Annotated in this window: 395 protein-coding genes, 2 rRNA genes, 5 pseudogenes and 1 riboswitch (1 of these 403 only partly in view); of the genes and pseudogenes, 175 read left to right on the top strand and 227 right to left on the bottom strand. The window is 68.1% G+C overall.

From position 1 onward, the window contains the following. The 9 genes and pseudogenes from ACEOAB_RS02025 to phnD (ACEOAB_RS01985) all read right to left on the bottom strand — a co-directional run. Positions 1-558, bottom strand: the 5' portion of a protein-coding gene (locus ACEOAB_RS02025) for a hypothetical protein (protein ID WP_413751155.1). The gene continues 192 nt to the left of window position 1, outside the view; only the first 558 of its 750 coding nucleotides appear in the window; it begins with the start codon at positions 556-558; its stop codon lies beyond the left edge, outside the window. Positions 559-581: 23 nt separating this feature from the next. Continuing rightward, positions 582-2,183 carry a murein transglycosylase A gene (mltA, locus tag ACEOAB_RS02020; RefSeq protein WP_056594664.1) on the bottom strand — a complete coding sequence of 534 codons (1,602 nt, stop codon included), beginning with the start codon at positions 2,181-2,183 and terminating at the stop codon, positions 582-584. Positions 2,184-2,238: 55 nt separating this feature from the next. Beyond that, positions 2,239-4,140, bottom strand: a complete 1,902-nt coding sequence (locus ACEOAB_RS02015) for a protein kinase domain-containing protein (RefSeq protein WP_495653424.1) — start codon at positions 4,138-4,140, stop codon at positions 2,239-2,241. Positions 4,141-4,749: 609 nt separating this feature from the next. After that, positions 4,750-5,394, bottom strand: a complete 645-nt coding sequence (tagF, locus tag ACEOAB_RS02010) for a type VI secretion system-associated protein TagF (RefSeq protein ID WP_495653423.1) — start codon at positions 5,392-5,394, stop codon at positions 4,750-4,752. After that, a complete protein-coding gene (tssM, locus tag ACEOAB_RS02005) occupies positions 5,391-8,993 on the bottom strand; it encodes a type VI secretion system membrane subunit TssM (protein ID WP_413750197.1) in 3,603 nt (1,200 codons plus the stop codon). Before tssM (ACEOAB_RS02005) ends, tagF (ACEOAB_RS02010) begins: the two co-directional genes overlap by 4 nt. Then, positions 8,990-10,321, bottom strand: a pseudogene (locus ACEOAB_RS02000) (DotU family type VI secretion system protein). Before ACEOAB_RS02000 ends, tssM (ACEOAB_RS02005) begins: the two are co-directional and overlap by 4 nt. A 30-nt stretch (positions 10,322-10,351) precedes the next feature. Then, a complete protein-coding gene (tssK, locus tag ACEOAB_RS01995; RefSeq protein ID WP_413750199.1) occupies positions 10,352-11,683 on the bottom strand; it encodes a type VI secretion system baseplate subunit TssK in 1,332 nt (443 codons plus the stop codon). 143 nt (positions 11,684-11,826) lie between these two features. Then, positions 11,827-12,903 carry a phosphate/phosphite/phosphonate ABC transporter substrate-binding protein gene (gene phnD / locus ACEOAB_RS01990; protein ID WP_413750200.1) on the bottom strand — a complete coding sequence of 359 codons (1,077 nt, stop codon included), beginning with the start codon at positions 12,901-12,903 and terminating at the stop codon, positions 11,827-11,829. Further along, the gene (phnD, locus tag ACEOAB_RS01985) at positions 12,903-13,937 is read right to left on the bottom strand and encodes a phosphate/phosphite/phosphonate ABC transporter substrate-binding protein (RefSeq protein ID WP_056588794.1); all 1,035 of its coding nucleotides are present in this window, start codon (positions 13,935-13,937) and stop codon (positions 12,903-12,905) included. Before phnD (ACEOAB_RS01985) ends, phnD (ACEOAB_RS01990) begins: the two co-directional genes overlap by 1 nt. A 161-nt stretch (positions 13,938-14,098) precedes the next feature. On the opposite strand from phnD (ACEOAB_RS01985), the gene ACEOAB_RS01980 reads away from it, so the two are divergent. From ACEOAB_RS01980 to ACEOAB_RS01955, 6 genes are all read left to right on the top strand, one after another. Then, entirely contained in the window at positions 14,099-15,988 is a 1,890-nt protein-coding gene (locus tag ACEOAB_RS01980; protein ID WP_495653422.1) for an ATP-binding response regulator, read from the top strand. 167 nt (positions 15,989-16,155) lie between these two features. Continuing rightward, a complete protein-coding gene (locus ACEOAB_RS01975; protein ID WP_495653421.1) occupies positions 16,156-16,722 on the top strand; it encodes a hypothetical protein in 567 nt (188 codons plus the stop codon). A 9-nt stretch (positions 16,723-16,731) separates the two neighbouring features. Continuing rightward, complete coding sequence (locus ACEOAB_RS01970; RefSeq protein WP_495653420.1) at positions 16,732-17,199, top strand: hypothetical protein; 468 nt, start codon at positions 16,732-16,734, stop codon at positions 17,197-17,199. Next, positions 17,196-19,169, top strand: a complete 1,974-nt coding sequence (locus tag ACEOAB_RS01965; RefSeq protein ID WP_056588788.1) for a hybrid sensor histidine kinase/response regulator — start codon at positions 17,196-17,198, stop codon at positions 19,167-19,169. Before ACEOAB_RS01970 ends, ACEOAB_RS01965 begins: the two co-directional genes overlap by 4 nt. A 22-nt stretch (positions 19,170-19,191) precedes the next feature. Then, on the top strand, positions 19,192-19,989 hold the full coding sequence (locus ACEOAB_RS01960) for a hypothetical protein (RefSeq protein WP_495653419.1): 798 nt from the start codon (positions 19,192-19,194) through the stop codon (positions 19,987-19,989). Next, positions 19,986-20,855: an FkbM family methyltransferase gene (locus ACEOAB_RS01955; protein ID WP_495653418.1), complete on the top strand. Its 870-nt coding sequence runs from the start codon at positions 19,986-19,988 to the stop codon at positions 20,853-20,855. Before ACEOAB_RS01960 ends, ACEOAB_RS01955 begins: the two co-directional genes overlap by 4 nt. Positions 20,856-20,881: 26 nt before the next feature. Here the strand turns inward: ACEOAB_RS01955 and ACEOAB_RS01950 are convergent, their stop codons facing one another. Beyond that, entirely contained in the window at positions 20,882-21,859 is a 978-nt protein-coding gene (locus ACEOAB_RS01950) for a GlxA family transcriptional regulator (RefSeq protein WP_495653417.1), read from the bottom strand. Positions 21,860-21,959: 100 nt separating this feature from the next. On the opposite strand from ACEOAB_RS01950, the gene ACEOAB_RS01945 reads away from it, so the two are divergent. Beyond that, entirely contained in the window at positions 21,960-22,592 is a 633-nt protein-coding gene (locus tag ACEOAB_RS01945) for a cysteine hydrolase family protein (protein ID WP_413751406.1), read from the top strand. A gap of 10 nt (positions 22,593-22,602) precedes the next feature. On the opposite strand, the gene ACEOAB_RS01940 is transcribed toward ACEOAB_RS01945, so the two are convergent. From ACEOAB_RS01940 to ACEOAB_RS01920, 5 genes are all read right to left on the bottom strand, one after another. Then, entirely contained in the window at positions 22,603-28,050 is a 5,448-nt protein-coding gene (locus tag ACEOAB_RS01940; RefSeq protein ID WP_495653416.1) for a two-partner secretion domain-containing protein, read from the bottom strand. Further along, entirely contained in the window at positions 27,974-29,632 is a 1,659-nt protein-coding gene (locus ACEOAB_RS01935; RefSeq protein WP_495653415.1) for a ShlB/FhaC/HecB family hemolysin secretion/activation protein, read from the bottom strand. The genes ACEOAB_RS01940 and ACEOAB_RS01935 overlap by 77 nt, the downstream gene beginning before the upstream one ends. Before the next feature lie 382 nt (positions 29,633-30,014). Continuing rightward, positions 30,015-32,039, bottom strand: a complete 2,025-nt coding sequence (locus tag ACEOAB_RS01930; protein WP_413750789.1) for a CHAT domain-containing protein — start codon at positions 32,037-32,039, stop codon at positions 30,015-30,017. A 289-nt stretch (positions 32,040-32,328) separates the two neighbouring features. After that, positions 32,329-34,524, bottom strand: coding sequence for a catalase (locus ACEOAB_RS01925; RefSeq protein WP_056588762.1), 2,196 nt, complete (start codon positions 34,522-34,524; stop codon positions 32,329-32,331). A gap of 35 nt (positions 34,525-34,559) precedes the next feature. Further along, a complete protein-coding gene (locus ACEOAB_RS01920) occupies positions 34,560-34,706 on the bottom strand; it encodes a hypothetical protein (RefSeq protein WP_200955388.1) in 147 nt (48 codons plus the stop codon). A gap of 219 nt (positions 34,707-34,925) precedes the next feature. Here ACEOAB_RS01920 and ACEOAB_RS01915 point away from each other — a divergent pair, with 219 nt between their 5' ends. Continuing rightward, positions 34,926-35,744, top strand: a complete 819-nt coding sequence (locus tag ACEOAB_RS01915) for a transglutaminase-like domain-containing protein (protein WP_056588759.1) — start codon at positions 34,926-34,928, stop codon at positions 35,742-35,744. A gap of 110 nt (positions 35,745-35,854) precedes the next feature. Then, a complete protein-coding gene (locus tag ACEOAB_RS01910; RefSeq protein WP_495653414.1) occupies positions 35,855-36,853 on the top strand; it encodes an intradiol ring-cleavage dioxygenase in 999 nt (332 codons plus the stop codon). A 16-nt stretch (positions 36,854-36,869) separates the two neighbouring features. Here ACEOAB_RS01910 and ACEOAB_RS01905 read toward each other — a convergent pair whose 3' ends face one another. Further along, entirely contained in the window at positions 36,870-37,802 is a 933-nt protein-coding gene (locus tag ACEOAB_RS01905; RefSeq protein WP_056588757.1) for a LysR substrate-binding domain-containing protein, read from the bottom strand. Between the two features lie 134 nt (positions 37,803-37,936). Here ACEOAB_RS01905 and ACEOAB_RS01900 point away from each other — a divergent pair, with 134 nt between their 5' ends. The 4 genes and pseudogenes from ACEOAB_RS01900 to hpaI (ACEOAB_RS01885) all read left to right on the top strand — a co-directional run bounded on the left by ACEOAB_RS01900 (position 37,937) and on the right by hpaI (ACEOAB_RS01885) (position 42,847). Further along, positions 37,937-38,935 (top strand): tripartite tricarboxylate transporter substrate binding protein, encoded by a 999-nt coding sequence (locus tag ACEOAB_RS01900; RefSeq protein WP_056588754.1) that lies wholly within the window; start codon positions 37,937-37,939, stop codon positions 38,933-38,935. Between the two features lie 37 nt (positions 38,936-38,972). Further along, positions 38,973-40,496, top strand: coding sequence for a UxaA family hydrolase (locus ACEOAB_RS01895; protein ID WP_495653413.1), 1,524 nt, complete (start codon positions 38,973-38,975; stop codon positions 40,494-40,496). A 31-nt stretch (positions 40,497-40,527) separates the two neighbouring features. Then, a pseudogene (locus ACEOAB_RS01890) lies at positions 40,528-42,000 on the top strand (NAD-dependent succinate-semialdehyde dehydrogenase). A 37-nt stretch (positions 42,001-42,037) separates the two neighbouring features. Beyond that, entirely contained in the window at positions 42,038-42,847 is an 810-nt protein-coding gene (gene hpaI / locus ACEOAB_RS01885; RefSeq protein WP_413750315.1) for a 4-hydroxy-2-oxoheptanedioate aldolase, read from the top strand. A 9-nt stretch (positions 42,848-42,856) separates the two neighbouring features. On the opposite strand, the gene ligD is transcribed toward hpaI (ACEOAB_RS01885), so the two are convergent. From ligD to ACEOAB_RS01870, 3 genes are all read right to left on the bottom strand, one after another. After that, positions 42,857-45,409: a DNA ligase D gene (gene ligD, locus ACEOAB_RS01880; protein WP_413750314.1), complete on the bottom strand. Its 2,553-nt coding sequence runs from the start codon at positions 45,407-45,409 to the stop codon at positions 42,857-42,859. Positions 45,410-45,424: 15 nt separating this feature from the next. Continuing rightward, positions 45,425-46,387 (bottom strand): non-homologous end joining protein Ku, encoded by a 963-nt coding sequence (gene ku / locus ACEOAB_RS01875; RefSeq protein ID WP_413751425.1) that lies wholly within the window; start codon positions 46,385-46,387, stop codon positions 45,425-45,427. 73 nt (positions 46,388-46,460) lie between these two features. Further along, positions 46,461-47,462, bottom strand: coding sequence for a succinylglutamate desuccinylase/aspartoacylase family protein (locus ACEOAB_RS01870; RefSeq protein WP_495653412.1), 1,002 nt, complete (start codon positions 47,460-47,462; stop codon positions 46,461-46,463). A 159-nt stretch (positions 47,463-47,621) separates the two neighbouring features. Between ACEOAB_RS01870 and ACEOAB_RS01865 the strand changes: the two genes are divergently transcribed. After that, complete coding sequence (locus tag ACEOAB_RS01865) at positions 47,622-47,894, top strand: hypothetical protein (protein ID WP_413750962.1); 273 nt, start codon at positions 47,622-47,624, stop codon at positions 47,892-47,894. Here the strand turns inward: ACEOAB_RS01865 and rpe are convergent. Continuing rightward, entirely contained in the window at positions 47,884-48,579 is a 696-nt protein-coding gene (gene rpe, locus ACEOAB_RS01860) for a ribulose-phosphate 3-epimerase (RefSeq protein WP_495653411.1), read from the bottom strand. The two genes, ACEOAB_RS01865 and rpe, sit on opposite strands and share 11 nt — an antisense overlap. 59 nt (positions 48,580-48,638) lie before the next feature. On the opposite strand from rpe, the gene apaG reads away from it, so the two are divergent. The 3 genes from apaG to ACEOAB_RS01845 all read left to right on the top strand — a co-directional run bounded on the left by apaG (position 48,639) and on the right by ACEOAB_RS01845 (position 51,665). Beyond that, entirely contained in the window at positions 48,639-49,034 is a 396-nt protein-coding gene (gene apaG, locus ACEOAB_RS01855; RefSeq protein ID WP_056588726.1) for a Co2+/Mg2+ efflux facilitator ApaG/CorD, read from the top strand. A gap of 148 nt (positions 49,035-49,182) precedes the next feature. Then, positions 49,183-50,454, top strand: a complete 1,272-nt coding sequence (locus ACEOAB_RS01850) for a cation:proton antiporter (RefSeq protein WP_056588723.1) — start codon at positions 49,183-49,185, stop codon at positions 50,452-50,454. After that, positions 50,451-51,665, top strand: coding sequence for a YbdK family carboxylate-amine ligase (locus tag ACEOAB_RS01845; protein ID WP_495653410.1), 1,215 nt, complete (start codon positions 50,451-50,453; stop codon positions 51,663-51,665). The genes ACEOAB_RS01850 and ACEOAB_RS01845 overlap by 4 nt, the downstream gene beginning before the upstream one ends. Positions 51,666-51,683: 18 nt before the next feature. Here ACEOAB_RS01845 and ACEOAB_RS01840 read toward each other — a convergent pair whose 3' ends face one another. Next, positions 51,684-51,908 (bottom strand): hypothetical protein, encoded by a 225-nt coding sequence (locus tag ACEOAB_RS01840; protein WP_495653409.1) that lies wholly within the window; start codon positions 51,906-51,908, stop codon positions 51,684-51,686. After that, entirely contained in the window at positions 51,905-52,843 is a 939-nt protein-coding gene (locus ACEOAB_RS01835; RefSeq protein ID WP_495653408.1) for a hypothetical protein, read from the bottom strand. Before ACEOAB_RS01835 ends, ACEOAB_RS01840 begins: the two co-directional genes overlap by 4 nt. 122 nt (positions 52,844-52,965) lie before the next feature. On the opposite strand from ACEOAB_RS01835, the gene thiL reads away from it, so the two are divergent. Then, positions 52,966-53,922, top strand: coding sequence for a thiamine-phosphate kinase (gene thiL, locus ACEOAB_RS01830; RefSeq protein ID WP_495653407.1), 957 nt, complete (start codon positions 52,966-52,968; stop codon positions 53,920-53,922). A 22-nt stretch (positions 53,923-53,944) separates the two neighbouring features. Here the strand turns inward: thiL and ACEOAB_RS01825 are convergent, their stop codons facing one another. Together ACEOAB_RS01825 and ACEOAB_RS01820 are read right to left on the bottom strand one after the other, a co-directional pair. Beyond that, positions 53,945-54,655 carry a DUF3053 domain-containing protein gene (locus ACEOAB_RS01825; protein ID WP_056588710.1) on the bottom strand — a complete coding sequence of 237 codons (711 nt, stop codon included), beginning with the start codon at positions 54,653-54,655 and terminating at the stop codon, positions 53,945-53,947. A gap of 127 nt (positions 54,656-54,782) precedes the next feature. Then, positions 54,783-56,222: an MFS transporter gene (locus ACEOAB_RS01820; protein ID WP_495653406.1), complete on the bottom strand. Its 1,440-nt coding sequence runs from the start codon at positions 56,220-56,222 to the stop codon at positions 54,783-54,785. A 173-nt stretch (positions 56,223-56,395) separates the two neighbouring features. On the opposite strand from ACEOAB_RS01820, the gene ACEOAB_RS01815 reads away from it, so the two are divergent. From ACEOAB_RS01815 to ACEOAB_RS01800, 4 genes are read left to right on the top strand one after another with little or no spacing between them, the layout of a single operon-like run. Further along, positions 56,396-56,923 carry a phosphatidylglycerophosphatase A family protein gene (locus ACEOAB_RS01815; RefSeq protein ID WP_082571963.1) on the top strand — a complete coding sequence of 176 codons (528 nt, stop codon included), beginning with the start codon at positions 56,396-56,398 and terminating at the stop codon, positions 56,921-56,923. Between the two features lie 5 nt (positions 56,924-56,928). Continuing rightward, a complete protein-coding gene (locus ACEOAB_RS01810) occupies positions 56,929-57,456 on the top strand; it encodes a CinA family protein (protein ID WP_495653405.1) in 528 nt (175 codons plus the stop codon). A 29-nt stretch (positions 57,457-57,485) separates the two neighbouring features. Beyond that, the gene (locus ACEOAB_RS01805) at positions 57,486-57,980 is read left to right on the top strand and encodes a nuclear transport factor 2 family protein (RefSeq protein ID WP_056588697.1); all 495 of its coding nucleotides are present in this window, start codon (positions 57,486-57,488) and stop codon (positions 57,978-57,980) included. Beyond that, positions 57,977-58,294: a GNAT family N-acetyltransferase gene (locus ACEOAB_RS01800; protein ID WP_413751040.1), complete on the top strand. Its 318-nt coding sequence runs from the start codon at positions 57,977-57,979 to the stop codon at positions 58,292-58,294. Before ACEOAB_RS01805 ends, ACEOAB_RS01800 begins: the two co-directional genes overlap by 4 nt. A 305-nt stretch (positions 58,295-58,599) precedes the next feature. On the opposite strand, the gene ACEOAB_RS01795 is transcribed toward ACEOAB_RS01800, so the two are convergent. Next, on the bottom strand, positions 58,600-59,391 hold the full coding sequence (locus tag ACEOAB_RS01795; protein WP_056588690.1) for a UPF0149 family protein: 792 nt from the start codon (positions 59,389-59,391) through the stop codon (positions 58,600-58,602). A 55-nt stretch (positions 59,392-59,446) separates the two neighbouring features. Here ACEOAB_RS01795 and ACEOAB_RS01790 point away from each other — a divergent pair, with 55 nt between their 5' ends. Beyond that, positions 59,447-61,144, top strand: coding sequence for an FMN-binding glutamate synthase family protein (locus ACEOAB_RS01790; protein ID WP_413751041.1), 1,698 nt, complete (start codon positions 59,447-59,449; stop codon positions 61,142-61,144). Further along, a complete protein-coding gene (locus ACEOAB_RS01785) occupies positions 61,141-62,058 on the top strand; it encodes a BUD32 family EKC/KEOPS complex subunit (protein WP_495653404.1) in 918 nt (305 codons plus the stop codon). The genes ACEOAB_RS01790 and ACEOAB_RS01785 overlap by 4 nt, the downstream gene beginning before the upstream one ends. Here the strand turns inward: ACEOAB_RS01785 and ACEOAB_RS01780 are convergent. Next, a complete protein-coding gene (locus ACEOAB_RS01780) occupies positions 62,055-62,483 on the bottom strand; it encodes a PIN domain-containing protein (protein WP_056588686.1) in 429 nt (142 codons plus the stop codon). The genes ACEOAB_RS01785 and ACEOAB_RS01780 overlap by 4 nt on opposite strands. 113 nt (positions 62,484-62,596) lie before the next feature. On the opposite strand from ACEOAB_RS01780, the gene ACEOAB_RS01775 reads away from it, so the two are divergent. Then, positions 62,597-63,061, top strand: a complete 465-nt coding sequence (locus ACEOAB_RS01775) for a surface-adhesin E family protein (protein ID WP_495653403.1) — start codon at positions 62,597-62,599, stop codon at positions 63,059-63,061. Here ACEOAB_RS01775 and ACEOAB_RS01770 read toward each other — a convergent pair. Then, complete coding sequence (locus ACEOAB_RS01770) at positions 63,047-64,285, bottom strand: THUMP domain-containing class I SAM-dependent RNA methyltransferase (RefSeq protein WP_056588682.1); 1,239 nt, start codon at positions 64,283-64,285, stop codon at positions 63,047-63,049. The genes ACEOAB_RS01775 and ACEOAB_RS01770 overlap by 15 nt on opposite strands. A gap of 82 nt (positions 64,286-64,367) precedes the next feature. Here ACEOAB_RS01770 and ACEOAB_RS01765 point away from each other — a divergent pair, with 82 nt between their 5' ends. From ACEOAB_RS01765 to ACEOAB_RS01750, 4 genes are all read left to right on the top strand, one after another. Next, positions 64,368-66,158 (top strand): sensor histidine kinase, encoded by a 1,791-nt coding sequence (locus tag ACEOAB_RS01765; RefSeq protein WP_495653402.1) that lies wholly within the window; start codon positions 64,368-64,370, stop codon positions 66,156-66,158. Between the two features lie 93 nt (positions 66,159-66,251). Next, a complete protein-coding gene (locus ACEOAB_RS01760; RefSeq protein WP_413750664.1) occupies positions 66,252-66,836 on the top strand; it encodes a cytochrome b in 585 nt (194 codons plus the stop codon). Then, positions 66,833-67,426: a YceI family protein gene (locus ACEOAB_RS01755; RefSeq protein ID WP_413750665.1), complete on the top strand. Its 594-nt coding sequence runs from the start codon at positions 66,833-66,835 to the stop codon at positions 67,424-67,426. The genes ACEOAB_RS01760 and ACEOAB_RS01755 overlap by 4 nt, the downstream gene beginning before the upstream one ends. Before the next feature lie 56 nt (positions 67,427-67,482). Continuing rightward, entirely contained in the window at positions 67,483-68,127 is a 645-nt protein-coding gene (locus ACEOAB_RS01750) for a YceI family protein (RefSeq protein ID WP_056588676.1), read from the top strand. A gap of 37 nt (positions 68,128-68,164) precedes the next feature. On the opposite strand, the gene ACEOAB_RS01745 is transcribed toward ACEOAB_RS01750, so the two are convergent. The 7 genes from ACEOAB_RS01745 to argS all read right to left on the bottom strand — a co-directional run bounded on the left by ACEOAB_RS01745 (position 68,165) and on the right by argS (position 76,473). Next, positions 68,165-69,766, bottom strand: a complete 1,602-nt coding sequence (locus tag ACEOAB_RS01745) for a phospholipase D family protein (protein WP_413750666.1) — start codon at positions 69,764-69,766, stop codon at positions 68,165-68,167. A gap of 10 nt (positions 69,767-69,776) precedes the next feature. Then, a complete protein-coding gene (gene rpoN / locus ACEOAB_RS01740; RefSeq protein ID WP_413750667.1) occupies positions 69,777-71,354 on the bottom strand; it encodes an RNA polymerase factor sigma-54 in 1,578 nt (525 codons plus the stop codon). Between the two features lie 154 nt (positions 71,355-71,508). Beyond that, on the bottom strand, positions 71,509-72,303 hold the full coding sequence (lptB, locus tag ACEOAB_RS01735) for an LPS export ABC transporter ATP-binding protein (protein WP_007829871.1): 795 nt from the start codon (positions 72,301-72,303) through the stop codon (positions 71,509-71,511). Next, on the bottom strand, positions 72,300-73,016 hold the full coding sequence (lptA, locus tag ACEOAB_RS01730) for a lipopolysaccharide transport periplasmic protein LptA (RefSeq protein WP_495653401.1): 717 nt from the start codon (positions 73,014-73,016) through the stop codon (positions 72,300-72,302). Before lptA ends, lptB begins: the two co-directional genes overlap by 4 nt. Before the next feature lie 199 nt (positions 73,017-73,215). After that, positions 73,216-73,863, bottom strand: coding sequence for a thiol:disulfide interchange protein DsbA/DsbL (locus ACEOAB_RS01725; RefSeq protein WP_413751375.1), 648 nt, complete (start codon positions 73,861-73,863; stop codon positions 73,216-73,218). Between the two features lie 145 nt (positions 73,864-74,008). After that, on the bottom strand, positions 74,009-74,776 hold the full coding sequence (locus ACEOAB_RS01720; protein WP_007829865.1) for an SPOR domain-containing protein: 768 nt from the start codon (positions 74,774-74,776) through the stop codon (positions 74,009-74,011). 11 nt (positions 74,777-74,787) lie between these two features. After that, positions 74,788-76,473, bottom strand: coding sequence for an arginine--tRNA ligase (gene argS / locus ACEOAB_RS01715; RefSeq protein ID WP_056588667.1), 1,686 nt, complete (start codon positions 76,471-76,473; stop codon positions 74,788-74,790). Positions 76,474-76,604: 131 nt separating this feature from the next. Here argS and ACEOAB_RS01710 point away from each other — a divergent pair, with 131 nt between their 5' ends. Next, positions 76,605-76,934: a hypothetical protein gene (locus tag ACEOAB_RS01710; RefSeq protein ID WP_056588666.1), complete on the top strand. Its 330-nt coding sequence runs from the start codon at positions 76,605-76,607 to the stop codon at positions 76,932-76,934. 114 nt (positions 76,935-77,048) lie between these two features. On the opposite strand, the gene ACEOAB_RS01705 is transcribed toward ACEOAB_RS01710, so the two are convergent. The 5 genes from ACEOAB_RS01705 to ACEOAB_RS01685 all read right to left on the bottom strand — a co-directional run bounded on the left by ACEOAB_RS01705 (position 77,049) and on the right by ACEOAB_RS01685 (position 81,676). Next, entirely contained in the window at positions 77,049-77,501 is a 453-nt protein-coding gene (locus ACEOAB_RS01705; protein ID WP_413751109.1) for a DUF2214 family protein, read from the bottom strand. Positions 77,502-77,592: 91 nt separating this feature from the next. Next, a complete protein-coding gene (locus ACEOAB_RS01700; RefSeq protein ID WP_495653400.1) occupies positions 77,593-78,519 on the bottom strand; it encodes a LysR family transcriptional regulator in 927 nt (308 codons plus the stop codon). A gap of 41 nt (positions 78,520-78,560) precedes the next feature. Next, positions 78,561-79,541: a Bug family tripartite tricarboxylate transporter substrate binding protein gene (locus ACEOAB_RS01695; RefSeq protein WP_413750223.1), complete on the bottom strand. Its 981-nt coding sequence runs from the start codon at positions 79,539-79,541 to the stop codon at positions 78,561-78,563. Positions 79,542-79,545: 4 nt separating this feature from the next. Further along, positions 79,546-80,736: a CaiB/BaiF CoA transferase family protein gene (locus ACEOAB_RS01690; protein ID WP_413750224.1), complete on the bottom strand. Its 1,191-nt coding sequence runs from the start codon at positions 80,734-80,736 to the stop codon at positions 79,546-79,548. Continuing rightward, a complete protein-coding gene (locus tag ACEOAB_RS01685; protein ID WP_413750225.1) occupies positions 80,729-81,676 on the bottom strand; it encodes a hydroxymethylglutaryl-CoA lyase in 948 nt (315 codons plus the stop codon). The genes ACEOAB_RS01690 and ACEOAB_RS01685 overlap by 8 nt, the downstream gene beginning before the upstream one ends. 98 nt (positions 81,677-81,774) lie before the next feature. On the opposite strand from ACEOAB_RS01685, the gene ACEOAB_RS01680 reads away from it, so the two are divergent. The 3 genes from ACEOAB_RS01680 to ACEOAB_RS01670 all read left to right on the top strand — a co-directional run bounded on the left by ACEOAB_RS01680 (position 81,775) and on the right by ACEOAB_RS01670 (position 86,236). Continuing rightward, on the top strand, positions 81,775-82,515 hold the full coding sequence (locus ACEOAB_RS01680) for an IclR family transcriptional regulator (protein ID WP_495653399.1): 741 nt from the start codon (positions 81,775-81,777) through the stop codon (positions 82,513-82,515). 129 nt (positions 82,516-82,644) lie between these two features. Then, the gene (locus ACEOAB_RS01675; RefSeq protein ID WP_413750228.1) at positions 82,645-84,843 is read left to right on the top strand and encodes a malate synthase G; all 2,199 of its coding nucleotides are present in this window, start codon (positions 82,645-82,647) and stop codon (positions 84,841-84,843) included. A gap of 121 nt (positions 84,844-84,964) precedes the next feature. Further along, positions 84,965-86,236: an MFS transporter gene (locus ACEOAB_RS01670; RefSeq protein ID WP_413750229.1), complete on the top strand. Its 1,272-nt coding sequence runs from the start codon at positions 84,965-84,967 to the stop codon at positions 86,234-86,236. Here ACEOAB_RS01670 and ACEOAB_RS01665 read toward each other — a convergent pair. Genes ACEOAB_RS01665 through ACEOAB_RS01655 form a run of 3 tightly spaced genes read right to left on the bottom strand, consistent with a single transcriptional unit; the run spans position 86,226 to position 87,456 of the window. Beyond that, positions 86,226-86,396, bottom strand: coding sequence for an EamA family transporter (locus tag ACEOAB_RS01665; RefSeq protein WP_413750230.1), 171 nt, complete (start codon positions 86,394-86,396; stop codon positions 86,226-86,228). The two genes, ACEOAB_RS01670 and ACEOAB_RS01665, sit on opposite strands and share 11 nt — an antisense overlap. 60 nt (positions 86,397-86,456) lie before the next feature. Then, positions 86,457-87,236, bottom strand: a complete 780-nt coding sequence (locus ACEOAB_RS01660) for a hypothetical protein (RefSeq protein WP_413750231.1) — start codon at positions 87,234-87,236, stop codon at positions 86,457-86,459. Then, a complete protein-coding gene (locus ACEOAB_RS01655; protein ID WP_413750232.1) occupies positions 87,229-87,456 on the bottom strand; it encodes a hypothetical protein in 228 nt (75 codons plus the stop codon). Before ACEOAB_RS01655 ends, ACEOAB_RS01660 begins: the two co-directional genes overlap by 8 nt. 405 nt (positions 87,457-87,861) lie before the next feature. On the opposite strand from ACEOAB_RS01655, the gene ACEOAB_RS01650 reads away from it, so the two are divergent. Next, positions 87,862-88,437, top strand: a complete 576-nt coding sequence (locus tag ACEOAB_RS01650) for a fasciclin domain-containing protein (protein ID WP_495653398.1) — start codon at positions 87,862-87,864, stop codon at positions 88,435-88,437. 34 nt (positions 88,438-88,471) lie between these two features. On the opposite strand, the gene ACEOAB_RS01645 is transcribed toward ACEOAB_RS01650, so the two are convergent. Next, entirely contained in the window at positions 88,472-89,407 is a 936-nt protein-coding gene (locus ACEOAB_RS01645) for a LysR substrate-binding domain-containing protein (RefSeq protein ID WP_495653397.1), read from the bottom strand. Positions 89,408-89,489: 82 nt separating this feature from the next. On the opposite strand from ACEOAB_RS01645, the gene ACEOAB_RS01640 reads away from it, so the two are divergent. The 4 genes from ACEOAB_RS01640 (at position 89,490) to ACEOAB_RS01625 (ending at position 92,227) form a co-directional block, all read left to right on the top strand. Next, on the top strand, positions 89,490-89,813 hold the full coding sequence (locus ACEOAB_RS01640; protein WP_413750750.1) for a DUF2917 domain-containing protein: 324 nt from the start codon (positions 89,490-89,492) through the stop codon (positions 89,811-89,813). 65 nt (positions 89,814-89,878) lie between these two features. Beyond that, positions 89,879-90,682, top strand: a complete 804-nt coding sequence (locus ACEOAB_RS01635; RefSeq protein ID WP_413750751.1) for an enoyl-CoA hydratase-related protein — start codon at positions 89,879-89,881, stop codon at positions 90,680-90,682. Between the two features lie 55 nt (positions 90,683-90,737). Beyond that, complete coding sequence (locus ACEOAB_RS01630) at positions 90,738-91,994, top strand: 6-phosphofructokinase (RefSeq protein ID WP_413750752.1); 1,257 nt, start codon at positions 90,738-90,740, stop codon at positions 91,992-91,994. Further along, entirely contained in the window at positions 91,991-92,227 is a 237-nt protein-coding gene (locus ACEOAB_RS01625; protein WP_007837657.1) for a cysteine-rich CWC family protein, read from the top strand. Before ACEOAB_RS01630 ends, ACEOAB_RS01625 begins: the two co-directional genes overlap by 4 nt. Here ACEOAB_RS01625 and ACEOAB_RS01620 read toward each other — a convergent pair. After that, positions 92,218-93,540: a zinc-binding metallopeptidase family protein gene (locus ACEOAB_RS01620; protein ID WP_413750753.1), complete on the bottom strand. Its 1,323-nt coding sequence runs from the start codon at positions 93,538-93,540 to the stop codon at positions 92,218-92,220. The two genes, ACEOAB_RS01625 and ACEOAB_RS01620, sit on opposite strands and share 10 nt — an antisense overlap. 130 nt (positions 93,541-93,670) lie before the next feature. On the opposite strand from ACEOAB_RS01620, the pseudogene ACEOAB_RS01615 reads away from it, so the two are divergent. The 3 genes and pseudogenes from ACEOAB_RS01615 (at position 93,671) to ACEOAB_RS01605 (ending at position 97,192) form a co-directional block, all read left to right on the top strand. After that, positions 93,671-95,157 (top strand): annotated as a pseudogene (locus ACEOAB_RS01615) (DHA2 family efflux MFS transporter permease subunit). A gap of 77 nt (positions 95,158-95,234) precedes the next feature. Further along, positions 95,235-96,374, top strand: a complete 1,140-nt coding sequence (locus tag ACEOAB_RS01610) for an ABC transporter substrate-binding protein (RefSeq protein WP_056588639.1) — start codon at positions 95,235-95,237, stop codon at positions 96,372-96,374. 50 nt (positions 96,375-96,424) lie between these two features. Further along, a complete protein-coding gene (locus tag ACEOAB_RS01605; protein ID WP_413749652.1) occupies positions 96,425-97,192 on the top strand; it encodes a class II glutamine amidotransferase in 768 nt (255 codons plus the stop codon). Here ACEOAB_RS01605 and gshB read toward each other — a convergent pair. After that, the gene (gene gshB, locus ACEOAB_RS01600; protein WP_413749651.1) at positions 97,181-98,143 is read right to left on the bottom strand and encodes a glutathione synthase; all 963 of its coding nucleotides are present in this window, start codon (positions 98,141-98,143) and stop codon (positions 97,181-97,183) included. The two genes, ACEOAB_RS01605 and gshB, sit on opposite strands and share 12 nt — an antisense overlap. A 265-nt stretch (positions 98,144-98,408) precedes the next feature. On the opposite strand from gshB, the gene ACEOAB_RS01595 reads away from it, so the two are divergent. Next, a complete protein-coding gene (locus tag ACEOAB_RS01595; protein ID WP_413749650.1) occupies positions 98,409-98,837 on the top strand; it encodes a nuclear transport factor 2 family protein in 429 nt (142 codons plus the stop codon). Positions 98,838-98,847: 10 nt separating this feature from the next. After that, entirely contained in the window at positions 98,848-99,771 is a 924-nt protein-coding gene (locus tag ACEOAB_RS01590) for a polysaccharide deacetylase family protein (protein ID WP_413749649.1), read from the top strand. Between the two features lie 21 nt (positions 99,772-99,792). Here ACEOAB_RS01590 and ACEOAB_RS01585 read toward each other — a convergent pair whose 3' ends face one another. The 6 genes from ACEOAB_RS01585 to leuS form a co-directional block, all read right to left on the bottom strand. Then, positions 99,793-101,661 carry a potassium transporter Kup gene (locus ACEOAB_RS01585; RefSeq protein ID WP_007837644.1) on the bottom strand — a complete coding sequence of 623 codons (1,869 nt, stop codon included), beginning with the start codon at positions 101,659-101,661 and terminating at the stop codon, positions 99,793-99,795. Between the two features lie 180 nt (positions 101,662-101,841). After that, positions 101,842-103,161, bottom strand: coding sequence for a glutamate--cysteine ligase (gene gshA, locus ACEOAB_RS01580; protein WP_056588629.1), 1,320 nt, complete (start codon positions 103,159-103,161; stop codon positions 101,842-101,844). 96 nt (positions 103,162-103,257) lie between these two features. Continuing rightward, the gene (locus ACEOAB_RS01575; RefSeq protein WP_413749648.1) at positions 103,258-104,550 is read right to left on the bottom strand and encodes a glutamate-5-semialdehyde dehydrogenase; all 1,293 of its coding nucleotides are present in this window, start codon (positions 104,548-104,550) and stop codon (positions 103,258-103,260) included. 133 nt (positions 104,551-104,683) lie between these two features. Next, the gene (gene holA, locus ACEOAB_RS01570) at positions 104,684-105,769 is read right to left on the bottom strand and encodes a DNA polymerase III subunit delta (protein ID WP_413749647.1); all 1,086 of its coding nucleotides are present in this window, start codon (positions 105,767-105,769) and stop codon (positions 104,684-104,686) included. A gap of 31 nt (positions 105,770-105,800) precedes the next feature. Next, on the bottom strand, positions 105,801-106,322 hold the full coding sequence (locus tag ACEOAB_RS01565) for an LPS-assembly lipoprotein LptE (protein WP_056588625.1): 522 nt from the start codon (positions 106,320-106,322) through the stop codon (positions 105,801-105,803). Positions 106,323-106,337: 15 nt separating this feature from the next. Beyond that, positions 106,338-108,968, bottom strand: coding sequence for a leucine--tRNA ligase (gene leuS / locus ACEOAB_RS01560; protein WP_413749646.1), 2,631 nt, complete (start codon positions 108,966-108,968; stop codon positions 106,338-106,340). A gap of 105 nt (positions 108,969-109,073) precedes the next feature. Between leuS and ACEOAB_RS01555 the strand changes: the two genes are divergently transcribed. Together ACEOAB_RS01555 and ACEOAB_RS01550 are read left to right on the top strand one after the other, a co-directional pair. Beyond that, positions 109,074-110,048, top strand: a complete 975-nt coding sequence (locus ACEOAB_RS01555; protein WP_413749645.1) for a Bug family tripartite tricarboxylate transporter substrate binding protein — start codon at positions 109,074-109,076, stop codon at positions 110,046-110,048. A gap of 93 nt (positions 110,049-110,141) precedes the next feature. Continuing rightward, a complete protein-coding gene (locus tag ACEOAB_RS01550; RefSeq protein ID WP_495653396.1) occupies positions 110,142-111,242 on the top strand; it encodes an NAD/NADP octopine/nopaline dehydrogenase family protein in 1,101 nt (366 codons plus the stop codon). Here the strand turns inward: ACEOAB_RS01550 and ACEOAB_RS01545 are convergent. Genes ACEOAB_RS01545 through ACEOAB_RS01535 form a run of 3 tightly spaced genes read right to left on the bottom strand, consistent with a single transcriptional unit; the run spans position 111,237 to position 113,790 of the window. Continuing rightward, positions 111,237-111,833: a peroxidase-related enzyme gene (locus ACEOAB_RS01545; RefSeq protein ID WP_056588619.1), complete on the bottom strand. Its 597-nt coding sequence runs from the start codon at positions 111,831-111,833 to the stop codon at positions 111,237-111,239. The genes ACEOAB_RS01550 and ACEOAB_RS01545 overlap by 6 nt on opposite strands. Continuing rightward, entirely contained in the window at positions 111,830-112,336 is a 507-nt protein-coding gene (locus ACEOAB_RS01540) for a CMD domain-containing protein (protein WP_413751219.1), read from the bottom strand. The genes ACEOAB_RS01545 and ACEOAB_RS01540 overlap by 4 nt, the downstream gene beginning before the upstream one ends. Further along, the gene (locus tag ACEOAB_RS01535) at positions 112,333-113,790 is read right to left on the bottom strand and encodes an NAD(P)-binding domain-containing protein (protein WP_495653395.1); all 1,458 of its coding nucleotides are present in this window, start codon (positions 113,788-113,790) and stop codon (positions 112,333-112,335) included. Before ACEOAB_RS01535 ends, ACEOAB_RS01540 begins: the two co-directional genes overlap by 4 nt. 94 nt (positions 113,791-113,884) lie before the next feature. On the opposite strand from ACEOAB_RS01535, the gene ACEOAB_RS01530 reads away from it, so the two are divergent. From ACEOAB_RS01530 to ACEOAB_RS01505, 6 genes are all read left to right on the top strand, one after another. Next, positions 113,885-115,549, top strand: coding sequence for an alpha-amylase family glycosyl hydrolase (locus tag ACEOAB_RS01530; RefSeq protein WP_495653394.1), 1,665 nt, complete (start codon positions 113,885-113,887; stop codon positions 115,547-115,549). A 5-nt stretch (positions 115,550-115,554) separates the two neighbouring features. Then, complete coding sequence (gene glgB, locus ACEOAB_RS01525; RefSeq protein ID WP_413751007.1) at positions 115,555-117,732, top strand: 1,4-alpha-glucan branching protein GlgB; 2,178 nt, start codon at positions 115,555-115,557, stop codon at positions 117,730-117,732. Positions 117,733-118,357: 625 nt separating this feature from the next. Then, positions 118,358-120,439, top strand: coding sequence for a glycogen debranching protein GlgX (gene glgX / locus ACEOAB_RS01520; RefSeq protein ID WP_413750449.1), 2,082 nt, complete (start codon positions 118,358-118,360; stop codon positions 120,437-120,439). An 87-nt stretch (positions 120,440-120,526) separates the two neighbouring features. Beyond that, on the top strand, positions 120,527-121,834 hold the full coding sequence (gene glgC, locus ACEOAB_RS01515; RefSeq protein ID WP_056515097.1) for a glucose-1-phosphate adenylyltransferase: 1,308 nt from the start codon (positions 120,527-120,529) through the stop codon (positions 121,832-121,834). Positions 121,835-121,985: 151 nt separating this feature from the next. Further along, entirely contained in the window at positions 121,986-123,458 is a 1,473-nt protein-coding gene (gene glgA / locus ACEOAB_RS01510; protein ID WP_495653393.1) for a glycogen synthase GlgA, read from the top strand. A 334-nt stretch (positions 123,459-123,792) separates the two neighbouring features. Beyond that, on the top strand, positions 123,793-126,276 hold the full coding sequence (locus ACEOAB_RS01505) for a glycogen/starch/alpha-glucan phosphorylase (RefSeq protein ID WP_413750451.1): 2,484 nt from the start codon (positions 123,793-123,795) through the stop codon (positions 126,274-126,276). 140 nt (positions 126,277-126,416) lie between these two features. On the opposite strand, the gene ACEOAB_RS01500 is transcribed toward ACEOAB_RS01505, so the two are convergent. The 4 genes from ACEOAB_RS01500 to ACEOAB_RS01485 all read right to left on the bottom strand — a co-directional run bounded on the left by ACEOAB_RS01500 (position 126,417) and on the right by ACEOAB_RS01485 (position 129,133). Then, entirely contained in the window at positions 126,417-126,890 is a 474-nt protein-coding gene (locus tag ACEOAB_RS01500; protein ID WP_495653392.1) for an ExbD/TolR family protein, read from the bottom strand. Between the two features lie 14 nt (positions 126,891-126,904). Beyond that, positions 126,905-127,600 (bottom strand): MotA/TolQ/ExbB proton channel family protein, encoded by a 696-nt coding sequence (locus ACEOAB_RS01495; RefSeq protein ID WP_056588602.1) that lies wholly within the window; start codon positions 127,598-127,600, stop codon positions 126,905-126,907. A 15-nt stretch (positions 127,601-127,615) separates the two neighbouring features. Then, positions 127,616-128,458 (bottom strand): 4-hydroxy-tetrahydrodipicolinate reductase, encoded by an 843-nt coding sequence (gene dapB, locus ACEOAB_RS01490; RefSeq protein ID WP_082571961.1) that lies wholly within the window; start codon positions 128,456-128,458, stop codon positions 127,616-127,618. A 111-nt stretch (positions 128,459-128,569) separates the two neighbouring features. Further along, complete coding sequence (locus ACEOAB_RS01485) at positions 128,570-129,133, bottom strand: outer membrane protein assembly factor BamE (RefSeq protein WP_007832693.1); 564 nt, start codon at positions 129,131-129,133, stop codon at positions 128,570-128,572. A gap of 91 nt (positions 129,134-129,224) precedes the next feature. Between ACEOAB_RS01485 and fur the strand changes: the two genes are divergently transcribed. Further along, positions 129,225-129,644: a ferric iron uptake transcriptional regulator gene (fur, locus tag ACEOAB_RS01480; protein WP_007832691.1), complete on the top strand. Its 420-nt coding sequence runs from the start codon at positions 129,225-129,227 to the stop codon at positions 129,642-129,644. 67 nt (positions 129,645-129,711) lie between these two features. Here fur and hprK read toward each other — a convergent pair whose 3' ends face one another. The 4 genes from hprK to ACEOAB_RS01460 form a co-directional block, all read right to left on the bottom strand. Next, positions 129,712-130,671, bottom strand: coding sequence for an HPr(Ser) kinase/phosphatase (hprK, locus tag ACEOAB_RS01475; protein ID WP_007832689.1), 960 nt, complete (start codon positions 130,669-130,671; stop codon positions 129,712-129,714). A gap of 144 nt (positions 130,672-130,815) precedes the next feature. Continuing rightward, positions 130,816-131,283, bottom strand: coding sequence for a PTS sugar transporter subunit IIA (locus ACEOAB_RS01470; protein WP_093053983.1), 468 nt, complete (start codon positions 131,281-131,283; stop codon positions 130,816-130,818). Positions 131,284-131,472: 189 nt separating this feature from the next. Continuing rightward, entirely contained in the window at positions 131,473-131,802 is a 330-nt protein-coding gene (hpf, locus tag ACEOAB_RS01465) for a ribosome hibernation-promoting factor, HPF/YfiA family (RefSeq protein WP_007832687.1), read from the bottom strand. 331 nt (positions 131,803-132,133) lie between these two features. Then, positions 132,134-134,254, bottom strand: a complete 2,121-nt coding sequence (locus ACEOAB_RS01460; RefSeq protein WP_495653391.1) for an ATP-dependent helicase — start codon at positions 134,252-134,254, stop codon at positions 132,134-132,136. Positions 134,255-134,479: 225 nt separating this feature from the next. Between ACEOAB_RS01460 and corA the strand changes: the two genes are divergently transcribed. Both corA and ACEOAB_RS01450 read left to right on the top strand, forming a co-directional pair. Next, entirely contained in the window at positions 134,480-135,466 is a 987-nt protein-coding gene (corA, locus tag ACEOAB_RS01455; protein WP_413749282.1) for a magnesium/cobalt transporter CorA, read from the top strand. 57 nt (positions 135,467-135,523) lie between these two features. Then, positions 135,524-136,276 carry a YoaK family protein gene (locus ACEOAB_RS01450; protein WP_413749281.1) on the top strand — a complete coding sequence of 251 codons (753 nt, stop codon included), beginning with the start codon at positions 135,524-135,526 and terminating at the stop codon, positions 136,274-136,276. On the opposite strand, the gene ACEOAB_RS01445 is transcribed toward ACEOAB_RS01450, so the two are convergent. The 10 genes from ACEOAB_RS01445 to ACEOAB_RS01400 all read right to left on the bottom strand — a co-directional run bounded on the left by ACEOAB_RS01445 (position 136,269) and on the right by ACEOAB_RS01400 (position 147,418). Further along, positions 136,269-137,036 (bottom strand): 5'-methylthioadenosine/adenosylhomocysteine nucleosidase, encoded by a 768-nt coding sequence (locus ACEOAB_RS01445; RefSeq protein WP_413749280.1) that lies wholly within the window; start codon positions 137,034-137,036, stop codon positions 136,269-136,271. The genes ACEOAB_RS01450 and ACEOAB_RS01445 overlap by 8 nt on opposite strands. A 3-nt stretch (positions 137,037-137,039) precedes the next feature. Further along, complete coding sequence (locus ACEOAB_RS01440) at positions 137,040-138,671, bottom strand: ABC transporter substrate-binding protein (RefSeq protein WP_413749279.1); 1,632 nt, start codon at positions 138,669-138,671, stop codon at positions 137,040-137,042. A 37-nt stretch (positions 138,672-138,708) separates the two neighbouring features. Then, positions 138,709-139,740 (bottom strand): dipeptide ABC transporter ATP-binding protein, encoded by a 1,032-nt coding sequence (locus ACEOAB_RS01435; RefSeq protein WP_413749284.1) that lies wholly within the window; start codon positions 139,738-139,740, stop codon positions 138,709-138,711. Further along, positions 139,737-140,765 carry an ABC transporter ATP-binding protein gene (locus ACEOAB_RS01430; RefSeq protein ID WP_495653390.1) on the bottom strand — a complete coding sequence of 343 codons (1,029 nt, stop codon included), beginning with the start codon at positions 140,763-140,765 and terminating at the stop codon, positions 139,737-139,739. The genes ACEOAB_RS01435 and ACEOAB_RS01430 overlap by 4 nt, the downstream gene beginning before the upstream one ends. Beyond that, entirely contained in the window at positions 140,762-141,670 is a 909-nt protein-coding gene (locus ACEOAB_RS01425) for an ABC transporter permease subunit (protein WP_413749278.1), read from the bottom strand. The genes ACEOAB_RS01430 and ACEOAB_RS01425 overlap by 4 nt, the downstream gene beginning before the upstream one ends. A 4-nt stretch (positions 141,671-141,674) precedes the next feature. After that, on the bottom strand, positions 141,675-142,679 hold the full coding sequence (locus ACEOAB_RS01420) for an ABC transporter permease subunit (protein ID WP_056588582.1): 1,005 nt from the start codon (positions 142,677-142,679) through the stop codon (positions 141,675-141,677). 50 nt (positions 142,680-142,729) lie between these two features. Beyond that, positions 142,730-144,409 carry a long-chain-fatty-acid--CoA ligase gene (locus ACEOAB_RS01415; RefSeq protein ID WP_413749277.1) on the bottom strand — a complete coding sequence of 560 codons (1,680 nt, stop codon included), beginning with the start codon at positions 144,407-144,409 and terminating at the stop codon, positions 142,730-142,732. Positions 144,410-144,509: 100 nt separating this feature from the next. Continuing rightward, positions 144,510-145,937: an NAD(P)(+) transhydrogenase (Re/Si-specific) subunit beta gene (locus ACEOAB_RS01410; RefSeq protein ID WP_007828437.1), complete on the bottom strand. Its 1,428-nt coding sequence runs from the start codon at positions 145,935-145,937 to the stop codon at positions 144,510-144,512. Continuing rightward, positions 145,934-146,263: an NAD(P) transhydrogenase subunit alpha part 2 gene (locus ACEOAB_RS01405; RefSeq protein WP_413749276.1), complete on the bottom strand. Its 330-nt coding sequence runs from the start codon at positions 146,261-146,263 to the stop codon at positions 145,934-145,936. The genes ACEOAB_RS01410 and ACEOAB_RS01405 overlap by 4 nt, the downstream gene beginning before the upstream one ends. Positions 146,264-146,287: 24 nt before the next feature. Further along, a complete protein-coding gene (locus ACEOAB_RS01400) occupies positions 146,288-147,418 on the bottom strand; it encodes a Re/Si-specific NAD(P)(+) transhydrogenase subunit alpha (protein WP_413749275.1) in 1,131 nt (376 codons plus the stop codon). 439 nt (positions 147,419-147,857) lie between these two features. Here ACEOAB_RS01400 and ACEOAB_RS01395 point away from each other — a divergent pair, with 439 nt between their 5' ends. The 3 genes from ACEOAB_RS01395 to ACEOAB_RS01385 all read left to right on the top strand — a co-directional run bounded on the left by ACEOAB_RS01395 (position 147,858) and on the right by ACEOAB_RS01385 (position 149,613). Further along, positions 147,858-148,571, top strand: coding sequence for a response regulator transcription factor (locus ACEOAB_RS01395; RefSeq protein ID WP_413749274.1), 714 nt, complete (start codon positions 147,858-147,860; stop codon positions 148,569-148,571). A gap of 99 nt (positions 148,572-148,670) precedes the next feature. Continuing rightward, on the top strand, positions 148,671-149,105 hold the full coding sequence (locus tag ACEOAB_RS01390; protein WP_495653389.1) for a DUF4019 domain-containing protein: 435 nt from the start codon (positions 148,671-148,673) through the stop codon (positions 149,103-149,105). A 16-nt stretch (positions 149,106-149,121) separates the two neighbouring features. Further along, positions 149,122-149,613 carry an NUDIX hydrolase gene (locus ACEOAB_RS01385; protein WP_413749272.1) on the top strand — a complete coding sequence of 164 codons (492 nt, stop codon included), beginning with the start codon at positions 149,122-149,124 and terminating at the stop codon, positions 149,611-149,613. A gap of 1 nt (position 149,614) precedes the next feature. On the opposite strand, the gene mnmA is transcribed toward ACEOAB_RS01385, so the two are convergent. Continuing rightward, complete coding sequence (gene mnmA / locus ACEOAB_RS01380; protein WP_413749271.1) at positions 149,615-150,721, bottom strand: tRNA 2-thiouridine(34) synthase MnmA; 1,107 nt, start codon at positions 150,719-150,721, stop codon at positions 149,615-149,617. A gap of 186 nt (positions 150,722-150,907) precedes the next feature. Here mnmA and ACEOAB_RS01375 point away from each other — a divergent pair, with 186 nt between their 5' ends. Continuing rightward, positions 150,908-152,638, top strand: a complete 1,731-nt coding sequence (locus tag ACEOAB_RS01375; protein ID WP_413749270.1) for a long-chain-fatty-acid--CoA ligase — start codon at positions 150,908-150,910, stop codon at positions 152,636-152,638. Between the two features lie 13 nt (positions 152,639-152,651). Here the strand turns inward: ACEOAB_RS01375 and ACEOAB_RS01370 are convergent, their stop codons facing one another. Next, the gene (locus ACEOAB_RS01370; RefSeq protein WP_413749269.1) at positions 152,652-153,644 is read right to left on the bottom strand and encodes an LLM class flavin-dependent oxidoreductase; all 993 of its coding nucleotides are present in this window, start codon (positions 153,642-153,644) and stop codon (positions 152,652-152,654) included. A 72-nt stretch (positions 153,645-153,716) separates the two neighbouring features. Further along, positions 153,717-154,322 (bottom strand): DUF6891 domain-containing protein, encoded by a 606-nt coding sequence (locus tag ACEOAB_RS01365; protein WP_330910867.1) that lies wholly within the window; start codon positions 154,320-154,322, stop codon positions 153,717-153,719. Between the two features lie 218 nt (positions 154,323-154,540). Between ACEOAB_RS01365 and ACEOAB_RS01360 the strand changes: the two genes are divergently transcribed. After that, complete coding sequence (locus ACEOAB_RS01360; RefSeq protein ID WP_330910868.1) at positions 154,541-155,263, top strand: hypothetical protein; 723 nt, start codon at positions 154,541-154,543, stop codon at positions 155,261-155,263. An 80-nt stretch (positions 155,264-155,343) separates the two neighbouring features. On the opposite strand, the gene ACEOAB_RS01355 is transcribed toward ACEOAB_RS01360, so the two are convergent. Beyond that, on the bottom strand, positions 155,344-155,724 hold the full coding sequence (locus ACEOAB_RS01355; RefSeq protein ID WP_056588556.1) for a hypothetical protein: 381 nt from the start codon (positions 155,722-155,724) through the stop codon (positions 155,344-155,346). 260 nt (positions 155,725-155,984) lie between these two features. On the opposite strand from ACEOAB_RS01355, the gene ACEOAB_RS01350 reads away from it, so the two are divergent. Then, the gene (locus tag ACEOAB_RS01350; RefSeq protein WP_495653388.1) at positions 155,985-156,464 is read left to right on the top strand and encodes a DUF6314 family protein; all 480 of its coding nucleotides are present in this window, start codon (positions 155,985-155,987) and stop codon (positions 156,462-156,464) included. 10 nt (positions 156,465-156,474) lie between these two features. On the opposite strand, the gene ACEOAB_RS01345 is transcribed toward ACEOAB_RS01350, so the two are convergent. The 6 genes and pseudogenes from ACEOAB_RS01345 to ACEOAB_RS01320 all read right to left on the bottom strand — a co-directional run bounded on the left by ACEOAB_RS01345 (position 156,475) and on the right by ACEOAB_RS01320 (position 161,096). After that, positions 156,475-157,068: a biotin transporter BioY gene (locus tag ACEOAB_RS01345; RefSeq protein WP_413751365.1), complete on the bottom strand. Its 594-nt coding sequence runs from the start codon at positions 157,066-157,068 to the stop codon at positions 156,475-156,477. Between the two features lie 31 nt (positions 157,069-157,099). Beyond that, positions 157,100-157,693: an energy-coupling factor transporter transmembrane component T family protein gene (locus ACEOAB_RS01340; RefSeq protein WP_413751366.1), complete on the bottom strand. Its 594-nt coding sequence runs from the start codon at positions 157,691-157,693 to the stop codon at positions 157,100-157,102. Then, entirely contained in the window at positions 157,686-158,432 is a 747-nt protein-coding gene (locus tag ACEOAB_RS01335) for an energy-coupling factor ABC transporter ATP-binding protein (protein WP_495653387.1), read from the bottom strand. Before ACEOAB_RS01335 ends, ACEOAB_RS01340 begins: the two co-directional genes overlap by 8 nt. Positions 158,433-158,474: 42 nt before the next feature. Further along, positions 158,475-158,744 (bottom strand): hypothetical protein, encoded by a 270-nt coding sequence (locus tag ACEOAB_RS01330; RefSeq protein WP_495653386.1) that lies wholly within the window; start codon positions 158,742-158,744, stop codon positions 158,475-158,477. 130 nt (positions 158,745-158,874) lie between these two features. Beyond that, a pseudogene (locus tag ACEOAB_RS01325) lies at positions 158,875-159,291 on the bottom strand (isocitrate lyase/phosphoenolpyruvate mutase family protein); the annotation flags it as partial. A gap of 96 nt (positions 159,292-159,387) precedes the next feature. Further along, a pseudogene (locus ACEOAB_RS01320) lies at positions 159,388-161,096 on the bottom strand (M14 family zinc carboxypeptidase). A gap of 108 nt (positions 161,097-161,204) precedes the next feature. Here ACEOAB_RS01320 and ACEOAB_RS01315 point away from each other — a divergent pair. From ACEOAB_RS01315 to ACEOAB_RS01290, 6 genes are all read left to right on the top strand, one after another. Further along, positions 161,205-161,918 (top strand): YebC/PmpR family DNA-binding transcriptional regulator, encoded by a 714-nt coding sequence (locus ACEOAB_RS01315; protein WP_413750260.1) that lies wholly within the window; start codon positions 161,205-161,207, stop codon positions 161,916-161,918. Between the two features lie 14 nt (positions 161,919-161,932). Next, positions 161,933-162,331: a GFA family protein gene (locus ACEOAB_RS01310; protein WP_413750259.1), complete on the top strand. Its 399-nt coding sequence runs from the start codon at positions 161,933-161,935 to the stop codon at positions 162,329-162,331. Between the two features lie 136 nt (positions 162,332-162,467). Next, positions 162,468-163,166 carry an HAD-IA family hydrolase gene (locus ACEOAB_RS01305; protein WP_413750258.1) on the top strand — a complete coding sequence of 233 codons (699 nt, stop codon included), beginning with the start codon at positions 162,468-162,470 and terminating at the stop codon, positions 163,164-163,166. 2 nt (positions 163,167-163,168) lie between these two features. Further along, a complete protein-coding gene (locus ACEOAB_RS01300; RefSeq protein WP_413750257.1) occupies positions 163,169-164,917 on the top strand; it encodes a dihydroxy-acid dehydratase in 1,749 nt (582 codons plus the stop codon). A gap of 22 nt (positions 164,918-164,939) precedes the next feature. Then, on the top strand, positions 164,940-165,866 hold the full coding sequence (locus tag ACEOAB_RS01295; RefSeq protein ID WP_413750256.1) for a 2-hydroxyacid dehydrogenase: 927 nt from the start codon (positions 164,940-164,942) through the stop codon (positions 165,864-165,866). 165 nt (positions 165,867-166,031) lie between these two features. Beyond that, entirely contained in the window at positions 166,032-166,703 is a 672-nt protein-coding gene (locus tag ACEOAB_RS01290; protein ID WP_056588526.1) for a haloacid dehalogenase type II, read from the top strand. Positions 166,704-166,742: 39 nt separating this feature from the next. On the opposite strand, the gene ACEOAB_RS01285 is transcribed toward ACEOAB_RS01290, so the two are convergent. From ACEOAB_RS01285 to ACEOAB_RS01255, 7 genes are all read right to left on the bottom strand, one after another. Next, positions 166,743-167,897 carry an NAD(P)/FAD-dependent oxidoreductase gene (locus ACEOAB_RS01285; RefSeq protein ID WP_495653385.1) on the bottom strand — a complete coding sequence of 385 codons (1,155 nt, stop codon included), beginning with the start codon at positions 167,895-167,897 and terminating at the stop codon, positions 166,743-166,745. Then, positions 167,894-169,294: an FAD/NAD(P)-dependent oxidoreductase gene (locus tag ACEOAB_RS01280; RefSeq protein WP_495653384.1), complete on the bottom strand. Its 1,401-nt coding sequence runs from the start codon at positions 169,292-169,294 to the stop codon at positions 167,894-167,896. Before ACEOAB_RS01280 ends, ACEOAB_RS01285 begins: the two co-directional genes overlap by 4 nt. A gap of 5 nt (positions 169,295-169,299) precedes the next feature. Continuing rightward, positions 169,300-169,680, bottom strand: coding sequence for a (2Fe-2S)-binding protein (locus ACEOAB_RS01275; RefSeq protein ID WP_495653383.1), 381 nt, complete (start codon positions 169,678-169,680; stop codon positions 169,300-169,302). A gap of 19 nt (positions 169,681-169,699) precedes the next feature. After that, positions 169,700-170,194: an Lrp/AsnC family transcriptional regulator gene (locus ACEOAB_RS01270; RefSeq protein ID WP_007828485.1), complete on the bottom strand. Its 495-nt coding sequence runs from the start codon at positions 170,192-170,194 to the stop codon at positions 169,700-169,702. A 76-nt stretch (positions 170,195-170,270) separates the two neighbouring features. Further along, a complete protein-coding gene (locus ACEOAB_RS01265; RefSeq protein WP_413751152.1) occupies positions 170,271-171,674 on the bottom strand; it encodes an aspartate aminotransferase family protein in 1,404 nt (467 codons plus the stop codon). A gap of 176 nt (positions 171,675-171,850) precedes the next feature. Then, positions 171,851-172,783 (bottom strand): 2-hydroxyacid dehydrogenase, encoded by a 933-nt coding sequence (locus ACEOAB_RS01260; RefSeq protein ID WP_413751151.1) that lies wholly within the window; start codon positions 172,781-172,783, stop codon positions 171,851-171,853. A gap of 297 nt (positions 172,784-173,080) precedes the next feature. Further along, the gene (locus ACEOAB_RS01255; protein ID WP_413749506.1) at positions 173,081-173,956 is read right to left on the bottom strand and encodes a GNAT family N-acetyltransferase; all 876 of its coding nucleotides are present in this window, start codon (positions 173,954-173,956) and stop codon (positions 173,081-173,083) included. Between the two features lie 231 nt (positions 173,957-174,187). Here ACEOAB_RS01255 and ACEOAB_RS01250 point away from each other — a divergent pair, with 231 nt between their 5' ends. The 8 genes from ACEOAB_RS01250 (at position 174,188) to ACEOAB_RS01215 (ending at position 183,783) form a co-directional block, all read left to right on the top strand. Further along, positions 174,188-174,478 (top strand): hypothetical protein, encoded by a 291-nt coding sequence (locus ACEOAB_RS01250; protein WP_157609950.1) that lies wholly within the window; start codon positions 174,188-174,190, stop codon positions 174,476-174,478. Between the two features lie 78 nt (positions 174,479-174,556). Beyond that, positions 174,557-175,849 carry an NAD(P)/FAD-dependent oxidoreductase gene (locus ACEOAB_RS01245; RefSeq protein ID WP_413749505.1) on the top strand — a complete coding sequence of 431 codons (1,293 nt, stop codon included), beginning with the start codon at positions 174,557-174,559 and terminating at the stop codon, positions 175,847-175,849. A gap of 65 nt (positions 175,850-175,914) precedes the next feature. Further along, complete coding sequence (locus tag ACEOAB_RS01240) at positions 175,915-177,537, top strand: ABC transporter substrate-binding protein (protein ID WP_413749504.1); 1,623 nt, start codon at positions 175,915-175,917, stop codon at positions 177,535-177,537. A gap of 22 nt (positions 177,538-177,559) precedes the next feature. Next, on the top strand, positions 177,560-178,516 hold the full coding sequence (locus ACEOAB_RS01235) for an ABC transporter permease (protein WP_413749503.1): 957 nt from the start codon (positions 177,560-177,562) through the stop codon (positions 178,514-178,516). 10 nt (positions 178,517-178,526) lie between these two features. Then, positions 178,527-179,435: an ABC transporter permease gene (locus ACEOAB_RS01230; protein WP_413749502.1), complete on the top strand. Its 909-nt coding sequence runs from the start codon at positions 178,527-178,529 to the stop codon at positions 179,433-179,435. Between the two features lie 117 nt (positions 179,436-179,552). After that, positions 179,553-181,178 (top strand): ABC transporter ATP-binding protein, encoded by a 1,626-nt coding sequence (locus ACEOAB_RS01225; RefSeq protein WP_413749501.1) that lies wholly within the window; start codon positions 179,553-179,555, stop codon positions 181,176-181,178. 11 nt (positions 181,179-181,189) lie between these two features. Beyond that, positions 181,190-182,278 carry a tartrate dehydrogenase gene (locus ACEOAB_RS01220; RefSeq protein ID WP_495653822.1) on the top strand — a complete coding sequence of 363 codons (1,089 nt, stop codon included), beginning with the start codon at positions 181,190-181,192 and terminating at the stop codon, positions 182,276-182,278. Between the two features lie 23 nt (positions 182,279-182,301). Continuing rightward, positions 182,302-183,783 carry an NAD-dependent succinate-semialdehyde dehydrogenase gene (locus tag ACEOAB_RS01215; RefSeq protein WP_413749500.1) on the top strand — a complete coding sequence of 494 codons (1,482 nt, stop codon included), beginning with the start codon at positions 182,302-182,304 and terminating at the stop codon, positions 183,781-183,783. Between the two features lie 5 nt (positions 183,784-183,788). Here ACEOAB_RS01215 and ACEOAB_RS01210 read toward each other — a convergent pair whose 3' ends face one another. From ACEOAB_RS01210 to ssb, 5 genes are all read right to left on the bottom strand, one after another. Continuing rightward, on the bottom strand, positions 183,789-186,038 hold the full coding sequence (locus ACEOAB_RS01210) for a LamG-like jellyroll fold domain-containing protein (protein WP_413749499.1): 2,250 nt from the start codon (positions 186,036-186,038) through the stop codon (positions 183,789-183,791). Beyond that, positions 186,019-186,183 (bottom strand): hypothetical protein, encoded by a 165-nt coding sequence (locus ACEOAB_RS01205; protein ID WP_413749498.1) that lies wholly within the window; start codon positions 186,181-186,183, stop codon positions 186,019-186,021. The genes ACEOAB_RS01210 and ACEOAB_RS01205 overlap by 20 nt, the downstream gene beginning before the upstream one ends. Before the next feature lie 86 nt (positions 186,184-186,269). Beyond that, positions 186,270-187,151 (bottom strand): glycine-rich domain-containing protein, encoded by an 882-nt coding sequence (locus tag ACEOAB_RS01200; RefSeq protein WP_413749497.1) that lies wholly within the window; start codon positions 187,149-187,151, stop codon positions 186,270-186,272. Positions 187,152-187,220: 69 nt separating this feature from the next. Next, positions 187,221-190,685, bottom strand: a complete 3,465-nt coding sequence (locus tag ACEOAB_RS01195; protein ID WP_413749496.1) for a bifunctional diguanylate cyclase/phosphodiesterase — start codon at positions 190,683-190,685, stop codon at positions 187,221-187,223. Between the two features lie 90 nt (positions 190,686-190,775). Continuing rightward, a complete protein-coding gene (gene ssb / locus ACEOAB_RS01190) occupies positions 190,776-191,327 on the bottom strand; it encodes a single-stranded DNA-binding protein (protein WP_056515253.1) in 552 nt (183 codons plus the stop codon). Positions 191,328-191,435: 108 nt separating this feature from the next. On the opposite strand from ssb, the gene ACEOAB_RS01185 reads away from it, so the two are divergent. From ACEOAB_RS01185 to ACEOAB_RS01175, 3 genes are read left to right on the top strand one after another with little or no spacing between them, the layout of a single operon-like run. Continuing rightward, positions 191,436-192,794: a chloride channel protein gene (locus ACEOAB_RS01185; RefSeq protein ID WP_495653382.1), complete on the top strand. Its 1,359-nt coding sequence runs from the start codon at positions 191,436-191,438 to the stop codon at positions 192,792-192,794. Positions 192,795-192,843: 49 nt separating this feature from the next. After that, positions 192,844-195,930, top strand: a complete 3,087-nt coding sequence (gene uvrA / locus ACEOAB_RS01180) for an excinuclease ABC subunit UvrA (protein WP_413750874.1) — start codon at positions 192,844-192,846, stop codon at positions 195,928-195,930. 12 nt (positions 195,931-195,942) lie between these two features. Further along, positions 195,943-196,833 (top strand): DMT family transporter, encoded by an 891-nt coding sequence (locus ACEOAB_RS01175; protein ID WP_056588466.1) that lies wholly within the window; start codon positions 195,943-195,945, stop codon positions 196,831-196,833. A gap of 17 nt (positions 196,834-196,850) precedes the next feature. Here ACEOAB_RS01175 and ACEOAB_RS01170 read toward each other — a convergent pair whose 3' ends face one another. The 3 genes from ACEOAB_RS01170 to ACEOAB_RS01160 all read right to left on the bottom strand — a co-directional run bounded on the left by ACEOAB_RS01170 (position 196,851) and on the right by ACEOAB_RS01160 (position 201,211). After that, entirely contained in the window at positions 196,851-197,606 is a 756-nt protein-coding gene (locus ACEOAB_RS01170) for a GntR family transcriptional regulator (RefSeq protein WP_056588463.1), read from the bottom strand. A 372-nt stretch (positions 197,607-197,978) separates the two neighbouring features. Next, positions 197,979-199,727 (bottom strand): glycerol-3-phosphate dehydrogenase/oxidase, encoded by a 1,749-nt coding sequence (locus ACEOAB_RS01165; RefSeq protein ID WP_495653381.1) that lies wholly within the window; start codon positions 199,725-199,727, stop codon positions 197,979-197,981. Next, positions 199,724-201,211, bottom strand: coding sequence for an FGGY family carbohydrate kinase (locus ACEOAB_RS01160; RefSeq protein ID WP_413750825.1), 1,488 nt, complete (start codon positions 201,209-201,211; stop codon positions 199,724-199,726). Before ACEOAB_RS01160 ends, ACEOAB_RS01165 begins: the two co-directional genes overlap by 4 nt. A 166-nt stretch (positions 201,212-201,377) precedes the next feature. On the opposite strand from ACEOAB_RS01160, the gene ACEOAB_RS01155 reads away from it, so the two are divergent. From ACEOAB_RS01155 to atpE, 7 genes are all read left to right on the top strand, one after another. After that, positions 201,378-202,424 carry a substrate-binding domain-containing protein gene (locus tag ACEOAB_RS01155; protein ID WP_007836735.1) on the top strand — a complete coding sequence of 349 codons (1,047 nt, stop codon included), beginning with the start codon at positions 201,378-201,380 and terminating at the stop codon, positions 202,422-202,424. Further along, positions 202,421-203,932 carry a sugar ABC transporter ATP-binding protein gene (locus tag ACEOAB_RS01150; RefSeq protein WP_413750824.1) on the top strand — a complete coding sequence of 504 codons (1,512 nt, stop codon included), beginning with the start codon at positions 202,421-202,423 and terminating at the stop codon, positions 203,930-203,932. Before ACEOAB_RS01155 ends, ACEOAB_RS01150 begins: the two co-directional genes overlap by 4 nt. A 367-nt stretch (positions 203,933-204,299) precedes the next feature. Further along, complete coding sequence (locus ACEOAB_RS01145; RefSeq protein WP_056588451.1) at positions 204,300-205,316, top strand: ABC transporter permease; 1,017 nt, start codon at positions 204,300-204,302, stop codon at positions 205,314-205,316. Beyond that, positions 205,313-206,320: an aldo/keto reductase gene (locus tag ACEOAB_RS01140; RefSeq protein ID WP_495653380.1), complete on the top strand. Its 1,008-nt coding sequence runs from the start codon at positions 205,313-205,315 to the stop codon at positions 206,318-206,320. Before ACEOAB_RS01145 ends, ACEOAB_RS01140 begins: the two co-directional genes overlap by 4 nt. Before the next feature lie 34 nt (positions 206,321-206,354). Next, the gene (locus tag ACEOAB_RS01135; RefSeq protein WP_413750462.1) at positions 206,355-207,209 is read left to right on the top strand and encodes a class I fructose-bisphosphate aldolase; all 855 of its coding nucleotides are present in this window, start codon (positions 206,355-206,357) and stop codon (positions 207,207-207,209) included. Between the two features lie 120 nt (positions 207,210-207,329). Then, on the top strand, positions 207,330-212,039 hold the full coding sequence (locus ACEOAB_RS01130; protein ID WP_413750463.1) for an Ig-like domain-containing protein: 4,710 nt from the start codon (positions 207,330-207,332) through the stop codon (positions 212,037-212,039). A gap of 148 nt (positions 212,040-212,187) precedes the next feature. Next, the gene (gene atpE, locus ACEOAB_RS01125; RefSeq protein WP_007835387.1) at positions 212,188-212,427 is read left to right on the top strand and encodes a F0F1 ATP synthase subunit C; all 240 of its coding nucleotides are present in this window, start codon (positions 212,188-212,190) and stop codon (positions 212,425-212,427) included. Positions 212,428-212,487: 60 nt separating this feature from the next. Here the strand turns inward: atpE and ACEOAB_RS01120 are convergent, their stop codons facing one another. From ACEOAB_RS01120 to gtdA, 10 genes are all read right to left on the bottom strand, one after another. After that, the gene (locus tag ACEOAB_RS01120) at positions 212,488-213,201 is read right to left on the bottom strand and encodes an SDR family oxidoreductase (protein ID WP_056587843.1); all 714 of its coding nucleotides are present in this window, start codon (positions 213,199-213,201) and stop codon (positions 212,488-212,490) included. Positions 213,202-213,551: 350 nt separating this feature from the next. Beyond that, positions 213,552-214,160 carry a glutathione S-transferase gene (locus tag ACEOAB_RS01115; RefSeq protein ID WP_413749472.1) on the bottom strand — a complete coding sequence of 203 codons (609 nt, stop codon included), beginning with the start codon at positions 214,158-214,160 and terminating at the stop codon, positions 213,552-213,554. Between the two features lie 27 nt (positions 214,161-214,187). Beyond that, positions 214,188-215,075 carry an acyl-CoA thioesterase gene (locus ACEOAB_RS01110; RefSeq protein ID WP_413749473.1) on the bottom strand — a complete coding sequence of 296 codons (888 nt, stop codon included), beginning with the start codon at positions 215,073-215,075 and terminating at the stop codon, positions 214,188-214,190. 98 nt (positions 215,076-215,173) lie between these two features. Next, positions 215,174-215,863: a hypothetical protein gene (locus tag ACEOAB_RS01105; RefSeq protein WP_235507843.1), complete on the bottom strand. Its 690-nt coding sequence runs from the start codon at positions 215,861-215,863 to the stop codon at positions 215,174-215,176. Positions 215,864-215,886: 23 nt separating this feature from the next. Further along, entirely contained in the window at positions 215,887-217,257 is a 1,371-nt protein-coding gene (locus ACEOAB_RS01100) for an FAD-dependent oxidoreductase (RefSeq protein ID WP_495653379.1), read from the bottom strand. Next, the gene (locus ACEOAB_RS01095; RefSeq protein WP_413749475.1) at positions 217,257-218,234 is read right to left on the bottom strand and encodes a Bug family tripartite tricarboxylate transporter substrate binding protein; all 978 of its coding nucleotides are present in this window, start codon (positions 218,232-218,234) and stop codon (positions 217,257-217,259) included. The genes ACEOAB_RS01100 and ACEOAB_RS01095 overlap by 1 nt, the downstream gene beginning before the upstream one ends. Before the next feature lie 84 nt (positions 218,235-218,318). Next, complete coding sequence (locus ACEOAB_RS01090; protein ID WP_056587858.1) at positions 218,319-219,296, bottom strand: Bug family tripartite tricarboxylate transporter substrate binding protein; 978 nt, start codon at positions 219,294-219,296, stop codon at positions 218,319-218,321. Between the two features lie 59 nt (positions 219,297-219,355). After that, on the bottom strand, positions 219,356-220,603 hold the full coding sequence (locus tag ACEOAB_RS01085; protein ID WP_495653378.1) for a 3-hydroxybenzoate 6-monooxygenase: 1,248 nt from the start codon (positions 220,601-220,603) through the stop codon (positions 219,356-219,358). A 24-nt stretch (positions 220,604-220,627) separates the two neighbouring features. After that, the gene (locus ACEOAB_RS01080; protein ID WP_413749477.1) at positions 220,628-221,332 is read right to left on the bottom strand and encodes a fumarylacetoacetate hydrolase family protein; all 705 of its coding nucleotides are present in this window, start codon (positions 221,330-221,332) and stop codon (positions 220,628-220,630) included. A 66-nt stretch (positions 221,333-221,398) separates the two neighbouring features. Beyond that, positions 221,399-222,460 (bottom strand): gentisate 1,2-dioxygenase, encoded by a 1,062-nt coding sequence (gtdA, locus tag ACEOAB_RS01075; RefSeq protein ID WP_413749478.1) that lies wholly within the window; start codon positions 222,458-222,460, stop codon positions 221,399-221,401. A gap of 122 nt (positions 222,461-222,582) precedes the next feature. Between gtdA and ACEOAB_RS01070 the strand changes: the two genes are divergently transcribed. From ACEOAB_RS01070 to ACEOAB_RS01045, 6 genes are all read left to right on the top strand, one after another. Then, a complete protein-coding gene (locus ACEOAB_RS01070) occupies positions 222,583-223,479 on the top strand; it encodes a LysR family transcriptional regulator (RefSeq protein ID WP_413749479.1) in 897 nt (298 codons plus the stop codon). Positions 223,480-223,578: 99 nt separating this feature from the next. Beyond that, the gene (locus ACEOAB_RS01065; RefSeq protein ID WP_007835409.1) at positions 223,579-224,028 is read left to right on the top strand and encodes an acyl-CoA thioesterase; all 450 of its coding nucleotides are present in this window, start codon (positions 223,579-223,581) and stop codon (positions 224,026-224,028) included. 92 nt (positions 224,029-224,120) lie between these two features. Then, positions 224,121-224,597 carry a phasin family protein gene (locus ACEOAB_RS01060; RefSeq protein ID WP_413749480.1) on the top strand — a complete coding sequence of 159 codons (477 nt, stop codon included), beginning with the start codon at positions 224,121-224,123 and terminating at the stop codon, positions 224,595-224,597. Between the two features lie 142 nt (positions 224,598-224,739). Further along, entirely contained in the window at positions 224,740-225,459 is a 720-nt protein-coding gene (locus tag ACEOAB_RS01055) for a TetR/AcrR family transcriptional regulator (RefSeq protein WP_413312346.1), read from the top strand. 6 nt (positions 225,460-225,465) lie between these two features. Then, positions 225,466-226,305, top strand: coding sequence for a tetratricopeptide repeat protein (locus ACEOAB_RS01050; protein WP_413749481.1), 840 nt, complete (start codon positions 225,466-225,468; stop codon positions 226,303-226,305). 64 nt (positions 226,306-226,369) lie between these two features. Beyond that, on the top strand, positions 226,370-226,630 hold the full coding sequence (locus ACEOAB_RS01045; RefSeq protein WP_056587875.1) for an acyl-CoA-binding protein: 261 nt from the start codon (positions 226,370-226,372) through the stop codon (positions 226,628-226,630). 93 nt (positions 226,631-226,723) lie between these two features. Here ACEOAB_RS01045 and ACEOAB_RS01040 read toward each other — a convergent pair whose 3' ends face one another. The 4 genes from ACEOAB_RS01040 to ACEOAB_RS01025 are packed head-to-tail and all read right to left on the bottom strand — an operon-like array spanning position 226,724 to position 231,512. Then, positions 226,724-227,974 (bottom strand): CaiB/BaiF CoA transferase family protein, encoded by a 1,251-nt coding sequence (locus ACEOAB_RS01040; RefSeq protein ID WP_413749482.1) that lies wholly within the window; start codon positions 227,972-227,974, stop codon positions 226,724-226,726. 46 nt (positions 227,975-228,020) lie between these two features. Next, positions 228,021-228,335 carry a polyhydroxyalkanoic acid system family protein gene (locus tag ACEOAB_RS01035; protein WP_056587882.1) on the bottom strand — a complete coding sequence of 105 codons (315 nt, stop codon included), beginning with the start codon at positions 228,333-228,335 and terminating at the stop codon, positions 228,021-228,023. Then, the gene (locus ACEOAB_RS01030) at positions 228,328-229,452 is read right to left on the bottom strand and encodes an aminopeptidase (protein ID WP_056587885.1); all 1,125 of its coding nucleotides are present in this window, start codon (positions 229,450-229,452) and stop codon (positions 228,328-228,330) included. Before ACEOAB_RS01030 ends, ACEOAB_RS01035 begins: the two co-directional genes overlap by 8 nt. Then, the gene (locus ACEOAB_RS01025; RefSeq protein ID WP_495653377.1) at positions 229,449-231,512 is read right to left on the bottom strand and encodes a molybdopterin-containing oxidoreductase family protein; all 2,064 of its coding nucleotides are present in this window, start codon (positions 231,510-231,512) and stop codon (positions 229,449-229,451) included. The genes ACEOAB_RS01030 and ACEOAB_RS01025 overlap by 4 nt, the downstream gene beginning before the upstream one ends. A 51-nt stretch (positions 231,513-231,563) precedes the next feature. Between ACEOAB_RS01025 and ACEOAB_RS01020 the strand changes: the two genes are divergently transcribed. Further along, the gene (locus ACEOAB_RS01020; protein ID WP_495653376.1) at positions 231,564-232,691 is read left to right on the top strand and encodes an ABC transporter substrate-binding protein; all 1,128 of its coding nucleotides are present in this window, start codon (positions 231,564-231,566) and stop codon (positions 232,689-232,691) included. Positions 232,692-232,976: 285 nt separating this feature from the next. Here the strand turns inward: ACEOAB_RS01020 and ACEOAB_RS01015 are convergent, their stop codons facing one another. From ACEOAB_RS01015 to ACEOAB_RS01000, 4 genes are all read right to left on the bottom strand, one after another. Continuing rightward, the gene (locus tag ACEOAB_RS01015) at positions 232,977-234,071 is read right to left on the bottom strand and encodes a M14 family metallopeptidase (protein WP_413750870.1); all 1,095 of its coding nucleotides are present in this window, start codon (positions 234,069-234,071) and stop codon (positions 232,977-232,979) included. A 7-nt stretch (positions 234,072-234,078) separates the two neighbouring features. Continuing rightward, the gene (locus ACEOAB_RS01010) at positions 234,079-235,281 is read right to left on the bottom strand and encodes a M20 aminoacylase family protein (protein ID WP_413312335.1); all 1,203 of its coding nucleotides are present in this window, start codon (positions 235,279-235,281) and stop codon (positions 234,079-234,081) included. Positions 235,282-235,356: 75 nt separating this feature from the next. Then, positions 235,357-235,854 carry a deaminase gene (locus ACEOAB_RS01005; RefSeq protein ID WP_413750871.1) on the bottom strand — a complete coding sequence of 166 codons (498 nt, stop codon included), beginning with the start codon at positions 235,852-235,854 and terminating at the stop codon, positions 235,357-235,359. 20 nt (positions 235,855-235,874) lie between these two features. Further along, a complete protein-coding gene (locus ACEOAB_RS01000) occupies positions 235,875-237,065 on the bottom strand; it encodes a glycerophosphodiester phosphodiesterase (protein ID WP_413750872.1) in 1,191 nt (396 codons plus the stop codon). A gap of 105 nt (positions 237,066-237,170) precedes the next feature. Here ACEOAB_RS01000 and argE point away from each other — a divergent pair, with 105 nt between their 5' ends. The 10 genes from argE to ACEOAB_RS00950 all read left to right on the top strand — a co-directional run bounded on the left by argE (position 237,171) and on the right by ACEOAB_RS00950 (position 250,427). Continuing rightward, a complete protein-coding gene (gene argE / locus ACEOAB_RS00995; RefSeq protein ID WP_413750873.1) occupies positions 237,171-238,337 on the top strand; it encodes an acetylornithine deacetylase in 1,167 nt (388 codons plus the stop codon). A gap of 360 nt (positions 238,338-238,697) precedes the next feature. Next, positions 238,698-239,921: a DUF445 domain-containing protein gene (locus tag ACEOAB_RS00990; RefSeq protein ID WP_413749362.1), complete on the top strand. Its 1,224-nt coding sequence runs from the start codon at positions 238,698-238,700 to the stop codon at positions 239,919-239,921. Positions 239,922-240,039: 118 nt separating this feature from the next. Continuing rightward, positions 240,040-241,701, top strand: a complete 1,662-nt coding sequence (locus ACEOAB_RS00985; RefSeq protein WP_413749363.1) for a hypothetical protein — start codon at positions 240,040-240,042, stop codon at positions 241,699-241,701. Positions 241,702-241,836: 135 nt separating this feature from the next. After that, positions 241,837-242,610 (top strand): MHYT domain-containing protein, encoded by a 774-nt coding sequence (locus ACEOAB_RS00980; protein ID WP_056587915.1) that lies wholly within the window; start codon positions 241,837-241,839, stop codon positions 242,608-242,610. A gap of 93 nt (positions 242,611-242,703) precedes the next feature. Next, entirely contained in the window at positions 242,704-244,314 is a 1,611-nt protein-coding gene (locus ACEOAB_RS00975; RefSeq protein WP_413749364.1) for an acyl-CoA carboxylase subunit beta, read from the top strand. Continuing rightward, a complete protein-coding gene (locus ACEOAB_RS00970; RefSeq protein ID WP_413749365.1) occupies positions 244,311-246,260 on the top strand; it encodes an acetyl/propionyl/methylcrotonyl-CoA carboxylase subunit alpha in 1,950 nt (649 codons plus the stop codon). Before ACEOAB_RS00975 ends, ACEOAB_RS00970 begins: the two co-directional genes overlap by 4 nt. A gap of 31 nt (positions 246,261-246,291) precedes the next feature. Further along, the gene (locus ACEOAB_RS00965) at positions 246,292-247,206 is read left to right on the top strand and encodes an SDR family oxidoreductase (RefSeq protein ID WP_413749366.1); all 915 of its coding nucleotides are present in this window, start codon (positions 246,292-246,294) and stop codon (positions 247,204-247,206) included. 15 nt (positions 247,207-247,221) lie between these two features. Next, positions 247,222-248,382: an acyl-CoA dehydrogenase family protein gene (locus ACEOAB_RS00960; protein WP_413749367.1), complete on the top strand. Its 1,161-nt coding sequence runs from the start codon at positions 247,222-247,224 to the stop codon at positions 248,380-248,382. Between the two features lie 7 nt (positions 248,383-248,389). Further along, a complete protein-coding gene (locus ACEOAB_RS00955) occupies positions 248,390-249,553 on the top strand; it encodes an acyl-CoA dehydrogenase family protein (RefSeq protein ID WP_413749368.1) in 1,164 nt (387 codons plus the stop codon). Positions 249,554-249,719: 166 nt separating this feature from the next. Beyond that, entirely contained in the window at positions 249,720-250,427 is a 708-nt protein-coding gene (locus ACEOAB_RS00950; protein WP_413749373.1) for a slipin family protein, read from the top strand. 16 nt (positions 250,428-250,443) lie between these two features. Here ACEOAB_RS00950 and ACEOAB_RS00945 read toward each other — a convergent pair whose 3' ends face one another. Next, on the bottom strand, positions 250,444-251,721 hold the full coding sequence (locus ACEOAB_RS00945; protein WP_495653375.1) for a DEAD/DEAH box helicase: 1,278 nt from the start codon (positions 251,719-251,721) through the stop codon (positions 250,444-250,446). Between the two features lie 44 nt (positions 251,722-251,765). On the opposite strand from ACEOAB_RS00945, the gene ACEOAB_RS00940 reads away from it, so the two are divergent. The 5 genes from ACEOAB_RS00940 (at position 251,766) to ACEOAB_RS00920 (ending at position 255,179) form a co-directional block, all read left to right on the top strand. Further along, positions 251,766-252,140, top strand: coding sequence for a translation initiation factor Sui1 (locus ACEOAB_RS00940; RefSeq protein WP_007835451.1), 375 nt, complete (start codon positions 251,766-251,768; stop codon positions 252,138-252,140). A gap of 6 nt (positions 252,141-252,146) precedes the next feature. Further along, on the top strand, positions 252,147-252,383 hold the full coding sequence (locus tag ACEOAB_RS00935; RefSeq protein WP_007835452.1) for a DUF3820 family protein: 237 nt from the start codon (positions 252,147-252,149) through the stop codon (positions 252,381-252,383). A 181-nt stretch (positions 252,384-252,564) separates the two neighbouring features. Continuing rightward, complete coding sequence (gene rbp / locus ACEOAB_RS00930; RefSeq protein WP_495653374.1) at positions 252,565-252,969, top strand: RNA-binding regulator; 405 nt, start codon at positions 252,565-252,567, stop codon at positions 252,967-252,969. A gap of 196 nt (positions 252,970-253,165) precedes the next feature. Beyond that, entirely contained in the window at positions 253,166-253,654 is a 489-nt protein-coding gene (locus ACEOAB_RS00925; RefSeq protein WP_007835454.1) for a tripartite tricarboxylate transporter TctB family protein, read from the top strand. A 13-nt stretch (positions 253,655-253,667) separates the two neighbouring features. Next, positions 253,668-255,179: a tripartite tricarboxylate transporter permease gene (locus tag ACEOAB_RS00920; protein ID WP_056587933.1), complete on the top strand. Its 1,512-nt coding sequence runs from the start codon at positions 253,668-253,670 to the stop codon at positions 255,177-255,179. A gap of 106 nt (positions 255,180-255,285) precedes the next feature. On the opposite strand, the gene chrA is transcribed toward ACEOAB_RS00920, so the two are convergent. Both chrA and ACEOAB_RS00910 read right to left on the bottom strand, forming a co-directional pair. Then, positions 255,286-256,650: a chromate efflux transporter gene (gene chrA, locus ACEOAB_RS00915; RefSeq protein WP_413749371.1), complete on the bottom strand. Its 1,365-nt coding sequence runs from the start codon at positions 256,648-256,650 to the stop codon at positions 255,286-255,288. 20 nt (positions 256,651-256,670) lie between these two features. Continuing rightward, positions 256,671-257,429, bottom strand: coding sequence for a TSUP family transporter (locus ACEOAB_RS00910; RefSeq protein ID WP_056587939.1), 759 nt, complete (start codon positions 257,427-257,429; stop codon positions 256,671-256,673). Positions 257,430-257,876: 447 nt separating this feature from the next. On the opposite strand from ACEOAB_RS00910, the gene ACEOAB_RS00905 reads away from it, so the two are divergent. After that, the gene (locus tag ACEOAB_RS00905; protein ID WP_056587941.1) at positions 257,877-258,176 is read left to right on the top strand and encodes a hypothetical protein; all 300 of its coding nucleotides are present in this window, start codon (positions 257,877-257,879) and stop codon (positions 258,174-258,176) included. Between the two features lie 22 nt (positions 258,177-258,198). Here ACEOAB_RS00905 and ACEOAB_RS00900 read toward each other — a convergent pair whose 3' ends face one another. The 5 genes from ACEOAB_RS00900 to ACEOAB_RS00880 form a co-directional block, all read right to left on the bottom strand. Beyond that, positions 258,199-259,872: a thiamine pyrophosphate-binding protein gene (locus tag ACEOAB_RS00900; protein WP_413751381.1), complete on the bottom strand. Its 1,674-nt coding sequence runs from the start codon at positions 259,870-259,872 to the stop codon at positions 258,199-258,201. Between the two features lie 157 nt (positions 259,873-260,029). Beyond that, complete coding sequence (locus ACEOAB_RS00895) at positions 260,030-261,250, bottom strand: pyridoxal phosphate-dependent aminotransferase (protein ID WP_413751169.1); 1,221 nt, start codon at positions 261,248-261,250, stop codon at positions 260,030-260,032. Continuing rightward, complete coding sequence (locus ACEOAB_RS00890; protein ID WP_413751168.1) at positions 261,247-262,149, bottom strand: amino acid ABC transporter substrate-binding protein; 903 nt, start codon at positions 262,147-262,149, stop codon at positions 261,247-261,249. The genes ACEOAB_RS00895 and ACEOAB_RS00890 overlap by 4 nt, the downstream gene beginning before the upstream one ends. Positions 262,150-262,247: 98 nt before the next feature. Beyond that, the gene (gene amaB, locus ACEOAB_RS00885) at positions 262,248-263,786 is read right to left on the bottom strand and encodes an L-piperidine-6-carboxylate dehydrogenase (protein ID WP_495653373.1); all 1,539 of its coding nucleotides are present in this window, start codon (positions 263,784-263,786) and stop codon (positions 262,248-262,250) included. A gap of 161 nt (positions 263,787-263,947) precedes the next feature. Beyond that, entirely contained in the window at positions 263,948-264,805 is an 858-nt protein-coding gene (locus tag ACEOAB_RS00880; protein ID WP_413750995.1) for an IclR family transcriptional regulator, read from the bottom strand. Positions 264,806-265,012: 207 nt separating this feature from the next. On the opposite strand from ACEOAB_RS00880, the gene ACEOAB_RS00875 reads away from it, so the two are divergent. From ACEOAB_RS00875 to ACEOAB_RS00845, 7 genes are read left to right on the top strand one after another with little or no spacing between them, the layout of a single operon-like run. Beyond that, positions 265,013-266,101, top strand: a complete 1,089-nt coding sequence (locus ACEOAB_RS00875) for an ABC transporter ATP-binding protein (protein WP_413750996.1) — start codon at positions 265,013-265,015, stop codon at positions 266,099-266,101. Beyond that, positions 266,098-266,958: an ABC transporter permease gene (locus ACEOAB_RS00870; RefSeq protein WP_413750997.1), complete on the top strand. Its 861-nt coding sequence runs from the start codon at positions 266,098-266,100 to the stop codon at positions 266,956-266,958. The genes ACEOAB_RS00875 and ACEOAB_RS00870 overlap by 4 nt, the downstream gene beginning before the upstream one ends. Further along, entirely contained in the window at positions 266,955-267,749 is a 795-nt protein-coding gene (locus ACEOAB_RS00865) for an ABC transporter permease (RefSeq protein WP_413750998.1), read from the top strand. Before ACEOAB_RS00870 ends, ACEOAB_RS00865 begins: the two co-directional genes overlap by 4 nt. After that, positions 267,750-268,055 (top strand): (2Fe-2S)-binding protein, encoded by a 306-nt coding sequence (locus ACEOAB_RS00860; protein ID WP_495653372.1) that lies wholly within the window; start codon positions 267,750-267,752, stop codon positions 268,053-268,055. Beyond that, positions 268,052-269,455: an FAD/NAD(P)-dependent oxidoreductase gene (locus ACEOAB_RS00855; RefSeq protein ID WP_495653371.1), complete on the top strand. Its 1,404-nt coding sequence runs from the start codon at positions 268,052-268,054 to the stop codon at positions 269,453-269,455. The genes ACEOAB_RS00860 and ACEOAB_RS00855 overlap by 4 nt, the downstream gene beginning before the upstream one ends. After that, complete coding sequence (locus ACEOAB_RS00850) at positions 269,452-270,606, top strand: NAD(P)/FAD-dependent oxidoreductase (RefSeq protein ID WP_413750425.1); 1,155 nt, start codon at positions 269,452-269,454, stop codon at positions 270,604-270,606. Before ACEOAB_RS00855 ends, ACEOAB_RS00850 begins: the two co-directional genes overlap by 4 nt. 20 nt (positions 270,607-270,626) lie before the next feature. Then, complete coding sequence (locus ACEOAB_RS00845) at positions 270,627-271,670, top strand: ABC transporter substrate-binding protein (RefSeq protein ID WP_007833498.1); 1,044 nt, start codon at positions 270,627-270,629, stop codon at positions 271,668-271,670. Between the two features lie 42 nt (positions 271,671-271,712). On the opposite strand, the gene ACEOAB_RS00840 is transcribed toward ACEOAB_RS00845, so the two are convergent. The 3 genes from ACEOAB_RS00840 to ACEOAB_RS00830 all read right to left on the bottom strand — a co-directional run bounded on the left by ACEOAB_RS00840 (position 271,713) and on the right by ACEOAB_RS00830 (position 276,025). Next, positions 271,713-272,543: an alpha/beta fold hydrolase gene (locus ACEOAB_RS00840; protein ID WP_413750426.1), complete on the bottom strand. Its 831-nt coding sequence runs from the start codon at positions 272,541-272,543 to the stop codon at positions 271,713-271,715. A 281-nt stretch (positions 272,544-272,824) separates the two neighbouring features. Continuing rightward, positions 272,825-274,453 carry a GMC family oxidoreductase gene (locus ACEOAB_RS00835; RefSeq protein ID WP_413750427.1) on the bottom strand — a complete coding sequence of 543 codons (1,629 nt, stop codon included), beginning with the start codon at positions 274,451-274,453 and terminating at the stop codon, positions 272,825-272,827. 63 nt (positions 274,454-274,516) lie between these two features. Then, the gene (locus tag ACEOAB_RS00830; RefSeq protein ID WP_413750428.1) at positions 274,517-276,025 is read right to left on the bottom strand and encodes a CoA-acylating methylmalonate-semialdehyde dehydrogenase; all 1,509 of its coding nucleotides are present in this window, start codon (positions 276,023-276,025) and stop codon (positions 274,517-274,519) included. 119 nt (positions 276,026-276,144) lie between these two features. Here ACEOAB_RS00830 and ACEOAB_RS00825 point away from each other — a divergent pair, with 119 nt between their 5' ends. The 7 genes from ACEOAB_RS00825 to ACEOAB_RS00795 all read left to right on the top strand — a co-directional run bounded on the left by ACEOAB_RS00825 (position 276,145) and on the right by ACEOAB_RS00795 (position 281,198). Next, positions 276,145-277,092 (top strand): LysR family transcriptional regulator, encoded by a 948-nt coding sequence (locus ACEOAB_RS00825; RefSeq protein ID WP_495653370.1) that lies wholly within the window; start codon positions 276,145-276,147, stop codon positions 277,090-277,092. Between the two features lie 169 nt (positions 277,093-277,261). After that, complete coding sequence (locus ACEOAB_RS00820) at positions 277,262-278,428, top strand: MlaE family ABC transporter permease (protein ID WP_056587995.1); 1,167 nt, start codon at positions 277,262-277,264, stop codon at positions 278,426-278,428. Positions 278,429-278,432: 4 nt separating this feature from the next. Further along, positions 278,433-279,272 carry an ABC transporter ATP-binding protein gene (locus tag ACEOAB_RS00815; protein WP_413751139.1) on the top strand — a complete coding sequence of 280 codons (840 nt, stop codon included), beginning with the start codon at positions 278,433-278,435 and terminating at the stop codon, positions 279,270-279,272. Between the two features lie 14 nt (positions 279,273-279,286). Continuing rightward, positions 279,287-280,246: an MlaD family protein gene (locus tag ACEOAB_RS00810; RefSeq protein WP_056587997.1), complete on the top strand. Its 960-nt coding sequence runs from the start codon at positions 279,287-279,289 to the stop codon at positions 280,244-280,246. A gap of 20 nt (positions 280,247-280,266) precedes the next feature. Further along, the gene (locus ACEOAB_RS00805; RefSeq protein WP_495653369.1) at positions 280,267-280,590 is read left to right on the top strand and encodes a hypothetical protein; all 324 of its coding nucleotides are present in this window, start codon (positions 280,267-280,269) and stop codon (positions 280,588-280,590) included. Beyond that, a complete protein-coding gene (locus ACEOAB_RS00800; RefSeq protein ID WP_495653821.1) occupies positions 280,476-280,946 on the top strand; it encodes an ABC-type transport auxiliary lipoprotein family protein in 471 nt (156 codons plus the stop codon). Before ACEOAB_RS00805 ends, ACEOAB_RS00800 begins: the two co-directional genes overlap by 115 nt. Positions 280,947-280,976: 30 nt before the next feature. Next, complete coding sequence (locus ACEOAB_RS00795) at positions 280,977-281,198, top strand: hypothetical protein (protein ID WP_007833468.1); 222 nt, start codon at positions 280,977-280,979, stop codon at positions 281,196-281,198. A 4-nt stretch (positions 281,199-281,202) separates the two neighbouring features. Here ACEOAB_RS00795 and ACEOAB_RS00790 read toward each other — a convergent pair whose 3' ends face one another. After that, the gene (locus ACEOAB_RS00790; RefSeq protein WP_495653368.1) at positions 281,203-282,048 is read right to left on the bottom strand and encodes an IclR family transcriptional regulator; all 846 of its coding nucleotides are present in this window, start codon (positions 282,046-282,048) and stop codon (positions 281,203-281,205) included. 143 nt (positions 282,049-282,191) lie between these two features. Between ACEOAB_RS00790 and ACEOAB_RS00785 the strand changes: the two genes are divergently transcribed. From ACEOAB_RS00785 to fahA, 6 genes are all read left to right on the top strand, one after another. Then, positions 282,192-283,151: an MBL fold metallo-hydrolase gene (locus tag ACEOAB_RS00785; RefSeq protein ID WP_056588007.1), complete on the top strand. Its 960-nt coding sequence runs from the start codon at positions 282,192-282,194 to the stop codon at positions 283,149-283,151. A gap of 141 nt (positions 283,152-283,292) precedes the next feature. After that, positions 283,293-284,930, top strand: a complete 1,638-nt coding sequence (locus ACEOAB_RS00780) for an FAD-dependent oxidoreductase (RefSeq protein WP_495653367.1) — start codon at positions 283,293-283,295, stop codon at positions 284,928-284,930. Between the two features lie 8 nt (positions 284,931-284,938). Further along, a complete protein-coding gene (locus ACEOAB_RS00775; RefSeq protein ID WP_056588412.1) occupies positions 284,939-285,136 on the top strand; it encodes a DUF2783 domain-containing protein in 198 nt (65 codons plus the stop codon). Between the two features lie 47 nt (positions 285,137-285,183). Then, positions 285,184-286,494, top strand: a complete 1,311-nt coding sequence (gene hmgA / locus ACEOAB_RS00770; protein ID WP_413750572.1) for a homogentisate 1,2-dioxygenase — start codon at positions 285,184-285,186, stop codon at positions 286,492-286,494. Further along, entirely contained in the window at positions 286,491-287,465 is a 975-nt protein-coding gene (locus tag ACEOAB_RS00765) for a Bug family tripartite tricarboxylate transporter substrate binding protein (RefSeq protein ID WP_413750573.1), read from the top strand. Before hmgA ends, ACEOAB_RS00765 begins: the two co-directional genes overlap by 4 nt. A gap of 37 nt (positions 287,466-287,502) precedes the next feature. After that, positions 287,503-288,768 carry a fumarylacetoacetase gene (gene fahA, locus ACEOAB_RS00760; protein WP_413750574.1) on the top strand — a complete coding sequence of 422 codons (1,266 nt, stop codon included), beginning with the start codon at positions 287,503-287,505 and terminating at the stop codon, positions 288,766-288,768. A 132-nt stretch (positions 288,769-288,900) separates the two neighbouring features. Here fahA and mrdA read toward each other — a convergent pair whose 3' ends face one another. From mrdA to ACEOAB_RS00740, 4 genes are all read right to left on the bottom strand, one after another. Then, positions 288,901-290,871: a penicillin-binding protein 2 gene (mrdA, locus tag ACEOAB_RS00755; RefSeq protein ID WP_056588025.1), complete on the bottom strand. Its 1,971-nt coding sequence runs from the start codon at positions 290,869-290,871 to the stop codon at positions 288,901-288,903. 176 nt (positions 290,872-291,047) lie between these two features. Further along, complete coding sequence (mreD, locus tag ACEOAB_RS00750; RefSeq protein WP_056588027.1) at positions 291,048-291,569, bottom strand: rod shape-determining protein MreD; 522 nt, start codon at positions 291,567-291,569, stop codon at positions 291,048-291,050. After that, complete coding sequence (mreC, locus tag ACEOAB_RS00745; RefSeq protein WP_056588030.1) at positions 291,566-292,525, bottom strand: rod shape-determining protein MreC; 960 nt, start codon at positions 292,523-292,525, stop codon at positions 291,566-291,568. The genes mreD and mreC overlap by 4 nt, the downstream gene beginning before the upstream one ends. Before the next feature lie 86 nt (positions 292,526-292,611). After that, positions 292,612-293,655: a rod shape-determining protein gene (locus ACEOAB_RS00740; protein WP_007833435.1), complete on the bottom strand. Its 1,044-nt coding sequence runs from the start codon at positions 293,653-293,655 to the stop codon at positions 292,612-292,614. A 215-nt stretch (positions 293,656-293,870) separates the two neighbouring features. Here ACEOAB_RS00740 and gatC point away from each other — a divergent pair, with 215 nt between their 5' ends. Genes gatC through gatB form a run of 3 tightly spaced genes read left to right on the top strand, consistent with a single transcriptional unit; the run spans position 293,871 to position 297,173 of the window. Beyond that, positions 293,871-294,170 (top strand): Asp-tRNA(Asn)/Glu-tRNA(Gln) amidotransferase subunit GatC, encoded by a 300-nt coding sequence (gene gatC / locus ACEOAB_RS00735; RefSeq protein WP_413750868.1) that lies wholly within the window; start codon positions 293,871-293,873, stop codon positions 294,168-294,170. Next, complete coding sequence (gene gatA / locus ACEOAB_RS00730) at positions 294,170-295,681, top strand: Asp-tRNA(Asn)/Glu-tRNA(Gln) amidotransferase subunit GatA (RefSeq protein WP_495653366.1); 1,512 nt, start codon at positions 294,170-294,172, stop codon at positions 295,679-295,681. Before gatC ends, gatA begins: the two co-directional genes overlap by 1 nt. A 1-nt stretch (position 295,682) precedes the next feature. Continuing rightward, on the top strand, positions 295,683-297,173 hold the full coding sequence (gene gatB, locus ACEOAB_RS00725) for an Asp-tRNA(Asn)/Glu-tRNA(Gln) amidotransferase subunit GatB (protein ID WP_056588039.1): 1,491 nt from the start codon (positions 295,683-295,685) through the stop codon (positions 297,171-297,173). 40 nt (positions 297,174-297,213) lie between these two features. Here gatB and ACEOAB_RS00720 read toward each other — a convergent pair whose 3' ends face one another. Continuing rightward, a complete protein-coding gene (locus tag ACEOAB_RS00720) occupies positions 297,214-297,906 on the bottom strand; it encodes a DUF4124 domain-containing protein (RefSeq protein WP_413750192.1) in 693 nt (230 codons plus the stop codon). 14 nt (positions 297,907-297,920) lie between these two features. Then, positions 297,921-298,604, bottom strand: coding sequence for an orotate phosphoribosyltransferase (gene pyrE / locus ACEOAB_RS00715; protein WP_007838033.1), 684 nt, complete (start codon positions 298,602-298,604; stop codon positions 297,921-297,923). Positions 298,605-298,616: 12 nt separating this feature from the next. Between pyrE and ACEOAB_RS00710 the strand changes: the two genes are divergently transcribed. Then, positions 298,617-299,420: an exodeoxyribonuclease III gene (locus ACEOAB_RS00710; protein ID WP_056588046.1), complete on the top strand. Its 804-nt coding sequence runs from the start codon at positions 298,617-298,619 to the stop codon at positions 299,418-299,420. Here the strand turns inward: ACEOAB_RS00710 and ACEOAB_RS00705 are convergent, their stop codons facing one another. From ACEOAB_RS00705 to ACEOAB_RS00645, 13 genes are all read right to left on the bottom strand, one after another. Continuing rightward, positions 299,421-300,164: a GntR family transcriptional regulator gene (locus ACEOAB_RS00705; protein WP_200955383.1), complete on the bottom strand. Its 744-nt coding sequence runs from the start codon at positions 300,162-300,164 to the stop codon at positions 299,421-299,423. 29 nt (positions 300,165-300,193) lie between these two features. After that, positions 300,194-300,868 carry a cysteine hydrolase family protein gene (locus ACEOAB_RS00700; protein ID WP_056588049.1) on the bottom strand — a complete coding sequence of 225 codons (675 nt, stop codon included), beginning with the start codon at positions 300,866-300,868 and terminating at the stop codon, positions 300,194-300,196. Positions 300,869-300,888: 20 nt separating this feature from the next. Beyond that, the gene (locus tag ACEOAB_RS00695; protein ID WP_413750193.1) at positions 300,889-302,460 is read right to left on the bottom strand and encodes an ABC transporter ATP-binding protein; all 1,572 of its coding nucleotides are present in this window, start codon (positions 302,458-302,460) and stop codon (positions 300,889-300,891) included. A 100-nt stretch (positions 302,461-302,560) separates the two neighbouring features. After that, a complete protein-coding gene (gene biuH / locus ACEOAB_RS00690) occupies positions 302,561-303,247 on the bottom strand; it encodes a biuret amidohydrolase (protein WP_056588055.1) in 687 nt (228 codons plus the stop codon). Positions 303,248-303,252: 5 nt separating this feature from the next. Next, positions 303,253-304,176, bottom strand: a complete 924-nt coding sequence (locus tag ACEOAB_RS00685) for an ABC transporter permease (protein ID WP_413750194.1) — start codon at positions 304,174-304,176, stop codon at positions 303,253-303,255. Beyond that, positions 304,173-305,234 (bottom strand): ABC transporter permease, encoded by a 1,062-nt coding sequence (locus ACEOAB_RS00680; RefSeq protein WP_495653365.1) that lies wholly within the window; start codon positions 305,232-305,234, stop codon positions 304,173-304,175. The genes ACEOAB_RS00685 and ACEOAB_RS00680 overlap by 4 nt, the downstream gene beginning before the upstream one ends. Before the next feature lie 18 nt (positions 305,235-305,252). Next, complete coding sequence (locus ACEOAB_RS00675; RefSeq protein WP_413750947.1) at positions 305,253-306,377, bottom strand: BMP family ABC transporter substrate-binding protein; 1,125 nt, start codon at positions 306,375-306,377, stop codon at positions 305,253-305,255. Between the two features lie 53 nt (positions 306,378-306,430). Next, complete coding sequence (gene hpxZ, locus ACEOAB_RS00670) at positions 306,431-306,811, bottom strand: oxalurate catabolism protein HpxZ (protein ID WP_056588067.1); 381 nt, start codon at positions 306,809-306,811, stop codon at positions 306,431-306,433. Continuing rightward, positions 306,808-307,641 carry an ABC transporter ATP-binding protein gene (locus tag ACEOAB_RS00665; RefSeq protein WP_413750948.1) on the bottom strand — a complete coding sequence of 278 codons (834 nt, stop codon included), beginning with the start codon at positions 307,639-307,641 and terminating at the stop codon, positions 306,808-306,810. Before ACEOAB_RS00665 ends, hpxZ begins: the two co-directional genes overlap by 4 nt. Then, entirely contained in the window at positions 307,638-308,465 is an 828-nt protein-coding gene (locus ACEOAB_RS00660; RefSeq protein ID WP_413750949.1) for an ABC transporter permease, read from the bottom strand. The genes ACEOAB_RS00665 and ACEOAB_RS00660 overlap by 4 nt, the downstream gene beginning before the upstream one ends. A gap of 5 nt (positions 308,466-308,470) precedes the next feature. Continuing rightward, complete coding sequence (locus ACEOAB_RS00655) at positions 308,471-309,472, bottom strand: ABC transporter substrate-binding protein (protein ID WP_056588076.1); 1,002 nt, start codon at positions 309,470-309,472, stop codon at positions 308,471-308,473. A gap of 22 nt (positions 309,473-309,494) precedes the next feature. After that, positions 309,495-311,219 carry an allophanate hydrolase gene (gene atzF, locus ACEOAB_RS00650; protein ID WP_495653364.1) on the bottom strand — a complete coding sequence of 575 codons (1,725 nt, stop codon included), beginning with the start codon at positions 311,217-311,219 and terminating at the stop codon, positions 309,495-309,497. A gap of 209 nt (positions 311,220-311,428) precedes the next feature. Further along, positions 311,429-312,292, bottom strand: coding sequence for a M48 family metallopeptidase (locus ACEOAB_RS00645; protein ID WP_413750987.1), 864 nt, complete (start codon positions 312,290-312,292; stop codon positions 311,429-311,431). 59 nt (positions 312,293-312,351) lie between these two features. Between ACEOAB_RS00645 and ACEOAB_RS00640 the strand changes: the two genes are divergently transcribed. The 6 genes from ACEOAB_RS00640 to ACEOAB_RS00615 all read left to right on the top strand — a co-directional run bounded on the left by ACEOAB_RS00640 (position 312,352) and on the right by ACEOAB_RS00615 (position 319,415). Further along, positions 312,352-313,737, top strand: a complete 1,386-nt coding sequence (locus tag ACEOAB_RS00640; protein ID WP_413750988.1) for an AmpG family muropeptide MFS transporter — start codon at positions 312,352-312,354, stop codon at positions 313,735-313,737. 137 nt (positions 313,738-313,874) lie between these two features. Next, on the top strand, positions 313,875-315,083 hold the full coding sequence (locus ACEOAB_RS00635; protein ID WP_495653363.1) for a beta-ketoacyl-[acyl-carrier-protein] synthase family protein: 1,209 nt from the start codon (positions 313,875-313,877) through the stop codon (positions 315,081-315,083). Further along, positions 315,080-315,937 (top strand): beta-ketoacyl synthase chain length factor, encoded by an 858-nt coding sequence (locus tag ACEOAB_RS00630; protein ID WP_495653362.1) that lies wholly within the window; start codon positions 315,080-315,082, stop codon positions 315,935-315,937. Before ACEOAB_RS00635 ends, ACEOAB_RS00630 begins: the two co-directional genes overlap by 4 nt. 117 nt (positions 315,938-316,054) lie before the next feature. Beyond that, positions 316,055-316,777 (top strand): response regulator, encoded by a 723-nt coding sequence (locus ACEOAB_RS00625; RefSeq protein ID WP_007838761.1) that lies wholly within the window; start codon positions 316,055-316,057, stop codon positions 316,775-316,777. Positions 316,778-316,792: 15 nt separating this feature from the next. Further along, a complete protein-coding gene (locus ACEOAB_RS00620; protein ID WP_495653361.1) occupies positions 316,793-317,992 on the top strand; it encodes an ATP-binding protein in 1,200 nt (399 codons plus the stop codon). A 151-nt stretch (positions 317,993-318,143) separates the two neighbouring features. Then, on the top strand, positions 318,144-319,415 hold the full coding sequence (locus tag ACEOAB_RS00615) for an O-antigen ligase family protein (protein WP_413750956.1): 1,272 nt from the start codon (positions 318,144-318,146) through the stop codon (positions 319,413-319,415). A gap of 45 nt (positions 319,416-319,460) precedes the next feature. On the opposite strand, the gene ACEOAB_RS00610 is transcribed toward ACEOAB_RS00615, so the two are convergent. Together ACEOAB_RS00610 and ACEOAB_RS00605 are read right to left on the bottom strand one after the other, a co-directional pair. Continuing rightward, positions 319,461-319,670: a zinc-finger domain-containing protein gene (locus ACEOAB_RS00610; protein ID WP_007836801.1), complete on the bottom strand. Its 210-nt coding sequence runs from the start codon at positions 319,668-319,670 to the stop codon at positions 319,461-319,463. An 8-nt stretch (positions 319,671-319,678) separates the two neighbouring features. Further along, a complete protein-coding gene (locus tag ACEOAB_RS00605) occupies positions 319,679-320,629 on the bottom strand; it encodes a branched-chain amino acid transaminase (protein WP_007836800.1) in 951 nt (316 codons plus the stop codon). Between the two features lie 130 nt (positions 320,630-320,759). Here ACEOAB_RS00605 and ACEOAB_RS00600 point away from each other — a divergent pair, with 130 nt between their 5' ends. Next, on the top strand, positions 320,760-321,764 hold the full coding sequence (locus ACEOAB_RS00600; RefSeq protein WP_413750955.1) for a recombination-associated protein RdgC: 1,005 nt from the start codon (positions 320,760-320,762) through the stop codon (positions 321,762-321,764). A 22-nt stretch (positions 321,765-321,786) separates the two neighbouring features. Here the strand turns inward: ACEOAB_RS00600 and ACEOAB_RS00595 are convergent, their stop codons facing one another. Then, positions 321,787-322,215: a glycerate kinase gene (locus tag ACEOAB_RS00595; RefSeq protein WP_413750954.1), complete on the bottom strand. Its 429-nt coding sequence runs from the start codon at positions 322,213-322,215 to the stop codon at positions 321,787-321,789. A gap of 135 nt (positions 322,216-322,350) precedes the next feature. Here ACEOAB_RS00595 and ACEOAB_RS00590 point away from each other — a divergent pair, with 135 nt between their 5' ends. Continuing rightward, positions 322,351-322,806 carry a hypothetical protein gene (locus tag ACEOAB_RS00590; protein WP_413750953.1) on the top strand — a complete coding sequence of 152 codons (456 nt, stop codon included), beginning with the start codon at positions 322,351-322,353 and terminating at the stop codon, positions 322,804-322,806. 68 nt (positions 322,807-322,874) lie between these two features. Here the strand turns inward: ACEOAB_RS00590 and radA are convergent, their stop codons facing one another. Then, positions 322,875-324,266, bottom strand: coding sequence for a DNA repair protein RadA (radA, locus tag ACEOAB_RS00585; RefSeq protein ID WP_056588112.1), 1,392 nt, complete (start codon positions 324,264-324,266; stop codon positions 322,875-322,877). A gap of 100 nt (positions 324,267-324,366) precedes the next feature. Between radA and hpaR the strand changes: the two genes are divergently transcribed. The 17 genes from hpaR to ACEOAB_RS00500 all read left to right on the top strand — a co-directional run bounded on the left by hpaR (position 324,367) and on the right by ACEOAB_RS00500 (position 339,213). Next, positions 324,367-324,801 carry a homoprotocatechuate degradation operon regulator HpaR gene (gene hpaR, locus ACEOAB_RS00580; protein ID WP_007836792.1) on the top strand — a complete coding sequence of 145 codons (435 nt, stop codon included), beginning with the start codon at positions 324,367-324,369 and terminating at the stop codon, positions 324,799-324,801. After that, the gene (locus ACEOAB_RS00575; RefSeq protein ID WP_413749546.1) at positions 324,798-325,433 is read left to right on the top strand and encodes a fumarylacetoacetate hydrolase family protein; all 636 of its coding nucleotides are present in this window, start codon (positions 324,798-324,800) and stop codon (positions 325,431-325,433) included. The genes hpaR and ACEOAB_RS00575 overlap by 4 nt, the downstream gene beginning before the upstream one ends. After that, positions 325,430-326,200 (top strand): fumarylacetoacetate hydrolase family protein, encoded by a 771-nt coding sequence (locus tag ACEOAB_RS00570; RefSeq protein ID WP_413749547.1) that lies wholly within the window; start codon positions 325,430-325,432, stop codon positions 326,198-326,200. Before ACEOAB_RS00575 ends, ACEOAB_RS00570 begins: the two co-directional genes overlap by 4 nt. 47 nt (positions 326,201-326,247) lie before the next feature. Beyond that, the gene (locus ACEOAB_RS00565) at positions 326,248-327,240 is read left to right on the top strand and encodes a Bug family tripartite tricarboxylate transporter substrate binding protein (protein ID WP_056588121.1); all 993 of its coding nucleotides are present in this window, start codon (positions 326,248-326,250) and stop codon (positions 327,238-327,240) included. A gap of 20 nt (positions 327,241-327,260) precedes the next feature. Further along, positions 327,261-328,727, top strand: coding sequence for a 5-carboxymethyl-2-hydroxymuconate semialdehyde dehydrogenase (gene hpaE, locus ACEOAB_RS00560; RefSeq protein WP_413749548.1), 1,467 nt, complete (start codon positions 327,261-327,263; stop codon positions 328,725-328,727). Next, the gene (locus ACEOAB_RS00555) at positions 328,724-329,698 is read left to right on the top strand and encodes a tripartite tricarboxylate transporter substrate binding protein (protein ID WP_413749549.1); all 975 of its coding nucleotides are present in this window, start codon (positions 328,724-328,726) and stop codon (positions 329,696-329,698) included. The genes hpaE and ACEOAB_RS00555 overlap by 4 nt, the downstream gene beginning before the upstream one ends. A gap of 3 nt (positions 329,699-329,701) precedes the next feature. Then, positions 329,702-330,037 (top strand): aromatic ring-opening dioxygenase LigA, encoded by a 336-nt coding sequence (locus ACEOAB_RS00550; RefSeq protein WP_056588131.1) that lies wholly within the window; start codon positions 329,702-329,704, stop codon positions 330,035-330,037. Then, a complete protein-coding gene (locus tag ACEOAB_RS00545) occupies positions 330,034-330,861 on the top strand; it encodes a DODA-type extradiol aromatic ring-opening family dioxygenase (protein ID WP_056588134.1) in 828 nt (275 codons plus the stop codon). Before ACEOAB_RS00550 ends, ACEOAB_RS00545 begins: the two co-directional genes overlap by 4 nt. 13 nt (positions 330,862-330,874) lie before the next feature. Then, positions 330,875-331,282, top strand: a complete 408-nt coding sequence (locus ACEOAB_RS00540) for a 5-carboxymethyl-2-hydroxymuconate Delta-isomerase (protein WP_056588137.1) — start codon at positions 330,875-330,877, stop codon at positions 331,280-331,282. A gap of 10 nt (positions 331,283-331,292) precedes the next feature. Then, positions 331,293-332,096 carry a 2-oxo-hept-4-ene-1,7-dioate hydratase gene (gene hpaH, locus ACEOAB_RS00535; protein ID WP_413749550.1) on the top strand — a complete coding sequence of 268 codons (804 nt, stop codon included), beginning with the start codon at positions 331,293-331,295 and terminating at the stop codon, positions 332,094-332,096. A 12-nt stretch (positions 332,097-332,108) separates the two neighbouring features. Further along, positions 332,109-332,930, top strand: a complete 822-nt coding sequence (gene hpaI / locus ACEOAB_RS00530) for a 4-hydroxy-2-oxoheptanedioate aldolase (RefSeq protein ID WP_413749551.1) — start codon at positions 332,109-332,111, stop codon at positions 332,928-332,930. A gap of 25 nt (positions 332,931-332,955) precedes the next feature. After that, a complete protein-coding gene (locus ACEOAB_RS00525) occupies positions 332,956-333,426 on the top strand; it encodes a nuclear transport factor 2 family protein (protein WP_056588144.1) in 471 nt (156 codons plus the stop codon). Positions 333,427-333,430: 4 nt separating this feature from the next. After that, on the top strand, positions 333,431-335,164 hold the full coding sequence (gene ilvD / locus ACEOAB_RS00520; RefSeq protein ID WP_413749552.1) for a dihydroxy-acid dehydratase: 1,734 nt from the start codon (positions 333,431-333,433) through the stop codon (positions 335,162-335,164). A 34-nt stretch (positions 335,165-335,198) separates the two neighbouring features. After that, positions 335,199-336,191, top strand: a complete 993-nt coding sequence (locus tag ACEOAB_RS00515) for a Bug family tripartite tricarboxylate transporter substrate binding protein (RefSeq protein ID WP_056588150.1) — start codon at positions 335,199-335,201, stop codon at positions 336,189-336,191. A 142-nt stretch (positions 336,192-336,333) separates the two neighbouring features. Beyond that, positions 336,334-337,122: a class II aldolase/adducin family protein gene (locus ACEOAB_RS00510; protein WP_413749553.1), complete on the top strand. Its 789-nt coding sequence runs from the start codon at positions 336,334-336,336 to the stop codon at positions 337,120-337,122. Positions 337,123-337,135: 13 nt separating this feature from the next. Then, entirely contained in the window at positions 337,136-338,113 is a 978-nt protein-coding gene (locus ACEOAB_RS00505) for a 2-dehydropantoate 2-reductase (protein WP_413749554.1), read from the top strand. A 92-nt stretch (positions 338,114-338,205) separates the two neighbouring features. Next, on the top strand, positions 338,206-339,213 hold the full coding sequence (locus ACEOAB_RS00500) for a MerR family transcriptional regulator (RefSeq protein WP_413749555.1): 1,008 nt from the start codon (positions 338,206-338,208) through the stop codon (positions 339,211-339,213). A 34-nt stretch (positions 339,214-339,247) separates the two neighbouring features. On the opposite strand, the gene ACEOAB_RS00495 is transcribed toward ACEOAB_RS00500, so the two are convergent. Together ACEOAB_RS00495 and ACEOAB_RS00490 are read right to left on the bottom strand one after the other, a co-directional pair. Continuing rightward, positions 339,248-340,039: a hypothetical protein gene (locus ACEOAB_RS00495; RefSeq protein ID WP_495653360.1), complete on the bottom strand. Its 792-nt coding sequence runs from the start codon at positions 340,037-340,039 to the stop codon at positions 339,248-339,250. A 58-nt stretch (positions 340,040-340,097) separates the two neighbouring features. Next, positions 340,098-341,042 carry a DMT family transporter gene (locus tag ACEOAB_RS00490; RefSeq protein ID WP_056588167.1) on the bottom strand — a complete coding sequence of 315 codons (945 nt, stop codon included), beginning with the start codon at positions 341,040-341,042 and terminating at the stop codon, positions 340,098-340,100. 98 nt (positions 341,043-341,140) lie between these two features. Between ACEOAB_RS00490 and ACEOAB_RS00485 the strand changes: the two genes are divergently transcribed. Then, a complete protein-coding gene (locus tag ACEOAB_RS00485; RefSeq protein WP_413749963.1) occupies positions 341,141-342,097 on the top strand; it encodes a LysR family transcriptional regulator in 957 nt (318 codons plus the stop codon). On the opposite strand, the gene ACEOAB_RS00480 is transcribed toward ACEOAB_RS00485, so the two are convergent. Together ACEOAB_RS00480 and alr are read right to left on the bottom strand one after the other, a co-directional pair. Then, positions 342,048-342,785, bottom strand: coding sequence for a hypothetical protein (locus ACEOAB_RS00480; protein WP_413749962.1), 738 nt, complete (start codon positions 342,783-342,785; stop codon positions 342,048-342,050). The genes ACEOAB_RS00485 and ACEOAB_RS00480 overlap by 50 nt on opposite strands. Then, positions 342,782-343,891 (bottom strand): alanine racemase, encoded by a 1,110-nt coding sequence (gene alr, locus ACEOAB_RS00475; protein ID WP_413749961.1) that lies wholly within the window; start codon positions 343,889-343,891, stop codon positions 342,782-342,784. The genes ACEOAB_RS00480 and alr overlap by 4 nt, the downstream gene beginning before the upstream one ends. A 182-nt stretch (positions 343,892-344,073) precedes the next feature. Between alr and lplT the strand changes: the two genes are divergently transcribed. From lplT to ACEOAB_RS00460, 3 genes are all read left to right on the top strand, one after another. After that, the gene (gene lplT, locus ACEOAB_RS00470) at positions 344,074-345,378 is read left to right on the top strand and encodes a lysophospholipid transporter LplT (RefSeq protein ID WP_056588182.1); all 1,305 of its coding nucleotides are present in this window, start codon (positions 344,074-344,076) and stop codon (positions 345,376-345,378) included. 139 nt (positions 345,379-345,517) lie between these two features. Next, on the top strand, positions 345,518-346,411 hold the full coding sequence (locus ACEOAB_RS00465) for a DMT family transporter (protein ID WP_495653359.1): 894 nt from the start codon (positions 345,518-345,520) through the stop codon (positions 346,409-346,411). Positions 346,412-346,420: 9 nt separating this feature from the next. Further along, positions 346,421-346,912 carry a glutathione peroxidase gene (locus ACEOAB_RS00460; protein WP_056588188.1) on the top strand — a complete coding sequence of 164 codons (492 nt, stop codon included), beginning with the start codon at positions 346,421-346,423 and terminating at the stop codon, positions 346,910-346,912. An 18-nt stretch (positions 346,913-346,930) separates the two neighbouring features. Here ACEOAB_RS00460 and ACEOAB_RS00455 read toward each other — a convergent pair whose 3' ends face one another. The 9 genes from ACEOAB_RS00455 to ACEOAB_RS00415 all read right to left on the bottom strand — a co-directional run bounded on the left by ACEOAB_RS00455 (position 346,931) and on the right by ACEOAB_RS00415 (position 356,814). Continuing rightward, a complete protein-coding gene (locus ACEOAB_RS00455; RefSeq protein WP_495653358.1) occupies positions 346,931-347,368 on the bottom strand; it encodes a peptidase associated/transthyretin-like domain-containing protein in 438 nt (145 codons plus the stop codon). 93 nt (positions 347,369-347,461) lie between these two features. Then, positions 347,462-348,694, bottom strand: a complete 1,233-nt coding sequence (glcF, locus tag ACEOAB_RS00450) for a glycolate oxidase subunit GlcF (RefSeq protein ID WP_413749958.1) — start codon at positions 348,692-348,694, stop codon at positions 347,462-347,464. A gap of 23 nt (positions 348,695-348,717) precedes the next feature. After that, a complete protein-coding gene (gene glcE, locus ACEOAB_RS00445) occupies positions 348,718-349,827 on the bottom strand; it encodes a glycolate oxidase subunit GlcE (protein ID WP_495653357.1) in 1,110 nt (369 codons plus the stop codon). Positions 349,828-350,136: 309 nt separating this feature from the next. Next, a complete protein-coding gene (locus tag ACEOAB_RS00440) occupies positions 350,137-351,639 on the bottom strand; it encodes an FAD-linked oxidase C-terminal domain-containing protein (RefSeq protein ID WP_413749956.1) in 1,503 nt (500 codons plus the stop codon). 141 nt (positions 351,640-351,780) lie between these two features. Further along, on the bottom strand, positions 351,781-352,665 hold the full coding sequence (locus tag ACEOAB_RS00435; protein WP_413749955.1) for a LysR substrate-binding domain-containing protein: 885 nt from the start codon (positions 352,663-352,665) through the stop codon (positions 351,781-351,783). A 302-nt stretch (positions 352,666-352,967) separates the two neighbouring features. Beyond that, entirely contained in the window at positions 352,968-353,900 is a 933-nt protein-coding gene (locus ACEOAB_RS00430) for an SMP-30/gluconolactonase/LRE family protein (RefSeq protein WP_056588211.1), read from the bottom strand. A gap of 184 nt (positions 353,901-354,084) precedes the next feature. After that, positions 354,085-355,509 carry an ammonium transporter gene (locus tag ACEOAB_RS00425; protein ID WP_495653356.1) on the bottom strand — a complete coding sequence of 475 codons (1,425 nt, stop codon included), beginning with the start codon at positions 355,507-355,509 and terminating at the stop codon, positions 354,085-354,087. Between the two features lie 29 nt (positions 355,510-355,538). Further along, positions 355,539-355,877: a P-II family nitrogen regulator gene (gene glnK, locus ACEOAB_RS00420; RefSeq protein WP_007833403.1), complete on the bottom strand. Its 339-nt coding sequence runs from the start codon at positions 355,875-355,877 to the stop codon at positions 355,539-355,541. A gap of 64 nt (positions 355,878-355,941) precedes the next feature. Further along, on the bottom strand, positions 355,942-356,814 hold the full coding sequence (locus ACEOAB_RS00415) for a TorF family putative porin (protein WP_413751331.1): 873 nt from the start codon (positions 356,812-356,814) through the stop codon (positions 355,942-355,944). A 215-nt stretch (positions 356,815-357,029) separates the two neighbouring features. On the opposite strand from ACEOAB_RS00415, the gene ACEOAB_RS00410 reads away from it, so the two are divergent. Then, positions 357,030-358,574 (top strand): YifB family Mg chelatase-like AAA ATPase, encoded by a 1,545-nt coding sequence (locus ACEOAB_RS00410; protein WP_495653355.1) that lies wholly within the window; start codon positions 357,030-357,032, stop codon positions 358,572-358,574. A gap of 31 nt (positions 358,575-358,605) precedes the next feature. Here ACEOAB_RS00410 and ACEOAB_RS00405 read toward each other — a convergent pair whose 3' ends face one another. From ACEOAB_RS00405 to tssJ, 6 genes are all read right to left on the bottom strand, one after another. Beyond that, positions 358,606-360,594, bottom strand: coding sequence for a serine/threonine protein kinase (locus tag ACEOAB_RS00405; RefSeq protein ID WP_056588219.1), 1,989 nt, complete (start codon positions 360,592-360,594; stop codon positions 358,606-358,608). A gap of 46 nt (positions 360,595-360,640) precedes the next feature. Then, positions 360,641-361,354: a type VI secretion system-associated protein TagF gene (gene tagF, locus ACEOAB_RS00400; protein ID WP_056588423.1), complete on the bottom strand. Its 714-nt coding sequence runs from the start codon at positions 361,352-361,354 to the stop codon at positions 360,641-360,643. Between the two features lie 153 nt (positions 361,355-361,507). After that, entirely contained in the window at positions 361,508-365,173 is a 3,666-nt protein-coding gene (gene tssM / locus ACEOAB_RS00395; RefSeq protein WP_056588222.1) for a type VI secretion system membrane subunit TssM, read from the bottom strand. Further along, positions 365,173-366,591 carry a DotU family type VI secretion system protein gene (locus ACEOAB_RS00390; RefSeq protein ID WP_056588226.1) on the bottom strand — a complete coding sequence of 473 codons (1,419 nt, stop codon included), beginning with the start codon at positions 366,589-366,591 and terminating at the stop codon, positions 365,173-365,175. The genes tssM (ACEOAB_RS00395) and ACEOAB_RS00390 overlap by 1 nt, the downstream gene beginning before the upstream one ends. 8 nt (positions 366,592-366,599) lie before the next feature. After that, positions 366,600-367,895 carry a type VI secretion system baseplate subunit TssK gene (gene tssK / locus ACEOAB_RS00385; protein ID WP_495653820.1) on the bottom strand — a complete coding sequence of 432 codons (1,296 nt, stop codon included), beginning with the start codon at positions 367,893-367,895 and terminating at the stop codon, positions 366,600-366,602. 254 nt (positions 367,896-368,149) lie between these two features. Then, the gene (tssJ, locus tag ACEOAB_RS00380; RefSeq protein ID WP_056588232.1) at positions 368,150-368,668 is read right to left on the bottom strand and encodes a type VI secretion system lipoprotein TssJ; all 519 of its coding nucleotides are present in this window, start codon (positions 368,666-368,668) and stop codon (positions 368,150-368,152) included. Positions 368,669-368,797: 129 nt separating this feature from the next. On the opposite strand from tssJ, the gene ACEOAB_RS00375 reads away from it, so the two are divergent. From ACEOAB_RS00375 to ACEOAB_RS00365, 3 genes are all read left to right on the top strand, one after another. After that, entirely contained in the window at positions 368,798-369,205 is a 408-nt protein-coding gene (locus ACEOAB_RS00375) for a TssQ family T6SS-associated lipoprotein (protein WP_056588235.1), read from the top strand. Between the two features lie 70 nt (positions 369,206-369,275). After that, complete coding sequence (tagH, locus tag ACEOAB_RS00370) at positions 369,276-371,255, top strand: type VI secretion system-associated FHA domain protein TagH (RefSeq protein WP_495653354.1); 1,980 nt, start codon at positions 369,276-369,278, stop codon at positions 371,253-371,255. Continuing rightward, positions 371,248-372,051, top strand: coding sequence for a PP2C family protein-serine/threonine phosphatase (locus tag ACEOAB_RS00365; protein WP_056588241.1), 804 nt, complete (start codon positions 371,248-371,250; stop codon positions 372,049-372,051). The genes tagH and ACEOAB_RS00365 overlap by 8 nt, the downstream gene beginning before the upstream one ends. Before the next feature lie 25 nt (positions 372,052-372,076). Here ACEOAB_RS00365 and ACEOAB_RS00360 read toward each other — a convergent pair whose 3' ends face one another. The 29 genes from ACEOAB_RS00360 to ACEOAB_RS00220 all read right to left on the bottom strand — a co-directional run bounded on the left by ACEOAB_RS00360 (position 372,077) and on the right by ACEOAB_RS00220 (position 407,756). Then, entirely contained in the window at positions 372,077-372,457 is a 381-nt protein-coding gene (locus tag ACEOAB_RS00360) for a DUF4150 domain-containing protein (protein ID WP_056588243.1), read from the bottom strand. Between the two features lie 15 nt (positions 372,458-372,472). Continuing rightward, complete coding sequence (locus ACEOAB_RS00355) at positions 372,473-373,117, bottom strand: DUF3540 domain-containing protein (protein WP_413750272.1); 645 nt, start codon at positions 373,115-373,117, stop codon at positions 372,473-372,475. A 53-nt stretch (positions 373,118-373,170) separates the two neighbouring features. Beyond that, complete coding sequence (locus tag ACEOAB_RS00350; protein WP_082571949.1) at positions 373,171-374,220, bottom strand: pentapeptide repeat-containing protein; 1,050 nt, start codon at positions 374,218-374,220, stop codon at positions 373,171-373,173. After that, on the bottom strand, positions 374,217-375,458 hold the full coding sequence (locus tag ACEOAB_RS00345) for a pentapeptide repeat-containing protein (RefSeq protein WP_495653353.1): 1,242 nt from the start codon (positions 375,456-375,458) through the stop codon (positions 374,217-374,219). The genes ACEOAB_RS00350 and ACEOAB_RS00345 overlap by 4 nt, the downstream gene beginning before the upstream one ends. Beyond that, positions 375,397-376,926 (bottom strand): DUF2169 family type VI secretion system accessory protein, encoded by a 1,530-nt coding sequence (locus ACEOAB_RS00340; protein WP_495653352.1) that lies wholly within the window; start codon positions 376,924-376,926, stop codon positions 375,397-375,399. Before ACEOAB_RS00340 ends, ACEOAB_RS00345 begins: the two co-directional genes overlap by 62 nt. A 17-nt stretch (positions 376,927-376,943) precedes the next feature. Next, entirely contained in the window at positions 376,944-377,375 is a 432-nt protein-coding gene (locus ACEOAB_RS00335; protein WP_056588254.1) for a hypothetical protein, read from the bottom strand. A gap of 11 nt (positions 377,376-377,386) precedes the next feature. Further along, positions 377,387-379,756 (bottom strand): type VI secretion system Vgr family protein, encoded by a 2,370-nt coding sequence (locus ACEOAB_RS00330; protein WP_235507846.1) that lies wholly within the window; start codon positions 379,754-379,756, stop codon positions 377,387-377,389. Between the two features lie 20 nt (positions 379,757-379,776). Then, positions 379,777-382,497, bottom strand: a complete 2,721-nt coding sequence (gene tssH, locus ACEOAB_RS00325; RefSeq protein WP_495653351.1) for a type VI secretion system ATPase TssH — start codon at positions 382,495-382,497, stop codon at positions 379,777-379,779. Then, positions 382,494-383,666 carry a type VI secretion system baseplate subunit TssG gene (gene tssG, locus ACEOAB_RS00320; RefSeq protein ID WP_413750607.1) on the bottom strand — a complete coding sequence of 391 codons (1,173 nt, stop codon included), beginning with the start codon at positions 383,664-383,666 and terminating at the stop codon, positions 382,494-382,496. The genes tssH and tssG overlap by 4 nt, the downstream gene beginning before the upstream one ends. Then, positions 383,663-385,534: a type VI secretion system baseplate subunit TssF gene (tssF, locus tag ACEOAB_RS00315; RefSeq protein ID WP_056588261.1), complete on the bottom strand. Its 1,872-nt coding sequence runs from the start codon at positions 385,532-385,534 to the stop codon at positions 383,663-383,665. Before tssF ends, tssG begins: the two co-directional genes overlap by 4 nt. 156 nt (positions 385,535-385,690) lie before the next feature. Beyond that, positions 385,691-386,218 carry a type VI secretion system baseplate subunit TssE gene (gene tssE, locus ACEOAB_RS00310; RefSeq protein WP_056588433.1) on the bottom strand — a complete coding sequence of 176 codons (528 nt, stop codon included), beginning with the start codon at positions 386,216-386,218 and terminating at the stop codon, positions 385,691-385,693. A gap of 8 nt (positions 386,219-386,226) precedes the next feature. Next, a complete protein-coding gene (locus ACEOAB_RS00305; protein WP_056588265.1) occupies positions 386,227-387,090 on the bottom strand; it encodes a type VI secretion system accessory protein TagJ in 864 nt (287 codons plus the stop codon). Between the two features lie 126 nt (positions 387,091-387,216). Continuing rightward, positions 387,217-387,699, bottom strand: a complete 483-nt coding sequence (locus ACEOAB_RS00300; RefSeq protein ID WP_007831853.1) for an Hcp family type VI secretion system effector — start codon at positions 387,697-387,699, stop codon at positions 387,217-387,219. 47 nt (positions 387,700-387,746) lie between these two features. Then, entirely contained in the window at positions 387,747-389,255 is a 1,509-nt protein-coding gene (tssC, locus tag ACEOAB_RS00295; protein WP_007831855.1) for a type VI secretion system contractile sheath large subunit, read from the bottom strand. Positions 389,256-389,279: 24 nt separating this feature from the next. Then, entirely contained in the window at positions 389,280-389,849 is a 570-nt protein-coding gene (gene tssB, locus ACEOAB_RS00290) for a type VI secretion system contractile sheath small subunit (RefSeq protein WP_007831857.1), read from the bottom strand. A gap of 84 nt (positions 389,850-389,933) precedes the next feature. Continuing rightward, complete coding sequence (gene tssA / locus ACEOAB_RS00285; protein ID WP_495653350.1) at positions 389,934-391,031, bottom strand: type VI secretion system protein TssA; 1,098 nt, start codon at positions 391,029-391,031, stop codon at positions 389,934-389,936. A gap of 139 nt (positions 391,032-391,170) precedes the next feature. Then, entirely contained in the window at positions 391,171-392,364 is a 1,194-nt protein-coding gene (locus tag ACEOAB_RS00280) for a fumarylacetoacetate hydrolase family protein (protein WP_413751160.1), read from the bottom strand. Positions 392,365-392,450: 86 nt separating this feature from the next. Beyond that, positions 392,451-396,191, bottom strand: coding sequence for a molybdopterin cofactor-binding domain-containing protein (locus ACEOAB_RS00275; protein ID WP_495653349.1), 3,741 nt, complete (start codon positions 396,189-396,191; stop codon positions 392,451-392,453). A 136-nt stretch (positions 396,192-396,327) separates the two neighbouring features. Further along, positions 396,328-396,828: a (2Fe-2S)-binding protein gene (locus tag ACEOAB_RS00270; RefSeq protein ID WP_413750209.1), complete on the bottom strand. Its 501-nt coding sequence runs from the start codon at positions 396,826-396,828 to the stop codon at positions 396,328-396,330. Then, entirely contained in the window at positions 396,806-397,966 is a 1,161-nt protein-coding gene (locus ACEOAB_RS00265) for an ABC transporter substrate-binding protein (protein ID WP_413750210.1), read from the bottom strand. Before ACEOAB_RS00265 ends, ACEOAB_RS00270 begins: the two co-directional genes overlap by 23 nt. Positions 397,967-398,006: 40 nt before the next feature. Continuing rightward, on the bottom strand, positions 398,007-398,732 hold the full coding sequence (gene pncA / locus ACEOAB_RS00260; protein WP_413750211.1) for a bifunctional nicotinamidase/pyrazinamidase: 726 nt from the start codon (positions 398,730-398,732) through the stop codon (positions 398,007-398,009). A gap of 163 nt (positions 398,733-398,895) precedes the next feature. Next, positions 398,896-399,630: an ABC transporter ATP-binding protein gene (locus ACEOAB_RS00255; RefSeq protein WP_056588293.1), complete on the bottom strand. Its 735-nt coding sequence runs from the start codon at positions 399,628-399,630 to the stop codon at positions 398,896-398,898. Next, the gene (locus tag ACEOAB_RS00250; RefSeq protein ID WP_056588297.1) at positions 399,627-400,433 is read right to left on the bottom strand and encodes an ABC transporter ATP-binding protein; all 807 of its coding nucleotides are present in this window, start codon (positions 400,431-400,433) and stop codon (positions 399,627-399,629) included. The genes ACEOAB_RS00255 and ACEOAB_RS00250 overlap by 4 nt, the downstream gene beginning before the upstream one ends. Then, on the bottom strand, positions 400,430-402,361 hold the full coding sequence (locus ACEOAB_RS00245; protein ID WP_056588300.1) for an ABC transporter permease: 1,932 nt from the start codon (positions 402,359-402,361) through the stop codon (positions 400,430-400,432). The genes ACEOAB_RS00250 and ACEOAB_RS00245 overlap by 4 nt, the downstream gene beginning before the upstream one ends. Before the next feature lie 25 nt (positions 402,362-402,386). Beyond that, on the bottom strand, positions 402,387-403,592 hold the full coding sequence (locus ACEOAB_RS00240) for an ABC transporter substrate-binding protein (protein WP_056588303.1): 1,206 nt from the start codon (positions 403,590-403,592) through the stop codon (positions 402,387-402,389). A gap of 66 nt (positions 403,593-403,658) precedes the next feature. Then, a complete protein-coding gene (locus ACEOAB_RS00235) occupies positions 403,659-404,243 on the bottom strand; it encodes an amino acid synthesis family protein (protein WP_056588306.1) in 585 nt (194 codons plus the stop codon). A gap of 31 nt (positions 404,244-404,274) precedes the next feature. Further along, positions 404,275-404,916: an amino acid synthesis family protein gene (locus ACEOAB_RS00230; RefSeq protein WP_007831883.1), complete on the bottom strand. Its 642-nt coding sequence runs from the start codon at positions 404,914-404,916 to the stop codon at positions 404,275-404,277. A 21-nt stretch (positions 404,917-404,937) separates the two neighbouring features. Then, positions 404,938-405,843: a UPF0280 family protein gene (locus tag ACEOAB_RS00225; protein WP_413750212.1), complete on the bottom strand. Its 906-nt coding sequence runs from the start codon at positions 405,841-405,843 to the stop codon at positions 404,938-404,940. A gap of 296 nt (positions 405,844-406,139) precedes the next feature. After that, complete coding sequence (locus tag ACEOAB_RS00220) at positions 406,140-407,756, bottom strand: 6-hydroxynicotinate reductase (RefSeq protein ID WP_495653348.1); 1,617 nt, start codon at positions 407,754-407,756, stop codon at positions 406,140-406,142. A gap of 323 nt (positions 407,757-408,079) precedes the next feature. On the opposite strand from ACEOAB_RS00220, the gene ACEOAB_RS00215 reads away from it, so the two are divergent. From ACEOAB_RS00215 to ACEOAB_RS00205, 3 genes are read left to right on the top strand one after another with little or no spacing between them, the layout of a single operon-like run. Next, a complete protein-coding gene (locus ACEOAB_RS00215) occupies positions 408,080-408,853 on the top strand; it encodes a ferredoxin--NADP reductase (RefSeq protein ID WP_007831891.1) in 774 nt (257 codons plus the stop codon). 17 nt (positions 408,854-408,870) lie between these two features. Beyond that, positions 408,871-409,629 (top strand): TetR/AcrR family transcriptional regulator, encoded by a 759-nt coding sequence (locus ACEOAB_RS00210; RefSeq protein ID WP_413749990.1) that lies wholly within the window; start codon positions 408,871-408,873, stop codon positions 409,627-409,629. Continuing rightward, entirely contained in the window at positions 409,575-410,774 is a 1,200-nt protein-coding gene (locus ACEOAB_RS00205) for an amidohydrolase family protein (RefSeq protein ID WP_413749991.1), read from the top strand. The genes ACEOAB_RS00210 and ACEOAB_RS00205 overlap by 55 nt, the downstream gene beginning before the upstream one ends. 19 nt (positions 410,775-410,793) lie before the next feature. On the opposite strand, the gene ACEOAB_RS00200 is transcribed toward ACEOAB_RS00205, so the two are convergent. The 4 genes from ACEOAB_RS00200 to metH are packed head-to-tail and all read right to left on the bottom strand — an operon-like array spanning position 410,794 to position 416,753. Continuing rightward, positions 410,794-411,195, bottom strand: coding sequence for a GtrA family protein (locus ACEOAB_RS00200; protein WP_056515750.1), 402 nt, complete (start codon positions 411,193-411,195; stop codon positions 410,794-410,796). Next, entirely contained in the window at positions 411,192-412,187 is a 996-nt protein-coding gene (locus ACEOAB_RS00195) for a glycosyltransferase family 2 protein (protein ID WP_413749992.1), read from the bottom strand. Before ACEOAB_RS00195 ends, ACEOAB_RS00200 begins: the two co-directional genes overlap by 4 nt. Next, entirely contained in the window at positions 412,184-413,986 is a 1,803-nt protein-coding gene (locus tag ACEOAB_RS00190; RefSeq protein ID WP_495653347.1) for an ArnT family glycosyltransferase, read from the bottom strand. Before ACEOAB_RS00190 ends, ACEOAB_RS00195 begins: the two co-directional genes overlap by 4 nt. A 52-nt stretch (positions 413,987-414,038) precedes the next feature. After that, positions 414,039-416,753, bottom strand: coding sequence for a methionine synthase (gene metH, locus ACEOAB_RS00185; RefSeq protein ID WP_235507847.1), 2,715 nt, complete (start codon positions 416,751-416,753; stop codon positions 414,039-414,041). Positions 416,754-416,832: 79 nt separating this feature from the next. After that, a riboswitch (S-adenosyl-L-homocysteine riboswitch) is annotated at positions 416,833-416,908 on the bottom strand. Between the two features lie 142 nt (positions 416,909-417,050). Between metH and ACEOAB_RS00180 the strand changes: the two genes are divergently transcribed. Both ACEOAB_RS00180 and ACEOAB_RS00175 read left to right on the top strand, forming a co-directional pair. Then, complete coding sequence (locus ACEOAB_RS00180) at positions 417,051-418,064, top strand: esterase/lipase family protein (protein WP_413749994.1); 1,014 nt, start codon at positions 417,051-417,053, stop codon at positions 418,062-418,064. 11 nt (positions 418,065-418,075) lie between these two features. Further along, positions 418,076-418,993: a lipase secretion chaperone gene (locus ACEOAB_RS00175; protein ID WP_495653346.1), complete on the top strand. Its 918-nt coding sequence runs from the start codon at positions 418,076-418,078 to the stop codon at positions 418,991-418,993. An 8-nt stretch (positions 418,994-419,001) separates the two neighbouring features. On the opposite strand, the gene ACEOAB_RS00170 is transcribed toward ACEOAB_RS00175, so the two are convergent. Further along, on the bottom strand, positions 419,002-419,439 hold the full coding sequence (locus ACEOAB_RS00170; RefSeq protein WP_056588332.1) for a PACE efflux transporter: 438 nt from the start codon (positions 419,437-419,439) through the stop codon (positions 419,002-419,004). Positions 419,440-419,542: 103 nt separating this feature from the next. Between ACEOAB_RS00170 and ACEOAB_RS00165 the strand changes: the two genes are divergently transcribed. After that, the gene (locus ACEOAB_RS00165) at positions 419,543-420,469 is read left to right on the top strand and encodes a LysR family transcriptional regulator (protein WP_413751294.1); all 927 of its coding nucleotides are present in this window, start codon (positions 419,543-419,545) and stop codon (positions 420,467-420,469) included. A gap of 12 nt (positions 420,470-420,481) precedes the next feature. Here the strand turns inward: ACEOAB_RS00165 and ACEOAB_RS00160 are convergent, their stop codons facing one another. The 17 genes from ACEOAB_RS00160 to ACEOAB_RS00080 all read right to left on the bottom strand — a co-directional run bounded on the left by ACEOAB_RS00160 (position 420,482) and on the right by ACEOAB_RS00080 (position 437,996). After that, a complete protein-coding gene (locus ACEOAB_RS00160; protein WP_495653345.1) occupies positions 420,482-421,201 on the bottom strand; it encodes an SH3 domain-containing protein in 720 nt (239 codons plus the stop codon). A gap of 72 nt (positions 421,202-421,273) precedes the next feature. Then, on the bottom strand, positions 421,274-422,329 hold the full coding sequence (locus ACEOAB_RS00155) for a homocysteine S-methyltransferase family protein (RefSeq protein WP_413751384.1): 1,056 nt from the start codon (positions 422,327-422,329) through the stop codon (positions 421,274-421,276). Positions 422,330-422,392: 63 nt separating this feature from the next. Further along, positions 422,393-423,553: a histidinol-phosphate transaminase gene (locus tag ACEOAB_RS00150; RefSeq protein WP_495653344.1), complete on the bottom strand. Its 1,161-nt coding sequence runs from the start codon at positions 423,551-423,553 to the stop codon at positions 422,393-422,395. Continuing rightward, on the bottom strand, positions 423,550-424,371 hold the full coding sequence (hutG, locus tag ACEOAB_RS00145; RefSeq protein ID WP_056588346.1) for an N-formylglutamate deformylase: 822 nt from the start codon (positions 424,369-424,371) through the stop codon (positions 423,550-423,552). The genes ACEOAB_RS00150 and hutG overlap by 4 nt, the downstream gene beginning before the upstream one ends. A 6-nt stretch (positions 424,372-424,377) precedes the next feature. Further along, positions 424,378-425,760, bottom strand: a complete 1,383-nt coding sequence (locus ACEOAB_RS00140) for a formimidoylglutamate deiminase (protein WP_495653343.1) — start codon at positions 425,758-425,760, stop codon at positions 424,378-424,380. Continuing rightward, positions 425,757-427,007: an imidazolonepropionase gene (hutI, locus tag ACEOAB_RS00135; protein WP_495653342.1), complete on the bottom strand. Its 1,251-nt coding sequence runs from the start codon at positions 427,005-427,007 to the stop codon at positions 425,757-425,759. The genes ACEOAB_RS00140 and hutI overlap by 4 nt, the downstream gene beginning before the upstream one ends. Positions 427,008-427,031: 24 nt before the next feature. Beyond that, positions 427,032-427,604 (bottom strand): HutD/Ves family protein, encoded by a 573-nt coding sequence (locus ACEOAB_RS00130; protein ID WP_413751010.1) that lies wholly within the window; start codon positions 427,602-427,604, stop codon positions 427,032-427,034. 148 nt (positions 427,605-427,752) lie between these two features. Continuing rightward, a complete protein-coding gene (locus tag ACEOAB_RS00125; protein ID WP_413751011.1) occupies positions 427,753-428,421 on the bottom strand; it encodes an amino acid ABC transporter permease in 669 nt (222 codons plus the stop codon). 7 nt (positions 428,422-428,428) lie between these two features. Next, positions 428,429-429,175, bottom strand: a complete 747-nt coding sequence (locus ACEOAB_RS00120) for a transporter substrate-binding domain-containing protein (protein ID WP_056588358.1) — start codon at positions 429,173-429,175, stop codon at positions 428,429-428,431. 45 nt (positions 429,176-429,220) lie between these two features. Next, entirely contained in the window at positions 429,221-429,955 is a 735-nt protein-coding gene (locus tag ACEOAB_RS00115) for an IclR family transcriptional regulator (protein ID WP_056588361.1), read from the bottom strand. Between the two features lie 130 nt (positions 429,956-430,085). After that, positions 430,086-430,934: a phytanoyl-CoA dioxygenase family protein gene (locus ACEOAB_RS00110; RefSeq protein WP_495653341.1), complete on the bottom strand. Its 849-nt coding sequence runs from the start codon at positions 430,932-430,934 to the stop codon at positions 430,086-430,088. Then, positions 430,934-432,661, bottom strand: a complete 1,728-nt coding sequence (hutU, locus tag ACEOAB_RS00105) for a urocanate hydratase (protein ID WP_413750096.1) — start codon at positions 432,659-432,661, stop codon at positions 430,934-430,936. The genes ACEOAB_RS00110 and hutU overlap by 1 nt, the downstream gene beginning before the upstream one ends. Before the next feature lie 28 nt (positions 432,662-432,689). Further along, positions 432,690-434,249: a histidine ammonia-lyase gene (hutH, locus tag ACEOAB_RS00100; RefSeq protein WP_495653340.1), complete on the bottom strand. Its 1,560-nt coding sequence runs from the start codon at positions 434,247-434,249 to the stop codon at positions 432,690-432,692. Between the two features lie 59 nt (positions 434,250-434,308). Beyond that, positions 434,309-435,046: a histidine utilization transcriptional repressor HutC gene (hutC, locus tag ACEOAB_RS00095; protein ID WP_413336110.1), complete on the bottom strand. Its 738-nt coding sequence runs from the start codon at positions 435,044-435,046 to the stop codon at positions 434,309-434,311. A 334-nt stretch (positions 435,047-435,380) separates the two neighbouring features. Then, positions 435,381-436,181 carry an ABC transporter ATP-binding protein gene (locus ACEOAB_RS00090; protein ID WP_413750094.1) on the bottom strand — a complete coding sequence of 267 codons (801 nt, stop codon included), beginning with the start codon at positions 436,179-436,181 and terminating at the stop codon, positions 435,381-435,383. Next, positions 436,166-437,044: an ABC transporter permease gene (locus tag ACEOAB_RS00085; protein WP_413314868.1), complete on the bottom strand. Its 879-nt coding sequence runs from the start codon at positions 437,042-437,044 to the stop codon at positions 436,166-436,168. Before ACEOAB_RS00085 ends, ACEOAB_RS00090 begins: the two co-directional genes overlap by 16 nt. After that, entirely contained in the window at positions 437,025-437,996 is a 972-nt protein-coding gene (locus tag ACEOAB_RS00080) for an ABC transporter substrate-binding protein (RefSeq protein WP_056515793.1), read from the bottom strand. Before ACEOAB_RS00080 ends, ACEOAB_RS00085 begins: the two co-directional genes overlap by 20 nt. Before the next feature lie 288 nt (positions 437,997-438,284). Between ACEOAB_RS00080 and recQ the strand changes: the two genes are divergently transcribed. Together recQ and ACEOAB_RS00070 are read left to right on the top strand one after the other, a co-directional pair. Continuing rightward, a complete protein-coding gene (gene recQ / locus ACEOAB_RS00075; RefSeq protein ID WP_413750093.1) occupies positions 438,285-440,177 on the top strand; it encodes a DNA helicase RecQ in 1,893 nt (630 codons plus the stop codon). A gap of 22 nt (positions 440,178-440,199) precedes the next feature. Beyond that, positions 440,200-441,081: a LysR family transcriptional regulator gene (locus ACEOAB_RS00070; protein ID WP_495653339.1), complete on the top strand. Its 882-nt coding sequence runs from the start codon at positions 440,200-440,202 to the stop codon at positions 441,079-441,081. A 15-nt stretch (positions 441,082-441,096) separates the two neighbouring features. Here ACEOAB_RS00070 and ACEOAB_RS00065 read toward each other — a convergent pair whose 3' ends face one another. The 5 genes from ACEOAB_RS00065 to ACEOAB_RS00045 all read right to left on the bottom strand — a co-directional run bounded on the left by ACEOAB_RS00065 (position 441,097) and on the right by ACEOAB_RS00045 (position 448,429). Continuing rightward, positions 441,097-442,095: a tripartite tricarboxylate transporter substrate binding protein gene (locus ACEOAB_RS00065; protein WP_413751092.1), complete on the bottom strand. Its 999-nt coding sequence runs from the start codon at positions 442,093-442,095 to the stop codon at positions 441,097-441,099. After that, positions 442,085-442,942 (bottom strand): amidohydrolase family protein, encoded by an 858-nt coding sequence (locus ACEOAB_RS00060; RefSeq protein ID WP_495653338.1) that lies wholly within the window; start codon positions 442,940-442,942, stop codon positions 442,085-442,087. The genes ACEOAB_RS00065 and ACEOAB_RS00060 overlap by 11 nt, the downstream gene beginning before the upstream one ends. 123 nt (positions 442,943-443,065) lie before the next feature. Then, the gene (locus ACEOAB_RS00055; protein WP_495653819.1) at positions 443,066-444,265 is read right to left on the bottom strand and encodes a nucleoside hydrolase; all 1,200 of its coding nucleotides are present in this window, start codon (positions 444,263-444,265) and stop codon (positions 443,066-443,068) included. A 160-nt stretch (positions 444,266-444,425) separates the two neighbouring features. After that, positions 444,426-446,042 carry a S41 family peptidase gene (locus ACEOAB_RS00050; RefSeq protein WP_495653337.1) on the bottom strand — a complete coding sequence of 539 codons (1,617 nt, stop codon included), beginning with the start codon at positions 446,040-446,042 and terminating at the stop codon, positions 444,426-444,428. 62 nt (positions 446,043-446,104) lie between these two features. Then, on the bottom strand, positions 446,105-448,429 hold the full coding sequence (locus ACEOAB_RS00045; RefSeq protein WP_413750743.1) for an ATP-binding protein: 2,325 nt from the start codon (positions 448,427-448,429) through the stop codon (positions 446,105-446,107). Positions 448,430-448,545: 116 nt separating this feature from the next. Here ACEOAB_RS00045 and ACEOAB_RS00040 point away from each other — a divergent pair, with 116 nt between their 5' ends. The 3 genes from ACEOAB_RS00040 to ACEOAB_RS00030 all read left to right on the top strand — a co-directional run bounded on the left by ACEOAB_RS00040 (position 448,546) and on the right by ACEOAB_RS00030 (position 452,040). Beyond that, a complete protein-coding gene (locus ACEOAB_RS00040; RefSeq protein WP_413750742.1) occupies positions 448,546-449,745 on the top strand; it encodes a threonine ammonia-lyase in 1,200 nt (399 codons plus the stop codon). Between the two features lie 118 nt (positions 449,746-449,863). Then, positions 449,864-450,016, top strand: a complete 153-nt coding sequence (locus ACEOAB_RS00035) for a hypothetical protein (protein WP_007831971.1) — start codon at positions 449,864-449,866, stop codon at positions 450,014-450,016. A 152-nt stretch (positions 450,017-450,168) separates the two neighbouring features. Next, positions 450,169-452,040 (top strand): phosphoenolpyruvate carboxykinase (GTP), encoded by a 1,872-nt coding sequence (locus ACEOAB_RS00030; RefSeq protein ID WP_413750741.1) that lies wholly within the window; start codon positions 450,169-450,171, stop codon positions 452,038-452,040. Between the two features lie 173 nt (positions 452,041-452,213). Here the strand turns inward: ACEOAB_RS00030 and rrf are convergent. Beyond that, positions 452,214-452,326: ribosomal RNA gene (rrf, locus tag ACEOAB_RS00025) — 5S ribosomal RNA — on the bottom strand. 128 nt (positions 452,327-452,454) lie between these two features. Then, a 23S ribosomal RNA gene (locus ACEOAB_RS00020) occupies positions 452,455-455,330 on the bottom strand. Positions 455,331-455,494 lie beyond the last annotated feature (164 nt).

Genomic DNA, 455,494 nt, shown 5'->3' with positions numbered 1-455,494 from the left:
GGCGTGGCGCGAGGCGACGCCCGACAGCCCGCCCTCGGCCTCCTTGCCGAAGCCCTCGCACAGCAGCAGGCGCTCGGGCTCGGGCAGCCCGGCGATGAAGGCACGCGCGGCGAGCTGCACGGCCTGCGCGCTCAGGCCGTGTTCGGCCAGGCAGCCGTCGAGGTCTTCGCCGGCACCGATTTCGTCCTCGAGCTGCGCCTCGGTGATCTGGTCGCCGATGGACAACTTGCGGCGAAACGAGCTGGCGCGCGTGCAGTCGATGAGGTAGCGGCGGAAGTAGGCGCACAAGGCAAACGCCGTGGAAGGCGCGCTGTGGCCTGCGCGCTCGTCGGCCTCGTCGGGGTCGGCGTCGAGCCGCAGCACCTTCACGTAGATGAACTGTGCCACCAGCTCCTGCCGGCCCTCGCCCAGCACCTGCAGCTCGGGCGGATTGCAGGCCACCAGCGCCTCGCCGACGATGCGGTACATGGCGCCCATGTCGTTCGGAGACAGCGTCTGCCTGCGCCGCCAGAGGCGGACGAGTTCACTGCTTTCCGCGGACGAGAGGGTTTCCTGCATGAAAAATCAAGGCGCCCAATCGATCAGTCGTCGACGCAGCTGCCCTCCGATGGCACCAGGCACTGCGGCAGGTTCGCACCCACCGCCCCGCCGCGCGTGCGGATGGCCGACGAGGCCGCGGCCTGCGCCACCGCGAGGCCGCGCGGCAGAAGAATCCACAGCTGCCCGCGCTCCTTCATGCGGCGCGCGTTGGTCGCTGCCTGCTGGCCGTTGCCGAAGAAATAGTCGGCCCGCACCGCGCCGCGGATGGCGCCGCCGGTGTCCTGCGCGATGGTCAGGCGCTGCATCGGCGCGCCGCTGCCGGGCGTGCGGGTCGACACGAACACCGGATAGCCCAGCGGCGTGCTGCGCGGATCGACCGCAATCGAACGCCCCGCCGACAGCGGCACGCCGAAGGCGCCCACCGGCCCGCCCACCGGCGAGATCGATTCCTTGAAGAACACGTAGCTCGGGTCCTTGATGCCCGAGCCGCTCACCGCGCCAGCCGCGCGCCGCCCCGGCACGACGACCGGACCGCTGGCCACCGGCCGCACGAGCGTGAAGCCGCGCGTGCGGATGGTGCCGCTGTCGACGGCACCGGTGTCGTCCTCGTCGCCGTCGTCCAGCTGCAGTTCGATGGACGAGCCGCGCACCTTTACCGGGCTGCGCGGCTTGCCGTTGGAGGCCTGCGCCAGCGTCGGGCGGAAGGGCTGGCCGTTCTGTTCGGCGTAGGCGACGCGCACGATGTCGCCATTGGCCATCCTGATGCGGCCCGAGCCCTGGATCTGCATTTCGTACAGCGCGGTGGCGCTGCTCACGAAGGCCAACACCTTGGCGTTGGGCGCGCCCTTGGTCTCGATCTCTTCGCGCGTGTAGTACGGCAGCAGCTGCTTGCCCTCGACCCGCAGGCGCACCTTGCGGTCGAGCGTGTCGCGCGAAATGCCCGAGAGATCGAGCGCATAGAGGCCCGGTGCGCCCATGTCGCGCGTGCTGAGGCCGGTCTGCACCACCACGTTGCGCCCTTCCACGCGCGCCGCCACCGTGCCGTTGCCGGCGGGCAGCTTGCGCGCGTCGGCGAACAGCATGTCCTCGGGCTGGCCGTAGACGGGGTAGATGAAGGGTGCGCCGTACTGGCGGGCGCCCGCGATCTCGGGCTCGAAGTAACCGGTGACCACGCCGTCGGGCCTGCGGTCGTCGTCGCGGATCTGGTAGGCCGAGAACTCGCCCTCGAAGAAGCCGCGGATGGCGTTGTTGCTCTTGCCGTCGACCTTCAGCGCGCGGGCGCAAACCTCTTTCCACTCGGCGCCGCGCCCGGTCAGCACCTTGCAGCTGCCGAGGAAGGCAGGCCAACTCTCGGAGAAATCGTCGCGCGCCCAGCCCGGCACCGAGTCGAAGCCGACCGAGGTGTAGGTGGCGAGCTGCGTGGAGAAAGTGCGCGCCTGCCCGGCCACGCTGGTGCCGACAGGTGGCGGCGTGCGCGAGGCAGTCGTGCTGCCCGCGGTGTCCGTCGTGGCCGCGCCGGTACCCGTGGCGGCCGGCGGTGGTGCGGCGCAGCCCGCCAGCGAGGCGATGGCGGCGGCAACGGCCCATCGGAGCGCGCAGGCGAGGCGCTGTTCGGGCTGCTGTTGCGGTTGTGAAGCGGTCATGAAAGTCTCCTTGTCCAGCAAGTGGCGGCCCGAGGGGCCAACGCCCTACAGACGATTACTTCTCGACGATTTTGAAATTCGCGACGCCATAGACGTCGTTGCATGGGGTGTTGGGCGCGCACACGGGCTTGCCCAGCAGCGGCGACGGACCGGTGCCGCGCGTGGCTTCGAGCGCGGCCAGCACCGGCAGCGGGAACACGGGGAACACGCCGTCGTTCTGCACGCCGGCGGCGCTGAAATCGCGCTCGCGCTCGCTCACGAGCACCGCGAACTGGTCGGTGCCGGCCGGGCCGCCCGCGTCCATCGGCCACGAGGCGCGCGGCAGCGAGAGCGAGCCGCCGGCGGTGATCTTGTTGTACTTGTCGAGCAGGTTCGGGAACAGCAGGAACATCTCGCCACCGCTGGACAGCAGGAACACGTAGACGAAGCCCTCGCGCTTGCTGCGCACTTCGAAAGCGAGGCGGTCCTTGCCGATGGCGACCTCGGCCTTCTTCGGCGTGGCCGTCACGTCGAAGCCCGGGGCTGCACCGGCCGCGAGCGATTGCAGCGATTCGGCGGGCGTGCGCGGGGCCGGAGGCGGCGGTGGTGGCGCAGGCGCAGGAGGTGGTGCCTCTGCAACCTTGGTGTCGGTCGGCGGGGCCGGCGTGGCGGTGACGGTTTGCTTGCCGCCGCCGCTGTCCGCTTCACCGCCTGCGCGGCCCTGGAACCACCACCAGCCGCCACCGGCCGCGGCCGCGAGGACGGCGACCGATGCGAGTGCGGCGACAGTCTTGCTGCTGCCCTTTCCACCGCTGGCGGGAGTGGGTGCGGGTGCGGGCGGCTTGCCGCTGCCGGCCTTGCTGCCGCTGGCGATGACCGTCGCCGCATCGGCATTCGTGGTGGCCCGCGCGCCCGATGGCGGCTGCGTGCGCGGCGTCGGCGCGATGCTGTGCCCCACCTCGAGATCGAGCGCCGCGCGCAGCTCGGCCATCGACTGCGGCCGCTGCTCGGGCCGCACGCCCAGGCCCGCATCGATGGCTTCGAGCAGCCGCATGCTGTAGCGCTGGCGCAGGATCTCGTTGCCCGCGAGCGGCACGTAGCTGTCGGACAGCAGCCGCGCCACCGACGGCGGCGGCGCGCGGCCGCACACGGCGACGTGCATCACGGCCGCGAGTGCGTACACGTCGGTCCACGCGCCCTGCGACATGTCGGGCATCTCGGCGTACTGCTCGATGGGCGCATAGCCGGGCTTGAGGATGACGGTGATCGCCTGCGTCTTGTCGGTGATCACGCGGCGCGCGGCGCCGAAGTCGAGCACCACCGGGCGCCCGGAGCCTTCGAGCAGGATGATGTTGTCGGGGGCGATGTCGCGGTGGTAGCAGTTGGCGTTGTGCATCACCGCCAGCGCCTGCGTCACGCCGTCCATGATGCGGATCAGCCATGCCTCGTCGACACCGGCGGGGATGGCCACCAGGGCCTCCCTCAGCGTGTCGCCCCGGTAGAAGGGCATGACCATGTAGGTGGTGCCCTTTTCCTGCCAGAAGCGGTAGACCTTGAGCAGCGACGGATGGTCGAACTGGGCCAGCAGGCGGGCTTCGTTGATGAAGCTGCGCATGCCGAGGTCGAAGGTTTCGCGGTGTCGTTCCGACAGGGGGACCACTGTGCCGTCCTGCTGTCTTGTCGACAGCGACGTTGGCAGGTATTCCTTGATGGCCACGACGCGTTCGAGGGTGTGGTCCCAGGCCTCGTAGACTACGCCGAAGCCGCCCTGGCCTATGACTCTGGTGACTTCGAATTCTGCGAGGCGGCTGCCTACGGGGAGGAGGCCGGCTTCGGTGCTGCCCGTGGCGGGGCTGGTGACGGGAATGTTCGCGGCTGCACCGGCTGTGATGACGGTGGCTGATGTGTCGCCGGTTGTTGTCGGCTGCGCAGGCTTGTTGGGGACCACTCGGGTGCGGTCGTCGTTGGAGTCGGTCATTGACTGGCTCCTTGTTGGGGTGTGCTTTTGGTTTGCTTTCCGGGGCCGGGTCTCGCCCCGGCGGGCGACTCACTTTCTTTTGCTTCGCCAAAAGAAAGTAAGCAAAGAAAAGGCGACCCTACTGTCTGCGACCCTCCGCTTCGCTCCGGGCAACCTGCGGTGCTCGCGGTTCGCGGGGTCCCGCCCAAACTCGCTTCGCTCAGACAAGGGCGGGCCCTGATCCGCGAACCGCTGCGCTCCTCGGCGCAGCCAGAAGGGATTTGGGAACCGAACGCGCCATCGCTGCGCTCGGCGCGGGGCGGCTGCTGGCGCTGCGCGCCTGCAGCCACACGGGGGCCGAGCGAAGCGATGGCCCGGGAGGGTTCCCCTCCCCTCTGGCTGCGCCGAGGAGCGGAGCGTTTCGCGGATAAGGGCCGCAGCTGTTTGAGCGAAGCGAGTTCTGCGGACCCCGCGAAACGCGAGCACCGCAGGTTGCCCGCAGCGAAGCGAAGGGACGCAGACAGTGGGGTCGCCTTTCTTTGCTTACTTTCTTTGGCGAAGCAAAGAAAGTAAGTCGCCCGCCGGGGCGAGACCCGGCCTCGGGAAACAAGACGAAGAGAGGCGCTCATCTCACCCCTCCTCCGCAAAGCCGAGGAACAACGCCTCGAACTGCTCATCCCGAGGCAACCCGGTACTCAACATCCGAACCCCCTGCTCAGCAGCAGGATCCCCCAACCAAAGCGAGGCCCCAGCAACAGGCAACATCAACGACTCCACCGTGTTCTCGCGAACCGAGGCAGCAGCAGCAGCAGCAAACAACCTCTGCAGCACAGCATCGAACCGCAGTGCGTCCAGATCCCCATCCAGCCCCTCCAGCGCAGCCTGAGTCGCATGAGCCCACCACTGCAGCGCCGCAGCCAGCGCCGCCCCTTGAAGCTGTTCAGGCACCGCCTCATCAAGCTCCATCGCCAAAGCAAACGGAAAGTAGCGCCCCACCCCATCCACCGAAGGCATCAACACCCCGATCCACGCCCGCTCCCCCGCCACCTGCCGCCCCAGCGCAAAGCACCAGATAGGCGCCTCCAGATACCGCTCGGTCCAGTCCGCATGCCGATCCCGCAGCCGCGCCATGCCGCGCTGCAGCCACTGGTCCCACACGGCCCGGAACGGCTCCGGCAGCCGCCGGTGCGCGAAGTCGCCCATGCCCGGCAGCTTGCCGAACCACCCCGGCAACGCGGTCGATGCAAAGAGCGGCGATGAAGACTCAACGCTCACAACCCCTCCGGACAAGAAAACTCACGCAGCTCGCGCAGTCGGATCGGATGCTGCACGCTGTTCGTCGTCACTTCGAATCGCGTCTTGCGCGCGCCGATCTGGAAGGTGATGAAGAACTTCTCGGGTGCATCGCCGGCTTCGAGCTGCCCGTCGTCCAGCGCACGGAACAACGCCCACGGCCCGTCCACCGCCGCGCCCGAGCTGCCGGTGGTCGACGGCGGGCTCACCTGGATGCGCACCTGGTTGCTGCCCTTCGGTCCCGGCCACTGCACGGCCATGGGCACGACGGGACCATGCGCGTACTTCACGAGCTGGCCGTCAACGTCGAGGATGAACTGCGTGATGCCGGCGTCCATCTCCACGGGCTTGAAGTCCAGCCGCATCGACGGGCCCCGGCCGCCGCCGCGGAAGAAGATCTCCTTGATGCGCGCGGCGCGCTCGAACTGGGCGATCGCCTGGGTGGTGATGGCGCCGCGCTCGGCCACGGGCTTGTAGCGCCACGGGCGCGTGCTGGTGTCGACGATGGCGGCCAGGCGCTTCTGGAAGAAATCGTCCATCAACCCGCCGGGGCCGAACATCTGGCCGAAGTCCTCGGGCAGCACGTCGCGCTTGCTGCTCTGCACGAAGGGGTAGCGACCGGCGATGGCGCGCGCGCAGAACTCGGCCACCGGGCGCAGGTCCTGGCTCAGGTTGCCGCGCTCGGCCACCTGGGCCTGCGCGGCGCCGGCCTGGCTCAGGTTCTCGACCATCGAGCGTACCGGCTCGGGCAGCCGGCCCGCGTCGGACTTGAGCTTGCCGGCCACGTCGCCGGGCGGCGGCGAGGTGCGGCCCTTCACCGCCGTGTCGACCGCATTGAGGTACACGTACACCTCGTTGAAGAGCTTGAGCGCGTCGTCGATGGGCGCGGGCTGGTTGGGGCCGCCCGCGGTGACGAGCCGACGCAGCGACTCGAAGCGGTCGTCCACGATGCTCTCGATGCGCTTGCCCGGCGCCACCTGGCGGCCGGGGTCGCTGCCGAACAGGTCCTCCAGGCCCTTGCGGGTGTTGCGCACCGTCTCAGTGGCCTTGCTGACCACGTCCTTGTTGGCGTCGGCCGCGGGGATCAGCGTGGTCTGCTTGACCACCGCGCGCAGGAAGTTCGCGAGCGGCGAATCGACGCCCGAGAGGATGCGCGCGGTCTCGATGTTCTTCTCCAGGCCACTCACGCGGATCAGGCGCACGTCGGCGAGCAGCGCCTCCCACTGCTTGACGTATTCCTCCAGGTAGAGGCGGCGCACGCGGTCGGTCAGCGCGCCGAGCGCGGCCACGTCGCGCAGACGGTCGGCGGCGTTGCGGTCTTGCCCCAGCACCCACGGGTCTTCGTTGGCGAGCAGACCGGTGAGCACCGTCACCTCGTTCTGGAAGCGCTTGTGATAGCCGTCATACGTGAACATGCCCGGCACGCCATCGGACAGCGGCTTGCCGCTGATGCGCTCGAACACCAGCGGGCCCGAGGGGCCGGTGGCGTTGGCCACGCTGAAGGCCGGAATGTCCTTGCTGGCGCGCTGGCGCTTCAGGCGGCTGAACACGCGCTGCTCCAGCGGGTAGCTCGCGAGCACGGCGCGCACGCTGCGCACCAGGTTCTCGTCCATCTTGAGCGGCGAGCGCGGCGGGCCTTGCGCGATCAGCACGTCGAGCTGGTCTTCGAGCTGCTTGCGCTGGTCTTCGGGAATGCCGCGGTCGAGGTTGCGCGACCAGTCGAGCGTGATCCAGGCCTTGAGCGCCTCGGCGTCGAAGTGCTCGGGCTGGTAGAGCATCAGGTAGCTCTTGAGCGCTTCGTAGGTGAACTCGAGGTTGTCCTTCTGCGCGGTGCGCAGCTGGTCCTCGATGCGCTTGGCGATCTGCGGCAGGAAGGCGTCGTTGAGCGCGCGCTGGTGCGTGAGCATGGCGGCGGCGTCGAGCTTGTCGCCCTGGTAGAGGCCCAGCGTCATCGACAGCGGCTCGTCGCCCTGGCGGTTGTCGGGCGTCTTCCAGATGTCGCGCAGGCCCTGCAGCACGGGCGCGACCTCGACCAGGTTCTGCACGCGCGCGGGCAGCGCCGCGAGGTTCTGCCGGGCCGGCTCGACACGGGCCTCGACCGACTTCAGGTAGTTCATGTTCTGCAGCGTGCTGTAGCCCCAGGCGGCGAGCAGGCCGACGGTGACCAACGTCATGGCGGTCACGCCGATCACGCGCATGGTGTGGCGGCGGCGCTCCAGCTTCACGTCGGCGCCCGCGAGGCGCTGCTCGGGGAACACCACTTCGCGCAGCAGCGAGGTGAGGAAGTAGCTGCGACCGCTGGACTTCTGCGGCGCGAGCATCGCGCGCTCGATGCCGAAGCTGCGCGCCAGGCTGCCCATCACGCGGTCGATCGGGCTGCCCTCCTGCGTGCCGCTGGTGAAGTACACGCCGCGCACCCATGGCGGCTGCGCGAAGCGCGAGCCGGTGAACACCTGTTCGAGCAGGTCGGACAGCAGCGAGCCGATGGAGCCGAACTGCGCCGGAAAACCGAAGATCGCCGCGCGGCGCGTGCCGTCGGTCTCGCGCTGCATGCGCGCGATGAGCCCGTCGTTCACGCGGTTGTGCAGCAGCGCGAACTCGCGGTGAAAGGCCGTGGAAAGCCCCTTCTCCTCGACCTGCAGGTTCTCGTCGGCCGGCAGCGTGAAGCCGAAGACCTGCGCACGCTGCTCCTTGCCGAGATCGTCGAAGTAGTCGGTGAAGCCGTAGAGCAGGTCGCTCTTGGTGACGAGCACGTACACGGGCAGGCGCGTGGTGAGCTTCGAATCGAGTTCGAGCAGGCGCGCACGAATCGAGGCCGCGAGTTGCGTGCGCGCCTCCGGCCCCTGGCTCAGCAGGTCGGCCACGCTGACGGTAAGGAACACGCCATTGAGCGGGCGGCGCGGGCGCGCCTTCTTCAGCAGCCCCAGGAAGCCTTCCCACGCGCTCTTGTCTTCCGACTGGTGGCTGTCCTGCGTGGTGTAGCGCCCGGCCGTGTCGATGAGCACGGCTTCGTCGGTGAACCACCAGTCGCAGTTGCGCGTGCCGCCCACGCCGCGAATGGCGCCGGGGCCGAACTTCTCGGCCAGCGGAAAGCTCAGGCCCGAGTTCACCAGCGCGGTCGTCTTGCCCGCGCCGGGCGCGCCGATGAACACGTACCACGGCAGGTCGTACAGGTAGCTGCCGCCCGAGATCGACATCCAGTCACGCCAGCCCGGCTTCTTGCCGGCGGCGTGCAGGCGCATCTGCTTGAGCGTAGCGACGGCTTCGCTGAAGCGCGTGTCGAGGATCTTCTGTTCGCCGTTGACCGGCGCATCGGCCTTGGCGGCCGGGGCCTTCATGAGGCCGTCGGTCAGGTGCTGGCTCGCGCGGCGTGCGCGCCAGCGGCGGTACAGCGCGCGCAGCACCACGGCCAGCACGATCACGCCGATGACGATGGCGCGCACCATTTCGCTTTCGAGCGGCGCGAGCGAGCCGATCTTCACCAGCGGCCCGATCCACCAGATCAGCAGCGCGACGATGAGCAGCGCGAGCAGCGTCAGCAGCAGCGGGCTGAACAGGAAACCGAAGATTTTCTTGATCATTTCGCGGCTCCCGTATTCGCGGCGACGCGCTCGGGTTCCGTGAGCAGCACGATGTCGACGCGCCGGTTCTTCGCGCGGTTGGCCGGCGTGTCGTTGGCGGCCACGGGCTCGGCGTCGGCCTAGCCCTCGGAGCGCATGCGCGCCGGATCGACCAGCGTCGACAGCGCACCCTACACCGCATCGGCCCGCGCGGCCGAGAGGTGCCAGTTCGACGGATAGCGCAGCGAGCGGATCGGCTGGTTGTCGGAATGGCCGGTGATCAGCACCTCGCCCTTCACCTCGGCCAGCGCCTGCCCGATGCGGCGCAGCACCGGCAGCGACTGCGCCATCGGCTCGGCGCTGCCGGAGCCGAAGAAGGAGTCGCCGCGCAGCCGCACCACGCTGCGGTCGGCCTCGTCGGTCACCGTGACCAGGCCCTGCTTCACCTCGGGTTCGAGAAAGCGTGCGAGGCGCGGCGCCTTCGCCGGCAGGGCGGGCGGCGCGATCTGGATGTTGGGCGCGCGCAGGCTGGACACTGCGGCGTAGGTGGTGTCGGAGCGGTAGTTGAGCGTGAGCCGCAGGCCGAACCATGCGAGCGCGAGCAGCAGCGCGAAGCCCGCCGCGAACACCCACAGCGGCAGCGACTCGCGCAGCCGCACCGTGCCCGCGCCCTGCCCGCGCCAGTGCGGCGAGAGCTCAGGCTCGACCGCCGGGCGGTCTTTCGCGATCAGGTCCGCGAGGCGTTGGCGCACCGAGTCGAGCTGTGCACGGCCGTTGTCGACCACGCGGTAGCGGCCCTCGAAGCCGAGTGCGAGCACGCTGTAGATCAGCTCGAGCAGCTGGCGGTGCGTGGGCACGTCCTGAGCGAGTTTGGCCAGCAGCTGGAACACCTTCTCGCCGCCCCAGGTCTCGTTGTGGAACTGCACCAGCAGGCTCTGCTTGTTCCAGCCGGCCTGCACGCCCCAGGGCGTGTTGGCGACGGCTTCGTCGAGCGCGGTGCACAGCACGTAGCGCGCGGCGAGCACCGATTCGTTGCTCACCCCGGCGCGGCGGGCGCCGGCATCGAACTGGTTGACGGCATCGGCGGTGGAGGCGCGCAGCGCCGGCACGTTGGGCGGCTGCGCGAGGTTGCGCAGTTTGCCGATCAGCACCAGCAGCTTGCCGGCGGCCGACACCAGCGGGTTGAGCAGGCCGAGTTCGCCCACGTCGGCGACCGGCGTCGGGTCGGCACCGCCGAAGAAGGGCGCAGGCGATGCGGCCGGCGGCGTTCCTGCCGGCGTGCGCGGCTTCGGCTTGATGACCGTGCGCTCCGACTCGAAGGCGGCGAAGGGATCGGGAGGTGTGCTCATGATGGTGTTCCGTTTCCGTCGGCCGCTTGGCTAGGAACGTATCGCCCAGAACGCGAGGTCCAAGCCGGGGAAGTCGCCGGCGATGTGCATGGCGATGCCACCCGACTGCTCGAGCTGGCGCCACAGGTCGCTGTTGCGCGTCTCGAGCTCGAAGTAGTTCGCGCCCGTGTGAAAGGGAATCTGGCGCGGCGCCACCGGCATCGGCGTCAGCGTGACGCCCGGCAGCGCGAGGTTGACGAGATCGCGTATGCGCTCGACCGGGCCGATCTTGACCTGCGTCGGAAAGCGCGCGCGCAGCGCCTCGCTCGGCATGCTCGCGTTCACCGCGAGCACGAAGGTCGCCTTGCGCTGCAGTTCCACGTCCGTCACCATCGCCACGCGCACGCCGTGCTTGCGGTCGTGCAGGTCGATGCGGATGGCCGACTGCTCGAGGACCATCGAGAGGCTGCGCCGCAAGTCGTCCATGACCGGGCGGAAGCTCATCGCGAGGTCGTCGTGGACGTAGGGGCCGAAGTGGGCCACGCGGCGCGAGTCGCGAAAGCTCGCGAGGTCGCCGGCCAGCCCCAGCGCATGCTCGAAGAAATGCTGCGGGTGCAGCACCGCGCTCTTCGCCAGGTGCGCGAAGACGGCTTCGTTGCGGTTCACGGCCTGCAGCAGCATGAAGTCGGCGATCTCGGCCACGCCGCCGGTGCCGCCCTGGGTCATGCGGCCCGCCAGCGCCTCGCCGCGCTGGCGCAGCAGGCCCAGCAGCTCGTCGAGCCAGGCGCGGATGACGGCATGGCCGGCCACGTCGAGCAGCGGCGGCAGCATCGCGCGGTCGAGCTGCACCTGGTTGTCGGCACGGCGCTCGACCACGCGGGCGACGCCGATGGTGGTCCAGGCGTCGGTGGCTTCGCCGGCGCGCATCAGGCGCGCGTGGAGCCGGCCCAGCTGCAGCATGGCGGTGCGCTCGCCGGCGGTGTTGGAGTCGGGCACTTCGGACTCGAGCACGCGGTGGCGCACCAGCTCTTCATATTCCTCGGCGTCGGCCTCGCGCGCGCCGGCACGGCGCAGCGGCAGCGCGAGCACCACGGCCTCGTCGCGCATGGAAGAAGGAATGTCGATGGGCTCGGGCAGCGGATCGACTGCCGGCATGTCGAACACCGTGCCGTCGCCGAACACGCCGACCGCCCGCACCAGCGCCAGCTTGCCCAGCGTGAGCGCGGCGGAGTCGATCTCCAGCTCGGCAAAGCCCCAGGCGTAGGGGGTGGTCGAACGCAGCAGCACATGCCGCGCATGATCGGCATGACGCTCGCTTTGCTGCAGGTGCTGAGGCTGCAACAGCATCCCCTCGCTCCAGACCACTTTTGTTCGCCAACTCATCCGCACTCCGTCAACGGCAAGGGTGCCTGAAAGAAACACGAAGTTTCCGGCGCGGGGGGCGGCGGGCAAATCCGCCTAACGGCCTAGCTAATGGCCTAGGCGTGGGGATTTGGAGCTACGGCGAAGGGACTAGGGCCATCCGCTCAGCGGGCGGCCGCGCGCAAGGTCTCGACCTGCTCCGCGTAGGTCTTCTCGATGCGCTGCAGCCGCTGTTCGCGCGCCGCCTCGTTGACCCACGAGGCCGACATGGCGCGCTGCCGGCCCAGCTGGTATTCGAGCCGCGCCTGCGGCAGCAGCGCGCTGTCGTCGGCCGCGGCATAGCCGTAGGCCGCGCGCAGGGTCTTCAGCACTTCTCGCTCGGCGTCGCCGCGCGCGCCCTTGGCCTTGCCATAGCCGGTCAGGAAGTTCTGCAGCCGCGCCTGGAACTCCGGCGGGTAGTCGCGCCGCACCACCATCGGCGCGCCGGGCGGCTGCTCCGATTGCCAGACCACCTGCAGCCGCTCGGCCTCCACCGGGAACTGCTGGCGAAAGCGCTCGAAGTCGGTGGTGTTGTTGGTGGCCACGTCGGCATCGCCGTTCGCCACGGCCAGCGCGGTGGCCTGGTGGGTGCCGACGAACTCGCTGCGAAAGCGCGTCTCCATCTCGATGTTGTGCGGCAGGAAGAGCTGGCTCTGCGGCACGATGAAGCCGGTGACCGAACGGCTGTCGCCGCGCGCGAGCCGCCATTTCTCGGGCTGTGCGAGCACGCCTTCGAGCGTGTTGAGCGGTCCGTCCTTGCGCACCAGCAGTACGGCGCGGTGCTCGGGAACGCTGGGGTGCCGCGCGATCTGCGCCACCACCTTCATGCGCCGCTGCATCACGGCGTCGAGCGCCATCTTGGCCGAGAGGAAGGCCATGTCGATCTCGTCGCGGCCGATGGCGCGGTCCAGCTCCTCGTACGTCGGCACCGAATACGCGCTCACCGGAATGCCGAGGCTGCGGCTCATGTCGGCCATGAGCGGCGTCCACAGCGCGCGCGATTCGACGGCGCCGCCCAGCGGCAGCACGCCGAAGCGGATCATCCTGACGGCCGGCGGCACGGGGGCGGCCTTGTCGGTCTTCTCGGTCGATGCGGCGGCGCCCGTGCCCTGCGCCATGGCCGCCAAGGGTCCGGCAAGCAAGGCGGCCAGAAAAGCCAGCAGCCACCATGGCGGGGCAAAAAAAACGCGCAAGGGCTTCATCACGGTGTCGTGTCCCTGAGCACGGTGACCTGGTCCGCATAGCCGCTCTCGATGCGCTGCAGGCGGGCCTGACGCGCGGCGTCGTTCACCCATTGCGCGGTCATGGCGTTCTGCCTGGCGAGCTGGTAGGCCAGCTTGGCCGCGGGCTGCAGCGAGCTGTTGTCGGCGGCCACGAAGCCGGCCAGGTCGTGCAGCGACTTGAGCACCGCGCGCTCGGCGTCGCCGCGCGGCCCCTTGGCGCGGCCGTAGCCGACCAGGAAGGCCTGCACGCGCTTGCGCAGTTCGGGCGGGTATTCGCGGCGCACCACGATCTGCGCATGCGGAATCAGCTCCGACTCCCACAGCACCTGCAGGCGCTCCGTCTCGGCCGGAAAGCGCAGCCTGAAGCGCTCGAAGTCGGCCGAGTTGTTGGTGGCCACGTCGGCCTCGCTGTTGGCCACGGCCAGTGCATTGGTCTGGTGGGTGCCCACGGTCTCGCTGCGAAAGCGCGTCTCCATCGCGATGTGGTTCGGCAGGAAGAGCTGCAGCTGCGGCACGATGAAGCCCGACACCGACTGCTTCTCGCCACGCGCCAGCCGCCAGCGCTCCGGCTGCTCCAGCATGCTCTTCAGCGAATTGAAGGGCGGCGCCTTGCGCGCCAGCAGCAGCGCCCGGTAGCCGGGCAGGCCGTCGTGGCGCACCACCTGCGCCACCACTTTCATGCGGCGCTGGGTCACGGCGTCGAGCGCCATCTTTCCCGACAGGAAGGCCATGTCGACCTCGTCGCGCTGGATGGCCTGCTCCAGCGCCTCGTACGAATTGACCGACAGCACGCTCACCGGGCGGTCGATGGCGCGGCTCAGCTCGGCCAGCAGCGGGTCCCAGTCGTTGCGCGACTCGAAGGCGCCTCCGAGCGGCAGGATGCCGAAGCGAACCGGCCCGTCCAGCGCGCCGGCCTGGGCCGAGGCCCACAGCGGCAGCCCCACGAACAATGCCAGCGCCGCCGCACGGAGGGCGCCTGGAAAATCGGCAAATCGGCGCATGGAAGCCTGCATTTGTGGGCCTGGGACAGGGGGCCGTTGCGCATCGGCGGGTCTAACATGGGCAGCGCGGACGCCATTAAATATCAAATACACGCAAGTTTCGTGATGTTTTTCCTGCCTTCCCAGTTCCGGGTTGCCCCTCTAAGCTCGGCGCCCATGCTTGCGATGCCCTCATGAACTGGAACTTCCGCGTCCTGCGCGGCCTGGCCCGCCTGACCTTCGCCCAGCAGCTGATCCTGCTGGCGCTGGTGCCGGCAACGCTGGCCACGCTCGCGGCAATCACCGTGCTGACGCGGCAGCACCTGAGCAACCTCACCGAGCTGATGCGCGCCAATGCGCAGACGGTGGCCCTGCAGGTGGCCACGGTGGCGCAGGCGCCGCTGGCGCGCATGGACCGGCGCGCGCTGGCACGCACCGCCCAGTCGGGCACCTACCAGCCCAACGTGCAGCAGGTGCAGATCTGGACGGAAGACGGCGAGATCGTGGCCAATTCCGAAACCGTCGACCGCGTCCGCGGCGACGGCCTGCAGGTGGTGGTGCCCATCGTGGGCGACGATGGCCGCCACACCGGGCAGGTGATGGTCGAGATGAGCCTGGCCGCGGTGCAGAGCGCGCGGCGCTCGGTCTGGTTCAACGTGGGGCTGGTGCTGGCGATCAGCCTGGTCGGCGTGGCCTTGGCGGGCTGGTGGGCTGCGCGCCGCATCAGCGAGCCGATCCGCGCGCTCGGCGAGGCGGTCGACCGCCTCGGCGCGGGCGAGGACGCGAGCGTGGCCGTCGAGGGCACGTCCGAGGTGCGCCACCTGCAGCAGGGCTTCAACCAGGCCGCGCGCGCGCTCGCCGAAAGCCACCGGCTGCTGCAAAGCCGCATCAACGAAGCCACGGCCGAGCTGGCGCGCAAGAACCAGCAGCTCGAAGTGGCGAGCCAGGCCAAGACCCGCCTGCTGGCCGCCGCCAGCCACGACCTGCGCCAGCCGCTGCACGCGCTCACGCTGTTTTCCGACGGCCTGGCCAACGGCGAGACCGACCCGGTGAAGCTGCAGCGCATCGGCCACATCCGCGAGTGCGTCGATTCGCTGGACCGGCTGTTCTCCGAGCTGCTGAACCTGTCGCAGCTCGACGCCGGCGTGCTGCAGCCGCAGTGGATCGACTTCCCGCTCGACCGGCTGTTCGAGGAAATCAGCCGCAACTTCCGCCCGGTGGCCGAGCAGCAGGGGCTGCGCCTGGTGGTGCGCAAGACCGACCTGTGGGTGCGCTGCGACTACGTGATGCTCTCGCGCATCCTGAACAACCTGGTGTCGAACTCGCTGCGCCACACCATCGAGGGCGGCGTGCTGGTCGGCGCGCGGCGGCGCGGCCGGGGCGTGCGCATCGACGTGATCGACACCGGCGTGGGCATCGCCACGCATCACCAGGTCCGGGTGTTCGAGGAGTTCTATCAGGTGGAGCCCACCGGCCGGCAGGCGGCGCGCGGCGCGCGCGGAATGGGGCTGGGCCTGGCCACGGTGCAGCGGCTTGCCGAACTGCTCAACACCCGCGTCGAACTGAGCTCGAAGCTGCACAAGGGCACCTGCGTGCGGGTGATGGTGCGTTCGGCGCCGCCCGCGCTGCCGGCACCGGTGGTGCCGCCCGCCGTCGCTGCCATCGAGGAGGAAGAGAGCCTGGCCAACATGCGCATCCTCGTGATCGACGACGAGCGCACCATCCTCGAAGGCCTGACGGTGGTGCTCTCCAACTGGGGCGCCGAGGTGCTGCCCGCGCAGACCCGCGCCGAGGCGCTGGCACTCGCCGACACCTGGGCGCAGCCGCCCGACATGGTGATCAGCGACCTGCTGCTGCAGGGCGGCGACAACGGGCTCGACGTGATCGGCGCGCTGGAGCGCCATCCGCGCGGCATCGGTGCCGGCACCGCGCGCCTGCTCGTTACCGGCGAGACCAAGCCCGACCGGCTGCGCGAAGTGGCGAGTGCAGGCATCGCGGTGCTCTACAAGCCGGTGTCGCCGCGCGTGCTGCGCCAGGCCATCCAAGCGCAGCGCGCGGCCGCCGCGCAAATGGTAGGTGCATAGGTAGTCCGTCGGACATAGGCCGAGCGGCTGCAATGGTGTGAGTTTCGTCACACTGCCAAGCGCCTGCCAGCGCTGACATAAGCCCTCTGCCTTATCGCGCGAAGCAGGGGCCGTCCTTACATTGGACTATCGCTCCCTAGCTGCGAAAGCAGTCCATGTTTGTTGCCGTGAAATCCTTTTTCTCGCCCTTCTCCGGAAGGTTGCGCCGCGCGGCCGGTGCCGCGCTGGCCGCGGGCTTGGCCTGGGGCGCCACCAGCAGCGCCACGGCGGCGAGCCTCACGGTGCTGATGGGCGACGACGTCGCGGCGTCTTCCGAATTCGTGCAGCGGCTGCGCGCGGACCAAGAGCCGGGCGGCAGGTTCGAGCTGGTGCGCCTCGCGCCGGGCGGCGCCGATCCGCAAGCGTCGACGGAAGCCGCGGACGCCGAGCGCGCGGCGAACTCCGGCGTGCGCACGCGCAGCCTGCGCACCGCCTCCGATGCGCCGCTCACCATGGCTGTCGGCCCCGCCGCCGCGCGCGCCGCTGTCGAGCGGCCGGGCCACGAGCCGCTGGTGCTGGCGATGCTGAGCCGGCTCGAGTACGAAACCCTGAAGGCCGCCAGCCCCGCCCTGCGGCGCGGCGATCGGCGCGTGGGCGTGCTGCTGCGCGACCCGGCCATGGCCGACCAGCTCGCGCTGATCAACGCGGTGCTGCCGCAGAAGCACCGCGTGGGCGTGGTCGCCACGCCCGAATAGGAGCCGCTGGTGCGCGAGCTGCAGCGCGCGGCACAGGGCGCGAACCCGGCCTGGGAGCTGCGCGTGGAATACGCACCCGACGCCAGGTCGCTCGCCGCCGCATTGCGCCTCGTGGTGCCGCAGAGCGACGCACTGATGGTGCTGCCCGACCTGATCGGCGACAACCAGGCGGCCACGCTCTCGGTGCTACGCGCCGGTGCGGGCGCGGGCCTGCCGGTGTTCGGCGCCAGCGAAGGGCTGGTGCGCTCGGGTGGCCTGGCCGCGGCGGTCTCGACGCCGTCGCAGCTCGCGCAGCAGGCGCGGCTGCTCGGCCAGAAGGTGGCGAGTGCGAGCGTGGGCGGCAGCAACAGCAACGTGCCGCTGGTGGAAGCGGCAACGCCCGCCACCGTGCGCGTCAACGCCACCGTGGCGCGCGGACTCGGCCTGCGACTGCCGGAGGAACGGGAACTGGCCGATCGGCTCGCGCCCCCCCGATGAGCACTGCACCGCCTTCCCACGGTCCGGTGGCACCCGGGGGGACGCCGGTGTCGTCCCCAACACCGCCGCCGCTCCAGTCTCCCCATACGCTGACCGTGCGCGGCAACCTGCAGCACGACCTGTTCCGCCTGGGCGTGGTGCCGTGCGCGGCGGTGGCGCTGGCGCTCACCGGCTGGTTCACGCACAACCGGCTGCACACCCTCGAAGATGCTTTCGATGCCGAAGGCCAGGCCGTGGCGCGGCAGGTGGCGGCCATGTCCGACCTGAGCCTCTATGCCGGCGACCTGCCGGCGCTGCAGAACGTGGCCAATGCCGCGCTGCGCGGCGGCCAGGTGACGCGCGTGGAAATCAGCAACAGCGCGGGCGTCTACGTCACGGCCGGGCCCAAGACACCGCCGCTGGCGCAGCTGCGCATGTTCACCGCGCCGGTCACGCTGCGCGAAGCCTCGCGCGCCAGCGCCTTCGCGCCTGCCGGCTCCACCGCGGCGGGCGACACGCCCATCGGCCTGGTGCAGACCTTCCGCGACACCACCGCCTATACGCGCGAGCGCAGCCGCTCGCTGTTCGCGGGCATCGGCATCGCGCTCGTCGCGCTGGTGGCGGCGTGGGCCTCGGTGCGGCACATGGCGCGCACGGTGACGCGGCCGCTGCGGCGCGTGTCGCGCACGGTCGCCGCGCTGGAGTCGGGGCATTTCGAGGCGCGCTGCGACGTGGTCGAGGACAGCACGCGCGACACGCACGAGCTCGCGGTGCTCGCGCACGACATCGATCGCCTCGCCGAGCGCCTGCAGAGCAACCGCCAGCTCAGCGAAGAACGTGTGCGCGAGGCCACCGCCGTCGCGCTGCAGCGCATGGCCGAGGCCGAGCAGGCTGCCCTTTCTCGCGCGCGCTTCCTCGCGGCCGCGAGCCACGACCTGCGCCAACCGCTGCATGCCATGGGCCTGTTCATCGACGGCCTGCTGCCCGGCGCCTCGCCCGCGCAGCGCCCGGCCGTGCTGCGGCTGCAGGAGAGCACGGAGTTCATGGGCGTGCTGCTCGACGACCTGCTCGAAATCTCGCGGCTCGATGCGCAGGTGCTGACACCGGCGATCACCAATGTGGCGCTGTCCGCGCTGTTCGACCAGCTCGATGCGCAGCACGCCGCCATCGCCGCGGAGGCGCACGTACGTCTGCGCTGGAGCGGCCGCGGCCTGGCCGTGCGCACCGATGCGGCGATGCTGCAGCGCATCGTCGGCAACCTCGTGGCCAACGCGCTGCGCCATGCGCCCGAGGGCGGCACGGTGCTGGTGGCCGCGCGGCGCGGCACGGCCGGCGTGCGCATCGAGGTACGTGACAACGGCGTGGGCATTGCGCCGATCCACCAGGGCCGCATCTTCGAGGAGTTCTACCAGGTGGCCAACACCGAGCGCGACCGGCGCCGCGGCTTCGGGCTGGGGCTGGCCATCTGCGCGCGCATCGCCGCGCTGCTGGGCACGCGCATCACCGTGCGCTCCGCGCTGCAGGCGGGCAGCACCTTCGCCTTCACGCTGCCCGCGGCACGGCTGGCCGACGTGACGCCGCCCGACGCGCCACAGCAGGCCCCCGCGCCCCTGGCCGGCCTGCGCTGCCTGGTGGTGGACGACGACCCCGCCATCCTCGACGGCAGCCGCGCGCTGCTGGTGCAATGGGGCTGCGAGGTCGAATGCGTGAACACCGGCGCCGAGGCCATCGCGCGGCTGGGCACCGGCGACATCCGTTACGACGCCGTGCTGTGCGACCTGCAGTTGGCCGGCGATGGCGACGGCGTGGACGTGATCGACGCCGCCAAGCGCCTGCAGCCCGATGCGCTCGCGGTGCTGGTGTCGGGCGCCACCGGGCCCGATGTGCTGCAGCGGCTGCGCCAGGGCGGCGTGATGCTGCTGACCAAGCCGGTCGCGCCGGCCAAGCTGCGCGCGCTGCTGACCACGCGGCGGCACGTGCACGCGAACTGACCTCCTTCAAGGAAACCTGCCGATGCTCGAACTCGCCGCACTGAAAGACATCCGCCCCTTCGTCGCGACGCCCAGCCACGCGGGCACCATGAGCAGCAACTACGTGCGCAGCCTGCTCGGCCTGGTCAATCTGGCCTGGACGCACGGATTCGCGATGCAGACGCGCTTTCTCGACGGCGACAGCCTCATCACGCGCGCACGCAACCGGCTGGTGGCCGAGTTCATGGCCGATGCGCGCTGGACGCACCTGTTCTGGATCGACGCCGACATCGGCTTCGAGCCCGAGGCGGCCCTGCGGCTGCTGCTGGCGGACCGCGACGTGGTGGCCGGCATCTATCCGCACAAGACCGACGGCTGGCCGGAGGCCGGGCTCGACGCGCCGTTGCCGGCCGGCAGCACGCGGCAGGACTTCGAGGCGCGCCATGCCCGCTTCGCCGCGAATGCCGCGGGGCCCCGGCTGGCCATCGATGCGGACGGCTTCGCCGAGATGCTCGACGCGCCCACCGGCTTCATGCTGATCGCACGCGGCGTGTTCGAGCGCATGGCCACCGCCTTTCCCCAGCTGCGCTATGCGCCCGACCGCCACGCCGACCCGGCCGACCGCGCGCGCGCCGCGTTCCACTACCGCTTTTTCGACGTGCTCGCCGAGCCCGGCAACGGCGCCTACCTGGCCGAGGACTTCGCCTTCTGCCGCCGCTGGCAGTCGATCGGCGGCAAGGTCTGGATCGATGCGCGTTCGAACCTGTCGCACCAGGGCCTTCGCACCTACACGGGCCATTTCGGGCAGGCGCTGGCGGCGCGCGGCGGTCCCGCGGCATGAACGACGAAGCACTGGCCAGGCTGCTTGCGCTCGATCGCCCCACCGAGGTGGTCGACGTCGGCGCGAACCCGATCGATGGCGAACCGCCCTACCGTGCGATGCTGGCGGCCGGCCAGTGCCGCGTGACCGGCTTCGAGCCGCAGCCCGACGCGCTGCGCGCATTGCGGCAGCAGCGGGGCACGCTGGAGCGCTACTTCCCGTGGGCCGTGGGCGACGGCCGGACGCACACGCTCCACGTGTGCGCCGCCCCCGGCATGACCAGCCTGCTCGAACCCGACCCGGCCGCGCTCACTCTGTTCGACCTGCTGCGGCCGATGGCCCAGGTGGTGGCGCGCGTTGCGTTGCAGACGCGCCGGCTCGACGACATGGAAGAAGTCGAGCACCTCGACTTCCTGAAGATCGATGCGCAGGGTAGCGAGCTGGCGGTGCTGCGCGCGGGCACGGCCAGGCTGGCGCAGGCCGTCGCGGTGCAGACCGAGGTGTCGTTCGTGCCGCTCTACCAAGGGCAGGCATCGATCGGCGACATCGACCTCGAGCTGCGCCGCCAGGGCTTCCTGCCGCATTGCCTGGCCGAGCTCAAGCACTGGCCGATGGCGCCGTGCGTGGTCAACGGCGATCCGTGCCAGCCGCTGCGCCAGCTGCTCGAAGCCGACCTGGTCTACGTGCGCGACATTACCCGGCCCGACGCCATGAGCGACGCACAGCTCAAGCAGCTGGCCATGCTGGCGCACTGGTGCTTCCGCTCCTTCGATCTGGCGCTGCGCTGCGTGCTGCTGCTGGAGCAGCGCGGCGCGCTGGCCGAAGGCACGCAGGCGCGCTACCTGCGGCTGGCCGCGCGCGCGGCCCTGCCGCCGGCGGCGGCCTGAAGAGCCGGGCAGCAAGCAGTGAGGGCTCAGGCCGTTGTCTCGGCCCGCGAGAACTGCCGGCGATACGCCGTCGGCGACACCTTGAACGCGGCGGTGAAATGCTTGCGCAACGACACCGCCGAACCAAAGCCGGCGCCGGTCGCCACGCGCTCGACCGGATGGTTCGTGGTCTCCAGCAGCCGCTGCGCCAGCGCGAGGCGCTGGTTCTGCACCCACTGGCCCACGGTCGTGCCGGTGGATTCGCGAAAGCGCCGCGTGAAATTGCGTCGGCTCATGAGCGCGCGCCGCGCGAGGTCGTCCAGTTCATGCGATGTATCGAGGTGCTTGCCCAGCCACTCCAGCAGCGGCGCCAGGCGATCGCGCTCGGCCGTGGCGGGCACGGGCTGCTCGATGTACTGCGCCTGCCCGCCCTGCCGGTGCGGCGCGACCACCATGCGCCGCGCGGCGCGGTTGGCCGTCTCGGCGCCGTAGCGCACGCGCAGCAGGTGCAGGCAGCAGTCGATGCCCGCGGCCGTGCCGGCGGAGGTGAGCACGCTGCCGTCGTCCACGTACAGCACCTCGGGCTGCAGCCGCACCTGCGGGTACTGCTTCGCGAAGGCCGGAGCCAGCTTCCAGTGCGTGGTGGCGGGCCGGCCGTCGAGCAAGCCCGCCTCGGCCAGCACGAAGGCGCCCAGGCACAGGCCGACCACGGTGGCGCCGCGCCGGTGCGCGGCCTGCAGCGCGCGGATCAACGCGGGCGGCGCCGCGCTGCCGTCGTCGCGCCATGAAGGCACCACCACGATCTGCGCGCGGCGGATGGCCTCCAGCCCGTGCTGCACCACGAGCGTGAAGCCCGCATTGGTCTGCAGCGGGCCGGGCTCCGGCGCGCACACCCGCAGGCGGAAACGCGGCGCGCCGGCTTCCGTGCGGTCTTCGCCGAAGACCATGCACGGCACGGACAGGTGAAAGGGGCTGATGCCGTCGAAGGCGACGACAGCGATGGTTTCGGTGGCTGGCGCTGGCATGGCCCGATCTTATCGATGAATGGCTTTCGGGCCACTTTCTCGAGACAGCGCAACCGCGAAGAATCAGGCCATCCGAACCACACAAGAGAAGGAGCCTTTCATGAGCAGCAACACCGCCCCGCGCCGCGCCCTCGTCGTGATCGACGTGCAGAACGAATACTTCGAAGGCGGCGGCCTCCCGATCGAGTACCCGCCCATCGAAGACACGCTGCCGAACGTGACGAAGGCCATGGACGCCGCACGCGCCGCCGGCACACCCGTCGTCGTGGTGCGCCACCATGCACCCAAGGGCGCGCCGGTGTTCCAGGCCGACACCCACAACGGCCAGCTGCACCCCGAGATCGCGAAGCGGCCGCGCGACCACCTCGTGACCAAGAGCTTCCCGAGCGTGTTCACCGGCACCGACTTCGCCGACTGGCTCGCGCGCCACGAGATCGACACGCTGAGCGTGGCCGGCTACATGACGCAGAACTGCGACGCATCCACCGTGTACGAGGCCATGCACCGCGGCCTGAGCGTGGAATTCCTGTCCGACGCCAGCGGCGCGCTGCCGTACGAGAACGCCGCGGGCAAGGTCACGGCCGAGGAAATCCATCGCGTCTTCAGCGTGGTGTTCCACAGCAACTTCGCGGCCGTGACCACGACCGCGGCATGGATCGCCGCGATGCAGGAAGGCCAGGCGATCCCGAAGGACAACGTCGTGATGTCCAACCGCCGCGCACGCGGCGTCTGAGCGGCTTCGTTCAGAAGTCCGCGCAGCCGTTGCGCTTCTCGGTGTCCACGCAGTTCAGCAGGTTGGGCCGAGAGCGCACGCGCGACCATTCGCGCGCCAGCACATCCGCGCCCTGCTGCGCGCGGTCGCCGTCGAGCGGCCCGGTCGCCAGGCAGATCGGCGCCTGCCCGATGTTGCGGTCGTACAGCCAGGTGGTGGGCTGGTCGCGCACCACGTCCACGCTGGGCAGCGACACGAAGCCGCTGACCTGCAGCTGCCCAGGCACCACGCGCACCGCGTAGCCCTCGGCCGAGGTGAAGCTGCCGTCGATGGGATAGAAGCCCGGCGGGCTGGAGCGCGTGGCCGGCGAACCCGGCACGCCGAAGATGCCCGCGCCGGTGTCGCCCAGGATCAGCCCGGAGATGCTGTAGACGAACGGCGGGTTGGGCAGGCCGCCGGCGCGCTGCGCATTGCCGATGGTCACGGTGGCCAGCGGCTGCTGCGCGTAGATGAAGTGGTTGCCCGTGGCCGGCACGGTCACGGTGCACAGGCCCAGGTAGGCGCAGTGATAGAAGTTCGGCAGCGGTGCCGAGCCCGCCAGGCCGCCGCGGGTTTCGCCCACCCAGGTGTCGGCCCACACGCGCCAGCTGGCGCCGCCGATGCCGTTGCCGCCCGGGTTCTGGAAGCGCGCGGCCGCCACGAGGTCGGTGCCGCTGGCGCTGGTCACGGACGCGCCGAGCGTGAGGTCGCCCGCCAGCGTGCGCACGAACACGGTGTCGGCCGCCATCGAGGTCGCCGACAGTGTCTGCGGCAGGTTGCCCGCCGCATCGAAGCCGGTGACCGACACCGCGCCGAGCGTGAGCGCATCGGCATCGACGTAGGCGAAGCGCCCCGCCGCGCCGCCGCCGACCGTGCCCACGTGGTTGCCCGGGTCGTCGAGCACCACGCTGCCGCCGCTGGAACGCGCGAGCAGCGTGCCCGCGGTGATGGCCGCGCCCGCCGCCTGCCGGATGTCGCCCGCGCTCGCCAGGCCGAGCTGCGGCGTGCTCACCGCGCCATTGAGCTGGATGTTGCCGCCACCGCCGTTCTGCAGGGTCAGCGGGGCCGACACGGTCAGCGGCGCCACCACGGTGATGTCCGCCGCGTGCGCGTTGCTGCCCGCCACGATGGTGCCCGCGCTCAGGCGCGTGAACTCGTCGGCCGACACCGCGAAGCCGGTGGCCGCGGTGCCGCCCAGCGTGATCGGGTTGCCCGTGCGGTCGCTCGCGTTGCCCGCCGTGTCCACACCACCCGGGCGCAGGTTCAGCACGTTGGCCGCGCGCACCGTGCCGCCGATCACCAGCGCGTCGGTCGAGCCGTCGTTGGCGGCGCGCAGCACCACGTTGTTGTTGCCGTCGATGCGCCCTCCGGGCTGTGCGAAGGTGCTCAGCGGCGGTATGGGTGAAATGGTGACGCCGGCACCGTCGGCCTGCGATTCGCCCGTCACCGTAATGTTGCCGTTGCCCAGCGAGGTCACGAGGCTGCCGGCACCGATGCGCACGCCGCTGCCCAGCGCGGTGTTGCCGCCGGTGCGCACCAGCCCGTCGACCTGGATGTCGCCGTCCACGCTGCGCACCGTGGCTCCGTTGATGAGCACGCCGTAGCCCGCCAGCGGCGTGAAGCTGGAGAAGCCCGCGCTGCCCACGCCCACGATGCCGATGCGCCCGCCGGTGGTGAACACGCCATGGGTCGCCGTCGTCCCGCTGATCGCCACGCCGGTGTCGACCAGCCCGCGCCCCGCGATCGACACGTTGCCCGTGGCCGTATTGATGCTGGAATTGCTGATGCTCACCACCGGCCCGGAGAAGGAGGATCCGGTCGCGGTCGAGCGCCCGTCGATGGACACCGCGCCCCCGGTGCCCGCGTCGAGCAGCGCGGTGCGCGTGTCGATGGTCGCGTTGTTCAGCGAGATGACGGAGCCGCTGTTCAGGCCGTTGGCGGTCATCGAGACGTTGCCGCCGTTGGTGTTGATGGCGCCGGTGAAGAAGATGCTGCCGCCGTTGACGCCCAGCCCCGCGTTGAACTCCACGTCGAGCGCGCCCACGCCGGCCACCGAGCGGTCGGACCGGATCACCGTCGCCGCATCGAAGCTGTTGATGTTCGCGGCCGCGTCGAGCCGGAAGGTGACGGGCGTGGCGCCGGTGTTGCGGTCGATCAGCACGCCGGTGCCCAGCGTGATGGTGCCGGCGCCGGGCGGGCCGCCCGTGCCGGTGGTGATGATCACGCTGGTGTTGCCGTTCAGCACATTGTTGATATCGCCGTCCAGCACCACCGACGTGGCCAGCGGGTCGAAGGGGTTGGTGGGCAGCGTGCCCGCGGCCGCGCCGTGGTTGATGGTGACGTCGAACGGGTCGATCAGCCACGTGCCCGCCGCGCCGCCCGTCGTCGAGGCATCCACCTGCACACCCGACAGGTCGAAGTGCGGCGCGGAGGTTTCCACCTGGCCGCCGTTGCCCGTGCCCGCACCGCCGCGCGCCGACAGGCTGCCGTGCGCACGCAGCGTGTCGCCCGCCACCACCTTCACGCTGCCGCCGTTGCCCGATGCCGAGGTGCCGCTGGCGTCCAGGGCGGTGTTCGTGCCGAGCGCGACGACGTTGGTGGCCGCGATGTCGATGCTGCCGCCGCCCGTGGCGCCGCTGGCGTCCAGGCGCGCGACCAGCGGCGTGCCGTCGAAGTTCTGCGAGCCATCGACGAGCACGTTGCGCCCGCTGATCGAGATGCTGCCGCCCCGGCCGCTGCTGCTGGCCACGGACAGCAGCGCGCCCAGGGGCGCGCTCCGGCCCGAGCGTATGGTGTTCATGCGCAGGGCAACGTCGGTGCCCTGCCCGTCGATGGCGATGGTGCCGCCCGCCGTGCGCAGCGGGTTGGGTTGCGACGCGTCGGCGCTCACCGCCACACCGTAGATCGACTCGCCGGTGGGCGTGGTGACGATGCCGCCGCCGCCGTCCAGCGCGGCGGTGAAGCCCGCGCTGCCTGCCTTGCCCACCACGTCGATGCGGCGGCCGTCGCCCGCCGTCACGCCGCCCGACAGCGCCACGCCGTTGCCGCCGCCCGCCGTGCGGCCATTGGCCGCAAAGCCGAGGTACTTGGTCAGCGCCTCGAGGTTCGCGCCCGTGCCTTCGATGCGCACGTCGCCGCCGGCGTCGATGAACGAGCTGTCGATGCCGACGGCCGTGGTGGTGCCGATTGAGCCGGCCGGCAGCGTGTTGTCGGTCCAGGTCGCGCCGCGGCCCGTGACCGACACGTTGCCCGGTGTCTCCAGACTGGAACCATTGCCGATCCGCACGCCGCCGCCGCCCAGCGCGGCCAGTCCGTCGATGGTGACGCCGCCGCTGCCGGCCTGCACCGCGCTGCCCTGCAGCGCGACGCCGTCGGTGGCCCGGTAGACGAAGTCGGTGTCGCTGTCCTGCGTGTCGACCCGGGTACGGCCCTGGCCGCGCAGCGAAACCTGCCCGCTGCCGGCGGTGGTCAGCGTGCTGCCGTTCAGCGCGATGCCGTCGCGCCAGGTGTCCTCGCTGTTCGAAACCGAGCCGCCGATGGCGCGCCCGTTTACGGCATCGCCCTGGCCGAAGAAGCGGATGTTGCCGCCGTTGGCGTTGATGGTGGCGTCGGTCAGGCCGATCGAGGCGCCGTAGTCGACTTCGTAGCTCGGGCTGCCGCCGCCGGCGTTCACCTGCGTGGCGTTCTTGGCCACCACGCCGCTGGCGTCGGCGTTGAAGTCGACGTTGAGCGCGCCGATGCGCGCGTCGATGGCCGAGCCGCTGGCCATGGCGATACCGCCGCCCGAGTCGACCCGCAGCGTGGCGGTGCCGCCTTCGTTCTTCACGACCTGGGCGCCGTTGCCGAAGGTCACGCCCGCGTTGTCGCCGGTGTGTGTGCTGGCCAGCGTGACGTCGGTTCCCCGGCCCAGCGCGACGCCCACGGCGCCGGCGCTCACGCTGCTGGAAGACAGCTGCGGGTAGCCGCCGTCGTAGGCCGGCAGGGTCTGGTCCACGCCCAGGTCGGCGCTGGTCGACACCGTCCAGCGGCCGTTGGCACCGCCCTGTGCGCCGCCGCCGGCATCCACGCGCGCGGGGTCGATGCGCACGAAATCGCCCGAGGTCGCGATGTTGCCGCCCGCGCCGCTGCCGGCGCCGCGTGCCGTGAGTTCACCGAAGGCCTGCAGGTGCGATTCGCGCGACGGCAGGGCGTTTTCCGCATCGCCCGGAAAGGCCGTGCCGCTGGCCGTGCCCACGCTGACCGTGCCGCCCGCGCCCGCGCTCCTGGCATCGGCGCTCAGCACCGAGCCGGCCGACAGCGCCACGTCGTAGCCCTGCACCGTGACCGAGCCACCGCCGGCCTGGCCGCTGGCATCGGCCACCGTCTTGATGCCGTCACCCGTCCCTTGCAGGGTGACCTTTCCGGCGGTGATGCGGATGTCGCCACCGCGCTCGCCGGCCGCGGCGCCCGTGGCGTCGAGCGTGCCGCCGGTCACCTGGACCTCGTTGTCCTGGCCGCCGCCCAGGAAGATCTCGCCGTTGCGCGTGCCCACCGTGCGCGCACGCACCGTGCCGCGCTGGTTGACGACCAGTTCGCCCACGGTGGCCGACCGCCCCATGAGCGCCACGCGGCCGCCGTCGGCCTGCAGCGTGCCGGTGTTGCCGACGCTCGCATGGGTGGCCATGGTGTCCGTCGAAATGACGATGTTGGTCAGCCCATCGCCCGCGAGGTCGAGCGTGACCTTGCGGCCCGACGCCAGCGCAACGGTGCCGCCGTCGGCGGTGATGCGGCCGCTGTTGGCGTCGTCGCCCACGCGGGTGTTGGCCACCGTCGCGCCCATCAGCACCACGGGGCCGCCGCCGGTCGCGGTGATGCGCCCGGCATTGATCACCGTCGCGACGTTGTCGTCGGCGCGCTCGAACGTGAACCGCTTGGTGTTTTCGTTGAGGAAGTCGGCGTCGCTGGTCGTCATGGCCAGCGTGGAAGCGATGAGGCCGCCCACGTTCACCGTCGCACCCTGGCTGAACAGCACGCCGTTGGGGTTGACCAGCACGATGCGCCCGTTGGCGTTGAGCTGGCCCGCGATGGTGGAAAGCTCGTTGCCCGTCACGCGGTTGAGCAGCACGCTCGACGCACCCGGCTGGGTGATGTTCACCACGCCGCCCGCGCCGATGGAGAAGCCGGTCCAGTTGACGATGCCGCGCGCAAGGCCCTGGTTGATGGTCATCACGTTCGCAAGCTGCGACATCGTGACGTTGCCGGCAATGGGCTGGAAGCCGGTGGGCAGCGTCTGGGCAATGGCGGGGAGCGCGCCTGCGCAGATCAGCGAGAGCGCCAGCGGCCGCAGCGGCAGCCGGAACGAGGGGGTGTGCGGTGCGTCATGGTCAGAACGCCTTTTGAAGCTGGACGTACAGCCGCGGATTGCGCCCGCCGCCGTCGGTCTGCGCCGGTGCCGTGCCATCGCGCCAGGCCAGCGTCGCGTTGATCGAGAAGTTGCCGGGCCGCGACCAGCTCACGCCGACGCCGTAGCCGCGCAGGCTGCGGCCGTTGCTGCCGTCGAAGGGCGTGGGGCTGCGCGAGAGCTTGCCGTGCGCGGCGTCGTAGAACAGGAAGGGCGTGAGTTCTTCGTTGAAGGACCAGCGCCACTCCACAGTGCCGATCACGCCCTGGTCGACCAGCACCTCGCCCGACGGATAGGCCCGCACGGCGCGTGCGCCGCCGAGCGCGAGCTTCTCCGACGGATCGAGGTTCCTGCTGGCCCACTGGCCGCCGATGGACAGGTACAGCGAATGCCTGGGAACGATGGCCTGCAGGCGGGACAGCTGGAAGCTCAGCTTGGAGAAGCCGCCTTCGGTGTGCCGTCCACCCAGGGCCTGGTCGGCCTCCCGCGTCGCCGGGTCGTCGATGGACAGCCGGCCGTGGTACAGCGTGCCCGAGCTGGCCCAGTAGCCGCCGCCCAGCACCTCGTCGCGCCGCTCCCAGGTCCAGCCGAGGCCCAGGCCGCGCACGCGCTTCTTCACGCGCACGTCGGCCACGCCGATCTCGTCGGTCAGGTCCTTGATGTCGGCGCCCAGGCGCAGGAACAAGTTCTGCTGGCGCTGGCGGATGAGCGGGTAGCTGAGCGAAAGGTCGAACACGTCGGCACGGCCCTGCGCGCCGAGCTCGGAGAACTCGCCGCCCAGCTCGTAGTTGACGCGCGACAGCCCGACGCCCGCGCGCAGCCCGCTGGTGCCAATGGGCGCCTCGTAGGCGATACGGCCGAACTGCAGCGCGTTGCTGTCGGACACCATCAGGCGCATGTCGAGGTTGTCGCCGATGCCGAAGGGACTGAGCCAGCGCGCCGTGCCGCCGATGCGGTAGCGGCCCGACTCCTTCGTGCCGTGGTTGTCGGCTTCGGCCGAGAAGGCCCAGCGCGGCGCGGCCGCCACTTCGACCGAAAGATCGGTGGTGCCGGGCTGCGTGCCTTCCTGCAGGCCCGAGGACACCTTGACGCCGGGCTGGTCGGACAGCAGCAGCATGGCGCGCTCATAGGCCGGCGCGCTCACGGCCTCGCCGGGCTGCAGCGGCGCGAGGAAGCCGCGCACGCGCGATTCGGAAATCGGCGCATCGGGCGCGACCACCACGTCGACCTTGCCGAGGCGGCCTTCGATCACGCTGATCTCGACGATGCCGTCGCGCACGGTCTGCACGGGCACCACGGCCTGCGCGAGGAAGTAGCCGCGCTCCTTGTAGCGCGCGGTGATCGCCTTCGCGAGTTCTTCGAGATCGCCGAGCGTGACGTCGCGGCCGATGTAGGGGGCGGTGATGGATTGCAGTTCTTCGTTGCTCAGCGCTTTCACGCCGTTGAGCCGCAGGTCGTTGAGCCTGAACGTCGAGCCGGCGGGGCGCGGCGGCGCGGGCAGGCTCTGCGGCGCAACGGCACCGGTGGGGGCTTGCGCGAGCGGGCGGTCGCAGGTGCCGCAGGGGTCCTGGGTCGGCAGCAAAGTGTTGGTATCGGCCGCGTGCGTACGCTGGGCTGCGACCAGCAAGGTTGCACTGACCATGGCTGTGACTGCGAAGGCAATCGGGGTGGGGCGTCGACTGGCGCGCATATGTCAGTGCTCCGTTGCGCGTTGCGTTGCTGGCTGTTCTGGGTGCGCGCTTTCGGGGTGCGCGCACAGGCCACCGGGTACTCCCCTCCGCGAATGTCCCCCGCCTTCGGCTCCTCCTTTATTTCGCTGCGGGGAGCACCCGATGCCCTGTGCACGTGGGCACGCTGCTGGTGTCCCGCTGATCAACAAGTGCTCTGAACGATCACGCCGATGCGGGGGCCTTTTTCGCGAAATAAAGGAGGAGCCCGAAGGGCGGGGGACATTCGCGAAAAAGGTCACCGCGTCGGCGTGAGCGCGCCCCGAACAGCGCTCTCCAAAAACAAGGCAAGTCATCTCATCCCCCCACCGTAAGACGCCAGTTGCCGATCAGGTTGAACGGCGCCCAGAAGAAGGGATGGGACATCTTGGGGTCCTTCAATACGGCGAGTTGTCCGGCCTGCATGGCTCTCTGGATGTCGCGCCCCTTGGCCAGCTCGCCGTAGAGCGTGCTCATGAGCACCGCGGTTGCGTCGTCCGACACCGGCCACAGCGAGGCGATCAGGCTGGAGCTGCCGGCCGAGAGAAACGAGCGCGTGAAGCCCAGCACCTCGTCGCCCTGCGCGATGCGCCCGAGGCCCGACTCGCAGGCCGACAGCGTCACCAGCGCGGTGCCGTCCATCGGCAGCCCGAGGATCTCGTGCGCTTCCAGAAAATTCTGCTTGCCGCCTTCGTTGGCCAACAGGATGCGCGAGTACAGCGGATCGACCGCATCGGCCTCGGCATGCGCCGCCACATGCATCAGCGGCGAGCGCGCGGCCACGTCGCGGAACTGCGTCTTGGTGGCGGCCGCGCCCATGTACACGGTGTTGCGCGGGAACAGCTGTGCGAGCTGCTTCACCTCGGTCTCGGCGCCGGGCAGGTCGTACTTGTCCTCGATGCGTGGATTGCCGAAGGCGGTGAGCGACGCGTTCACGCGCGGCGTGCGCTGCGCGAGCTGCACCGCGATGCTGATCGACGGCGCCACGGCCACCGGATGCGTCTCGATGACGTAGCGGCCGTCGAGGCGCAGCGCCTGGAACGGCAGGTAGTGCAGCGGCCCGTGCGGCACGATGACGAGCCGCTGCCCCGGCGCGAGGCCGAGCGGCCCGAGCAGCGCGGCGCCCAGCTTGTCGGCGTTGGTGATGGCGGCGCGACGGCCGCGCACGATGGAATTGCGGAAGGTCTCGACCAGTTCGTTGAGGTCGTCGCGCTTCACGGCCACCGTCTTCTCGGTGATGTTGCCGGAACTCACGACCCACACCACGAGGCGGTCGGGCAGCGAGTGGAACTGCACCACGCGCTCGTCGGGTGCCAGCGTACGCTGCAGCGCGGCGAGATCGACGGTGTTGGCGGCCTGCTCGTTGATCTTGGCTCGGCCGCGCACCGCGTCGAGCAATGCGCGCGAGCGGCTGTGCTCGCTCACCTCGAAGGCCTGGCGTGCATCGCCCGCGTCGCTGTAGATGGCCACGCCGCGCTCGAACACCGTCTGCAGGTCCGAGAACAGGCCCATCTTGAATTCCTCGCTGCGGAATTTGGCGCGCACCTTGTCGACGTCGCCGAGCGCGCGGCCCACGGCTTCGGCCGCGGCCTGCTTCTGGCCCAGCGCGAGTTCGCTGCGCGCCACGCCATCCCAGGCCCAGAGGCGGTAGTACTCGGTGTCGGCGCCGACCTGCCGCGCGGTGAGCGCGCGGTACATGTCGCGCGCCTCGGCGGGCTTGTTCTCGGCCAGCAGCAGGCGCGCGCGGGTGCGGTCGAGCTGCGCGGTGAGCGGTGCGTCCTTCGGCGGCGCCATGGTGCCGAGCACTTCGCGTGCCCGCGCCGGATCGCCCGACTCGATCAGCGCATTGACCAGCGAGGCCTGCACCAGCGGCACATAGCGCGGCGAGCTGTTGGCCAATGCCTCGTCGTAGCTGAGCACCGCGCCGGAAAAATCGCCGCGGCGCGTGCGCACGTCGCCGATCACCTTCTGCACCGGGCCGACCACCAGCTTGGGGTCGCGCGCCGGGTGCTTGAGCGCTTCGCGTGCGAACTCCTCGGCCTTCTCGAGCTGGCCCGAGTAGCTGTAGACGATGGCCAGGTCGCGGTTGGCCATGGCCATCAGGTTCGGGTCGTTGGTGGCGTTGGCCAGGTGCAGCGCCTTGCTCGCGGCGCGCACGCTCTGGCGGAACTCGCCGGCCTCGGCCAGTGCGACGGCCTGGCTGCAGTATTGGTAACCCGAGAGCTTGACCGCGTCCTGCCCGTAGAGCACTGCGCCCTCGCTGGTCAATGCCAGCAAGGTGTCGGTGTCGTCCAGGCGGGCCTGCTCCATCTTGCTGGCTGCGGCTTCGGCATTCGACGACACCGCCGGTGGTGCTGGCCGTTGTTGCTGCTGTGCCGATGCCGAAGGGCCGAAGCCCAGGAAAAGAATGCCTGCAAGACCGAGAGCACTCGCGACAGCTGCACGACAACGTGCCGGGCGCTGCCATTCCCAACTCGAAAACCAAGCCATTGGACCCCCGTGCGCAGCCCTGTGAGCCCGCGGTCAGCGGACCATCGACGTCGCGAGAGTGCGCGCCGTTCAGGCCTCGGGGGGAAAGTCTAGGAGCGGCCTCCTGCCGCGCCTATTCGCAATACGGTCTAGCGCAAATGGACTACGCGGGCACCGCGTCGACGTTCGCACGGTCCCAGTGCCGGTGCTTGGCGATGGCCGCGATGAAATCGTTCGCCACCTGCATCGCCGCCGTCGTGTCGCCGAGGTTGGTGACCGGCGTGGCCGCCACCACCACGCCCGCCGGCACATCGGCCGGCGGTGTGTCCGCCGCGATACCGAGCGTAGACAGCAGCCGCACGCCCTCGCCCACCGTGCAGATCGCCTTGCAGTGCTTGTAGGCCTCGAGCACGAAGTGCACCGCATCGCCGATGCCCGACATCGCGGCGGCGCTTTCGCTGCCGGCCGGCACGAGCACGGCGTCGAACATCACCGAGGGCGTGTTGGCGAAGGTCATGTCGACGTCGATCTGGCGCTTCGATGCGCTGGCGACGGTGCCCAGCTTCGGGCCCACGGTCTTGCATTGCGCACCGGCCTGTTCGAGCGCATCGCGGATCGGCTTCAGCGAAGCCGAATCGACACCGTCGGCCACGAGGATCGCGACCTTGCGCGTGCGGATGGAGCCGTCGCCCGTGTCGACCATGCGCAGCGCCGGCGACTCGTCGATGGGCAGCGATATGCGGTGGTCGCGAAAACCCGCGCGGCCCGCCGCCGCCTTGGCATCGGGCTGGCCGATGCCCAGCGGCTCGGCCACGCGGCGCGCCAGCTTCTCGTCCACGTGCGCGAGGTTGTCGACCATGCGCTGGCGAATGGCCGGTACGTCGAGCTTCGACAGCTCGAAGCGGAAGGCCGCGATGATGTGCTCCTTCTCGGCCGCGCTCTGGCTGTTGAAGAACAGGCGCGCCTGCGTGAAGTGATCGTCGAACGACGGGCTGCGGCGGCGCACCTTGGGCGACTCGATCTCTTCCGGAAACGACTGAAAGCCGTGGCTGCCGCCGTCCACGCGGAACTCCGTGCCGCTGCCCAGCGTGTTGGGCTCGTAGGCCGCCTGGCCGCGCGCGATGGTCTGCCTGTGCATGCCGTCGCGCTGGAAGTTGTGGAACGGGCACACGCTCTTGTTGATCGGCAGTTCGTGGAAGTTGGCGCCGCCCAGGCGCGAGATCTGCGTGTCGGTGTACGAGAAGAGGCGGCCCTGCAGCAGCGGGTCGTTGCTGAAGTCGATGCCGGGCACCACGTGGCCCGGATGGAAAGCCACCTGCTCGGTCTCGGCGAAGAAGTTGTCGGGGTTGCGGTTGAGCACCAGCCGGCCGATCTTCTGCACCGGCACCATCTCTTCTGGAATCAGCTTGGTGGGGTCGAGCAGGTCGAAGCCGAGCGAGTGCTCCTTGTCCTGCGCGATCATCTGCACGCCGAGCTCCCACTCGGGGAAGTCGCCGTTCTCGATGGCTTCCCACAGGTCGCGCCGATGGAAGTCCGGGTCCTTGCCGGCGATCTTCTGCGCCTCGTCCCACGCGAGGCCGTGGATGCCGAGCTTGGGCTTCCAGTGGAACTTCACGAAGTGGCTCTCGCCGCGGCTGTTGACGAAGCGGAAGGTGTGCACGCCGAAGCCTTCCATCATGCGCAGGCTGCGCGGAATGGCGCGGTCGCTCATGGCCCACATCAGCATGTGGGTGCTCTCGGGCATCAGCGAGGCGAAGTCCCAGAAGGTGTCGTGCGCGCTCGCGGCCTGCGGCATCTCGTGGTGCGGCTCGGGCTTGACGGCGTGGATGAGGTCGGGGAACTTGATCGCGTCCTGGATGAAGAACACCGGGATGTTGTTGCCCACGAGGTCGTAGTTGCCCTCGCGCGTGTAGAACTTGACGGCGAAGCCGCGCACGTCGCGCACCGTGTCGGCCGAGCCGCGCGAGCCGGCCACGGTCGAGAAGCGCACGAAGACGGGCGTCTTCACGTCGGGGTCCTGCAGGAAGTCGGCGCAGGTGAACTGCGACATCGACTTGTAGACCTGGAAGTAGCCGTGCGCCGCCGAGCCGCGCGCGTGCACGGCGCGCTCCGGGATGCGCTCGTGGTCGAAGTGCGTGATCTTCTCGCGCAGGATGAAGTCTTCCAGCAGCGTCGGACCGCGCACGCCCGCTTTCAGCGAGTTGTGGTTGTCCGGTATCTGCAGGCCCTGGTTGGTGGTCAGCGTCGTCGGGTGCTCGACGGTGAAACCTTCGAGCTGCAGCTGCTTGGCGCTGCTGCCGTCGCCCGCCTTGGCGGCGCTGGCGCGGCGGCCTGCGACCGCCTTGTTCTGCGGCGTCATCGTGGATCTGCTGGAGTCTTTCATGGGGTGGGCGTTCAGCCCGTTTCGTTGTTGTCGAGGAACATGTCGAGCACGTTGACCAGGGCGATCAGGCAGATGCTGCCCGCCGCGGCGGCGACGGTCCACAACAGGATTTCAGCGCCCCAGGTGCCGATGAACGAGTCGAAAAGCGATGAGACCATGGATCACTCCGGGGCTGAAAGCGAGATGCAAGGTTATGTTTCGCGGCGCCCGGACCCCGTAGTGGCCGCCCTTCCACCGCTGTGGGAGAAGGCACGCGGACGAGGTAGGAGCGGGCCGACAGCACCTCCTGCCCGCCTACGAAGCTTCGCGCGCCCTGGCCGTGGGATCGGAGAGCGCCGTCGCATAGCATGGGTCCAACACAGGGAAAGAAAAGAACCATGCTGATCAGAATCGGTTTCGACATCGAACTCGGCGTCACCGCCCCGACGGCCGTGATCTACATGCTCCAGGTGCATCCCTCGCGCGCCCGGGACCTGCAAGGGGAGGAGAACATCACCCTCAGCCCGCCACTGGCCACCGACCACTACCTGGACGGATTCGGCAACCGCTGCGCGCGCGTGCACGTCCCCCCGGGAGTGAAGAGCGTGCGCCTGCGCAACCGCGCGGTGATCTACGACACCGGCTGGCCCGACCCGGTGGACTTCGGCGCCGTCGGGCACATGGCGGCCGACCTGCCGGTGGACACGCTGCCCTTCGTGCTGCCGAGCCGCTATTGCGAGGTCGACAGCGAACTGCTGGAGTTCGCCTGGGCCAACTTCTCGAACGTGGCGCCAGGCTGGCCGCGCGTGCAGGCGATCTGCGACTTCGTGCACCGGCACCTGCGCTTCGACTACGGGAAGGCGCGGGCCACGCGCACCGCCACGGAAGGCTTTCGCGAAGGCACGGGCGTGTGCCGCGACTTCGCGCACCTCGCGATCACCCTGTGCCGCTGCATGAACATTCCGGCGCGCTACGTGACGGGCTATCTCGGCGACATCGGCATTCCGCCGGTGCCCTCCCCGATGGACTTCAGCGCATGGTTCGAGGTGTACCTGGGCAACCGCTGGCACACCTTCGACGCGCGCCACAACACGCCGCGCATCGGCCGCGTGGTGATCGCGCGCGGACGCGACGCAGCGGACGTGCCGATCACGATGGTGTTCGGCGCGAACACGCTGGATCGCTTTGAAGTGACGACAGAGGAAGTGCTCACCTGACTCCCGGCCCCGGCGGCGGCGCTGCATCGCAACACGCCGCAACACGGTGAAATCTGCCGGCAACACCTCGCCCCGACGCTCGCGGCTCCATCCATGATCGAGGAGCAAAAGTGTCGATTTCCGACTTGGCGTCGAAGAACAACCATAAGTACACACCGGCCGAGCCACCGCACTGCCACCACCTGGCCGACGACCTTCCGCTGATGGCGGCGCAGCTCGGCCTGCAGCGGCGCAAGGCGCTGGCATGGCTGGGATCGGCGGCCGCGGCCGGCCCGGCGATGCTGCTGGCCGGCTGCGGCGGCGAGGGCGGTTCCGACAGCGGCAGCACCGCCAGCCTCGCGGGGCTGGTGGCCGCATCGGGCACGACTGCCACGACCACGTCGGGCACCACGACGAGCGGCAGCAGCACCAGCAGTTCCAGTTCGGGCAGCACGAGCACCACCACGAGCAGCAGCTGCACCGCCCTGCCCGGCGAGACCGCGGGGCCCTACCCCGCCGACGGCACCAACACGTCTTCGGGCTCGACCTCCGACATCCTCACCGCCAGCGGCATCGTGCGCAGCGACATCCGCAGTAGCTTCATCAGCACCACCACGCAAGCGGCCGGCGTGCAGATGACGCTAACGCTCACGCTGGCGAACACCTCCTCGAGCTGCGCGCCGCTGTCGGGCTACGCCATCTACCTGTGGCACTGCGACCGCGACGGCAACTACTCGCTGTACTCGGCGCCCGCCGAGAGTTACCTGCGCGGCGTGCAGGTGACCGACAGCAACGGCCAGGTGACCTTCACGACCATCTTCCCCGCCTGCTATTCGGGACGCTGGCCGCACATCCATTTCGAGGTGTTCCAGAGCCTGTCGACCGCCACCACAGGCAGGAACTCCGTCCTCACCTCGCAGCTCGCGATGCCGAGCGCGGTGTGCAGCGCGGTCTACCCCTACGCCACCGGCTATACCAACAGCGTGGCGAACTTCGCGGCCATCTCGCTCTCGACCGACAACGTGTTCGGCGACAACACGGCGGCGCAGATCGCGGCGATGACGCCTTCGATGAGCGGCAGCGTGAGCGTGGGCTACACCGCGGCGGCGACGATCGGCATCGCGCGCTGAACAAGACCAACGCCGGCTAGCGCGGCATGGCCACCTTGCGCAGGCAGCCCATGAGCAGTTCGCTCGCGGGCGTCTGCGCGCGGCCGCGCAGCGTGATGATGCCCACCGGCGGCAGCTCGATCGGCACCCTGATCTTCAGGATGCGCAGCTGCCCCTGCCGCTCGAAATGCCGGGCCACGCCGCGCGCCAGGAAGCCCACGGCCGGGCGCTCGTGCATGACCGAGAGCGTGACCAGGAAGGACGCGGTCTCGACGATGTCCGCCGGCGGCACGAGGCGATGTCGGTAGAACATCTGCGCGAGCTTGGAGCGCGACGAGGCCCAGGGCGGAGGCACCACCCAGGGCACCTCGGCCAGCATCGTCCAGTCGATCTTCGGCGCGGCCGCCAGCGGGTGGACGGGGCTCACCACGATGCACATCGGCTCGGGGTAGAGCGCCTCGGTCTCCAGGTCCGGCGAGGCATAGCCGGGTTCGAGGCGCCCGACGATCAGGTCGAGCTCGCCCACGCGCAGGCGCGGCAGCAGGCGCGTGAGGTCGCCCTCTTCCACCATCACGGTGGTGAGCGCCGATTGCTCCTTGAGCTTCTGGATGGCCTGCACCAGCAGGCTGGGCGTGGCCACCACCATCGCGCCCACGCTGGTGCGGCCGGCGCCGCCGCTGGCCACGGCGCTGAGCTCGTCGCGCGTGCGCTGGTAGTCGGCCAGCACCGAGCGCGCGAAGCGCACCACGGTGGCGCCGTAGGCCGTGGGCTCGGTGCCGCGCGTGGAGCGCACGAAGAGCTGCAGGTCGAACATGCGCTCTATCTCCGCCAGCATCTTCGACACCGCGGGCTGCGTGATCGAGAGGAATTCCGACACCCGCCCCAGGTGGCGGAACTCGTCGAGCGCCACCAGCAGTTGCAGGTGGCGCAGCTTGAGGTTGGAGCGAAGGGCGCGGTCGATCTGGCTCATGGCATCGTTGAGCGGCTGCCTGCCTCTTCATAACCTGAAGCTCATGAAGAGAGTCCGCTATTTCATTGGATGGCAATGATTGTCTCCGGAAGAATCCGCACTGCCGACCGAACAACAGATTCCCGGAGACAACGATGAAATCCCTTCCTTCCGAGGCACGGCGCCAGCTCGTGCTCGGCGGCCTTGGCGCCGCCGCCCTCGCGGCCGCACCCTCGCGCGTTCTCGCCGCCGCCAACTATCCCGAACGCCCCATCGCCTTCATCTGCCCCTGGCCCGCCGGCGGCACGGCCGACCGCTCGATGCGCACCATCTGCCAGATCGCATCGCGCGAGCTGGGCCAGCCGGTGGTGTTGGAGAACCGCGCGGGCGCCTCGGGAATGATCGGCACCAAGGCGCTGGCCTCGGCCCGGCCCGACGGCTACACCATCGGCCAGGTGCCGATCTCGGTGACGCGCTTCGCGCAGATCGGCACCGTGCAGCTCGACCCGCTGAAAGACCTGACGTATCTCGCGCGCACCTCGGGCCAGACCTTCGGCATCGCCGTGCCCGCGAGCTCGCCGTTCAGGACGCTGCAGGAAATGGTCGCGCAGGCCAAGGCGAAGCCCGGCGTGCTGACCTACGCGCATGCCGGCATCGGCGGTGCCACGCACGTGGGCATGGAGCAGTTCGCGCAGGCCGCGGGCGTGAAGTTCAACGCCATCGCCTACAAGGGCGGCTCGGCCGCGCTGCAGGACGTGCTGGGCGAGCAGGTCGACATGCTGGCCGACAGCAGCTCGTGGGCGCCGCATGTGGAAAGCGGCAAGCTGCGTCTGCTGGCCACCTGGGGCGAGACGCGCACGCCGCGCTTCAAGGACACGCCCACGCTCAAGGAGCTGGGCTACGACGTGGTGGTCGAGGCGCCGAACGGCATCGGCGCGCCCAAGGGCCTGCCGCCGGCCATCGAGAAGCGCCTGCGCGACGCCTTCCGCGTGGCCGTCAACAGCGATGACTTCCGCAAGGTGGCCGAGAGCATCGACGCGCCCGTCATGTACCAGGACGGACCCGACTATCAGAAGTACGTGCAGGCCGTGTACCGGCAGGAGACGGACCTGATCCGCAAGCTCAACCTCAAGGAGCTGATGGCCAAGGGCTGAAGCCCCTGACCTCTTCGCCTTTCTTCCGCGCCCTTCCATGAACGACAGCCCCCTTCTCCGCCTGCACCCGCACGACAACGTGCTGGTCGCCAGGACCGCCATCGCCCTCGGCGAGACCATTGCCGAGTTCGGCGTGCGCGCCAGGGCGCAGATTCCGGCGGGCCACAAGATCGCGTCGCGCGCCATCGCGGCCGGCGAGGAGGTGAAGAAATACGACACCGTGATCGGCGTGGCCTCGCGCGACATCCAGCCCGGCGACTACGTGCACAGCCACAACATCACGCTGGTGGACTCGTACCGCGACCCGGCCTTCTGCCAGGACGCTCGGCCAGTGGACTTCGTGCCCGTGGCCGAGCGCGCCACCTTCATGGGCTTCGTGCGCGAGGACGGCAGCGTGGGCACGCGCAACTTCATCGGCATCCTGTCGTCGGTGAACTGCTCGGCCACGGTCATCAAGCGCATCGCCGCGCACTTCACGCCCGAACGGCTGGCCGCCTTTCCGAACGTGGACGGCGTGGCCGCCTTCGCGCAGAGCAGCGGCTGCGGGATGTCGTCGCCCAGCGAGCACTTCGACCTGCTGCGCCGCACCCTCGCGGGCTATGCGCGCCACCCGAACCTGGCGGGCGTTCTGATCGTGGGCCTGGGCTGCGAGCGCAACCAGGTCGACGCGCTGGTCGATTCGCAGGGCCTGGAACGCGGCCGGCTGATGCGCACGATGGTGATGCAGGACGTTGGCGGCACGCGCGCCACCGTCGAGGCCGGCATTCGCGCGATCGAGGAGATGCTGCCCGAGGCCAATGCCGCGCGGCGCACGCCGGTGGGGGCCAACCACCTGAAGATCGGGCTGGAGTGCGGCGGCTCCGACGGCTTCTCGGCGATCAGCGCCAACCCCGCGCTGGGGGCGGCGATGGACATCCTGGTGCGCCACGGCGGCACGGCCATCCTGTCGGAAACGCCCGAGATCCACGGCGTGGAGTTCATGCTCACGCGCCGCGCCGCCACGCCCGAGGTCGGGCAGAAGCTGCTCGACCGGCTGGCCTGGTGGGAGCGCTACGCGGCGGGCCAGAACGCGCAGTTCAACGGCGTGGTCGGCCACGGCAACCAGGCCGGCGGGCTGGCCAACATCTTCGAGAAGTCGCTGGGCTCCGCGATGAAGGGCGGCACCACGCCGCTGCGCGCGGTGTACGAATATGCCGAGCCCATCGACGAGCCGGGCTTCGTCTTCATGGACTCGCCGGGCTACGACCCGGTGGCCGTCACCGGCCAGATCGCCAGCGGCGCGCAGCTCATCTGCTTCACCACCGGGCGCGGCTCGATGTTCGGCAGCAAGCCCGCGCCGACCATCAAGCTCGCGAGCAACACGCCGATGTTCCGCCGCCTCGAGGAGGACATGGACATCAACTGCGGCAGCGTGATCGACGGCGAGCTGACTGTTGCCGAGCTGGGCCAGCTGATCTTCGAGCAGATCCTGCGCCATGCCTCCGGCGAGGCGACCAAGAGCGAAGTGCTGGGGCTGGGCGACCACGAGTTCGTGCCCTGGCACCTGGGCATCGTGAGCTGACTTCCTTCCTCCTTCCTTCTCTCTCCAGTACATGCCTCTGACACTTTCGCGGCCCGAGCTGATGCGCTCGGCCAACTTCATCGCCGGAGAGTGGCTGCGCGCCGCGCCCGGCCGCACGCTGGACGTGACCGACCCGGCCACCGGCGCACTCGTTGCGCAAGTGCGTGATTCGATTGCGGCGGACGCGTGGTCGGCGGTCGATGCGGCTCATGCCGCGTTTCCTTCATGGCGCAAGGTTCCGGCGTAGCAGCGCGCGCAGATCCTCAAGCGCTGGAACGATTTCGTGCTCGCGCACCAGGAAGACCTGGGCCGGCTCATCTCGCGCGAGCAGGGCAAGCCGCTGGCCGAGGGCCGCGGCGAGGTCGCCTACGCGGCCAGCTACATCGAATGGTTCGCCGAAGAAGCGACGCGCGCCAATGGCGACATCATTCCGGCGCCGGTGACGGGCCGGCGCATGCTCGCGCTGAAGGAGCCCGTGGGCGTGGTCGCCGCGATCACGCCGTGGAACTTCCCGGCCGCGATGATCGCGCGCAAGATCGCTCCGGCACTTGCCGCAGGTTGCACCGTGGTGTGCAAGCCAGCGGAAGACACGCCGCTGACCTCGCTGGCGCTCGTGGCATTGGCAGCCGAAGCCGGCGTGCCGCCGGGCGTGCTCAACATCGTGACCGCCTCGCGCGAGCGCACGCCCGAGGTGGTCGATGCCTGGCTCGACGATGCGCGCGTTCGCAAGATCACCTTCACCGGCTCGACGCCCGTGGGCAAGCACCTCGCACGCCGCTCGGCCGATACGCTGAAGAAGCTGTCGCTGGAACTCGGCGGCAATGCGCCCTTCATCGTGTTCGACGACGCCGACCTCGACGCCGCAGTCGAAGGCCTGATGGCCGCCAAGTTCCGCAACGGCGGGCAGACCTGCGTGTGCCCGAACCGCGTGTTCGTGCACGAGTCGGTACACGATCGCTTTGCCGAACTGCTGGTGGCGCGCGTGGCGGCGCTGCGCGTCGGGCCGGCCAGCGACGAAGCCTCGCAGATCGGCCCGATGATCAATGCGCGCGCGGTGGACAAGATCGATCGCCATGTGCAGGACGCGGTCGCGCGCGGCGCGCGCATCCTCACCGGCGGCACGCGGCTGCCGGCACTGGGCGCCAACTACTTCGCGCCCACCGTGCTGGCCGATGCCGACTCGACCATGGCCTGTGCCTGCGAGGAAACCTTCGGCCCTGTCGCGCCGCTCACGCGCTTCACCAGCGAAGCCGAGGTCATTGCCCAGGCCAACGACACGCCCTTCGGCCTCGCGGCCTACTTCTATTCGACGGACGCGCGGCGCATCTGGCGCGTGGCCGACGCGCTGGAGAGCGGCATCGTCGGCATCAACGAAGGCGCGCTCGCAGCGGAGGCCGCGCCCTTCGGCGGCGTGAAGGACTCGGGCTACGGCCGCGAAGGCTCGGTGCACGGCCTGGACGACTACATGCACACCAAGTACGTGTGCCAGGGCCAGCTCGACTGAGTTCCCGGCATTCCCATTTCATCGACGGACAAGCCCCATGCCCGCAACAAACCCCTTCAAGTCCGCGCTCGCCGCGCGCCAGCCCCAGGTCGGCCTCTGGCTCTCGATGGCCGATCCGTACATGGCCGAGGTCAGCGCGACCGCCGGCTTCGACTGGCTGCTGATCGACGGCGAGCACGCGCCCAACGACCTGCGCTCCACGCTGGCCGCTCTGCAGGCGGTGGCGCCGCACCGTGCCCAGCCCGTGGTGCGCGCGGTGCAGGGCGATACCGCGCTCATCAAGCAGCTGCTGGACATCGGCGCGAAGAACCTGCTGGTGCCCATGGTCGACACCGCCGAGCAGGCGCGCGCGCTGGTGTCGGCCACGCGCTATCCGCCGCTGGGCATTCGCGGCGTGGGCAGCGCGGTCGGACGCGCGTCGCAGTGGAGCGCGCGCACCGACTATCTCGATGTGGCCGACGGCGAGGTCTGCCTGCTGGTGCAGGCCGAGACGGTGACGGCCCTGTCGAACCTCGAACAGATCTGCGCGGTAGACGGCGTGAACGGCGTCTTCATCGGTCCGGCCGATCTCGCGGCCTCGATGGGCCATCGTGGCAGGCCCGGCCATCCCGAGGTGCAGGCTGCCATCGAGGCCGCGATGCGGACCATCGTGGCTTCGGGCAAGGCGGCCGGCACGCTCACTTCCGATCCGAAACTGGCGCGGCGCTATCTGGAGCTGGGCTGTACCTTCGTGGCAGTGGGCGTGGACGTGCTGCTGTACGCGGGCGCGGCGCGCAAGCTGGCGGCCGAATTTCTCGGCGCGCCCTCGGCTGCCGCAGTGCCGCCCGAATCGCGCGGCGCCTACTGAGCGGCCGCCCTACTTCTGCTGTTGCTCGTAGCCGAGCAGCTTCATCGCGGCCGTCAGGCTCTTGCGGCTGCGCTCCATGGCGGCCCAGGGCTTGTTGCCGATTTCGAAGCGCTCGGCCGCATTGGCGACGGTCCATTGCGCGGCACTGGTCAAGGCCGGCAATTCGTCCCACGCGAGCGGCACCGACACGCCCAGCCCCGGGCGCGAACGCGCCGACCATGCACTGACGGTGGTTGCGCCGAAGCCGTTGCGCAGATAGTCCACGAACACCTTGCCCACGCGGTTGCGTGGGCCGCTCTTCGCCACGAAGCGCGACGGAATGGTCTCGGCCAGGTGCGCCACCACGGCCTGCGAAAAGCCCTTGACGGTGTCCCAGTCGTACTGCCGCCGCAGCGGCACCACCACGTGCAACCCCTTGCCGCCGCTGGTCTTGAGGAAGCACGGCAGGCCCAGTTCGTCGAGCAGCGTGCGCACCAGCGTCGCGGCCTCCTGGATCTGCGGCCATGCGACGCCCTCGCCGGGGTCGAGGTCGAAGGTCATGCGGTCGGGCTTGCCGATGGCACGCGAGGTGGCGTTCCAGGTGTGCAGCTCGATGACGTTCATCTGCGCGGCGCCGAGCAGGGCCTGCTTCGTGTCGATCTGCAGCAGCGGCTCGTGGCCCGGATCGAGCGCGGGATCGAGCAGGCGCACGCCGGGGATCTCGCTGTTCTGCAGGTGCTTCTGGAAGAACAGCTCGCCGCCCACGCCCTCGGGCGCGCGCACCAGCGACACCGGCCGCCCGCGCAGGTGCGGCAGCATGAGTTTCGCAACGCTGTCGTAATAGGCCGCGAGCGTGCCCTTGGTGATGCCGCTGTGCTTGTCGATCACGCGGTCGGCGTGGGTGATCTTCGGGATCATGGGTGTCTTTGCTTCCTGGTTCTTCGGCTTCGGTGCGGCCTCGATCTCCCTGATCCGCTGCGGCCGCTCGCGCCGGATGTCGCGCGCGGGCTTGTCGGCGCGCAGTCCCTGGAACACGGCCTGGCGCACGCGGTCTTCGCGCGTCCATTCGCCGAACGAGATTTCGGCCACGAGCGTGGGCTTGACCCATTGCGCCCTGACGCCGCGCGGCGCGGGCTCGAAGGGGCAGACGTCGGTGGCCAACTTGTCGAGGCGAGCCTTGACGTCGGCGAGGCGGCCCGCGTCGAAGCCGGTGCCCACGTTGCCGCAGTAGCGCAGCCGGCCGGTGGCCTCGTCGTGCACGCCCAGCAGCAAGGCGCCGAAGCCGGTGCGCGAGCCCTTCGGCGCGGTGAAGCCGCCGATCACGAATTCCTGCCGCTGCTGGTTCTTGAGCTTGATCCAGTCGGGCGAGCGGCGCGACACGTACGGCGATCCCTTGCGCTTGCCGACGATGCCCTCGAAGCCGATGTGCGCCGACGACGCGAGCAGGTCGCGCGGCGAAGCGTCGAAGGCCTCGCTCAGGCGCAGCGGCACGGGCGGCTTTCGGCCGAGCAGCTTCGCGAGCCGGGCACGGCGCTCCTCGACCGGCATGTCGCGCAGGTCTTCGCCATCGAGGAAGGGCGCGTCGAACAGCCAGTAGACGATGGACGAGGTCTTGCCGCGATCGAAGGCGTTCTGCAGCGCCTGGAAGTCGGGCGCACCGTTCTCGCCTTCGACGGTGATCTCGCCGTCGAGCCACGCGCTGGCCGTGGGCAGTTTCGCCAGCGCCTTCTCGAGCGCGGGCAGCTTCGCGGTCCAGTCGTGGCCGTTGCGGGTGAAGCAGCGGACCTTGCCCTTGTCGATGCGCGCCAGCAGGCGGTAGCCGTCGAACTTGAGCTCGTAGAGCCAGTCGCCGGGCGATGAAGGCGGCGAGGCCGCGAGCGTGGCGAGCTGGGGCTGGAAGGTGGCCGGCAGCGGGGCTTTCTTCGCGGTCTTTTTCTCGGCAATGCCTGCAAGCTTTTTTGCGGACGCCTTGCTGGCGACTTTCTTCGGCGGCTGGTCCACCTCGTCCACGCCGCGCCCGGTGATCACGCTCGCCGGCCGTTCTTCGACCACGTCGTACTCATCGATCGCCCGTGCCTCGCCGTCGCGTTCCTTGATGAGCAGCCAGGGCTCATGCTTGTCGTCGCCCTTGCCGTGCATGCGCACCAGCGTCCAGTGGCCGTGCAGCTTCTCGCCGCGCAGTTCGAACTTGAGCTTGCCGGCCGCGAGCGACTTGCGCGCGTCGCCTTCGGGCAGCCAGTCGCCGCGGTCCCAGACGATCACTGTGCCCGCACCGTACTGCTTCGGCGGAATGGTCCCCTCGAAATCCGCGTACGAGATCGGGTGGTCCTCGACGTGCACGGCCATGCGCTTCACGGACGGGTCGAGGCACGGCCCCTTCGGCACGGCCCAGCTCTTGAGCGTGCCGTCGAGTTCGAGCCGGAAGTCGTAGTGCAGGTGGCTCGCGTGGTGCTTCTGGATCACGAAGGACAGCACGCCCTTGCCCGGCCGGCCACCGGCCTTGGGCTCCGGCGTGCGCGAGAAGTCGCGCTTGCCGTGGTAGCGCGCCAGGGCCTTGCGCGCGGTCGATGCGGTGGCGCCCATCGCGGCCGGCCTCACTCAGGCGGCGCGGCGATGGCGGGCGGGGGCCTTGCGCGCGGCTTTCGCGGCGGGCTTGCGCTTCTTCGCGGCGGCCTTGGGCGGCGGTTCCGGTTCTGCGTCCTCCTCTTCGTCCTTGGCGGGCTTGCCGCCACCCTTGCGCAGGCTGCGCTGCAGCAGCTCGGTCAGGTCGAGGATCTTGGCGCCGCGGCCTTCGTCGGTGCGCTGCTCTTCCTCGGGCTCGGGCTGCGTGACGGTCTCGGTCTGGCCGGCCTTCACCTTCTTGTCCACCAGCCGCATGATCTCGTCCTTGAACTCGTCCTTGAATTCGCCGGGGTCCCAGTCGGCGCTCATGTCGTCGACCAGCTGCGTGGCCATCTTGATCTCACGCTCGCTCAGGCCGGCCTTCTTCGCGTCTTCCGAAGGCAGCGGCAGGTCGGTCCATGGCCGGATGTCCGCGCCCCAGCGCAGCAGGTTGAGCACGAGGCCGGGGCCCACGGGCACCAGCACCGCGAGGTGCTGCTTGGTCTGGATCACGACGCGCGCCACGCCCACGCGCCCGCTGCGCTGAAGGGTTTCGCGCAGCAGCGCGTACACCTTCGCGCCGCGGTTGATCGGCGCCACGTAGTAGGGCCGCTCCAGGTACACGAAGGGAATGCCGTTGGCCGGCACGAAGGTCTCGATCTCGATGGTCTGCGTGGTCTTGGGATAGGCGGCCGCGATCTCCTTGTCGCTGAGTACCACGTACTCGCCGTCCTCGTACTCGATGCCTTTCACGATCTGCTCGCGCGCGATCTCCTTGCCGGTCTTCTTGTTGATGCGCTTGTAGCCGACCGGGTCCATGGTGCGCTTGTCGAGCCAGTCGAAGTCGATGCCGTGGTCGGTGGTGGCCGAGTACAGCGCGACCGGGATGTGGACGAGGCCGAAGCTGATGGCGCCCTTCCACAGGACGCGCGGCGCGGGAGCTTTTTTCGAGATGGACATGGACGCACTCCTTCAGGCTGGGAATGTGCGCCGCCCCTGCCCGGGCGGTGTAGGAGCGCGGCCCCAGGCGCCGTCAGGCCGCGCCGGCCACGGGTCCGAGCTGGCGCTCGCTCGGGCGCGCGAAGTAGAACCACTCGGCGCCCGGCAGCGCCACAGCATTCGGAAACACGATGAAGCCGTCGTCGGGCGCGCTCACCAGCGTGCCGTCGTGGCGCATGCCGATGGGCTCGCCGCGCAGCACTTCGTCGAAGGTGGCCCAGTCGCGCACGAAGCTGTCTTCCTCGTGCAGGCGGTCGGTCACGCTGGCCAGGCGCAGCAGTTTCGGCGGCTGCGCGGGCCCGCCCGACAGCCCTTCGGGCAGCGCCGCCATGCCCAGCAGCGCGAGCGTGCGGCGGATGGCGCGCCATGCCACTTCGGGCGCCTGCGGGTCCAGGTGCTGGCCGCACTCGAGCGTGACGCCGTAGCCGCCGCGGCTGCGGATGTATTCGTTGGTGCCGCGGCCGAAGTCGAGCGCGGCCTCGTCGGCCGGCACGCCTCCTGCGCGCTGCGCGAGGCCGGCGGCGTAGATGTCGAGCCAGCCTTCCACCACGATGGGCGTGCCGATGTGCAGCGCGAGTTGGCCTTCTTCGTACGCGCGTGCAAAGGGCTCCAGCGCGCCGGTGTTGTCGCGCGGGCCGATCATCGCGAAGGCCTCGCCCTCGCTCTGGAAGGAATGCAGGTCGAGCAGCACCTCGTGGCGCGCGATCAGCGGGGCCAGCACGTTGGTGATGCGGGCTTCGTAGTCGGCCGGCGCCTCGGTGGGGCGGAACAGGCGGTTGAGGTTGCGCTCGCCCTCGCGCTGCATGCGGCGCCGGGCCAATGGATTGGCGACGGGCACCAGCGTCAGCTCGCCGCGCCGCAGCTGCAGCGTGCCGGCATCGAACTCGGCCAGGATGCGCTCGATGCCCAGGGTGCCGGAAATTTCGTCGCCGTGCACGCCACCCATCACGAGCAGCCGGGGACCGGGGTTCAGCGAGGCGAAGGCGTGGATGCGCAGGCCGTCGGTGGCCACGCCGGCAAAAGGATCGGAGGACATCGGGGGATTATTGCGGAGGCCCTTCCATGCGCGCAAAGGCGCTACCCATTTCATAGCGCCTCATAGCGCCGAGCGGACACCTACAGGGGCTGCCTCGTATTTCCTACCGGCCCGGCGGCGGCGGCGACGCAGGCTCGTTCCTCATCGTAGGAGCCACGCATGACCCCCAGCAAGAGCAGCAAGCGCAAAACCCCGCCGGCCGATCCCCTGAAGGACGCCGGCGGCGGCAAGACCAAGGTGGAGCAAGGCGGCGAATCGGCGCCGCGCCTGCCGCACGAGCGCGACCAGTCGTCCGACAGCCAGCAGACACAGGACGGCCAGCCCCCCAGGGTGGGCCGCCAGGCCCAGGAAGACGTCGAGCGCGGACTGGTCGACACCGACCGCGCGCTGGAGGCCGACAGCGTCGAAGGCGGAGGGAAGGTCAGGCGCTGACGACGCCGGCCAGCTGCCTGCGCATGTCGGCGATGACGGCGCCGTAGTCCTTGGCGTTGAAGATCGCGCTGCCGGCCACGAATGTGTCGGCGACAGCCGAGGCCACTCGCGCGATGTTGTCGGCCTTGATGCCGCCGTCCACCTCGAGGCGGATGTCGCGCCCGCTCTGCTCGATGCGCTTGCGCGCGAGTTCGATCTTGCGCAGGGCCGAGTCGATGAAGCTCTGGCCGCCGAAGCCGGGGTTCACGCTCATGATCAGGATCAGGTCGATGTCATCGATCGCCCAGTCCAGCGCCTCCAGGCCCAGGCCCGGGTTGAACACCAGCCCCGCCTTGCAGCCGGCCGCCTTGATGGCCTGGATGCTGCGGTGCGTGTGAGGCGAGGCGTCGGGGTGGAAGCTGATGTAGTCGGCGCCCGCTTGCGCGAAAGAGGCCGCCAGGGCATCGACCGGCTGGATCATCAGGTGCACGTCGATGGGCACCGGTGCGCCGGCAGCGGTCTTGGCGTAGGGCTTGAGCGCCTGGCAGATCATCGGGCCGAAGGTCAGGTTCGGCACGTAATGGTTGTCCATCACGTCGAAGTGGATCCAGTCGGCGCCGGCCGCGATCACGTCGGTCAGTTCTTTGCCGAGGTGCGCGAAATCGGCGGACAGGATGGAGGGCGCGATGCGGAACGGGGTGCTCATAACCCTTGATTCTCGCAGCCGCCGCAAGTCCGACCAAAGGCCTCCGTTACCATGCGCCCATGCCGCACAGCCCCTTCAGCGTACAGGTCGAACCGCGCTTCCTGGCCGACCAGTCGTCCGCCAAGGACAACATCTACACCTTTTCCTACACGGTCACCGTCACCAACACAGGCTCGGTGGCCGCTCAGCTGATCGCCCGCCACTGGCTCATCAACGATGCCTCTGGCCATTCGCAGGAGGTCAAGGGCCTCGGCGTGATCGGGCAGCAGCCGCTGCTTGCGCCCGGCGAATCCTTCCGCTACACGAGCGGCTGCCGCCTGCAGGCGCCCAGCGGCACGATGCACGGCAGCTACTTCGTGGTGACCGAGGAAGGCGAGCGTTTCGACGTGCCCATTCCGATGTTCGTGCTCGAAGCCGACATCGGCGGCGCCCCCGTCTCGCGCGTGCTGCACTAGGTAACCTCTTGCGCCGCGGCGTTCTCCGGCGATCAAATCGCCGGATGGACAGAAAACGCCTTTGTCCTGCACGCCATGGACTCGACCATGCGTTACAACCCCGCAGCGGCGCCTTCCTCGGCGCCGCAGAGCTTTTTCCTTCTTCTGGATGAATTTGACTAGCTTCCTCAACGATCTGCTGGGCTTCTGGTCCGAATGGGTGCGCCCCTCGGCGGGCCTGCCCACCGTGCTGTGGTCGCTGCTGCTGGCGGTGGCGGCGGCTTCCGGCCACCTTGTGCAACGCTACCTGGGGCTGCCCAAGGTGATCGGCTACTCGCTGGTCGGCGCAGTGGTGGGCTTCGCCGGCTTCGAAGGCGCGATCTGGCCCCTGCGCGGCATCAGCCTCTTCCTGCTCGAACTCGGCGTGGCCGTGGTGCTGTTCGAGGCCGGCGGTCGGCTGCCGCTGCGCTGGTTCCGCCACAACCCGATGGTGCTGGTGCAGAGCCTGCTCGAAGCCACGCTGACCTACTTCGGCGTGTACTGGGTGCTGACGCTGCTGGGCCTGCCCGAGCCGGTGGCCAACCCGATCGCGCTGATGGCCATCGTCGCCTCGCCCGCGGTGCTCAGCCGCGTGATCATCGACACCCGCGCCGCCGGCCCCGTGACCGAGCGCGCGATGACGCTGGCCACGCTCAACACCTTCTATGCGCTGGCGCTGGGCTATGCGCAGGCCGGGCTGATCGAGCGCGCGCCGCAGACGATGCTGCAGAAGCTCTATCCGGTGGCGGTGGTGCTGGGCCTCTCGTTCGTGGTCGGCGGGATCATGGCGCTGGCGCTGCGCTCGGCGCTGCGGGTGATGAGCCCGTCGAGCGAGAACACGTCGATCCTGCTGCTGGCGATCATCGCGGCGGGCGCCGCGCTCACCGCGCACATCGGCGGCTCGGCGCCGCTGGCGGCCCTGATCGGCGGCGTGCTGCTGAAGACGCTCAACCCCAAGCCGTGGGCTTGGCAGCGGCAACTGGGCACGGCCGCCTCGCTGCTCACCATGCTGATGTTCGTGCTGGTGTCGATCGTGGCGGCGCAGGCCGACTGGACGTTGCCGGTGGCCAGCGTGGTGGTGGCCGTGATCGGCGTGCGCCTGCTGGCCAAGATCTCGGGCGTGGCCATTGCCAACCCGGGCAGCGGCGCAAGCTGGAAGCAGGCCTTCTGGGTCGGCTGCGCGATGTCGCCGCTGTCGTCGATCGCACTGCTCATCGCCTCCAACTTCGCCACCGCCTCGCCCCTGCTGGGCACGATGATCACGCAGGTGGCCCTGCCCTCGATCCTGTTGATGGAGGTGGTGGGCGCGGTGCTCGCCACGGTGGCCATCCACGCGGTGGGCGAGAGTTCGGTGCCCTGGGCGCCCCAGGCCTTCAGCATCACGGAGGACACCCAGCGATGAGCGCCGCAGCCAACAACACCCCCGTCGACCCGGACAGCGACGACGTCCGCTCGGCGCCGCTGCCATCGGACCCCGAGAGCCGCGCGGTCAAGCTCGAACCCTTCAACAAGTCGGAGGCGCTGTCGCTCGGCGTGGAGCTGGAACTGCAGCTCGTGAACACGCACGACTACGACCTTGCCCCGTACGCCGAGGACATGCTGCGGCTGATGGCGCAGACCCCGCTGCCCGGCAGCGTGGTGCCCGAGATGACGTCGAGCATGATCGAGATCTCGACCGACATCTGCCACTCGGCGCAGGACGTGATCACGCAGCTGTCGCCGATTCGCGAGGCGCTCATCAAGAACGCCGACAAGCTCAACATCGCCGTGGTCGGCGGCGGCACGCACGCGTTCCAGCAATGGCACGAGCGGCGCATCTACGACAAGCCGCGCTTTCGCGAACTGTCGGAGCTGTACGGCTACCTGAGCAAGCAGTTCACCATCTTCGGCCAGCACGTGCACATCGGCTGCCCCGACGCCGACGCGGCGTTGTTGATGCTGCACCGCATGTCGCGCTACATCCCGCACTTCATCGCGCTGTCGGCGTCTTCGCCCTTCGTGCAGGGGCAGGACACGCAGTTCGACTCGGCGCGGCTGAACTCGGTGTTCGCGTTCCCGCTGTCGGGCCGCGCGCCTTTCACCACCAGCTGGAAGGAGTTCGAGGCCTACTTCGAGCGCATGACCCGCACCGGCGTCGTGCGCAGCATGAAGGACTTCTACTGGGACATCCGCCCCAAGCCCGAGTTCGGCACCATCGAGATCCGCGTGTTCGACACGCCGCTCACGGTGGAGCGCGCCGCAGCGCTCGCGGGCTACGTGCAGTCGCTGGCCGCATGGTTCCTGCAGGAGCAGCCCTTCGCGCCGACGGAGGACGACTACCTCGTCTACACCTACAACCGCTTCCAGGCCTGCCGCTTCGGCCTCGACGCGGTGTACGTCGACCCGGCCACCGGCCAGCACATGCCGCTGCGCGACCACATCCTGATGACGATGACGCAGCTCGAATGGCACAGCGAGGCGCTCAACGCCACGCAGGCGCTGGGCGAGCTGCGCACCAGCGTGGAGGCCAACCGCAACGATGCGCGGTGGCTGCGCGAGAAGCAGGGCAAGGAGCGGCTGCTGGCGGAGGTGGTTCGGCAGGCGGCGCTGCGGTTCAGGGGCGCGGCGGCCTGAGCGGCGGCCGCGCGGCCTTCAGCGCGGGATGTAGCCCTTGTCGAGGATGCGGCCGTCGACCGCGTCGATCACGAAGCGCGCACGCGCACCGAACGCCATCGCGTTGCTGTTGATCTCCCAACGCCCCGCGCCCTTGCCGAACCAGGGCTTGCGCAGCCGCGCCTGCACCGGCTCGACGAAGGCCCAGCCAGCCGCCGCGGCGGCGGCGCGCGCCACAGCGACGGCCTCTTTCTCGTCGATCATCGCGACCCCGGCGGCGGCAGCGCAGCGTTCGGCGGGATCGGCCCGTCGCTCACGCTGACCCAGAAGCTGGTGCCGCCCAGGATGATGGTGCCGATCGCCATGCCTTCGACCTGCATCTGCGAGACGGTCACATAGCCGAACTGGACCGGAAAGCGATAGGCCCCGAGCGCCTGCGCCAGCCCGTGCACGCGCAGCTGGCCGTAGCCCTCGGCCATCGCCTCTTCGAGGTAGCGCAGCAGCGCCGACTTGGAATAGGCATTCCATCGCAGCTGCGCGCGCAATTGCCGCAGCGGACCGGTGCGCGGCGCGAAGTAGCGGTGCACGAGTTCATGGAACAGCGTGATGCGCTGCTCTGTCAGGCTCTGGTTGCGCGCGACGGTGACGGCGCCGTACATGTCGGTGCCGCCGAGCGCGCCGCCAGCAATCGAGCGCGGGCGGCTCAGCTGCAGGCGGGGGCCGCCGGGCGGCGGCGGCAGGCCGACATCGGGCAGCGGCTCGATCCTGGGCATGCCGCGGGCCACCACCGGCTTGACCGCGCCGCGCAGCAGCAGGGCCTGGATCGTGGAGATGCCGAGCAGCATCACCGCCTTGGCGAAGTGCTTCGCGGCCTCGTCGAGATCGGCATCGGAGCTGGCGTTGACCGACTTCTGCGCGAAGTCGTAAAGCTCGCTGGCGCCCGAAAACACCGCCGTGCCGAGCGCGGCGAACCCCACCACGAGCAGGATCACGTCGACCACTTCGCCGACACCGAAGAAGTGCGAGCCGGCCCACACGACCAGCGTGGCGGCCACGATGGCCAGCGCGGCCGGCTCCAGCATGGCCTCGACGGTCTGGCGCGCCTCGCCGGGCAGCAGGGGCAGGGCCCTGCGCATCGCCTCGCCGACGCGCTCGGTCGTGGACATGGTGGCGGGTGACACGGAAACGGTTTCAGCCATGGTCGAGAACTTTCTATTTCAAGAAGATTTCGGCAGTGAAAGGCGGGCGCCACGGCGAATCTACTCGAACGCCGCCGCCGTGCCTGCAAGCCGGTGCCACGGCCACCGCTTATGCTCGCCGCATGGGTGAATTCGACCTGATCACACGCTACTTCAAGCGCCCCGCCGTGCGCTCCCCGCTCGGCGTGGGCGACGATTGCGCATTGCTCGCGCCGGCACCGGGCATGCAGCTCGCCGTGTCCTGCGACATGCTGGTCGAGGGCCGGCACTTTCTTTCGACCGTCGATCCGGTGCGGCTGGGCCACAAGGCACTGGCGGTGAACCTCAGCGACCTTGCGGCCTGCGGCGCGAAGCCGCTGGCCTTCACGCTCGCGCTGGCACTGCCGGGTGTCGACGAGCCCTGGCTCGAAGGCTTCTCGCGCGGCCTGTTCGCACTGGCCGACGCGCACGGCTGCGAGCTGGTGGGCGGCGACACCACGCGCGGGCCGCTCAACATCTGCATCACGGTGTTCGGGGAGGTGCCGGCCGGCGCGGCGCTGCTGCGTTCGGGCGCGCGTGCGAGCGACGACCTCTGGGTGAGCGGCACGCTGGGCGACGCGCGGCTGGCGCTCGAAGCCTTTCGCGGCACGGTCGCGCTGCCGGCCGAAGCCTTCGAGTCGGCCCGCGCGCGCATGGAGCAGCCCACGCCGCGCGTGGCGCTCGGGCTGGCGCTGCGCGGCATCGCCTCGTCGGCGGTGGACGTGAGCGACGGGTTGATCGGCGACCTGGGTCACATCCTCGCCTCGAGCGGTGTGGGTGCCACGCTCGATGCCGATGCGGCGACGGCCTTGATCGCTGTGGAGGCCCCCAGCCTGAGCACCGAGATCCTGCGCACCTGCGCGCTCTCGGGCGGCGACGACTACGAACTGGTTTTCACCGCTGCGCCGTCAGCGCGCGCCGCAGTCGAGCAAGCCGGAGAGGACAGCGCCACCTGCGTCACGCGCATCGGCCGCATCGAGGCCGATGCCGGCCTGCGCATCGTCGATGCAGCCGGCGCGCCGGTGTCACAGCGCTTCGGCTCCTTCGACCACTTCGTCTGAAGGCCTGAGCCGCGCGCGCGGCTCAGGAGCCTTGCACCATCGCCTGCATTTTTCGCTGTGCCGCGTTGATCGCAGCCGATTGCCCGTTCAGCTGCTGAAGCATCTTGTTGAGCTCGGCCTGCACGGCCGGGTCGGTCACGGTGACCGTGGTGCCCGAAACCTGGATCTTCGACTTGTTCTTTTCGAGGAAGTCGCCGATGGTCAGCGCGCTGTCGAACACCGTGTCGAGCGCGGGGAACACTTCCTTGAAGGTGCCGGCCGGCGCGGTCACGGTCTTGTCGAAGGCCTTGTCGTAGACCGGCTTCAGGTCGTCGGGCTGCTTGAGCTGCGCGTGCGCGGCATCGGCCTTGGCGGTCTGCTGGTCGAGCGCGGTGCGCAGGCCGTTGAGTCCGTCCTTCGCGGCCTTGAGGTCGTCGCGGCGCGAGGCCAGGTCGGCGATGGAACGTAGCGCGCCCTTGGCCATGATCTGCGTCATGGGCTGGCTCACCGACTTGTTCATGCCTTCGTTGAAATCCGTGATCACCGCGTAGTGCTTCGCATAGTCGCCGAAGGAGGCTTTCTCTTCCTCCGTGGGCACCGGCACGCGCAGGCCGGGCTTGTCGAGCACGCGGGTCTGCAGAAAGGCCGTGAAGGCCTTGCGCTGCTCGGCTTCCTTGTTGCCGCAGGCGACCAGTGCAAGGCTGAAGGCCATGAGGAGCGACAGGGCCCCGAGACGTTGAATGAAAGTTCTCATGGGCAGAGGCCCTCCCGTGTGTTGTGGTGGCAAAAATTATAGGGAGCGCCTCACGGCATCGATGAAGGCGCGCACCGGCGGGCGCCGACCTGGGAAGGCGTGGTCGCCTGACCCCTTTCCGGCCCGCTCACCAGCCGCGCCTCGCGACAGCGCGGTACGCGAGCCACACTGCGGCGGCCGGCGCAAGCGCGAAACCCGCGAACAGCCAGACGGCCGCCGATTGCGCGCCTTCGACACCGCCCGGCACGGTAAGCCCCGCCGCATTCGCCACCAGCCCGGCCACGGCCGCGCCCACGGCCATGCCGTAGAGCTGCACGGTGGTGATCGAAGCGGAGGCCAGGCCTTCATCGCCCTTGGGCGCCAGCGACATCACGCGCGTGATCAGGTGCGGCCAGCCGATGCCCACGCCGAGCCCCACGGCCGCCAGCGCGACGGCGATCAGCAGACCGGCACCGAAGAATTCCTGCGACGGCAGCAGCCACGCGAGTGCCAGCAGCCCCAGCGTGCAGATCACCGGGCCGGCGCGCAGCATGCGGTCGGCTCCCGCGCCACTGCGGCCCGAGGACAGCAGCGAACCCACGCTCCAGCCGCCCGCCATCGCGGCCGCGAGGTAACCCGCCATGAGCGGCGAATGGCCGTGCAGCAACTGCAGGAAGTACGGCACGAAGATCTCGGTTTCCGTGCCGATCAGCAGCAGCGCCACGCTCGCATAGATGGCGCCCAGCGGCGCGCTCATCGCATACGCGCCGCGCGGCAGCACGCGCACGGCGGCGCGGCTGTCGATGCGGGTGGCCGCGAAGCCGATGGCCAGGCCCAGTGCCAGGCCGGCGGCCTGCCAGAGCAGGTCGGCCCCCAAACCGCTGGCTGCGATCACCAGCACCGAAGCCGCGAGCAGGCCGATCTGCAGCGTCGGCACGCGCGGCGGCATGGCGGGCCGCGCGTACTTCACGCCCATCCCGGGCCGCAATTGCACGAGCACCAGCAATGCCTGCGCCGCCGCCACCGGCAGCAGGAACCAGAAGGCCCAGCGCCAATGCCCGGCCTGCGCGAACAGCCCGCCCACGGCCGGCCCGCACAGCGTGGCGACGCCCCACATGCCCGACACCAGCGCCACCGCGCGCGGCCACAGCCGCTGCTCGAACACCAGCTGGATCAGCCCGTAGCTCAGCGCCGCGAGCAACCCGCCGCCCAACCCCTGCACCGCGCGCCCCGCGAGCATCCACGGCATGGCCGGCGCGAGCGCGCAGCCTGCCGAACCGGCGGCGAACACCGCCAGCGCGGCCAGGCAGGCACCGCGCGGGCCCAGCACCGCGAGCAGCCGCACCGACAGCGTGGCGCCGAGGATCGAGCCGACCACGAAGAGCGTGGTGCTCCAGGCGTACCAGTCGAGTCCGCCGATCTCGCGCACCACCGACGGCAGCACGGTGGTCACGATGTGCACGTTGACGGCGTGCAGCGCGACGCCGCCGGTCAGCGCGAGCGCGCGCCAGCCGTTGCGGCCGCTGAACAGTTCGCTCCATGCGGCAGTGGGAGGTGGGGGGCGCAGCGTGGCGGAGGAGGAGGACATGGCAAGCAACGAAGTCGGAAAGAAGCCCGGATGCTAGGCGAGGTGCGCCAATTAAACAAGCTATTACTTTGATAAATAGAAACTGCGCCGAACCGGTGCCGGCCCGGATGCGCGACACTCCTGCCCCGATGCAAGCCGCTTCTTCTTCCTCCACGACCACCACCTCCGGCGCCATGCCCCAACCCTCGATGCGCCGCGCCACGCTGCGCTTTCTGCTCTCGCATCCCGCGCACTTCATCGCGCTGGGCTTCGGTTCGGGCCTGCCGCGCATCGCGCCGGGCACCGTGGGCACGCTGTGGGCCTGGGCGGCGTTCTCGGTGATGCAGCTGTGGTTCACGCCGGCCACCATCGGCTGGATCATCGCGGCCTCGCTGCCCATCGGCTGGTGGGCCTGCACCGTGACTGCGCGCGACATGAACGTGGCCGACCCCGGCGCCGTGGTGTGGGACGAGGTGATCGCCTTCTGGATCGTGCTCTGGCTGGTGACGCCGGCCGGCCTCCTCGCGCAGGCCATCGCCTTCGCGCTGTTCCGTTATTTCGATGCCGCCAAGCCCGGCCCGGTGGCCTGGGCCGATGCGCTGTTCAAGCAGCGCGACGCGGCGCAGGTGCGCTGGTGGCACGCGGGCTTCGGCATCATCCTCGACGACCTGGTGGCCGCGTTCTGCACGCTGCTGGTCATTGCACTCTGGCGCGCATGGTGAACCCGATGGATTCTTCCTTTTCTTCTTCGACGTTGCCGACGCTCGCGGACCACGACACGCCCGCGCTGGTCGTGGCGCTGGCCGGCCTGCTGCAGAAAAAAGGCTGGATGCTGGCCACCGCCGAAAGCTGCACGGGCGGGCTGATCGGCGCGGCCTGCACCGAGCTGGCCGGCTCGAGCGCGTGGTTCGAGCGCGGCTTCATCACCTATTCGAACGAGGCCAAGACCGAGCTGCTGGGCGTGGACCCGACGGTGATCGCGGCGCACGGCGCGGTCAGCGAGCCGGTGGCGCGCGCGATGGCCACGGGCGCGATCGCGCATTCGCCGCCGTCGCGCGTGGCGCTGGCCGTGACCGGCGTGGCGGGGCCGACGGGCGGCACGCCCGACAAGCCGGTGGGCACGGTGTGGTTCGGCTGGTCGGTCGATGGCGACGTGCGCACCGAGCGCCCCCGCTTAGACGGCGACCGCGCCACGGTGCGCGCGGCCACGGTGCGGTACGCACTGCAGACGCTGGTCGAATTGCTCGGCCGCTGACCCGATTTTTCACAAACCCGAGAGGACTCATGACAGCAGCCACCAATGCCCAGACCATCGAGCGCTTCTACAGCGCCTTCGCGAAGCTCGACGGCGCCGCCATGAAGGCCTGCTATGCCAGCGATGCGGTGTTCGACGACGAGGCCTTCTCGCTGCGCGGGCAGCGCGAGGTGGGCGGCATGTGGCGCATGCTGACCTCGGCCACGCATGCCAAGGGCGCCGACGTGTGGCGCCTGACCTGGCGCGACGTGAAGGCGGACGACACCAGCGGCAGCGCCCACTGGGATGCGCACTACCGCTTCAGTGCGACCGGCCGCCTCGTCGACAACAGCATCGACGCGCACTTCACCTTCACGCCCGAGGGGCTGATCGCGACGCACCGCGACAGCTTCCCGTTCTGGACCTGGTCGCGCCAGGCGCTCGGCACGCCGGGCCTGCTGCTGGGCTGGACGCCCATGCTGCGCAACAAGGTGCGCGCCACCGCCGCAGCCAACCTCGCCACTTTTCTTGCACGCCAGCCATGAGCAACAACACCGCCCTCGCCTTTTCCAACAACGAAGCGCAGCACCGCTACGAAGCCACGCTCGACGGCAAGCTCGCCGCCTATGCCGAATACAACCTGCTGACCGACGCGATCATGTTCACGCACACCGAGGTGCTGCCGGAGCACGAAGGCAAGGGCGTGGGCTCGGGCATCGCGAGGCACGTGCTCGACGAGGCGCGCGAGAAGGGGCTGCATGTGATCCCGGTGTGCCAGTTCATCGCGGGCTACATCCGCAAGCACCGCGAGTACGCTGACCTCGTGCGGCCGGATATTCAACGCGCCTTCAAGATCTGAACAGGGCTCGCCCTGAGGTTGCGTTGTTCGGGGTGCGTGCACAGGCCACCGGGTACTCCCCTCCGCGAATGTCCCCCGGCCTTCGGCCTCCTCCTTTATTTCGCTGCGGGGAGCACCCGGTGCCCTGCGCACGACGAGCGCGGCCGTTGTTCCGCTGATCAACCAGTGCTCTGAACGATCACGCCGATGCGGGGGCCTTTTCGCGAAATAAAGGAGGAGCCCGAAGGGCGGGGGACATTCGCGAAAAAGGTCACCGCGTCGGCGTGATCGCGCCCCGGAGAACACGCCCCGTCAAACGCCCCAGGTCATTCACCGTGGCATTTCTTGTACTTCTTGCCGCTGCCGCAAGGACACGGATCGTTGCGCCCGGGCGTGGCTTCCTTGCGGATGGTCTCGGCCTTCGGACCCAGGCTCTTCCAGAGCTGGCGCAGGTCGTACACGGCCCAGATGGCGGCGCCGAAATCGTCGAGCCGCTGCTGGCTCACGCTGGGCGGGGCGTCGTCGCTGTACATCGACAACGTGGGCTTCGCGGTGTCGTCCTCGGTCAGGGCGACGATGTTGTCGAGCGCGTCGTCGAGCATGCGCGCGGCGTCCTTGTCGCGCGGCGTGGCCCAGTCTTCGGGCCAGTTCTCGACCGCGTACATGAAGCCCAGCGCCCAGACCTGCGCGAAGGACGGAATGGCTTCGCCGGCGACTTCGGCGCGTTCTTCCTCGGGCAGCGAGGCAATGGCGCCGCGGGTGTCGAGCACCTCGGGCTGCCAGCTGCGTTCGTCGTCGAGGGTTTCGACCGGGGCGTCGAGGCCCTCCTCGATCTCGATCCAGCGGCGCTTCCAGTTCCAGACGAACTCCATGTGCTGCGCCGAGGAGAAGCTGTCGCCCAGCAGCACGGGCCAGTATTCGGAGGGCATGATGGGCCGGCGGGTGCAGATCAGCGCGGCCATGAAGCCTTCGCAGAACTCCCACTGGGGGATTTCCTCGTCGTGCTCGCGCATGGCGTCGAGCGCCTGGTCGAGAGCGTCGAAATCGTCGGGGCCGAGGGGTGTACGGGCTGCGGAGGGGGCTTCGGAAGGCGAAATGGGGTCGGGAATGGTCGTCATGGCAAGTTCGGGGCAGCCCTCTATGATGCAGCAGGCTCCGGTCGAGACTACTTCTATGCCCACGATTATTCCGTTTCCGGCGCGCTACAGCGCCTTCGCCCTGTGCGTGGCCGGTCTGGTGGCCTGCCTGGCGTTCGTGCTGGTGTCGCCGCACCTGTGGCTGGCCTGGACCGGCGTGGCCGTGTTCGCGGTGCTCACAGGTACCGGCGTGCACGACCTGCGGCAGGCGCGCCACGCGATCCTGCGCAACTACCCGGTCATCGGCCATCTGCGCTTTCTGCTCGAGTTCATCCGCCCCGAGATGCGGCAGTACTTCATCGAGAGCGACTCCGAAGCCGCGCCGTTCTCGCGCGCCCAGCGCTCGCTGGTGTATCAGCGCGCCAAGGGCGACCCGGACAACCGGCCCTTCGGCACCCAGCTGAACGTGACCATCGCGGGCTACGAGTGGATCAACCATTCGATGCAGCCCACGAAGCTCGCGAACCACGACTTCCGCATCGTGATCGGCGGCACGCCGCAGCCGGTCGGCGCCAATCCGGAGCAGCTCTGTACGCAGCCCTATAGCGCCAGTGTGTTCAACATCTCGGCCATGAGCTTCGGCGCGCTGTCGGCCAATGCGATCCTCGCGCTCAACAAGGGCGCGCAGATGGGCGGCTTTGCGCACGACACCGGCGAGGGCTCGATCTCGCAGCACCACCGCGTGCATGGCGGCGACCTGATCTGGGAAATCGGCTCGGGCTACTTCGGCTGCCGCAATGACGACGGCAGCTTCAACGAGGAACGCTTCACCGCCAACGCGCGCGACCCGCAGGTGAAGATGATCGAGATCAAGCTGAGCCAGGGCGCCAAGCCCGGGCACGGCGGCGTGCTGCCCGCCCCCAAGGTCACACCCGAGATTGCGGCGGCGCGGGGCGTGCCGGTGGGCGTGGATTGCATCTCGCCCTCGTCGCACAGCGCGTTCTCCACGCCGACCGAGATGATGCATTTCATCGCCCGGCTGCGCGAGCTGTCGGGCGGCAAGCCGACCGGCTTCAAGTTCTGCCTGGGCCACCCGTGGGAATGGTTCGGCATCGTCAAGGCGATGCAGGCCACCGGCATCACGCCCGATTTCATCGTGGTCGACGGCGCAGAGGGCGGCACCGGCGCGGCGCCGGTCGAGTTCAGCGACCACGTGGGCGCGCCGCTGCAGGAAGGCCTGCTGCTGGTGCACAACACGCTGATCGGCGTGAACCTGCGCCACCGCATCAAGATCGGCTGCGCCGCCAAGGTGATCACCGCCTTCGACGTGGCCCGCATGATGGCGCTGGGTGCCGACTGGTGCAACGCGGCGCGCGGCTTCATGATGGCGCTGGGCTGCATCCAGGCACAGAGCTGCCACACCGGCCATTGCCCCACGGGCGTGACCACGCAGGACCCGCTGCGCCAGCAGGCGCTGGTGGTGCCGACCAAGGCCGACCGGGTGCGCAACTTCCACCGCAGCACGCTGCATGCGCTGCAGGAGCTGGTGCAGGCCGCGGGCCTCGACCATCCGCAGCAGATCACCGCGCACCACATCGTGCGCCGCATCTCCGACACCGAGGTGCGCCTGTTGAGCAACCTGGTGATGCAGGTGCAGCCGGGCGCCCTGCTCGGCCCGCTCGACGAGCAGCACAATGTTTTCCGAACCTACTGGCCGCTGGCCAGCGCAGAGAGCTTCCAACCCGTGACGCAGGCCCCGCACGGGCTGGTGGCGGGCTTTGCATTGGCCGCATGAATCCTTTGAGACGAGGCGCCAACGGGCGCCTGCAATCGCGCAAGGGCGCAGCTTCGGCGCCCGCGCCCCTCGACGCGCTCCTGCCGAACCCGCCGGCACCCGGCGACTACGCGGAGTTCCTGCGCACCACCCTGCCGCGGCAGGAGAAGAACGTGGCGAGCCACCGCTTCGGCAGCGAGCGCGTGTGGCTCAAGAAGGCCGGGCCCCGGCACGGCAAATGGGGCTACCGCGTGATGGCGGCCGTGGCGCGCATGGCGGGGCTGGACATTATCAAGCCGGTGCCCAACCCGGGCGGCGAGGTGGCCATCGCGACCGAGGCTCGGCGGCTCAAGCAGCTCGCGGCCGCGGGCCTGCGCGTGCCGGTGGTGCTGGCGCAGCAGCCGGACGGCCTGCTGATCTCGGACCTGGGCGAAAGCGGCCGCGCAACGGTCGTGCTGCAGGAGCGGCTCGACCAGGCCGCCGCCGCTGGCCCCGCAGCGCTGCTGGCCGTGTGGCGCGAAGGCCTTGCCGCGATTGCCGCCGTGCACATGCGCGGCCAGCACCTGAGCCAGGCCTTCGACCGCAACCTCGTGCAGTGCCCCGACGGCGTGATCGGCTACATCGACTTCGAGGACGACCCGGCCGAGGTCATGACGCTGGCCGAATGCCAGGCGCGCGACTGGCTGAGCTACCTGCACTCCACGGCCATGATGCTCGAAGCCGCCGCGCCGCAGGCCGCGGGGCAGCACTGGCATGCGGCGCTGGCCGGCGTGAACGAAGAGGTGCGCGAGCGCATCGCGAATGCAGCCCGGCGCATGAAGTGGGCGCAGAAGCTGCCGGCGAGCCGGCGATGGGGACGGGATACGCAGCGGGTGCGGGCGGTGGCGCGGTTGCTGGGGCAGTGGCACCTGGCGCCGCTCGCGCTCCCGAACTAAGGTGCGAACGCCGCCTGCACCGCCACACCGCGCAGTGCCAGCCGCTTCTTCATCGACAGCACCGCCCGGTCCTTGCTCAGCAGCAGTGCGCCGTGCGCCACGGCCAGGTCGATGAACACCTGGTCGTCGGGGTCGCTGCACACACAGGGCGCGCGCGGCGGAGTGCCTTCCACCATCCGCACCCGCGCATCGAAATCGGACAGCACCGCCGGCACTTCCAGCCCGCGCTGCGCCATGCGCCGGGCGATCAGCGGGTAGCCCAGCACGCGTTCGAGTTCGGTGCGCATGGCTGCCGTGGCCAGCCAGCGCAGTTCGCCCGCGGCAAGCCGCGCGGTCAACGCTCCCCAGGCCGGATCTTCGAAGACCAGCAGGTCGAGCGCGATGTTGGTGTCGATGACGACGGGGCCGGATTCTGTCAGCGTCATGGAATGTGCAGGGGGAATATCGCCGATGTTGCACCATGCAGGGCCGGAGTCAGGCCCTTGTCGGCCCGCCCGACGAAAATAGGCCGTTGCCTGCCCACCCCCGCCCTTCCCTCATGAAACGTCTCCCGCTGCTCTGTCTCGTCGTGCTCGCGTCCGCGGGAGTGCGAGCCGAGTGGCTGACCCTGTCGGGCACGCCCGGCGATGCCGCCAGCAGCTACGTGCAGGTGGAGCCGACCAGCGTCGAGGTGGAAGGATCGAACCGGCTCGTGAGCCTGCGCATGAGCCTGCCGGAGGACCGCACGGAACGCGACGGCATCCGGTTCCGCTCTTTCCAGGCCCGTGCCAAGGTCGATTGCGAAACCCGCAGCGCGCGCTACGTGAGCGCCACCTACTTCGGCCATCCGGACTTCGTCGGCGAACCCGTCGCGGTGAGGCATTTCGAAGAGGACGACATCCATCCAATGACGCTGGCCGGGGCGCGCGATCTTGTCATGCGCACGGTCAACGCGGCCTGCGGCGTCCGGCCCAAGGAAGCCAGGGAACAGCCGCGGCCCGAAGGCACGCTACTTCCGCGCTGAGCCCGCGACCATGTCGAAGCGGAACAGCCGGCACTCGATCGGGCCGTTCCACATCGGCACGCGGCGCGACTCCTTCAGCCGCATCTGCCTGGGCAGCTTCAGGTCGGGCGTAAGCACCCAGGCGGTCCAGCCGGCGTAGTTCTTCTTCCAGTGGGTGGCGAGCTGCGGGAAGAACTCGCCGCCGTCACTCCCCTCGCCCTGCGCGGTCTGCGCCGATTCGCGCGCGCCGGAACGGCCCGTGCCGGCCACCCCGCCCACTTCGATGCGCTCGCCGTACGGCGGGTTGAGCACGATCACGCCGCCTTCGGCCGGGGGCATGCGCTGCAAGGCATCGCCGCCACGGAACTCGACCGCTTGCGCCACACCGGCGCGCTCGGCATTGCGTTCGGCAAAGTCGACCATGCGGTGCGACACGTCGGAGCCGAAGATCGCCACGCTGCCTTCGCGCACGGCGGTCTCGGCTTCCTGCCTGATCGCGTTCCAGACATGCGCCTGGAACGGCAGCAGTTTCTCGAACCCGAAGCGCCGCAGCGACCCGGCCGCGATGCCGCGCGCGATCTGCGCCGCCTCGATGGCGATGGTGCCGCTGCCGCAGCAGGGGTCGTACAGCGGCTGCGTGGACACTTCGCCGGTCTCGGGGTTCCACCAGCCGCTGGCGGCTAGCATGGCGGCGGCCAGGGTTTCCTTCAGCGGGGCGTCGCCCTTGTCCTGGCGCCAGCCGCGCTTGAACAGCGGCTCGCCCGAGGTGTCGATGTACAGCGTGCAGGTGTCGGTGGTCAGGTGCGCGAACACGCGGCAGTCGGGCCACTGGGTCTCGATGCTCGGGCGCACGCCGTTGGCCTTGGCGCGAAAGCGGTCGGCAATGGCGTCCTTGATGCGCAGGGTGGCGAAGTTCAGGCTCTGCAGCGGGCTGTGCTGGGCGGTGGTCTCGATCTTGAAGGTCTGCTTCGGCGTGAACCAGATCTCCCAGGCCACGCCGTTGGCGATGGCGTAGAGGTCGTTCTCGTTGCGGTAGGGCGCGTGGGCCAGCTCGACCAGCACGCGCTGCGCGAGCCGGCTGTGCAGGTTGAGCTTCAGGGCGTCGCGCCAGTCGGCACGCACGCGCACGCCGCCGCGCAGCGTGAGCAGGTCTTGCCCGGCGCGGCCGGTCAGGGCGTGCACCTCCTGGGCGAGGAATTCCTCGACGCCGGCGGCGCAAGGCAGGAAAAGAGAGAGATCGTTCACAAAAAATTGGCCATCGGGAAGCCCGACTAGGGGACTCCATTGTCGCCGCGTCACGCACCTTCTCTATATAGTCGATTTGCCGATGACTCCCACCCCCGCATCCCCGGCCGCCGCCGGCAGCAGCGACCGCTTCGCGATCCAGTGCGAGGTGCTGCGGCTGTCCATCCGGCCCATCGGCCCGGTGCTGCTGGTGCAATACCTGCTGAACTGCGGCGTGGCGGCGCTCTTCGCCTGGCAGTACTCGGTGCCGCGCGCACTGGTGTGGATCGCGCTGGTCACCGGGGTGACGGTGATGCGCGGCTTCTTCCCGCAGCGCCTGCCCGAGCCCTTCACGCCCACCAACCTGCGCGAGGCACAGCGCACGCACACGCTGCGCACGGCCATCTGGGAACTGGCGCACGGGCTGGCCGGCGTGCTGCTGTTCGACCCCGCGCGCGTCGACCTGCAGCTGCTGCTGGGCCTGATCCTGATGGGCATGACGCTGTCGTCGGCCTTCTCGGTGTCGTTCTATACGCCCGCCACGCAGTTGGCGATCACGCTGCTGCTGGCGCCGATCATCGTCACCGGCCTCTGGCTGGGCGCGCCGGTGATGATGGCCGTGGCGGTCATCGGCATCGGCCTGATCGCGATGATGTGGAAGCTGGTGGCCGAACGCTCGCGCCAGCTCGAAGAAAACATCGGCCTGCGGCTCAACGAACGCACGCTGCGCGAACAGGCGCTGGCCGGCCTGCGCGCTTCCGAGCAGGCGCAGGCCGAGCGGCTGCGTTTCTGCTCGGCCGCCAACCACGACCTGCGCCAGCCGGTGATGGCCATCGGCCTGCAGGCCGAAGTGCTGCGCCAGCAGCTGAGCAGTGGCGCGGACATGGAGGCGGTTCAGTACACCGTGGGCTCGCTGGCGCGCGCGCAGCAGGCGCTCGAAGGGCTGACCAACCAGCTGCTCGAAATCGGCCGCATCGAGGCCGCGGTCGATCCGCTGCGTCCGGTGGCAGTGGCTCTGGCGCCGCTGCTGCTGGAGCTGGCGCGGCAGGCAGGCGACGGCCGGGTGCTGGTGCGCTGCCCGCACGACGCCATCGCCTGGAGCGACACCGTGTCGCTGCGCCGCGTGCTCGCCAACCTGGTCGACAACGCGGTCAAGTTCACGCCGCGCGGGCGCGTGCTGCTGGCAGTGCGGGCGCGCCGGCGCGGCGCCGGCCGGGCCTGGCGCGTCGAGGTGCGCGACGGCGGCATCGGCATCGCGGCCGACGCGCAGCAGCGCGTGTTCAACGACTTCGAGCAGATCGGCAACGTCGAGCGCAACCTGCAGCGCGGCCACGGGCTGGGTCTGGCGATCGTGCGGCGGCTGGCGGCTCAGCTCGGCATTGCGGTGTCGCTTCGCTCGGCGCCGGGGCGGGGGTCGGTGTTCAGCTTCGAGCTGCCTGCCGCGCCGGAAGGCGCGATGGTGGCGGCGCGCCCCGCTTCCGTGCCGCAGGACGACGGCGCCGATGCGATGCACACGCTGCGCCCCGGGCTCGCGGTGCTGGTGGTGGAAGACAACACGGTGGTGGCCGACAGTCTCAGTGCCCTGCTGCGGCAATGGGACGTGGAGCCGCGCGTCTATGCCAGTGCCGCCGAGGCGCTGGCGCTGGCCGACCTGCGCGCGCTCGACGCGGCGCTGTGCGACATCCGCCTGCCGGGTGCGCTCGACGGCATCGCGCTGGCCGACAAGCTGCAGCGGCAGAAGCCGTCGCTTGCGATCGCGCTGATTTCGGCCGACATCAACGAAGCCACCCAGCGGCTCGCCGCCGAGCGTGGCTGGCATGCGCTGCGCAAGCCGGTGCAGCCGGACGAACTGCGCGGGGTGCTGCTGAGGGCGCAACAGCCGTCGCAGGGCTGAAGCCGGCAGGGCGACGGGCTGGCACGGGCCGTGCGGTGATGTCATCGCTTCCGATATATGCTCCGCGCACAGGCCGCCCCGCCCTGTCTCCCGATGTCCTCAGACGCATCCTCCTCACCCCTCGACGCCGACCCGCGCTACGACCCGCTCGCGATGGCGCTGCACTGGCTGCTTGCGGCCCTGATCGTGGGCTCGTTCGGCGTCGGGCTCTACATGACGGGGCTGCCGTTCTCGCCGCTGCGCCTGAAGATCTACAGCTGGCACAAGTGGGCGGGCGTCACGATCCTCGCGCTCTCGGCGCTGCGGCTGCTGTGGCGGCTCGGGCATCGTCCACCGGCGCTCCCGCCCGGCATGTCGGCGCTTCAGCTGGCGAGCTACCGCATCAGCCACACGCTGATGTACCTGCTGTTCTTCGCGGTGCCGCTGTCCGGCTGGGCCTACAGCTCGGCCATGGGCATGCCGGTGGCGTGGTTCGGCGTGCTGCCGCTGCCCGACTTCGTGCCGGTCGACCACGCCTTCGCCGAGGCGGTGCTGCAGCCGCTGCACCGCAACTGCGCCTTCGTGCTGGCGGGCGTCACGCTGCTGCACGTGGCGGCGGTGCTCAAGCACCATTGGATCGACCGCGACGGTCTTCTCAAACGCATGTGGCCCCGGCCACGCAAGGAACCTGCTCGATGATCAAGCGCCTGTTTTTCCGTCTCGCGCCGTCCCTCGCGGCGCTGGGTTTCGCCACCCTGGTGCTGCCGGCCGGCGCCGAGCCCGCAGCCGCAAAGCTCGTGGCCGACAAGAGCCAGATCGTGTTCGTCAGCAAGCAGATGGGCGTGCCCGTGGAAGGCACGTTCAAGAAGTTCGACGCGCAGGTGGCCTTCGACCCGAAGAAGCCCGAGGGCGGCACCGTCGCGCTGCAGATCGACACGGCCAGCGCCGGCTTCGGCGTCCCGATGAGCGATGCGGAGCTGCCCAAGCAGCCGTGGTTCGACGCCGCGCACTTCCCGCAGGCAAGCTTCCAGTCGAGCGCCATCAAGGCGCTGGGCGACGGCAAGTTCGAGATGGCGGGCAAGCTCACCATCAAGGGCATCGCCAAATACGTGACGGTGCCCGTCAGCATCGCCGCGGCCGGCGGCAAGGAGGCGGTGGCCACCGGAAGCTTCACGATCCAGCGGCTGGACTACAAGGTGGGCGACGGCGAATGGACCGACACCTCGATGGTCGGCAACGACGTGCAGGTGCGCTTCAGGTTCACGCTCACGGGCTTCGGGCCGCTGTGAAGCGCCAGGCTGTCCGCCCCTCATTCACTTTCCTCTTTCCTCCCGCATCCAACGCCATGAAAAAGCTCCTTCTCGCCGCAGCCCTGTCGGCCGCCGCATTCACCGGCAGCGCCACGGCGCAGCAACAGCAACTGCCAGCGGAATTCGCCCCGGCCGTGGCCGCCAAGCCCGCGGGTGGGCCGGCGAAGAACGCCAACTACGTGATCGACCCGACCCACACCTTCGTGATGTACGAGATGGGCCACTACGGCACCACCACCAACCGCGGGCGCTTCAGCACCAAGGACGGCTCCGTGCAGATCGACGGCACCGGCGCCAGCGGCAAGGTCGACATCACGATGGACATCAGCTCCATCAACACCGGCGTCGACCTGCTCAACCGCCACGTGCAGAGCAAGGACTTCTTCAACGTGGCCGAGTTTCCGACCGGCCGCTTCGTTGCCGACCGCATCGATTTCAGCGGCGGCAAGGTGGTCGACGTTCCCGGCACGCTCACGCTGATGGGCCAGACCAGGCCTGTGACGCTGAAGGCCGTGCGCTTCAACTGCTACCTGAGCCCGCTGATCAACCGCCAGGTGTGCGGCGGCGACTTCGAGACCACGGTGGAGCGCAGCGACTGGGGCATTACCTGGGGGCTGAACTTCGGCTTCGAGAACAAGGTGAAGCTGCTGGTGCAGGTCGAAGCAGTCAACGTGCAATGACACCGCTGCCCGGCATCGCCGGCGCCGCGAGCGCCAGCTAGAGCAGGCTCTCCGGCGTCAGCGGCGCCAGGATCTCGAGCATGACCCGGCCCCAGAAACTGGAGTCGGGCTCCTCGGTCAGCACGGTGAGCTTGCCGGCATCCTCGCTGACCCATTCGATGCGCGACTCGTTGCTGCCTTCGGCAAAGCGCAGCCGGTAGGCGCCCTGCTGCTTGAGCACGTCGATGAGTTTCAGCGCCTGCTGCGCCATCTCGGCGCTGTGGATGATCAGCCCGATCTCGGTGTTGGCGGACTCCGAGCGCGGGTCGAAATTCATCGACCCGACGAACAGCGTGCGCCGGTCGATCACGGCCGACTTGGCATGCAGCCGCCCGACCGAGGTGCCGAACAGGCCCAGCCGCACGCTGCGCCGGGTGCGCGTGGAGCTCAACTCGTAGAGGTCGGCGCCGAGCTTGAGCATGTCGGGCCGGTAGCGGCGGTAGGCGGTGTGCACCAGCGGCTCGTCGGTGGCGGCCAGCGAATTGGTGACGACGCTGATCTTCACGTTGCGGTTGCGGATCTCGCGCATCACCTCCAGCCCCGTGGCGCCCGGGATCAGGTAGGGCGAGACGATGGTCACCTCGGAGCGCGCGCGGCGCATCTGCTCGACCACGTTGTAGCGCACGCTGTCGACGTCGAGCAGCGGCACGCCGCCGTAGGAGGCGGTCTTGCCGATCACGCGCTCGGGCGAATCTGCATAGGCCTCGGCGGTGGTCCAGATCAGGCCGAGCTTGCCGGCGTTCAGGTCTTCCACCATCGGGCTGTAGCCGAGCAGGTCGTTGGGCGCGGGCTTCGGCGGCGGCGGTGTGGTTTCGGAGCCGGTGGCGGCGTCGAAGCGGCGCTGCAGCTCTTCGGCCGACAGCTCGCTGCGCACCACCGACTGGATCGGCCGCACGTAGATGCTGTTCCAGTACTGGTCGAACAGGCTGCCCAGCCGCGGGATCAGCGCGCCGGTGACGAAGGTGTCGAGGTCGAGAAAATTCTCGCCCGCGGTGCGCGTGAAGTACTGGTTGCCGATGTTGCGCCCGCCCGCCACCGCCATCGCGCCGTCGGCGATGAACAGCTTGTTGTGCATGCGCCGGTTGACGCGGCTGAAGTCGAACAGCGAGGCGGTGAAGCGCTTCAGGATGCTCGCGCGCCCGGCCGGGAACGGGTTGAACAGGCGCAGCTCGACGTTGGGCGTGGCGGCAAAGCCGAGCAGCAGTTCGTCCTCGCCCGAGGTGTAGAGATCGTCCATCAGCACCCGCACGCGCACGCCGCGCTGGGCGGCGTCGCGCAGGGTGCGCAGCAGGTAGCGGCCGGTCTCGTCGTTCTCGATCTGGTAGTACTGCACGTCGAGCGTGCGCTGGGCGCGGCGGGCCAGCTGGATGCGGGTGTCGAAGGCGAAGTCGCCACCGGGCATCAGGCGAAAGCCGCTCAGGTCGGGGTCGGGCTGCGAGGCCAGCGCGAGCTTGCCGAGGGCTGTGTCGGCCGACACCGCCATGGCCTTGGTGGGTGCGCGCGGGGCCTCGTCGGGCAGGGTGGCGCAGCCGGAAAACAGCAGCACCGCCGCCATGACGCAAACCCAATGCCCACAGCGAGACAGCAGGCGGCTCTTCATCGTCCGGCTTCTAGAGTGCCTTGCGCAGGTTGGCGGGCGCGATGCGAAGGGCTTCGCGGTACTTGGCCACGGTGCGCCGTGCACACTCGATACCCTGCTCTTTCAGCATCTCGGAGATCTGGCTGTCCGACAGCGGCTTCTTGATGCTCTCGGAACTCACGAACTGCTTGATGAGCGCGCGCACCGCGGTGCTCGACGCATTGCCGCCCGTCTCGGTGCCCAGCGCCGAGCCGAAGAAGTACTTGAGTTCGACGGTGCCGAAAGGCGTGGACATGTACTTCGCGGTGGTCACGCGCGAGATGGTCGACTCGTGCAGGCCCAGTTCGTCGGCGATCTCGCGCAGCACCAGCGGGCGCATCGCAAGTTCGCCATGCACGAAGTAGCTCTTCTGCCGCTCGACGATGGCATTGCTCACGCGCAGGATGGTGTCGAAACGCTGCTGGATATTCTTGATGAACCAGCGCGCCTCCTGCAGCCGCTGCGACAGCGCCTGGCTGCCCTCGCCCTTGTGCGACTTGAGCGCGCCGGCGTAGATGTCGTGCACGCGCAGGCGCGGCATCACCTCGGGGTTCAACATGACGCGGAACTTCACGTTGGTACCGCGGCCGGTCTTGGTGACGATCACGTCGGGAATGACGATGTTGCGCTCGACGTCGACGAAGCGCCGGCCCGGCTTAGGCTCCAGCCGCGCGATGATCTGCAGCGCAGAGCGCACCAGCTCCTCGCTGCTGCGGGTGAGCGTGGCCAGGCGCTTGAAATCGCGGCGCGCGAGCAGCTCCATCGGCTGCTTGCAGACGGTGATCGCGGTCTTGCGGACCAGCGCCTCTTCGTCGGTCTCGTCCTCGCTGGCCATGGCGCGCAGCTGGATGCACAGGCATTCGCCGAGGTCGCGCGCACCTACGCCCGCGGGCTCCAGGCTCTGCAGCAGTCCGAGCGCCACCTGGAAGTGGTGCACGAGGTCGTCGAACTGGTCGTTGTCGTCGCCGGCCAGGCCGGAGGCCAGCGCGGGCAGCGAGTCTTCGAGGTAGCCGTCGTCGTTGAGCGATTCGATGAGAAAGCGCAGCGCGGCGCTGTCGTTCTCGTTCAGGCGCAAGCTCAGCGCCTGGCGATGCAGGAACGACTGCAGCGATTCCTGGCTGCGCGCGAGTTCGGTGGCGTCGGCACGTTCGTCGTCGCCCAGGTTGTTCTGGCGCGCGGGCGCGTCGCTGCCCCACTCGCTGTCGTCGGGCGCCGCCATGTCGACGGTGCCGTCGCCTTCCCAGTCGGGCTCGCGCTCGGTGATCTCGGCAGCTGGCCCGTCGGTATCCGCCGTGGTGGTGCTGGTGGTCTCGGCGGGCGCGCTGGCGGCCGAAGGCGCGAAGTCGCTCTCGCCCTCATCGCGCGGAACCGGCGCATCGGCCGTGTCGAGCCCGAATTCCTCGCGCGCCGCTTCTTCCGCGGTGCGTTCGAGGAACGGGTTTTCGTCCAGCATCTGCTCCACTTCCTGGCTCAGTTCGAGCGTGGAAAGCTGCAACAGCCGAATGGACTGCTGCAGCTGTGGCGTCAGTGCCAGATGCTGCGAGACGCGAAGGGACAGCCCTTGCTTCATGAGGAAATGGCCCCCCCCCAGGCTGCGCGCTTCGCTTTACGCCAACCCCCTACCGGGGGCGGGCCGACCGCTTAGGGCGGCCGTGCGCGGCGCCCCCCGCGAGGAAGCTCCGCGCGGACGGTGGCCACGATGATCCTTGACCCTCGCCGCACGATCACATCCGGAAGTGTTCGCCCAGGTACACCCTGCGTACTTCGGCGTTGTCGACGATCTCCGAGGGTGTGCCTTGTGCCAGCACATGCCCGTCGCTGATGATGAACGCGTGATCGCAGATGCCCAGCGTTTCACGCACGTTGTGGTCGGTGATGAGCACGCCGATGCCGCGCTCCTTCAGGAAGCTGATGATCCGCTGGATTTCGATCACCGCGATCGGGTCGATGCCGGCGAAGGGCTCGTCCAGCAGGATGAAGCGCGGCTGGGTGGCCAGCGCGCGTGCGATCTCGACGCGGCGGCGCTCGCCGCCCGACAGCGCCAGCGCGGGCGAGTCGCGCAGGTGGTCCACCCGCAGGTCGGCCAGCAGCTCGGACAGGCGCTCTTCGATGTGCTGCTTCGACAGCGGTGCCATCTTGCCGTTGGCGTCGGGCTCGCTCTGGAGCTCGAGCACGGCGCGCACGTTTTCCTCGACCGTGAGCTTGCGGAAGATCGAGGCTTCCTGCGGCAGGTAGCTCAGACCCATGCGGGCGCGGCGGTGGATCGGCATGTGGGCGATGGGCTCGCCGTCGATGGTGATGTCGCCCGCATCGGCGCGCACCAGCCCCACGATCATGTAGAACGAGGTGGTCTTGCCTGCGCCGTTCGGCCCGAGCAGCCCGACGACTTCGCCCTTCTGCACGTCGAGCGAGACGTCCTTCACGACCGTGCGGCTGCCATAGCTCTTCTTCAGGCCGCGCGCGACCAGGCGGCTGCCCGGCGTGCTGTTGGCGTCCTGCGATACAACGGATTCGATCACTTGCGGGTTTCTCCCTCGTCACCGAGCGTGGTGCTCGGGCGCAGGCCCTTGCCGGGCGCCGGGGTGGGCGCTGGCGGCGGCGCCTTGGCGCCGGACGGGGCTCCCGCAGCGGGTGCACCCGGCGCGGTCGCGGCCTTGGGGGTCAGGATGGTCTTCACGCGGCCACCCCCGGTGGCCGCGTTGACGGCGGTGTTCGGCGGCACGGTGGAACCGTTGACCGTGTAGGTGTCGTTGCTCTGGTCGTAGACGATCAGCGCGCCCTGGCTTTCGTCGTTCGGCGTGGCGCCGATCAGGCGGCGCATCGTGGCGTTGCGGATGAACTTGACGTTGTCGGCGCGGCTGTCGTACTCGATGACGTCGGACTCGCCCTCGATCCACTCGTCGGGCGCATTGCGCTTCTGCTTGTAGTAGGCCCGCTTGCCGGGCGCGGCGGTCACCACGCCGTACTGGTAGCCCTCGGCGTCCTGGCGCACGTCCAGCCGCGCGCCGCGGATGATGATCGTGCCCTTTGTTACCAGAACGTTACCGGTGAACACACTGGTCTGCTTCAGATCGTCGTAGCGCATCGAGTCGGACTCGATGTTCATCGGCTTGGCGCGGTCGGCGGTCTCGGCCACGGCGCCCGAGGCAAGGCCGGCCAGCAACAGCGCGCCGGCGGCCAGGCGGCCGATGCGACGAAGGAAGGAAGTGGTGGGGTGAGAGTGCAATGTCATAGAGGCACGAAACTTGCTCGGCATTGTATGCGGCTGATTGCGTCAGCCCCGCTCGCACAGATGAAAAAGCCCGCCGAAGCGGGCTTGACTTTCCTTCCGGTTCTACCAGAAACACCGCGGAACCGGCTCCGCCGGGCCGCGGGTGTTGCCCCCTGCAAGGGGTAGGCAGAGCGACACGAAGTGCGCGCAGCCCTGGGGGTCAGCCCTTCTTTGCCTCGCCGACCAGATAGTTCACGACCTGAAGCACTTTGGTCATGTTGCCGGCGGTTTCCCCGTCCACATACCAGCGGCCGGCCACGGCCATCGCCGGCACGCCGGCGACCTTGTAGGCGTCGGTCATCTGCGAGGCGCGCTTGGCCTTGCTGGCCACGCCGAACGAGGTGAAGACTTCCTTGAACTTGGCGCCGTCCAGGCCATTGGCCGCGGCCCAGGCAATGATGTTGGCGTCGCCGTTCACATTCTGGCGCTGTGCGTGGATCGCGTTGAAGACCTTCGGCTGGAATTCGTCGACCTTGCCCATGGCCTCGAGCGCGTAGTACAGGCGCTGCTTGGCTTCGACGTCGTTGCCCACGAAGGGCACGGGAATGCGGCGGAACGCCACTTCCTTCGGCACGGTCTTGACCCAGGCTTCCAGCGCCGGCTCGAAGTCGTTGCAGTGCGGGCAGTTGTACGAGAAGAACTCGACCACTTCGATCTTGCCGGCGGGCGCGTCGACCGGCACGCGCTTGTCGAGCGCCAGGTACTCGGTGCCGGCCTTGGGCGCGCGCGCCTGGGCGTGGGCGGTGTTGCCAGCCAGCGAAAGCAGGCCCAGCGAAGTGGCGGCCAGCGAAAAGTCACGACGTTTCATTGAAAGGGTTCTCCAGTTGGTACGCAGACTGAGCCGGCGCGCGGCGGGGAGTTCCCCCAACTCACGGCGCGCCCAAGGCGATGACAGATGGTGGCGGCAAATGCCGCGGCGCGAAGCTTAGGGGCTATTCGTGGCGGCCGCCGGGTCAGCGCTGCACGCGAACCAGCGCCGAATCCATGCCGCCGCCGTCGAGCCGCTCCTTGAGGCGATCGGCGTCGTCCTTCTTGTTGAAGGGGCCGGCGCGCACGCGGTAGACGGTGCGGCCCGCCTGCTCGCGCTCGGTGACCTTGGCCTCGACGCCCATCAGCGACAGCTTGGCGCGCTGCGCCTCGGCGTCGTCGGTGGTGCGGAAGGCGCCGGCCTGCACGAAGTACATGAACGGATCGGCGCCTGAACTGCTGCTGGCGTTGCTGTTGTTGCTGCTGCTCGGCGCGGCCGAGGCAGTGGTCGTGCCGGAGCCCGAAACGTTGCCCGAACGCGCGCGGGCGAGGTCGCCCAGCGGATCGTTCGACGCCGGCAGGGAGTTGGCTTCGGCCGGCACCGGTGCCGGACGCGGCGGCTTGGGCGCCACCACCACGGGCACCGGAGGTGCTGTCGTGGGCGGGGCGGTGGCCGGGGCCACGGCGGTGGTTGCCGGCTCGCCGGTGACGGGATTGACCGGGGCGGCCGGTGCAGCCGGCGCGGGCTTGGCGGCCCCGGCCTTGCCGGCCAGCGGCGCGTTCGGGTCCCAGTCGCGGTTCTTGCGGGCTTCGGCCTCGTCCTGCTCGGCGCCGCCGCGCTGCGTCTTGGTCACGAACGGGATCGGCACCTTGGTCACGTAGACCGCGATGCCCAGCGCGACGCCCAGGCCGAGCACCAGCCCGATGATCAGGCCGATGACGATGTTGCCGCGTTGTCTGGTTGTCTTCTTCATGGTGAGGGAGTTCACATCTTGCTCGGCGCACTGACGCCGAGAATCGCGAGGCCATTGTGCAGCACCTGCGCGGTCGCGGCGACCAGCGCGAGGCGGGCCAGCTTGACCTTTTCGTCGTCGACCAGGATGCGCTCGGCGTCGTAGTAGCTGTGATAGCTGGCGGCCAGCTCGCGCAGATAGAAAGTAACGTCGTGCGGGGCGAAATCCTTGGCCGCTGCCGTGAGCATGGCCGGGTACTTGGCCAGCAGCAGCATCAGCGCCTGGGCCGCCGGGCTCTCCAGCGGCGACAGGTCGACGTCCTTGAGCGTGGCGGCGTCGCCGCCCCAGCCGGCCAGCACCGAGCAGATGCGCGCATGGGCGTACTGCACGTAATAAACCGGGTTGTCGTTGTTTTTCGTCACCGCGAGGTCGATGTCGAAGGTGTATTCCGTGTCGGGCTTGCGGCTCAGCAGGAAGAAGCGGATGGCGTCGGTGCTGGTCCACTCGATCAGGTCGCGCAGCGTGACGTAGCTGCCGGCGCGCTTGCTGATCTTGACCTCTTCCCCGCCCTTCATCACGCGCACCATGGTGTGCAGCACGTAGTCGGGGTAGCCCTCGGGAATGCCTTCGCCCGCCGCCTGCAGGCCGGCGCGCACGCGCGCGATGGTGCCGTGGTGGTCGGTGCCCTGGATGTTGACGACCTTGTGGAAGCCGCGCTCCCACTTGGCGATGTGGTACGCGACGTCGGGCACGAAATACGTGTATGTGCCGTCCTGCTTCTTCATCACGCGGTCCTTGTCGTCGCCGTAGTCGGTCGACTTCAGCCACAGCGCGCCGTCCTGCTCGTAGGTCTTGCCGGCGGCCACGAGCTTCTGCACCGCAGCCTCGACGCGGCCGCTGGTGTACAGGCTGGACTCCAGGTAGTACTGGTCGAAGCGCACGCGGAAGGCCTGCAGGTCCAGGTCCTGCTCGTGGCGCAGGTAGGCCACGGCGAACTCGCGGATCGCGTCGAGGTCCTCGATGTCGCCGCTGGCGGTGACTTCGCGGTCTTCCGACTTGACGGTTTTCTTCGCCTTGAAGTCTTCCGCGATGTCGGTGATGTAGTCGCCGTTGTAGGCCGGGGCCTTCTCGCCGCTGGGCCATTCGGCATCGCCAGGCTTGAAGCCGCGGGCGCGCAGCTGCGTGCTGTTGGCCAGCGTCTGGATCTGCACGCCAGCGTCGTTGTAGTAGTACTCGCGCCAGACGCTCTCGCCCTGCGAGGCGCGCAGGTTGCAGATGGCGTCGCCGAGCGCGGCCTGGCGGCCGTGGCCGACGTGCAGCGGGCCGGTCGGGTTGGCCGAGACGAATTCGACCAGCACCTTCTCGCCGGTGGCCGGCTGCTGCCCGAAAGCATTCGCAGCGGACAGCACCTCGCGCACGATCTGCTGCTTGGCCGCCGTCTTCAAGCGGATGTTGAGAAAGCCGGGGCCGGCAATCTCGATCGCCTCGACCCACTGGCCGAAAGCGGGGGTGGCGAGCAGCGCAGCGCTCAGTTGCTCGGCCAGTTCGCGAGGCTTGCGCCCCAGCGGTTTGGCGAGCTGCATCGCGGCCGTGCTGGCGAAATCGCCATGCGCGGCGACCTTGGGCGACTCGAACGCGGCTTTGGAGCCGGCGCCGGGCGAGAGGGATTCGAGCGTGTTCGCGAGCGCCGCGAGCAGCTCCTGTTTGACCAATAGCATCCGCGAATTTTACCGGGGGCAAACCCGGACCCAATTAACGATCGTCATCCGATTGTTGTCTTCGGCCGTTAGGAGGGCCGGCCCCAAGGCGGGGCTCCTGTCACAACTCAATCTTGCAAGGACATATCACCATGAAGAAGCTCCTTTCCCTGGTCGCACTCGGCGCTTGTCTTTCCTTCGGTGCCGCACAGGCGCAAGACAAGGCCGCCGCACCTGCGGCAGCCCCGGCCGCTGCGGCCGCACCCGCCGCCAGCTGCGAAGCCAAGGCGGTCGACAAGAACGGCAAGGCCCTGGCAGGCGCCGCCAAGAGCAGCTCCATCAAGAAGTGCGAAAAGGAAGCCAAGGCTGCAGCGACTCCCGCATGCGCAACCAAGGCTGTCGACAAGAACGGCAAGGCTCTGGCCGGCGCCGCCAAGAACAGCTTCATGAAGAAGTGCACGGCGGATGCAGCCAAGGCCTGAAACGGCACTGCACAGTCGCTCGTGAAACTAGGCCCGCCGCGTGCGGGCCTTTTTCATGGCCGGGTCAGTCCTGAAGCCCGGCGAGCCCGGTTCGACTTGTCCCGTCCGGGAGGGCTACTTGCCGAAGCCGCGCGCCAGGAACACCGCCACCAGCGGAATCAGCGCGATCAGGTGCGCCTGGATCATCACCAGCCGGCGCGTCTTCTTCACGTCGGCCTCGGCCGGCAGCTTGCCGGTGGCGCGCAGCGTCTTGCGCCAGCGGAAGTAGGTCAGCGTCGGGAAGATCGAGATCACGCCGACGATGATGAAGAGCCCCAGCTTCACATGCAGCAGCGGGTTGGTCCAGTACCAGGCCGTGCCCTTCATTCCCCACCACGTGCGTGCGATGCCGGTGGCGAGGACCGCGATGGCGGCGATGCCGTAGACCATGTCGACCTTGGCCAGCCGCTCCACCACGGCCGCGTTGAGCCACTGGATCCGGCACAGCGCCGCCTCACTGGAAATGAAAACGACCATCGTCAGGATGGCGAGCAAGTGCAGATAGGCGAGGATGGCTTCGAGCGTCATCGATGGCTTTCAAGGCTGTGACTCGCCCGCAGGCTTCGCGGAGCGTCAATGGAACGGGAATGTAACCAGATTGTGACGCGACGAAAGCGCTCTACGCCCTCCCGCCCCAGAATTCCGGTTTCCCGTACTGCTCCTTGAGGAAATCAAGCCACAGTCGCACCCGCAGCGGCAAGTGCTTGGCGCCCGCGAACACCGCGTAGATGCCGTTGGGCGGCGCGGCGAATTCGTCGAGCAGCGGCACCAGCAGGCCGGCGTCGATCTCGGCCTCGACCTCCCAGGTGCTGCGCCATGCAATGCCGTGGCCGGCCAGGCACCAGTCGTGCAGCACCTGGCCGTCGGAACAGTCGAGCGGGCCGCTCGGGCGCAGGTGGATCAGCTCCTGCGTGCCGCCCTCGGTCGTGATGCGAAAGGCCCAGCCGCGCGTCTGCGAGGCATCGCTGGACAGCGCGAGGCAGGCAAAGCGCGAGAGCTCGCCCGGGTGCTTCGGCTTGCCGTGGCGCCGCACGAACTCCGGCGTGGCGACGCAGCGGCGGCGATTGTCGGCGAGCCGCACGCTCACCAGCGACGAATCTGGCAGGTCGCCCACGCGCACGGCGCAGTCGAAGCTCTCGCCGGTGACGTCGACCACGCGGTCGCTGAGGTTCAGCGAGATCGTCACCTCGGGGTGCAGCGCATGAAAGCGCGGCACCAGCGGCGCGACGTGGCGGCGGCCGAAGCCCGCTGGCGCGGTCACGCGCAGGTGGCCGCTGGCCTTGACGCCGCCGGCGCTCACGCTGGCCTCGGCGTTGGCGAACTCGGTCAGCAGGCGCTGGCAGTCCTCGAGGAAGGCGCTGCCCTCGTGCGTGAGCGTGATGCGCCGCGTGGTGCGCACCAGCAGCTTGACGCCCAGCCGCTCCTCGAGCGCATCGAGCCGGCGGCCCATGATGGCCGGCGCCACGCCTTCGGCCTTGGCCGCGGCCGTGAGACCGCCGCGGGTTGCGACCGAGACGAAGGATTCGAGCTGCTTGAGGCGGTCCATGGGGCGGGAACTATATCGCCCGCCTTGTTCCGCCCTCTTCTTTATTCGGGCCGCACGCCCGCCTCGCGCACTGCGACACCCCAGCGCGCGTGCTCCGACTTGATGTATTGCGCCGCCTGCTCCGGCGTGCCGCCCACGGGCGTGCTGCCCTCGGCCAGCAGCTGCGAGATGGTCGCGGGCTTGGCCAGCGCCTTGTCGACGGCGGCGTTGAGCTTCTTCACGATATCGGCGCTCGTGCCGGCCGGCACCACGAGCGCCTTCCAGTCCACCGCCTCGAAGCCCTTGTAGCTCTCGGCCACGGTGGGCACGTCCGGCATCACCGGCAGGCGCTTGGCCGAGGTGACAGCCAGCGCGCGCAGCTTGCCGCCCTTCACCATCGCGAGCGCACCCTGGGGCGTGGCGAACATGCAGTCGGTCTGGCCGCCGAGCAGGTCGGTGATGGCGGGCGCGGCGCCCTTGTAGGGCACGTTGAGCACCTTGAAGCCCGCGCGCTTGGCCAGCACTTCGCCGGCCATGTGGCCCAGCGTGCCGGTGCCCGCGAGCGCCTGGCGGATCTCGCCCGGCTTGGCCTTGGCGGCGGCGACCAGATCGGCCAGCGACTTGAACGGCGCGTCGGCACGCACCACCAGCACCACCGGCTGCGAGGCCACCACCGACACAGGCATCAGGTCCTTCAATGCGTCGTAGGGCATCTTCGGAAAAAGCGTCGGGTTGATCGCGAGGTTGGCGGTCTGGCCCAGGCCGATGGTGTAGCCGTCGGGCTTGGCCTTGGCCACCACGTCCATGCCGATGTTGCCGTTGCCGCCCGCGCGGTTGTCGACGATGAAGGTCCATTTCGTGTCGTCGGCCAGCCTCTGCGCGACAAGCCGCGCCACGATGTCTGTGGCGCCGCCGGGCGTGTAGGGAACGATGAGCCGCACCGGCTTGTCGGGCCAGGCGGTGTCGGCGAGGGCGGGTGCGGCGTTCAGCCATGCGGCGGCCGCGGCGCACGCCAGAAAGGCGCGCCGTGCGTTGAAAAACATGAGGTCAGTCTCCGAGAGTGATGTGTTGTGTTTCGAGCGCGGCGATTTCCTCGTCGCTGTAGCCCACTTCTTTCAGCAGCTCGCGGCCGTGCTCGCCCACGCGCGGCGGCTGCAGACGGATGCCCGGGCGTTCGCCGGCCAGCGTGAACGGCATGAGCGGCACCTTCGCCATGCTGCCGTCATTCATGCGCACCGGCGCGAGGCCGCCGGTGGCGTTGAGGTGCGGATCGTCGAACAGCGCCTGCGGCTTCGTGATGGGCGCGAAGGGCAGCTCGTTCTTTTCGAACACCGCGGCGAGCTCGGCCGCGCTGTGGCTCGCGAGGTGCGAGCGAAGGATGGGCATCATCCATTCGCGCGCCAGCACGCGGTCGTTGTTGGTCTTCAGGCGCGGGTCGGCCAGCATCTCCTCGAGGCCGAAGGCCTTGCAGAAGATGGCCCACTGCTTGTCGCTCACGGCCGCCAGGAAGATCTGCTCGCCGTCCTTCACGGTGAACACGTCGTACACCGCCCAGGCCGAGATGCGGCTGGGCATCGGGTCGGCGGCCTTGCCGGTGGCGGCGAACTGCATCATGTGCTGCGCGACCAGGAACACGTTGTTCTCGAACAGCGCCGACTGCACCTCGCAGCCCTTGCCGGTGAGATCGCGCTGGCGCAGCGCGGCCATGGCGCCGATGGCGCCGAACATGCCGCCCATGATGTCGTTCACGCTGGTGCCGGCGCGCAGCGGGTCGCCCGAGCGGCCGGTCATGTAGGCCAGGCCGCCCATCATCTGCACCACCTCGTCGAGCGCGGTGCGGTGGTCGTAGGGGCCGGGCAGGAAGCCCTTGTGGCTCACGTAGATGAGGCGCGGGTTGAGCTTGGCGAGCGTGTCGTAGTCGAGCCCCAGCTTCTTCATGGTGCCGGGCTTGAAGTTCTCGCTCACGATGTCGGCCGTGGCGATCAGGCGCAGCGCGGCCTCCACGCCCTCGGGCTTCTTGAGGTCGAGCGCGATGCTCTTCTTGTTGCGGTTGAAGGTCGGGAAGAAGCCCGATCCCGAGCCGAGCAGGCGCCGCGTGCTGTCGCCCTCGATGGGCTCGACCTTGATGACCTCGGCACCGAGGTCGGCCAGCAGCAGGCCGCAGGTCGGGCCCATGACCATGTGGGTGAACTCGACGACGCGGACACCGGCGTAGGGAAGTGGGTTGGCTTCAGACATGTGTGCTGGTTTCCTGGACAAAGCCCTGAACAAAACCTTTGGGCAGGCCGGCCTCGGGCGTCATGCCATAGACCGGTTCGCCGGGCAGCCCGGCCATGAGCGGCGCGCGCGCCGCGATGAGTTTTTCCAGGTCGATGCCGGTGCGCACGCCCATGGCCTCGAACATGAAGACGAGGTCTTCAGTGACGGCATTGCCCGACGCACCCGGCGCATAAGGACAGCCGCCTAGCCCGCCGAGCGAGGCATCGAAGGTGCGCACGCCCTCGTCCCACGCGGCGAGGCAGTTCGCGATGCCGAGGCCGCGCGTGTTGTGCATGTGGGCCGCGCCGGCATGCTGGCCGAGTTCGGCGCGCAGCCGCTTGAACAGGCGGCGCACCTGTGCCGGGTTGGCATAGCCCACGGTGTCGGACAGGCCCGACTCGTCGGCACCGGCCTCGATGCACTGCGCGGCAAGGCGGATCACGTCGTCTTCCGGCACCAGCCCCTGCAGCGTGCAGCCGAAGGCGGTGGAGATGCCCGCTTCGAGCTTCACCTGCGGCGCGATGGCGTTGCGCAGCTCGGCGATGGCACGCACTTCTTCCACCATTTCCGTCGGCGTCTTGCGCACGTTGGCCAGCGAATGCGCCACGCTGGCCGACACCGGCATCGTGAGCTTGTGCACGCCCGCTTCGAGCGCGGCCTGCGCGCCCTTGCGGTTGGGCACCAGCGCCATCACCGTGAGGCCGGGCAGCGTGATGGCGTGGCGCACCACCTCGGCGGCGTCGGCCATCTGCGGCAGCAGCTTCGCGGGCACGAAGGAGGCGACCTCGATCTCGCGCACGCCGGCCGCATGAAGCGCGTCGATCCAGCGCAGCTTGTCGGCCGTCGGCATGGTGGCCTTGACCGACTGCAGGCCGTCGCGCGGACCGACCTCGCTGATGAGGACGTCGGGGGATGTCATCGGTTTCGTCTCCTTGAGGCTTGACTGTTCTATCTAATAGAACTATATTCCGTTAAACAGAATTAGACCGTCGATCCAATCGACTGTCAAGCCAAGCCATGCCCCGCAAAGCCCAGACCGAATCGGTGTCCGACCTCAATGCCGCCCCCGGCGGCGCCGCCGCGGTCGACCGCGCGCTGAGCCTGCTCTGCGCCTTCCAGCCGGGCGACGAGGCGCTGTCGCTCGCGCAGTTCGCCGAGCGCACGCAGCTCTACAAGAGCACCGTGCTGCGGCTGCTGGCCTCGCTCGAACATGCCCGGCTCATCCGCCGGCAGGACGACGGCCGCTACGCGCTGGGCATGGAGATCGCGCGGCTGCACGGGCTGTACGCGGCGTCGCTGTCGCTCGACCGCATCGTGCCGCCGGTGCTGCGCTCGCTCGCCGCAACAACGGGCGAAAGTGCCGCGTACCACGTGCGGCAGGACCAGGGCGACAGCTGGGTGCGGCTGTGCCAGTTCCGGGTCGACTCCTCGCATGTGGTGCGCGACCACGTGCGCGCTGGCGACCTGCTGCCCAACGATCGCGGCGCGGGGGCGCGCGTGCTGATCGCCTTCGGACCCGAGGCCGAGCGGCCGCGCGGCACCAAGGAACGCAAGCTGTACGACGCCATCCGCACGCAGGGTTACTGCGCGCTGGTGGGCGACCGCACGGCCGAACTGGCGGGGATCTCGGCGCCAGTGTTCCATGCCGATGGCAGCCTCGCTGCGGCCGTCACGCTGACGATGCCCACGCACCGCTACGACGAGCGCCATATCGAGCCGGTGCGCGCGGCTGCGCGCGAACTCACCGGGCAGGTTTGATTCCATCGCGGAAGAACCTCGATTACCTTTATTTTTGTCACAGATAAATCCCGCCCCTGGCTCTTACTCGCCAGCAAAGTATCGAATAAAGTTCGGTTCAGGATTGCATCTTTCTCAAGGAGAAACCCCATGACCACTCGCACCACCGCCCACGGACTTCAGGTCGCGACCGAGCTCCACCGCTTCATCGAAGACAAGGTCCTGCCCGCCAGCGGCGTGGCCAGCGACGTCTTCTGGAAGGGCTTCGACGCCATCGTCCACGACCTCGCACCGAAGAACATCGCGCTGCTCGCCGAGCGCGACCGCCTGCAGAGCGAGCTCGACGCGTGGCACAAGAAGAACCCCGGCCCGATCACCGCAGGTGATCCGTCGAATCCTTCCGACATGACCGCCTACCGCGCCTTCCTCGAGAAGATCGGCTACCTGCTGCCGCAGCCCAAGGGCGCGAAGGCCACGACCGCGAATGTCGACTCCGAACTCGCGCTGCAGGCCGGTCCTCAACTGGTGGTGCCGATCCTGAACGCACGCTATGCGCTCAACGCCGCCAACGCGCGCTGGGGCTCGCTGTACGACGCGCTCTACGGCACCGACGCGATTCCCGAAACCGGCGGTGCCGAGAAGGGCAAGGGCTACAACCCCGTGCGCGGCGCCAAGGTCATCGAGTTCGCGCGCAACGTGCTCGACCAGGCCGCATCGCTGGAAAACGGCTCGCACAAGAACGCCACCGGCTACAGCGTGAAGGACGGCAAGCTCGTCGTCGCGCTCCAAAGCAGCAGCACCGGCCTGGTCGATGCCTCGCAATTCATCGGCTACCAGGGCGATGCCGCTGCGCCGTCTTCCGTGCTGCTGAAGCACAACGGCATCCACCTCGACATCCGCATCGACCGCGGCACGCCCATCGGCAAGAGCGATGCGGCCGGCGTGAGCGACCTCGTGCTCGAAGCCGCGCTCTCGACCATCCTGGACCTCGAAGACTCGGTGGCCGTGGTCGACGCGGCCGACAAGGTGGTGGCGTACTCGAACTGGCTCGGCATCGTCGAAGGCACGCTCACCGAAGAAGTCGCCAAGGGCGGCAAGACCTTCACGCGCGGCCTGAACCCCGACCGCGAATACACCGGCGCCGACGGCCAACCCGTGAAGCTGCACGGCCGCTCGCTCATGTTCCTGCGCAACGTGGGCCACCTGATGACCAACCCGGCCGTGCTGTATGCCGGCGGCAAGGAAATCCCCGAGGGCATCCTCGACGCCGTGGTCACCACCACCATCGCCACCATCGACCTGAAGCGCAAGGGCAACTCGCGCACCGGCAGCATCTACATCGTCAAGCCGAAGATGCACGGCCCGGCCGAAGTGGCCTTCGCCAGCGAGCTGTTCGGCCGCGTCGAACAACTGCTCGGCCTGCCCGCCAACACGGTGAAGCTCGGCATCATGGACGAGGAGCGCCGCACCAGCGTGAACCTCAAGGCCTGCATCGCCGAAGCGGCCGCGCGCGTGGCCTTCATCAACACCGGCTTCCTCGACCGCACCGGCGACGAGATGCACACCGCCATGCAGGGCGGCCCGATGATCCGCAAGGGCGACATGAAGTCCAGCGCCTGGATCGGCGCTTATGAAAAGAACAACGTGCTGGTCGGCCTCTCGTGCGGCCTGCGCGGCAAGGCGCAGATCGGCAAGGGCATGTGGGCCATGCCCGACCTGATGGCCGCCATGCTCGAACAGAAGATCGGCCACCCCAAGGCCGGCGCCAACACCGCCTGGGTGCCCTCGCCCACCGCCGCCACGCTGCACGCGCTGCACTACCACCAGGTCAGCGTGACCGCGGTGCAGCAGGAGCTGGAGAAGATCGACGCCGACGCCGAGCGCGACAACATCCTCAACGCGCTGCTGCAGGTGCCGATCGCGCCCGAGGCCAAGTGGACGCCCGAAGAGCGCCAGCAGGAAATCGACAACAACGTGCAGGGCATTCTCGGCTACGTGGTGCGCTGGATCGACCAGGGCGTGGGCTGCTCCAAGGTGCCCGACATCCACAACGTCGGCCTGATGGAAGACCGCGCGACGCTGCGCATCTCGAGCCAGCACATCGCCAACTGGCTGCTGCACGGCGTGGTGACCAAGGCGCAGGTCGACGAGACCTTCCAGCGCATGGCCAAGGTGGTCGACGAGCAGAATGCGGGCGACCCGATGTACCAGCCGATGGCCGGCAACTTCGCGACCTCGGCGGCCTACAAGGCAGCGCAGGAACTGGTGTTCAAGGGCATCGAGCAGCCGAGCGGGTACACCGAGCCGTTGCTGCATGCTTGGCGGTTGAAGGTCAAGGGCGAGGCCTGATCTGCATCCCCGGCACCCTGCCGGGTTCAAGCGAACGAACGGCGCCCGAGGGCGCCGTTCTGCATGAGAAGCGGCGTGCCATTAGCATTCACGCCGCTCTCCTCTTTCGAATTTCCCCTCGATGAACACGAATGCGGCATTGCCGCCTCCGCCGCGCTGGTCAACCTCGGCCGCCGCGATGCTGGTCGCACTGGCCAGCGCCTTCGCCCTGAGCCAGGCCTTCCGCACCGTCGGCGCCATGATGGCAACGCCGCTCGCCGGGCACTTCGGCCTGACGCCACAACAGCTGGGCACGTGGGCCGGCACCTTCCACTTCATGTTCGGCATCATGCAGCTCGCGATGGGCGTGTCGATCGACATGTTCGGCGTGCGCCGCACGGTGCTGGTCGCCTTTCCGCTGGCCATCGCGGGCGCGGCGCTGTGCGCAATGGCGCCGAGCTTCGGCGCCCTGCTGCTGGGGCAGGCGCTGATCGGCGTCGGCTGCGCGCCGGCCTTCCTGGTGTGCACGGTGTTCATCGCACGGCACTTCGACGCCTCGCGCTTCACCGCGATGTCGGGACTGGTGATGAGCATGGCCGGGCTGGGCATCCTGTTCACCGGCACGCCGCTGGCCTTGCTGATCGAGGCCTCCTCGTGGCGCGCGGGCTACGCGGTGCTGGCTGGGTTCGCCGTGCTCTCGTGGAGCCTCATCTTCTGGCGCGTGCACGAGCCGGTGCGTGCGGTGGATCAGGCGAGCCCGCAGGCAGCGCCGGCCGAGCGCCAGTCGCTGCGCAAGGCGGTGCGCGAACTGCTGCCGCTGTTCGCGATGCCGCACACCCTGGGCCTGCTGTGCTTCGCCTGCGTGTCGTACGCGGCCTTCATCACGCTGCGCGGCCTGTGGCTCGGGCCGGTGTTGCACGACCGGCACGGCCTGTCGCTGGTGGCCAGCGGCAATGTCGCATTGGTCATGACGGTCGCCGGCATGCTCAGCCCGGCGCTGTTCGGCCGGATGGACCCGGGCGGCGCACGCCGCGCACACTGGATGATGGGATGCTCGTTCGCCGGCGCGCTGATGTTCGGCGCCATGGCGCTGACGCAATCGCGCGCGGTGGACATCGGCCTGCCGGTCTTCTACGGCCTGCTTTCGGGCTACAGCGTGCTGCAGTACGCCTACACCAGGAACGCCTACCCCGCTGCGATGACGGGACGCGCGATGGCGCTGCTCAACATGGCGATGTTCCTCGGCGTGTCGCTGATGCAGTGGACGACCGGCGTGGCCGCGTCGTGGGCCGTGGCGAATGGCGTCGAGCCGTTCCGCGCGGTGTTCCTCACGGTCGCGGCCATGCTGGCCGCGGGCACGCTCGCGTTCCTCGTGCTGCCGCGCGCGGCGGCGCCGGTGCGGCTCAGCGCTTGATCGCCAGCATCAGCACGCCGCCCGCGATCATTGCCACGCCCGCCCACTCGCGGCCGCTCGGCCGTTCGCCGAGGAACATCACTGCGAAGAGCACCACCAGCACCACGCTGAGCTTGTCCACCGGCGCGACCTGCGAGGCATTGGAGGCGGTGGTGCCCATGGTGCTTCTTTCATCGGTGGCGACGCGGCCGCCATCATGCGCGGTCGAACTCCCGCCGCGTCAGGCCTCTTCACCCAGGCGCGCCCGGATCTCCTTGCGGCCGAGTTGGCGCTTGGTCGCGGCATAGACATCGGATCGCCCGTACATACGCTGATTGCAGGAATCGCCGAAGGCCGGCCGGCCCCATGTGCTGATCGTCTTGACGAAGCAGCGTCGCAGAACGTCGAAGCGCTTGTCCCAGACGCCCGGCGCCTTCATCGGCGGCGTGGGTGCCAGCGTGATCTCGTACCAGTAACCGTCCACGCGGTGCCATTGCGTGAGTTCGTCGATCACGACGAACGACAGCTCCGGCTTCTTGCCGCGCTGCCCGTACCTCTCGTCCCGTTCGCGTTGCCGAGCCTGTGCGATGCGCCGGTTGGGCAGCAGGATGCCGGTGACAGGGTGCACGAAGAGCTCCACTCTCGAAGCCTCCTCCAGCGGCACGCGATCACCGCGTCCCCACCAGGCCGCACGCACCAGCACCTCCCCGTCGCGCATCACCGTATCGCGTTCCACGAAATCGTCGATGTGCTCGAAGATGTGCGCCTGCACGGTGCTGCGTCGATCGATGCCGCTGCATAGCTCCGAATACACCTTGTCCCACGGCCGGTGCACCTGCTTGTGCAGCCAGCGCTTGAGGGGCGCGAGGTTCTCGTTGAGCCCCTTGGGGTACTCATAGCCGTGCTTCATGCCCAGGCGCGAGCCGCGCTCCTTGCTGTTGCGCCACTTGCGCCCGTCGCCCTGTACGCCACCACCGCGACGCGGCCGCTCGACGATGACCTTGTCCATGTCGTCACGCATCGTCGCCCCTCCCCCTGAAGTCGCGCACGGCCTTCTGCAGCGCCACCTTCTGCGCGCGCCGTTCGGCGCGGTGCGTGCGCAGGTGGCGCCCTGCCTTCTGGTTCGATTCGCCGCGCGCCATCGCGGCCACTACAGGATTGCGAGGTGCCACGCCAGGCACCGAAAAGTAAAACCGGCCCAGACGCTTGTCGTCGTCGCGGGCCTTTCGTTGAGCACTCATGTGCACACACTCCGAAAAACAGAAAGGCCCCGGCGAATGGCTGCGCGGGGCCTTTGTCGATGGGCCTCGGCGGGTGCATGGATGCACGTCCGGCCGGGGCGGTCGGTGTGCGGATCAGGTGTTCAGGAAACGGTTCATTGAATTGGTTTGTCGCCCGGGAGGTTGGTCGTCGCCAGGCGCGGTGAAAAGAAACTGTCGCTGAAAAACGAAGGGCGGATTTTGGCGAGCCCGCATGCGACGCGCAAGCGCCGCATGGGCGGTTGTGGCGCAAAGCCGACGCGGTGCCGTCGCGTGAATCCAGTTGCGCGGCCGCGCCGTATCCGACTCAAGCGCATCGCGCCTCCGAGCTGCTGGCGGTTTCCACAGTCAACTTCCACCAAGAACCTTTTTTTCCAGGAGCCTTCAATGAAGAAACTCATGATTGCAGTCGGCGTTTCGATCCTGCTCGGCGCTTGCGCGGGCGGCACGGCCATGGGCGGCAGTGGCGGCGGCATGTCGTCGAACCCGATGGTCGGCGGTGCGGCGATGTACCCGACGAAGGACATCGTCGACAACGCCGTGAATTCGAAGGACCACACCACGCTGGTCGCGGCCCGGAAGGCCGCGGACCTCGTGGGCACGCTCAAGAGCCCCGGCCCGTTCACCGTGTTCGCACCGACCAACGCGGCCTTCGCCGCACTGCCGGCCGGCACGGTCGACACGCTGCTCAAGCCCGAGAACAAGCCCACGCTGACCAAGGTGCTGACCTACCACGTGGTGCCCGGCCGGATGGACGGCCCGGCGCTGATGAGCGCCATCAACGCAGGCGGTGGCAAGGCCACGCTGAAGACCGCGAGCGGCGGCACGCTGACCGCGACGATGAGCGGCAGCAACGTGATGGTGACCGACGCCAAGGGCGGCACGGCGATGGTGACGATCGCCAACGTCTACCAGTCGAACGGCGTGATCCACGTCGTGAACAAGGTGCTGCTGCCGGGTTGATCGCAACCCTCTTCAGCGCCGGCGCGACGGGCCTTCAGGTCCGCCGCGCCGCTTCCGCTTCGTCGCGCAGCCACTGCGCGAAATCCTGCGCGTCGCGGTTGCTCCCGGCGCGCTTCGACATCTCGACGAAGTAGCCGCGGCGCGACGCGGCGCCTTCGCCCAGCGGCGCGACCAGGCGGCCGTCCCTCACCAGGTCCTGCAGCAGCGGCAACCGGCCGATCACCACGCCCTGGCCCGCCACGGCCGCGGCCACCGCGTCGGCGTATTGCGTGAAGCGCAGCGTGCTCTTCATGCGCAGGTCGGCGAGCCCCATGACCTTGAGCCAGGGTTCCCAGTCGGTCGTTGGTGCTTCGCTGTGGTCCGGGTACTCGATCGTGAGCAGCGTGAGTCCCGAAAGATCCGAGGGCGCGTGCAAGGCCGCCGCGAGCTGCGGGGCACACAGCGGCACCACCGACTCCTCGAACAGCGCCGCGCCGACGCCGCGATCGATCGCCACGAAGCGCACCGCCAGGTCGATGCGGCTGCGCTCCAGGTCGAGCACGTCGAGCGTGGCCGACACGCGCACGTCGACCTGCGGATGACTGCCGGTGAAGCGCACGAGCCGCGGAATGAGCCACAGCGATGCGAAGCCCGGCGTGGTGGTGATCGCCACCTGACGCGGCGCGGCACTGGCGCGCACGCGCGCAGTGGCATCGCGCAGGCGCTCCAGGCTGTCGGTGACGGCGCGCTGCAGCACGCCGCCGGCCTCGGTGAGCGACAGCGCGCGGTGCCGGCGCTCGAACAGCAGCACGCCCAGGCTGGCTTCGAGCTGCTGGATCTGCCGGCTCACGGCCGACTGCGTCAGGTGCAGCTCGCCGGCCGCGAGCGTGAAGCTCAGCCGGCGCGCAGCCGCCTCGAAACTGCGCAGCAGTTCGAGCGGCGGCAGTTCGCCGTTCATGGCGCCAAGGGCTTTCGCATTCTCTAGATGCATGCAAAGAGTTCCGAATGACCGTGTGCAACGGAGGGATCGGCCCACTATATTCATTCGTATCACGAATGCAATGGAGCTTGCCATGAGCACCTCTTCCCCCGCTTCTTCCCGCTTCCACGTCAGCCTCCCGAAACGTTCCGTCTTCGCCGTACCCGATGGTGCGGGCGTGGGCATCGAATGCCGAAGCGGCTCGGTCTGGGTCACGCTCGACCGCGACCCGCGCGACATCGTGCTCGAGCCCGGCGAGCGCTTCGAAGGCACCGAGCACCGGCGCGTGCTGGTGTCGGCGCTGGAGGCGTCGTGCATCACGGTGTCGGATGCGCGGCCGGCCGCCATGCCTCTCTCGAAGGGCACGGGCACACGGTCGCCTTGGCGACTTCCGTCACACGGGTTGTCCCCGGCTTGACCCAGGCTCGTGTGCATCGAACCATCGATGCCCATGAGCCCCGACGCACCCACCTCCACCGCCCGATGAGCGACCAGCCCTACATCCTCCAGGAGCTGGCCGACGGCATCGCCACGCTCACGCTGAATCTTCCCGCCAAGCTCAACCCGATCGCGCGCGAGCTGCAGGTCGAACTGCGCGATGCGCTCGACCGCATCCGCGACGACCGCGCGGTGCGCGCAGTGATCCTCACCGGCGCCGGCAAGGCCTTCTGCGTGGGCGCCGACCTGAGCGCGATGGCGCCGGGCGACGAGGGCAAGTCCCTCGGCACGCAGACGGCCGAGTGGATGCAGCAGCTCAGCAATCCGCTGATCGAGGCGCTGCGCACGCTGCCTGTTCCCGTGGTCGCCGCCGTCAATGGCCCTGCGGCTGGCGCCGGCGTGGGCCTTGCGCTGGCAGCCGACGTGACCATTGCCGCGCGCAGCGCGTATTTCTATCTGCCCTTTCTGCCCAAGCTCGGCATCGTGCCGGACCTCGGCTGCACCTGGGCCATTCCGCGCCGCGCCGGCCGGGCGCGCGCCATGGGCATGGCGCTGCTCGACGAGCGCGTGGGCGCGGGCCGCGCCGTGCAATGGGGCCTGATCTGGGGTTGCGTGGACGACGAGCAGTTGATGGAGGAAGCCAAGGGCATCGCGCAGCGCCTCGCCCGCCTGCCGGCGCATGCAGTGCTCGAGGCGCGCGAGGCCTTCGAGGCCTCGGAGCGCCACACGCTGAAGGAGCAGTTGCACTACGAGAGCGAGCGCCAGCGCGAGCTGATCGACCGCCCGAGCTTCCGCGAAGGCGTGAGCGCCTTCCTGCAGAAGCGGCCGCCGGTCTTCGAAAGCCGCTGACATCCTGTCACCCTGACACTGGCGCCTGCCGGGGGGCTGCGGGAGAATGCCGCGCATGCCCATCCTCAACGCCTTCTACGCCCAGTCGGGCGGCGTCACCTCGGTCATCAACGCGTCGGCCTGCGGCGTGATCGAGACGGCGCGAAAACATCCCGACCGCATCGGCAAGCTCTATGCCGGGCGCAACGGCATCATCGGCGCGCTGACCGAGGAGCTGATCGACACCGGCGCCGAATCGGCCGAGGCGATCGCGGCGCTGCGCGGCACGCCCTCGGGCGCTTTCGGTTCGTGCCGCTACAAGCTCAAGTCGCTCGAGAAGAACCGGCGCGAATACGAGCGGCTGATCGAGGTATTCAAGGCGCATGGCATCGGCTACTTCTTCTACAACGGCGGCGGCGATTCGGCCGACACCTGCTTCAAGGTGAGCCAGCTGTCGCAATCGATGGGCTATGCGCTGCAGGCCATCCACGTGCCCAAGACCATCGACAACGACCTGCCGCTGACCGACTGCTGTCCGGGCTTCGGCTCGGTTGCGAAGTACGTGGCGGTGTCGACCATCGAGGCCTCGTTCGACGTGCGTTCGATGGCGGCAACATCGACCAAGGTGTTCGTGCTCGAAGTGATGGGGCGGCACGCGGGCTGGATCGCCGCGGCGGGCGGGCTGGCGGCGGACCAGGGCATTCCGGTGGTAGTGCTGTTCCCGGAGATCGAGTTCGACAAGCCGCGCTTCATCGCGCGCGTCGACGAACTGGTGAAGCAGCACGGGTATTGCTCGGTGGTGGTGTCCGAAGGCTGCCACCACCCTGATGGCACCTTCCTTGCCGAGCAGGGCACGCGCGACGCCTTCGGCCATGCGCAGCTCGGCGGCGCGGCGCCGGTGGTGGCGCAGATGATCAAGGAAGCGCTGGGCCACAAGTTCCACTGGGCGGTGGCCGACTACCTGCAGCGCGCGGCGCGCCACATCGCCTCGGCCACCGACGTGAAGCAGGCCTACGAGCTGGGACAGCGCGCGGTGGAGCTGGCACTCGAAGGCCGCAATGCCGTCATGCCCACCATCAAGCGCACATCCGATGTGCCTTATGCCTACCGCCTGGGCTGCGCACCGCTCGAATCGGTGGCCAACGTCGAGAAGCCGATGCCGCGCGATTTCATCTCGGACGATGGCTACGGCATCACCGAGCGGTGCCGGCGCTACCTGCTGCCGCTGATCGAGGGCGAGGACTATCCGGCCTACAGCGGCGGGTTGCCGGTCTACGTGACGCTGCAGAACGTGGCGGTGGCGAAGAAGCTGCCGGCTTTCGAGATCGCATGACAACTTCGGCGGCAGCCACCGGCCTGATCGACGCCACACGCTGTCCGCTGTGCGGCGAGGCGAACCGTTGCGCAATGGAAATCGAACGCGAGACGGGCCAGGCGCAGCCGCCCTGCTGGTGCATGCAGGCCGACTTCGGCAAGGCGCCGCTCACGAACCTGCCGGAAGACATGCGCGGGCTGGCGTGCATCTGCATGCGCTGCGCGACCGGCGCGCCGCCGGCTCAGGACTGAGCAGGGTTCTGTGATTGCCCCTGTGACTGCTCCCGCTCGTCGGGTGCGGGATCAGCGGCCACATCGCTGGCCACCACCATCGTCGGCGCACTGCCCGGGCGCTGCTGCGTGATCACGCGGTGGATGAACTGCAGCTTGCCCACCGCCGCGCGCGGCAGCACGAAAGGGTAGTAGTCGGGCTGCCCCATGCTGCGCGACAGCTCGTTGAGCACGTTGGTGAGCAGCACCCAGCCGTTGATGAAATCGAGGAACTTGCCGGCATCGGGATCGTCCGGCTGCCAGAGGTCAGCCGCAGTGAAGAGGTCGCTTGCCAGCTCGACGTTGGTTGCGTCGACACCGAAGCTCATCGCGGTGTCCGCCGTATCGGCCATGTGCAGGTAGTGGGCCCAGGTCTCGGCCCAGTCTTCCCAGGGATGCGTGCTCGCGTAGCTGCTCACGAAGCGGTCGGCCCAGTCGGGCGGCGGGCCCTGTTCGTAGTGGTGCTGCAGCGCGGCGGCGTAGTCGGCGCGTTCGTCGCCGAAGAGCGCGCGGAAGTCGTCGATCCACGGCGTGGGCAGCACCAGCAGGTCCCAGTAGTAGTGGCCGACCTCGTGGCGGAAGTGGCCCAGCAGCGTGCGGTAGGGCTCGCGCATCTCGGCGCGAATGCGCTCGCGCACGGCGTCCTCGGCCTCTTCGGCGTTGAGCGTGATCACGCCGTGCTGGTGGCCGGTCATCACGTGCGGGCCGCCCGGCATGTTGCTGAGGAAGTCGAAGGTCAGCCCGTGCACAGGATCGGCGTGGCGGCTCACCACCGGCAGGCCGAGCGCAAGCAGTTGCGAGATGAGCCGGCGCTTGGCGGTCTCGAGCTTGCCCCAGAGTTCTCCGTTGGCTTCCACCGAAAGATCGGGAATGGTGCGGGTGACGCTGCAGGCGAGGCAGTAGCCGGGCGCGAGGCCCTGGGTGTCGTCGGGCAGGGTCTCGCCTTCGCGTGCGGCAGGCACCATCCAGCTGCAGGCGGCCGGGGTCATGAGGTTCGCGCAGCGGCGGTAGGTCTTGCCATGCGGGTCGCCGAACACGGTGAAGGTGTCGGGCTGCGCGCCCTCGCCCGCCGCCGGCGCGAGGGGCATCACGCCGAGCCGGTCGATCACGTAGCCGAGCGGTGTGTGGCAGGCCAGGCATTTGCTGTTGCGCAGGAACACGGGGCGGCCGCACTGGCAGCGGTAGGCGCGGCTCACGGTCGGCGCGGCCAGCTCGGTCGCGAGCGTGGAAGTGCCTTCCGGCTCGGCGGGGGCCGGTTGGGCGTTGGCTTGTTGTTCGTCGGGCATGGTGTCCATGTGTTGTCTCGATCTTCTTCCTGACGCTGAGGGGACAGCCGACGCATTGTGCGGGCCACCCGTCGCGCCCTCGCCCGCGCAAAGACCGATATGCTTGTAGGACGACGGACCCGAGACATTCCGCCGCCCCATGACCTCCCCACAGACCTCCGAAGCCGCGACCACGCCGGCCCCGCCCTCCATCGGCACGCTGCGCGAGCGCTATGGCGAGCGCTACCGCTGGTATCTGCTGCTGTCGGTCATGGTGGGCACGATGGCGTCGATCATGTCCTCGACCATCGTCAACGTGGCGATTCCGGGCATGAGCCACCACTTCTCGCTCGGCCAGGAGCGCGCGCAGTGGGTGAGTTCGGGCTTCATGGTGGCAATGACGGTGTCGATGCTCACCACGCCCTGGCTGCTGTCGCGCTACGGCTACCGTCGCACCTACGCGGGCACGATGCTGTTGCTGCTGGTGGGCGGCATCGTGGGCGGCGTGGCCAACGACTTCTCGCTGGTGCTGCTCGCGCGCGTGGCCGAGGGGCTGGCGGCGGGCGTGGTGCAGCCCATTCCGGCCATCATCATCCTGCGCGCCTTCGAGCCCCACGAGCAGGGACGCGCGAGCGGCATCTTCGGCATGGGCGTGGTGCTGGCGCCGGCGGTGGGGCCGAGCATCGGCGGGGTGCTGGTCGACCTGTTCGGCTGGCGCTCGATCTTCTTCATGGTGGTGCCGTTCTGCCTGGCCTCGCTCTGGCTGGCCTACAAGTTCGTGCCGACCACGGCGCCGGGCGGCGTGGCCGCGGCGCGCGGCGGCGGGCTCGACGCGCGCGGGCTGGCGCTGGGCACGGTCGGCACGCTGTGCCTGCTGAACGGGCTGGTCGCGCTGCGCGGCGATTCGCCCCTGCAGGCCGGCCTGCTGCTGGCGGGCGCGCTGGTGTCGTTCGCCGCCTTCGTGTGGTGGCAGCGGCGGCTCGCGGCCTCGGGCGGCACGCCGCTGATGAACCTCGCGCTGTTCCAGTACCGGCAGTTCGCCATGGGCAGCGTGGTGGCCTTCATCTACGGCACGGCGCTGTTCGGCTCGACCTACCTGCTGCCGGTGTACATGCAGGTGGGGCTGCATCTGTCGGCCTCGCACGTGGGCACCATCCTGCTGCCGGCGGCATCGTGCTCGCGCTGACCATCGCCGGCGTCGGCCGGCTGGCCGACAAGCACCCGACCTGGGTGCTGGTGACGATCGGCCTCGCGCTGCTGGCGGCGTCGTTCGCGCTGATGATGGTGCTGCGGCTCGACAGCGCTCTGTGGCTGCTGGTGGCCTTCGCGATCATCGGGCGCATCGGGCTGGGCTTCATCCTGCCCTCGCTCAACCTGGGTTCGATGCGGCCGCTGGCCAAGCCGCTGATCCCGCAGGGCGCGAGCGCCATCAACTTCGTGCGCATGCTGGGCGGCGCGGCGGGCGTGAGCCTGTGCGCCATCGTTCTCGAATGGCGGCTGGCGGCGCATGGCGATTCGCTCGCCAACCCGATGAGCAGCCCGGCGCGGCTGGCCGCTTTCGATGAGGTGTTCGCAATGCTGGCAGGGCTTTGCGCGATTGCCATCTGCGCGGCCTGGCAGTTGCGCCGCCCGCCACAACAAGGGTAAGCACTCAGTACTACCTAAGACCCCATCGTTTCTAATTGTTAACAGTTGTTAAACACAGTTAGAGTGGGTCTTACATCATGCAACGCAGAAGTTTTATCGCCTCGACGGCGGTTCTCGCCGGCGGCCTCGCGCGGCTCTCGTCTGTGCAAGCCGCCGAGGCGGGGGTGAGCGACAGTGAAATCGTGCTCGGCAGTTCGGCCGTGCTGAGCGGTCCGCTCGGCTCGCAGATCAAGGTCGTGCACAACGGTGCCGCGCTGGCGTTCGATTCGGTCAACGAACAAGGCGGCGTGGGCGGGCGCAAGATCAAGATGGTGGCGCTGGACGACGAGCTGAAGGCCGACAAGGCGGTGGAGAACTACGGCAAGCTGCTGAACGACCACCGCGTGTTCGCCTTCTTCGGCTGCGTGGGCTCGGGCACGACGGCCGCGGCGGCCAAGCTGCTGCAGCAGAGCGGCGCGCCCAGTGTGGGCGGCTACGGGGTGGGCGACAGCGCGCGCGAACGCGTAGCGGGCTCGGCCTACTTCGTGCGCGCCAGCAACGCACGCGAAGCACAGGCCCTGGTCGAGCACCTGGCCACCATCGGCGTGAACAAGATCGCCATCGCCCACCTCGACAACCCCGGCGGCGCCGAGGCGGTCAAGCTGATCGAGGCGGCCATGGCCCCCCGCAAGCTCGCGCCGACGGCCACGGTCATGGTCAAGGGCGACGGCTCGAACGCCGCCGCCGCCGGCAAGGCGCTGGCCGACAGCCAGTCCCAGGCCATCCTGATGTATCTGGCCGGCACCGTGGCGGGCGAGGTGATCAAGGCCACCTACGACGCCGGCAGCAAGCCGATGTTCTATGGCATGTCGATCGTGCCGGGCGAGGTCACGGCCAAGGTGGTGCCCCTGCAGGCGGGCGGCCTGGCGATCTCGCAGGTCATGCCCTATCCCTGGGGCGAGGTGGAAACCGTGACGCGCGACTATCGCCGGCTGGCCGAGCGGGCGCAGGTGCCGGTGGGCTACGGCAGCTTCGAGGGCTACCTGAACGCACTGGTGATGATCGAGGCGCTCAAGCGCACCGGCCGCGACCTGACGCGCGCGCGCCTGCATGCGACGCTGCGCGCACTCAAGCTGCGCCTGGCCGGCATGGACATCGATTTCTCGACCGGCAGCACCACCGGCTCGCGCTTCATCGAGATGGTGCGCGTCACGCCCGAGGGCCGCTTCGTGCGCTGAAAGGGCGAGCGGATTCGCCAAGCGGCTGGCGCTCGCGCTTTAATGGCGCCATGTGCCAATTGCTTGGAATGAATTGCAACACGCCCACGGACGTGACCTTCAGCTTCACCGGCTTCGCGCAACGCGGCGGCCGCACCGACCATCACGCCGATGGCTGGGGCATCGCGTTCTTCGAGGACCGCGGGCTGCGCCACTTCGTCGATCACCAGCCGGCGTGCGAATCGCCGGTGGCGGAGCTGATCCGGCGCTACCCCATACAGAGCCGCAACGTCATCGCGCACATCCGCAAGGCGACGCAGGGGGAGGTCAACCTGCAGAACTGCCACCCGTTCGTGCGGGAGCTCTGGGGGCGCTATTGGGTGTTCGCCCACAACGGCGACCTGAAGAAATTCCGCCCGCGCCTGCACGGCAACTTCCATCCGGTGGGCAACACCGATAGCGAGCACGCCTTCTGCTGGATCATGCAGGAGCTGGCCAAGTCGCATGCGGGCGTGCCGAGCATCGAGGAGCTGACGCTCACTCTGCGCGAACTGGCACCGCAGCTCGCGGCGCACGGCACCTTCAACTTCATGCTGTCCAACGGGCAGGCGCTGTGGGCGCATGCCTCGACCAACCTCTGGTACGTGGAGCGCCGCCACCCCTTCGTGACGGCGCAGTTGTCGGACGAAGACCTGGAGATCGACTTCGCGCGGCACACCACGCCCAACGACCGCGTGGCCGTGGTCGTGACCGCGCCGCTGACCACCAACGAGACATGGACGCAGTTCACGCCGGGCGAACTGCATGTGTTCGTGGACGGGCAGCGCTCAGTGCGCTGAAGCCCGGGCCAGGTGCGCCTCGAGCGCATCGACGAACATCGCCGGCACGTCGAAGCCCGTCTGCTCGGTGATCTCCTGGAAGCAGGTCGGGCTGGTCACGTTGATCTCGGTGACCGAGTCGCCGATCACGTCGAGCCCGATCAGCAGCAGACCGCGCGGCGCGAGCGTCCGCCCCACGGTCTCGGCGATCTCGCGATTGCGCGCCGTGAGCGGCTGGGCCACGCCCTTGCCGCCGGCTGCCAGATTGCCACGGACCTCGGTGCCCTGCGGAATGCGCGCCAGCACGAAAGGCGCCGGCTCGCCCGCGATGATCAGGATGCGCTTGTCGCCCTGTACCACTTCCGGCACGAAGCGCTGCACCATGATCGTTTCGGCGCCGTCCTTGTTGAGCGTCTCGACGATGGAGCCCAGGTTCAGCGCATCCTGCTTCACGCGGAAGATGCCCATGCCGCCCATGCCGTCGAGCGGCTTCAGGATGATGTCGCCGTGCTCCGCGTGGAAGTCGCGCACGGCCTGGGCGCTGCGCGTGACCAGCGTGGGCGTGACGAACTGCGGAAACTCCATGATCGCGAGCTTCTCGGGGTGGTCGCGCAGCGCGCGCGGCGAGTTCACCACCTGCGCACCCTCGCGCTCGGCCTGCTCCAGCAGGTGCGTGGCGTAGATGTATTCGGCGTCGAAGGGCGGGTCCTTGCGCATCAGCACGGCGTCGAAATCCTTCAGCGCCTTGGCCTCGGTGATGTCGACGCGATACCAGCCCCGGGCGTCGCCGGTCAGCGTGATCTGCTGCACCGTGGCCGTGACCACGCCGCCCGACTTCCACTGGATGTCCTGCGGCAGGCAGGCGGCGATGCGATAACCGCGGCGCTGCGCCTCGCGCATCATCGAGAAGGTCGTGTCCTTGTAGATCTTGAAGTGATCGAGCGGATCGGCGACGAAGAGGATGTTTTTCATCAGGCGTTCTTTCTTGCGGTGCCGGGGCGCGGTGGCCAGTGGCATGAGGTATCGGGCGCGATGTTGCCGGAAGCGGCGATGTCCTTGCCGGCGGGGGCCTTTTCCCCTCTTGAACCCGCAGCAGCCGACCTGGCCGCGCAACGGCATCGGACGATTGTGCCGGGAGCCCGCAGTCGCAGGATTGTCAACAATCCCGACCTCGTAACGTCAACCATCCGGCACGGGAATTGCATGAATCCGGCTCCGACAACTACCGGAGAACCTCGTGGAGACATCCGTTTCGCAAGGCAGCCCCGCGCCCGATCCCGCCGCCGTGGTCGACGAATTCCTTCGCCTGGTGATGATCCCGGACCCGCAGTCGGCCTCCCGCTTCACCGCGCCCGACGTCCGCATCCGTTTCACCGGCAACCGCCCAATGAAGGCGCCCGGCGACACCTCGGCCTTCAACGCGAAGCGCTATGCATGGGTCAAGAAGAAGATCGAGCGCACCGAAACGGTGGCCGGCGGCACGCCCGAGGAAACGGTGGTCTACAGCCTGGGCACGCTCTACGGTGCATGGCCCGACGGCACGGCCTTCGAAGGCAATCGCTATGTCGACCGTTATGTGGTGCGCCACGGCCTGATCGTGCAGATGGACGTCTGGAACGACAGCGCCGAATGGCTGCTGGTGCGCGCCGGACTCGCCGTGCTGTGAGGCCGCCGGCATGACCACGCGCTGGCCCGACCGGCTCCCCACGCACGACCGCTTCGACTACCGGCCCATCACGCGGCGGCCCGACTATGTCTGGCCGAACGGCGCGCGGCTGGCGGTGTACATCGGCTTCAACGTCGAGCACTTCGCCTTCGGCGACGGGCTGGGTGCATGCATCGGCCCGGCCTCGCCACAGCCCGACGTGCTCAACCACGGCTGGCGCGAGTACGGCAACCGCGTCGGTGCGTGGCGCTGCCTCGAACTGTTCGACGCGCTCGCGCTGCCCACCGGCGCGCTGGTCAACACCGCGCTGTACGACCACTGCCCCGAGCTGATCCAGGCGCTGGTGGCGCGCGGCGACGAACTGATCGGCCACGGCCACAGCAATGCCGAGCGCCAGGGCGTGCTCGACGAAGAGCACGAGCGCGCACTGCTGCTGCGCTGCCGCGAACGCATGCTGCGCGAAAGCGGGCAGGCGCCCGCCGGCTGGCTCTCGCCGTGGATCTCGGAAAGCATCCTCACGCCCGACCTGCTGGCCGAGACCGGCTACGGCTACACCCTTAACTGGTGCCACGACGACCAGCCGCTGCGCATGCGCACGCGCGGTGGCGGTTCGCTGTGGTCGGTGCCGTACCCGCAGGAGCTCAACGACATCCCGATGATCGTCGGCCGCCTGATGGACGCGAAGGACTTCAGCGCCATGGTGGTCGACAACTTCGAGGAAATGCTCGACCAGTCGCGCGCGCAGCCGCTGGTGATGGGCCTGGCGCTGCATCCGTACATCGTCGGGCAGCCCTACCGGCTAAGGCACCTGCGCACCGCGCTCGCGCGCCTGGCGCAGGCGCGCGACCGGGGCGATGTCTGGTTCACCACGCCGGGCGCGATCGCCTCGCATGTGGCGAAGCTCGAGAGGGAGCGGCCGGGGGAATTCGGCTGAGGCGCACCGCGCCAGGCCTCCTCAGATCTCGATCTTCGACCCCAGCTCCACCACCGCGTTGTTCGGCAGCCCCAGGAACGCCGCCGCCCCGCTCGCGTTGTGGTGCATCTGCGCGAACAACTTCTCGCGCCACGGCGCCATGCCGCTGCCCAGCGTGGGGATGACAACGTCGCGCGACAGGAAGTAGCTGGTCGTCATCTGCTCCAGCTGGCAGCCGCGCATGCGCGCGTTTTCGAGCGCGCGCGGCAGGTCGATGTCGTTCTTGAAGCCGTAGTGCACCATGATCTGCCAGCAATGGTGGCCGAGGGCCTCGATCTCGATGCGCTTGTCCATCGGGATCCATGGCACCTCGTGGTTGCGCACGGTCACGAACATGTTCTGCTCGTGCAGCACCTTGTTGTGCTTCAGGTTGTGCAGCAGCGCATTGGGCACGGTGCCCGGCTCGGCCGTGAGGAACACCGCCGTGCCGTCCACGCGCGCCGGCGGGCTGACGAACACCGAGCCGAGAAAGGACTTCAGGTCGATCGCGTCGGCATGCTGCGCCTCGCCCATCAGGCGGCGGCCTTCCTTCCACGTGATCATCAGCGTGAAGACGAAGCCGCCGATCAGCAGCGGGAACCAGCCGCCTTCGAACAGCTTGAGCAGGTTCGACGCGAAGAACAGGAAGTCGACGACGAAGAAGACCGCGGTCGACGCGATGCACAGCGCCAGCGGCAGCTTCCACGCATAGCGGATCACGAAGAAGGTCAGCACCGTGGTGATCAGCATGTCGGTGGTCACGGCGATGCCGTAGGCCGCGGCCAGGCTGCTCGACGAACGGAACATGACCACCGCCAGCACGATGGCCACGAACAGGCCCCAGTTGACCAGCGGAATGTAGATCTGGCCCGCCGTGCGCACGCTGGTGTGCTCGATGTTCAGGCGCGGCAGGTAGCCCAGCTGGATGACCTGGCGCGTGACGCTGAAGGCGCCCGTGATGAGGGCCTGCGACGCGATCACCGTGGCCGCAGTGGCCAGCAGCACCAGCGGAATGAGCGCCCATTCGGGCGCCATCATGAAGAACGGGTTCTTCACCGCCTCGGGGTTCTCCAGCAGCAGCGCGCCCTGGCCGAAGTAGTTGAGCGTGAGCGCCGGCATCACCACCGAGAACCATGCGATGCGGATCGGGCTCTTGCCGAAGTGCCCCAGGTCGGCGTACAGCGCCTCGGCGCCGGTCACGCACAGCACGGTGGCACCCAGCAGGATGAAGCTGGTGCCGGGGTTGTCCCACATGAACTTCAGCGCGTAGAACGGATTCAGCGCCTTCAGGATCTCGGGGTGGTGCAGGATCTGGGACACGCCGAGCACGGCAATCGCCAGGAACCACACCAGCGTGATCGGCCCGAAGAACTTGCCGATGCCCGCCGTGCCGCGCTTCTGCACCACGAACAGGCAGAACAGCACGACCAGCGTGAGCGGAATGACGTAGTGCGTGAAGTGCGGCGACACCACCTCCAGGCCCTCGACCGCCGAGAGCACCGAGATGGCCGGGGTGATGACCCCGTCGCCATAGAAAAGCGAGGTGCCGAAGATGCCGACCACCAGCAGCACGTGGCGCAGCCTGGGCTTGTCGGCCACCGCGCGGGAGGCCAGCGCGAGCATGGCGACGAGGCCACCCTCGCCTTCGTTGTCGGCGCGCAGCACGAGCACGACGTACTTGATGGAGACGATGACGGTGAGCGTCCAGAAGAACATCGAGAGGATGCCGTAGACGTTTCCGACGGTGAACGGCACGTGGCCGTGGCCGAACACTTCCTTGACGGCATACAGCACGCTGGTGCCGATGTCGCCATAGACGACGCCGATGGCGCCGACGATCAGGCCGGCTGAGAGATTTTTGGGGGCTGACACGAGGTCGATGGGAAAAGGACAGGCTGCTGGAATCGACGCGTCAGACACGCCGGGGTGCGACACGGGGGAACTTTAGTTCACCATTGTCACCCCTCCCGCCCTTTTGTTTCCGTTGCTGTGGGGCCGCTATTTTGCCGCCGCTTGCGACCGGCGCAAGCCGCCGCCAGCCACCCCGGGAAATCATTCGTAGATTTCGGCGTCCGGATCGGTCGCTTCCATTTCGTAGCTGGCGGCCACCATGGCCAGCCGGCCGACCACGCCATACATGTAGAAGCGGTTCGGGGCGCTGGCGCCGGGCTTGGCGCCGGGCTGAGGCAAGTGCGCACTTTCAGAGAACGCCAGGGGCACGAAGCTCGCGCCCGGCAGCTTCAGGTTTTCGTCGGCGGCGCGCTCGGCATGCACGCGGTAGAAGCCGCCGACCACGTAGCGATCCATCATGTAGACCACCGGTTCGGCCACGCCGTTGTGCACGCGCTCGTTGGTCAGCACGCCTTCCTGCACGATCAGCTCGGTGGGGTCGCGTAGATCGCGGCTGGCGCCCGGCTTGGTGGCGGGAATGCCGGCCGCAGCGCGGGGCTTGCCGATCAGCGCCTCCACATCCTTGGCGTCGCGCACCGTCACCACGCCCGGACTGCCGCTGCCGCTGTGGCCGCCCTTGACGACCACGAACGGCTTCTCGTTGATGCCGTATTCCTTGTACTTGCGGCGCACCTTGGTCAGCACCGCGTCCACATGGCTGGTCAGCACGTCGATGCCGCGGCCCTCGGCCACGTCCACGCCTTCGGCTCGCGCATAGATCGGGTTGATGAGCCAGGGGTCGATGCCCAGCAGCTTGCCGAAGCGCTTGGACAGCTCCTCGTAGCTATGCAGGTGGTTGCTCTTGCGGCGCACCGACCAGCCTGCATGCAGCGGCGGCAGCAGATACTGCTCGTGCAAGTCCTCGAGGATGCCGGGTGTTCCTGCAGAAAGCTCGTTGTTGAGCAGAATTGTGCAGGGATCGAAGTTCTTCAGCCCCAGGCGACGCTTGCTGCGTACCACCGGTTCGAGCGTCACAGTGTCGCCGTTGGGCAGTTCGATCTTCTTGGAAGTCTTGATGGCGGGATCGATGGACCCGATGCGCACATTGAGCCCCGCCATATGGAAGATGCGCACCAGTTGCGCGACGTTGGCGAGATAAAAGGTGTTCTTGGAGTGATTTTCCGGAATGACGAGCAGGTTGCGCGCTTCCGGACAGATCTTCTCGATGGCCGCCTGCGCGGCCTGCACTGCCAGCGGCAGCATTTCCTTGGTGAGGTTGTTCCAGCCGCCCGGGAACAGGTTGGTGTCGACCGGGGCCAGCTTGAAGCCGGCGTTGCGGATGTCGACGGCGCTGTAGAACGGCGGCGTGTGCTCCATCCACTCGAGCCGGAACCAGCGCTCGATGGCAGGCATCGAGTCGAGCACCCGCTGCTCCAGTTCGTTGATCGGGCCGGTCAGGGCGGTGACGAGATGCGGAACCATGCGGGCGGCCTTGTTGGTTTTGTGCTTAAAGGTAGAGCGGAATTGTAGGAATTGGGGGTGCCCATCCCGAAGACAAGACCACGAGAGCGGCGCGCATCAGGTCCGCACTTCGCCCTGGCCCAGCACCACGTACTTGAGCGAGGTCAGCCCTTCGATCCCCACCGGTCCGCGCGCATGGAACTTGTCGGTGCTGATGCCGATTTCGGCGCCCAGCCCGAACTCGAAACCGTCCGCGAAGCGTGTGCTCGCATTGACCATCACGCTGGCCGAATCGACCTCGCGCAGGAAGCGCTGTGCATGCACATGGTCGCGCGTGACGATGGCGTCGGTGTGGTGGCTCGAATAGCGATTGATGTGCGCAATGGCCTCGTCCACACCTGCCACCACCTTGATGCTGATGACGGCGGCCAGGTATTCCTCGGACCAGTCGGATTCGACCGCATCGACCACTCTGGCTTTCGGATCGATCGCACCGTCGGCGCGCAGGATGGCGGCGGCGGCCGGGTCGCAGCGCATTTCCACGCCCTTGGCCGCGAAGATGGCGGCGATCTCGGGCAGGAAGTCGTCGGCCACAGAGGCCGACACCAACAGGCCTTCGGCGGCATTGCACGGGCTGTACTTCTGGGTCTTGGCGTTGTCGACGATGCGCAGCGCCATGTCGAACTCGGCCGTGTCGTCCACGTAGACGTGGCAGTTGCCGTCCAGGTGCTTGATGACCGGCACCTTGGCGTCGCGGCTGATGCGCTCGATCAGGCCCTTGCCGCCGCGCGGAATGATCACGTCGACGAACTCGGGCATGGCGATCAGCTGGCCCACGGCTTCGCGGTCGGTGGTCTGCACCAGCTGCACCGCGTCGACCGGCAGGCCGGCTTCGGCCAGCGCCTCGGACACCAGCAGCGCCAGCGCCTTGTTCGACTCGATGGCTTCCGAGCCGCCGCGCAGGATAGCGGCGTTGCCGCTCTTGATGGCCAGGCTCGCGGCCTCGATGGTCACGTTGGGGCGGCTCTCGTAGATCATGCCGAAGACGCCGATCGGCACGCGCATCTGGCCCACGCGGATGCCGCTGGGCTGCTGCTTCATGCCGATGATCTCGCCGATCACGTCGGCCATGCCGGCGAGCTGCTCGCAGCCGAGCGCCACGGTCTCGATGACCTTGGGCGTGAGCTTGAGGCGGTCCACCATCGGCGCCGAGAGGCCGGCGGCCGTGGCGCGCTCGAGGTCCTTCTGGTTGGCGGTGGCCAGCACCGGGCCGGCTTCGCGCAGGCGCCGGGCCAGCGCCTTCAGGGCCTTGTTTTTGGTGGCTGCATCCGCACGGGCCATGAGGAATGCGGCGGTTTTGGCTTGCAGGCCGAGGGTCTGCATGTGCTCGCTGACGTTGAACGCGTTCATGCGCTCATTTTCCAGTATTTGGATCAACCCCGGACTTCGAGAACTTCCGCGTTGTTCCCTCTCCCTCCGGGAGAGGGCCAGGGTGAGGGCGGCGGCACTCGGAAGCGTGCGATGTGATGAAGGCCGCCGGCCCTCACCCCAACCCTCTCCCGGAGGGAGAGGGAGCAAGAGCGCTGCTGCACGCGCGGCACAGCATCAGCGCCAGCCGCTGCAGGGCCTGCCAGCCGCTGGCGGGCCAGTCGGGCTGCTTCAGGCCCTTCACGATGCCGTCCACCACGTGCGCTGCGCGCAGCAGCCGGGCCAGCATGCGGTCGTCCAGGCGCGGCAGCACGCGCTCGAAGGCGCGCTCGCGCGGGCCCCAGATGCGGTTCTCGCGCAGCGCCATGGGCAGCGGGCGCCCCGAGGCCATGGCGTCCTTCACGCGCTTGAGCGCACGGATGTCTTCCGCGATCGTGTAGTGCACCAGCACCTCGGCCTCGCCCTCGGCCTGCAGGCCGTCGAGCATGCGCGCCACGCGCTGCGGGTTGCCGGCCAGCACGGCTTCGGACAGCTTGAACACGTCGTAGCGCGCCACGTTGTTGACCGCACCCTCGACCTGCTCCCAGCTCAGCTCGCCGGCCGGGTGCAGCAGCGCGAGCTTCTGGATTTCCTGGTGCGCGGCGAGCAGGTTGCCCTCCACGCGGTCAGCGAAGAACTGCAGCGTGCGCTGGCCTTCGTCGCCGGGCATCACGCGCTGGCCCTGCTGGCCCAGGCGCTGCGCGATCCATTGCGGCAGCGCGTTACGCTCGATCGGGTCGACCTGGATGCTCGCGCCGTTGTTCTCCAGCGCCGAGAACCAGGCGCCGGTGCGCGTGGCCTTGTCCAGCCGCGGCAGCATGACCAGCGTGAGCGTGCTGTCGTTGCCCGGCGCAGCCTCGGCCAGCTGCTGCAGCGCCGCGCTGCCGTCCTTGCCGGGCTTGCCCGAGGGAATGCGGATCTCGACGATCTGCTTGTCGGCGAACAGCGAGAGCGAGCCCCCGGCCGCAAGCACCGCGCTCCAGTCGAAGTGTGCGCCGGCCACGGTGTACGAGCTACGCTCGGTGTAGCCCTGCGCACGCGCGGCGGCGCGGATGGCGTCGGCCGCCTCCTGCGCGAGCAGCGGCTCGTCGCCGTGGATCGTGTAGAGCGGCTTCAGGCCCTTCTGCAGGTGGGCCCCGAGCTGGGCGCTGGCGAGTTGCATGGCAATCGAATGGAGGCCGGAACGCGCGGCCTCAGAGTTCCTTGACGGCGGCCAGGCGGCGCATCAGCTGCTGCGCGATGTCCGCCTGCATGTCGCGGAACAGCAGATCGGCCTCGCCTTCCTTGGCCAGCGCATTGGTTTCGTTGAAGCTCAGGTCGCGCGTCTGCGAAACCTCGGAGGCCGGCAGCAGATCCTTGCCGCCCGGCGTGCGCAGGCGGAAACGCACGCGCAGCTGCAGCTGCAACTCGCGCACGAGGCCAGCCGAATTGGTCGAGATCACGAAGCGGTTGCGGTCCTCGCCGAGGATCTCGAGCACCACGTCGGCGGTGGAGGACTGGTCGGCCGGCACCAATGTCACCGAGCCGGTGGCCCGCAGCTCGCGCCGGATCTGGTTGATCATGGCCGAGTTGCCCGACACCGACAGCGTCTTGAACGCAAAGACCGGCGCCTTGCGCAGCTCGAAGCCGCAGCCCGCCAGGCCGAGCGATGCGCCCGCCGCCGTCAGCCCGAGAAGAAAGCCGCGGCGCGGCAGCGAGACATTGCGAGTGTTCATGCTTGCTTGAGTCGTTCAGAGAACCACGTTGACCAGGCGGCCGGGAACCACGATCACGCGCTTGGGCGGCGCGCCTTCGGCGAAGTTGACGAAGTCGTCGCAGGCGAGTGCGAGCTTCTCGATCTCGTCCTTGGACGCACCGGCCGGCACGCTGAGCTTGCCGCGCAGCTTGCCGTTGACCTGCAGCATCAGTTCGATCTCGTCCTGCACCAGCGCGCCGACGTCGACCGTGGGCCAGGCCGCGTCGAGCAGGCCACCCAGGTCCTTGTCGTAGCCGAGCTCGTTCCAGAGCTGCTGGGCGATGTGCGGCGTGGCCGGGTAGAGGCAGCGCAGCAGGATGCCGAAGCCCTCGCGCAGCGCGGCCGCGTCACCGGTGCTGCCGTCGGGCTTGAAGCCTTCGAGCGCGTTGAGCAGCTTCATCGCGCCCGACACCACGGTGTTGTATTGCATGCGCTGGTAGTCGTAGTCGACCTGGCGCAGCACGGTGTGCACCTCGCGGCGCAGCGCCTGGGCGGACTTGCCGAAGCTCTGGCCCTCGATCGCGACCGGCGCCACGTCAGCTTGCGCCACGCCGAAGTTCCACACGCGGCGCAGGAAGCGGTAGCTGCCTTCGACGGCCGCGTCGTTCCACTCGAGCGTGGCCTCGGGCGGCGCGGTGAACATGGTGTACAGGCGCGCGGTGTCGGCGCCGTACTTCTCGATCAGGTCCTGCGGGTCGACGCCGTTGCGCTCGCTCTTGCCCATCTTGCCGACGCCGCCGTACTCGACCTTCGTGCCGTCGGCCAGCGTGCCGCCGGTGATGCGGCCCTGCGCGTCGAGCACCGCCGTGACTTCGAGGGGCGGGAAGTAGTCCTTGCCGCCCTTCTCGTTGCGCTTGTAGAAGATGTGGTTGAGCACCATGCCCTGCGTGAGCAGCTTGCTGAAGGGCTCGTCAGCCTTCACCAGGCCCAGGTCGCGCATCACCTTGGTCCAGAAGCGCGCGTACAGCAGGTGAAGAATCGCGTGCTCGATGCCGCCGATGTACTGGTCCATCGGCATCCAGTAGTCGGCGCCGCCGGCCACCATGGCGTCGTCGTTCTTCGGGTCGCAGTAGCGCATGAAGTACCACGAGCTGTCCACGAAGGTGTCCATCGTGTCGGTCTCGCGCCGCGCGGCCTTGCCGCACACGGGGCAGGTCACGCCGGCGTGGAAGCCCTCATGCTTGTTCAGCGGGTTGCCCGAGCCGTCGGGCACGCAGTCGGTCGGCAGCACCACGGGCAGGTCCTTCTCGGGGACCGGCACCGCGCCGTGCTCTTCGCAATGGATGATCGGGATCGGCGTGCCCCAGTAGCGCTGGCGGCTCACGCCCCAGTCGCGCAGGCGCCAGGTGGTCTGCAGCTCGCCCAGGTCCTTCTGGCCCAGCGCATGCGCCACGGCGGCCACGGCCTCCTTGTAGGTCATGCCGCTGAAGTTGTCGGAGTTGATGGTCACGCCGCGCTGCTTGTCGGCGTACCAGTCCTGCCACTTGTGATAGTCGAAGTGCGGCTCGTCGTCGACCAGCACGACCTGAATGATCTCGATGCCGTACTTGTTGGCGAAGGCGAAGTCGCGCTCGTCGTGCGCGGGCACGCCCATCACGGCGCCGTCGCCATAGCCCATGAGCACGTAGTTGCCGACCCACACCGGCACCTGCTCCTCGGTGATCGGATGCATCACCGTGAGGCCGGTGGGCACGCCCTTCTTCTCCTGCGTGGCGAGCTCGGCCTCGGTGGTGCCGCCGGCCTTGCACTCCTCGATGAAGGCCGCGACCTTCGGATCGAGCGTGGCGGCGTGTGCGGCCAGCGGATGCTCCGGCGCGACGGCGCAGAAGGTGACGCCCATGATGGTGTCGGCGCGCGTGGTGAACACGTACATGCGGCCGTCCTGGATGAGCTTACCGCTCGCGTCCTTGATGTCGTGCGTGAAGGCGAAGCGCAGGCCCTCGCTCTTGCCGATCCAGTTCTCCTGCATCAGCTTGACGCGCTCGGGCCAGCCCGGCAGCTTGTGCTGGGTGTGTTCGAGCAACTCTTCGGCGTAGTCGCTGATCTTCAGGTAGTAGCCCGGGATCTCGCGGCGCTCGACCGTGGCGCCGGTGCGCCAGCCCTTGCCGTCGATCACCTGCTCGTTGGCCAGCACGGTCTGGTCGACCGGGTCCCAGTTGACGACCTGGGTCTTGCGGTAGGCGATGCCCTTCTCGAGCATCTTCAGGAACAGCCACTGGTTCCACTTGTAGTAGCTCGGATCGCAGGTGGCGATCTCGCGGCTCCAGTCGATCGCCAGGCCCATGGCCTGGAGCTGGCCGCGCATGTAGTCGATGTTCTCGTAGGTCCACTTGGCCGGCGGCACCCCGTTCTTCAGCGCCGCGTTCTCGGCCGGCAGGCCGAAGGCGTCCCAGCCCATGGGCATCAGCACGTTGTAGCCACTCATGCGCAGGTAGCGCGTGAGCATGTCGTTGATCGTGTAGTTGCGCACGTGGCCCATGTGCAGCTTGCCGCTGGGGTACGGCAGCATCGAGCAGGCGTAGTACTTCTTGCGGCTCGCGTCCTCGGTGACGCGGTAGGCATCGGCGGCGCTCCATTGCGCCTGGGCAGCGGACTCGACGTCGCTGGGTTTGTAGCTGGGATTCATGACGGGTTCGGCAAGACCCGGCGCGGGGTGGCCGGGGAGGACGGATTATCGCGCCGGACTAGACTCGCTCCCCAGCCTGCCGCCTCACGCGGACGGAAAGACACAATGAAATTGCTCTGGAAACATCTCGCCCTGTCCTTCGCGGCCGCTGCCGGCCTCGCTGCCACGCCGCTGTGGGCCCAGCAGAACGACAAGCCCCTGCGCCTCGTCGTGCCCTTCGCCACCGGCGGCGCCCAGGACGTCATCGCCCGCTACCTGGGCGCCAAGCTCACCGACAGGCTTGGCCAGAGCGTCATCGTCGACAACAAGGCCGGCGCCGGCGGCATCGTGGCCGCCGACGCGGTGGCCAAGGCGACGGACGGGGCCACGGTGCTGCTGGCAACGGGCGGCGCCATCACCATCGCGCCCCACCTGCAGGCCAAGCTCCCGTACGACCCGGTGCACGAACTGGTGCCGGTGGCCCTGGTGGCGGACACGCCGATGACGCTGTCCGTGCGAACCGAAAGCCCCTACAAGACCGTGGCCGACGTGCTGCGCGACGCCAAGGCCAGGCCGGGCCAGGTTACCTACGCCTCGACCGGCAATGGCACCGTGTCACACCTGACCGGGGCGCTGCTGGCGCAGGCGAGCGGCGTGAACCTGCTGCACGTGCCCTACCGGGGCGCCGCGCCCGCCATGACGGACCTGCTGGGCGGACAGGTGGCGGCCATCGTGACCAGCGTGGCCTCGATCGAGCCGATGGTCGCCAGCGGCAAGGCGCGCGTGCTCGGCACCTTCTCCCACGCGGCGCTGCCCGGCATGGGCGCGGCCCCGACCATCGGCGAGGCCACCGGCCTGCCGGGCATGGAAGTGCCGGTCTGGGTCGGCGTGATGGCGCCGGCGCGCATGCCGGCGGCGAGCGTCGAGAAGCTGTCCGCGGCGCTGGTCGAGGTGTGCAACCTGCCGGAGACGAAGCAGCGTTTCGCCCAGTTGGGCGCGGTCAATACCTGTGGCGGCCCGGCCGCGCTGGGCAAGGTGGTGGCGGAAGACAGCCAGCGCTGGGCGAAAGTGATCAAGCAAGGCGGAATCAAGATTGACTAGCTTGGCTCTCCCCCAGGCTTCGCGCACTTCGTGTCGCTTCGCCAACCCCCTCGCCGGGGGCAACACCGGTGGCCCGGCAAAGCCGGTTCCACGGTGTTCACGAATGGGGATGCGCCTGTGACGGTCGCGGCGAAGCGGTATCACGTCGGCATCGCCGGCGCCGGCGCGATCGCGCTGGCCAGCGCGGCCTGGCTGCGACGGGCGGGCCATGGCGTCACGGTGTGGTCGCCGGGCGGCCGGGGCGCGGACGGGCTGCGCACTCAGCCGCTGGAAGCCGGCGGCGTCCAGTCGTTCTCGGTGAAGGTCGAGGTGGCCGACGACGCGGCCGGGCTCTGCGCCGCCTCCGACGTGCTGCTGCTCGCCCTCCCCGTCAACGGCCACAGGCGCGTGATGGACGCGCTGCTCCCCTTCCTGCGCGACGGCCAGACCGTGATCGTCAGCTCGATGGCCTCGCTGTCTTCGCTCTATCTGCACGAGGCAGCTGCGCGTGCAGGCCGCCAGATCACGGTCGCCAGCTTCGGCACGACCGTGCTGACCGCACGCCGCGAGTCCGGCACGCAGGTCAGGGTGATGACGCGGCGCAAGGCGGTCGGCGTCTCCGCCCTGCCCGGCTCGCGGGTGGAAGAGGTCGTCGCGCTGTGCACCGCCCTCTTCGGCGACGGCTTCTTCGCCGACGGCAGCGCCCTCGCGAGCGCCCTGGCCAACGTCAATCCGCAGTCCCACGGCCCGCTCGCGGTGTTCAACTGGACGCGCATCGAGCGCGCCGAGAACTGGCCGCAGTACCACTGCATGACGCCCGGCGTGTCGCGAGTGATCGAGGCGCTGGACCGGGAGCGGCGCGCCGTGGCCGCCGCGTTCGGCATCGAGCTCGGCCCCATCGAAGCGCATTTCGCGCGCTCCTTCGGCACCGCGTCGGAAAAGCTTGAGGACATCGCCGCCGAGCTGCACGCCAAGCGCGGCGGTCCGCCCGGCCCCACGCAGGTCGACACCCGTTACGTGACCGAGGACATGCCCTACGGCCTGGCGTTCGTCGAGGCGCTGGGCGCCATCGCCGGCGTGCCGACGCCCGCGACCCGCACCATCGTGGATGCGGCCTCGCTGGTCAACGGCATCGACTTCCGCCGCGAGAACGACCTGCTCGAACCGCTGGGCCTGGCGAACGAAACCGTCGCCGGGCTGCTCGAGCGGCTATGACGCGTCGGCTTCGGGGAAGATCGGCTCCCCGAGGTTGAGCATCAGCCGGTTGGCCCAGGCGAACAGGGCAACCGAATGGATCAGGTCGAGAATCTCCTGCTCCGTCAGCCCGGCTTCCTTCAACCCGCGCACGTCGTCGGCCGAGACCTTGTCCGGCTCGGCACCGAGACGGATCGAGAACGCGACGATGGCCTTCTCGCGCGCCGTGGTGCCGGCGCCTTCCGGCGCCTCGAACACCTGCGAGATCACGTCGTTGCGCTTGGCCAGCTGCTCGAAGCGCTGTGCATGCACCGAGGCGCAGTACACGCAGCCGTTGACGCGCGATTCCACCGTGGCGCCCAGCTCGCGCTCGGCGCGCGGCATGCCGCCCGGCGCGAACATGATCGCGTTGAAGGCGATGGAGCGCTGCAGCAGTATCTCGGGCTGATGCGCCAGCACCAGGAAGTACGGCGAAGTGCGCGCCTGCGGGCTCATCTCGTCGAGCGCGGCCAGCTGGGCCGGCGTGGCGGTGTCGACGTTCACCGTGTCGAGCCACGGCTTCCATTTGAGCACCTCGGTGGTGAAGCCCTTGATGCGGATCGGGGCCGTCATGCCGCAGCCTCCACGGCGACCAGCGCCTTCAGGCCCGCGGCAACGCGGATCTGGTACGAGAGGAATGCGATCAACTGGCTCATCGCCACGATGGCGGGCGTCGAGAGGCCGCTCGCGGCCAACGACTGCACGGCGGCCTTGTCGCCCTCGATGGGGCGTTCGATCAGCTTGCCGGTGAAGGCCAGCACGGCCCGCAGGCGCGCATCGGCCACGGGCTGCCCGGCATCCACGGCAGCGATCACATCGCCGTCCGCGCCTTCGGCCGCCAGCCTGTCGCGGTAGTGCGGGGCCAGGCTGTCCGCCTTCGACACGCGGCAGGCATGCAGCGCCACGAGCAACCGCTCGCTTACCGACAGGCCTTCGACGGCCGGCGAGAACATCGCGTCGTAGCTGCCCTGCGTGGCTGCAACGACCTTGTCGCGCTGGCGCCGCAGCGCCCAGAGGGGGTGGTCCGGCGCCAGCGGGATGGCGGCATCGATCACATCGTGGGGAGTGCTTGTCATGGTCGGTTTCTTTCTTGGGGCGGCAGTGCGGGCGTCCATTCGTCGCCGAACAGTTCCGGCTCGGCATAGGCCTCGAGATTGGCGTAGTGGTGGTCGAAGTCCTCGCGATAGAACAGGCTGGCGATGCCGCCCGCCAGCCGCCTGGCGCCGTCGCTGATGGCCGGGATGTCGCCCGACACCGTGCCGTGCGACAGCGCCGCCGGGTAGCAGAAGCAGTGGATGCGCCCGAGCCCCGCGCATTCGCCCGGCACGCGCTGCTGGAATTCGAAGGCGGGCCCGAGGTCGGGCGAGTCGGCCAGTTCCTGGTCTTCGTCGCCGGGCGCGGGCTCGAAGCGGTCTTTCCATGTCCGGATGTGGGCCGAGATGCCGGCGAACTCCGGGCGGTTCGGCCAGTCGACCTTGAAGCCGGTCGAGACGATCAGGAAGTCGAATTCGAAAACCCCCTTCGGCGTCGACACGCGCATGGCCTCGCCCCGCGGCTCGACGGCGAGGATCGGGCAACCGAAGTTGAAGAAGGCATTGGTGTGCCCCGACACCCGCAGCGTGCTGCCGTGCGGCGGCGGCACGTTCGCCACGTTGATGTAGTGGCGGATGCGCCACTTGAGCTCGTCGGGCAAATCGTAGTGCCCCTGCGTGAGCCCCGGCACACCCGCACCCTTGCCCTTGTTGACGCGCGGCAGGTCGCCGCGGCGGATCAGCAGCTCGACGCTGCGCGCGCCGGCCTCCAGCGCGGTGGCCGCACTGTCCATGGCTGAGGAGCCCGCGCCGACCACGCCCACGCGCAGGCCTTCGAGCCGGCCGTAGTCCATGTCGTCGGAGGAATGCGCCCACTTCGAGCGCGGCAGTGCGTCGACGAAAGCCGGAACGGCCGGCCCGCCGAGGCCGTCGCGCCCGGTCGCAAGGACGACGCGGCGCGCCAGCACGCTGCGGTCGCCCTGCGGCGTGCGCAGTGCCAGCCGCACGCCGGACGCATCGGGCAGCGGGTGGATGCCGGTCACCGCGGTGTCGTTGCGCACGTCCACGTCCATCACGCGGCGGTACCAGACCAGGTAGTCCATCCACTGCAGGCGCGGGATCTTGTCCATCGCCGTCCAGGCCTCCAGCCCGAATTGGGCCTCGAACCAGGCGCGGAAGGTGAGCGACGGCAGGCCGAGCGCGGGACCGGTGAGCTCCTTGGGCGAGCGCAGCGTCTCCATGCGCGCCGTCGTCGCCCAGGGGCCCTCCTTGCCCGCGGGCGAGCGGTCGAACACCACGGCGCGAATGCCCAGCTGTGCCAGCGCGACCGAGGCGGCCAGGCCGGCCTGGCCACCGCCGATGATGGCCACGTCGAGCATGGATTCATCGCCCACCTGTCGGGCGGGCATCCAGTTGCGGCCGGGCCAGCCGAGATATTCGAGGTCCTGGGCGAGCCGCGCTTCGAGCGCGGCGAGGGAGGAAGCGGAATCTGATGTCATCTTGAAGAGCGGGGAACGACGCCCAGTGTAGAAAGCTTCGCGGGGTGGCCCGGATTTCGCGTGCCACAATGATTTTCAGACCACAGGGGCCGGCATGGGCAGCAAGAGCGACAGCGAATGGTGGCGCGGCGCGGTGATCTATCAGATCTACCCGCGCAGCTTCATGGACAGCGATGGCGACGGCATCGGCGACCTGCCGGGCATCACGTCCCGGCTCGAGCACGTGGCCAGCCTCGGCGTCGATGCCGTCTGGGTTTCCCCCTTCTTCCGTTCGCCGATGAAGGACTTCGGCTACGACGTGGCCGACTACCGCGCGGTCGATCCGCTGTTCGGCACGCTGGCCGACTTCGACGCCATGCTGGCGCGCATGCACGCGCTGGGCCTGAAGCTCATCATCGACCAGGTGCTTTCGCACACCTCCGACCAGCACGCCTGGTTCGCCGAAAGTCGCAGCAGCCGCGACAACCCCAAGGCCGACTGGTACGTCTGGGCCGACCCCAAGGCCGACGGCACGCCGCCGACCAACTGGCTGTCGGTGTTCGGCGGCTCGGCCTGGCAGTGGGATTCGCGCCGGCGGCAGTACTACCTGCACAGCTTCCTGGCCGAGCAGCCCGACCTCAACTTCCATTGCGACGCCGTGCAGGAGGCCCTGCTGGGCGAGGTGCGCTTCTGGTGCGAGCGCGGCGTGGACGGCTTTCGCTTCGATGCCTGCAACCACCAGTTCCACGACGCGCTGCTGCGCGACAACCCGCCAGCCTCGCTGGCGTCGATCGACGAAGTCAGCACGGTGCGCGCCGACAACCCCTATGCGATGCAGCAGCACCTGTACGACAAGAGCCAGATGGAGAACCTGGCCTTCCTCGAAAGCCTGCGCCGGCTGCTCGACGATTACGGCGCGGTGGCGCTGGGCGAGGTCGGCGACGAGAACGCGCCGCCCGTCATGGCGCAGTACACCGAGCTCGGCAAGCGCCTGCACCTGGCCTACAGCTTCAGCCTGCTGACGGCGGACCACCGCCCCGCGCACCTGCGCCACCAGGTCGAGGCGCTCGACGACGCACTGGCGCCCACCGGCGGCTGGGGCTGCTGGGCGGTGTCGAACCACGATGTGCCGCGCGTCGCCACACGATGGAGCGACGGCGGCCCGGCCGACACCCGGCGCGACCGGCTCTGGCTGGCGCTTCTGCTCGCACTGCGCGGCAGCGCCAGCATCTACCAGGGCGAAGAGCTGGGCCTGCCCGAGGCCGAAGTGCCCTTCGAGCTGCTGCAGGACCCGTACGGCCGCGCGTTCTGGCCCGAGTTCAAGGGCCGCGACGGCTGCCGCACGCCGAAGCCGTGGACCGCTGAAGCGCCGAACGGCGGCTTCACCACCGGCGCGCCCTGGCTGCCGGTGTACGGTCCCCATCTGCCGCTGGCCGTCGAACGCCAGGCCGCGACCCCCGATTCGATGCTCGCCTTCAGCCGCACGCTGCTGCACTGGCGCCGTACGCAGCCCCTGCTGCGCACCGGCGGCATCCGCTTCATCGATGCGCCCGACCCGCTGCTGCATTTCGAGCGGCGCGACGGGCATTCGTCGCTGCAGGCGGTCTTCAACCTCGGGAGCGAACCGGTTTCGATGCCGCTGACCGAAGCCCTGATGCCTCTCGTCGGACATCCGCTCGCGCCGAGCGCCGTCATGCAGGCCGAAGGCGGAAGGCGCATGCTGGTGCTCGCGCCATATGGCGTCTTCTTCGGCACGCCCGCCGCCGAAGGACGAAGCTGAACACCATGCCTTCCTCCAAGCCGCTGCCCGAATCCGAAGTCCATGCGCTGATGCGCGCGGAGCATGGCGACCCGTTCGCCGTGCTGGGCCCCCACGAGACGCCCGAAGGCCTGGAAGTGCGCGCATTGCTGCCCGGCGCGCAGCGCGTGGCCGTGCTGCATTCGCGCACCGGCTGGCCGCTGGCCATCCTCGCGCGGCATCCGGAGTCGGATTTGTTCTGCGGGCTGGTCCCGGCGGCGGAGGCCCGCATGGGCTACTCGTTCCAGGTCGACTGGGAGGCGCACACCTCGCGGCTCGAAGACCCCTACCGCTTTCCGTTCGTGCTCGGCGAAACCGATGTGTGGCTGCTGGCCGAGGGCACGCACCTGCGCCCCTGGGAACGGCTGGGTGCGCACCTGCGCGAGATGGACGGCGTGAAGGGCGTGGCCTTTGCCGTCTGGGCGCCGAATGCGCGGCGCGTGTCGGTGGTGGGCAGCTTCAACAACTGGGACGGCCGGCGCCACATGATGCGGCTGCGCCGCGAGTGCGGCGTGTGGGAGATCTTCGCGCCGCATGTGTCCATCGGCGACAGCTACGAGTTCGAGATCCTGTCCGCGCAGGGCGAGGTGCTGCGCAAGGCCGATCCCTTCGCGTTCTCGTCGCAGCTGCGGCCCGACACCGCCTGCGTGGTGCAGCCCCTGCCCGCGCCGGTGAAGCTGCCCGAAGGCCGCGCCGCCGCGAACGGGCGCCACGCGCCGATCAGCATCTACGAAGTGCACCTGGGCTCGTGGCGCCGCAAGAACAACGGCCACGAATGGCTGGACTACCGCGAGCTGGCCGACACGCTGGTGCCCTACGCGCGCGACATGGGCTTCACGCACATCGAACTGCTGCCGATCAGCGAACACCCCTTCGACGGCTCATGGGGCTACCAGCCGATCGGGCTCTATGCGCCCACCTCGCGCTTCGGCACGCCGGGCGATTTCCGGCACTTCGTGGAGGCGGCGCATGCCGCAGGGCTGGGCGTGATCCTCGACTGGGTGCCCGCGCACTTCCCGACCGATTCGCACGGCCTCGGCCGCTTCGACGGCACCGCGCTCTACGAGTACGCCGACCCGCGCGAAGGCTTTCACAACGACTGGCAGACGCTGATCTTCAACTACGCGCGCACGGAGGTGCGCAACTACCTGGTCGGCAATGCGCTGTACTGGCTGGAGCGCTACGGCGTGGACGGCTTGCGCGTGGATGCGGTGGCTTCGATGCTGTATCGCGACTACAGCCGCAAGGCCGGCGAGTGGGTGCCGAACGTGCTCGGCGGGCGCGAGAACCTGGAGGCCATCGACTTCCTGCGGCGCATGAACCGCGTGGTGGGCATCGAGCGGCCCGGGGCCATGACGGTGGCCGAGGAATCGACGAGCTTCCCCGGCGTGACCCGGCCGCCGGAAGACGGCGGGTTGGGCTTTCACTACAAGTGGAACATGGGGTGGATGAACGACACGCTGGCGTATGCAGGCACCGATCCGGTCTACCGCAAGCATCACCACCAGCAGATCACCTTCGGGCTGATGTACGCGCACAGCGAGAACTTCGTGTTGCCGCTGTCGCACGACGAGGTGGTGCACGGCAAGGGCTCGATGATCGGTCGGATGCCCGGCGACGAGTGGCAGAAGTTCGCGGGCCTGCGCAATCTGTATGGCTACCTCTGGGCGTATCCGGGGAAGAAGCTGCTGTTCATGGGAGGCGAGTTCGCGCAGTACGCGGAGTGGAATGCCGACCGCAGCCTCGATTGGCATCTGCTGGAGCACGCGGCGCATCAAGGGGTGCGACGGCTGGTGCGCGACCTGAACAACGTGTATCGGCACTTTCCTGCGCTGCATGAGCTCGACCATGAGGGCGCGGGGTTCGAGTGGATCGTGCATGACGATGCGGACCAGTCGGTGTTTGCGTTTGTTCGCAAGGCGCGTGATGGGTCGTTTGTTGTGGCGGTCTGCAACTTCACGCCGGTGCCTCGGCATGGGTATCGGCTGGGGGTTCCTTGTGCTGGCTCCTATCGGGAGATCGTCAATACGGATGGCTCGATTTATGGGGGCAGTGGGGTCGGTAACGGCGTTGTGGAGAGTTCTCCTGTGCCCTGGCATGGGAAGGCGGACTCTGTTTCGATCAGCGTGCCGCCGCTGGCTGCTGTGATGTGGGTGTTGGCTTGACGTTCTTTGGACTGGTTTGTTTTCCGGGGCCGGGTCTCGCCCCGGCGGGCGACTCACTTTCTTTTGCTTCGCCAAAAGAAAGTAAGCAAAGAAAAGGCGACCCCACTGTCTGCGTCCCTTCGCTTCGCTACGGGCAACCTGCGGTGCTCGACTCCGGAGGGGGTCCGCAGAACTCGCTTCGCTCAAACAGCTGCGGCCCTGATCCCTCCTGCGTCTGCGCTCCTCGGCGCAGCCAGAAGGGATTTGGAACGCGCCGTCGCTGCGCTCGGCTCCGGAACAGCCAATACCAAAACCAAAAGCCAATACCAACCACCGCAGGCGCAAAGCGCCTGCGGTGGCTTGCTGGCCGAGCGAAGCAAAGGCCCGACCGGTCCCCAAGCCCCTCTGGCTGCGCCGAGGAGCGCAGCGTTTCGCGGATCAGGGCTCGCAGCTGTTTGAGCGAAGCGAGTTCTGCGAGACCCCGCGAAACGCGAGCACCGCAGGTTGCCCGTAGCGAAGCGGAGGGTCGCAGACAGTGGGGTCGCCTTTCTTTTGCCTACTTTTCTTTGGCGAAGCAAAGAAAAGTAGGTCGCCCGCCGGGGCGAGTCCCGGCCCCGGAAAGCAACCACCCGCCGGAGGCAGCAACATGCTGAACCCAGGCACCCCCTTCCCCTTGGGCGCAACACCGTCGCAACAGGGAGTCAACTTCGCAATAGCAGCGCCAACAGCAGAAGCAGTACAGCTCTGCATCTTCGACAGCACCGGCAAGAGCGAGCAGCAACGCCTCAACCTACCGGTATGCACAGACGGCATCTGGCACGGCCACCTGCCCAGCGGCAAGCCCGGCCTGATCTACGGCTACAGAGTCCATGGCCCCTGGAACCCGCACGGGGGCCAGCGCTTCAACCCCGCCAAGCTTCTGCTCGACCCCTACGCCCGCGAGATCGTCGGCAGCTACGACGGCAGCGACATCTTCCTGGGCCACGACCCCGCGAACCCGGACAAGAGGGACACCCGCGACAACGCAGCCGTCGCGCTCAAGGCCCGTGTCGCGCAATCCGCCGGTCCGGCAGCGGCATCCGGCCACGCCCGCATCCCCGCCGGCGAGCGCGTGCTCTGCGAGCTGCACGTCAAAGGCCAGACCAAGCTCCACCCCGCAGTCCCCGCGGCACTCCGGGGCACCTACGCCGGCCTCGCGGAGCCCGCCGTGCTCGACCACCTCCAGCGCCTGGGTGTCACCACCCTGAGCCTCATGCCCGTCCAGCACCGCGCCGACGAGCAACGCCTGCTGCGCATGGGCCTGAGCAACTACTGGGGCTACACCACCATCGGCTGGTTCGCTCCCGAGGCCCGCTACTGGAGCGGCCGCCCCGGCACCACGCCCGCCAGCGAGTTCCGCGCGATGGCCGACGCCATACACGCACGTGGCATGGAGCTGGTGATCGACGTGGTCTACAACCACAGCGCCGAGACCGACGAGCTCGGCCCGACGCTTTCGATGCGCGGCATCGACAACGCGCTGTACTACCACCTGCGCGCCGACGACCGCGCCCTCTACGAGAACTGGGCCGGCACGGGCAATTGCCTGAACCTCGGCGAGCCGCGCGTGCTGCAGCTGGTGATGGACAGCCTGCGTTTCTGGGCCTGCGAGATGGGTGTCGACGGCTTCCGCTTCGATCTCGCGCCCGTGCTCGGGCGCGCCGACGCGCAGCGCGGCTTCGACCCACGCGCGCCCTTCTTCGCCGCCATCGCGCAAGACCCGGTGCTCTCGCGCACCCTCCTCATCGCCGAACCCTGGGACATCGGCCCCGGCGGCTACCGCCTTGGCGAGTTCCCGTCGGGCTGGCTCGAATGGAACGACCGCTACCGCGACGCGCAGCGCGGCTTCTGGCTGCGGCAGGCGCACGACGACAGGGCCAGCCTCGGCGACTTCGCCCATCGCTTCACCGCTTCCAGCACGCAGTTCGCCCATCACGGCCGCGCGCCGACCGCGAGCGTCAACTTCGTCACCGCGCACGACGGCTTCACGCTGCGCGACCTCGTGAGCTACAACGAGCGTCACAACCTCGCCAACGGCGAGGACAACCGCGACGGCCACGGCCACAACATGAGCAACAACTGCGGCGTCGAGGGCCCGAGCGACGACCCTGCCGTGCTGGCCCTGCGCAGCCGCCTGCAGCGCGCGCTGCTCGCCACGCTGATGCTGTCACAGGGCACGCCCATGCTGCTGGCCGGCGACGAGCTGGGCCACAGCCAGCAGGGCAACAACAACGCCTACTGCCAGGACAACGAGACCACATGGCTCGCGTGGATCGGCGCCTCCGCCCCCAACAGCGACGCGGCCCGCACAAGCGCCTTCGTGGCGCGCCTGGCCGCCCTGCGCCGCGAAGCCCCGGCCCTGCGCAGCACCCGCTGGTGGCCGGCCGAGACGCTACAGGGCACGCCACTGGGCATCCACTGGCTGCGCCCCGACGGCGAACCGATGACGGCCGACGACTGGCGCACGGGCACGGCACTTGCAATCCTTTTCGGCGATGGCGCCGGAGACGGCGGCTCGTGGCTGGTGCTGGTGAACGCAGGCCCGCAGGCTGTGTCCTTCAGGCTGCCCGCGGGCGCGTGGCGCCTGCGCCTGTCCACCGATCCCGAGGACGATCCGGGTGAGATGGGCCGGCCGCTCGGCGGCACGGCGCAAGTGCCTTTTTCAAGCATCGGGATCGCAAGAACGTAGGAGCCAGGCGCACGGCACGGTGCTAGTCTCGATGCAGAGACCCTGACGGCGAATGAATTCCAACAAGCGAAAGAACGGAGACTCAGGATGGACAACCTCACACCGAAAGCGCAGCCCTCGCAGGAACTGCAGGCCCATCAACTGGTCCGCCGCACCATCGCCCTGGTGCTGGCCGGCGGACGCGGCTCCCGCCTCAAGCAGCTGACCGACCGGCGCGCCAAGCCGGCCGTGTACTTCGGCGGCAAATTCCGCATCATCGACTTCGCGCTGTCCAACTGCCTGAACTCCGGCATCCGGCGCATGGCAGTGGTCACGCAGTACAAGTCGCATTCGCTCATGCGCCACCTGCAGCGCGGCTGGAGCTTCCTGCGCGCCGAGCTCAACGAAATGGTCGACGTGCTGCCCGCGCAGCAGCGCGTGGGCGACGAGCACTGGTACCGCGGCACGGCCGACGCGGTGTTCCAGAACCTCGACATCATCCAGACCCGCTCCACCAAGCACGACTACGTGGTGGTGCTGGCCGGCGACCACATCTACAAGATGGATTACTCGATCATGGTCAAGGACCATGCCGAGCACGGCCTGGGCTGCACGGTCGGCTGCATCGAGGTGCCGCGCATGGAAGCCACGGCCTTCGGCGTGATGGCCATCGACGAGAGCCGCCGGATCACCGACTTCCTCGAAAAGCCCGCCGACCCGCCCGCCATGCCCGGCCACCCCGACGTGGCGCTGGCGAGCATGGGCATCTACGTGTTCGACTCCGAGTACCTTTACCAGCTGCTGGAAGAAGACAGCGTCAACCCCGATTCGAGCCACGATTTCGGCAAGGACATCATTCCCCGCGCCGTGGCCCAGGGCCGCGCGCTGGCCCATCCTTTTGGCCTGTCGTGCGTCACGCGGGCCTCGCGCGGGCCGGACGCCAAGGCTTATTGGCGCGACGTGGGCACGATTGATGCATTCTGGGCAGCCAACCTCGACCTGGCCTCCATCACCCCGGAGCTCGACATCTATGACACCGACTGGCCCATCTGGACCTACCAGCGGCAGTTGCCGCCGGCCAAGTTCGTGCTCGACCGCGAGGGCAAGCATGGCATGACGGTCAACACCATCGTGTCGGGCGGCTGCATCGTCTCGGGCTCCAAGGTCAGCAGCTCGGTGCTGTTCTCGGGCGTGCGCATCCACTCCTTCTGCGAGATCAACGAGGCGGTGCTGCTGCCCGACGTGGAAGTCGGGCGCGGTGCCCGGCTCAACCGCGTGGTGATCGACCGTGGCTGCGTGATCCCCGACGACATGGTGATCGGCGAGGACGCCGAAGTCGACGCCGCGCGCTTCGAGCGCACCGAGAACGGCGTGGTGCTGGTCACGCGCGAGATGCTCAAACGACTGGCTGCATGAGATTCGCCCCCAGTCTTCGCGCACTTCGTGTCGCTTCGCCAACCCCCTCGCCGGGGGCAATACCAGCGGCCCGGCAAAGCCGGTTCCGCGGTATTCCTGGAAGAAACCAGGTCTTTGTGCCATCCCATCTTGCATGGAGGCAGCACTGACGATGCGAATCCTCCAGGTCAGCGCCGAACTCTTCCCCCTCCTCAAGACCGGCGGCCTGGCGGACGTCGCCGGTGCCCTGCCCCTGGCGCTCATGGCCGAAGGACAGCACGCGCGCGTGCTGCTGCCGGGCTTTCCGGCCATCGTGGCGGGCGTGCGCGACCTGGCGCCCGTGGCCGGTTTCGACGCGCCCTGGGGCGAGCGCTTCGGGCTGCGCCTCGGGCATATCGACATCGACGGGGCGCCCGGCATCCCTGCCTACGTGATCGATGCGCCGGCGCTCTACGACCGGCCCGGCAATCCCTACGAGGACACCTCGCGCCAGCCCTACGGCGACAACCACCGCCGCTTCGCCCTGCTCGGCTGGGCCGCGGCGCAGCTGGCGCAAGGGCTCGATCCGCTGTGGCAGCCCGAGGTCGTGCATGCGCACGACTGGCACGCCGCGCTCGCGCCGGCCTACCTGCACTTCGCGCGACAACAGGCCGGCGGCCCGCGCGTGGGCAGTGTCTTCACGGTGCACAACCTCGCCTACCAGGGCCTCTTCGCGCCATGGAACTTCGCGGAACTCGGCCTGCCCGGCCCTGCGTTCCAGATGAACGGCCTCGAATACCACGGCCAGGTCTCGTTCATGAAGGGCGGCCTGTATTTCGCCGACCGGCTCACCACGGTCAGCCCGACCTATGCACTCGAGATCCAGACGCCCGAGCAGGGCTGCGGGCTCGACGGCCTGCTGCGGCTACGCAGCAGCGCGCTGACCGGCATCCTCAACGCGGTCGACGACCAGGTCTGGAACCCGGCGACCGACGCCGCGCTGGTGCAGGGCTATCACACGCCCGAAGGCCGCCACATGGCCGGCAAGGCGCGCTGCAAGTCGGTGCTGCAGCACCAGCTGGGGCTGGCCGATCGGCCGGATGCACCGCTCTTCGTCCTCGTGAGCCGGCTCACCGAGCAGAAGGGGCTGCATCTGGTGCTCGGCGGGCTCGATGCGCTGCTCGCCCAGGGCGGCCAGCTCGCATTGCTGGGCAGCGGCGAGGCCTGGCTCGCAGAGGCCTTTCGCCAGCGCGCGGCGGCCGCGCCGCAGTCGGTCAGCGCCACCATCGGCTACAACGAGACGCTGGCCCACCAGCTGTTCGGCGCGGGCGACGTGACGCTGGTGCCTTCGCTCTTCGAGCCCTGCGGCCTCACGCAGATGTACGGCCTGAAGTACGGCAGCCTGCCGCTGGTGCGCCGCGTCGGCGGGCTGGCCGACACGGTGGTCGACAGCTCGCTCGAAGACCTCGCCAGTGGGGGCGCCACCGGTTTCGTGTTCGACAGCTTCGATGTCCAGAGCTACGAACGCGCCGTGCGCCGCGCCTTTGCGCTGTACCAGCGTGCGCCCGACTGGCGGCGCGTGCGGGGCAACGCCATGCGCCGGCCCGCCGACTGGGCCACTGCGGCGGCGCAGTACATCGACGTTTATCGGCAGGCGCTGGGATGACGCGCCTCTTCTCGATTCGATGCGTTCGTGATTCGGGGTGCGCTCACGCCGACGGGGTACCTTGCTCCGCGAATGTCCTCCGGCCTTCGGCCTCCCCCTTTATTTCGCTGCGCAAGGCACCCCATCGGCGTGATCGATGGGCGCGGCGCTTGAACTGCGGGCACCACAGCCGCGTCCATGTGCGAATGGCGCCGGGTGCTCCCCGCAGCGAAATAAAGGAGGAGGCCGAAGGCCGGGGGACATTCGCGGAGGGGAGCACCCGGTGTCATTCGCACGCACCCAAGACAAACGTACAGCAGCAAAACACCATCACCCACCCCGAAGAGCGCCAATCATGACGATCAAAGACTTCGCCTACGACCACCCCGACCGCGACGTCGCGGCCTTCAAGCGCGCGGTGGCCAACAAGCTGATCTACGCGGTCGGCAAGGACCCGGTCGCCGCCAGCAAGGACGACTGGCTCAACGCCACCTCGCAGGCCGTGCGCGACCAACTGGTCGAGCGCTGGATGATGACCACTCGCGCCAACTACGCACAGGACCTGAAGCGCGTCTACTACCTGTCGATGGAGTTCCTGATCGGGCGCACCTTCACCAACGCGCTGCTGGCGGTCGACCTCTACGACACCGTGCGCGAGGCGCTGGCCGACTTCGGCGTCGACATGGACGCGCTGGCCGAACGCGAACCCGATGCGGCCCTGGGCAACGGCGGCCTCGGCCGGCTCGCGGCGTGCTTCCTCGATTCGATGGCCACGCTCGGCGTGCCGGGCATGGGCTACGGCATTCGCTACGAGTACGGCATGTTCCGCCAGCGCATCGTCGACGGCCAGCAGGTCGAGACGCCCGACTACTGGCTCACGCGCGGCAACCCCTGGGAGTTCCAGCGGCCCGAGGTGAACTACCGCGTGCGCTTCGGCGGCCATGTGCAGAAGCGGGAAGGCACCAACGCCCCTTACGGCGCGGCCGACTGGGTCGACACGCACGACGTGCTCGCCGTGGCCTACGACACCATCATCCCCGGCTACGGCACGCAGGCCACCAACACGCTGCGGCTGTGGTCGGCGCGCGCCACCGAGGAGATCGACCTCTCGGCCTTCAACCGCGGCAACTACATGCAGGCGGTGGAAAGCAAGAACCACTCGGAGAACGTCTCGCGCGTGCTCTACCCCGACGACTCCACGCCCTCGGGCCGCGAGCTGCGGCTGCACCAGGAGTATTTTTTCTGCAGCGCGAGCGTGCAGGACCTGCTGCGGCGCTACCTGCGCAACCACAAGACCTTCGACCAGCTCTCGGAGAAGGTCAGCATCCACCTGAACGACACGCACCCCGTGCTCGCCGTGCCGGAGCTGATGCGCCTGCTGCTCGACGAGTACGGCCTCACATGGGACGTGGCCTGGACGCACACGCAGAAGGTGTTCAGCTACACCAACCACACGCTGATGCACGAGGCGCTGGAGACCTGGCCGGTCGAGATGCTCGGGCGCATCCTGCCGCGGCACCTGCAGATCATCTACGACATCAACGCCAAGTTCCTGGCCGCCGTGACGCAGAAAGTCGGCAACGACGTGGAGCTGATGCGCCGGCTGTCGCTGGTCGACGAGGCCGGCGAGCGGCGCGTGCGAATGGCCTACGTCGCGGTGCTGGCCAGCCACTCGATCAACGGCGTGTCGGGGCTGCACTCGGAGCTGATGAAGCAGTCGATCTTCTCGGACTTCGCGAAGATCTTTCCCGAGCGCTTCAACAACAAGACAAACGGCGTCACGCCGCGCCGCTGGCTGGCGCAGGCCAACCCGCCGCTGGCGGCGCTGCTCGACCAGCGCATCGGCAAGGGCTGGCGGCGCGACCTGTCGCAGCTCGAGGCGCTCAGGCCCATGGCCGAGCAACCGGCCTTCGTGCGCGCCTTTCGCCATGCCAAGCGCGAGAACAAGCTGCGGCTGGCCAACTGGGTCGAGCAGCACCTGAAGATCGACATCGACACGGACGCGATGTTCGACGTGCAGGTCAAGCGCATCCACGAGTACAAGCGGCAGCTGCTCAACGTGCTGCACGTGGTGTCGCGCTATCACCGCATCCTCGACGCGCAGGCGGCCGGCACGCCGATGGACATCGTGCCGCGCGTGGTGGTGTTCGCGGGCAAGGCGGCCTCGGCCTACGCGATGGCCAAGCTCGTCATCCGGCTCATCAACGACGTCGCCAGCACCATCAACGCCGATGCGCGCGTGGGCAAGCTGCTGAAGGTGGTGTTCCTGCCGAACTACAGCGTGAGCCTGGCCGAAGTCATCATGCCGGCGGCCGACCTGTCGGAGCAGATCTCGACGGCCGGCACCGAGGCCTCGGGCACCGGCAACATGAAGTTCGCGCTCAACGGCGCGCTCACCATCGGCACGCTGGACGGCGCCAACGTGGAAATGCGCGAGAACGTGGGGCCGGAGAACATCTTCATCTTCGGCAACACGACGCCCGAAGTGGCCGACATCCGCGCACGGGGCTACCAGCCGCGCGAGATCTACGAAGGGAATACAGAACTCAAGCGCGTGCTCGACGCGATCCGCGACGGCGCGTTCTCACCCGGCGAACCCGCGCGCTACCAGGGCATCTACGACGCGCTGGTGAACTGGGGCGACCACTACCTGCTGTTGGCCGACTACGCGAGCTACGTGGCGAAGCAGGCAGAAGTCGATGCGCTGTACCGCGATTCGGATGCGTGGACGCGAATGGCGATCCTCAACGTGGCGGGGATGGGTGCGTTCTCGTCGGACCGCACGATTGCTCAGTACGCGCACGAGATCTGGCGCACCAAGCCTGTGGTGTTGAGCTGAGCATCCGGTATTTGCTCCCTCCCCCGCTGGGGGAGGGTTGGGGTGGGGGCTGACGGCCTCCACCACCGCGCAGCCTCCGATGCCGCCGTGCCCCCATCCCAGCCTTCCCCCGGAAGGGGAAGGAGCAAGACAAGGCAAAGTCAGCGCGGCTTCTTCTCGCCTGCCGGCTCTGCCTCGGTCACGAAGCCGATGCGGCTCAGCCCGGCCTTGTTCGCGATGCCCATCAGCGCCACCACCTTGCCATAGGGCACGGCCTGGTCGGCGCGCAGCTGCACCTCGGTGTCCTTGCTGTCGGCAGCGGCCTTTTCGAGTTGCTGCGCCAGTTCCTCGTCGGTCACGGCCTTGTCGTTGAAGAAGACCTTGCCCGAGGCGTCGACCGACAGGCTCACGAACTTGGGCGTGTCGTTGGGCTGCCCGGCGTCGGTCTGCGGCAGGTCGAGCTTGATCGAGCTGGCCATCAGCGGCGCGGTGATGATGAAGATCACGAGCAGCACCAGCATCACGTCGACCAGGGGCGTCACGTTGATGTCGGACAGCGGCCGCTGCGCACCGGCGCCCATGGCACGCCCGCCGCCTGCGGCGCTGCTGCCCAGTGAAGTGCGACCGTAGGCCATGGCGCGCGCGCTCCCTAGACCGGCATCGGCCGCGCCGGCGGCGGTGCGGCGGGTGCCGGCGCCTCGCCGAAGCTGCCCAGCAGGTCGTGCGCGAAGCCTTCGAGCTCGGCTTCGATGCGGCCGATGACGCGGCCGAAGACGTTGTAGGCCAGCACGGCCGGAATGGCCACGGCGAGGCCGAAGGCCGTCATGATGAGCGCCTCGCCGACGGGGCCCGCCACCTTGTCGATGGTGAAGCCGCCGGTCTGGCCGGCAATGCCCGACAGCGCGCCGTAGATGCCCCAGACCGTGCCCAGCAATCCGACGAAAGGCGCCGTGGCGCCCACCGTGGCGAGCAGGATCTGCCCCGCCTGCAGCCGGCGCAGCGCGCCGTGCAAGGCGTCGCGCAGCACGCGCGTGAGCCGCTGGTTGCGGTCGACCGAAGCACCCAGCGTGCCGGCCGGCGCACCGGCGGCGATGCTCTTGATGGCCGACACCGCGGGCGACACGAGCGTCGCGCGGTCGAAGGCCCGGAGCTTCAGCTCGGCATCGGCCAGCGTGGACGACTGCCAGAACGCCGCGATGCTGCGCAGCACGTCGCGCGTGCCGCCGCGCAGCAGCCACGCCTTCCAGAGAATGATGACCCAGCTCGCGACCGACATCGCCAGCAGCAGCGCCGCCACCGAACGGCTGACGCCGTCGCCATGGGTCAGCAGTTCGAGCACGCTCATCGATGGTCCCTTGAGTTAGCGCAGGCCCAGCACGTCGTACATGTCGAACAGGCCGGCGCGCTGCCCCTCCAGGAAGCGCACCGCACGCAGGCTGCCCTGCGCATAGGTGACGCGGCTCGACGACTTGTGGGTGATCTCGATGCGCTCGCCGGTGCCCGCGAACAGCACGGTGTGGTCGCCCACGATGTCGCCGCCGCGGATGGCCGAGAAGCCGATGGTGGAAGGATCGCGCTCGCCGGTGATGCCTTCGCGGGCGTACACGGCGCAGTCTTTGAGGTCGCGGCCCAGCGCATCGGCGATGACTTCGCCCATCTTGAGCGCGGTGCCCGAGGGCGCATCGACCTTGTGGCGGTGGTGCGCCTCGATGATCTCGATGTCATAGCCGGTCGACATGGCCTTGGCCGCCATTTCGAGCAGCTTGAAGGTGACGTTGACGCCCACGCTCATGTTGGGCGCCATCATGATCGCGATGTCTTTCGCGATCTCGGCGATCTCGGCCTTCTGCGCGTCGCTGAAGCCGGTGGTGCCGATGACCGCCTGCACGCCGAGCTCGCGGCATGCCGCGAGGTGCGCGAGCGTGCCTTCGGGGCGGGTGAAGTCGATGAGCACCTGCGCGTCCTTCAGGCCTGCGCGCAGGTCGGACACGATGGACACGCCGCTCTCGAAACCCAGGAAGGCGCCGGCATCGGTGCCGAGTGCCGGGCTGCCGGCGATGTCGAGCGCGCCGGCCAGGCGCAGATCGGGCGCATTGCGCACCGCCTCGATCAGCATGTGGCCCATGCGGCCGGATGCTCCCGCGACGGCGATGCGGCGTGGCGCAGGAGTGGAATTGGCAGGAGTGGAGGTGGATTCAGTCACGCGGATTCAGTCTTCGAGGATTTCGAAACGGCCAATGGCATGCATGCACACGGGACGGACGCCGCCTGGCTCGGCGGGCGCCGCCCGCTGCTGATGCTGCTCGAGCCGCGCTCAGCGCGCGGCTTCGAGCGGAGGATAGGCAGCCGGCAGCGGCGGCAGGGAGGCCGATGCGCCCGCGGCGGAATCGGTTTTTTTCTCGTCCTTGGAGGGTGCGAATTTCTTGAGCTCGTCTTCCGAGGCCTCGAGCGTGGGCACCTTGCCGGACTTCTTGCGGGTGTCGAGCGTGGCGACGAACTCTTCCTCGCTGGGCATCTCGTCGCCCTCGAAGCGGTCGAGCAGCTCGCCGTTGAAGAACACGGTCAGGTGGCGTTCCTGCGGGTCCACGCCCTGGCGACGAATGGTGAACACATAATCCCAGCGATTGGCGTGGAACACGTCGTTCAGCAGCGAGGTGCCGAGGATTTCGCGCACCTGCTGGCGCGACATGCCCGGCTTGAGCGCCGCGACTTGTTCCTTCGACACGAAATTACCCTGCACCACTTCGACTTTGTACGGAGTGACGGCGGCCAGCGCGCCACGCGTGCGATCGCTGAAACCGCTGCAGGCACCAAGGCAGAGCGTTGCGGCAACGGCAGCAACCAGCAGCCAGGGACGGCGTTGGAGAATGGCAGGCATGGGAGGAAAAAGGGGGTAGCGATATGATCGGCCATTGTAGCGGCTGGCCCTTTTCAGGGCCTTTGCCGCAGCCCAGGGGCGCAGGAATCACATGGCCAACATCGACGAACTCAAGAATACCGGCCTCAAGGCCACTTTGCCACGCCTGAAGATCCTCGAGATCTTCCAGACCGGCAGCCAACGGCACATGACGGCGGAAGACGTGTTCCGCGTGCTGCTCAACGAACACTCCGACATCGGCCTGGCCACCGTCTACCGCGTGCTCACGCAGTTCGAGCAGGCCGGCATCCTCGAGCGCAGCCATTTCGAAAGCGGCAAGGCGGTCTACGAACTGAACGAAGGCACGCACCACGACCACCTGATCTGCACCTCGTGCGGCAAGGTCGAGGAGTTCTACGACGCCGAGATCGAACGCCGCCAGCAGATGATCGCCAAGGACAAGGACTGGATCCTGCAGGACCATGCCATGTCGCTGTACGGCCTTTGCGGGGACTGCGCCAAGAAACGCTGACCCCCCGAAGGGGAGGCGCGGCCTGCCTTGGGGCGGCCCGGCGGCGGCCGCATACCCCCACAACCAGTCAGTCCCCTTCGCGGCCGTTTTCCATCGCCTTGTGGTGGCGCGCCACGAAGTCGGCGTACGTGTCGATGCCGCGCAGCTGCAGGATCGAGTTGCGCACCGCAGCCTCCACCAGCACAGCGATGTTGCGCCCCGCCACCACCTGGATGATGACCTTGCGCACCGGAATGCCCAGCACGTCCTGCGTGAGCGGCGCCGAGGGCATGCGCTCGTAGTCGCGCTCGAAGCTGTCGCGCCGCACGAGGTGCACGATGAGCTTGAGCCGCATCTTCCGGCGCACCGCCGTCTCGCCGAAGATCGCGCGGATGTCCAGCAGGCCGATGCCGCGCACTTCCAGCAGGTTCAGCAGCAGGTCGGGGCAGCGCCCTTCGATGGTGTTCTGGTTGATGCGGAAGAGGTCGACCGCGTCGTCGGCCACGAGGCCGTTGCCGCGCGAGATCAGCTCCAGCCCGAGCTCGCTCTTGCCCAGGCCCGATTCGCCCGTGATCATCACGCCCATGCCCAGGATGTCCATGAACACGCCGTGCATCGAGGTGCGCTCGGCAAAGTGCTTGGACAGGTACGCGCGCAGCAGGTCGATCACGAAGGCCGACGACTCGCGCGTGGCGAACAGCGGCAGCTGGGCGCGCTCGCAGATCGACAGCAGTTCGTCCGGCGCGGCCTGGCCGTCGGCCAGCACCAGCATCGGGGGCTCCAGCGTGACGATGCGGGCAATGCGCCGGGCGCAGTCTTCCTCGCTACCGCGCGTCAGGTAGGCCACCTCGCGGGCGCCGAGGATCTGCACGCGGTAGGGGTGGATGTAGTTGAGGTAGCCGACGAGGTCGGCCGCCGATTGGGCCCGGCTGATGACTTCGGAGTCGAACTGGCGTTCTGAAGCGCCGAGCCCTGCGAGCCATTCCCAGCGGAGCGACCCGCGGAACTCCTCGAACATGGCATCGGCACTGATGACGGTCGGCTTCATGCGTTCAGGAGACGGCGCTCACGCACCAGAGTTGGGGCAGGCCAGAATACCGCGGAACCGGCTTTGCCGGGCCGCTGGTATTGCCCCCGGTAGGGGGTTGGCGAAGCGACACGAAGTGCGCGAAGCCTGGGGGCGAGCCACAGGTCAGGCGACTTGCGTGGATTGCCAGCCGGCGATCAGGCCGTGGAGGGCGGACGCGTCGGTGCTGGACTTGATCTGTTCGCGCAGGCTGGCGTCGCTCAGCAGTTCGGCGATTTCAGAGAGGATTTCGAGGTGCTTCTGCGTGGCCGCTTCTGGCACCAGCAGGAAGATCAGCAGCGCGACGGGCTGCTCGTCGGGTGCGTCGAAGCCGATGGGGTTGGCCAGCTGGAACACGGCCGCCATCGGCGCCTTGAGGCCCTTGATGCGGCCATGCGGAATGGCGACACCGTGGCCCAGACCGGTGGAACCGAGGCGCTCGCGCGCAAACAGGCTGTCGGTAATCAGGGCGCGTCCCAGACCGTGAAGGCTTTCGAACAGCAAGCCGGCTTCTTCGAAAGCACGTTTCTTGCTGGTAGCGTCAACGCTCACAAGCACTTGAGCGGGCGGCAGGATGGACGCGAGGCGATTCATGGTGGGTGCAGGGCGGGGGCGATTATGCACCCGCTTGGTAAAAACCCCCAGTCCCCCTATTTACTTTCTGTCTACATGTTGCCCAGAGGCCTCGCGCCCCCTCTGGGAGCTTGCCAAAACCCCACCGCTGCAGTCGGAAAACAAAAAGCCGCCCGAAGGCGGCCTTGGATGCGAGCCCGAGGGCTCCTCTTACATCACGCGCTTGGGCGCGGCGTGATGGTGGTCCTGCAGGCGGTCCTTGTGGCGCACCACCTGGCGGTCGAGCTTGTCGACCAGTTCATCGACCGCGGCGTAGAGATCAGCGTGGCTCGATTCCGCGAACATGTCATTGCCCTTGACGTGGATGTTGCATTCCGCCCTTTGGCGGCGTTCCTTTTCCTTTTGCTTTTCCACCGTGAGGATCACCTTCACATCGACGAGCTGGTCGAAATGTCGGGTGATCCGGTCCAGCTTGCTCGTGACGTAGGTGCGCAAGGCAGGTGTGACGTCGAGGTGATGACCGCTGATCGTCAAATTCATGAATGACCTCCTGGAATTGACGGTTGGGGAAATGACCGCACTGCGGAATGCAGCTTGGCCGGCGAGAAACGGGAGTTGTGAGAAGGGGGGCGGGGGGAAGAAAAGAAGAAGAGGCAGAGGGCAAGTTCGATTCACTATGCCCAAGCTGTCACGGTATTGCAATACCTGAGTTGCCCGGGGTTTCTGCGCTTTGTGTGCGGCATTTCACACGCTAGCGAATCGATAGCATCTGCCGCGCGCAGGGCAGGCGATGCGGCGATTCATCCGGAACAAGTGTTTCATCTCCCGGCAGCGCGTGACCCTGCCGCTGGAAGGGCCAGCAGCTGCCCAGTCAGCGCCAGGCCGCGCGCATCCGGTTGCGCAGGTCGATCACCGCGCTCGGCGGCGGCACGGCCGGCGGCCGCTCCGGCGGAGGAGGCCAGGTCTGCTGCTCGAAGCCGGCCAGATCGGCTTCGGCAATGAAGCGCGTGCGGTTGGCATACAGGTGCCGGTCGCCGCGCGCCGCCTGCTGCGTGATGTAGAAGCGCTGCGGCACCAGCAGGTGCAGGTGGTCGCGCGCCCGGGTCATCGCCACGTAGAGCAGCCGGCGCTCTTCTTCCAGTTCGTGCGCGCTCTGCGCCACGTCGGCCGGCAGGCAGCCGTCGACCACGTTGAGCACGTGCACGGAGTTCCATTCCTGACCCTTGGCCGAGTGGATGGTCGAGAGAATCAGGTAGTCCTCGTCGAGCAGCGGCGGGCCCGGGCGATCGCTGGTGGCCTCGGGCGGGTCGAGCGTGAGTTCGGCAAGGAAGCGTTCGCGCGAGGCATACCCGGCGGCGAGGCGGGCCAGTTGCTCGACGTCGGCGCGCCGCACGCCGGAGGTGTCTTCGTACAGGCGCTCCAGGTGCGGCAGGTACCAGGCCATCGCCAGTTCGACATCGGCCGGCCACTTCAGCGCCGGCGCGCGCAAGGCGGCGTAGGCTGCGGCGAAGTCGGCCCACTGCGCGCGAGCAGCCGCCGGCGGCACGAAGTCGCGCACCGCCGCGGCCGGATCGGCCGCCTGGTCCATCGCGTCGAGCAGCCGCGTGCCTGTGACGGGGCCTATGCCCGGTATCAGCTGCGTCACGCGGAACCCCGCCATGCGCCCACGCGGGTTCTGCGCAAAACGCAGCACCGCGAGCAGGTCCTTCACATGCGAAGCCTCCAGAAACTTGAGCCCACCGAACTTCACGAAGGGGATGTTGCGCCGCGCCAGCTCGAGTTCGAGCGCCGCGCTGTGCGTCGAGGTGCGGAACAGCACCGCCTGCGACTTCAGCGCCAGCCCGCCTTCGCGGTGCGCCAGCACCTTGTCGGCCACCCAGCGTGCCTGCCCGGCCTCGTCGGGCACGAGCACCAGCAGCGGCTTGCCGGCCGAGGGCTTGTCGGTCCACAGCGTCTTGGCGTGCCGCTCGGCGGCCTGCGCGATCACGCGGTTCGAGACGTCGAGGATCGGCTGCGTCGAGCGGTAGTTGCGCTCCAGCGTGACGACGCGGGCCTGCTGCGTGAACTGCGACGGAAAGTCGAGGATGTTGCGCACCGTCGCGCCGCGAAACGAATAGATCGACTGCGCGTCGTCGCCCACCACCGTCACCCCGCGTCCATCGGGCTTGAGTGCCAGCAGGATCGAGGCCTGCAGCAGGTTCGTGTCCTGGTATTCGTCGATCAGCACATGGTCGAAGCGCGCGCCGATGTGCGCGGCCAGCGCGGGCTCGGCGGCCATCTCGGCCCAGTAGAGCAGCAGGTCGTCGTAGTCGAGCACGTTCTGCTGCTGCTTGGCTTCGACATACGCACCGAACAGCTTCTTGAGCTCGGCCTCCCATTCGCCGCACCAGGGAAAGGCTTCCTTCAGCACCTCGGCCAGCGGCGCGCGCGTGTTGACGCAGCGCGAGTAGATCGACAGGCAGGTACCCTTGCGCGGAAAACGGTTCACGGTGGAAGACAGGCCCTGCTCATGGCGCACCAGCCCCATCAGGTCTTCGGCATCGCCGCGGTCGTGGATCGTGAAGTTCTCGCCGAGCCCGATCTGCGGCGCGTACTCGCGCAACAGCCGCGCGCCGATGCCGTGGAAGGTGCCGGCCCACGGCAGCGCGGGCGGCGCCTCGGACTTCAGGCCGAGCACCCGCGCCAGCACCTGGCCGGCGCGGCGCTCCATCTCCTGCGCGGCGCGGCGCGAGAAGGTCAGCAGCAGCAGCCGCTGCGGATCGACACCGCCCGCAATGAGATGTGCGACGCGGTGCGCCAGCGTGCTGGTCTTACCCGAGCCGGCGCCGGCAATGACGAGCAGCGGCCGCTCGTCGCGTTCCGCAATGGCCGCACCCACGCCGTGCTCGACCGCAGCACGCTGCGCATCGTTGAGCGTCGCAAGCGCGGCGGCCAGGCGCTCGGCCTGGGTCTTCGGCGCGGCGGGAAAAACAGGAAGCGCAGCGGTCTGCATGGAGAGCGACTTTACTGTATGTACGTCCAGCCCAACCATGAGGCAGTCATGTGGCCGGTGACATAATCGCGCCTCGCTGCAACCGGAGATTCTTCCTATGGAAACCGCCCCGTCTCGGCAGCTTTCAACTCCCTTTCACTGACGCTTTTTTCGCGCGCGTCGGGCCCGGGAATTGAAAGCGCCCCTCCCTCGCCCAACGTTTCAGTCATACCCGGGAGTGAGCCCATGCTCAACATCTTTACGCTCGCCAACGGTCGCCTCGTCCAGGAAGAGATCGAGTCGCTCGAAGAGCTCTCCAAGTTCCAGCCGATCTGGGTCGACCTCGAGTCGCCCACGCTCGAAGAGAAGCGCTGGATCAAGCAGTACTACGGCCTCTCGATTCCCGAAGACGCGATGGACGAGGACATCGAGGAGTCGGCCCGCTTCTACGAGGAAGACAACGGCGAGCTGCACATCCGCTCCGACTTCCTGATCGACGACGACGAAGATCCGCGGTCGGTGCGCGTGGCATTCATCCTGAACCAGCACAACACCGAGCTTCGCAGCCGCGGCGTGCTGTTCTCGATCCATGACGAGGACGTGCCCGTGTTCCGGCTGCTGCGCATGCGCGCGCGCCGCGCCCCCGGGCTCATCGAGGACGCGAAGGAAGTGCTGCTCAAGCTGTTCGATGCCGATGCCGAGTACTCGGCCGACACGCTCGAGAACATCTACGACGAACTCGAGATCGCGGGCAAGAAAGTGCTCGAGGGCAATGTCAGCGACGAGTTGGCCGGCGAGGTGCTGGGCGCCATCGCGCGCCAGGAAGACTTGAACGGCCGCATCCGCCGCAACGTGATGGACACGCGCCGCGCGGTCAGCTTCATGATGCGCAGCCGCATGCTCAACGCCGAGCAGTTCGAGGAGGCCCGGCAGATCCTGCGCGACATCGAATCGCTCGACAACCACACGGCCTTCCTGTTCGACAAGATCAACTTCCTGATGGATGCGACCGTCGGTTTCATCAACATCAACCAGAACAAGACCATCAAGATCTTCTCGGTGGCCAGCGTCGCATTGCTGCCGCCCACGCTGATCGCGAGCATCTACGGCATGAACTTCAAGTTCATGCCCGAGCTCGACTGGTCGCTTGGCTATCCCTATGCCCTCGTGCTGATGGCGGCCAGCGCGCTGGTGCCGATGTGGTACTTCCGCCGGCGCGGCTGGCTCAAGTAGGCGCCGCGCGGCGGGTGCTAGAGTGGCTGGCAGCAAGCGCTGACCCGGAGAGCCACAGTGCGCAGAATCCGCTTCCTCACCAACCGCCACCGCGCGCCGTCGACCAACACCGCGCTGGGCCTGCTGCTGGCCTTCAATGCCGGGGCCGTCAACGCGGGCGGATTCCTCGTGCTCCACATGTACACCTCGCACATGACCGGCTTCGCCTCGCAGCTGGCGGACGGCATGGTGCTGGGCAACGTCACACTGCTGCTGAACGCGCTCGGCGCGATCCTGGCCTTCGTGAGCGGCGCCGCGGTCTGCGCCATGCTGGTGAACTGGGGCCGGCAGCACCGCATGCACGGCGTCTACGCCCTGCCGCTGATGCTCGAGGCGGCGCTGATGTTTCCGTTCGGGCTCATGGGCGCGATCACGCTGACCTGGCCCACGCCGTTCGCCGTGCCGCTCACGGTGCTGCTGCTGTCCTTCATCATGGGCCTGCAGAACGCGGTGGCGTCGAAGACCTCGGGCGGCAGCATCCGCACCACCCACATGACGGGCAACATCACCGACATGGGAATCGAGATCGGCAAGATGCTCTACTGGAACGGCCGCGCCAGGTCCGCCTCGATGGCGGTGCGCCACGACCGCCGCCGCATGCGCCGCGCGGGCGGGCTGGTCGGCATGTTCGTGCTCGGCGGGACGGTGGGCGCGCTCGGCTTCAAGTACGTGGGGTTCGTCTGCGTCGTGCCACTGGCCGCGCTGCTGCTCGCCCTGTCGATACCGCCGCTGCTGCGCGACATTCCGCGGCGCGGCGCCCCGCTCAGCTGACGGCCGGCAGCGTGGCGAGCCACGCGCCGACCAGCGCGAGGCTGTAGCGGCTCGCGACCAGCGAGACGAAGCGCGCGAAGTCGCCATGCGCTTCGTCGTCCGCCCGGTCGGAGATCGTGCGCATGGCCGCGAAGGGCACGCCGTAGTCGTGGCACACCTGCGCCACCGCCGCGCCTTCCATCTCGACCGCAAGCGCATCGGGCAGATCGCGCCGCAGCGCTTCACTCTCGGCGGTGGTCGACACGAAGCGGTCGCCGCTGGCCAGCAGGCCCCGGTGCACCTTCGGCGACTGCAGGCCGAACTCTTCGACGGCCGCCCGTCCCGTCAGTGCCACGGGATCGCGCAGCACGCCGGCGGCAACGCCCGACAGCGCATCGCCGATCGCGCGGTCCGCAACGAAACGCGACAGGCCCATCAACGGCACTTCGTACTTCGGGAAGATCGGCGATGCATCGAGATCGTGCTGCAGCAGTTCGGTCGCGACCACCACGTCCCCCACGCGCACGCCCGGCGCGAGCCCGCCCGCCACGCCCGTGAACACGACGGCCCGCACGCCGAAGCGTTCGAGCAGCACCGTGGCCGTGACCGCCGCCGCGACCTTGCCGATGCGCGACAGCACCGCGACCACGGGCTGGCCCTGCAGGTGGCCGACCCAGAAGTCCCGGCCTGCGACGCGCACGCGTTGCTCGTCGGGCATCTGCGCGAGCAGCGCACTCAGCTCCTCGTGCATCGCGGCGACAATGGCAACGGGCCCGTGCATCGGCTACTTGATGTCCACGCCGTAGAAGGTGTGGCGACCGAAGGGGCTCAGCTTGAAGTCGACGACCTCCTTGCGCACCGGCTTCAGCTGCACCGCATGCGCAATTGTGAACCACGGCGCCTGCTCCTTGAAGATGAGCTGCGCCTTCTTGTAGAGCGCATCGCGCTCGGCCTGCTTGGTCGTGCTCTTGGCCTTCACTACGAGGTCTTCGTACGGCTGGTAGCAGAACTTCGAGATGTTGCTGCCGCTGGCCGACTTGGCCGAGGCGCAGCCCAGCAGCGTGTAGAGGAAGTTGTCGGGGTCGCCGTTGTCGCCGGTCCAGCCCAGCATGCCCATCTGGTGCTCGCCGGCCTGCAGGCGCTTGCGGTACTCGCCCCACTCGAAGCTCTTGATCTCGGCCTTGACGTTGATCTTGGCCAGGTCGGCCTGCATCAACTCGGCAATGCGCTTGGCGTTCGGATTGTACGGGCGCTGCACCGGCATGGCCCACAGGTCGGTCGAGAAGCCGTCGGGGAAGCCGGCCTGCGCCAGCAGCTTCTTCGCAGCTTCGGGGTCGTACGGGTCGTCCTTCACCGCGTCGTTGTAGGACCACATGGTCGGCGGGATCGGGTTCTTCGCGGCCACGCCGGTCGACAGGTACACGCCGTCGATGATGGCCTTCTTGTTGATCGCCATGTTGATGGCCTTGCGCACGCGCACGTCGTCGAAGGGCTTCTTCGTGGTGTTGTACGAGAGGTAGCCGACGTTCAGGCCGGGCTGCTCGAGCAGCTGCACATTCGCGTCCTTGCGGATCGCGTCGAGGTCGGCGGGGTTGGGGTACGGCATGACGTGGCATTCGCCCTTCTGCAGCTTGGCCCAGCGCACCGACGCATCGGGCGTGATCGCGAACACGAGGTCGTCGATCTTGGCCTTGCCGCCCCAGTACTGCGGGAAGGCCTTGAAGCGGATGATCGCGTCCTTCTGGTACTGCACGAGGTAGAACGGCCCGGTGCCGATCGGGTCCTGGTCGACCTTCTCGGGCGTGCCGGCCTTCAGCATGGCGATGGCGTATTCCTTCGACTGGATGCCCGCGTACTGCATCGCCAGGTTGGCCAGGAACGGTGCCTCGGGCTGGTTGAGCACGATCTTCACGGTGTAGTCGTCGATGCGGTCCACCGTCTTCAGCAGCTTGGGCATGCCCATGTCGTTGAAATACGAGTGGTTCTGGCTCGTGACCTTGAAGAACGGATCGCTCTCCTTCCACTGGCGCTCGAGCATGAAGATGAAGTCGTCGGCGTTGAAGTCGCGCGTGGGCTTGAAGCTCTTGCTGGTGCTGTGCCACTTCACGCCCTTGCGCAGGTGGAAGGTGTACTGCGTGCCGTCGGCGGAGATGTCCCACTTCTCGGCCAGGCCCGGCACGACCTTGGTGCCGCCACGCTCGAATTCGACGATCGTGTTGTAGACCTGCGTGGTCACGTCGAACGAGGTGCCGGTGGTGTTCATCCCCGGATAGAAGTTTTCCGGGCTTCCTTCGGAGCAATACACCAGCGTCTTGGCAGACACCGCGCCGCAGGCCAGGGTAAGGGCTGCAAGCGCTGTCGGCGCCAGGAGCGCCAGGCTTCGTGAGCGGCGCGAAACGGTGGGCTGGGTCTTCATGGGGACTCCTCGAGACAGGGTTGAGAAAAGTCGCCGCCTACGGCGCGGCGAGCACGGGACCATCGGCGCGCACGGGGGCCGCGCCATCAAGAAACTGCTCGGCGTAGTGGCAGGCCACCAGTCGTTCGTCCAACGCGCGCAGCAGCGGCCGCTCCTCGCGGCAGCGCGGTTGCACGTGCGGGCAGCGCGTGCTGAACACGCAGCCCGGAGGCGGGCTCAGTGGCGATGGCAGTTCGCCCTTGAGCACGATGCGCTGGCTGCTGAGCCCCGGCGTGGACGCCAGCAGCGCCTGCGTGTACGGATGCAGCGGCCGCGCGAAGATGCGCGACTTGGGGCCCTGCTCCACCGCGTGGCCGAGGTACATCACGAGCACGTCGTGCGCGATGTGGCGCACCACGCCCAGGTCGTGCGAGATGAAGAGGTACGCCAGGCCCAGCTCGGCCTGCAGGTCGGCCAGCAAATTGAGCACCTGCGCCTGGATCGACACGTCGAGCGCCGACACCGGCTCGTCGGCCACCAGCAGGCGCGGGTTCAGCATCAGCGCGCGCGCGATGGCAATGCGCTGGCGCTGGCCGCCCGAGAACATGTGCGGATAGCGGTTGGCGTACTCGGGCCGCAAGCCCACGCGCGCGAGCATGTCGCCGGCCTTGGCGGCGCGCTCCGACTTGCCCATGGTGGTGTTGATGGCGAGCGGATCCTCGAGCACCGTCGAGATCTTCTTGCGCGGATTGAGCGAGCCGTAGGGGTTCTGGAACACCAGCTGCACGGCCTGGCGCAGCTCGCGCTTGCGTTCGGACGGCAGGTTCACCGCGTCGGCCCCCACCAGCGTGAGCTGCCCCGCGGTCGGCTTCTCGATCAGCGCGACCATGCGCGCCAGCGTCGACTTGCCGCAGCCCGACTCTCCGACCACCGCCAGCGTGCGCCCGCGCTCGATGCGAAAGGAAATGTCGCCCACGGCCCGCAGGTGCGCGGGCGCGCGGAACAGCCCGCGGCGGATGTCGTAGGTGCGCTGGAGGTTCGTTGCCTCGACCACCACCTCGGCCGATGCGTCGCTCGGTGCGTGGCTCATGGCAACACCTCCGCGGCCTGTTGCCGCGGCGGGTCTTGCGCGATGGCCGCCATGCGCCCCGGTTCGCCGAGCGGAAAGTGGCAGCGCACCTCGGCGCCCTGCGATTCGCGCAGCGCCGGGCGCACCTGGCAGGCCCGCTCGGTGACGTAGCCGCAGCGCGGCGCGAACAGGCAGCCCGCGGGCCTGTCATGCACGCCCGGCACCACGCCGCTGATGGTGGCGAGCCTGCCCTCGGGCGCGGCGCGCTCGGGCAGCGCCGCGAGCAGGGCCTCGGTGTACGGATGCTGCGGCGACGCGAAGAGCCGGTCGACGCGCTGGTGCTCCATCACCTGCCCCGCATACATCACGGCGATGCGCTGCGCCATCTCGCTCACCACGCCCATGTTGTGCGTGATGAGCACCAGCGCCATGCCGCGCTCCTTCTGCAGGTCGCGCAGCAGGTCGAGGATCTGCGCCTGGATGGTCACGTCGAGCGCGGTGGTCGGCTCGTCGGCGATCAGCAGGCGCGGGTTGCAGGCGATGGCCATGGCGATCATCACGCGCTGGTTCATGCCGCCCGAGAGCTGGTGCGGATAGCTGCCCAGGCGCGACGATGCGGCCGGAATTCCCACCTGCTCGAGCAGCTCGGTCGCGCGCTTCTTCGCCTCGCGCTTGTCGAGCTTCAGGTGCAGCCGCAGCGTTTCCATGAGCTGGAAGCCGATGGTGAAGCAGGGGTTGAGGCTGGTGGTCGGCTCCTGGAAGATCATCGCGACCTCCTTGCCGACCAGCGCGCGGCGCGCCTTGTCGGAGATGCCGAGCAACTCCTTGCCCGCGAAGCGCATATGTTCGGCGCGCACGCGGCCCGGAAAGCCGACGAGGCCCATCAGCGCCATCATCGTGACGCTCTTGCCCGAACCCGACTCGCCGACGATGCCGAGCACCTCGCCCTCTTCGAGCGTGAGGCTCACGCCATCGACCGCATGCAGCACGCCGCCCTGCGTGGGGAACTCGACGTGCAGGTCCTTGATATCCAGGAGCATGTTCATCTCTTGAGCTTCGGGTCGAGCGCATCGCGCAGGCCGTCGCCCAGCAGGTTGAAAGCCAGCACCGCCGCAAGGATCGCCAGGCCCGGGAAGGTCACGACCCACCAGGCGCGCAGCACGAACTCGCGCGCGTCGGCCAGCATGGTTCCCCATTCGGGCGACGGTGGCTGCGCACCCAGGCCGATGAAGCCGAGCGCGGCCGCGTCGAGGATGGCGGTCGAGATGCCGAGCGAGGCCTGCACGATCAGCGGTGCGGCGCAGTTGGGCAGCACCTCGCGGAACATCAGGCGCAGCGTGCCGGCACCGCTCACGCGCGCGGCGGTCACGTAGTCGCGCGAAATTTCGGCGATGACTGCCGCACGCGTGATGCGTACATAGTGCGGCAGCACGACGATGGCCACGGCGATCATCGCGTTGATCAGCCCCGGCCCCAGGATCGCGACGATCACGATCGCCATCAGCAGGCTCGGCATCGTGAGCACGATGTCCATCAACCGCATGATCGCGATCTCGAGCACGCCGCGGAAGAAGCCCGCGATCAGCCCGAGCACCACGCCCACGGCCACCGAAATGGCCACCACCGCGACGCCGATGGACAGCGACAGCCGTGCGCCGTGCATCAGGCGCGAGAGGATGTCGCGCCCGATCGCGTCGGTGCCGAGCAGGTAGCTCGCGGAACCGCCGTGCTGCCACGCTGGCGGCAGCAGGAAGACGGCGCTGTTGGTCTCGTTGGGCGCGTGCGGTGCGATCCACGGCGCGAACAGCGCGACCAGCAGCAGCACGACGATGGTGGCGAGCCCGATGACCGCGCCGCGGTTGGCAGAGAAGGCCGTCCAGAACTCGCGCCAGGGTCCTGGGGGCGCCGCGCTTCTTGTGCCGGCCGGGATTGCTTGTTGTGTCGTCGCCATGGCTTCAGTGCCTGATGCGCGGGTTGATGACGCCGTAGGCCACGTCGACCAGCAGGTTGACCAGCATCACGATTCCTCCGAGCAGCAGCATGCCGCCCTGCAGCACCGGATAGTCGCGCCGGCCGATGGCCTCGATGAGCCACTTGCCGACGCCGGGCCAGGAGAAGATGGTCTCGGTGAGGATGGCGCCCGTGAAGAGCACGCCCACCTGCAGCCCGATGACGGTCACGACCGGGATCAGCGCATTGCGCAGCGCATGCAGCCCCACCACGCGAAAGCGCGACAGCCCCTTGGCGCGCGCGGTGCGGATGTAGTCCTCGCCCAGCACTTCGAGCATGGCCGAGCGCGTCATGCGCGCGATGACCGCGAGCGGCACCGTGCCGAGCACGATGGCCGGCAGGATCAGGTGGTGCAATGCCGACCAGAAGGCACCGATGTCGCCGGCACGCAGGGAGTCGATCAGCAGGAAGCCAGTTTCGGGCTCGATGTAGTACTGCACCGCGATGCGCCCCGACACGGGCGTCCACCCGAGCTGCACCGAGAAGAACAGGATCAGCAGCAGCCCCCACCAGAAGATCGGCATCGAGTAGCCGGTGAGCGAGGTGGCCATCACGCCGTGGTCGAAGATGGAATTGCGCCGCACCGCCGCGAGGATGCCGGCCGGCAGCCCGAGCAGCAGCGCGAAAAGAATGGCGCAGGCCGCGAGCTCGACGGTGGCCGGGAAGAGCGCGAGGAACTCGCTCATCACCGTGTCCTGCGTGATCAGCGACTTGCCGAGGTCGCCGTGCAGCACGCGCCCGATGTAGATGCCGTACTGCACGATCACCGGCTTGTCGAAGCCGTAGGCTGTGCGCAGCTGGGCGTGGCGCGCGGGGTCGATCCCGCGCTCGCCGGCCATCGTCTCGATGGGGTCGCCCGGCACCAGCCGGATGAGGAAGAAGGCGAGCAGCGTCATGCCGATGAAGGTCGGCACCAGCAGGCTCACGCGGGTCAGGAGGAATCGAAACATCGACCGCGAATATGCAAGATCGATGCCGCAGCCCTCACCGGGCCGAACCCTTACTTCTTCGCGTCGCGCAACTCGCGGCGCAGGATCTTTCCGACCGGCGTCTTAGGCATGTCGCTACGAAACTCCACGATTCGCGGCTGCTTGTAACCCGTAAGGTTTGCCCGGCAGTATTCGCGCACCTGCGCTTCCGTGAGCGAAGGGTCTTTCTTGACGATTACCAGCTTCACGGCCTCGCCGGTCTTCTCGTCGGGCACGCCGACCGCGGCACATTCGAGCACGCCCGGAATCAGTGCGACCACGTCCTCGACCTCGTTCGGGTACACGTTGAAGCCCGACACCAGGATCATGTCCTTCTTGCGGTCGACCACCTTGAAGTAGCCGCGTTCGTCGACCACGCCGATGTCGCCGCTCTTGAAGTAGCCGTCGGGCGTCATGACCTTGGCGGTCTCGTCGGGGCGCTGCCAGTAGCCGGCCATCACCTGCGGGCCCTTGATGGCGATTTCGCCGCGCTCGCCGGCCGGTACTTCGTTGCCGTCGTCGTCGAGCAGCTTGAGCCAGGTGCTCGGCAGCGGCAGGCCGATGGTGCCGGTGTAGGCCGTGCTGTTGGTCGGGTTGCAGGTGGCCGACGGCGAGGTTTCCGACAGGCCGTAGCCTTCGCAGATCGGGCAGCCGGTCTTCTCGAGCCACAGCTTCGCGACCGCGGCCTGCACCGCCATGCCGCCGCCGACCGAGACCTTGAGGTTCTTCCAGTTGACAGTGTTGAAGTCGGGGTGGTTCGCCAGCCCGTTGAACAGCGTGTTGACGGCCGGGAAGCTGTGGATGGTGTGCTTCGACAGCTCCTTCAGCACGCCCGCGATGTCACGCGGATTCGGAATCAGGATCAGCTTGCCGCCCGTGCGCATGTTCAGCATCATGCCGACCGTGAACGCGAAGATGTGATACAGCGGCAGGGCGCACACGCTGGTGGGCTGCTCGCCCGCCGGCACCTTGTTCATGACCGGCTCGTTCCACGCCTCGGACTGCAGCACGTTCGCGATCACGTTGCGATGCAGCAGCACAGCCCCCTTCGACACGCCGGTGGTGCCGCCGGTGTACTGCAACACGGCCACGTCATCGGGTCCGATGGCCACGGGCTTCACCGAAGCACTCGCGCCCTTGTCGAGCGCTTCGTTGAAGCGCACCGCACCCGGCAGGCTGAACTGGGGCACCAGCTTCTTGACGTTGCGCACCATGTAGTTGACGAGCGCACCCTTCAGGAAGCCGAGGCGGTCGCCCATGGAGGCCAGCACGATGTGCCTGATCGGCGTGGCCGCGATGCATTGCTGCAGCGTGGTGCCGAAGTTCTCCATGATGACGATCGCCTTCGCGCCCGAGTCCTTGAGCTGGTGCTCGAGTTCGCGCGGCGTGTACAGCGGGTTCACGTTGACCAGGATCAGGCCTGCGCGCAGGATGCCCGCCACCGCGATCGGGTACTGCGGGCAGTTGGGCATCATGACCGCCACGCGGTCGCCCTTGGCCAGGCCCAGGCCCTGCAGGTAGCCCGCGAAGGCCTTGCTCTGCCTGTCGGTCTCGCCGTAGCTGATGTCCTTGCCCATGAAGCTGTAGGCCGTGCGCTCGGCGTACTTCGCGAAGCTCTCTTCCATGAGCGCGACCAGCGAGTTGTACTGCGAGGCATCGATATCGGCGGGCACACCCTGCGGATAGCTGCTGAGCCAGGGACGATCGGTCATTGGATTTGTCTCCTCCGGGAGTCGGACTGTTGAAAACGAAAACGGCGCACGAGGTGGCGCCGCGAAGAGTTCGCCCGCTGCGCGGGCGTGGACCTTCGGCCTATTCGATGGCCTTGCCCATATCTTCCACTACTTTTTTTGCGTCGCCAAAGACCATCATCGTCTTGTCCATGTAGAACAGCTCGTTGTCCAGGCCCGCATAGCCGGCGGCCATGGAGCGCTTGTTCACGATGACGGTCTTGGCCTTGTAGGCCTCCAGGATCGGCATGCCGTAGATCGGCGTGCCCTTGGTGAGCGCGGCCGGGTTCACCACGTCGTTGGCGCCCAGGATGATCGCCACGTCCGCCTGCGCGAACTCGCCGTTGATGTCTTCCATCTCGAACACCTGGTCGTACGGCACCTCGGCCTCCGCCAGCAGCACGTTCATGTGGCCCGGCATGCGCCCGGCCACCGGGTGGATCGCGTACTTCACGGTCACGCCCTTGTGCGTGAGCTTCTCCGCCAGCTCGTTCACCGCATGCTGCGCGCGCGCCACCGCCAGGCCGTAGCCCGGCACGATGATCACGGTTTCTGCGTTGCTCAGCATGTACGCCGCGTCGTCGGCGCTGCCGCTCTTGACCGGACGCTGTTCCTTCGCACCGCCGCCCGCGCTGACCGCCTCGCCGCCGAAGCCGCCCAGGATCACGTTGAAGAACGAGCGGTTCATCGCCTTGCACATGATGTAGCTCAGGATCGCGCCCGAAGAGCCCACCAGACTGCCCGCCACGATCAGCATCGCGTTGTTCAGGCTGAAGCCGATGCCCGCAGCCGCCCAGCCCGAGTAGCTGTTGAGCATCGACACCACCACCGGCATGTCGGCCCCGCCGATCGGGATGATGATGAGCACGCCCATCACGAAGGCCAGCGCCAGCATCGCGAAGAAGGCGGGCCAGCTCTCGGTGAACATGAACACCAGCCCCAGCCCGATCATGGCCAGGCCGAGCACGAGGTTCAGCATGTGCTGGCCCGCGAACTGCACCGGCGCGCCCTGGAACAGGCGGAACTTGTAGGTGCCCGAGAGCTTGCCGAAGGCGATGACCGAGCCGCTGAAGGTGATGGCGCCGATGGCCGCACCCAGGAACAGTTCGAGCCGGTTGCCGGTGGGAATGGGCGCGCCCTTAGCGATGCCTTCGAGCATGGCCGCGGGTTCGACCACGGCCGCGACCGCGATGAACACCGCCGCCAGGCCGATCATGCTGTGGAAGAAGGCCACCAGCTCGGGCATCTTGGTCATCTCGACCGTCTTGGCGCGCCAGGCGCCGTAGCCGCCGCCGGCCACCAGCCCCAGCAGCACCCAGGCCAGGCCCATGAGGTGGCCGCCAGCGATGTTGTAGATCAGCGCGCCGGTGGTGAGCACGGCGATGGCCATGCCGGCCATGCCGAAGACGTTGCCGCGGATCGAAGTGGTGGGATGGCTCAGGCCCTTCAGGGCCTGGATGAAGCAGACGCTGGCGATCAGGTACAGCAGCGTGACGACGTTCATGCTCATTGGGCTGCTCCTGCGTCAGCCTTCGGTGCGGCCTTCTTGTCCTTCTTCTTGAACATCTCGAGCATGCGCCGCGTGACGAGGAAGCCGCCGAAGATGTTCACCGCCGCGAGTGCGACCGCGAGCACCCCCATGGTCTTGCCCAAGGTGGTTTCGGTGAGCGCGGCCGCCAGCATGGCGCCCACGATCACGATGGCCGAGATGGCGTTGGTCACGGCCATCAGCGGCGTGTGCAGCGCGGGCGTGACGGTCCACACCACGTGGTAGCCCACGTAGATGGCCAGCACGAAGATGATCAGGTTGATGACGGTATGGGAAACGGGATCCATGGGTTCTTCTCCTCGCGTGTTCGCTTACTTCTTCGTGACCTGGCCGTCCTGCGTGACGCGGCAGGCGGCGACGATGTCGTCCTCGAGGTCGATCTTCAGCGCACCTTCCTTGGTGACGATGAGCTTGAGGAAGTCGAGCACGTTGCGCGCATAGAGCGCCGAGGCATCGGCCGCCACCAGCGCCGCGAGGTTGGTCTCGCCGACGATGGTCACGCCGTGCTTGATCACGGTCTTGTCGGCTTCGGACAGCGGGCAGTTGCCGCCGATGCCATCGGGGCCCTTGCCGGCGGCGATGTCGACGATCACCGAACCGGGCTTCATGGCCTTGACCATGTCCTCGGTGATCAGCGTGGGCGCGGCACGGCCGGGAATGAGTGCGGTGCTGATGACGATGTCGGCCAGCGCCACGCGCTTGGCGACTTCGACCTGCTGGCGTGCGAGCCAGCTCGCGGGCATGGGCTTGGCGTAGCCGCCGACGCCGACGGCGGCTTCCTTTTCTTCATCGGTGTCGTACGAGACCTCGATGAACTTGCCGCCCAGCGATTCGATCTGCTCCTTCACGCTGGGACGCACGTCGGAGGCTTCGATGACGGCGCCCAGGCGCTTGGCCGTGGCAATGGCCTGCAGGCCCGCCACGCCGACGCCGAGGATGACGACGCGCGCGGCCTTCACGGTGCCGGCGGCGGTCATGAGCATCGGGAAGAAGCGCTGGTATTTGTCGGCCGCGATCATCACGGCCTTGTAGCCGGCGATGTTGGCCTGCGAGCTGAGCACGTCCATGCTCTGGGCGCGCGTGGTGCGCGGCGCGGCTTCGAGCGCGAAACCGGTGACACCGGCAGAGGCCAGGCGCTGCAGGCCGGCGGCATCGAAGGGGTTGAGCATGCCGATGACGACGGCGCCGGACTTCAGCAGCGCGGTCTCGGCATCGGTGGGCGTGCGCACCTTGAGCACCATGTCGGCGGCGAACGCGGCGTTCATGTTGGTGATCTCGGCACCGGCGGCCTGGTAGGCGGCATCGGTGACGCTGGCGGCAACGCCAGCCCCCGACTGCACCCGTACGGTGTGCCCTGAGGCCACCAGTTTCTTCACCGTTTCGGGTGTAACAGCCACGCGGGTTTCGCCAGCCAGTGTCTCGGCAGGCACGCCTATCAGCATAGAGATCTCCTCAGAGCAAGGGGCAAACGGAACGCGGGCAGAGCTTACAGCAAGATTACAAGCGTTCGCTGTCGCAAAAACGCTCTGTGGTTTTCGCCCCAAAGTGCCGATGAACGTTGTCGCCGCTGCTATTCATTCAATAGCGAATTCGGGTATTCGATAGCGCGTTCGAGGGAGGTGACGCGCGTCTATCTCCAACTGACCAGGAAAATCAAGGCTGTTTGTCCAGCAAAAAATTGTTAACAGTCATTAATGAGATTCACAATCAAATTCACCATTTGCATCCAATTGCTGCCAAATTTATTAACAATTAATCTGGAAAACGCGATTTGCGTGCATTAGTTGCGGCCTTTGAACTTTACGTTAGTCGCAGATGGATACACTCCGACCCCAAATCGTCAGCTCACCGAGACTGACGAAGGAGGAAGAAGGGGATGGAATGCGAATTGCAGTACTCGACGACGGTGTAGATCAACCCAAGCGGATCAATCAAACCATGACGGCACTCGAGCACGAGTGCCATTCCTATACGGAAGGAAAGGCGCTGTTGCAGGCGATGCGCCGGCAAACCTTCGACCTGCTGATACTCGACTGGAATCTGCCCGACATGAAGGGCCCCGACGTCGTGAAGTCCATCCGCCGCGAACTCAATAGCCGGCTTCCCATTCTTTTCGTGACCGACAGGCACGACGAGGGAGATTTGGTCGAAGGCCTCAATGCGGGCGCGGACGACTTCATGGTCAAGCCCGCCCGCGCCGGTGAACTCGAAGCTCGCGTGAATGCGCTGCTGCGCCGCTCCTACCCGGCCCAGCACGAGGCCGAGCTGGTCTTCGGCCCCTACCACTTCTATCCGCCCTCGCGCCTCCTGAAGGTTCGTGGGGTGCAGGTCGAGTTGAAGAACCGGGAGTACGAACTCGCGCTGTTCCTGTTCCAGAACCTCGGGCGGCTGCTCTCGCGCGAGCACCTGCACGAGGCCGTCTGGGGCCTTGGCATCGAGGCGCTGTCGCGATCGCTCGACACCCACATCTCGCGCCTGCGCACCAAGCTCGACCTGCGCCCCGCAAACGGTTTCCTGCTGCTGGCCATCTACGGCCTGGGGTACAGGCTGGAAACGATCGAGGCCGATGCGCTGCCGGGGATCGGCGTGCGCTGAGCCGGGAATCTCCGGCACGCTACAGTCTCGAACGGTTTCCACCGTTGCGGACCCAGCCTTGCAGGACTGGCTGTGCGCCCACCAGAAGGCTTGAGACGAATGAACCCGATGATCCGATTGCTGCTCGCAGCCACGTTGCTCTGGAGCTGGTTCGGCCCGGCCGCCGCACAGGAGGTCGAAGCCAGCGACATGGTGCGAGGCGGCATGCAGGTGATCCAGATGATCGACCAGGGCAAGGCCGGCGAACTGTGGGACGGCGCCACCCCCGCCGCCCGCAAGCGCGTGACGCGCACCGACTTCACCACCCAGATCGCCAGGAGCCGCGCCCCGATCGGAGCACCGCAGATGCGCATCTGGGTGTCGGTCAGCCGCCAGATCGTGGCCGACGCCGACGGCGATACGGCCGGCCAGTACGTCAGCGTCGAATACGAGACCCGCTTCGCGAACAAGCCCGACAGCACGTTGCGCGAACTCGTGAGCTTTCACCTCGACAGCGATCGTGTCTGGCGCTTCAGCGGCTACGCGCTGAAATAAGAAGAAGGCCGAAAACATGGCAGCAGGCCCGCGCTGGAAACCCAACGTCACCGTGGCCGCGGTGATCGAGCGCGACGGGCGCTTCCTGCTGGTCGAGGAGCAGACTGCCGATGGCCTGCGGCTCAACACGCCCGCGGGGCACCTCGACCCCGGCGAATCCCCGGCCGAGGGCTGCGTGCGCGAAACCCTCGAAGAAACCGCCCATCATTTCACGCCAACGGCGCTCATCGGCATCTATATGGCGCGCTCGCGGCCGGCGGCCGAGAGGGGCGAAGACACCACCTACATGCGCTTCGCCTTCGCAGGCACCCTGGGCGCGTTCGAAGAAGGCCGCCCGCTCGATGAAGGCATCGTGCGCACCGTTTGGATGACGGCGGATGAAATCCGCGCCAGTGTGGCGCGGCACCGCAGCCCGCTGCTGCTGCAGTGCATCGAAGACCATCTGGCGGGCAAGCGCCACCCGCTGGACGTGGTCCACGTCGACGAATCGGTGCGCTCGGCGCCCTGAGTCAGACGATGACGCCGCCGCCAAGGCAGCGTTCGCCGTCGTAGAGCACGGCCGACTGCCCCGGCGTGACGGCCCATTGCGGTTCGCCGAAGCGCAGGGCGAACGCGACGCCGGAGTCTCCCCCGGTATCCATCTCGCAGGCCGCATCGGCCTGCCGGTAGCGCGCCTTCGAGCCATAGCCGCGCGGTGCCGGCGCCTCGCCGGAGACCCAGCTCGCATCGTCCGCCTTCAGCGCCGACGACAGCAGCCACGGATGGTCGTGCCCCTGCACCACCCACAGCGTGTTCTTCTCGACATCCTTGCGCGCCACGAACCACGGCGAATAGTCGCCCGAGCCGCGCTGTGCGCCCCTCTCCTTCACGCCGCCGATGCCCAGCCCCTGCCGCTGCCCCAGCGTGTAGAAGCTCAGCCCCTGGTGCTCGCCCAGCTTGCGGCCGCGGTCGTCCTTGATGGGGCCGGGCTCCTTGGAGATGTAGCGGTTGAGGAACTCGCGGAACGGCCGTTCGCCGATGAAGCAGATGCCGGTCGAGTCCTTCTTCTTCGCGTTGGGCAGGCCGATCTCTTCCGCGATGCGGCGCACCTCGGTCTTGTGCAGTTCGCCGACCGGGAACAGCGTCTTCGACAGCTGCGCCTGGTTCAGGCGGTGCAGGAAGTAGCTCTGGTCCTTCGACGGATCGAGCCCCTTGAGCAGTTCGTGCTTGCCTGTGGCCTCGTTCAGGCGCACGCGCGCATAGTGCCCGGTCGCGATCTTCTCGGCGCCCAGGCGCATGGCATGGTCGAGGAAGGCCTTGAACTTGATCTCGGCGTTGCACAGCACGTCGGGGTTCGGCGTACGGCCGGCCTTGTATTCGCGCAGGAACTCGGCGAACACGCGGTCCTTGTAGTCGGCGGCGAAGTTGACGTGCTCGATCTCGATGCCCAGCACGTCGGCCACGCTGGCGGCGTCCACGAAGTCGATGTTCGACGAGCAGTATTCGCTGTCGTCGTCGTCTTCCCAGTTCTTCATGAAGATGCCGACCACCTCATGCCCCTGCTGCTTGAGCAGGTGCGCCGTCACAGCGGAGTCCACTCCGCCGCTCAGTCCCACAACGATCCGATGCTTTGCCATAAGCCCCCTATTGTCCCAGCCCCGTGGAAGGGGCTTCCGGCGTGTGGGAAATCGGGAAAACCCGTGTCGCCGGTTTGTCAGCCCACGGGCCATCGACGGGAGGGCCGGCGCTAAAGTGATTCCGGACGAAGGCGGCAGCAAGACCCGCCACGCCATTCACGACAACAGCAAGCGGAGACAAGACGCATGGCCACACCTTCCACCGCCTCGAATTCCGGCGACACCCTCCCCTGGACGCGCGCCTACCCCGCGGGCATGCGCTGGGACGCCGAGCTGCCCGTGAAGCCGGTGCAGCAGATGCTCGACGAGGCCGTCGAGCGCTGGCCCGAGCGCTCCGCCGTCGAGTTCATGGGCCAGGTCATCACCTACCGCGAACTCGGCGCCGCCGTCGAGCGCGCGGCCAAGGGCCTGCAGGACCTGGGCGTGAAGCCCGGCGTGCACGTCGGCCTCTACCTGCCGAACACGCCGCACTACCCGATCGCCTTCTTTGCCGTGCTGAAGGCCGGCGGCACGGTGGTGAACTATTCGCCGCTGGACGCCGAGCGCGTGCTGGCCCACAAGATCGAGGACAGCCGCACCGACATCCTCATCACGCTCGACCTCGTCAACCTCTACCCGCAGATGGCGCGCCTGCTCGACAACTCGCGCCTGAAGACGCTGGTGGTCGGCAGCCTCGGCGACTACGGCGCCATGGGCGACAAGGTGCAGGCCCAGTTGCAGGGCGCAGGCCAGATCGCCTCCGTGCCCGTGGACGACCGCCACGTGCGCTTCACCGAGCTGCTGAAAAGCGAGGGCGCGCACAAGACCTACCCGCTGGGCGACCTCGCCGAAGAGATCGTGGTGCTCCAGTACACCGGCGGCACCACCGGCCTGCCCAAGGGCGCGATGCTCACGCACGCCAACCTCACGTCGGCCTCGGCGCAGTATTACGAGTCGACAAAGGGCGATCCGCCCATCCTGGCCGAGGGCACCGAGCGCTTCCTGGTGGTGCTGCCGCTCTTCCACATCTTCGCGCTTAGCGCCGCGATGCTGCTCGGCGTGCGCCTGGGCGCGGCGCTGGTGCTGCACACGCGCTTCGATGTCGACGCGGTGATGAACGAGCTCGCCGCCAGCCGGATCAGCGTGTTCCCCGGCGTGCCGACGATGTACACCGCCATCCTCTCGCACCCCAAGGCGAAGGAGATGGACCTGCGCTCGCTCAAGTTCTGCGGCTCCGGCGGGGCGCCGCTGCCGGTGGAAGTGGAGCAGCGCTTCTTCGAGCTCACCGGCTGCCACCTCAACGAGGGCTGGGGCATGACCGAGACCTCGCCCGTGGGCACCTTCACGCCCGCACGCGGCCTGCGCAAGGCAGGCTCGTGCGGCATGCCGCTGCCTCAGGTGCGCATCAAGCTCGTGAGCCTGGACGATCCGTCGAAGGACGTCACCACCTTCGGCGAGGCTGGCGAGCTCTGCATCAAGGGCCCGAACGTGATGAAGGGCTACTGGAACAACCCCAGGGCCACGGCCGAATCGATGACGGCCGACGGCTACTTCCGCAGCGGCGACGTCGCGAAGATGGACTCCGACGGCTACCTCTACATCGTCGACCGCACCAAGGACATGCTGCTGTGCGGCGGCTACAACGTCTATCCGCGTGTACTGGAAGAGGCGGTATACGAGCACCCCTCGGTGGCCGAGGTCTGCGTGATCGGCATCCCCGACGAGTACCGCGGCCAGTCGCCCAAGGCCTTCGTGAAGCTGAAGGAAGGCGCGCCCGAACTGACGCTCGATGCGCTCAAGGCCTTCCTGAAGGACCGCCTCGGCAAGCACGAGATGATCGGCGCGCTGGAGATCCGCGCCGAGCTGCCCAAGACGCCGGTGGGCAAGCTCTCGAAGAAGGATCTCGTCGACGAGGAAGCCCGCAAGCGGGCTGTGTAGCAGCCGCGGCTGCTTACCGCTTCTTCTGTCCGAATGCTTCGGCCAGCAGCTCGTAGGAGCGCAGCCGGGCCGCGTGGTCGAACACCTGCGAGGTGATCATGAGTTCGTCGGCACCGGTGCGCGCCACGAATGCCTCGACGCCCTTCTTCACCGTGTCGACCGAACCCACCGCGGAGCACGACAGCACGGAGTCGAGCAATGCGTTCTCCGCCGGCCCGACCTTCTGGCGGTAGTTTTCCACCGGCGGCGGCAAGCGCCCCGGCCGGCCGCTGCGCAGGTTCACGAAAGCCTGCTGCCACGAGGTGGCGCGGAACTCCGCTTCGGCATCGGTGTCCGCCGCGAACACGTTGAAGCCCAGCATCACGTACGGCTTCTGCAGCTGCGCCGACGGCTTGAAGGTCTCGCGGTAGATCTGGATGGCCTGCATGATCTGCTGCGGCGCGAAGTGCGAGGCGAAGGCATAGGGCAGGCCCAGGTGCGCCGCGAGCTGCGCGCCGAAGGTGCTCGAACCGAGAATCCATACCGGCACTTCGAGCCCCGCTCCGGGCACGGCACGCACCGGCTGCTGCGGCGCCTTCGACATGAAGTCCATCAGCTCGATCACGTCCTGCGGAAACTGGTCCGCGTCCGATTCGAGGTTGCGCCGCAAGGCCCGCGCGGTGCGCTGGTCGGAGCCCGGTGCGCGCCCGAGGCCGAGGTCGATGCGCCCCGGGTACAGCGACTCCAGCGTGCCGAACTGCTCTGCAATCACGAGCGGCGAATGGTTCGGCAGCATCACGCCGCCGGCGCCGATGCGGATGGTCGATGTGCCTGCCCCCACGTACGACAGCAGCACCGCAGTGGCCGCGCTCGCGATGCCCGGCATGCCGTGGTGCTCGGCCAGCCAGTAGCGCGTGTAGCCCAGCTTCTCGCCATGCTGCGCCAGCGAGAGCGAGTTGCGGAACGACTGCGCGGCGTCGCTGCCTTCGGTGATCGGGGAAAGGTCGAGGATCGATAACGGAATCATGGCGCGATCATGGCGTGAACCGCCAAAGCCGTCGCGCGAGGGGCTATTCGGTTGGGTATGGCGTCATCACGCTCACGCGCCGGGGCTCCGCTTGCGCCATTGGCCGAGGTCGGCTTCGATGCGCTCGTCGACGTTGCCGCTCCAATGCGCGCCAAAGCCGGCCGCGCGCAGCAGCTCCACGATGCGGTAGCCCACCACCACGGTGTTGGCTTCGCGCTGTTCGATCTCGGGGATCATGCCGCCGCTGAAGGCCAGGCGCAGGCGGCCGGTGCGCACCGCGGTGTCGAGGTCCTGCGAGTGATAGAAGCAGCAGCCGCGAATGCCCGAAGCCAGCCGCCCCGCGGCGCGCCACTGCTCGCGCACATCGTCGTGGCCGTCGGCCAGCGTGTTGCCCGCGCGATGCAGCGCAATGATCTTCTCGCCGCGCAGCTGCGCGAAAACCGCTTCGAGCCGGTCGTATTCGGTCTGCGCGGGCCACCCGGATTCGGCCGCGCGCTTGGCGGCGCAGGCGCGTGCGGCCTCGGCCTTCACCCAGGCGCGGTCCTCGGCGGAGAGCTCGTCCGGATCAAGGTACTCGTCGGTGATCATCCATTCGATGTCGGCATCGGGATGGAAGCCGCTCCACACGAGATCGTGGATGCGTCCGCGTGTGTCTTCAGGATCGAGAGTGAGGGCCATGCGTGTTGGGTTGCCGCATCGGCGGCGACGAATCGTGCTTTCTTGTTTGTCTGCTGGCGGGAGCGGTTTATTTTCGCCCACCGCATCAGGACGGCGCAGTAATGCGAAAGCATGAGCCCCTGCGGCCACCCCTTCCGCGCCGCGCCATCATGAAGGATGCGCCAGGACAAGGCAATGCAACGCGGCCCCCTGCGGCTGGCTATGCTCGGCGGCTCTTCATGCCGCAGCGCCATCCTTCCATCGACCTGATCGCCCACCCTCGCGTGGCCGGGCTGCCGCCCTTCGACGAGCACGTGCCCACCGAATGGTGCTCCGACGCGCCGCAGGCCACCGAGCGCATGCAGAAGCCGTTCTCCGACTGGATCGCATGGCTGGTCGCGCTGGCGGTGCTGGCTTTCATGGCCGTGTTCGGCTTCCAGGCCATCACGTGGTCGCTGCGCGGCGGCTGGCAATGGCTCTGGCTGCTGGTGGGGCTGCCGTTCTTCGGCATCTTCTCGGTGTCGACGGTGATGTTCCTCGTGACCACGCCGCGCGAGCGCCGCCGCGTGCGCGTGGCACTCGAAAACATGTCGCTTGAACGCGGCGAAGGCTTCCGCGCGGACATGCCGCTGGACCAGCGCCTGCGCGCGACGGTGCCGCCCGCACGGGACGGCGAACGCACCGCGGCGCCGGAGCGCATCGGCGTGCGCCTGATGCAGCGCGCGATCCGCCACGACCACGACGGCCACGCCGTGCTGGTGGACGAGTGCCGCGACGAAACGGTGGCGCATTGCGAAGCCGCCGACGATGCGCACGGCAGCCGGCGGGTCTATGCGTGGACGCTGCGCGCGGGCCCGGCGCACGAAGGCGCGGCGCAATGGTTCGTCACGCTGCACGACGCGGCGCTGCCCGGCGGCCCGCCCTTCCTCGTGGCGGCGCTGCGGGAACTGCCTTCGGCTTGAGTCGGCCAAAAAAAAACCGGGCCATGCAAACGCATGGCCCGGTTTCTGTCTTTCGCCTGGCAGCAGGCTGTCGCGGCGGATTACAGCGGCAGGCTGTCGCCGCGGGCCGCAGCGCGGGCGGCGGCACGCACCGCGGCGCGGTCCACCGTGCTGGCCAAGACCGGTGCCGCAACGGCGGAAGCGCCTTCGGCATACGGATCGGCACTGTGCGCGGCGGCCACGGCATCGGCGCGAACGGCGGCGCGGCTGACGGTCGAGACGATCACGCGGGCCGGGCCGGCATCGGCGCCGGTGGCGTAGGGGTTGGCGCTGTGGGCAGCAACCACGGCCTGGCCGGCGACGTCGGCGCGGCTGGCGGCCGAGGTCAGCTGGTGCACGCCTTCGTACGACTCAGCGTGAGCGGCGCCGGCAGCGGCCAGCAGGGCGATGGAGATAGCGGAGAGGAGCTTCGAGGCGGTCATTTGGATGTCCTTCAATTCGTTTCAGTTCTTTTGCACTTGGATGATTTCGAACCGGTCTTGGGTGGGTCACCGTCCCTTCGGGGGGCGGCCACCTCGCTCGGGGGCCCTGTTCACCCAGATCGGCTTGGGGGCCGGTCTGTGAGATGAATTGTGCGCCGTTATCTAAGTAAAAACCCTTAGCAAACAGAACCACGGCGTTCACATGTTGGAAACAATCTCCCGTTTCCGGAGGAGATCGCGGCTTGCCGTAGAGTCTTTGCATGCGCGAGCCCGCCGCCCCTCTTCCACCCCTCCCGCCCCTGTCGGCCTGGGGCACTGCGGACACCGTCTTCGACAGGCTGGCAGGCGCGTGGGACCTGGAGCGGACCATCGAGGGCCAGGCCTCCATGAGCGGCGTCGCGGTGTTCACGCCGCTCGAGACGGGAATGCTGAAGTACCGCGAAGAGGGCCGGATCCGGCTGGCCGACGGCAAGGAGTTCGACGGGCACCGCGAATACTTCTTCGAGCGCATTCCCGGGGGATTCGCGGTGCACTTTGCCGAGAGCCCGCCGCGCCTGTTCCATGCCGTCGGCATCGTGTGCGACGGCGATGTGCTCGCGGGGTCGGCCACTCACCTGTGCACACCCGACACCTACGACAGCGGCTACCGCTTTCTGCCGGACGGCTCCTTCACGATCCGCCACGCGGTGCGCGGCCCGCGCAAGGACTACCTCTCGGCCACCATATTCAAGCGGCCCTAGATCGATCAGGTCAGTCGCGGTCGAGCCGCCAGCCCGGCATGCCGCGCATCACGGTCTGCACGAGCATCGCGCAGAGGCCGCACTTGATCAGGTCGCCGGGAATGAAGACCAGCATGGCCAGCGCCGCTTTCGGCAGCGGCATGTGGGCCACCGACGACAGCCCGACGATGCCGAAGGCATAGATCACGAAGATGCCGCCGACCACCGACGACAGGAAGGCCGCCGCCAGCAGGGGCAGGCCCGTGGCGCCGGCCATGCGGCGCACCGCAAGGCGCATCAGCAGGCCGCAGGCGAAGGCGCCGAACATCCAGCCGAACAGGAAGCCCGACGTCGGCCCCACGAACACGCTCAGGCCGCCTCGGCCGCCAGGCAGCAGCGGCAGGCCCAGCGCCACCGCGAGCAGGAACAGCGCGATGGCCAGGAAGCCGCGGCGCGGCCCCAGCAGGCAGCCCGCCAGCATCACGCCCAGCGACTGCAGCGTGATCGGCACGCCGAACGGCAGGTCGATCTTCGGGATCAGGCCGAACACCGCCATCAGCGCCGCGAACAGAGCGATGTACGACAGCGAGCGGGACGAAGTGAGGGAGCCTGTGGTGGTGGTCATGGCGATTGCTTTCGAAGAATAGGACCGGAGTTCAGCGCCCGAGCCGAGCGGCCAGCGCATCGGCCACGCGCTCCGCCGTCTGCAGCGTGCGGATGGTCAGCGGCGCCAGCAGCCGCAGGCCGCCGCCGTGGCCTGCGCGCGCGCGGTAGGCATCGTCGAGGCGCTGCCACTGCACGTAGAAATTCTCGGCGAAGCGCAGCATCAGGCCAAGGCCGAGCGCGATCCGCTCGGTCGGCACACCGAAGCGCTGCAACGGGTGCAGCACGGCCTCGAGCACCGCCAGCAGGTCTTCGAAGCGCGTGGTCAGCGTGAGCATCAGCGCCAGCGTGGCCGCGCTGGCAAGGCGCAGCGCGCTGGCCACGCCGAGCGGGGTCGTGCCCATCGCCCAGTGGAAGCCGACGATCATCCCGCCGGCGATCGCCACGCCGAGCAGCATGCGCACGCGGCGCCACGCGGGCGGTCCGAGCGAGCCGAAGATCAGCAGCACCACCGCACATGCGACGGCCAGGTGCACCGGCCGTTCGACCAGCACCAGCAGCGTGCCGCACACCGACAGCAGCGCGAGCTTGACCCACGCCGCGATCGCATGCATCCACGTCGGCTGCTCCGAGTACAGGCTACGCACGGCGGCCCCGCTCCGACGCGGCGCGCTCGCGCACGTTCTCGGCATAGGCCTCGCACACCTCGCGGCCCGGCCCGTCGGCGCGCACTCTGCCCTGTTCGAGCCACAGCACGCGCTCGAAGTCGTAGACGTGTTCGAGCAGGTGCGTGGACACGAGGATCTGGTGATCGCTGGCGTCGAGCTGCGCGGCCAGCCGCGCCTGGCTCAGCAGGTCGAGGCTGGCGAAGGGCTCGTCGAGCAGCAGCGTGGCGGGCTCGCTGATCTGCAAGGCCAGCAGGCACACCTGCTGGCGCTGCCCCTGGCTCAGCTCGCCCACGGCGCGAGCGGCCCAGGCCTCGAGCCCGCGCCGCGCAAGAAATTCGCGCGCCTGCTGCCGCGCGGCCTGCCGCGTTTCGCCGCGCGCGGTGAGGCTGAAGGCCAGCTCCTCGGCCACGGTCGGAAAGATGATCTGGTCGTCGGGGTTCTGGAACATCAGCCCCACGTGCTTCGACAGCTGCCTGCGGTCGGCCTGCGTGTCGCAGCCATGCACGACCACCCGGCCCTGCTGCGGCTGGTCGAGCCCGCTGATCAGACGAAACAGGCTGCTCTTGCCCGCCCCGTTGTCGCCGATCAGGCCGATGCGCGCCTCCTGCAGGTGGAGCGTCAGCCCCTCGAAGACATGCTGGCTGCCGCGCACCAGCGTCACCGCTTCGAGGCGGATGCTGTGCGGGGAATCGGGTTCGGGCGGGGTCGGCTGCGGCAAGGGGCGCCCACTGTACCCGAACGCGCCCTTGCGGCGCCGGGCTCAGGGCGTGGCGACGAAGAGCCCGTTGATCTCGCCGACCGACAGCATGCCCTCGCCCATCGCGCCGAAGCGGCCATGCTCGAAGGCCTCCCTGGCGATGCGGCCGACCAGCCCCAGCGCCGACTGCAGCGGGCCGCAGCCGAGGCTGATGCGCCGCGCGCCGGCACGCGCAAAGCCCTCGGCCGGCGGCGCACCGGCATAGCCCGCGTACACGTTCACAGGCAGGCTCACCGCACCGGCCATGCCGGCGATCTCTTCGAGGCTGGACATGCCTGGCACGAAGATGCCGTCGGCACCCGCCGCCGCGCGCGGCTCTACGCGGCGGCGGGTCGTCCCAGGGCACGAAGTAGGCGTCGGTGCGCGCGTTGATGAAGAAGCGTGCATCCAGCTTGCGGATGGCGGCGATGCGCTCGCACAACACCTCCGGCGACGCCAGCTCGCGCGTGCCCGGCCGCGTGCCGTCCTCGATGTTGATGCCGGCCGCGCCCATGTCGATCAGCGCGCCCGCCACGCCGCACACCGCCTGCGCGCTGTCGCCGAAGCCGCTTTCGATGTCGACGCTCACCGGCACGCCCGCCACGCGGCAGATGCGCGCACAGGCCGCGAGCAACTCGCTGGCCGGCATGCGCTCGCCGTCCGCGTAGCCGAGCGACCAGGCCATGCCCGCGCTGGTGGTGCCGATGGCCGTGGCCCCGGCGCGCTCGACGATGCGGGCGCTGGCGGCGTCCCAGGCGTTCACCAGCACCAATGGGTCGGGCCCGGCGTGCAGGCGATGAAAGATGTCGGCTTGCTGCCGTGACGATTCGGAGGAATGCATGTGCGATGGCCCGAAGGCGTTGTGGAATGACTGCAGCATAAGGACGCCCCGCTTCCAGGACTTGGAAAAACTTGCTCCTGTCGCGCTCTGTGCCGCTCAGGAAGCCATCAACGCCACCACCGGATAGCGCCGCCACCCGGGCTCCGCATGGCGCTGTCCGTGGGCGAAGAGAAAACCCAGTACCGCTTGCGGATCGGACAGCTTGTCGGGGTGATCGGCCTTCCATTGCTCGAACTGCCGCTTCAGCGCGGGTTCTTCCTCCAGCATCCGAAGCGCGGTGTCCTCGAAGACGTAGGCCGAGAAGTTCTCCTTCTTCTCCAGCACGCTGTTGAAGAAGCCCCAGCGGAAGAAGCTGTCGTGGGCTTCGGGCTCCAGCGTCTCGACCACGTAGCGGGCATTGGCCTGGTCCAGCGGTACCCACACGTCGCCCGCATGCGCCTGGAAGGCCTCGGAGTGCGCTGCGAGCACCACCTCGTCATGGAACATGTGCCCTTCGTAGGCGTTCGCACGGGAGGCCACGCTCTGGATGCGATACACGCGCGCCGCATCGAACAGCCGGTCCGCTTCGAGACGCTGCAACTCGACGCCATTCCACGCCAGCCGCTCGATCACTTCGCGCCAGGCCCGGGGCACGAGATAGGCCTTGGGCGCGGTGACGGACGCGACTTCGACGCAGCGGTCGAAGTGCACGATGTCCTTCTCCCAAGGCTGGCCGCGGTCGTAGGCCAGGCGCTCATAAGTACCCAGTTGGCTGGGCGTGCGAACCGCGCGATAGCCCTTGAAGCGCAGGCTCGCCGGCCGGCTGCGGTCGTTGTGCCATACCAGCGGCCAGCGCGCCTGTTGCGCCGCGGCGGCCCGGCCTCGCGGCGCAGTTCCTGAATGCGCGCCGCATGCCCCACGGTGAACTCCAGCACCACCTCGACCAGCGTCCGCATGGCAGCCACGCGGTCGGCAAAGGGCTTGAGCATGTGGGTCTCGGGCATGAAGCCGATGGTGTGGTGCAGCGCGGCATAGCCGGTGGAAAAGCGTGGCAGGTCGAGGAAATCCTCGATGCCGTCGTCCGGCGTCTCGGCCAGCAGGTTCACGTACGGGCAGGTTGGCCAGCCGCGCCGGTCCATGCCGCCGTAGATCGCCGGCAGCATGCTCTCGCGCAGGAACTGTCCCAGCCCGCCGCCCAGCTTGTCTGGCTGGGTCGGGATCAGCGTCATGGTGTAGCTGTAGTCCGCGCCGTTGGAGGTGTGGGTGTCGACCATCACGTCCGGGTCCCACGCGGTGAAGAACTTGTTGAACACCTGCGCGGCGAGGCTGTCGCACTTGATGAAATCGCGGTTCAGGTCGAGATGCCGGCCGTTGCCGCGGAAACCGAACGACTCGGGGCCGAGCTGGTTCACGCGCGAGGTGTCCTGGCGGTTGATGCAGCCGTCCACGTTGTAGACCGGGATGAAGAGGAACACCGTCTTGCCCAGCGCGGCCAGCCTCTCAGGCTGCGTGCAGAAGTCGCGCACCAGCGCCATGCAGGTGTCGATGCCCTCGGGCTCGCCGGGGTGGATGCCGTTGTTGTTGAAGAACACGGGGCGGCCCTGCCGCTTGAGCGTTTCGCGGTCGAACACGCCGTCGGCCGTGACCACGCCCGCATGGAGCGGAGCGCCGGTGTCCGAAGTGCCGATCTCGCCCCAGTGCAGCACGCCGGGGAAATCCCTGGCCAGCTGCTCGTAGAAGGCGATGCATTCCGCCCAGGTGGTGGTCTGGTTGCCGTTGCCTGACTCGAACGGCGTGGAGTACGGTGTGGCTCGTGAAGAGGTCATGGGAAGAAGGCTACAGTAGTCGCCCCGATCCGGTCATCCAGCCCTTCTTTCTGCAAAGAGCCAAGAGCCTGCCAGACACGGCCGCAACACACATTCAAGGAAACAGACATGGGCGCTCAATGGAAAGCAAAGCACAAGGATCTGGCAGCCAACGCCAAGGGCCGGCTGTTCAGCAAGCTCGTCAAGGAAATCCTGGTGGCCGCGCGCAGCGGTGCCGACCCGGCCTCCAACGCGCGCCTGCGGCTGGTGGTGGAGCAGGCCCGCAAGGTCTCGATGCCCAAGGACACGCTCGACCGCGCCATCAAGAAAGGCGCGGGCCTCACGGGCGAGTCCGTTCACTATGAGCACGTCATCTACGAAGGCTTCGCGCCGCACCGCGTGCCGGTGATGGTCGAGTGCCTGACCGACAACGTGAACCGCACCGCGCCTGAAATGCGCGTGCTGTTCCGCAAGGGCCAGCTGGGCACCTCGGGCTCCGTGTCGTGGGACTTCGACCACGTCGGCATGATCGAAGCCGAACCCGCCAGGCCCGACGCCGACCCCGAAGTGGCCGCCATCGAAGCCGGCGCGCAAGACTTCGAACCGGCCGGCGAGGACCACCCCGCCGTCTTCCTCACCGACCCCACCGATCTGGACCTCGTGAGCCGCGCCCTGCCCGCGCAAGGCTTCACCGTGCTGTCGGCCAAGCTGGGCTACAAGCCCAAGAACCCGATCGATCCGGCGAGCCTGAGCGCCGAGGCGCTGGAAGAAGTCGAAACCTTCCTCGCGGCCATCGACGCGAACGACGACGTGCAGAACGTGTTCGTGGGCCTGGCGGGTTGAACTCCCGGCCGCGCATGCTCGCCGGCAGATGCCTGTGCGGCGCGGTCCACTACGCGGTGGCGGATGAATTTGCCTACGCGCTGAACTGCCACTGCTCCGATTGCCGGCGCGCGACCGGCTCGGCCTTCAAGCCCTTCGCGGGCATCGAGCGCGGCAAGTTCGCCATCACGCAGGGCGAGGACGGCATCACGATCTACGGCAAGCCTGACGCGGGCGACCTGCACTGCGCGAAGTGCGGCTCGCTGCTGTGCTCGGTCGTGCGCGACGGGCAGTTCGTGCACGTCACGCTGGGCACGCTGGTCGACACGCCCACCGTCCGGCCGAGCGCGCACATCTTCGTCGGCTCGAAGGCGCCGTGGTTCACGATCACGGACGACCTGCCGCAACACAAGGGCCACGCCGGCGGGAACTGAACCGCCCGCGCAAGAAGATGCCGGCCCGGCGCCGACAACGACATCCTGTGCCGTAGCGCGGCCCCAGTTCGGGCCTGCGCAGGCAGGGAGCGCTCCTATGCTCGATGAACTCTCTCTTCATCCCTGGAGCTTTCCCATGTCACTGCAAGATTTCAAGGTCCTCACCTTCGACGTCGTCGGCACGCTGATCGACTTCGAGGGCGGCATGCTCGCCTACCTGCGTAGCGCGGCGCCCGATGCCGATGTGAGCGATGACGACTTCCTCGCCGCCTACCGGCGAGCCCGCGCCGATGGCAGCGCCGGCTGGTACCCCGACGACCTCGAGCGCTGCTGGCACGCCATCGCCCCCGCGCTGGGCCTGCCCGACACGGAGGCCATTGCGAAGGGCCTGCGCGACTCGGTTGCCGAGTGGCCCGCGTTCCCCGATTCGGTGGAAGCGCTGAAGCGGCTCGGCAAGCGCTTCAAGCTGGTGACGATGACCAATGCGCAGGCCTGGGCGCTGGCGCATTTCGACAAGACCCTGGGCTCGCCCTTCGACATGCTGCTGAGCTGCGACGATGCACTGTGCGAGAAGCCCGACGCGCGCTACTTCGCCTACGCCCGCGGCCGCTTCGAAGGCGCGTGGGGGTTCAAGCAGGCCGACAACCTGCACGTGGCGCAAAGCCAGTACCACGACATCGGCATCGCGAAGCAGCTCGGCATCGCCACCTGCTGGATCGAGCGCCGCCACGCGCAGAAGGGCTCCGGCGGCACCATCGAGTCGAAGCACACCGTGCCCAACCATCACTTCCATACGCTGGCCGAACTGGCCGATGCGGTCGAGGCGGGGCGCTGAGCATGGACGAAAACGAAGGCGCGCAACTGCGCAGCGCCCGGTGGTTCCGCAAGAACGACCTCCCCGGCTTCATCCACCGGTCGACGCTCGCAATGGACGGCTGGACGCGGGACGACCTCATGCAGCGGCCGGTGGTCGGCATCCTGAACACCTGGTCCGATCTCAACCCGTGCAACCTCAGCCTGCGCACGCTCGCGGTGAAGGTGCGGGAAGGCATCCTGGAAGCGGGCGGCATTCCGCTCGAGGTTCCGATGATGTCGATCAGCGAGAACCTGATCAAGCCGACTTCCTTTCCCTTCCGCAACCTGCTGGCCATGGAGGCCGAGGAAACCATCCGCGCCTATCCGCTCGATGCCGTGGTGCTGCTGAGCGGTTGCGACAAGACGCAGCCCGGCCTCCTGATGGGCGCTGCGAGCGCCAATGTGCCCGCGATCGTTCTCAACAGCGGGCCGGCCACGCCGCGGTCGATGGCCGGCGGCGAGCTGGCGACCGCGAACGGGGTATGGAAATTCGTCGACCAGATGCGCGCGGGTGCCGTGCCCGACAAGGCGTTCGAGACCTTCGAGCGCAACGTCATGGGCTCGCCGGGTCACTGCGCCGAGATGGGAACCGCCTCGTCCATGTCGATCGTCACCGAGGCGCTGGGACTGGCGCTTTCCGGCTCGAGCCTGGTGCCGTCCACCGACGCGCGCCGCGGCCAGTTCGCCAAGCAGGTGGGCCGCCGCGCCGTCGACCTGGCGCGCTCGGGCGGACCGACACCCAAGGACATCCTGGACCACCGCGCGTTCGACAACGCCATCAGCCTGCTGTGTGCGATCGGCGGCTCGACCAACGTCGTCATCCATCTGCTGGCGCTGGCGGGGCGCGTGGGAGTGCCGCTGCAACTCGACCGCTTCGACGAGATCGCCCGCAGGGTTCCGTTGATCACCAACGTCCAGCCCGCCGGCAAGCACCTGACCGAACGGCTGATGATGGCCGGCGGCGTGCCCGGCCTCTTCAAGGAACTGTTGCCGCTGCTTCATCTGGATGCGCGCACGATCGAAGGCCGAACGATCGGTGAGATCGCGGACGCCGCCGAGATCACCGACGACGACGTCATCCGGCCGCGCCACCGGCCCGTTCGGCCGGGCGAGAGCCTGATCGTCGTCAAGGGCAGCCTGGCGCCCGACGGCGCGGTCATCAAGTCGGCCGCGGCCGATCCTGCACTGTTCCAGCACAAGGGACGCGCGGTCGTGTTCGAGGATGTGCAGTCCCTGGCGGACACGATCGACGACCCGGCGCTCGGGATTGACGAGAACAGCATCCTCGTGCTTCGCAATGTCGGCCCCAAGGGCGCGGCCATGCCCGAATGGGGCATGCTGCCCATTCCGCGCCGCCTGATGGAGCGCGGCATCCGCGACATGGTCCGGATATCGGATGCGCGCATGAGCGGTACGGCCTACGGCACGGCCATCCTGCACGTCTCGCCGGAAGCGGCGGTCGGTGGCCCTCTGGCCCTGGTGCAGACCGGCGACATGATCGAGCTGGACGTCGCCCGGCGCCGCCTCGACCTGCTGGTCAGCAATGAAGAGATGCACAAGCGCCGCGCCGCATGGGCCGCGCGCGAAGAGGTGCATGTGCGCGGCTATCGCAAGCTCTACAACAACCATGTCGAGCAGGCGCACAAGGGCTGCGACTTCGACTTCCTGCTCGGCGCCAGCACCGACAACCTGCCCGAAGGCCTCTTCGACGGCTGGGTCGGCGGCTGGTGACTCGCATGGAACGGAGAAAGCCATGAGCGTGCTCTACCGGTCCGACGCCGCGCGCGCAGCGGCCTGGGCGAGCTTCTTCAAGGACAACGCGCCCGACATCGACTTCCGTACCTGGCCCGATGCCGGCGATCTCGAAGAGATCGAATACCTGGTGTCCTGGGCCGCGCCCGCCGGGTTCATCGCATCGCTGCCGAACCTGAAGGTGCTGTTCTCCTCGGGCGCAGGCATCGACCATATCGACCTGCCGTCCGTTCCCGAGCACGTACAGATCGTGCGCATGGTAGAGCCGGGCATCGTGGACGGCATGGTCGAGTACGTGACGCTGACGGTCCTCGCACTGCACCGCGACTTCTTCGACTATGTCGCGATGCAGCCTTCGGGCACCTGGAATCCGCTCGAGGTGCCGCCCGCCTCGAGCCGCACGATCGGCGTCATGGGACTCGGGGTGCTGGGTCAGGCCGTGCTGCAGCGGCTCTCGGCCTTCGGCTTTCGCCTGCGCGGCTGGAACCGCTCGCAAAAGAACATCGCGGGCGTCGCCTGCCATGCGGGCGAGCACACGCTCGATGAATTCCTCGGCCAGTGCGACGTCCTTGTCTGCCTGCTGCCGCTCACCGATGCAACGCGCGGAATCCTCGACGCGCGGCTCTTCGCCGCCCTGCCTCGCGGCGCGAGCGTCATCAATGTCGGCAGGGGTGGGCATCTCGACCAGGCGGCGCTGCTGTCAGCGCTCGACAGCGGCCATCTGTCGCGCGCCATCGTCGACGTGACGGACCCCGAACCCTTGCCACCGGAGCATCGCTTCTGGAGCCATCCACGCGTGCTCGTCACGCCGCACGTCGCCAGCATGACCCAGCCCGACACGGCCGCGCCCATCATGCTCGCGAACCTGCGCAGCCATCTGCGCGGCGAAGGACTGCGTGATGTGGTGGACCGCAACCGGGGCTATTGAGGCCGGCGGCGCTTCGCAAGCCGCATGCGGATTTATGCCAAAACCCTGGTGCAAAAAGGCTCAGCGTCCTGATTCGGCGGGGCAAATCGGTACTGAACCCGAGAGCACGCTGCATACCATCGATCCATCCCAATGTCGCGTTTCGAATTCTCAAAAGGAGCTTCCATGACCACTGTCTTCCGGCCCAAGTACATCAGCTTCGATTGCTACGGCACCCTCACTAACTTCCAGATGGCACCGATGGCGCGCAGGCTCTTCGCCGACCGCGTCAGCCCGGAAAACATCGAACAGTTCTGCCAGGACTTCGCGGCCTACCGGCTCGACGAGGTGCTGGGCGACTGGCAGCCCTACTACGACGTCGTCTACAACTCGGTCCTGCGCACCTGCAACCGCTGGGGCGTGCCGTTTCGCGAGGCCGACGTCTCGGAGATCTACAACGCCGTGCCCACCTGGGGCCCGCACCCGGACGTGACGGCGGGCCTGGCCAGGATCGCCGACAAGATCCCGCTGGTGATCATCTCGAACGCCATGGACGCGCAGCTCGTGCACAACGTGAAGCTGCTCGGCGTGCCCTTCCACCGGGTCTATACGGCGCAGCAGGCCAAGGCCTACAAGCCCCGCCTGCGCGCCTTCGAATACATGATCGACTCGTTGAATGCGAAGCCGGAAGACTTCCTGCACGTGTCGTCGTCGATGCGCTACGACCACATGTCGGCGCGCGACGTGGGCATCAAGGACAAGGCTTTCGTCAATCGCAAGCACGAACCCGGTGTTCCAGCCTACGGCACGACCGAGATCTCCGACATCGGTGGCCTGCCGGCGCTGGTCGGTCTCTGAGTCTGGCGCGATCGCCGGTCATGCCGGCGATCGCTTCTTTCAAGCCGCCCGTTTCTGCGAATCCGCCGCAAAGCGCCCGATGGAGAAGCTCTCGATCGGCGTCGACGTGCGGCCGGTGGCGATCAGCTCGGCCATGGTCTCGCCCACGCCGGGGCTGATCGCGAAGCCCTCGCCGCAGAAGCCGAAGGCGTAGTGCAGGCCAGGCACGCGGGCGCTGGGGCCCATCACCGGCTGCCAGTCGGCCATGTAGCCCTCGATGCCGCTCCACACGCGGATCAGCTGCACGTGTTCGAACGCCGGCACCACGCGGCGCAGTTCGCGCATCTGGCGCAGCACGTTGTCGGGCTTGACGTAGGCGCGGATACGGTCGGCGTGCGCCGGCCCCTTGAAGCCGCCGCCGAAGACGATGTTGCCGCGCGAGATCTGGCGGAAGTACATCCCCTCCTGCTCGATCGGCGAGGAGACGCCGATCGACGGACCGATCGCATAGGGCAGCGGCTCGGTCACGCCCATCTGCGGTCCGCGCGCCTCCATCGGCACGGGCTCGCCGAACTGCTCGGCCATGCGGTTCGACCAGGCGCCGCAGGCCACGAGCAGCTGCGGCGCGCGAAAGCGCCGGCCGTCCGCGGTGTGCGCCGCGAAGCCCCCGCCGTCACGCTCGACCTTCATCACCTCGGCATGCTCGACGATATTCGCGCCCGCGCGCCGCGCCGCCCGCGCGAAGGCCGGTCCGGCCAGGCGCGGATTGGCATGGCCGTCGTTCGGCGACAGCGAACCGCTCACCACCTCGGGCGCGAAGATGCCCCAGCGCTTGCGCAGCTGCGCGGCGCTGAAGAGCTCCAGGTCGAGGCCCAGCGGCTTCACGTCTCTCGCGTGCTGCTCGAGCACCGCGGCCTGCTGCTCGGTGTAGCAGACGCGCAGGTGGCCGTAGGGCACGAACTCCAGGTCCTCGCCGAGCAGTTCGTTCACGCGGCCCCAGACGGCGCGCGCGCGGTTGGCCAGCGGCATCTGCGCCAGCACGCGGCCCTGGCGGCGCACGTTGCCGAAGTTGGTGCCGCTGGCCTGGCGGCCGACCAGTTCGCGCTCGAGCAGCGTGACCGACAGGCCGTGCTGGCGGCGCAGGAAGAAGGCGGCGGTGGTGCCCATCAGGCCACCGCCGAGCACCAGCACGTCGGTGTGGGTGGTTTCGCTCATGGACTCACCTCGCGCGTATTCATCATCAATGGCTTGACCGGCGCCTGCGAACGCAGGCGGCCCACCAGCTGCACCGGCACGCCGCTGGCCTGCGCCACGATCTCCGCCGACGCATGGCCGCAGAAGCGGCCCTGGCAGCGCCCCATGCCGACACGGCTGAAGGCCTTGGCGCGATTGACTTCGTGGCTGTCCATCTCGTTGACGCAGCGGCGCAGTTCGCCCGCCGTCACGGCTTCGCAGCGGCACACGACCGCCTCGTCGGGCAATGCTGCGGCCTGCGCATGCGGCCACGGAAAGGCGCGCGCCAGTCCTTCGCGGAAGCGGTTCATCTGCGCCAGCGTGCGGCGCAGCGCGGCGGACTCCGCGTCGTAGAGCGCGCGGCCCGTCGCATGGCCGAGGTCGGCCAGCGCCGCAAGCGCGGCCAGCCGGCCGGCGGCCTCGGCGCCGTCGGCACCGAGGATGCGGACGCCGTCACCAGCCAGGTACACGCCGCGCGTGCTGCTGCGGCCGTCGGCATCGATGCGCGGCAGCCACTGCCGGCTCACGGGTTCGAAGTCGAACTCGCAGCGCGCGAGATCGGCCAGCTGCGTCTCGGCGCGCAGGTGCCAGCCAAGGCCGACGGCATCGCACGCGAAGCGCTGCTCGCGCCCCTGGGCATCGCGCACGGCCACGGCCTGCACGCCGAGGCTGTCGTCGCCATCGATGGCGAGCGGCACCACGCCTTGCAGCACCGGCACACCTGCACTGCGCAGCCCGCGGATCAGAGCGAGCCCGCGCAGCGCCAGCCGCGGCCGCGCGAGCAGCCCGCGCACGGCACTCCAAGACTTGGCGGCCGGCGCGGTATCGAGCACCGCCGCCACCTGCGCGCCGGCCTGCACGTACTGCGACGCCACGAGATACAGCAGCGGGCCACTGCCCATGAAGACCACGCGCGAACCGATGGCGCAGGCCTGCGCCTTCAGCGCGATCTGCGAGGCGCCCAGGCTGTAGCAGCCGGCGCGGTGCCAGCCCGCCACGGGCATCAGGCGGTCGGTCGCGCCGCTGCAGACCAGCAAGGCATCGAACGGCAGCACCTGCGGTTCGCCGGCATGCACGACGTGCAGCGCGCCCTCGCTCACGTTCCAGGCCAGCGTCTCGCCGCGGTAGTCGATGTGGGCGCGCAGTGCATCGAAATCATGGTGCAGCGCCTGTGCCTTCGCGGCTTCGGTGCCGTAGAGCTTGGCATAGGGCCGCTTGAAGCCTTCGGGCTGGCGGCGGTAGATCTGTCCGCCGTCGCGCCGGCCTTCATCCACCACCACGGGCCGCACGCAGGCGCGCACCAGCGCCTGCGCGGCGCGCACGCCCGCGGGGCCGGTGCCGACCACGACGATGCGTGGCGAAGGCGAAGCTGGCGGCATCGCGCTCACCGCACGGCCGCCGCGGCGCCGCGCGCCAGCAGCTGCTGCAGGTCGGGCGTGGCGGGCCAATGAGCCGCGGGCGGCCGCGTGAGCACCGACATCCCCGCCTCGACGGGCGTCGAGCAGGCGCGCAGCCGCTCGCCCGTCGGCGTCCACACCCAGCAATCCTGGCAGGCGCCCATCAGGCAGAAGCCGGCGCGCGGCCCGTCGCCGAACTCGCTGTCGCGCACGCGCCGTCCGTTGCTCAGCAGCGCCACCAGCAGGGTGTCGCCGGCCAGCGCGGTGCGGGCCTCACCATCGATGTGCAGGGTCAACGCGGGCCGGTCGGTCTCCGCGAGCCGCACGAAGCGGGTGGGCAAAGCAGAGGGAGGCTGGGTTTCGGGCATGGACGGATGAAGGCGCCGGTCAGCGCTCGTGGGGAAAAAGCCGTTCGATCGGACAGTGCGTCTTGATGAACGGCGACTTGATGACGATGTAGCTGAAGTACTTCGCGATGCCGATGTTGCGTTCGAGCAGCCCCTCGATCACTTCCTGGTAGTGATTCACGCCGCGCGTGAGGAAGCGCAGCAGGTAGTCGTAGCCGCCGCTGACCAGGTGGCATTCGAGCACCTCGTCGACCTCGCGGATCGCGGCCTCGAAGCGCACGAAGTCCTCGCGGTGGTGGTCCGACAGCGTGACCTCGGTGAACACGGTCAGCGTGTCGCCGAGCTTTTCGAGCCGCAGGTGCGCGCCGTAGCCCGCGATGTAGCCGGCTTGCTCCAGCCGCTTCACGCGGATCAGGCAGGGGCTGGGCGACAACCCGACCGCATCGGCCAGGTCGACGTTGGTCATGCGCCCGTTCTTCTGCAGCTGGGCCAGGATGCGCAGGTCGAGTCGGTCGATCTTGAAAGCTTCTGACATCGCGGTGCCTGGAGAGAAGGAAAGTCTGATTCTGCGTCGCCGCCCGGTCTTGCGGAGCTTTTATGCGCCGGTTTGTTCAGGCCGCCAGTGCGGCGCGCACGTCGGGCGCGTCGAGCACTTCGTCGAGCGTCTTCCTCAGCCGCGCGAACAGCTGCGCGAACTCGTCCTCGGTGACGGTGAGCGCGGGCGCGAAGCCGAGGATGTGATCGCCGAAGGAGCGGAACACCAGGCCGTTGCGGTAGGCGGCGGCGAAGATGCGCTCGGGCAGTCCGAGCGATGCGTCGAAGCCGCGCTTGCTCGCCTTGTCGCTCACCAGTTCCAGTGCGCCCAGCAGGCCGCGGTGGCGGGCATCGCCCACCAGCGGATGGGTACGCAGCGCGTCGAGCCCGGCCGCAAAGTGCGCCGCACCGCGCTGGCCGTTGGCGAGCACGCCGCCCTCTTCGTAGAGCCGCAGCACCTCGAGCGCGACCGCGGCGCTGACCGGGTGCGCCGAATAGGTCGCGCCATGCCCGACCAGGGCGCCTTCGGGCACGCCGTCGGCGATGCCGGCATAGACCTTCTCCGACATCATCGTGGCGCCCATCGGCACGTAGCCGGCGGTCAGGCCCTTGGCCATGGTCATGAGATCGGGCTCCACGCCTTCGGCCTCGCACGCGAACATCGGGCCAGTGCGGCCGAAGCCGGTGATGACCTCGTCCACCACGAAGAGGATGTCGAGCTCGCGCGCAGCCTCGCGCATGGCCTTGAGCCAGCCCTTGGGCGGCACGATGACGCCGCCCGAGCCCTGGATCGGCTCGCAGAAGAACGCGGCCACGTTGTCCGCGCCCAGCTCGGCCACCTTGGCGCGCAGGGCCGCGACCGATGCGGCGATCAATGACTGCGCGTCGGCCCCGTCCGGCTGGCGGTAAGGATTCGGCGAAGGAATGTAGTGCTGCGTGGGCAGCGGCAGGTCGAATCCTCGGTGGAAGGCCGGCAACGCGGTCAGGCCCGCGCCGGTGGACGACGAGCCGTGGTAGCCGCGCTCCAGCGCGATGAAATGCTTCTTCGACGGCCGGCCGGTCGCGTTGTAGTACTGCACGATGAAGCGCACGGCGGCATCGACCGCCTCGGAGCCGCCCAGCGTGAGGTACACGCGGGTCAGCGATGCGGGCGTGATCTGCACCAGCTTTTCGGCAAGGCGGATCGCCGGCTCGCTGCTGAAATGAAAGTAGCCGGTCGCGTAGGGCAGCCGGCGCATCTGCTCGGCCGCGGCCTGCACCACGCTCTCCTGTCCATAGCCCACGTTCACGCACCACAGGCCGGCGAAGGCATCGAGCAGCTCGTGGCCATTGCTGTCGGTCAGCCAGGCGCCGCGGCCCGAGGCCAGCACGGTGGGGCCGCGCTGCTCGTGCACGCGCCAGGGCGAGACGGGGTGGATCAGGTGCGCACGATCGATCGCGTCGAGCGCGGCTTGGTGAGGCAATGCGGTGGGATGCGTCATGGGCTGTGTCCGGAGGAAGCTGGTGGCGAAGGAGGCTTTCGATGCCCTCAGCTTAGGATGCGCGACCCTCGGCCTGGTGCTGCTTTGAGGCCTCTGCACGAAGCACGCTGCCGTTGTGCGTGCCGCGACAGCAGATCGTGCGGCGGCTCATGCGGCCTGCCTCCGGCAACTCGCGCTCAGTACCCCTTCTGGCGATCGACCAGCCCGACCATGGGCTCGCCCGCGGCGAAGCGCTGCACGTTGTCGAGCACCGCTTCGGCGGCACTGAGCGGCTGCGTCATGCTCGCGATGTGCGGCGTGAGCTGCACATGCGGATGGCGCCAGAAGGCGTGCGCCGGCGGCAGCGGTTCGGGGTCGGTCACGTCGAGCACGGCATCGCCGACCTGGCCACTGGCAAGCGCGGCCAGCAGGTCGGTGTCGACGAGCTGCGGGCCGCGGCCCACATGCACCAGGCCCGCACCGGCAGGCAGCATCGAGAACAGCCGCGCGTCGAGGAAGCCGCGCGTCGAATCGGTCAGCGGCAGCAGGCACACGAGGATGTCAGTGCGCGCAAGAAAGGCCGGCAGCTCGTCGGCACCGGCATGGCATTGCACGCCGTCGACCGCGTGCCGCGAGCGGCTCCATCCCGCGCAATCGAAACCCATGCCGACGAACTGCCCCAGCACGGCCTGCCCGAGCGAGCCGAGCCCGAGCACGCCGACGCGCCGTTCACCCGCGGGCCGCACCGGCAGCGGCTTCCACTGCCCTTCTTGCTGCTGGCGCCTGTACTGCGGCATGTCGCGATGCAGGCCGAGCACCGCATGCGTCACGTACTCGACCATGCCGCCCACGATGCCGGGCTCCACCATGCGCACCACGGGCAGCACGGGCGGCAGCGCGGCAAAGTCGAACTGGTCGACGCCCGCGCCCGAGGAGAACAGAACTTCGAGATTCGGAAAGCGCGCCGCCAGATCGTCCGGCGGCTCCCAGGCGGCGAGAAAGCGTACCTGCGCGGGATCGCCGATGTCGGGCCAGATGCGGAAGTCGATATCGGGTGCGCGGCGGCGGAACACTTCGGCCCACAGGCGGCCTCGCACGGGGTCGGATTTGTAGAGGAAGGTGGTGGTCATGGGTTTTGTTTGTGGGTGCGATTCGGGCGCTGTTGTTCGGGGTGCGTGCACAGGCCGTCGGGTACTCCCCTCCGCGAATGTCCCCCGCTTCGCTCCTCCTTTATTTCGCTGCGGGGAGCACCCGACGCCCTGTGCACGAGGGCACGCTGCTGGTTCGCGGCCGATCGACAAGTGCTCTGAACGATCACGACGGCGGGGTGCCTTGCGCAGCGAAATAAAGGAGGAGGCCGCAGGCCGGGGGACATTCGCGGAGCAAGGTACCCCGTCGGCGTGATCGCCCCACCGAAAAGCAAGCCTTCACCCAACAGCCTGAGTAACAACAGCAAAGAGCGAAGGCCCGCCAGCCGGCCTAACCAGCGGCACACCACGCACCATCGTCGTAGGCGCATCGACGCGCAGCAGCCCGATGCTCTCCAGGCACTCGGCCAGCCCGCTGTCGAAGTCGATGTCGATGCGCGTGAAGTGCCCGGCGTTGACGCTGGCGAGATGCGCGATCAGCGCCTTCGCGCCGTCGAGGTCGGGTGCAACCACAGGCCCGATGACATGCCCGCGCCCGAAGCGGCGCAGCATCGCGAAGCCGCGCGCTTCGTTGTCGTGGTCGAGCACCACGCAGGCATCGGCGTTGGCCAGCAGGTCGGCGATCAGCGCATCGCGCGGCATGCCGCGCGCCGCAGCGTCGAGCGCCTGCAGGGTGGCCGTCTCGTTCAGGCCGGCGGGCCGCAGGCGCCAGCCCGGCTGCAGCGCAACCAGCGGCGCCGGCTGCGCGATGCCCTGGTGCTGCCTCAGTTCACCCGTGCGCACGAAGCCCAGCCGCTCGTACAGGCCGCGCCCTTCGGCGGTGGCATGCAGCAGCACCGTATGTTCCTCCAGGCCTTCGAGCATCGCGCTCATCAGCCTGTGCCCGATGCGCCGGCCCTGGCAGGCCGGCGTCACGATCACGAGGCCGATGGTGGCGTGGCGCTCGCCCCAGTGCCAGCGCTGTGCGGTGGCGACGATCTCGCCGTCGCGCTCGGCCACGATGCCCTCGGCATGCGCGAACACCTGCGCCCAGTCGGCCAGCCGGTGCGGCCAGCGCAACTGGGCCGACAACGCATGCGTGGAAGGCAAGTCGGCGGACGTCATCGGTCGGAGCACCACGCCGTCGTCGGGTGCATTCGGGGTCTGATCGGGCATGGCAAGGTCTCTATAGCGAAGGGGATGTCCCTTGCATCTTGGACGACATCGGCGCCCGATGCCAGACCGAAATCGCGTGCCGGCGCAACTCGCAAGCTTCGCCTGCCAGGGGCCCGGGTTTTGCAATTCGCTGCCGCCACGGGGTCGCTTACGCACACAAATGCCGTGCCAACCTGCCTAGCATCGTCCGTCCTTCCTCCGGTGCCATCGCGGCCTCCTTCCATTCTTCCCATGCAAGTCTTCGACCCGCTCGAGATCCACGTGCCTTCGGGGCAGTTCATCGGCGGACGCCTCGTCCCCGATGCCGGCCTGCGCTTCAAAAGCGTGCCGATCGACTTCGCCGCGACGCACCGAGGTGCATGGCCGCACGCGCCAGGGGCAGACCGCACGGCATGCCGCCGCACCCCCTCCAAACCGCAGCTTTCATGCGCCGGATGCCGTATTTCCCTATACCTGCGGCACGGCTGCGTGCTGCAATCACTTCGTCATGAGCTTGTCGCATTTGTCGTCCAAGGAACCTGAAACCATGAGCCCCCGCCCCAGGCAAATCGCCCTCGATCGCCACGGCATGCCGGCTCGCTCCTGCGTGGGCCGGATGCCATGAAGCTCGACTCCTACTGGACCGATTCGGCCCCCGCGTTTCTGGCCGCGCCGCAGGAGCTGCCGGCGCAGGTCGATGTCGCGATCGTCGGCGGCGGCTTCACCGGCCTTTCGGCCGCACTGGCAATGGCCAGGCGCGGCGCCCGGGTCGCGGTGCTGGAAGCCGGCCCGCGCGTGGCGGCCGAAGCCTCGGGGCGCAATGGCGGGCATGTCAACAACGGCCTCGCGGTCGACTACGCCGATGTGGCGGCCAAGGTCGGCGTCGAGCGGGCGCGCGGCTGGTACAACGCCTACGACGACGCGGTCGACACGGTGGCGCGGCTGGTGCGCGACGAGGCCATCGACTGCGACTTCATGCGCCACGGCAAGCTCAAGCTCGCCACGCGCCCCAACCAGATGGCCGCGCTCGAACGCAGTGTGCAACGCCTGATCGACGATGGCGTGGACAGCGACGTCGAGATCCTCGACGCATCGCGCGTGCGCGCCGAGGTGCAGAGCGAGCGCTTCCACGGCGGCCTGCTCTACAAGCGCAGCGCGCAGATGCACATGGGCCGCTTCGCACACGGGCTGGCAGCAGCCGCGCAGCGCAACGGCGCCGCGATCCACACGGGCACGGAAGTGCGCCGCATCGAACGCCTGGGCCAGGGCCATGCCCACCGGCTGCACACCGCGCGCGGCGTGGTCACGGCGCAGCAGGTGCTGCTGGCCACGGGCGCGACGCGCCATGGCGGCTACGGCAGCTTCGGCTGGCTGCGCCGGCGCATCGTGCCGATCGGCAGCTTCATCGTGGTCACCGAACCGCTCGGCGCGGAGCGCGCACAGGCGCTGCTCGCGGCCCGGCGCACCTACACGACCATCGCGAACATCCACCACTACTTCAGGCTCACGGCCGATCACCGGCTGGTGTTCGGCGGACGCGCGCGCTTCGCGATTTCCAGCCCGCAGTCGGATGCCGCGAGCGGCGACATCCTGCGCGCGGGACTGGCCGAGACCTTTCCGCAGCTCGGCGCGGTGCGGCTCGACTATTGCTGGGGCGGACTGGTCGACATGACGCAGGACCGCCTGCCGCATGCCGGCGAGCGCAACGGCCTCTACTACGCGATGGGCTACAGCGGACACGGCACGCAGATGTCGGTCCACATGGGCGAACGCATGGCCGCCGTGATGAACGGCGACGCGGCCGCCAACCCCTGGCAGGGCCGCGACTGGCCAGCCATTCCCGGCCACTTCGGCCCGCCATGGTTCCTGCCGGCGGTGGGCTTGTATTACCGGCTCAAGGACAGGCTGGCCTGAGGGCCCGCAGTCCCGCAACACGCGTTCGATTTTTTTCCAACCCACGGTCCCAGGAGCACTTCATCATGAACGACAGCAGCAACAAGAGTTTCGACAGACTCGTCGGCCCCGGCGAAAGCCTGCGCGTGATGGAGTCGCTCAAGCGCGGCGCCACACGGCGCGACATCCTTTCGATGCTGATGGCCGGCGGCATGCAGGCCACGCTGGCCGGCGGCATCGCGGGCGCGGCAATGTCCGCCCATGCGCAGACGCCCAGGAAGGGCGGCCGCCTGCGGGTGGCCGGCGCCACCGCCGCGGCGACCGACACACTCGATCCGGCCAAGCAGTCGAACCAGACCGACTACTCGCGCTGCAACATGGTCTACAACGGCCTCACCTCGCTCGACGGCAGCCTCTCGCCGCAGCCCGCGCTGGCCGAATCGTTCACCACCAAGGACGCGAAGACCTGGGTCTTCACGCTGCGCAAGGGCGTGGTGTTCCATGATGGTAAGGCGCTCTCGCCCGCCGACGTCGTGTTCTCGGTCATGCGCCACAAGGACCCCGCCACCGCCTCCAAGGCCAAGGTGCTCGCCGACCAGATCGAGAGCGTCAAGGCCAGCGGCCCGAACGAGGTGACGATGGTGCTCAGCGCGCCGAACGCCGACCTGCCGGTGATCCTGGGCACCTTCCACTTCCAGATCGTCAAGGAAGGCACCACCGACTTCAACGCAGGCATCGGCACCGGCCCGTACAAGCTCAAGGAATTCAAGCCCGGCGTGCGTTCGCTGATGGTGCGCAACGACGCCTACTGGAAACCCGGCAAGCCCTACCTCGACGAGATCGAGTTCGTGGGCATCGGCGACGAGAGCGCGCGCGTCAACGCGCTGCTGTCCGGCGGCATGGACCTCGTGGGCTCGGTCAATCCGCGCTCGGTGGAGCGCGTGAAGGGCACGCCCGGGTTCGGCATCTTCCTCACCCAGTCGGGCCAGTACTCCGACCTCATCATGCGCAAGGACACGGGCCCCGGCGCCAACCCCGACTTCGTGCTCGCGATGAAGTACATGTTCGACCGTGCGCAGATGAAGAAGACCATCGCGCTCGACTACGCCGTGCTCGGCAACGACCAGCCGATCGATCCGACCAACCGCTTCCACTTCGCGGGCCTGCCGCAGCGCCCGTTCGACCTCGACAAGGCCAAGTTCCACCTGCAGAAGTCCGGCGTGACCGGCAAGGTGCCGATGGTGGCTTCGCCGGCGGCGCTCTACTCGGTGGAGATGGCGCTGATGCTGCAGCAGACCGCGCAGCGCGCGGGCCTGGAGATCGACATCAAGCGCATGCCGGCCGACGGCTACTGGTCTAACCACTGGCTCAACAGCCCGGTGGGCTTCGGCAACGTCAACCCGCGCCCGAGCGCCGACGTGCTGCTGACGCAGTTCTTCCAGTCGGGTGCGGCCTGGAACGAGTCGCGCTGGAAGAGCGAGAAGTTCGACCAGCTGCTGCTGGCCTCGCGCGCCGAGACCGACCTGGCCAAGCGCAAGCAGATGTACGCCGACATGCAGACCATGATCCACCAGGACGCCGGCATCGGCATCCCGCTGTTCCTTGCCAGCATCGACGGCCATACCTCCAAGCTCAAGGGGCTGTCGCCGATTCCGCTGGGCGGACTGATGGGCTACAACTTCGCCGAGAACGTGTGGCTGGAAGCCTGATCCGCGCGCCGGAACATTCTTCATGAACCATGTGATCCTCAAGCTCCTCGTCCAGCGCATCGCGCTGGCGCTGCTGTCGCTCCTGGCGGTGTCGGTGATCGTGTTTTCGATCACCGCCGTGCTGCCGGGCGATGCGGCCCAGGAGCAGCTCGGCCAGGAAGCCACGCCCGAGGCACTGGCCGCACTGCGCACGCAGATGGGGCTGGACGTGCCGGCGCCGCAGCGCTACGCGCAATGGCTGCTCGGCATGGCCAAGGGCGACCTCGGCCGCTCGGCCACCACGCAGATGCCGGTGTCGGAGCTGGTGGCAAGCCGCCTGCCCAACTCGCTGCTGCTCGCGGCCGTGACGGCCCTGTTCTCGGTTCCGATCGCGCTGGCGCTGGGCATCGCCTCGGCCGTGTGGCGCGGCTCCTGGTTCGACCGCGCGGCTTCCACGTCGGCGGTGGCGGTGGTGTCGGTGCCGGAGTTCCTGGTCGCGACGCTCGCGGTGCTGGTGTTCGCGGTCAAGCTGCGCTGGCTGCCGGCGCTCTCCTTCGTGAACGAGATCGAGTCGGTCGGCCAGCTGCTGCGCGCCTTCGCAATGCCGGTGCTGGTGCTGTGCTGCGTGATCGTCGCGCAGATGATGCGCATGACGCGCGCCGCGGTGATCGACCAGCTCGAGGCGCCCTACATCGAGATGGTGCGGCTCAAGGGCGCCTCGCCGATGCGCATGGTGCTGGCGCATGCGCTGCCCAACGCGGTCGGCCCGATCGCGAATGCGGTGGCGCTGAGCCTGTCGTACCTGCTGGGCGGCGTGATCATCGTCGAGACGATCTTCAACTATCCCGGCATCGCCAAGCTGATGGTCGACGGCGTCTCGCAACGCGACATGCCGCTGGTGCAGACCTGCGCCATGATCTTCTGCGCCGGCTACCTGATCCTCGTGACGGCGGCCGACATCTGCGGCATCGTCGCCAACCCCCGACTGCGCCACCGCTGAGGCAAGCCCCATGGAAACCTCCACCTCCTCATCGGCCCTGGGCGCCACGGCCACCGCCGTCGCAGCGCCGAGCGAGCAACGCGGGCGGCATCCGCTGCGCTGGCTTCGCGGCTTCGGCGTCTCCGGCCTGCTGGGCCTCGTAGTGCTGCTGTTCTGGCTGCTCGCGGCCGCGCTCGGGCCCTGGCTGCTGTCGCACTCCTCGGGCAACATGGGCGGCAACAGCGTCTTCGCGCCCATGAGCGCGGCGCACTGGCTGGGCACCGACTACCTCGGACGCGACATGCTGGCGTTGATCGTCGAAGGCGCGCGCTACACGGTCGGCGTCGCTCTGCTCGCCACGCTGCTGGCCAGCGGCACCGGCACCACGCTGGCGCTGCTGGCCGCGGCCAGCGGTCGCTGGACCGACACGCTGCTGAGCCGCTGCCTCGACACGCTGACCGCGATACCGAGCAAGATGTTCGCGCTCATCATGGTGGCGGGCTTCGGCTCCTCGGTGCCGATGCTGGTCGTGACGGCGGCCATCATCTACGTGCCGGGCGCCTATCGCATCGCACGCTCGCTGGCCGTCAACATCAACGCGCTCGACTACGTGACCGTGGCGCGCACGCGCGGCGAGGGCACGCTCTACATCATGCTGCGCGAGATCCTGCCCAACATCCTCGGGCCGATGCTGGCCGACCTCGGCCTGCGCTTCGTCTACACCGTGCTGCTGCTGGCGAGCCTGAGCTTCCTCGGCCTCGGCATCCAGCCGCCGGCCGCCGACTGGGGCTCGCTGGTGCGAGAGAACATCGGCGCATTGGCCATGGGCGGCGCCTCGGTGATCGTGCCGGCGCTGGCCATCGCGAGCCTGACCATCTCGGTCAACCTTGTCATCGACAACCTGCCGGGCCGCGCCGCCCGCGAACGAGGAGCAAGATGAAGCTCACCCCCAGGCTTGCCCACTTCGTGTGGCCTCCCACCCCCTCTCCGGGGGCAACACCAGCGGCCCGGCAAAGCCGGCTCCGCGGTGTTCCCGGCGCAAACGGGAGCCACTGACATGGGCGCAACACTGATCGTCAACGACTTGAGCATCACGGCCGGCGCGAGCACGCTGGTCGACAACCTGAGCTTCTCCGTGCAGCCCGGCGAGGTGCTGGCGCTGATCGGCGAATCGGGCTCCGGCAAGACCACCACGGCGCTCGCGCTGATGGGCTTCGCGCGCCAGGGCTGCCGCATCTCGGCAGGCAGCGTGCGCATCGGCGACACCGACGTGCTGGCGCTCGATGCACCCCGGCAGCGCGCGCTGCGCGGACGCACGGTCACCTACATCGCGCAGAGCGCGGCGGCCTCCTTCAACCCCTCGCGCACGATCATGGACCAGGTGGTCGAGCCGTGCCGCATCCATGGCCTGTGCACGCGCGCCGAGGCCGAAGCGAAGGCGATCCAGCTGTTCCGCGAACTCGCGCTGCCCGAGCCGGAGACCATCGGCGCGCGCTACCCGCACCAGGTGTCGGGCGGCCAGCTGCAGCGGCTGATGGCGGCCATGGCGCTGATCGCCGACCCCGATCTCGTGATCCTCGACGAGCCGACCACCGCGCTCGACGTGACGACGCAGATCGAGGTGCTGCGCGCCTTCCGCCGTGTGGTACGCGAACGCCGCGCGACCGCGGTGTACGTGAGTCACGACCTCGCGGTGGTGGCGCAGATGGCCGATCACATCCTGGTGCTGCGCAACGGCCGGATGCAGGAGGTGAATGCCACCGAGCGGATCCTCGCGACGCCAGCCCACGAGTACACGAAGTGCCTGCTGGCCGCCGCCCGCCCGGCGCCGCGCGAATCCGGCGCGACCCCGGGCGGCGCCGAGCTGCTGCTCGAGGTGCGCGATCTTTCCGCCGGCTATGGCCCTGTCGACGCACAGGGACGGCCGGCCAAGATGATCCTCGAGAACATCGACCTCAAGCTCTACCGGGGCCAGGCCATCGGCGTGATCGGCGAGTCGGGCTCGGGCAAGACCACGCTGGCGCGCGCCGTCGCCGGGCTGCTCAAGCCATGCCGCGGCAGCGTGCTATTCAACGGCCGCGCACTCAAGCCAACGCTGGCGCAGCGCGAGCGGGAGGAGCTGCGTCAGATCCAGATCGTGTTCCAGATGGCCGACACGGCGCTCAACCCGTCGCAGACCATCGAGCGCATCCTGGCGCGGCCGCTGCAGTTCTACAAGGGCCTGCGCGGCGAGCCGCTGCAGCGGCGCATCCGCGAGCTGCTCGACCTGGTGCAGCTGCCGCAGACCGTGGCCGGGCGCCTGCCGGGCGGCCTCTCGGGCGGGCAGAAGCAGCGCGTGAACCTCGCGCGCGCGCTGGCGGCCGACCCGGACCTGATCCTGTGCGACGAAGTCACGTCGGCGCTGGACACCGTGGTCGGCGCAGCGGTGCTCGACCTGATCGCCGAGTTGCGGCGCGAACTCGGCGTGTCGTATCTCTTCATCAGCCACGACCTGCACACGGTGCGTGCGGTGTGCGACGAGATCGTCGTCATGCAGCACGGCCGCAAGCTCGCGCAGGTGGCGCGCGCCGACTACGACCGCGGCCCGCACCACCCCTACTACGAACTGCTGGCGCGCTCGGTGCCCGAGCTGCGCCGCGGCTGGCTCGACGAGATGGACCGCGCGGCCGTCCACGCATCATGAGAAAGACCGATATGACACCCACCTTCCGCATCGCGCTGATCGCCGGCGACGGCATCGGCAAGGAAGTGCTGCCCGAGGGCCTGCGCGTGGTGCAGGCCGCCGCGGAGCGCTTCGGCTTCGAGCTCGACTGCCGCACCATCGACTGGGCCAGCTGCGACTACTACGCGCAGCACGGCCAGATGATGCCGGACGACTGGAAGGAGCAGCTCAAGGGCGTCGACGCGCTGTACTTCGGCGCCGTCGGCTGGCCCGCCACCGTGCCCGACCACGTGTCGCTCTGGGGTTCACTGCTGAAGTTCCGCCGCGAGTTCGACCAGTACATCAACCTGCGCCCGGTGCGCCTGTTCGAGGGCGTGCCCTGCCCGCTCGCCGGCCGCAAGCCCGGGGACATCGACTACCTCGTGGTGCGCGAGAACACCGAGGGCGAATACACCTCGCTCGGTGGCGTGATGTACGAGGGCACCGAGCGCGAGATCGTGATCCAGGAATCGGTGTTCTCGCGCCACGGCGCCGACCGCGTGCTGCGCTACGCCTACGAGACCGCGCGTGCACGCAAGCGCAAGCACCTGACGGTCGCCACCAAGAGCAACGGCATCGCGATCAGCATGCCGTGGTGGGACGGACGCGCCGACGCGGTCGGGCTCGACTACCCCGAGGTGACGGTCGACAAGCAGCACATCGACATCCTGTCGGCGCGCTTCGTGCTGCAGCCCACGCGCTTCGACGTGGTGGTGGCGAGCAACCTGTTCGGCGACATCCTCTCCGACCTCGGGCCCGCGACCACCGGCACCATCGGCCTCGCGCCTTCGGCCAACCTCAACCCGGAGCGCAAGTTCCCGTCGCTGTTCGAGCCGGTGCACGGCTCGGCGCCCGACATCCATGGCCGGAACATCGCCAACCCCATCGCGATGATCTGGTCCGGCGCGCTGATGCTGGACTTCCTCACGCAGGGCCAGGGCGCGGGGCGCGCCGCACACGACGCGATCCTGGGCGCAATCGAGGGGGGGCTGCGGGAGGGACCGCGCACGCCCGACCTCGGCGGCTCGGCCAGCACCACCGAGGTGGGCATCGCGATCGCCGAGCGTGTAACCGCATCCTGAATGAAGAGAAAGACCCTCCGACCATGACACTCGAAACCGAATACAAGAACCTGATGCCCGGACGCCAGCTCATCGGCGGCGAATGGCGCGAAGCGAGCGATTCGCGCCGCCTCGACGTCAGCAATCCCGCCACCGACAGCATCTTCGCGAGCGTGCCCGACGGCACGACCACCGATGCGCGCAACGCCGTCGATGCCGCGCACGCCGCGTTTCCCGCATGGCGCGCGGTGCCGGCCAAGCAGCGCGCGCAGATCCTCAAGCGCTGGAACGACCTCGTGATCGCGCACCAGGAAGACCTGAGCCGCCTCATCTCGCGCGAGCAGGGCAAGCCGCTGGCCGAGGGCCGCGGCGAAGTCGCCTATGCGGCCAGCTACATCGAATGGTTCGCCGAGGAAGCCACGCGTGCCAACGGCGACATCATCCCGGCGCCCGTGCCGGGCCGGCGCATGTTCGCGCTGAAGGAACCCGTGGGCGTGATCGCGGCGATCACGCCGTGGAATTTTCCGGCGGCCATGATCGCGCGCAAGATCGCACCGGCGCTCGCAGCGGGCTGCACGGTGGTGTGCAAGCCGGCCGAGGACACACCGCTGACCTCGCTCGCGCTGGTGGCGCTGGCCGAAGAAGCCGGCGTGCCGCCGGGCGTGCTCAACATCGTGACGGCCTCGCGTGAGCGCACGCCCGAGGTGGTCGATGCCTGGCTCGACGATGCGCGCGTGCGCAAGGTCACGTTCACCGGCTCGACGCCGGTCGGCAAGCACCTCGCAAGGCGTTCGGCCGACACGCTCAAGAAGCTGTCGCTGGAGCTCGGCGGCAATGCGCCCTTCATCGTGTTCGACGACGCCGACGTCGATGCCGCCGTGGAGGGTCTGATGGCCGCCAAGTTCCGCAACGGCGGCCAGACCTGCGTGAGCCCGAACCGGGTGTTCGTGCAGGCCCGCGTGCACGACGCATTCGTCGACAAGCTGGCTGCGCGGGTCGGCGCACTCGAAGTCGGCCCCGCCACCGAGCCCGGCTCGCAGATCGGCCCGATGATCAACGCGCGCGCCGTGGAGAAGATAGAGCGCCACGTGCGCGACGCCGTGGCCAGGGGCGCGCGCATCGTGATCGGCGGCGAGCGGCTGCGCTCCGCGCGCTGCGACGGTCCCAACTACTACGCGCCCACCGTGCTGGTGAACGCCGACGCGACGATGGCCTGCAGCTGCGAGGAAACTTTCGGACCCGTGGTGCCGGTCACGCGCTTCGAGACCGAGGCCGAGGTGATCGCCGCCGCCAACGACACGCCCTTCGGGCTCGCGGCGTACTTCTACTCGCGCGACGTGCGGCGCATCTGGCGCGTGGCCGACGCGCTGGAGTCGGGCATCGTCGGCATCAACGAAGGCGCGCTGGCGGCCGAGGCCGCGCCCTTCGGCGGTGTGAAGGAATCGGGCTACGGCCGCGAAGGCTCGGTGCATGGCCTGGACGACTACATGCACACCAAGTACGTGTGCCAGGGCCAGCTGGCGTAGGCGCGCTACGCGGCAGCCAGCGCCGCCACCTCCGCGCTGCCCAACGCGCCGCCGTAGATCCTGAAGTCGTCGATGCGGCCCTTCAGGTACGGGTCGCTGGAATATTGCGAGCGGCCCAGCCAGTTCTGTGTGGTGGCGCCGAGGTCGATGGGTGCGAGGCTCATCTGCGTATTGGAGCCGGCCTCCAGGCCATCGACGTACAAGGTACCGAGCGTGCCCGACACGGTCACCGCGATGTGCACCCACCGGCCGGTGAGCAGCGCCGCCGACCCATCGATTACCTGATCGTTGTAGCCGTGCTCGGTGGTGATGGAGAAGCGCGGCACACCGCTGCCGTTGCGCACCGTCAGCATCATGTAGCGGCGCGTGCCTGAGCCGAAGTCGAAGACCCGCGACCATGTCGTGAGGCTGTCGATGTAGAGCCAGGCGCTGATGCTGAAGTCGGCAAGGCTCTTCACCACGCCCGCCGGCAGCGCGACGTAGCCGCTCGCGGCGCCGAGGCCGACGGCGTTGCCCTGGTGTCCGGCGATCCAGGTCGCGCCACCCTGCAGCGCGCTGGCCGCGAACTTGCCGGTGGCATCTGCTGCCTGGGTGCCGGTGGATTCGTCGAACTTGAGCTGCAGCAGCAGTTCGGCCTTGATCGCCGCGCGCTCCTCGTTGGAGGCGGCGCTCTCGCCCGATGCCCCGACCGCGACGACCACGTAGTACCAGACGTCTCCCGCCACGACGCTGGTATCGGTGAAGGTCAGCGTGTCGGTGATGCCCGATGAGATGTCGGCGTAAGGCCCGCCCGAAGTGCTCGCGCGCTTGACGGTGTAGCTTTGCGCGTCGGGGCAGCCCCACCACGACAGCACCACCTGCGTGCCGCGCACCCGCGCCGTGAGCCCGCTCGGCTTGCCCTGCGCCGCGAGCGGATCGCGCGTGAAGGTCAGCGTGCCGAAGCCCAGCTGGTCGCCGTTGCCGCCGTCCGACTCGGGCCGCATCTGCAGGGCCTGCAGCGCGGCGTAGGGCGCGGCCACGCCGAGGCGGTTCGCATAGTGGTTGTAGACGCTTTCCCAGATGCCGCGCCGGTGCCCCTGGCCCGCCGTCGACAGCACCGACTGCGTGCCCTGCCTGTTGATGTTGGTGAGGAAGGGCACTGTGTAGAAATTGCCGGCGCCGTCGGTCAGGTTGGACTTGGCGACGTACTCGGCGCCCGCGAGGAAGCGGTTGTTCTCGTAGCCGTACGTGTCGTCGCCCTGGTTCCACGCCATTTCGTGGAACGCGCCCGCCAGGCCGATGCCCAGGGTGCTGTGGCCCTGGTCGCGGCCGCTTTCCTGCCACTGGCCGAGGTAGCCGGGATGCACGTGATAGACCGCCTGCAGGCCCGCGCCGTTGCCCTGGCCGGCTTTGAAGTAGCTCATCGCCTCGTCGTAGATGTCGGTCCGGTCGCACAGCACGCCGATGGCCAGCATCGAGGCGATGTTGCACAGGTCCCAGTTGGCCCAGTAGTTGGTGATCTCCGAGCCGTTGTGGTCGATCAGGAAGCTGTGGTTGAGCGGGTAGAACAGCGTGAGCATCATGTTCTGGAAGCGCGCGAAGTCGCTCGCGGCCCAGCCCTCGTAGGTGCGCATGATCTCGCCCGCGTTGGCGAACTGGTAGCCGTAGATGCCCGCCGCGAGGAAGCGGTCGGAGTTGCCGGTGAGCGTGGTCATCGTGGACGACCATTCGTTCAGGAAGACGACGGCAAGGTCGGCATAGCGCTTGTCCTGCGAGACCTTCCAGCGCAATGCGAGCTGGTAGGCGCGCGCGATGTCGATGTACATCTGCGCGAAGTTCGAGTCGTCCCCGCCGCGGATCACCGTGGCCAGTGGTCGTGGCTTGGCGCCCAGCTGCGAGCGGCCGTTGGAAGTCAGCGCCTTCCAGCCGTCGAGCCAGGGTTGCGCCTGGGCCGCGACCTTCTGGCGCATGCGCTCGAAGTCGGCCTCGGTGTGCAGCAGGCCGGGGTGGACGAACTTGCGCGCCTGCGACGAGGGCACCGGGTCGGTCGCCCCTGGGACGACCGCGTTGTTGTCGGCAACCACCGCATCGCCCGAAGCGGCGGCCGCCTGTTGCGGCACGGCGCCCGAGCCCGAAGCACCGGCGAGCCACCCCGCGCCACCGCCTCCACCACCCCCGCAGGCTGTCGTTCCCAGCGCGAGGGCGCTTGCCGCGCCAAGAAAGAAAACACGGCGGTCCAGGGAGACACCGCTCCCGTCATCCAACGAATGCGTCATTGCCGAATACATTGTAAAAAAATGATTCAGCAACATGCATGCCACTCGCCGGCTCCGGGCGAACTGGCGCTGCCGGTAACACCGATGGATACATGAGCGCCGCTGCATCGGCGATGCGCGCATTGCGGATGACATTCGTTGTCACGCGAGGCCTCCGGCGAAGCCAGGAATGTCAGCAAGCCAGGATGCGGCGCCAGCACCGCCTTCGCGGTGGCGCCGCTATTCCTTCATTTATTCGCGCAGACTCGAACCCCCAGCCGACTCATACGCAGCGGCCTTCACCGAAGCTCCTGCCGTGGCGCGCGCCTCGAGCGAACACCATGCGGCCGAAGGCTTGTCCGCCTCGAGCGAACACCACGCAGCTGAAGGTTTGCCCGCCTCGAGCGAGCACCACGCGGCCGAAGGCTTGCCTGCCTCGAGCGAGCACCACGCGGCTGAAGGCTTGCCTGCCTCGAGCGAGCACCACGCCGCTGAAGGTTTGCCCGCCTCGAGCGAACACCACGCCGCCGAAGGCTTGCCCGCCTCGAGCGAGCACCATGCCGCCGAAGGCTTGCCTGCCTCCAGCGAACACCATGCGGCGGAAGGCTTGCCCGCCTCAAGCGAGCACCACGCGGCTGAAGGCTTGCCTGCCTCGAGCGAGCACCACGCGGCTGAAGGCTTGCCTGCTTCGAGCGAACACCACGCGGCGGAATCCTTGCCCGGCTCGCGACGAGGCGCCGGCTCGCCGAACTCCTCGGCAGACAGGCGCTGCATTTCCAGGAAGGCCTCCTGCAGCGCCTTGGCGTCATCCTCGCCACGCAGGCCAAGGTACGGGAAGTGGTGCAGGAAATGGCCGAAGGTGGCGTCGCAATCGGCTGCGTACTTTCTCGTGTCGAGGATGTGCATGTGCCAGAAGCGGTCGACGTCCTGCTCGGGAGCAAGCGTCAGCTCGGGGTGCTTGGCGTGCAGTATCAGGTAGCGCTTGTAGGCCACCTCCATCTGGTCCGCGTAGCCGGCCGACCAGCCGTAGCCATCCTCTTTGCGGGTGGCCTTGAACTTGATCAGCGTGAGGTCGAGGGTCTGGATGGCGGCGATCGTCTGCTCGAGCGTCTTGCCTTGGGTGGAATCGATCATGAATGCTCCTTGAAGTTGCGAGTAGGTCCGAGCAACGTGCCCGGTGACGATTGCCCGAAGGTCCGGCCGTCAGGCCGCTACCGACGAAGCAAACTGGTTGCGCAGGTGATGCGCCATGAAATTGCGTGCATCTTCGGCGGGCACGGGCTTGCACAGCCAGTAGCCCTGGATCTCGTCGCATCCGCGGATGCGCAAGTAGTTAAGTTGTGCTTCGGTCTCCACGCCCTCGGCCACCACCTTCATTCGCAGCCCGTGGGCCAGGGTGATGATGCCGTCGATGAGCGCCCGGGCGTCGGCGTCCTGCGAGAGATCGTTGATGAAGGAACGATCGATCTTGACGGTCGACAGCGGGAAATGCTTCAAGTAGGAGAGCGAGGAATAGCCCGTTCCGAAATCGTCGATGGCGAGGCCGACGCCCATGTCCCGAATCGTCCGGAGCAAATTGGCCGCGTATTCGGGGTTCTCCATCACCGCACCTTCGGTAACTTCCAGCTCGAGCAGCGCCGGCTCCAGGCCCGAGGCTTCCAGGATGGCCCCTATGTCGGCAACGAGCGTCTGGCTTTCGAACTGGCGCGGCGACAGGTTGACGCTCATCAACACGTCCGGCAGACCGTAGTTCCGCCACGAGCGCGCATCGGCACAGGCCCTTTCCAGCGCCCACCGGCCCATGGACACGATCAAGCCGATCTCTTCGGCGATCGGAATGAATTGCACGGGCGGGATCATGCCCAGAACCGGATGGTGCCAGCGCATCAGTGCTTCGACACCGACGATGCGCTGGGTCTTCAGATTCATCTTCGGCTGATAGTGCATCTCCAGTTCGCCGCGTTCCACGGCATGGCGCAGTGCGCTCTCCAGGATCAGCCGTTCGGTACTCTGTGCATTCATCTTCGCCGCGTAGAACCGGAAGGTGTTGCGGCCTCTTTCCTTGGCCCGGTACATCGCGGTGTCGGCGTTCTTCAGCAACGCTTCGGCGTCGCCGCCGTTGTCCGGATAGACGCTCACGCCGACGCTGGCGCTGACGTGCAGTTCGCGCCCCTCGATGACGAAAGGCTCGGCGCAGCAGGCCAGCACCTTTTCGGCGAGCACCGCGGCATCGTTCGCGCTGGACAGGTTCTCCAGTAGCAGAACGAACTCGTCGCCACCGAAACGCGCCACGACGTCGTCCTCGCGCAGCAACGCCGTGAGGCGCTCGCCGCAGATCTTGATCATCTCGTCGCCCACGCCGTGGCCGAGCGTGTCGTTGATGTGCTTGAAGCGATCCAGGTCGACGAACATCACCGCGAACTGCTTCTGATGGCGGTTGCTGCGCTTGATGGCGCGATCGAGCTCGTGTTGCAGCGCGGCGCGGTTGAACAACCCGGTCAGTTCGTCGTGGCTGGCCATGAAACGAAGATTTCGCTCGGCCAGCTTGCGTTGCTCGTACTGGGCAATCTGCAAGGCGATCACACGCAGCGACTCCAGCGTCTCGGCGTCGTCCACGTACGGATTGCGGGCAAAAAGCTCCAGCGCAGTGGTCACACCGGTGGTGACCATCGGCACGACGAGGCCGCCAGCCAGTCCGGCCTGCCCCGCCATCGCATCGCGCGCAAAGTCGCTTGGGGCTGCCCGCGTGTCGATTTGCACGACGCCACCCGTCCCCCAGGCGCGGCCCAGCGAGCCTTCGCCAGGCCGGTATTCGAGCGAGCGGCTGTCGCTGACGAATTGCCGCACCGCCGGGCTGCTGTCGGCATGCCAGGCGGCGGCGCAGCGAACCAGGCCGTCGTCGCCGACGCGCCACAACATGCCGCAGTCCCAGCGCAACTCGGTGCATACCGCCTCCAGCGCCTGCGTGATCACCGTCTCGGCCGGGCCATCGCCGGCAAGCAGCCGGGCGATCTCGTACTCGAGCTTCTGGCGCAACGCATCCTTGCGGCGCCGCGTGGCATCGCGCACGGTGCCGCGCACCAGCGTCTTTCCGTCTTCCTCGGCCGACTGCGCGATGACATGGAGCCAACGTTCTGTGCCATCGGGCAGGCACAGGCGGTGCTCGAATTCGCTGCGTTCCAGGGACCGGGAGGCCTGCGCGATCTGTCGTTCGACCTCGGAGCGTTCCGAGTCCGGAATTCGCGAGAGCAGCGCCGGCAGGTCTGGCCGCAAGAGGTCGGCCTCGAAACCCAGGATGCGCCGGGCTTCCTCGGAGCATTGCAGGGCTCCGGTTTCGGGATCGAGGATCCAGCTGCCCAGGCTCGCCAGGTGCTGCGCGTCCTCCAACTGTCGTTCGCTGGTGCGCAGGTGGCTGGTCATCTCGGTCGCCAGGACCTGGGCTCGGCTGCGTGAAGTGGTCAGCGAAAAGACGATGCCGGCAATCAGCATGCTGGTGGCCAGGCCGCCGAGGATGATGTACCAGGGAATGGCCTTGTCGAGCGGACCGAAGACCTGGCTCTCGTCCTGGCCGACCTCGACCAGCCAGGAGTGGCCGCCCAGCTCGAAGCCGAGCACACGCTCGAGGCTGCGTGCCGGTGCGACGGCCGACTTCGACAAGGCCGCGCTATCGAACAGCAGTTGCCGCTCGCCGAAGGGGGTCGGCTTCACGAACCGGGTCTCGACGCGCGTGCCGACCGCACCCTGGCCCGGCCCGGCATCGATCAGGCGCAGCCGCAGCGTCCTTGAGGCATCGTCGCCCACCATGTCGCGCAGCATGCCTGCAATGCTGAAGCCCGCGCCGACCGAACCCATGTAGGCGCTGCGCCGCTGCTCGAGCGTATCGAGCGGCTGCCCCACGCGATAGACCGGCAGCCGCATCGCCAATCCGATGTCGGACTCGCGGCCCGGGATGCGCACCTTGCGCCCGGACGAGACGAGCCCGCCGGTGTCACGCCCCTGCTCGAGCGCGTCTCCCCTGTCGGGCATCGCGCCCAGGTCGTTGCCGAGCAGCTTCTCGTTGCCGGCCTGCGGCTCGATGTAGACCAGCGGGTAGTAGGTGTCGCGCTCGCCGGGCGGCTTGATGGCGAAGCGGGAGGCAACGCTGGCGTCGAGACTGGCATCGCCGCGGACCCGTGCCTCGAAGAACTGCTTGTCGCCCGCCGCAACGCGGGGCGCATAGGTGACGGCCTGGAAACCGGGGTACGCGGTCGCCAAGTTCAGCCCCGCGACGTAGTCCCTGAAATCGCTTCGCGTCACGGCCTCGGAGGTGTTGAATCGCGCACGCAGGCCGATGAGGACGGCAATGTAATCGTCGAAGCGAGCCTCGACCTTGCGTGCCAGATCGAACGCGGTTGCGTCGAAGCGCGCCTGGGCGCTGCGCCCGATCTCCTGGCGCGCCGAAATGCTGAGGGCGATCGATAGCGCCGCGCCGAGGATCAAAATTACCAGCGGCAGGCGAATCCTGGCCCAGACGGACAAAGACATGGGTTGATCCTGTCGCTTGTACGAGCCGGGTAGCTCCGTGGGTAACAGTGTGGCACGGCAGAGAGGGCAACGGTTGCATTTTGGAACAACATACAGGGGATGTAAGGGCGTTACAAATGATTTTTGCCAAATTTTGAAAATCAAAGTATTAGCTCGACCCTGTCATCCCCCCAATTGCAAAGAGCCAGGCGTTTCGCAACGCCTGGCTCTTGTTCACAAAGGAAAAAGTCCCGTTCAGAACGGAATGTCGTCATCCATGTCGTCGAAGCCCGAGGACGACTTGGCCGGAGCCTGGCGCGGAGCCGGCGCCGGAGCGCGCGGTGCCGCCGCGGGCGCACGCGGGGCGTACCCGCCGCCACCGCCACCACCCTGCGAATAACCACCGCCGCCACCGCCTTGCGAGTAGCCGCCGTCGTCATCGCCGGGGCCACCCGACGGGCCGCCCTGGCCCTGGCGGCTGCCGAGCATCTGCATCTGGTCGGCGCGGATTTCGGTGGTGTACTTTTCGATACCGTCCTTGTCGGTCCACTTGCGCGTGCGCAGGCTGCCTTCGACGTACACCTGCGAGCCCTTGCGCAGGTACTGGCCGGCGATTTCGGCCAGGCGGCCGTTGAAGACGATGCGGTGCCATTCGGTGGCTTCGCGCATTTCGCCGCTTTGCTTGTCTTTCCAGCGATCGGTGGTGGCCACGGTGACGTTCGCGACCTGATCGCCGCTCGGGAAGGTCCGCATTTCGGGGTCGCGCCCCAGGTTGCCGACGACGATGACTTTATTGACCGATGCCATATGCACTGCCCCTGATAAGTAGATGGAGGAGGAGGTTGAGAGGAACCCTCGATTGTGCCCCAAGGCAGTCGGCGGCAAGCCCGGCGGATGCCAGAATGGGCCTTCCCGATGAACAGAGAACCCGACTTTTTCGAGCATCTGCGCGCTGAATTGCGCGGCGGCCGCATCTGGCTCGACCGGGCGATCGTGCTCGGCTACGCCATTGCGGCCGGTCTCTTCGTGGTGGGCTTCACCATGGCGAGCGACTGGGTCTTCGGCCAGTTCCACCGCTTCTACAGCAGCTGGCCCTGGGCGGTGCTGCTGACGACGCCGCTGCTCACGGCCGGCATCGTCTGGTTCACGTTGCGCTTCTTTCCCGGCGCGGGCGGCTCGGGCATTCCTCAGATCAAGGCGGCGCTGCATCCGGCCCTGCCCGAAGAGCGGCGCTTCGCCTTCGCCTCGCTGCGGCTCACGCTCGCCAAGATCGGGCTGGGCGCAGCAGGCTTCGCGGCCGGGCTGTCGATTGGGCGCGAGGGGCCTTCGGTGCAGGTGGCGGCCGGGGTGATGCAGCATGCGCGCCGCTGGCTGTCGCCCAACACGACCATCGACGGACGCGCGCTGCTGGTGGCGGGCGGCGCGGCCGGCATCGCGGCGGCCTTCAATGCGCCGCTGGCGGGCGTGGTGTTCGCCATCGAGGAGCTGTCGGGCCGGCTCGAGGCGCGCTCCAGCGGCCTGATCATCACGGCCATCGTGCTGGCGGGCCTGGTGGCGGTGTCGGCCTTCGGCAATACCAGTTACTTCGGCGTGATCCGCGTGCCCCGGCTGGGCTGGGACGCACTCGGGCCGGGGCTGCTGGTCACCCTGCTGAGCGGCGCGGCCGGCGGGCTGTTCGCGCGGCTGCTGACCGCCTCGCTCACCGGCGCGCCGGGGCGCCTCAACCGATGGCGGGCGCGCTTTCCGGTGCGTTTCGCGGCCTGCGGCGCACTGGCGGTGGCCGTCATCGGGCTGGTGACGGGCGGCGTCACCTTCGGCGCGGGCTCCGAGGCGGTCAAGCAGATGCTGCAGGGGCATGACGAATTGACGCCGATCTACACCGTGCTCAAGTTCATCGCCACCTGGCTGACGGCCTGGTGCGGCGTGCCGGGCGGCATCTTCGCGCCGTCGCTGTCCATCGGCGCGGGCATCGGCAACGCGGTGGCGCGGCTGGCCGGCAGCGACCTCGGCCCCGCGCTCATTGCCATGGGCATGGCGGGCTTCCTGGCCGCGGTGACGCAGGCGCCGCTCACCGCCTTCATCATCGTGATGGAGATGGTCGACGGCCACTCGATGGTGCTGAGCCTGATGGCCGCGGCCATGCTGGCCAGCCTGGTCTCGCGGATGATCAGCCGCCCGTTGTACGACACGCTGGCCGAGCACATGGTGGGACGGGCCATCGGCAGCTCGGAGCCGGTGCATCCGTCTCCACCGCAACCCGGCACCTCGCCATGAAATGCGCGGCGGTCTATCATGTCCGGTTGCCCTCGGACGATCGCCCCCTTTGAATTCAAAAGCCACTGAATACGCCGCCGCCGACGAGGAAAGCGCACGCGACGCGGAACTCGAGCGAAACACCTACCTCGGCGCCGTGCTGGCGCAGCAGCGCATCAGCATCCGCGGTGCGCGCACCCACAACCTGAAGAACGTCGATCTCGACATCCCGCGCAACAAGCTGGTGGTCATCACCGGCCTGTCGGGCTCGGGCAAGTCGAGCCTGGCCTTCGACACGCTGTATGCCGAAGGGCAGCGGCGCTACGTCGAGAGCCTGTCGGCCTATGCGCGGCAGTTCCTGCAGCTCATGGACAAGCCCGACGTCGACGTGATCGAAGGGCTCTCGCCCGCGATCAGCATCGAGCAGAAGGCCACCAGCCACAACCCGCGCTCCACCGTGGGCACGGTGACCGAGATCCACGACTACCTGCGCCTGCTGTACGCCCGCGCCGGCACGCCCTACTGCCCCGACCACCACCTGCCGCTGCAGGCGCAGACGGTGTCGCAGATGGTGGACGCGACGCTCGCGATTCCCGACGAACCGCGCCTCATGATCCTGGCGCCGGTGGCGCGCGAGAAGAAGGGCGAGTTCCTCGAGCTCTTCGCCGAGATGCAGGCGGCCGGCTACGTGCGCTTTCGCGTCGACGGCCAGACCTACGAATACAACGACCTGCCCAAGCTCAAGAAGACCGAGAAGCACGACATCGACGTCGTGATCGACCGCCTGCGCGCGCGCCCCGACATGCAGCAGCGCCTGGCCGAGAGCTTCGAGGCCGCGCTGCGGCTGGCCGAGGGCCGCGCCATCGCGCTGGAGCTGGGCGTCGAAGGTGCGCCCGACAAGGAACACCTGTTCAACGCCAAGTTCGCCTGCCCGATCTGCCACTACTCGCTGTCGGAGCTGGAGCCGCGCCTGTTCTCGTTCAACTCGCCCGTGGGCGCCTGCCCGAGCTGCGACGGCCTCGGCCATCGCGAGGTGTTCGACCCGGCGCGCGTGGTGGCCTTCCCCTCGCTCTCGCTCGCCAGCGGCGCCATCAAGGGCTGGGACCGCCGCAACGGCTATTACTTCAGCATGATCGAGAGCGTCGCGAAGCACTACAAGTTCGACGTCGACGCGCCCTTCGAGTCGCTTCCCGCCTCGGTTCAGCAGGTGCTGCTGCACGGCTCGGCGGCCGAGGAGATCAAGTTCAACTACACCATGGAGTCGGGCAACTTCGCGGGCAAGAAGCTCACGAAGAAGCACCCCTTCGAGGGGATCATCCCGAACATGGCGCGGCGCTACCGCGAGACCGATTCGGTGATGGTGCGCGAAGACCTCGCGCGCTTTCGCAACCTGCAGCCCTGCCCCGACTGCGGCGGCTCGCGGCTGCGGCCCGAAGCGCGCAACGTGTTCCTGGTGGACGAATCGAACCGCCCGGCCGATGGCAGCGAGCCGCCGCGCATGGCGATCTTCGAACTGAGCCATCTCACGCTGCGCGACTCGCTCGCGTGGTTCCAGACGCTCAAGCTGCGCGGCGCCAAGGCCGACATCGCCGACAAGGTGGTGCGCGAGATCGGCCTGCGGCTGAAGTTCCTGAACGACGTGGGCCTCAACTACCTGAGCCTGGACCGCAGCGCCGAGACGCTCTCGGGCGGCGAGGCGCAGCGCATTCGCCTGGCCTCGCAGATCGGTTCGGGCCTCACCGGCGTGATGTACGTGCTCGACGAGCCCAGCATCGGCCTGCACCAGCGCGACAACGACCGCCTGATCGGCACGCTGAAGCATCTGCGCGACATCGGCAACAGCGTGATCGTGGTCGAGCACGACGAGGACATGATCCACGCCGCCGACCACGTGATCGACATGGGCCCCGGCGCCGGCGTGCACGGCGGACGCGTGATGGCGCAGGGCACGTATGCCGAGGTGTCGTCCAATCCCGATTCGCTCACGGGCCAGTACCTCTCGGGCACCAGGAAGATCGAAGTGCCGAAGCACCGCACCGCGTGGCTGCCGGTCGTGAAGAAGCCGACCTTCAACGAGGGCAAGAAGCCCTCGCGCTTTCCGCAGAGCCCCGCGGCCGAACGCCGCGCCGCGCGCGAGGCGGCCCACCTCGCCACGCAGACCGACCTGCAGGAAATTCGCGTGGTCGGCGCCACCGGCAACAACCTGAAGAACGTGAGCGTGGCCTTCCCGGTCGGCCTGCTGACCTGCGTGACCGGCGTCTCGGGCTCCGGCAAGTCGACGCTGGTGAACGACACGCTCTACACCGCCGTGGCGCGCACGCTGTACCGCGCGCACGAAGAGCCGGCCGCGCATGAATCGGTTGAAGGCATCGAGTATTTCGACAAGGTCATCAACGTCGATCAGAGCCCCATCGGCCGCACGCCGCGCAGCAACCCGGCCACATACACAGGCCTGTTCACGCCCATCCGCGAGCTGATGGCCGAGACCAACACCGCGCGCGAGCGCGGCTACGGCCCGGGCCGCTTCAGCTTCAACGTGGCGGGCGGGCGCTGCGAGGCCTGCCAGGGCGACGGCGTGGTGAAGGTCGAGATGCACTTCCTTCCCGACGTGTACGTGCCCTGCGAGGTCTGCCACGGCCAGCGCTACAACCGCGAGACGCTGGAGGTGCTCTACAAGGGCAGGAACATCGCGCAGATCCTCGAGATGACGGTCGAGACCGCGCACGAGTTCCTGAAGGCCGTGCCCACCATCGAGCGCAAGCTGCGCACGCTGCTCGACGTGGGCCTGAGCTACATCAAGCTGGGCCAGTCGGCCACCACGCTGTCGGGCGGCGAGGCGCAGCGCGTGAAGCTCGCGCTGGAGCTCAGCAAGCGCGACACCGGCCGCACGCTCTACATCCTCGACGAGCCGACCACCGGCCTGCACTTCGCCGACATCGAGCTGCTGCTGAAGGTGCTGCACCAGCTGCGCGACGCGGGCAACACCATCGTCGTGATCGAACACAACCTGGACGTCATCAAGACCGCCGACTGGCTGATCGACATGGGCCCCGAAGGCGGCGCGGGCGGCGGCACGGTGGTGGGCGAAGGCACGCCTGAAGACATCGCGGCGAACGAGGCGAGCCACACGGGGCGGTATCTGAAGCGGCTGCTGTAGCCGGCGCGGCCCATGCCTTCCTTCACCCCGCGCCAGCTCGTACTGCTCGTTCTCCTGACCCTTGCATGGGGGTTCAACTGGCCCGTGATGAAACTGGGCGTCGCCGACTATCCACCTCTCGCCTTTCGCGCGATCTCGATCTGGCTCGGCGTGCCGGTGCTGGCCCTCGCGCTGGTATGGATGAAGGTGCCGTTCCGCGTGCCGCGCAGCGCGTGGCCCGAGCTCCTGTGGCTGGGCGCGACCAACATGTTCGTCTGGCACGCCTGCATCATCCTCGCGGTGAAGGCGCTCTCGGGCGGGCGCGCGGCGATCCTGGGCTACACGATGCCGGTGTTCTCCGCCGTCATCGGCGCGGTTCTGTTTTCCGCGGTGCTCACGCGGCGCGCATGGCTGGGCGTGGGCGCCTGCGCGGTCGGCGTGGGGCTGCTGCTGTGGCATGAGCTCACCGACTTCGCAGGGCGGCCCGGCTACGTGGCGCTGGCACTGGTGGCGGCCGCCACATGGGCGCTGGGCACGCAGTTGCTGCGGCACACGCGCATCGGGCTGCCGACGCTCACGCTGTCGTTCTGGATGACCGCGCTGGCCGCGGTGGTGATGACGGTGCTCTCGCTGCTGTTCGAACGCGGCCAGATGTACTGGCCGGGCCGCGTGACCTGGGCTTCGATCGGCTACAACGCCGTGCTGATCTTCGGCTTCGCGCACGCCGCATGGTTCTACCTCGCGCGCGGCCTGCCGCCCATCGCATCGACGCTGAGCGTGATGTTCATCCCGGTGCTCGGCGTTTTCAGCGGCGCGGTGTGGCTGGGCGAAGTCGTGCACTGGCAGGACTGGGTGGCGGTGGCGCTGATGATGGTCGCCATCGCCTCTGTGCTCTGGCCCTCGCGCAACGCAGCGAAGGCCTGAGCGCGCCTTCTTCTTTTTCAGGTCGTCGTCTGTACATGCAGCCGACTGCTCTTGCAGCGGTGCAGCGCACGATAGTGCTCCAGCGGCCTGCCGTTCGCGCCGTAGGCGATCGACTCGATGCGCAGCAGCGGCTCGGGCTGCGGCAGGTTGAGCAGTTGGCAGGTCTCGGCGTCGGGCAGCACCGCGTCGATCCAGCGTTCGGCGCGCACGAGGCGCAGCCCGTACTGGCGGCGCAGCACGTCGTACAGCGATCGATCGTCCAGGCGCGTGCGGTGCAAACCCGGCGCGAGGTCGGCAGGCACCACGGTTTCCACCAGCAGGCGCAGTTCGCCGTCGACGCTGCGCAGGCGCTTGAGCGCGACCACCTGCGTGTCGTCCGTCAGCCCGAGCGACGCGGCTTCCTGCTCGGTGGGCGCGCGCAGTTCCTGCGTGAGGATCTGCGTGCGCACCGAGCGGCCCTTGCGCTCCATTTCGTCGGAAAAGCCGAGCACGGTGGAGACGAAGTCTTCGTCGCGCTCGCGGGCCGACACGAAGGCACCGCGCCCTTTGATCTTGTAGATGAGGTTGTTGCGCACGAGGTCGGCCAGCGCCTCGCGCACCACGATGCGCGAGATGCCGAATTGCTCGCCCAGCTCGGCCTCGGACGGCAGCTTGGCACCGATGGGCAGCACGCCCTGCAGGATCTGCATGCGAAGCGCGTCGCGGAACTGGGCCCACAGGGGCGACTCGGAGTCGCGGTCGAGGACGGTCGAGATTTCGGTCGGAGAGTTCATGTCAATGCTTCACCACGCTGTCGTGGATTTTTTGGGGCGCACCATGGAGCGCTTTTTTTCCTGGCGGTGCTGCTCGGGGTGCGTGCACAGGGCACCGGGTACTCCCCTCCGCGAATGTCCCCCGCCTTCGGCTCCTCCTTTATTTCGCTGCGGGGAGCACCCGGTGCCCTGCGCACGGGACACGCTGCTGGTTCGCGGCCGATCGACAAGTGCTCTGATCGATCACGCCGGCGGGGTGCCTTGCGCAGCGAAATAAAGGAGGAGGCCGCAGGCCGGGGGACATTCGCGGAGCAAGGTACCCCGTCGGCGTGAGCGCACCCCGAATGACGCCCCCCAAACGCAACGCAGCAAACAGCAAGGCAGGTTTTCATTTCAAGACAGGGTCGTCAATGATGCATCGAAAGGGGATGCAGCTTCAGGCGCCACCGGAGAGAGGCGCACGCCATGCCGCTCGCGCAAGGCCGTGGCGCAGGCTTGCAGTTCCCTGTGTGCGTGAGCCGCGTCCCAGCCCAGCGCCTCGGCCGCGATGCCCGCCATCTCGGCCAGCGCGGCATCGGTGACCAGCCCGCGGATGGCCAGCAGCGTGCGGCGGATCACGAGGTCGTCGAGATGGACCACGCCGGTTTCGAGGCACAGGTACGAGAGTTCGGCGGCCGAGTAGTCGGGTGCGTGGCGCAGCGGCACGTCGCCCGAGGCGGCGAGGCGCTGCGCCAGCGGCAGCGCCTTCGAGCCGTAGCGGCGCAGCAATGCGTGCGCACGTGGACGGCCCAGGCCGGAGGCCGTGACCATGCGATCGAGAAAGCGCTCCGTCGCCTGCGCATCGGCCGGCAGCTCGGCGCCGCCGCCGATGGGCAGCAGTTCGGTGGATGCGGTGCGCGGGCGGCCCAGCTGCTTCAGCACCTCGTCGGCCGCTTCTTGCGCGAGCGCGCGGAAGGTGGTCCATTTGCCGCCCACGAGGCCGACGATGGGAATGTCGCGCGTGGCGTTGGGCGGGTCGAGCACCACCGAGTGGTCGCGCGAGATCTGCCCCGGCTTGTCGGCGTCGGAGCGCGCGAGCGGCCGCACGCCGACGTAGGTGTAGACCACGTCGCCGCGGCCGAAGCGCAGGTTGGGGAACACCTCGGCCAGCACGTCGAGCAGGTAGTCGACCTCGGCCGGCTCGGTGCCGATCTGGTCGGGGTCGTCCACCGGGATGTCGGTGGAGCCCACCAGCACGCGGTCGAGAAAGGGATAAACGATGCACACGCGCCCGTCGACCGCCTCGAAGTAGGCCATGCGGCCCTCGAGCGCATCGCGCAGCGCGGGATGGTCGAGCACGAGGTGCGAACCCTTGGTGCCCATCACGCGCGAGCCCGCGCCGCCGAGCACGGCCGTGCTGCGATCGAGCCACGCGCCGCTCGCGTTCACCACGGTGTCGGCGGTCACACGCACCAGCGCGCCGGTGATCTCGTCGCGCAGCGTGAGGATCTTGCCCGCGCAGCCCGTCACGCGGCAGTAGTTGGCGGCGGCCGAGCGCGGCTGGTCGCGGCAGGCGTCGCCGATCAGTTCGAGGATCAGCCATTCGGGGTGGCTGATCCACGCGTCGAAGAAGGTGGCGGTCCAGCGCACCGCGGCGCGGAACAGGCGGCGGTCGTTCTGCGGCACGCGGCTGATGCGGTGGTTGGGCATCACGCGCTGGCGGCGGCCCAGCAGGTCGTACAGGCGCAGGCCCGCAGCCACGGCGAGCAGCCCGCGCGTGCGCTGCGGCGGCGTGCGGCCGAAGAACTTGAGCGCGCTGCTCATCAGGCCGCCGAAGAAGCTCGACAGCGGCACCACCGTCTTCAGCGGCTGCACCAGATGCGGCGCGTTGCGCAGCAGCAGGTTGCGCTCGCGCGTGGCCTCGGCCACCAGAGAGAAGCTGCCGTTCTCCAGGTAGCGCAGGCCGCCGTGGATCATGCGCGACGGCGCGCTGCTGGCGCCCGCGCTGAAGTCGCCCTTGTCGACGATGAGGCAGTCGACTCGCTGCAGGCAGAGATCGCGGAACACGCCCACGCCGTTGATGCCGGCGCCGACGATCACGGTAGAGAAATGACGGTCGGCCAGCGAGGCCGGACGCACGAAGGGCAGCTGCCAGGCGCTCATCTCGAGCCTCCCGACAGGTGGGAAAACACAGGAGACATGGTGTCGATCAGTTCGTTGAAGCCGGCGTTGAAGTCGGCATGGGCGCGGGCCTGCGCGGCATCGGGCTCGACCGTGTCGCAGGGCGCGAGCAAGGCGCTGCCCTCTCCGGCATGGCCGATGCCCTGCGACATGGCGGCGTAGATCGCGGCGCCGCGCGCGCCGGTTTCGTCGTCGGCGCAGCGTTCGACCGGATGACCGAGGAAGGAGGCGAGCAGGCGTACGAGGCGCGTATCGCTCGCACCCCCGCCGAGCACGGTCGATGCGGACACAGGCAGGCCGCAGGCTGCGAGGCGTGCTGTGTGTCGCGCATGCAAAGCCGCGACCGCATCGACCACCGCGCGTGCCATGTCGCCCCGCGTGTGATGGCTCTTGAGGCCGACGAAGCCCGCCGTCACGCCGCCACCGCCATTGACGAACGGCAGGAAGCGCAGGCCGCCCGCACCCAGCGGCACCGACATCGCCAGATCGACCACCGCGCGCGCATCGGGCAGGCCGAGCACGCCGGCCAGCCACGCGATGTTGGCCATCGACGAGGGGCTGTTCTCCATGTAGAGCCGCTTGTCGTCGCGGCCGAAGTTCACGACGGCCGCCACGGCGGGCCTGGGCTCGATCACCGGGCCGATCACCGCGTTCACGCACCACGTGCCGAAGACCGACACCGCGCGCCCGCGCCCTTCCGCGCAGATCGCAGTCATCGAGGCGAGCAGGTCGATCGCGCCCATCGCAACCGGAATGCCGGCAGGCAGGCCGCACAGCGCGGCCTCGGAAGGCCGCAGCCTGCCGATCACTTCGCCGCTCGGCACCAGCGGCCCGAAGACGTGCGGCCCGAGCTCCGCGATGCCCGAGGCATCGAAGGCCGCCTGCGACCACGTGCCCGTGGCGATCGACACGAGCCCCGCAGTGCTCGCATCGCTCGCGTCGGTGGCGATCTCGCCGGTCAGCAGAAAGCCGAGGTAGTCCTTCGCGAACAGCAGCCGGTGCACCGCGCCGCGCTGCACGGCATCGGTGCCGAGCAGCTCGGCGGCGATCACGGTGGGCTGCCCCGGCCACGGCCTGCAGCCGACGTCCGCGAACAGCGCCTCGCCATGGCCGAGCGACAGCGAGCGCGCCCGTGTGTCGGCGCGCTGGTCGGTCGAGGCGACCGCCCTTCCGCCCACGAGTTCGTTGCGCGCATCGAGCGCATAGAGCCCCGCGCCATGGCCCGTGCAGCCGATGGCGCGAACCTCGGTCACGCGCTCGCCGAGCTGGTGGGCGACGTCGCGCAGCACATGGGTCAGTGCCGCGCGGATCGCAGTCGCGCCCACTTCGCATCCCCCTGCGGGCAGCCGGTCGTGCGGCAGCGGCATGCGTGACAGGGCGATGGAGCGGCCGCTCCCGGCTTCGAGGGCCAGGGCCTTCAGGCTGCTCGATCCCATGTCGATGCCGATCAGTATGTTTGGCTTCATGTCATAACAGCTTCGGTGGAATAAAAGCGCCTTGCCAGTAGCGTTTCCCCTAGTTATCCCGTCAAACGTCCAGCGCGTACATTCTACCTGTCATAACAAGTGACGTAACACGCTGCCCTGAAAAAGCAGCATCGCAAGCTGTGCCCCCCAACGTGAGGAGACAAAAATGAGGCGTAATTTCCTGAAGTCCGCCGCGGCAGCCGGCATCGGTCTGGCCGGCGCCAGCGCATTGGCGCAGCAGCAGGCGGCGGCCCCCGCTGCGGGTGGCGGACTGCGCGGCAACCCGAGCGACGTCTACGTGATGAACGTGATGGTGTCGGGCGTGGAGTACTGGTTTCCGGTCTACGAAATGATGAAGCAGCTCGGCCGCACGCTGGGCGTGCGCACGCGCTACACCGGCACGCCGGAGTACGACGTGAACAAGCAGCTCGCGTCCTTCGAGCAGGAGCTGGCGCGCAAGCCTGCGGGCATCCTGCTGCACCCGATGAACCCCGACCCGTTCATCGAGCCGATCAACCGCGCCGCGGCGATGGGCATCCCGGTCGTCACCTTCGCGGCCGACTCGCCGAACTCCAAGCGCACATCGTTCGTCACCTCCGACAACGACCGCGAAGGCACCCAAGCCGCCGACGCCATCGCGGCCTCGCTCAACGGCAAGGGCGAATACGCCGTGCTGGAGAACCCGGGCCAGGACAACCACGACCGCCGCATCGCCGCCTTCGTGAACCGCATGAAGGCCAAGCACCCGGGCATGAAGCTGGTGGGCCGCGCGGCCAGCAACCAGGACCCGAACAAGGCCTACCAGGCGGTGCTGAGCCTCGCGCAGGCCAACCCGAACCTGGGCGCGCTGTTCATGCCCGAGGCCAACTCGGCCCTCGGCGCGGCGCAGGCCAAGGTGGAGACCAAGAAGAACATCAAGGTGATGTGCTGCGACGTGAACGCCAAGATCCTCGACATGATCAAGTCGGGCGACGTGTTCGGCGCCATCAACCCGAACCAGGGCATGCAGGGCTACATGGGCATGATGATGCTGTTCCTGGCCCGGAACCCCACGCTCATCGACCCGATGAACGACGCCAAACGCAACGGCACCAACCCGATGGCCGTGCCCTTCCTGGACAACGGCCTGGCGGTGGTCAGCAAGGCCAACGCCGACGACTTCTACTGGGACAAGTACCTCGCCCGCCGCGGCACCAAGGGAATCGGCGAGTGAGCCAGCTGCTCGAACTGCGCGGCATCGGCAAGCGCTTCGGCGCTTCGCGCGCGCTCTCGGGCGTGGACTTCTCGTTGCACCGCGGCGAGATCCACGCCCTTTGCGGCGAGAACGGCGCGGGCAAGTCCACGCTGATGAACATCATCGACGGCATCCATCAGCCGGACGAGGGCGAGATCTCGCTCGATGGCCGGAAGGTGGTCATCGACGGCCCCGCGCACGCCATGCGCCTGGGCATCGGCCTGGTGCACCAGGAGATCGCCCTGTGCGCCGACGCCACCGTGGCCGAGAACATCTTCATGCCGGAGATCAACGCCGGCAGGCACGCGTGGATGGACTACGCGAGCCTCGGTGAGCGCGCCGCCAAGGTGCTGCAGCGGCTGGGGCAGGACGTCAACCCCGCTGCGCTGGTGAAGGACCTGAGCATTTCCACGCAGCAGCTGATCGAGATCGCCAAGGCGCTCACGCTGGACTGCAAGGTGCTGATCCTCGACGAGCCCACCGCCGCACTCACCGACAACGAATCGGCCGCGCTCTTCAGGGTGCTGCACGACCTGAAGGCGCAGGGCATCGGTATCGTCTACATCAGCCACCGCATGGCCGAGATCTTTGCGCACTGCGACCGCGTCACCGTGCTGCGCGACGGGCGCAACGTGCATTGCGGGCCGCTGGCCGAACTGGACGCCGACGGGCTGGTGCGCCGCATGGTCGGGCGCGACCTGGGCAACTACTACCCGCCGAAGCAGCAAGCGCCTGCATCGGAGGAACACGTGCTCGAAGTGACCGACATCGCCGACGGCGAGCGCGTGCACGGCGTGTCCTTCATGCTGAAGCGCGGAGAGATCCTCGGCATCGCGGGCCTGATGGGCGCCGGCCGCAGCGAACTCGCAGAGACCGTGTGCGGCCTGCGCCCCGTGCGACGCGGCACCGTGCGCCTGCGTGGCAAGGCGCTTGTGATCCGCAAGTACGGGGACGCGCTGCGCGAAGGCATCGCCTACCTCAGCGAAGACCGCAAGGCGGCCGGCGTGTACCTCGACCTGCCCATTGCACAGAACATCGCCTCGATGGCGCTCGCGCGCGTCAGCTCACGCTTCGGGCTGCTGCAGCGCGCAGCCGAGCACAGGCTGGCGGTCGACCTCGGTGCCAAGCTCAAGCTCAAGTCCGACGGCGTGGCCATCGAGGTGGCGAGCCTGTCGGGCGGCAACCAGCAGAAGGTGGCCATCGCCAAGCTGCTGGCCACCAACCCGTCGGTGCTACTGATGGACGAGCCCACGCGCGGCGTGGACGTCGGCGCCAAGTCGGAGATCCACCACATCCTGCGCGAGCTGGCCGGCCAGGGCGTGGGCGTGATCGTGATCTCGTCGGAGCTGCCCGAGATCATCGGACTGTGCGACCGCGCGCTGGTGATCCGCGATGGCCGGCTCGCGGGCGAACTGGCATCGAACGAGATGACGGAGGAAGCACTGTTGCGGCTCGCCTCCGGACTCTGCGAACAGGAAGCGGCATGAAAGAACTACAGGGTTCGTGCGGCGCTTCGGTCGGCTCTGTCGGTTCGGGGTGCGCTCACGCCGACGGGGTACCTTGCTCCGCGAATGTCCCCCGGCCTTCGGCCTCCTCCTTTATTTCGCTGCGCAAGGCACCCCGCCAGCGTGATCGTTCAGAGCACTTGTTGATCGGCCAGCACAAGAGCAGCGCTCGTTGTGCACAGGGCACCGGGTGCTCCCCGCAGCGAAATAAAGGAGGAGCCGAAGGCGGGGGACATTCGCGGAGGGGAGTACCCGGTGGCCTGTGCACGCGCCCCGAACAAGAGCGCCAAGAACACAAACATCAAGAACACACCCGACAAGCAAGACAACGCGCAGTGGAGCATCCGACATGAACTACCCGGCCCAACTCGACGCAGGCCTTCCACCAAGACAGCAAGGAAGACCCCCCGCAAAACCCGCCAGCAAGCTCGGCAGCATGCGCGAGATGGGCTTGCTGCTCATCATCGCCGCGCTGTGCGTGGGCATGAGCTTCGCGTCGCCCTACTTCCTGACCTGGGACAACGTGCGCGCCATGCTGCTGTCGTTCTCCATCGAAGGCATCGTGGTCGTCGGCATGACGATCCTGCTGATCGTCGGCGGCATCGACCTGTCGGTGGGCTCGGTGGTGTGCTTCGCCATGGTGATCACGGGCAAGCTCTTCCTCATGGGCTTCGACCCGTGGACCGCCGGACTCATCGCCATTGCGGCGAGCGCCATGATCGGCGCGATGATCGGCGGCTGCGTCACGCGCATCGGCCTGAACCACTTCATCGCCTCGCTGGCCTTCATGGTCATCGTGCGCGGCCTGTGCCTCGCGCTCACGCAGGGCACGCCGCAGTCGCTGTTCTCGCTGCCGGCGGAGTTCAAGTTCATCGGCCAGGGCACGCTGTTCGGCATTCCGGCCGTGATCCTGATCTTCCTGGCGATCGTGGTGGTGAGCGACTTCCTGCTGCGCCGCTCCACCCTGCTGCGCCGCGTGTTCTACACCGGCAGCAACGAGAAGGCCGCGCTCTACTCCGGCATCCGCGTGGGCCGCGTGAAGTTCTGGGTCACGGTGCTGTGCGCGGCCTCGGCGGGCCTGGCGGGCGTGATCTACACCGCGCGCTTCGGCGCCGCCACGCCGACCTTCGGCATGGGCATGGAGCTCAACGTGATCGCCGCGGCGGTGATCGGCGGCGCCAGCCTCAAAGGCGGCTCGGGCACCGTGCTGGGCGCGGTGCTCGGGCTTGCGCTGCTGTCGGTGGTGACCAGCTCACTGATCCTGCTCGACGTGTCGCCCTACTGGCAGGACGTGATCAAGGGCCTGATCCTGCTCGCGGCCGTGACCATCGACCACATCCTGAACACGAGAAAGACCAAGCGATGAGCAACAGCAACAACGCATCGATGATGAAGAAGACCACCCTCGGCCCGTCGGGCATCGAATGCTCGGCCATCGGCCTGGGCACCTGGGCGATGGGCGGCTGGATGTGGGGCGGCGGGGACAACGCAGCCGCCGTGCTGGCCATCCAGGCCTCGCTCGACGCGGGCGTGAACCTGATCGACACCGCGCCGGCGTACGGGCTCGGGCGCTCCGAGAGCATCGTCGGCACCGCGCTGAAGGGCCGCCGCCACGAGGCCGTCATCGCAACCAAGTGCGGGCTGGTATGGCACACGCAACAGGGAACGCACTTCTTCGAAGAAGACGGCCACCCGGTGCATCGCTACCTCGGGCGCGAATCGATCGTCCATGAGTGCGAAGAGAGCCTCAAGCGCCTGCAGACCGACTACATCGATCTCTACATCACGCATTGGCAGGACAGCACCACGCCGGTCGAGGAAACGATGGACGCACTGCTGGAGCTCAAGAAGCAGGGAAAGATACGCGCCATCGGCGTGAGCAACGTGAGCCCCGAAACGCTCGCCGAATACCTGCGCCATGGCCCGGTCGATGCGGCGCAGGAGCGCTACAGCCTGATCGACCGCGAGATCGAGCAGGCGCTCGTGCCACTGTGCAGCGCGCACGACGTGGCGGTGCTGGGCTATTCGTCGCTGGCGCTGGGCCTGCTGGCCGGCCCGATCGACCCCGGGCGCAAGTTCACCGGCGACGACCAGCGCGCGAACAACCCGCGCTTCAGTGCGCAGAACCGCGCGAAGCTCAAGGCCTTCTTCGACGAGTTGGAGCCGCTGCGCAAGCAGCTCGAATGCTCGTTCGGCCAATTGATGATCGCGTGGACGCTGGCACGCGGCAGCGTCTCGGTGGCGCTGTGCGGCGCACGCGTGAGCAAGCAGGCGGTCGAGAACGCGGCGGCCGGCTCGGTGCGCCTGCGCGACGACGCACTTCAACTCATCGACGCCGTTGCGGCCAAGCACCTGAACGCGCTGGCCTGACCCTCTCCACTTTCAATACAAGGACCTCTTTCGTATGTCGAAGGACAAGACCGCACGCCTGAACCGGCTGCTGAACAACGGGCGCTGCCTGGACATCGCGCTCGACCACGGCGTGTGCAACGAGCCCTCGTTCCTCAACGGGCTGGAAGACATGCCGCAGGTGATCGACAAGCTCGTGGCCGCCGGCCCCGACGCCATCCAGCTCAACCACGGCCAGGCCGATCTGCTGCAGGACCGCCCGGGCCGAGACAAGCCCGCGCTGGTGCAGCGCATCGACATGGGCAACCCCTACAACGCCACCGCCCATCGCGTGATGTGGGCCGTGCTGCAGAACGAGCACGACCCGGTACTGCCGGCAGTGCAGCGCGACGCAGCCTGCGTGGTCGTCAATCTGTTCATGCTGCCGAACGAGCCCGACCTGTTCCGCCAGTGCGTGCAGAACATCGCTCGGGTGCGCGCCGACTGCGACCACTACGGCATGCCGCTGATGATCGAGCCGCTGGTGATGCGCCCGCACAGCGAGCAAGGCGGCTACATGGTCGATGGCGACGCCGAAAAAATCGTCACGCTGGTGCGCCTGGCACGCGAGATGGGCGCCGACATCGTCAAGGCCGACCCCACCACCGATCCCGCCGAGTTCCACCGCGTGGTGCAGGCCGCGCGCTGTCCCGTGCTCGTGCGCGGCGGCGGGCGCGAAGACCTGCAACAGGTGTTCGCGCGCTCGCGCGTGCTGCTGGACCAGGGCGCGGTCGGCATGGTGTACGGGCGCAACGTGTACCAGCATGCCAACCCGTCGGCGGTGGTGAATGCGTTGATGGCCATGATCCACCGCGGCGCAAGCGCCGAGGAGGCGTGGGGCATCTACGAATCGGGCGGCACGAAGAAGTAACGCTGCGCCGTCGAAAAAAAGAGAGGGAGAGGCTGTACGGCAGGCGGCGCACTCGTCGCCGGCCGGGGTGCGCCCTGCGCGCGCGCTTTCGCGAGTGAACACCACAACTTGGAGGCGACGATGAAGATCCGGTATTACCTGATGGCTTTGATGGTGCCGTTCGTCACACTGCTGACGCACGCGGCAATCACCGGGGTCAGTCCGATGACGACCCTGGGCAACATGGCGGCGGCGGTTTCCGAAGCTGTCGCCGACCCGCTCCCGTTGCAGGGTCCGGGCCTGGGCAACCTCACCTACACCTCGGCGGAACTGTTCAAGCCGGTGTCCATGATCACCAGCGCGGCGCACCCGCTCGATCCGGCGCACAGCAGCGCCTACGAGTCGCGCGAGGTGCCCGCCACCTACCCGGGCCGCAAGGACTACGGCATGAACGCGGGCATCATGATCAACGGCTACTTCCTCACCTCCTTCGCGCCGGACAGCGGCCTCGGGCCGGGCGGCTTCCTGCTGTACGACGTGTCGAACCCGCGCCAGATCCAGCTCGTCAAGAAGATCTACGAGCCCGAGGCCCGCACCAAGGAGTTCCGCGAGACCCATTCCTTCGGCACCGCGAAGATCGGCGGCAAGACGTATGTCGTCCTGCCCAGCATCAACGGCATCGAGTTCTGGGACTTCACCGACATCAACGACATCAAGCAGGTGAAGAAGCTGGCACTGCCAGGCGTCAACGGAGGCGACTACGAGGACGTCGCCTGGCAGCTCTGGTGGCAGGCGCCCTATCTGTACGTGGCGTCGGCCGGCCGGGGCATCTTCATCGTCGATGCCAGGGACCCCGCGAACGCCGTGATCGCGAACCGCGGTGCGGGCAAGCCCAATCCGGTGCCCACCGGCGAGCTCGGCGGTTTCCGCATTGGCCCGATCTTCACGATGGGCAACCACATGGTGCTGACCGCGATGGAAAGCAACGGCGGCTTCGCGAGCCTGGACATCTCCGATCCGCTCAACCCCAAGGTGCTCGATTCCATCGTGGGCACCACGCCCTTCTACTACGCCACCTGCTTCGACGGCAGGAACCTGCACGCCTCCGCGCGCAACAGCGGCGCCAGGATGTACAGCTACGACCTGAGCGACCGCTCGCGCTTCGTAGCCGAGGACAACCGGCTCGTCATCGACGAACAGCTGTACTGCGCCACGCAGGACAACTACGTGATCCAGGGCGCGCAAACGCGCATCCACAAGGTGGACGTGAGCAATCCGCTCAATCACGTGGAGGTGGGCCGCGGCAGCATCCTGCGCGAGGACGACCCGAACTTCTCGCATTCGGACAACGGCCAGGTCGCGATGTTCGGCAACCTGGTCTTCGTGGGCAACGACCACGGCTCGGGCAGCGGCTTCATCGTGCATGCAGTGGACCCCGACACCACCAAGCCTGAAGTCAAGCAGGTCTCGCCGGCCAGCGGCGCGAAGCAGCAGGCGCTGACCTCGCGCATCGGCCTGGGCATGACGGACAACATCCGGCCCGAGAGCGTGAACTCCAACACCTTCATCGTGCGGCCGGTGGGCGGCAACACGCTGGCGGGCACCTACAGCGTGCAGCTGGGCATCATCAACTTCTCGCCCGACCAGCCGCTGCAACCCGGCACCAGCTATGAAGTGTTCCTGCCGGCCAACGGCGTGAAGGACTATGCGGGCAATGCCATTGGGGTCGACTACAAGTCGACCTTCAACACCGGCAACGCGACCGACATCAACCTGATGCACTACTGGACGCTGGCGGGCAACCTGTCCGACCAGATCGGCAGCAACAACGGCACGCCGGTCTCGGGCGACGCGTTCGAGAGCATCGGCCTGAACTTCGCGAACCGCACCGCCGGTGTGCCGCTGAAGAACGACTTCGTGGCCACCGTGCTCGGCGGCACCGCGTCGCTGAGCTTCTACATGAAGACCACGCAGACGGGCGGTGCGAACTCGTGGACCGCGCCCGGCATCTTCGGGCGCGACCAGGCGAGGGGCACGGACGACGTGTTCTGGGGCTGGCTCGACAACGGCGGGCGCATCAAGCTGTCGGCTGGCAACGACGCCGGCACCACCTCCACCGCGGCAGTGAACGACGGCACCTGGCACCACGTGGTGCTGACGCGCGACGCGGCCTCCGGCGCCCAGGCCGTGTACGTGGACGGCGTGAAGACCACCTCCACCGGCCCCACGGGCAACAAGGGCCTCGCGAACAAGTTCAGCGTGCTGGGGCAGATCCAGGGCAATGCCGCACTCTTCAAGGGCACGCTGGCAGAGGTGCGCGTCTACAGCCGCGTGCTGAGCGACACCGAGGTCAACACGCTGCGCGGCCAGGCCATCATCGGCGACCCCGGCATCGGCGGCGGTCCGAAGCTGGTCAACGGCCAGCTGGTGTTCAACCCGGGCACGCTCGGCAGCAGCGGCGCACAGTTCCGCTGGAACTTCGGCGACGGCACGCAGACGGCGTACTCGAACCAGCCGAACTACACCTACACCTACAACCGCCCCGGCCACTTCACGGTGACGCTGACGGTGAAGGACGTGAACGGCCGCGAGACCTTCTACACCTACAACCTCACCGTGATCGCTCCGGTCACGGCGCGGGCGCCGACGCACACCACCAACATCGCGGGCGATGCGAATTCGGTGTACTCGGTGAACCCCGACAGCGGCACGGTCGCTGCCATCGATGCGCAGACCCTGGCCAAGCGCTGGGAAACGCGCGTGGGCGACGAGCCGAAGACGCTGGCCGTCGGCCCCGACGGACGCATCTGGGTCACGGTGCAGGGCGAGGACAAGCTGGTCGCGCTGAGCGCGGCCGACGGCAGCCTCTCGACCACCGTGCCACTGGCCTACGGCAGCGGCCCCTATGGCGTGGCCTTCACGCCGGACGGTGCGAAAGGCCTGCTCACGCTGGAAAGCAAGTCGGTGTTGATGAGCTTCGATCCGAGCAACGGCAGCACCACCGGCGCGGTCGCGCTCGAAGGCAACCTGCGCGGCATCGCGGTCAACGCCGACTCGCAGGTGGCTTATGTCACGCGCTTCAAGTCGAAGATGACCGGCGGCCAATTGCACAAGGTCAACCTGCAGAGCATGAGCGCCATGACCACCATCGCGCTGCCGGTGGACACCACCACGGTGGACACCGAGAGCCACGCGCGCGGCGTGGCCAACTACCTGAGCCAGGTGGTGATCTCGCCGGACGGAACGCGGGCGGTGCTGCCCTCGAAGAAGGACAACATCGTGCGCGGCAAGTTCAGGGACGGCCTTGCGCTGGAGCACGACAAGACGGTGCGTTCCATCCTCTCGCAGGTCAACCTGCAGACGGCCGCGGAAGTGTTCGCCGAGCAGATCGACTTCGACGACCGCGCACCGGCGCGCGCCGCACTGTTCTCGCCGTCGGGCGACTACCTCTTCGTGGCACAGATGGAAGGCAACCGCGTGGCCATCGTCGATCCGTACAGCCGCGCGGTGCGCGGCGAGATCAACACCAGCAGCGCGCCGCATGGCCTGTACCTGGACGCGACGCGCAAGCGCCTGTTCGTCAACAACTTCCTGGCGCGCTCGGTGTCCGTGCACGACGTGGCTTCGGTGCTGTCGTCCGAGACGGCGGCCGCGATCTTCCTGCAGAACGTGGCGACGGTGGCGCAGGAACCGATGGCGGCCGCGGCGCTGCGCGGCAAGCAGGTGTTCTACAACGCCTCCGACCGGCGCATGAGCAAGGACAACTACATCTCCTGCGCGAGCTGCCACGCAGACGCCGGCGACGACGGCATGGTGTGGGACTTCACCCAGCGCGGCGAAGGCCTGCGCCGCACCATCAGCCTGCAGGGGCGGCGCGGGCTGGGCCACGGCAAGCTGCACTGGACGGCCAACTTCGACGAGGTGCAGGACTTCGAGAACGACATCCGCAACGAGTTCGGCGGCACCGGCTTCCTGACGAATGCGGACTTCGCGGCCACCTCCGACCCGCTCGGCGCGCCCAAGGCCGGCAAGAACGCGCAGCTCGACGACCTCGCGGCCTACCTGAGCTCGCTGAACAAATACATGCGCAGCCCGGCGCGCAACGCCGACGGCAGCCTGAGCGTCGATGCGGCGCGGGGCCAGGCACTGTTCACCTCGGCGCAGTGCGTGACCTGCCACGCGGGCGGCACCTTCCGCGACGGCATCCGGCACGACGTGGGCACGATCCAGGCCTCGTCGGGCAAGGGCATGAACCAGCCGCTCGCGGGCGTCGGCTTCGACACGCCGACGCTGTCGGGCACCTGGAACACCGCCGCCTTCTTCCACAATGGCCAGGCGGCCACGCTGCAGGACGTGCTCGGCAGCGGCCACGGCAATGCCAACAGCCTGCCGGCCGCCGACGTGGTGGCGATCCGCGAGTACGTGCGTTCGCAGGACACGGCCCCGGCCGTCATCTCGCGCATCCGCTCGGACCTCAACCCCACCCTGTGCGTGAACATCAAGGGTGCGGCGACCACCAGCGGCGCGACGGCGGTGCAATGGCCGTGCGGTACGGCAGGCAACGAGAAGTTCACCGTGACGAGCCTCACCGGCGGCTACGTGCAGTTCGTGGCCGAGCACAGCGGGCTGTGCCTGGCGCAGAACGGCACGGCGACGACGAACGCGCCGGTGGTGCAGCTGGCGTGCACGGCGGGCAACACGGCGCAGTGGAGCATGGTCGGCGGGAGCATCCGCAACCGCGCCTCGGGTTCGTGCCTGGACGTGCCGAACAGCTCGACGGCGCAGGACACGGCGCTGATCACCTGGACCTGCAACGGTGGGAACAACCAGAACTGGACACAGCTTCCGTAGCGCCAGCAGCGTTCCATGAAAGGCCGGCCGCTTAATGCGGCCGGCCTTTTTTCATGCCGCCCATGACCTCCCACGTCATGGACCGTGCGCACCCGCTCTGGGAAAGTACCTCCATCGATCCATCAATCAACCACCAGGAGAAAACACCATGACCGGCTTCAACATCCTTCCCCTCGCAGTCGCCCTGCTGATCGGCATCGCCGCGCTCGGCTCGTGCCTCGGCATCGGACTGGTCGGCCAGAAGTTCCTGGAAAGCACCGCGCGCCAGCCCGAGTTGGTCGACACGCTGCAGACCAAGTTCTTCCTGATCGCGGGCGTGACCGACGGCGCATTCATCATCGCGACGGGCATCGCCCTCTGGTTCGCGACCGCCAACCCCTTCGGCTGATCGGCCCGATCGGCCACGAACACAAAGCGGCGCCCCGGCGCCGCTTTGTGTTTTGGGCCGCTACACCGAGCGCGTGATGCCGCCGTCCACGCGCAGGTTCTGACCGGTGATGTAGCCCGCGCCTTCCGAGGCGAGAAAGCCGATGACCGCCGCGATCTCCGCGCTCTTGCCGTAGCGGCCCATCGGAATGCGCGAGCGGAACTCGGCCTTCTCCGGCAGGCTGTCGATGAAGCCGGGCAGCACGTTGTTCATGCGCACGTTCTTCGCGGCGTAGGTGTCGGCGAAGAGTTTGGTGAAGGCCGCGAGGCCGGCGCGGAACACGCCCGAGGTGGGGAACACGGGGTCGGGCTCGAAGGCCGCGAAGGTGGAAATGTTGATGATGGCCCCACCACCCTGCTGCACCATCAGCGGCGCGACCAGCCGTGCGGGGCGCACCGCGCTCAGCAGGTACACGTCCATGCCGCGATGCCAGTCTTCATCGGTGATTTCGAGGATGGGCGCGCGCGGCCCGTGGCCTGCGCTGTTGACCAGCACGTCGACACGGCCCCACTGCGCCACGACCTTGTCGACCAGCCGCTTCAGGTCGTCGTTCGACTGATTCGAGCCCGTCACGCCGATGCCGCCGAGCTCGGCGGCCAGTGCCTCGCCCTTGCCCGACGACGAGAGGATAGCCACGCGAAAGCCATCGTCGGCGAGCTTGCACGCTGCTGCGGCACCCATGCCGCTGCCACCTGCAGTGACGATGGCTACTTTTTTCTGGTCTTCAGAGGACATTCGGGATTCCTTGGTTCGTGCGAGAGCCCGCATTTAGCCAAGGAATCGACTCCCCTGCCAGACTGGGATTTGCGTCCGAGTTCGGGGTGCGTGCGAATGACACCGGGTGCTCCCCTCCGCGAATGTCCTCCGGCCTGCGGCCTCCCCCTTTATTTCGCTGCGGGGAGCACCCGGTGCCATTCGCACATGAGCGCACTGCTTGTGCCGGCGGTTCGACCGCAACGTCCATCGATCACGCCGATGGGGTGCCTTGCGCAGCGAAATAAAGGAGGAGGCCGCAGGCCGGGGGACATTCGCGGAGCAAGGTACCCCGTCGGCGTGAGCGCACCCCGAACGGAATCGAACGGAACTCAGGCAGTAGGCACCGTCGCCCGCATCGAAGCCCGCTGGTTGAACCCCTTGAACCACTTCGCACTGTTCGGCGCCTCGGCTCTCCAGTCCACCGAAGGAAAGCGGAAGTCCATGTACCCCAGCGCGCAGCCGAAAGCGATGGTGCCGATGTCGACGCGGTCGCCGAAGGACGGCGCTGCGGATTCCAGCCACTCGAGGCCGGTGCGCACCTTGGCGAGCTGTCCGTCGGTCCAGTCGGCCCAGCGCAGTTCCTCGGGACGCAGCACGGTCTCGTAGCGCGCCAGCAGCGCGGCGCCGGTCATCCCGTCGGCGAGTGCGAGTTCGGTGAGGCGGGCCCAGCGTTCCTCGCCGTCGGCTGGAAAGAGCTTGCCCGACTGCGTGGCGTTGAGGTACTCGCAGATCACGCGGCTGTCGAAGAGCACCTGGCCGTCGTCGGTGATGAGGGTGGGCACCTGGCCGAGCGGGTTCTTCGGGATGATGGTGGCGTCGCGCTTCACCGGGCCGGCCGCGCTGGGCAGCTTCTCGATGCGGTCGGCGATGCCGAGCTCGTGCGCCACGACCATGCATTTGCGCACGAAGGGGGAAGCGGGCGAGAAGAAGATCTGCATGGCGGGCGATGCTCCGGTGTGGCGTTGTTACTTGCGGCGGATGCGCAGCATGCCTTCCTGCGCGGCCGAGGCCACCAGCCGGCCGTCGCGCGCATAGAGGCTGCCGCGGCACAGGCCGCGCGCGCCGCCCGCGCTGGGCGAGTCGAGCACGTACAGCAGCCAGTCGTCCATGCGGAAATCGCGGTGGAACCACATCGCGTGGTCGAGGCTGGCGGGGCGCACCTGGCCGCTCATGAAGCTCAGGCCGTGCGGCAGCATCGCGGCGCGCAGCAGGCCGTGGTCGGAGGCATAGGCCAGGAGCGCGCGGTGCACCATCGGGTCGTCGGGCAGCGGCGCGATGGCGCGCATCCAGATGGCGCTTTGCGCCGAGGTCGGGCGCACCTGCGGAGCGATCAGGTCCTCGGGGTCGACGCGGCGGTACTCGATGCCGTGCGGCTGCACCGCCTTGACGCGCCAGGGCTGGGGTAGGCGATCGCCGAGGGCGATGCGCTGGTCGAGCTCGCTGACGAGGCCGTCGGGGCCGCCGACCTCGGGCATGTCGAACTGGTGCTCGACGCCGTCGTCCACGGTCTGGAACGAGGCCGACATCTCGAAGATGATGCGCTCCTGCTGGCGCGCCACCACGTGGCGGGTGGTGAAGCTGCGGCCGTCGCGCACACGGTCGACGCTGTACTCGATGGGCGCGTGCTCGCCAGGCAGCAGGAAGTAGGCGTGCATCGAATGCACGGGGCGCTCGGCGCCCACGGTGAGGCTGGCGGCCATCAGCGATTGGCCCAGCACCTGGCCGCCGAAGACGGCGGGCGTGCCGATGTCTTCGCTCTGCGCCAGGAAGCGGTCGCCGCCCAGTGGCTCGAGCTGCATGAGCGCGACGAGTTCGTTGACGAGGCGGGAGGCGGTGGCGGGATCGGTGGTCATCGGAGGCATTCAGGGCAAGCGTAAAAGCAACCCTCGACCATAGCAAAGGCCGCGCCCGAAAGCTGTCGCGGGCCGGTCAGCCGGCGCTCCCGATGGGCCTATTTGTAGAAGCAGACACCCATGAAGCGGGCGCTGCAACCGGAATCCGTGCCGCCCTGAACCACGCGCACCGGCACACCGCCCAGCAGCATCGAGCCGTCGTCGGCATACACCAGCGGCGAAGGCGCGGCCTTGGCGAAGGTGCCGCTGAGCGTTTCCTGCTCGACGTACTTGAGGTACTGGCGCCGCGAAAAGTCGACCTTGTCGGCCGACTTCAACGGCGCGGCCTCGTAGCGCTTGCCGTACACCGTGCCGAAGTAGCGCAGTGCCGGCCCGGTGCGGTCGCCGTACTTCACGTCGGCTTTCGCGAAGCCGGTCTGGACGAGGTAGGTGCGGTCCTCGGGCGTCAGGTCGGCGTCGAAGGCCATCAGCACGTACTGGCCCTCGAAGCTCTGGTTGCGCGCCACCTTGAGTTCGCCGATCAGCGCGGGCGTGACCTTGGTGCGGCCGTCCCAGCGCAGCAGCGCCGCCACGGACGGATCACCGTCGAACACGTAGTGGTAGTTCTCGCCGGCAATGGCGACCTTGCGGCCGTCCTTGGCCGCCATGAAGCTCACGACCCGGTCCTTGCCGTGGACCGGGTCGCCTTCGGGCGTGCTGGCACAGCCGATCTGCAGCAGGCCGAGGGCGGCGCAGGACAGCGCCAGGAAGATGCGACGTGCGCAGGTCGGCAACGAAGGGAGGTGCACTTTTCGTCCAGGGTTCGAGTTCATCAAGCCCCGGACTCTAGCCTCTGGCGGTCGAGATCGACGCCGTCCGCGGCCAGCTTCTTCTGCAGCGCGGCCACGTCCACGCCGGCGAACGCGGTGCTGCCCAGCGACGCGGCCGCCGTGCCCGCGGCCTGCCCCATGACGAAGCAGCCGCCGCTCGCACGCGCGGCCGACTGGCCTTCGTGCGTCATCGACGCGCAACGGCCGGCCACCAGCAGGTTGTCGACCGCCTGCGGCACCAGCATGCGCCAGGGCAGGTGGTTGTAGGCATTGGCTTCGTCGCGCGGGAAGGCCCACTCGATGCGGCCATCGGCGTGCATTTCCATCGGCCAGGCGTTCAGGCCGATGTTGTCGTCGAACTTCGCCGAACCCAGGATGTCCTCGCGCCCGAGCGCATACAGCCCCTGGATGCGCCGCGTCTCGCGGATGCCGACCTGCGGCGCGATCTCCACGATGGCCGACTGCGCGAAGCCCGGCACCTCGGCCTTCAAGAACTTGAAGTACTCGGCGATCTGGCGGCGGCCTTCGAGCTCGCCCTCGGTGAGCTCGCGCGCGTCGACGCCGTTCATCGCGCGGCCCTGGGCATTGCGGATCTGCGTGACGTTGGCGCGCCACTCGCGCGGGTCCTTGTTGGGCCGCAGGATCGCGCCTTCGCGCGGGAACTTGTAGACGCCGGGCTTCTGCTGCTCGGCGCGCGCCATGTAGTCGTTGATGGCCGAGAACTCGCCCACAGCCGCCAGCGCGGCCGGCGCGTCGACCTGGCCGATGCGGAACATGGTGGTCGGAAACAGCCCGCTGCCGTGGCCGTCACCCACCTCGAAGGGCACGCCGGCAAAGGCCGCCACGTCGGCGTCGCCGCTGGCGTCGATGAAGGCATTGGCGCAAATCGCCTGGCGGCCCGACTTGGTCTCGACCACCAGCGCGGCGATGCGGCTGCCGTCGCGAACGACGGATGCGGCCAGCGCGTGGAACAGCAGCTTCACGCCGGCGGCGCCGAGCAGCTGGTCGGCGGCCAGCTTGTAGGCCGAGGTGTCGTACGAACGCACGCAAATGCGCCCGCCCATGCCGTTCTGCGGCGCATTCATGCCGTTGAACCCGGCGATGCGGTCGATCAGCTCGTCGACCACGCCGCGCACCAGCTGCGTCATCTCGCCGTTGCGCTTGCCGTACAGGCCCGCGAAGTTGGTGACGCCGCCGGCCGTGCCCATGCCGCCGAGAAAACCGTAGCGCTCCACCAGCAGCGTGCTCGCACCGTGGCGCGCGGCGCTCACGGCGGCCGCGATGCCGTCGGGGCCGCCGCCGACCACCACTACGTCGTATTCGCCGAAGACCGGCAGCGCGCGCGCCGGCTCGTTCAATGTCTGGGTTGTCATCACTGCAACTTGATGCCGCGGGCCGAGATGATCTTGGTCATGATCGCGGCCTCTTCATTGACGCGCGTGCGCATGCCGTCCGGCGAGGTGCCCACGGCCTGCCAGCCCTGCTCGAAGAGCTTGCGGCGCACGTCGGGGTTCTTCATGACCACTTCGAGTTCGCGGCTGATGCGGGCCTGCGCGGCCTTCGACAGGTTGGCCGGGCCGAGCAGCGCCACCCACACCTCGAGGTTGAAGTCCTTCACGCCGGCCTCGGCCAGCGGCGGGATCTCGGGCACCAGCGCGCTGCGCCCGCCCGTGAGGCCGATGGCCTTGAGCTTGCCGGCCCGGATCTGCGGCATGGCCACGCCCGGGGGGATCAGGCCCATCTGCACCTGGTCGCCCAGCATCGCCGTGACGACCTGCGGATTGCCCTGGTAGGGCACGTGCTCGGGCTTGAAGCCGCTCACGCGGGTCTTGAGCAGTTCCATGCCCAGGTGGCCGACCGAGCCGATGCCCACCGAGCCGTAGTTCCACTTGTCGCCGGCTTTGCGGCCCGCGTCGAAGAAGGCGGTGCCCGAGGGCAGGTTGTTCTGCGCCACCAGCACCAGCGGCGCCGTGGCAATCAGCGAGAGGTACGTGAAGTCCTTGGCCGGGTCGTAGGGCAGCTTGGGGTACAGCATCTTCGACGACGTGAGATTGCCGTTGATGACGAGGCCCAGCGTGTGGTCGTCGGTGGCCTTGGCCACCTGGTCGGCCGCGATGTTGCCCGAGGCGCCGGCCTTGTTGTCGACCACGATCGGCTGGCCCAGCGCCTTGCCCAACGGCTCGGCGATGGTGCGCGCCGCGATGTCGGGCGTGGAGCCGCCCGGGAAGCCCACGAGCAGGCGGATCGGCTTGGTCGGCCAGGCGGCGTTCTGTGCGCTGGCGGTCAGCGGCAGTGCGGCGGCGGCAGCCAGGCCGCAGGCAATCAGGAGGGCTCTCTTGGTGGCTTGCATGGAGAAAAAGTGTGAAAAAGTTGTCAAAAACCAGAGCAGGCCAGCTTAACTGCCGAGCGACGCGCCGGGCAAGGCGCGCCCTCGCTATTCGAGGCTGATGTTGCCCCTGCGCACCAGCTCGCCATACACCTTCGACTTGGCCTCGGCATTGCGCTCGATTTCCTCGGGCGACCAGGCCAGCGGCTCGAAGGCGAAGGTGTCGAAGCGCGCGCGGATCTCGGGGTCGGCGATGACCTTGGCCACGTCGGCATTGATCTTCGCCTTGACGGCCGCCGGCACGCCCTTGGGCGCGAGCAGCGACACGAACGAGTTGACCTCCAGCGAGGCCGGGCCGCCGGCCTCGGCCATGGTGGGCACGTCGGGCATCTGCGGAATGCGCCTGGGCGCCGCGATGGCCAGGTAACGCAGCTTGCCGGCCTTGTAGATGCCCTGGCTCGACGGAATGCTCGCGAAGCTCCACGGCACCTCGCCGGCGCCCACGTTGGAAAACAGCTGCGACACCTCGCGGTAGGGAGCGTGGCGCATGTGGATGCCGGTGAGCGCCTCGAGCTGCTGCGCGCCCAGGTGGCCGGGACTGCCGACGCCCCACGAGCCGTAGACGATGCCATCGGGGTTGGCCTTGGCCGCGCCGATCAGGTCGCTCATGTTCTTCCACTTCGAATCGGTGGCCACGGCCACGAAGAAGGGCGTGCGAAACAGCGAGGCCACCGGGTCGAAGTGCTGCAGCGTCACGAAGTTGCGCGACTTGTACAGGTGCGGCAACGCGGCGATGTGCTCGCTGTCGAGCTGCAGCAGCGTGTAGCCGTCGGGCGCGGCGCGCCGGGCCTGGTCGATGGCGATGAAGCCGCCGCCGCCGGGCTTGTTGTCGATCAGCACGCGCTGGCCCCACAGGCGCGAGAGCTTGTCGGAGACGAGGCGCAGCACCGCGTCGGGGCCGCTGCCGGCCGCGAAGGGCGTGACCAGGGTCACGGGCTTGTTGGGAAAGTCGCCGGCCTGCGCCAACGCCCCTGTAGCGACTGTCAGGGCAAGCCCCGCGGTCAGCAGTGCGCGCGAAAAGTTCATGGTGTCTTGTCTCCTGGGCCTGTGGCCTCGATGGTTATGGATGATGGAAGAAGCAGGCTTCAATGCGGCGAAAGCACGGCGACCGCCCCGGGCCGCAGCGCCTCGGGCGCGTCGTCCAGGCAATGCTCCGGCCGCCAGGCGTAGAGCCACTCGACCGCATCGTAGAAGCGCTCGGGCGAGCGCCCTGCCCACAGGCTGTTGCGCACCAGGCGCTCCACGCCCCTGGCGTGATAGAGGCGCCCCATCTCGCGCACCGACAGCACCACGCGCGCCGTGCGGGCAATGCGCGCCGCCTCATAGAGCTTGAAGGCGGCGGGCATGTCGAAGCCACAGGCCTTCACGGCGGCGCCGAGCGTCACGGCATCCTCGAGCGCCATGCAGGCGCCCTGCGCGAGGTACTGCATCATCGGATGCGCCGCGTCGCCCAGCAGCGTGGCCGGGCCCTCGCTCCATCGCTCGACCGGGTCGCGGTCGGCGGTGCTCCAGCGGCGCCAGGAGGTCGGGCGGTCGAGCTGCTGGCGCGGGCGTGCATGCACGCCCTCGAAGTACGAAAGCACTTCTTCCTTGCTGCCGTCGGTCACGCCCCACTCTTCCTGCTCGCGGCTGTGGAAGGTGACGACGAGGTTGTATTGCTCGCCATGGCGCAGCGGGTAGTGCACCAGGTGGCAGTCGGGGCCGGCCCAGACCACGGGCGCGTTCCAGCGCAGGTCGGTGGGCATGTCGGCCGCGGGCACCACGGCGCGATAGACCACGTGCCCCGACACGCGCGGCGCGTCGCCGATGAGCTTGCTGCGCACCACCGATTTCACGCCATCGCAGCCGACGATCGCATCGGCCTGGAAGCGGCGGCCGTCGCGCGTGACAGCGGTCACGCCGTGCGCACCGGTGTCGATGGCCTCGACCTGCGCCGATGTGTGGAAGCGGATCAACGGGTGCTTCTTCACGGCTTCATGGATCGCGCCGTGCAGGTCGGCGCGATGGCTCACCGCGTACGGGTTCCTGAAACGTGCGCGAAAGGCTTCGCCGACCGGCACCGAGACCACTTCGCTGCAATCGACCGCGTCCATCATCACGAGCCGATCGGTGAAGACCGAACCGCGGCGCACCGCCTCGCCCACGCCCAGCGCATCGAGCGCGGCGAAGGCATTGGGGCCGAGCTGCAGGCCGGCGCCGATCTCGCCGATGGCAGCGCTCTGCTCCAGCAGGTCGATGGAAACGCCCAGGCGCGCCAGTGCCAGTGCGGCAGCCATGCCGCCGATGCCACCGCCGACCAGCAGCACCGAGGGAGGATTCTTCGAGGGAGTCATGGCGGGCCTGCGCGGTGGAGAGAGTCAGTCGATGTGTACGGTCAGCGAGGGCAAGCGCTCGATGCTCACCTTGATCGTCTGGCCCGGCTTCACCGCACCCACGCCTTCGGGCGTGCCCGTGAAGATCAGGTCGCCGGGCTGCAGCGTGAAGAGCGTCGACAGGTTGGCGATGACTTCGTTCACCGACCAGATCAGGTGCGTGATGTCGCTGTTCTGGCGCACCTGGCCGTCAACTTCGAGCACGATGGCGCCGGCGTTGATCTCGCCCACGTCGGCCAGCGTGCGCAGCGGCGCGATGGGCGCGGAGAAGTCGAAGGCCTTGCCGATTTCCCACGGGCGGCCCTGCTCGCGCATCTTCATCTGCAGGTCGCGGCGGGTCATGTCCAGGCCCACGGCGTAGCTGTGGATGTGGCTCGCGGCCTGCTCGACCGGGATGTTGCTGCCGCCCTTGCCGATGGCGACCACCAGCTCGGCTTCGTAGTGGTAGTTGCTGGTGAGCGGCGGATACGGAATCGAGGCGCCCTTGGCGTCCGCCACGGGCACGACGGAGGCGTCGTCGTTCGGCTTGCAGAAGAAGAACGGCGGTTCGCGGTCGGGGTCGAAGCCCATCTCGCGCGCGTGGGCCGCGTAGTTGCGGCCCACGCAGTAGACGCGGCGCACGGGGAACTGCTGATCGGAGCCCACGATGGGCAGGCCGACGATGGAAGGAGGCGTGAAGACGAAGGACATGAAAGCTCCTGCCGCATGGGGCGGCGCTGGGTCGAACAAACAAGAAGAAAAGCCGGGCGCCCGGATTCAGGCGTCTTCGAGGAAGGCTTCGCGCAGGATGCTCATGGCCTGCTGCACGGGGCGGTCGGAAAAGCTGAACAGCACCGTGTCTTCGTCGGGCGAAGACAGGCGCAACGGCGCCCACGAGGGCACCACGAAGGTGTCGCGCGGGCCGAACGCGAAGCGCTGGCCGCCGATCTCGGCCGTGCCATGGCCTTCGACCACGCTGTACACCGCGCCATCAGTCGCACGGTGCGTCCTGCCTGCGAAGCCCTTGGGCAGCAGCTGCAGGTTGGTCGAGATGGTCGGCATCGGCGAGCCGCCCGTCAGCGGATTGATGTAGCGCAGCTTGTGGCCCAGCCACGCGTCGGGCGCCTCCTGCTTCTGCAGCTGGGCCAGCGCCTCGCGGCTGCGCGCATAGGGGTAGTTGAAGATCGGCGAGGTGGCCGAGGTGTGGTCGTGCCGCACCGGCACCATGTTGTGGCCGAAGCGCGCGAGGCTGTGGCCCTCGGGGCGCGCCACGTGCTGCACCTTGGCGTCGTCGTTCTCGGCGAAGCCGGCGTCGAAGAAGCGCAGCATCGGGATGTCGAGGCCGTCGAGCCACACCACCGGCTCGACCGAGCCGCCGATGCCTTCGTTGCCATGGTCGTGCCAGGCCCACGAGGGCGTGATGATGAAGTCGCCCGGATGCATGGTGGTGCGCTCGCCACCCACCGTGGTGTAGGCGCCCTTGCCGTCGACGATGAAGCGCAGTGCCGACTGCACGTGGCGGTGCGAAGGCGCCACCTCGCCCGGCATGATGAGCTGCAGCCCGGCATAGAGCGACTGGGTGATCGACGAATTGCCGGGCAGCGCCGGGTTCTCGAGCACCAGCACGCGGCGCACGGCCTCCTCGGCGGTGATGAGGTCGGCCGACTCCATCAGCAGCGGGCGGATCTCGTCGTAGCGCCACAGCGCCGGCACGCAGGGCGTCTGCGGCTCGCGCGGCACCAGCGCGTGCAGCGATTCCCACAGCGGCGTGAGGTGCAGCGGGCGGATGCGGGCGTAGTAGTCGCGGCGCTCGGCCGCGTTGGAGGGAGCGGGTTTCATGGGGCGGGGGTCTCCGTTGGCGGCATTGTTGGCCCGCACCACTATTTCCTCAAGACCGCCAGCCAATACACGGAATTCGAAATTTCGATAATGGTGCCTTTCGCCGTAAGCAAGAGGCCCGCATGTCCAAGCTCGATCTCGAATGGCTCGCCGTGTTCGACGAGGTCTACAAGACCGGCAACGTCTCGAAGGCCGCCGAGCGGCTGGGCATGGCGCAGGCGGCGGCCAGCACCGCGCTGAACAAGCTGCGCGCGCACTTCGACGACCGCCTGTTCACCCGCACCGCGCAGGGCATGCAGCCCACGCCGCACGCCGAGCGCATCTACCCGAACCTGCGCGAGGCGCTGGCCCAGCTCGCGCAGGCTCAGGGCAACCGCAGCAGCTTCGAGCCCGCGCAGGCGCAGCGGCGCTTTCGCATCTGCATGACCGACATCAGCGAGGTGGTGCTGCTGCCCGGCCTGCTCGACCACCTGCGGCACGCGGCGCCGGGCGTGCACATCGAGACCGAGATCATCTCCACCCTCAGCGGCCGGCGCCTGCAGGACGGCGAGGTGGACCTCGCCGTGGGCTTCATGCCGCAGCTGGACGCGGGCTTCTACCAGCAGACGCTTTTCATGCAGAACTTCGTCTGCCTGGCGGCGCAGAACCACCCGCGCATCGGCGCGAAGCTCACGCGCAAGCGCTTCGAGGCGGAGGCGCATGCGGTGGTGTCCACCTCGGGCACCGGGCACGCCATCGTCGACACGACCCTCGCGCGGCTGGGCCTGAAGCGCGATGTGGTGGTGCGGCTGTCGAGCTTCCTGAGCGTGGCGCGCATCGTGGCGCACACCGAACTGATCGTGGTGGTGCCGCGCATCCTCGGCAACGTGCTGGCCACGCAGGAGCCGGTGAAGCTGCTGGAGCCGCCTTTCGCGCTGCCCGACTACGCGGTGAAGCAGCACTGGCACGAGCGCTTCCACGCCGATCCGGGCAATGCCTGGCTGCGGCGCACGCTGGCGCAGCTGTTCAGCGGCGGCTGACCGAGCGTGCATGCCCGGACGACGGGCGGCGTCCGCAGGCGTGGCCCCGCTCGCATAATCGCGGCTCCTCCCACAGCCATATCCACAAAAGGCGGCCCCATGTCTTCGATCACCCTGCGCTTTCTCGCCGAACCCAGCACCGTCAACTTCGGCGGCAAGGTCCACGGCGGCACGGTCATGAAGTGGATCGACGAGGCCGGCTACGCCTGCGCAACCAGCTGGTCCAAGCGCTACTGCGTGACCGCCTTCATCGGCAGCATCCGCTTCCACCGCCCGATCATGATCGGCGACCTCGTCGAGGTGGAGGCCCGCCTGGCCTACACGGGCAACACCAGCATGAACATCTCGGTCGAGGTGCGCAGCGGCGACATGAAGGGCGGCGCGATGGAAAAGACCACCGAATGCCTGATCGTGTTCGTCTCGGTCGACTCGCACGGCCGGCCACTGCCGGTGGAAAGCTTCGTGCCCGGCACCCCCGGCGAAATGGCGCTGGCCGAGCGCGCCAAGACGCACCTCGATGCGAGCCGCGCAGCCGGCGCGACACCGTAGACCCTCCCGGCTTCGCATGTAGACGTGAAGCTCTAATGGGGAGCACGTCGAGCGGCTAGAGTCAGGCGATCGTTTGCAAAAGGAACATTCGCATGGCTACCCAGGACGACGACAGCAACGGCAAGGCCGCCGACCGCATCAAGGATTCCGCCCAGCAGATCTGGCTCGCAGGGCTCGGCGCCTTCGCCAAGATGCAACAGGAAGGCAGCAAGGCCTTCGAGGCGCTGGTGAAGGACGGCGCCGGCATGCAGAAGAAAACCCAGCAGGCCGCCGAGGAAACCCTGGCCCAGGCCCAGCAGCGCATGGCCGGCTTCGCCAGCGAGTTCGGCACCAAGGCCGCGGGCCAGTGGGGCAAGCTGGAGAACATCTTCGAAGACCGCGTGGCGCGCGCGCTCGAAAAACTGGGCGCACCCACCGCGGCCGACATGGCCGCGCTGCAGGCGCGCGTCGAGGCGCTCGAAGCCCAGTTGAAGAAGCAGGCGGTCGCGGCCCCCCGCAAGCCCACGGCGCGCAAGACGGCCGCCCCCGCCGCCAAGAAAACCACCTTGCGCCGCAGCAAGGCTGGCTGACACCGCGCCGGCCCCGAGCGGCCGGCCGGTATTGCGGCACCGCACAAGAACCCGGCGCCGCAAAACATGTCCCGCACCGTTCATGGAGCGATGCACATAGGCTAGAGTGTCCCCAAGAACACGAGCACACGGGGGCACCGACATGGCAAAGAAGGCGCCACGCCGCACGGCGCAACGCATCCTCGAAGCCGCACTGGATCTGTTCAACCGCTTCGGGGAGCCGAACGTCTCGACGACGCTGGTGGCGGGCGAACTCAACATCAGTCCGGGCAACCTGTACTACCACTACCCGGCCAAGGAAGAGCTGATCAACAAGCTCTACGAAGCCTACGAAACCGAGCTCAACGAGCTGCTGCATGCGAGCGAGGGCGTGCACGACGTGGAGGACGCGTGGTTCTTCATGCACAGCCTGTTCGAGCTGATCTGGCGCTACCGCTTTCTCTACCGCGACCTGAACGACCTGCTCAGCAAGAACCGGCTGCTGGAAACCCGGTTCCAGCTGGTGCTGAAGAACAAGGCCCGCGCCATCCGCCAGCTGATCGCCGGCCTGAGCCGCGCCGGCCATCTCGAGATCGACGTGCACGAGGTCGACACGCTGGCGCAGAGCATGGTCGTCGTGCTGACCTACTGGCTCAGCTACGAGTACGTGCGCAATCCGCGGGAGGCGCTGGAACCCGCACACGCACAGGGCGCGCTGATGCGTGGCGGCCACCACACCCTGCACCTGCTCGCACCCTACCTTGAGCACGAGCAGCGGCGGCATTTGCTGACACTGAGCAACGCCTACAACGGTGAAGATGCCGCCAGCAGCGGCAGTCTGGGCGCCGGCGCCGCGGCATCTCCTGTCGATATGGCGGCCTAGACAACCATGCCCCACCCCGATTTCAAACCGCTCTCACTGATGTCCGCCAGCCCGGTTGCCGCCGCCAGCCCGGGCCCCTGGACGCCCCTGCCCTGGGCCGACCTGCCCCGCTTCGACGCGCGCAGCGTGCTGGCCCACTGGCCGCGCCTGCATGCCGGCCACGAGCTGCCGCTGCCGACCGAAGGCTCGGCGCTCGCCGAAGGCTGGGCGCTGTACCACAACGGCGAATTCGAACGCGCCGCCGCCATCGGCCTGCAACTGGGCGGCGAGGGAATGGCGCTGGCCAACCAGGCGACTGCGATCTACGCCAACTACCTGGAGCCGCGCGAGGCCGTGCGGCTCGCGATGCTGCGCCAGGTCATCGAACGCGCCAGCGCGCAGGCCGCCGCCGAGCCCGAGAACTGCCAGGCGCTCTACTGGCAGGCCTATGCGCTGGGCCGCTACAGCCAGGGCATCAGCGTGGCGCGCGCACTGGCCCAAGGCCTGGGCAGCAAGCTCAAGGGCGCGCTGGAACGCGTGATCGAACTGCAGCCGCGGCACGCGGACGCCCACCTCGCGCTGGCCTCGTTCCATGCCGAGGTGATCGACAAGGTCGGCGCGCTGGTCGGGCGCATGACCTATGGCGTGCGCTCGGAAACCTCGATCGCGCTGTTCGAGCGGGGCCTCGAACTGCACCCGCATTCGGCCGCCGGAATGATGGAATACGCCCGCGCGCAACTGATGCTGCACGGTGAGTCGCGCATGGGCGAGGCGACGCGGCTCTATGAAAAGGCGGCGGCGCTGAAGCCGGTCGATGCGCGCGAGCGGCTGGACGTGGAGCTGGCCCGGGCGGGACTGAAAGATTGAACTTGGTACCCAGCGGTACCACTCAATTTAAGATGCGCGGTTTCCGCTTTTCAATTCGAGCCCCATGTCCGACCTCAATGCCCAATTCGAAGCCGCCCAGGCCAACTCCAAGCTGCTCGCCGAGCGCCCCGACAACCCGACGCTGCTGAAGATCTATGGCCTTTTCAAGCAAGCCACCGAGGGCGACAACACCGCCAAGAAGCCCAGCTTCAGCGACGTCGTCGCGCGCGCCAAATGGGATGCGTGGACAGCCCAGAAGGGTGCGAGCGCGGATGAGGCCAAGCAGAAATACATCGACCTGATCGAATCGCTGCGAGCAGGCTAGGCTCTCCCCCAGGCTGCGCGCACTTCGTGTCGCTGCGCCAACCCCCTTCCGGGGGCGACACCTGCGGCCCGGCAAAGCCGGTTCCACGGTGTCTCACGAAGCAGAGCCGACGATCCCCCGCGCATGCAGCGCGGCGATCTGCTCGGCGCTCAGGCCGATTTCCTTCAGCACCGCATCGGTGTCCGCGCCCAGCGCCGGCGCGTTGTGCCGGTGGCTCGCCGGCGTGAGCGACAGCTTGGGCACGAAGCCCGGCACCGCGAGCGCGCTGCCGTCGGGCATGCGCACCTGCTGGAGCATGCCGCGCGCCGCATAGTGCGGGTCGGCCGCGATGTCGGCGATGGTGTAGATGCGTCCGCCCGGCACATGCGCCGCGTCGAGCGCGGCCAGCACCTCGTCCACGGTGCGCTGCGCGGCCCAGTCGCCGATGGCGGCGTCCAGCATCTCGACCTGCGCCACCCGGCCCGTGTTGCCGGCCAACGCCGGATCGGCCGCCAGGTCGGGCCGGCCGATGCACCCCATCAGGCGGCGGAAGATGCTGTCGCCGTTGCCCGCGACGATGGCGTAGCCGCCGTCGGCACAGCGGTACGCGTTGGTCGGCGCAATGCCGGGCAAGGCGCTGCCGGCCGCCTCGCGCACCGCGCCGAACGCGCCGTACTCGGGCAGCAGGCTTTCCATGCAGTTGAAGACCGCCTCGTAGAGCGCCACGTCGATCACCTGTCCGCGGCCCTTCGGATAGTCGGCGCTCACCGTGGCATGCCGGTGCTGCATGGCCAGCAGCACGCCGACCACGCCGTGCAGCGAGGCCAGCGTGTCGCCGATCGACACGCCCACGCGCACCGGCACGCGGCCCGGCTCGCCCGTGAGATGGCGCAGCCCGCCCATGGCCTCGGCCACCACGCCGAAGCCGGGGCGGTCGCGGTAAGGCCCGGTCTGGCCGTAGCCGCTGATGCGCAGCATGACGAGCGCGGGGTTGGCGGCCAGCAGCTCGTCGGGCCCGAGGCCCCAGCCTTCCATCGCGCCGGGACGGAAGTTCTCGATCAGCACGTCGGCCTCGGCCGCGAGCTTGCGCACGATGGCCTGCGCCTCGGGCTCGCGCAGGTCGAGCGCCAGCGAGCGCTTGTTGCGCGACTGCACCTGCCACCAGACGGAGGTGCCGTCCTTCAGCAGCCGCCAGGTGCGCAGCGGATCGCCCGCGCCGGGCGGCTCGATCTTGATGACCTCGGCACCGAAGTCGCCCAGCGTGCGCGCCGCGAAAGGTCCGGCGATCAGCTGCCCGAGCTCGATGACCTTGAGGCCGGCCAGCGGGCCAGCGGCCGGAGGAGAAGAGGTTGTGGTCGTCGTCATGGCGCCAGAGTGTGCCGTGCCACCGCCGTCCGAGTCCCGGAGACGGTCAGGCGAGGCGGCTGCGGCCCCGGGGAGACTGGAGCATCGCGTCGAGGCTGCGCGTGATCTTCTGCTCGATCATTTCGCTGAAGCTGCTGAACAGGAAGCCCAGCGTCGCGTCGAGCGTGAAGGTGCTCTCCGTGACTTCGACCGTGCCGTCGATGCCCGCGCGGGTGAAGGTCGCCACGTCGCGGCCGTCGCCCTGGGTGTAGACGCATTCGAGGCCGAACTCCTGCTCGACCTGCGCGATCCATTTGTGCGCGACGGCGCGCGCCCCTGTAATGCCCAGCGTGTGGTTGCGTTCGATATGGATGTCAGGCACCGTGGTCTCCGTTTTTGTGTTCCGGGCTGGAATGGGTCTGCAGGATGCCGGTCGCCGACTGAAGCGCGGCGCGGCGTTCCGCGTCGGTCGGCTGCGCGGCGATGCGCCGGACCGCAGTGTAGAAGCGCGGCCAGTCGCGGCCCTCGCGCTCGAAGAGTTTCTCGAAGCCGGGCACGAGGTCGTCGTAGGCGGCTTGCGCACCGAAAGCCGCGTTGTTGGCGCGCGCCACCCAGGCGTCGTAGGCGTTCTGGCGCGGACCGGTCCAGCCCGCCTTCAGCTTCGCATAGCGTTCGTGGAAATCGGCCATGGCGGCCTGCTTCATGGCGTCGACCCTGGCCCGGTCCCCGGCTTTGGCTTCGGGCGATTCGTAGATGCGGTTCAGCGCACGGCGCGTGTCGAGCGCCAGCGCGCGGAATTCCTGGCGCTGCGCGTCGAACTGCGCGTACTCGCGGCGCGCCGGCTCGCCGGCCTCGCGCTGCAGCCACAGCGCCCCGCCGATGCGCTCGACCGCCGTGGCGTACGACTCGTTGAACACCGTGTCGCCGGACACGTAGAGCACCTGATGCGCCAGCTCGTGGAACACGATGCGCGCAAGCTCGCCTTCGGGGTAGCCGATGAAGGTGGACAGCAGCGGATCGCCGCCGGCCCAGTTCATCCAGCCCAGCGTGGAGTACGCGGGCACCGGGTACACAGCCGTTTCCAGGTCCTGCTTCTTCTGCGCCTCGGCTTCGGCATTGGCCGCGTCCTCGCTGTAGTAGCCGCGGTAACCCACGCAGCCCGCGACCGGGAAGCACCAGCTCTTGAGCGTGAGCGAGTACGGCGGCGCCGCCACCACGTTCCACACGGCGGCGCGGCGGTGCAGGTCGGCGTACGACTTGTAGCTGGCGTTGTCGGGCAGGCCGAGTTCGCTGGAAGCGAAGCGGCGGATGCGCTGGGCGAGTTCGAGCTTGGCCTTCAACGGCGCGGACACGGCCGGATCGGCCAGCCATTCGGGCACAGGTCTGGCGGCCCGCATGATGCCGATGTGGCCGCTGGCGGACTGCCAGTAGTAGCCGAGGTCGGCACAGCCGGCCAGGAACAGCGAGCCGGCCAGCGCGAGCGCGCGCAGGGGCCTCACGCCTTCTCGACCTCCACGAGGCAGTCGTAGAAGGTAGGCCCCCGGCCGATGTCGGTCAGGCGCTGGCTCGTCAGTTCGTTGACGTTGGTGCCGTCCACGCCGAACTTGCGCCACCAGATGCCCATGCCATGCACCACGCCCTGCCTCGCGCGGCGCGAGACTTCTGCGCGGCAGCGGTGTTCGCCGCGCTTGTTGAACACACGCACCATCGCGCCGTTCTCGATGCCGCGCGCCGCGGCGTCGGCTTCGTGGATCTCGAGCAGCGGTTCGACCTCGATGGCGCGCAGGCTCGTCACGTTGACGAAGGTCGAATTGAGGAAGTTGCGCGCCGGCGGCGAGATCATGGCCAGCGGGAATTCGGTCGAGCTGCCGGCCGGCTCCCAGTTGGGCACGTGATCGGGCAGGCCGTCTATGCCCATGGCCTCGAGTCGCACGCTGAAGAATTCGCAGCGGCCCGAGGGCGTGGGGAATTTGCCATCGGCAAACGGCGCCTCGGGCAGCTTCAGGCTGGTGAAGCCCTGCGCCAGCAGCTCGGGAAAGTCGATGGTGTTCCCGGCGAAGGCGGTGCGGCACAGCGTCTCGTCGTCGTCGAAGAAGCAGGGCTCGTCGAAACCCATGCGGCGCGCCAGCTCGCGGAACACCCAGGCGTTGCTGCGGGCCTCGCCGCGCGGCGCCACGGCCGGTCGGTTCAGCAGCACGTCGGTGTGGCCGTAGCTGCAGTGGATGTCCCAGTGCTCCAGCTGCGTGGTGGCGGGCAGCAGGTAGTCGGCGTAGTCGGCGGTGTCGGTGCGGAACTGCTCCAGCACCACGGTGAACAGGTCTTCGCGCGCGAAGCCCGCCGCCACCTTGGCCGACTCGGGCGCCACCGCCACCGGGTTGCTGTTGTAGACCACGATGGCCTTCACCGGGTTGGCGGCGTCCAGCAGCGCGTCGCCGATGGTGCTCATGTTGATGGTGCGCGGCTTGCGGCCGGCCAGCAGGTCGGGGCGCTGCAGCGCGGCGCGGTCGACCGGGTAGTGGCCCGAGCTGCTCAGCAGCAGGCCGCCCGCGCGGTCGCGCCAGGCACCCACCAGCGCCGGCAGGCACGCGACGGCGCGCGCCGCGTTGCCGCCGCCGCGCACGCGCTGCATGCCGTAGTTCAGGCGGATGGCGGCCGGCTTGGTGGTGCCGTAGGCCCTGGCCAGCGACACGATCTGTTCTTCGGGAATGCCGCAGACCTGGGCCGCGCGCGACGGCGGCCATTGCAGCGCGCGCTCGCGCAACTGCTCCCAGCCCAGCGTGTGATGGGCGATGTAGTCGTGGTCGAGCCAGTCGTGCACGATCAGCTCGTGCATCAGGGCCAGCGCCAGCGCGGCGTCGGTGCCGGGCAGCAGCGCGATGTGCTCGTCGCACTTGTCGGCGGTTTCGGTGCGGCGCGGATCGATGCACACCAGCCGCGCGCCGGCCCGCTTGGCGGCCTGGGCGTGGCGCCAGAAATGCAGGTTGCTGGCAATGGAGTTGCTGCCCCAGATCAGGATCAGCTTCGCCTCGGCGAAGAACTCGATGCGCATGCCGACCTTGGCGCCCAGGGTGTAGACCATGGCCTCGCCACCGGCCATCGAGCAGATGGTGCGGTCCAGCAGGGTGGCGCCCAGTTTGTGGAAGAAGCGCCGGTCCATCGACTCGCCCTGCACCAGTCCCATGGTGCCCGCATAGCTATAGGGGACAATAGCTTCGGGTTTTCCCTGTAATACTTGAAGATGCGCGGCGATGTCGTCCAGTGCGGCATCCCAGCTCACCGGCTCGAACTGGCCGCTTCCCTTGGGGCCGATGCGCTTCAGGGGCTGCACCAGCCGTTCCGCATGGTCGTTGCGCTCGATGTAGCGCGACACCTTGGTGCACAGCACCCCGCCCGTGTGCGAATGGGCGGAGTTGCCCTGCAGCTTCACGGCCACGCCGTCCTTGACGGTGGTGACGAGCGCGCAGGTGTCCGGGCAGTCGTGGGGACACGCGCCCAGCACGGTGGTCGTTGCGGGCTGGGAAGGGGCTTCTTCGAGCAAGAGATCCGGTGCTTGGGCCATCGGGTAAGTCTAATTTGTGCGCGAGACAGAGCGCAGGAGTGGGTTTTGATCATGTTGAATCGACGTCATTTTTCCTTGGCCGCAGGCGCGGCTGCCACGCTGGGTGGCTTCGGCATTGCGCGTGCGCAGGGCGACACGCCGCTGGTGCTGGGCCAGTCGGCTCCGTTCACCGGACCGGCGGCGCAGCTGGGCATCCAGTTCAACCAGGGCGCCAAGCTGTTCCTGGACGCCTACAACGCCCAGCCGGGGCACCGCAACGTGGTGATCAAGAACCTCGACGACGGCTACGAGCCCGAGCGCTGCGCCGCCAACACGCAGAAGCTGATCGATGAGGACGTGTTCGCCCTCTTCGGCTACGTCGGCACGCCGACCAGCCTGGCCGCGCTGCCGCTGGCGGTGAAGGACAAGGTGCCGTTCATCGCACCATTCACCGGCGCGATGTCGCTGCGCGAGCCCTTCCAGAAGAACGTGTTCCACCTGCGCGCCTCGTACAACGACGAGACGGCGCTGATGGTGAAGCAGCTCACCCACCTGGGCCTGAAGAAGATCGCGGTCTTCTACCAGAACGACGCCTACGGCAAGGCCGGGCTCGACGGCGTGACGCTGGCACTCGCACCGCAGCAGCTGAAGCCGGTGGCACTGGCCACGGTGGAGCGCAACTCGGCCGACGTGGCGCAGGCGGTGAAGACCATCCTGGCGGCCCAGCCCGATGCGGTGGTGCAGGTCGGCGCGTACAAGGCCTGCGCAGCCTTCATCCGCGAGGCGCGCAAGGCGGGCTACGGCGGCACTTTCTTCAACATGTCTTTCGTCGGCACGCAGGCACTGGCGGACGAACTGGGCAAGCAGGCGGCCGGCGTGGTCGTGACGCAGGTGGTGCCCTCGCCCTACAACCCGGCGAATGCGCTGGCGCGCGAGTTCGCCGACGCGGTGCGCAAGGTCGGCAACGGCGCGAGCGCCAATTTTTCGAGCATGGAGGGCTACCTGGCCGCGAAGGTGCTGACCGAAGGCCTGCGCAAGGCGCCAGGCAAGCCCACGCGCGAGAGCCTGATCGCGGGGCTGGAAAGCATCGACCGCCAGCAGTTCGGCGGGTTCGAGGTGTCGTTCTCGGCCAAGAACCACGTGGGCTCGAAGTTCGTCGAGCTGTCGATGCTGACGGGGGACGGGCGGGTCAGGACTTAAGGCAGTTGCTTGTGTTCCTGTGCATGCACTTCGGGGGGGCGTGCACAGGCCACCGGGTACTCCCCTCCGCGAATGTCCCCCGGCCTGCGGCCTCCTCCTTTATTTCGCTGCGGGGAGCACCCGATGCCCTGTGCACAGGGCACGCGGCTGGTATACGGCCGATCAACCAGTGCTCTGAACGATCACGACGGCGGGGTGCCTTGCGCAGCGAAATAAAGGAGGAGGCCGAAGGCCGGGGGACATTCGCGGAGCAAGGTACCCCGTCGGCGTGAGCGCCCCGAAGAATCAACTACTCAGGCCATCCACAGCCTGGAACATCGCCTGCCGAGCCTGGCTCACGATCTGCCCGCGCCAGGCATCGGTGTCGGTATAGAACGCCTCGAGCATCCGCGCGCGGATGCCGTCGGCCAGGTCGACCGGCGCCTCGGGATGCTTGTGCAGCCAGTGGTCGGCGCGCAGCGCGCCGGTCACTTCGAGCAACGGCAGCGTGCCGTACTCGAGCGCGATGCCGGTGTACTCGGCCTGCGGGCATTCCTCGTACGCCGAATCCCACATCATTCCGCGCAGCAGCGCCGATGTCGAAGAACCGTCGTAGATCGAGGTGACGGGCGCGGCCGGCGTGCCCCACCATGCATTGGCGCGCGCATAGGCGGCCTTGTCGTCGCGGCCGGCGAAGATGCGTTCGCCCAGGCCGTTGGGGCCGAGCCCCGTGTGCAGGTCGATCCAGGCGATGCGTCGGGCATTGCCCGCATGGCGCTTCAGCACGCTGCGAATCGTCTTGTTGCTCCAGGTCGGCGCCCTGCCGCCGAAGAACAGGCCGTCGTCGAACTGGTACTGCCCGCTGGTCACTGCCGCCTGGAAGGCGGTGACGCCGAGCTTCTCGATCCACTTGGCGACCGCCGCCTGGTTCTCGGGCGTGGGCGGCCAGGTGGCGGGCAGCAGCAGATCGTGCAGCTTGGCGTAGGGCTCGTTGACCGGCACCGGCTTCGAGAAATCGATGAAGTTGCGGTTCAGGTCGACGTTCTCGTGCGTCACGCGACGGCCATGCGAAAAACCGTGCGGATTGAGCGCGTGCACATACAGCACCGCCACGCCCTGCGCCTTCGCCTTCTCCCGCCATTCGGCGTCGTGCAGCGCGAACACCTGCACGCCGCTGCCGCAATGGCCCTCGACGCCGTGGCAGGCGCTGGTGACGATCAGCAGGTTCTGCGCGTTCGCGTCGCCGTCGAGCGCGACGTCCATCGACAGGTCTTCGCCGTCGCGCCCCTTGAGCGGATGCGCGTGCGGCTCGACCGAGAGGCCGGCGCTCACGCAGCCCTGCAGGAACTTCTGGCGCGCCTGGGCATAGCGCGGCGAGAAGGCTTCGGCGATTCCGATCATGTGGCGATCAGGCGCTTGCGCCGCCGGGCTTGAGGAACTGCTCGGCGATCTGCACCCAGCAGGTCGCTCCCAGCGGGATGAGATCGTCGTTGAAGTCGTAGCTGGCGTTGTGCAGGGTGCACGGGCCTTCGCCGTGGTGCACGTCGCGGTGCGTGCCGTCGCCGTTGCCGATGAAGGCGTACGCGCCGGGCTTGGCCTGCAGCATGAAGGCGAAGTCTTCCGAGGTCATGGCGGCCTCCTGCTTCAGCACGTTCTCGGGGCCGACGATGCCGCCCATCACGCGGCGCGCGAAGTCGGCCTCGGCCTCGGTGTTGACGGTGGGCGGGTAGTAGCGCTCGAAGCGGAAGTCGCAGGTGGCGTCGTGCGCCGCGCAGATGTGGTCGCAGATCTGCTTCATGCGCGCCTCGATCATGTCGAGCACCTCGATCGAGAAGGTGCGCACCGTGCCCGACAGCTCGCAGTTGTCGGGAATCACGTTGTTGGCTTCGCCGGCGTGAATGGTGGTGACGGAGATGACGGCCGAATCGGTCGGCTTCATCTTGCGCGTGAGGATGGTCTGGAAGGCCTGCACGATCTCGCAGGCGATCGGCACCGGGTCGATGCCGGTCTGCGGCAGCGCCGCATGGCCGCCCTTGCCGATCACGTTGACGAAGAACTTGTTGCCCGAGGCCATCACCGGCCCGGGGCTCACGGCGAACTGGCCGGCCTTCATGCCGGGCCAGTTGTGCATGCCGAAGACGGCGTCCATGGGGAACTGCTCGAAGAGCCCCTCCTTGATCATTTCGCGGGCACCGCCGCCACCCTCTTCGGCCGGCTGGAAGATCAGGTACACGGTGCCGTCGAAATTGCGGTGCTTCGCCAGGTGCTGCGCGGCCGCCAGCAGCATGGCGGTGTGGCCGTCGTGCCCGCAGGCGTGCATCTTGCCGTGGTGCTTGCTGGCGTGGGCGAAGGTGTTGAGCTCGGTGACGGGCAGCGCGTCCATATCGGCGCGCAGGCCCACGGCGCGGCTGCTGGTGCCGTTCTTCACGATGCCCACCACCCCGGTGGTGCCCAGGCCGCGGTGGATGGGAATGCCCCATTCGGTGAGCTTGCCTGCCACCACGTCGGCGGTGCGGACTTCTTCGAAACAGAGTTCGGGATGGGCGTGGAGGTCACGTCGGACGGCGGCAATGCCGGCGGCCTGCGTGACGAGCGAGTCGATGAGTTTCATGGCGTGGTCGTCTCAAAACGCCAGTCTATCCACTCCGGCGTTTCGAGGCACCCGCAAAGCCTCGTTATCCGGTGTTCAGTGCCCGGCGGTCCAGAAGCCGATGTGCGGCGCGGAAGCTTCTTCCTCGAGCAGCGGCCCCACCACCTCGACGCGCCGCTGCCCGCGCGCGAAGACCTCGCGGCAGGGCAGCGAGAAGGTGGGGTTCTCGGGATGGTCGCCGGTCAGGCCGAGCAGCGCGTGCTCGGACAGCGCGTAGACCACGCGGCCGATGTTGGTCCAGTAGATGGCGCCCGCGCACATGCAGCAGGGCTCGGCGCTGGTGTACAGCGTGCAACGCTCCAGCTGCCCGGGCGTAAGCAGGCGCGCGGCCTGCGCCGCCGCTGCCAGCTCGGCGTGCTGCGTGGGGTCGCCCTCGGGCGGCATCGAGTTGTTGCCCGCGGTGACCACGACCTCGCCGTGCTCGTTCGCCACCAGCGCGGCAAAGGGATGGCGCCCGCGCGCCTTCGATTCGTCCGACAGCCGGATGGCCATGCGAAGCAGTTCGAGGTCGCGCGGGGACAGGTCGGCGCTCATGTCTGGACCACGCCCCGCGTTCAGCGGCCGATGCTCTTCAGATAGTCGGCGCGCGCGGCCAGCGCGGTGTCGGTGAAGTCGGTGAACACGCCGTCCACGCCGAGCTTGTAGTACACGCCGTATTCGTTCTTGCCGTCCTTGTTGTAGTCGGAGGCCAGGCGGCGCGACTCGTTGCGGAAGGTGAAGGGATGCACGAACAGGCCGGCCTTGTGCGCATCGGCGATCAGCGAGGTGGGCGCCATCGAGGTGGCGTCGGCGTCGTTGATCTTGCCGTCCTTGTTGACGTCGACCGGCTTGCCGTCGGCGCCGATGGTGCCCTTGACGCTCACGATGTAGCGCTTCCAGGGGCCGATGCCGTCGGCGTACGTCTTGATCTCGGCCAGGCCCGCGGGCGTGACCATGGCGTCGAAGTTGCGCTTGTCGCCGGCCTTGGTCCAGTCGTAGGGGCGATCGCTGGGCACGGCGAAGGTCACCGCGCCGGTCCTCAGGTCGACGCTGTCGCCGTCGATGAGCTGGATGAGCTTCGTGTTGAGACCCTTGCTCTTCATGTACTTCAGGCTGCCCGGCTCGAAGGACTGCACGTAGATGGGCGCGGTCTTGCTGTTCCAGCCGGCGGCGTTGATGGCCGCGATGACCTTGTCTTCCAGCGGCAGGCCCAGGTCGCGGAAGTAGGTCGGGTTCTTCGTCTCGGGGTAGATGGCGATGGTGCGGCCGGTTTCCTTCGACTTGGCTTTGGCGAAATCGATGATCTCCTGGAAGGTCGGGACCTTGTACTTGCCGTTGAATTCCTGCGGGCGCTCGGCGTCGGTGGAGATGCCGCCCAGGGTCTTGATCTCGGCCAGCGTGAAGTCGTTGCTGAACCAGCCGGTCTGGGTCTCGCCGTCGACCTTGATGGTCTTCTTGCGCGAGGCGAAGCGGGGGTGCTTGGCCACGTCGGTGCTGATGGCGAGGTTGGGGTCGTGGCGGGCGATGAGCACGCCGTCCTTGGTGGAGACCAGGTCCATCTCGATCACGTCGGCGCCGAGTTCGATGGCGCGCGCATAGGCTTCGAGCGTTTCTTCCGGCAGATAGCCCGATGCGCCGCGGTGGGCGATGACCAGCGGCGGGTTGCCGTCGAGCGTCAGCAGCTTGTTGCTGGAGGGTCCGGTGCTGCTGCAGGCTGCCACGCAGAGGGCGGCGGTGGCGGTCAGGGCGATCTGAAGGGTGCGCATGGTCGTGGTTTCTCCGTCCGAATGAAGAGGCGCAGGGTACCCGTTTCGCGTGACAGCTTCGACCCCCACGCTCGCGCGCCGCCGACTTCCTGGAGAATGTGTTGCATGCTCCACACGCTTTCCCCCCAAAGCCTGCTGCTGGCCCAGACCCTGGTGCGCATGAACACCGTCAGTGCCAACAGCAACCTCCAACTGATCGACTTCGCGCAGAGCCACCTCGCGGCCCTGGGCGTCAAGAGCCGCATCACCTACAACGCCGAACGCACCAAGGCGAACCTGTTCGCCACGCTGGGCGAAGGCAAGCCGGCCGGCGTGATCGTCTCGGGCCACACCGACACGGTGCCGTGGGACGGGCAGGACTGGAGCGTCGACCCGCTCTCCGCCGTGGTGCGCGACGAGCGGCTGTACGGCCGAGGCTCGGCCGACATGAAGAGCTTCATTGCCATCGCGCTGTCGAACGCGAAGCGCTTTTTGGAAAGCGACTCGCCCTTCGCGGTGCACTTCGCCTTCAGCTACGAGGAAGAGATCGGCTGCTTCGGCGTGAAGGAACTCATCGCCGACATGCGCGAAGCCAACATCAAGCCGCTGGCCTGCATCGTGGGCGAACCCACCAGCATGGTGCCCGCCATCGCGCACAAGGGCGTCTACCGCTACAAGTGCTGCGTGCGCGGCAAGGAGGCGCATTCGTCGCTCACGCCGAAGTCGGTCAATGCCATCGAGATGGCGGCGCGCGTGATCGGCAAGGTGCGCGACATGGCGGAAGACTTCGAGCGCAGCGAGCCGCGCTACGAGGGCTTCGACGTGCCCTTCAGCACTGCGAGCGTGGGCCAGTTCCACGGCGGCATCGCCGACAACGTGGTGCCGCGCGACGCCGAGTTCCGCTACGAGTTCCGCGACCTGCCGACCGCCGATGCGAAGCGCATGCAGGCCGACGTGGTGGCCTACGCGGGCAGCATCGAGCCGGCGATGAAGAAGGTGGCGCCCGATGCGGGCTTCAGCTTCGAGACCATCTGCGAGATCCCAAGCTTCCTGGGCTCTGCCAACGACCCCGTCACGCTGCTGGCGCGGCGCCTGGCAAGCGAGGATCGCACCACTCTGGTGGCCTTCGGCACCGAAGCGGGCCTGTTCAAGAACGCCGGCATCCCCACGGTGGTGTGCGGTCCGGGCAGCATCGAGCAGGCGCACCAGCCCGACGAGTACGTGAGCCTCGAACAGCTGGCGCGCTGCGAACTGTTCATGGAGCGGCTGGCTTCTTCTTCTGCCATCGGCTGAGATGGGGCGTTGCTTTCCGGGGTGTCGTTCGGGCTGTCGTTCGGGGCGCGCTCACGCCGACGGGGTACCTTGCTCCGCGAATGTCCCCCGGCCTGCGGCCTCCTCCTTTATTTCGCTGCGCAAGGCACCCCGCCAGCGTGATCGTTCAGAGCACTTGTTGATCGGCCAGCACAAGAGCAGCGCTCGTTGTGCACAGGGCACCGGGTGCTCCCCGCAGCGAAATAAAGGAGGAGCCGAAGGCGGGGGACATTCGCGGAGGGGAGTACCCGGTGGCCTGGGCACGCACCCCGGAGCATTACGGCTGTGCGATAGAAGACTGACGGGCTTGAATTGACCGAAAGCAGCACCCCACTGCAACGCATGAAGCGCGTCGCCCTCGGCCTGCTGTGCGGCGCCGCCGTGCTCTACGCAGTGGCCAGTGCACTGCATGTGCAGCACCCGGCGTGGGGCTACGTCGCAGCCTTCTCCGAGGCCGCGATGGTCGGCGCCATTGCCGACTGGTTCGCGGTGGTGGCGCTGTTTCGCCATCCGTTGGGCCTGCCGATTCCGCACACCGCCATCATCCCGAGCAACAAGGACCGCATCGGCGCCAAGCTCGCGGGCTTCATCTGCGACAACTTCCTGAGCACCGGACAGGTGCTCGGCAAGCTGCGGGAATTCGATGCGGCCGGCCGCATCGCCGACTGGCTGGCACGGCCTGCCAGCGGCGAGAAGCTCGGTGAATGGGGCGTGGCCGCCACGCGCTACGGGCTCTCGGCCTTCGACGACGAGCGGGTGCGGGACTTCCTGGGGCGCGCCGCCGCGGCGGGTCTCGAGAAGATCGACCTCTCGCGCCTCACCGGCCAGGCGCTCGACGCTCTCACCGCCGGCGGGCGCCACCAGGCACTGCTCGACGACGTGCTGCAGCAGGTGGCCGGCCTGCTCGAAGGCGACGAGGTGCAGGCGCACATCACCGAGGCCATCGCGCGCGAGATCAAGACGCTGCGCTACGTCGGCCTCGACCAGGTGGCCGCCAAGCTGGCCACGCGCAAGATCGTCGCGGCCGTGGCGCGCACCATCGGCGAACTGGCGGCCGAGCCCGACCATCCGATGCGCCGGCGCTTCGACCACTTCGTCGACGACTTCGTGGTGCGCCTGAAGCTCGACCCCGAGTTCCAGCAGCGCGGCGAACAGATCCGCGCCGAGCTCGTCGCGCACCCGGCCCTGGGCGACTACCTGCATGGCCTGTGGGGCGAGCTGCTGGCGTGGCTGCACGACGACCTGGGCCGCGGCGACTCGACCATCCGCCGGCGCATCGCCTCGATGGCCGATGCGCTGGGCACGCGGCTGCAGGGCGACGAGGCCATCCGCCGCTGGATCAACGAGCAGATCGAGGCGGCCGCGCCGCTGGCCATCGAGCGCTACCGGGAAGACATCCGCCGCTACATCGAGGAACGCGTGGGCGAGTGGAACGCGCAGGAAATGACGCTCGAGCTGGAGCGCCACATCGGGCGCGACCTGCAGTTCATCCGCATCAACGGCACGCTGGTGGGCGGGCTCGTGGGGCTGCTGATCCACACGGTCACGCAGCTGCTGCGCGGCTGAGCGGCTCCGGGTAATCCACAGCGGACGAAAGTCCGCATCCTGTCTCCGGAGAGACCCCGCGGCCCCTCCCGCCTCCTAGACTGTTTCGCGCATCGATCAACCAGAGGAGACACGCACCATGCCCCGTCGAAGCAGCCTCGGCGCCCTCGCGCTGACCGCCACCCTCACCCTGCTGGGCGCCTGCGGCAGCCTCGCGCCGCCATCGGCCACGCGGCCCGCCTCCTGGGGTCCGCCCGAGGCGCTGGTCGCCCCGTCGTCCTTCGCGGGGGTGCATGGGCTGGCCATCGACGCCAAGGGCCGGTTGCTCGCCGGTTCGGTGGTCGGCAACACGCTCTGGGAGGTCGACCGCAACACCGGCGCGGCCAAGGTGCTGATCGACGCGCCCGAAGGCCAGGCCGACGACATCGCCGTCGGCCCGAAGGGCGAGCTGGCCTGGACCAACTACCTCATGGGCATGCTGCGCTACCGCGAAAGCGACACCGCGCCCATGCGCGTGCTCGCCAAGGACCTGCCCGGCCTCAACTCGCTCGACTTCGACCGCCGCAACGGCAGGCTCTACGCCTCGCAGGTGTTCCTGGGCGACGCGCTGTGGGAGATCGACCGCGAAGGCCAGAAGCCGCCACGGCTCATCAAGAAGGACATGGGCGGCTTCAACGGCTTCGAGGTGGGGCCCGACGGCATGCTCTACGGGCCGCTCTGGTTCAAGGGCCAGGTCGTGAAGATCGACCCGGCGAACGGCGCCATGACCGTGATCGCCGATGGCTTCAAGATCCCGGCCGCCGCCAACCTCGACGGCAAGGGCAACCTCTGGGTGGTCGATGCACGCAGCGGCGAGCTGGTGCGGGTGGACCTCGCCACCGGCCGCAAGACCGTCGCCAAGCAGCTGCGGCCCTCGCTCGACAACCTCGCCATAGCCAAGGACACGCCGGACGGAACCATCTACGTCTCCAACATGGCGAACAACGAGGTGCAGGCCTTCAACCCCGCCACCGGCGACCTGCGCACGCTCACCAGCGGCAAGTTGGCCGTGCCGGCCGGTATGAAGATCGACGGCAACGACCTCTGGGTGGCCGACGTCTTCGGCTTCCGCCAGGTCGACGTGCGCACCGGCGAGGTGCGCGACGTGTTCCGCATGCAGCGCGACCCCGACCTCGACTACCCGTTCGCGGTCGGGCTTTCGCCCAGGCTCTTCGCGCTGAGCTCGTGGTTCACGGGCACGGTGCAGCTGGTCGACCGCCAGACGCTGAAGACCGTCGAAACCATCCACGGCCTGAAGGCGCCGTTCGACGCCATCCCCATGCCCGACGGCAGCGTGATCTACGCCGAGATCGCCACCGGCAGCATCACCCGCGCCAGCGGGCCGAAGTTTTCCGAAAAGTCAGTGCTTGCTAGCGGCTTGAACGGCCCGGTGCAGATGGTCGTCGGCCGAGACGGCGCGCTCTACGTGACCGAGGCCGCCGGCAAGCTGCTGCGCCTTCCGCTGGACGCCAGTGCGCCGCTGCGCACCGTGGCCGACGGGCTGGCGCTGCCCGAGGGACTGGCGCAGACACCGTGGGGCAGCTTCATCGTGGCGGAGAGCGCGGCGCGCCGGCTGGTGGAAATCGACCCCGTGAACGGCACGCGCCGGACGGTCGCCGAGAACCTGCCGATCGGCCTTGCGCCCGGGCCGGGGTTGCCCCCGCCCTATGTGGTGACGGGCGTTGCGGTGAGCCGCGACGGCACGATCTACATGGCTGCCGATCGCAACAATGCGATATATCGAATCCGGCCCGTAAGGTAGCGTAACGAAAAGTTAAGATTTCGATTTACTTTTAAAAACAAATATTACAGACTGCGCGGGACGTCTTGCAGCGTCCCGATCGCATCCGGTGATCGGGGGGTGCGCGAGGCGCTCTTTTCTTGGAAGGGACATCCCATGACACCGCTCGTCACAGGCCAACTTCTGTCGCCCGAGTACGCACTGGGCATGGTCGCGCTTTCGTTCGTCATTTCTTTCGCGGGCTCGCTGGTAGCCCTCATCTGCGCCGGCCGCATGGTCGGGGCGGACGGCAAACCCAACCTCGCCGTCGTGGCCTGCGCGGCAGTGGCGCTGGGCGGCATCGGCATCTGGTCGATGCACTTCATCGGCATGCTGGCGTACCGCCTGCCGGTGGCCATCTCGTACAACATGCCGCTCACGGTGGTGTCGCTGGTGGCGGCCATCCTGATCTCCGGCATTGCCCTCTACATGGCCGGCGGACGGCGCAAATTCAGCAAATCGGGTTGGCTCGGCGGCAGCCTGCTGGCTGGCGTCGGTGTCTGCGTGATGCACTACATGGGCATGTTCGCGATGAACATGCGCGCCTCGATGGACTTCGACCTGACGAGGGTCGGGCTGTCGGTGCTGATCGCCGTCACCGCCGCCGGAGCGGCCCTGTGGCTGGCGTTCAACCTGCGCAAGTTCACGCACAAGGTTGCGGCCGCTGCGGTGATGGGCGTGGCGGTCTGCACCATGCACTACGTGGGCATGAGCGCGGCCAGCATGGTGTGCATCGCCGCGGCGCCCACTGACGCGCTGGCCATCGGCGGCAGCTACATGGGCCTCACGGTGTTCGGCACGGCAGGCGCGGTGCTGATCTTCATCTACTGGGTGGTCACCGGCAGCAGCCTCGACGCCCCGGTGGCCGCGCGGCGCGCCCGCGCAAGCTGACCGCCCTGCGGCCAGCCAGTAAGCGCAAGCGGGGGCGGCGCCCGCCCCTAGAGTCGGTGCAGAGCGAAAACACGCGACCTGCACAGACTCCACATGTCAGTCATCGAATCCCGGCTGCAAACGGCCAGCGACACCTTCCAGGCCAACCGCACCGACATGCTCGCGCTGCTCGGCCAGGTGCACAGGCACGAGGCTCGCGCCGTGGCCGCCTCCAGCGCCTCGGCCGAGCGCTTCGGCAAGCGCGGGCAGCTGCTGCCGCGCGAGCGCATCGCGCTGCTGCTCGACACGGGCGCGCCCTTCCTGCCGCTGGCCTCGCTCGCGGGGCTGGGGCATGACGATCCCGATCTGGCCAGGAGCGTGCCGGGCGGCGGCCTGATCTCCGGCATCGGCCAGGTGTCGGGCGTGCGCTGCATGGTCAGCGCCTCCGACTCGGGCATCGATGCCGGCGCGCTGCAGCCCATGGGCCTGGACAAGCAGCTGCGCGTGCAGGAGATCGCGCTCGAGAACAAACTGCCCTACGTGCAGCTGGTGGAAAGCGCCGGCGCCAACCTCATGCAGTACCGCGTGCAGGACTTCGTGCGCGGCGGCAACATCTTCCGCAACCTCGCGCGGCTGTCGGCCGCGGGGCTGCCGGTGGTGACGGTGACGCACGGCTCCTCGACCGCGGGCGGCGCCTACCAGACCGGGCTGTCCGACTACATCGTGATGGTGCGCGACCGCACGCGGGCCTTTCTCGCGGGGCCGCCGCTGCTGAAGGCGGCCACCGGCGAGATCGCGACCGAAGAAGAGCTGGGCGGCGCCGTGATGCACACCCACATCTCGGGCCTGGGCGACTACCTGGCGGAAGACGACCGCGACGCCATCCGCATCGCGCGCGCCATCCTCGGCGGCATCGACTGGGCGCGCCCCGAGGCGCCGCGCCAATTCACGCCACCGCGCTACGACGCCGAAGACCTGCTCGGCATCATGCCCAGCGACGGCCGGCGACCGGTGGACATGCGCGAGGTGATCGCGCGCATCGCCGACGGTTCGGAGTTCCTGGCGTTCAGCGAGCACTACGGCAGCGCCACCGTCTGCGGCCACATCCGGCTCGAAGGGCATGCGGTGGGCATCGTCACCAACAACGGCCCCATCGACTCCGACGGCGCGACCAAGGCCACGCATTTCATCCAGGCCTGCTGCCAGTCGCGCACGCCCATCGTCTACCTGCAGAACATCACGGGCTACATGGTGGGCCGCGCGCACGAGGAGGCCGGCATCATCAAGCACGGCGCGAAGATGATCCAGGCCGTGACCAATGCCAACGTGCCGCAGATCACGCTGCATTGCGGTGCCTCGTACGGTGCGGGCAACTACGGCATGTGCGGCCGCGGCTTCGCGCCGCGCTTCTGCTTCTCGTGGCCCAACGCGCGCACCGCGGTGATGGGCGGCGAGCAGGCGGCGAAGACCATGGCCATCGTGATGGAGGCAGGCATGGCGCGAAAGGGGGCGGTCGATCACGCGAAGATCGAAGCGATGCAGCAGCAGGTCGTCGAGCGCTTCGAGCGGCAGATGAGCGTGTTCACCACCAGCGCGCTGCTGCTGGACGACGGCGTGATCGATCCGCGCGACACGCGCGCGGTGCTGGCCGAGGTTCTTTCCGTGTGCCGCGATGCCGATGCGCGCGTGCCGCAGCCGATGCAGTTTTCGGTGGCACGGCCATGAGCAGCGCGTTCCACAAGATCCTGATCGCGAACCGCGGCGAGATCGCGGTGCGCGTGATGCGCACCGCGCGCGCCATGGGCTGCCGCACGGTGGCCGTGTATTCGAGCGCGGATGCGGATGCCGAGCATGTGCGGCAGGCCGACGAGGCGGTGTGGATCGGCGAGTCACTGCCCGCGCAGAGCTACCTGAACATCGCCGCGATCGTCGAGGCCACGCATGCGAGCGGCGCCGATGCGGTGCACCCGGGCTACGGCTTCCTCGCGGAGAACGCGGCATTCGCACAGGCCTGCCGCGATGCGGGGCTGGTCTTCATCGGGCCATCGCCCGAAGCCATCCGCGCGATGGGCGACAAGGCCGGCGCCAAGCGGCTGATGCAGACGGCGGGCGTGCCATGCATTCCGGGCTACCAGGGCGAAGACCAACGCACGGAAAAGCTCGCGGCCGAGGCGGCACGCATCGGCTGGCCCGTGATGATCAAGGCGACCGCGGGCGGCGGCGGGCGCGGCATGCGGCTCGTCACCTCGGCGGCGAACTTCGCCGAGCAGCTGCACAGCGCGCAGTCCGAAGCGCTCAATGCCTTCGGCGATGCCACCGTGATCCTGGAGCGCGCCATCGTCGCGCCGCGCCATATCGAGATCCAGGTGTTCGCCGATCGGCACGGCAACGCCATCCATCTCGGCGAACGCGACTGCTCGGTGCAGCGGCGGCACCAGAAGGTGATCGAGGAAGCGCCCTCGCCGGCCGTGTCCGGCGCGCTGCGCGAACGCATGGGCGCGACCGCCGTCGCGGCGGCGAAAGCCATCGCGTACGAAGGCGCGGGCACATTGGAATTTCTGCTCGATGCAGAGGGCCAGTACTGGTTCATGGAAATGAACACGCGCCTGCAGGTGGAGCACCCCGTGACCGAAGCAGTGACGGGCCTCGACCTGGTCGAGCTGCAACTGCGCGTCGCGGCCGGCGAGCCCCTGCCCTTGACGCAGCAGGAGGTGCGCATCGCCGGCCATGCAATCGAGGTGCGCCTGTGCGCCGAAGACCCGCAGCAGGGCTTCCTGCCGCAAAGCGGCACGCTCACGGCATGGCGGCCTTCGCCCGCGCTGCGCACCGAGCACGCCTTGCGCGACGGTGCCGCCGTGCCGCCCTTCTACGACTCGATGATCGCCAAGCTCGTGGCGCACGGCCGCACACGCGAGGAAGCCCGGCAGCGGCTGGTCGCGGGCCTGCAGGACACGGTGGCGCTCGGCCTCTCGACCAACCAGCAACTGCTGCAGCGTGCACTGTCGCACGATGTGTTCGCGAGCGGCGCGGCAACGACCGCCTTCATCGGCGATCACCTCGAATCGCTGCTTGCCGCGGATGCCGTCGACGACACCCGCGCTGCATTGCTGGCGGCGCTGCTGCTGCAACTGGGCGAGCGCGGCTGGCCCTCGCCGCTGGCGCACACGCTTCCCAATTCCCTGCGCTTCTCGCTCCATGGCGTGGTGCGTGCGGCTCGAGTGACACCTCGTGGTGGTGGCCGATTCGACATCGCACTGGACGGCGCAGCCCCCGTGCAGCTCGCATTGCTCGCACTGCCTGGCGACGGCAGCCTGCGCTTCTCGTGCGGCGGTCTGGCCGAGCAGGCGTTCGTCGCGCGGCAAGCCGAACGCGTGGATTTCCACTTTCGCGGCCAGTCGTTCCGATTGGAGAACCTCACGCACGTCGCGGTGGCGCGCACCGACGGCACCGGCAGCGACGGCCTGCTGCGCGCCTCCATGAACGGCCGGGTGATCGCGCTGCTCGTGGCCGAAGGCGATGCGGTCGCCGCGGGCCAGCCGCTGGTCACGCTCGAAGCGATGAAGATGGAGCACGTCCATTGCGCGCCCCGCGCCGGCCGAGTCGCCCTGCATGTCGCGGTGGGCGCGCAGGTGGCCGCGCGCCATGTGGTCGCGCAGGTCGCGGATGCATGACGGCTCCAATCCATTCCCGAAGGTCATCCGCATGAACGCTCCTACTTCCCGCTACCGCTCCGTCTTCGCGCCCGGCCTGTTCGACGGACAGGTCATCGTCGTCACCGGCGGCGGCTCCGGCATCGGCCGCTGCACCGCGCACGAGCTCGCAGCGCTCGGCGCGCAGGTGGTGCTGGTCGGCCGCAAGCCCGAGAAGCTCGAGCAGGTCAAGGCCGAGATCGAAGCCAGCGGCGGCAAGGCAAGCACGCAGGCCTTCGACATCCGGCAGGAAGAAGCGGTGCGCGCGGCCATCGCCGCTGTCATTTCCGCCCATGGCCGCATCGACGGCCTGGTGAACAACGCGGGCGGCCAGTACATCACGCCGCTCGCCGCGATCACGGCCAAGGGTTGGGAGGCGGTGATCCGCACCAACCTCACGGGCGGCTTCCTGGTCACGCGCGAGTGCTTCGTGCAGAGCATGCAGGCCAACGGCGGCGCCATCGTCAACATCGTGGCCGATATCTGGGGCTCGATGCCCAACATGGGCCACAGCGGCGCGGCGCGCGCCGGCATGGTGAGCTTCACCGAGACCGCCGCACTCGAATGGGCCGCGAGCGGCGTGCGCGTGAACGCGGTGGCGCCGGGCTACATCGCCTCGAGCGGCATGGACCACTACCCGCCCGAGGCCGGCGACATGCTGCGCGCCATGCGCAACACCGTGCCCGCGGGCCGCTTCGGCAACGAGGCCGAGACCTCTGCCGCCATTGCCTTCCTGCTGAGCCCCGCGGCCAGCTTCATCAGCGGCAGCGTGCTGCGCGTGGACGGCGCGCGGCCGCAGGTGCGCATGGGCTGGCCGATGGAGATTCCCGATGCGCAGGCACAGCAGCGCGCGGCGGTGAGGCCTTTCGACGGCTTTCACCTCGCGCAGACGCCGCGCGTGTTCCAGAACGACGAGCCCAACGACTGATTGGAGACAAGCGACATGCAGTACACCCACGAACACCTCGAGATCCAGAAGACCCTGCGCCGCTTCATCGACGAAGAGATCAACCCGCACGTGGACGAATGGGAAGAGGCAGAGATCTTCCCCGCGCACGAGGTCTTCAAGAAGCTCGGCAACCTGGGCATGCTGGGGCTGAACAAGCCCGAGGCCTTCGGCGGCGCGGGGCTCGACTACTCGTATGCGATGGCGATGGCCGAGGCGCTCGGCCACGTGAGCTGCGGCGGCGTGCCGATGGCCATCGGCGTGCAGACCGACATGTGCACGCCCGCGCTCGCACGCTTCGGCAGCGACGAACTGCGCCGCGAATTCCTCATGCCCGCCATTGCCGGTGACACGGTCGGCTGCATCGGCGTGAGCGAGCCCGGCGCGGGCAGCGACGTCGCGGGCCTCAAGAGCCACGCGCGCAAGGACGGCGACGACTACCTCATCAGTGGCCAGAAAATGTGGATCACCAACAGCCTGCAGGCCGACTGGATGTGCATGCTGGTCAACACCAGCGACGGACCGGTGCACCGCAACAAGTCGCTCGTGATGGTGCCGATGGACAGCCCCGGCATCGAGAAGGCGAAGAAGATCCGCAAGATCGGCATGAACTCGAGCGACACCGGGCTCATCTACTTCGACAACGTGCGCGTGCCGCAACGCTTTCGCATCGGCGAGGAAGGCCAGGGCTTCGTCTACCAGATGCAGCAGTTCCAGGAAGAGCGCCTGTGGGCCGCCGCAAGCTCGCTCGAACCGATGGAAGACTGCATCGCGCAGACCATCGAGTGGGCACAGCAGCGCCACATGTTCGGCGGCACGCTGGCCGACCAGCAGTGGGTGCAGTTCAAGCTGGCCGAACTCAAGACCGAGGTGGAGGCGTTGCGCGCGCTGACCTACCGCGCCTGCGACCTGCACGTGCAGGGCGAGGACGTGCTCGAGCTCGCGTCGATGGCCAAGCTCAAGACCGGCCGCCTCACGCGGCAGGTGGCGGACACCTGCCTGCAGTTCTGGGGCGGGATGGGCTTCACGCTCGAGAACCGCGTCTCGCGCCTGTACCGCGACGGCCGGCTCGGCTCCATCGGCGGCGGCGCGGACGAGGTCATGCTCGGCATCCTCGCAAAGACGATGGGCATCGCGAAGCGGCCGCCGCGCGGCTGAGGCGCCCATGGACGCCGAACTGCAAGCCGACCGCGCGGCGCTCGCCGACACGGTGCGGCGCTTTGCCGAAAGCGAGATCGCGCCGAACGTGCAGGCCTGGGATGAAGCGGGCGAGTTTCCGCGCGCGCTCTACGCACGTGCCGCCGAACTGGGATTGCTCGGACTGGGCTACCCCGAAGACCTGGGCGGTACGCCCGCCTCGTATTCGCTCAAGCTGCCCGCATGGATCGCACTCGCGCGCCACGGCAAGAGCGGCGGTGTGCTCGCAAGCCTGTTCTCGCACAACATCGGATTGCCGCCTGTGGTGCTGCATGCGAGCGACACGGCGCGCCGCGAGGTCGTGCCGCCGGTGCTGCGCGGCGAGAAGATCGCGGCGCTCGCCATCACCGAGCCCGGCGGCGGCTCAGACGTGGCCGCGCTGCGCACCACCGCAAGGCGCGACGGCGGCGACTACGTGGTGAACGGCGAGAAGACCTTCATCACCTCGGGCATGCGCGCCGACTGGATCACGGTGGCCGTGCGCACCGGCGAAGGGCGCGGCGCGGGCGGCATCTCGATGCTCCTCGTGCCCGGCGATGCGCCCGGCCTTTCGCGCACGCGCCTCGCGAAGATGGGCTGGCTGTGCTCCGACACCGCGACGCTGCACTTCGACAACGTGCGCGTGCCGGCGCGCTACCTGCTCGGCGGCGAAGGCGCGGGCTTCCGCATGGTCATGGGCAACTTCAACGGCGAGCGCATCGGGCTCGCGGCGGGCGCGCTCGGTTTCTCGCAGGCCTGCCTCGACGAGGCGCTGGCCTGGGCGCGCGATCGCAGGACATTCGGCGCCGCGCTGATCGAGCACCAGGCGGTGCGCCACAAATTGGTCGACATGCAGATGCGCATCGCCTCCACCGAGGCGTGGATCGAGGCGGTTTCGGCCGAGGGCGATGCGCACGAAACGGCCGGGCGCTTCAACGCACCCGAATGGGTCGCGCGGGTCTGCATGCTGAAGAACCATGCGACGCAGACCATGCAGTTCTGCGCCGACCAGGCGGTGCAGATCCTCGGCGGCATGGGTTTCATGCGCGGCACGGTGAGCGAGCGCATCTACCGCGAGGTGAAGGTGATGATGATCGGCGGCGGGGCCGAGGAGATCATGAAGGAACTGGCGGCCAGGCAGATGGGCTGGTAGGCGCGCGCCTACAAAAGGCGCCGGGGGCGATCCCTGTTCGGCGCCTGTCTGGAACGCTTGCGCCATGCGCGTGTCGAACAATCCAGCGGCCCTTGCCGGGTCGCAGGAGACCACCATGCTCTCTTTCACTTACGGCATCGGCGCCTTCATCCTCGTGTTGCTGGTGATGCTGGCCTTTTCCGCCATCTGGATCTTCCGCGAATACGAGCGCGGCATCGTGTTTACGCTGGGGCGTTTCACGCGGGTCGCGGGCCCCGGGCTGGTGGTCGTGATACCGGCCATCCAGCAGGTGGTGCGCGTCGACCTGCGCACCGTGGTGCTCGAAGTGCCGACGCAGGACGTGATCTCTCGCGACAACGTGTCGGTCAAGGTCAGCGCGGTCGTCTACTTCCGCATCGTCGACGCAGAGAAGGCGATCATCCAGGTCAAGGATTTCTTCAATGCCACCAGCCAGCTGGCCCAGACCACGCTGCGCTCGGTGCTCGGCAAGCACCAGCTCGACGACATGCTGGCCGAGCGCGAGAAGCTCAACCTCGACGTGCGCGAGTCGCTGGACGTGCAGACGGCGTCATGGGGCATCAAGGTGTCGAACGTGGAGATCAAGCAGATCGACCTCACCGAATCGATGGTGCGCGCCATCGCGCGGCAGGCCGAGGCCGAACGCGAACGGCGCGCCAAGGTGATCCACGCCGAGGGCGAGCTGCAGGCCTCGGAAAAGCTGTTCCAGGCCGCGCGCGTGCTGGCGCAGGAGCCGCAGGCGATCCAGCTGCGCTACCTGGAGACGCTAACGGTGATCGGCGCGGACAAGAACACGACCATCGTGTTCCCGCTGCCGGTGGACCTGCTGACGAGCTTCCTGGGCAAGCGCTCGTAGCCTGCGCGGCACAGGGTCAGTCGTTCTTCTCGGGCGTTTCGCCCCGTGCAGCCGCAAGCGCAGCCGCCGCGCGCAGCTTGTCCTTCTTGCTCGGCCGCTTGCCCTTGACGCCGCCGGTACCCGACGCATCGACCACGGGCACCGCCACCTCCGTCGGCTCGAAGCCTTCGACGCGCTCGCGCGGCAGGCTCAGCCCCTGGCGCTTCTCGATCAGCCGGAAGTGCGCCTCGGTGGCCGCGCTCACGAAGCTGATCGCCAGTCCGCTCTCGCCCGCGCGGCCGGTGCGGCCGATGCGGTGGATGTAGTCGGTCGGCGAGCGCGGCAGGTCGTAGTTGATGACCACGGGCAGCTGCGCGATGTCGATGCCGCGCGCCGCGAGGTCGGTGGCGATCACCACGTCCCAGCGGCTCTGCTTGAACTGCGAAAGGATGTCGGTGCGCGTACCCTGCGCGATGTCGCCGTGGAAGGGCACGGCGTAGATGCCGTTCTTGTAGAGCTTCTCGGCCACGGTCTGCGCCGCATGCTGCGTGGCGACGAAGACCAGCACGCGGTCCCATTCGCCTTCGTGCTGCTTCAGCAGATGGCGCAGCAACTGCGTGCGGCGGATGGCGTCGACCTCGATCACGCGCTGCACGATGTTCGGCTCGGTGCCGGGCTCGCCCTGCACGTCGACGACGGCCGGATCGCGCAGCATGCCGTCGGCCAGCGCCTGGATGGCGCTCGGGAAGGTGGCGGAGAACAGCAGGTTCTGGCGCTGCTTCGGCAAGAGCGCGAGGATGCGGCCGAGCTCTTCGGCAAAGCCGAGGTCGAACAGGCGGTCGGCCTCGTCGAGCACCAGCGTCGACACGGCATCGAGCTTCAGCGCGTTGTGGTCGGCGAGGTCGAGCAGCCGGCCCGGCGTGGCGACGACGATGTCGGCACCGCCGCGCAGGCTCATCATCTGCGGGTTGATCGACACGCCGCCGAAGGCGACGACGATCTTCAGGCGCTCGGGCAGGTGCTGCGCCAGGCTGCGCATGGTCTCGCCGACCTGGGCCGCGAGCTCGCGCGTGGGCACGAGCACCAGCGCGCGCACGCGGCGCGAGCCCTGTGCGCGCTCGGCGCCCAGGCGCTGCAGCAGGGGCAGGGAAAATGCGGCTGTCTTGCCGGAGCCGGTCTGCGCCGAGCCCCGCAGGTCGCGGCCTTGCAGAATCGCGGGGATGGCCGCGGCCTGGATGGCGGTCGGCGCGGCATAGCCGCTTTGGGCGGCGGCCTGCACGAGCGCGGGGGCCAGGCCCAGTGAGTCGAATGGCATGTAAGCAGACACAGAAGAGAAGAAAGACGGATCGGATGTCGACGATGAAACAGCAGCGCAATCAGGCCGGCAGCGCCCTGGTGTACTCCACCGAGGCGGGCGGCCGCATGTGCCCCGGCTGCGGCGAGCCCATGGCCCGGTGCCGCTGCAAGGAACTCAAGGCGCGCCTGCCGGCCACGGACGGCATTGTCCGCGTATCGCACGAAACCAAGGGACGCAAGGGCAAGGGCGTGACCGTCGTCAAGGGCGTGGCGCTCGATGCGGAAGGCCTCGCGGCGCTCGGCAAGCAGCTGAAAACGGCCTGCGGCTCGGGCGGCACGGTGAAGGACGGCGTGATCGAGATCCAGGGCGACCACCGCGAACTGGTGGTCGCGGCGCTGGTGAAGCAGGGCCACACGGTCAAGCGGGCGGGAGGCTGAGCACCGATGCAACCCGAAGACCTGCAGCGCCTGGTGACGCTCCAAATGCCTTTTGGCAAGCACAAGGGCACGCTGATTGCCGATTTGCCCGGAAATTACCTGACCTGGTTTGCACGCGAGGGTTTTCCCTCAGGAGAAATTGGCCGGCTGCTCGCGCTGATGCATGAAATAGACCACAACGGGCTCTCCGGCCTGCTGAAACCGTTGCGAAACCGCCCATCGGGCCGAGATGTTTCTCAATAACACACGATTTCCCCACGCTTTTTGTAAATCGGGCCGGATAATCCGGCCTACGTGTCTGTGAGCTTTGTCTCCCGTGCACGTAATTCGGTGATCGGTCAGTTTCGCGCCACAGCGCATTTTGTTTGTTGTGATTCTGGGACTCCATCGCTTTGTCTTGTTGGTTTGAATTAGGAGTCCCTCAATGGGCAAGAAACTCTACGTAGGCAACCTCGCCTACTCCGTGCGTGACAACGATCTGGAACAAGCCTTCGGCGAGTTCGGCGCCATCGTCAGCGCCAAGGTCATGATGGAACGTGACACCGGCCGTTCGAAGGGCTTCGGCTTTGTCGAAATGGGTTCGGATGCCGAAGCACTGGCAGCCATTGAAGCCATGAACGGCCACTCGCTGCAGGGCCGCGCCCTGACGGTGAACGAAGCCCGTCCGATGGAAGCCCGTCCCCCCCGCAGCGGTGGTGGCGGCGGCGGCTACGGTGGTGGCGGCGGTGGCGGCTACGGCGGTGGTGGCGGCTACGGCGGCGGTGGCGGTGGCCGCAGCGGTGGTGGCGGCGGCTACGGCGGCGGCGGCGGTGGTCGCGGCGGCTACTAAGCCCTTCCCTCCAGAGCCTTCGGGCTTCTGAATGAAAAGCTCCTTCGGGAGCTTTTTTCGTTTCTGCGCCAGGCTAGAGCGCCTTCGTCAGCTCGGCCTAATGAAAACCCGGTAAGCAATAGTCCGTACCTCCACGGTCAGCCAACAGTCAGCCGCGCAGAACGACCCTCGACCCTTCATATAAGAGGGGCGAGACATGCGCATCAAGAGTCAGGCGGACTTCTTCTCAGGAGTCATGTTCACTGCCGTGGGAGGAGCCTTTGCGATAGGCGCCACCACCTACACCGTCGGCAACGGTGCCCGCATGGGACCGGGTTACTTCCCGCTGATGCTCGGCATCCTGCTGGCCGTCCTCGGTGCCATCATCATGTTCCAGGCACTGGTGGTCGAAACCCCCACCGGCGACCCGATCGGCAAATGGGCCTGGAAGCCGCTGGCCTTCGTGCTCGGCGCCAACCTCGCCTTCGGCGTGCTGCTGGGCGGGCTGCCCAGCATCGGGCTGCCGGCGATGGGAATGATCATCGCGATCTACGCGCTCACGATCATCTCGAGCATGGCGGGCGAGCACTTCAAGCTGCGCGACGTGCTGATTCTCTCCACCATCCTGGCGGCCGGCAGCTACGTGGCCTTCATCTGGGCGCTGAAGCTCCAGATCCAGGTCTGGCCTACTTTCATTTCGGGTTGAGGAGCGCATCGCCATGGAACTGTTCCACAACCTCGCGACCGGCTTCGGCGTCGCGTTCACCTTCACCAACCTGCTGTACTGCCTGGTCGGCTGCATCCTGGGCACGCTGATCGGCGTGCTGCCCGGCATCGGCCCGGTCGCGACCATCGCGATGCTGCTGCCCGCCACGTATGCGCTGCCGCCCGTGTCGGCGCTGATCATGCTGGCCGGCATCTATTACGGCGCGCAGTACGGCGGCTCGACCACGGCCATCCTGGTGAACCTGCCCGGGGAGTCGTCCTCGGTGGTCACCTGTATCGACGGCTACCAAATGGCAAGGCAGGGCCGCGCAGGCCCGGCGCTCGCCGCCGCGGGCCTGGGCTCGTTCTTCGCGGGCTGCGTCGGTACGCTGATCCTGGCCGCCTTCGCACCGCCGCTGACCGAGCTGGCCTTCAAGTTCGGCCCGGCCGAATACTTCTCGCTGATGGTGCTGGGCCTGATCGGCGCCGTGGTGCTGGCCTCGGGCTCGCTGCTGAAGGCGGTGGCGATGATCGTGCTCGGCCTGCTGCTGGGCATCGTCGGCACCGACGTGAATTCGGGCGTGGCGCGCTACAGCTTCGACATTCCTGAACTCACCGACGGCATCGGCTTCGTGGTGATCGCCATGGGCGTGTTCGGCTACGGCGAAATCATCGGCAACCTCTCGCAGCCCGACGACGAGCGCGAGGTGTTCACGCACAAGGTGAAGGGCCTGTGGCCCACCAAGGAAGACTTCAAGCGCATGACGCCCGCCGTGCTGCGCGGCACGGCGCTGGGCTCGGCGCTGGGCATCCTGCCCGGCGGCGGCGCGCTGCTGGCGGCCTTCGCGGCCTATGCGCTTGAAAAGAAGATCAAGATGCGCCCCGGCGAAGTCGCCTTCGGCAAGGGCAACATCCGCGGCGTGGCTTCGCCCGAGTCGGCCAACAATGCCGGTGCGCAAACCTCCTTCATCCCGCTGCTGACGCTGGGCATTCCGCCCAATGCGGTGATGGCGCTGATGGTGGGTGCGATGACGATCCACAACATCCAGCCGGGCCCGCAGGTCATGACCAGCAACCCCGAACTGTTCTGGGGCCTGATCGCCTCGATGTGGATCGGCAACGCGATGCTGATCGTGCTGAACCTGCCGCTGATCGGCATGTGGATCAAGCTGCTGACGGTGCCCTACAAGTTCCTGTTCCCGGCGATCGTGCTGTTCTGCGCGATTGGCGTGTACTCGACCAACAACAACACCTTCGACATCTGGATGGTGGCGGCCTTCGGCTTCATCGGCTACCTGTTCCTGAAGCTGCGCACGGAGCCCGCCCCGCTGCTGCTGGGCTTCATCCTGGGCCCGATGATGGAAGAGAACCTGCGGCGCGCACTGCTGCTGTCGCGCGGCGCGTGGAGCGTGTTCGTCACGCGGCCGCTGTCGGCGGGGCTGCTGGTGGCTGCGGCGCTGCTGCTGGGCATCGTGCTGCTGCCGGCGATCAAGGCCAAGCGCGAAGAAGCCTTCGTCGAAGAGTAGTTGGCTCGCCCCCAGGCTGCGCGCACTTCGTGTCGCTACGCCTTCCCCCTACCGGGGGCAACACCTGCGGCCCGGCAAAGCCGGTTCCGCGGTGTTCCACGAAAAGTCAGTGCTGTAGCAAGCGCAGCACCACCAACTGCCACGCCAGCCCTAGCAAGGCCGCGCCCAGCACCACCGGGATCACCCCGGCCTTGAAGCGGAACAGCGCCACGGCGGCGATCAGCCCGATCGCCGCCGATGCCGCGTCGAAACCACCGCCCGCGCCCTTCGGCCACAGCACGTGCCAGGCGAAGAACACCGCGAGGTTGACGATCACGCCCACCACGGCCGCCGTGATGGCCGTCAGCGGCGCGGTGAGCTTCAGGTTGCCGTGCGTCGATTCGATGAACGGGCCGCCCAGCAGGATGAACAGGAACGACGGCAGGAAGGTGAAGAAGCTCACCACCGTCGCCGCCACCGCGCCCGCCAGGAACAACGACTGCCCGCCGAACAGCGACTGGTTCCAGCCGCCCACGAAACCCACGAACGACACCACCATGATCAGCGGCCCCGGCGTGGTTTCGCCCAGCGCGAGCCCGTCGATCATCTGCGTAGCGCTGAGCCAGCCGTAGTGGTCGACCGCGCCCTGGAACACGTAGGGCAGCACCGCATAGGCGCCGCCGAAAGTCAGCAGCGCGGCCTTGGTGAAGAACCAGCCCATCTGCGTGAGCGCGCCGTGCCAGCCGAACAGTGCCGCGAGGGCGCCGATGGCGACGAGCCAGAGTGCGAGGAACACGCCCAGCACGCGCAAGAAGCGGCCCCAGCCGAAGCGCGCATGCGCGGGTGTCGGCGTGTCGTCGTCGATCAGCGCGGGGCCGACCGAGGCTGCCGCCGCAGCGTGAGCGCCGCCCGGCGCGAAGCGCTCCGGTGCCACCCGGCTGCCAAGGTAGCCGATGGCCCCCGCCACGAGCACGATCGGCGGAAACGGCACGCGAAGGGCAAAGATCGCCACGAATGCCGCGGCGGCGATTGCCCACAGCCAGGCGTTCTTCAGCACCCGAGAGCCGATGCGCCAGGCCGCGAACAGCACGATGGCCGTCACCGCGGGCTTTACGCCGTAGAGCAGCCCCGCCACCGCCGGCACCTGTCCGTACGCCATGTAGACCCACGACAGCGCGATCAGGATGAACAGCGACGGCAGCACGAACAGCCCTCCCGCCACGATGCCGCCCCAGGTGCGGTGCATGAGCCAGCCGATATAGGTCGCCAGCTGCTGCGCCTCGGGGCCGGGCAGCACCATGCAGTAATTCAGCGCATGGAGGAATCGCTTCTCCGAGATCCAGCGGCGGCGCTCCACCAGCTCCTGGTGCATCAGCGCGATCTGCCCGGCCGGCCCGCCGAAGCTGATGAAGCCCAGCTTGAGCCAGTAGCCGAAGGCCTGCCAGAAGCTGACGGGGGCGAGCGGCTCGGCAGGCGCTTCGGGGGAGGACATCGGCTGACTTTCTTGTTTCGCTATTTCAGGAATGCGTCGTACGCGGTCTTCAGGATCAGCGCGCTCACCACCACGATGAACACCACCCGAACGAAGCCCGCCCCGTGCTTCAGTGCAACCCGCGTGCCGAGCAGGCTGCCGGCCACGTTGGCCACCGCCATCACCAGCCCGTAGTGCCACCAGACATGGCCCTTGGCAGCCAGCAGGATCAGCGCCGCGGCGTTGGTCAGCGTGTTGATGATCTTGGCCGAGGCCGAGGCGTTGAGGAAGTCGTAGCCCATCCAGCGCACGAACAGGAACACCAGGAAGCTCCCCGCGCCCGGCCCGAAGAAGCCGTCATAGAACCCGATCGACAGGCCGATGGTGCAGGCCGCCAGCGTCTCGGCCCGGCCGGAGAAGCGCGGCGCATGCATCCGGCCCATGTCCTTGCGCGCCAGCGTGTAGAGCAGCACGCCCAGCAGGATGACCGGCAGCGCCCGGCGCAGGAAGTCGCCCGGGAATAGCGTGACGCCCCAGGCGCCCAGCATCGAGCCGGCGAAACCGAGCACCGCGGCGGGCCAAAGGGCGCCCCAGCGCATCTGCACACGCTGGCTGAACTGGGCCGCGGCGGCGGCCGTGCCCCAAATGGACGCACTCTTGTTGGTGCCCAGCAGCGTTGCCGGGGTCGCGCCCGGGAACACGGCAAACAGCGCCGGCACCAGGATCAACCCGCCTCCACCCACGATCGAATCGACAAAACCCGCGAGCAGCGAAGCGCCCGTCACCACCAGCATTTCCATGGCGGCGATTGTCTCACTCGTGGCGCTATCGAAAATATAGCTTCATGTGCACGCGTGGCCTTTGTGGGAGGTCAATTTGGCACTGTGGAAAAACCCTTCGGGCACGGCGCGCGCGGGCATAAAAAAGGCGCCGACCAGCGGCGCCTTTCAAAGTCAAACATGGCATCTCGTACGGAGCCTTGGAAGCATTTTTTATAGTTGCTCGAGTTTGTCTCCTCGGACCCTCGGCAGCACGAGCCGGGGCCCGTTCGCGAGTGCGCAGACTTTAGGGGGCGCACCGCCTCAGTGCATTGGGAATTACCCGCTTTGCCGGCCTGGAAAGCCCGATTCGCAAACCAAAGTGTTTCCGATGGTTAACAGAGCGGCACAATTCATGCAGGCGCATCAGGCCCCGATCTTGCACAGGATAAGAAAGAACCCGGGAGTCGCCCACCCGACGGAGGAAGCATGCCATCCATGTCCGAAAGCGAACGCATCGCCCTCGCCGCGCGCCTTCATGTGGCGCTTCGGCGAAAGCATGGGCGCGTGACCGACACCGAATGGATGGCCACCAACGCCGAATACGCCGCCGAGATCGTGCGCATGACGCGCGCGCATGCCGCGGACACCAAGGATGAGGAGCTCTACCAGCTCGCGATGCGGCTCGAACAGGCGATGGAACCGCTGGCCCGCGCCGCGCGGCTGGCGGCGCGGCGGCCCGACGGCAACCCGCCGGCGCCGCTTCGCCACGCGGACGGGCTGAGCTGACGCCTTCCTGCTGCGGGCCTGTTCAGGACGCGGCCAGCGCGGCCTTGCGGATCGACTGCAGCGTGCTTCCCGGCGTGATCGCTTCCGGATCGAGCAGGCAGTGCAGGATCGCGGGTTTGCCGCTCGCACGCGCACGGGCCAGCGCGGGGCCGAACTCTTCGGTGCTGGTCACGCGTTCGCCGTGGCCGCCGAACACTTCGGCATAGCCGCGGAAATCGGGGTTCTTCAATTGCGTGGCGCTGATGCGGCCGGGATAGTGCTTTTCCTGGTGCATGCGGATCGTGCCGTACATGGCGTTGTCCAGCAGCACCACGATGATCGGCAGGCCGTACTGCACGGCGGTGGCGAATTCCTGCCCGTGCATCATGAAATCGCCGTCGCCCGCGAACACGACCACCTCGCGCTGCGGCCAGAGGCGCTTGGCGCCGACGCCGGCCGGCAGGCCGTAGCCCATCGAGCCGCTGGTGGGCGCGAGCTGGCTCGCGAAGGCGCGGAACGGCCAGAAGCGGTGCACCCAAGTGGCGAAGTTACCCGCGCCGTTGCAGAAGATGGTGTCGGCCGGCAGCACTTCACGCAGGTGCTGCATGACCTCGCCCATCTGCAGCGGGCCGGGAATGCGGATGGGCGCCGGGTCGCTCCAGCGCAGGAAGTCTTCGCGTGCGGTCTTTGTCTCTGCCTGCCAGGCCGGCACTTGCGCGAGGCGCAGCGTAGACACCGCTTCGGCAAACGCCTGCGGCGTGGCGTGAATGCCCTGCGCCGGGCGGTAGAGCTTGCCGAGCTCGTCGGCATCGGCGTGCACATGCACCAGAGCCTGCTTCGGCTGCGGGATCGCCAGCAGTTCGTAGCCTTGCGACGGCACTTCCGACAGGCGCCCGCCGACGAGCAGCACGAGGTCGGCATTGCGGATGCGCTCCAGCATTCGCGGGTTGGCGCCCAGGCCCAGGTCGCCCGCATAGCAGGGGTGCTCGGCCGACATCAGCATCTGGCGGCGGAACGAGCAGTACACGGGCAGCGAGAACGCGGCCGCGAAATCCGCGAACTGCAGCGCCGCCTTCTCCGACCAGCGGCTGCCGCCGAGGATGACCACCGGGCGCTGCGCCTGCGACAGCCGCTGCTGCAGCTCGGCGAGCTGCGCCGTGCCGGGATGGGTTTCGGTCACCGCATACGGCTGCGCGTCGGCCACCGCTGCGGCCTCGGTCAGCATGTCCTCGGGCAGCGCGATCACCACCGGGCCGGGTCGGCCGGAGGTGGCGACATGGAAGGCACGCGACACCAGCTCGGGCACGCGCGCCGGATCGTCGATCTGCACCACCCACTTGGCCATGGTGCCGAACACCGCGCCGTAGTCCAGCTCCTGGAAAGCCTCGCGGCCCATCGCGTCGCGCGCGACCTGGCCGACGAACAGCAGCAGCGGCGTCGAGTCCTGGTGCGCGATGTGCACGCCGGCCGCCGCGTTGGTGGCACCCGGGCCGCGCGTGACGAAGCAGATGCCGGGTTGGCCCGTGAGCTTGCCCTGCGCCTCGGCCATCATCGCCGCGCCGCCTTCCTGGCGGCACACGGTCACGTCGATCGATGCGTCATGCAGCGCGTCGAGCACGGCCAGAAAGCTTTCGCCGGGCACGCAGAACAGCTGCCTGACGCCGTGGGTGATGAGCTGGTCGACCAGGATCTGGCCGCCGGTGCGGGAGGAAGTCATGCTGTGTCCGATGGAATGAAGGTGGTGGGTCTTGCTCCCTCCCCCTCTGGGGGAAGGCTGGGATGGGGGCAAGCGGCGTTGGATGAGCCGATGGCAATGGATACGCCGCCTGCCCCCACCCCAGCCCTCCCCCAGCGGGGGAGGGAGAAATGCGGGGTCATTCGAGGGCTTCGCATGCAGCGGCGATGCGCTGGCATGCCTCTTCCAGCTGCGCCATCGACGTCGCATACGAGATGCGGAAATACGGCGCCAGCCCGAACACGCTGCCCGGCACCACCGCCACCTCGAAGTCCTGCAGCAGGTAGCAGCAGAAGTCGCTGTCCGTCTGCAGCAGCGTGCCGCCGCGCGTGCGCTTGCCGAGCACGCCGGCGCAGCTGGCGAAGGTATAGAACGCGCCTTCGGGCACGCGGCAATGCAGCCCCGGCGCGCGGTTCAACGCGGCCACCACGAAGTCGCGCCGCGCCTGGAAGTCGGCGCAGCGCTCGGCCACGATCTCCTGCGGCCCGGTCAGCGCCTCGATGGCCGCCGCCTGGCTGATCGACGAAGGGCACGAGGTCGTCTGGCTCTGCACCACGGCCATCGCCGCAACCAGCGCGCGCGGCCCCGCGCCGTAGCCCACGCGCCAGCCGGTCATCGCATAGGCCTTCGATACGCCGTTGACGGTCAGCGTGCGTTCGCGCAGGCGTGGCTCCACCGCTACCGGCGTCGCGAAGGCCAGGCCGTCGTAGAGGATGTGTTCGTAGATGTCGTCCGCCAGCACCCACACCTGCGGATGTCGCAGCAGCACCTCGCACAGCGGCTTCAGCTGCGCCGCGCTGTAGGCCGCGCCGCTCGGGTTCGACGGCGAGTTCAGGAACAGCCAGCGCGTGCGCGGCGTGATCGCCGCCTCGAGCTGTGCGGCATCGAGCCGGAAGCCGTTCGCCTCGGTGCACGCCACCGGCACCGGCACGCCGCCGCAGATCTGCACGATGTCGGCGTACGAGGTCCAGTACGGCGCGGGCAGGATCACTTCATCGCCCGGGTTCAGGCTGGCCATCAGCGCGTTGAAGATCACCTGCTTGGCGCCTGCGCTCACGCTGATCTCGTCGAGTGCGAAGTCGAGCGCGTTGTCGCGCTTGAACTTCAGCTGCACCGCCGCCTTCATCGCCGGGCTGCCGTCGAGCACGGTGTAGCGCGTGTCGCCACGGCCGATGGCGCGCACCGCCGCGTCGCGCACGTTCTGCGGCGTGTCGAAGTCGGGCTCGCCCGCGCCCAGCACGATCACCGGACGGCCCGCGCACTTGAGCGCATTGGCGTGGTCGGTGATGCGCAGGATTTCCGAGACGCCGATGGCGCGCACGCGCTGCGCCGGCGAGAAGACAACGGTGTCCGTGGTCACTTGGCGTAGGCCTCCAGTGGCTTGTCGTTGGGTTCGAGCATCAGCTGCTTCAGCGCCGTGCTCATCGGCAGGTTCAGGCTCGTGTTCTTCGGCGGAATGGCCGCCACGAACCACTTGGCGTAGATCTTTTCCAGGTCGCCGCTCTTCATCATGCGGCGCAGCGAATCGTCCACCGCGGCCTTGAAGGCCGGGTCGTCCTTGCGGAACAGCAGCGCGATCGGCTCCGAGCCCAGCGGCTCGCCCACGATGCGGTAGGCGGCCGGGTTCTTCGAGTTCGCGATGATCCCGGCCAGCAGGTTGTCGTCGAGCACGAAGGCGTCGGCGCGGCCCGACTCCATCAGCAGGAAGCTCTCGAGGTGGTCCTTGCCGAGCATCGTGTTGTACGAGACGTTCTGCGCGCGCTCGCGCTTGCGCAGCAGTTGCACGGCGGTGGTGCCGGTCGATGCCGACACGTTGCGGCCCGCGAGCTGCTCGAGCGAGGTGATGCCCGAGTCGACCTTGGTCGCCATGCGCACTTCGCTCACGTACGTGGTGAGCGCGAACGCCACCTGCTGTTGGCGCGCGGTATTGTTGGTGGTGGGGCCGCAGCCGATGTCGAGCGTGCCGTTCTGCACCAGGGGGATGGTGTTCTGCGCGGTCACGGCCATGTATTCGAGCCTCGCCTGCGGCACGATGTCCTTCAGCACGCGCTCGCACAGCTCGACGTGGTAGCCCACGTACTTCTCGCCCGCGCCCAGCATGTAGGCCATCGGCGGCGAGGCTTCGCGCACGCCGAGCACGACCTTGCCGCTGGTCTTGATCTTGTCGAGCGTGCCGCTGGCGGTGGTCTGCGCGCTGGCGCCGCCGAATGCGAGCGCGAGCAGCGTGGCTGCTGCAACTGTCTTGAAGGGAATGCTCATTTCTTCTGTCTCCTGGTGGTTGTTTTTCTGGGGTGCGCACGGCCGTCCACCTGCCGACGCAAGGAATTGCGCGGCGGGAACAGACGAGCCGGGGTCGGTCAGTCGCCGATGTCGAAGGTCACGCCCTGCGCCAGGGGCAATGCCATCGAGTAGTTGATGGTGTTGGTCGCGCGGCGCATGTACGCCTTCCAGCTGTCGGAGCCGGCTTCGCGGCCGCCGCCGGTTTCCTTCTCACCACCGAAGGCACCGCCGATCTCCGCGCCGCTCGGGCCGATGTTGACGTTGGCAATGCCGCAGTCCGAGCCTGCGCTCGACATGAAGCGCTCGGCCTCGCGCACGTTCAGCGTGAAGATCGACGACGACAGGCCCGCGCCCACCGCGTTGTGCCATTCGATGGCCTCATCGAGCGAGCTGTAGCGCACCACGTAGAGGATGGGCGCGAAGGTCTCGCGCAGCACCGGGCCGTCGTGCGTCTTCAGCTCGACCAGCGCGGGGCGCACGTAGTACGCGTCCTTCGTGCCGAGGCCTTCGACGCGCTGGCCACCGTGCACCGTGGCGCCGGCCTCGCGGCTTTCGCCGAGCGCCTTCTGCATGCCGTCGAAGGCTGCGCGGTCGATCAGCGGGCCGACCAGCGTACCGGCCTCGCGCGGATCGCCCACCTGCACGTTGCCATAAACCTTCGCGAGCTTGGGCACCAGCGCGTCGTACACGCTGTCGTGCACGAACAGGCGGCGCAGCGTGGTGCAGCGCTGGCCGGCCGTGCCCATGGCCGCGAACGCGATGCCGCGCAGCGTGAGGTCGAGGTCGGCCGAGGGCGTGACGATGGCCGCGTTGTTGCCGCCGAGTTCGAGAATCGCGCGGGCGAAGCGCGCGGCCAGCTTCGGCCCCACCTGGCGGCCCATTGCCGTCGAGCCGGTGGCCGAGAGGATCGGCACGCGATGGTCGTCGACCAGCACCTCGCCGATGTCACGCTGGCCCAGCAGCAGGCCGAGCAGGCCCTCGGGCGCATCGCCGAAGCGCGCGACGGCGCGATGCGCGATGGCATGCACGGCCAGTGCGGTCAGCGGCGTCTTCTCGGAAGGCTTCCACACCACCGAGTCGCCGCACACCAGCGCCAGCGCGGCGTTCCACGACCACACGGCCACCGGGAAGTTGAAGGCCGAGATCACGCCGCACACGCCCAGCGGATGCCAGGTTTCCATCATGCGGTGCTCGGCGCGCTCGGTGGCCAGCGTGAGGCCGTAGAGCTGGCGCGAGAGGCCGACCGCGAAGTCGCAGATGTCGATCATTTCCTGCACTTCGCCCGCGCCTTCGGACGGGATCTTGCCGGCCTCCAGCGTGACGAGGCGCCCGAGGTCGCCCTTGGCGGCGCGCAGCTCTTCGCCGAGCAGGCGCACCAGCTCGCCGCGGCGCGGGGCCGGCACGCTGCGCCAGGCCTTGAAGGCTTCGTGCGCGCGGCCGATGGCGGCGGTGGCTTCGGCCGGCGTGGTCTGCGGCACCTGTGCGATGACCTCGCCGCTGACGGGCGAGCGCACCGTCAGCGTGCCGCCGGTGTGGGCCTCGACGGGCACGCCGAGGCGCTGCAGCAGCTGTTCGACTTCGGTGGGGACGGGGAGAGAAGTGTGGGCTTCGGACATGATCGCGCTCCAGGAAGGAGATGAAAGAGAAAGGCGATGGGAGTCGGCGGAATGCGGCCAATATCTGCGAATCCGGGACGATTGGCTAGCGAAAATATGGAAGGACTTGATGCGTTTTGGGAAAGAACTTCACCCTCCGCTCGCCTTCCGGTACAGCGGGTTCATTCCGGCCTGGGCGCCTCGGGCACGCCAATGCGCTGCCCCGCCGGCGACCCCGCCAGGCTCTGCGCCGGCCTTCTCAACGTCGCGTCGAAGGGATTGATCTTCGGCCCGATGGCCGCCGCCTCCCGCTTGAGCAGCTCGACCACCGTCGGCATGCGGTCCGCATTGAGCCGGTCGGCGATGGTGCCCACGCTCAGCGCCGCTACCGCGCGCCCTTCGCGGTCGAGGATCGGCACCGCCACGCCCGCCATGCCTTCGAGCAGTCCGGTGTTTCGCCCGGCATAACCCGCCTGCCGCACGCGCTCGATCTCGGTGCGCAGATAGACCTCGTCGTACACGCCGTACTCGCGCACGCGCGACAGGTTGAAGCGGATCACCTCCTCGCGCTCGGCCTCGGGCAGGAACGCGAGGATTGCGAGCGCGCCCTGCCCCACGCCCAGCGCGATGCGCCCGCCGATGTCGCCCGTGAACGAGCGGATCGGGAACGGGCCTTCGCTGCGGTCCAGGCACACCGCGTCGAAGCCGCTGCGCGCCAATAAAAAGATGCTGTCGCCCAGGCTCGCGCACAGGCGCAGCAGCACGGGCCGGCAGATGGAGCGCAGGTCGCCGGGATTGCCCGCGCTTGCGGCGAGCGCGAAGAAATCGATGCTCAACCGATAGAGCTTGCTGCGCTCGTCCTGCTCGACCATGCCCTCGGCCATGAGCGACTGCAGCAAACGGTGCGTGGTGGCCTGCGTGAGGCCCACGGAACGTGCGATCTGGGTCACGCGGCCGCCCTCGCCCTGCACCGCGCCGAGCGCGCGGATCACCGAGAAGACGCGCGGCACGCCGCCGCTGGCCGCCGATGGGGTTTCCATATCTTGCTCCTGTGGAATTCAATCTATCGATCGAGGCGATCATATTCCATTGAACGGAATAAATTGAATAAAGATTCTGATTAATGGAATACCCGAAGCGAACTGGCGCGTTCATTGCAATAGAGTGAATTGAAATCGGCAAGTGGTCCATGGCACGCACCAAGGTGTCGCACGCCCCCCTTTTGCCTCCGACAGAAAGGCTTTTCCATGTCATTCCTCCGGCTCACCGACGTGACCAAGTTCTATGGCTCCGCCCGCGCGGTGTCGGCCATGAACCTCACGGTGGAAAAAGGCGAGTTCGTCTCGCTGCTCGGCCCTTCGGGCTGCGGCAAGACCACCACGCTGCAGATGATTGCGGGCTTCGAGGCCGTGAGCAGCGGCCGCATCGAACTCGCGGGCAAGGACATCACGCATGCCAAGGCCAACACGCGCGGCCTGGGCATCGTGTTCCAGACCTATGCCCTGTTTCCGCACATGACGGTGGCCGACAACGTGAGCTTCGGCCTCGAGATGCGCAAGATGCCCAAGGCCGAGCGCGCCGAACGCGTGAAGCAGGCGCTGGCGCTGGTGCACCTCGAAGCGCATGCCACGCGCTATCCGCGCGAACTCTCGGGTGGCCAGCGGCAGCGCGTGGCGCTGTCGCGCGCGCTGGTGATCGAGCCGCCGGTGCTGCTGCTCGACGAGCCGCTGTCCAACCTCGACGCCAAGCTGCGCGAGGAGATGCAGTTCGAGCTGCGGCAGATCCAGCGCAAGGTCGGCACTACCACGGTGATGGTCACGCACGACCAGAGCGAGGCCATGTCGATCAGCGACCGCGTGGTGGTGATGGAAGGCGGCTGCGCCACGCAGATCGACCATCCGCAGCGCGTGTACGAACACCCGAGCACGCGCTTCATCTCCACCTTTGTCGGCAAGGCCAACCTGCTCGATTGCCGCGTGTCCGGCAGCGGCGCCGCGCGCACCTGCGTCGAAGTCGGCGCGCTATCGCTCGACGTGGATGACACCGGCTTCGGCGTCGACACGGCCGCGCTGCTGAGCGTGCGGCCCGAGAAACTGCAGCTCGTGCCGACGAGCCGGGGCCGGCTCGACGGCGAGGTGCAGGAACGCTTCTTCCTCGGCAGCCAGTGGCTCTACCGCGTGGCCACGCCCATCGGCGACCTCACGGTGCTGAGCCCCAACGACGGGCGCGATGCGCTCGAAGAAGGCGCCCGCACCGGCATCGACTGGCCGGCGCACTGCATGCGGCTGCTGCCTGCGGACGCCACCGCGAAGACCGTGATGGCCGCGACGGCATGACCACCATGCAGAACAAGGCCACGCCCTGGTGGCTCTCCGGCCCCGCGCTGCTGCTGTTCAGCGCGCTGCTGCTGGTGCCGCTCGCGCTCACGGCCGTGCTGTCGTTCAACGTGTACGACCCGGCCACCGGCCCGAAGTCCGGCGAGTTCACGCTGGCGCACTACGCGCTGGTGTTCTCCGACTCGTACTACCTCGGCATCTTCTGGCGCACCTTCTGGGTCTCGGGCCTGGTCACGCTGATCTGCGTGCTCGTCGGCGCGCCCGAAGCCTATGTGCTGAGCCGCATGCGCAACCCGTGGCGCTCGGTGCTGCTGCTGGTGGTGCTCGCGCCGCTGCTCGTGTCGGTGGTGGTGCGCGCCTTCGGCTGGAGCATGCTGCTGGGCCCCGAGGGCGCGGTGAACGCGCTGCTGCAGCTCGTGGGCATTAGCCCGGTGAAGATCCTCTACACCAACGCGGCGGTGGTCATCGCGCTGGTGCACGTGATGCTGCCCTTCATGGTGATCCCGGTGTGGACCTCGCTGCAAAAGCTCGACCCCGGCGTGGAGAACGCGGCGCTCTCGCTCAACGCCACGCCCTTCACCACGCTGCGGCGCATCGTGCTGCCGCAGGTGATGCCGGGCATTCTCTCGGGCAGCCTGATCGTGTTCGGCCTGGCCGCGAGCTCGTTCGCGATTCCCGGCTTGCTCGGCGGGCGCCGGCTGAAGATGGTCGCGACCATCGTCTACGACGAATACCTGAGCGAACTCAACTGGCCGCTGGGCGCGGCCGTGGCGCTGGTGCTGCTGGTGGCCAACCTCGTGGTCATGCTCAGCTACAACCGCCTGGTCGAAGGCCGCTACAAGAAGGCATTGGGATGAAAAGAAACGGCCCCATCGCCCTCGCGTTCAACGCGCTCGTCATCACCTTCATGCTGGCGCCGCTGGTGGTCGTGTGCATCGTGGCGTTCACGCCCGAGAACACGCTGACCATTCCGACCACCAGCTTCTCGCTGCGCTGGTTCAAGGCGGTGTTCGCGCACCCCGACTTCATGCAGTCGTTCTGGAACAGCCTGTGGCTCGCACTGAGTTCGGCCACCATCGCCACGCTGCTCGCGGTGCCGGCCGGCATGGCGATCACGCGCTACGCGTTTCCGGGGCGCGACTTCCTCAACGGGCTGTTCCTCTCGCCGCTGATCGTGCCGCACCTGGTGCTGGGCGTGGCGCTGCTGCGGCTGTTCGCGCTGGTCGGCGGCACGGGCAGCTTCGGCTGGCTGGTGATGGCGCATGCGCTCATCGTCACGCCCTACACGCTGCGGTTGGTGGTGGCGGCGCTGGTGGGCTTCGATCGCAGCGCCGAGCAGGCCGCGCTGTCGCTGGGCGCGAGCCAGGCCACGGTGTTCCGCCGCATCACGCTGCCGATGATCCTGCCGGGTGTCACGGGCGGCTGGATGCTGTCGTTCATCAACAGCTTCGACGAAGTGACGATGTCGATCTTCGTGACCGCGCCGAGCACGGTGACGCTGCCGGTGCGCATGTACATGTACGCGACCGAGTCGATCGATCCGCTGATGGCGGCGGTGTCGGCGCTGATGGTGGCCATCACGGCCTTCGCGATGGTGCTGCTCGACCGTGTCTACGGACTCGACCGCGTGCTGGTGGGGCGCCGATAGATGACCATGACTGCACACGCCCTGCTTCACCGCGTGGCCGAGAAAAGCGGGCGCGAAGCCGTGCCCTTCACCCTCGATGGCGCGCCGGCCAGCGCGCTGGCCGGCGACACCGTGCTGACCGCCGTGCTCACGCAATCCGACCAGCTGCGGCGCAACGAATTCAGCGGCCTGCCGCGCGCGGGCTTCTGCATGATGGGCGCCTGCCAGGACTGCTGGATCGCCACGGACGAAGGCGAGCGGCTGCGCGCCTGCTCGACCTTCATCGCGCCGGGCATGGCGCTGGTCACCGGGAAGAACGGCGCATGACGAAGGCAGACGCAATCCGCCCCGTGATCGTCGGCGCCGGCCCGGCCGGTGTGCGCGCCGCGCAGACGCTGGTGGCGCATGGCCTGCGGCCCGTGGTGATCGACGAGGCGCCGCGCGCCGGCGGGCAGATCTACCGCCGCCCGCCCGCCGGCCTCGCGCAGCGCACGGCGCGAACGCTCTATGGCTTCGAATCGAAGCGCGCCGATGCCGTGCATGCGGCCTTCGACGCGTTGCAGGGCCGCATCGAGCATCTGGGCGACAGCCTGGTGTGGAACGCCCAGGACCATCGGCTCGACGTGATGCACAACCCCACGCGCAGCAACCGCCGCGTGCCCTACAGCCACCTGATCGCGGCGACGGGTGCCACCGACCGCGTGCTGCCGGTACCGGGCTGGACGCTGCCGGGCGTCTACACGCTGGGCGGCGCGCAAGTGGCGCTCAAGTTCCAGGGCTGCGCCATCGGGCAGCGCGTGGTGTTCATGGGCACGGGGCCGCTGCTGTACCTCGTGGCTTATCAATATGCGAAGGCCGGCGTGAAGGTGGCCGCGGTGCTCGACACCGCGCGCCTCGCCGACCAGCTCGCGGCCACACCCGCGATGCTGACCCAGCCCGCGGTGTTCGCGAAGGGCGTGTACTACGTCGGCTGGCTGCGCGCACACGGCGTGGCCTTGCACAGCGGCGTGCGTCCGTTGCGCGTGCTCGGCGACGAACAGCAAAGCCGCGTGACCGGCGTGGCATGGCAGGACGGTGCTGAAGAACGCACGCTGGCCTGCGATGCCATCGGCTTCGGCTACGCGCTGCGCTCCGAAACACAGCTGGCCGACCTGCTCGGCTGCCGCTTCGACTACGCGCCGCTGCACCGCGCGCACCTGCCGGTGCGCGATGCGGCGGGGCGCTCCAGCGTCGAGGGCGTGTACCTCGCGGGCGACGGCGCCGGCATCATGGGCGCGGACGCGGCCGAGTGGGCGGGCGAACGGGCGGCGCTGGCGCTGCTGGCGGACAACGGCGTGGCGGTCGATACGGCACGCGCAGCCGAACTCGAACGCAGGCTGCACAAGCTCGCTGGGTTCCGCCAGGGCCTCGAACGCGCCTTCCCGGTACCGCAGGACTGGGCCGCGCATGCGCCCGACGAGCTCGTGATCTGCCGCTGCGAGAACGTCACGGCCGGCACCTTGCGCCAGACCGTCGCCACGGCCGGTGCCGACGAGCTGAACCGGCTCAAGGCCTTGTCGCGCGTCGGCATGGGCCGCTGCCAGGGCCGCATGTGCGGCGTGGCCGCGGCCGAGATCCTCGCGCATGCGACGCAGCAGCCGCTGCAGCAGGTCGGCCGCCTGCGCGGGCAGGCGCCGATCAAGCCGATTCCGATCCGGCTCGTGCCCGCGGAAGGGAGCGGTGCATGAGCTCGATCAAGAAGTTGCGAACCGACGTCGCCATCATCGGTGGCGGCATCGTCGGCTCCTCCGCCGCGCTGGCCTTGCGCCGCATGGGCGCCGGCGTGGCGCTTCTCGAGCGCGACCTTTGCGGCTCGCGCTCCAGCGGCGTGAACTTCGGCGGCGTGCGCCGGCAGGGCCGCTCCCTGAGCCAGTTGCCGCTGACACAGCGCGCACACCGCATCTGGGGCCAGCTGCCCGAACTGCTGGGCACCGACGGCGAATACGTCCGCTCGGGCCATTTCAAGATCGCGCGCAGCGAAGCCGACATGGCCTCGCTGGAGCGCTACCGCGCGATGAGCAGCGACTTCGACCTGGGCCTGGAACTGATCTCCGCCACGCGCCTGCGAGAGCAATGCCCCTGGCTCGGCACCCGCGCCGTGGGCGGCTCGCTGTGCGCGGAAGACGGGCAGGCCAATCCGCGCCTCGTCTCGCCGGCCTTCGCGCTGGCGGCGCAGCGCGCGGGTGCGCTGGTCTTCGAGCGGCACAAGGTCGACGAGGTCGCGCACGACGGCGCCATGTTCATGGTGCGCAGCGGCAACGCGCTCGAAGTGCAGGCGCCGGTGCTGCTCAACTGCGCGGGCGCGTGGGCCGGCACCATCGCCAGCCAGTTCGGCGAGACGCCGCCGATGTATGCGCGCAGCCCCGTGATGGCGGTGACAGAGCCGGTGCCGCACTTCATGCGATGGAGCCTTGGCGTGGAAGGCGGCGGCATCTACTGCAGGCAGGTGGAGCGCGGCAATCTCGTCATGGGTGGCGGCACGGGAATCACGCTGGACGACGAGCGCGCGCGCGCCGAGAGCGACGCCATCGCCACGCTCGCAATGCAGGCCGTGGAACTGCTGCCCATGCTGCGCCACGCACACATCATCCGCACCTGGGGCGGCACCGAGGGCTACCTGCCCGACCGCGAACCGGTGCTCGGCCCCAGCCTCACCACGCCTGGGCTGTTCCACGGCTTCGGCTTCGCGGGTGCGGGCTTCCAGATCGGCCCGGCCGCAGGCGAAGTGCTGGCCGACCTCGCACGCGACGGGCGCACCGAGACGCCCATCGACGCCTTCGCCATCGAGCGCTTCGACGAAGAATCCGTTTCCCCATCCCTCGCCGCTTCCCCCACCTGAACTGATTGGAGAGCATCACCATGTCCCGCACCGCCAAGTCCCCCCTCCTCCTCGCCGCGCTGCTCGCAGCCGCGGGCATCGCCAGCGCGCAGACCAAGACCATCTACATCGGCATGAACGGCGGCACCATGGAGAAGGCGTACACGCAGTACGTGTTCCCCGCCTTCGAGAAGGCCTACGGCGCGAAGGTGGTGGTGGTGCCCGGCACCTCCTCCGACATCCTCGCGAAGGCGCAGGCCAACAAGGACAAGCCGCAGATGCACGTGATGTTCCTCGACGACGGCATCATGGTGCGCGCCATCGGCATGGGCCTGTGCCAGAAGCAGAAACCCAGCCAGTCCCTCAGCGAGATCTACCCGGCCGCGCGCTTCAAGGACGACATGGCCAGCGGCGTGAGCCTGGGCATGACGGGCCTGGCCTACAACGCCAAGATGTTCAAGGAAAAGGGCTGGGCGCCGCCCACCTCGTGGATGGACCTGGCCGACCCGAAGTACAAGGGCAAGGTGGTGTTCCAGTCGATGTCTTCCTCGTCCTTCGGGCTGCACGGCTTCCTGATGTTCAACCGCATCCAGGGCGGCAACGACAAGAACGTGGAGCCCGGCTTCAAGGCCTGGCCCACCACGATCGGGCCGAACGTGCTGGAGTACATCCCCAGCTCGGCCAAGCTCTCGGAGATGGTGCAGACCGGTGAAGCGGCGATCTTCCCGCTCACGCCCACGGCCGTGGCTGCGCTCAAGACCAAGGGCATTCCGGTCGAGTACGCACCGCCCAAGGAAGGCGCCGTGGTGCTCATGGTCGGCCAGTGCGTGATCGCCAACAACAGCGAGCCCGAGCTGTCGCAGAAGCTCGCCGAGTTCTTGCTGAGCCCCGTGGCTCAGGCCAACGTGCTGCAGTACGGCGCGCAGATCCCGACCAACCCCAAGGCCCCGGCCGTGGGCGAAGGCGCGGCGCAGGTGGCGGACATCAACAAGTGGATGAAGACCGCCGTCACCATCGACTGGGAAAGCATCAACGCCAACCGGCCGGCGTGGAACGCGCGCTGGAACAAGACCATCGAGCGTTGATGCGACACGCCGCGGTGTTCGCACACCGCGGCGCGCCCGGCCTCAGCTCTTCACGAACGCCAGCAGGTCGGGGTTGATCACGTCCGCATGCGTGGACAGCATGCCGTGGGGGTAGCCCTCGTAGCTCTTCAGCGTGCCGCGCTTGAGCAGCTTGACCGCCAACAGCGCCGAATCCGCATAGGGCACGACCTGGTCGTCGGTGCCGTGCATCACGAGCACCGGCACGTCGATCTTCTTCAGGTCTTCGGTGAAGTCGGTCTCGGAGAAGGCCTTGATGCACTCGTAGTGCGCATTGGCCGCGCCCATCATGCCCTGCAGCCACCAGCGGTCGATGAGGCCCTGCGAAACCTTCGCGCCCGGCCGGTTGAAACCGTAGAACGGGCCGGTGGGCAGGTCGATGAAAAACTGCGTGCGGTTGGCCGTGAGCGCGGCCCTGATGCCGTCGAACACCTCCATCGGCAGGCCGCCGGGGTTGGCCGCTGTCTTGAGCATGATGGGCGGCACGGCGCCCACCAGCACGGCCTTGGCCACGCGGCCCGGTTTGGCGCGCGCCACATAGCGCGCCACCTCACCACCGCCCGTCGAATGGCCGATGTGCACGGCGTCCTTCAGGTCCAGCGCGTCGGTCAGTGCCGCCACGTCCGATGCGTAGGTGTCCATCTCGTGCCCGCCCGCGGTTTGCGAGGAGCGGCCGTGGCCGCGGCGGTCATGCGCGATCACGCGGTAGCCCTTGCCGAGGAAGAACAGCATCTGCGAGTCCCAGTCGTCGGCGCTCAGGGGCCAGCCGTGATGAAAGACGATGGGCTGCGCGTTGCGCGGTCCCCAGTCCTTGTAGAAGATGTTCGTACCGTCCTTGGTGGTGACAAAGCTCATGGGGGATCCTTTCGTGTGATCAGCGTGCTTTTGCGCGGCAGCCGCGCTCGAAGTACCGAGGGCGGACACGGTCGCGATGCCGGCCGCGCCGGCCAGAATACGCCGCCGCGAGGCACCTGTCGCGGGGGTCGTCTTGATGTCGGACATGCTTCTTTCCAGGGCAGGGTGGTTGGGCAGCGAAAGCGGAACTGCTTCGCCGGACAACGCACTGTCGGCTAAATGGCGCGGCAAATCTTGAACAAAATGCCTGCGCCTTGCACGTTGTCACCCTGCGCGCGACCTCAGCGGTTGTCTTCGACGATCCAGCCCGCCGCCTTCTCGGCCATCATCAATGTCGGGCTGTTGGTGTTGCCGCTGGTGATGGTCGGCATCGCGCCCGCATCGACCACGCGCAGGCCCTTTACGCCGCGCACGCGCAGCCGCGAATCGAGCACGGCCATCGGGTCGCCCTCGGCGCCCATCTTCGTGGTGCCCACCGGATGGAAGATGGTCGTGGCGATGTCGCCGGCCAGGCGCGCGAGGTCTTCGTCGGTCTGGTACTGCACGCCGGGCTTCCACTCCTCGGGCCTGTATTTGGCGAGCGCGGGCTGCTCGGCGATGCGGCGCGTCACGCGCAGCGAGTCGGCCGCCACCTTGCGGTCTTCGTCGGTGCTCAGGTAGTTGGGCGCGATGGCCGGCGCATCCTCGAAGCGCTTGCTCTTGATGCGCACCGAGCCCCGGCTCGTGGGATTGAGGTTGCACACGCTCGCGGTGAAGGCCGGAAAGCTGTGCAGCGGATCGCCGAAGGCGTCGAGCGACAGCGGCTGCACGTGGTACTGCAGGTTGGGCCATTCACGCTCGGGCGAACTGCGCGTGAAGGCCCCCAGCTGCGAGGGCGCCATGCTCATCGGGCCGCTGCGCTTGAGCAGGTATTCGAGGCCGATCTTCGCCTTGCCGACCATCGACGAGGCCATCACGTTGAGCGTGGGCGCGCCATCGATCTTGTAGACCGCGCGGATCTGCAGGTGGTCCTGCAAGTTGGCGCCGACGCCGGGCGCGTCGAGCACCACGTCGATGCCATGCTGGCGCAGCAGCTCGGCCGGGCCGACGCCCGAGAGCTGCAGGATCTGCGGCGAGCCGATGGAGCCTGCGCTCAACACGACCTCGCGCGATGCGGTCGCGGTGGTCATCTCGCTGCCGTTCCACACTTCCGCACCCGTGCAGCGGCGCGTGCCGTCGGGCAGGGTTTCGAACAGCAGGCGCGAGACCTGCGCGCCGGTCCACAGCTCGAAGTTGGGCCGGCCGTAGCAGGTGGGCCGCAAGAAGGCCTTGGCGGTGTTCCAGCGCCAGCCGTTCTTCTGGTTGACCTGGAAGTAGCCCACGCCCTCGTTGCTGCCGCGGTTGAAATCGGTGGAGTGCGGCACGCCGGCCTGCACCGCGGCCTCGGCAAAGGCGTCGAGGATGTCCCAGCGCAGGCGCTGCTTCTCCACCCGCCATTCGCCGCCCGCGCCGTGCATCTCGTCGGCGCCAAGGTAGAAGTCCTCGTGCTTCTTGAAGGCCGGCAGCACGTTTTGCCAGCGCCAGCCGTCATCGCCCGTGAGGTCGGCCCAGTGCTCGTAGTCGCGCGACTGGCCGCGCATGTAGATCATGCCGTTGATGCTGGAGCAGCCGCCCAGCGTCTTGCCGCGCGGGTAGCGCAGCACGCGGCCGTTGAGGCCCGCGTCGGGCTCGGTGCTGTAGAGCCAGTCGGTGCGCGGGTTACCGATGCAGTAGAGGTAGCCGACCGGAATGTGGATCCAGTGGTAGTCGTCCTTGCGGCCGGCCTCGATGAGCAGCACGCGCTTGCTCTTGTCGGCGCTGAGCCGGTTCGCCATGAGCGAGCCGGCGGTGCCGGCGCCGATGATGATGTAGTCGAATTGGGTCTCGCTCATGGCGCTTTGCTTGTCTCTCTTTTGTTCGACGAAATTGCGGCGCGCCTCGCGCCGCACCTCATGCTACTTCGCCGTCGGCATCACGAACTCGGCCCCCTTGCCGATGCTCTCGGGCCAGCGCTGCATGATCGACTTCTGCTTGGTGTAGAAGCGCACGCCCTCTTCGCCGTAGGCGTGCATGTCGCCGAACAGCGAGCGCTTCCAGCCGCCGAAGCCGTGCCAGGCCATCGGCACCGGGATCGGCACGTTGATGCCCACCATGCCCACCTGGATGCGGCGGCCGAACTCGCGCGCCACGTTGCCGTCGCGGGTGAAGCAGCTCACGCCGTTGCCGAACTCGTGCGCGTTGATCAGGTCGACCGCGTCCTTGAAGTTGGCCACGCGCACGCAGCCGAGCACCGGGCCGAAGATCTCTTCCTTGTAAATGCGCATCTCGGGCGTGACGTGGTCGAACAGCGTGCCGCCCATCCAGAAGCCATCGCCGCAGCCTGCGCCTGCCTTGTTGCCGTCGAACTCGCGGCCGTCGACCAGCAGCTTGGCGCCTTCCTTCTCGCCCAGATCGATGTAGCCCGTGATGCGCTCGTGCGCGGCGCGCGTGACGATCGGGCCCATCTCGGCCGCGAGGTTCTCGCCATCGAGCACCTTCAGCGTCTTCGTGCGCTCGATCAGCTTGGGCAGCAGCTTGTCGGCCACGTCGCCCACCAGCACCGCCACCGAGATGGCCATGCAACGCTCGCCGGCCGATCCGTAGCCCGCGCCGATCAGCGCGTCGACGGCCTGGTCGATGTCCGCATCGGGCATCACCACCATGTGGTTCTTCGCACCGCCCAGGGCCTGCACGCGCTTGCCGTGGCGGGCGCCGGTTTCGTAGATGTAGTTGGCAATCGGGGTGGAGCCGACGAAGCTGATCGCCTTGACGTCGGGGTGCTCGAGCAGCGCGTCGACGGCCGCCTTGTCGCCCTGCACGACGTTGAACACGCCGTCGGGCAGGCCGGCTTCCTTCAGCAGTTCGGCCATGCGCAGCGAGGCGCTCGGGTCGGTCGGGCTGGGCTTGAGCACGAAGGTGTTGCCCGCGGCAATCGCCACCGGGAACATCCACATCGGCACCATCACCGGGAAGTTGAAGGGCGTGATGCCGGCGACCACGCCCAGGGGCTGGCGCAGCGTCCAGTTGTCGATGCCGGTGCTGACCTGGTCGGTGAAGTCGCCCTTGAGCAGCTGCGGAATGCCGCAGGCGAACTCGACGATGTCGATGCCGCGCGAAACCTCGCCCTGCGCGTCGGTGAAGACCTTGCCGTGCTCGGCGGTGATGAGGTGGGCCAACTCGTCCTTGTGCTCATTGAGCAGTTGCAGGAACTTGAACATGACGCGCGCGCGGCGGATCGGCGGCGTGTCGGCCCAGGCCGGGAAGGCGGCCTGCGCGGCGGCCACGGCGGCCGAGACCTGTGCCGTGTCGGCCAGGCCGACCTTGCCGGTGACGGCGCCGGTGGCGGGGTTGGTCACGTCCTGGGTGCGGCCGGAGGTGTTGGCGGCGGGCTTGCCGGCGATGAAATGATCGATGGAGGTGGGCATGGAGAGAGCTTTCGCTGACGCAGAAGAAAGAGGGGGGTGTGGCCAGTTTAGGCAGCACCTCGGCGCGCGCCTAGACGCGAAGCTTGAACTTATTGTTCATCCTGCTGAACAATAGATACATGAAACCCCAAAATATCGAAGCGCTCTGGACGCACCTGCACTGGCTCACGGTGCTCGCGCAGCAGGGCAGCTTCACGGCGGCGGCGCTGCGCCTGGGCGTAAGCAAGGCCGCCATGAGCCAGCGCATCGCCGAGCTGGAGCGCGCGGCCGGTGCGCCATTGGTGCAGCGCACCACGCGCAGCGTGCGGCTCACCGAGGCCGGCCAGCGGCTGGTGGACGACATGCGGGGGCCCTTCGAGCAGATCGCCCACAGCTTCGCCGGCGTGCGCGACCTCGCGGGCGTGCCGCGCGGGCTGGTGCGGGTGACGGCGCCGGTGGCCTTCGCGCGCCAGCAACTGGTGCCGCGGCTGGCCGACTTCCTGCGCGCGCAGCCCGAGGTGCGCATCGAGCTCGACCTGTCGGACCGGCTTAGTTCGCTCGCGATGGAAGGCTTCGACCTCGCCATCCGCCACACGGCCGCGCCGCCGGACACGCACGTGGCCTGGACGCTGTGCGAGACCCGCTCGGTGCTGGTGGCCAGCCGTGCCTACCTGCGCCGCCGCGGCACGCCGCGCGAGCCGCAGGCGCTGGCCGGCCACGACTGCCTGCACTACCCGCGCGCGCAGGAAACGCCGACCTGGCATTTCGAGGCCCGCGCGCCGCAGAAGGGCAAGGCCGCGGCGCCGCGCATCACGGTGCCGGTCTCGGGCCCGCTGGTCGCCAACAACAGCGAGGCGCTGCGCGACGCGGCCTTGAGCGGCCTGGGCATCGCGCTGGTGCCGGACTTCAGCGCCCAATCGGCGCTGCAGTCGGGCAAGCTGCAGGAGGTGCTGCCGCAATGGCGTTCGGTGGGCGCGTTCGGCGAGCGGCTGTATGCGATCCGGCCCTATGCCACGCACGTGCCGCAGGCGGTGACGGCCTTCGTGGCGTGGCTGCGCGAGGCGCTGGCGGCGGGCTTCGCGGCATGAGCGGGCCGCAACCGGGCCGCAGGCCGGCGCGAATCGTGAAAAAGGAAACCGAAAAACGGCGTCGCGCCCTACGCAAACGAGGGGTCTGCGACACATGGCGCACGGATGCACCCGGTTACGATGCGCGCATCCGGCCCTGCACCTGTTAACTTTCCCGCTCATCCGCCTTATGTCCCCTGCCACATCGCCTGCCGACGCTCCCGCCGCCGACAGCGCGCGGCCCCGCGTCGGGCAGCGGGAGCAGGACGGCCGCCAATGGACGGTGGCCAGCGGCTGCTGGACCACGCTGGCAATGTCGTCCAAGCCGGCTTGGCAGGCGCTGGCGAAAAACCTGGCAGCCGCCCCGCCCGCCGACGACCGCGCCTGGGACCTGCGCCCCATCGAACAGCTCGACCACATCGGCGCGCAGCTGCTGTGGGAGCACTGGCGCCACCAATGGCCCGCGACGCTCGAAATGTCGCCGCAGCACAAGGCGGTGCTCGACCAGGTGGCGCAGTACACCGTGCCAACCCCGGCCGAACCCGGGCCTTCGCTGAACGACCGCGTCCGCGCGTTCACGCACCTCGGGCCGCGCGCGATGTTCGTCATGCGCGACCTGACGGTACTCATCGGCCAGCTCGCGCTCGACATCGGCAAGCTGATCCGCGCGCCGCACCGCGGGCCGTGGCGCGATTTCTCGGGGCACCTCTACCAGTTCGGCGCCACGGCGCTGCACATCACGGCGCTGGTCGGGCTGCTGATCGGCGTGGTGCTGGCCTACCTGATCTCGCAGCAGCTGCGCCAATACGGCGCAGAGACGTTCGTGGTGAACATCCTCGGGCTGTCGCTGGTGCGCGAGCTCGGGCCGGTGCTGGCGGCCGTGCTGATCGCCGGGCGCTCGGGTTCGGCCATCACGGCGCAGATCGGCGTGATGCGCGTGACGGAAGAGCTCGACGCGATGCGCGTGATGGGCATTCCGCACGGCTTTCGCCTCGTGATGCCGCGCGTGCTGGCGCTGGCCATCGCCATGCCGCTGATCAGCCTGTGGACCTCGATGGCCGCGCTGGCAGGCGGCATGCTGGCGGCCGACGCGGCGCTGGACATTTCACCGGCCTACTTTCTCTCGGCGCTGCCGCGCGCGGTGCCGATCTCGAACCTCTGGCTGGCCACGGCCAAGTCGGCGGTGTTCGGCATCCTGATCGCGCTGATCGGCTGCTACTTCGGCATGAAGGTGAAGCCCAACACCGAAAGCCTCGGGCGCGGCACCACTTCGTCGGTGGTCACCTCGATCACCGCGGTGATCCTGGTCGATGCATTGTTCGCCGTGCTCTTCAAGGGCATCGGCTTCAGGGCATGACGCCATGAGCATGCCCGTGCGCCCCAACACCGACACCACCGTGGTGGACATCCGCGGCCTGTGGACGGCGTTCCAGAGCGCCGATGGCGAGCAGGTGGTGCACCGCGACCTGCAGCTGCACATCGACCGCGGCGAGGTGCTCTCGCTGGTCGGCGGCTCGGGCACGGGCAAGACGGTGCTGCTGCGCCAGATCCTCGGGCTCGAAAAACCCACGCGCGGCCACGTCGAGGTACTGGGCCAGGAGCCCGGCGAGCTCAGCGCCTCGGGCGCGGCCAACGTGGGCATGCTGTTCCAGCACGGCGCGCTGTTCTCGGCCTTCAGCGTGCTGGAGAACATCGCCTTTCCGCTGCGCGAGCTGAAGCTGCTGCCTGACGAGCTGATCCGCCACGCGGCGCTGGTGAAGCTGCAGATGGTGGGCCTGGGTCCGCAGCATGCGAACAAGAGCCCGGCCGACCTGTCGGGCGGCATGATCAAGCGCGTGGCGCTGGCGCGCGCGCTCATCATGGACCCGCCGCTGCTGCTGCTCGACGAGCCCACGGCCGGCCTCGACCCCGAGGCGTCGGACAGCTTCTGCGACCTGCTGCGCGGCCTGCACCGCGAACTGGGCCTCACGGTGGTGATGGTCACGCACGACCTGGACACGCTGTTCGACCTGAGCACCCGCATCGCGGTGCTGGCCGACCAGAAGGTGATCGTCACCGGCACGGCGCGCGAGGTCATCGCGTATCCGCACCCCTTCATCCACGAATACTTTCTCGGCGGGCGCGGCCAGCGCGCCCTGGAGGCGCTGCACGACAAGCCCGCCGATGCACCATCGCAGCCCGCCAGCGCGGGCGAACGCTGAAAGGCAGACACACCATGGAAAACAAGGCCCACGCCCTCGCCGCCGGCGCCTTCGTGCTCGGCCTGATCGCCGCGCTCGTCGCGCTGGTGATCTGGTTCACGCGCGACAACACCGTGCGCAACATCTACGAACTCTCCACGCGCGACGCCGTGAGCGGCCTGCAGCCGCAGGCGACGGTGCGCTACCGCGGCATCGCGGTGGGCAAGGTGGTGTCGATCGACTTCGACCCGAAGGTCAAGGGCAATGTGCGCGTGCGCATCTCGGTCGACGAGCGGGTGCCGCTCACCACCTCCAGCTTTGCCACGCTGAGCTACCAGGGCGTGACCGGCCTGGCCTTCATCGCGCTGGACGACAAGGGCGAGTCGAACGTGGCGCTGAAGCCGGACGACGACAACCCGCCACGCATCCCGCTCAAGCCTTCGATACTGGCGCAGCTGCAGGACCGCGGCGAAGCCATCATCAACCAGGTCGAGGAAGTGACGAAGCGCGCCAACACGCTGCTGAGCGACCCCAACCAGAAGCGTGCGGCCGACGCGCTGGAGAGCATCGCGGCCGCCTCGGCCAGTGCCAACACGCTGCTCAAGACGCTGGACAACACGGTGAAGACCGGCCTGAACCCTGCGCTGACCAAACTGCCGGACACGATGGCCTCGGTGAAGAAGGCGGCCGGCGACGTCTCGCGCGTGGCCAACAACTTCAACACCACCGTAGGCCGGCTGAACGCACCCGAAGGCCCCGTCGAACGGCTGAGCGAGGGCACCAAGGCGCTGGCGCAGGCGGTCGATTCGTTCAACGCGGCCACGCTGCCGCGCGTGAACCGCGTAGCCGACGACACCTCGCACGCCGTGCGCCGGCTGGGCCGCGCGGCGGACAACATCAACGACAACCCGCAATCGCTGCTGTTCGGCAACGGCGGCGCGGCCGCGGGTCCGGGCGAACCGGGCTTCAGCGCGCCGGCCGCGACGCGGCCCTGATTGAGGGAGGACCATCGACCATGAACGCCATTCGCTCCTTGATGAACCCGGCTGCCGCCGTCCTGGGCTGCGTGCTGCTGGCCGCCGGCTGCGGCGCGCTGCCCGACAAGCCCACGCGCGCCACGCTCTACGACTTCGGCCCCGGCCTGGCGGCGCCTGCCGCGGCCGCGCCCTCTGCCGCCGCCCCCTCCCCACGCTGGCGCTGGCCGAGTTCGACAGCAACACGCGCCTGGATGGCACGCAAATCCTCTACCGGCTGGGCTACGCCGACGCCAACGAGCTGCGCCCCTACGGCCAGTCGCGCTGGAGCCTGCCGCCGGCGCAACTGCTGCGCCAGCGGCTGAGCGACACGCTGGCCGAACGCCGCACCGTGCTCGGCCCGGCAGAAAGCGCCACCATCTCGCGCAGCAAGGGCGAGGTGCCCGACATGCTGCGCATCTCGCTCGACGAATTCAGCCAGTACTTCGACTCGGCGAGCGCCAGCGTGGGCCTGGTGCGCCTGCGCGCCACGCTGGTCCGCAGCACGGCCGGCGGCGACCGCGTTCTGGGCCAGCGCGTGTTCACCGTGCGCCGTCCCGCGCCCAGCGCCGACGCGCCCGGCGGCGTGAAGGCACTGATTGCAGCCAGCGATGCCGCGGTGGCCGAGGTGGTGCAGTGGGTGGGGCAGCTGCAGCAGCAATCGCCGCAGGCGCCCCGGTAGTCACAACCTGATGGACGGAGGATCGATCCCATGAACGCGACACGCATCGTCGGCATCCTGCTGATCGTGGGCGGCATTGCCGTCCTGGGCCTCGGCAGCTTCAGCTTCACCAAGGAAACCCATCAGGCCAAGCTGGGCCCGCTGGAGCTCTCGATGAAGGAGAAGCAGACCGTCAACCTCCCGGCCTGGGCCGGCGTGGCCGCCATCGTGGTGGGCGGCGCGCTGGTGCTGCTGGGCGGCAGGAAGGGCTGAGCCTTCAGCCCGGGGCGGCCGGCGCGGGGGCGGCGCCCAGCCGCTGCGACACCGTGCCCGCGCAAGCCTTGAGCGCACGGGAAATCTCGCCATCCCACGCGGTATCGAAGATGCCCGCCGGGCCGATGGCGGTCAGGGCCAGCACGATGGCACCAGTGTGGTCGAAGACGGGCGCGGCCATGGCGCTGACACCCTGGATGACCTCGCCGTCGGAGCGGCTGATGCCGTGCGTGCGCACTTCCTGCAGCTGGCGCTCGAAATCGCTCCACGAAGGCAGGGGCTGCACCGGCGGCATGCCGGCGGGCGGGTTCGGCTCTGCCCCCTTGCGCTGGCCCCGACGCTGGCGCTCTTCCTCGAGCAGCTGGCGTACCGCGTCGGCGTCGAGGTAGGCGGCGAACACCCGGCCCGAAGCCGTGTTGGTCAGCGAGAACACCGTACCGTGCCGCATGTTCACGTGCACCGGCGACGGCGACTCGGCCGTGCGCACGATGGTCGCGCCGCGCGCGCCCCACACGGCCAGCGCCACGGTGTGGCCGGTCTGCTGGGCCAGCTGGCCGATCAGCGGGGTGGCGATGTGCACCGGGTCGGCCTGCTGCAGGCTGATGAGCCCCAGTTGCAAGGCGAGCGGGCCAAGCAGATAGTGGCCGCTGGCGCGGTCCTGCTCGATCAGGCCCAGGCGCCCGAAGCTGACCATGTACGGATGCGCCTTGGCGGCCGTCATGTCGGCCTCGCGCGCAAGGTCCTTCAGCGCCATGGGCCGGCCGTGGTGCACCAGCGCGCGCAGCAGCTGGCCGCCGACTTCGATGCTCTGGATGCCGCGCTGGGCGCGGTCGTTGTCACTGGCTGCCATGGCCGGCCTCGCCTTCTGGTCGTTCGTTCATGAAGAAGGGATTAGACATTAACTGATCCGCGGCTTACACTGCGGAAATTCGTTAACCGCGAATTCGTTTGCTTTAAACGAATCCAAGACCCACCCACCGACGGAGACAACCGATGAGCCAAGCCAAGAAATTCGCAAGCCAGGCCGACATGGAAGAGAAAAAGGTCACTTTCAGCCAGATCTCGGAACATGCCTGGGCCTACACCGCCGAGGGCGACCCGAACACCGGCATCGTGATCGGCGACGACTGCGTGCTGGTGGCCGACACCCAGGCCACGCCCGCCATGGCCGCCGACGTGGTGCGCCGCATCCGCGAAGTGACCGACAAGCCCATCAAGTACGTGGTGCTCACGCACTACCACGCGGTGCGCGTGCTGGGCGCGGCGGGCTACGGTGCCGAGCACATCCTGGCCAGCCAGGACACGCGCGACCTGATCGTGGAGCGCGGCGAGGAAGACAAGGCCAGCGAGATCGGCCGCTTCCCGCGCCTGTTCCAGAACGTCGAGACGGTGCCCCCGGGCCTGACCTGGCCCACCATGACCTTCACCGGCAAGATGACACTGTGGCTCGGCAAGCTCGAAGTGCAACTGATCCAGCTGGGCCGCGGCCACACCAAGGGCGACACCGTCGTCTGGCTGCCGCAGGAGCGCACGCTGCTGTCGGGTGACCTGGTCGAGTTCGGCGCCACGCCGTACGCGGGCGACGCCTATTTCAAGGACTGGCCGCAAACGCTGGACAACATCGCCGCACTCAAGCCCGCCGCGCTGGTGCCGGGCCGCGGCGCCGCGCTGACCACGCCGGCCGAGGTGGCCGAGGGCCTGACGGGCACGCGCAACTTCATCTCCGACGTGTACGCCAGCGTGCAAGAGGGCGTGAAGGCCGGGCGCGATCTGAACACGGTCTACAAGGACACCTACGCAAAGCTCAAGCCCAAGTACAGCCAGTGGGTGATCTTCGACCACTGCATGCCGTTCGACGTGAGCCGCGCGTACGACGAAGCCTCGGGCCATGCGGATCCGCGCGTGTGGACGGCTCAGCGCGACATCGACATGTGGAAGGCCCTCGAAGGCTGATCGGTCTTGCTCCCTCCCCCGCTGGGGGAGGGCTGGGGTGGGGGCAGGCAGAGCGCCCAAAGTGAACGCCGTTTGCCCCCATCCCGACCTTCCCCCAAAGGGGGAAGGAGCAAGACAAGACCAAGGACACGGAGACAACACGTGATCGACTATCAAAGTCTGCGCTTCGACTACCGCCGCCACGCCGACCAGGACGCAGCCACGCCCGCCCATCACCCCGTAGTGATCGTCGGCGCCGGCCCCGTCGGCCTCACGCTCGCCATCGACCTCGCGCTGCGGCAGGTGCCCGTGGTGCTGCTGGACAACGACAACGCCCTGTCCAACGGCTCGCGCGCGATCTGCTTCGCCAAGCGCACGCTCGAAGTGTTCGATCGCCTCGGCTGCGGCGACCGCATGGTCGACAAGGGCGTGTCGTGGAATGTCGGCAAGGTGTTCTTCCACGACGAGCAGGTCTACCGCTTCGACCTGCTGCCCGAGCCCGGCCACGAGCGCCCGGCCTTCATCAACCTGCAGCAGTACTACGTCGAGGGCTACCTCGTCGAACGCGCAGCCACGCTGCCGCTGATCGACCTGCGCTGGAACAACAAGGTCACCGGCATCGCGCAGCGCGGCGACGGCGCGGTGCTCACCGTGGAGACGCCCGAAGGCAGCTACCAACTGCAGGCCGGCCATGTCGCCGCCTGCGACGGCTCGCGCTCCAACCTGCGCCAGATGCTGGGCCTGGAGGCCAAGGGCCGCGTCTTCCGCGACCGCTTCCTGATCGCCGACATCACGATGGATGCGCACCTGCCGACCGAGCGCCGCTTCTGGTTCGACCCGTCGTTCCATCCGGGCCAGAGCGTGCTGCTGCACAAGCAGGCCGACGGCATGTGGCGCATCGACTTTCAGCTCGGCTGGGACGCCGACCCGGTGGAAGAGCGCAAGCCCGAGAACATCACGCCGCGCGTGCGCGCGCTGCTCGACAGCATCGGCTTCGAGGGCGTGCAGTTCCAGATCGGCTGGGCCAGCGTCTACACCTTCGCCTGCCAGCGCATGGAGCGCTTCCGCCATGGCCGCGTGCTGTTCGCGGGCGACTCGGCGCACGGCGTGTCACCCTTCGGCGCGCGCGGCGCCAACTCGGGCGTGCAGGATGCGGACAACCTTGGCTGGAAGCTCGCGGCCGTGGTCCAGGGCCAGGCGCCCGACGCGCTGCTCGACAGCTACGCCAGCGAGCGCGAGTTCGCGGCCGACGAGAACATCCGCAACTCCACCCGCGCCACCGACTTCATCACGCCCAAGAGCGAGGTGAGCCGCCTGTTCCGCGACGCGGTGCTGGAGCTGACGAAGCGCCACGCTTTCGCGCGCACGCTGGTCAACAGCGGCCGGCTGTCGGTGGCCACGGTGCTGCGCGATTCGCCTTTGAACACGGCCGATGCCGACGCCTTCTCGGGCGCGTTGGTGCCGGGCGCCGCCGCGGCTGACGCACCCGTGGTGCACTCGGACGGCAGCACCGGCTGGCTGCTGCGCGAATGCCACGTCTCGCAGTTCACCGCGCTGGTTTTCGGCGAGGGCGAGGCGGCCGAGCGCAGCCTGGGCGAGCTGAAGGCCAGCGACCTGCCGCTGCACGTGGTGCGCGTCGAGGACGGCACCAAGGGCAGCGAACTCGCCGCGCAGCGCTACGACGCCCGGCCCGGCACCGTGTACCTGCTGCGGCCCGACCAGCATGTGTGCGCGCGCTGGCGCCAGCCCGCGGCGGCGGACATCCGCGCGGCCATCGACCGCGCACTCGCGAAGGCGTGAAGAACACCATGCAGCAACAACACCTGATCACCGCGCCGAACCTCGACGCCCCCGACGACTTCTACGAAGCGCTCATCGAGGCGCACCAGGGGCTCTCCACCGAGGAGAGCCACGCCTTCAACGCGCGCCTCGTGCTCGTGCTGGCCAACCACGTCGGCTCGCTGGCCGTGCTGCGCGAGGCCTTCGAGGCGGCCCGCGCGGGTTGAGCACCACCGCATTCCAACCTCATCGCGACTCCCGAAAGAGCAAGCACATGACCCAAGCAACCCCGCCCTCCGAACGGCGCTACCAGAGCGGCTTCGGCAACGAATACGCCTCCGAGGCCGTGCCCGGCGCGCTGCCGCAGGGCCGCAACAATCCGCAGCGCGGCCCCTTCGACCTCTACACCGAGCTGATCTCAGGCACCGCCTTCACCGCACCGCGCCATGAGAACCGCCGCAGCTGGCTGTACCGCCGCCAGCCCTCGGTGGTGTCGGGCCGCTACCAGCCGTATGCGCAGGCGCACTGGACCACCGGCGCCGACCGCGAAATCGCGCTGCCGCCCGAGCCCCTGCGCTGGCACCCGATGCCGCTGGACGGCGCGGCAGGGGCCGACTTCATCGACGGCATGCACACCGTCGCGGCCAACGGCGACGCCGAATCGCAGGTCGGCATCGGCTCGCTGATGTACCTCGCGGGCCGCTCGATGGAGCGCCGCGCCTTCGTCAACGCCGACGGCGAGATGCTGATCGTGCCGCAGCAGGGTCGCCTCGTCATCACCACCGAGCTCGGCGTGCTCGACGTGAAGCCCGGCGAGATCGCGCTGCTGCCGCGCGGCATGGCTTTCAAAGTGGCGCTGCCCGACGGCCTCTCGCGCGGCTATGTCTGCGAGAACTACGGCGCGCACTTCCGCCTGCCAGAGCTGGGCCCCATCGGCTCGAACGGCCTGGCCAATGCGCGCGACTTCCAGGCGCCGGTGGCGGCGTTCGAAGCGGAAGAAGGCGCCTACGAGATCGTCAAGAAATTCGGCGGCCGCTTCTGGCAGGCGCCGATGAAGCAGTCGCCCTTCAACGTGGTCGCCTGGCACGGCAACCTGTCGCCGGTGAAGTACGACACGGCGCATTTCATGGTGATCGGCTCGATCAGCTTCGACCATCCCGATCCGTCGATCTTCACCGTGCTGACCTCGCCCAGCGACACGCCGGGCACGGCCAACTGCGACTTCGTGATCTTCCCGCCGCGCTGGATGGTGATGGAGAACACCTTCCGTCCGCCATGGTTCCACCGCAACCTCATGAGCGAGTTCATGGGCCTGGTGCTGGGCGAGTACGACGCCAAGCCGGGCGGCTTCAAGCCCGGCGGCGCGAGCCTGCACAACTGCATGGTGCCGCACGGCCCCGACGAGGAAGCCTTCGACAAGGCCACGCACGCCGACCTGAAGCCGCACAAGCTGGACAACACGCTGGCCTTCATGTTCGAGAGCCGCTACCGCTTCATTCCGACGAACTTCGCGCTGAAGAGCCCGGCGCTCGATACCGACTACGCAGACTGCTGGGCAGGCCTGCAGGACCAGTTCAAGGCATGAAGACGATGTTCACCCTCACGCGCCGCGCTGCGGCCGTGGCATTGCTGGCCGCGCCCCTGTTCGCCCAGGCGGCCGACTATCCGTCGAAGCCCATCCGCTTCATCGTGCCCTACACCCCCGGCGGCACCACCGACCTGGTGGCACGCACCGTGGGCCAGAAGGTGTCGGAAAAACTGGGCCAGCCCGTGCTGATCGACAACCGCGGCGGCGCGGGCGGCAACATCGGCATGGACGCGGTGGCCAAGGCCGCGCCCGACGGCTACACCATCGGCTTCGGCGCGATCTCGACCAATGCGCTGAACCCGCACATCTACAAGTCGATGGCCTTCGATCCGCGCAAGGATTTCACCGCCATCAGCCTCTTGGGCACCTCGACCATCGTGCTCGAAGTGCCGGCGGCCTCGGCCGTGAAGTCGGTGCCCGAGCTGATCGCGGCCGCGAAGAAGACCCCCGGCCTGCCCTACGCCACCGCGGGCGCCGGCACCTCGATGAACCTGGCCGGCGTGATGTTCGCGCAGATGACCGGCACCGAACTCGTGCATGTGGCCTACAAGGGCAGCGGCCCAGCCATCACCGACATGCTGGGCAACAACATCGGCGTGATGTTCGACAACCTGCCGGCCTCGCTGCCGCACATCCAGGCCGGCAAGCTGCGCGCGCTGGCGGTGGCGGGCCCGACGCGCTCGCCCTCGCTGCCCGACGTGCCGACGATGGCCGAGGCGGGCCTGAAGGGCTACGCGCTGGAGCCGTGGTTCGGCGTGTACGGGCCGGCGAAGCTGCCGGCACCGGTGGTGAAGGCGCTGAACGAGGCTTTCGTCGAGGTACTCGCGATGCCGGACGTGAAGGCCAAGCTGGCGCAGGCCGGCTTCTCGCCGCGCGGCTCGACGCCGCAGGAGCTGACGACGCTGACCGAAACCGAGTACCAGCGCCTGGGCGAAGTCGCCAAGAAGGCCGGCATGACCGCAGACTGAACAGACAGACAAACAGACATCGAGCAGAAAGACATCCATGACCGCACTGAACGCCACCCATGACCCGAAGCTGCGCAGCTGGGTCGCATCGGCCAACGAGGCCGGCTGCGACTTCCCGATCCAGAACCTGCCCTTCGGGCGCTTCCGCGCCGCCGGCAGCAATGAAGCCTTCCGCATCGGCGTCGCCATCGGCGACCAGGTGCTGGACCTGCGCGCGGCAGGCCTCGTCGACACCGACGACATGAACACCCTGATGAACGCCGGCACCAAGGAGCGCCAGGCACTGCGCGCCGCCATCTCGGCCGGCCTCGCCGAAGGCAGCGACAGGCAGGCGGCCTGGTCGAAGGCGCTGCTGCCGCAGGCCAGGGCTGAGATGACCGTGCCCTGCCGCATCGGCGACTACACCGACTTCTACACGGGCATCCATCACGCGACCACCATCGGCAAGCTGTTCCGCCCCGACCAGCCGCTGATGCCCAACTACAAATGGGTGCCCATCGGGTATCACGGCCGCGCATCGTCCATCGGCGTGAGCGGCCAGGTCTTCAAGCGCCCGCAGGGCCAGACCAAGGCGCCCGATGCAGCCGAGCCGAGCTTCGGCCCGTCGAAGCGGCTGGACTATGAGCTGGAACTGGGTTTTTTCATCGGTCGCGGCAATGCGCAGGGCGAGCCCATCGCCATCGCCGATGCCGAGGAGCATCTGTTCGGCGTGACGCTGCTCAACGACTGGTCGGCGCGCGACCTGCAGGCCTGGGAATACCAGCCGCTCGGCCCGTTCCTCTCGAAGAACTTCGCGAGCACGCTGTCGCCCTGGATCGTGACGATGGAGGCGCTGGCACCATTCCGCGCGAAATTCGAGCGCCCCGCCGGAGACCCGCAGCCGCTGCCGTACCTCGACTCGGCGTCGAACCGCGAGAGCGGCGCGCTGGACATCACGCTCGAAGTGCTGCTGCAGACCGCGAAGATGCGCGCCGAGGGCGTCGCGCCCGTGCGCCTCACGCGCGGCAACACCACCGAGGCCGCCTACTGGACGGCCGCGCAGCTGGTTGCGCACCACACGGTGAACGGCTGCAACCTGCAGCCGGGCGACATGCTGGGCTCGGGCACGCTGTCGGGGCCGAAGCCCGACGAGGCCGGATCGCTGATCGAACTGACGCTGGGCGGCAAGCAGCCGATCACGCTGCCGAACGGCGAGAAGCGCACGTTCCTGGAGGACGGGGATACGCTGGTGATGCGTGGCTGGTGCGAACGTGACGGTGCGGTGCGCATCGGTCTCGGTGAAGTCACCGGCACGATAGCCTGAGGCTCCCGCGTTGTCCCCTCTCCCTCTGGGAGAGGGCCAGGGTGAGGGCAGCCGGTCTTGCAACATCGCGCGGACATCATTGCCGCTCACCCTCACCCCAACCCTCTCCCCAAGGGGAGAGGGAGCACGAGATCAGGGCGCGGCCGCAGGAGCCGCCGCGGCGGCAGGCCACGCCACTTCGCTCGCCACGCGCGGCTTGCCCATCGGCGCGGCGGCCTTGCCGATCTTGATCGCGGCCATGTCGGCTTCGCTCGGGTATTGGTCCATCAACCAGTAGTCGAACACGCGGCGCGCAATGGGCGCCGCGGCGCCAGCGCCCCAGCCTGCGTTTTCCACGATCACCGCGACCGCGATCTTCGGATCGTTCACCGGCGCGAAGGCCATGAACAGCGCATGGTCGCGCTGATGCTCTTCGAGTGCGCGCGCGTTGTACTTGGTGTTCTGCGCCTGCGTCACCGCCTGCGCCGTACCTGTCTTGCCGGCTGCCTGGTAGCCCGCGCCCGCGAACACGCTGCGCGCAGTGCCGCTGGTGACCACGCTGGTCAGGCCCTCGCGGACCACCGTCACGTTGGCTGCGGCGAAGCCGAGGTTTTCCGCCGGCGGCTGCGGCAGCGGCACCACCTGTCCGCTCACCGTGTTGCGCGTGGCCAGCACGAGGTGCGGCTTGTGCTTCATGCCCCCGTCGGCCACGATGGACGTGGCCTGCGCGAGCTGCAGCATCGTGAAGGCGTTGTAGCCCTGGCCGATGCCCAGCGAGATGGTCTCGCCCGCGTACCATTTTTTCTGCTCGGGCCGCTTGTAGGTGTTGCGCTTCCACTCGGTGCTCGGCAGCACGCCGCGCACCTCGCCGCCCAGGTCGATGCCGGTGATCTGGCCGAAGCCCAGCGGCTTCATGAAGTCGTGGATCAGGTCCACGCCCATTTCGTTGGCCAGCGAGTAGTAGTAGATGTTGCTCGACAGCTGGATCGAGCGGCGCATGTCGACGCCCCCGATGTTGCCTTCGGGGCTGCCGAAGCGGTGGCCGCCGAAGTTGAAATAGCCCGGGTCGTTGATCACCACGCTGGGCCCGCGCTTGCCGGTCTGCAGCGCGGCGAGCGCCATGAAGGGCTTGTAGGTCGAGCCGGGCGGGTAGGTGCCGCGCAGCGCGCGGTTCAGCAGCGGCTTGTCGATGGACTCGGTCAGCGCCGCCCAGCTTTCGTTGTCGATGCCTTCGACGAACAGGTTCGGATCGAAGGTGGGCTTGCTCACGAAAGCCAGCACCTCGCCGGTCTTGGGGTCGATGGCCACCAGCGCGCCGCGGCGATCGCCGAACATGTCTTCCACCAGCTTCTGCAGCTTGATGTCGAGCGACAGCATCACCGTGTTGCCCGGCGTGGCGGGGTGGCTCGCGAGCCGGCGCACGGCGCGGCCTCCGGCCGAAGTTTCCATCTGCTCGACGCCGGTCAGGCCATGCAGCGTCTTCTCGTAGCTCTGCTCGATGCCGAGCTTGCCGATGTAGTCGGTGCCCTTGTAGTTGGCCTGGTCTTCCTCGTCCCAGTCTTCCATCGCGGTCTTCTCGCGCTGGTTGATGCGGCCGATGTAGCCGAGCACGTGCGAGGCCAGCTCGCCCTGCGGGTAGTTGCGGAACAGGCGCGCCTTGATCTCCACGCCCGGAAAACGGTAGCGCTGCGCCGCGAAGCGCGCGACTTCCTCGTCGCTCAGGCGAGTGCGGATCGGAATGGAGTCGAAGCTGCGCGAATCCTCGCGCAGGCGCTTGAAGCGGCGGCGGTCGCGCGGCGAGACCTCGAGCACCTGGGTCAGGCTGTCGATGGTCTCCTCGACGTCGCCCACCTTCGAGGGCGTGATCTCCAGCGTGTAGGCCGAGTAGTTGGAAGCCAGCACGATGCCGTTGCGGTCGAGGATCAGGCCCCGGTTGGGCACCACCGGCACGATGGCCGTGCGATTGCTCTCGGCTTGCTCGGCGAGGTCTTCGTGGCGCACGACCTGCAGGTACACCAGCCGCGCGCACAGCAGGCCGAAGGCAAACAGCACAGCAAGACCGATGACGATCACGCGGCGCTTGAAGCGCGCAAGGTCGGCGGCTACGTTGCGGATTTCGGTCATGGCGGAGGGAGCTTAGGCGCGCGCAGGTGCGATGGCAAATGCGCCTCCCGAGCCGAACGGAAGCGGCGCGGACTCATCGCGAAACACGGCGGAACGGGCTTTGCCCGGCCGCTGGTGTTGCCCCCGGCGAGGGGGTTGGCGAAGCGACACGAAGTGCGCGAAGCCTGGGGGAGCGCTCATAGCGGACGGTTCTCGTCGGGTTCCGGGGTGCGGCGTTGCGGCGCCAGCAGCAAGGCAGTGACCAGTGGCCACAGCGCAGCCTCGATGGCAGGCGAGATCAACACCGTCCAGCCCGGGAACACGCCGCCGCCGACCATCCGCGTGATGACCTCGATCAGCTGCGACAGCGCGAACAGCGGCAGCACCTGCAGCGCCTGCGACGCCACCGGGTACCAGAGCAGGCGCCGGTGGATGGTGATCGCAAAGAAGCCCAGCGTCGTATAGGCCAGCGCGTGCTGGCCCAGCATCGAGGCCTGGTGCACATCCATGCACAGCCCGAACACGAAGGCCGCGCCGACGCCCACGCGTGCGGGCTGGTGCACGCCCCAGAACACGATCACCAGCGCCAGCAGGTCGGGCATCCAGACGGCGCGGCCGATGGGAATCATGTTGACGAGCAGCGCCACGATGAGGCTCGACCACATGAAGACGGGGCTGACGGGCAGCAGGAGCTGCTGCTGGCCGGGACGCTTGATCATTGGCGCGCTCCCGGCTTCTTCTCGTTCTTGCCCGCGCCGGGCTTGCCTTCAGGCCGCTTGCGCTGCGTGGCCGCCGCGGGCGCGGGCGGTGGCGCCATCGGGGCACCGGTGGGTTCGAGCACCAGCACGTAGCGCGCGGCCGTCACGTGGGCCAGCGGCACGCAGTAGATGCGGGCGAAGGCGGAGTCGGCGCGGCGCTCGATGCGCTCGATCTTGGCCACCGGCAGGCCGGCGGGGTAGATGCCGTCGACGCCGCTGGTGGAGAGCAGGTCGCCCTCCTGCAGGTCGGCATTGGCGGCCATGAAGCGCAGCTCCAGCCCGCCGCCGTGGGCCGAGGCGTCGCCGAAGGCCACGCTGCGCACACCGGTGCGGGTGTTCTGCACGGGAATGGAGAGGTCGCGGTCGATCACCAGCGTGACCTCGCTCGTGAAGGGCAGCACCTGCGTGACCTGGCCGAGCACGCCGCGCGCGTCGATCACCGGCGAGCCGGGTGCCACGCCCTGGGTCATGCCCTGGTCGATGACGATCTTGCGGGTGTAGGGGTCGGCCGCGTCGTAGAGCACCTCCGCCGCGCGGCCCGGCGTCGTGGTGGTCTGGCGCAGTTCGAGCAGTTCGCGCAGGCGGGCGTTGTCCTGCGACAGCGTGTCGGCCTGGGCGGCGCGTTCGGCCTGCATCATCAGCGCCTTGCGCGCGTCTTCCTCGTTGCGCTGGGCGGTCTGCAAGTCTTCGAGATAGCGCCCGCCGCCGAGCACGGCCTGCACCGGCTTCATCGCCACCCATTGCACCGGGTAGAGCACCGCGCCGATGCCTGCACGGATCGGCTGCACGATGCGGAAGCGTGAATCGGCCACCATGAGGAACAGGGCGAGCGCGCCGAAGAAGATCAGCTTGCTGAGTGCCGACTGCCCCTGGTTGAACAGGGGTGGCGCTGTGCGATCGAGCGTGCCCAGAGGCATGAATTCAGACCCGGCGGTGGTGCGGAATCAAATAACAAAAAGCCGGCCTGCGCAAGCAGAGGCCGGCCGATGATGGCTTTCGCGTTTTACTCGCTCGTGAAGATGCTGCCGAGACGGTCCATGCGCTCGAGCGCGATGCCGCAGCCGCGCACCACGCAGGTCAGCGGGTCTTCGGCCACCAGCACCGGCAGGCCGGTTTCCTCGGCCAGCAGGCGGTCGAGGTCTCGCAGCAGCGCGCCGCCGCCGGTCAGCATCATGCCGCGCTCGGCGATGTCGGCGCCCAGCTCGGGCGGTGTCTGTTCCAGCGCGTTTTTCACGGCCGAGACGATGTTGTTGAGCGGATCGGTCAGGGCTTCCAGCACTTCGTTGCTGCTGATGGTGAAGCTGCGCGGCACGCCTTCGGACAGGTTGCGGCCCTTGACTTCCATCTCCTTGACTTCGGAGCCCGGGAAGGCCGAGCCGATGTTCTTCTTGATGACTTCGGCCGTCGGCTCGCCGATCAGCATGCCGTAGTTGCGGCGGATGTAGTTGATGATGGCTTCGTCGAAGCGGTCGCCGCCCACGCGCACGGAGCCCTTGTAGACCATGCCGCCCAGGCTGATGACGCCCACTTCGGTGGTGCCGCCGCCGATGTCCACCACCATCGAGCCCGAGGCTTCGCTGACGGGAAGGCCGGCGCCGATGGCCGCGGCCATGGGTTCCTCGATGAGGTAGACGGAGGTGGCGCCAGCGGCTTCGGCCGCATCCTTGATGGCGCGGCGCTCGACCTGGGTGGAGCCGCAGGGCACGCAGATGATGATGCGCGGGCTCGGCGTGAGCAGCGTGCGCGGGTGCACCATCTTGATGAACTGCTTGATCATCTGCTCGGTGATCACGAAGTCGGCGATCACGCCGTCCTTCATCGGGCGGATCGCCTCGATGTTGCCGGGCACCTTGCCCAGCATGGCCTTGGCTTCGCGGCCGACGGCCTGGATCACCTTCTTGCCGTGGGGGCCGCCTTCGTGGCGGATCGCGACAACCGAGGGTTCGTCCAGCACGATGCCCTTGTTGCGGGCGAATATCAGGGTGTTGGCGGTGCCGAGGTCGATCGCAAGGTCGGTGGAAAAGTACCGACGGAAAGCTCCAAACATGTGCGGAATCCTCTGAGCACGGCCTGCGCATCGGCAGGTCGTCGCTCTATTTTTTGGGTCGTGTGACGGGGTGAATTGATCGTTTTTGGCGCAAAAGCCGGCGTGTTCGCGGGGGTTGCGGCAAAGGCGGGATAATAACCGAATCCCCTCTGATTCCTGTATTAGCACCCGTTTCGGCGTGCGATTACCCCCGCTTTTTTTGGCCGTTCCGACCTATGTCACTCTCCGCTTCAGATATTGCGCGCATTGCCTCGCTGGCGAGGCTGCAGCTTGCCTCCAATGAAAGCGAGCGCATGCTCAGCCAGATCAACGGCTTCTTCGATTTAGTCGAACGTATGCGTTCCGTGGACACCACCGGCGTCGAGCCGCTGGCCCATCCCGTGGCCGCGCTCGAAGACATCACGCTGCGCCTGCGCGACGACGTGGTGAGCGAACCAAACAACCGCGAAGCCAACCAGAAGAGCGCCCCGGCCGTCGAAGCCGGCCTGTTCCTCGTGCCGAAGGTGATCGAATAATGAGCGGCGAACAATTGCACCAAATGGGCGTGGTCGCCCTGGCCCGCGCCCTGGCCGAACGCAAGGTCTCGGCCGTCGAAGCCTCGCAGGTTTTCCTGGGCCGCATGAAGGCCCACGAATCGCTGGGCACTTTTGTCGACATCAACGAAGAAGTCACGCTGGCCCAGGCCCGCGCCGCCGACGCGCTGATCGCCAAAGGCAATGCCCCCGCGTTGGCCGGCGTGCCGATCGCGCACAAGGACATCTTCGTCACCACCGATTTCGCCACCACCGCCGGCTCGAAGATGCTCGCGGGCTACCGCTCGCCCTTCGACGCCACCGTGGTGCGCCGCCTGGCCGAAGCCGGCGCGGTCACGCTCGGCAAGCTGAGCTGCGACGAATTCGCGATGGGCTCGGCCAATGAGAACGTCGCCGTGCCCGCCGTGGGCCACAACAAGGTCGTGCCGGTGCAGAACCCGTGGAACCGCAAGCGCATTCCGGGCGGCTCGTCCGGCGCCAGCGCAGCGGCCGTCGCGGCACGCCTGGCCCCCGCGGCCACCGGCACCGACACCGGCGGCTCGATCCGCCAGCCCGCGTCGTTCTGCGGCGTGACCGGCATCAAGCCGACCTACGGCCGCGCCTCGCGCTACGGCATGGTGGCCTTCGCATCGAGCCTCGACCAGGCCGGCCCGATGGCCCGCTCGGCCGAAGACTGCGCGCTGCTGCTGTCGGCCTTCTGCGGCCCCGACCTGGACCGCGATTCCACCTCGCTCGACAAGCCCACCGAGAACTTCGGCCGCTCGCTGAACGACTCGCTCGAAGGCCTGCGCATCGGCGTGCCGAAGGAGTTCTTCGGCGAAGGCGTGGCGCCCGGCGTGCGCGCGGCCATCGACGCGGCGCTCTCGCAGTACGAGAAGCTCGGCGCGAAGCGCGTCGAGGTCACGCTGCCGCGCACCGAGCTGTCGATTCCCGTGTACTACATCATTGCCGCGGCCGAGGCCTCGAGCAACCTGAGCCGCTTCGATGGCGTGAAGTTCGGCCATCGCGCCAAGGACTTCATCGACCCCGCCAGCGACAAGAGCGCGCTCACGCAGATGTACGAACGCACACGCGCCGAAGGCTTCGGCGACGAAGTGAAGCGCCGCATCATGATCGGCACCTACGTGCTCTCGCACGGCTACTACGACGCCTACTACCTGCAGGCGCAGAAAGTACGCCGCATGATCGCCGACGACTTCCAGCAGGCCTTCAAGCAGTGCGACGTGATCGCCGGCCCGGCCGCGCCCACCACCGCATGGAAGCTCGGCGAACACGGCGGCGACCCCGTGGCCGACTACCTCGCCGACATCTTCACGCTGCCCGCATCGCTCGCCGGCCTGCCCGGCATGAGCGTGCCCGCGGGCTTCGATGGCGGCATGCCCGTGGGCCTGCAGCTGATCGGCAACTACTTCGGCGAAGCGAAGCTGCTCAATGCAGCGCACCGCTTCCAGCAGGCCACCGACTGGCATGCACGCACGCCTGAAGGTTTTTGAGATGAGCGAGACAGTGAACACATTCGAAGCACAACAACAAGGCCGCCCGACCGGCCCGCTGGTGCGCGGCTATGAAGTCATCATCGGCTTCGAGACGCACGCCCAGCTGTCGACCGCGAGCAAGATCTTCAGCCGCGCCTCCACCGCCTTCGGCGCCGAGCCCAACACGCAGGCCTGCGCGGTCGACCTCGCGCTGCCCGGCACGCTGCCCGTGATGAACAAGGGCGCGGTCGAACGCGCCATCAAGCTCGGCCTGGCGCTGGGCTCGCACATCGCGCCGCGCAGCGTGTTCGCGCGCAAGAACTACTTCTACCCCGACCTGCCCAAGGGCTACCAGATCAGCCAGTTCGAGATTCCCGTGGTGCAGGGCGGCTCGGTGTCGTTCTTCGTGCGCGAGGAGCAGAAGACGGTGCGCCTCGTGCGCGCCCACCTCGAGGAAGACGCGGGCAAGTCGCTGCACGAGGACTTCGTCGGCCAGAGCGGCATCGACCTGAACCGCGCCGGCACGCCGCTGCTGGAGATCGTGACCGAGCCCGACATGCGCTCCACCGCCGAGGCCGTGGCCTATGCGAAGGAGCTGCACAAGATCGTCACCTGGATCGGCATCTGCGACGGCAACATGCAGGAAGGCAGCTTCCGCTGCGACGCCAACGTGTCGGTGCGCCGCCCCGGCGAGAAACTCGGCACGCGCCGCGAGATCAAGAACCTGAACAGCTTCAAGTTCATGCAGCAGGCGATCGACTACGAGATCCGCTGGCAGATCGACGAGATCGAGGACGGCCGCGCCATCGAGCAGGCCACGGTGCTGTTCGACCCCGACACCGGCGAGACGCGCGCCATGCGCGCCAAGGAAGACTCGGCCGATTACCGCTACTTTCCCGACCCGGACCTGCCTCCGCTGGTGATCGCGGCCGACTGGATCGAGCGCGTGAAGGCCACCATGCCCGAGCTGCCGCGCGCGATGGCCGAGCGCTATGTGCGCGACCACGGCCTGTCGGAATACGACGCCGCGCAGCTCACGCAGAGCGCCGCGCTCGCCGGCTACTTCGACGAAGCCGTGAACGCGGGCGCCACGCCCAAGCTCGCGAGCAACTGGATCACCGGCGAGATGGCGCGCCGCCTGAACGCCGCCGAGATCGGCATCGAGGCCGCGCCGGTGAAGGCTCGGCAACTGGCCCAGCTGGTGAAGCGCATCGCCGACGGCACGCTGCCGAACAACGCCGCGCGCCAGGTGTTCGAAGCGCTGTGGACCGGCGAAGGCAGCGATGTCGATGCGATCATCGAGGCCAAGGACCTGAAGCCGATGGCTGACACCGGCGCGCTCGACAAGATCCTGGACGAGGTGATTGCGAAGAACGCGAAGAACGTCGAGGAATACCGCGGCGGCAAGGAAAAAGCGCTCAACGCGCTTGTGGGCCAGGTCATGAAGGCCAGCGGCGGCAAGGCGAACCCCGCGCAGGTCACCGAACTGCTCAAGGCCAAGCTGGCCTGATCAAAAGAAACCCGGGGCCTTGCGCAAGGCCCCGGCCGTTTCAGCGAGGATTTCCGCCGTTCTGCGGCGACCAGAGCATCTTCAAGCGCGTGCGCTCTTCATCGAAGCGCGCATTCACCCGCTTCTTCTCTTCTTCCTGCTCGCCGATGAAGCGATTCTGCACCGCCACGCTCTGCTTGTTGTCATCGAGCCTGCGGCGCACCGCGCCCGGCGCCTTGCTCGTGTCCTGCTTGTAGAACTCGAGCTCCTCGTCGATCTTCTTGCGGTCTTCGCCGAGTTCGGCGATGCGCTTCTTCGCGGCCTGCGTCACTGCGTCGATCTGTGACAGCGCCTCGGCGCGTTCGCGGTCGTGCGTGGCAGCATTGGGGTAGCGCACCAGCAGGGCCCGCTCGCGGCGGCGCTCGTCGGTCTGGCGCGCGGCCTGGATGGCGGCCTCGCGGGCGCGGTCTTCGCGCTCCTGCAGTTCGCGCGCGGTATAGGTCGGCTCGACCTTGCGGCGGGTGGAGCCGCTCGGGTTCAGCTCGCGCTGCTCGCGGTCGCTGCACTCGGCAATCGGCCGGTCGGCGGTCAGCGTGCGGCCGCGGGCGTCGGTGCAGGTATAGATGCCGGGGGAGGCGCCCTCCACTTTCGGGGATTGCGCCTGCAACGCGCCGCAGAACGAAGAAACCGCCAGGAAGAGCGAGGCCGACGCCAACCGGCGGATCGGCAGGCCAGGGGCGCTTGCGTCGTGCATCGGGCGGCCTTGCCTCAGCTGGCGCCGTAGCGCGTGCGGTAGGCCAGCACGCGCTCGCGGTGCGCGCCCAGGTCGGCCGCGGCATTGCCCGAGAGGTAGCTCAGCAGGTCGTCCAGCGTGGCGATGGCGATCACCGACAGGCCGAGCTGGTTGCGCACGTACTGCACGGCGCTGTGGTCCACGTCGACGCCGTTCTCGGTCGCCTTCTCCTGCCGGTCAAGCGCGATGGCCACGGCATGCGGCGTGGCGCCGGCCGCCTGGATCGCCGCAATCGACTCGCGCACCGCGGTGCCGGCCGACATCACGTCGTCGACGATCAGCACGCGGCCCTTGAGCGGCGCGCCCACGAGGTTGCCGCCCTCGCCGTGCGCCTTGGCTTCCTTGCGGTTGTAGGCAAAGGGGTAGTTGCGTCCGCGCCGCGCGAGTTCCGCGGCCACCGTGGCGCCCAGCGGGATGCCCTTGTAGGCGGGGCCGAAGATCATGTCGAATTCGAGCCCGCTCTCGATCAGCCGGTCTGCATAGAATCCGGCGAGCCGGGCGATCTTGCCGCCGTCGTCGAAGAGCCCCGAATTGAAGAAATACGGGCTCATCCGGCCGGCCTTGGTCTTGAATTCGCCAAAGCGCAGCACGCCGGCATCCAGGGCGAACTGGACGAAGTCCTGTGCAACCGCGCTGCTTTTCTCACCATCTACAGCCATCGGGAATTCCTTGTGTTCAAACTGACCAGTCTCAATCTCAATGGCCTGCGTTCGGCCGCTACCAAAGGCGTGGCCGACTGGGTGGCCGAACTTGCGCCGGATTGTATTTGCATGCAGGAGATCCGCGTCCAGGCCAGCGACATCGAGGGCCGGTTCGAGGAAATGGCCGGCCTCAAGGGCCATTTCCACTTCGCAGAAAAGAAAGGCTACGCCGGCACCGCCGTCTACACCAAGCACGCTCCGAGCCAGGTCGTGGTGGGCTGGGGCGACGCCGAGTTCGACGCCGAGGGCCGGTATCTAGAACTGCGCTTCGACACGCCCAAGCGAAAGTTCTCCGTCATCAGCTGCTACTTCCCGAGCGGCAGTTCGGGCGAGGAGCGGCAGGAGGCCAAGTTCCGCTTCCTCAAGGGCTTCTTCCCGCACCTGGTGGCGCTGAAGAAGGAGCGCGAGTTCGTGCTGTGCGGCGACATCAACATCGCGCATAAAGAGATCGACCTGAAGAACTGGCGCGGCAACCAGAAGAACAGCGGCTTCCTGCCCGAGGAGCGCGCCTGGATGACGAAGCTGCTCGACGCCGGCGCCGACGGCGCGGGCCTGGTGGACGTGTACCGCATGCTCAAGCCCGACACCACCGCCGAGGCCTACACCTGGTGGAGCAACCGCGGCCAGGCCTACGCGAACAACGTGGGATGGCGGCTCGACTACCACCTGGCTACGCCAAAGACCGCCGCGCTCGCACGCACCGAACAGATCTTCAAGACCATCAAGTTCAGCGATCACGCGCCGATCACGGTCGAGTACGACTTCAAGCTCTGATCAGCGCGGCCCCGCGGCCTTGCCTGCGTGCCGCGCCAGATGCACCTGGTGCAGCGTGATCTTGCGCACCTCGGCCTGGCTGGTCTCGATGTGCGCCCGCAGCAGCATCGCCGCCTGGTCGCCGCGGTTCGCGCGGATGGCCTTCAGGATCTTCGCGTGCTCGTCGTAGGTAGCGTCGATGCGCGGCTGCTTGGTGAAGTCGAGCCGGCGGATGATGCGGATGCGGTCGGTCACGTCGCGGTGCACGCGCGCCATCTCGGCATTGCCGGCGGCCGCCACGAGCGCGCAGTGGAAGGCTTCGTCCCACTGCGCCACTTGCGCCATGTCGGCGCTGCGCTGCGCCGCAGGCACCAGCCAGATGCTGGCCAGCGCGTCGAGCAGGCTGCGGTCGATGTGGCGGTCGGTTTCGCACAGCCGGTGCACTGCGGTGGTCTCCAGCACCATGCGAAGGTCGTAGAGCTGCTCGAACTGGTCGAAGTCGAAGGGCAGCACGCGCCAGCCGCTGCGAAACAGCACTTCGACGAAACCCTCCTGCTGCAACCGGAACAGCGCCTGCCGGATCGGCGTGCGCGACACGCCCAGCCGCTCGCTGATTTCGTTCTCGGTGAAGCGGTCGCCGGGCACGAGGATGAAGTCGGCCACGTCGCGCTTGAGCTGCGCGTAGACCTCGTCGGCCCGCGTGCGGAAAACGGCCGGATCGGCGGCGGGGACGGGAGGCGCGGGGCGGGTTCGGACGGTAGACACGTGTGGAATGGTAGTCGCTGACGCCAGCGTCACGAAGGGTTGCCATTCAGCGCCGCGAGCAGCGCGGCGCTCGGCGCGGTCCAGCCGACGATGGCGCCCTGGGCGCGCACCATGTCGAGCGTCGCCGCCTTGAATGCCGGGAAATAGCTTTCGGTGCAATCTTCGAGCAGCAGGCTGTCGTAGCCGCGGTCGTTGGCTTCGCGCATGCTGGTCTGCACGCAGACCTCGGTGGTGACGCCGCCGAACAGCAGGTGGGTGATGCCGCGCTGCTGCAGCACTTCGTGCAGGCCGGTGGCATAGAACGCGCCCTTGCCGGGCTTGTCGATGACGAGCTCGCCGTCGATCGGCGCAAGCGCATCGATGATCTGGTTGCCGGGCTCGCCGGCCACGAGGATGCGGCCCATCGGGCCTTCGTCGCCGATGCGCAATGTAGGCTTGCCGCGGTTGCGCTTGGCGGGTGGGCAGTCCGAGAGGTCCGCCTTGTGCGCTTCGCGGGTGTGCACCACCAGGCCGCCGGCTTTGCGCCACGCCGCAAGAGCGGCATTCGTCGCGGGAACGATCGCTTCGAGCAGCGACACGTCGTTGCCCAGCGTTTCACCGAAGCCGCCGGGCTCGATGAAGTCGCGCTGCATGTCGATGAGGACCAGCGCCGTGCTGGCCACGTCGAATTCGTAGGAAAAGGGGTTGGCTTCTTCTATTCGCATGTCGGTTCTCGCTTCAAAGGCTAGTGATGCCCGCCACCCATGTGGGCTCCGATCACGTGTCTTTCCGCACCGGCAGCCGAGGTCTCGAACACGATCTGCCCTTCGCTCATCACGACGATGCGGTCTGCAAGCTCCAGCAGCTCGTCGAGGTCTTCGCTGATCAGCAGCACCGCCCCGCCCTTCTCCCGCACCTGCACGATGCGCGAATGGATTTCCGCGACGGCTGCGAAGTCCAGCCCGAACACGGGGTTGGCCGCAATCAGCACATTGATGTCGCCCGCCAGTTCCCGCGCCAGCACGGCGCGCTGCACGTTGCCGCCGGACAGGCTGCGTATCGGCGCGCCCTCACCCTGCGTCTTGACGCCGTACTCGGCAATCCACTCGCGCGCACGGCTGCGCCAGTAAGGAAAACTCAGAACGCCGCCGCGCGACAACGGCGGTTGATCGAAATCCCGCAGTGCCATGTTCTCCGCAACACTGAGGTCGCCGACGCACGCATTGCGCAACGGCTCTTCGGGGAGACTCCGGACCTTGAGCTCGCGGTTCTCCGCGCGGTGTGCATCGTAGGGTTGCCCCATCACGCTGACCTTGCCGGCCATGCGCGGACGCTGGCCGACCAGCGCCTCGACAAGCTCGCGCTGTCCGTTGCCGGAGACGCCGGCCACGCCGAGGATTTCGCCCGCACGCACCGACAGGCTCAGGTCATGCAGCGCCAGCGTGCCGCGGTCGCCCTGCGCCTTGAGGCCTTCGACATTCAATGCGACCGATGCATTGGCAGGCACGGGCTTCCTCGCAGCGGGGGCTTGCGCCGACGATGCGGCCTGCTCGCCGCCCATCATGGCCTGCGCCAACTGCGCGGGGCTGGTGTCCGCCACGCGGCAGTGATGCACTGCCTTGCCCCTGCGCAGCACCGTCACGCTGTCCGCATACGCCATCACCTCGCGGAACTTGTGCGTGATGATGAGCACGGTGCACAGGCCGCTGCGCGCGAACTCGCGCACATGGCCCAGCACCTCGTCGGCCTCCTGCGGCGTGAGCACCGAGGTCGGTTCGTCGAGGATCAGGAGGCGCGGCTTCAGGTACAGCTGCTTGAGCAATTCGAGCTTCTGCTTCTCGCCAGCCGCAAGCTCGGACGGACGCACGTCGAGGTCGAGGCTGAAAGGCGTGGTCGCAAGAAATGCCTTCAGCTCCGCGCGCTTCGTCTTCCAGTCGATCAGCGCCGGTGTCTTGCCGCCCGCGAGCAGCAGGTTCTCGGCCACCGTCATGCCCGGTGCCAGCGTGAAGTGCTGGTAGACCATGCCGATGCCCAGCGCGCGCGCGACGATGGGGTTGGCGATGTCCTGCTCACGTCCGTCGATGAGGATGCTGCCCTCCTCCGCGCGCTGGAAACCGGCCACGCACTTCACCAGCGTGCTCTTGCCCGCGCCGTTCTCGCCGAGCAGCGCATGCACCGTGCCGGGCTCGACGCGCATCGTCACGCGGTCCATCGCGGTGAAGGCGCCGAAGCGCTTGGTGAGCTCGTAGGTGTCGAGCGCGAGTGCGCCGCTGCCTGCAGGGAGTCCGCCGATGGCGTGGGACGGGGTGGCGCTCATATCAGGGTCCGTTCAGGGCGCGTGCACAGGCCACCGGGTACTCCCCTCCGCGAATGTCCCCCGTCGGCGGGATCGCGCCCCGAAAGAGACACAACAGATCTCATACCGCCGCCAGCAATGCCTGCGAAGTGGCATGCGCACCAAACACGCCGCCCTGCATCGTGATCATCTTCAACGCCGCCAGATGGTTGCCATGGTCGGTGGCCGCAGTGCAGTCCGACAGCAGCAGGCATTCGAACCCGCGGTCGTTCGCATCGCGCATCGTGGTGTGCACGCACACGTCGGTGGTGATGCCCGCGAGGATGAGGTTCTCGATGCCGCGCGTGCGCAGGATGAGCTCGAGATCCGTCGCATAGAACGAGCCCTTGCCGGGCTTGTCGATCACGACCTCGCCCGGCAACGGCGCCAGTTCGGGAATGATCTCCCAGCCCGGCTCGCCGCGAATCAGGATGCGGCCGCACGGCCCGTCGTCGCCGATGCCCACGCCATTCGCGCCAATCTGCCGCGAGCGCCAGCGCTTGTTGGCGGGCAGGTCCGCGAGGTCGGGCCGATGGCCTTCGCGCGTGTGGATGATGTGAAAGCCCAAAGGCCGCAGCGCCGCCAGTGTGCGCGCGATCGGCTGGATGGGCGCCTGCACCAGCGAGAGGTCGTAGCCCATCACGTCGACATACCCGCCCTTGCCGCAGAAGTCGGTCTGCATGTCGATGACGATGAGCGCTGTGTTGTCGGGTCGCAGGTTTGCGTTGTAGGGCCAGGCGTAGGGCTCGGCGGCAATGGTTGTCGTCATGGCATTCAGCTCCTTGTCGATGAAAGCTCGCCGGGGCTGCCGGCGGCCACGGCGCCCGGCTTGCAGGTGAACACCAGGATCACCAGCGTGAGCACATACGGCACGGTGTTGAAGAGGTGGTAGCCCCAGCCGATGCCGATGGACTGCAGCGCCGGGCCGATGGCGCCCGCGCCACCGAACAACAGTGCCGCACCCACGCAGCGCAGCGGACTCCAGCGCGCGAAGATCACGAGCGCGACGGCGATCAGGCCCTGGCCGCTGGAGATGCCTTCGTTCCAGCTGCCCGGATAGAACAGCGTGAGCGATGCGCCGCCGAGCCCGGCGATGAAACCACCCGCCGTGGTCGCCGCGATGCGCAATCCCGAGACCGAGTAGCCCAGCGCGCGCGTCGCCTGCGCCGAGTCGCCCGCCATGCGCACCAGCAGGCCGGCGCGCGTGTGCGCAAAGCCCCACCACAGCAGTACGGCGAGCGCCACGCCGATGGGCACCAGCGCATTGAGCTGCAGTGCGGAGCGCACCACGGTGTTGTCGCTCCAGAAGCCCAGCGCAATGGCGGGGAGCTGCGGCGCCTGCGGCTGAATCAGCGGCTTGCCCAGGTAGAAGGCGAGCCCGGTGCCCAGCAGCATCAATGCGATACCGGTCGCCACATCGTTCACGCGGTCGAGCGAGCACAGCAGGCCGTGCAGCAGCGCGAGCAATGCGCCCGCCGTCGCGCCAATGAGCACGCCGAGCCAGGCCGAATCGGTGAGGTACGCGCCGCCGAACGCCGCCATCGCCGACAGCACCAGAACGCCTTCGAGCCCGAGATTGATGCGACCCGATTTCTCGGTGAGGCACTCGCCCAGGCTCACGAACAGGAATGGCGCGCCCACGCGCAACGCGCCGCCAACGAGGCCGGCGACCAGTGCGATCCATTGGTCGGCCGTCATGTGTAGCTCCTGGCCTCGGGCAGCATGCGGTCGCCAAACTTCCTCCAGTCGACCATGCGCAGCCCTTCGCTCGCGAGGATCAACACGAAGGCGATGCCCTGCAGCACCAGCACCGACGCATCGGGCAAGCCGAGCCGGCGCTGCAGCAGGCTGCCCGCCGCGCCGAAGCCACCGAACAAAATGGCCACCGGCACGATGGCTACCGGGTTGTGCCGCGCGATGAACGACACCAGGATGCCCGCATAGCCGTAGCCCGCGATCAGCGAGGCGTTGGCGCTGGTGTGCACCGCCGCCACCTCGACCGCACCCGCGAGCCCCGCGCAGGCACCGCCGAGTCCACAGGCCGAGAGAATGAGCCGCGTGGCCGGCAGCCCGACGAGCTGCGCAGTGCGCGGATTGCCGCCCACTACGCGCACCGAGAAGCCCGAGGCCGTGGCACGCAGCCACCACCCGAGCCCCAGGCAGGCCACGACGCCGATCACCAGCCCCCAGTGCACGTCGGACCCGGCGATGCCGCCGATCAGCAGTCCGTCGTTCAATGCGTAGGTCGAGGGCTTGTTCAGGCTCGCCGGATCGCGCAGCGGCCCTTCGACCAGGTGCTTGAAGATGCCGATGGCGATGTAGGCCAGCAGCAGGCTGCTGATGGTCTCGTTGATGCCCCGGTACTGACGCAGCCAGCCCGCAAGCATGATCCAGAGCGCGCCGGCCACGGCGCCCGCGATGCAGACGAACACCGTGCCGACGGCGTTGGCGGGCAGCGGCACCGCATGCGCGAGCGCGGCGCAGGCCAGCCCGCCCAGCACCAGCGAGCCCTCGCCGCCGATGACGATGAGCCCGGCGCGCGCGGGCAGCGCCACGCACAGCGCGGTGAGCATCAATGGTGCGGCGCGCTGCAGCGTGTTCTGCCAGGAGAACCAGTCGCCGAATGCGCCCTTGAACAGCGTGACCCAGACCTCCACCGGATCGACGCCTGCGAACGCCACCAGCAGGCCGAACAGCAGCAGCGCCGCCGCAATGGCGAAGACCGGCAGCGCGAATTCCCTCAGTGCGTGGCGCATGACGCGGTGCGTTATCGATCAGACCGAACCGACGACGCCTTCGACCAGGAAGTTCATCTTCTCGAGCTCCAGGTCGGTCTGCTTCAGCACCTTGCCGGCCGGCACCACGACCGCACCCTTGTTGTCCTTGATGCCGTCCTTGAAGATGTCAAAGGTGCCCGCGATCATCTTCGCCTTGATGTCGTCGGCCTGCTTCTTCGCGGCGTCCGGCACCATGGGGCCGTAGGCGGACATCTTCACGTAGCCTTCCTTCAGGCCGCCGCGCAGGAAGTTGGGATGCGGCTTGCCGGCCTGCGCGGCGTCGATGATGGTCTTGTAGGCGGTGAGCCAGTTCCACTCGGCACCCGTGAGGTACGCATTGGGCGCGAGCTTGGCCTGGCTCGCGTGGTAGCCGCAGACCATCTTGCCGCGCTTGGCGGCCGTTTCGACCACCACCTTGGGGCCGTCGACGTGCATGGTGAACACGTCGCAGCCCTGGTCGGCGAGGCTGTTGGTGGCCTCGGCTTCCTTCACCGCCATCGACCAGTCGCCCGTGAAGATCACGCTGCAGGTGATGTTCGGCTTGACCGAGCGCGCGCCGAGCGTGAAGGCGTTGATGTTGCGCAGCACCTGCGGAATGGGCTTGGCCGCGACGAAGGCGATCTTGTTGCTCTTCGTCATGTGCGCGGCGATCACGCCGTTCAGGAACTGGCATTCGTCGATGTAGCCGAAGAAGCTGCCGACGTTCTTCGGGTGCTTGCCTTCGGTCCAGAGGCCGCCGCAGTGCGAGAAGCGCACGTCGGGGTTCTTGGGCGCAACCGCGAGGATGTGCGGATCGAAGTAGCCGAACGAGGTGGGAAACAGCAGCTTGGCGCCGTCCTGCGAGATCATGCCGGCCATGGTCTTCTGCACGGCGGCGGTCTCGGGCACGTTCTCTTCCTCGAGCACCTTGATGCCGGGCAGCTTCTTGATCTCGGCCGCAGCCATGGCGTGCGCCTGGTTGTAGCCGTAGTCGTCGCGCGCGCCGACGTAGATCACGCCGACGGTGAGCGGCTTGGGCTTGGCCTGAGCGCTGGCAAGGGCGCTCCAGCTTCCGAGGCTGCCGGCAGCGCCAAGCGCGGCCAGGGTCTTGAGGGAATCGCGGCGATTGAATTGGCTGGTCATGGCGTTCTTCTCCGTTACAGGTTGAGGTGCAAAAAACGTGCCCTTCCCAGGGCTCAGTCGAGCAGGCTCACGTGGGCGGCGACCACGCGCCACCCTTCGGCCGTGCGCATCCAGGTCTGGCTCTGGCGGCCGGTCTGGCTGCTGCCCTCGCGGCGGAACTCGACGTTGGCGGTCGCGAAGTCGCGGCCGTAGGTGGTGATGACGGTGCGCAGCAGTTCGCGCGGCGGGCTCTGCACGGGCAGCGAGGCGCGGAAGGTGGCGATGTCGGCGTGGCCGTAGTGGTTCTCGGAGAAGCCGTAGCGCAGCGTGTGCGGGCTGTTCCAGAACAGCTCGTCGAGCGTCGCGCGGTCGTTGCCGACCAGCGCGGCCTCGTAGCGAGCGAACACGGCCTGTACTTCGGCAATTACGTCGGGAATGTTGATCTCGGGCATCACCGGCGGACCTCTCGCTGGAAGATGTCGAGGCTGAGCTTCTTGGTCGCGACGAAACTTTCAGTGCTCAGCGTCTCGACGGTGCGCGGGCGCGCATCGCCATAGCGCAGGATCTCGGCGACCTTGGTGGGTCGCTTGGTCAGCAGCAGCACTTCGTCGGCGAGGTACACCGCCTCCTCGAGGTCGTGCGACACCAGCAGCATGGTGGTGCCGGTGTGCATGAACACCTCCTGCAGCTTCTCGCGGATGAACAGCGTCATCTCGAAATCGAGTGCCGAGAAGGGCTCGTCGAGGAACAGAACCTCGGGATTGGGTGCGAGCGCGCGCATGATCGACGCGGTCTGCTGCTGGCCGCCCGAGAGCTCGTACGGAAAGCGCTTCAGGTCGAACTTCACGTCGAACGAAGCGACGAGTTCTTCCATGCGCCGGTCGACCTCGGCCTTGCTGCGCCCTTCGAGCTTCAGCGGATAGGCAATGTTGTCGATGGTGCGCATCCACGGGAACATCGCCTCGCGGTAGTTCTGGAACACGTAGCCGATCTTGGTGTCCTTGCGCTGCTTGCCGTCGAACAGGATCTCGCCCGCGTCGATGGGAATGAGCCCCGCGATCATGTTGATGAGCGTGGACTTGCCGCAGCCGTTGGGGCCGAACACCGAGACGATGGCGTGCTTGGGAATGTCGAGGTCGAAGTTCTCGTACAGCGGCCAGCCCGCGAAGTACTTGGTGAGGCCGCGGATGGTGATGTGCGTGCCCGCAGGGCCGGGCTTGAAGACCGGCTTGGGCACGTCGGCGTAAACCGGGCCGTTGACGACGATGTCGGGTGTCACTTTCATCTCCCGCTCCAGTGCACGATGCGGCGTTCTGCAATGAGGAAGAGGATGTTCAGGGCATAGCCCAACGCACCCGCCGCAAGAATCGCCGCGTACATGCTCTTCACGTTGAGCACCTGCTGCGCATCGATGATCCGGTGGCCCAGGCCCGTGTCGGAGCCGATGAACATCTCGGCCACGATGACGATCACCAGCGCCATCGACACCGCCGAGCGCAGGCCGACGAAGCTGGGCTGCAGACTTTCCCAGATCAGCACGTCCTTGAAGACCTGCCGGCGCGAGGCGCCCATGACCTTGGCCGCCATCACGCGCTGCTTGCGTGCGTTGATGACGCCGTACGCGCTGTTGAACACCACGATGAGCAGCGCGCCGAAGGCCGCGATGGCCACCTTGTTGACGTCGCTCACGCCGAAGATCAGCAGGAACAGCGGAATGAGCGCGGACGACGGCGTGGAGCGGAAGAAGTCGATCAGGAACTCCACGCTGCGGTAGGCCTTCTCGTTGCTGCCGAGCAGCACGCCCAGTGGCACGCCGATGGCCGCCGCAATGACGAAGGCCTGCACGGTGCGCCACACGGTCATGGCGAAGTCGGTGAGCAGCGGGCCGCCGGCCAGGCCGGTGATGAGCGCCGCGATGGTGTCGGCGGGCGTGGGCAGCAGGATCGGCTTGATGAAACCCAGCCGCACCACCAGGTCCCACACGACGAACAGCACCACCGGGCCGATGAAGGGCAGCAGGCGATCGCGCAGCGGCGGCCTGGGCGCCGATATGGCGGCGCTGGCCGGCGGGGTCCACGGCGCGGCCGTGGTCGAGCTTGCGTCGGCCATGGTCGTCAGGCCTTGTAGAGCAGGCCGTCCACCGCGACCTTCTTCTCGAAGATGCCTTTTTCGGTGAACAGGTCGTAGAACTTCTGGAAGTACGCGACGTCGCTGGCCTTGAACTCGTTGTAGAGCATGTACGACGCGAGCGGCACTTCGGCCGTGAGCTTGCCTTCGATGGCGGTGTAGCCCTTCATGAACTGGCGCGCCTCGTCGGGCTTGCTGCGCACCAGCTCCACGCCGCGCGCATAGGCGGCGATGTACTTCTTCGCGACCTCGGGGTTCTTCTTGATGAACTCGGTGGTGAGGCTGGCCGCGCCGCCGTGCCACGGCGCCATCGGGTCGCCGAGGATGTATCTGGCGACCACGCCGGCCTCGATGACGCGCGTGGTGCCGTTCATGCGGCCCACGGTGCCGGTGGGTTCCAGCGTGTAGCAGGCATCGACCTGACCCGCGACCAGCGCGGCCACGTGCTGGCCGATGGGCAGCTCGCTCACGACCGCGCCCTTGGCGCCGGCGCGCTCCAGCATGGTCTTGCACAGCGTCACGTTCTGGATGCCCGGGCCCGAGGCGACCTTCTTGCCGGCCAGCTCGGCCATGGTCTTGACGGGGCTGCCTTGCGCGACGATGAACTCGTCGAGCACGAACTTCGCGTTGCTCGGGTTGGTGCAGAAGATCTTGAACAGGCCGGGCTGCGCGATCTCGCCGATGGCGAGGTTGGCCGAGCCGGTGCCGTTGGCGCTGCCGTCGCAGCGGCCCGCGAGCATGCCTTCCATCACCTGCTGCGCGCCGGCGAACTTGAGCGGCTCGACGTCGAGGCCGGCCTCCTTGAAGTAGCCCTTGTCGATCGCCGCGAAGAACGGCAGGCCGGCCGCCACCGGCCAGAAGCCGATGCGCAGCTTGGGTGCGGCGGCCTGCGCGCGCACGATGGCAGGCGCAGCCAGCACAGCCAGGCCGGAAGCAGCGGCCTGCAGCAACTGCCGACGCGACGCGGAAGATTTCTCTGGGGTGTTCATCGGAACTCCTGATCAGTTGGAATCAGTTGGAACTCGGGGTGGCGCGGCTCGCGACGTATGCGCGCCAGCCGCCGTGATGGGTCACGTCCTGCGCGCCGGCCAGTGCATGGCCCTCGCAGATGAAGCCTTTCACCCAGCTGCCGTCGGCCAGCTCGACGCTGCCAAGGCCAAGGGGCGGCGGGATGAGGGCGAGAAAGCTGCCGACCTGCGCCAGGGGCACGGCCCACACTTCGAGCACGATGGCGGTGCCTTCCTCGCCTTCAGCCACGCGCCGCAGGCCGGGTTTGGGCGGCACGGTGCCCGGCAATGCGTGCAGCCTGTAGGCCGGCGACGTGATGGTGGCTTGCATCAACGTGGCGCCGCGCTCGGTGAGCTGGCTGTTGAGCGGCATGCCGGACAGATGCGCGCCGACCACGGCGATGGGCAGGGTGCCGGCATCCGGCGCGGCGAGGCCGGGAATGGCGCGCGGCGCGGGCAGCGGCAGGCCGAGGGCGCCCTGCGCGAGCCCAGTGGCGTGGTGGTAGCGCTGGCCCAGGTCGGCCAGCGCAAGGTCGCTGCCGCAGGGGCCGATCAGCGTGATGCCGAACGGCAGGCCGTCCGCGCGCAGGCTGCTGGGCACGGAGAGCGCGGCGTAGTCGAGCAGGTTGACGAAGTTGGTGTACGCGCCAAGGTTGCGGTTGAGCACCACCGGATCGGCACGCATCTGCTCACGGGTGTAGTGCGTGGGCGCGGTGGGCACGAGCAACACGTCGATGTCGCGCCACATCGGCTCGACCTGCTGCGCAATGGCGCGCAGCCGCGTCTGGGCTTCGAACACGTCGGCGGCGGTGTAGCTGCGGCCGCTCGCGAGGATGCCGCGCACGGGCTCGATCACTTCGTCGCCATGCGCGTCGAAGAACTCGCGCACCGCGGCGTAGCGTTCGGCGACGAGCGCACTTTCATAGAGCAGCGCGGCAGCCTCCGCAAGCGGGGCGTAGGGAATGGTGACGGGCGAGCCACCCATTGCCAGCAGCCGCGCAGTCGCGTCGTTGAACGCCTGCTCGGCGGCGGCGTCGCCGAAGAAGCTCAGCCTGTCGGGCACGCCGAAGCGGAAGTGCGCTGGCAGCGGCTCGCGGCGCAAAGCCAGGTCGCGCGAATAGGGGTCGCGCGCGTCGTGGCCGGCGCAAGCGAGCAGCACGTCGACCGCGGTGGCGACGGTGCGCGCAAAGATGGAGACGCAGTCCGCGCTCTGCGCAGCGGGCACCACGCCGAAGGTGCTCAGCAGGCCGCGCGAGGGCTTCAGGCCGACGATGTTGTTGAGCCCGGCCGGCACGCGGCCCGAGCCCGCGGTGTCGGTGCCCAGCGCAAAGTCGACCTCGCCGGCCGCCACCACGTAGGCCGAGCCCGAGCTGGAGCCGCCCGAGACATAGCGCGCGTCGAAGGCATTGGGCACCTCGCCGTAAGGCGAGCGCGTGCCGTTCAGGCCGCAGGCGAACTGGTCGAGGTTGGTCTTGCCAGCCAGCGATGCACCGGCTTCGAGCAGGCGCTGCACCACGGCCGCGTGGACCGGGGGCAGGCGGTCGAAGGCCGGACAGGCGGCGGTGGTGGGCACGCCGGCCACGTCGATGTTGTCCTTGACCGCGAAGCGCAGCCCGGCGAGCGGCAGGACGGAGCCGGGGGCTTCGCCAGCCCGGGCGTGCGCCATGGGCTGCGCGAACCTGGCGATCCAGGCGGCGGCGGGCGATCCATCTTCTTCATGCACCATCATCAGGCATCCAAACATGTGTACAAGTTGAGATGCAAGCGGCGTGCCAGCGGCGACGCGAGGTCGCGCGGATCAATTCAGGGGATGGGGGCGTTGCTCCCTCTCCCCTGGGGGAGAGGGTTGGGGTGAGGGCAGGTGCGGGCGAAGAAGCGCGGCCCTCGTATGAAGGCCGCCACCCTCACCTCTGCCCAGGGGAGAGGGAGTCAGGCAAGTCAGCTCTTCTTCGCGTCCCGGTAGAGCGTCTCCACCTTCGGCAGGTTCGCCTCCAGCTTCGCGATGCGGTCCGGCCCGCTCGGGTGCGTCGAGAGGAAGCTCAGCCCGCCCTGGTTCTTCGACGCCGTGGCCATCTTCTGCCACAGCGACACCGATGCCTTCGGGTCATAGCCCGCACGTGCCGCGAGTTCGAGCCCCACGAGGTCGGCCTCCGACTCATCGCTGCGGCTGAACTTGAGCGTGAGGAGCTGCGTGCCGGCGCGCGCCGCCAGGTCGCCCATCTGCCCCAGTCCGAGCAGCTGCGCACCGATGGAGAGCGCCGCGCCCGTGCCCGCGCTCTTGGCGAGGCGGGCACGCGCATGCTCGCGCAGCGCGTGGGCCATCTCGTGGCCCATGACCATCGCGACCTCGTCGTCCGTGAGCTTGAGCTGTTCGAGGATGCCGGTGAAGAAGGCGATCTTGCCGCCGGGCATGCAGAAGGCGTTGATCTGCTTGCTGCCGATCAGGTTGACCTCCCACTTCCAGTCGCGGGCGCGCGAATTCCAGGGCGTGGCGAAGGGAATGAGGCGCTTCGCGATGGCGCGCAGGCGCTGCAGCTGCGGGTTGCCGTCGCCCGCGAGCGCGTTCTTGGCGCGCGCCTGTTCGAGCAGCTGGCCGTACTGCTGCACGCCGGCTGCCTCGATCCTGTCGGCCGGCACGAGGTTGCGCGCGACCGAGGCATTGCCGACATTGACCTGCGCCAGCGCCGTGCCGCTGAAGGCGGCGCCGGCGGCCGCCAGCAGGAAGGCCCGCCGGGGATTCCATGCGGAAGCGGCGGTAGCGGTGGAGATGGCGGAAACAGGGAGATCGCATCGTGTGCACATAGGAGCCGGATCATAGGAACAAATGAAGACAAAGGCCGGGCCGACCACCCCCGGCACTCATGGACAATCCGAGGCTCATGTCCGTACCTTCCGCAGAAACCCCCACCGCCTCTTCCCCGCCCTGGCGCGACGCGCTGAAGGTCTACCTGGAGCCCGCCACCCTGCGCATGCTGGCGCTGGGTTTCTCGGCCGGGCTGCCGCTGCTGCTGGTGCTGGGCACCCTGAGTTTTCGCCTGCGCGAAGCGGGCATCGACCGCACCACCATCGGCTACCTGAGCTGGGTCGGGCTGGCCTACGGCTTCAAGTGGGTCTGGGCGCCGCTGGTCGACCGGCTGCCGCTGCCGCCGCTGACCACGCTGCTCGGACGCCGGCGCGGCTGGCTGCTGCTGGCGCAGTGCGTGGTGATCGCCGGCCTGATCGGCATGGCGCTGAACGACCCGCGCCAGGGGCTCACGCCGCTGATCTGGTGCGCGCTGCTGGTGGCCTTCGGCTCGGCCACGCAGGACATCGCGCTCGACGCCTTCCGCATCGAATCGGCCGAGACGCGCAAGCAGGCCGCGCTGGCCGCCGCCTACCAGACGGGCTACCGGCTCGCGATGATCTGGGCCGGTGCGGGCGTGCTGTGGGTCGCGACCTGGGCCGAGGTGGCGCCGGCGGCCGCGGTCACGGGTGCGGCGGCGTACCAGAACGGGGCGTGGAAGACGGCCTACCTGGTGATGGCCGCTTCGATGGCGGTGGGGGTGCTGACGGTGCTGCTGTCGCCCGAACCAGTGCCGCGCGTGCTGCCCAAGGCAAAGAATGCCGCCGAGTGGCTGCGCAGCGTGCTCATCGAGCCCTTCGCCGACTTCATCCGCCGCTACGGGTGGCAGGCCGCGCTGATCCTCTCGTTGATCGCCATCTACCGCATCAGCGACGTGGTGATGGGCATCATGGCCAACCCTTTTTACGTGGACATGGGCTTCACCAAGGATCAGGTGGCCACGGTCAGCAAGATCTATGGCGTGATCATGACGCTGGTGGGCGCCTTCGTCGGCGGCGTGCTGTCGATGCGCCTGGGCGTGATGCGGGTGCTGATGCTGGGCGCGGTGCTGAGCGCGGCCAGCAACCTGCTGTTCGCGTGGCTGGCCTCGCGCGGGCACGATCTGACGGCGCTGATCGCGGTGGTCTCGGCCGACAACCTGGCCGGCGGCATCGCCTCGGCGGCCTTCATCGCCTACCTGTCGAGCCTGACCAACATCAGCTACTCGGCCACGCAGTACGCCCTGTTCAGCTCGCTGATGCTGCTGCTGCCGAAGTTCATCGCCGGCTATTCGGGCGCCTTCGTCGATGCCTTTGGCTACAGCACCTTCTTCATCTCCACCGCGGTGCTCGGCCTGCCGGTGCTGGTGCTGGTGGCCTTGGCCTCGCGGCTGACAACGACCACAAGGCCCGCGGACCGTCAATAGGGCCTGGGCCTTATAGGAAACAGCCGACATTGCGCGCACCGCGCAACTGGTAGGCTGCGGGCGCTATACATTCGTTTTCTTCTCCCTTCCTGCGCCCTTCCCGCGCACCCCGTCTGCCAGCAAGCCCCTACAAGATCGTGCCGTCCCGAATTTCTCCTCTCCAAATCAGCGCCTACACGGCGACTTCCGCCGTCGGTGTCGGCAAGGAAGTGCTGGCCGACGCGCTTGCGCAGTCGCGCAGCGGGCTGCGCGCCAACGACTTCGGCGATGCGCCGCTGCCCACCTGGATCGGCCGCGTCGACGGACTCGAAGAAATCCGCCTGCCCGAATCGCTGGCCCACTGGGACTGCCGCAACAACCGGCTCGCCTGGCTGGGCCTGCAGGCCGATGGCTTCATCGAAGCGGTGGCTGCGGCACGCGAGAAGTACGGTGCTTCGCGCGTCGCGCTGATCCTGGGCACCTCGACCGCCAGCATCGGCGAAACCGAGCTGGCCTATACGCAGCTCGACGAACAGGGCATGTTCCCGCCCGACCAGCGCCGCGCCAGGGTGCACACGCCGCATTCGCTGGCCATGTTCACGCAGCAGCTGCTGGGCATCAGCGGCCCGAGCGAAACCATTTCCACCGCCTGCTCGTCGAGCGCCAAGGTGTTCGCCTCGGCCGAGCGGCTGATCCGGCTGGGCCTGGCCGACGCGGCCGTGGTCGGCGGGGCCGACACGCTGTGCGGCAGCGTGCTGTTCGGCTTCAACTCGCTCGAACTGGTGTCTAGCGAGCCGTGCCGGCCTTTCGACGCCACCCGCAAGGGCATCAGCCTCGGCGAGGCCGCGGGCTTCGCGCTGGTCGAGCGCGTGCAGGCCGGCGCCGATGCCGCGCCGCTGCACCTGCTGGGCTATGGCGAGGCCAGCGACGCGCACCACATGTCGACGCCGCACCCCGAGGGCCTGGGCGCCGAACGCGCGCTCGACGAAGCGCTGGCGCGCGCCGGCCTGCCGCCCGAGGCGATCGACTACATCAACATGCACGGCACCGCGAGCCAGAAGAACGACGAAGTCGAGGGCGCGCTGGTGGCGCGCCGCTTCCCGGCGCGCACGCACGCCAGCTCGACCAAGGGCTTCATGGGCCATACGCTGGGCGCGGCGGGCATCGTCGAGGCCGTCATCAGCCTGCTGGCCATCGAGCGCGGCCTGATGCCGGGCACGGTCAACACCCGCACGCTGGACGAAGGCTTCGGCCCGCAGATCAGGCTCGAACCGGCGCATGGCGAGGTGCGCTATGCACTGTCCAATTCGTTCGGCTTCGGTGGCAACAACTGCTCCCTCGTTTTCGGCAAGGCGGAGGCAGCATGAGCACGAACCACGCACCCAAGCCCCCGACCCTCTACATCGAAGGCCCCGCCTTCTGGACCCCTACCCTGCCCGGCTGGGACGCCGCGCGCACCGCCTTCCGCGGCGAAGGCGCGCTGGCCGACCCGCCCGCGAAGCGCCCCTCGCCGCAGGTGCTGGCCCCGGCCGAGCGCCGCCGCGCGCCCGACACCGTGGCGCTGGCGCTCGAAGTGGCGGCCGCCGCCATGGCCGCTTCGGGCCGCAACGCGGCCGACGTGCCCTGCGTGTTCACGTCGGCGCACGGCGACCTGTCGATCAACGACTACATGTGCGGCACGCTCGCGAGCGATCCGAAGATGCTGTCGCCCACCAAGTTCCACAACTCGGTGCACAACGCGGCCGTGGGCTACTGGACCATCGGCACCGGCTGCATGGCGGCCAGCAACGCGATTTCGGCCTACGAGCACAGCTTTGCCTCGGGCCTGCTCGAAGCAGCGGTGCAGTGCGCCTGCGACCAGGAGCCGGTGCTGCTGGTGGGCTGCGACACGCCCACGGTGGGCGCCCTGGCTTCGGTCACCGACAGCCGCGGCCTGCTCGCGGTGGCGCTGGTGATCGCCCACGAGCCGACGCAGCGCACCGTGGCGGCGCTCGACTGGTCGCTGGCCGGCGAGGGCGGCACGGCGCCCGCGGCCACGCCGCCGAGCTCGGCGGCAGCGAAGTCGCTGGCCGAGAGCAACCCCATGGCCCAGGCGCTGGCGCTGTTCGAATCGCTGGCGAACCTGGCGCATTCGGGAAACGGCACGGGCACGCCGGTTGACCTGCCGCTGTCCTCGTCCCTGTCGCTGCGGCTGCAGTTGCGGCCGCTCGAGCGGGACTGAGCCCACGCCCGCTGGAGTCGGCGCTATGCTTTTCGCAGCATCGCCGGTTGACAGGGGTGTTCGAGGTTTACCCAACTTTACGGAGCGTTCAAGCCCGCTTGCTCCCTTTGGACGACCATGAAGCGCATGAGCACCCCCCAACTCCTGATGATCGAAGACGACGCCCGCCTGGCGCAGATGGTGGGCGAGTACCTGACGCAGTCGGGCTTCGCGTTCAACCATGCCGGCGACGGCGCGAGCGGACTCGAGCAGCTGCAGCAGCACGCGCCCGACCTCGTGATCCTCGACCTGATGCTGCCCGACACCGACGGGCTCGAAGTGTGCCGCCGCATCCGCGCGCTGCCCGCGCCGCTGTCGAAGGTGTCGGTGCTGATGCTGACGGCCAAGGGCGACCCGATGGACCGCATCATCGGCCTGGAGATCGGCGCCGACGACTACCTGCCCAAGCCCTTCGAGCCGCGCGAACTGCTCGCGCGCATCCGTGCCGTGCTGCGCCGCCGCAGCGAGAACGCCACCGAGGCCGAAGCCTCCACCGTGATGCGCTTCGGCACGCTGGAGATCGACCGCAACGCGCGCACCGTGTCGGTGGCCGGCGCGCTGGCCGACCTCACCTCCTACCAGTTCGACCTGCTGGTGGCGATGGCCGAACGCGCGGGCCGCGTGCTCACGCGCGACCAGATCATGGAAGCCGTGCGCGGCCGCGAACTCGAGGCCTTCGACCGCTCCATCGACGTGCACATGGGCCGCATCCGCGCAGCCATCGAGGTCGACGCGAAGAACCCGAAGCGCATCCTCACGGTGCGCGGCGTGGGCTACGTCTTTGCCAAGCAGCAAGACTGACCGGACCCCGGCCCGATGCTGCGCAACCTCTATTCCCGCCACCTCTACGTCCGCATCTGGCTCGCGGTGGTGGGTGGCGTCGTCATCCTCACGCTGATGGCCAACTGGATCGTGCGCGAAGCGGCGGAGGCCGAGCGCGAGCGCCTGGCGCCGGTGCCGCGCCACGTGGTGGTGCTCGACGCGCAGGACAAGCCCATCGGCGAAGGCACCGCGCTGCGCGTGCCGGGCCAGGGCCTGGAGTTCGACGTGACGCTGAGCGACGGCAAGGCGATCACGCTGCGCGTGGCGCCGCGCGAACGGTCCCCGGGCTCGGCCGCCTTCGCGCCATGGCGCACGCCGTTCGGGCTGGGATGGATGATCGCGCTGGTGGGCGTGGCGGTGGCACTGGGCGTGTATCCGATCGTGCGGCGCATCACGCAGCGGCTGGAATCGCTGCAGCGCGGCGTGCAGCGATGGGGCGAAGGCGATCTCTCGGTGCGCGTGACCGAAGAAGGGCAGGACGAAGTGACCGATCTCTCCAAACGATTCAACGCGTCGGCCGAACGCATCGAGCAGTTGGTGCGTTCGCACAAGTCGCTGCTGGCCAACGCCTCGCACGAGCTGCGTTCGCCGCTCACCCGCATCCGCATGGGGCTGGAGCTGATGGGCGACCACCCGAGCCCGAAGGCGCGCGAAGAGATCTCGCGCAACATCGGCGAGCTCGACCAGCTCATCGACGAAATCCTGCTGGCCAGCCGGCTCGACGCCAGCGAAGCCGACATGGGCACCATCGAGGCCGTGGACCTGACCGGCCTCGCTGCCGAGGAATGCTCGCAGGTGAACGCCGAACTCGACCTGGCCGCAGGCACCGACAACGCCACGCTGACCGTGCCGGGCGTCTCGCGCCTGCTGCGCCGCGCGATCCGCAACCTGCTGGAGAACGCCCGCCGCTACGGCGCCGGCGAGATCGCGGTGGAGCTGGGCAGCGCCAACGGCTACGCCACCGTGCGCGTCAACGACCGCGGCCCGGGCGTGCCCACGGCCCCGCGCGAACGCATCTTCGAGCCCTTCTACCGGCTGCCCGGCGCCAGCGAGCGCAACGGCGGCGTCGGCCTGGGACTGGCGCTGGTGAAGTCGATCGCCGAGCGCCACGGCGGCACCGTGCGCTGCGAAGACCGCCCAGGCGGCGGCGCGAGCTTCGTGATCCGCCTGCCGGTTGCCGCGCGCGGGCACTGACACATCCCCGTCCCGGCCCCGTTCGCGGGACGCCGCGGAACCGGCTTCGCCGGGCCGCAGGCGTCGCCCCCGGCGAGGGGGAAGGAGAAGCGACACGAAGTGCGCGAAGCCTGGGGGAGTACCAAGCCCGTCAACCTAAAATCCCGGCCCTATGCAGAGATCGCACATCGTTCGGCCCGCGGCCATGTTCTGGGGGCTGGTGGTGTTCATGCCGGTCGGCGTCACCTACCTTTCGGCCCTCTTGCTGCTGCTCACCATGCTGGTGGCCGGCGGCCTGGGCGGGCGCTATGCGCGGCTGCGCGCCAACCCGCTGTGGTGGCCGGTGATGGCCTACCTGGCCTGGACCCTCATCGTGCTGGCCATCGGGCAGCACTATCCCGAGACCGGCTCCAACCTGTTCCACGGCATCCGCATCGGCCTCACCATGCTGATGGCGATGGCGCTCACGCGCGAAGAGGCCATCTGGGCGCTGCGCGGCTTTTTGCTGGTCGCCGCGCTGAACATCCTGCTGGTCATCTTCTTCTACGCAGTCGGCGGCTTCCCCATCTGGTCGCCGCTGCGCGCGGTGGTGATGGAAGTGGGCAACAAGTCGATCAGCAACGCGCTGCTGTTCAGCGTGGTGGCCTCCACGGCCGCCGTGTGGGGCATCGCGCAGATCGCCGCGCACAAGCCGCTGCGCTCCATTCCCGCCTTTGTGCTGATGCTCGGATTGGGCCTGGTGGTGGCGCTGCCGCTGACCTCGCGCACCTCGGTGCTCGCGCTGCTGCTGGTGATTCCGGTGGTCTGCGTCCACCAGTGGCGCAACCATCTGAAGATGCTGGTGGGCGCGCTGGTGCTGGGGGCAGTGGTGCTCGGGGCGGCGCTCTATCAGGTGCCGCAGCTGCAGCACAAGGTCGAGACCGGCGTGCAGGAACTCGAGGAGGCGCAGGCCGGCGCGGTCTTCAAGGGCAGCTGGGTCATCCGCTACTACATGTACCGCGACACCGGCCTCATGATCGCCGATCGCCCGTTCACCGGCTGGGGCATCGGTGGCTGGACCGACCAGTGGCACAAGCGCGGCCCGGCGCTGCTCGCCGACTCGAACATGCCGCACAACGACTTCCTGTGGGCCGGCGCGCAAGGCGGCCTGCCTGCCCTGCTGAGCCTGCTCATCATCATGGTCGCCGCCGTATGGCAGGCATGGAAGCGGCCCGACATCGCGGGCCGCTATGCGCTGGCCGCGACGCTGATCGCGCTGATCGCATCGAGCGTGAATTCGGCCATGCGCGACGCGCAGATCGGCCTGGCGCTGCTGTTCGTCTCGATGGTCTACCTGCGGCTCGCGCAGGAGAAGAACGACCCGGATCCGTGGCGCGGACTGCTGTCCTCGCGCTTGAAGAGCCTGGAAAACCTGGAAAAAGACCCCGCCCGCCCGGCTGCCTGAAGAGGCATCGGACGGTCGGGGCCGGATGGCTCAGCGGCCAGCGGCTCAGTGCCGCGACGACACCGTCTCGCCGGCCTTCAGCCGGTACACCGTGCCGCAATACGGGCACTTGGCCTCGCCGGTGCGAGCCACGTCGAGGTAGACCTTCGGGTGGCTGTTCCAGAGCTTCATGTCGGCCTTGGGGCTGGGGCAGAACACGCCGCCTTGATGATTGAGCTCCTTGGCCAGGAGTTCGACGACTGCATTGGTGGACATGGGTTTTCTCAGACTTTCGTGAGCCAGTGGGCGTACTTGGGATTCTTGCCGTTCACGATGTCGAAGAAGGCAGACTGGATTTTCTCGGTGATCGGGCCACGGGCGCCGCCGTCGCCGCGGTTGCCGATCTCGACGCGGTCGAGTTCGCGGATAGGCGTCACTTCAGCGGCGGTGCCGGTGAAGAAGGCCTCGTCGGCGATGTAGACCTCGTCGCGCGTGATGCGCTTCTGCACCAGCTCCAGGCCCAGGTCCTTGCACACGTGCAGGATGGTGTTGCGCGTGATGCCGTTGAGCGCGCCGGCCGACAGGTCGGGCGTGTAGACCACGCCGCCCTTGACCACGAAGATGTTCTCGCCCGCGCCTTCGGAGACGAAGCCGCTCGCGTCGAGCAGCAACGCCTCGTCGTAGCCGTCGTCCAGCGCTTCCATGTTGGCGAGGATCGAGTTGGTGTAGTTGCTCACCGTCTTGGCCTGCGTCATCGTGATGTTGACGTGGTGGCGGGTGTAGCTCGAAGTCTTCACGCGGATGCCGCGCTTCATGCCTTCTTCACCGAGGTAGGCGCCCCACGACCAGGCCGCGACCATGGCATGCACCCGGTTGCCCTTGGGGCTCACACCGAGCTTCTCGGAGCCGATCCAGATCAGCGGGCGCAGGTAGCAGCTTTCGAGCTTGTTCTCGCGCACCACCTGTTTCTGGGCCTCGTTCAGCTGTTCTTGCGTGAAGGGGATCTTCATGCGCAGGATCTTGGCGCTGTTGAACAGGCGCTCGGTGTGCTCGGCCAAGCGGAAGATCGCGGTGCCCTCGGGCGTCTTGTAGGCGCGCACGCCCTCGAAGGCGCCGCAGCCGTAGTGCAGCGTGTGGCTCAGCACGTGGATCTTGGCGTCGCGCCAGTCCACGAGTTCGCCGTCCATCCAGATCTTGCCGTCACGGTCGTCCAGCGAGGGGGGGATCGAGCTCATTTCCTGATTCCTTTGGAAGCGGTGTTGGGAGCGAGGTGGGAAGTCGCAAAAGCTTTCGATTTTACGGCGGTGGGATTGGCGGGGTGCCCGACAATGGCCGGTTGTGCAAACCAGTGGAAAAAGGGTTTCCGTGTCCGTATTCAAGAACGTCATCGTCTATCGCATCGAACCTGCCTGGTCCCAGACACTGACCGAGGCAGAAGAAGGGCTCGGCAAGCAGCGCTTCGTGCCTTGCGGTCCCTCGCAGGAAAAGTCCGCCGGCTGGGTCGAGCCCCGCGGCGAAGCCAATGGCCCGCTGGTCGAATCCATCGACGGCCAGTGGCTGGTCGAATACATGATCGAGAGCAAGCAGGTCCCCGGCTCGGTGGTGCGCCGCAAGCTCGACGAACGCTGCGCGCAGATCGAAGCCACCACCGGCCGCAAGCCCGGCAAGAAGGAAAAGAAGGAGCTCAAGGAAGACATCACCCTGGAGCTGCTGCCGATGGCCTTCACCCGCAGCGCCCGCGTGACGGTGTGGATCGACAAGGCCGAGAACCGCCTCGTGATCAACAGCGGCAACGCATCGCGCGCCGACGAAGTGGTCACCAGCCTCGTGAAGTCGCTCGACGGTTTCGCGGTAGCCCTCATCAATACGCAGATCGAGCCCGCCGCCGCCATGGCCAACTGGCTGCTGACGCAGGAACCGCCGGCCGGCTTCACCATCGACCGCGAGTGCGAGCTCAAGGCCTCGGACGACTCCAAGGCCGTGGTGCGCTACGCCAAGCATCCGCTCGACATCGAGGAAGTGCAGAAGCACATCACGGACGGCAAGCGCCCGACGCGCCTGGCGCTCACCTGGGACGACCGCGTGTCGTTCGAGCTGACGCACGGCCTGCTGATCCGCAAGATCACCTTCCTCGAAGGCACCGGCGACGGCGCCGCGGGCGGCAAGAAGGAAGACAACTTCGACGCCGACGTGGCCATTGCCACGGGCGAGCTGGGCCAGCTGGTGCCGGCGCTGCTCGATGCGCTCGGCGGCGAAGCGGCGTTCTCGGCGGCTGTGCCGGACGAAGCGGCGAAGCCCATCGCAGCAGCCGCCGCTCCCACAATGACGACCCCGGCCGACGCGCCCGAGGAGGAAGACGCGCCGTTCTGAGGCGTCTTCCAACAGGCGTGGCTCAGGCCGCCGGCGGGTCTTCTTCTTCCGGGGTTTCGGGCCGCGTCATCGTCCAGCTCTGCAGCTTGCCGCCATTGAACACGGCGTCGACGTACGAGCCGCCGCCGTCGGTCCAGCGGTAGTGCTCGGGCTGCTCGTCCTTGGGCGAGCGCAGCTCGCCGAGGGCGCGCGTCATCGCGATCACGTGCATCAGCGTGACCCCGGGCTTGAGCTTGGCATTGAGCATCACGGCACTTGCCACATAGCCCACCGGCCGCTCGGCGGCTCGCTTGAGCACCTGCATCGCGCGGTTGAAGTGCAACAGCAGGAACATCACGATGGCGCCACCGGCCAGGGCGACGCCGCCCCAGCCGCCGCTGCGCCAGGCCAGCCCGAGAAGAAGGATGGCCCCGACGGGCACCAGAAATTTCTTGAAATTCATGGCGCGCATTGTCGCCGCCCGCAGTAGCGACCATGGCTACCGCCGGGCGCGCCGGACGGTACTCGCCCCGAAAAGCGCACAGCACGCGAGCGCCACGCGGCACATTTCGCCGCACGGGCATCAGCCCGGGCCACTGAAAAGCGTATGACCATTCCGCGTTCCGTCACTTTCGTTCGTCTCACCCTCGTCGCCGCGCTCGCGGGCACCGTACTCAGCGGCTGCTACGTGGTGCCGCTCGGACAACCCGCTCCCGCCGTACCGCCTTCGCAGTCGTACGCCGTGGCACCGGGCCCGGTCGCACAGACCTTCAACGCGCGGCTGTACCCGTCGAATGCCGAAGCCGCGCGCTACGGCGCCGTCGCCGGCACGGTCACGAACGACATGAACGGCCGCGGCCACTTCAACGCACAGATCGGCGGCGAACAGTTTCAGGGAGAGGCAACCCGGGTCGCAGGCTCGCGGGGCACCGGCGTGGCGAATGCCACCGGCAGCCGCGGCGGCAACCTGAGTTGCCAGTACACGATGAACTCGGCCACGTTGGGCAGCGGCCAATGCGTGCTCAACAGCGGGCCGGCGTTCACGATGCACATCGGGGGATAGGGAGGGTGGGCCCGGCGCGCCACGGTGCGCCGGGCCATTTTTTTCCGGACCTCCCTGTCACTGATCAATCAATCGAGGCGGCGGACCACGTCCATCGCCTCTTCGATGCGGTCGACGGCGTGGATCGTCAGGCCTTCGATCTCTTTCGAGCCCTTGCGCGGTGCGTTGGCCTTGGGCACCACCGCCACGCTGAAACCCAGCTTGGCAGCCTCGCGCAGGCGCTCCTGCCCGCGCGGCGCCGGACGCACCTCGCCCGCCAGGCCCACCTCACCGAACGCGATGAAGCCCTTGGGCAGCGGCTTGCCGCGCAGGCTCGACGTAATGGCCAGCATCACGGCGAGGTCGGCCGCGGGCTCGCTGATGCGCACACCGCCCACCGCGTTCACGAACACGTCCTGGTCCATGCAGGCCACGCCCGCATGGCGGTGCAGCACGGCCAGCAGCATCGCGAGGCGGTCGCGGTCCAGGCCCACCGACAGGCGGCGCGGGCTCGGTCCGCCGTTGTCGACCAGCGCCTGGATTTCCACCAGCATCGGCCGCGTGCCTTCGAGCGTCACCAGCACCACGCTGCCCGGCACCGGCTCGGCATGCTGGCTCAGGAAAATGGCGCTCGGATTGGTCACGCCCTTGAGGCCGCGCTCGGTCATGGCGAACACGCCGATCTCGTTGACCGCACCGAACCGGTTCTTGATGGCGCGCACGAGGCGGAAGCTCGAATGCGTGTCGCCCTCGAAGTACAGCACCGTATCGACCATGTGTTCGAGCACGCGTGGGCCGGCCAGTGCGCCTTCCTTGGTGACGTGGCCCACCAGCACCACGGCCGTGCCGCTGGTCTTGGCGAAGCGCGTGAGATGCGCCGCGCATTCGCGCACCTGCGCGACGGAACCGGGGGCTGACGTGAGCTGGTCTGAATAGACAGTCTGGATCGAATCGATCACCGCGATGGCCGGACGCGTGGCGTCGAGCGTGGCGATGATCTTCTCCAGCTGGATCTCGGCCAGCACCTGCACCTGAGAGTGATCGAGCCCGAGCCGCTTGGATCGCAGCGCGACCTGCGCCCCGCTTTCTTCACCGGTGACATACAGCGCGTTCTGCCCCGCACGCTGCAGCGCATCGACCGCCTGCAGTAGCAGCGTCGACTTGCCGATGCCCGGGTCGCCGCCGATCAGCGTGACGCCGCCCGAGACGATGCCGCCGCCCAGCACGCGGTCGAGCTCGTCGAGGCCTGTGGGCGTGCGCGCGACGTCGGTCGCTTCTATTTCCGACAGCGTGGCGAGTTCCGACGCGCCCGCGAGCGACGCGAACTGCGTGCCGAAGCGGTTGTTGGCCGGGCCGCTGCCCGCGCCCGCGACCTGCTCGATCAGTGTGTTCCAGGCGCCGCAACTCGGGCATTTGCCGAGCCATTTGGGGCTGGTGCCGCCGCATTCACTGCAGACGAAAAGTGTTTTGTCCTTGGCCATGCGGCGAGTTTAGGTGTCCGCACAAACCCTGATGACTGCCAGCTAGGAAAGCTCAGCCGAATCATTTAACATGTTAAGTAATTTCAAAGAGAGACGCGTCTTGAGCACGACATTCACGCACCGCAATTTGCCGCGCCTGCTGCTGCAGGCCCGCGAAGCCGTGATGGCCCACACCCGGCCCAGCCTGCGCGAGCACGCGCTGTCCGACCAGCAATGGCGCGTGCTGCGCGTGCTGGGCGAGCACGGCGCGGTCGACACCGGCCGGGTGGCGCGCGAAGCTTTCATCCTCGGGCCCAGCCTCACCGGCGTGCTTGCGCGCATGGAGCGCGACAACCTCATCACCCGCGCGCGCGACCCGGCCGACCAGCGCCGCACCGTGGTCGAGGCCACGCCACACGGCATGAAGCTGGTGAAGCGGCTGGGCACCAGCATCGAGGCGCACTACGACTGGATGGAAAAGTCGCTCGGCAAGGCCAAGCTCGCGCAGCTCTACGGGCTGCTCGACGAACTCATCGCACTGGAGCAACCTTCATGAGCAGCGCCCCCCATTTCCTGCCCACCGGCACGGTGTACGGCACCTTGCTGAACTTTCGCGCCGAAGTGGTGGCGCTCGCGCCGCAGATGACGCAGCCGCCCTACAAGGCACCGCCGAAGGCGCCCGTGCTCTATGTGAAGACAGCCAACACCTGGAGCCCGCACGGCAGCGCCATCGCAGTGCCCGCGGCCGTGCCCGAGGTGGAAATCGGCGCCAGCATCGGCATGGTGATCGGCGCCGAGGGCGACATCGAAGGCTTCGTGCTGATGAACGACCTGTCGATCCCGCATGCGAGCTTCTTCCGCCCGCCGGTGAAGTTCAAGTGCGTCGACGGCTTCCTCGGCATCGGGCCGGTGCTGCGCGACGCACAGGAGGTAGCCGACCCCGCGAACTTCCTTGTCGAGGTGCACATCAATGGCGAACTGAAGCAGTCGATCGACTTCTCGCAGCTCGTGCGCCCCGCGCAGCAACTGCTTGCCGATGTCGGTGAGTTCATGACGCTGGCGCACGGCGACGTGCTGATGCTCGGCTGCGACCTTGGCCGGCCGCTGGCCCGCGCGGGCGATCACATCGACATCTCCGCGCCGGGCTTCGAGACCCTGAGCAACACGCTGGTGAAGGAGGCCGCATGAAGCACGCACGCGTCATCTTCGAAGGCCGCGAGCATTCCGGCACGAGCCATGAGCTCAATGGGCAGCAAGACGCCGCCGCGCGCCTGGACGACGGCCGCATCGTGCCGCAGGAGCAGCTCGTCTGGCTGCCGCCGCTCGCGCCCACGGCACGGCCGCGCACCATCCTCGCGCTCGGCCTCAATTACGCCGACCACGCGAAGGAGCTCGAGTTCAAGGCGCCCGAGGAACCGCTGGTGTTCGTCAAGGGCCAGAGCACGCTCATCGGCCACCGCCAGCGCACGCACCGTCCGGCCGGCGTGCAGTTCATGCACTACGAATGCGAACTCGCCATCGTGGTCGGCAAGACCGCGAAGAACGTGAAGCGCGATGACGCGTATGACTTCATCGGCGGCTACACGGTGGCCAACGACTACGCGATTCGCGACTACCTCGAGAACTGGTACCGCCCCAACCTGCGCGTGAAGAACCGCGACACCTGCACGCCGCTGGGCCCGTGGTTCGTCGACGCGGCCGACGTGCCCGACCCCATGGCTCTTGCATTGCGCACCACCGTCAACGGCACGGTCACGCAGCAAGGCAACACGCGCGACATGATCTTCGACGCGCCTTTCCTCATCGAGTACTTCAGCCGCTTCATGACGCTGTCGCCGGGCGACCTGATCCTCACGGGCACGCCCGACGGCGTGGTCGATTGCAAGCCGGGCGATGTGATCGTGACCGAGATCGAGCACATCGGCGCGCTGGTCAACACCATCGACGTGGCCTGAACCCTTTTCTTTTTCCTGTCACACATCAACAAGCGGAGACAAACGCAATGAACGCCGGAAAGAAAACGCTCGCCCTCGCTGCCGCCCTCGTGGCCGTGAGCGCCTCGATGTTCGCGCTCGACGCGCCTGCGCAGACTGCGGCCTTCCCCACCAAGCCCGTGCGCTGGGTGGTGGGCTACCCGGCCGGCGGCGGTACCGACTTTCTCGCGCGCACGGTCGGCGCGCAGGTATCGCAGCAGGTAGGCCAGCCGGTGCTGGTCGACAACAAGCCCGGAGCGGGCGCGATCATCGCGTCGGAGAACGTGGCGCGCGCACCGGGCGACGGCTACACCGTGTTCTCGGCCGACAACGGCGTGCTGGTCTACAACCCCGCGCTCTACAAGAAGCTCCCCTACGACGCCGAGAAAGACTTCGCGCTGGTCGGCATGATGGGCCGTTCGCCGCTCATCCTCACGGCCGCGCCCAATGCCGGCATCGCCGATGCCAAGGCATTGCTCACCGCGCTCAAGGCCTCGCCCGGCAAGTACAGCATCGCGACGCCGGGCACCGGCAGCCCGCACCACCTGGCGCTCGAGTTGTTCCAGCGCGAAGCCGGCGTGTCGATGCTGCACGTGCCCTACAAGGGCGGTGCGCCCGCGCTGCAGGACCTGATGGGCGGCCAGGTCGCGCTGATGATGCTCGACCTGCCCAGCGGCGTGAGCGCCGTCAAGGCCGGCAAGGTGGTGCCGCTGCTCGCCATGTCGGCCGAGCGCGTGCCGCAGCTTCCCAACATCCCCACCGCCAAGGAACTCGGCTTCGCCAACGTCGAGGCCTACACCTGGCAGGGCCTCGTCGCGCCCGCGGCCACGCCGAAGGAAGTGCAGGCGAAGCTGGGCGCCGAGCTCCAGAAGGCCATGGCCGATGGCGGCGTGCGCCAGAAGCTCTACGACGCGGGCTGGGAAGCCCGCCCCGCCGACGCCGCTGAAATGACGCGCTACACCGACGCCGAGCGCAAGAAATGGCATGCCTTGATCAAGGCGCGCGACATCAAACTCGATTGAACCGAACCGGACACTTCTTCATGCAACAGATCGACCATCTCATCGGCGGCAAGTCCGTCACGGGCAAGGACTACTTCGAAACGGTCAACCCGGCCACTCAGGAAGTGTTGGCCGAAGTCGCCTCGGGCGGCGAAACCGAAGTAAACGCCGCCGTGGCCGCCGCCAAGGAAGCCTTTCCCAAGTGGGCCGGCCTGCCCGCGCCCGAGCGCGCCAAGCTGATCCGCAAGCTCGGCGACCTGATCGCGAAGCACGTGCCCGAGATCGCGCAGACCGAGACCAACGACTGCGGCCAGGTGATCGCGCAGACCGGCAAGCAGCTGATTCCGCGCGCGGCCGACAACTTCTACTACTTCGCCGAGATGTGCACGCGCGTCGACGGCCACACCTACCCCACGCCCACGCACCTGAACTACACGCTGTTCCACCCGGTGGGCGTGTGTGCGCTCATCAGCCCGTGGAACGTGCCCTTCATGACGGCCACCTGGAAGGTCGCGCCCTGCCTGGCCTTCGGCAACACGGCGGTGCTGAAGATGAGCGAGCTGTCGCCGCTGACGGCCGCTCGCCTCGGTGAACTAGCGCTCGAAGCCGGCATTCCGCCCGGCGTGCTGAACCTCGTGCACGGCTACGGCAAGGAAGCCGGCGAGCCGCTGGTGGGGCACCCCGACGTGCGCGCCATCTCGTTCACCGGCTCCACCGCCACGGGCAATCGCATCGTGAAGAGCGCGGGCCTGAAGAAGTTCAGCATGGAACTCGGCGGCAAGAGCCCGTTCGTGATCTTCGAAGACGCCGACCTCGACCGCGCGCTCGACGCGGCCGTGTTCATGATCTTCAGCAACAACGGCGAACGCTGCACGGCCGGCTCGCGCATCCTGGTGCAGCAGTCGATCTACGCCGACTTCGCGGCGAAGTTCGCGGAGCGCGCGAAGCGCATCACGGTCGGCGACCCGCTCGACGAGAAGACCATCGTCGGCCCGATGATCTCGCAGGCCCACCTGGCCAAGGTGCGCAGCTACATCGAGCTGGGACCGAAGGAAGGCGCGACGATGCTGTGCGGCGGGCTCGAAGCGCCGTCGAACCTGCCGGACCGCGTCAAGAAGGGTAATTACGTGATGCCCACGGTGTTCGCCGATGTCGACAACCGCATGAAGATCGCGCAGGAAGAGATCTTCGGCCCGGTCGCCTGCCTGATTCCGTTCAAGGACGAGGCCGATGCGATTCGCCTGGCCAACGACATCCAGTACGGCCTGAGCAGCTACGTGTGGACCGAGAACATCGGCAAGGCCCACCGCGTGGCCGCCGCCGTCGAGGCCGGCATGTGCTTCGTCAACAGCCAGAACGTTCGCGACCTGCGCCAGCCCTTCGGCGGCACCAAGGCCTCGGGCACGGGGCGCGAAGGCGGCACCTGGAGCTACGAGGTGTTCTGCGAGCCGAAGAACGTGGCGGTGTCGCTGGGCTCGCACCACATTCCGCACTGGGGCGTGGCATGAGCACGCGGCGCCGCACGCTGCTGCAGGGCGCGGCCGCATTCGCGGCACTGCCCTCGCTCGTGGGCGCGCAGGGCACATGGCCCAACAAGCCGATTCGCGTGATCGTGCCCTTCCCGCCCGGCGGCACCACCGACTTCGTCGCGCGGCTGGTGGGCACGGAGCTGTCGAAGGCGCTGGGTCAGCCGGTCATCGTCGACAACAAGCCCGGCGCGGGCACGGTGATCGGCGTCGACGCCGCCGCCAAGGCCGCGCCCGACGGCTACACCTTCGTCTGCGTGGCCAACAGCTTCGCGGCCAATCAGACGCTGATCCGCAAGCTGCCCTACGACACGCAGAAAGACCTGCGCCCGGTCGCCCTGATGGGCATGTCGGAGCACGTGCTCGCCACGCACCCGGCAAGCGGCCTGAAGACGCTGGCCGACCTGCGCAACCAGGCCAGGGCCCAGCCCGGCACGCTGAGCTTCGCCTCCTTCGGCAACGGCACCTCGGCCCACCTGTCGGGCGAGATGCTCAAGCTGCAGATGGGCCTGGACATCGTGCACGTGCCCTACAAGGGCCAGGGCCCCGCGCTGACCGACCTGCTCGGGGGCCAGGTGACGATGATGTTCGGCAACTGGCCCGAGTTCCGCAGCCATTTGCAGGGCGGCAAGCTGGTGGCGCTGGGCATGGCGACCGCGCAGCGCTCGCAGTACGCGCCAGCCATACCCACACTGGCCGAACAGGGCGTGCCCATCGAGTCCAATTCGTGGAACGGCCTGCTGGCGCCCGCCGGCACACCCGACGCCGTGGTGCAACGCATGAACGCCGAGGTGAACCGCGCGCTCGCCGGGCCGGTGGTGACGGAGGCCTTCCACAAGGGCGGCATCGCGTCGCTGTCGGGCACGCCGGAGCGCTTTGCAACATTCATCCAGAGCGAGATCGCGAAGTACGGCGATGTGATCCGCAAGGCCGGCATCCAGACCGAGGGCTGAACCATGAGCCTCTATGCAATGCAGAAATTCCTGTTCGCGCTCAACCGCGAGCAGGAAGTGCAGCGGCGCTACGCCGAAGGCGGCGCAACGCGCGCGGCCCTGCTGGGCGCCTACGACTTCACGGACGAAGAGCGCGAGGCCATCGACACCGGCGACATCGGCAAGCTCTACGTACTCGGTTGCAACGGCCAGTTGCTGATGCACTTCGCGCCCCTGCTCGGCATTCCGTGGGCCGATTACCTCGAAGCCATGCGCGAAGGCGTGCGCAAGTACGGCCCGGTGCGCGCGGGCATCTATGCAATGACAACCGGCACCGACGAGAAAGTGGCAGGCGTATGAGTCTCGTATTTGCAGGCGTGTGCAGCCACGCCCCCGGCATCACCGGCCGCGCCCATCTGGCGGACCCGGCCGTGAAAGACGAGTTCCATGCGCAGTTCCATCGCTTCGGCGAGGCCATGCGCGCGACGAAACCCGACGCAGTGATCGTGATCGCCGCCGAGCACTTCGCGAACTTCTTCATGAACAACATGCCGGCCTATGCCATCGGCATGGCCGACAGCTACGAAGGCCCCATCGAAGACCCGAAGTGGCTGGGCATCGAGAAGCACACCATTCCCGGCGACGCAGCACTGTCGCAGCGCCTCATCCGCGAGGTGATGCAGACGGTGGACGTGGCCTATGCGGAGGAATGGAAGTTCGACCACGGCATCATGGTGCCGCTGAACTTCCTCACGCCGAACTTCGACACCAAGGTCATCCCCGTGAACATCAACTGCCAGGGCCCGCCGCTCACGCCGCTGCACCGCGCCTGGGCTTTCGGCGAAGCATTGCGCCGCGCCTGCGACAAGGCGCCCGAGCGCATCGCGCTGGTGGGCACCGGCGGCATCTCGCACTGGCCGGCCACGCCCGACTCGGGCAAGGTCAATGCCGCGTGGGACGCCGAATTCATGAAGCGCTGGTGCGCCAACGACCGCGAGGGCATGCTCTCGCTGGACGACTATGGCGACGAAGCCACCTACCGCGAAGCGGGCCAGGGCGGCTTCGAGATCCGCACCTTCATCAGCGTGGCCGCGGCCGCGCGCGGCAAGGGCGAGATCTTCCATATGAAGGCGATTCCGATCTTCGCGGTAACGTGCACGGCCGCGACGATGTCGGTGGAATGAACGGAGAACAGCAATGCCCCATCTGGTGATCCTCTACACGCCGAACATCGAAGCCGAGACCGACATGTCGGCCCTGTGCCGCACGCTGGCCGACACCATGCTGGAGCAGCGCGACGAGGCCGGCAAGCCGGTGTTCCCCATTGGCGGCACGCGCGTGCTGGCCTACCCTGCGGCGCACCACGCGGTGGCCGACGGCAAGGCAGACTACGCCTTCGTTTACCTCAACCTGCGCATGGCCGCGGGCCGCTCCGAGGCGGTGAAGAAGAAGGCCGGCGACGATCTGCTGGCCGCCGTGCGCGCGCACTTCGCGCCGATCTTCGAGCAACGCCACATCGGCATCACGCTGCAGATCGACGAAAGCCCCGGGCAGGTGTACGACGGCAAGCACAGCAACCTGCATCCCCTGTTCAACAAGAACTGAACGAAGCCACATGCTCTCCAAAGCCACCATCGCCCAACTGGCCGCCGAGCTGCACGAAAGCGAGAAGTCGCGCGTGCAGGTCGAGCACTTCTCCAAGCGCTTTCCAGAGATGTCCATCGAGGACGGCTACGCCATCTCGCGCGAATGGGTGAAGACCAAGATCGCCGAAGGCCGCACCGTGAAGGGCCACAAGATCGGCCTGACCTCGCGCGCCATGCAGCAGTCCAGCCAGATCGACGAGCCCGATTACGGCACGCTGCTCGACGACATGTTCTTCGAGCAGGGCGGCGACATCCCGTTCAAGCGCTTCATCGCGCCGCGTATCGAAGTGGAGCTGGCCTTCATCCTCGGCAAGAAGCTGCAGGGCCCGAACGTGACCATCTTCGACGTGCTGGCCGCCACCGACTATGTGGTGCCGGCCATCGAGATCATCGATGCGCGCATCGAGCAGTTCGACCGCCACACCAAGGCGCCGCGCAAGGTGTTCGACACCATCGCCGACAACGCGGCCAATGCCGGCATCGTGATGGGCGGCCGGCCGGTGAAGCCCGACGCGGTCGACCTTCGCTGGGTGAGCGCGCTGCTGTTCAAGAACGGCGTGATCGAGGAATCGGGCGTGGCCGCCGCCGTGCTCAACCACCCGGCCACCGGCGTGGCCTGGCTCGCGAACAAGCTCGCGCCGTGGGACGAATGCCTGGAGGCCGGCGAAGTGGTGCTGGGCGGTTCGTTCACACGGCCGACCACCGCGGTGCCCGGAGACACCTTCCATGCCGACTACGGACCTCTCGGCTCCATCTCGTTTCGCCTTGCCTGAAAGAAAGACGCCATGCACACCCCCATCAACACCTTCAAGCAGGCCCTCGCGGCCGGCAAGCCCCAGATCGGCCTGTGGGTCGGCCTGGCCGACGGCTACGCGGCCGAGATCCTGGCCGGCACCGGCTACGACTGGCTGCTGGTCGACGGCGAGCACGCGCCCAACGACGTGCGCTCGGTGCTCGCGCAGCTGCAGGGCATTTCGAGCGCATGGTCGGCGCAGCCCGAGTCGGAGCGCTCGCACCCCGTCGTGCGCATTCCGGTCGGCGACACCACGCTGATCAAGCAGCACCTCGACATCGGCGCGCAGACGCTGCTGGTGCCGATGGTCGACACGGCCGAGCAGGCGGCGCGGCTGGTGCAGGGCATGCGCTATCCGCCCGAAGGCATCCGCGGCATGGGCAGTGCGCTGGCGCGCGCCTCGCGCTGGCAGGCCTACCCCGACTACCTGCACGAAGCCAACGCACAGACCTGCCTGCTGGTGCAGGCCGAGACGGTCGAGGCAATGAAGAACCTCGACGCCATCGCAGCCACGCCGGGCGTGGACGGCGTGTTCATCGGCCCGGCCGACCTGTCGGCCTCGATGGGCTTCGTGGGCCAGCCCAACCACCCCGAGGTGCAGGCCGTGATCGCCGACGCGATTGCGCGCATCCGCAAGGCCGGCAAGGCGCCGGGCATCCTGTCGACCACCGAGGAGCAGGCGCGCAAGTGGCTCGCGGCCGGCGCGCTGTTCGTGGCAGTGGGCGTGGACACCATCGTGCTGGCGGCGGCGGCGAAGCAGCTGCTGGCCAGGTACAAGGCCGCGCCCGGCACCGCCTCGCCCAACGGCTACTGATTTTCTTCACACCGGAGCACGCTCGATGCAACGCATGACTTTGGCGGCCATCGCCACAGCAGCCACCCTCTTCCTCGCCGCCTGCGCGCCCATGGGCGCCGGCAAGCAAGGCGCGACCGTCCAGCAGGAAGCCAACCGCCAGGCGGTGCTCGCTTTCTACGAAAAAGGCCTGAACCAGAAGGACGCCGACGCAGCGCTGCAGTACGTGGGCAGCCGCTACGTGCAGCACAACCCCACGGCGGCCGACGGCCCCGAGGGTTTCCGCAAGTTCATCGCGTTCCTGCGCGAGAAGTTTCCGAACTCGCACAGCGACATCAAGCGCAGCTTCGTCGACGGCGACTACGTGATCCTGCACGTCAACGCGGTGCGCGAGCCGGGCACGCGCGGCAGCGCCATCGTCGACATCTTCAAGCTGGAGAACGGGAAGATCGTCGAGCACTGGGACGTGGTGCAGCCCGTGCCCGAGACGGCCGCCAACAAGAACGGAATGTTCTGACCCCATGACCGCGCCCGCCGACCCACCCAAGCGCTTTCGCTCCGCCACCATCCGCGAGGGCACGATCCGTGCAACCACGCGCAGCTTCCTGCATGCGCTGGGACAGGACGACGAGGACATCGCGCGCCCGCACATCGGCGTGTTCCATACGGGCGGCGAGATGAGCCCGTGCAACCTCAACCTGCGCGAGCAGGCGCAGCACGCCAAGACCGGCATCTACGCGGGCGGCGGCACGCCGCACGAATGCCCGGTGGTGTCGATCAGCGACGGGCTGACGATGGCGCATTCGGGCATGCGCTTCTCGCTGATCTCGCGCGAGCTGATCGCCGACAGCGTGGAAGCCTCCACGCGCGGCCATCAGTGGGACGGCATTTTCGCCATCGGCGCCTGCGACAAGAACCTGCCGGGGCTGATGATGGGCATGGTCCGCTGCAACGTGCCCAGCGTGTTCGTGCACGGCGGCTCCGCGCTGCCTGGCCAGATGCCGGGACCGGACGGTCGCGACCTGAACGTGGTCGACACCTACGAGACCATCGGCAAGGTGCTGGCCGGCACCGCCACGCACGACGAACTCGACGCCATGAGCCGCGCCTGCCTGCCCACGGCCGGCGCCTGCGCGGGGCAGTTCACGGCCAACACGATGGGCATGGTGTCCGAGGCGCTGGGCCTCGCGCCCATCGGCTCGAGCATGGTGCCCGCAGTGTTCAGCGAACGCGCGCCGCTGATGCGCCGCGCCGCGAAGACGCTGATGAAGGCGGTGATGGGCGACAGCCCGCTGCCGCGCGACATCGTCACGCGCAAGGCGCTGGAAAACGCCTGTGCCGTGGTGTCGGCCACGGGCGGTTCGACCAACGCCGCGCTGCACCTGCCGGCGATTGCGCACGAAGCCGGCATCAAGTTCCACCTCGACGACGTGGCCGAGGTCTTCGCGCGCACGCCGCTCATCGCCGACCTGCGTCCGGGCGGCCAATACCTTGCGCGCGACGTGTTCTACATCGGCGGCGCGGGCGTGATCCTGCGCACGCTGCTGGAGCAGGGCTTCCTGCATGGCGATGCGCTCACCTTCACCGGTCGCACGATGGCCGAGGAGTTGGCCGGCGCCCTTGCGCCTGATGGCCGCGTGGTGCGCGAGGCCGGCAACCCGATCACGCGCGACGGCGGCCTCGCGGTGCTCAAGGGCAACCTCTGCCCGGACGGCGCGCTGCTCAAGACGGCGGGACTCCAGGGGCTGGTGTTTCGCGGGCCGGCGCGCGTCTTCAACTCGGAGGAAGAAGCGCAGACCGCCGTGCAGAACCGCTTGTACGAACCCGGCGACGTGATCGTGATCCGCAACGAGGGGCCCAAGGGCAGCCCCGGCATGCGCGAGATGCTGGGCATCACCGCCCTGCTCTACGGCCAGGGCATGGGCGACAAGGTCGCGCTGCTGACCGACGGGCGCTTCTCGGGCGCCACGCGCGGCCTGTGCATCGGCTATGCGGGGCCCGAGGCGGCCGACGGCGGACCGATTGCGGCGCTGCGCGACGGCGACGTGATCGCCATCGACGCGCGGGCCGAGGCACGCTCGATTTCGGTCGATCTCACGGCCGAGGAAATCGCCGCGCGGCTCGCCCGACGTGAGGTAAACGCGGGGGCGGCCCGCGGGGGCTTGCTGGAAAAATACGCGCTCACCGTGCGCCCTGCCCACCAGGGCGCCGTGACCCACTCGGGCGCGGTCACCTGGCTGCGCGACGAGTCCTGACAGATCCTCAACAACCATCCAGAGAGACATCATCATGAGCTTCACGCGCCGCCAGATCCTGCAGACCACCAGTGCCTCCGCCTTGATGGCCAGCCTCGGCCAGAACGTCTTCGCGCAGGCGATGAACATCGAGACCGCCACCATCGTCACCGGCTTCGCGGCCGGCGGCACGTCGGACACCACCTGCCGGCGCCTTGCGACAAAGCTCAGCCCCGAGTACGCGAAGGTGGCGGTGGTCGAGAACCGCACCGGCGCGGGCGGCCAGATCGCCGTGAGCTACGTCAAGGGCCGCCCCGCCGACGGCAGCACCATCCTGCAGACGCCGACCTCGATCCTCACGATCTACCCGCACATCTACAAGAAGCTGCCGTACGACCCGATGGTCGACATCACGCCCGTCAGCCTCGCCTGCATCTTCGACTTCGGCTTTGCCGTGGGCCCGGCCGTGCCGGCCAGCGTGAAGACGGTGCCCGAGTTCCTGGCCTGGGCCAAGGCCAATCCGGCCGGCGCCAACTACGGTTCGCCCGCCGCGGGCTCCACGCCGCACTTCATCGGCGCGCTGCTGGGCAAGAAGGGCGGCGTCGAACTCAAGCATGCGGCCTACCGCGGCACGCAGCCCGCCATGCTCGACCTGCTGGGCAGCAACATCTCGGCGGTATCGGGGCCGATCGGCGACATCACACAGCACCTGCCCTCGGGCAAGGTGCGCATCCTGGGCGTCTCGGGCGCCAAGCGCAGCCGCTTCGCGCCCGAGGTGCCCACCTTCGGCGAACAGGGCATCAAGGACATGGCGCACAGCGAATGGTTCGCCTTCTTCCTGCCGGCCAAGGCCTCGCCCGAGCTGGTGGCGAAGCTGAACACCGCAATGAAGAACGCGCTCGCGCAGAAGGACGTGATCGACGGCCTCGGCACCTTCGGCCTGGAGGCGATGTCTTCCACGCCGGCCGAGCTGACGGAACTGTTGAAGAAGGACACCGCCAAGTGGGCGCCGATCGTGAAGGAAGTCGGCTTCACAGCGGAGGGTTAGACCACCCCGTTTCTTGCTCACTTCGTGTAGCCGAATCCCCCTCAAGGGGCAACACCAGCGGCCCGGCAAAGCCGGTTCCGCGGCGTTCCCCGCGAAGAATCCGGGGCCACAGGACGAGCAAGTTTTTTTTGAAGGAACTGCCATGAACACACTCGCCACCGCGCCTTCGGCGCTGGTCCATCCCTCGATCCACCCCGACGAGCGCGCCGCGCGCGAAGAGCTCGCGGCCTGCTACCGCGTGTTCGCGATGCTGGGCTGGACCGAGATGATCTACAACCACATCACGATGCGGCTGCCCGACAGCGTGACGGGCGGGGAGAAGCAGTTCCTCATCAACCCCTTCGGCCTGCACTACAGCGAGGTTACGGCCAGCAACCTGGTGAAGATCGACCTGCAGGGCAAAGTGCTCGACGGCTCGACCCATCCGGTGAACCCGGCCGGCTTCACGGTGCATGCCGCCATCCACGACGGCCTGCCCGGCGCGCACTGCGTGATGCACACGCACACCACGGCCGGCGTGGCCGTGGCCTGCCTGCAGGGCGGCCTGCAGCAGACCAACTTCTATACCGCCCAGCTGCACGACATGGTGGCGTACCACGACTTCGAGGGCATCACGATCCATGCCGACGAAGGCCCGCGCCTGCTCAAGAGCATCGGCAACCGCAACGCGGTGATCCTGCGCAACCACGGGCTGCTGGCCTGGGGCCAGACGCTGCCGCAGACCTTCGCGATCCTCTGGACGCTGCAGCGCGCCTGCGAGATTCAGATGGCCACCTTCTCGATGGGCGCGGCAATTCCGGTGAGCGAAGAGATTGCGCAGCGCTGCACGCGCGACGCGCTGCAGTTCAGCCCCGAGCATGGCGCGGGGCAGGACGTGTTCAATGCGCTGGTGCGGCAAGTGGACCGCATCGACCCGAGCTACCGCAACTGAGGCACCTGTTCCCATGAAGATTTGCATCTACGGCGCCGGCGCGATCGGCGGATGGATCGGCGCCGGCCTCGCACAGGCAGGCCAGCGCCTCAACGTGGTGGCGCGCGGCGCCACGCTCGATGCGCTGCAACGCGACGGCCTCTCGCTCATGCGTGGCGACGTGCGCACGCGCGTGCCGGTCAATGCCGTGGCCGACCCCGAAGCGCTCGGTGTTCAAGACCTGGTGGTCATCGCCGTGAAGGCGCCCGCGCTGGCCGGCGTGGCCGAGCGCATCGGGCCGCTGATCGGCGCCGACACCATCGTGCTGGTCGCGATGAACGGCGTGCCGTGGTGGTTCCTCGAAGGCGGCTTCGGCGGCGAGATTACGGGCCACCGGCTCGCGGCGGTGGACCCCGAAGGTGCTATCGCCAAGGCCATTCCCTCGCGCAACGTGGTCGGCTGCGTGGTGCACGCGAGCTGCTCGCTCGACGGGCCCGGCGTGGTGCGGCATCACTTCGGCAACGGGCTGATCGTGGGCGAGCCTTCGGGCGAGGCCACGCCGCGCGTGCAGAAGCTGGTCGAGCTGCTGAACGCCACGGGCATCGACACCACGCTGTCGCCGCAGATCCAGAAGGACGTGTGGTTCAAGCTGTGGGGCAACATGACGGTGAACCCGATCAGCGCGCTGACGGGCTGCACCACCGACCTGATCATGGACGACGACTACGTGCGCGGCTTCATCTCGGCGGTGATGCTGGAGGCCAAGGAGATCGGCCGGCGCATCGGCATCGAGATCACGCAGAGCCCGGAAGACCGGCATGCGATCACGAAGAAGCTCGGCGCGTTCAAGACCTCGATGCTGCAGGACGTGGAAGCCGGCCGCTCGGTGGAGCTGGACGCGCTGGTGACCGTGGTGCGTGAGCTGGGCGAACTGACCGGCGTGGCGACGCCGTTCACCGATGCGCTGCTGGGGCTGGCGCGCTTGAGGACGCGGCAGCTCGGCCTGTACTGAGCCGAGGCCGCCCCGGTCGCAAAATCACTTGACCCGGCCCCTGCGGCCGCCTTGATAAAGGCGCTGTCCGTTCCAAGCCAAGAGGTGATTTTGTGAATTCTCCAGCCGCTCGATTCCTGAGCCCGTCCGAAGCCGCCCGGCGGCTCGGCGTTTCCGCCAAGGCGCTGCGTCTGTACGAGCAGCGCGGGCTGCTGACGCCGGCCCGCACCGAGGCGGGCTGGCGCTCCTACGGACCCGACGAAATGGCCCGGGGCTCCGAGATCGTCGCGCTGCGCACGCTCGGCCTGAGACTTGCACAGGTGGCGCGTGTGCTGCAGGGCGACGCCGCGGGGCTGGAGCCGGCCCTGGCGGCGCATCAGGCGCTGCTCGAGGGGCGCGTTCGCCAACTCGGCGGCACCATCGAGAAGGTTCGCGGCCTGCGCGCCGACCTCGACCGAGGCCAGGCACCGACAGTCGGCGAACTGACGCGCCTGCTGCAGCCGGCCGGCGGACTCGACATCGCGTTCGAGCTTCCGTGGCCCTGGGGCGGTGAACGCTTCGAGCTGCGCGGCATCCGGCCGCTGAACTACATCGTCGGTCCGCTGGGCAGCGGGAAGACACGGCTGGCGATGCGACTGGCCGAGACCATTCCGGGCGCTGCGTTCCTCGGGCCGGACCGCTCCGCAAGCCCCGGCGCGGCGCTCGCACCGGCTGTCGCCGAAGCATTGGCGTGGTTGATGGAAGACGGCGCCACAGCCTCCGATGCGCTCATCGCCTTGCTGGCCGGACTGACGGCAGAGGGACCATCGGCGCTGGTGGTCGACCTGGTGGAACAGGGGCTGGACCACGCCACCCAGCAGGCACTGATTGCGCACCTGCGCCGTCGCGGACCCGAGGGCCGGCCGCTCTTCTTGCTCACGCGCTCCTGCGTGATCCTGGACCTGGCCGCGGTGGGCGATGAAGAATCGATCATCCTCTGCCCCGCCAACCACAGCCCGCCGACGCTGGTCGCACCGTACCCGGGCTCCGCGGGCTACGAGGCCGTCGCGACCTGCCTGGCCACGCCGGAAGTGCGGGCGCGCACGCAGGGCGTCATCGCGTGGCAGCCCGAGGCTGCGTGAGGCCGGGCCGTGCAGGCCGGCGCCGCGCGAAAAATTACCAGCGCTTTTCGGGAATGGCCGCCAGCGCTTCGATGCAACTGGCCACGGCCTTCGCGCGCTCGTCGCGCACCAGTTGCCAGTTGTCGGCCTTCCACTGCGTCCACGCGACGGGCTCCGACTGGTAGAAGCACGTCGCCGGCGGGCGCATGAAGCCGGGGCGGCCGAGCTCGGCACCGAACTTCAGGCGGAACAGCTCGTCCGAGCCCGCCAGGTTTTCATAGACCAGGTGCCAGGGGCCGGGATGCAGCGGCGTGTCGGCCTCCTTGGGGACCTGCCGCGCCGCTTCGATTTCCTCGGGCGTGGAGCCGTCCGTCAGCGCGGTCGCATAGGCGGCTTCGGCGCGTTTGCGATAGATGCCGGTGGCCACCTTGCTCAGCGCATCGTTGAGCTCGCTCATCGCGGGGTTGACGCTCGCGGGATCGTCCTTGCATTCCTCCAGCGTGTCGCCGGCCAGCTCGTCCTTCGAGAAGCCCTGCGCGCCGACACTGACGCGGCCCGTGAACATCGAGACGGCGACGCTCAGCGCAACCTGCCCCGCGACGTTGCCGATGGTGCTTTCGCGCCGGATCACGCGCAGGCGCTCGTAGCCGGGTTTGTAGGAGCCGCGGTTGAAGCGGACCCGGGTTTGCGGCACGGGTTGCTGCGGGGTCGCGGTGGGCGGGGTTTCGGCGGCAGCCGCAACGGGTGCGGGTGCCGGCACGTCCGGCTCGGCATGCGCGGAAAGGCCGATGACGGTCAGCGCGACGCCGCACGTCCACCATGTGGTGTTCTGTTTTTTCAGACTCATGTCACAAATTCCTCCGGCACGGATTGTCCCGCAACGGAGGCATTTCTCTCGCGTGCCTTCAGCGAAGATCCGGTTGCGGCAGCGTCACCCACCACGCCGCCACCACGATCAGCAAGCCCCCCGCCCATCCCCAGGGGCCGATACGTTCCCCGAACCCATACACCGCGATCAGCGCGCCGAACACCGGCTCGCTGCCCATCAGCAGCGACACCCGGCTCGGGCTCGAACGCGAGGCCGCGTGGTTCTGGGCGAAGAACGCGAAGACGGTGCACAGCAGCACGAGGTACGCCATGCCCCACCAAAACGAGGCCGTGGCGGGCGGCATGTGCCACGTGCCGTTGGCCGGCGAGGCGACGAGCGAGATCGCCGCCGCACCGATGGCCATCACGCCCGACTGCACGGCCGTCAGCGTCAGCGCCGGCAGCGCGTGCCGTCCGGCCAGCCGGCGCGTCATGCACACCATCACGGCGCGCAGGAAGGCGGCGATCACCATCAACCCGTCACCCCAGCCGAGCGACAGGTCTGCAGGCGAAGTGGCCGACAGCATCGCCGCGCCGAACGCCGACAGGCCCGCCGCCCAGAACACGCGTCGCGCCGGCCGCTGGCCCAGCAGCCACCATTCGACAAAGGGCGTGATCGCCACGCACAGGCTGATGAGGAAAGCGGCGTTGCTCGCGCTGGTCAGCGACACGCCGAAGGTCTCGCACACGAAGATCGCCAGCAGGTTCGCGCCGAGCAGCCCGCCCACCGCCAGGCCCTGCCGCCACTGCGTGTTGAACAACGGCCTCAGCGCCGGCAGCAGCACGACGAAGGTCAGTCCGAAGCGCAGCGCGATGAACTCCAGCACGGGCAGTTGCTGCGTGGCCTGCTTGGCGACCGCATAGCTGCCGCCCCACACCGCCGCCACGAGCAGCAGCATGACTTCGGCGGCGCCGATGCCCGCCCACTTGCTGGCGCCCGGCGCGCCCCATGCGACCGCGCCGCCCTTTTGCTTTGAACCCATACTGTCGACCCGCCGTCCATGAACAACCCACAAGGGAAGAATTGTTCTGGGCATCACCCGGGCCGCACAGCCGTCGGCCGGAACAGGACTATTGCGTCGTGGGAACGAATTCATTTCTCAAAGTGCTGCCCGAGATGGTGACCTTCCTGCGGGTCGCCGAGCTGGGCAGCTTCTCCGCAGCGGCCGATCTGCTGGGCATGACGCCATCGGCCGCGAGCCGGCAGGTGAAGCGGCTCGAAAAGGAAATCGGCGTGCAGCTGCTGCAGCGCACGACGCGCCAGCTGCGGCTGACCGAACCCGGCGCCGAGGCCTTCGCGCGCTGCCGCGAGCTGGTGCTGGCGGCGCAGGGCGCGATGGAGATCGGGCAGCAGTTCTCCAGCAAGCCGAGCGGACTGGTGCGCATCAGCGCGCCCAAGGCCTTTGCGCGGCGCGTGCTGCATCCGCACATCCTCGGCTTCCTGCAGCGCTATCCGGATGTGGACGTACAGCTCATCGTGGCCGACCGCGACGTCGATGCGATCCGCGAGGGCGTCGACCTGGTGGTGCGGCTGACGACGGAGCCGCCCGAAGGGCTGGTGGCACGCAAGCTGATGGCGGTGGAACACATCCTGTGCGCAACGCCCGCTTACCTGGCGCGGGACGCAACGGCCATCGCGCACCCGAACGACCTGCTCGCGCACAGCTGCCTGTCGCTCGGCGAGCGTGAGCGGGACAACCACTGGCGATTCAGGAAGAGCGGCGAAGAAGACGCAGAGGTCGTCGTGCGCGGCCGCTACATCTCCAACCACAGCGAGGTGCGGCTCGAAGGCGCGCTGGCGGACCTCGGCATCGCCTGCGTGCCGGTGTTCATGGCGCGCGACGCGCTGGACGCGGGCAGCGTGGTTCGCGTGCTGGCGGATTGGGAGTTCCAGGGCAACTACCACGGACACGCCTACATCCTGTACCCGCCCAGCCGCTTCATCGCACCCAAGTGCAAGGTGCTGGTCGATCACCTGCTCGGTGCGCTCAGTGCTTCTTCTTCAGCAGGACGCGCACAGCCTCGGGCAGGGAGTTGACCTGCGGCATGAAGTGGTCGAGCAGCGCGCCCAGGGCCACCGCGCAGACCACCGCGCCCAGCAGCGGCTTCCATGTGAGCCGCACGGCCGCCATGAGCCAGCCCTCGCGCGCCACGCGCACCGCGGCGCGGGCCGACACGTACGAGAACGCGACCTCGATGGCCACGGCCAGCAGCGCGTCCCAGCCGAAGTACAGCAGCACGAGCGAGCCGGCGCCGAGCACGACGGCTGCGCAGATCAGGAAGATGGCGATCACCGGCACGACGATGACTGCGCCTTCGTCCGCCCCGCCCGCGATGTCGAGCGCGCCGCCCGCCGCATCGGACAGCACGCTGCTGTCGCCACCGCTGCCCAGGCGACTGCCCACGTCGAACGCGAACTCGCCGGCATCGGCGCCGTCGCCCACGTCGGCATCGAGCTTCGACCGGCCCTCGACCAGCCGTCTGGCCCACCAGCGCAGCACGAGCAGATAGCCCAGGTACCCCACGCCCAGCGTGAGAAAGTAGCGCACCGCCAGCGAGTCCACATGCAGCAGGTGCATCTGCAGCGCCGACACGCCCCACATCAGCAGCATCGTGAACGTGCCGATCAGGATGCCATGCGTGCGCAGGCTGTAGCTGCGGTGCAGGTCGCGTTCGACCTGCGTTTCCCACAGGCGCACGGAGCGCCAGTCGGAAAGGATCTTCATTGGCCCTCGGTGGGGGCCGGATCGGCGAAAGGCACGCGCTGCGCCACGGCGCACATGAGTTCGTAGCCGATCGTGCCCGCGGCCTTCGCAACCTCGTCGATGGGAAGCACCGCGCCGGTCTTCGCGGACTTGCCCCACAGCGTGACCTCGCTGCCGAACTTCGCGTCGGGCACGTTCGTGAGGTCGACGGTGATCATGTCCATGCTCACGCGGCCGACCATGTGGGTGCGCACGCCGTTCACCAGCACCGGCGTGCCGCTGTCGCAGTGGCGCGGATAGCCGTCGGCATAGCCGACCGCCGCGATGCCGATGGTGAGCGGCCCCTGCGCCGTGAACCTGGAACCGTAGCCGATGGTGTCGCCGGCCCTCAGCGTTTGCACCGAGATGATCTGGGTCGACAGCGTCATGGTGGGCTGCAGCTGCCAGTGCGCCGCATCGTGCTCGGGAAAATCGGGCGCGCTGCCGTACAGCAGGATGCCGGGGCGCACCCAGTCGCCGCGCGTCTGCTCGGCGTGGCGCAGCGTGGCGGCGCTGTTGGCGATGGAGCGCTCGCCCGGCAGGTCGCGCGTGGCGCGCTCGAAGGTCGCCAGCTGGTGGGCGATGCCGCGCGCGCCGTCGGCGTCGCTGAAGTGGGTCATCAGCGAGATCTCGTCGACCTGCGTCAGCGCGTTCAGGCGGGTCCAGGCGGAGCCGAAGCGCTCGGGCGTAAAGCCCAGGCGGTTCATGCCCGAGTTCATCTTCAGGAACACGCGCTGCGGCTTCAGGGTCTTGTGAGCGGCGAGCATGTCGATCTGCTCGTCGCAGTGCACGGTGTGCCAGAGGTCCAGCCGCGAGCACAGCTCCAGATCGCGGGCGTCGAACACGCCTTCGAGCAGCAGCACCGGGCCGCGCCAACCGAGTGCGCGCACGCGCTCGGCCTCCGCCAGGTCGAGCAGCGCGAAGCCATCGGCGCCGCGCAAGCCTTCATAGACCCGCTCGATGCCATGGCCATAGGCATTGGCCTTGACGACGGCCCAGACGCGGGCCTCGAGGGCCGAGCGACGCGCCCGCTCGAGGTTGTGACGCAGGGCGCCGGTGTGGACGGTGGCGAGAATGGGACGCGGCATGGGAATTCCGGGGAAGACTCGGGGACAATGCAGACCACGTTTTAGCATCTTCGGGAATGGGGTTGAACACCGTAGGGATCCCTAATTCCGCGTCTCACCCCCATGCTATAACCGCCCATTCGCCCGCAGCGCAACACTTTTTCACTACCGCCAGCAGACCCCTCTGGCCAGCCAGCCCATCGATGAAGCGCGGTTTCTACACGATCATGTCGGCCCAGTTCTTTTCGTCGCTGGCCGACCAAGCGCTTTTCGTTGTTGCGGTCGACCTCATGCGAAGTTCGGGCGCGCCCGAATGGCAGCGCGCAGCCCTGGTGCCTATCTTCGCGGTCTTCTATGTGGTGCTCGCGCCGCTGGTGGGCGCTTTTGCCGATGCCTTGCCCAAAGGCAAGGTGATGTTCATCAGCAATGCCATCAAGGTGGTTGGCTGCCTGATGATGCTGTTCGGCTCCCATCCGCTGCTGTCGTATTCGATCGTGGGGCTCGGCGCCGCGGCGTATTCGCCGGCGAAGTACGGCATCCTGACCGAGCTGCTGCCGGCGTCCCAGCTGGTGAAGGCCAACGGCTGGATCGAAGGGCTGACCATCGCGTCGATCCTGCTGGGCATCGTGCTCGGCGGCACGCTGGTGGGGCACGCCATTTCCAGCAAGCTGCTGGCCTTCGACCTCCCGTTCATCGATACCGGCATCGACTCACCGGCCGAGGCCGCGATCTCGGTGCTGATCTTCGTCTACGTGCTGGCGGCATGGTTCAACACGCGCATCCCACACACCGGCGTCGAGATGCGCCCGCTGCGCTCCAACCCCGAACAGGGCCTGGCGCGCAACATCGCCGCGCTGCTGCCCGACTTCTGGCACTGCAACGCCCGCCTGTGGCGCGACCGCCTCGGCCAGATCTCGCTGGCCACCACCACGCTGTTCTGGGGCGCGGGCGGCAACCTCAAGTACATCGTGCTGGCCTGGGCCTCGCTGGCTCTGGGCTACAACACCACGCAGGCCTCGGCGCTGACGGGCGTGGTGACCATCGGCACGGCCGTGGGCGCGGTCGTGGCCTCGATGCGCATGCGGCTGGACATGGCCACGCGGGTGATCCCCATGGGCATCGCGATGGGGCTGATGGTGATCTGCATGAACTTCATCGGCAACGTGTGGCTGGCGGTGCCGTTCCTGATCCTGCTGGGCGGCCTGGGCGGTTTCCTGGTGGTGCCGATGAATGCGCTGCTGCAGCATCGCGGCCACAACCTGATGGGCGCGGGCCGCTCCATCGCGGTACAGAACTTCAACGAGCAGGCCTGCATCCTCCTGCTCGGCGGCTTCTACAGCGTGTGCACGGGCCTTGGCCTCTCGGCGTACGGCGCGATCAGTGCGTTCGGCCTCGTGGTGGCGGGATGCATGTGGCTCATCAAGCACTGGTATGACAGCAACCTGAAGAAATACCCGGAAGAGATCGAGCATCTGCTGGCCATCGCCCGCAGCGACAAGCATCATTGACCTCCCCCAGGCTGCGTGTTCCTGGGCTCTCCCCCAGGCTGCGCGCACTTCGTGTCGCTGCGCCTTCCCCCTCGCCGGGGGCGACACCGGAGGCCCGGCAAAGCCGGTTCCTCGGTGTCCCACGAAAATTCCCGTCCCAATGCAAGCAGCCCTCGCGCTCGTCTTCAACGCCTTCGTCTGGGGCATTTCGTGGTTTCCGTTTCGCCAGATCGCGAGCCACGGCCTGCATCCGCTGTGGGCCACCTGCCTGATCTACCTGGTCATCGCCGCCGCGATGGGGCTTTTGCGACGGCACGCGTGGAAAGGCTTCGCTGCCTTTCCGATGCTGGCACTGCTGGGCCTCGCGGCCGGCTCCACCAACGTGGGATTCAACTGGGCCGTGACGCAGGGCGACGTGGTGCGCGTGGTGCTGCTGTTCTACCTGATGCCGCTGTGGAGCGTGCTGCTGGGCTGGCTGCTGCTCGGCGAGCGGCCGACCGGCGGCGCGCTGGCGCGCGTGGCGCTGGCGCTCACCGGCGTGGTGGTGGTGCTGAAGGCGCCCGGCACCGAGTGGCCGGTGCCGTCGAGCCTGCCCGACTGGCTGGGCGTGGCGGCGGGCTTCAGCTTTGCCGTCACCAACATCGCGCTGCGCCACCTGCGGCAGGCCCCGGGCGAGTCGCGCGCGCTGTCGATGTTCTGCGGCTGCGCCTTCGTGGCCGGCGCCGCGGCGCTGGGCGGCACCGCGCTCGGCGCATTCGATTCGCCGCTGCGCGCCTCGCCGGGCTGGTTCGGCTGGGCCGTGCTGCTGGGCACCGGCTTCGTCTTCGCCAACGTGTGCCTGCAATACGGCGCGGCCCGGCTCACGGCCGCTGCGACCTCGGTGATCATGCTGTCGGAGGTGCTGTTCGCGAGCGTGTCGTCGGTGGCGCTCGGCGCGGCCACGATGGAGCCGCGCATCCTCTTGGGCGGCGCGCTGATCGTGCTGGGCGCCGTCTGGTCGGCGTTTGCACGAACGCCCGGGCGGAGTGATGATCGCGCCTCTTCCCCCACCTGAGGAAACAGCATGACCAGCGTCTACGACTTCGAGGCCAACCGGATCGACGGCAAACCGGTAAAGCTCTCCGCCTTCAAGGGCAAGGTGCTGCTGATCGTCAACACCGCCAGCAAATGCGGCTTCACGCCGCAGTTCGCGGGGCTGGAGGCGCTGCACGAGAAGTACGCTGACCAGGGGCTCGCGGTGCTGGGCTTTCCGTCGAACCAGTTCGGCGCGCAGGACCCGGGCACCAACGAGGAAATCGGCGCCTTCTGCACCACGAACTACGGCGTGAGCTTCCCGATGATGGAGAAGATCGACGTGAACGGCAGCAACGCCGCGCCGCTGTACCAGTGGCTCACAAAGGAAAAGCCGGGCCTGCTGGGCAGCACGGCCATCAAGTGGAACTTCACCAAGTTCCTCATCGGGCGCGACGGCACCGTGCTCAAACGCTACGCGCCGCTGGACACGCCGGCCTCGCTGACGCGCGATGTGGAAGCGGCGCTGGCGGCGGCCGGCTGAGGCTGCCAGCAGCCTGGCCTAGAACCTGAAGTCAGCCGTCTTCGAGCCACCGCCCACCGTCACGGTCTCGCTCTTGACGGCACCGCCAGGAGCGGCGGCGTCGATCACGTAGCGCCCGTTCGGCAGGTCGACCAGGCAGACCGGGCCGTTGGCGCGGAACGCGAGCGCGGCAGCGCTGTTGGCATCGCCGCCCTTGATCGTCACGTCGACATTGGCCAGGTAGGCGCCGTCGGTGCGCGCGAACAGCAGGGCCAGCGGATGGTCCTTCATGGCGGCGCGCATGGCCGTCGATTCGTCGGAGCCGATGCCGCCGCACACATAGCGCGCCGCGCCCGCGCCCTGCCAAGACGGCATGTCGCCTTGCGCCTGCGCGGCCATCGCACCGGCCGCGCAGAGGCAGGCCAGCAGCACGCGCCGCAGCGTGAAAGAAACGAGGGGTGCCTGAACATGGAACATTGCGCAGCCTCCTTGCTAGCGGATTCGGTGCCGCCATGATGCGCCGCGAACGGCGCCCGCGCGAGTCGGACCGCGCCCTCCCCCGCTGTGCGATCAGGCCGCGTCCAGCGCCGCGTCGAGCAGCTCGATCCAGTGCCGCACCGGTGTGTCGCCGCTGCCGCTTTGCAGGTGCGTGATGCAGCCGATGTTGGCCGACGCGATGGTGGCGGGCTGCAGCTGCTTCAGGTGCTCCAGCTTGCGGTCGCGCAGCGGATAGGCCAGCTCGGGCTGCAGCACAGAGTAGGTGCCCGCCGAGCCGCAGCACAGGTGCGATTCGTTCATTGCCACGCGGATGTCGAAGCCCAGCGCGCGCAGGTGCGTCTCGACGCCGCCGCGCAGCTTCTGGCCGTGCTGCAGCGTGCACGGCGGGTGGTAGGCCACCACGCCCTGCGGCGCGCGCACGCGGGCCTTCAGGGCAGGCACGAGGTCCGGCAGCAATTCGCTCAGGTCGTGCGTGAGCTCGCTGATGCGCGCCGCCTTCAGTGCGTAGGCCGCGTCGTGCTGCAGGATGTGGCCGTACTCGCGCACGGTGACGCCGCAGCCCGAGGCGTTCATCACGATGGCCTCCACCTCGTTACGCTCCACGAAGGGCCACCACGCGTCGATGTTGGCGCGCATCTGCGCCTTGCCGCCGTCCTGGTCGTTGAGGTGGAACTTCACCGCGCCGCAGCAACCGGCTTCGGGTGCGATCACCGCCTGTATGCCGGCCGCGTCGAGCACACGCGCGGTGGCACTGTTGATGTTCGGCATCATCGACGGCTGCACGCAGCCCGCGAGCATCAGCACCTTGCGCGCGTGCGTGGCGGTGGGCCATGCGCCGGCCTCCTGCTTCGCGGGCACCTTGGCCTTCAGCGCCTCGGGCAGCAGGCCGCGCACCGACTGGCCCAGCTTCATCGCGGGGCCGAAGAACGGTGACGGCAGGCCTTCCTTCAGCACCCAGCGCTGCGCAGATTCCATTGCGGGACGCGGCACTTTCTCGTCGACTATCTTGCGGCCGATGTCGACCAGGTGGCCGTACTGCACGCCGCTCGGGCAGGTGCTCTCGCAGTTGCGGCAGGTGAGGCAGCGGTCCAGGTGCAGCTGCGTGCTGCGCGTGGGCGCCTTGCCCTCGAGCACCTGCTTGATGAGGTAGATGCGCCCGCGCGGGCCGTCTAGCTCGTCGCCGAGCAGCTGGTAGGTCGGGCAGGTGGCGGTGCAGAAGCCGCAGTGCACGCACTTGCGAAGAATGGCTTCGGCCTCGCGGCCTTCGTCGGTGCCTTTGAATTCGGGGGCGAGCTCGGTTTGCATGGCGTCGTGGTTTCTTGTTCTTGTCAGTTGGCGGCAAGCAGGCGGCCGCGATCGAAGATGCCGTACGGGTCGAACTCGCGCATCAGCGCGCGCTGGATGCGCTCGACGGGCGCGCTCAGCGCGTCGAAGCGCGGCACCCCGCCCTGCGTGCCCGAACCCGGCAGGCGGAACAACGTGGCATGGCCACCCGCCGCTCGCGCGATCTCGCGGATGCGCACGGCCTGCGAAGGCGGCGCCTTGTACCAGCGCTGGCCGCCGTGCCATTCGATCAGCGGCGCCGCGCCGTCGATCGACAACACGGGCGCGGTCTGCGGCACGGACACGCGCCAGAGCGCATCGGGGCCCTCTTCTGTGGCGAACCACGACAGCTGCTGGTCGCGCAGCGATTGCCAGTCGGCCGCGGCGCGCGCGTTGTCCTTGCGCTCGCCGCCGAGGTGCTCGCATGCGGCTTCCACAGCGGCGACCGCGCCGCGCAGCCGCAGGTAGAGCGCGCCCGCGCCGGCGTATTCGAACCAGCAGCTCGCGTTCAGCGGCAGCGGCCGGCCGCCCCATTCGTTGAGCAGCCGCAGCGCATCGGCCTGCCCGCATGCGAATTCGAGCGTGGCCTCGGCGGGCGGCACCGGCAGCACCTTGAGGCTGACCTCGGCGATCACGCCCAGCGTGCCGAGCGAACCGGCCAGCACGCGCGAAACGTCGTAGCCCGCGACGTTCTTCATCACCTGCCCGCCGAAGGTCAGCAGCTCGCCGCGGCCGTTGACCAGCGTGGTGCCGAGCACGTAGTCGCGCACCGCGCCGACGCTCGCGCGCGCCGGGCCGCTGAGGCCTGCCGCGACCATGCCGCCGACGGTGCCGTTGCTGCCGAAGCGTGGTGGCTCGAACGGCAGGCACTGGCCTTTTTCCGCAAGCGCCGCTTCCAGTTCGGCGAGCGGCGTGCCGGCGCGCACGGTGACGACCAGCTCGCTTGGTTCGTAGCTCGTGATGCCGGTGAGGTCGGCTGTGCTCAAGACCTCGCCATGCGGCGCCTCGCCGTAGAAATCCTTGGTGCCGCCGCCGCGGATGCACAGCGGCGTATTGGCTGCAGCTGCGGCACGGATGCGCTCGACGATCTGGTGGAGTGCTGTGTCGGTGTTCATCGATGACTCCATCGCGGGTGTCGTTGTTCAGGGTGCGTGCACAGGCCACCGGGTACTCCCCTCCGCGAATGTCCCCCGCCTTCGGCTCCTCCTTTATTTCGCTGCGGGGAGCACCCTGCGCCCTGTGCACAACGAGCGCTGCTCTTGTGCTGGCCGATCAACAAGTGCTCTGATCGATCACGCCGGCGGGGTGCCTTGCGCAGCGAAATAAAGGAGGAGGCCGAAGGCCGGGGGACATTCGCGGAGCAAGGTACCCCGTCGGCGTGAGCGCGCCCCGAATGAACCCACGGGTTAAAACAGATCGCCATGTCAGAACCTCGGCAGATCCGGATGCTGCAACCTCCCCCCGCGCACCACCTGCTTGCCGTACTCGGCGCAGCGCTGCAGCGTGGGAATCACCTTGCCGGGATTCAACATGCCCTCGGGATCGAAAGCTCGCTTCACGCCGAACATCTGCTCGTTCTCGCTTGCAGTGAACTGCACGCACATGCTGTTGAGCTTCTCCACGCCCACACCGTGTTCGCCCGACACCGTGCCGCCCATCGCGACGCTGGTCTCAAGGATGTCGGCGCCGAACAGCTCGCAGCGGTGCAGCTCGTCGGGGTCGTTGGCATCGAACAGCACCAGCGGGTGCAGGTTGCCATCGCCCGCGTGGAACACGTTGCAGCAGCGCAGGTTGTACTTCTTCTCCATCTGCTGGATGGCCAGCAGGATGTCCGCGAGACGCTTGCGCGGAATGGTCGAGTCCAGGCACATGTAGTCGGGGCTGATGCGGCCCGAGGCGGGGAACGCGTTCTTGCGCCCGCTCCAGAACTTCATGCGCTCTTCCTCGCTGTTGCTGCACGCGATGGCGGTGGCGCCGCAGCCGCGCAGCACGGCGGTCATGCGGCCGATTTCTTCCTCGACCTCTTCGGGCGTGCCGTCGGATTCGCACAGCAGGATGGCCGCCGCGTCGAGGTCGTAGCCCGCGCGCACGAAGTCTTCGACGGCGGCGGTCATGGGCTTGTCCATCATCTCCAGGCCCGCCGGGATGATGCCGGCCGCGATCACCGCGGCCACCGCGTCGCCGGCCTTTCGCACGTCGTCGAAGCTGGCCATGATGCAGCGCGCGAGCTGCGGTTTCGGTACGAGCTTGACGGTGACGTCGGTGGTCACGGCCAGCATGCCTTCGCTGCCGATGACGAGCGCGAGCAGGTCGAGCCCCGGCGCGTCAAGCGCCTCGCCGCCGAACTCGATGGGCTCGCCCTCGGCCGTGAAGCCGCGCACGCGCAGCACGTTGTGCAGTGTCAAGCCGTACTTCAGGCAGTGCACGCCGCCCGAGTTCTCGGCCACGTTGCCGCCGATGGTGCAGGCGATCTGGCTCGACGGATCGGGAGCGTAGTAGAGGTTGAAAGGCGCGGCCGCCTCGCTGATGGCGAGGTTGCGCACGCCGCACTGCACGACGGCCGTGCGGCTGACCGGGTCGATCTTCAGGATGCGGTTGAACTTGGCGAGCGACATGGTCACGCCCATGGTGTGCGGCATGGCGCCGCCCGAGAGCCCGGTGCCCGCGCCGCGCGCCACCACGGGCACGCCGATTTGGTGGCAGGTCTTGAGCACTGCGGCCACCTGCGCCTCGGTCTCGGGCAGGGCCACCACCAGCGGGCGGGCGCGGTAGGCGGTGAGGCCGTCGCATTCGTAGGGCGTGGTGTCTTCGGCATGCCAGATCAGCGCGTGGGCGGGCAGATGGGCCTGCAGCGCGCGCACCACTTCTGACTGGCGCTGTGTTTTCTGCAGCGAATCGTGCTGCGTGGGGGTGAGCGGCGCATTCATGCGGCGACCTCTTTCTGCTTTCTTCTGCTCGCGGGATGTCTCGGGGTTTACTTCACGCACTCTACGGAATTGCGGCAGCCCTGGATTGATGGATTTTTGCCGGCCGCTTGAGAGAACTTTGCGAACGTGGTGATTGGTTCTTCAGCGCAGGCTCTGTTCCAGCCAATCGGCGAAGGCTGCGCACTCCCAGCGCTCCAGCGTGCCCGGCTGCCAGCAGATGTAGTGCCGGTGCGGCGACGGCACGGCCTGCTCGGACAGCGCCACCAGCCGGCCCGATTCGAACCACGCCGCGCCCAGCTTCTGCCGCACCAGCGCAATGCCGAAGCCGCTGGCGGCGGCGTCGTACACGAGCCCCAGGTCGTTGAACTGCGCGCCGATGTTCGGCTCGGGCTGGTCGAGCCCGCAGCTCGCGAACCAGGTGCCCCAGGGTTCGAGCGGGCTGCGGATCAGCCGCGCGCTGGCGATCTCCGCCGCGGTGCGAAAACCCGTGAACGGCCCGAACTCGTTGAGGTAGCTGGGGCTGCAGGCGGGCATCACCTGCTCCTCGAGCAACAGCCGGTGCTCGCAGTCGGCATACCCGCCGGGGCCGTAGCGCACTTCGAGATCGGCCTGCTCGGCCGTCACGTCGAGCAGCGGGATCGACACCTGCAGCACCAGCTCGATGTCGGGGTAGATGTTGCGGAACAGCTCTAGCCGGGGCATGAGGAACTGCCGGCTGAAGGTGGGCGTGACGGCAATGCGCAGGCGGGTGGCGCGCTGCGCGGCATTGGCGCCGAGCGGCATGGCCTGCAGCGCGGCGAGCCCCGTGCGCACGTTGGCGAGGTAGGCCGCGCCGTCGGCCGTGAGGCTGAAGTCGCTGCGGCCGAAGAGCTTGAAGCCGACGTGCGATTCGAGCTGGCGGATGCGGTGGCTCACCGCGCTGGTCGTGACGCACAGCTCGTCGGCCGCGCGGCCCGCGTGCCGCAGCCTTGCGACGGCCTCGAAGGTCAGCAGGCATTGGATCGGGGGGATGTGCTGCGCAACCATGGCGTCTTAGCTTCTTTGCGGGACGATCGCGTTCAGGGCGCGTGCACAGGACACCGGGTACTCCCCTCCGCGAATGTCCCCCGGCCTTCGGCCTCCTCCTTTATTTCGCTGCGGGGAGCACCCGGTGCCCTGTGCACGAGGGGCGCTGCTGTTGTGCTCGCCGATCAACGACTGCTCTGATCGATCACGCCGATGGGGTGCCTTGCGCAGCGAAATAAAGGAGGAGCCGAAGGCGGGGGACATTCGCGGAGCAAGGTACCCCGTCGGCGTGATCACACCCCGAACAACGCGCTTCACGCCAATCAGTCCTCGAAGAAGTTCACAGGCAACCCTCGCGTCTCGACCCGCATCGAGATCACCGTGCCCGAGGCAGGCCGCTGCTCGATCTCGGCAGCAGGCCGGCCCTTGCGGCCGCTGGTGATGAACAGGGTCTTCAGGTCCTCGCCGCCGAAGCAGGGCATGGTCGGGCACTGCACGGGTACCGGCACGGCCGCCACTTGCTGGCCCGAGGGCGAGAAGCGCAGCAGCTGCGCGCCTTCGAACATCGCCACCCAGTAGTGGCCTTCGGCGTCGATGGTGGCGCCGTCGGGGCGGCCCCCGTAGCGCAGCAGCGAGTCTGGCGACCAGCCCTCGGGCTTGGCGTCGAACTGCTGGAACACGCGGGCGTGCGAGAGCGAATTGCCCTCGGCGTCCCAGTCCCACGCGCGCACCAGGTGTGCGGGGGTGTCGGCCCAATAGAGCGTGCGGGCGTCAGGCGAAAACGCGAGGCCGTTGGCGGTGGTGGCCTGGTTGGCCATCTGCGTGATGGTCGGCGAGATGCCGGTGTTGCTGCGTGCGTCGAGGCAATAGAGCGCGGCATTGGCGCGGTCCTTGGCCTCGTTGATCGAGCCGGCCCAGAAGCGGCCCAGCGCATCGCACTTGCCGTCGTTGAAGCGCATGGTGCTCACGTCGTGCTCCACGCGCGCCATCGCGACCAGTTCGCCGCCCCATTGGCGCGCACGGTAGATGCCGTCGCGCAATGCAATCACGAGGCCGCCGCTGCGCGCCGGCGCCATGCAGCCGGGCTCGGTGGACAGCGCCCATCGCTCTACCTTCGCCTCCGGCGAGCCGATGTCACCGCGCGTGCGCAGCACGGCGCGCCCGGGAATGTCGAGCCAGTAGAGCGAGCGTTCTTCGGGGTGCCAGAACGGCGATTCGCCGAGTTCGCAGAGGCTGTCTTCGAGGGAGGTCCACATGGTGTGGCGATTGTGCCCCCGGCCATTGCGGCAGCAAGCAAAAAAAAGCCCGCTGGCGCCGGAGCGCTCGCGGGCTGAACATCCAAAGGAGACTCGCTTGAAAAAGCGTTACGAAGAATTGTTCTTGTAAATGTTGGGGGGATTCAGTTGCGAAGCTGCCCGGAAGCAGCCCCGCAAAAGCAGATCAGCGGTTGTATGCGGTCTCGCCGTGGGAAGAGATGTCGAGGCCTTCGCGCTCTTCTTCTTCCGACACACGCAGGCCGAGGGTCAGGTCGGCGATCTTGTAGGCGATGAAGGCCACCACGCCGGACCACACGACCGTGAGCGCCACGCTCTTGATCTGGATCCAGACCTGTGCGCCCATCGCGAAGGTGTCGGGCGTTGCGCCACCGGTACCGCCGAGGCCCTTGGCCGCGAACACGCCGGTCAGGATGGCACCCAGGATGCCGCCTACGCCGTGCACGCCGAACACGTCGAACGCGTCGTCCGCACCGAGCATGCGCTTCAGGCCGCCCACGCCCCACAGGCAGACCAGGCCGGCCAGCAGGCCGAGCACGATCGAACCCATCGGGCCGACGAAGCCGGCTGCCGGCGTGACGGCCACGAGGCCAGCGACGGCGCCCGATGCAGCACCCAGCATCGAGGCCTTGCCCTTGTGCAGGCTTTCACCCAGGATCCACGACAGGGCCGCGGCAGCGGTGGCGAGCACCGTGTTGATGAAGGCCAGGCCGGCGACGGCGTTGGCAGCACCAGCCGAGCCGGCGTTGAAGCCGAACCAGCCGACCCACAGCAGCGAAGCGCCGACCATGGTGAGCGTGAGCGAGTGAGGCGTGAACGCTTCCTTGCCGTAGCCGACGCGCTTGCCGACCATGTAGGCACCGACCAGGCCGGCCACACCGGCGTTGATGTGCACCACGGTGCCGCCGGCGAAGTCCAGCGCGCCGTCCTTGCCCAGCAGGCCGCCGCCCCACACGATGTGGGCGATCGGCACGTAGCTGAAGGTGAACCACAGCACCGAGAACAGCAGCACGGCCGAGAACTTGGCGCGCTCTGCGAAGGCGCCGACGATCAGCGCCACGGTGATGGCCGCGAACGTGCCCTGGAAGGCGACGAACACGTATTCGGGAATCGTGGTCAGCGCGCCGAAGGTCTCCTGCGTGATGCCCTTCATGAAGATCTTGTCGAAGGTGCCGAAGAAGTTTCCGTCACCCGAGAAGGCCAGGCTGTAGCCGTAGATGGCCCACAGGATGCTGATCAGCGAGAAGATCACGAAGACCTGCATCAGCACCGACAGCATGTTCTTCGAGCGGCCCAGGCCGCCGTAGAACAGCGCAAGGCCGGGGATGGTCATCAGGATCACGAGAAGCGTCGAAGTCAGCATCCAGGCGGTGTCGCCGGAGTCGATCTTCGGAGCCGGTGCGGCTGCGGGCGCCGCGGGGGCGGCGGCGGCCGCAGCTGCGGCGGGCGCTGCCGCGGGGGCAGCCGCCGCGGGTGCGGATGCCGAAGCAGCGGGCGCCTCGGCCGTGGCCGCGGGCGTTTGTGCAAGGGCGGTGGTGCCGGCAGCCAGCACACTCAAACCGAACGCAAGAGAGACAAGCAGTTTTTTCATAATCGTTGTTCTTTCGGGCCTGGACTCGATCAGAGGGCTTCGCGGCCCGTTTCGCCGGTGCGGATGCGAACGACTTGTTCGAGGTTGTAGACAAAGATCTTGCCGTCGCCGATCTTGCCGGTGCGTGCCGCGCCTTCGACGGCCTCGATCACGCGATCGACGAGGTCGTCCGAGACGGCCGCCTCGATCTTGACCTTGGGCAGGAAATCGACCACGTACTCCGCGCCGCGGTAGAGCTCCGTGTGGCCCTTCTGGCGGCCGAAGCCCTTCACCTCGGTGACGGTGATCCCCTGCACGCCGATGGCCGACAGTGCTTCGCGCACCTCGTCGAGCTTGAACGGTTTGATGATGGCTGTGACCAGCTTCATGAGTTTTCTCCTTCGGATGGAAATGAAATGGTGCGGCAGCTTGGGCCGCACCTCGTTGTTTTATTTACAGCGTCTTCGTCAGCGTCAGGATGAAGCGCGCCTTGTTCGGCGAGTAGGTCGTCTGGCCGAAGGGGCCGAAGCCCAGGTCGATGCCCGGGTTCGCGACGGCGAGATACGAGCTCTTCTTGTTGGCGCCTTGCACCGAGCCGGTCAGCGACAGGCCGTTGCCGAAGTCGTAGCTCGCGCCCACGTTGTAGTCGACGTAGCTCTTGTAGCCCAGGCTGCGGATGTCGCTCGACATGTTCGTGTAGCCGACGGCCGCCTTCAGCGTGACCTTGGGCACGATCTCCTTGCTGTACGACAGGTTCAGGTAGCCGGTATTGGTGCCCTTCAGGCCCGAGCCGGCCTTGTTGCCTGCGTAGCCGAAGTAGTCCTTCGACACGGTATGCGAGTACTTGGCAGTGAAGGAGCCGAGGCTTTCATTGGCGTAGGTGGCGCCCACGTACAGCTCGGTGGTGTTGCCCGAGGAGTTGCCCGGGTAGATGTAGGAGAGCGCACCGACGTCCATGTCCAGCGGGCCGGCCTTGAACTTGTAGCCGCCGTACACGTCCATTTCGATGCTGTTGCCCTTGAGCCAGTTGACGCTGGAGTTCCAGTTGCCGACGTAGAAGCCGCTGTCGCCGAAGGCGTAGTCCAGGCCGCCCTGGATGGCGGGCTTGAAGCCCTTGGTCTTGGCGTAGTCGTTCTTGCCGATCATGTCCTGGTCCTGGCCACGGAACTTGTAGTTCGTGGTGATGGACACATTGCCCGTGAGATTCTGGGCGGGCGCTGCCGCAGGTGCTGCGGCATCCGTCGTTGCCTGCGCAAGGGCTGCGCCCGACGCGGTCAATGCAGTGGCCAGAACGATCAGCGCCTGGACGGCGGTACGGTGCGTCATCGGGAAACTCCTCGCAAGTGTGTTGTGAACCTGGAGGCTCAAAGCAGGGAGCGTGCCAAAGTGCACGAATACCGGTCCTCGCGCCCACCTGACGCTGTCTCGGTTGAGAGCCAAATCGTTACAACGTCTGTTGCGGGGTGGTTGCAGTTATCCGGTGCGCTGCACCACCGCGGGTCCGGGAAAAATCACGCACCATACTGGGGAGAGGGAGAAGAATGGGACTGTCTTTGGTGCAAAGCCGCGCTTTGCTGGGGCTGGAAGCGGCCAGTGTCACTGTCGAGGTGCATCTGGCGAACGGCTTGCCGAGCTTCACGCTGGTCGGACTGGCGGAAACCGAGGTCAAGGAGGCCCGCGAGCGGGTGCGCTCGGCCATCCAGAATGCGGGGCTGGAGTACCCCAACAACAAGAAGATCGTCGTCAACCTCGCGCCGGCCGACCTGCCGAAGGATTCGGGGCGCTTCGATCTGCCGATCGCGCTGGGCATCCTCGCGGCCAGCGGGCAGATCGACAACGCCCGGCTGGCCGGGCACGAGTTCGCGGGCGAGCTGTCCCTGTCGGGCGAGCTGCGGCCCGTGCGCGGCGCCCTGGCGATGGCACTGGCCCTGCACACGCGCGGTGTGGCCACGCGGCTGGTGCTGCCCCTGGACAGTGCGCAGGAGGCCGCACTGGTGCCCGACGGCGAGGTCTACGGCGCCCGGCACCTGCTGGACGTGGTGCGCCAGTTCGTCGCCGACAGCGAGGCCGCCTCCCAGTGGCCGGACCCACCGGCAGACGGCTGGGCGCGCGTGCGTGCAGCGCCCGGCGCAGGCGTGCCGCACTATGCCGACCTGGCCGACGTCAAGGGACACGCGAGCGCCAAGCGCGCGCTGGAGATCGCGGCGGCCGGCGGCCACAGCCTGCTGATGATGGGCGAACCCGGCTCGGGCAAGTCCATGCTCGCCCAGCGCTTCGCCGGGCTGCTGCCCGCGATGAGCATCGACGAGGCCTTGGAGAGCGCCGCCGTGGCCAGCCTGGGCGGGCGCTTCGCGACGCAGCGCTGGATGACACGGCCTACGTCTTCGCCGCATCACACATCCAGTGCGGTGGCGCTGGTGGGTGGCGGCTCTCCGCCGAGGCCCGGCGAGATTTCAAGAGCGCACCACGGTGTACTGTTCCTCGATGAATTTCCCGAATTCGCGCGCTCCGCACTGGAGGCGCTGCGCGAACCGCTGGAGACCGGCACGATCACCATCTCACGGGCCGCGCGCAGCGCCGAATTCCCGGCGCGCTTTCAATTGATCGCCGCGATGAACCCCTGCCCTTGCGGCTACCTGGGCTCCGCATCGAAGGCCTGCCGCTGCACGCCCGACCAGGTCTCGCGCTACCAGGGCAAGCTCAGCGGCCCGCTGCTGGACCGCATCGACCTGCACATCGAGGTGCCGGCGGTGTCGGCGCAGCTGCTGCTCGACGCGCCGGCGGGGGAGTCGACGGAAAGCATCCGCGGCCGGGTGATCGGGGCGCGCGAGCGCGCGATGCAGCGGCAGGGGTACGCGAACCAGTCGCTGCAGAGCGCGGCGATCGACCGGCACGCCGGGCTCGACGACGCGGCCCGCCGGTTCATGTTCAACGCGGCCTCCAAGCTCGGATGGTCGGCGCGCAGCACGCACCGCGCGCTGAAAGTGGCGCGGACGATTGCGGACTTGGGCTCGTCGGAAGCCGTGCAGGTCGAGCATCTGGCGGAGGCGGTGCAGTACCGCAGGGCGCTGCACAGCCGCACGTGAATGCGACCCAGCCGCCAGCGCCGGCGTACTGCTACTTGAACTCGTGCGCCACCATGGGCGCCGACTTGCTGTCCTGCACCGTCACCCGCTGCCGGTAGACCTCGAGGTCGCCGTTGCGCACTTCGATGTTGTAGATGCCCGGGCGCAGCGACAGTGATTTGAGCGGCGGGCTCACGCCGCGGTCCGCGCCGTCGACGAACACCTGGCCCCACGGGCGGACGTTGAACAGCACGCGTCCCAGGCCCGGCGCCGCCGCTGGAGCTGGTGCAGGGGTGGCGGCAGCGCCCGGGGTGCCGGGTGTCGCACCCGCCACGGTCGTCGTGGTGCCCGGCGGCTGCGTGCCCGGCACGAGGGGCACGGACGGCGGCGAGAGCCGGTTGATCTCGGCGAGGGCGTTGCGCGCCTCGCGCGCATGCACGCCGCGGCGGTAGCGGCGCAGGTAGGCCTCGTAGCCTTCGCGCGTGTTCTCGGTCTGCGCGAGATTCCAGTCTTCGGCCTCGGCGGTGGCCAGCGCGGATTCGGGCGGCGCGGCCGGCGGGACGACCGGCACGGTCTCCAGCGGTGCCAGCGGACCCGCGGCGGCAGCAGGCGCGCTGGCCGGCGTGGCGGGCGGCGGTGCGGCGGGTGCGCCGGCCACGGTTGGTGGCACGCCGTCGGTGGCGGGCGGCGGCATCGCCACCGGCGGTGCGGTGTTGCTCGACATCGGCGCGGCCGGCGGCGGCGGCGCCGGCACCATCGCGGTCTTGGCGTCCTGCGGCTGCATGCCCGAGGTCAGGCGCAGGCCGATCCAGCTGCCCACGGCCACGAGCGCGATCACGAGCCCGCCCACCAGGCCCCACCGCGGGAATGCGGGTTTCTTCTTCTGCGCGGGCGCCGCGGCCTTGCGGCCAGGCGCCTTGCTGCGACTGTCCTGTGGCGCAGGCGCCTTCGGCAGCTCGGGCGCTGCCATCGCCACCGGCACCGGTTCCAGCGGTGCCGGCGCCGACACCGGCGAGAACTGCTGCGGCTCCAGCGGCGGAGGCGGCGGGGTTGCCGGCACGGGCGTCGCGGGAATGATCACCGTCGGCGCGCCCATGCCACTCACGTAGATGTCGCCGAGCTTCACCAGCCCCAGTTCGGCCGCGAAGGCGGCGACGGTCTGCGTGCGGTCCTTGCTGTGCACGGCCAGCGTGTGATCGACCGCAGCGCAGAAGGCCGGGCTCAGGTCGGCGCGGTCCATCGAGGACAGCGGCACGTAGGCGTCCTGCACGCTGCGCACCACGGCCGAAGGCGGCGGATGGCCGGTGACCGCGCGGTACAGCACCGCGCCCAGGGCATACAGGTCGGTCCACGCGCCCTGCAGCAGGGTGTTGTCGTCGGCGTACTGCTCGATGGGCGAGTAGCCCGACTTCACCATCACCGCCACCTCGTCGACGAGGTCGGCGATCGATTTGCGCGCCGCGCCGAAGTCGAGCAGCACCGGCAGGTCGTCCTGCTGGATGAAGATGTTGTCGGGTGCGATGTCGCGATGGAAGCACTGGCTGCGGTGCAGCGTCTCGAGCGCCCCCAGCAGCGGCCCGAGCATGCCGACCAGCCAGGGCTCGGTGATCTTGCCCGGCTCGTCCTCGGCCAGGCGGCGCAGCGTGCGGCCCTTGTAGAGCTGGATCGCCATGTAGGCGGTGGAGTTGGCCTCCCAGAAGCGATGCACGCGCACCAGCGCCGGGTGGCTGAACTGCGCGAGCGTGCGCGCCTCGTTGATGAAGCTGCGCAGGCCCGCCTGGAAGGTGGCCGTGACCCGCTCGGAACGCACGTGCACGCTGTTGTCGCCCACGCGGCGCGCGAGCATGGAAGGCATGTATTCCTTGATCGCCACTTCGCGCTGCAGCGAGTGGTCGTAGGCCCGGTAGACGATGCCGAAGCCGCCTTCGCCGATCACCTCCAGCAGCTCGAATTCGTCAAGCCGGTGGTTCACACCCAGCGGATGCGGCCGTTCCTCCTGCGTGTCGGCCGGCGGGCTTGCGGTGCCGTGCGTCGTGGTCATGCTTCTTCTCCTGCGGGGCGGTGGCTCTCATGGCTCATCTGGTGCTTCATGCCCATGGCACGTGTCCCTGCGAAAACAACTTGGAAAACAACGGTGTGTTGAGGCCGCCGCCATGGGCGGCGGTGCGCAGCGGCGATCCATCGGCCTGGTTGGTCCACCAGTAGCTGGTGCTGCCGAAGGGGTCGAAACACAGTGGAAGCTCGGGCCAGCCCAGGCGCTGCCGCGCGCCCGCGCCGCCTGCCGTCGGCCCGAGGATCGAGAGGATGTCGTCCGAGCCGCCGCTGGCGGTCTGGAAGCCGGCACGGCCCGCGGCCAGCACCTGGCTGTCGAACTGGTCGGGCGCCACACCGTGGCGGATGGCCTGCAGCAGCGCGCTGCCGCACTGCCAGTACCACTCGGCCGAGCCTTCGAGCACCGACGGGCGATAGTTGCGCGCGGCCACCTGCAGCGTGATGCAGACGGGGTAGTAGCGGCCCACGCGGTCGCAGCTCGGCGCGATGCAGCCGAACTGCACGGCGTCGACGCCCTGCGTGGCGGGAATGGCGAAGTTCCACACCGGTGCCACCGCGTAGTGTTGCGTCATCGCATCGGGCCAGCGCTTGAAGCTGCCCAGGCCGTTCTGCATCCAGCGGTCCCACCAGGCCTGCAGCTCGCGCGGCATGCGGCGATAGAGAAAGTCGCCGGCGGCCGGCAGCTTGCCGTACCAGCCGATCTGTTCGTCGACTGGCACCCAGGCGTGCGGAGGGACGCCGCTGTTCATGCCGGCCACCTGCCTTGCTCCTTCCCCCTCTGGGGGAAGGCTGGGATGGGGGCAGGCAGGGCGCCCCACGGAAACGCCGCGTGCCCCCACCCCTGCCCTCCCCCAGAGGGGGAGGGAGAAAGAGCAGACGCCGCGCACAAGGTGTTGTTCATCCTAGGATTTCCCCGGGCACGAGAAGCTGTTCATCTGCGACAACCGCAGCGGGTTGTAGACGCTGTTCGCCGTCACCGCGAGCACCACCTTCTTGCCCTGCAGGTCGAAGCTCGCATTGAACGATTCGGGCGAGCTGCCCGCGGAGATCGAGGCCTTGTCGAACAGCCGATGCAGCGCCCACGGCCCTTCGGTCACGATGCCGCCGGCCGGCGTGCCGTTGGCGGTGGTCACCTGCAGGCGCACCTGGTTGCTGTTGCGCGGGCCCGGCCACTTGATGGTGCTGGGCGCCTGCGGGCCGTGCGCGTAGCGCACCGTCTGGCCGTCGACGTCGAGCGTGAACTGCGTGAGCGCCGCGTCCATGTCCTCGGGCCGGATGTCGATGGTGAACGAGGGTGTGCGACCGCCCGCCATGCCCGAGAAGAACACGTCGCGGATGGCCTGCGCCTTCTGGAACGAATCGAGGTACGCCGAGCGCCCCGCCGCGCTGCCGTCCACGCCGCGCTTGAAGGCCCACGGGTTGACCGAGGTGTCGACCTGCGTGACGAGGTTCTTCTGGAAGAAGTCGTCCATCATCCCGCCCGGCGCGAACAGCTGCGCGAAGTCGCCCGAGGCCACGTCGCGGTTGGAGCCGCGAGTGAACGGGTAGCGCCCCGCGATCGCCTGGCTGCAGAACGAGCCGATGCTGGCCGCAGCGCTCTGCCCGATGTTCTGCCGCGTCACCGCCGCCGCCTTCGACGACGCGGTGGCCGAGAGGTCGTTCAGCATGCCCTGGAACGGCACCGGCAGGCGCCCCGCCTCGGCCTGCACCTTGGTGACCGAATCGCTGGTCGGCGGGATGTTGCCGCTGCGCAGCGCGGTGTCGGTGGCGGTGAGAAAGTTGTAGAGCTCGTTGATGAGCGCGGCCGTCGCGTCGATGGGCGCCTGCCCGCCCTGCTTGGGCGCGGTCACCATGCGGCGCAGCGGCTCGAAGTGGTTGTCCACCAGCGACTCGGGGCGGTCCACGCGCGTGTTGCGGCGCTGGCTGCCGTCGGGCTGGCCGATGAGCTGCTCGATGCGCTCGCGCGTGCTGGCCACGCGGTTCTGCGCCTGGTCGAGCAGGCTGCGCGCGGCCTCGTCGTGGTTGCGCAGCAGGTCGGTCTCGCGCGCCGCGCCGCGGATGAGCCGCGACATCGGCGACTCCGAGGTCGAGAGCACGCGCGTCATCTGGATGCTCTGCAGCAGCGAGCGGCTGTCGGCCAGACGGATGTCGACGAGGTAGTCGTCCCACACCTTGATGTAGTCGGTGAGGTAGAGCCGGCGCACTTCGCGCAGCAGCAGCTCGCGCGAGGTGATGTCGGCGATGCCCGGCGCGCGGATCTGCAGCACCCAGCGGTCTTCCTGTTCGAGCGACAGCGTGGTCTCGGCGATGCGCTTGTCGAAGATGTCCCAGTAGCCGCGGTAGGTGAACAGCGTGGGAATGCCATCGGTCAGCGGCTTGCCGCTGGCACGGCGGATGACCAGTGCCGACTCGGCCCCGCCCGCCTCGGCGATGGTGAAGGCATTGGGCGGGCTGGTCTGCAGCAGGATGCGGCGCAGCCGCGCATAAGAGCGCTGCGCCAGCGGCACGCCGGCCAGGCGCTCGCGCGTCTGGGTGATGAGCCTGTCGTCCTTGGCGAAGGGCGAGGTCACCACGCGTCCCGAGAACAGCGCCTTCAGGTGCGATTCGAGGTTTGCGCGCTGCTCGCGCGTGAGCGAGGCGCCGATCTTGCGGTCCACGTCGGTGAGCAGCCAGGCCTGCAGGAAGTCGGCGTCGTAGCGCTCGGCGTCGTACAGCATGAGGTACGCCTTGAGCGCTTCATAGCTGTACTCGGCGTCGATCTTCGCGGCCTCGCGCAGCGACTGCTCGACGCGCTGCGCGGCCTGCGGCAGCAGCACGGTTTCGAGCGCGCGCTGGTAGACGCCGTCGGTCGCGGCCTGCAGCTTCTCGCCCTGGTAGAGGCCGAAGCGGTACGAGGTGGGCGGATCGCCGATGTCGAAATGGTTCGACTTCGGCAAGTCGCGCAGCTTGTCGAGAATGAGCAGCGAGCTCGCGATGTCGCCGCTCGAATCGACCACCGTCGGCAGCTCGCCGCGCGCGGCCGCCTTGTTGAAGGCCTTGGCGTTGGTGTCGACCTCGGCCACGTAGTCCTTGTTGTTGCGCCAGCTGTTCACGCAGGCACCCAGGAACAGCACCAGCAGCACGCCGATCGCGCAGTAGCCCGCGATGTCGATGGCCCGCTTGCGCCGGTACCAGCTCAGGTTGGTGCCGGCCACGCCCGCGTCGCGGAAGATCACCTGCTGCAGCAGCTCCTTCAGGAAGTAGCTCTTGCCCGGGCCCGGCGGCGGCGCCGGCGGCGCGTTGACCTGCAGGTAGCGCTTGATGGCGCCCATCACGCGGTCGAAGGCCGTGCCCTCCTGCGTGCCGCTGGTGAAGTACACGCCGCGCAGCATCGACGCGGCCTCGAACTTCGACGGGTTGAACACGTCCGCCAGGAAGGTGCCGAGGATGTCCTCGAAGCTCGCGAACTGCTGCGGCAGCAGGTAGGCCTGCGCGCGGCGCATCGGGTCGGACTCGGCCGCCAGCAGTTCGGGCAGGCGCTCGTCGAGGCGCTGGTGCAGCAGCTTGTATTCCTGGTGGAAGCGCTCGCGCAGGTCGCCGCTCACCGGGGCCGCGCCCTTGCCCTTGCCGGCCTTCGCGTTCGCCGGGTTGCCCTGGATGGGGAAGGTAAAGCCCCACACCTGCTGCCGCTCGGCGCGGCCCAGCGAGCCGAAGTACTCGTTGAAGCCGGCCAGCAGGTCGGTCTTGGTGACCAGCACGTACACCGGGAAGTCGATGCCCAGGTCGTTGCGCAACTCCAGCAGCCGCTTGCGCAGCGCCATGGCATGGCGCGCGCGCTGCGCATCGTCGGCCAGCGGCAGGTCGGCGATGCTGATGGTGAGGATCGCGCCGTTGATCGGCTGGCGCGGACGAAACTTCTTCAGCAGCTCGATGAAGCCCTTCCACTCGCCCTCGTCGGTCTCGCGATTGCTCTCGTGCGTGGTGTAGCGGCCCGCGGTGTCGATCAGCACCGCCTCGTTGGTGAACCACCAGTCGCAGTTGCGCGTGCCGCCGATGCCGCGCACGGCGGCCTTGCCGAGCTGGTCGGCCAGCGGAAAGTCGAGGTCGGAATTCACCAGCGCGGTGGTCTTGCCCGAGCCCGGCGCGCCGATGAAGATGTACCAGGGCAGCTGGTACAGGTACTGCCGGTCGAACAGCGAGAAGCGGCTCGCGGGCTTGCCGTCGGCGTCCTGGCCGAAGCGCATGTTCTTCAGGATGGCCGTGGCGTCGGTGAAGCCGCTCTGCAGCTCCTTGATCTCGGGCGCGTCCTCGGGCTTGGCCTCTTTCTCCTTCTTGGAAGGCGTGCGCAGCTGGTTGAGCAGCTGCGCATTGAGGCGGCGCTCGCGCCACTTGCGGTAGATGACGCGCACGAGCCAGATCGCGAACATCAGCACGATGACCGCGATACGCACGATCTCGTCCTCGAGCGGACGGTAACGGCCCACGGCGATGGCCGGGCCGATGATCCAGATCAGGAAGGCGAGCGCGACCAGGCCCAGGAAGACCCACAGGTCGCGGCTGATGAGAAAACGGAAGATGGCGCGCAGCATCAGCGGGTGCCTCCGGGCTGCGGAGCGGGAGTGGGCGCCACGAGCGGCGCGGAGGTTGCGGGCACACCGGCAACGCCGGAGACGGGCGCCACCAGCAGCGTGACCTCGACGCGCCGGTTGCGCGCGCGGTTGGCGGCAGAGTCGTTGGGCACGATCGGGTCGGCATCGCCGCGGCCTTCGGCGCGCAGGCGCTGGGGCCGCGCGAGGCGGGTGGCGATCATTTTCTGCACCGCGTCGGCGCGGGCCTGCGAGAGCTGCCAGTTGGAGGGAAAGCGCACGCTGCGGATCGGCTGGTCGTCGCTGAAGCCGCTGACCAGCACGTTGCCTTCCACGGCATTGAGCGCATCGGCCACGCGCGCGAGCACCGGCACGTAGCGGTCGAGCACGCGATCGGAGCCCGAGGCGAACAGGCCGTCGCCGCGCAGCACCACCACGCTGCGGTCGGCCTCGTCGCGCACGGTCAGCAGGCCGTCGCGGATCTCGGGCTCGAGAAAGCGCTGCAGCCGCGGCGTCGGCGCCGGCATGACGACGGCGCGCTCCGTCTGCGGCAGGCGCACCGCGTTGACGGCCGCGAAGGCGCCGTCGGAATGGCCCGCCAGGTTGAAGGTGAGCAGCGCGAACACGAGCACCAGCAGCACCGCCGCCACCGCGCCCACCGCCCACACAGGCAGCCAGTTGCGCGTGCGGCGCACGGGCGCACTCGCGTCCTGCCAGTGCGGCGACAGCGGCACGGCGATTTCGCCGCGCGTCTGCCGGATGATCTGCAGCAGCCGCTGCTTGAGCGTTTCGAGCTGCGTGCGGCCGTTGTCGATGACGCGAAAGCGCCCCTCGAAGCCCATCGCCAGGCAGAAGTAGATGAGCTCGATCAGGTGCAGGTGCTGCTGCGGGTTCTGCACCAGGCGCGACAGCAGCTGGAAGAACTTCTCGCCGCCCCACGTCTCGTTGTGGAACATCACGAGCAGGCTCTGCGACGACCAGATGCTGCCGCCCCATGGCGTGAGCGCGGCGGCCTCGTCGACCGCCGTGCACAGGCAGTAGCGCGCGCCGATGATCACTTCGGGCGAGATGCCCGCCTGCTGTGCGCGCGTCTCGAAGCGGCGTACCTCGTCGACGAGGTGTTCGCGCAGTTGCGAGGGCGCGGCATGGTGGCCGGTGGCGCGGATCTGCGGGATCAGGTCGAGCAGCGGATTGGCCGCGGCCACCAGCGGGTTGTTGCCCGCGAGCGCCGTGTCGCCCGCATGCGGACGCCGCGAGTCGTGCCATGCAGTGAAGGACTCGGGCTGCGCGCCGAGGCCACCGATACCGCCGGCGCGCGAGGCGGACGGCATGCCGCCTGCATCGCTGCTCGCGTTGCCGCCGCCGGGGTTCGGCGGCACGAAGCCGCCCGGGCCGACGGCCATGTCGTTGACACCGTTCATAGACTCCCTCACGGACGGATGGCCCAGAACTCCATGGCCAGGCCGGGAAAGTCACCGGCCAGGTGCATCGCCACGCCGCCGGACTTTTCGAGCTGTCGCCACATGTCGCCGCTCTTGTCGAGTTCGAAGTAGTGGTAGCCCGCGTTGTACGGAATCTGCCGCGGCGCCACCGGCAGCGGCCGCACCACCACGCCCGGCAGCTGCAGCTGCACGAGGTCGCGGATGCGCTCGACCGAGCCGATCTTCACCTGCGTGGGGAAGCGCTGCTGGATGGCGTCGGCCGGCAGGTCGGCATGCACCGCGAGCACGAAGCCCGCGTTGCGCACCAGCACCGGGTCGGGCATGCGGCCCACGCGCACGCCGTGGCTGCGCTCTTCGAGTTCGATGGCGATCGCGCTCTGTTCGAGCACCGCCGACAGCGAACGCCGCAGCTCTTCCAGCAGCGGGCGGATGCAATCGTTGAGGTTGTCGTGGTCGTACACCGGCCACAGCACCGGACGGCGTGTGGGCGAGGTGTGCGTGGCCAGGTGGCAGGCCAGCTTGAGCCAGTCGACGAACAGTTCCTCCGGGTGCACCTGCACGGCCTGCTGCGCGTGCCACGTGAGTGCAAGATACCGATTGACCAGTTCGAGCAGCAGGAAGTCGGAGACCTCGCTCACGCCGCCACGCCCCGGTTGCGACAGCCGCGAGGCCAGTGCCTCGGAGCGCTGCGTGAGCAGGCCGTGCAGTTCCGCGATCATGCTCCGAAGCATCGCGTGCGCCGAGGCATCGAGCACCGGCGGAATGTAGTTGGCATCGACCACCAGCTTGTGGTCGGTGCGGCGCTCGATCACGCGCACCGCGCCGATGGCCTGCCACTCCGCGGTGAGCGAGGAGGCGCGCGCCAGGCGCAGGCGCGGCGAAGCGAGCTGCAGCACGGCAGGACCGAGCGCAACGGCATTGCCGTCGTTCACCTCGCGCTCGATCACACCGAAGCGCGCGGCCGAGCCTTCGTCTTCCGAGAAGATGACTTCTTCGCTGCCCGGCCTGCGCAGCGGCAGCGCGAGCACGATGAGTTCGTCGGTGAGGTCGTTCGGTACTTCGTAGGGCAGCGGCGCGTCTTCGGCGCCGAACGAAAACGGCGTGCCATCGGGCATCACGCCCGCGCCGCCGAGCAGCGACACGCGGCCCAGTGCGTACGCGTCACGATCGATCTCGAGATGCAGCCAACCCCAGTAGGCGCCTTGCAGGCCTGCGGTACGCCGGGTCACGTACTGCTCGACATAGCGTTCCATTTGCTGGAAATGCTGCGGCCGCAGGTACATCCCTTCGGACCACACCACGCGATTCGCCAACGCCTGCGGAAGGGCGCCGTTCTTTGCGGCGCCCGGATTGCGAACTGTCACCAAAAGACCTCCTGGGGAGTGCTCACGTCGAAGCGGAAGATGCGCTGAGGAGCGGCCTCCCGGTCCACTTGTTTTGCTCTTGATGCTACACGGCGCGTCTTACGTTTTGCACCGCAATTCGCTAGCTAATTTCTCGCACTTTCGTACTAGAAAATCAAATTTTTGAGGAGAAATTAACGACTTGGTAGCAACTCGATGCCCGTCTTGCGGATGGCGACCTGCACGGCCTGCTCGCTCGGCGAGAACTGCCACACCTTGTACAGGTTGGTCTGCTTCGGCTCCTTCAGCGGCAGCACGATGCGCCAGCGCGCGGCCTCCAGCTTGCGGTAGCCCGCGATGATGCCGATGGCGCGCGAGTCGAGTCCCGCCTCGCGCTTGAACACGCGCTCTTCGCCGCTGCGCATGATGGCCTGGTCGGCGTTCACGAGCTCGGTCATGAGCGTCTCGCGGTCACGGTCCTGTAGTGCAAAGTAGTCTGCCGTCTCGAAGTTACCGGAAGATTTCAGTTCGAAGACTTTGACAAGGATCGGCGCGGCCTGGCCGCGTCCGTCGGGGTTGACGCCATCGTCGATCTTCACGGTGATGGCGTAGGGCGTGGGCATGGACTTGGCCGTCGATGCGCATCCACTGATGAGGCCCGCAAACAACGGTGTGGTTGCAAGTGCGCCTTGTAGCAAGCTTCGTCGATGCATTGAATTCTCCCCGGGGGTTCGCGGCCTATATTATCGAAGTCGTGCGCCTTTACGATGGCGCATAACGTGCATGTCGCAACACAGCGGCACACTACTCAAGCATTGCCTTTTGCAAGGTAGGAGAGAAGATTGAAGTCATGTCTGCCTGCTCTGGCGCTCGCTCTTATGGTGATCGCGGGTTGCACGACCACACCACCGCCCGATCCCGCACCGCAACCCGAACGGCTGAGCCAGCAGGTGGCACGCACCACGCTCGAACGCGCGCAGCAGGCGTATGACGAAGGCGACTATGCCAAGGCCGTCAACACGCTCAAGAGCGGCGGCGTGTCGGTGTTCGACGCCGCCGAGCCCGCTACGCGGCTCGATGCGATGAAGCTCGAAGCCTTCAGCTACTGTGTGGCAAACCAGGTGCCCGAATGTCGCACGCAGTTCCGCAAGATCCTCGATGCGTTCCCGAGCTTCGAGCTCAACGTGGCGGAGCGCAAGCATCCGGTGTGGGGGCCTGCGTTCGAGGCCGCCAAGCGAATGAAGCGCTGATGAAGAACACCGCGGCCCTGCAGCCGCTGCTGTTGCTGCCGAAGCGCGGGAAGACGAACACGGAGAAGCCATGCTCTGGACAGTGATCGAACATGCGGGCAGGCCGGTGGCCGCGGGGCCCTCGGCATTGCTCGCGGCGCCCGGCGGAACGATCGGACGCAGCCCCGACAACCACCTCGTGCTGCCCGACGAACAGCGCCAGATCTCGCGCCTGCAGGCCACAGTGCGCTTCGACGACGACGGCGTCGCGGTGCTGCGCAACATGAGTGCCGTGCTGCCGATCAGCGTGAACGGACGCTCGCTCGCGCATGAGCAGGAGGCGCGCGTGGCCGATGGCGACCGCGTGGCGATCGGCAGCTATGTGCTGGAGGCCGCGAGCCCGCTGCGTGCGCCGCCCGTTGCGCCGCCCGTGACGGCTGCAGCACCGGTGCAGCCATTGCAGCCGCTTTCGATGGCAGCACCGCCGATGGCCGCGCCCGTGTCGGCGAGCCCCGTCGATGCGTTGCTGCCGTCCTCCGGCGCATCCGACGTGTTCGCCGATCTGTTCGGCGAAGGCGCGCTGCCCATCGGCGACACGCAGCCCACGGTGGCAATGCCAACGCCGCCGCGGCAGGCGCCCCCTCCGGCTCCAGCACCCGTGGCGGCGCCGGCGCCCAGCGAATCTTTCGCAGCGCCCCTGCAGCCATCGGCACCGCCGCCACCACCGCCCCCGCCAAAGACAAGCCCGAGCCTCGCCTCGTCGCAGATTCCTTCCGCTGCGGACTGGGACGCCATCCTCGCCAACGCGCCGCGCCGTGTCGACAGCACGCCCGCGCCAATGCCCGACCCGATGGCGCACGAGCCCTTCGAGCTGCCGTCGCAGGCGCGCCGCAACCCGGTCGATCCGCTTGCGGAACTGAACCCGGATGCGGCCAACGACATGTCGGACATGGCGCTCAAGCGCGGCGTCGATCCGCTCTCTTTCTTCGCGGCCGACGAAAGCGCGCACTCGCCGCTGAGCGATCCGCGCCCAACTGCGCTGGCGCACACCGATCCGCTGCTGCCGGGCGACACGCATCCCGCGCTCGACCTGCTGCAGAACAACAGGCCAGCCGTGCAGGGATACAGCCAGTCGAACCATGCGCGCGAAGTGGCGGCACAGTTTCGTCCGCCGAATCCCGTGGCGATGCCAGCGCCGGCACCCGCACCTGCGCCCGTTGTCGAGCCGGTGAAGGTGGAGGCACCGCCGCCTCCGCCGGCGCCCGTTCCGCCGCCTCCAGCGCCTCCGCCACCGTCCCCACCCGTCGTGGTGCAAGGGAGCCCGCCCGCGCCGCCGCCTGTCGTGGCTCCGCCGGTGGCTGCCGTGGTCGCGGAGCCCGCTGCTGCGCCCGTCGCGACAGCAGCGGCAGGAGCGGCAGCAACGCAGCAACCTGCGGCGCAACAACAACCTGCAGCCCCGTCCTCCTCGTCGGAAGCCCTCTTCAAGGCGTTCCTCGAAGGCGCCGGCGTGCCCGAGGTCACCGGCCAGCAGCCGCTCGACATCGAGGCCATGCAGCGCCTGGGCCGCATCATGCGGGCCTTCACCGACGGCACCATCGACCTGCTGTCGTCGCGCGCCATGCTCAAGCGCGAGGTGCGCGCCGAGATCACGATGATCGTGGACGAGGAGAACAACCCGTTCAAGATCCTGCCCAACGGCCGCGCCGTGCTGATGCAGATGTTCGGCGCGCGCATGCCCGGCTTTCTGCCGCCCGAAGCGGCCGTGCACGATGCGCTCGGCGACCTGCAGTCGCACCAGCTCGGCATGGTTGCCGGCATGCGCGCCGCGCTGCTCACGCTGTTGAAGCGCTTCGATCCCGCAGCACTGAACAGCGCCACGCCACACGACGGAGGCCTGGGCGAGAAGCTGCTGCCCGGTGGCCGCGAGGCGCGCCTGTGGCGCGAACTGCAACAGCTGCACACCGAGACCACCGCGGCCGTCGAGGACGACTTCCAGGCCGTCTTCGGCCGGGCCTTCCAGCAGGCCTACGACAAGGAAATGGAAAGATTGAAGGAGGCGCGCCGTGCTTGAACTCACCCGCGCTTTCGCGGTGCCGATATCGACCTCGCAGTTCTCCTGCGTCGGCGAGCGCAGCGGCAACCAGGACGCCATCGGCTACCACCTCGACGAATACAACGCCTGCTTCGTCGTCAGCGACGGCGTGGGCGGCAACGCGGGCGGCGAGCTGGCCGCACGCCTTGCGGTCGACACCGCGCTCAACACCTTCGTGCGTAACCCATCGGTGGAGCAAGAGGACATCCAGCACGCCGTGAAGGCCGCCAACGATGCCATCCTTGCCAAGCAGCGGGAGCTCGCCGACCAGAGCAGGATGAGCGCGACCATCGTCTCGCTGTTCGTCGACCGCACCAGCGGCCAGGCCTGCTGGGCCCACGTGGGCGACAGCCGCCTCTACTGGTTCCGCCGCGGCGCGCTGATGCAGCGCACCGAAGACCACAGCCTGTCGGAGCGCTCGGGCGAAGCGGCACTGGGCAACGGTACCAATGGCGGTGAACGCCTGGTCAAGACCAACCTGCTGTACCGCGCGCTCGGTGCCAGGGCCGCGGTGGAAACCACCGTGTCGACGCCGCAGCGCCTGGCCGACGGCGATGCGTTCTTGCTGTGCACCGACGGCTTGTGGCAGCTCATTTCGCAGCAGGTGATGGAGCGTTCATTGCAGCTGGCCGACAGCGCCGAAGAGTGGCTCGCGCTGCTGCGCCGCGCGGCCGAGGCCAAGGCCGACGAGTCGCGCGACAACTACTCGGCGCTGGCGGTGTGGGTGGGGTTTCCGCAGCAGGTGACGCTGGCGGGCACGGCCAGGCCCGTCTGACGATCGCGGGAAGCGGCGCGCTTTCTCAGGGCGCCAGCATCAGCACCTTGAACTGGCTCGGCACGATGCGCATGCCGACCATGTTGCAGCGGTTCTGCATCGTGATGCTGGTCACGCGGGTGGCCGGCGTGCCCTTGAGCAGTACCGTGAACGCGCCGGTAAGGTGACGCGATTGCTGCATGAAGGTCTGCGACACCACGCCGCCCAGCGCCCCAGGCTGATCGCCCAGGGTGATTGGCGTGGTCGTAGCCATGTTGTGTGCCGGCATCGCCATGAAGAGGATGTTCCAGGCGTTCGGTACGGCCATCGGCCCGAGGGCCATGTTCGGAAATGGAATGGGCACCGGCGTCTTGCAGACGTCGGGGAATGCCATGTCCATTCCCATGAGCTGACAATTGGCAAACATCTGGTACCTCCTCGCTTAGCCCATGTGGATCTGAGCCGCGTCCACCTTCACCAGCTCCTGGCCGGTGACCATCGTGTGGTGGCCATGAATGCGCACCGTCTCGCTGGCCTTGTAGTCCATGTGGCCCGCACGCACCTGGTCGACTTCATCCGTCAGGCGTAGCGTCTGACGCGCCATCTGCACGATGCGATCGGCCACGGTCTCGAATACCTTGCCGACCAGCCGGACGCTTCCTGCCGCGGCCTGCACGGAGCGCGTCACCAGCCGCAGTTCACCGATGTCACACTCGCCCTCTTCTGCCTTGAGTACGAAGCGCTTGTCCGCGCGAAGCCTGAGTTCCGAGGCACTCGCGATGGTCACCCGGCCGTTGCCGGTAGACGCGAAGGTGACGTCGCCCGCCGCCTCGATGCAGCTTGACGACGCATCGGCCTGCTCGATCACGGCAATCAGGTAGGCTCGCGCGCTGTCGGGACCGGACACCAGCACGGTATCGCCGCTGGCCGGTTTGAGCAGGCAGCTCGCCGCGCGCCGGCAAACCCAGACAGCACCCTGCTCGTCATCGACGGTGACACGTCCATCCGGCAGCAATGCGGCAACCACCCCTTGGAAGTGAACCGGAGCCGTCAGCTTCGAGGCTTTGCGCAGTGAAACGACTGACATGAAGATCTCCTTGTTTCGATGGGTCAACAGTGGAACGGACAGGCCTGGCAGCATCAGCGCAGCGGAAGGATCTCTTGAGCCTTGAACAGCTCCGGATCGTTTTCGATGATGCCAGCGCTTCCCGAGAAACGCGCATCTGCGCGCGCGGCCCGATGAAAGCGGGTGCGCAGGAAACGTGCATTGCGCAAATCCGCGTCATGAAGTGCGGCATAGGAAAAATCAGCATCGTGCAGGTCCGCGTCGCGAAAGCTGGCACCCTTCGCCTGCGCGCGATGGAACACGCTCAGCGGCAGGCGCGAGCGGCTGAAATCGGCACCTTCGAGTTTGGCGTCGGCCCAGATCGACTGATCGAAGATGGCATCGCTGCAATTCGCTTCACGCAGATCGGCCTCCGGGAACATCGTCTGGGCGGCATCCACTGCGCTGAAGTTCGCCTTGGCAAGCGCGGCGCCCTTGAAGTTGCTCTGGGTGAGCACGGCGCCGCTGAAATCAACACCTGCCATCGCGCTATCGGTGAACTGGCAGCGCAGGAAGGCGGTGTGCGGCAAGCGCTGACCTTCGAGATTGCACTCCATCAAGATCGAGCCATCGCATTGGACCTGGGCGAACTCCACCGTGCGCAGATCCATGCGAAAGAACATCAGGTGCAACAGCTGTGCCCCACGGCAATCGAGCTGATGGACCCGTGATTCGGTGATGACGATCTGATCGCAAATGCTGGGCTTCAACACAGCATGCCCGAGCTCGCATCTGACAAAAGCCACGCGCTCCATCTGCGCTTTCCCGAAATCCGCGTGAGCCAGCGAAGATTCGAAGAAGTTGGTGTCCTGCATGAACGCGCGGCCGAGTTGCGCGGCCTCCAATCGACACCGAAACACGCGCACGCCTCTCAAGCTGGCCGCCGACAGGTTGGCTTGATCGAAGTTGCATTGCGCCAGTGAACTGTCGTCGAGGCTGGCGCCACGCAGATTCGTCCGGCTCAAGTCGACGTGCTCCATCTGTGCCCCCGACAAGTCGATGCCGCTGAGGTCCTGACCCGCGAGACTCGCTTTGACTACCGGTTCGCCATGCCGAATCTTGTCCAGAAGTTCTTCCACTGTCATCGAACCGGCTCAGTCTTTCTTGCAGGCAAGGTCTTGGCTCCCTGGGTGTAGGCGCCGATGAAGGTGGTCGAACCGTCGATGGCGGCCTGTGACACGTCGGCGCGAAACAGATTGGCATCCTGCAGGCTGGCAAAGCGCAGGTCGGCCTTGGAAAGATTGGCGTCGATGAGGTTGGCACCGCGCAACGAGGCTTCGCGCAAGTCCGCGCGAATGAACAGGCTCTCGCCGGCATGCAATTCCTCCAGCCGCGCGCGCCGCAGGTCGCACTCGGAGAAGTCGCAGCCGTCAAGGCGTGCCTTCGCGAGGTCAGCGCCGACCAATATGGCGCCGCGCAGGCCGCACTGCCTGAGCGAAGCGGCGCAGAACACGGCCTGCACCAGGCTACAGCCATGGACGAAGGAACAGGTGACGAGGCTGGCCTCGGTGAAGTCGACCCCCTCCTGCGCATCGACGGCGACGAAAGCACAGGCGTTCAGCGAGGCGCGTACGAAGGATGTTCCCTTGAAGCTGCACTCGACCCAGCTCACCTGCTTGAACGCGGCGTCGTCGAAAGCGATGTCTTCCAGTGCCAGCTTGACCATCGCCATTTGCTCCCAGTGCGAGCCGCGCGCATCGCAGCGCGCCCATTCGCTTTCGAACAGATCGGCTTGCTTGAACGCGGCCTTCGCCAGCACGCAGGAACGAAAAATGGTCTTGCTGCAACGCGTCTGCACGAAGCTGGCCGCCGTGAAGTTCGCCCCTTCGCATTGCGCGCCGCCCAGATTGGCCTCGTCCAGCCGCGCATCGGTGAGCGAAGCCCGGACAAGCCGCGCCCGCGCAAGCACCGCGCGCGTGAAGTTGCAGCCATCGAGCCGCGCGTCGCTGAAGTCGACGTCTTCGAGGTTCGCTCCCGTGAAGTCGGCACCGCGCAGATCCAGACCCGAGAGGTTGGCACCGACGAAGCTCATGCCTGCGAAACGACGCTCACCGCTGGCTGCGGCCTCGAGACGCCGACGCAGCCGCCTGGAGCGCAGGCTGCTGGCCGGCGGCGCCGGCTCGAGCAGGTGTGCGCCGTAGAGGTGCCCCATGCGCGCGCTGCGTCCGGCCTGCTCGCGCAGCCGCGCGCTATCGGCGGCCTCGTCGGATGTGGGGGGTGTCCGGCGCTCGCGCGCCGCGTCTTCCTCGAGACGCGCGAGGTCACGCAGCAGGCGGTCCGGGTCGAACCGGCGCTGCACAGGCTTGCCGGTCCGCGACGCCACCTCTGCCATGGCCTTGTCGATGCTCGCCTTGATCTCGCCGGACAGCTTGTGCGGATCTCTGCGACAGCGGCGGGATATCGATATCGGGTTGGATGGCAGCGGGCATCCCGTGTGCGACGGCCTGAGCCCGGCTCTCGGCGCTGCGGGCAAGGGCCGCCTCACGCATTTGCTCGAGGGCTCGATCGGCCTTCTCGGCGAAGTCGGGCAGATCGTCCGCGGAGGCAGGCGGCCGCAGATCCGGTTCGGACTGGGGCGGCAGATACTGCTCGGGATCCAGGCCCTGCGCCAGCAGACGGGCACGCATGCGTTCGCGCTCGCGCTGCCGGCCTGCGTGCAGATTGCGCGCCAGCGGAAGCGAGGCGATATCGGGCATCTGGTCGCCTGCCCATGGCCCCATGATCGCCTTGGGGACCAGGTCGCTGTCGCGCAGGACCAGCACCGCCTTGGCTGGATCGATGCGCTGCTGCAGCACCTGTTGGTAGTGGGCGAGCGGCCGCGGCTGCCCGCGCAACTCGAGCGCGGGCATGACGTGCTTGACGTCGGCCGCGTCATCCTCTGCGATGGGCGATGCTCCGTGCCAGACCAGGATGACGCGCTCGACGTGCGGAAAAAACCAGGCCGTGCTCAGGTGCAGCGAAATTTCCGACAGCGCGCCACCATCTTTGTGAAAGCTGGCGAAGCAACGCGCCTGCCAATCGGGCAGCTGGCCGCGCATCACCGGCTGCCGAGGGTGCATGTTCCACAGTTCGTAGGCGGCGCCCGGCGGCAATTCGCGCCGGCCGGGCAGGCGCTGGTCGGGAGGTGCTGCATTGAAGTAGCGCCAGTCCATGTCATCGGCGAAACCCGGGTACTCGTGCTGCAGCCACTGCTGGTCGTAGGCGCGCCCCATCAGCGCGAGCCGCTGCGGCCGATCGGGGGGCACGGCGCCGAAACCCGCAGGCACGATGCGCCGCCCGGGTGCGTCCTGACGCGCGCCGGGCAACTCGACATTGGGAAGCCGGCGCGTCTGTACGCCGTTGATCGTTTCATCGAAGCTGCCGACGCCTTCCGGGTTTTCGGACTCGCCCGGGCCGCCATAGGCATGTGCCCAATCCAGCCTCAAGCGCTCGAAAGGCTGGGGAGGCGTAGCGCGGCCGTCAAGCCAGTAGCGATCACCGCTCACCAGCAACGACTTGGCCTGACCATGGAAGACGGCCTGGGCCGCGCACAGTGTCTTGTCGTCCTGGTGCGCCGTGTACGCATAGCCGCTGACCAGCCACTCCGGCTCGATCTTGGGCACGCCCAGGTCCAGCACGTTGCCAGGCCCAATCTCGTCCGCCGCCAGCTTCCAGAGATCCTGGTCGGGCATCAGCAGCGGCTCGGGCGCCAGGCTCGCCATCGCGAAGACCGAGACGCCCAGCAGGTCTTGCCGCTGCCGCCGGAAGGGCCGCGTGAGGATGCTCAGGCGAAAGGGCTTGATGGTCTTCATGGGGCAGCGGACCTGCTTCAGCGCATCGGCTGGTCGATGGCGATCTCGCGCGAGACCGGATCGAAGCGCAGCTTCACGGAGCGCCCCGGGGCGAAGTCGGCGAGCTTCACCGGACTGATCGGGGCGTCCAGTTCAGTCTGGTAGGCGGGCAATCCGCCCTCGGGCTGTACCTGGAGCTTGAGCCGCACGATGATATAGATGCGCGCGACCCGAACGCCCGTGTCATAGCTCTCGAGCACCATCGCCACGGCCGGCTGGCCCGTACGAAGCACCCGCTCGGCGCGATCCGCACCCATCACGTCGCGGTTGACCGCACTCTGCACATGCATCACGCGCAAGACATGGCGCTTGCCCAGCGTGATCATCACGAACGCCAGCAGCGCGACGACAGCGATGGGGACAATCAGATACCAGTACTTGGTGAACCACACGGCGAAAAGATCCAACATGCGCCCCCGTCTCAGAGATAGACGGTGATGCCTCGGGGATTCACCTTGATCTGGGACAAGTCGATCTTTGTCGCCTTGTTGTCCGCCGTGAAAACCGTCTGGGTGGTGGTAAAGAGGCCGACCGCGCCGCTGGCGGAATACACGTCGAACTTGTTGATGGCGCCCGTGATCGAGTAGGCGTTGAAGCCCAGGTTCTGGGCGGCGACGCTGATCACCGCCACGTTGGCGAAGACGGCGACCCCGTTGATGCTCACGGTCATCCCGTTGATCCCCATGTTGAAGCCCTTGAAGGCAATGCCCCAGTCCGTGAACGTGACCTTCTTTGCCGACTTGTCCTCCACATGAGGTGCATCCAGGACGATCTTGGTCGGTGACTTGACCGTGATGTCCGACTTGGTGCTTTCCAGGTTCATGGGGCCATCCGTCGTTGCGTTCAACGACGTGTTTGCATGCACCTTTTGCGCCCCCTTGACGAGATAGTCCTCGTCGCCGTCGACCGTCACCTTCTTTCCCTTGGTGTCTTCGGTATACAGACCGACCACCTTGGTGGTCTGGGGGCCATCGATGTCTTCCTTGAGCGACGTACCGATGGTTCGCTCTTCGCCGCTGTCTACCGTGTCCTTGCGCTTGCCGGTGACATGGATGGTCTGATTCCCGATGACATCGACCTGCTGATTGCCACCATCCACCTTGATGAACTGGTCGCCGCCGTTGACGGTGATCTTCTGCGGCCCGCCCTTGTTGACCGTCAGCGTGTGCGGACCGTTGATCGTCTCGTCCAGGGAGGTGTTGGTGGTGTAGTTGTCCGCGCCTTCGATGGTCGTGGTTCTCTTGCCTGCGACCGTATCGGTTTCATCGGCTTCCACGTCGATCTCGAAATTCTTCTCGGCGTGAATCCGCACCAGCTCGGAGCCCGGCGCGTCGTCCAGGATGAACTCGTTGGCATTCGCGGGCGTCCCGTCCTGGCTGCGGCTCACGAAGCCGCTCACCGTGACTTTCGCAGGCAACTCGAGCGGCGGCATCTGGTCCGAGTTGTAGACGCGGCCGATGATGATCGGCCGGTCAGGGTGCCCGCCGATGAAATCGACGATCACTTCCTGGCCCTTGCGCGGATGATTCACCGCGCCGTAGTTCGAGCCGGCCCAGGCGCTGGAAACGCGCACCCAGCAGGAGCTGTTCTCGTCGCTCTTGCCGTAGCGGTCCCAGCGAAACTGCACCTTCACGCGGCCGTATTGGTCGACCCAATACTCCTGGCCGGCCTTGCCCACCACGGTGGCGGTCTGCGGTCCGTTGGTGCGGGTCATCGGCGTCACGCGCGGCGGGCGGAACGGGTACGAAGTCGGCTGCACCGCAAAGCTGAAGCTGTACTGGCTGTCGGCGGCGCCGCTCTCGTAGCCGCCTTCGCGCAGCGCATACGACACGGACACGATCAGGTATTCGCGGTTGTCGTCCTGCCGCGGGCAGTTCTGCATCGTGAAGCGGTAGCCCGGCGCCATTCCGCGCACGCTGCTGTGGCCGATGTCCCGCTCGGCCTGCGACTGTGCCTCTTCGAGCCTGATGCGCGAGTAGTGCTCGCCCTGCTCGGCCTCGCTGAAGCCGCCGAGCCATTCGTAGATCTCATAGGTATCGTGGGGATTGCCGCGCGGCTGGCTGCGCATGCCCATCAGGTCGGCCTTCGACTTCTTGAAGTCGTAGTCGTCCACCACGTAGGTGCCGGGGCGGATTTCCTCGGTCACCTGCCATTGGTCGATCACTTCCTGGAAGGGATCGGGGTTGCGGTCGGCCGCAAGATAGCTGATCCTGGGATAGCCCGGCAGGGTGTCGTGCGCGCCGATGTCGTCCGCGAGCACCAGCGTGTGCTGGTTCTTCTCGTGCCTGAAGTAGTAGTAGATGCCCTCATGCTCCATCAGCCGGCTCACGAAGGCGAAGTCGGTCTCCTGGTACTGCACGCAGTACTCCCACTGGCGGTAGGTTCCGCTGAGCTTCTTCTCGACCGCGAAGTTGTAGTCGGCAAACACTTCATCGAGGATGTCGACGACCGACTTGTTCTGGAAGATCTTGCAGTCGCTGGTGCGTGTCAGGTACCAGAGCCAGGGCCGCACGGTGGCGCGGTACACCACGTAGCGCGACGTGCTGCTCTCCCTGCCGATCATGGTGAACCGCACGATCTGCCCGTTGAGAAAGCGCGGTTCTCCGGCCGTGAGTATTTCAAGCGAGAGCGGCTTGCCCAGCACCGACTTCATGTCGAGCGACACGCTCGGGCTCAACAGGTCCACCTCGAACTCGAACAGCTGCGACAGCCCCTCGGCGCCATGCATCGAACGGAACATCAGCTGGTCTTCCGCCAGGGGCGTGTGGACTTTGACGATTCGATTGGCCATGGCTTGCTCCCTTTCTTCGCTCAGCGTTCAGAAAATTCGTAGTGAAAGTCGTCGTTCGCCGCGCTAAGCCGCACCTCCGCGAGCTTGCGCGCGCTGACCGTCGCACCAATGACCTCTTCGCTCAGCCGCGGAAGAATGGTGTGGGTCAGGATCGCATCGATCATTCGACCGCCCGACTCGATGGCCGTGCAACGGCGCGCCACCAGTTCGACGGCGCTGTCGTCGTAATGCAGGGCAATGCCGTGGTTCGCTTCGAGGCGGGCGGCAATGCGGTCGAGCTGAAGGCGGATGATGCGATGCAATGCCTCGGCGTGCAACGGGTAATAAGGCACTACAACGAGGCGGCCGAGCAGCGCCGGCGCGAACACCTTGAGCAGCGGCTCGCGCAGCGCGGCGGCCAGCGGCTCGGGGTCGGGGCGCAGGGTGGGGTCTTCGCACAGCTGCATGACCAGGTCGGTGCCGACGTTGGAGGTCATGATGATCACGGTGTTGCGGAAGTCGATGTGGCGGCCTTCGCCGTCTTCCATCCAGCCCTTGTCGAAGACCTGGAAGAAGATCTCGTGCACGTCGGTGTGCGCCTTCTCGATCTCGTCGAGCAGCACCACGCTGTAGGGCCGGCGGCGCACGGCCTCGGTGAGCACGCCGCCTTCGCCATAGCCCACGTAGCCGGGCGGAGCGCCCTTCAGCGTGGAGACGGTGTGCGACTCCTGGAACTCGCTCATGTTGATGGTGACGAGGTTCTGCTCGCCGCCGTACAGCGCCTCCGACAGCGCCAGCGCAGTCTCGGTCTTGCCGACGCCCGAGGGGCCGCACAGCAGGAACACGCCGACGGGCTTGTTGGGGTTGTCGAGCCGTGCGCGCGCGGTGCGGATGCGGCGCGAGATGGTCTCCAGCGCATCGGGCTGCGCGACCACGCGGGCCGAGAGAATCTCGCCGAGCTTGAGCACCGACTGCGCGTCGTCGCGCACCATGCGGCCGATGGGAATACCGGTCCAGTCGGCCACCACGGTGGCGATGGCCTGCGCATCGACGGCCGCGAGGATCAGCGGCGATTCGCCCTGCAGCTGCACGAGCTTGTCCTGTGCATCGTTGAGCTCGGCGCGGATTTCCTGCGGGCTCCGCTCGGGCTCGGCCGGCGGCGTATCGACGGGTGGTTTGCCGTCTTCTTCCGCTTCGGCCTGCACTTGCGGCACTGCCGCCGGCGACAGTTGCTTGCGCAGCGCCACGATGCGCTCGACCAGCGCGCTTTCTTCCACGCGCCGCGTTTCCAACAGGTCGAGTTCGGCCTGTGCTGCAGCCACCTGGGCCGCGATGTCTTCCACGCGCTGGTGCTCACCGACACCGATGGCCGCCTCGCGCCCCGCGATGCCCGACTCGATGCCCAGCACCTCGATGCGGCGCTGCAGGTCTTCGATGGCAGCGGGCAGCGCATGCTGGCTCAGCGCCACGCGCGCGCAGGCCGTGTCGAGCAGGCTCACGGCCTTGTCGGGCAATTGCCGCGCGGGAATGTAGCGGTGCGACAGGCTCACGGCCGCCTCGAGCGCGGCGTCGAGGATGAGCACGCCGTGGTGCTTCTCCAGCTCGGCCGAGATGCCGCGCAGCATGATCACCGCCTTGGGCTCGGTGGGCTCGTGCACCTGGATGGTCTGGAAGCGCCGCGTGAGCGCCGGGTCTTTCTCGATGTACTTCTTGTACTCCGACCAGGTGGTCGCCCCGATGGTGCGCAGCCGGCCGCGCGCGAGCGCCGGCTTGAGCAGGTTGGCCGCGTCGCCGGTGCCGGCCGTGCCACCGGCGCCGACCAGCGTGTGGACTTCGTCGACGAACAGCACGATGGGCTTGGGACTCTTCTCGACTTCGTCGATCACCTGGCGCAGGCGCTGCTCGAACTCGCCCTTCACGCCCGCGCCGGCCTGCAGCAGCGTGGGGTCGAGCACCCACAGCGACACGTCCTTGAGCGAAGGCGGCACGTCGCCCGCGGCGAGGCGCGAGGCCAGGCCTTCGACCACGGCCGTCTTGCCCACGCCGGCCTCGCCGGTGAGCAGCGGGTTGTTCTGCCGGCGGCGCATCAGGATGTCGATGATCTGGCGGATCTCGTCGTCGCGGCCATAGACCGGATCGAGTTCACCCGCGCGGGCCTTGGCGGTGAGGTCGCTCGCATACTTGGCGAGGGCGGAGCCGCCTGCCGCGGGGCCATCGCCCTGGTGGTGCGCCACCGCGGGTGCGCCGCCTGCCGCGCCTGCGCTCGGTGCGGCGTCGAAGTCGTCTTCGGGCGAGCCTTCGGTCCACGCAGCGAGCTGCGCCACCAGCACGTCGGGCACGATCTTGTCGAACTCGCGCGAGATGCCCGAGAGCACCTGTCGCAACCCCGGCGTCTTGATGATGCCTGCGAGCAGGTACGCACCGCGGATGGAGGTGGCCTCGAAGCGCAGGCTCGCATAGACCCAGGCGCGCTCGACGGCGTTGTCGACGTGTTCGGAGATGTCGCTGATCGACGTGGCGCCATGCGGCAGCCGGTCGAGCGCGCGCACCAGGTCTTGTTCGATCGCATCGAGGTTCAGCCCCGCGCGCTTGACGATGCGCAGCATGTCGCTGTCCTGCAGCTGCAGGATCTGGTGCAGCCAGTGCACGAGTTCGACGTAGGCGTTGCCGCGCAGCTTGGCGAAGGCGGTGGCGGTCTCCAATGCCTTGTAGAGCATCGGGTTGAGCTTGGAGAAAAGAGAGACGCGGCGGATGTCGGTCATAAACCCATGGAAGAAGGAGCGGAACGGGAAAACAATGCTTCGGGCTGGAACACCATGTCGCCCGCGTCGGTGTCCGACATGCGCGTGCCGAGCCAGCTGCCCCAGCCGAGGCGCTGGTTGCTGTTGAGCCGCATGCCGTGCGCGTCCTGCTTCTTCAGGACGAGCCGCAGATCCCACGCGAACTCGATGCCGACGTACTGGCGCACCCAGTCGACCACCTGCTGCAGCCGCTTGCTGCCCGGCAGGAACTCGCGGAACTCTTCCTGCGAGAGTGGCCCGAGTTCGAGGCGGAACTTGCTCTGAGCGTCGCGCACGGCCAGGCCGATGGTGGCGCCGCCGCCGAGCCGCTGGTTGCGACCGGAAAGGCCGATCCGGCTGACCTGGTGCTCGTCGAGCATCACCCAGTCGCTCACGAATTCATCGATGCGCACGGGCACGTCGAAGTAGAGCTTGAGGATCTGGATCAGGCCCTCGGGGTTGCGCGTCTGGCGCACGAGGTGCCCCGCCATGAAGGTGCGCGCATGGTCGGCGATGCGGTCGCGCTCCTTCAGGCCGGGCTGCCCCATGTTCATGAGGCTGGACACGTAGTCGACGAAGCGATGACCGTCGGGGCGGTCCAGGCTGTTGACCGACTGCGCGTCGGCCCAGGCCCGGTAGAACAGCAGGATCAGCCGGTGATGGAACAGGTCGGCGAACGCGCTGAGGGTGTCGTCGGCGTGATGCCGCTTGCGCTCGCGCGCGTACTCGGTCAGGTGCAGCGGCAACGGGCCGTTGGGACCGAACAGGCCGAAGCCGTAGATCGAAATGCGCGGCGGTCCATCGCTGTCGACATCGACGCCCGACACGTTCGACGGCGCGAACGCCATCGAGGGCTCCTGCCCAAGGCGCAGCGGCTCGTCGAGCGGACGCGGTGCGCGGCCCAGCAGCGGATGGTCGCCCTGTGCATCGAGGCGGCGCAGCAGCATGAACAGGTCGTGCTCGAAGGGCTGCTCCAACAGCTTGGCCCAGAGCACCGGGTCGACCTCGGGAACGCCGCGCCGTGGCGCCGTGCCGGGCACGGGTGGCGCGACGTCGTGTTGCCGAATCTCGTCCGTATCGAGCACCACCTCGCCTTCACTGGCGGCCGGCGCGTCCTGCTGCATTCCTTCAGTGAAGCCGGTTTCGCTCATACGGCAGGCCGACGTCCCACGCGCGGAGTCCAGCGCGCGATCTCGCCGCGCTGCAGGCTGGACAGCGCGAACTCGGTGAAGGCATTGAGCGACACGTGCCGGCTGAAGAACTGCTCCAGCACGGCGCCGAAGAGATAAGGGCTCGCGCCGGAGAACGCGACCTCGTCGATCTTGAGTGCCACCTCCACGCCGCGCCCGAACACGATCGGGCCCGGCTCCGGCAGGCGGCGGAACACCGGCGCGAGCGCCATCGAGCGCACGCCCTGGATCTGGCGGCGCACGGAGGGGTCGGCGAGGTTGCCGTACAGGTCGAGCATCTCGCGCAGCGCGGCCGCGCCCTGCGTCGCATCGACGTCGGTGAGGCTCAGGTAGTTGAGGCCCAGGTGGCTGATGAGGCGCCAGGTCAGCGCGCCCTCGGCCAATGCAGGGTACGGGCGCGAGGGCCCGCGCAGGATGCGGATGGAGCGCACTGGCGCCGATACGCGCAGTGTGAAGTCCGATTCGAGCCCGGTCGGCAGCAGCAGCGGGAGGTCGCGGTTGGTGCACAGCGCGTCGAGCGTGATGTGGCGCAGGGTGTGCGGAAAGGGCGCGTCGTGCTGGTCGACCAGCGACACGTAGACCTCGCTGCCGGTGTAGCTGGTGCGCGTGCCCTGCGCGCGTGCGCGGTCGGACACCAGGCGCGGTTCGCGGCGCAGCGAGAAATAGGCGCCGAAGTCGCCGTCGTCGGCCGCGAACGAGCCGAGGAAGGGGCGGAACTCGCGCTCGTCGGAGCCGTTGGCCATGTGGCCGGTGACACGTTCGACGGTGAATATCTCGAAGTCGCGCGGGCGCGTGCGGTCGATCACCGCATGGTGCTCGTGCTGCCCCGGCCCCACCGGAATGCGGTCGCTGCGGCGCGGCACGAGGTTGATGATGGGCGTGCAGAACAGCGAGAAGTGCTTGGCGTCGACCAGCCGTTCGAGATCGGCGTCGGCGCGATCGAGCAGGATCACGATCTCCATCGTGGTGCCGCCCATGGCCGCGGCCGCCGCGCGCAGCTTGTTCACGCTGAAGAACAGGTAGCGGTCGGGAAACGCGAAGTACTCGTGCAGCAGCCGGTAGCCCTGGAACGAGCGCGCGTCGTAAGGCAGCAGCGCCTGGTCGGGGTCGAACCCCTCGTGCCGGATGGCCTCGTCGCCGAGCGGCACGATGCGCGCGGTGCTGCCCGACCCGCTGCGGCACACCACGCCGACACTGTGGTGCGCCACGAGTTCGAGCACGCGCAGCGCATGAAGCTCCGCGCCCGAGAGAAAGAACTCGAGCCGATCGAGCGGCATGTCGGCAAAGCGCGCGCCGCCCACGGCTTCGAGCTTGATGGTGATGGCGCTCTTCGCCTGCCGCGCAACCATCGGCATGGCATGCGCGATCTCCGCGGGCACGGGGCCGATGCCGGCCTCGGCGATCTTGATGGGCCACAGCGTGACGGCATGTCCGGTGCGGAACTCGCAGGCCGTCTGTTCGCCCTTGATCATGCGTCCGCGCAGGATGGTGTGGCGCGGCAGCTCGTAGCCGGCCTTCAGCGAACCTTCGTTGAGGTTGCCGTCGATCTGCACCACGGCCATCGCGGGCAGCGGCGCGAGGAAGTTGGGGTACACCACTTCGAGCAGCCGCTGTGAGAAGCGCGGAAATTCCGCGTCCATCTTGAGCTGGATGCGCGCCGTGAGAAAGCTGAAGCCCTCGAGCAGGCGCTCCACGTACGGGTCGCTGACCTCGATGCCGCGCATGCCGAGGCGGCCGGCGATCTTCGGGTAGCGCTGCGCGAACTCGGCCCCGAGCTCGTGCATGTAGGTGAGTTCGCGGTTGTAGTAGTCGAGAAGCCGTGCATCCATGTCAGCGGCTCCTGTCTTGTCCCCTCTCCCTGCGGGAGAGGGTCAGGGTGAGGGGTGCGGCCTGGCAAGTGCTGCCGGTTGTTCCAGCGCCGTCGGCCCTCACCCCAACCCTCTCCCGGAGGGAGAGGGAGTCATACAGGGGAAACCAGTCGCGCATCAAAGCCCCCCCGTTGGCCGCAGCACCATGTGCCCGCTTTCAAGGTCGAGCTCCGAGCGCAGGATGAACTCGATCGGGTACGGCACCGACCACAGCGTGCCGCGGATCTCCAGCGCGAGCAGGTTGTGGTGTTCGAGGTCGGTGGCATCGGTCACGCAGCGCACGTCGATGCTGTCCTTCATGATGCGCGGCTCGAAGTCGATGATGGCCGAGCGGATGGCCGCCTCGACGTCGGCGAAGTCGACCTCCGACATGCGCCCGCCGGCCCAGCCGCGCACGCCGAAGTTCAGCACCGAGCGGCGCGCGCGGGGCATGGTGTTGATGTTGTGGTCCGCGCCGAAGTTGGTGGTGTTGAGCAGCCACTGCAGGTCGCGCAGCACCGAGTCGCGCAGCAGCCTGCCGCTCATGAGGAAGGCGCCCGCGCGCTCCTGCCGGGCCTGCGGCGTCTTGTCGGTGAGGCGGTCGAGCAGCACCGGCTGCAGGCGGTCGCGTGCAACGCTTTCCTGCTGGTCGCCGTCGGTGTCCATCATGGCGCTCATGCGTCGATGGCCTCCCGTGCGAACTCGATGAGCCGCAGGTCGAGCAGCGAATGGTCGCCGGCTTCGCTGATCAGCGTGCGCTGCCCCAGGCCCGCGTACTGATCTTCGCCGGCCAGCGGCAGCCAGTCGGTGCGGCGGCCCAGCGTGGCCTCGTCGTCGAGCCCTTCGAGCGAGCCCGGGTAGCGCACCGGCACCAGGCCGTTGAGCGCGCGGCCGTCGTGCAGTTCGAGCTCGGCCGGGGCCCACAGCAGGTCGACCAGGTGCTGAGGGCGCGAGAACTTGATGCGGCGCACTTCGGGCAGCGGCAGCCATGCATAGCCCGAAGGCGTGAGCAGCTCCAGCACGGGGCCGATGCGCACGTCGCCGTCGCACAGCCATGCGAAGTCGCTGCGCTCCACCGGTTCGCCGTCGAACGCCTGCGCGGCGCGCGAATCGGAACGGTCGACGCTGGTGAGCGCGCCGTGCAATGCGGGCGCGGCCTGCCGCGCGGTCTCGCGCAGGGCAGCGGCTTCTTCGGCGCGGTCGGCCGGCAATGCGGCGGCGGCGATCAGCTGTTCGACCCAGTCCGCGTTGCCGCAGACGATGGCCGGTGCGCGCCCGCCGGACCAGAAGTCGCTGCGATGGCGCTCACCCGCGAGCGCCATCGAGCAGGTGACGCTGGCAGGCGTGAAAGTGGGATCGAGCTTGGTGGCGAGCTTGAGCTGGTCTTCGGCCCGTTGCCATTCACCGCGCAGGGCGAGAAAGTGGCACAAGGCAAGACGCAGGCTGGCGTTCTGGGGACTGGCGCGGATCTGCCGCTGTACCCATTCGGTGTGCTCGGCCACGGAGCGTTCGCCCAGCACTGCAAACCCATCGCCCATGAAGCTTCCTCGCTGACTGACTGGCACACGGCGCCAAAGGCCAGTGTGCAAAAGACGGCCGCGAAGGCCGTCGGGAAAACGTCGCGGCCGGCCCGTCGGGCCGGCCGCGCATCGGGAAAAGGGAGATCAGGATTCCCTGTTTTCCTTGATGTTCCAGCCCAGGACCGTCTCGGCGCCCTTGCCGCCCTTGTCGGTCTGTTCCCAGTACTGCTGCTTCACCTTGGCGGCCTGGAAGGCGTATTGCACGAACACGGCGTCGGAGCCCTGTTCGGCCGTGTACTGCACCGAGGTGACCAGCACTTCCTCGAGCGTGACGCGTGTGTATTCGATCTGCGAGCCCCCCGCCTTGCACACCGAAACCTCGACCTTGCTCAGGTGCTTGCCGCTGGCGCAGTTCTTCAGGACGGACGGTGCCGCCTTGTCGATGCGCGCGAGCACCTGCAGGTCATTGAAGCTGGCCTTGCCAACGCCACCGCCACCGCCGCTGACCATGTTTCCAGGCTGCGTCGCTCCCCAGGCAAACGACTTGATGTCCGTCCACTCCTTGTGGTTCGAGTCCTTCGATTCGCCGTTTGCGCCTTCGACGCGCATGAACATGTCTACTGCCATGATTAACCCCCAAAGTTATATGTGCCCGATTCCGGGACACCGTTGAATTAGCTGCTGTCCTTCTTGTTGGATGGCAGCTTCGAAACCAGCCGCAACGACACTGTCAGCCCTTCGAGCTGATAGTGCGGCCGGAGAAAAAACTTGGCGGCGTAGTAGCCCGGGTTGTCCTCGATGGCTTCCACCTGGACTTCCGCCGCCGCCAGCGGCTTCATTGCCTTCGTGTCCTGCGACGAGGTGCCGGGACTGCCGTCGACGTAGTTCATGATCCAGTCGTTGAGCCAGCGCTCCATGTCCTCGCGCTCGCGGAACGAACCGATCTTGTCGCGCACGATGCACTTCAGGTAGTGCGCGAAACGGCAGCAGGCGAACAGGTACGGCAGGCGTGCCGCGAGGTTCGCGTTGGCCGTGGCATCGGCGTCGTAGTACTCGGCCGGCAGCTGCAGCGACTGCGCGCCGATGAAGGCTGCGAAGTCGGAGTTCTTGCGGTGCACCAGCGGCATGAAGCCGTTCTTGGCGAGCTCGGCCTCGCGCCGGTCGCTGATGGCGATCTCGGTCGGGCACTTCATGTCCACGCCGCCATCATCGGTCGGGAAGGTGTGGGTGGGCAGGTTCTCCACCGCGCCGCCCGACTCCACGCCGCGAATGGACGTGCACCAGCCGTACTGCTTGAACGAGCGGTTGATGTTCACACCCATCGCATAGGCCGAGTTGGCCCAGGTGTAGCGGTTGTGCGCGGCCGAGTCGGTCTCTTCCTCGAACTCGAACTCGTCGACTGGGTTGGTGCGCGCGCCGTACGGCAGGCGCGCCAGGAAGCGCGGCATGGCCAGGCCGATGTAGCGCGCGTCTTCCGAATCGCGCAGCGAGCGCCATGCGGTGTGCTCGGTGTTCTGGAAGATCTTGGTCAGGTCGCGCGGGTTCGACAGCTCCTGCCACGAGTCCATCTGCATCACCGTGGGCGAGGCGCCCGCGATGAACGGGCAATGCGCGGCGGCCGCGATCTTGGCCATTTCGCTGAGCATCTCGACGTCGGGCGGGCTGTGGTCGAAGTGGAAGTCGCCGATCAGCGCGCCGAAGGGCTCGCCGCCGAACTGGCCGTACTCGGCCTCGTAGATCTTCTTGAACAGCGGGCTCTGGTCCCAGCCGATGCCCTTGTGGCGCTTGAGCGAGCGCGCCACTTCGCGCTTGGACGCGCACATCACGCGGATCTTGAGCTGCTCGTCGGTCTCGGTGTTGTTCACGAGATAGTGCAGGCCGCGCCATGCGCCTTCGAGCTGCTGGAACTCCTCGTGGTGCAGGATCTGGTTGATCTGCTCGGAGAGCTTGCGATCGATCTCGGTGATGATGGCCTGCACCGTGCGGTAGGCATCGTTGGAGACGGTGACGGTGCTTTCCAGCGCCTGAACGGCCAGCGTCTTGACGGCGTTCTCCACCGCCTCGCGGGCCTGGTCGGTCTTGGGCTTGAACTCGCGCTGCAGCAGGTCGGCGAACTCGTTCGGCTCGAGCGCTTCGACGGTGGCGGGTGCGCGCGCGGCGCTCTGATTGGATGCGGTGCTCATGATGGCGGTCCTTGCTGCTCGCGCTTACTCTGAAGATGTGCCGGGGGCGCCGGCCTTTTCGTTCGCGGCTTCGACCGCCTTCGCCACAGCCGGGTTCGGTGCCGATGCCAGCGACTTGAGGAGCCCGGGGTTCTGCAGCGCCTGTGCAATCAGCTGCTCCGCGCCGTTCTTGCCGTCCATGTACGAGAGCAGGTTCGACAGCTCGGTGCGCGCTTCGAGCAGCTGCTGCAGCGCGCCGACCTGGCGGGCGATGCGCGCGGGCGAGAAGTCGTCCATGCTGTCGAAGGTGATGTCGACGTTCATCTGGCCGTCGCCGGTGAGCGTGTTGGGCACCTGGAAGGCAACGCGCGGCTTGATGGACTTCATGCGTTCGTCGAAGTTGTCGATGTCCACCGCCATGAACTCGCGCTCGCCGAGGTCGGGCATCGGGTCGATCTGCTTGCCTGCGAGATCGGCGATGACGCCCATCACGAAGGGCAGCTGGATCTTGCGTTCGCTGCCGTAGATCTCGACGTCGTATTCGATCTGCACACGCGGCGCGCGGTTGCGCGCGATGAACTTCTGACCACTGTTTCTGACACGGTTGTCTGCCATAAGCTTCCTCTTGAATCTGTAATGCGTGTGGGTGCGATCCCGGTGGCCTGCCGGCCCGCGGAGCTCCCGATGGCTTTCGCCTTGCTATTCCGTGCTGCCCCCAGCGTTCAGCGGACGTCCTGCAAGGCTCTCTATCTTTTGCAATCCCTCGGGCACGAGCTCTTCGATGATCTGGAAGAAGTTCAGGTCCATCAGCCGCTGCGCTCTTCGTATCAGCATGGGCGCCGGATGACTGGGCTCCATGCGCTCCAGGTACTGGCAGGCCTTCTCCAACACCACCTGCACATCATCACGAGTCGATATTTCAATATCTTTAACCAGCACCGCGCGCGGGCCGGTGCCGCCATTGACGGTGGCCGCGGCAGCCCCGTTCGCCATCGGCACCGCAACACCGGCCCCTTGCGCATCGACGCCGTCGCGCGCTTCGCCGGCCACGGCTGCCGCGTCCTGCGCCTGTTCGGGCAACAGCTGGACCACGGTGCGCAGCGAGCGCTCGAGCCGCGAAAAGTCCGGCGCCCAGCTCTGTCCGAGCGCGCGCTCGCAGGTCTCGCGAATGCGCTGCAGCAGGTCGAGCGCCGCACGCAACGCCACCACCGGGGGCGCCGCCTTTTCGTGCGCGCGCCGCGCCGCGTCCCGCAGCCGGCCAATGCCGCCCGGGTAATCGATCTGATGGTAGGTCTTGCTCGAATCGAGCAAGGCTTCGACCTGTCGCAGGCTCATCGATGCGCCGCCGTCTTCGAGCAGCCGGGCATCGCGCACGCTGCGCCCGAGTCCCTCGGCTTCGGCCAGCGCGGCCAGTGCATTCATGCGCGGCAGCGGATCTTCGAAGTCGCCGTCGGCGACGCGCGGATGCACGTCGTTCCAGAATTTCTGCAGCACGGCATCGACGAGTTGCAGCCCATCGACGTAGCCCGGCAATCCACGGTTTTCGGTCCAGGCCAGCGTGAGGGGCACCAGCACGCGCAAGTCGCGCGTGCGTGTGCACAGCTGCTTCGCGATGCGCTCCACGCGCGCCCAGTCGGGCGGCTCCGCGGGGATGATCGTCGAGCCGAATTGCTGCTCGCGCTTACCTGTTGTTGCCTGGTGCAACGCCATGAAATCGGGGTCGTATTCCAGGTCTTCCCCGCATGAAAGGGGGCCTTCCACAGGCAGCTGCAATAGATCGATCTCGCTCGTCGACAACCTCTTCTCCCTTGTTCACCGTTTTCAAACAGCAGCGATCTTCAGGGGAACCAGAGGCGCGGTCAACAGCAACAGACTGCAACGCGAAGCGTATGAATCACAAAGGAGTACAACTCCTTTTAATATTCAAACAGAACGTCTACATGTTCACGCTCAGCAGACCGCGTTCACCCAAGTTGCGCATCAACGCGCTGATGCCAAAAGTCCACATCGGCGCCTGATCGGCGTGCACCACGCGATTGACGAGGGCGCCGAGTTCGGGTGCGGCAATGCGCACGCGGTCGCCCACGACATGGGTGAATCCTTGCCCAGGCCCGTGACGGTCCTGTGTCGGCGCGAACATCGTGCCCAGAAACAACATGAAGCCATCAGGGTAGGCGTGATGCTTGCCCACGGTCTGCGCCACAAGATCGAGCGGATCGCGGCTGATCTTCGACAGCGAACTCGAACCCTCGAGCGTGAAACCCTCGGGGCCGGTCACTTCCAGCGCGACGGTGATGCGGCGCACGTCCTCGATGCCGAAGTGCGCATCGAACAAGCGGATGAAGGGGCCGATCGCGCACGAGGCGTTGTTGTCCTTGGCCTTGCCGAGCAGCAGCGCGCTGCGGCCTTCGAAGTCGCGCAGGTTGACGTCGTTGCCGAGCGCGGCGCCGAGCGTCTCGCCGCGGCTGTTGACGGCGAGCACGACCTCCGGCTCGGGGTTGTTCCACACCGAGCCCGAATGGATGCCGACATCGGCGCCCGTGCCCACGGCAGCGAGCACCGGGGCCTTGGTGAAGATCTCGGCGTCGGGGCCGATGCCGACTTCGAGGTACTGCGACCACACGCCTTGCGCGATCAGCACGTCCTTGACCTTCATGGCCTCGGGCGATCCCGGCACGATGTCGGCGAGGTTGTCGCCGAGCACGCCGCCGATGGCTGCGCGCGTGGCCTCCGCCTTCGAGGCGTCGCCGCGCGCCTGCTCCTCGATCACGCGTTCGAGCAGGCTCGCGACGAAGGTGACGCCGCTGGCCTTGATGGCCTGCAGGTCGCAGGGCGCGAGCAGCCAGGGCTTGCCGGCGTCGCGCGCGCTCTCGTCGCTGTTGGCGATGGCCTCGTCGAGCGAGGCGATGCGCGGTGCGCTGCGCAACGCGCGGCGAACGGCTTCGGCGGGCGCCTCCTTGCCTTCGAGCAGGTCGCTCATGGTCGGCGCGAGCCTCGACAGGTCGTACAGGTCGCCTTCGTGCACGGCCACCAGCACGGGGCCCACGCCGGGTTGCCAGAGACGGCCGACGAGGGTGGCGCGTTCGGCGTCGCGGGGCAGGCTGGAAGAAGTTGAAAGATCGAGCGGCATGGCGTGGTGTCTCCGTGAGTTGTGTGCGCTACGTTGCATCGTAGCGGCGCAGCGGAGAGACGACGCGGCCGGCCGCTCCTTTTGTGTCAGTGCCGCGCGGCACGCACGCGCGCCACTTCGGCGGGCAGGTTGGCCCACGCGGGCTCCTGCGGTGCGAAGCGCGCGCGCATGTAGCCGGCGAGTTCGGCGATCTGCCGGTCGTCGAGCGCCTCGCGGAACGCAGGCATGAAGCCGATGTCGCGGCTCGCGGGCTCGCGCACGCCGTCGAGGATGGTGCGCAGCAGGTTGTCGGGCCGCGCGCTCGTGAGGCTGCTGTTGAGGGCCAGCGGCGTATTCACGCCGAGCAGCGTGGGGCCGTTGCCGTCGTGGTGGCATGACGCGCAGGCGCTGTCGAACATGCGCTGCGCGGAGCCGAGAAGCTGGCCTTGGGTGCGCGCCGCGTTGTCGATGGCCTGTTGCGCGAGCGCTTGCGGCTCGGCCACCGGAGCGGGATTGAACGAGCCGAGGTACACGGCCATCGCGCGCACATCGTCGTCGGGCACCTGCGCGAGTTCGCGCACCACCTCGGCCATCGGCCCGCCCGCGATGCCGTGGCGCGGCGAATGACCGTTTCGCAGGTAGCGGTACAGCGCGTCGGTGTCCCACGGCACGGCGGCCTTCGACAACTGCGTGAGTGCGGGCGCCTCCCAGCCGTCGACCATCGCGCCCGAGAGGAACGCGCTGCCGCCCTGCTCCGCGCCCAGCACGTTGCGCGGCGTGTGGCATGCGCCGCAATGGCCCAGGCCGTTGACGAGATAGGCGCCGCGGTTCCACTCGGCGCTTTGCGTGGGCACGGGCTGCAGCGGCGCGGGATCGTGGAACAGCGCGTTCCAGCCGGCCATCAACGGGCGCATGCTGAACGGGAACCTGAGTTCGGACTTCGGCGTTTCCGCACGCACCGCGGGCATCGACATGAAGTACGCATAGAGCGCCTGCAGGTCGTCGTCGCTGGTCTTGGCGAACGCGGTGTAGGGGAACGCGGGGTACAGGTGGTGGCCGTCGCGCGAGACGCCTTCGCGCATCGCGCGCTGGAAGGCGCTGAACGACCAGCGGCCGAGGCCCGTGTCCGCATCGGGCGTGAGGTTGGTGGTGTAGAGCGTGCCGAAGGGCGTCTCCATCGCGCGGCCGCCTGCGTTCGGTGTGCCGCCGGGCGCGGTGTGGCACACGGCGCAGTCGCCGGCGGCGGCGAGCACGCGGCCGCGGTCGATGGTGGACTGGCTGTAGACGGGCGCGGTGAGCGATACGGGCGCGATGGCGGAGCGCCAGCCGAGCAGGCCGGCGATGACGCCGAGGCCGCCGATGAAGAGTGCGGCGCCGGTGGCCCACAGGCCCTTGCTCTTGGGCCAGGGCGCATCGGTCTTGCTCCTTCCCCCTCTGGGGGAAGGTTGGGATGGGGGCACGGCAGCGTCACCATTCGTACGCCGCTCGCCCCCACCCCCGCCCTCCCCCAAAGGGGGAGGGAGAAATTCCCGATTCAACTCCGCCAACACCGTCTCCGGCGTAAACGGCGGCGATCTGAACCGCACCCCCGTCGCATCGAAGATCGCATTCGCGATCGCCGCCGTCCCCGGCACCGACGACGATTCGCCCGCGCCCAGCGAAGGCTCGCCGGGCCGGGGCATGTGCATCACCTCGATCACTGGCACTTCGCGGAAATTGATGATCGGATAGCTGCCCCACTCGCGGCTCGCAACCACACCGGAAGGAAACACACCAGGCAGTTGTGCGCCGCCAGACCCACCCTGCGGCGCGAACTGCACTTGCTCCTTCAGCGCCCGGCTCGTGGTCTGGATCACGTTGCCGTGCACCTGGTGCTCGACACCCGCCGGGTTGACCAGCAAGCCCGCGTCGTGCCCCACCACCACGCGGCGCACGTGCACCTCGCCGGTCTTGCGGTTGACCTCGACATCGGCCACCCACGCGGCCCACGCCGCACCGAAGCCCGGCCACTTGCTGTGGATGTAGCGCGCATACGCGAAGCCCTGCCCGAAGAGGATCTCGCCGCCCTCCCCGAGCCCGCCGTCGGCGTTTTCCTGCGGTCCGGTGCGCATGCGCCAGCCGGCCTTCTGCGCGGTCGCCTGCACGAGCTCGACCGCGCGCGGATCGTCCAGGTGCCGCAGCCGGAATTGCACCGGATCGACACCCGCCGCCGTGGCGAGCTCGTCGATGTACGACTCGTGCGCGAACGAACTCGGCAGCGCCGACACGCCGCGCAGCCACGAGGCACGCACGATCGGCGCCATGTCGTTGACCTTCACGCGCAGGTTGTCGTAGCCGTAGGGCGGGCGCGCCGTGCGGTCGCCCATCTCGTAGGCCTGCGCCACCGGCTCGATGGTGCGCGTGAGCAGCAGCGCGAGCGTGGGCGCGCCGTTGGACGGGTACGAGGTTTCGAAGTCGTAGGCGGCCACGCGGCCATCAGCCATGAGTCCACCGTCGATCTCCATGAGCTGCGCGGCGCCCTTGGGCTCCCAGGCGTGCTCCTGCTCGCGCGTGAGCTGCACGCGCACCGGCACACCGACGGCGCGCGCGAGCAAGGCGGCATCGGCGGCCACGTCGTCGGCGCCGTTGCGGCCGTAGCAGCCTGCGGCTTCCATGCGGATGACGTCGACCTGCACGTCTTCCACGTCCATGAGCTTCGCCAGATCGGCGCGCAACACATGCGGATTCTGCGAGCCGGCCCAGCAGCGAAGGGCGATGCCGCCGCCATCGACCGGCTGCCACTCGGCCAGCGCGCACGAGGGCCCGATGGACGCGTGCATCTGGTACGGCCACACGTACGTGCGGTGCATCGGCTGCGCGGCCGCGGCGATGGCGCCGTCCACATCGCCTTCATCGACCAGCAGGCGCTGCGTCGAGGGGTTGTCACGCAGCGCCTGTGCAAGGTCGCCGAGGTCGGGCATGCCGGGCCACGGCTTCCACGCGACGCGCAGTTCGCGCAGCGCCTGCTCGGCGTGCTCCTCGCGTTCGGCCACGATGCCGATGAAATCGCGAATGACGACCACGGCGCGGATGCCGGGAATGTGCGCAATCGACGACTCGTCCACCGACTCGAGCGTGTTGCCGATGAACTCGCCATGGTCCGCGCCCGCATACGGCGGGCGTACCACGCGGCCATGCAGCATGCCGGGCACGCGCATGTCGTGCACGAAGACGAGGTCGCCCGCGAGCTTGGCCGGAATGTCGACGCGCGCCTGGCGCGTGCCGACGACGCGGTAGTCCGCCGGGTCCTTGGGCTGCGCCTGGGGATCGAGCCGCAGCACGGTGCGCTGGCCGGCCACGAGTTCGGCGTAGCCGACGTGGCGATCCGGCGCCTCGGCGACACGCACCACGCCGTTGTGCACCTGCAGCGCATCGGCGGCCACACCGAGCCGCTCGGCCGCGCGTGCGAGCAGCCACGCGCGCGCCTGTGCGGCGGCCAGGCGCAGCGGCTGCGCATGGATCTGGATCGACGCGCTCGCGATGGTCGCGCCCTGGTTGGGCGCGCGCGCGGTGTCGCCGAGCATCACGCGCACGCAGGGCATGCCGAGGTCGAGTTCCTCGGCCACGATCTGTCCGAGCGCGGTCTGGATGCCGGTGCCTAGATCGACATGGCCGTTGAGCGCCGAGGCGCTGCCGTCGTCCCACACGGCGAGCAGGATCTCGTCGCCCTCGATGGGGTTGCCGGCGATGAAGGCTGGCTGGCCATTGGCGGTCGGCGGCGCGGGTGGGGTCTCGCGCACCACCAGCAGAACGCCGTCGGCAGCGAGGAATTCGGCGCGCGTGCGCGGAAGATCGGCACGGCGCGTCATGGCTGCTGCCCCCTCTCCCTCTGGGAGAGGGTTGGGGTGAGGGCCGGCGACGCTTGCAAAGGCTGTGCTTGTGCGAAGGCCCCCGCCCTCACCCTGGCCCTCTCCCGCACGCGGGAGAGGGGACAACGCGGGCCGCTCATGGATGTGCCTTCGCACGCATGCGGAAAGCCGCGCGCTGCACCGCATCGAGTATTTCGATGTGCGTGCCGCAACGGCACAGATTGCCCGACAGCTCGCTGCGGATGCGCGCCTCGCTCGCGTCCGGATCGTGCGCGAGCAAGGCGGCCGCCTGCATCACCATGCCGTTGAGGCAGTAGCCGCACTGCGCGGCCTGCGCGTCTTCGAACGCGGCCTGCACCGGATGCCAGTCGCCGCGCGCGCCCAACCCCTCGAGCGTGGTGACCGCACGCCCCGCCACGCCGTGCGCGGGAATCACGCACGAGCGCGCCGCCACGCCGTCGACATGCACCGTGCACGCGCCGCACTGCCCCAGTCCGCAGCCGTACTTGGGGCCGTTCAGCCCCAGGTCGTTGCGCAGCAGGTGCAGCAGCGTCGCCTCGCGCGGCACGCCCTCGATCGATTGCGCCCGGCCGTTGACCAGCAGGTGCAGCGGCTCAGCGCCGCAACTGTCCGTCACGGGTGTACATCTCCAGGTCCACGAAGGTCGAGCCGTTGTGGTTCTTCGCGCTGTACTCGATGGGGAAGTCGCCGAAGCGCGTGCTGCCGATGCTCTCCAGCCCGGCGATGAAGCTGTCGCGCGTGAGCGTCTTGCCCGCGCGGCGCAGGCCCTCGGTCATCACGCGCGCGACGATGTAGCCCTCCAGCGCGGTGTAGCTGTCGATCTTCTCGCCGAACTCCGCGCGGTCGCGCTGGTAGTCGGCCACGATGGGCACGCGCTGCGCCGTCGGCGGCGGCACGATGCTGGCCGTGACCAGCCCCGCGAGCTTGCCGTCGAGCCGCTTGGCCGAGCCGGCCGCGTCGGTGATGCCGACCGACAGCGTGTACAGCGGCGAGCCCACGCCGTTCGCGCGGTAGTCGCGCATGAACACCTCGACCATGCGGCCGGCCATGATCATCACGACCGCGCCGGGCTTGGCCTCGGCGAGGCTGGTGGCGACCTGTTTCGCGTCTTCCGCGGTGATCGCGAGCGGCAGCGTTTTCACGACCTGCACCTTGTAGTCGGCCGCCAGTTCCTGGCAGGTGGCGAGGTTCGACTTGCCGAAGGGGCTGTCCTGGTACACCACGGCGATCGACGAAATGCCGATGGTCGAGAGGTGGCTGATGATCTTGCGCAGCTCCAGGTCGTAGCCCGCGCGCACGTGGAACAGGTAGCGGTTGACCTTGGTGCGGAACGAGCTGGTGCCCACCAGCGGCGCGAACATCGGCACACCGGCCTTCTCCGCGAGCGGCATCGCGGCTGCGAGGTTGCCGGTGGCCACGTAGCCGGTGAGCGCGAAGACCTTGTCCTCGTCGATCAGCTTCGCGGTGTTGGCGGCCGTCTTCGCCGGGTCGTAGGCATCGTCGTAAGTGACGAGTTCGATCTTGCGGCCATTGACGCCGCCCGACTTGTTGACACGGTCGAAGTACAGCTTGATGCCCGCGCGGTAGTCGATGCCGAAGTCTTTCGCCGGCCCGCTGAGCACGGCCGACTGGCCGATGCGGATGGTGGTGTCGGACACGCCGTTTTCAGCGCGTGCCGATCGAAGAAATCCGGGGCCAAGCGCCAGCGCTGCGCCGCTCGCCACCATGGCGCGCCTTGATATCGAAAGCTTCATGCGTCTTTTTCTCAGGTTGTCGTCGTTAGGGAACGTTCTTTCAGGTGGCCTGTACGTCGGCTGACTGGATGCGCTTGACGCCCTTGGCCGCCATCTGCTTCCAGGCCGCGGCGAGCGAGCCGTTGAGGTCGATGCCGCGCGTGGCGTCCTCGATCACATAGGCCTCGAAACCGGCCTTGCGCGCGTCCATCGCAGTCCATGCCACGCAGAAGTCGGTCGCCAGCCCGGTGACGAACACGGTCTTGATGCCGCGCGCCTTCAGGTAGCCGGCCAGGCCGGTGGCCGTCTTGTGGTCGGCTTCCTCGAAGGCCGAGTAGCTGTCCATGTCCTTGTGGAAGCCCTTGCGAATCACGAGTTGCGCGGTCGGCACCTTCAGGTCCTTGCCGAGCGCGGCGTCGTCCGTGCCCTGCACGCAGTGGTCGGGCCACAGCACCTGCGTGCCGTAGCTGAGCTTGGTGGTCTCGAAGGGCTTCTTGCCGCTGTAGGTGCTTGCGAACGACGCATGGCCCGCCGTGTGCCAGTCCTGCGTGACGACGATGTTCTCGAACGCCGGTGCGAGTGCGTTGATGACCGGAATCACCTCGTTGCCGCCCTTGACCGCGAGCGTGCCGCCGTCGAGAAAACAGTTCTGCACGTCGACCACGATCAACGCGGCCTTGGCGCCCGGCTTGATCTTGCCGGCCGCGAAAGCGTTGAAGCCGAAACTGCCGAGGCCGCCGGCCAGCCCGAAGGCGGCGGCGGATTTCACGAGGGTTCTGCGATGCATGGCGTGGACTCCTGGTAGGGACTGGAAGAAGAACTTGAATCAGGACAAGAGAAACTTTCCAGGAACACCACGGAACCGGCTTTGCCGGGCCGTCGGTGTTGCCCCCTGGAAGGGGGTTGGCGAAGCGACACGAAGTGCGCGAAGACTGGGGGTGAGCTTCATGCTAGACGCTCAGATAGGCACGGCGCACTTCGTCGTTGGCCGCGAGCTCGGCCATCGTCGCGTGATAGCGGATCTGCCCCTTCTCGAGCACATAGGCGCGGTCGGACACCAGCTCGGCGAAGTGCATGTTCTGCTCCGACAGCAGGATGCTCACGCCTTGCGCCTTCAATTCGAGAATCATGTTGGCCATCTGCTCGACGATCACCGGGGCCACGCCTTCGGACGGTTCGTCGAGCAGCACCAGGTAGGGGTTGCCCATGAGCGTGCGCGCGACCGTGAGCATCTGCTGCTCGCCGCCGCTCATGCGCCCGCCCGGACGGTTGGGCATCTCGCCGAGGTTGGGGAACAGCTTGAACAGCCGCTCGGGCGTCCACAGCGGCGCGTCGGTGCCGTCGGCCCAGCGGCGCGCAGGCTGCTTGCCGACCTCGAGGTTCTCCATCACCGTGAGGTCGGTGAACACGCGGCGGTCTTCGGGCACGAAGCCCAGGCCCAGTCGCGCGGCGTGGTGCGGCTCGCTCTTCGAGATGTCGTGGCCCAGGAAGCGCACCGCGCCGCGTCGTTTGGCGAGCATGCCGATCAGCGCCTTGAGCGTGGTCGACTTGCCCGCGCCGTTGCGGCCCATGAGCGCGACGACTTCGCCGCGCCGCACGTCGAGGTCGACGTCATAGAGGATCTGCGCCGCGCCGTACCAGGCGCACAGGGCCTTGGCTTGCAGCAGGGGTTCATGCGTGCTCATACGGCTTCTCCAATGGCTGCTGCTTTTTCAGCGATCTTCTCGAAGGTCTTGCCGCTGCCGAAGTACACCTCCTGCACCTTGGGATGGTCGCGGATCTCGAGCGGCTTGCCCTGCGCGATAAGGCGCCCGCGCGCCAGCACGATCATGCGGTCGGCATACGCGAACACCACGTCCATGCTGTGCTCGGTGAAGAGCACGGCCATGCCGCGCTGGATGACGAGATCCTTGGTCAGCGCCATCAGCGAGTTGCGCTCCTTGGGCGCCATGCCGGCGGTGGGCTCGTCCATCAGCAGCAGCTTGGGCGAGTTGGCCATCGCGATGGCGAGCTCGACGCGCTTCACGTCGCCGTAGGCCAGCACGCTGCAGGGCCGGTCGGCCTGCGACTTCATGCCGACCTGATCGAGCAGCGCCAGCGCTTCGTCGCGCTTGTGGTCGGCCGCGCGGCGCCACATCGAGAACAGCTTGCCGTCGTGCGACAGCAGCGCCATCTGCACGTTCTCGGCCACGGTGAGCGAGGCGAAGGTCTCGGCGATCTGGAAGGTGCGGCCCACGCCGCGGCGCCAGATGTCGCGCGGCTTGCGGCCCACGAGCTCGTGCCCGTCGAACAGGATCGAACCCTGGTCGGCCTTCAGCTGGCCGTTCACCATGTTGAAGGTGGTGGATTTGCCGGCGCCGTTCGGTCCGATCAGCGCGAGCAGCTCGCCGGCGTGCAGCTCGAAGCTGATGCCATCGACGGCCTTCACGCCGCCGAAGGACTTGCCGAGGTTCTCGACCTTGAGCAGGGGTGCATTGGAGGTGGTCATGCCTTGGCCTCCTTCGCCTCGGCCACTGTCGGTGAATCGGGCTTGGCCCGGCGCAGCACGCGGTCGGTCAGCTGCTTTGCGAAGCCCGCGATGCCCTGCGGGAACAGCAGCACGAGGAGCAGGATGATCGCGCCCAGCGTTGCGCGCCAGTAGTCGGTGTTGCGCGCCACGGTGTCGTGCAGCCAGCTGAAGGTGACGGCGCCCACCACCGGCCCCGCCAGCGTCTGGATGCCGCCCAGCAGCACCATCACCAGCCCGTCGACCGACTTGTCGACGCTGAGGCTTTCGGGCGAGATGCTGCCCTTCGAGAACGCATACAAAGACCCGGCCAAACCAGCAGCGGCACCCGCGATGACGAAAGCCGTCCACTGCATGCGCTTGACGTCGATGCCGATGGCATCTGCGCGCAGCAGCGAGTCGCGGCCCGCGCGCAGCGCGTAGCCGAAGGGCGAGAACAGCACGCGGCGGAGCATCAGGATGCCGGCGGCCGCGAGCACCAGCGTGAGCCAGTAGTAGGTGCGCTTGTCCGACAGCCACTCCGAGGGCCACACGCCCGTGAGGCCGTTGCTGCCGCCGGTGAACGAGTCCCACTGGTAGACGATGGCCCAGGTGATCTGCGCGAAGGCCAGCGTGAGCATCGCGAGGTACACACCCGACAGCCGCACCGCGAACCAGCCGTAGACGAAGGCGCCGATGGCCGCGACCAACGGCGCCACGACCAGCGCCGCTTCCATCGGCAAGCCGCTCGCGCGCACCAGCAGCGCGGCGCCGTAGGCCCCGAGGCCGAAGTAGGCGGCATGCCCGAACGAATGCATGCCGGCCGGGCCCATGATGAAGTGCAGGCTGGCAGCGAACAGCGCGGCGATCAGCAGGTCGATCAGCAGCACCGTGGTGTAGGGCGAATCGGCGGTGAGCAGCGGCATCGCCATCAGCACCACGCCCAGCGCGGCGACCAGCCACAGGTAGCCCTTGCTCGCGCGGCGCAGCGGCTCCTCGGCCATGCCCACGTAGCGGCTCGGCGCCTGCGGCCGGCCGAACAGGCCCCACGGGCGCCACACCAGCACCACGGCCATCACGACGAAGTCGACCACCAGCGTGAGCTTGGAGAAGGACACGCTGTAGCCGAAGATTTCCACCACGCCGATCCAGATGCAGACCGCCTTGATCTCCGAGATCAGCAGCGCCGCCGCATAGGCACCCGGAATGGAGCCCATGCCGCCCACCACCACGACCACGAAGGCCGCGCCGATGGTGTTGAGGTCCAGCGCGAGCGTGGCCGGCTCGCGCGGCAGCTGCAGCGCGCCACCCAGGCCCGCGAGCATCGCGCCGAGCCCGAACACCGCGGTGAACAGCCAGGCCTGGTTCACGCCCAGCGCGCTGACCATCTCGCGGTCCTGCGTGGCGGCGCGCACCAGCGTGCCCCAGCGGGTGCGCGTGAGCAGCAGCCACATGAGGCCGAGCACGACCGGGCCGACGACGATCAGGAACAGGTCATACGTGGGGAACTGCCGGCCCAGGATCTCGACCGAGCCCGACAGGCCCGGCGCGCGCGGTCCGAGCAGTTCGTCGGGGCCCCAGACATAGAGCACCGCGTCCTTGATGACCAGCACGAGCGCGAAGGTCGCCAGCAGCTGGAACAGCTCGGGCGATTTGTAGATGCGGCGCAGCAGCACCATCTCGATCAGCGCGCCGAGGATGCCGACCGCGACGGCGGACAGCACCACGGCCGGCCAGAAGGCCATGCCGCCGCCGAGCTTTTCGACCAGCGTGTAGGCCAGGTAGATGCCGACCATAAAGAAGGAGCCATGCGCGAAGTTGACGATGCGCGTGACGCCGAAGATCAGCGAAAGGCCGGCCCCCACGAGGAACAGCGACGACGCCGACGACAGCCCGGTGAGGAACTGCAGCAGCAGGGACGAGAGGCTCATGGGTGCAAGCGTTCCGAAAAGAGGGTCAGTCGGCAGTGCGCGATTTCTTCACGTCGGCGGCGCTCGGCTGGAACTTGGCGCCGTCGAAATACGTGTAGTCGACCATCACGCCCTTGCCGTTCTCGTTCTTCGTCTTGCCGACGAAGGCGCCCATGGTGGACTGGTGGTCCTCGGCGCGGTAGCTGATCTTGCCGAACGGCGTGTCGACCTGCAGGCCCTTGAACGCGGCGGTGAGCTTCGGCGTCTCGGTGCTCTTGGCCTTCTCGATGCCGGCCGCGACCGACTTGATCATGCTGTAGCCGACCACCGAGCCCAGGCGCGGATAGTCCTTGTACTTGCCGTGGTAGGCGAGGAAGAAGGCCTTGTGCTCGGGCGTCTGGATGCCGTACCAGGGGTAGCCGGTCACGATCCAGCCATTGGGCGTTTCGTCCTTCAGCGGGTCGAGGTACTCGGGCTCGCCGGTCAGCACGCTGACGACCGCGCGGTCCTTGAACAGGCCGCGCGTGTTGCCTTCGCGCACGAACTTCGACAGGTCGGCGCCGAACAGCACGTTGAAGATCGCGTCGGGCTTGGCATCGGCCAGCGCCTGCGCGACCGCGCCCGCATCGACCTTGCCGAGCGGCGGCGCCTGCTCGGCGACGAACTCGACGTCGGGCTGCGCGGCCTTCAGCAGCGTCTTGAACGCGGCTACGGCCGACTGGCCGTATTCGTAGTTGGGGTACACGACGGCCCAGCGCTTCTTCTTGAGCTTGACGGCCTCGGGCACGAGCATCGCGGCCTGCATGTAGGTACCGGGGCGCAGGCGGTAGGTGTATTCGTTGCCGCCCTGCCAGGTCATCTTGTCGGTCAGCGGCTCGCCGGCCAGGAAGAAGATCTTCTTCTGCTTGGCGAAGTCGGCCACGGCCAGGCCGGTGTTCGACAGGAAGGTGCCGGTGAGCACGTCGATTTTCTCGCGCGCCACCAGCTCCTCGGCCACGCGCACGGCGTCGCCCGGGTTGGCGTTGTCGTCGCGCGTGATGAGCTCGACCTTGCGGCCGTTGACGCCGCCCTTGGCGTTGATTTCTTCGACGGCCAGTTCCATCCCCTTCTTGTAGGGCTCGAGGAAGGCGGGCTGGGCCTTGTAGCTGTTGACCTCGCCGATCTTGATCACGCCCTGCGCATGCGCGGGAACGAGAGCAGTGGTCAGCGCGGCGAGGGCCGCGGCGCTGAAGACGTGACGCAATGGGTTCATGAGGAAAACTCCTTGGGATCGAAAGAGAAGAAAACGGCGTGAGTGGATGCGGGGCGGACGGCGGCGTTAGCGCAGACCGTCTTCGCCCTTGATTTCGCTGACCTGCAGGCCGCCGATGCGCGGCAGCGGACGGCCGCTGTCGGTGACCGCGACCGCCACCACGATCTCGTTGGCGCGCGGCGCGTCGCTCACGCGGGCTTCGATGGCGTCGAAGTGGCTGCGCACGAAGGCCGCGTCCTTATGGCCGAGCGGCACGTCGATGGCGGTGCCCAGCGTGCCCTGCTTCTTGGCCGAAGGCACGAGCGCCGCGCCCTTCTCGACCGCCGCGCGCAGCGGCGCGCCGAGCTTGGGATGCAGGATGGCCGCGGCGTGTTCGAGCTCGCCGCGCTCGCCGACGATGGCGGCCTTGCCGTAGCTCTGCGCCTGGCCGGGCTCGATGCCCAGCGCCTTCACGGCCTTCTGGCCCAGCAGCGCGCCGAGCTCTTCGCCGATGGCGATGAGTTCGTCGAGGTTCTCGCTGTAGCGCCCCGCGTAGGGGTTCTCGATCACGGCGATGGCGACGGCGCGGCGCGTGGGCGGCGTGACGTCCTGGCCCATCTCCTTGCGGGTTTCGTCGACCTGGATGACGAGCTTGCGGATGTTGGCGGTCATGTCTTGTGTTCCTTCGTGTCTCTTGTTCAGGTCAGCGCAGGCCGTCCCATTTGCTGATGTCTTTGGCAAGCAGGCCGCCGACGCGGGCGTGCACGCGGTAGCCGGTGCTCATCGCGAGGATGAAGACGATCTCGTCGGCCGCAGGCGCGCCGGGCACGCGCACTTCGATGGCGTCGAACTGGCCGCGCACGTAGCTCGCGTTGATGTTGGTCAGCGGCACGTCGAGTGCGGCACCGGGCGGCCCGACCTTCTTGGTCGAGGGCACGATGGACAGCGCATTGCCTGGCTGGCCGGTTTTCTCTTCGGCCTTGCCCGCGGTGTAGGCCGCCCGGCTGCCCTTCCAGCCGAGCAGTTCGCGCATCGCGTAGCCGCCGGGCACATGCCACAGCGCGCCGTGCTCCAGCTCGCCATCGGCGCCGACGATGGCGCCCTTGCCGTAGGTGGCGATCTGCTCCAGCGGCACGTCCATGGCGGCGTGCAGCCTGTGCGCCATGTCGACGCCCACGGGGTCGAGCAGCGCCATCATCGGCAGGATGTCGGGCTCGTAGCGGCCGGCGAAAGGATTGGTCAGCACCGCGCCGATGGCGCCACGCACCAACGGGGTGTCGGCGCGCGGTCCGAACTCGTGGTGGATGTGCTCGACATGGGTGAAGACGCGGCGTATATCGATCATGAAAAAGGACCTTGCTTTTCGTTAAGCAAATACTGAACCAACTGCTTTCGGCGGCACTGTCTGCAGCGACTTCGAGCATAAGGGCTCGACAAGTCGAAACTGCCCCTGGCAAACGAGTAGAACGGCCCAGACGAGCCCCCCTTTCTGCAGGACCTTGGCGCATATCGCGCCCGTATCGAGTGCGCTCTTGACCTGCGACGGTGCGAGCGTCGGCACGTCGACCGTGACGAGCATGTCGCCGAGGTCGCTGTCGTCCTTGCATTCGTTCGCGGGGCGGCGCGCGATGGCGTCGTCGTCGACATCGACGGCGTTGGCGATCACTGTCGCGGCAGCGTCGGCCTGTGCTGCGGTGGCGGCCAGGACCGTCACGCTGTCGGCGATGCCCAGCGAAAAGCTGCGCCCGCGCCAGCCGCTGGTGGCGACGCCGCGCACGGGCTGATCCGCGCGCAGTTCGAACTGGCCGTCGGTGGTGAGGGTGCCGCCGTGGTCGCGCCAGTCGAAGCGCGCGAGGTCGGCGAACACGCCCACGCGCGCCGACTGGCCGGGCGCGAGGTGCAGTGCGATGTCGCCGCCGTTGTTGATCCACGCGCGCTCGATGCCGGGACGGTCGTAGAACGCGATCAGCTCCTGCGCGACCGAGCCCGCGACTGCCGCCATGGGCGTGATGAACATCGGCGAGAACGCGGCGCAGGCGTCCCACATGCGCCTGGCGACCACGCCTCGCGGACGCATGTCGTCGCTCACGGGCAGGCGCAGCAGCGGCAGCTCGCGCACGAGCTCGTCGAGCACATGGACGAAGCGCGCCCACGCCGCGTCGTGCGCGGCCGCGACGGCATAGGGGTCGCCGTGCGCCTCGGCCACGATGTCGATCGGGCCGTGGTTGAAGTGCCAGCGGCTGCTGTCCAGCGCACTGCGTTGAGCGCTCATGACCGCGCGCCCCCGTCTTTCTCCCTCCCCTTCCGGGGGAGGGCTGGGGTGGGGGCACGCGGCGTATCCATCGGGCGCTCTGCCTGCCCCCATCCCAGCCTTCCCCCAAAGGGGGAAGGAGCAATACAAACGCGCCGGGCGCGAATGCTGCCGATGTTTTTCTCCCTCCCCTTCCGGGGGAGGGTTGGGGTGGGGGCACGCAGCGTATCCATCGGGCGCTCTGCCCGCCCCCATCCCAGCCTTCCCCCAGAGGGGGAAGGAGCAACACGCAAGCCGCACATCGACGCGAGCATGGATCAGCCCAGCATGGGGGCGTGGCCGAGCGGCCACGGGTTGGCGTCGTCCACCGCGAGCCATTGGCGCGCGAGCGGTGCGCCGTCTTCCTGCCACGCACCGCGCGCAAGCGCCTGCTCGAGCGAAAAGATGTGCTCCATGTGACCGCCGAGCGCGGCGTAGTCGTCGCGCCGCATGCTGAATTCGATGGGCGCGACGATGGCGGGCGTGGGCACGGTGCCGAAGCTGTTGTCGGGCATACGCATGACGTCGGCCATCACGGTGATGCCGCCGCCGGGCCACACATAGGCCGGCGCGCCGCCGCAGGTGACGTTGACCAGCGCGCGCTTGATCGCCCGCGTGAGCAGCACCGGGTTTTCGGTGACGCCCGCGCGCAAGCTGCCGCCAGCGCCGCCGAGGAACAGCACGGTGCACAGCGAAGGCTCGCAGTTCTCGCCGATGCGATCGACGATGCGTCTCACCTCGGGCGGCATCGGCTGCTCGACGGGCTTCAGCGCGTCGTCGAGCACATACCACTGCGCGTGCTCGCCGGTGGTCGAGGTCATCAGCAGGCGCAGGCCGGGCCGCGCCACGCCCTCCTCCCAGCCCTCGATGATCGCGAGCGGATCGGCGATGTCGGTGCCGCCCCAGCCGTTGCCCGGGTTCGCCACCTGGAAGTAGCGCCCCGGCGTCGACTTGCGCCCCAGCATCTGGATGCCCGAGGGCGCCATGTCGAGGCAGCGCCCGGCCTGGTGCTCGGTGAGCACGCCGGTGATGTGGTCATCGACCACCACCACCTCGTCGGCCACGCCCGCGAACTGGCGCGCGAAGATGCCCACAGCCGCCGAGCCGCAGCCCACGCGCATGCGCTGCTCTTCCACGCCGTTGACGATGGGCGCCTTGCCGGCCTGGATCACGAGGGTGGAGCCGCCGTCGATGGTGCACTCCACGGCCTTCTTGTTGCCCAGCAGCTGCATCAGCTCGGCCGTCATGCGGCCTTCCTTCTTGCTGCCGCCGGTGAGGTGGTGCACGCCGCCCAGCGACAGCATCTGCGAGCCGTATTCGGCCGTGGTGACGTGGCCCACGACCTCGCCGCGGTAGCGCACGTTGGCCTGCTCGGAGCCGAGGAAGCGGTCGGTATCGATCTTCACCTTGAAGCTGCAGTAGCTGAAGATGCCTTCGGTGACGACGGTGACCATGTCGACGCCCTGGGCTTTCGAGGCCACGATGAAGGGGGCCGGCTTGTAGTCGGGGTAAGTGGTGGACGAGCCCACGCCAGTGACGAAGACTTCGTCGGCGTGCAGCAGGTCGCCGTTCCAGTCGGGGGCCTGCGCCGTGGCGGGCTCGGCGCCCGGGCGATCGAAAGGCACCAGCGCCGGCGCTTCGCTCTCGATCGTTCGGCGCAGCAGCACCACCGGATCGACGCGCACCAGCACGCCGTCGCGGTTGGCGTAGCGGTCGCAGGCGCCGGTGCGGCCGTCGGAGATCTGGCACAACACCGGGCAGGCGTTGCACTCGACCTTGGCCGTGCTCATGCGCTCGTTGCGCGGCGGCGCCTTGCCGAAGGCGCCGCTGCCGGCTTCGGCCACCACGGGCATGTCCATGCCGGGGAGGCCATCTGTCTTGGTGTGTTCTGTCATCGGGGCGATCTCGTGGGCGTTTCGGTGATGGCGAGGGGCAAATCCTGGCTGCCGGGGTTTGCAACAAACGTGCCGTCAGCCCGCTTGTGCACCGACTTCCGTTTGTGTAGCATTCCCTACACTTTCATGTTGCGTTCACTACATTCGCAGTCAATGTAGCAAACGGGCCCGATGCTTGCAATGGTGTTTTCTCGCGCTGTCCGCCGGGGTTTTTCCGACCAACGACAATGGAGGGTTCGCAGCCGGCCGGCGGCGGCATGCCCCAAGGGCGTGCATCCCGGCCCAGCCACCTTCCACTGTTCCAACCAACTCTTGAGTTCCGTATGAGTGCATTCAGCGAAGAACGCGTCCTGAGCGTCCACCACTGGACAGACCGCCTGTTCACCTTCACCACCACGCGCGACCCGGCGCTGCGCTTCTCGAACGGTCATTTCACGATGATCGGCCTGAAGGTCAACAACAAGCCCCTGCTGCGCGCCTACAGCATCGTGAGCCCGAACTACGAGGAACATCTCGAGTTCCTGAGCATCAAGGTGGAAGAAGGCCCGCTCACCTCGAAGCTGCAGCACATCCAGGTGGGCGACACCGTCATCGTGGGCCGCAAGCCCACCGGCACGCTGCTGATCGACTACACGCTGCCGGCCAAGCGCCTGTACCTGTTCGGCACCGGCACCGGCCTGGCACCGTTCATGAGCATCATCCGCGACCCGGACACCTACGAGAAGTTCGAGCAGGTCATCCTGGTGCACGGCGTGCGCCAGGTCGACGAGCTGGCCTACCACGACCTCGTGATCGACCACCTGCCCAAGCACGAGTTCCTGGGCGAGATGGTTGCCAAGCAGCTGCTCTACTACCCGACGGTCACGCGCGAGGAGTTCCGCAACCAGGGCCGCATCACCGACCTGATCGAGAGCAACAAGCTCACCGACGACCTCGGCCTGCCCCCGCTCAACGTCGAGGAAGACCGCGTCATGCTGTGCGGCAGCCCCGGTCTGCTGGTCGACCTGAAGCACATCCTGGAAAAGCGCGGCTTCAAGGAAGGCAACACGAGCACGCCGGGCGACTTCGTCGTAGAGCGCGCGTTCGCCGAAAAATAAGCAGGGCGCCGCGCGCAATGGCCGACAACCGCACCGCCGCCAAGCCCCAGCGCCGCACCGGCGTGCGCGAGGCCGCGGCGCAGGCCACGCGCGACAGCATCCTGAAATCGGCGACCAAGGTGTTCGCCAGGTACGGCTACGACGGCGGCAGCGTGGAGAAGATCTCCAAGGCCGCGAAGTCGTACGACCGGATGATCTACTACTACTTCGGCAGCAAGGAAGGCCTGTTCATCGCGGTGCTCGAGGGCATCTACCAGCGCATGGACGACGCCGAGGCCGCCATTGCGCTCGACGCCTCCCGGCCGGTGGAGGCGCTCACCGAAGTGATCCGCTTCGTGCTGGGCTACTACCGCAAGAACCCCGAGTTCGTCACGCTGCTGAACACCGAGAACCTGCACAAGGGGCGGCACATTTCGAAGTCGCTGCGCGCGCGCGAGTATTCGTCGCGGGCGGTGGCGATCATTGCGGAGATCCTCGCCAGCGGCGCGGCGCAGGGCCTGTTCCGCAAGGACCTCGTAGCGCGCGATATCTACCTGCTGATCGCGTCCACCGGCTATTTCTACACCTCCAACCGGCACACGCTCACCGCCTTCCTCGGCGAGCCGATGGAGTCGCCGGAGGCCGTCGCGCACTGGGAAGACTTCGTGATCGAGACGCTGCTGCGCACCGTGCGCGCAGACGAGCCGCAAGACAACACATCACCCCACGAGGACACATCGAAATGGCAGAAATCGCAGCCGGCGGCAAGTCGGGCAAGGTCGTCATCAAGAACATAGGGCTGCTGCTCTCGGGCGACATCGACAAGCCCATCCTCGACGCCGACACCATCGTGGTGAACGACGGCCTGATCGTGGCGGTCGGCAAGGAAAAAGACTGCGACCTCGAAGGCGCGCAGACCGTGATCGACGCACGCAAGACCTGCGTGGCGCCCGGCCTGATCGACAGCCACGTGCATCCGGTGTTCGGCGACTGGACGCCGCGCCAGGGTCAGCTCGGCTGGATCGACTCGACCATGCACGGCGGCGTGACGACGATGATTTCCGCCGGCGAGGTGCACCTGCCCGGCCGCCCCAAGGACATCGTCGGACTGAAGGCATTGGCCATCACCGCGCAACGCGCCTTCGACAACTTCCGCCCCGGCGGCGTGAAGGTGCTGGCCGGTGCACCCGTCATCGAGAAAGGCATGGTCGAGAGCGACTTCAAGGAACTCGCCGAGGCCGGCGTGGGCCTGCTCGGCGAAGTGGGACTGGGCTCGGTCAAGGCCGGCTACGAAGCCAAGGAGATGGTGGCCTGGGCGCGCAAGTACGGCATCCAGAGCACCATCCACACGGGCGGCCCGTCGATCCCGGGCTCGGGCCTGATCGACAAGGACGTGGTGCTCGAGGCCGACGCCGACATCATCGGCCACATCAACGGCGGCCACACCTCGCTGCCCGAGGCGCATGTGTGCGAGCTGTGCGAGAAGAGTTCGCGCGCCATCGAGATCGTGCACAACGGCAACGAGAAGGTGGCCATCGCGGCGGCCAAAGCGGCGCTGGAGCTGAAGTGCCCGCACCGCGTGATCCTCGGCACCGACGGGCCCGCGGGCTCGGGCGTGCAGCCGCTGGGCATCCTGCGCATGGTGGCGATGCTGTCGTCCATTGCGAACATCCCGGCCGAGCTGGTGTTCTGCTTCGCCACGGGCAACACGGCGAAGATCCGCAAGCTCAACTGCGGGCTGGTCGAGGTGGGCCGCGACGCCGACTTCGTCTTCATGGATCGCGCGCAGCATTCGCCGGCACCGGGCCTGCTCGAAAGCGTTCAGCTCGGCGACATTCCGGGCGTAGGCATGGTGATGATCGACGGCATCGTGCGCTGCGGCCGCAGCCGCAACACGCCGCCTGCGACCGAGATTCCGGTCGTCGTTTCCGGCGCGCACTGAGCGCGCCGTGCCAGCGGCTTCAGCCGCCGCGGTGCGAGCGAAAGACCAGGTAGCGCGCCGACAGAAAGTTGGCGCTCATGCCGGCGAGGCTGCCCAGCGCCACGCCCAGGGCCGCGGCCCAGCGCCCTTCGACCCAGTGCAGCGTCAGCACGTAGGCGCCATAGTTCAGCACCGCGCCGGCGGCCATGGTCGCCAGGTAGCCCAGGTATTCGCGCCAGAGGGAACGGCCAGCCGCTGCGCTGGCCGCGAAGGTGTAGCGGCGGTTGAAGGCCCAGGTGGTGGTCGCCGCCGCGAGGAACGACACCACGCGCGCCGCATACCAGCCCAGCAGCGGCGCCAGCAGGTACAGCACGACCACGTCGACCACGAGCCCGATCACGCCGACGGCGGCGAACGAGAGGAACTCGCGTCCGATCTTCATCGCGAGGCGCGTGAAGCGCGGGTCGCCTGCTCGCGCACGCCCGGAATCGCGAGATAGCGCAGCCGCTTGGCCTCCCGCCGCCCCAGCGTGATGGCCTGCATGACGACGCCGCACACGAAGGACAGCATGGCCGCCAGCATCGCGCCCGTGGCCAGCACCGCCGTGGGGAGCCGGGGCACCAGGCCGGTGTGCATGTAGGTCATGACGAGCGGCAGGACCAGCGCGATCGACATCAGCACGAGCAGTCCCCCGATGATCGAGAAGAACTGCAGCGGCCGCTCGCTCACGAACAGCTTGCAGATGGTCTTCAGGATGCGCCAGCCGTCGCGGTAGGTCGAGAGCTTGCTGACCGAGCCTTCGGGGCGCGTGCTGTAGGCGGTGCCTTCCTCCGCATAGGGCATGCGCAGTTCGAGCGCGTGCACGGTGAGCTCGGTCTCGGTCTCGAAGCCCCGCGACAGCGCCGGGAACGACTTGGCATAGCGCCGCGAGAACACGCGGTAGCCCGAGAGCATGTCGCTGAGGCCACCTCCGAACAGCTGCGCCACGGCGCCCGTGAGCATGCGGTTGCCGAGGCGGTGGCCGGTGCGGTAGGTGTGCGCGTCCTGGCCGTCGTCCACGCGGCTGCCGACCACCATGTCGAGGTTGTCGTTCACCAGCCGGTCGATGAGCCGGCGCGCGGCGCCGGCGTCGTAGGTGGCGTCGCCGTCGACCATCACGTACACGTCGGCCTCGACGTCGGCGAACATGCGCCGCACCACGTTGCCCTTGCCGCGCAGGGCCACGTGCGTGACGATGGCGCCGGCCGCGCGCGCCACGGCGGCCGTGTCGTCGCTGGAGTTGTTGTCGAAGACGTGGATCTCGGCCTCGGGCAGCGCGGCGCGAAAGCCCTCGACTACCTGGGCGATGGCCAGCGCCTCGTTGTAGCAGGGGATGACCGCGGCAATGCGCAGGCCGGCGTTGCCTGGAATGGCGGGGGAAACGGTGTAGCTCATGGTGCGGCGGGAAGGATACGGTAGACCCGGCTGCCGTCTTTCTCGTACTCCACGGCGAAGTACTTGTCGAAATCGATGCGCGCGCTGAACACGGGCACCACGGAGTCCGGCAGGACCACGGCGGTGAAGCCCATGTCGCCGAGCTTGCGCGCGAGATCGCCGCCCGACAGGCGCCCGAAGTCGGTGTAGCGCCACGGCCCGAGCGTGTCGCCCCAGATGGGGTTGGGGCCGTAGTAGATCGCCTCGTTCAGCGCGATCTGGTAGACGCGGCCTGTGGTGTTGCGGCGCAGGTAGTCCATCACGGCATAGCCCGGCACGTGCCGGCGCAGCACGGCCTCGCGGGCCTCGGGCGTGATCGAAACCATCGCGACCTTGGCGGCGGTCTGGCGCACCGAGACGGCGGCCAGCACGGCCAGCAGCAGCACGGCCACCCAGTCGCCCATGCGAGCCGGCGTGCGCCGCGTGACGGGAGCGGGCGGTGCGTCCTGCGCCGTGTTCCTGGCGCCGAACATGCGGCGAACGCCCGAGACGATCCAGCCGAACAGCACCTGCCAGCCGATCGCCGCGACCGCGGCCAGCAGCGGGAACGAGGCCGTCAGGTAGCGCGGATAGCGCGAGGTCACGACCCAGACGGCCACCGAATACAGGCAGAACCAGCCGGCTGCGCGCACCGCCGCGGAACGCTTCCACCACACGCTGAACGGAGCAAAGAACACGGACCAGATCAGCGCGTTGGGCAGCTCGGCATGCACGCGCACGTCGGCCACCTGCTGTACGTAGTCGGCCGGCGTCCACTCGGTGAAGCCGAACACGCGCGCGCCGATGGGGTTGAACGGGTCGCCCGTCATGATGGCGTTGCGCGCATACCAGTACACGCACGGGACCAGGAAGCAGGCGAACACCAGCGCCCAGGCCCGGGGTCGGCGCTCGTGCCGGATGACGAACACCGCCACCAGCGGCAGGAAGATCAGCGCCTGGTACTTCGAGCCCGCGGCCACGCCGAGGCAGAACGCGGCCACGCCGAGCCAGCGCATGCCGCCGTGCACGGGCTCCGATTCGCGCCACCACCACAGCGCCACGCAGGCCGACAGCACGAACAGCGCCACGCCCATGTCGATCAGCGCGTTGGAGTAATCGCCGAGCCCCAGCCAGATGGCCGCGCCGATGCAGGCGGTGAGCCGGTTGGCGTGCAGGATGCCCAGGCGATAGACCATCACCACCGACAGCGCACCCGCCAGCGCATTGAGGAAATGCGGCAGCACGTCGTCGCCGAGCTGCAGCGCGGCGGCGTAGAGCAGGTTGTAGTTGTACGGGAACCAGGGGTAGCGCAGCCAGTCGTGGATGCCCAGCGAGCCCTGCTGTGCGACCTGGCGCGCGTACGGCAGGTGGTACATCAGTTCGTCGAAGGCGATCGGCGGCGCGAGCGGCGCCACCAGCGCGGGCAGCGCGACCAGGGCCAGCGCAATCAGCGCGATGCGCTCGACGTAGGTCCACGGCGCGGCGGGTTCGTTCGCGCGCAAGGCGCGCCGCTCGCGCAGCCACGACGGAAGCTGGAGCGCAGCGGCCACCACGCCTGCCACAACGAGCGCCACGGTCGCGCCGGCCTTGAAAGCACCGAAGATGGCCAGCGCCTGGAAGGCGCAGATGTACAGGCCGACCCCGAGCGCGACGGCCATGGCCGCTTCGAGAACCGCATCTCGGCGCGGCGGCGGGGCCAGGCGGCACAGCAGCGCGCGGCCGAAGCCCCAGCAGCCGATCACGAAGATCGACAAGGCCGCGTAATGCGCGGCTGCAAACATCAGCTTCTGAATAACAACTCCCGGTGCCGGGCGGCCGCGCCGGCCGGCAGGTTCAAAGATTGGGCGCCAGCAGACGCTCGAGATAGGACTCGCTCTCCTTGCGCCGCGCGGCCTGGTCCTGCAACTGGTCGTGACCGATCTTGCCGACGTTGAAGTACGTCGAATCGGGGTGACTCAGGTAGAAACCACTGACACTGGCGGCGGGCATCATAGCGAGGCTTTCCGTCAGGGTCATGCCAATGTCCGCGCAACCCAGAAGGTCGAACATCGGGCCCTTTACGCTGTGGTCCGGGCAGGCCGGGTAGCCGGGCGCGGGGCGGATGCCGCGGTATTTCTCCGCGATCATGTCGTCGTTGCTCAGGCTCTCGTCGCTGGCGTAGCCCCAGAGGTCGGTGCGCACGCGGTGGTGCAGCGATTCGGCGAAGGCCTCGGCCAATCGGTCGGCCAAAGCCTTGAGCATGATGGCGGAGTAGTCGTCGAGGTCGTCGACGAAGTACTTCTCTTTTTTCTCGACACCCAGGCCGGCGGTGACGGCGAACATGCCGACATAGTCCTTCACGCCGCTGTCCTTCGGCGCCACGAAGTCGGCGAGGCAGCGGCTCGGGCGCATCACGCCGTCGATCACCTGCTTCTCGGTCTGCTGGCGCATGCCGTACCAGGTGAGCGCGACTTCGCTGCGCGTCTCGTCGGTGTAGAGCTCGATGTCGTCGTCGTTCACCGTGTTGGCGGGCCAGAAGCCGACCACGCCGCTGGCGCTGAGCCAGCGGCCTTCGATCAGGCGCTTGAGCATGCGCTGGCCGTCGGCGTACACGCGCACGGCCTCGGTGCCGACGATCTCGTCCTTCAGGATGGCCGGGAACGGGCCGGCCAGGTCCCAGGTCTGGAAGAACGGGCCCCAGTCGATGTACTTGGCGAGCTCGGTCAGGTCGAAGTTCTTGAACACGCGCCGGCCAACGAACTTGGGCACCGGCGGCAGGTAGTTCGCGAAATCGACGGGCGTCTTGTTGGCGCGCGCCTTCGCGAGCGGCCACATCGGCACCTGCTTCTTGTTGGCGTGCTGCTGGCGCACCTTGTCGTAGTCGGCGTTGATCTCGTCGATGTACGCGGTGGCCTGGTCGCTCAAGAGCGACTGCGCCACGCTCACGCTGCGCGAGGCGTCGGGCACGTAGACCACGGGGCCTTCGTAGTGCGGCGCGATCTTCACGGCCGTGTGCACGCGGCTGGTGGTGGCACCGCCGATGAGCAGCGGGATCTTCCTGATGCGGAAGTGGTCGTCCTTCTGCATCTCGCCGGCCACGTACTGCATCTCTTCGAGGCTCGGCGTGATCAGCCCCGACAGGCCCACGATGTCCGCGCCCTCGACCTTCGCCTTCGCAAGAATTTCGTGGCACGGGACCATCACGCCCATGTTCACCACTTCGAAGTTGTTGCACTGGAGCACGACGGTCACGATGTTCTTGCCGATGTCGTGCACGTCGCCCTTCACGGTGGCGATGATGATCTTGCCCTTGGTGCGCACGTCGCGGCCCGCGGCCTCGTCCTGGCGCTTTTCTTCCTCGATGTAGGGAATGAGGTGGGCCACGGCCGACTTCATGACGCGGGCGGACTTCACCACCTGCGGCAGGAACATCTTGCCCTGGCCGAACAGGTCGCCCACGATGTTCATGCCGTCCATCAGCGGCCCTTCGATCACGTGCAGCGGGCGGCCGCCCTTGGCCAGAATGGCCTGATAGGCCTCCTCGGTGTCTTCGACGATGAAGTCTGTGATGCCGTGCACCATCGCGTGCGACAGGCGCTGGTTGACCGGCACCGGGTTCTCCGGCGTGCCGCGCCATTCGAGCTTTTTGCTGTCGTCTTTCGCACCGCTCTTGGCGGTCTCGGCCACCTCGACGAGGCGCTCGCCGGCGTCGGAACGGCGGTTCAGCACCACGTCCTCGACGCGCTCGCGCAGCTCCGGTTCGAGGTCGTCGTACACGCCGACCATGCCGGCGTTGACGATGCCCATGTCCATGCCCGCCTGGATCGCGTGGTACAGGAACACGGTGTGGATGGCCTCGCGCACCGGGTCGTTGCCGCGGAAGCTGAAGCTCACGTTGCTCACGCCGCCCGAGACCTTGGCGCCGGGCAGGTTCTGCTTGATCCAGCGCACGGCGTTGATGAAGTCGACCGCGTAGTTGTCGTGCTCCTCGATGCCGGTGGCAATCGCGAAGATATTGGGGTCGAAGATGATGTCCTCGGGCGGGAAGCCCACCTCGTCCACCAGGATGCGGTAGGCGCGCTCGCAGATCTCGATCTTGCGTTCGTAGGTGTCGGCCTGGCCCTTCTCGTCGAAGGCCATGACCACGGCGGCGGCGCCGTAGCGCTTCACGAGCTTGGCCTCGTGCTTGAACTTGTCGACCCCCTCCTTCATGGAGATGGAGTTGACGATGCCCTTGCCCTGGATGCAGCGCAGGCCGGCCTCGATGACCTCCCACTTCGAGCTGTCGACCATCACCGGCACGCGCGCGATGTCGGGCTCGCTGGCGATGAGGTTGAGGAAGCGCACCATCGCCGCCTTGCTGTCGAGCATGGCCTCGTCCATGTTGATGTCGATCACCTGCGCGCCGTTCTCGACCTGCTGGCGCGCCACGGCCAGGGCTTCTTCGAACTGGCCGTTCAGGATCATCCGCGCGAAGGCCTTGGAGCCGGTGACGTTGGTGCGCTCGCCGATGTTGACGAACAGCGTGCCTTCGCCGATGGCGACCGGTTCGAGGCCGGACAGCTTCATGGGCGGGGGGACAACGGGGGCGGAATCGAGGGTAGCTGGAGCGGAAATCTGGGACATGGCCTCACCTGCGGAAGAGTCGGACAGGCGAGCGTCGTTGTCGCCCCAAGCCTGACGGCCGGCCTGCGAGGCCCACCGCTGCAACGCTCCTTGGGAAGTGGTGCATTTTAGGTCGATTCGAAATCCGCCGGGGGAAAACCCCAGTTTCCATTCCCGCCTCCATCCACAGAATGCGGCCACCGTTTCTGAACGAACGTTCGTTTTTTTAACCAGCGCGAAAGCGACGAAAGGGAAAGCCGGATGATCAAGAAGTGGAACGCGGCCCTGTGCTGCGGACTCGCGGCCGCAGCGGCCTGGATGGCGCCTGCGGCCCGCGCGGCCGACAGCGGCGCCTCGACCCTGGTGACGGCCCGCGTGCAGTCTGCCGAGGCGAAGACGAAATACCCCATCGTGCTGGTCCACGGCCTGCTCGGCTTCGACAACCTGCTGGGCGTCGACTACTTCTACGGCATTCCCGACACGCTGGCCGGCGCGGGCGCCCGGGTCTACGTGGCCCAGGTGTCGGGCACCAACACCTCGGAAATCCGCGGCGAGCAGCTGCTGCAGGAGCTCAAGACCATCCGCGCGATGGAAAACGACCCGGCGCTCAAGTTCAACCTGATCGGCCATTCGCAGGGCGCGCCCACGGTGCGCTACGTGGCGGCGGTGGCTCCCGACATGGTCGCCTCGGTCACCTCGGTGGGCGGCGCCAACGGCGGCTCCAAGGTGGCCGACCTGCTGGCGAAACTGCCCGAGGGCGGCATTGCCCAGACCGCGGTGGTGACGGCCGTGGGCCTGCTGACGAACGTGATCGGCGTCCTCTCGGGCAAGGACCCGGGCCAGCTGCCCGAGGTGCCGCTGAACGCCCTGGCCTCGCTGACCACCGCGGGCGGTGCGGCCTTCGACGCCAAGTTCCCGCAGGGCCGGCCCGCGCCGGGCGCATCGTGCGACGTGAAGAGCGGCGCGGCCGTGGTCGGCGGCGTGCGCTACTACTCGTGGTCGGGCGTGTCCACGGGCTTCAACCTGTTCGACCCGAGCGATGCCCCGCTGTCGGCGCTGGGCACGCTCGCCTTCTCCGGTGAGGCCAACGACGGGCTGCTCGCGACCTGCACCACCCGCCTGGGCACGCACCTGGGCGACTACCGGCAGAACCACCTCGACGAGGTCAACCAGGTGCTCGGCAACACCTACGGCAGCCAGTTCCCGTACTACGAGAAGAAGGTGCCGGCGATCTTCAAGGAACAGGCCGCGCGGCTGAAGAGCGCGGGGCTCTGAGGGCCTTGGCCGTGCACGCACGCTGGACGCTGTGGGCCGCGGGCGGCGCGGCGCTGCTCGCGGTAGCGGTTGCCTTTTTCGCGGCCGGCCCCGGCGCGGCCGACCTTCCGGCCGCCGGATCGGACACGATGGCGACGGCCACGGGCCCGGGCCCCGAGCCCGGGCCGTTCGCAGCCTCGGCGGCGCCGGATGCCCTGCTCGACAGTTCCCTGATTTCCATCTTCGACCAGGTGCTCCTCGAAGCGCAGGCCGACAGCAAGGCCACGCTGATGGCCCGTGCGCCCGCCCTGCTCGCCCGGTACCTGCGCGAAGACTGGCGGGTGCGCGCCCTTGGCCTGCTGGAGCGGTACGTCGACCTGGAAGAGGCCCTGCGCGCAATGCCGCCACCCGCCCCCGGCGACCCTACTCAGCTGCGCCTCAGCCTGGAGGCGCGCGAGGCGCTGCGCCGCCGGTATTTCAGGCCCGAGGAAATCGAAGGCCTGTTCGGCGACCAGATCCGGCAGGACCGCTTCATGGTGGAAAAGCTGGAAGCACTTGCCAACACCGCGCTGACACCCGAGCAGCGCACCGCCGCGCTCGCGCGCAGCGAGCAGGCCTGGCTCTCGCCGGAACAGCGCGAGGTGCGCCGCGACGCAGTGGCGCATGCCGACGTGATGCGCCAGACCGAGGCGCTGGAGGCGCGCGGCGCGAGCCCCCAGGAGCGCTTTGCCGAGCGCAGCGAGGCCTATGGCCCTGAAGTGGCGCGCAGCCTGGCGGCGCTCGACCAGGAAAACCGGGACTGGAATGCCCGCCTCGACCGCTACGCCGGCGCCTCCGAAGCCGATCGAGCCCAGTTGCGCGAGACGCTGTTCAACGACACCGAGCGACTTCGCCTGAGCGGCGCCCTGGCGATGCGCGCCGCCAGCACACAGAGACCAGCGAATAAGTAAGCGCAGGCTTACGCAGGCTGCGCTTCACCCATCGCCGAGGTCGGCAGGCCGAACACGCGATCGAAGGCCCAGTTGAAGACGAAGGTGTAGACCAGGAAGAACACCACCAGCCCCAGGTCCATCACCAGCGCCTGCCACAGCGACACGCCCAGGCCCCAGGCGAACATCGGCACCAGGAAGGCGATCAGCCCGCCCTCGAAGCCGATGGCGTGGGCGACGCGGCGGCGCACGCTACGCCCGCGCACGGCCTGGCGCGATTCCCAGCGTTCGAAGAGCGCGTTGAAGACCAGGTTCCAGATCACCGCGATGACCGAGGCGGCCACCGCCAGCACGCCCGAATGGCCCAGGCCGGCGTCCGTCATCAAGGCCAGCCCGGCGCTGGCGGCGACGATGGCGATGCCTTCGTAAAGGGTGATGTAGACGATGCGACGCTGAATGCCCTGCATGACGCTTCTCTCCTGGTTTGTTGGCTGCGATGTCTGGACTTTATGTGTCACTCGCTGATATAAAAAGTTAACTTGTTTCAGTTTTATTGATAGATCGAGCGCCATGGCCTTCTCCAGCGACAACATCGAGGTCTTCCTGGCCGTGATCGACCACGGCTCCTTCTCTGCCGCGGCGCGGGCGCTGCGCAAGGTGCCATCGGCGGTCAGCATGGCCATCGCCAACCTCGAGGCCGAACTCGCCCTACCGCTGTTCGACCGCAGCGGCCGCGAGCCCCAGCCCACGGCCGCGGCACGTTCGCTGGAGCCTCAGGCGCGGCTGCTGGCGGCACAACTCGGGCAGCTCCAGGTGCAGGCGCTGGCGCTGACCCAGGGGCTGGAAGACCGGCTCACGCTGGCCATCGCGCCCGAACTGCTGGCCGCGCCGTGGAGCGGCCCGCTGGCCGAACTGGCACGCGAACACCCGCTGCTGCAGGTGGAGGTGCTGGCGGCCCCGCAAGCCGATGCATTGGCGCTGCTGCATAGCGGTCGCGCGCAGCTGGCGCTGGTGTTCGAGCGCCCGAGCCTCGACGGCCGCGAAGGCTTCCAGGAAGTCGGCAGCGACCTGATGGTGGCCGTGATGGCGCCCGACCACCCCGTGCTGCTCGCGGCGCCGGGCGGCCGGCTGCGTGAGGAGCATCTGACGAACACCCGGCAGATCGTCGTGGCTGGCCGCGACCTCGCCAACAGCGATCCGCGCTTCGTGTTCGCGCGCCACGTCTGGCGCACCGACAACGCGCTGGCCGCGCTGAGCCTGATCACCGCCGGGCTGGGCTGGGGCTGGCTGCCGCGCAATTTCGCGCGGCCGCACGTGGCGGCCGGGGCGCTGGTCGAGATTCCGTTCGAGAACCTCAGCAACGGGCTGGACCTGTGGGTGGACGTCGTGTGGTCACGTGAGCGCCCACTTGGGCTGGGAGCCCAGCGCTTCGTGGCACTGATAGGGAAAGACCGGGTAGCCCCCGGCCAGTGCAGCCCCAAAACCGGCGGAATCTAGCTGCCGGTCTCTTCAGCGGTCGTGGCCGCGGCCGCCGCCATGGCCACCGCCATGACCACGCTCGTGCCCGTCGCCATGGCCACCCCCGCCGTGACCGCCGCCGCCCCCGTGCGGTCGTCCGCCGCCGCCGCCGGGATGCGAATGCGGCATGCCAGGCACCGGCGCCGGGCGGAAGCTCGGCTGCGGCCGCGGCGGCCTGATGCCGGGGTCCGGCGGCGGACGGAATCCAGGGCCCGATGGCCGGAACCCGGGGCCAGGCTGCCAGGGACGCGGCTGCCACGCCGGCCTGACTGGCGGCGGCGGACGCCAGCCCGCCACGGGCGGCGGTGGGCGGCCGCCCCACCAGCGCCGCTCGCCGTACCACGGCCGGTCGCGGTAGTAGCTGGCCCAGTAGCTGCCGATCGCGAAGCTGATGATCGGCACGCCGATCACCGCGCCGTAGGCCGCCAGCGGCACGCGCTGCTCCTGGTAGGCGTAGTCGAGGCTGCGCGCCCACACCCAGCCGCGCCCTCCGTCGGGCAGCACCACGTCGCACCAGCCGTAGCCGCTGGTGCAGCCGATCACGTCGAGCGGCTGGCCGGGCCCGAGCCGCGCCACCAGCGGATAGTCGCCCGAGGGGCCGGCACGCAGGTTGACCGTGCCGCGCGTGAAGGCCTGCTGCGCCGCGGCCGCAAGCGGCAGGATCAGGGCAAGCGCGCCGATGCCGATCCAGCGTGGGGCGAGTGTGTTCATGGCGGGCTCCTGTTCCTGTGCCAGCCAGCCTAGGCCGGGGCAGGAGCGCCTGTCAATCGGCCGGAGGCGCGATCAGGCAGCCTCGCGGTAGAAGCCCGCGTTGTGGCTGCCCAGTGCGCGGCCCGCGACCGGCGCAACCGCCTTGCCGATGGCCGCGATGTGGTCCGGCGTGGTGCCGCAGCAGCCGCCCACGATGTTCACCAGCCCTTCGGCCGCGAACTCGTGCAGCAGGCGCGAGGTGACGTCGGGCGTCTCGTCGAAGCCGGTTTCGCTCATCGGATTGGGCAGGCCCGCGTTCGGATAGCAGCTGATGAAGGTGTCGCCCGCCACCTTCGACAGTTCCTGAATGTACGGCCGCATCAGCGCCGCGCCCAGCGCGCAGTTCAGGCCGATGGCCAGCGGCTGCGCGTGGCGCACGCTGTGCCAGAAGGCGGTGACGGTCTGCCCGCTGAGGATGCGGCCGGAGGCATCGGTCACCGTGCCGCTGATGATCAGCGGCAGGCGCTGGCCGCTGTTGTCGAAATACTCGTCGACCGCGAACAGCGCGGCCTTGGCGTTGAGCGTGTCGAAGATGGTCTCGACCAGGATCACGTCGGCGCCGCCCTCGACCAGCGCTTCGGTCTGCTCGTAGTAGGCCGCGCGCAGTGCTTCGAAATCGACGTTGCGCGCGCCCGGGTCGTTCACGTCGGGGCTGATGCTCGCCGTCTTGGGCGTCGGGCCGAGGGCCCCGGCCACGAAGCGCGGCTTGTCCGGCGTGCTGAACTTGTCGCAGGCCGCGCGCGCCAGCCTGGCGGATTCGAGGTTCATCTCGCGCGCGAGGTGGGCCATCTTGTAGTCCTCCTGCGCGATGGTGGTCGCACCGAAGGTGTTGGTCTCGATCAGGTCGGCGCCGGCCGCGAGGTAGCCCTCGTGGATGTCGCGGATCACGTCGGGGCGCGTGAGCGAGAGCAGTTCGTTGTTGCCCTTCACGTCGCGCTCGAAGTCCTTGAAGCGCTCCCCGCGGTACTGCGCCTCGGTGAGCTTGAAGCGCTGGATCATCGTGCCCATGGCACCGTCGAGGATGGCGATGCGCTTGGCGAGGATGCCGGGCAGTGCCTGGCCGCGGGTGTAGGTGAGGGGCTTCGTCATTCCCGCGATTGTAAAAACCCCGGCCTGGCCCGGCTCCCGGGCGGGTCTTGGCGGGCTCGGGCCCTAGTCCGACCCGCCCGCAATCTCCGTCAGCGCCTGCACGAAGCGCGCGTTCTCCTCGTCGGTGCCCACAGACACCCGGATGAAGGTCTCGAAGCCCGGCTCCTTCCAGGGCTTGACGATGATCCCGCGCGCCAGCAGCGCCTCGTTGACCGGCCCGTTCGGCCGTGCGAGGTCGAGGAACAGGAAGTTGGCCGCCGAGGGCGCGATGCGCAGGCCCGGAAGGACCGACTGCGCGAGCGCGCGGAGCTGCGCCGCCAGCACCTCGCGCTGCCGCACGGTGCGCTCCACCGCCTTTGCCATGAAGGCCTCGTCGCCCCAGGCTGCGAGGGCCGCGGCCTGCGCCGCGAGGTTCACGTTGAAGGGCGTGCGCACCCGGTCGAGCAGTTGCACCAGCGCCTCGTCGGACGCGATGCCGTAGCCGACCCGCAGGCCCGCGAGCGCCCAGGCCTTGGAGAAGGTGCGCAGCACGATCCACGGACGGCCTGCGGCTGCGTCGGCACCCTCCCACGCGCGCAGCATCGAAAGCACGTCGGGATAGCCGGGCGCCAGCCGCGCGTACTCGTGGTACGCCTCGTCCACCACCAGCAGCGTGCCCGCCGGCACCGCCGCGAGCAAGCGCGCGAAGTCGCCGGTATCGAACATGCAGCCGACCGGGTTCGAGGGATTGGCCAGCATCACCATCTTGGGTCCGCGCGCGAGCGCCGCGCACCAGGCATCGAGGTCGAAGCCGAGCTCCGGCGTGAGCGCCAGCAGCTCGACCTGCGCGCCCATCATGCGCGGGTAGATCTCATGCAGCCCGAAGACAGGGCGCTGCGTGAGCACGCGGTCGCCCGGCGACAGCAGCGCCTGGCACAGCATCTGGAGGATGTCCTCGGAGCCGTTGCCGATCACCACCTGCGCGGGCTGCGCACCCGTTCGCCCGGCGATCGCGGCGCGCAGCGCGGTGCAGTTGGCGTCGGGGTAGGTGCCTGCGCGCGCCGCCAGGTCGACCAGCGCCCGCGCCACCGCGGGGCTGGGGCCGTACGGGTTCTCGTTGCTCGCCAGCCGCGCGATCTCGCTGACGCCGTAGCGCGCGCGCACTGCGTCCGAGGACAGCCCCGCGTTGTAGGGCGGCAGCGGCGGCACCTCGGGGCGCGCGAACGCGTGGATGGCGGCGCTCACCGGCCGCCGCCTTCGACGAAGGCCAGCACCGCTTCCAGCATGCGGCGTACGTGCGGTTGCACGCCCGCCGCCACCTCGGGCAGGTAGTCGAACGGCAACTGCTCCTGCATGTAGCTCGATTGCGTCATCTCCAGCTGCACCGCGTGCACACCGCCGGCCGGATTCCCGTACTGGCGCGTGATGTGGCCGCCCGTGAAGCGGCCGTTGAGCACGCCGGTGTAGCCGGTGGCCGATTTCGCGATGCCGAGCAACGTTTCGGCCAGCGCCGGGTCGCAGCTCGCGCCGTTGGCGGTGCCGAGGTTCAGGTCGGGCAGCTTGCCCTCGAAGAAGCGCGGCAGCACCGAGCGGATCGAGTGCGCGTCCCACAGCGCGACCGTGCCGTGCGCGGCCTTCAGGCGGTCGAGCTCGGCCCGCAGCTGCCGGTGGTACGGCACCCAGATCGCATCGCGGCGCGCGGCGACTTCGTCGTCGTCCGGCACGTCGGCGGGGTTGGCGTAGACCGGCGTGTCGTCGAAGGTGTCGACCGGGCACAGGCCGGTGACGCTCTGGCCCGGGTACAGGCTGGCGCCGTCCGGCGGGCGGTTCAGGTCGACCACGTAGCGCGAGTGCGTGGCCGCGAGCACCGAGGCGCCCAGCTCATCGGCGAAGTCGTAGAGCCGTTCAAGGTGCCAGTCGGTGTCGGGCACGTGGCGCGCTTCGTCGGTGAAGCGGGCGGCCAGCGCGGGCGGCACGTGGGTGCCGACGTGCGGCATCGAGATCAGCAGCGGGCGCGTGCCCTGGCGGAAGCGGAAGGCGGGTTCGGTGGTGGTGAAGGCCATGGAAATTCAGTCCTTGAGGAGTTGGGTGCGCGCAGCCACGAAGGCGGCCGCGGCGTCGTCATGCAGCGTGTGGCGTCCGGCCACCACACGCGCGCGGCCCGCGGCCCAGACGCTGTCGATGGCGGAGGTGCGGTGGCTCGCGAAAACGTGGGCCGAGAGCATGTCGGGCGCCGACAGGCCCTGCAGCGCGAGGTGCGCGGCATCGAGCACGACGAAGTCGGCCTGCTGCCCCACGGCCAGCCCGCCGACGGCTCGGCCCGAGGCTTGCGCCCCGCCCTGCACCGCCTCGAGCGTGAACGCGGTCGCGACATGCGGCTGCACCGCGCTCGCGCCGACGTTGCGCTGCCGCCGCGACAGGCGCTGGCCGTATTCGAGCATCAGCAGTTCTTCGGCCGCGTTGACGCTGGCGTGGCTGTCCGAGCCCACACCCCACGCCCCGCCATGGCTGCGCCATTGGGGAAAGTCGAAGATGCCGTCGCCCAGATTGGCCTCGGTCGTCGGGCAGAGGCCCGCGCCCGCGCCGCTCTTGGCGGCGTACTCGTATTCGGCGGCGTTCATGTGCGTTGCATGAACGAGGCACCAGCGCGCATCGACCGGCGCATGGTCGAGCAGCCACTCGACCGGTCGCAACCCGCTCCACTCCACGCAGTCGTCCACTTCCTTCGTCTGCTCGGCGATGTGGATGTGGATGGGCGCGGTGCGGTCGATGGCTTCGAGCCCCGCGATCGCATCGCGCAGCGCCTCGGGCGGCACGGCGCGCAGCGAGTGCGGCGCCATGCCGAGCCGAGCCCCCTGTTCATCGCACACCGGCTTCAATGCGTCAAGCAGGCGCAGCATCGAGTCGGTCGACCTGATGAAGCGGCGCTGCCCTTCCGTGGGCGGCACGTCGCCGAAGCCGCCGGTCTGGTAGAGCACCGGCAGCAGCGTGAAGCCGATGCCGGCCTTGCGCGCAGCACGCAGCAGCGCAAGGCTCAGGGTCGCGTCGTCGGCATAGGGCTTGCCGTCGGCGTCGTGGTGCACGTACTGGAACTCGCACACGCTCGTGTAGCCAGCTTCGAGCATCTCGGCATAGAGCCAGGTCGCGATGGCTTCCATGTGCTGCGGGCCGAGGCGCGCGGCAAAGCGGTACATCAGCGTGCGCCAGCTCCAGAAGCTGTCGTGCTGCTCGGCGCGGTGCTCTGTCAGGCCCGCGAAGGCACGCTGGAAGGCGTGCGAATGCAGGTTGGGCATGCCGGGGATCAGCGGGCCTTTGACAGTTTGCGCGTCGGCGGGGCGTTGCGCGCCGGCCTGCACCTGCGTGAGCTGGCCTGCGTCGTTCCACGTCAGCAGGACGTTCTTCGCCCAGCCTTCGGGCAGCAGCGCGTCGGCTGCGAAAAGCGTATGTGTCATGCCTGGGCTCCTGCCGCGATGCGGCCTTGTCGCACCACGGTGCGCACGGGTTGCTGGCCGAACCAGTACGCCAGCTCGGCCGCCTCGCGCACGTTCCACAGCACGAAGTTGGCGGGCATGCCGGGCACGATGGCGCCGTGCGTCTGCTGCAGCCCCAGCGCGCGTGCCGCATGCACGGTGACACCGGCCAGCGCCTCGGGCACGGTGAGGCGGAACAGCGTGCATGCCATGTTCACCATCAGCAGCAGGCTCAGCGCAGGCGAGGTGCCGGGGTTGTGGTCGGTGGACACAGCCATCGGCACACCGGCGGCGCGCAGCGCGTCGATCGGCGGCAGATGCGTGTCGCGCAGCGTGTAATAGGCGCCGGGCAGCAGCACGGCCACAGTGCCCGACCGGCGCATCGCCTCGATGCCTTCGGCCGACAGGTGTTCGATGTGATCGCACGACAGCGCACCGTAGCGCGCGGCCACTGCTGCGCCGCCCATGTCCGACAGCTGCTCGGCATGTAACTTCACCGGCAGGCCCAATGCCTGCGCGGCCCGGAAGACCTGCTCGGTTTCCGCGAGCGAGAAGGCGATGCGCTCGCAGAACACGTCGACCGCATCGACCAGCCCCTCGGCCGCGAGCGCGGGCAGCATCTCGCGGCAGACGAGGTCGATGTAGTCGCCGCTGCGATTCGCGTATTCGGGCGGCAAGGCATGCGCACCGAGAAAGGTGGTGCGCACGGTCACGCCGTAGGCTTCGCCCAGCCGCCTTGCCACGCGCAACTGCTTGCGCTCGTGTTCCAGCGACAGGCCGTAGCCCGACTTGATCTCGATGGCGCAGACGCCATCGGCCAGCAGCTGTTCGAGCCGCGGCGCGGCCTGCGCGAAGAGCGTGTCTTCGTCGGCCTCGCGCGTGGCACGCACCGACGACACGATGCCGCCGCCGGCCTTGGCCACTTCTTCGTACGTGGCGCCTGCGAGCCGCATCGCGAACTCATTGGCGCGCTGGCCGCCGTAGACGAGGTGCGTGTGGCAATCGACAAGGCCGGGCGTGACGAGCGCTCCGCCCCCGTCGTGGAGGGGCAGTGCCGCGAATTCGGCCGGCAGCGCGTCGCGTGCGCCGACCCAGCGGATCGCGCCCTGAATGACCACGATGGCGGCCTCGACGCCGTCTTCCAGTGCCACGCCGGGTGCGGCATCTGGCGCAAGGCGCAGGCCGGTCCAGAGGCCGTCGGCCGAGGGATATTCGCTGACAGGTTTCATCGTCGTCATCTTTCTTTCTGCGGGTTACGCCGGCAGGATTCGAACCGCCACCAGCCGCGCGTCTTCGCTCTCGGGTATCGCGCGCCATGCATGGGCTGCGTCTGTCCAGCACAGGCCCTCGCCTTCGCGGCAGGCCTCTTCGTTCAAGCGCCAGGCGCCGCGCAAGGCGAGCAGCACGCCGTGCGGCGCCGCATCGACGGCCGACGCGCGGTCCAGCACCTGCACATCGGCACGCCACTGCCCGCGCCGCGTCATCACGTTGAAGTCGTTCGATGCGCCGCCGAGCAGCGTGCAGTCGATCGCGTCGTCGCCGCTGAAGGCGAAGGGCCGATGCGGCGCGTCGAGCCGGTGGCTGATGCGCCCGTCGTGCGTGAACAGGCGAACGCCGTCGCCCTCCAGCAGCATGATGCTGCGGTCGATGCCCTCGAACACCGAGAACGGTCCGGCCGCGGCGATGGTCGCGATGCTCACGCGCCAGCCGAAGCCGCCGAGCGCCGCGCCCTGCGGCCAGCTGGCGATCTCCTGCGTGGTGCCGCCGCCGTTTTTCCAGGGGGTGACCGGGAGTGTGCTGCGGGAGAAATGCCGTACGCCGCTCATGCCCGCCCCTCTTGCTCCTTCCCCCGCTGGGGGAAGGTTGGGATGGGGGCAGCGCCCAACGCACGCTGTTCGAAGGTCGAGGCCGTCGTGCCCCCACCCCTGCCCTCCCCCAGAGGGGGAGGGAGAAATGCAAATACGGAACCCGCGCTCATCGCATCAATCCACCTTGCCGCAGCTTCTGCTCGAAGTGCCGCAGCACCAGCGTCATCGTGCCCGTGAGCATGAAGTACACGACGGCGATGGCCAGGTACACCTCCAGCGAGCGGTACGACACGCTGATGATCTTCTGCCCCTCGTGCATCACGTCGTGAATCGTCAGCAGCGACACCAGCGCCGAGTTCTTGATGAGCGCGATGAACTCGTTGCCCAGTGGCGGGATCATGCGCACCACCGCCTGCGGCAGCACGATCTCGCGCATCGCCGTGCCGGGCGTCATGCCCAGCGACTGCGCCGCCATGGTCTGGCCCTTGTCGATCGACTGGATCGCGCCGCGCACGATCTCCGACACGTACGCACCCGAATACACACCGAGCCCCAGCACGCCGCACACAAAGGCGGGCAGCAGGATGCCGAAGTGCGGCAGGCCGAAGAACAAAATGAACAGCTGCACCAGCAGCGGCGTGCCGCGAATGGCCGCAACGTAGGCGGTGCACGCGCCGTAGAGCCAGCGCCGCTTCGGGTTCAGCCGGCCGATGCCGACCAGCAGGCCCAGCACGCAACCGAGCGCCAGCGCGCAGGCGGTGATCTCCACCGTGACGAGCGCGCCGCGCAGCAGGTCGGGCCAGCCCTGCCAGACGGGCGAGAAATCGAAATCCATGGCGCGCTTACTTGGCGCTGGCGTTGAACCACTTGTTCACGATCTTTGCGTAAGTGCCGTCGGCCTTGAGCTTTTCGATCGCGCCGTTCACGGCCTTGGTGAGCTCAGGCGTGTCCTTGCGGATGGCCATGCCGTATTCCTCGGTGGTGATCTGCTCGGGCAGCACCTTGAGGCCGCCGCGCGTGCGCACGTATTGGTAGGCGGCGGGCTTGCCGGTGACTGCTGCGTCGGCGCGGCCGATGTCGACGAGGTTGAACATCTCCTGGTTCTTCTCGACTTCCATCAGCTGCACCTGCGGGAATTTCTCCTTCGTGAAGGCCACCGACTTGGTGCCCACCTGCACGCTGACCTTCTTGCCGTTGATGTCGGCCGGCGTCTTGATGGCCGTGTTGCCGTCCTTCACCATCACGACGAGGCCGCCCGCGTAGTACGGCGCGGTGAAATCGACAACCTTCTTGCGCTCGTCGGTGATGTAGATGCCCGACACGGCCATGTCGAAGCGCTTCGAGATCAGGCCCGGCACGAGGCCCTTGAAGTCGATGTCGATCCACTCGATCTTGCGGCCCAGTGTCTGGCCGATCGCCTCGACCAGCTCCACGTCGAAGCCGGTGCGCTTGCCGTTCTCCACGAACTCCATCGGCGGGAAGGTGGCGTCGGTGGCCACGCGCAGCGGCTCGCCCTGCGCCTGAGCAGCGCCGGCGAAACCGAAGAGAGCGGCGGCAGCAATGGTGAAAAGAGTGCGACGGGTGTTCATGGTGAAAGGCTTCCGTGGGTTTGAAAAGGGAGAAAGACGCAGCAACTACTGCAGGGCGCGAGAGATGCGGGCCGCCGTGACGACGGTCATGTGGAGCAATGCAGCTTCCATGCCCTCGACGCGCGTGAGCGGCGCCATGAGCGTGATCGCGCCGCGCAGGTGCCGACCGGTGGCCAGCACCGGCGCGCTCGCACCCCAGACGCCGGCATCGACCTCGCCGTGCGTCACGGCATGGCCGGCCTCGCGAATGGCGTCGAGCTCGGCGGCGCGTTCGGCGCGGCGTTCGGGGCTCTCGCCGAGCCCGTCGAGCAGGGCGTCGCGCTGGTCGAGCGGCATGTGGGCCAGCAGGCACTTGGCGCTGGCGCCGTCGCGCGCGGGCACGCTGCGGCCGCGGTCGAAGGAGCAGCGCAGCGACTGCTCGCTGTCGATCATCTCCAGGCACACGACACGCTCGTTCACGGCCGTGACCAGCGCCACGCTCTCGTGCGTCTGCTGGGCCAGCGCGCGCATGTCGGCGCGCGCGGCCATCACGAGGTCGGAATTGCCGTCGAAGCCGGTGGCAAGTTGCACGCTCACCGGGCCCGGGGAGTAGCGGCCATCGGATTCCATCACGAAGCCCCAGCGGCGCAGCGTGGCGATCTGCCGGTACAGCGTGCTCTGCGACAGGCCGGTGGCCTGCACCAGCTCGGCCGCCGTCATCGCCGCCTTGCTTTGCGCCAGCACCGACAGCACGAACAGGGCGCGGTCGTTGTGGGCGGGGGCGTCGATCGGGGGCGTCATCGGAAGCAATCGCTGGAGGTCGAAAGTGGATGCGGCGTGCAGTATCTTGCTCGCCGTTCTCACTTCCAAGCGTGGATTCCCACGGAGTGGGAATGGCCGCGTTTTTTCTTTCTACCTTCGTCTTACCTTCTCAGCCCACCAGCAGCGGAAAGAGCGAATCGTCCATCGGCGCACCGGCCGGCAGTCGCTCGGCGAGGCCGGGGAAATCGGGCGAGGTCTTCCAGCTGCGCGGCGCGTGGCGGATGTCGTCGCCCAAAAAACGCACCGAGAACACGCGGCGCCGGTTGGGCCCCTCGACGCCAGCGGCCGCATGCAGCGTGAGCATGTGGAAGCAGACGAAGTCGCCGGGCTCGATGTTCCAGCCGACGATGGGGAAGCGCTCGCGCGCGCCTTCGATGTCGGGCAGGTCCTCGAGGCTGCCTTCGGGGAACCACTTGGCGTGGTTGTCCATGAAGGTGCGCGGCATCAGCCACGGCCCCTTGTGTGAGCCGGCCACGAACTCGAGCGTGGCGGCGCGCGACACCGGATCGACCGGTATCCACATGCTGACGTTCTGCTCACCCTCGATGTTGTAGTAGGGCTGGTCCTGGTGCCACGGCGTGCGCTGGCGCGTGCCGGGCTCCTTCACGAGCAGGTGGTCGTGGTACAGGCGCACGGTGTTCGAGCCCATGAGTCGCTGCGCCAGTTGCGCAAGCGGCGCCTCGAAGATGAAGCGGCGGAATTCGTCGATCTCCTGCCAGTTGCAGAAATCCTCGAAGAAGCGGCCCGGGTCGTCGGGCCGGCTCGCCACCTTGGCGCGCGGACTGGGCGCGGCGAGGTTGGCCTCGATGCCATCGCGCAGCAGCGCCAGCTCGTCGGCCGTGAGCAACTGGCGGATGCACACCGCACCGTCGCGCTGGAACTGCGCGACGAGTGCGTCGTCCACGCGCTCCTGCACGCGGCGCTGCAGCTCCTGGGCGTCGGGAAAGACGCCCGCCATCACTTCACCATCGGCAGCTTCAGCCCCTGCTTCTTCGCCGTAGCGATGGCGATGTCGTAGCCCGCGTCGGCATGGCGCATCACGCCGGTGGCCGGGTCGTTGAACAGCACGCGCTCGATGCGCTTGGCGGCCGCGTCGGTGCCGTCGCACACGATCACCACGCCCGAGTGCTGCGAGTAGCCCATGCCCACGCCGCCGCCATGGTGCAGGCTGACCCAGGTGGCGCCGCCCGCGGTGTTGAGCAGCGCGTTGAGCAGCGGCCAGTCGCTCACCGCATCGGTGCCGTCCTTCATGGCTTCGGTCTCGCGGTTCGGGCTGGCGACCGAGCCGGTGTCCAGGTGGTCGCGGCCGATGACGATGGGCGCCTTGAGTTCGCCGTTCTTCACCATCTCGTTGAAGGCCAGGCCCGCGATGTGGCGCTCGCCCAGGCCCAGCCAGCAGATGCGCGCCGGCAGGCCCTGGAAGGCGATGCGCTCGCACGCCATGTCGAGCCAGCGGTGGGTGTGCTTGTTCTCGGGGAACAGCTCCTTGATCTTCGCGTCGGTCTTGTAGATGTCCTCCGGATCGCCCGAGAGTGCGACCCAGCGGAACGGGCCCTTGCCTTCGCAGAACAGCGGGCGGATGTAGGCCGGCACGAAACCCGGGAAGTCGAAGGCGTTCTTCACGCCTTCGTCGAACGCGACCTGGCGGATGTTGTTGCCGTAGTCGACCGTGGGGATGCCCATGGCCTGGAAGTCGAGCATGGCCTGCACGTGCACGGCGCACGATTTCGCGGCCGCCTTCTTGAGCGCGTCATGCTGCGAAACGTCCTTCATCGCTGCCTGCCATTGCGGCACGCTCCAGCCCGAGGGCAGGTAGCCGTTGATCAGGTCGTGCGCCGAAGTCTGGTCGGTCACCAGATCAGGCTTGAGGCCGCCGGCCTTCGCGCGCTTGACCAGCTCGGGGAGGATGTCGGCCGCGTTGCCGAGCAGCGCGATCGAGACCGCTTCCTTCGCATCGCAGTGCTGCTTGATCAGCTCGAACGCATGGTCGATGTCGCGCGCCTGCTTGTCGACGTAGCGGGTGCGCAGGCGGAAGTCGATGCTCGACTGCTGGCACTCGATGTTGAGCGACACCGCGCCCGCCAGCGTGGCCGCCAGCGGCTGCGCGCCGCCCATGCCGCCGAGGCCGGCCGTCAGGATCCACTTGCCCGCGAGGCTGTTGTTGTAGTGCTGGCGGCCGGCTTCGACGAAGGTCTCGAAGGTGCCCTGCACGATGCCCTGGCTGCCGATGTAGATCCAGCTGCCCGCGGTCATCTGGCCGTACATGAAGAGGCCCTGGCGGTCGAGCTCGTTGAAGTGCTCCCAGTTGGCCCACTTCGGCACGAGGTTGGAGTTGGCGAGCAGCACGCGGGGTGCGTTCTCGTGCGTCTTGAACACGCCGACCGGCTTGCCCGACTGGATGAGCAGCGTCTCGTCGTCGTTCAGCTCCTTCAGCGACGCGAGGATCTGGTCGTAGCAGGCCCAGTTGCGCGCGGCGCGGCCGATGCCGCCGTACACCACGAGGTCTTGCGGACGCTCGGCCACCTCGGCGTCGAGGTTGTTCTGCAGCATGCGGAACGGGGCTTCGGTGAGCCAGCTCTTGCAGTTGAGTTCGCTGCCGCGCGGGGCGCGGATCACGCGGGTCGGGTCATGGCGCGGGTCGGTACCGGCGGACTTGTTCAGGTCGATCTTGTCGGGTGCGTTCATGGCGTGGTTCTCCTTGTCGGGTGGTGTTTTACGAGTGACTGGGCAGGATGTCGAGCAGCGCGGCCGGCAGTTCGGCCTTCAGCGCCCACTGGCGCATGGCTTCGATGTCGGGGGCGAGGTAGCGGTCGGTTTCGAGGAACGCGACCTTCTGGCGGATGGCGGCGAATTCGGCCTCCACCAGCGGCGAACTCTTGAGCTTGCGCTTGAGCTCGATGCCTTGCGCGGCGGCCATGGCCTCGATGCCGACGACCACCGCGGTGTTGTTGACCATGTCGCCCAGGCGGCGGCCCGCGAAGGTGGCCATCGACACGTGGTCTTCCTGGTTGGCCGAGGTCGGCAGGCTGTCGACGCTGGCGGGGTGCGCGAGCGATTTGTTCTCCGAGGCCAATGCTGCAGCCGTGACCTGCGCGATCATGAAACCGGAATTGAGGCCACCGTCGCGCACCAGGAACGGCGGCAGGCCCGACAGGCCGGTGTCGAGCAGCAGTGCGATGCGGCGCTCGGCGATGGCGCCGACTTCGCTGATGGCCAGCGCAATGATGTCGGCCGCGAAGGCGACGGGCTCGGCGTGGAAGTTGCCGCCCGAGATGACTTCGCCGGTGTCGCAGAACACGAGCGGGTTGTCCGATGCGGCATTCGCTTCGATCACCAGCACGCGCGCGGCGTGCGCGAGGTTGTCGAGGCAGGCGCCCATCACCTGCGGGATGCAGCGCACCGAGTACGGGTCCTGCACACGGCCGCAGTCGGCGTGCGAAGGCACGATTTCGCTGCCTTCGAGCAGCGTGCGCACCGCGCCCGCCACGGCGATCTGGCCCAGTTGGCCGCGCGCGGCGTGAATGCGTGCGTCGAAGGGCTTGATCGAACCCTGGATGGCTTCGAGCGACAGCGCGCCCGACATCAGCGACGAAGCGAACACGTCTTCCGCGCCGAACAGGCCGAACAGCGCGAGCGCGGTCGACACCTGCGTGCCGTTGAGCAGCGCCAGGCCTTCCTTGGGGCCGAGCACGACGGGCGCGAGGCCGATGCTCTGCATCGCCTGCGCACCGCTGACCACGGTGCCGTCGGCCAGCGTGGCCTCGCCTTCGCCGATCAGCACGCAGGCCAGGTGCGCGAGCGGCGCGAGGTCGCCTGACGCGCCGACCGATCCCTTGGCCGGAATGCGCGGCATGACGCCCGCGTTGAACAGCGCCAGCAGCGCATCGGCCAGCGCCGGGCGTACGCCCGAATGGCCACGCGCCAGGCTCACGGCCTTGGTCGCCAGCACCATGCGCACCACCGGCGCGGCCAATGGCTCGCCCGTGCCCACGCTGTGCGACAGCACGAGGTTGCGCTGCAGTTCCGCCAGGTGGTCGTTGCCGATGCGCGTGCTCGCGAGCTTGCCGAAGCCGGTGTTGATGCCGTAGACGACCTGGTCGTTCTCGACGATGTGGCGCACGGCGGCCTCGGCGCGCTGCATGCCGTCGCGCACCGACGGGTCGAGCGACAGCTGCACGCCGCCGGCCTGGATGCGTCGCAGCATCGCCAGATCGACCTTGCCGGGCGTGAGGATCAGAGTGGCATCTGGAGTAGCGGTGTGTTTGCTTGTCATGTGAACCTGTCTATACAAGTAGTTGCGAGTGAAAACTGAGGCCTCTGAGGGCGAAAAAATCAACCGAAGCTAGGGTTGCCGTCTGCCTTGAAACGGCTGCCCAGGCTGTAGCGCGAAGCGGGATGCAGGCAGCGCACCCAGGTCACGGGTGTGTTGCGTGACCAGGTGCGGCGCGTGAGCAGGAGGCAGGGGGCTGTGGGTTCCATGGCGAGCCTGTCGGCCTGCTCCTGGTTGGGCAGCACGGCATCGACCACGTGTTCGATCTGGTCGAAGGGCACGTTGCGCACCAGGTACTCGCTGGGCGGCATGACGCTGAAGTCCTGTTCGAGGTAGTCGGGAACGACCTGCGGATTGACGTAGCGCTCTTCGAGCTGCACGGGCGTGCCGTTCTCGAGGTGCAGGCACACGCTGTGGAACACCGAGGTGCCGGCGCGCATGTCGAGCCACGCGGCCACGTCGGGCGAGGCGGCGATGCGCTCGACCGCGATCATGTCGCAGCGGTAGTCGTGTCCGCGCTGGCGGATTTCGCTGGCGATGTTGGCGATCTGCAGCAGCGTGGACTGCGGCTTGTTCTCGGCCACGAAGCTGCCGACCCCGGCCACGCGCACGATGCGTCCCTGCTCCACCAGCTCGCGCAGCGCGCGGTTCACCGTCATGCGCGCCATGCCGAACTGCGCGACCAGCTCGTGCTCCGAGGGCAGGCGGTGGCCGGGCGGCCACGTGCCGTCCTGGATCTTGCGGGAGATGTGATCCTTGACTTGCGCGTAGAGCGCGAGGGTGGGGAGGTCGCGTTTCATGCTTGCTGTTTTAGCTCTTGTTTTGAGCGCTGCTGTTCGGGGTGCGTGCACAGGGCACCGCGTACTCCCCTCCGCGAATGTCCCCCGCCTTCGGCTCCTCCTTTATTTCGCTGCGGGGAGCACCCGATGCCCTGCGCACAACGAGTGCTGCCGTTGTTTCGCTCGATCAACAAGTGCTCTGAACGATCACGCCGATGCGGGGGCCTTTTTCGCGAAATAAAGGAGGAGCCCGAAGGGCGGGGGACATTCGCGAAAAAGGTCACCGCGTCGGCGTGGGCGCGCCCCGAACACCGGCGCACGCCAAACACAACGGAATGAAGGCAAGGCGCCATCCTCAATGCTCCACAGCCGCCATCGACTCCGCGCGAATCTCTTCCGTCAGCCGCGCCTTGATGTCCATGAACTCCGGCGAGGTCTTGATGGTGTAGCTGCGTGGATGCGGAAAATCGACCGCGATCTCGGTCTTGATACGCCCCGGCCGCGCGCTGAACACCGCCACGCGGTTAGCCATGAAGATCGCCTCGTCGATGTCGTGCGTGACAAACAGCACCGTCTTGCGCGCCGACTCCCAGATGCCGAGCAACAGCTCCTGCATCAGCACGCGGGTCTGGTTGTCGAGCGCACCGAAGGGCTCGTCGAGCAGCAGCATCTTGGGGTCGTTGGCCAGCGCGCGCGCAATCGCGGTGCGCTGCTGCATGCCGCCCGAGAGCTGCTTCGGAAAATGATTCTCGAAGCCGCGCAGCCCGACCTTGGCGATGAAGAACTCGCTGCGCTCCTTCTGGTCGGCCTCTCTCATGCCGCGCTCGCGCAGGCCGAAGCGGATGTTCTGCGCCACAGTGAGCCACGGAAAGAGCGTGTAGCTCTGGAACACCACGCCGCGGTCGGCGCCCGGGCCTTCGATGCGCTCGCCGTCGAGCATCACCTGGCCGGTGGTCGGGAAGTCGAGCCCCGCCACGATGCGCAGCAGCGTCGACTTGCCGCAGCCCGAGGGGCCGAGGATGGTGACGAAGTCGTTCTCCTTCACCTCGAAGTCGATCGGCTGCAACGCTTGCGTGCGCTGGCCCTTGGTGCCGGTGAAGACGCGCGAGACGCCCTGGATGGAAAGTTGGTTTTGCGACATCACAATGCGGCCCATGCGAAGAGGCGGCGGTTGAGCGCCTTGAAAGCGAAATCGGACAACAGGCCGATGACACCGATCACGATGATCCCGAAGATGATCTGCCCGGTGTTCAAGAGCGCCTGGCTGTCGGTGATCATGTGGCCGATGCCCGAGGAGGAGCCGATCAGCTCCGCCACGATCACGTAGGTCCAGGCCCAGCCGAGCACGAGGCGCAGCGTCTCGGCGATGCCTGGTGCGGCGCCCGGAATGAGCACGCGCGCCACGATGCCGCGGCTGTTCGCGCCCAGCGTGTAGGCGGCCTCGACGAGGTCGCGCCGCGCGCCGCCTACGGTGACGGCCACCATCAGCACGACCTGGAAGAAGGAGCCGATGAAGATCACCAGCAGCTTCTGCATTTCGCCCAGGCCCGCCCACAGGATCAGCAGCGGAATGAAGGCCGAGGCCGGCAGGTAGCGGCAGAAGGACACGAAGGGCTCGAAGAAGGCCTCGACCGTCTTCCAGGTGCCCATCGCGATGCCCAGCGGTACCGCGAACACGGCTGCCAGCAGGAAGCCGCCGAACACGCGCCACACGGTCATGCCGATGTCGCCGATGAAGCCGTACTCGGTGAAGAGCAACCAGCCTTCCTTGACCATGGTCGGCGGACTGGCGAGGAAGGTCGGCGACACGAAGCCGCCGAGCGTGGCCAACGACCACACCAGCACGAATACGACGAAGAAGCCGAGCCCGAGCAGCACGCGGGCACGTGCACCGACGGGTTCGAGCGGCGCGAACGCGCGGCGCCGCACAGGCGCCACGGGCAGAGAGGAAACGGCGGTGGAGGCAGATGCCGCGCGCGGCGGCACCTGCGGCAGCGCCTTACTTGACGTAGCTTGCATCGAAGGTCACTGCGTAGTCTTCAGGCGCCTTGCGGATCACGCCGGCTTCCAGCAGGATGGCCGCGGCTTCCTTCATGAAGGTCGTGAGTTCGCTCGAGAAGAACTTCTGGTTGGCCGCCTTGTCCTGCCAGCGCAGGTAGGCGGACGACTTGGCGAACTGTTCGCCGCTCTGCTTGACGGCCGAGCCCATGAGTTCGTTGGCTTTTTCGGGCTCGGCCTTGATCATGTCGAGCGCGTCGAAGTACGACTTGGTGAGCGCGGCGGCGGCCTTGGGATTGGCCTTGAGCCAGGTGGGCGCGCAGCCGACGGTGTCCATCACCATCGGGTAGTCGAGCGTGGTGGCCAGGATCTTGCCGGCGGCGGGGTTGGCGCGCACGGTCGAGAGATACGGCTCGTAGGTCATGGCGGCGTCGTTCTGGCCGGCCACGAAGGCCTGGGCGGCGGGCTGCGGCTCGAGCGAGACCACCTTCACGTCCTTCAGGGTCATGCCGTTCTTGCTGAGCATCCAGGCCAGGCCGAAGTACGGCGCGGTGCCGGGGGCGCTCACGCCGATGGTCTTGCCCTTGAGGTCGGCGAAGCTCTTCACGTCGTTGCGCACCGCGATGCCGTCGGCGCCGTAGGACTTGTCCATCTGGAAGATCTGCACGATGGGCACGCCGTTGGCGTTCCAGGCCACGTGCGTCTCGACCGTGGTGGCCGCGCACTGGATGGCGCCGGAAGCGAGCGCCAAGTGGCGGTCCTTCTGCGGAATCATCTTGAGTTCGACGTCGAGCCCGTTCTTCTTGAAGATGCCCGCCTTGTCGGCCAGCGAGAGCGGCGCGAAGCCGGTCCAGCCGGACATGCCGAGCGCGATCTTGGTTTCCTGGGCGGCGGCCGTTCCGGCCATGCCCGCTGCACATGCACCTGCTGCCAGCAGCGAAGCGACTTTCACAACTACCGTCGTCTTGACCATGGGTACTCCTGGTTCCGTTCTTGAGAGATGGCTCGGCGGCGCGCCTCGGTGGCCGGGCTGCGCACGCCTCGCATTGTTGCCAAGCGCCCCAACTTGTATATACAGGATAACCCGAAAGGTCATTTTTGGTGCAATTCCTTGGGAAATGCACCGGTTTGCTGTCTAGACAAGAAAGGTCGCAGGACGGGGGCCACCATTGCAAACCTTGTGCCACAGTCATATCTGTGCGGCTGGAGGACAATCGGCGGCCCCTCCTTTCGCCCCCTTCCGACCTCCCCTCCGCTGCCTGTGTCCTCTCTCGCTCCCCGCCCCATCGACGTCTCCGGCAGCAGCGCACCCGCCGACATCCTTCACGAAGTCTTCGGCTACGCGCAGTTCCGCGGGGCCCAGCAGGACATCGTCGACCACGTGGTCGGCGGCGGCGACGCGCTGGTGCTAATGCCCACGGGCGGCGGCAAGTCGCTGTGCTATCAGATCCCTGCCATCGCGCGGCAGCGCGCGGGGCACGGCGTGGCGGTGGTGGTGTCGCCGCTGATCGCGCTGATGCACGACCAGGTGGGCGCGCTGCACGAGGCGGGGGTGAGCGCGGCCTTTCTCAATTCCACGCTCGACTGGGAAGAGACGCAGGACGTGGAGCGCCGCATGCTGCGCGGCGAGATCACGCTGCTGTACGCGGCGCCCGAGCGCGTGAACACGCCGCGCTTCCTGTCGCAGCTCGATTCGCTGAAGGAGCGCGGCAAGCTCTCGCTCTTCGCCATCGACGAGGCGCATTGCGTGAGCCAGTGGGGCCACGACTTCCGCCCCGAGTACCGTGCGCTCACCGTGCTGCACGAGCGCTATGCGGGCGTGCCGCGCATCGCGCTCACGGCCACGGCCGACAACCTGACGCGCGCCGACATCGTCGAGCGGCTGCAGCTCGAGGAGGCGCGCCAGTTCGTCTCCAGCTTCGACCGGCCGAACATCCGCTACACCATCGTCGAGAAGAAGGACGCCACCACGCAGCTGCTGCGCTTCATCGAGCGCGAGCATGAAGGCGATGCGGGCGTGGTCTATTGCCAGTCGCGCAAGCGGGTGGAAGACGTGGCGGTGATGCTGCGCGACGCCGGTATCAACGCGTTGCCCTATCACGCCGGACTCGATGCCGCGGTGCGCCAGAAGCACCAGGACCGCTTCCTGCGCGAGGAAGGCATCGTGATGGTCGCGACCATCGCCTTCGGCATGGGCATCGACAAGCCCGACGTGCGCTTCGTCGGCCACCTGGACATGCCCAAGAACATCGAGGGCTACTACCAGGAAACCGGCCGCGCGGGCCGCGACGGTGGCCCCGCCGACGCCTGGATGACCTACGGCCTGCAGGACGTGGTGAACCAGCGCCGCATGATCGACGAGAGCCCCGCCGGCGAGGAGTTCAAGCAGGTGATGCGCGGCAAGCTCGACGCGCTGCTCTCGCTGGCCGAGGCGAGCGACTGCCGGCGCGTGCGACTGCTGGGCTATTTCGGCGAGAAGAGCACGCCCTGCGGCAACTGCGACAACTGCCTGAACCCGCCGCAGGTGTGGGACGGCACCGATGCCGCACGCAAGCTGCTCAGCACCATCTACCGCGTGCAGCAGCTCAGCGGCATCAGCTTCGGCGCAGGGCACATCATGGACATCCTGCGCGGCAAGCCGACCGAGAAGGTCAAGCAGTTCGGCCACGAGCGCATCAGCACCTTCGGCATCGGCGCGGAGTTCAGCGAGGTGGCGCTGCGCGGCGTGCTGCGCCAGCTGATCGCCACGGGCGCGCTCGCGGTCGACGCGGAGGCGTTCAACACGCTGAAGCTCACCGAAGGCTCGCGCGCGGTGCTCAAGGGCGAGGCGAGCGTGACGCTGCGCGAGTCGGTGTCGTCACCGGCGGAGCGCAAGACCCGGCGCGAGAAGACCGTCAAGGGCGCGCCCTCGCCGGCCGCCGCCAAGCTCGACGAAACCGGCAAGAAGCGCTTCGAGGCGCTCAAGGCATGGCGCGCCGAAGTGGCCAAGGAGCACAACCTGCCGGCCTACGTGATCTTCCACGACGCGACGCTGGCGGCCATCGCCGAGCGCGCGCCCGCGACGCTCGAAGACCTGCAGGGCATCAGCGGCATCGGCACCAAGAAGCTCGAGGCCTATGGCAGCGAAGTGCTGCGGGTGTGCGAGGCCTTCTGACAGACCCGCAAGAGGCCCTGCCGTGGACACCCGCCAGATGCGCTGCGTCGTCGCGATCGCAGAGGCGGGCAGCCTCACCAAGGCAGCCGAGCGGCTCGGCCTGGCGCAGCCAGCGCTCACGCAGACGCTGAACCGGCTCGAGAAGGAACTCGGCACCCCGCTCTTCACGCGCACGCGCCGCGGCGCCGCGCTCACCGACGCGGGCCTGGCCGTCATCGACGACCTGCGCGCCAGCCTCGCCTATGGCGACACGGCCGCCGAGCGCGCCCGCGCCATGGGCGCCGGGCGCGCAGGCCGGCTCACGGTGGGCTTCGTCACGCATGCGGTCTACGAGGTGCTGCCGAACGCGCTGCGCCGGCTGCGCGCCGAGCATCCGCAACTCGACGTGGTGCTGCGCGAGATGAGCAACGCCGAGCAGGTGGCAGCGCTGGAGGGTGGGCGCATCGACATCGCGCTGCTGCATCCGCCGGTGTCGGTCTCGGCCCGGGTGCACGAGCTGCGGCTGGGCGAGGAACCGCTGATCGCCGCGCTGCCCGCCTCATGGCCGCTGGACGAGGACGGCTGCGTGTCGCTCGCCGATGTAGCGCGTCACGGGCTCGTGTGGTTTCCGGAGCAGCAGATTCCCGCCCTGCGCGCGCAGCTGCTGGGCGCGCTGCGCCGCGCCGGCCACGAGACGCGCGTGGTGCAGGACGCCAACCGCACGCTGACGGTACTGGCCTGCGTGGCCGCGGGGCTGGGCTGGTCGCTGCTGCCGCGCTCGGTGCGCGCGCTGCAGCACGAGGGCGTGCGCTATGCCGAAGTGCGAGACGGCGCGGGGCTGCCGGCCTTCGAACTCTCGGCGCTGTGGCTGGCGCGCTCGCGGTCGACCTTCGCCGACGCGTTCGCGGCGATGTTGCGCGGCTGACGCCGCCAGCCTCGATCAATCCAACTGAATCTTGTTGTCCTTCGCGAGCCGGGTCCATTTGGCGATCTCGGCACGGCGGAAGCTGTCGAGCTCGCCCGGGCTGGAGCCGATCACCTCAGCGCCCAGCGCTTCGAGCCGGGTGCGGACCTCTGGATCCTTGAGCGTGGCGGCGAACTCCTTCGAGAGCCTGTCCACCACCGGCGCTGGCGTGCCAGCCGGCACGAACACGGCGTTCCATTCGTAGACCTCGTAGCCGGGCAGGCCCGCCTCGGCCACGGTGGGCAGCTGCGGCAAGGCAGGCGCGTGCGTCTTGCCGGTCACGGCCAGCGCACGCAACTTGCCGTCCTTGATGAAGGGCAGGCTCGAGGCGAGGCTGGCGAAGAACACCGGCACGTGCCCGGACATGACATCGGTGAGCGCCGGACCGCCGCCCTTGTAGGCCACGTGCGTCATCTGGACACCGGCCATCGCGGCGAACAGCTCGCCCGCCAGATGTTGCGCCGAGCCGTTGCCCGACGAGGCGTAGTTGATGCCACCGGGCTTCGCCTTGGCCTGCGCGATGAGCTCGGCAACGCTTTTCATCGGTGCCGACGGGTTCACCACCAGCACGTTGGGCACCTTCACCAGCAGAGACACCGGCGCCAGGTCGCGCAGCGTGTCGAAGGGCATCTTGCGCAGCGCCGGGTTCTGCGCGTGGTTGGAGGCGTCGAGCATCACGGTGTAGCCGTCGGGCGTGCTCTTGGCGACGAGGTCGCCACCGATGGCGCCACCTGCGCCGCCGCGGTTGTCGATCACCACCGGCTGGCCCAGCTTCGCCGAGAGCTTGGGCGCGACGATGCGGGCCACCGCGTCGACGGTGCCGCCGGGCTGATAGCTCACGACCAGCCGCACGGGCTTGGACGGCCACGCCTGGGCGTGCGCCGAAGAAAGCCCGGCCAGCAGCAGGGCCGCACCCGCAAGGGCACGAGGAATGGCACGCCGCAGTCGCGCGCGAGAGAAGCCGTCAGTGGTCATGGATGTTGTCTCCTGTCTTGAACTTGAAGAGCCGCGCCGGCGTGTCGACCAGGATGCGGCGGCGGGCGGTGGCGTCGGGCACCCAGCCGGCCAGCGCCGCATGGGCGGTGGTGTAGTCGGCGATCTCGCGGTGCTGGGTGTGGGGCCAGTCGCTGCCCCACATCAGCCGGTCGGGGCCGAAGGCCTTCAGCAGCGCCTGCGCGGCGCCGCGCGCGACGTCATGCGCGGTATTGGCGGTGTACGGTGCGGGCCAGTTCCGGTAGGCGGCCGAGAGCTTGACCCACATTCGACCGCAGTCCGCCACGCGAAGCAGCCAGCAGAAGCCTTCATCGGCGGTCGCGAGCACCGACGAGGGCCGGCCGAAGTGATCCACCACCAGCGCGCATCCGGCGTCGAGCACCGGTTGCGCGGCCAGCGCGAGGTCGCGCGATTCGCGGTGCAGCTCCACATGCCAGCCGAGCGCCTGCACGCGGGCAAAGAGCCGATGCCACTCGGGCCGGGAGAAATCGGGCAGCGGCATGCCCACGAGATTGAGGCGGATGCCGCAGACGCCGGCTTCGGCCATGGCGTGCAGCGTGGTGTCGTCCACCTGCGGCTCGACCACGGCGACGCCGCGCAGCCTCCCGGGGCAGGCGCGCAGCGCGTCGAGCATAAAGCCGTTGTCGGTGCCGAGGAAGCTGGGCTGCACCAGCACGCCGTGCGAGACGCCATGCGCATCGAGCAACCCGAGGTACTCGGCCAGCGTGGCCTCGTAGTCGGGCGCGTGCCGGCGCGCCGCCGCCAGGGGCAGGCCATGCACGAACACATGGGCATGGCTGTCGATGGCTGCGATGGGGGGAGGGGGCACGGCGTTGTCTCTGTCGGAATCGTTGTGCGTCCGCAGGGTGCGAACGTGGGCGAGTATCCGCAGGGCAACGCCTGTTGGGAACGTGTCTCCTGGTTGCGTTTGGATAAGCGCGGCTTATGGCACTCAGTTCGCCACAGCAGGCAGCACCACCGGCACCGGCCGCGTGAGCAGGTCGACGTACAGCTCGAAGAAGCGCGCGTTGTCGAACTTCTTCACCACCGTCATCTTCTGCAGCGTGGGGCCCGCAGGCTGCGAGGCATAGCCGATGGAGCGGCCGTTGTCTGCCGCGCCAGGCTTGGCGATCACGTCGACATAGCGGTCCACCGTCTGCGTGGCGTAGCCCGGGTCGATCAGGTAGGCCAGCGTGAGGGTGTCCCAGATGTTCTGGGTGTAGTTCGGGTTGTTCTCGAAACCGTTCTTGCCGTCGAAGCCGTAGCCGTTGAGCTTCTGGAACACGTCGGTCACGGCCGTGGGCTTGGCCGGATGCGCGATGCGGTCGTAGATGGTCTTGGTGAGGAACACGGTGTCGGTCACGTCCAGCGGCACTACCACCTGCGGGATCGGCAGCCGCACCACGAACTGCGCGGCGTCGGGGTCGAACCACCAGTTGAATTCGGCGGCCTTGGTGGTGTTGCCCGCCACGTCGATGGCGCCGCCCATGTAGATGATCTTCTTGATGAGCGGGACGATCTCGGGGTTCTGCTTCGCCGCGAGTGCGATGTTGGTGAGCGGGCCGATGGCAAGGATGGTGATCTCGCCTGGATTGGCCTTCACGGTGTCGACGATGAAGTCGACCGCGCTCTTGCGCTGCACGACGGTGTGCTGCGCAAAGCCGTCGGGCGAGGGCTTGAGGTCGGCATCGGTCTTGGGCTCGGGGCCGCCCCAGGCGCCGAGATAGCCGTCGCCGCCCGCACCCGCGGCCATCTCGGCTTGCACGTCGGCGAAGTTGTGATTGAGCGCGTAGTTCGCGCCCACGTAGACGCCGATGCGGTTGCCCACGCCGAGCCGCTCCATCGACATCAGCGCGTCGGCCACGCCCTGCTTGAGCCATTGGTTGCCCGAGACCACGCTGATGCCCATGACCTGCACCTTGCCACTGGCCTGCAATTGGACTGCCATGACGCCGAGTTGGCCGTCGTCGCTCATGGTGTTGTAGTCGCTGTCGATGATGATCTTCTGCGCCGTGGAGCCGCCCGATCCGACGCCGAAGCCCGGACCCAGGCCGATGCCGCCGCCTCCGTCGCCACCGCCGCCGCCGCCGCCGCCGCAGCCCGCCAACACCGTGATGACGGCGATGAACATCGCCCCGATCAATTTGCGCATCTGCATCTTCCGCTCCTGAGACTAAGAGATTGGTTTTCAGTCGAAGGCACTGAAATACAAACGTTTGCGCAAAGCTTTGCGCAAACGTTTGCTAACTCTACGGCGCAAGCCGCGGCCATGGCAAGCGCCGCAGCCTAGGGGTTTGCGCGGGCCGGTCGGATCAGGCCGGATCGGGTGCGGGATCGACCAGCCGGTTCTCGCGCAGCGGCGAGCGGCCAGGCATGTAGGGCTGCTCTACATCGGGCGCGGCCTGGCTCTTGTCCAGGCCCGACGCCGAGGCCTTGGACGACCCGGCCGGACAGGCGCCGGTGCTGCGCAGCGTGAGCGCCGCGGACAGCCGCGCCTCGCTCTGGTCCCCGAGCTGGTGGGTGAAGTCGTCGGCCACGGTGCAACCGGCGGTGGGCGCGAAGCCGTCGCCGTAGTCGCCGCTGCCCTGCTGGTTCACGCCCTTGAACTGGATCGCGAAGTAGGTGGTGCCGCAGTTGTCCTGCGGGTAGAAGCCGTAGGGCTTGCCGCAGGTGGTGCCGCCGACGAGGTTGACGGTGACCCCCACGCCGCGCAGGCTGTTGATGACCGACTCGCTGGCCGAGCAGGTGTCGGGGCCGGTGAGCACCGTGACGCGCGAGAGGCCCAGCGTGGGCAGGGCCTGGCCGCTGCGGCTGGTGCCGGTGAAGGGCGTCAGGGTCTGCGCCGCCGTCAGGTGGAACGGGTTCTTGTCGTTGAAGGTGAGTTGCTCGAAGGTCTTGCCCGCGGTCACCGCCGGCGACGAGATCATGTAGGCCAGCCGGCTGGCGATGAGCAGCTGGCCTCCGCCGTTGTAGCGCATGTCTAGCACGAGATCCTGGATGCCCGCGCCCTGCTTGAAGGTGTTCACCGCGGCAATGAGCTGCGCCTCGGAGGTCGTGATGTGGTCGTTGAACAGCAGGTAGCCCACGCGGCCGCTGCCGGTGTCGATGACCTGGACGTTCTGCACCGGCGTGCTGGTGACCTGGGCGGCCGTCAACTGCACGGGAGACTGCGCGACGCCGTTCACTTCGAAGGTGAAGGTGTGCGATTCGCCGACGGCCTTGGGTGAGAGGGCGGCGTTGATCGCATTGACGTTGGCGGTGCCGGTGCTGCTGACGACGTTGATGCCGTCGATGGTGAGGATCTTCGCGCCGCGCTGCAGGCTCGCATTGGTAGCGGGCGAGTTCGGCTCGACGAAGGCGATGCGGATGTCGCGCGGCGGCGAGCTGCGTATCGCCGCCGTCTCCATGCCGTAGCCGGCCGACACGCCGCCCTGCGACAGCTGGCGGTACACCTCGGTGTCGTAGGTGAAGTGGAAGCGGTCCTTGGCGCGGCCCGAAGCCGTGGTGAGCGGCGTCTTGAGCACGTTGAACCAGGCGATCGGCGTGGCGTAGTCGGCGGCCTTGAGCGTGGTCGGCACCTCGGTGTACCAGAGGTAGGTTTCGTCGATCCAGCCGCGCACCCAGCTCTTCTCGTTGTCGAGCGAGCCGGTGCGGTCGGGATAGGCGGCACCCGTGTCGGGGTTGACGCCCGCGCGCGGCGCCGCGCACAGGCCGGCCACCGTGGCCGAGGCGACGATGCCGCCATCGCCGCCACCGCTGGCGGGCGGTGTCGTGGTCACGGGCAGCAGGCCGATCGGCAGGACTGCGCCACCGCCTCCGCCGCCGCCACCTCCGCAACCCGCCAGCAGGCAGGCCACCGCGAGCGCGGCGCCCGCAACCGATGCGCCCAGACGCGGCAGCAGCCGCGCGTCGACCTTGCGAAAGTCCATACGTTCCTCCTCGTGGCACGGACGCGCGGATGTTTCGCGCGCCCGGCTTTCTTCTGTTCCCGCTATTGCACGAAACCCATGCCGCGCGATTCGCGCACTTCGGGCTTGATACGGTGCTCGGCTTCGAGCTGGTCAAGGAATTCGGTCGCGGAGAACTCCGCCGCCAGTATGTCGGTCTGCCGTTTCACCGCCGCGAAATCGCCCGGGCAGAGCTGTGTCAGCGGAGCCAGCCGCGAACGCATGGCAGCTGTCATGAGCGCGGCGTCGCCCGCAAGCGCCTCGGTCACGAACATGCGCTCGCGCTGCGCGGCGGTGAGCGGCATGAACTTGATCTTGAAGGTGAAGCGCCGCAGCGCGGCCTGGTCGAGCCGGTCGAGCAGGTTGGTGGTGCAGATGAAGACGCCGTTGAAGCGCTCCATGCCCTGCAGCATCTCGTTGACCTCGGTGACCTCGTAGGTGCGCTGCGCGCCGCGCCGGTCCTGCAGGAAGCTGTCGGCCTCGTCGAGCAGCAGCACGGCCTTTTCGTTCTCGGCCTCGCGGAACATGGCGGCCATGTTCTGCTCGGTTTCGCCGACGTACTTGCTCATGAGGTCGCTGGCCTGCTTGACGATGAGCGGGCGGCCCACGGACTTGGCGATGTGCTCGGCCAGCGCGGTCTTGCCGGTACCGGGCGCGCCGTAGAAGCACAGCGTGCCGTGGCCGCGCGCCTTCAGTGCCTCGACGATGCGCGGGATCTCGAAGCGGGTCTCGACATGGAGCATGTCGAGGTCGTAGGTGGTCACGCTGCGGCGCTCGCCGCGTCCGGCATCGAGCGTGCCCAAGGCGAGGTCGGCGTTGCGCAGCTGGCGTTCGATGAGCGCTTCCACCGAGGCGTCGTCGGTTCGCGCGAGACCCGCAAAGCGCGCTGCCGTGCGGATCTGCGCGGGCGTGAGGCCTTTTCGCTCGGCCAGCTTGGCGGTGAAGGCCTCGGACACGACCACGCCTTCGAGCGTCTTCTTCACGAGCTGCTCGCGCGCGCCGGGCGGCGGCGACTTCAGCTCCAGGTGGTAGGCGAAGCGGCGGCGGAAGGCCGGGTCGATCTGCTCGATGCGGTTGGTGACCCACAGTGTGGGCACCGGGTTGGCTTCGAGGATCTGGTTGACCCAGGCCTTGCCGCTCACGCTGCCGCTGGTGGGCGCCGGGATCTGCTCGGCGCGCGCCATGAACTGCGCGGCCTCGGTGCTGATGGGCGGGAAGACGTCTTCGACCTCGTCGAACAGCAGCGCGGCCTGCGCGCTGCCCTTGAGGAACACCTGGGCGATCTGCAGCGAGCGGTAGCGGTCGCGGCCGCTCAATGAATTGCCGTCGCGGTCGGCGTATTCGACTTCGAAGAGTTCGAGTCCTGCAGCCTGCGCGACGACCTTTGCGAGTTCGGTCTTGCCGGTGCCGGGCGGCCCGTAGAGCAGCACGTTGACGCCGGGCTCCTTGCGCGCGACCGCGGCGCGCAGCAGCGTGACGAGCATCTGTGCGTCTTCCTGCACGAACGAGAAGTCGTGCGGCGTGAGCGCGCTCTTGGCCGAGGGCCGCGTGAACACGGCCATCAGCTCGTTGTGGTCGCGGTACTCGCGCATGAGCACCGGCGGCAGCTTCTCGCTGACCTTCATGAGGTCGGCCAGGTCGGTGATGTTGTGTTCGGAGATGAGGTTCTCGACCAGCCCGATGCGCTCGAGCCGCGAGCCCGCGCGCAGCGCCTCGCCCACCTCGCTCGCGTTCACGCCCGCGATGTCGGCAATGGCCGCATAGGCCTCGGGGGCGTTGTTGACCTTGAACTCGACCAGCAGCGAGCGCAGGTCGCGCTGGTAGCGCGCGAGCGTGCCGTAGAGCAGCAGCGCGCGCTCGGCCTTGTTGAGCTGCAGCAGGCCCGCGAGCGCGTCGATGTTCTTCTCGACCAGCGTCGATTGCTTGCGCAACGCATGCGTGAGCCAGTCGCGCGTGACGGCCAGCACCGAGAGCAGGTCCTTCGGCTGGTCCTTCGCGTATTCGTCGAGATAGAAGAATAGCGTGCCCTCTTCATACGGGCCGCGCCACACGCCGTGGCGTTCCAGCAGCGTGCGGCCATCGAAGTCCTCGACGCCCTTCCAGGCCTCGTTGCCCGCGCAGCGGCGCCCGAGGAATTCGCGCAGCCGCTGCAGCACAGCCGCCGGCCACACCAGGTGCCGCCCCGTGAGCGAGAGCAGGCCATTGATGTCGCGCCGCACATTGAAACGCGGCCCCTGCTTGGCCGCGAGCGTGAGCACGAAGTGCGAGCACATGAGCTCGAGCACCGGCGCCTCCTTGAGGCCGGGCGACGGCAGTGCCTGCCCGCGTACCGCAGCAGCCACGACATCGACACCCGCACGCTTGACCATCAGGCAACCTCCAACGAGGACAATCTCGGAGCGACCATAACGCAGACTTTTGGCTTCGGGAAGACCGGCGAACGGTAAAAACCCTCATGGGTGCGATTCCAGCCACAATGCGCGCCATGGTCGGAATCGATGAAATCCTGCGCGCCGCGGCGCGTCTCCAAGGTCAGGTGCTCAATACACCCTGCGTCGAGTCGCGCACGCTCTCCGAGATCGTCGGCGCACAGGTGTTCCTGAAATTCGAGAACCTGCAGTTCACATCCTCCTTCAAGGAGCGGGGGGCGTGCAACAAGCTGGTCGATCTCTCGGAGAACGGTATACGCGGAGTGATCGCCATGTCTGCCGGCAACCATGCGCAGGGTGTGGCCTATCACGCGCAGCGGCTGGGGTTGCGCGCATTGATCGTGATGCCGCGCTTCACGCCCGGCGTGAAGATCGAACGCACGCGCGGTTTCGGCGCCGAGGTGGTGCTGCACGGCGACACGCTGGATGCGGCCCGCGCCCACGCACTGGAGTTGGCTCAGCGCGAGGGGCTGACCTTCGTGCATCCCTACGACGACGAGGCGATCATCGCGGGTCAGGGGACGGTGGCGCTCGAAATGCTCGATGTGGTGCCCGACCTCGACACGCTGGTGGTTGCGGTCGGCGGCGGCGGGCTGATCGCCGGCATGGCGGTTGCGGCGCGCGAACGCAAGCCGGACATCGAGATCGTCGGGGTGCAGACCACGCGCTTTCCAGCCATGGTCAACGCCGTGAAGGGTACGCACCACGCGCAGGGCAAGAGCACCATCGCCGAGGGCATCGCGGTCGGAACGCCCGGCGTGCTGACGCGGGAGATCATCGCAAGCAAGGTCGACGACCTGCTGCTGGTGGACGAGGGCGACATCGAGCAGGGCGTGCTGATGCTGCTCGAAATCGAGAAAACCCTGGTCGAGGGTGCGGGCGCGGCCGGCCTGGCGGCGCTGATCCGGCACCCCGAGCGCTTCAAGGGCAAGCGCGTGGGGCTGGTTCTTTCGGGCGGCAACATCGATCCGCTGCTGCTCGCGGCCATCATCGAACGGGGCATGGTGCGGGCTGGCCGGCTGGCTCGCGTGCGCGTCAGTGCGCGCGACGTTCCGGGCTCGTTGGCCCAGATCACGGCCACTGTGGCCGAAGCGGGCGCTAACGTCGATGAAGTCCACCACCAGCGCGCCTTCACGATGCTGGCGGCGCAGAACGTCGACATCGAGCTGGTGCTGCAGACCCGCGGACGCGCTCACCTGGCCAGCGTGCTGGCCGCGCTGAAGGACGCCGGCTTCGAAGCCGAAGAGCAGCATTGAGCCGCAAGATCAACCCCGGATGGTTCCATTCAGGGGCTCGCAACCCCCTAGACCGGTCCCAGGCTGCCCGTCGGTAAAATGCCGGGAGTTGTCAATTGCGTATTCGAGGTACTTCCCGATGTCCAACCCCACCCCCATCGAGCCGAGCCAGGGCGCCGCTGTCGAAAAAGACGCCGTCGAGTCGGTCGTTCACCTGATGCCACTGGTGCTGCCGCTGGCCGGCGGCGTGCTGATGCTGCTGCTGGCATCCATCGCGGTCTACATGGCCTGACGCTGACAGGCGTTCGCGCCTTTGTCCGCGGGCGGTGCGGCCCGCGCTGACGCAGTCTCCCAAAGCGAAACGTTTTCTCAAACGGACCTCCGTGCCTGAGCGGCACGGCGCCCCGTTCGGAAAGACGATTTTTCAACTTAGGAGATTTTCCGATGAACGCACCCACGATGAAGGGCCTCACCATTCAGACGCCCTCGTACGTCAAGAACGCGAAACTGATTGCCTGGGTGGCCGACATGGCCGCGCTGTGCAAACCCGAAGCCATTCACTGGTGCGACGGGAGCAAGGAAGAATACGACCGCCTTTGCCAGCGACTGGTCGACGCCGGCACCTTCAAGAAGCTCAACCCTGCCAAGCGCCCCAACTCGTTCCTCGCGGTGTCTGACCCGAGCGACGTTGCGCGCGTGGAAGACCGCACTTTCATCTGCTCCCAGGAGAAGGAAAACGCCGGTCCCACCAACAACTGGATGGCCCCGGCCGAGATGCGCGCGACGCTGCAGCCTCTGTTCGATGGCTGCATGAAGGGCCGTACGATGTACGTCGTGCCGTTCAGCATGGGCCCGCTGGGCTCGCCGATTGCCCACATCGGCATCGAACTCTCCGACTCGCCCTATGTGGCCGTCAACATGCGCATCATGACCCGCATGGGCAAGGCCGTGTACGAGGTGCTGGGCGCCGATGGCGAATTCGTGCCCTGCATGCACACCGTGGGCGCACCGCTCGAGTCCGGCCAGAAGGACGTGTCCTGGCCCTGCAACAAGACCAAGTACATCGTTCATTATCCCGAAACGCGCGAGATCTGGAGCTATGGCTCGGGCTACGGCGGCAATGCGCTGCTGGGCAAGAAGTGCTTCGCCCTGCGCATCGCCTCGAACATGGGCCGCGACGAAGGCTGGCTGGCCGAGCACATGCTCATCCTGGGCGTGACGAATCCCGAAGGCAAGAAATACCACGTGGCAGCGGCGTTCCCGAGCGCCTGCGGCAAGACGAACTTCTCGATGCTGGTGCCGCCGACGGGCTTCGAAGGCTGGAAGGTCACGACCATCGGTGACGACATCGCCTGGATCAAGCCGCAGGCCGATGGCTCGCTGCGTGCCATCAACCCCGAGGCCGGCTACTTTGGCGTGGCCCCCGGCACCAATATGCTGACGAATCCGAACTGCATGCGCAGCTTGGACGACGGCGTGATCTTCACCAACGTCGCGCTCACGGACGACGGCGATGTGTGGTGGGAAGGCATGGAACAGGATGCACCGGGCAAGGCGCTGCCAGCCCACCTGATCGACTGGCAGGGCAAGGACTGGACGCCGCAGATCGCCAAGGAAACTGGCGCCAAGGCCGCGCACCCGAACGCCCGCTTCACCGTGGCCGCCACCAACAACCCGGCGCTCGACGACGCCTGGGACGATCCGAAGGGCGTGACGATCGATGCCTTCATCTTCGGTGGCCGCCGCTCGACCACTGTGCCGCTCGTCACCGAGGCCCGCAACTGGGTGGAAGGCGTGTACATGGCCGCGACCATGGGCTCGGAGACGACCGCTGCCGCGGCTGGCCAGCAAGGCATCGTGCGCCGCGACCCGTTCGCCATGCTGCCGTTCATGGGCTACAACATGAGCGACTATTTCCAGCACTGGCTCGACCTCGGCAAGAAACTGGAAGCCTCCGGCGCCAAGCTGCCGAAGATCTACACGACCAACTGGTTCCGCAAGGGCGCGGACGGCAAGTTCGTCTGGCCTGGCTATGGCGAGAACATGCGCGTGCTGAAGTGGATGATCGATCGGGTTGAAGGCAGCAAGACCAATGGTGTGGAGCACATCACTGGCGTGAGCCCACGCTACGAGGATCTGAACTGGACAGGCCTGAATTTCAGCGCCGAACAGTTCGCTACCGTGACCAGCATCGACAAGGCTGCGTGGGAGGCTGAATTGAAGCTGCACGCCGAACTGTTCAAGCAACTCGAGCACCACCTGCCGAAGGAATTGCCGGAAACCAAGGCCGCGATCGAGCAGCGCCTGGCAGCCTGATCAATCACTGATTGCTCCAACTAAAAAGCCCGGTGGATTGTCCATCGGGCTTTTTTATTGGCTGTTCGGTCTGGTTGTTGGCGGTGTCGCCATTTCCATTGCGCTTCCATTTCCGAATTCTTCAAAGCAAAAAACCCCAGTCATTGCTGACTGGGGTTTTCTGGGCTGTAAGAGCCTGACGATGACCTACTTTCACACGGGAACCCGCACTATCATCGGCGCTGAGTCGTTTCACTGTCCTGTTCGGGATGGGAAGGAGTGGGACCAACTCGCTATGGTCATCAGGCATAAAGGGTTGTTCTGTTGATCACATGATCAAGAGAACGAATTCATAGAGTTTGGAATCAGCTTTTGGCGAATTATTTTGAATGCGTCAACTTGGCATAACACCTTGATCGGATTGATCAAAGTTATAGGGTCAAGCCGCACGAGCAATTAGTATCAGTTAGCTTAACGCATTACTGCGCTTCCACACCTGACCTATCAACGTCCTGGTCTTGAACGACTCTTCAGGGGGCTCAAGGCCCCGGCAGATCTCATCTTGAAACGAGTTTCCCGCTTAGATGCTTTCAGCGGTTATCTCTTCCACACTTAGCTACTCGGCAATGCCACTGGCGTGACAACCGATACACCAGAGGTGTGTCCACTCCGGTCCTCTCGTACTAGGAGCAGGCTTCCTCAAATCTGCAGCGCCCACGGAAGATAGGGACCAAACTGTCTCACGACGTTTTAAACCCAGCTCACGTACCTCTTTAAATGGCGAACAGCCATACCCTTGGGACCGGCTACAGCCCCAGGATGAGATGAGCCGACATCGAGGTGCCAAACACCGCCGTCGATATGAACTCTTGGGCGGTATCAGCCTGTTATCCCCAGAGTACCTTTTATCCGTTGAGCGATGGCCCTTCCATACAGAACCACCGGATCACTATGTCCTGCTTTCGCATCTGCTCGACTTGTCAGTCTCGCAGTTAAGCACGCTTATGCCATTGCACTATCGTCACGATGTCCGACCGTAACTAGCGTACCTTCGAACTCCTCCGTTACGCTTTGGGAGGAGACCGCCCCAGTCAAACTGCCTACCATGCACTGTCCCCGATCCAGATAATGGACCTAGGTTAGAACCTCAAACACACCAGGGTGGTATTTCAACGTTGGCTCCACAAGATCTAGCGACCCTGCTTCAAAGCCTCCCACCTATCCTACACAGATCTGTTCAAAGTCCAATACAAAGCTACAGTAAAGGTTCATGGGGTCTTTCCGTCTTTCCGCGGGGAGATTGCATCATCACAAACATTTCAACTTCGCTGAGTCTCAGGAGGAGACAGTGTGGCCATCGTTACGCCATTCGTGCAGGTCGGAACTTACCCGACAAGGAATTTCGCTACCTTAGGACCGTTATAGTTACGGCCGCCGTTTACTGGGACTTCAATCAAGAGCTTGCACCCCATCATTTAATCTTCCAGCACCGGGCAGGCGTCACACCCTATACGTCCACTTTCGTGTTTGCAGAGTGCTGTGTTTTTAATAAACAGTCGCAGCCACCGATTTTTTGCAACCCATTCATGCTTCGTTGTTCACTACACACTAATAGGGCACACCTTCTTCCGAAGTTACGGTGTCAATTTGCCGAGTTCCTTCTCCTGAGTTCTCTCAAGCGCCTTAGAATACTCATCTCGCGCACCAGTGTCGGTTTGCGGTACGGTCGTTGTTAGCTGAAGCTTAGTGGCTTTTCCTGGAACCTCGTTCAGTCACTTCACGGACAAGTCCGCTCGATCGTTGGCCTCGGTATATGTGCACCGGATTTGCCTAATGCACGCCTACATCCAACTAAACCAGAATAATCCAATAACTGGATGACCTATTAAGATCCGTCCCCACATCGCACTAACAATCGGTACAGGAATATTGACCTGTTTCCCATCAGCTACGCATCTCTGCCTCGCCTTAGGGGCCGACTCACTCTACGCCGATGAACGTTGCGTAGAAAACCTTGCGCTTACGGCGAGGGGGCTTTTCACCCCCTTTAACGCTACTCATGTCAGCATTCGCACTTCTGATACCTCCAGCACGCTTTACAACGCACCTTCACAGGCTTACAGAACGCTCTCCTACCACTTGCAATAAATTGCAAATCCGCAGCTTCGGTAACTGGCTTAGCCCCGTTACATCTTCCGCGCAGGACGACTCGATCAGTGAGCTATTACGCTTTCTTTAAATGATGGCTGCTTCTAAGCCAACATCCTGACTGTTTTAGCCTTCCCACTTCGTTTCCCACTTAGCCAATTTTAGGGACCTTAGCTGGCGGTCTGGGTTGTTTCCCTCTTGAGTCCGGACGTTAGCACCCGGTGCTCTGTCTCCCAAGCTGTACTCATCGGTATTCGGAGTTTGCCTTGGTTTGGTAAGTCGCCATGACCCCCTAGCCAAAACAGTGCTCTACCCCCGATGGTAATACTTGAGGCACTACCTAAATAGTTTTCGGAGAGAACCAGCTATTTCCAAGTTTGTTTAGCCTTTCACCCCTATCCACAGCTCATCCGCTAGTTTTGCAACACTAGTCGGTTCGGACCTCCAGTACCTGTTACGGCACCTTCATCCTGGCCATGGATAGATCACTTGGTTTCGGGTCTACACCCAGCGACTGATCGCCCTATTCGGACTCGATTTCTCTACGGCTTCCCTATTCGGTTAACCTTGCCACTGAATGTAAGTCGCTGACCCATTATACAAAAGGTACGCAGTCACCCCTTACGAGGCTCCTACTTTTTGTAAGCACGCGGTTTCAGGATCTATTTCACTCCCCTCCCGGGGTTCTTTTCGCCTTTCCCTCACGGTACTAGTTCACTATCGGTCAATGATGAGTATTTAGCCTTGGAGGATGGTCCCCCCATATTCAGACAGGATTTCTCGTGTCCCGCCCTACTTGTCGTTAGCTCAGTACCACACAGGTCATTTCACGTACGGGGCTATCACCCGCTATGGCCAGCCTTTCCAAGCTGTTCCGTTATGTCTTGTGCTATCACTAACAGGCTTCTCCGATTTCGCTCGCCACTACTTTCGGAATCTCGGTTGATGTCTTTTCCTCGAGCTACTGAGATGTTTCAGTTCACCCGGTTCGCCTCGCATGACTATGTATTCATCATGCGATACCTTTGCAGGTGGGTTTCCCCATTCGGAAATCTCCGGATCAAAGCTAATTTGCCAGCTCCCCGAAGCTTATCGCAGGCTATCACGTCCTTCGTCGCCTATCATTGCCAAGGCATCCACCACGTGCTCTTATTCACTTGACCCTATAACTTTGAGCTCTCCTTGCGGAGATCCAAAATCGTTTCAAGGAATTACCAGGTCTTTCACCTGGCGCGTTATGCCGTTACATTCAAAATTCGATTTGACTCGAAATTGAAGTTTCTTTTGACGCAATCAAAAATTCTATGCTGCTGATGGCACGGTCTGC

The organism is Variovorax sp. Varisp53 (assembly GCF_059491555.1).
Note: the sequence above shows the minus strand (reverse complement) of the source record. Positions and strands in the feature narration are given on the sequence as shown.

Coding starts and splice junctions, on each gene's coding strand:
- ACEOAB_RS00165 (WP_413751294.1), top strand. CDS start 419,543: ATGGCCTTCTCCAGCGACAACATCGAGGTCTTCCTGGCCGTGATCGAC.
- ACEOAB_RS01060 (WP_413749480.1), top strand. CDS start 224,121: ATGGCTACCCAGGACGACGACAGCAACGGCAAGGCCGCCGACCGCATC.
- glgC (WP_056515097.1), top strand. CDS start 120,527: ATGGACAACCTCACACCGAAAGCGCAGCCCTCGCAGGAACTGCAGGCC.
- ACEOAB_RS00605 (WP_007836800.1), bottom strand. CDS start 320,629: ATGAGCTCGATCCCCCCCTCGCTGGACGACCGTGACGGCAAGATCTGG.
- ACEOAB_RS01915 (WP_056588759.1), top strand. CDS start 34,926: ATGCTGATCAGAATCGGTTTCGACATCGAACTCGGCGTCACCGCCCCG.
- ACEOAB_RS00360 (WP_056588243.1), bottom strand. CDS start 372,457: ATGTTTGCCAATTGTCAGCTCATGGGAATGGACATGGCATTCCCCGAC.
- ACEOAB_RS00460 (WP_056588188.1), top strand. CDS start 346,421: ATGACCAGCGTCTACGACTTCGAGGCCAACCGGATCGACGGCAAACCG.
- ACEOAB_RS00055 (WP_495653819.1), bottom strand. CDS start 444,265: ATGCGCAAATTGATCGGGGCGATGTTCATCGCCGTCATCACGGTGTTG.
- ACEOAB_RS00220 (WP_495653348.1), bottom strand. CDS start 407,756: ATGACAGAACACACCAAGACAGATGGCCTCCCCGGCATGGACATGCCC.
- ACEOAB_RS01865 (WP_413750962.1), top strand. CDS start 47,622: ATGACCCCCAGCAAGAGCAGCAAGCGCAAAACCCCGCCGGCCGATCCC.
- tssM (WP_413750197.1), bottom strand. CDS start 8,993: ATGATCAAGAAAATCTTCGGTTTCCTGTTCAGCCCGCTGCTGCTGACG.
- mrdA (WP_056588025.1), bottom strand. CDS start 290,871: ATGACCGAAATCCGCAACGTAGCCGCCGACCTTGCGCGCTTCAAGCGC.
- glgA (WP_495653393.1), top strand. CDS start 121,986: ATGCGAATCCTCCAGGTCAGCGCCGAACTCTTCCCCCTCCTCAAGACC.
- ACEOAB_RS01900 (WP_056588754.1), top strand. CDS start 37,937: ATGAAATCCCTTCCTTCCGAGGCACGGCGCCAGCTCGTGCTCGGCGGC.
- ACEOAB_RS00390 (WP_056588226.1), bottom strand. CDS start 366,591: ATGAACGGTGTCAACGACATGGCCGTCGGCCCGGGCGGCTTCGTGCCG.
- gtdA (WP_413749478.1), bottom strand. CDS start 222,460: ATGAAACCCGCTCCCTCCAACGCGGCCGAGCGCCGCGACTACTACGCC.
- ACEOAB_RS01685 (WP_413750225.1), bottom strand. CDS start 81,676: ATGACATCCCCCGACGTCCTCATCAGCGAGGTCGGTCCGCGCGACGGC.
- ACEOAB_RS01430 (WP_495653390.1), bottom strand. CDS start 140,765: ATGAACATGCTCCTGGATATCAAGGACCTGCACGTCGAGTTCCCCACG.
- tssC (WP_007831855.1), bottom strand. CDS start 389,255: ATGAGCACCGCATCCAATCAGAGCGCCGCGCGCGCACCCGCCACCGTC.
- ACEOAB_RS01505 (WP_413750451.1), top strand. CDS start 123,793: ATGACGATCAAAGACTTCGCCTACGACCACCCCGACCGCGACGTCGCG.
- ACEOAB_RS00090 (WP_413750094.1), bottom strand. CDS start 436,181: ATGGGCCGCATTGTGATGTCGCAAAACCAACTTTCCATCCAGGGCGTC.
- ACEOAB_RS01620 (WP_413750753.1), bottom strand. CDS start 93,540: ATGGACACCATGCCCGACGAACAACAAGCCAACGCCCAACCGGCCCCC.
- ACEOAB_RS00265 (WP_413750210.1), bottom strand. CDS start 397,966: ATGAAGCTTTCGATATCAAGGCGCGCCATGGTGGCGAGCGGCGCAGCG.
- ACEOAB_RS01275 (WP_495653383.1), bottom strand. CDS start 169,680: ATGCCCGAAACCCAGCCTCCCTCTGCTTTGCCCACCCGCTTCGTGCGG.
- apaG (WP_056588726.1), top strand. CDS start 48,639: ATGCCGCACAGCCCCTTCAGCGTACAGGTCGAACCGCGCTTCCTGGCC.
- ACEOAB_RS00280 (WP_413751160.1), bottom strand. CDS start 392,364: ATGCCGCTCGATCTTTCAACTTCTTCCAGCCTGCCCCGCGACGCCGAA.
- ACEOAB_RS01980 (WP_495653422.1), top strand. CDS start 14,099: ATGAACTGGAACTTCCGCGTCCTGCGCGGCCTGGCCCGCCTGACCTTC.
- ACEOAB_RS00210 (WP_413749990.1), top strand. CDS start 408,871: ATGGCCGACAACCGCACCGCCGCCAAGCCCCAGCGCCGCACCGGCGTG.
- radA (WP_056588112.1), bottom strand. CDS start 324,266: ATGGCCAAGGACAAAACACTTTTCGTCTGCAGTGAATGCGGCGGCACC.
- glgX (WP_413750449.1), top strand. CDS start 118,358: ATGCTGAACCCAGGCACCCCCTTCCCCTTGGGCGCAACACCGTCGCAA.
- ACEOAB_RS01315 (WP_413750260.1), top strand. CDS start 161,205: ATGGGCGCTCAATGGAAAGCAAAGCACAAGGATCTGGCAGCCAACGCC.
- ACEOAB_RS01245 (WP_413749505.1), top strand. CDS start 174,557: ATGAAGCTCGACTCCTACTGGACCGATTCGGCCCCCGCGTTTCTGGCC.
- ACEOAB_RS00430 (WP_056588211.1), bottom strand. CDS start 353,900: ATGTGGACCTCCCTCGAAGACAGCCTCTGCGAACTCGGCGAATCGCCG.
- ACEOAB_RS01940 (WP_495653416.1), bottom strand. CDS start 28,050: ATGGCACGGCACCGGCGCAGACCGACGGCGGCGGGCGCAATCCGCGGC.
- ACEOAB_RS01440 (WP_413749279.1), bottom strand. CDS start 138,671: ATGAAGACCCAGCCCACCGTTTCGCGCCGCTCACGAAGCCTGGCGCTC.
- ACEOAB_RS00955 (WP_413749368.1), top strand. CDS start 248,390: ATGGACGCCGAACTGCAAGCCGACCGCGCGGCGCTCGCCGACACGGTG.
- tagF (WP_056588423.1), bottom strand. CDS start 361,354: ATGAACAGCGGCGTCCCTCCGCACGCCTGGGTGCCAGTCGACGAACAG.
- ACEOAB_RS00805 (WP_495653369.1), top strand. CDS start 280,267: ATGAACGCCATTCGCTCCTTGATGAACCCGGCTGCCGCCGTCCTGGGC.
- ACEOAB_RS00695 (WP_413750193.1), bottom strand. CDS start 302,460: ATGAGCGCCACCCCGTCCCACGCCATCGGCGGACTCCCTGCAGGCAGC.
- ACEOAB_RS00140 (WP_495653343.1), bottom strand. CDS start 425,760: ATGACACATACGCTTTTCGCAGCCGACGCGCTGCTGCCCGAAGGCTGG.
- ACEOAB_RS00255 (WP_056588293.1), bottom strand. CDS start 399,630: ATGAGCACGCATGAACCCCTGCTGCAAGCCAAGGCCCTGTGCGCCTGG.
- ACEOAB_RS01170 (WP_056588463.1), bottom strand. CDS start 197,606: ATGAACTCTCCGACCGAAATCTCGACCGTCCTCGACCGCGACTCCGAG.
- ACEOAB_RS00925 (WP_007835454.1), top strand. CDS start 253,166: ATGCGCATCAAGAGTCAGGCGGACTTCTTCTCAGGAGTCATGTTCACT.
- ACEOAB_RS01145 (WP_056588451.1), top strand. CDS start 204,300: ATGAACTACCCGGCCCAACTCGACGCAGGCCTTCCACCAAGACAGCAA.
- ACEOAB_RS01015 (WP_413750870.1), bottom strand. CDS start 234,071: ATGATCGGAATCGCCGAAGCCTTCTCGCCGCGCTATGCCCAGGCGCGC.
- lplT (WP_056588182.1), top strand. CDS start 344,074: ATGAAGCGCGGTTTCTACACGATCATGTCGGCCCAGTTCTTTTCGTCG.
- ACEOAB_RS00740 (WP_007833435.1), bottom strand. CDS start 293,655: ATGTTTGGAGCTTTCCGTCGGTACTTTTCCACCGACCTTGCGATCGAC.
- ACEOAB_RS01575 (WP_413749648.1), bottom strand. CDS start 104,550: ATGAACGCGTTCAACGTCAGCGAGCACATGCAGACCCTCGGCCTGCAA.
- ACEOAB_RS01445 (WP_413749280.1), bottom strand. CDS start 137,036: ATGCACGGGCCCGTTGCCATTGTCGCCGCGATGCACGAGGAGCTGAGT.
- hutI (WP_495653342.1), bottom strand. CDS start 427,007: ATGAAACCTGTCAGCGAATATCCCTCGGCCGACGGCCTCTGGACCGGC.
- ACEOAB_RS01630 (WP_413750752.1), top strand. CDS start 90,738: ATGCCCATCCTCAACGCCTTCTACGCCCAGTCGGGCGGCGTCACCTCG.
- ACEOAB_RS01285 (WP_495653385.1), bottom strand. CDS start 167,897: ATGAGCGAAACCACCCACACCGACGTGCTGGTGCTCGGCGGTGGCCTG.
- ACEOAB_RS01935 (WP_495653415.1), bottom strand. CDS start 29,632: ATGGTCAGTGCAACCTTGCTGGTCGCAGCCCAGCGTACGCACGCGGCC.
- ACEOAB_RS01965 (WP_056588788.1), top strand. CDS start 17,196: ATGAGCACTGCACCGCCTTCCCACGGTCCGGTGGCACCCGGGGGGACG.
- ACEOAB_RS00975 (WP_413749364.1), top strand. CDS start 242,704: ATGTCAGTCATCGAATCCCGGCTGCAAACGGCCAGCGACACCTTCCAG.
- ACEOAB_RS01175 (WP_056588466.1), top strand. CDS start 195,943: ATGCCTTCCTTCACCCCGCGCCAGCTCGTACTGCTCGTTCTCCTGACC.
- ACEOAB_RS01500 (WP_495653392.1), bottom strand. CDS start 126,890: ATGGCCTACGGTCGCACTTCACTGGGCAGCAGCGCCGCAGGCGGCGGG.
- ACEOAB_RS00030 (WP_413750741.1), top strand. CDS start 450,169: ATGAACGCACCCACGATGAAGGGCCTCACCATTCAGACGCCCTCGTAC.
- tssE (WP_056588433.1), bottom strand. CDS start 386,218: ATGGACACCGACGGCGACCAGCAGGAAAGCGTTGCACGCGACCGCCTG.
- chrA (WP_413749371.1), bottom strand. CDS start 256,650: ATGTCCTCCCCCGAAGCGCCTGCCGAGCCGCTCGCCCCCGTCAGCTTC.
- ACEOAB_RS01025 (WP_495653377.1), bottom strand. CDS start 231,512: ATGGCCCAAGCACCGGATCTCTTGCTCGAAGAAGCCCCTTCCCAGCCC.
- ACEOAB_RS00335 (WP_056588254.1), bottom strand. CDS start 377,375: ATGTTGGATCTTTTCGCCGTGTGGTTCACCAAGTACTGGTATCTGATT.
- ACEOAB_RS00200 (WP_056515750.1), bottom strand. CDS start 411,195: ATGAAGATCGGACGCGAGTTCCTCTCGTTCGCCGCCGTCGGCGTGATC.
- ACEOAB_RS00195 (WP_413749992.1), bottom strand. CDS start 412,187: ATGAGCTACACCGTTTCCCCCGCCATTCCAGGCAACGCCGGCCTGCGC.
- hpaI (WP_413749551.1), top strand. CDS start 332,109: ATGCACACCCCCATCAACACCTTCAAGCAGGCCCTCGCGGCCGGCAAG.
- ACEOAB_RS00305 (WP_056588265.1), bottom strand. CDS start 387,090: ATGGGCGATGGGTTTGCAGTGCTGGGCGAACGCTCCGTGGCCGAGCAC.
- ku (WP_413751425.1), bottom strand. CDS start 46,387: ATGTCCATCTCGAAAAAAGCTCCCGCGCCGCGCGTCCTGTGGAAGGGC.
- ACEOAB_RS01095 (WP_413749475.1), bottom strand. CDS start 218,234: ATGCAAGCCACCAAGAGAGCCCTCCTGATTGCCTGCGGCCTGGCTGCC.
- ACEOAB_RS00665 (WP_413750948.1), bottom strand. CDS start 307,641: ATGAAAGTGACACCCGACATCGTCGTCAACGGCCCGGTTTACGCCGAC.
- hutU (WP_413750096.1), bottom strand. CDS start 432,661: ATGAACGCACCCGACAAGATCGACCTGAACAAGTCCGCCGGTACCGAC.
- gatC (WP_413750868.1), top strand. CDS start 293,871: ATGTCACTCTCCGCTTCAGATATTGCGCGCATTGCCTCGCTGGCGAGG.
- ACEOAB_RS00350 (WP_082571949.1), bottom strand. CDS start 374,220: ATGACAGTGGAAGAACTTCTGGACAAGATTCGGCATGGCGAACCGGTA.
- ACEOAB_RS00340 (WP_495653352.1), bottom strand. CDS start 376,926: ATGAAGACCATCAAGCCCTTTCGCCTGAGCATCCTCACGCGGCCCTTC.
- ACEOAB_RS01690 (WP_413750224.1), bottom strand. CDS start 80,736: ATGTCTGAAGCCAACCCACTTCCCTACGCCGGTGTCCGCGTCGTCGAG.
- ACEOAB_RS00860 (WP_495653372.1), top strand. CDS start 267,750: ATGACCATGACTGCACACGCCCTGCTTCACCGCGTGGCCGAGAAAAGC.
- ACEOAB_RS01355 (WP_056588556.1), bottom strand. CDS start 155,724: ATGACCGCCTCGAAGCTCCTCTCCGCTATCTCCATCGCCCTGCTGGCC.
- ACEOAB_RS01055 (WP_413312346.1), top strand. CDS start 224,740: ATGGCAAAGAAGGCGCCACGCCGCACGGCGCAACGCATCCTCGAAGCC.
- ACEOAB_RS01410 (WP_007828437.1), bottom strand. CDS start 145,937: ATGAGCATGAACGTCGTCACGCTGCTGTACCTGATCGCCAGCGTCTGC.
- ACEOAB_RS01300 (WP_413750257.1), top strand. CDS start 163,169: ATGGACGAAAACGAAGGCGCGCAACTGCGCAGCGCCCGGTGGTTCCGC.
- tssM (WP_056588222.1), bottom strand. CDS start 365,173: ATGCTGCGCGCCATCTTCCGTTTTCTCATCAGCCGCGACCTGTGGGTC.
- ACEOAB_RS01950 (WP_495653417.1), bottom strand. CDS start 21,859: ATGCCAGCGCCAGCCACCGAAACCATCGCTGTCGTCGCCTTCGACGGC.
- ACEOAB_RS00245 (WP_056588300.1), bottom strand. CDS start 402,361: ATGAGCCTCTCGTCCCTGCTGCTGCAGTTCCTCACCGGGCTGTCGTCG.
- ACEOAB_RS00935 (WP_007835452.1), top strand. CDS start 252,147: ATGCAACCCGAAGACCTGCAGCGCCTGGTGACGCTCCAAATGCCTTTT.
- ACEOAB_RS00505 (WP_413749554.1), top strand. CDS start 337,136: ATGAAGATTTGCATCTACGGCGCCGGCGCGATCGGCGGATGGATCGGC.
- corA (WP_413749282.1), top strand. CDS start 134,480: ATGCTCAACATCTTTACGCTCGCCAACGGTCGCCTCGTCCAGGAAGAG.
- ACEOAB_RS00910 (WP_056587939.1), bottom strand. CDS start 257,429: ATGGAAATGCTGGTGGTGACGGGCGCTTCGCTGCTCGCGGGTTTTGTC.
- ACEOAB_RS01310 (WP_413750259.1), top strand. CDS start 161,933: ATGCTCGCCGGCAGATGCCTGTGCGGCGCGGTCCACTACGCGGTGGCG.
- ACEOAB_RS01610 (WP_056588639.1), top strand. CDS start 95,235: ATGCAACGCAGAAGTTTTATCGCCTCGACGGCGGTTCTCGCCGGCGGC.
- ACEOAB_RS00880 (WP_413750995.1), bottom strand. CDS start 264,805: ATGGAAACCCCATCGGCGGCCAGCGGCGGCGTGCCGCGCGTCTTCTCG.
- ACEOAB_RS00110 (WP_495653341.1), bottom strand. CDS start 430,934: ATGGCGGGCGTCTTTCCCGACGCCCAGGAGCTGCAGCGCCGCGTGCAG.
- ACEOAB_RS01765 (WP_495653402.1), top strand. CDS start 64,368: ATGACTCCCACCCCCGCATCCCCGGCCGCCGCCGGCAGCAGCGACCGC.
- ACEOAB_RS00845 (WP_007833498.1), top strand. CDS start 270,627: ATGTCCCGCACCGCCAAGTCCCCCCTCCTCCTCGCCGCGCTGCTCGCA.
- ACEOAB_RS01720 (WP_007829865.1), bottom strand. CDS start 74,776: ATGAAGAAGACAACCAGACAACGCGGCAACATCGTCATCGGCCTGATC.
- ACEOAB_RS01745 (WP_413750666.1), bottom strand. CDS start 69,766: ATGAAGAGCCGCCTGCTGTCTCGCTGTGGGCATTGGGTTTGCGTCATG.
- ACEOAB_RS01675 (WP_413750228.1), top strand. CDS start 82,645: ATGACCACTCGCACCACCGCCCACGGACTTCAGGTCGCGACCGAGCTC.
- ACEOAB_RS01815 (WP_082571963.1), top strand. CDS start 56,396: ATGCCCCAACCCTCGATGCGCCGCGCCACGCTGCGCTTTCTGCTCTCG.
- ACEOAB_RS00300 (WP_007831853.1), bottom strand. CDS start 387,699: ATGGCAGTAGACATGTTCATGCGCGTCGAAGGCGCAAACGGCGAATCG.
- ACEOAB_RS00330 (WP_235507846.1), bottom strand. CDS start 379,756: ATGGCCAATCGAATCGTCAAAGTCCACACGCCCCTGGCGGAAGACCAG.
- ACEOAB_RS01960 (WP_495653419.1), top strand. CDS start 19,192: ATGCTCGAACTCGCCGCACTGAAAGACATCCGCCCCTTCGTCGCGACG.
- ACEOAB_RS00595 (WP_413750954.1), bottom strand. CDS start 322,215: ATGCGCGCCATGAATTTCAAGAAATTTCTGGTGCCCGTCGGGGCCATC.
- ACEOAB_RS00655 (WP_056588076.1), bottom strand. CDS start 309,472: ATGAACACCCCAGAGAAATCTTCCGCGTCGCGTCGGCAGTTGCTGCAG.
- pncA (WP_413750211.1), bottom strand. CDS start 398,732: ATGCATCGCAGAACCCTCGTGAAATCCGCCGCCGCCTTCGGGCTGGCC.
- ACEOAB_RS00240 (WP_056588303.1), bottom strand. CDS start 403,592: ATGAACCCATTGCGTCACGTCTTCAGCGCCGCGGCCCTCGCCGCGCTG.
- ACEOAB_RS01700 (WP_495653400.1), bottom strand. CDS start 78,519: ATGGACCGCCTCAAGCAGCTCGAATCCTTCGTCTCGGTCGCAACCCGC.
- ACEOAB_RS00495 (WP_495653360.1), bottom strand. CDS start 340,039: ATGAGTCTGAAAAAACAGAACACCACATGGTGGACGTGCGGCGTCGCG.
- ACEOAB_RS01140 (WP_495653380.1), top strand. CDS start 205,313: ATGAGCAACAGCAACAACGCATCGATGATGAAGAAGACCACCCTCGGC.
- ACEOAB_RS01080 (WP_413749477.1), bottom strand. CDS start 221,332: ATGTCCTTCGTCTTCACGCCTCCTTCCATCGTCGGCCTGCCCATCGTG.
- fahA (WP_413750574.1), top strand. CDS start 287,503: ATGACCGCACTGAACGCCACCCATGACCCGAAGCTGCGCAGCTGGGTC.
- ACEOAB_RS01365 (WP_330910867.1), bottom strand. CDS start 154,322: ATGGCCCTCACTCTCGATCCTGAAGACACACGCGGACGCATCCACGAT.
- ACEOAB_RS00675 (WP_413750947.1), bottom strand. CDS start 306,377: ATGACCAGCCAATTCAATCGCCGCGATTCCCTCAAGACCCTGGCCGCG.
- ACEOAB_RS00890 (WP_413751168.1), bottom strand. CDS start 262,149: ATGAGCATTCCCTTCAAGACAGTTGCAGCAGCCACGCTGCTCGCGCTC.
- ACEOAB_RS00125 (WP_413751011.1), bottom strand. CDS start 428,421: ATGGATTTCGATTTCTCGCCCGTCTGGCAGGGCTGGCCCGACCTGCTG.
- atzF (WP_495653364.1), bottom strand. CDS start 311,219: ATGATGGTGCATGAAGAAGATGGATCGCCCGCCGCCGCCTGGATCGCC.
- ACEOAB_RS01760 (WP_413750664.1), top strand. CDS start 66,252: ATGTCCTCAGACGCATCCTCCTCACCCCTCGACGCCGACCCGCGCTAC.
- ACEOAB_RS00080 (WP_056515793.1), bottom strand. CDS start 437,996: ATGGTCAAGACGACGGTAGTTGTGAAAGTCGCTTCGCTGCTGGCAGCA.
- ACEOAB_RS00065 (WP_413751092.1), bottom strand. CDS start 442,095: ATGACCACTGACGGCTTCTCTCGCGCGCGACTGCGGCGTGCCATTCCT.
- ACEOAB_RS01235 (WP_413749503.1), top strand. CDS start 177,560: ATGAACCATGTGATCCTCAAGCTCCTCGTCCAGCGCATCGCGCTGGCG.
- ACEOAB_RS00050 (WP_495653337.1), bottom strand. CDS start 446,042: ATGGACTTTCGCAAGGTCGACGCGCGGCTGCTGCCGCGTCTGGGCGCA.
- ACEOAB_RS01350 (WP_495653388.1), top strand. CDS start 155,985: ATGCGCGAGCCCGCCGCCCCTCTTCCACCCCTCCCGCCCCTGTCGGCC.
- tssB (WP_007831857.1), bottom strand. CDS start 389,849: ATGGCAGACAACCGTGTCAGAAACAGTGGTCAGAAGTTCATCGCGCGC.
- ACEOAB_RS01825 (WP_056588710.1), bottom strand. CDS start 54,655: ATGAGAACTTTCATTCAACGTCTCGGGGCCCTGTCGCTCCTCATGGCC.
- ACEOAB_RS00625 (WP_007838761.1), top strand. CDS start 316,055: ATGAAGCGCATGAGCACCCCCCAACTCCTGATGATCGAAGACGACGCC.
- ACEOAB_RS01605 (WP_413749652.1), top strand. CDS start 96,425: ATGTGCCAATTGCTTGGAATGAATTGCAACACGCCCACGGACGTGACC.
- ACEOAB_RS01345 (WP_413751365.1), bottom strand. CDS start 157,068: ATGACCACCACCACAGGCTCCCTCACTTCGTCCCGCTCGCTGTCGTAC.
- tssG (WP_413750607.1), bottom strand. CDS start 383,666: ATGAGCGAAACCGGCTTCACTGAAGGAATGCAGCAGGACGCGCCGGCC.
- ACEOAB_RS00425 (WP_495653356.1), bottom strand. CDS start 355,509: ATGAAAAAACTGCTTGTCTCTCTTGCGTTCGGTTTGAGTGTGCTGGCT.
- ACEOAB_RS00225 (WP_413750212.1), bottom strand. CDS start 405,843: ATGAGCGCTCAACGCAGTGCGCTGGACAGCAGCCGCTGGCACTTCAAC.
- ACEOAB_RS00545 (WP_056588134.1), top strand. CDS start 330,034: ATGAGTCTCGTATTTGCAGGCGTGTGCAGCCACGCCCCCGGCATCACC.
- ACEOAB_RS00815 (WP_413751139.1), top strand. CDS start 278,433: ATGAGCATGCCCGTGCGCCCCAACACCGACACCACCGTGGTGGACATC.
- ssb (WP_056515253.1), bottom strand. CDS start 191,327: ATGGCATCGGTCAATAAAGTCATCGTCGTCGGCAACCTGGGGCGCGAC.
- ACEOAB_RS01775 (WP_495653403.1), top strand. CDS start 62,597: ATGAAACGTCTCCCGCTGCTCTGTCTCGTCGTGCTCGCGTCCGCGGGA.
- ACEOAB_RS01460 (WP_495653391.1), bottom strand. CDS start 134,254: ATGCAGACCGCTGCGCTTCCTGTTTTTCCCGCCGCGCCGAAGACCCAG.
- tssJ (WP_056588232.1), bottom strand. CDS start 368,668: ATGCATCGACGAAGCTTGCTACAAGGCGCACTTGCAACCACACCGTTG.
- ACEOAB_RS00160 (WP_495653345.1), bottom strand. CDS start 421,201: ATGAACACACTCGCCCCACGCTGGATCGGCATCGGCGCGCTTGCCCTG.
- ACEOAB_RS00040 (WP_413750742.1), top strand. CDS start 448,546: ATGGTCGGAATCGATGAAATCCTGCGCGCCGCGGCGCGTCTCCAAGGT.
- ACEOAB_RS00575 (WP_413749546.1), top strand. CDS start 324,798: ATGAGCAGCGCCCCCCATTTCCTGCCCACCGGCACGGTGTACGGCACC.
- ACEOAB_RS01665 (WP_413750230.1), bottom strand. CDS start 86,396: ATGGGCACCACCGCCTCCAATGCCTCGCAGGTCGCGCCGGTGGACAAG.
- glnK (WP_007833403.1), bottom strand. CDS start 355,877: ATGAAGCTGGTCACAGCCATCATCAAACCGTTCAAGCTCGACGAGGTG.
- ACEOAB_RS01535 (WP_495653395.1), bottom strand. CDS start 113,790: ATGACATCAGATTCCGCTTCCTCCCTCGCCGCGCTCGAAGCGCGGCTC.
- ACEOAB_RS00875 (WP_413750996.1), top strand. CDS start 265,013: ATGTCATTCCTCCGGCTCACCGACGTGACCAAGTTCTATGGCTCCGCC.
- gatA (WP_495653366.1), top strand. CDS start 294,170: ATGAGCGGCGAACAATTGCACCAAATGGGCGTGGTCGCCCTGGCCCGC.
- ACEOAB_RS00825 (WP_495653370.1), top strand. CDS start 276,145: ATGAAACCCCAAAATATCGAAGCGCTCTGGACGCACCTGCACTGGCTC.
- ACEOAB_RS01215 (WP_413749500.1), top strand. CDS start 182,302: ATGACACTCGAAACCGAATACAAGAACCTGATGCCCGGACGCCAGCTC.
- ACEOAB_RS00985 (WP_413749363.1), top strand. CDS start 240,040: ATGCCCCGTCGAAGCAGCCTCGGCGCCCTCGCGCTGACCGCCACCCTC.
- ACEOAB_RS01290 (WP_056588526.1), top strand. CDS start 166,032: ATGACCACTGTCTTCCGGCCCAAGTACATCAGCTTCGATTGCTACGGC.
- ACEOAB_RS00840 (WP_413750426.1), bottom strand. CDS start 272,543: ATGAGCTTTGTCACCACCAAGGACGGTACGAACATCTTCTACAAGGAC.
- rpe (WP_495653411.1), bottom strand. CDS start 48,579: ATGAGCACCCCGTTCCGCATCGCGCCCTCCATCCTGTCCGCCGATTTC.
- ACEOAB_RS01850 (WP_056588723.1), top strand. CDS start 49,183: ATGAATTTGACTAGCTTCCTCAACGATCTGCTGGGCTTCTGGTCCGAA.
- ACEOAB_RS00980 (WP_056587915.1), top strand. CDS start 241,837: ATGACACCGCTCGTCACAGGCCAACTTCTGTCGCCCGAGTACGCACTG.
- ACEOAB_RS01835 (WP_495653408.1), bottom strand. CDS start 52,843: ATGGCTGAAACCGTTTCCGTGTCACCCGCCACCATGTCCACGACCGAG.
- ACEOAB_RS01070 (WP_413749479.1), top strand. CDS start 222,583: ATGTCCAAGCTCGATCTCGAATGGCTCGCCGTGTTCGACGAGGTCTAC.
- ACEOAB_RS00830 (WP_413750428.1), bottom strand. CDS start 276,025: ATGCCCACCTCCATCGATCATTTCATCGCCGGCAAGCCCGCCGCCAAC.
- ACEOAB_RS00920 (WP_056587933.1), top strand. CDS start 253,668: ATGGAACTGTTCCACAACCTCGCGACCGGCTTCGGCGTCGCGTTCACC.
- ACEOAB_RS01710 (WP_056588666.1), top strand. CDS start 76,605: ATGAAGAAGCTCCTTTCCCTGGTCGCACTCGGCGCTTGTCTTTCCTTC.
- ACEOAB_RS00455 (WP_495653358.1), bottom strand. CDS start 347,368: ATGTTCCATGTTCAGGCACCCCTCGTTTCTTTCACGCTGCGGCGCGTG.
- ACEOAB_RS00205 (WP_413749991.1), top strand. CDS start 409,575: ATGGCAGAAATCGCAGCCGGCGGCAAGTCGGGCAAGGTCGTCATCAAG.
- ligD (WP_413750314.1), bottom strand. CDS start 45,409: ATGGGCGCCACCGCATCGACCGCGCGCAAGGCCCTGGCGCGCTACCAC.
- argE (WP_413750873.1), top strand. CDS start 237,171: ATGCTCCACACGCTTTCCCCCCAAAGCCTGCTGCTGGCCCAGACCCTG.
- ACEOAB_RS00590 (WP_413750953.1), top strand. CDS start 322,351: ATGACCATTCCGCGTTCCGTCACTTTCGTTCGTCTCACCCTCGTCGCC.
- ACEOAB_RS00180 (WP_413749994.1), top strand. CDS start 417,051: ATGATCAAGAAGTGGAACGCGGCCCTGTGCTGCGGACTCGCGGCCGCA.
- ACEOAB_RS01085 (WP_495653378.1), bottom strand. CDS start 220,603: ATGACTCCCTCGAAGAATCCTCCCTCGGTGCTGCTGGTCGGCGGTGGC.
- ACEOAB_RS01400 (WP_413749275.1), bottom strand. CDS start 147,418: ATGCTGATAGGCGTGCCTGCCGAGACACTGGCTGGCGAAACCCGCGTG.
- ACEOAB_RS01360 (WP_330910868.1), top strand. CDS start 154,541: ATGCCGCAGCGCCATCCTTCCATCGACCTGATCGCCCACCCTCGCGTG.
- ACEOAB_RS01240 (WP_413749504.1), top strand. CDS start 175,915: ATGAACGACAGCAGCAACAAGAGTTTCGACAGACTCGTCGGCCCCGGC.
- ACEOAB_RS01405 (WP_413749276.1), bottom strand. CDS start 146,263: ATGGATCCCGTTTCCCATACCGTCATCAACCTGATCATCTTCGTGCTG.
- hpaH (WP_413749550.1), top strand. CDS start 331,293: ATGCTCTCCAAAGCCACCATCGCCCAACTGGCCGCCGAGCTGCACGAA.
- ACEOAB_RS01135 (WP_413750462.1), top strand. CDS start 206,355: ATGTCGAAGGACAAGACCGCACGCCTGAACCGGCTGCTGAACAACGGG.
- ACEOAB_RS00790 (WP_495653368.1), bottom strand. CDS start 282,048: ATGGCAGCCAGTGACAACGACCGCGCCCAGCGCGGCATCCAGAGCATC.
- tssH (WP_495653351.1), bottom strand. CDS start 382,497: ATGACCGACATCCGCCGCGTCTCTCTTTTCTCCAAGCTCAACCCGATG.
- lptA (WP_495653401.1), bottom strand. CDS start 73,016: ATGACATTGCACTCTCACCCCACCACTTCCTTCCTTCGTCGCATCGGC.
- ACEOAB_RS01590 (WP_413749649.1), top strand. CDS start 98,848: ATGACCACGCGCTGGCCCGACCGGCTCCCCACGCACGACCGCTTCGAC.
- ACEOAB_RS00355 (WP_413750272.1), bottom strand. CDS start 373,117: ATGTCAGTCGTTTCACTGCGCAAAGCCTCGAAGCTGACGGCTCCGGTT.
- ACEOAB_RS01385 (WP_413749272.1), top strand. CDS start 149,122: ATGGCAGCAGGCCCGCGCTGGAAACCCAACGTCACCGTGGCCGCGGTG.
- tssK (WP_413750199.1), bottom strand. CDS start 11,683: ATGAGTTGGCGAACAAAAGTGGTCTGGAGCGAGGGGATGCTGTTGCAG.
- mreD (WP_056588027.1), bottom strand. CDS start 291,569: ATGATCAAGCGTCCCGGCCAGCAGCAGCTCCTGCTGCCCGTCAGCCCC.
- ACEOAB_RS01795 (WP_056588690.1), bottom strand. CDS start 59,391: ATGACGACCATTCCCGACCCCATTTCGCCTTCCGAAGCCCCCTCCGCA.
- ACEOAB_RS01270 (WP_007828485.1), bottom strand. CDS start 170,194: ATGTCAGAAGCTTTCAAGATCGACCGACTCGACCTGCGCATCCTGGCC.
- ACEOAB_RS01820 (WP_495653406.1), bottom strand. CDS start 56,222: ATGTCCTCCTCCTCCGCCACGCTGCGCCCCCCACCTCCCACTGCCGCA.
- ACEOAB_RS00235 (WP_056588306.1), bottom strand. CDS start 404,243: ATGACCGCCAACATCCGCAAGCTCGTCATCCAGGTCGACGAAACCCGC.
- ACEOAB_RS00415 (WP_413751331.1), bottom strand. CDS start 356,814: ATGACGCACCGTACCGCCGTCCAGGCGCTGATCGTTCTGGCCACTGCA.
- rpoN (WP_413750667.1), bottom strand. CDS start 71,354: ATGAAGCAAGGGCTGTCCCTTCGCGTCTCGCAGCATCTGGCACTGACG.
- ACEOAB_RS01265 (WP_413751152.1), bottom strand. CDS start 171,674: ATGACGCATCCCACCGCATTGCCTCACCAAGCCGCGCTCGACGCGATC.
- ACEOAB_RS00120 (WP_056588358.1), bottom strand. CDS start 429,175: ATGAACACCCGTCGCACTCTTTTCACCATTGCTGCCGCCGCTCTCTTC.
- ACEOAB_RS01255 (WP_413749506.1), bottom strand. CDS start 173,956: ATGCCCGATCAGACCCCGAATGCACCCGACGACGGCGTGGTGCTCCGA.
- phnD (WP_056588794.1), bottom strand. CDS start 13,937: ATGCAGGCTTCCATGCGCCGATTTGCCGATTTTCCAGGCGCCCTCCGT.
- hutC (WP_413336110.1), bottom strand. CDS start 435,046: ATGAAACGCGACCTCCCCACCCTCGCGCTCTACGCGCAAGTCAAGGAT.
- ACEOAB_RS00870 (WP_413750997.1), top strand. CDS start 266,098: ATGACCACCATGCAGAACAAGGCCACGCCCTGGTGGCTCTCCGGCCCC.
- ACEOAB_RS01370 (WP_413749269.1), bottom strand. CDS start 153,644: ATGATTCCGTTATCGATCCTCGACCTTTCCCCGATCACCGAAGGCAGC.
- glgB (WP_413751007.1), top strand. CDS start 115,555: ATGCCTTCCTCCAAGCCGCTGCCCGAATCCGAAGTCCATGCGCTGATG.
- mltA (WP_056594664.1), bottom strand. CDS start 2,183: ATGACCGCTTCACAACCGCAACAGCAGCCCGAACAGCGCCTCGCCTGC.
- ACEOAB_RS01635 (WP_413750751.1), top strand. CDS start 89,879: ATGAGCGACCAGCCCTACATCCTCCAGGAGCTGGCCGACGGCATCGCC.
- ACEOAB_RS01045 (WP_056587875.1), top strand. CDS start 226,370: ATGTCCGACCTCAATGCCCAATTCGAAGCCGCCCAGGCCAACTCCAAG.
- ACEOAB_RS00940 (WP_007835451.1), top strand. CDS start 251,766: ATGAAACAGCAGCGCAATCAGGCCGGCAGCGCCCTGGTGTACTCCACC.
- glcE (WP_495653357.1), bottom strand. CDS start 349,827: ATGAACACCGACACAGCACTCCACCAGATCGTCGAGCGCATCCGTGCC.
- ACEOAB_RS01020 (WP_495653376.1), top strand. CDS start 231,564: ATGTTGAATCGACGTCATTTTTCCTTGGCCGCAGGCGCGGCTGCCACG.
- ACEOAB_RS01185 (WP_495653382.1), top strand. CDS start 191,436: ATGAACAGAGAACCCGACTTTTTCGAGCATCTGCGCGCTGAATTGCGC.
- ACEOAB_RS01895 (WP_495653413.1), top strand. CDS start 38,973: ATGAACGACAGCCCCCTTCTCCGCCTGCACCCGCACGACAACGTGCTG.
- ACEOAB_RS00720 (WP_413750192.1), bottom strand. CDS start 297,906: ATGCACGACGCAAGCGCCCCTGGCCTGCCGATCCGCCGGTTGGCGTCG.
- leuS (WP_413749646.1), bottom strand. CDS start 108,968: ATGAATCCCAGCTACAAACCCAGCGACGTCGAGTCCGCTGCCCAGGCG.
- gatB (WP_056588039.1), top strand. CDS start 295,683: ATGAGCGAGACAGTGAACACATTCGAAGCACAACAACAAGGCCGCCCG.
- ACEOAB_RS00275 (WP_495653349.1), bottom strand. CDS start 396,191: ATGACGCGCCGTGCCGATCTTCCGCGCACGCGCGCCGAATTCCTCGCT.
- ACEOAB_RS00615 (WP_413750956.1), top strand. CDS start 318,144: ATGCAGAGATCGCACATCGTTCGGCCCGCGGCCATGTTCTGGGGGCTG.
- ACEOAB_RS01640 (WP_413750750.1), top strand. CDS start 89,490: ATGAGCACCTCTTCCCCCGCTTCTTCCCGCTTCCACGTCAGCCTCCCG.
- ACEOAB_RS01295 (WP_413750256.1), top strand. CDS start 164,940: ATGAGCGTGCTCTACCGGTCCGACGCCGCGCGCGCAGCGGCCTGGGCG.
- ACEOAB_RS01225 (WP_413749501.1), top strand. CDS start 179,553: ATGGGCGCAACACTGATCGTCAACGACTTGAGCATCACGGCCGGCGCG.
- ACEOAB_RS01090 (WP_056587858.1), bottom strand. CDS start 219,296: ATGAACTTTTCGCGCGCACTGCTGACCGCGGGGCTTGCCCTGACAGTC.
- ilvD (WP_413749552.1), top strand. CDS start 333,431: ATGACCGCGCCCGCCGACCCACCCAAGCGCTTTCGCTCCGCCACCATC.
- mnmA (WP_413749271.1), bottom strand. CDS start 150,721: ATGGCAAAGCATCGGATCGTTGTGGGACTGAGCGGCGGAGTGGACTCC.
- ACEOAB_RS02015 (WP_495653424.1), bottom strand. CDS start 4,140: ATGACCGACTCCAACGACGACCGCACCCGAGTGGTCCCCAACAAGCCT.
- atpE (WP_007835387.1), top strand. CDS start 212,188: ATGACCGGCTTCAACATCCTTCCCCTCGCAGTCGCCCTGCTGATCGGC.
- ACEOAB_RS01625 (WP_007837657.1), top strand. CDS start 91,991: ATGACAACTTCGGCGGCAGCCACCGGCCTGATCGACGCCACACGCTGT.
- hprK (WP_007832689.1), bottom strand. CDS start 130,671: ATGAAGCCGACCGTCATCAGTGCCGATGCCATGTTCGAGGAGTTCCGC.
- ACEOAB_RS01945 (WP_413751406.1), top strand. CDS start 21,960: ATGAGCAGCAACACCGCCCCGCGCCGCGCCCTCGTCGTGATCGACGTG.
- ACEOAB_RS00965 (WP_413749366.1), top strand. CDS start 246,292: ATGAACGCTCCTACTTCCCGCTACCGCTCCGTCTTCGCGCCCGGCCTG.
- metH (WP_235507847.1), bottom strand. CDS start 416,753: ATGAAGCTGTCCGGCCTCGAACCGGTCGCCATCGGCGAAGGCACGCTG.
- ACEOAB_RS00610 (WP_007836801.1), bottom strand. CDS start 319,670: ATGTCCACCAATGCAGTCGTCGAACTCCTGGCCAAGGAGCTCAATCAT.
- ACEOAB_RS00045 (WP_413750743.1), bottom strand. CDS start 448,429: ATGGTCAAGCGTGCGGGTGTCGATGTCGTGGCTGCTGCGGTACGCGGG.
- ACEOAB_RS01780 (WP_056588686.1), bottom strand. CDS start 62,483: ATGACGCTGACAGAATCCGGCCCCGTCGTCATCGACACCAACATCGCG.
- hutH (WP_495653340.1), bottom strand. CDS start 434,249: ATGACAAGCAAACACACCGCTACTCCAGATGCCACTCTGATCCTCACG.
- ACEOAB_RS01250 (WP_157609950.1), top strand. CDS start 174,188: ATGCAAGTCTTCGACCCGCTCGAGATCCACGTGCCTTCGGGGCAGTTC.
- hpaI (WP_413750315.1), top strand. CDS start 42,038: ATGCCCGCAACAAACCCCTTCAAGTCCGCGCTCGCCGCGCGCCAGCCC.
- ACEOAB_RS01905 (WP_056588757.1), bottom strand. CDS start 37,802: ATGAGCCAGATCGACCGCGCCCTTCGCTCCAACCTCAAGCTGCGCCAC.
- ACEOAB_RS00540 (WP_056588137.1), top strand. CDS start 330,875: ATGCCCCATCTGGTGATCCTCTACACGCCGAACATCGAAGCCGAGACC.
- ACEOAB_RS01415 (WP_413749277.1), bottom strand. CDS start 144,409: ATGACCGATCGTCCCTGGCTCAGCAGCTATCCGCAGGGTGTGCCCGCC.
- ACEOAB_RS00865 (WP_413750998.1), top strand. CDS start 266,955: ATGAAAAGAAACGGCCCCATCGCCCTCGCGTTCAACGCGCTCGTCATC.
- ACEOAB_RS00550 (WP_056588131.1), top strand. CDS start 329,702: ATGAGCCTCTATGCAATGCAGAAATTCCTGTTCGCGCTCAACCGCGAG.
- ACEOAB_RS00990 (WP_413749362.1), top strand. CDS start 238,698: ATGAAGCGCGTCGCCCTCGGCCTGCTGTGCGGCGCCGCCGTGCTCTAC.
- ACEOAB_RS01530 (WP_495653394.1), top strand. CDS start 113,885: ATGGGCAGCAAGAGCGACAGCGAATGGTGGCGCGGCGCGGTGATCTAT.
- ACEOAB_RS01395 (WP_413749274.1), top strand. CDS start 147,858: ATGCGAATTGCAGTACTCGACGACGGTGTAGATCAACCCAAGCGGATC.
- ACEOAB_RS01790 (WP_413751041.1), top strand. CDS start 59,447: ATGCCCACGATTATTCCGTTTCCGGCGCGCTACAGCGCCTTCGCCCTG.
- ACEOAB_RS01010 (WP_413312335.1), bottom strand. CDS start 235,281: ATGAAACTCATCGACTCGCTCGTCACGCAGGCCGCCGGCATTGCCGCC.
- ACEOAB_RS01470 (WP_093053983.1), bottom strand. CDS start 131,283: ATGAATCGCCTCGCGTCCATCCTGCCGCCCGCTCAAGTGCTTGTGAGC.
- amaB (WP_495653373.1), bottom strand. CDS start 263,786: ATGTCCGAAGCCCACACTTCTCTCCCCGTCCCCACCGAAGTCGAACAG.
- ACEOAB_RS01655 (WP_413750232.1), bottom strand. CDS start 87,456: ATGAGTGCTCAACGAAAGGCCCGCGACGACGACAAGCGTCTGGGCCGG.
- gshA (WP_056588629.1), bottom strand. CDS start 103,161: ATGGTTCCGCATCTCGTCACCGCCCTGACCGGCCCGATCAACGAACTG.
- ACEOAB_RS00850 (WP_413750425.1), top strand. CDS start 269,452: ATGAGCTCGATCAAGAAGTTGCGAACCGACGTCGCCATCATCGGTGGC.
- ACEOAB_RS01545 (WP_056588619.1), bottom strand. CDS start 111,833: ATGACGGCCCCGATCCGCATCAAGGGCTTCACCACCGAGGTGCTCAAA.
- ACEOAB_RS00115 (WP_056588361.1), bottom strand. CDS start 429,955: ATGACGCCCCCGATCGACGCCCCCGCCCACAACGACCGCGCCCTGTTC.
- ACEOAB_RS00250 (WP_056588297.1), bottom strand. CDS start 400,433: ATGACCACCTCCAATGCACCCCTGCTCAAGGTCGAGAACCTCGGCAAG.
- ACEOAB_RS00660 (WP_413750949.1), bottom strand. CDS start 308,465: ATGGCCGACGCAAGCTCGACCACGGCCGCGCCGTGGACCCCGCCGGCC.
- rbp (WP_495653374.1), top strand. CDS start 252,565: ATGGGCAAGAAACTCTACGTAGGCAACCTCGCCTACTCCGTGCGTGAC.
- ACEOAB_RS01120 (WP_056587843.1), bottom strand. CDS start 213,201: ATGTCCTCTGAAGACCAGAAAAAAGTAGCCATCGTCACTGCAGGTGGC.
- ACEOAB_RS01130 (WP_413750463.1), top strand. CDS start 207,330: ATGAAGATCCGGTATTACCTGATGGCTTTGATGGTGCCGTTCGTCACA.
- ACEOAB_RS01755 (WP_413750665.1), top strand. CDS start 66,833: ATGATCAAGCGCCTGTTTTTCCGTCTCGCGCCGTCCCTCGCGGCGCTG.
- ACEOAB_RS01920 (WP_200955388.1), bottom strand. CDS start 34,706: ATGGTCTCATCGCTTTTCGACTCGTTCATCGGCACCTGGGGCGCTGAA.
- hpf (WP_007832687.1), bottom strand. CDS start 131,802: ATGAATTTGACGATCAGCGGTCATCACCTCGACGTCACACCTGCCTTG.
- ACEOAB_RS01705 (WP_413751109.1), bottom strand. CDS start 77,501: ATGACGCTCGAAGCCATCCTCGCCTATCTGCACTTGCTCGCCATCCTG.
- ACEOAB_RS01840 (WP_495653409.1), bottom strand. CDS start 51,908: ATGATCGACGAGAAAGAGGCCGTCGCTGTGGCGCGCGCCGCCGCCGCG.
- alr (WP_413749961.1), bottom strand. CDS start 343,891: ATGCCGCGTCCCATTCTCGCCACCGTCCACACCGGCGCCCTGCGTCAC.
- hmgA (WP_413750572.1), top strand. CDS start 285,184: ATGACCCAAGCAACCCCGCCCTCCGAACGGCGCTACCAGAGCGGCTTC.
- gshB (WP_413749651.1), bottom strand. CDS start 98,143: ATGAAAAACATCCTCTTCGTCGCCGATCCGCTCGATCACTTCAAGATC.
- ACEOAB_RS01750 (WP_056588676.1), top strand. CDS start 67,483: ATGAAAAAGCTCCTTCTCGCCGCAGCCCTGTCGGCCGCCGCATTCACC.
- ACEOAB_RS00170 (WP_056588332.1), bottom strand. CDS start 419,439: ATGCAGGGCATTCAGCGTCGCATCGTCTACATCACCCTTTACGAAGGC.
- ACEOAB_RS00435 (WP_413749955.1), bottom strand. CDS start 352,665: ATGGTTGCGCAGCACATCCCCCCGATCCAATGCCTGCTGACCTTCGAG.
- fur (WP_007832691.1), top strand. CDS start 129,225: ATGGCCAACATCGACGAACTCAAGAATACCGGCCTCAAGGCCACTTTG.
- ACEOAB_RS00775 (WP_056588412.1), top strand. CDS start 284,939: ATGCAGCAACAACACCTGATCACCGCGCCGAACCTCGACGCCCCCGAC.
- ACEOAB_RS00645 (WP_413750987.1), bottom strand. CDS start 312,292: ATGTGCACACGATGCGATCTCCCTGTTTCCGCCATCTCCACCGCTACC.
- argS (WP_056588667.1), bottom strand. CDS start 76,473: ATGCTATTGGTCAAACAGGAGCTGCTCGCGGCGCTCGCGAACACGCTC.
- ACEOAB_RS00130 (WP_413751010.1), bottom strand. CDS start 427,604: ATGAGCGGCGTACGGCATTTCTCCCGCAGCACACTCCCGGTCACCCCC.
- ACEOAB_RS00490 (WP_056588167.1), bottom strand. CDS start 341,042: ATGGGTTCAAAGCAAAAGGGCGGCGCGGTCGCATGGGGCGCGCCGGGC.
- ACEOAB_RS01230 (WP_413749502.1), top strand. CDS start 178,527: ATGGAAACCTCCACCTCCTCATCGGCCCTGGGCGCCACGGCCACCGCC.
- ACEOAB_RS01165 (WP_495653381.1), bottom strand. CDS start 199,727: ATGAGCGCCTGGCAGCTGCCCTTCGTGCGTCCGGCCTCGCTGGCCGAC.
- ACEOAB_RS01305 (WP_413750258.1), top strand. CDS start 162,468: ATGTCACTGCAAGATTTCAAGGTCCTCACCTTCGACGTCGTCGGCACG.
- ACEOAB_RS00820 (WP_056587995.1), top strand. CDS start 277,262: ATGTCCCCTGCCACATCGCCTGCCGACGCTCCCGCCGCCGACAGCGCG.
- tssF (WP_056588261.1), bottom strand. CDS start 385,534: ATGGATGCACGGCTTCTCGACTACTACAACCGCGAACTCACCTACATG.
- ACEOAB_RS00410 (WP_495653355.1), top strand. CDS start 357,030: ATGGGACTGTCTTTGGTGCAAAGCCGCGCTTTGCTGGGGCTGGAAGCG.
- ACEOAB_RS00525 (WP_056588144.1), top strand. CDS start 332,956: ATGCAACGCATGACTTTGGCGGCCATCGCCACAGCAGCCACCCTCTTC.
- ACEOAB_RS01425 (WP_413749278.1), bottom strand. CDS start 141,670: ATGGCGACGACACAACAAGCAATCCCGGCCGGCACAAGAAGCGCGGCG.
- ACEOAB_RS00785 (WP_056588007.1), top strand. CDS start 282,192: ATGAGCCAAGCCAAGAAATTCGCAAGCCAGGCCGACATGGAAGAGAAA.
- holA (WP_413749647.1), bottom strand. CDS start 105,769: ATGCAACTCGCCAGCGCCCAGCTCGGGGCCCACCTGCAGAAGGGCCTG.
- tagH (WP_495653354.1), top strand. CDS start 369,276: ATGCTCTGGACAGTGATCGAACATGCGGGCAGGCCGGTGGCCGCGGGG.
- ACEOAB_RS00035 (WP_007831971.1), top strand. CDS start 449,864: ATGTCCAACCCCACCCCCATCGAGCCGAGCCAGGGCGCCGCTGTCGAA.
- ACEOAB_RS01200 (WP_413749497.1), bottom strand. CDS start 187,151: ATGATCGATTCCACCCAAGGCAAGACGCTCGAGCAGACGATCGCCGCC.
- ACEOAB_RS00465 (WP_495653359.1), top strand. CDS start 345,518: ATGCAAGCAGCCCTCGCGCTCGTCTTCAACGCCTTCGTCTGGGGCATT.
- ACEOAB_RS01210 (WP_413749499.1), bottom strand. CDS start 186,038: ATGACGCATTCGTTGGATGACGGGAGCGGTGTCTCCCTGGACCGCCGT.
- ACEOAB_RS01845 (WP_495653410.1), top strand. CDS start 50,451: ATGAGCGCCGCAGCCAACAACACCCCCGTCGACCCGGACAGCGACGAC.
- ACEOAB_RS00855 (WP_495653371.1), top strand. CDS start 268,052: ATGACGAAGGCAGACGCAATCCGCCCCGTGATCGTCGGCGCCGGCCCG.
- ACEOAB_RS01160 (WP_413750825.1), bottom strand. CDS start 201,211: ATGAAGCCAAACATACTGATCGGCATCGACATGGGATCGAGCAGCCTG.
- mreC (WP_056588030.1), bottom strand. CDS start 292,525: ATGCCTCTGGGCACGCTCGATCGCACAGCGCCACCCCTGTTCAACCAG.
- ACEOAB_RS00685 (WP_413750194.1), bottom strand. CDS start 304,176: ATGACGGCCGACCAATGGATCGCACTGGTCGCCGGCCTCGTTGGCGGC.
- ACEOAB_RS00810 (WP_056587997.1), top strand. CDS start 279,287: ATGGAAAACAAGGCCCACGCCCTCGCCGCCGGCGCCTTCGTGCTCGGC.
- ACEOAB_RS01540 (WP_413751219.1), bottom strand. CDS start 112,336: ATGACAAGCACTCCCCACGATGTGATCGATGCCGCCATCCCGCTGGCG.
- ACEOAB_RS01390 (WP_495653389.1), top strand. CDS start 148,671: ATGAACCCGATGATCCGATTGCTGCTCGCAGCCACGTTGCTCTGGAGC.
- ACEOAB_RS00190 (WP_495653347.1), bottom strand. CDS start 413,986: ATGTTTGCAGCCGCGCATTACGCGGCCTTGTCGATCTTCGTGATCGGC.
- ACEOAB_RS00155 (WP_413751384.1), bottom strand. CDS start 422,329: ATGACGAAGCCCCTCACCTACACCCGCGGCCAGGCACTGCCCGGCATC.
- ACEOAB_RS01650 (WP_495653398.1), top strand. CDS start 87,862: ATGAAGAAACTCATGATTGCAGTCGGCGTTTCGATCCTGCTCGGCGCT.
- ACEOAB_RS01065 (WP_007835409.1), top strand. CDS start 223,579: ATGTCTTCGATCACCCTGCGCTTTCTCGCCGAACCCAGCACCGTCAAC.
- ACEOAB_RS01110 (WP_413749473.1), bottom strand. CDS start 215,075: ATGACCACCGATCCCGCCACCGCCTCCCGCCTCGTCAACGAACTCGTC.
- ACEOAB_RS01680 (WP_495653399.1), top strand. CDS start 81,775: ATGCCCCGCAAAGCCCAGACCGAATCGGTGTCCGACCTCAATGCCGCC.
- tssK (WP_495653820.1), bottom strand. CDS start 367,895: ATGTACCTGCGGCCGCAGCATTTCCAGCAAATGGAACGCTATGTCGAG.
- ACEOAB_RS00515 (WP_056588150.1), top strand. CDS start 335,199: ATGAGCTTCACGCGCCGCCAGATCCTGCAGACCACCAGTGCCTCCGCC.
- ACEOAB_RS00555 (WP_413749549.1), top strand. CDS start 328,724: ATGAGCACGCGGCGCCGCACGCTGCTGCAGGGCGCGGCCGCATTCGCG.
- ACEOAB_RS01375 (WP_413749270.1), top strand. CDS start 150,908: ATGGCCACACCTTCCACCGCCTCGAATTCCGGCGACACCCTCCCCTGG.
- ACEOAB_RS00570 (WP_413749547.1), top strand. CDS start 325,430: ATGAAGCACGCACGCGTCATCTTCGAAGGCCGCGAGCATTCCGGCACG.
- ACEOAB_RS00230 (WP_007831883.1), bottom strand. CDS start 404,916: ATGATCGATATACGCCGCGTCTTCACCCATGTCGAGCACATCCACCAC.
- ACEOAB_RS00950 (WP_413749373.1), top strand. CDS start 249,720: ATGCTGGCCTTTTCCGCCATCTGGATCTTCCGCGAATACGAGCGCGGC.
- ACEOAB_RS01115 (WP_413749472.1), bottom strand. CDS start 214,160: ATGCAGATCTTCTTCTCGCCCGCTTCCCCCTTCGTGCGCAAATGCATG.
- ACEOAB_RS00765 (WP_413750573.1), top strand. CDS start 286,491: ATGAAGACGATGTTCACCCTCACGCGCCGCGCTGCGGCCGTGGCATTG.
- ACEOAB_RS01005 (WP_413750871.1), bottom strand. CDS start 235,854: ATGAGCGCCGACCTGTCCCCGCGCGACCTCGAACTGCTTCGCATGGCC.
- ACEOAB_RS00630 (WP_495653362.1), top strand. CDS start 315,080: ATGAGCACGAACCACGCACCCAAGCCCCCGACCCTCTACATCGAAGGC.
- ACEOAB_RS00700 (WP_056588049.1), bottom strand. CDS start 300,868: ATGCGAATAGAAGAAGCCAACCCCTTTTCCTACGAATTCGACGTGGCC.
- ACEOAB_RS00945 (WP_495653375.1), bottom strand. CDS start 251,721: ATGCCATTCGACTCACTGGGCCTGGCCCCCGCGCTCGTGCAGGCCGCC.
- hpaE (WP_413749548.1), top strand. CDS start 327,261: ATGCAACAGATCGACCATCTCATCGGCGGCAAGTCCGTCACGGGCAAG.
- ACEOAB_RS01040 (WP_413749482.1), bottom strand. CDS start 227,974: ATGACGACGACCACAACCTCTTCTCCTCCGGCCGCTGGCCCGCTGGCC.
- ACEOAB_RS00480 (WP_413749962.1), bottom strand. CDS start 342,785: ATGAAGATCCTTTCCGACTGGCGCTCCGTGCGCCTGTGGGAAACGCAG.
- glcF (WP_413749958.1), bottom strand. CDS start 348,694: ATGCAAACCGAGCTCGCCCCCGAATTCAAAGGCACCGACGAAGGCCGC.
- ACEOAB_RS00215 (WP_007831891.1), top strand. CDS start 408,080: ATGAGTGCATTCAGCGAAGAACGCGTCCTGAGCGTCCACCACTGGACA.
- ACEOAB_RS00640 (WP_413750988.1), top strand. CDS start 312,352: ATGGACAATCCGAGGCTCATGTCCGTACCTTCCGCAGAAACCCCCACC.
- ACEOAB_RS01000 (WP_413750872.1), bottom strand. CDS start 237,065: ATGCGCACCCTTCAGATCGCCCTGACCGCCACCGCCGCCCTCTGCGTG.
- ACEOAB_RS00620 (WP_495653361.1), top strand. CDS start 316,793: ATGCTGCGCAACCTCTATTCCCGCCACCTCTACGTCCGCATCTGGCTC.
- ACEOAB_RS01260 (WP_413751151.1), bottom strand. CDS start 172,783: ATGACCACCACCTTCCTCTACAAATCCGACCCCGTGCGAGGCCGCCTG.
- ACEOAB_RS01955 (WP_495653418.1), top strand. CDS start 19,986: ATGAACGACGAAGCACTGGCCAGGCTGCTTGCGCTCGATCGCCCCACC.
- ACEOAB_RS01280 (WP_495653384.1), bottom strand. CDS start 169,294: ATGCCGCCAGCTTCGCCTTCGCCACGCATCGTCGTGGTCGGCACCGGC.
- ACEOAB_RS00085 (WP_413314868.1), bottom strand. CDS start 437,044: ATGCAAGCTACGTCAAGTAAGGCGCTGCCGCAGGTGCCGCCGCGCGCG.
- ACEOAB_RS01670 (WP_413750229.1), top strand. CDS start 84,965: ATGAACACGAATGCGGCATTGCCGCCTCCGCCGCGCTGGTCAACCTCG.
- ACEOAB_RS01785 (WP_495653404.1), top strand. CDS start 61,141: ATGAATCCTTTGAGACGAGGCGCCAACGGGCGCCTGCAATCGCGCAAG.
- ACEOAB_RS00440 (WP_413749956.1), bottom strand. CDS start 351,639: ATGAATGCGCCGCTCACCCCCACGCAGCACGATTCGCTGCAGAAAACA.
- ACEOAB_RS00900 (WP_413751381.1), bottom strand. CDS start 259,872: ATGACTTCCTCCCGCACCGGCGGCCAGATCCTGGTCGACCAGCTCATC.
- hutG (WP_056588346.1), bottom strand. CDS start 424,371: ATGGCCTTCACCACCACCGAACCCGCCTTCCGCTTCCGCCAGGGCACG.
- ACEOAB_RS00795 (WP_007833468.1), top strand. CDS start 280,977: ATGAACGCGACACGCATCGTCGGCATCCTGCTGATCGTGGGCGGCATT.
- ACEOAB_RS00405 (WP_056588219.1), bottom strand. CDS start 360,594: ATGACCACGACGCACGGCACCGCAAGCCCGCCGGCCGACACGCAGGAG.
- ACEOAB_RS01695 (WP_413750223.1), bottom strand. CDS start 79,541: ATGTTTTTCAACGCACGGCGCGCCTTTCTGGCGTGCGCCGCGGCCGCC.
- ACEOAB_RS01050 (WP_413749481.1), top strand. CDS start 225,466: ATGCCCCACCCCGATTTCAAACCGCTCTCACTGATGTCCGCCAGCCCG.
- ACEOAB_RS01805 (WP_056588697.1), top strand. CDS start 57,486: ATGACAGCAGCCACCAATGCCCAGACCATCGAGCGCTTCTACAGCGCC.
- ACEOAB_RS00565 (WP_056588121.1), top strand. CDS start 326,248: ATGAACGCCGGAAAGAAAACGCTCGCCCTCGCTGCCGCCCTCGTGGCC.
- phnD (WP_413750200.1), bottom strand. CDS start 12,903: ATGAAGCCCTTGCGCGTTTTTTTTGCCCCGCCATGGTGGCTGCTGGCT.
- ACEOAB_RS01330 (WP_495653386.1), bottom strand. CDS start 158,744: ATGTCCAGCCTCGAAGAGATCGCCGGCATGGCCGGTGCGGTGAGCCTG.
- ACEOAB_RS00960 (WP_413749367.1), top strand. CDS start 247,222: ATGCAGTACACCCACGAACACCTCGAGATCCAGAAGACCCTGCGCCGC.
- ACEOAB_RS01555 (WP_413749645.1), top strand. CDS start 109,074: ATGAAATTGCTCTGGAAACATCTCGCCCTGTCCTTCGCGGCCGCTGCC.
- ACEOAB_RS01565 (WP_056588625.1), bottom strand. CDS start 106,322: ATGAACACTCGCAATGTCTCGCTGCCGCGCCGCGGCTTTCTTCTCGGG.
- ACEOAB_RS01220 (WP_495653822.1), top strand. CDS start 181,190: ATGACACCCACCTTCCGCATCGCGCTGATCGCCGGCGACGGCATCGGC.
- ACEOAB_RS01495 (WP_056588602.1), bottom strand. CDS start 127,600: ATGAGCGTGCTCGAACTGCTGACCCATGGCGACGGCGTCAGCCGTTCG.
- ACEOAB_RS01925 (WP_056588762.1), bottom strand. CDS start 34,524: ATGACGCCGCAGAACAAGGCGGTCGCAGGCCGCCGCGCCAGCGCCGCC.
- ACEOAB_RS01155 (WP_007836735.1), top strand. CDS start 201,378: ATGAGGCGTAATTTCCTGAAGTCCGCCGCGGCAGCCGGCATCGGTCTG.
- biuH (WP_056588055.1), bottom strand. CDS start 303,247: ATGACGACAACCATTGCCGCCGAGCCCTACGCCTGGCCCTACAACGCA.
- ACEOAB_RS01100 (WP_495653379.1), bottom strand. CDS start 217,257: ATGACAACCCAGACATTGAACGAGCCGGCGCGCGCGCTGCCGGTCTTC.
- ACEOAB_RS01435 (WP_413749284.1), bottom strand. CDS start 139,740: ATGAGCCACGCACCGAGCGACGCATCGGCCGAGGTGGTGGTCGAGGCA.
- ACEOAB_RS00680 (WP_495653365.1), bottom strand. CDS start 305,234: ATGCGCCACGCACTGAGGGAATTCGCGCTGCCGGTCTTCGCCATTGCG.
- ACEOAB_RS00905 (WP_056587941.1), top strand. CDS start 257,877: ATGCCATCCATGTCCGAAAGCGAACGCATCGCCCTCGCCGCGCGCCTT.
- ACEOAB_RS01870 (WP_495653412.1), bottom strand. CDS start 47,462: ATGTCCTCCGATCCTTTTGCCGGCGTGGCCACCGACGGCCTGCGCATC.
- ACEOAB_RS00510 (WP_413749553.1), top strand. CDS start 336,334: ATGAACACACTCGCCACCGCGCCTTCGGCGCTGGTCCATCCCTCGATC.
- ACEOAB_RS01485 (WP_007832693.1), bottom strand. CDS start 129,133: ATGCCTGCCATTCTCCAACGCCGTCCCTGGCTGCTGGTTGCTGCCGTT.
- ACEOAB_RS01645 (WP_495653397.1), bottom strand. CDS start 89,407: ATGCATCTAGAGAATGCGAAAGCCCTTGGCGCCATGAACGGCGAACTG.
- ACEOAB_RS01420 (WP_056588582.1), bottom strand. CDS start 142,679: ATGTTTCGATTCCTCCTGACCCGCGTGAGCCTGCTGGTGCCGACCTTC.
- thiL (WP_495653407.1), top strand. CDS start 52,966: ATGGGTGAATTCGACCTGATCACACGCTACTTCAAGCGCCCCGCCGTG.
- ACEOAB_RS01660 (WP_413750231.1), bottom strand. CDS start 87,236: ATGCGTGACGACATGGACAAGGTCATCGTCGAGCGGCCGCGTCGCGGT.
- pyrE (WP_007838033.1), bottom strand. CDS start 298,604: ATGGCTGTAGATGGTGAGAAAAGCAGCGCGGTTGCACAGGACTTCGTC.
- ACEOAB_RS00835 (WP_413750427.1), bottom strand. CDS start 274,453: ATGAGCGAGACCCAATTCGACTACATCATCATCGGCGCCGGCACCGCC.
- ACEOAB_RS00970 (WP_413749365.1), top strand. CDS start 244,311: ATGAGCAGCGCGTTCCACAAGATCCTGATCGCGAACCGCGGCGAGATC.
- ACEOAB_RS01725 (WP_413751375.1), bottom strand. CDS start 73,863: ATGAAACGTCGTGACTTTTCGCTGGCCGCCACTTCGCTGGGCCTGCTT.
- ACEOAB_RS01810 (WP_495653405.1), top strand. CDS start 56,929: ATGGATTCTTCCTTTTCTTCTTCGACGTTGCCGACGCTCGCGGACCAC.
- ACEOAB_RS01800 (WP_413751040.1), top strand. CDS start 57,977: ATGAGCAACAACACCGCCCTCGCCTTTTCCAACAACGAAGCGCAGCAC.